Raw genomic sequence first — 461,373 nt, forward strand, 5'->3', positions numbered from 1 at the left:
CCCCAGCGTGTTCACACCGGCGGCGATCGCCAAGGCCAAGCGGTCGGTATCGATGGTCTTGGTCACCGGAAGCAGCCGGACCGAGCCGGCGTCCCGGCCCGCAGCCGTTGCCGCCGCGGCGATCTTCTGGTTGACAGTTGCCAGGTTGCGGGTGAAATCCTCGATGGTGGCCGCATGCAGAGCGGCAGGTTGCGAAGCCAAAGCGCCAACTTTCTGATGTCACAAACGTGTTGCTGGTGCCAAGGGCACCAGCAACAAGCATAGGCACAATTCCGCTAGAACAGTTGGCGCCAGTTGGTTTTCGCCAGATCCAGCAGCTCGTCGCCGCGTCCGGAGAGCACGGTCCTCAGGGCATACAGGGCAAAGCCCTTGGCCTGCTCCAGCTTGATTTCCGGCGGCATCGACATCTCCTGGCGGTCGGTCGCCACATCCAGCAGCGCAGGACCGTCATGAGCCAGGAATTCTTCCACCGTGGCTTCGAGCTGCGCCGAATCATCCACCCGGTAGCCCTTGAGCCCGGAGGCAGTGGCCACGGCCCCGAAGTCGGGATTGTGCAGATCGGTGGCGTAGGTGACGAAGCCAGCGGCCTTCATTTCCAGTTCCACGAAATTCAGCGAGGAGTTGTTGAACACCACGATCTTGATCGGCAGCTTGTTCTGCGTGGCAGTGAGCAGCTCGCCGAGCATCATGGCCAATCCGCCATCCCCGGCGAAGGCGATCACCTGGCGTTGCCGGTCAATTGCCTGGGCGCCCAGTGCGTGGCACAGCGCGTTGGCCATGGAACCGTGGTTGAAGGAGCCCAGTACCCGGCGCTTGCCGGTCATCGACAGATAGCGGGCCGCCCAGATCACCGGGGAACCAACGTCGGCGGTGAAGATCGCATCCTCATCTGCGTGCTGGTCGATCAGCCGGGCCAAGTACTGCGGATGGATCGCGGCGCCGGGTTTGGAGGGCGTCGCCAGCTCGTCGAGCTTCGTACGGGTCTTGCGGTAGTGCTCCACCGCTGCTTCCAGGTGCTTGCGGTGGGTCTGCACCGGGAGCACGGCGGCCAGCGCCGCGGCAGTGTCCTTAACCGTACCCACCAGCGGGATGTCCACCCGCGTGCGCTTGCCGATCTGCTCGCCACGGATATCCACCTGGATGATGGTCGCATCCTGCGGGTAGAACTGCTGGTAGGGGAAATCGGTGCCCAGCATCAGCAGCACATCGCATTCGGCGATCGCCTTGGCGCCCGAAGCGAAGCCCAGCAGGCCGGTCATGCCCACATCGTACGGGTTGTCGTATTCGATATGCTCCTTGCCGCGCATGGCATGCACGATCGGCGCAGCGAGCTTTCCTGCCAGCTCGATCACTTCTCCGTGGGCGCCGGCCACACCTGCGCCGGCGAGAATGGTGACCTTGCGCGAACTTTCAAGGACCTCTGCGGCGCGTTCCAGCTCCTCTTCATTGGGCAGCACCCGCGGATTGGTCTTGATGATTTTCTGCGTGGGCGTGCGTTCCATTTCCGCCAGCGCCACATCGCCGGAAATCACCAGCACCGCCACACCGCGCTTCTCGATGGCCTCGCGCATCGCAATGCGCAGCATCCGGGGCATCTGCTTGGGATCGGAAACTTGTTCGGCATAGACGGAGCATTCGCGGAAGACTTCGACCGGGTGCGTCTCCTGGAAATAGTTGGAGCCGATCTCTCCGGTAGGGATGTGCGCGGCGATCGCCAGTACCGGGACGCGCGAGCGGTTCGCGTCGTACAGCCCATTGATCAAGTGCAGGTTGCCCGGTCCGCACGAGCCGACGCAGACGGTCAGCTCGCCGGTGATTTCCGCCTCCGCCGCTGCGGCGAAGGCGGCGGCTTCCTCATGGCGGTGGTGGACCCATTCGATCCGCCCGTTCTCCCGCAGGGAATCGGTCAAGCCGTTCAGGGAATCGCCCGGGATGCCGTAGATGCGGCGCACTCCCTGGGTATCGAGCTGTTCAATCAGGTGGTCGGCTACGGTAGGCAAAACATTCCTCCTGCACACAATGTTCCAGTGGGTCTGCTCTTCACCCTACTGCGCCGACCGGCTGCTGTCATGGGCATACGCCGCAAATTCAAGTTCTTCCCAGCACACCGGCCTGTGACAGGACGAACAAGCGCAGACCAGCTTCCCACGCCGCCGGAAACTAGCCGGCGAACCCTGGCCAATAGTGCGAATCAGGTAAGGCCCGCGCACCGAATAGGCCCTGGCCCACGCGCACCACCGTGGCTCCTTCGGCAATGGCCAGCTCGAAGTCCCCGCTCATCCCCATGGACAGCTCTTCCACGCTGCCCAGATTCAATTGGCGAAGCTCTTCGCGCACGGCAACCAGCTTCCGGAAGCAGGCGCGGACCAGTTCCTGCTGTGGCGAGAACACCGCCAAGGTCATCAATCCCTTGACCTGCAGCCGCTCAAATCCCTGCAATTGCTTGAGGAATACCGGAGCCTGGCCAGGTTCCAGCCCGAACTTGGATTCTTCCGACGACGTGTTCACCTGGATGAACACTTCAAGGGTGCGGTCCTCGATCTCCAGCCGGCGCTCCAACGCCTGTGACTGGCGCAGATTATCCAGGGCCTGGAACTCGTCGGCGAACCGGGCCACGTACTTGGCCTTGTTGGTTTGCAGGTGCCCGATCACCGAGTACTTCAGCTGCGGCAGGTCCGCCAGCGCCTGGGATTTCTCCCACGCTTCCTGCACCTTGTTCTCCCCCAGCCAGTGAACCCCGGCCGCGATCGCCAGGCGCAGCCGTTCAGCCGGGACCGTCTTGGTCACCGGCAGCAGCCGCACGCTGCCCGCCGCCCGGCCGGCCTTGGCCTCCGCCGCGGCAATCCGCGCGCGGATGGAAGCCAGGTTCGCTGCGAAATCCGCTTGGGTGCTCGCATGCCGCGCTGCTGGACTTTCAGTCATCTTCCCTCCTTGGCTCCCATCCTAGGCACCAATCGCCTGCGCCCGCACCTGCCGCCGCTCCGGTGCTCTGCTGGGTTGGCTAAGCTTGAGCCAGCAGCACAGCACTTCAAGGAGAGACGATGCCCGAACCGCGCCGTATGGCCAACACCACCGAACTGGCCGCCGGAAAATCCAACGGAGCGATCTGGAAGCTGCAACCCGAGCAGCGCGACCTGGACGCCAACGTCATCTCGCTGGCCCCAGGCGAAAAGATCGGGCAGCACCAGGGCCCGGAGCTCGACGTGCTGCTGCACGTCTTTGCCGGTTCCGGGGTGCTGCGCACCGCCAGCGGATCCATCGAGCTGGCCGTCGGAGACATCATCTACCTGCCCGCCCGCTCCCAGCGGCAGTTCGTGGCAGGCGATTCCGGCTTGGGCTACTTCTCGGTGCACCAGCGCAAGCACAAGGCCGGACTGATGCCCACCCTGCGCAGCTAGTCCCAGGCTCCCGTTTCGAGGAAGCGCTCGAGCTGTGCTTGATAGGGTGCCAGATCCAGTCCCTGCCCGGCCACCCATTCAGGGTTGTAGTAGGTCTTCGCGTAGCGCTCGCCGGAGTCGCAGATCAGCGTCACCACCGAGCCCTGCTCGCCGCGCTGCAGCATCTGCGCGATGATCGTAAAGGCCGCATAGAGGTTGGTTCCGGTGGAGCCGCCGGCGAAATAGCGGGTCTTGGCGCGCAGGAAGTTCATGGCTGCCAGCGAGGCCGCGTCGGGCACCTGCACCATGCGGTCGATCACCCCGGGCACGAAGCTCGGCTCCACGCTGGGCCGGCCGATCCCCTCGATGCGCGATCCGCGGCCCGTCGCGTAGCCCAGGTCCCCGGTGCGCCATCCCTCATAGAACGACGAGCCTTCCGGGTCGCCCACGCAGATCCGGGTCTCATGCCGCTTGTAGCGCGCATAGCGCCCGAACGTGGCGCTGGTGCCGCCGGTCCCGGCACCGACCACGATCCAGCTGGGAATCGGATGCGCTTCGGCAGCCATCTGCGCGTACACCGACTCGGCAATGTTGTTGTTCCCGCGCCAGTCGGTGGCCCGCTCGGCATAGGTGAACTGGTCCAGGTAGTAGCCGCCGGTGCCGGCCGCCAGCTCGCGGGCCGCCGCGTCGACGTCTCCGGCCGCGTCCACCAGGTGGCAGCGGCCGCCGTAGAACTCGATGAGCTCGATCTTCTCCGCGCTGGTGGACCTGGGCACCACCGCGATGAATTCCAGCCCCAGCATCCGCGCGAAATAGGCTTCGGAGACCGCGGTGGACCCGCTGGAGGCTTCCACCAGCGTGGTGCCTTCGGAGATCTTCCCGTTGACCAGCCCGTAGAGGATCAGCGAGCGGGCCAACCGGTGCTTGAGCGAGCCGGTGGGGTGCACCGACTCGTCCTTCAAGTAGAGCTCGATCCCCCAGTGGCCGGGGAGCTCGAAGCGATGCAGGTGGGTGTCGGCGCTGCGGTTCGCGTCAGCGTCGAGCAGGGAAATGGCACGTCGTACCCAAGGCTCAGTCATGCTTCCACTCTAGCCGTGGCGAACCATTTTGGTCCCCGGGCCGTGGTACGTTCGGATTCGTGAAGACAAGGCTGGTTACCGTGGGCTATGCGGCCGCCATCCTGCTCGGCTTGGGCTGGGCGGCATGGGCGGTGCTTTCGGCCGCCGGGCTGGAAGATCGCGCCGGCGGCTGGCTGGGCCAGGATGCCACCGTCGCCTCCGTTCCGCGCATCGGGCAGCTGCCCTGGTTCGGGCTGATGGGCGCCGTGGCGTTCTACGCGATCTGGCAGTGCCTGCCGCAAGAACGCACGGGGCTGCACCACCGGCTGCGGCCCTGGGTGCTCGGCGCGGTGCTGTGCAATGCCCTGTGGGTGGCGTTCCTGGAGCGCGACCGCATCGGCGCCTCGCTGGCCTTCGGCCTGCTCCTGCTGGCCCTGCTGGTCCGCATTGTGGTGATGGTCGGCAGGACCGCGGCGCTGCGGCAGGTGGACCGGTGGATCACCCGCGCCAGCTTCGGCCTGTTCGCCGGGTGGCTCTCGGTGATCGTGCTGGCCGAGACCGTCGCCGTCACCGCGCACTCCGGCGCGGACGCCGGCTCGCTGATGTTCAAGGGCGCCTGCGCCCTCGCGGTGCTGCTGCTGGCGCTGTTCCTCAGCGCGGTCAGCTTCAAGAACCCGATGGGGATCTACCTGAACGCCGGTGCCCTGTGGGTGATCGGCTGGATCATCGCCGACCGCTATACCGGGCAGTCCACTTCGCCGGGGTTCGCCACGGTGCTCTCGGTCGCCGCGATCCTGATGGTGCTGTGCCTGTCAAGCGCGTTGCGCATCCGGATCCGCGCGCTGCGCCGGCCCTCCCAGTAAGTTCCCAGTTCGCAGTGAGCGCAACGGCGCGTCCTTGAGCGCCAACCTCCGGCTGGCTAGGCTGGAACCGAGACCTCAAGGTCTACCCGACTCCAGGTCCACCAGAGAGGAACAACATGTCGAAAACTGCCAAGAGCTTGAAGCAAGTTGAGAAGTCGCTGGCGAAACTCGCCAAGACCGCCAAGGAAGAGCTGCCCAAGGAAATCCGCGGCAGCTGGAACGAGGCCGTCGCCGGCGTCAACACCGATGCCATCAACAAGGCCGGCGCCAACCTGATCGAAAATGTCGGTGGGAACTCCAAGGCCGCCAAGCGTGCCCGCGCCTCCGTGGAGAACGCCGTGCAGGCGGCCCAGAAGAGCCTTTCCGCCCCGGAGAAGAAGTCCGGCAAGGGCGGCAAGTTCCTGCTCATCTCGCTGGTCATCGCCGCCGTGGCAGCGGTCGTGATCTCGCAGAAGAAGAACTAGTTTTAATCAGCGAAGGCGTGGCACCTGCGGGTGCCACGCCTTCGCTGTGCCCGGGGACCCTCCGGCTACTTGGCGCGGGCCCGTGAGCTCTTGATCGCCGCCGCCGCGCCGAGCAGCGCGATCACCGCGCCCACCGGGATCAGCCAGAAGCTGTTGGCGCCGGTGTCGGCGAGGTTTTCTCCGGCTTCAGGCTCGGCTGGCCGCGACTGCTGCGGCGCATCCGTAGGCGCCTGGGGCTGCCCGGATTCCCGCTGCGGGGACTGCGAAGGGCTCGTCGTTGGTTCCGCAACCGGAGCTTTGCTCTGTTCCTCACTTGGCTGCTGGCTCGGTTCGCCGCTTGGAACTTCGCTCGGCTCGTCGCTCGGTGCCGGGCCGGCCAGGTCGAACACCTCATCGGCCGCACCCAGGTGCGCGAACACGGTCTCGCCGGTGGCGTCGTCCACCGCATCGTTGTCGGTCACCACGTAGACCTCGCCATCGGCAACGGCCAGGCCCTCGAGCTTCTCCTGGGTCCATCCGCTGGTTTCCTGCAGCGCCGGCAGCGCATCGGCCGCCAGCGTCTTCTGCACCAACGGCACTTCCCCGGCCGCAGCGTCCGGAAGCCGCACCTGGTAGATCTTCTTGTGCGCGGCGTCAGGCCCCGCCAGGTTATCGCGCTCGATCACCGCGTAGGAGCCATCGGGCAGGGCGGTGATTTCCGACAGGCCGTTCCAGGCGCCGTCCGCGGCCGCTTCCAGCTGGTAGCCGTACCAGCTGAACTCGCCGGTGGCCGGCAGGTACTTGCCCAGGCGGACGTAATCCTCTCCGGGCAGCTCGCGCTGCACCGCGAACACCACTTTTTCCTTTTCGCCTGAGCCGGTGGCGGCGATGCCTTCCAGACCGTGCTTGCCCAGCTCCGCCAATTCAGGCAGCGCGATCTCCTCCTGCACCACGCCTTCCGCGTCGATGCGCACCAGCAGGTTCTGCGCCCCGGTTTCCCCTTCATGGGCTGCCCAGAATCCGCCGTCGGCGCGGGCGGCAAGGCCTTCCAGGTCCAGTTCGACACTGGCGCCGGTGACCGCCATCGAGGATTCGACGGTGGCCGGGATGCCGGCTTCCAAGTTGTAGATGCGCGGCTGGTACGCGTTGTCGCTGACCGCGAAGAGCTGCGAGGCATCGGCCGGGTTGGCCGACAGCCCGCTGAGTGCGCCGAACGGCACCGGATCGTGCGGATCGGAGGACAGCTGCGGGAATTGCGGCGCGGCGGCACCGAAGCTGAACAGGTTCAGCGCCGAACGCACCCCGTTCTCGGCCTCGTCGGTTTCCGAGGAGACGGCGAGCAGCTCGCGGCCCGGGATCGGCAGGATGCCTTCCGGCCCGTTGGTGGTGGGCAGTGTCTGCACGTACTTCGGCGCGCGCGGATCGCTCATGTCGTAGACCGCGACGAAGTTCCCGCGTTCGGAGGCGACGAAAGCGTAGTCGGTGCCCTGGTACTCGCCGATGGCCAGGCCCTCCGGCTCGGTGCCCTTCTTCCCTGCCCGGCCTTCGGGGAACAACCCCTGGGACAGCGCGAGATGCTCGAAGCTGTTTCCCGCATCCCACACCGGTTCGCCGGTGCTCGAATCGAAGACGGTGAAGCCGCGGCTGCCGCCCTTCCAGTCGCCCTCGTTCGCGGTGGCCAGGTAGCGGTCCTGGATCCAGCCAATGGCATCCGGCTCGCGTGGCACGCCCTGCAGCGAGCTTGTGGGATCTAGTTTTCCGTCCTCGTCGGTATCGATTCCGTCCAGGTCCACGGTGCCGGCGCTGAAGGCCTTGGCGATGGTGCCGCTCGGCAGGTCGATCAGCACGATGCCGTTGTTTTCCTGGAGGGTGACCGCCGCCTGGTTGCGCGAGTTGATGCTCACGTATTCGGGTTCCGGATCCTGCGGGGTGTCCAGCCCTGCCTGCGCCAGCTCATCCAGCGCTTCGGGGTTCTCGCGCGTTCCGCCGGCCAGCGGCACCTCGCGCAGAGACCAGTCCGCCGGGGACTCGCCCACCGTATCGAGGATGACCACGGAACCGGCCGGAGCCTGCGGCAGCCCGCCGTCCCCGGCATCCTCATCGCGTTCGTTCTCGATGGCGATCGCCGCGTAGGCGCCGTCGGCGGACAGCGCAATGGAATCGGGCTGGCCCGGCAACGCGATGCTGTGCACCAACGTGCGGTCGGCGATGCGCACCACATCCACGCGGCCCGAGGGCTCGCTGTAGCTGGTAGAGGTGTTGACCACCACCAGCACGTACTCGCCGAATGCGGCGACACTGGTCGGCTCGTCCTGGGCGCTGCCCAGCTGGTGCAGCGGCAGGGTGCCCAGGCCCACCGGCTTCGCGGCGTCGGAAATGTCGACGAAGCCGATCTGGCGCGAGAGCGCATCGGTGTAGATCAGCGTCTGCCCATCGGCCGAGACGGTGGAGATTTCCGCGGCGGTCTGCGCCACGGCGCCCTCGGGATGGTTCTGGTGCACCGGGTAGGTGGCGGTGCGCTCGAAATAGCTTCCGCTCTCCGCGTTGGCCCCTGCGGCCAGTGCCAGCGGTGCGAGGCCCCCGGCCCCCAATGCCAGCGCGGCAAGGATGCCCGCTGACCTCTGTGCGGTTCGATTCACGTCGGTAGTCCCCCGAAAATTGCTTGGCGTTTGCTTGAGATGACCTCCCAAGATTCGCAAGTCTTTGAGACCGGCAGGCGAACACCAGGTGACGCCCGGGTGTCCGCTGGACGTCGCTTTCGACGCAACTGATCCAGCAGGCAGGCGGCCGCTAGGCCCAGGGCGTGAACTCGCCAGTTCGGGCCAACCGGTCGCCCAAGGGACCGATAACCGCAAAAGCATCCTGCCCACCGAATCCGTGGACCGTGTCGCGCTGGATCAGTGTGGTGCCATCGGCCAGCTCGATGCTCATCGCAAGGACCATGCTGGCGCCGGTTGCCTGCCGCTGTTCTTCAAGGCGCCCGGCGGTGACCGCTTCCACGATCTGCGCCAGCTGCGTGGGGACATCGCTGAAATCCAGCCGCCAGTGCACTTCGGCGGCGCCGGCGGCCCGCGGCAGCATCGAGATCTGGCCTAGGCCATCGGAGCGCACCTGGGCAAAGTGGCCGTAGCGCTTCGCCAGTTCCTCAGCGAGTTCACGCAAGTGGACGCTTGCGCTGCTGAGCTCGAACTGCGCGCGAGCCGCGTCTTCGCGCGCTGAGGGATCCGACGGGCAGCCCAATTGCGGATCCCAGTCGCAGATCTGGGGCAGCTGGTTTGGGTCGAGAAGTTCCAGGGTGACGTGGATGAGATCGTGATTGAAGTCCGTGCCCGCAGGGACGCTGGTGGTCGGGGTGATCCTGGCCGGCTCCCCGGAGGGCAGCAGCACTCCGGGATCGCCGATGGCTGGCTCGTAGTGGTGGTCGATGTAGTGGATGTCCGCCACTATGCCGTGCACCGGACTCACCGGCACCCCGGATTCGCTGAACGTGTCGTGGTCATTCAGCTCGTAGACCACGGTGCCATCCGGGTAGCGCAGCCGAGCGAACTCCCAGCGGACCTTCTCGCCCACTGCGAAGCCCGGATGGCAGCAGGCATGAAGCGCGCCGGAGATGTCCAATTCGATCTGCATGGCACTACGCTAGCCCAGCGCCGGTTGCCGAGGCGGGAACGAACCGGCCAAAGCCCGATAGGATTGCCAGGTGGCCCATATCGACGTAACAGACATCCAGTATTTCCTTTCCGACGGCACCCAGTTGCTGGGCGGGGTGGCGTTCAAAGTCACCGCCGGTTCCAAGACCGCGCTGATCGGACCCAACGGCACCGGCAAGACCACCCTGTTCAAGATCATCGCAGGAGATCTGAAGGCCGACGAAGGCTCCATTAACCGCACCGGCACCCTGGGCATCATGCGCCAGTTCGTCGGGCAGGTGCGCGACGAGTCGACGGTGAAGGACCTGCTGCTGTCCACCGCCGCCCCGGCGCTGGCCCAGGCCGCCGCCAAGGTCGCCGAGTACGAGGCGAAGATGCTCACCAGCGAGGACGAGAAAGTCCACATGCGCTACGCCGAGGCGATCATCGAATGGGGCGACGCCGGCGGCTACGAGCTGGAAACCACCTGGGACAAGGTCTGCATGGCTGCCTTGGGCGTCGGCTTCGACAAGGCCGGGGACCGGCTGGCGCGCACCCTGTCCGGCGGCGAGCAAAAACGCCTGGTGCTCGAAGCGCTGTTCGAGGGCAACGACGAGCTGCTGCTGCTGGACGAGCCGGACAACTACCTGGATGTGCCGGGCAAGCGCTGGCTGGAGGAGACGATGTCCCGCTCCAATAAGACCGTGTTGTTCATCAGCCACGATCGCGAGCTGCTGAACAACGCCGCCACCCGCATCGTCACCCTGGAACCGGGCCATGGCGGGGCGACCGCCTGGGTGCACGGCGGCGCGTTCGGTTCCTATGTGGAGGCGCGCAAGGAGCGCAACGAGCGCTTCGAGGAGCTGCGCAAGCGCTGGGACGAGGAGCACGCCAAGCTCAAGGAGCTGGTGAACATGTACAAGACCAAGGCCGCGTTCCGCTCCGACATGGCAAACCGCTACCAGGCGGCCACCACTCGGCTGGAGAAGTTCCTGGAAGCCGGCCCGCCGCAGGCCATCCCGCTGGAGCAGAACGTGCAGATGCGGCTGAAGGGCGGTCGCACCGCCAAGCGCGCGATCGTTGCCGAGCAGCTTGAGCTGGCCAACCTCATGAAGCCCTTCAATACCGAGATCTGGTTCGGCGACCGCGTCGGCATCCTGGGGTCCAACGGTTCGGGCAAATCGCACTTCCTGCGTCTGCTGGCCTCCGGCGGCACCGACCCGGAGCGCGAGCACCTGCCGGTCTCCGACGTGGTCATCGAGCCGGTGGAACACGCCGGCACGGTGAAGCTCGGGGCGCGAATCCGCCCCGGCTACTTCGCGCAGACCCATTCGCGCCCGGATCTGTTCGGCCGCACGCTGCTGGAAATCCTGCACCGCGGCGACGAGCACCGCTCCGGGCTGCCGCGCGAGGCGGCCGCTGGAGCACTGGATGGCTACGGGCTGGCCGGGCAGTCGGAGCAGAAGTTCGACTCCCTCTCCGGCGGGCAGCAGGCGCGCTTCCAGATCCTGTTGCTGCAGCTTTCCGGGGCGACGCTGCTGCTGCTCGATGAGCCCACCGACAACCTCGACCTGCATTCGGGCGAGGCGCTGGAACGCGCCATCGACGCGTTCGAGGGCACCGTGCTGGCGGTCACCCACGACCGCTGGTTCGCCCGCGGTTTCGACCGCTTCCTGGTCTTCGGCTCCGACGGGGTGGTCTACGAGTCAGGCACCCCGGTCTGGGACGAGGGCCGGGTGCAGCGCGAACGCTAGGCCGCGAGGTTCTGGCGCGCCTCCAGCGTTCTGTCCGAGCGAAGCCCCTGCCAGGCGCTGAAGCCCAGTGACACCGCCTCAGCCGCCAACGCCGCAAGGCCTGCGGCCGGTGCGGATGTCCAGATCCCGTTCTGGGCGAACAGCGCCGGCACCGTGCTGGACGGGATTCCGGCGCTGACCAGCAGCCAGCCGGCGAAGCGCTGCAGCTCGATGCCACCTAGCCGTTGCACCCCCAGCGCATGCTGCAGGAACAGGCACAGCCACATCAGCGCCCACGACAGCCAAATCACCGCGAAGATGGGATCCGTGCTCAGGGACATCACCGCCTTGTACACGGCGATCACCGCCACGAAGGCGCTGAACCAGCCGAAGGCGCCGGTATCGAAGCCACAGAGCGTATTCAGGCCCACCAGCAGATAGGTCATTCCGAACAGGTAGCTCGGCCAAGCGCCATTTACCATCAGGGTGTCGCTGCCGGCCTGGACCATGATCAGCGTAGGCAGCAGGATTTGCACGCCGCCCACCATGAGGTTGAGCACTGCGGCCGAACGGGCCGGAATTCGGCTCAGGGACACCAGCCCGTTGATGAACAAGAACAGGCCTACGAAGACCAGCCCGACGTGGGCCATTGATTCCTCAACTCGCGCGGCTCACCCCCGGATGCGGATCCGGGAACCGGACCCGTGTCCTGCCGCTAACGACAGTTTCAGGTACCGATGCCCGGCTGGCAAATTCGGGTGAAATCGTTACTCGACCAGCTTGCCCTCCTGGGAGACTTCGGTGATCAGTTCCGCGATCTGCTCCGGGACCTCGGGAATCGCTTCGTGGGTGATCCCGGTGCTCGGCGACCAGACCAGGTTCACCTGCAGGGCCGGGTCCATGGCCGGGTAGTCGCTGCGGTTGTGGCAGCCGCGGGTTTCGCGGCGTTCGAGCGCCGCTTCCAGCGTGGCCCGGGCGGCCAACGCCGCGGACTGCAGGTCGAAGGCGTGCGCCAGGTCCTGGTAGCCGGCGATGTCCGGGTGGATTCCCACGTTCTCCATGCGCTGCTCGATTCTCTCCAGCTTCGCCAGGCCTGCCAGCAATCCCGCTTCATCACGCACCACCCCGGCATGCTCAGTCATCAGGTCCCGAATGGCGCGCTGCAGGCTGCGCACGTTTTCCTGGCCCCGGGATCCGAGCAGCTCGGCGATGCGGGCGCGGGCGTCGGCGACGGCCTGGGCCGAGCGTGGCTGGGCGGCCAGCGAGGCGGAATACTGCGCCGCGTGCTGCCCCACGATGCGCCCGAAGACCAGCAGTTCGATCAGCGAGTTGCCGCCCAGCCGGTTGGCCCCGTGCAGCCCGGAGGAAGCCTCGCCGATGGCGTAGAGCCCGGGAACCTCGGTGGCATGCGTCAGCGGATCCACCCACACCCCGCCCATGGAGTAGTGCGCGGTCGGGGCGATCTCCATCTTCTGCTCGGTGATGTCCAGCATCTGCAGTTCCATCATGGTCTGGTAGACCCGCGGCAGGCGTTTCATGATGACCTCGCGGTCCAGGTGCGACACGTCCAGCCAGACTCCGCCGTTCTCGGTGCCGCGGCCCTCTCGGATTTCGGTGTAGGCGGCCAGTGCGACGCGGTCGCGGGTGGACAGCTCCATGCGCTTCGCATCATAACGGGCCATGAAGCGTTCGCCCAGCGCATTGGTGAGGATGCCACCTTCGCCGCGCGCGGCCTCGGAGACCAGGGTTCCGGCGTCGCTTTCCGGTTCGATGATTCCCGAGGGGTGGAACTGCACCAGTTCCGGGTCACGCAGTCGGGCGCCGGCCTGGACGGCCAGGCGAAACGAGTCGCCGGTGTTCTCGTCGCGGCGCGAGCTGCTGCGGCGCCAGATGCGGTTGTGCCCGCCGGCGGCCAGGATGACCGCGTCGGCGTGGATGAGGTAGCCGGTGCCGTCGTTGACGTCGAAGCCGTAGGCGCCGAAAATCCGGCCTTCGGCGGTGAGCAGTTCGGTGATGTAGACGGTGTCGAGGATCGGGACCTGTAGCTGCTCGGCCCGTTTGATGAGGGTGCGCTGGATTTCCAGCCCGGTGTAGTCCCCGGCGAAGGCGGTGCGGCGGAACTTGTGGGCGCCGAAGAAGCGCTGGGAGATGCGGCCGTCGGTTTCGCGGGCGAAGTTCATGCCGTAGCGTTCCAGGTCCTCGATGCCGCGGGCCGCGCCTTCGGCGACGACCTGCACGGTGCGCGGATCGGCCAGGAAGTAGCTCTCCTTGATGGTGTCCGCCGCATGCTGCTGCCAGCTGTCCTCGGCGTCCATCGTGCCCAGCGCCGCGTTGATGCCGCCGGCGGCCAGCGCGGTGTGCGCATCGTGGCGCGGGCGCTTGCCCACGGCCAGCACATCGGTGCCCGCCTCGGCCAGCTCGATGGCCGCGCGCAAGCCGGAACCGCCGGTGCCGATGACCAGTACGGAAGTGGATATCTGCTGTTCATTTCTCATGTTTTCCAGCATCGACCCGCGCCAAGAATACGTCCAATGAATTATTGGCATGATGTCCATAGCAGTAGGCTATGCAGCATGAACCTAGAGCAATTGCGCGGCTTCACCGCCATCGCCGATGTGGGGCACTTCACCCGGGCTGCCGAACAGCTCCATCTGACCCAGCCCTCCCTGAGCCGGCAGATCGCCACGCTGGAGCAGGAGCTGGGCTCCGAGCTGTTCCACCGCGCCCGCGGCAACATCACCCTCACCGCCGCCGGACAGGCCCTGCTGCCCCGCGCGCGCCGGATGCTGGCCGATGAGGAATCCATCCGCACCGAAATGGCCGATCTGGCCGGGCTGCGCCGCGGCCGGGTTCGCCTGGGCGCGCCTCCGTCGCTGTGCGTCTCGCTGGTGGCCGAAGCGCTGTCGATCTTCCGCACCCGCTACCCCGGAGTGCAGCTGCAGATGATCGAAGCAGGATCGCACAAGCTGCTGGAGCAGCTCGATGGCGGCGCGCTGGATCTGGCGCTCATCGTGACCTCGGAGCACGCGGTGAACGGCAGCCACCTGGAGAACCTGCCGCTGCTGGAAGAACAATTGGTGGTCATCGACTCGCTGGAGCACCCGCATCTGGCGGTGGACGAGCTTGATTTGCGCGCGTTGGCGCCAGTGCCGCAGCTGGCCTTCGCGCACAGCTACGACCTACGCGCCAGCACCGCCGCCGCCTACAAGTTGGCCGGCCTGGTGCCGAATATCGTCGTGGAGGGCGGGGAAATGGACGCGGTGCTGCGCTTCGTGCAGCGCGGGCTCGGCGTCGCCGTGGTTCCGGCGACGGTGGCGCTGGACGCGCCGGGGGTGCGGTCCATTGCCCTGCGCGAACCGCTGTCCCGGACCATCGGACTGGCGCACCGGCGCGATGTCTCATTGACCCGCGCGGCGACGGCCATGCAACACCTGCTGTCCGAAACGGCCGCGCAGCTGGCAGCCGGCCACGGGCAAATCAGCTCCCTAGCTTGATCCCCAGGTGGCTGGCCATCTCCTCACCCAGCAGGCCCAGCTGCAGCGAGCTGATCTGCGCGCCGCGCAACCCATCGACACCTTCCACATCAATGAAGTCCAGCCCCTGCAAATCCACCTCGCGCAGTTGCGCACCATGGCAGTTGATCTGCCCGGCCCGCGAATCGGCGAAGCCCAAGCGCTGGATCCGTGCGCCCAGATCGATCTCGTCGAATTGGCAATTGCGGAAGAGCACATCGCGCACCGTCGCACCGCGCAGATTCAGCCAGCCGAACTTGCAGTTCTCGAAGACCACGCCATCAAGCTGCGCCTCGGCGAAATCCGCAGAACCGAAGCGGCTGTGGTTCACCCGCACGTCGTTGAGGAACACCCCGGCAGCCTGCAGCGCCAGTGCCCCGGCCTGCTCGAGCTCGCACTGGATCAGCCGGGCATTGTGCAATGTCTCGATCTGCACCGAACTGAACCGACATTCCTCCAGCCGCGCACCATCGGCCGCCAGCGGTTCATCGAAATCCCGGAAGTGCAGCAGCTCAACATAGTCGTCCCCCAGATCGCCGCGGTAGCCGCGGGCCAGCTCGGGCAGGGTGAAGCGGCGGATCCTCGGTGCCAATACGCGTCCTTAAAGTTGTTCTCCAGCCAGGTTATGGGCAACGTCTTCCAGTGCCGCGTCCAGGTGCGGCCAGCGGAAATGGTACCCGGTGTCTTGCAGCACCCCGGGCAGCGCCCAGCGGGATTTCAATAGCATTTCGGGTTCCACACGCAGCACGAACATGGCCGGTTCCAGCATCCAACGATACGCGGGCAACCCGAATTTCCTGCCGGTGGCGCGGCGCAGCGAGGACATCAGTTCCCGATTCGCCACCGGGTTCGGCGAGCTGAGATTGACCGGCCCGGTGATTTCGGGGTGCTCGATAATATGCCTGATCGCGCCCAGCGCATCATCCACGTGGATCCAGCTGAAGCGCTGGTTTCCGCGCGTGCGATGCCAGCCGCTGCGCTCGGATCCGCTCGGGTCGTCTCCGATGCCGCGGTACCGCCGGTGCGCAGGCCACCAGCCATCGTGCTGCGCCCCGCCAAACCCCAGCCGCGCAATGGCCAGCAGCTTGCGCGTGGCTGGGCCCTCGCCAAGCACGATCGCCATGCGCAGGGCCACCCGGCGCGTGGGCAGCTGGCCGCGGAAGAACTCGCGTTCCCAGTTGCGCGCCACATCCACCGAGAACCCTTCGCCGATCCGGCCGTCGGCTTCGGTGTTCGGCGCATCCATGCTGTGCCGGTAGATGGTCGCGGTTGACGCATTCAGCCACAGTTGCGGCGGATTCGTGGCCCGGCTAACCGCTTCGTGCAGCGCACGGGTCGTGTCCACCCGCGAAGCGAGGATCTCGTTGCGGGCCGCATCGTGATAGCGGCAGCCGACATTCTTCCCGGCCAGGTTCACCAGCAGATCCGCGCCGTCGACCAGTGCCTCCAGCCCCGGGCCATCGCCCCACTGGGCATCGGACTTCTCGCCGCGGCCGATCACCGCCACTTCGTATCCGCCCTCGCGCAGCTGCGCTATCAGCCGCACGCCGATGAACCCGCTGGCTCCTGCCACTACCGCCCGCCGTGCAGCGCCGCCCATTGTTCCCCGCTAGAAGTCGTTGATCACCAGTTTCTTCATCTTCAGCATATTCTCGAAAGCGCCGGGCCGCTCCATCAACTCGCCCATGTTCGACGGGACGATCTGCCAGCTCACCCCGAATTTGTCGGTGAGCCAGCCGCAAGCTTCAGCTTCGGGCACCGCCGACATCGCATCCCAGACGCGGTCGATTTCGGCCTGCCCGTCGCAGTGCCATTCCAGCGAGACGCCGGGGGTGAAGGTGAAGTCCTGCGGCACACCCGAGTCCATGGCCGCCACGCAATCCTCGCCCAAGGTGAATTGGGCGTGCATCAGCGCTTCGGCGGTGGCGGATTCTGTCGGCTGGCCGTACGGGTAGGCGCTGTCCAGCTTCGCGCCGAGCACCTGCCCGTAGAATTCGATGGCCTCGGCTGCACGGTTCTGCGCGGCACCGCCGAACATCAGCGAGGGAATGACCGAGGCACGGGGCTCGACCGGTTCGCTGGTTTCCATCAGCTGCCAGGAAACGCCGTATTTGTCGTTCACCCAGCCGTAGCGTGTGCTGAACGGGTAGGCATCCAGCGGCATCAACGCGGTGCCGCCTTCCATCAGCGCGGACCAGGTGGCGTCGAGCGGCTCGCGCTGGCCGGTGTTGAAGACCAGGATGATCGAGATCGAGGGATTGGGCGCGAATTCTCCGCCGGCGTTGACCAGCGTGATTTTCGTTCCGCGCACCCACAGGGATACGGTCAGCGGCTTGCCAGCGAAAGGTTGCTGGAAATCCAGCAGCCCTTCGTTCGGGTAGCGCGATTCAACTTCTGTAGTTGCCTCCGGCAAGGAGCGGGCATAGAACTCCCCCGCCTCCTCGCCATTGCCTTGCATCCATAGATTGACAGTGAGATTTTGCATGACGGACCTCCTCGCTGGGCGATGCTCCCAAGCTACCCCTTCAAGCCCGCTGGCAACAGGTGGAACAGTGATTTTTCAGCCCCGGTTCACCTGCACGTCCCGCGGTGTTCTCCCGGTGAACTCGTCCATCGAGTGGTACACGCCGATGACCTTGCCCGCCACGAAATCCCACGCCGCTCGGGGCAGCACGCCGCGCAGCAGCTGGCCCAGCTTGCTGGTCCACGGCATCAGCACCAGCGGGGTGCCCGCAAGCATCGCCCGCCACGCGCGGTCCACCACCGCTTCCGGTTCGAGGATCGGGGTCAGCAGCATCGACTTGGCGCCGGCGAACATGCCGGTGCTGATATAGGTCGGGCAAATCGTGCTCACGGCGATCTTGTCGTTGTCCTCCAGCTCGAGGCGCAGCGAATCGCTGAAGGACAGAGCTGCGGCCTTGGAAGCGGCGTAGACGCTCATGTTCGGGTTGGACACCAGTGCGGCCGCCGACGCCATGGTCAGCACCCGGCCCTTGCCGCGCCGCCCCAGCTGCGGAAGCAGGGCGTGGGTCAAGTACATCGGGGCTAGCGCGTTGACCTGCATGGTCGCGGTGATCTGCGCGGTGCGGTGCTTGGCGAAGGATGTGCCGGTTACCACCCCGGCGTTGTTGACCAGCACGTCGATTCCCCCGCTCTCAACCGCTTGGGCGGCGTACTGGTGGATCTGGGCTGGGTCGGCAAGATCCACCACATAGGCCTCGACAGTGCCGCCGAGCCGGCGCAATTCTTCGGCGGCCGCGTCGAGCCTTGCCGTGTCGATATCCCAGATGACAACGCGCGCCGCACCTTCGCGGCAGGCCCGCTTGGCGAAGAGCAAGCCCATCCCCTGCGCCGCCCCGGTGATCAGGACATGCAAGCCGGCTACCGATTGAAGAGGCGCCTTGCCCATATCTGTACTCCTTAATGTCCGTATGGCACCAGCCTAGCGTGTGTCGCGGCTAACAATTGGGCTATTTTCATTCAGTGCGCCCAGCATTCACCGCTAGCCTTGGAGCATTGGACCGACTTGTCGAAAGGACGACCGTGCGCATTGACCGCCTGGACGCGGATTTGATCGAACTGCTCACCGAATCGCCGATGCTGCCGGTGATGGAGTGCGCCCGGCGCCTGGGTGTTGCCCGCGGCACGATCAGCAGCCGGCTGGCCCGGCTCCACGAGGCCGGCGTGATCCAGGGCATCATTCCGCGGATCAAGCCTGCCGGGTTCGGCTACACGCTGGTCGCGTTCTGCCAGGTGGAGATCATCCAGCGCTATGGGCATGACCCGGTGGCGACCGCGCTGGAGGAATCCATCCCGGAGATCGTCGATATGTACACCGTGACCGGCAGCTCGGATTTGCAGTTGCGCGTGGTGGCCCGGACCCCCGAGGACCTGCAGGAGATCTTCAACCGGATCAACAAGGTGCCCGGTGTGGCACGGACCTCATCATCCTTCGCCCTGCACGAGCATTTCCAGGGAAGGACCCTGCCACTGGTCGCAGCGTGCGCTAGGAGCGAGGCCGATGTGGAAAAGAGTGGGCAGATTGACCAGTAAAATGGGTTACTTGGCGGAGAATGCTATGCAGCCTGCATAGGCACAGGGGTTGCGATTGCGCCGGCAGATTCAATCAACCTACAGTCGATGCTTGTGAATCGCGACACGCGAGGATATGAGCAGGGCCACCGTTGACCACGCACCACGGCTTTGCCATACGAACGATTGCCGGCCTCGTGCAGCTCTGGCAGTCAGAGAGGAACCTCATGACCCTTCACCAGCGCCCATCCTTGCAGGATGTGCCCGCTTACAAACAGGGCAAGCCCGCAGCCGCTGGAGCCTCGAAACTTTCATCCAACGAGTCGCCGCATGCGCCGTTGCCATCGGTGCTGGACAGCATCCAGGACGGCCTGGCCACCATCCACCGCTACCCGAGCATCGCGGCACCCGAACTGACCGGCGCGCTCAGCGCGCAGTTCGGCATCCCTGCCGAGCACATCACACTGGGTGCCGGATCGGTCGAGGTCGCAGCCCAGATCATCCATGCAGTGGCCGCCGAAGGCGATGAGGTCATGTATGCGTGGCGCTCCTTCGAGGCCTACCCGTCACTGGTGCGCATCGCCGGGGCCACCCCCGTCGAAGTGCCGCTGGATGCCGAATGCCGACACGATCTTCCAGCCATGCTGGCCGCCATCACCGAGAAGACCCGGCTGATCTTCATCTGCAATCCGAACAACCCGACCGGGACCGTGGTGCAGGCCCAGGCGCTGGATGACTTCATCAACGCTGTGCCGCGCAATGTGCTGGTCGTCGTCGACGAAGCCTACGTCCATTTCGACCGTTCTGACGTGCGGGCCGACGGCATAGAGCTGTTCCGCAAGTACCCGCATGTGGCGGTGCTGCACACCTTCTCCAAGGCCTACGGTCTGGCCGGCTTGCGCGTGGGATACGCAATCAGCCCGCTGGAAGTCGCTGCGAACCTGCGCAAGGTTGCCGTGCCGTTCGGCGTCACCGACCTGGCGCAGCGTGCCGCGGTGGCCTCGCTGGCCGCCATTGACGAACTGTCAGTGCGCATCGAGGAAGTCGTCGCCCAGCGCGAGCGGATGCACGATGCACTGGCCGCCGCCGGATACCCGGTAGTGAAGTCGCAGGCGAATTTCGTCTGGGTCGATGCCGGCGAGTCGACCGTGGAGCTCGAAGCGAAGCTGGCAGCCGGCGGCGTGGTGGTTCGCGCCTTCCCGGGTGACGGCTTGCGGATCTCTTCGGGCACCGCGGAAGATGTCGACCGCGTGCTCGCCGCCCTGCCAGCCGTGCAGGAGGCCACCGCGTGAGCGCAGTCAAAGCCCCCGAGCAGCTGCATGCGGGGCTGACCCAGCGCCAGATCTCCATGATGGGTCTGGGTGGCGCGATCGGCGCTGGCCTGTTCGTCGGGTCAGGCCAGGCGATCTCCATCGCCGGACCGGCTGTACTGGTCTCCTACCTGATCGCCGGCACAGTGATCATCGTGATCATGGCGATGCTTGCCGAAATGGTTGCCGCGAACCCCTCCTCGGGTGCGTTCTCGACCTTCGCCGGCCAGGCCATGGGCCGCAGCGCCGGCTCCACGCTGGGCTGGCTGTACTGGGTCCAACTGGTCGTGGTGATCGCCGCCGAAGCCACCGGAGCCGCCGCCATTACCGCCGGGTGGGTGCCCGCATTCCCGCAGTGGGCATGGGTGCTCAGCTTCGTGGTGATCCTCACCGGGGCGAATCTGCTCGGCGTGCGCAACTACGGCCGTTTCGAATACTGGTTCGCCGTGATCAAGGTGGCGGCGATCATCGCCTTCCTGGCCTTCGGCGCACTGGTATTGGCGGGCGTGATTCCCACCCCTGAACCGGTGGGCTTCGCCAACCTGGCCGCCCACGGAGGCTTCGCCCCCGGCGGCATGGCAGGGATCGCCGCGGCCGTGCTGATCGTCATCTTCTCCTTCGGCGGCACAGAAGTCGTCTCGATCGCGGCCGCCGAGTCCAAGGACCCGGCGGGCAACATCAAGCGCGTGGTCAAGTCGGTGATGCTTCGCATCCTGTTCTTCTACCTCGGCTCGATCCTGGTGATTGTCGCCCTGGTGCCATGGAATGACCCGGCCGTCGCCGAAGGGCCATTTGCCGCCGCGTTGGATGTCATGCACATTCCGGGCGTGGGCTTCATGATGAACGCCGTGGTCGTGGTCGCGCTGCTTTCGGCGATGAACGCGAACATCTATGGTTCCTCGCGCATGCTGTACTCCCTGGGCCAGCGCAAGCTCGCCCCGCGCGCCGTCACCCACGTGACCGGCAAGGGCGTGCCGGCGAAGTCCGTCATCAGCTCGGTATCGTTCTCGTTCCTGGCTGTGGGGCTGAACTGGATCTGGCCGGATGCGGTCATGCCGATCCTGCTGAACGTGGTCGGTTCGACCATCATCGTCATCTGGGCGTTCATTGCCGTCACGCAGCTGATCCTGCGCCGTCGCGCGGACCGCGACGGTGTGCACCTGCCGCTGCGCCTGTGGGGTTTCCCCGGCTTGTCGATCGCGACGATCGTCCTCTTGGCAGCGATTGTCGCCATTGCGATGACCGATCCCGCCGCACGCACCCAGCTGCTGCTCACCGGCGGGCTGACCGCCGCGATCTGGGTGATCTCCAAGATCGCGCTGCGCGATAAGAGCGGGGATTCGGCGGACGCCTGAAAATCTCCGTGAAGCCTAGGTCCAGCAATTGCTGGGCCTAGGCTTTTCTCTTTGCCATTTCGGTGATCCAAATTGGCGCGAAGGGGGAAATGCACCCGGCAGAGGTCGGATAGTCCGCCAGCACCTGCAGCGACTCGCCAATCGCCAGCGCGCGCGGGCGCAGCCGCTCATGCTCGATGCCGATCTGTGCCAGCGTCGTATTCATCGCCCACTGCAAGCGGTCCGGTGCGGTACGCATCTCGGATTCGATGGTGTCCAGCAGTTGCTCCAGCTCCAGCTGTTCCGGGGCCTTCACGACCTGGTGCGCGGTCAATTCCCACGCGGCAGCCTGCTGCACCTGGTCGGACTCGTCCATGAGCAGCACGCGGAGTTCTTCGAGCAGCTTGGATTTCTTGACGATGTAACTCAGGAACCAGGCTTGGACCTTGGGAGTGGTGGCGTCCTTGCTCCAGGCCTGCAGCTGGTCGAGTGAAAAACTGCGTGGCTTGGCGATCAGCAGCGCGACCAGCCGGGTTGCGGTGTCCCCCGTCGCCCAGAGCTCGTTGGCAAGCTCCTGGTTGCTTTTCAACGCCTTTGCCAGTGCCCTGAGCTTGCCCAGATTCACGCCAAAATCGTCGCCATGCTTCTCATTGACTGCCCGGTGCTTGGGGTCTTCAAGTTCGGCCAAGGCCTGCTGCACGTCGGCAACGGTGCTCTGCGGTGTCAGTTCCATGAGTCTTCCTTCTGCTGAATCGGTTCAACGGGCTGGCGCAGGATGGTGCGAAGCTTTTCCGGTGCCACCTTGCGCGGGTCGCCGAGGTAGATTTCGTGGTGCTTGCCGGTCATGCGCAAACCCTGCGCCGGAATGAATTCGTGGTGCATCGTGGCCAGAATTCCGGCTTCGTCATCGTAGGGGCCGACGTGCAGCGTCTGCACGCATTGGCCTTCGTGGAGCGTCTCCATCCGGATGCGTCCGGGGCATGGCAGCTGCTTCTCTTCCTGTGCGGCTTCCAAGGCTTGCGCGAAGTCGGCCCCAGTGAGCCATGCAGGGGCCATGAGCATCATCGTCCAGCTCCATTTCGATTTGTCCCGCCGCTCGGTGAACACTGCCATGTCCTCGGCCCACCAGAGTCCTTCCAATGGCGGGACGACGTAGTCCCGTCCCTGGGCCTTGCTCGCGAATTTGAGCTTGTAGGCGACGGGATACAGAGTTTGCAGGGCTTGCTGGTACGCGTCGCTGGTGTTTGGATCCCCGGCCCCGTCGATCATCAGGTACTGTGCTGCTGGCACCGGCAGGACACGGAATTCCCCGGCTTTCGACCGGTATTCGTCCAGTGATTTCTTGAAGTCAATTTTGTCCGGCAAGGATTTGCCTGAAGCCTTCCGCCTAGAACCATTTACGCCATTTGAATACACCATACAGGGCTGCGGCAAAGCCGAGCATGAGGCAGACAGCCACCGGGTAGCCGAATGACCAGTGAAGTTCAGGCATGTTATCGAAGTTCATCCCGTAGATGGCTGCGATCAGCGTCGGGGCGAACAGGATGGCAGCCCAACCCGAGATCTTCTTCATGTCCTCGTTCTGCCGCTGTGCCACGAGGGTGGAGTTCACGTTCAAGATCTGCGAGAGCGCATCCCTGTATTCCACGGCTTGGGTGTGGGCACGGGTGAGGTGGTCGGTGACATCCTGGAGGTAGGTTTCCAGTTCTTCGGGCACCGGGTACTTCTTGAATCCGTCATCGAGCGATTGCACCACTTCCAGCAACGACGCGGTCGCGTGCTGCATGTCGATGACTTCTTGGCTCAATCGGTAGATTCGTTCGGTGACCGCAGCGTCCCCGCTGAAGACTTGGCGTTCGATCTGCTCCTTGTCGATGCCCAGCCCGTGGAGCACCGGGACGTACCCATCGACGATCTCATCCAGGATCCGGTACAGGACTGCCTCAGCGCCCAGACGGAGCAGTTCCGGGTCCTTCAGCAGCAACTGGTCCTTGCGCAGGCGCCCGTTCCTGATGGACTCGACGAACCCTTCGCCGTCGGTGCCATCGATCCATCGGCGGTCCTGGCAGAGGACAGCTACAGCGCCTCTGCGCACCAGGATGTGGAACTCGGACAGCTCCACTTCTTCGGTTTCGTCCAGGTACAGAGCCGAACGCACAACGAGCAGGAGCACCTCGCCGTAGCGTTCGAGCTTCGGCCGCTGGCGGGCGTGGACGAGGTCTTCGACGAGCACCGGGTGCAGGTCCCACGCCTCGGTAAGTTCTTGGATGTCAGCCTCATCCGGGGTGGGATAGAGCGACAGCGCGATCCGCTGGGGTCCGGACTGGCCGAAAGCCAGCGCGTCGGCTGCGCTGGTGCCTTCCGGTGCAGATTCCACGGTGCCGTCGTCAATATAACGCACTGCCATCGAGGCATGTGATGACTGATGGGTTCCATAGGCTGCTCTGGCGTTCGCTGCCCGGCGTTGAACTCGTGACATTTTGCTCCTGAATGATCTTCGTTCATTCAAGTATGGCAAGTCGCGAACGCATTTCGGCGTTGATCAGTTCTCCGGCTTTTCGACTGCCGATTCTTGGCGGCCGAAGCCTAGGGGTCGACGATTTCTGCATCCAGCTTTCCGGCACGCCACTGGGCCGTGGTCTCATCGGCCAACGCTTCAGCTTCCAACGCCTCTGCCGGTGTCATGAAATAGGTATTGATTCGCAATTTCTGCTCGGGATCCAATTCGGGTGAAAGCAGCACCATGGGTCTGCTTTGCGGGATCTTCACCGCATGGAACAGTCCGCAATGACGGGCCGTGTGATGGATTACGCAACTCAAGGCCGCATTCTTGATATCCGTGCGTCCGCCCTGTTCCCAGGCGTCCAGATGATCGAGTTCGCACCGTTCGGCAGGCATGCTGCACCCCGGATAGGAACAGCCGCGGTAGGCTGCCCGTATCGCCCGGCGTTGGGCCTTGGAGTACAACCGTTGCGTCCGGCCCAAGTCGAGAGGCAGGCTCTTGCCGTTCAACACCACAGGATAGATCCCCGCATGACACAACGCTGCCCTGGCTTCGCCCGGCGATAGCTGAATTCCCGAAGAAGTGACCGCGAAATCAGATGCCTGTGCCAGCATCCGCTCGTAATTCAGGATGATGCTCACCTGCGGAGTGGCTAGTCCCGGTTGCTTGTCCGGCGGGCTTGCCGTTCGATCGCTCATCAGCAGTGCCATGAACCCGATAAGCCTCCGGCGTTCAGGTTTCAGATCTTCCCAAGGGGCCGATTCGGTGCCTGGTTCCTGCTGGTGTTCCGTAGTTTCATGCTCATTCGCGGTTTCGGCACCTGTTGCATCGTCTGGGTCCGTGGCATCGGGTGCCTCGGTGTCCGCTTGTGCGTCGTCGTCATCGGAATCGGTGCCTTCGGCATGATCTTGAGCCCAATCGGGCATGGACTGCTTATCGTCCCAATCGCGGGCTTCTTCTCCCGTGAATTGCGCTTCGGCATCCTTCAAGCCCTCGCGGTTGCCCGCCACGGTCGCCGGGTTGTCCAGCGAGGCGAAGAACGCCTCGATATAGGCTGCTTGGGAAGGCAACGCCTTCACCACATATTCGATGAGGCCATGGCGAAGTCCCTTTTTGAAGATTCCGATGCTTTCCAGCAGTGCCTTGATCGAACGCTTACCGGCCTTCACCTGCGCCACCAAGTCGCTGATATGCTTTCGGGCCGATTTGGGCTCTGCATGCATGAATGTCAAGGAATCTCGTTCAAGCTGCGCCTTCTTGGCCTGACCGGCCTCCCCCTCGCCCAGGTCCTTGCGTGCCGAATGCAGTTTCTTGCTGGCAGCAATGACCAGACGTGGGTCTGACGCAGGATCATTGAACTCGGTCGCAAGCTGGGGCAGCCACGGGGGCGTCGGCAGTCCTGCCTCATCGACGCCGCCAAGCAAGCAGTCAGCAAGGATGAGCCGTTCGCTGGCGGTGCCCAGCGGGATATCCAGCCAGTCGCGCATCATTCCACGCGTGTTCCTGAAGTGGGTCCGGCCGGTAATGGTGCAGCCGGCTGCATCTTCGATGTTCTGCAGCGTCGGGTGCTCAGTGGCTTCTTCGATAGCCTGGAAGGAAGACTGGTCGAGCTTGTGGGCCCCGGTGCGGCGCAGCGCGTGCGCCGCGCGAATCTGGGCCCGGGACGTTTGCTGGGCGATACGCTCGATTAATTTGGCGTAGCAGGCAGCATGACCGGCGGGAATATTGCCCGCACCAAGCACAGCGGTGGCTGCGCCGATGAGCTCGAAGGCTTCAGCGAGCTGTTGCAGTGCTTTGGCGGTCTCGGTGGTCATGGATACAGCTTGCGCCGAATCCAGGGCATACAAAGGCGGGCTCGGCCTGACTGTGGAAAAGAAAAATCCTGCGATCGGCCCGAGCCGAATCGCAGGATTTTAATTTGTGGAGGTAAGGGGATTCGAACCCCTGACCTTCTGCATGCCATGCAGACGCGCTACCAACTGCGCCATACCCCCAAAAGGATTGCTACCCTGATCAGGCAACTCCATCATCATAGATGACTACCTGATCAGGATGCAAATTGACGGCTACTTCTGGTTTTCAGGGTTTTCAGCAGGCAGCTCGATCACTGGGCAGTCGGCCCAAAGGCGTTCGAGCGCGTAGAAGATGCGGTCTTCCTGGTGCTGGACGTGGACGACTACGTCGCCGTAGTCCAGTAGTACCCAGCGGCCCAGGCCGAAGCCTTCGCGGCGGATCGGGCGCATGCTGTACTTGTCGAGCACCTCGGCAACGATTTCGTCGACGATCGCGTTCACCTGAGGTTCTGACCCACCAGAAACAATCAAGAAAGCGTCGGTGACGCCCAGGCGGTCGGCAACATCCAGCGCGACCATGTTTTCTGCCAGCTTTTCGGAAGCCGCATGCGCGGCGACCTTCACGAGGGCGATTGATTCTGCGTGTGCTCCCATTGAGTGGAGTGTCTCCTTATAGAGGTGTAGATCGAGAACCTAATTGTCCTACGAAAACTAGTTGCCAAGCAACATGATCAGGCCTGCGACCAACGCGGCACCGCCCACACTGAGGGCGACGATCATCGCGATCAGCATGTTGTTGGCTCGGCGAAGACCGTGGGCCTGCACGTCAAGCGGCTGCAGACCCTGCGCGTTGACCGCGTCGATGCGTGGCATGTCGACGTCAGCAGCTGGTTGCTCGGCCTTCGGATTGGGCTTGGCCGGCGCCTCCGGCGCTGGCTTGGCTGCCGGTTTTGCAACGGGCTTGGCTGGGGCCTTGGGCGCAGGCTTGGCCGGAGCCTTAGCCGCTGGCTTGGGAGCCGGCTTAGCCGGGGCCTTGGGCGCCGGCTTCGCTGCAGTCTTCGCCTCCGGCTTGGGTGCTGGCATGGCCATCGGCTTCTTGGCTGCTGGTGCCGCTTCGTCCTTCTTGGATCCTGCGGTGAAGTCCAGCGAGACGCTCTGCGTCTTCGGGCCCTGCACGCCGGTCTTTGCGATACGGTCCTCGACCTCTCGGATGTTGCCCATAGCGCCGGTGAACGGGTCGGAAGCCTGGTCGTCCTTGCCCTGGTTGGCGTTCTGCACGCGCAGGCGTTCGCGCTCCGCGGCACGGCGGGAAATGATGGCTGCGCGGGCTGCCATTTCACGCTGGTGGGCGAGAACCTCGAGGTCGATCTCGGAGTCGTCCTCCCCCAGCAGGTTCGGATCAACCGGAGCCTTGGGCGCGTGGGCGCGGCGGGCGGCCAACGCCTGCTCGACGCTCATGACGGTAGTCTCCGGGGCATCGTCCTTTGGCGCAGGCTTCTTCGCGTCGGCGGGTTCCTGCTCGGCCTTGCCCTGATCAGCCAACGCCTGCAGGCGCAGCTGGCGGCGGGTCAGCGGCTTCGGTTCCTCGGCCGGGGCAACGGTTGGAATGTTGGTGGTCAGCGCGCCGACTTCTTCTTCAAGACGGCGACGCTCGCGCAATGCCTCACGGTCGCGGGCACGGCGCAGCGATGCGCGCTCACCCAGAGGTTCTTCGGCCTGCGGTGCACCAGCCGGCTTGGCTGCGGGCTTGGCGCTGGGGGCCTTGGCCGGAGCAGGCTTCGCCGCTTGCGGCTTGGCCTGAGCGGCGTTGGCGGCAGGTGCCTGCGGGGCAGGCTTCGCCGCTTGCGGCTTGGCCTGAGCGGCGTTGGCGGCAGGTGCCTGCGGGGCAGGCTTCGCCGCTTGCGGCTTGGCCTGAGCGGCGTTGGCGGCAGGTGCCTGCGGGGCAGGCTTGGCCGCTTCCGGCTTGCCGCCGGACTCCTTGGCGGCACGCTTGGGTGCCTGCTCCTTGGCCGGCGCCGATTTTGCAGGCTCTGCCTCGGGTGCCGGCTTGGCTTGCGGGGCCGCGTCGCTTTTCGCTGGCTTCGCCGAATCCTCGGCTCTGTCCTTCGACGCGAGTTCCTTGGCTTCTTGTTCGGCCTTGCTGCTGGCCAGCAATGCTTCCATCTCAGCACGTCGTTTTTCGCGCAGAGCTCGCCTGCTTGAAACCGGCTGCGAGTTATCGCTCATCCTGATACTTCTCCCGACCGCATAGACAAATACCGTCACCCTTACCTAGAGATTATGCCGTGTTACCCCACCCTATGTGAGGTTACGACTCGGTATACAGCCCATATTTTGCAATGTACTGCACCACACCGTCCGGCACCAGATACCAAACCGGCTTATCTGCGGCGACACGTTCCCGGCAATCGGTGGAGGAAATTGCCAGAGCGGGAATCTCCAATTGCGAGACGTTGTCTCGGCCCAGATCAGCGATGACGTAACCGGGACGGCTCACGCCAACGAAGTGGGCGAGGTCGAAGACCTGGTCGATGTCGCGCCAGCTCATGATCTGGCTCATCGCGTCGGCACCGGTAATGAAGAACAGCTCCGCGTCCGGGCGCAGGGCACGCAGATCGAGCAAGGTGTCGCGCGTGTAGGTGGCGCCTTGGCGGTCGATGTCGACGCGGCTTACGGTGAAGCGCGGGTTCGACGCGGTGGCGATCACCGTCATCAGGTAGCGGTGCTCGGCGCTGGTGACTTGGCGATCGGCCTTCTGCCATGGTTGGCCGGTGGGTACGAAAACAACCTCATCCAGGTCGTATTCGGCAGCTACCTCGCTGGCGGCGACCAAGTGGCCATTGTGGATGGGGTCAAAAGTACCGCCCATCACGCCGAGGCGCAATGGGCGGTCTTGAGGCTTTTGCTCCGCCAAGACTAGTGGCTATGCGGTACGTGAGTCTTGAACTGGCGGTGGGTGTCCTCTGGCTCAGGCTTGGCGTCGTGGCGGTTGCCTACGTTGGTGTAGGACACGGTGATCAACAGCAGGATCATCAGTGCTGCGAAGATGCCACCACCGATGATCACAGCGAAAGTGTGAGGGTCCATGCCGGTGGAAGCGGCTTCGGAAGCCAAAATCAGCGCGTTCAAGATAATTCTCCAGTCGTTTTCACGAGCCCGCTGTGCCACCAGCCTGGGCGGATGGAGCAGCGGCTCGAAAAGTAACGGTACGTTTCTTCTACATCGTACCGAAAAGGGCGGTCAGAAACTATTTCCGGATATGTCCGTCGCCTTGGACGATCCACTTGGTCGTGGTCAGTTCGGCCAGGCCCATCGGGCCGCGGGCGTGCATCTTCTGGGTCGAGATGCCCACTTCGGCGCCCAGGCCAAGCTGCCCGCCGTCGGTGAACCGGGTGGAGGCGTTGACGATCACGGCGGCCGAGTCGATCTCCGCGACGAACTGCTCGGAGGAGGCCAGCGAAGAGGTTACAATCGCCTCGGTGTGTCCGGTGGAGTAGGCGCGGATGTGCTCCAGGGCCTGGTCCATGCCGTCGACGACCTTCACCGCGATGTCCAGGTCCAGGTACTCGTTGCCCCAGTCCTCCTCCCCCGCGGGGATGGTCTGCAGCTGCGGAACCAGTGCGGCGGCACGATCGTCCGTGTGCAATCTCACGCCAGCCGCGGACAGGGCCTGCAGCACTGCCGGGGCGGCTGCCGCGTCCTTGTGGACCAGCAGGGTTTCCACGGTGTTGCAGACGCTGGGACGGTGAGTCTTCGCGTTGAGCAGGATGTCCACCGCCATTTCCTCGTCGGCGCTCGCGTCGAGGAAGATGTGCACATTGCCTTCGCCGGTTTCGATGACCGGGACCTTGGCGGTGGTGACCACGCGCTGGATCAGCTCGCGGCCGCCGCGCGGGATGAGCACGTCGATCTTTCCGCGCGCGCCCATCATGGCGTCGGCGCCGGCACGGCCGAACTCGTCGACCGAGATCACGATGTCTCGCGGCAGGGAGACAGACTCCAGCGCGTCGCGGATCACCGCGACCAGCGCCTGGTTGGAGTTCAGCGCGGCCGAGCCGCCACGCAGCAGCACGGCGTTGCCGCTCTTCAGCGCCAGGCCGGCAATGTCCACGGTGACGTTGGGACGGGCTTCGTAGATGGTGCCGATGACGCCCAGCGGCACGTTGACCTGGCGCATGCGCAGGCCGTTGGGCAGGGTTTCGCCGCGCACCACGCGGCCTACCGGGTCGGGCAGCCCGGCGAGCTCATGCAGCGCGGCGATCAGGCCGTCGATGCGCGGGCCATCGAGCTTCAGCCGGTCAAGCAGGGCTTCGGAGGTGCCATTGGCGCGGCCCGAGGCCAAGTCCTGCTCGTTGGCGCGCAGGATCATCGAGCGGTTCTCGTCGATGCGCGCGGCCATGGCGGCCAGGGCACGGTCTTTCCAATCGCGGTTGGCGCGCTTGAGGATCCGCGAGGCGCGGCGTGCGCGATCGGCCAGCTGATGGACCGAGGTGGTGACGTCGGTGGTCGTTGCTTCGGTGTTTACGGCGTCCATACTCATGCTCCTCATTCTAGAAAATGGGTTCGATCAAAGCCAGATCATCGACATGCACTACCGACTTGTCGTAACCTGCGCCGAGTTCTTCCACCAGCTCTGTGGTGCTGTGACCCAGCATGTCGGGCAGTTCGTGGGAGTCGAAATTCACCAGCCCGCGGGCGAATGGAGCGCCCTTCGCATCGCAGATTTCGACGGCGTCGCCGGCTTCGAATTCCCCGCGCACCGCGGTGATGCCGGCGGCCAGCAGCGAGTTGGTGCCGCTGGCGATGGCCTTGACCGCGCCGGCATCCAGGATCAGCTTGCCTTCGATGTTGGCCAGGTAGGCGAGCCAGACGTCGCGGGCCGAGCGCCGGGAGTTGCGGGCGGCGAACCAGGTGCCCACGTCCTCTCCGCGCAGCGCCTTGGCCGCATTGTCGGTGCTGGTCACCAGCGTCGGGATGCCTGCCGAGGAGCTGAGGGTCGCGGCGTCGACCTTGGTGATCATGCCGCCGGTGCCCACCCCGGCCGCACCCGGGGTGCCCAGGTCCACGGCTTCGAGCTCGTCGGGGTGCTCGATGGTGGTGATGCGGCTGCCGCCGTCGTCCGGGTGAGCGTCGTAGACGGAGTCCACGTCGGAGAAGAGCAGCAGTGCGTCGGCCTTGACCAGGTGGGCTACCAGCGAGGCGAGCCGGTCGTTGTCGCCGAAGCGGATTTCGCGGGTGGCTACCGCGTCATTTTCGTTCACGATGGGCAGCACGCCCAGGTTCAGCAGGCGGACCAGGGAACGCAGCGCGTTGGTGTAGGACGAGCGGCGCATCAGGTCATCGGCGGTCAGCAGCACCTGGCCCACGCGCTGGTCGTACTCGTCGAACAGCTGGGTGTACTGCGCCAGCAGCAGGCCCTGGCCGACGGCGGCGGCGGCCTGCTGGGTGGCCAGGTCCTTGGGACGCTTGGCCAACCCGAGCGGGGCCAGGCCGGCGGCGATCGCGCCGGAGGAAACGAGGATGACCTCGGTTCCGTTGCGCAAGGTTTCAGCGAGCGTGTCCACCAGGAACTTCAGCCGTTCGTGTGATATCCCGCCGCTGACCGTGGTCAACGAGCTGGATCCCACTTTGATGACCAGCCGCTTGGCTTGCGGCAGCTGGTGGGGCGAGGTAATGGCTGAAATTGTCTTAGTGGCGCTTTCACTCATACTTTAATTTTCCTCCTGGTTTGCCTTTGGTTCAGCAGTTTTGCGTCCGTACTTGGCGTCCACGGATTCGGTCCAGATGCCGGCCTTGCGTTCGGCTTCCAGCTCGGCGCGGGCGGCCGCCTTGGCGGCCTTGCGCTCGTCGTTCTCTGCACGCTTCTCCTCGCGGGTCTTGCGATCGCCGCGGTCCTCGAGGCGGATATCCTCGCCGCGCCGGCTACCGCCGAGCAGTTCGGCGCCGGCAGCCATGGTCGGCTCCCAGTCGAAGACCACTGCGTCGTCCTCCGCGCCGATGATCACCGCGTCGCCCGGCTTGGCACCCGACTTGAACAGCTGGGTCTCGACGCCCAGCTTGGCCAGGCGGTCGGCCAGGTAGCCTACGGCTTCATCGTTGCGGAAGTCGGTCTGCATGATCCAGCGTTCCGGCTTCTCGCCAATCACCCGCCACATCGGCTCAAGGTTCTGCTCCTCGCGGCGGATGGTGAATTCGACGCGCTTGGCTGCGCGCGGACGGATCACAGGCACCTCGACGACAGGGGCTTCAACCACCTGTTCGGCACGGGCCTGCTCTACCAATTCAGCCATAGCGAAGGACAGATCGCGTAATCCATTACGCGAGAGCGCGGAGATCTCGAAGACGCGGTAGCCGCGCTTCTCCAATTCCGGGCGAACGAATTCGGCCATGTCAGCGCCGTCCGGCATGTCGACCTTGTTCAGTGCGATCAGCTTCGGGCGGTCGATCAGCGGCACGATGGTGCCATCGGTGCCGGCGAAGGTGGAATCGGCCTCGTAGTTGGCTAGCTCCGACTCGATGATCTCCAGGTCGCTGATCGGGTCGCGGTCCGATTCCAGCGAGGCGCAGTCCAGCACGTGCACGATCGCCGCGCAGCGCTCGACGTGGCGCAGGAACTCGTGGCCCAGCCCCTTGCCTTCGGAAGCGCCCGGGATCAGGCCGGGCACGTCGGCGACGGTGAAGCGGGTTTCGCCGGCTTCGACCACTCCCAGGTTGGGCACCAGCGTGGTGAAGGGGTAGTCGGCGATCTTCGGGCGAGCCGCGGACAGGGCGGCGATCAGCGAGGACTTGCCGGCCGAGGGGTAGCCCACGAGGGCGATATCGGCCATGGACTTCAGTTCCAGGACGATGTCCTGGCTGGTGCCAGGGATGCCCAGCAATGCGAAGCCCGGGGCCTTGCGCTTATCCGAGGCGATGGCTGCGTTGCCCAGGCCGCCCATGCCGCCGATGGCTGCGATGTATTCGTCGCCCGGATTGACCAGGTCGCCGAGGATGTCGCCGTCCTTGGTCTTGATGACGGTGCCGGCAGGTACGCCGAGGACCAGATCCTCGCCGCTCTTGCCCGGGTGCAGGCTGCCCTTGCCCGGTTCTCCGTTGCCGGCCTTGCGGTGCGGCAGATGGTGGAAGTCCAGCAGCGTGGTGACCTGGGGGTCGACGCGCAGGATGATGTCTCCGCCCTTGCCTCCGTTGCCGCCGTCGGGACCGCCAAGCGGCTTGAACTTCTCACGCTTGATGGACACACAACCGTGGCCACCATTACCTGCGGTGACATGAAGGGTTACGCGATCAACGAATGCAGCCACGGGGCCATCTACTCCTAGTACGGGGTTGCGAGGGATACTCGCTTAAAAGTCTAACTATGCACGCAAGGGGCGGACCGAAATCGGCCCACCCCTTGTGTACTAAAAAATTTGCCTGATACCTGAATTAGGCAGCAGCCACAATGTTCACCACGCGGCGACCACGACGGGTGCCGAACTCGACTGCGCCAGCAGCCAATGCGAACAGGGTGTCATCCTTGCCACGGCCTACGCCGGCGCCTGGGTGGAAGTGGGTGCCACGCTGGCGAACGATGATTTCGCCTGCCTTGACTTCCTGACCACCGTAGCGCTTTACGCCTAGGTACTGTGCGTTGGAATCGCGACCGTTGCGAGTGGAACTCGCACCTTTCTTATGTGCCATGCCTTTTAGCCTCTTTCGCTACAAAAAATGGATTCTACGATTGCCTGAATTAGGCGATCGAGGTGACCTTGACCTTGGTCAGAGCGGCACGGAAGCCCTGGCGCTTCTTGTAACCGGTCTTGTTCTTGTACTTCTGGATAACGATCTTCTCGCCGCGAAGGTTTTCTACAACCTCAGCGGTGACCTTGACCTTAGCCAGATCGGCAGCTGCGGAAGTTACCTTCTCGCCATCTACCAACAGCAAAGCTGGAAGCTCGATGGAGCTGCCCAGGGCAGCCTGAAGACGGTCAACGGTGATGAGGTCTCCTACGGAAACCTTCTCCTGGTGGCCGCCTGCGCGGACAATTGCGTACACCACGTGGGTACTCACTTCTACTCGACGTTTATTGTCTTACCGGCGCAGATATCGACCCGAACACCCACATAGTGGATGCGATCCGGGGATCTCATGCGCTTGTGCCTTGACGCCGAGCGGACCAAAAGTCCGTGATCTTGGCGTTTAGCACCGATCAACTAGATTACGCTAGTCCCCACCGCTGGAGCAAATACAAACTGTCCCAGCGTGGGAAGCGTGATCAAGTTCATCTATTTCAGTTCGCGTACCGGAACACCCACTCCGAGCATGACCGGATTCCCGGCAGGCTCAGCTGGTTTTTCCTTCTTCGAACCGGAGGCATCCATCTGGACTACCGAACCGGTAGCGGCGGATACCTCTGCCACGAGGACCTCTGCCGTCGCATTGCCCTGGACCGAGGTGGCCCGACGACTGCGGCGCTTTGGCTTCGTGGAAATCTGCGGGGTTGCCGTGGCGGCAGCCGGAGCTGAAGCAGGTGCAGGTGCAGTTGCAGCGGCAGGAGCACTGGCAGCTGGCATGGCCAGGCCGGTAAGCACCGGCTGGTCCTGCTGCGCCGAATCCTGCGGACGCGAGGCACGGCGCGAACGCTTGCGCGGCTGCTCTTCGGACTTCGGGGCAGCAACAGGTTCAGGAGCAGCTTGCTGTTCCTGGCTGGCCTGTGCGTCCTCGTTGGTCGAAGCGCTTTCCTCGGCCTGGTTGCGGTTGCGTCCGCGGGAGCGCGAACGGCGGCGCGGCTTGCGGCTGCCATCGTGCTCTTCGCTGGACTCTTCCTTGCCAGGCAAGGCGGCTTCCAGGGCCTCCATGGTCACCGAAGCTTCGGTGGCCTGTGCGGGGACCACGGACTTCGTCACCGGAATCTGCTCGCCCTCGATGCTCACTGCGTTATCAGCAGGGCCGTCAAGGTGCGAGGCGGCGGCGATGCTGGCCAGGGCGTTGCGCGTGGCTTCGTCCTTCTCCCCTGCTGCCTGGTCCTGCTTCTCAACCGGCTTCTGCTCGTCCTTCTCGCCGCCGCGACGGCGGCGGGAATTGCGGCTTGGCTTGTCGTTGAACTTCTTGCCATGCGCTTCGCCATGCGAGTTGAAGGACTTGCGCGATTCGACCGGCTCGTCGTGGGTGATGACGCCAGCACCAGCGCAGTGCTCGCACTCTTCGCCGAAGACTTCGAGCAGTCCGGTGCCCATGCGCTTGCGGGTCATCTGCACCAGGCCCAGCGAGGTCACTTCGGCCACCTGGTGCTTGGTCCGGTCGCGGCCCAGGCACTCGACCAGGCGGCGCAGCACCAAGTCGCGGTTCGACTCAAGCACCATGTCGATGAAGTCGATGACGATGATGCCGCCGATGTCGCGCAGGCGCAGCTGGCGCACGACTTCCTCGGCCGCTTCCAAGTTGTTCTTGGTCACGGTCTCTTCGAGGTTGCCGCCCGAACCGGTGAACTTGCCGGTGTTGACGTCGATGACAGTCATCGCCTCGGTGCGGTCGATGACCAGCGAGCCGCCCGAAGGCAGGAAGACCTTGCGGTCCAGTGCCTTGGCGATCTGCTCGTCCACGCGGAAGTTGGCGAAGATGTCCTCTTCGGCTTCCCACTTCTCCAGGCGTCCCATCAGGTCCGGGGCCACGTACATGACATATGCCTCGATGGTGTCCCAGGCGTGCTCGCCCGAGACGATCAGCTTGGTGAAGTCCTCGTTGAAGACGTCGCGGACTACCTTGATGGTCAAGTCCGGTTCCGAGTACAGAAGTTCCGGAGCCAGAGTCTTGGTGGAGTTCGCCTGTTCCTCGATGCCTTCCCACTGCGCGCGCAGCCGGTTGATATCGTTGGTCAGCTCTTCCTCGGAGGCACCTTCGGCGGCGGTGCGCACGATGACGCCAGCGTTTTCCGGCAGGTGGTCCTTGAGGATCTTCTTCAGGCGCTGGCGCTCAACATCGGGCAGCTTGCGCGAGATGCCGGTCATCGAACCGCCCGGCACGTAGACCAGGTAGCGGCCCGGCAGCGAGATCTGGCTGGTCAGGCGGGCACCCTTGTGGCCTACCGGGTCCTTGGTGACCTGGACAAGCACCGAGTCGCCGGCCTTCAATGCGTTCTCGATGCGGCGTGGCGCGCCTTCGAGCGCTGCCACATCCCAGTTGACTTCGCCTGCGTACAGCACGGCGTTGCGGCCGCGTCCGATATCCACGAAAGCGGCTTCCATGGAGGGCAGCACATTCTGCACCTTGCCGACGTACACGTTGCCGATCAGCGAATCCTGCTGGGTCTTGGAGACGAAGTGCTCTGCGAGCACGCCGTCTTCGAGCACGCCGATCTGGATGCGGTCTTCGCGCTGGCGCACGATCATCTTGCGCTCGACGGACTCGCGGCGGGCCAGGAACTCGGCTTCGGTAATCACCTGGCGGCGGCGTCCGGTTTCGCGCGATTCGCGGCGGCGCTGGCGTTTGGCTTCCAGACGGGTGGAACCGCGCACCGAGGCGACCTTGTTGTTGACCGAGCTGTGGCTCTCGATGCTTCCACGCGGAGCACGTACGCGGGTGACGGTGTTCGGCGGATCATCCTGCGAGCCGCCTTCGAGCTCTAGATCCACGTCGCCACGGCGGCGGCGACGACGGCGACGCGAGGTCACGTCGTCTGAATCGGCGTCTTCAGCGGAATTCGAGGCAGCGGCGCGGCGGGCAGGTTCCTGCTTCTTCGCGACGGCGGCGGCCAGCACAGCCTGGGCGGTTTCCGGCACGGCAAACGGATTGAGGATCATGCTGCTGCCGTGTTCGGCCAGGAGCATGCCGGTCTGGTCAACGTCGTTCGCCTCTTCCACCGGGGCAGCTCCCTGCTCGGCGGATTCTGCGGCGGCTTCGGCTGCTTCGGCGTTCTGCGCCTGTGCGTCCTCATGCTTGGCTGCGGCGAGCTCGACGGCCTCATCGTTGGTGGTATCGCGTGCGGCCTGGGCACGGCGTTCTGCTTGGCGGCTGGCCCGCTTGGTGGAATCAGGCGTGGAAACCTGGGTGCGGCGGGTGGCCCGCCAACGGTATGGGCTTTCCTCGACACCGGCAGCGGCATTGAGCTCGGCCAAGGTCATGGCGCGACGCAGTGGCCGCGCAGGCGTGGTTGAAACACTGGTACGGCGGGCTCGAGTTGAACGGTTGCCCCGCTTATTACCTTGCGCTCCACCCTTTCGTTGATTTGCTGCGCTCATTTAAATTCGCGTACTCCTACTATGTCCCGCTTCGGCATCCTCCACAGACGGCGCCGTCGCTGAAACTACAATCATCACGTGTCGCTTGGCCTACCTGACTTCCAGTAGGCCGGACACAAAAGCTCGCTATTTTCCGCGGGTTCAACGCAGGTCCAAAATTCTGAACCATGCGCAAATCCTGCGGATCAACGTGGCCTAAGAAAACCGGCTGCTTTCCTTTGCAGCCCTACGATCCGCGGTATTCCCTCGGGAGGCGCACATATTGGGCACTCAACCGAAGCGATGCATCGCCTGTCGATCTGTCGTTTCAAAAGTCTGTCGTCGGGTTGAAAGCAGACTGTGGATCCGCGAACAACCATTTACATTCTCTCATATTTCGTTCACGCCTTGTTCATTGCTTCTCACCTGTTGCACAGAAACGCTTCCTAGGATGAAAAAGCCCACGGCGGAATTACCCGCTTTCCTATGAACTTATGGAATAGTCAAAACATGGTTTCATCACTAGAAAATAGCCGCAGCTCGGGCGTGTTGCCCTGGTGGGCTAAGGCACGCGGCTTCGGTCTGTTCATCATCGTTACCGGGTTGGTCTCTTGGCTCGCCGCCGGAATCCTGGTTCTGGAACGCTTGGAGCTCTACAAGAACCCCGACTACATCACCAGTTGCGATGTTAATCCCTGGATCTCTTGTGGCACCGTGATGAAATCCGAGCAAGCAGGCATTTTCGGTTTCCCCAACCCCTTTTTCGGGATTGTCTGTTTCGCAGTGGTAATCACGATCGGCTTCGCCCTGCTTGCCGGCGCAAGCAACCTAAAGCGCTGGTTCTGGCTGTGCTTCCAGCTGGGCGTAACGGCGGCCATGGGCTTGGTGATCTGGTTCTGGTCCCAGGCCCTCTACGAAATCAATGCACTGTGCCCATACTGCATGGTCGTCTGGGTCATGACGATTCCATTGTTCGTCTTCACTACCGCACGCAATGTGCTCACCGGCGTGATTCCCGCAGGCCCCGGCGTGAAGAAGTTCTTCAGCGAGTGGAGCTGGATCATCACCGCTATCATCTGGGTGCTCCTCGCCGCATCGGTCGTCCTGCGTTTCCCGCACGCCTTCTTCGGCTAGAACAACCCCAGATCTCCTCACGTACCTGCGGGGCCGCCACTTCGGTGACGGCCCCGCAGTGCTGTTCCCGGCATTCCGCCCCACCACCCCCGCCAAATAGGTCATGTCCAGACCTTGTACCACTATTTGTTGCCCCCGGCGTGCCAATGCGCAAAGGAACCCCAATTCCCTCTGCGACCAGCGACTCTAGGACACATGGCGGCGCTTGCACGGGTTCGCCAACAACGATTTTCCGGGCACCGCTCAGCTAGACCCGGTAGATTGGATGCATGGCAAGTGACATATGGAACACAGAAAATGCCCAAGACTACGGAATTAATCTGCTAATTTCCGAAGACATTCGGCTGCGTGAACTACAAGAGGAAGATCTTGCATTCCTCACCCAATGGTGGAACAGTCCGGAGTTCATGGCCTTGCAAGGCAACCTGGTACTTCCCCACCCGGTCACCGAGGCCGCAGAACTCTTCAAGTCCCGGAGCATCAACCGGGGCACCACCGACGGCGTTGGACTGTCGATCACGCTTCCCGACGATACGCTGATTGGGCACACAGCATTGTACGAATACAACGCTCCAGCGCGTTCTGCCGAGCTGATGATCATGATCGGCGGATCCAATGTTGGCCAGGGCTACGGCACAATGGCCATCAAGATGATCATCGATTACGGCTTCCGCGAAATGGGGTTGAACCGCATCGGCCTGAACGTCTGGGCATACAACGAGCGCGCGCTACGCACCTTCAACCGCGCAGGATTCCGTGAAGAGGGCAGGGTGCGCCAAGCAGGATTCCACGACGGCTCGTTCCACGACAAGATCATCATGGGGCTGCTGGCCAAGGAATACTTCAGCGCCAAATAGCCCGGAGAGGCAGCGAACAAGATTTGAAAGCAACGGGGCCGCGCAGCGCGCGGCCCCGTTGCTTTGCACGAGCTTGCCTCCAGACCGCTTGGAAAATCAGCCAACAGATGCAGGAATCTTCGGCATAATGGTGCAGAAGCAGGTTCCATTGGCCTAGCCAACACTAAATAATCAGTCTAGCGGTGTTGCCCCGGAACCTTGTCAAGTCGTTAGCCTATTGTTAGAGCTATCAGAACCAGCTACAAGGAGCGACTATGGCTTTTTTCCGTAAGGTCAGGCTCGCCGCGTTGTCGAAGAACCAGTCTCAAGATGACAAGCCGACACCTGCCGAGCACCATCGCGTTCCGGCCAAGGACGCCAAACCAGAATTCACAGTCACCAGCTTGTGGACCGACTTGCTGGGCCGACTGGGCATCCGCAGCGCGCAGCTATTGATCGTTGGCGCGCTGGCAACATTCCTCATCATCGGCATGCTCCGCTTGACCATGATCGTGATCCCGACACTGCTGGCCGTCATCATTTCCTGCGCGCTATGGCCACTGGTCGTCAAACTGCGCAAAATCGTTTCACCGATGCTGGCAGCATGGATCGTATTCCTCGGTTCGCTCTTGATCCTAGGAGGCATCGGCACCGGCCTGGTCTTCTCGGTCATCAGGGAGTGGCCAAAGCTCGTTGACCAAGCTGTCGAGGGTTTCAACCAGCTCAATGAGATGGTCCAGGGCTTCATCGGCACGATGCCGTTCAACATCGACCAGAGCCAGATCGATAGCGTCGTTGAAACAGTCACCGGATTCTTGACCAGTTCCCAATTCGGCACCGGTGCATTGAACACGCTGAGCGCCGCCGGCAGCTTCGTCACTGGCTTGATCCTGCTTCTCGTGATCCTGTTCTTCTTCCTGAAGGACGGAGACAAGATCTGGGCCTTTGCCGTGTCGTGGACTCCACGCCACTACCGCAACAAGTGGATTCTCTCCGGCGATCGGGCCCTGCGCACCTTCGGCGGCTACATCCGCGGTACTGCCACCGTGGCCGCGGTAGATGCCTTGGGCATCACCGCAACACTGCTGATCGTGCAGGTGCCCTTGGCCATCCCGCTAGGTGTCATCGTCTTCCTCGGATCCTTCGTCCCGATGGTCGGTGCTACGGTTGCCGGTATCCTGGCCACGCTGATCGCCCTGGTGACCAACGGTCCAGTGATTGCGCTAATCGTGCTTGCCGCGGTGATCTTGGTGAATCAGCTGGAGGGCAATTTCCTCCAGCCGGTCGTCATGGCCAATGCCCTGAGCCTGCATGCGCTGGTCGTCTTGATGGCGCTGACCGCTGGCACCGTCCTGGCTGGCATCGTTGGCGCCGTCCTTGCGGTGCCGCTGGTTGCGGCAGCGTGGGCGGTGATCAAGGTGTGGACCGGGCGCGACAAGTCCGATGCGGTGGCTGAAGCCAGTGAAGACATCAAGTCCGAAGTTGAAATCAGCGAAGAGGACGCGGCTATCGAAAAGCTCCAAGCCAAGGAGAAGCACACGGAACAGCAGGTGGAATCCCCTCGGGATTCTGCGTAATTGTCGCTACTGGGGGCGCTCCTGCATTGCAGGGGCGCCCCATCCTTACGCCACTTAATGCTGTCGTTCGAATTATTTCCAAATAATTCTCAAGGAGTTCACGCACCCTCCCAGCCCTGAATTCCCAGGGTTTTCACGCTGCGAGCAGAGCGTGGATGGCTAATCCCGCGTTGCCGTGCGTGTTGTTTCTGTGTTTAATGTGACTGAAGTGATGGAAGTGGAGCGACGCGGGATGCGCAAGCACCTTGAGAAGTTTTGCTGCATGTCTTTAGTTTTCCCCAACAGGGAGAATTCCGCGCCATGCTTCGCCCGCAATCAATGCGCTAACGCGTACTGAAGACAGGGAGGTATCCACGTGCTGGAATCCAGCAATGACGGAGCAGATAAGTATTTTTCGCTGACCGTCGGCCCGATCGCCGACCGCCATCAGGTGGTCAAGATCGGTGCCGCGGAGCAGCTGCCACTGGACTCGGCCGCGCAGGCGTCCGGAAGTTTGGTACAGCAACCGTCCGCGCTCGCCCAGGACAGTTTGGATGACTGGTTCTAGGTTCCGCTTTCAGGGATCAAAAATCCCGGCAGCCCATGGCTGCCGGGATTTTTGCGTATCGGCTTACTTGCCGAACCAGATGCCGATCTCGCGCTCTGCGGACTCAACGGAGTCCGAGCCGTGGACCAGGTTCTGCTGCACCTTCAGGCCCCAGTCGCGGCCGAAGTCGCCACGGATGGTGCCTGGGGCTGCGGTGGTCGGGTCAGTGGTGCCGGCCAGCGAACGGAAGCCTGCAATGACACTCTGGCCTTCAGCCACGATCGCCACCACTGGACCGGAGAGCATGAACTCCACCAGCGGCTCGTAGAACGGCTTGCCTTCGTGCTCTGCATAGTGCTCGGCGAGCAGCTCTCGCGTAGCTTCCAGCTGCTGCAGCTTGGCAATGGTGTAGCCCTTGGCTTCAATGCGGGCAAGGATCTGTCCGGTCAGGCCGCGCTTGACGCCATCTGGCTTGACCAGGATCAGGGTACGTTCAGTCATGTGACTACCTCTTCGTATCGTTGATGTACTTCTTGGAATCTTAGGCTTGCTCGGGGTTGGCTTTTTCCCAGGCTTCCTGGGCGGCGGCACGGCGCTTGTTCTCTACGTCGATTTCCCCGCCCTTGGACAGCGCAAACCACCAGCACAGGGCAAACGCCGCGGCCAGGTAGAACATGTCCACCAGGATGAAGCCGCTCAGGAAGAACACTACCTGCAGGATCCAGCCGATGATGTAGCCGATCTTCTTGCCCAGCAGGGCGCAGTTGAAGATGCACAGCAGCGCCACGGCAGCGCCGAGGCTGAGCACCACTGCGGGTTCGCCGCGCTTGAGCCCGAAGGCTGCGAGGGTGACGAACACCGCCAGCAGCGCCTCGCAGACCAGCACGGTTGATGCGAACATCATCTTCGTGGAGCGCTGCTTCTTCTTCATCCCAGGTCGCCACTCGCGCTGGGCACGGGTGAGTTTGGCCATTAGGGCTTGCCTCCCTTGAGCAATAGTGAAATCTCGCCCACCAGTGTAATCGAACCGGTGACCAGCACTCCGCCGGACAGGTCGTTGCCTGCCTCCGCGCGGCCAACCGACCACTCGATGGCATCTTCCAGGTTTTCGGTGACGTGGATGTCCGCTTCCGGCCAGCCGGCATCGATGGCCAGGGTCGACAGCTCGCCGGCGGGAATGGCCCGTGGCGAGGAGGACTGGGTGATGCAGATGTCCTCGACCATGTCCCCGTATTCCTCGCGCAGGGTGTAGAGCATCGCCTCGGCGTCCTTTTCCTGCAGGATGCCGACCATCAGCACCAGGCGGGTGAAGCCGAAGGACTCCTTGATCGCTTCCGCGGTGACGCGGATGCCGTCCGGGTTGTGCCCGGCATCCACCAGGATGCTCGGGGCCGCACGCAGCAGTTCCAGCCGGCCCGGGCTCGTCGCCGCGGCGAAGCCGTCGCGGACCAGGTCGGCGTTCAGCTCGCGCTGTCCGCCGCCGAGGAATGCCTCCACCGCGGCCAGGGCCACGGTGGCGTTCTGCGCCTGGTGGGCGCCGAACAGCGGCAGGAAGATCTCGTCGTAGCGGGCGGCCTGGCCCTGGATGGACAGCAGCTGACCGCCCACGCCGTGCTGGCGTTCGATGAGCTTGAAGTCCAGGGTGTCGAAGGCCGCCGGCACGTCGAGCTCGCGGGCGCGGGACAGCAGCACGTCGGCCGCGTCCACCGGCTGCACCGAGGAGACCAGGTAGCCTCCGGGCTTGAGGATGCCGACCTTCTCCTCGGCGATCTCCCCCGGGGTGTCCCCGAGCAGGTCGGTGTGGTCCAGCGAAATCGGGGTGATCACCGAAACGTCGCCATCGGCCACGTTGGTGGCATCGGTGATGCCGCCCAGTCCCACTTCGAGCACCACGACATCCACCGGGACCTCGGCGAAGACCGCGAAAGCGAGGATGGTGACAGCCTCGAAGTAGGTCAGCTTGTTTTCCCCGCGCTCGACGAGCTCGGCGTCCACAATTTCAAGGAACGGGCTGATCTCATCCCATACGCGCACGAAGGTCTCGTCATCCACCGGTGCACCGTCAATGGCGATGCGCTCGGTGACCGAAATCAGGTGCGGCGAGGAGTAGCGGCCGGTGCGCAGATCGTGCGCCATCAGCAGCGATTCGATCATGCGTGCGGTCGAGGTCTTGCCGTTGGTGCCGGTGATGTGGATGACCGGGCAGGCCTTGTTGGGCTCGCCGAGGATCTCCATGGCCCGGAACATCGGAGCCATGCGCGGCTCCATCTTGTTCTCCGGGGCCCGGGACAGCAATTGCGCGTAGACGCGGTCCAGTTCGCTCACTAGTTGGCCTCGACTTTGCCGGAATCCAGCTTGGCCACGGCAACCTGCTCGCCCTGAGCCGAATCGTCGGCGACGAGCTCCAGCTGCGCGCTCAGGGTTTCGCCGGCCACCAGCTCGCGGTTGGCTTCCAGCGCCGCGATGGTGGCCGCGCTGGCGGTGATCACGGTGCGGATGCGGTCCGAAACCTGCAGGTCCGCGTCCTTGCGGGCGGACTGGATGGAGCGGATCATGTCGCGGGCGGTGCCCTCGGCAGCCAGCGCCTCGGTGACCTCGGTATCCAGCACCAGGAAGCCGCCGTCGATGACCGCCGCGGCGATCTCGCCGGCCGCATCCACCACGGTGTCCAGGGTGTATTCGCCCTCGGCCAGTTCCAGGCCGCCGGCGGTGACAACACCGTTGGCGACGGACCAGTCCCCGGACTTGGCGCCCTTGATGGCCTGCTGCACGTTCTTGCCCAGGCGTGGGCCGGCGGCGCGGGCGTTGACCACCAGCTGCTGGCTGATGCCGTAGCTGGCAGCGTCCACGCCCTCGGCGTCGATCAGGGTCACTGCTTTCAGGTTCAGCTCGTCCTTGATGATCGAGGCGTAGGTGCCCTCCAGTCGGGCGGCATCGGTGAGCACGACCTTCAGCTCGGCCAGCGGCAGGCGCACGCGCAGGTTCTTGGCCTTGCGCAGCGAGGAGCCCACCGAGCAGATCTTGCGGGTGGTTTCCATGGTTTCCAGCAACGTGGCGTCGGTTGGGAATTCGCTGGCTTCTGGCCAGTCTTCCAGGTGCACCGAGCGCTTGCCGGTCAGCCCGCGGAAGATCTCTTCGCTGGCCAATGGCAGCAGCGAAGCGGTGACCTTCACCAGGGTTTCCAGTGCGGTGTACAGAGTGTCGAAGGCCTGGGTGTCTTCATCGAAGAAGCGCTGGCGGCTACGGCGCACGTACCAGTTGGTCAGCGTGTCCATGTAGTGGCGCACGGCCTCGGTGGCGTCGGAAACCTCGTAGGAATCCAGCGCCTCGGTGACTTCGCGCACCAGCTGTCCGGTGGCGGCCAGCATGTACTGGTCCAGCGGGTCGGTGGAGTCCATCGAGCGCTTGGCCTCGTAGCCGGCTCCGTTGTTCGCGGAGTTGGTGTAGAGGTTGAAGAAGTGCCAGACGTTCCACAGCGGCAGCAGTACCTGGCGCACGCCGTCGCGGATGCCCTGTTCGGTTACGACCAGGTTGCCGCCGCGCAGGATCGGGCTAGCCATCAGGAACCAGCGCATGGCATCGGAACCGTCGCGGTCCAGGACCTCGGTGACATCCGGGTAGTTGCGCAGGGACTTGGACATCTTCTGTCCGTCCGAGCCCAGCACGATGCCGTGGGAGATCACGTTGGTATAGGCCGGGCGGTCGAAAAGCGCGGTGGAGAGCACGTGCATGGTGTAGAACCAACCACGGGTCTGGCCGATGTACTCCACGATGAAGTCAGCCGGGTGGTGGCCGGAATCGAACCATTCCTGGTTGTTGAATGGGTAGTGCACCTGGGCGTACGGCATCGAGCCGGAGTCGAACCAGACGTCGAGCACGTCTTCCACGCGGGTCAGCGTGCCGCCTTCGGCACAGCCCTCGTGGGCCTTGGTCAGCTCGTCGATGAATGGGCGGTGCAGGTCAGGCTGGCCTTCGTGGTTCACCGGCAGACGGCCGAAGAAGTCCTTCAGCTCGGCCAGCGACCCGAAGACCTCGCGGTGGGTGCACTCGGCGCCCGAGCATTCCCAGACCGGGATCGGCGAACCCCAGTAGCGGTTGCGCGAGATCGACCAGTCGCGGGCGTTTTCCAGCCACTTGCCGAACTGGCCGTGCTTGACGTTGCCCGGGATCCAGTTGATCTGCTCGTTCAGCTCGACCATGCGGTCCTTGAACTTGGAGACCTCGACGTACCACGAGGAGATCGCGCGGTAAATCAGCGGGGTGCGGCAGCGCCAGCAATGCGGGTAGGAGTGCTCGTAGGAGGCCTGCTTGACCAGCTTCGCCTCGTCCTTGAGCACGTTGGTGATGGTCTTGTTCGCATCGAAGACCTGCACGCCGACAATCTCGGCCAGCGGGCCATTGCCGAAGACCGGCAGGAACTTGGCGCCCTCGTCCACCGAGAGGATCACCGGGATGCCGTGCTCTTCGCAGACCTTCTGGTCATCTTCGCCATAGGCCGGAGCCTGGTGGACGATGCCGGTACCGTCTGCCACGGTGACGTAGTCAGCGGTGACGATCTGCCAGGCGTTTTCGGTGCCGTACTTCTCGGTGTCGGTGTAGGTGTCCCACAGCGGCTGGTAGCGCACGCCGGCAAGCTGCTCGCCGGTGTAGCTGGCGGTGATGGCCGCGGCGGCTTCCTTGGCGTCCTTGTAGCCCAGGTCCTTGGCGTAGGAGCCGAGCAGGTCGCGGGCCAGCAGGAATGGACCGGCGGCAGCCGAAGCCTTCACACCGGCTTCGCCTGCAGGAACCACGACGTAGTCGATCGATGGGTGCACGGCCAGTGCGGCGTTGGTTGGCAGGGTCCATGGGGTGGTGGTCCAGGCCAGAGCCTGCACGCCGGCAAGTTCCTTGGAAGCTTCGGTTTCACCGGCAAGGATGGTGAAGCCAACGGTGACGGTCTGGTCCTGGCGGTTCTTATAGACGTCGTCGTCCATGCGCAGCTCGTGGTTGGACAGCGGGGTCTCGTCCTTCCAGCAGTACGGGAGCACGCGGAAGCCCTTGTAGGTCAGGTCCTTGTCCGAGAGCTGCTTGAAGGCCCAGATGACCGATTCCATGAACTCGACGTTCAGGGTCTTGTAGTCGTTTTCGAAGTCGACCCAGCGAGCCTGGCGGTTCACGTACTGCTTCCACTCATCGGCGTACTTCATCACCGAGGTGCGGCAGGCGTCGTTGAACTTGTCGATGCCCATGGCTTCGATCTGCTTCTTGTCGGTCATGCCCAGCTGCTTCATGGCTTCCAGCTCGGCAGGCAGGCCGTGGGTGTCCCAGCCGAAGCGGCGCTCCACGCGCTTGCCGCGCTGGGTCTGGTAGCGGGCTACCAGGTCCTTGACGTAACCGGTGAGCAGGTGGCCGTAGTGCGGCAGGCCGTTGGCGAAAGGAGGGCCATCGTAGAAGACGAATTCTTCGCCCTCACGCTGCTCGATGGAGGCCTGGAAGGTGTTGTCGTTCTTCCAGTATTCGAGGACGCGCTTCTCAAGATCTGGGAATCGCGGTGAAGCCGGGGTCGAACCGGTTGGGTCAGTAGTGACCTTCGGGTAGAAGCTCATCGAATGGGCCGTCCTTCAAGCGTAGGGTCGATAAATCCTTGCCTACGAGGACGGCGAAATTGCCGCGGTACCACCCCGCTTATCCCCCACCAAGATGATGGGGAATCGCTTATCTTCAGCTGTGACGGGCTGGTCCCGTTCGGTTCTACTTGGCGAACATGAGGTTCGCGGTTCTTCCGAAGACTCACCGGTGATAGCCGGATCAAAGTCGCAGTCCTTATATCATACCGCGTGATGCGCCAGCAGAAAATTCCCAGCAGCCTTCGAATGGCAAGTGAGCGGAGGCTCACAGCTCGGCGAGCGCACCGGCCAGGACAACAATCCCCAAAGCATTAGAACATGTTTTCGAATGCTGGCTCCGGTATCTTACCTGATTTGGCATGAAAGGCTATGCATTGCCTGGGGCCGTCGCGATCAAATTCAGTAAGCGCTCCATCTCAACTGATTCAACCGGTATCGTTGTCTGCCCGGGTTGCGGGAACGGAAGATTCATAACTCCGGCCTGCGACCCTCGGTTCGCTGCAGCTTCCGTCATGTGCACGCAAGGCTTTGAATCTCCGGAGAACGGATAGGCCAGCACTGCCGGAACCTCCCAAAGATTTGCATAGGCGTAAATCTGATATTGGTCTGCCATCGATGCTCTGGTTACGCGCTGTATAGCTTTCTTGTACTTGCCGTCAATGAGCAGTACTGGATTCCCAGGAGCGTCTCGATGCTCAACGTGAATGTCGACGTTTTTTCGCTCTCCTCCATCAAAAAGCACTCTTCGTTCGGGGCTTCTGTTGACCCGATAGTTTCGCGTCAAGTCGACGGCGTCGGCCACGAGGTCTTCCCAGAGTTCGCTGGTTGCAATCTTAAAAGTGAAAACCATGCCGTCGGATTCATCATCTGCCAGCTCAGCGAGCAACACATTGTCGTTTAATATGGCCAGGGCCATCCGGAATACCCCGAGCAATCCGCGATTGCGCATGCGTGCCGTATTCCGCAGGGGACGCCTTACTATTTCAGCGACAGAACCGATGGAAACGTCGTTCAGACGCGCATCGATTTCCAGAGCCAATTCGACAAGGCGATCATCGCTTTTGACTGTTTGAGAGCACCGTCCAACCGCCAGCCGAATTGCCTGCCAAATTTGCGTGTTTCCCTCTAAATCGTCAAATTCACACCATACGGGCAAGCGTCGATTTGCCTTGCGTTTAATAAGTTCGTTGACGATCAAACGTCCGCGAACAGCGCCCAAGGGCTCGGCGACTGGAATGAACTCGGGCCTGCGCCGTGCGACTTGGACTTCTGCCAGGAGCAGGAATAACTTCATGAATGCCTGCCGCGCTTCCGGTTCGCACATCATGAGCGAAATTCCGGGAGGTGGGTCTTCGACTATTGGCCGCAATTTGCTACGGATCAGCTCCCAAAATCCGGCCAAAGTACTCGGTGGAGTTGATTCCACAGCTCGCGTCTCTACAACCGGTGTATCTGCAGTAGTCCAAAGCGCGTCCGTTGCTCCGTCTTCGTCTGTATTCATTTGAACTGGTCGGCACAAGCGACTTAGAGCTTCAGCACACTGGCCTTTCAATCCTAAATAGTCCATTTCGTAGAGGACTACGATGTCTACATCCGCGGATCTGTAATCGACATCAAACGTCCATGCCATCGGACCATTACCGCCTCGGTCTGAGCCTCGCCACGTCTTCGGCAGGACATAGATGAAAATAACGCGGCTGTCTGGTTCATAGGTCCCCGTCGTTTTCAAGACGGTGAGCCCAATCCCGTTTCCGCGTTTGCTGGCTTGAAACCACCTGGATTCCTCGTTGGCTAAGTGGACTTGGGCAGGCGCCATGGCGATTCCCATGGTCAGGATGCGGAGCTACTGGACGGAACAGTGAGGAACCTTCGCCCAAGTCCACGCCCGTGGGCATATAGGCACATCTGGTTCGGCAGCTCTGCTCCGCCATCGAAGAATGCAGCTACTGCATCAGCACTGAGATTGAAAATATGTGCGATCTCGGCCAGTTGCTGCACCAGGGCTTCCGCTACGTCTTTCGCTGTTGCACCCTTTGTAAAGAAATATGAGTGCCCCAATTGAGCATCCGGGCCCACGGCGTCATTCAATTTCTGGTTGACTCGTTCGTGCCAGGAAATCACTCTTTCGAGTTCTTGAGAACGATCATGTCCCAAAGCTAAGGCTAAGCGCTGCCCTGTAAGCACCTCTTGCGTCTTCCACCAGAATCGCCGACGTAATGCCAGGTCAATCGTGCCAACGGAACGATCAGTTGTATTCATTGTTCCGATAATGTGCAGGTTTGGCGGAACAACCAAGTGTTTACGGCTGCCTGGCAAACTTGTCTGCAACTCAACGCTATTGAGTTTCGGTTGTTCGTGCAGTTCAGCGTCGGTAAGCACCGTGCGGAAGTCCTTGGCCTGCCAACTCCAATGTTTACGGAGATCATGTGACTCAGCACCTTCATGAGCGTTTACAGTCGACCTCTTGCCGGGTTCGATAACCATCAAGAGATCACCAAGCACACGTGCTGTGTTGGCCCGGTTGATTTCGTCGAGGAATAGCAAATAGTTCTGCTCAGGGTCCCGGGTCGCCCGTTCGCACATCCGCAGGAATGGCCCGGGCACGACTTCAAACGAATCGGAAGTTGGCCGCAATCCAACGACAAAGTCTTCGTAGGAAGTTGATGGATGGAAAACTAAAACGCTTGTCCTGTTGCCATAGGCAACTTTCAGGCCATCGAGGGAGTGCGTTTTCCCGCTCCCAGCGACGCCTTCGAGAATGACGTTTTTGTAGGTTTCAAGCTCGGTAATCAGCTGATCAAAATCTGTCCCTGCGGGTATCACTTCTTCCGCAGATTCGGCTGGAGCAAGAGGAGCAACCTCCGCGTTTTCCTGTACCCAGCGACTAAATCCTTGTTCGCAAAGTGAAGCATCTTGTTCCGTTCCATGTAGTGCTTCAATTGGGAATTTGGTCCAGACGTAGCTGTCTGGATCCACTGCATACTCCGAACCGGATTTGCGCCTAAGGTTCTCGATGATGGTTCCGGCTGCCATTAGACGAGGGAGCGGGTTATCTGCAAGATTCCATTGATCCTCCACCTCACGTGGCGACTTCGAATAGGAACCTTCACCAGGCCACTCAGGATCCAACAGGCGCAGGAACGAACTGATGTCTTCACGAATGACAACGAATTGCTTTAATTGTTCTCCTGGCACCGCATACGCTTCGAACTTCCGCCCCAGTGCTTCGAAGCAGAATGTCGTAATCTTGTTCATTTGATGCTCGTCGTCATACCCGAAGACGCAAATAACCGCTGACCTCATCTGGGCACTAAGCGTGCCGTCTATCCGAACCTGGTTAAATCTCTGACGTATCTGGGCTTCTGTATGCTCAGCTACGAGCCGAACGGTTCCTGCGTTCACGGACGTTAACACCTCTTCTATCAGGGTAGAATTCGAAATCTGCAGCCTACGTTGCGTTTATCGTCATCTTTGCACATGCCTCATCGCCGCGAAAGATAGTTTTATCGCTTAGATTCCAGCGAGTGATTCAAATTCTGCACATCGGACTGGATGCCTGTGGAACGTGAACAATCCACCGTTTTAGACCAAGATTGCGTTCTCCATGGTTCTCGGTCGCTTAGGGATAACTAGTAACAGCAGTCTTGAAAGCTTCAGAAACGAACGTATGGTTCACAGGCTCAACTGAGAACCAACGGCATTATTGGAAGAATGGCGTTTCTATCTTTCGTATAGACGTCCGGTGTCCCGTATTCGCGTAACGTCACTTTGACTCAAATTTGTACGAACACCTATTGCACGGATGGATACTCCATGCAACAAGGCCGAAGAAATAGCATGTTCTAGTTCTGCAATGCAGCCAACCAAAGCGCCGGTAGGTGTGGGGTTCTTCTCGACTGCATGCAACTGGACCAATTTAGCGATCAACGCGTCAATCCTCGCCCAGTCATATTCAACCGCCGTGTTGGAATCGTTCTCGTGGTGAAATATGACCCAATCGTTCATCAGCTACAGCCCTCTCACGCGGTGACGTTGCAAGCAAATATCTTGCTTGCTGAATCGTAAGGGCCAAACTGAATTCCCCTTACGTAGACTCTATCGCTGGTTAGGAAGCGGTAGTTCGCATTGGTGTCGCAGCGTGGTTCGCGGCAAATGTTGGCCACTCGGTGTGAACGATTATTGGTTGACGAAACCGGCCCATCCTCATCTCGATACAATCCACACACAGGCCAACTTCCAGCACAGGTAGCTCGCAGAGCCCCCGTGATCCAGTGCGGGAAAACTTCCGACACGGAAGTTGAAGCGCATGAATTAGTTGCCCCCAATGGAGTTCGCCTGTCTGCTTAGCCATGGGCTTGAAGGAACCCACACAGCCGGTTGCGCTCCAGTTCGCTGGAAGGTCGATGTCCAAGGCATGTTGCTTGACAGGCAAAGAGGCAGGCTCGCTAGGTATCTGCAAGAACCAATTACCTTCAGTGTCCAGGAGGAAACGTCCTCCTTTCGCATCGGATTGGATCGTCAGGCCCTCAAGCTTCAGCCCTTTCGATTTTGCTAGCGATCGGGTTGAAGGGTCCTTGACAGGGCTTTTTGTCATTGGAGCCTGGGCAGCACTATTCTCCGTTGAAAGTCCGCTTGAGGACGTATTGGTTTGAATTTCAGCGCTGGCATGTGCTCCCGACATGGTCGTTACAGAGAGAGTCACTACGGCGAGACCTGCGAGCATTGAGGTGAACAACGATTTCATGGGGTTCTTTCTGGCGGATAAAACAATCAAATGGGCAACAGTACGAGTTGAGGAGAGCCTACGAGATGATTGTTTGGTACGTCACGGCAATATATACAAGCCCAGGAGCCAAAGAATAATTGTTTCGCCCTTTATCCATCGAGTGATTTTCCGAGCTTCTAGTTCCGTCACGCTCAATCGTTCAGATAACATACGGCAAGGATCCCAATCATGATGGCCATTGCGATTGCATCTAGCGTGACGCCCGGATTATTGCTCGAGTTCCAGAAAAGTAGATCTTGGTACTGATGATTCCGGCTAGTCCCAGGGCGATGGTGTCTACTTTGAAAACGTACTGGTTTTCTCTTCGCTTCAAAAACGACCGTTTTTTGAAGATTGAACTGTCGGCCGACAGGCCCTGCAGAATCGGGAGAGTAGGTTTGTCGAACTTATTCGTCAGATTGGAAGCTGATCGGCTTTTCAGTGTGAGTCAACGACGGTCGGTCGTTTTAGATCCAGGGCTTTACTGACGAGGGAATTTGTTACCAATTTGATACAAGATGCAGGTCATCCCTCGATGTAAACCGAAAATCTCTAAGTTAGAGTAAAGAAGGGTCAGTAAATACACGCTGGTCAACGTTTCAGTTACGAGGAATTATGAAAAATCTTCTTTCCAGGGCTGCCGCCATTATCGGCGCTTCGTTACTCGCAGGATCTGTCCTTGCCTCCCCAGCAATGGCAGCTTCCCCCGCAGATGTGAGTGTCCCTTCAACTGCTGTTCCTGCGGCTACCACTTTCGATCTTTCCGGTTACTTCATAGAACAAAAGGAACCGAATTTTGAAGAAATAACAAAGAATCTCAGCGATGAAGAATTGGCGCTATTGAAGTCTGGTAAACCAGCTGTCGTTTATCAGGAGGCGGAAACCGCAGAAATAACCAAGGTTGAGAAGGAAAGCACCGTCCAGACGTACGCGTTGCTTCCAACTAGCAATTGCGCTTCCACAACCGTCAATGCGTGTCTCTATGGTGCAGGTGGAGCTTCTGTTGATTATGGCTTTATTGGCACGGGATCGCTGACCGGTACTTGGCATAACCGCGGAAGTTACGGTTCGCAGAATCGAACTATGCGAGCTTGCAGCAGTACAGTTTGCTACGCAACAGTTGCGCCTAAGGTCAAGCTTAAGCTCAGCAGCCCCACTACCTTGAAGTCAGTTACCGTGTTTTAAATTCTTTGCTCTGGAAGGTCGCAGGCTGAATGGACTTCCAGAGATTTTAGTTTGTTGTTCTTGCTAAGGCTTTCCCAGTTCAAATGCTGTTTTGAACTGGGAAAGCCTTTGTAAGGCTGATTTTCTGACCTGTTTCGTGCCATGATTTGGGATGCATCACCTTGAAGTAGGTTTCGCTTCAACCGGCGGGATCTCCAATGGTGGTCCGTCCAACAAAAACGACCGTTATTGAACATGTGCCAACATGGCAGTTATTCCACGCAGATAGTCCTATTCATCAAAGGTATTGAAGGCTTGGACTCTGATTATCGGCTGTTCCAGCAACATAAGTCCGGCGCCGAGTGCTACTGCCAGACCGACAAATAACGCTAGAATCTCCTCAGCCCACACGTTAAGGATTTCGCCGAGCTCGTTCAGTGGCGGGAAAATGCCGTTATCCCTGATGCTCTCTTCTCATAGTGACCGGCTGAACCACTGCTCAGGAAGAGCAATATGAGCAACAGCGAGGAGAGAATCAAGAGAGCATGAATTAAATTCGAACTGCGGCTGCGAAGTACCACGGTACGGCTCTATGCATTGTTGTCACCGCAATGTCGAAATGTGTTAGTTGTCTTCTTTTGCAGTTTTCCCTAGTCCCGTTGTTTCGCGGTGAGTGTGCTTCGTGCACGCATGAAAATGCTCCCTCAAAAGTGTCGACTTTTTACAGTCCAATTTTCGGGGAGCAGTTCATTTCACAGTCCAACTATCGGGGAGCATTCCACTTATAGGAGTGGATTGCACCATCTACTGATGCACAGTTCGTGCACGCGTGTATTGATTCTTACTTGAGCAGACTATTCACGAGCTGAATAGGGGTGGACTCTTCGAGGAAGAAGTACAAGTAGATTTTCAAAAGTAGGCTATCCATTTCCTCTGAAGAGATAAGACGGGCTTCGGGGGCACGAAGCGAAACCACTATGGAAGCGACATTCATGATGGCTTTATTATGCTCACCTGTGGAAAGGTTCTTGTTTCTGAAAGATTCCAGATACAGAAGAGCCAGATGGCGCAATACGTCTACATCTGCTTTGCTGTTAGTCGCAATCGTTGAATTCGTGGCACGATTCATTGCGTCAATTGCCACGTCAACTTCAGGTAACGGCAAGCACTGCTGATTCAGTTTGAGAAGAGCATGTTCTGTGAATATTGGGTCTTGATGGCCATTCGCAGAATAGTCAACCTCACTCCGCTCTCCTGGGAAATTATCCACCACAGTTGTATCGCCTCCAGCCTGAAGCGCCTGTTGCGATGTAGCCTTTGCCAGCGATGGTTACACGCCCTTGTGACACTGTATTGAATTCAGCAACATATCCGGTTTTGCACGTGTAATCAGTTTCAACTTCGTTGTGGAACTCTGTTTCACTGGCGACAATGGTTCCGCTACCTGAAGCTCCGGCTTTCTTTTTATGGATATCTAATTCGATTCTGTGCGAAAAGGCTTGGTCGCAGCGGTTGTGCGCCCATCCGGACACATGGCTGTAGTTGCTGCTGTTCGGGGTATGGTACTCACCTGTTACTAACTTGCACCCACCAGGCAAAGCAAATGTTGTTGCTGCTTTATTCGAAGATGCTTCAGGCACATACTCGGTAGAGCTCACACTAAGAATGACTCCTCCTCCATCCTGCTCTACTCGTTCTGCAAGCAATTTCAAAGCCTGCTTCTCATCTTGGTTCAATCTGTCCACATCAACGTAGGAAACATCTACCTTGACGTTGCTGGCGTCAATCCCAAAATGAGAAATCGGCTCTTATGCTACCAACCGACCTCGGAGATTGGATGCTCACGTCGCTACCTGAGAATATTATTCTCACTGCGATTGGTACAGCCCTCCGCGAAGGTTTGCTCCTGCTGACGCTGGCTTTGGGAGTCGTTCTCGCTCTACGAACTAGTTCATTCGAAATCTCAGAAACAGGTACTTCTAATCCTGCACGACTACCCGAAGGCCAAAGCAGCAAGCGATAGCCTTAGAGCGGATCAACCAGCTCAAAAACCACCGTTTTAGTAGGCTATCAAGCATGAGCAATCCCGCACAGCCCTGGGCTGACCCGCAGAAACAGCACCATTATTTCGGTTCTCCTGCGGTTCTACGCTGGGGCCAGCACCTGGTCACATTCATCCTGGTCCTGATCGTGTTGCTCAGGGTCTTCGCCAATGGTGAGAATCCATGGATCACTTTGGGCATTTCGATCATCTTTGCCACGTGGTACTCGGCTGGGTTCATCCTCGTGGCGCGCAGCCGGGCCAAGAGCTTGCCCGCCCGGTGGTTGGCAGTTCTACTCGGTATCTGGATAGCCAGCCTCGCCGCTTCTCCCGAATTCATGTGGCTCGCCTTCAGCCTCTGGCTCCTGCTCGGCCACCAGTTGCCGCTCGTGCCCTCGATCCTGTGGTCTGTCGTCGTCTACGCATTCACGATCCTCGCCCCGTATCTGCATCACTCGGAAGTGACCCTGGCCGCGGCAGCTGGTCCGCTTGTCGGCGGGCTGTTCGCCTGGGGCATTTCCCGCGGTTACCTGCAGATGGAGCGCGATGCACAAGTGCGCACCTCCCTCGTGAATTCCCTGGTCCGCGCCCAGCGTGAAATGGCCGACCTGCAAGAGGAGCTTGCGAGGTCGCAGCGCGAAGCTGGCATTGCCGCGGAACGCACGCGTCTGGCCCGGGAAATCCATGACACTGTTGCGCAGCAGCTCTCCTCCATCGGACTGCACGCCAAGGCGGCAGAGGCTTCCAAGGAATCGGATGCGGCCGGGAAAGCGTTGGTCCGCATCGATGAGCTGTCCGGGCAGGCGTTGACCGACTTGCGCCGCATCATCGCCGCGCTCGCACCGGCCGAGCTGGATGCCCAGGCGCTGGCCGGAGCACTAGGTCGGATCCTGGAGAATTTCAAAGCGGATTCGAATGTCGAAACCCGGCTGGATATCGAGCCGGGCCTGCCCGATTTGGATCCCAGCGTGCAGATCGCTTTGCTGCGCACCGCGCAGTCGGCGCTCTCCAATGTCCTGCGCCATGCGCAAGCTTCCATCATTGCCCTGTCCTTGAGCAGCAGCGGCGACGAGGTGCGCATGGATATCGTGGATGATGGCATTGGCTTCACCCCGAATTCCGGTCCGGTGCAGACCAGCACCGAGGCCGGCGGGTTCGGCCTGACCGCCATGAACCAGCGCCTGCGGGCACTGGGTGGCGGATTGGACGTCGAAAGCTCCCCCGGTGAAGGCACAGCACTGTGTGCCCATCTTCCACTGCATTTGGCAAAGGACAATTCATGATCCGCATCCTCTTGGTCGATGACCATCCCATCGTTCGCACGGGCCTGCGAGCATTGTTCGAGAACTATGAAGACATCGCCGTGATCGGCGAAGCATCCAGCGGCGAGGAAGCACTGGAGTTCGCCAAAACCAATTCCGTCGATGTCGTGCTCTGCGACCTTCGTCTGGGCGACGGGATGAACGGCGCACAGACCACGGCAGCCATCCGCAAGCTGGCCAAGCCGCCCTACGTGTTGATCCTGACCACCTTCGACAAGGACTCGGAGGTACTGGCTTGCATCGAAGCTGGGGCCGCCGGTTATCTGCTCAAGGATGTCAGCGCGCAAACTATCGTGGAGTCCATCAGCCAAGCCGCGGCCGGGCACATGGTGCTTGCCCCGGAGATGACCCAGCGTGTAGTCGAAGGCATGCGACGGCCGAAGGTCGAGCTGACAGCACGGGAGAAAGACGTGCTGGTCCAGCTGGCCACCGGTGCCGGAAACAAGCAGATCGCCAAAGCGCTGTTCGTTTCCGAGGCAACGGTCAAGACCCACCTGGTGCATATCTTCGACAAGCTGCAGGCATCCAGCCGCACCGATGCCATCAACAAGGCGAAGGACCACGGTTTGCTCTAGGTTGTCCCGGTTAGTCGAAGACACGCCGGGGGCCGCCTCAACCTTTCGGTTGAACTTTTCTTCACCCCTTTCCACGATGGATTGACCTGCAAAAACTCATTAACTGGAACTATGAAAGTTCCAGTTATTTCCCGGGTCGGCGATTCGCTGACCAGCCGGCGCGGCGCCCGCATTTGGGCCGCCGGCATCTTCGCAGTCATTCTCGTTCTCTTCGGCGCGCTGAGCAGCGTTCAGGCTCCGGAACGCTCGGCGAGCTCACTGGTTGGCCATTCGGATTCGGCCAAGGTCGCCCAGCTGATCGATGCGAACACCAGCGAATCAAAGACCTCCGCACTGCTCGTGGCCAGCCGTGAAGATGGCCAGGTACTCAGCATTGATGACCGCGCCACGGTAGATCACCAGGCTGAGGCGTTGAGCGACGCAGCGAAGGTCGTTGCTGGCCGCACCATGGCCAGCGAGGATCAGCAGGCGGCGATGGTACCGCTGTCCTGGAATAGCGTCTCTGATGAGGCCGACCGTGAAACGCTGAAGGCGATCCGCGGCTGGATCCAGGAGCATCCCTCCGATGGGTTGCAACTGCAGGTCACCGGGTCTATCGCTTTTGCCGTGGATGTCACCAATGCGTTCGCCGGGGCCGACTTCACCCTGCTGGCAGTCACGGTGGGAATCGTTGCAGTCCTGCTGATTCTCACCTATCGTTCGCCGGTGCTCTGGCTGATCCCGTTGGTGGTGGTCGCTCTCGCCGACCGCAGCGCCTCGCTGGTGGCCAATCTTTTGGGAAACGCCTTCGATCTGCACTTCGACTCCGGCGTGCTCAGCGTCTTGGTCTTCGGTGCCGGCACCAACTACGCGCTGCTGCTGATTTCCCGCTATCGCGATGAACTGCAGCAGAGCGACGGCCACCGGCAGGCACTGTCCAAGGCATGGGCCGCCAGCTTCGAAGCGATCCTGACCTCCAACTTGACCGTCGTGCTGGCCCTGCTGACCCTGTCGCTGGCCGTCATGGAAGATACCCGAGGCTTGGGCATCGTCTGCGCCGCGGGCCTGCTGATCGCCGCGATCTTCGCGCTGTTCCTGCTGCCGCCAGTCTTGGCCATGGCCGGGCGGAAGGCCTTCTGGCCGCTGATCCCCCTCCCGGGACAGGAGATCAAGAAGGAAAACATCTTCGGGCGTGCTGCCCGTGCAGTGATGACCCGTCCGGGCCTGAACCTGGCAGCCCTGTCAGTGCTGCTGCTGGTATTGGCCAGCGCACTGACCGGTACCCGCATCGGCCTGGACCAGAGCCAGCAGTTCCGCACGGCAACCGAGTCCTCCACTGCCATGGCCACCCTGGCCGAGCACTTCCCGGCCGGTGAAACCCAGCCGATCACGGTGCTGGCCCAGGACACCGATATCGATGCGCTGCGTCATGGGTTCGCGGCAGTTGAGAACGTGAAGCGCGTGGGCGAAGCCAGCCAGCTCGGCAACACGCAATGGCAGCAGTTTTCGGTCATCTCGGAGGTTGATCCCAGTGCCGCCGAAGCCCAGGGCCTGGTGGCCGACCTGCGAGATGCAGCAGCAAGCTCTCATGCAGGACAGGTGCTGATCGGCGGACAGAGCGCAGAACAATTGGATTCGCATCAAATGCACCTGCGAGACCTCTACGTGATTGCGCCGCTGATCATGATGATCTGCTTCGTGATGCTCGGCTGGCTCACCCGTTCATGGCGCACTGCCCTGGCCTTGGGAGTGGTGAACCTGCTCAGTGCTGCAGCTGCTGTCGGATTGGGTTCGCTGGTTTCCTCAGTCGTCTTCGAGGCTGACGCGCTGGATGTCCAAGTGCCGCTGCTGGCCTTCGTCTTCCTCGTAGCGCTCGGCGTGGACTACACGATCTTCCTGACCCAGCGAGTCCGCCAGGATGCGCAGGCGCTGGAACTCCATGAAGCAGTTGCCTTGGCAGCAAGCCGCACCGGATCAGTCATCACCAGTGCCGGGCTCGTGCTCGCCGGAGTATTTGCCGCCCTGGCGACCTTGCCGCTGACGGTCCTGGGGCAGCTCGGCCTGATCGTCGGACTCGGCGTCCTGCTGGACACATTCGTTGTTCGAACCCTGCTGCTGCCCGCGCTGTTCGCGGTCCTGGGTACGGCCAAGCGCCCGGTCTTCGGCCACGTTTCCTCCCCTGCGGAAGCAGCTGCAGGACCATCCCTTCAGAAAGAAAGCAACATCAATGCGTAAGCTCGTCAATTTCTCCTTCGCCTACATGATCCTCGGAGTCGCTTCAGGTCTCTTCTACCGCGAATTCACCAAGATGAACGGTTTCCCGGAGGGAGCGTGGACCCAGCTATCGGTAGTCCATACCCATCTGCTCGTTCTGGGCTTCGTCATCCTGCTGCTGGTGCTCCTGCTGGAGAAGGCCTTCGGCCTGAGCCAGCATCGCAAGCTCTTCGCATGGTTCACGGGAACCTACAATGCGGGTGTGCTCCTCACTGCGGGCATGCAGCTCACCCATGGCATCATGACCGTGTTGGGCATCGAGTCCTCCAAGATGGTCTCCGGCATCGCGGGCCTTGGCCACATGTCGATCACTGCAGGCATGATCCTGCTGTTCGTCATGCTCCGCCGCAGTGTCGGCGCCGGAGAACAGCAGAAGGCCGCACAAAAGTGGGCAGTCGAGGGCTAGGCAATCGGCCCGTTGTCGATTAGCCGTTCCCGGCTGGCCGGTGAACTGGCTGGCTGGGCGGGCCTGAGCATCGCGCCGTAGCCCTGGCAGCAGCGCTGCTCATGGCAGCTGATACTTATTCGGCCGGTAGCAAGCCGAAGAAGTTGCGGGCTGAAAACACCAAAGGGCAGGGTCCCTCAGCAAATTTGCCGAGGAACCCTGCCCATTGCGTGCTAGAGCCCGGGGTGAAACTTACAGGCTCTCAACCAATTTTTTTGCCGAAGAGAATTCCATCATCGCTTCGCGCTCTACCACCTTGACGCGGTCGCGAGTGATCTCGCCGAAACGAGTCGAAACGGTGCCGGCTGCAGCGCCCAGCTCCTTCTCGTGTGCGTCCAAGTTCTTCCAGCCATCCCAGTTGGAGAAGTTCACGCCACGGCTTTCCAGCAGTTCGGAGATCTTCTGGGAAGAATCAGGCTCAGCCAGCTTGGTGAGGTCTTCCAGCAGGTGGGTGATGGTTTCCAAGGCGTCGCCCTTGGTGTGGCCAATCAGGCCGATTGGACCACGCTTGATCCAGCCGGTGGCGTACAGGCCAGGAACGTGAGTGCCAGAAGCATCAAGTACGCGGCCTTCCACGTTTGGAAGCACGCCCTTGGCACCGTCGTATTCGATGTCATTGACAGCCGAACCGAAGTAGCCCACGGCGCGGTAGATGGCCTGCAGCGGGTACTCGATGAATTCACCGGTACCGCGTGCACCGCCATTGCCGTCAAGCTCGTTGCGCTCGACCTTCAAGCCGGTAACCTTGCCATCCTCGCCCAGAACCTCGACCGGGGACTGCAGGAAGTGCAGGTGCAGGCGGCGCGAGGCGCTTGGAGCTTCTTCGCGTTCTTCCTGTTCGATCAGCCAGTTGGTCAGCGTGGAGACCATGGTCTTGGTCTGGTTGTTGGTCTTCATGGCTTCGTCCGAGGCCTTGTCGAATTCGAAGTCCTCCGGGTACAGCACGATGTCCACGTCCTTGGAGTGCGAGAGTTCGCGCAGTTCCAGCGGGGTGAACTTGACCTGTGCCGGACCGCGGCGGCCGAAGACGTGCACGTCGGTGACGGCCGAGTCGTTCAGCTGTTCGTAGATGTGCTCCGGGATTTCGGTTTCCAGCAGCTGGTCAGCGTGCTTGGAGAGAATGCGGGCGACGTCCAAGGCGACGTTGCCGTTGCCGATGACGGCAACTTCCTTGGCTGACAGATCCCAGTTCTTGTCGGCATCCGGGTGCGCGTCGTACCAGGAAACGAAGTCGGCGCCGCCGAAGGAGCCCTCAAGATCGATGCCCGGAATATTCAAGTCGGCGTCCTTCTGGGCGCCGGTGGAGATGATCACTGCATCGTAGCGGGTGCGCAGGTCTTCCAGCGAGATATCCCGGCCCAGGCCGACGTTGCCGTAGAAGTCGATCCAGTCGTTGTCGAGCACCTTGTGCAGGGCATTGATGATGCCCTTGATGCGTGGGTGGTCAGGCGAAACGCCGTAGCGGATCAATCCGAAGGGAGTCGGCAGCTCGTCGAAGAGGTCAACGTGCAGCTTCAGTTCGCCGGAGGCGACTGGCTGGCTCTTGTTCAGCAGGTCGGCGGCGTAGATGCCAGCTGGACCAGCACCAACGATGGCAACACGCAGCGCCCGGGAAGTGAGGTGCTCGGGGACGGTAATTTCACTCATCAAACAACTTCTCTTTCTTAGTCAACGAATGAGGCCGGCGCGGAGGCTTCGGCGTTCTCTAGCGGCAGGAGGTCTACCAGTTGGTCGGAGGCTTCCGGGGCTAGCCGAACGACATCACCGATGACGATGACGGCCGGATTCGCCACTGCGGCCTTGCGGGCGCGCACTACAATCTCTTCTAGCGTACCGATAGTTGTGCGCTGCGTCTGTGAGTAACCTCGCTCAACTATCGCAATTGGCGTACTTGACGGTAAACCTCGGGTAAGCAATGTCTCAACAATTTGTGCCAAATTTGATACTCCCATCAGCACCGCGAGGGTGTGATCGGACCGAACTGGCACGTCGGCCAGCTCAGCGTGTCCGCTCACTACGGTGAATCCGGCAGCGATTCCACGGTGGGTCACCGGGATTCCAGCGGCTCCAGGAACCGAAATCGCGCTGGTGATTCCCGGGATCACGCGAGTGGAAATTCCGTACTCTGCGGCGTAGAGCATTTCCTCTCCGCCACGGCCCAGGACGAAGGGATCTCCGCCCTTGAGCCGGACAACGTGTTTTCCTTCAAGCGCGTACTTGACCAGAAGTTCATTGGTCTCGTCTTGGGTCTTCACGTGGCAGCCAGGAGACTTGCCCACGTTGATCACCAGCACGTCATCCGATAGGTCTGCCAGCAGCGCGGTGGGGCCGAGCCGGTCAGCTAAAACCACATCGGCGGACAGAAGGGCTTTGTAGCCTGCAACGGTAATCAGTTCAGGATCACCGGGGCCACCACCAATAAGGGTGATATGTCCTTTAGCCATTGTTTTCTCCAGTTCGGCTCATTCCACGATCACGCAACAGCTTGCGTTCAATCGGAGCAAAAAATACTAATTCGATCAACACGCCAACTAGCAAGATGGTCAGGATCACCAGCATGACCAGCGGCAGATCTGCGAGGTCGCGGCCGCGCTGCAACAGAGACCCAACACCCAAGGCGAGAGAGCCGCCTACCGCGATCAATTCGGCAGCCATCAGCGAACGCCATGCAAAGGCCCAGCCTTGGCGCAATCCAGCGACATACCCGGGCATGGCCGCTGGCAGTTCGATGTGCAGCACGTGTTCCCATTTGGAGGCACCAAGCACCTTGGACAGCGACTTGTACTGCGCCGGGATCATGTCGATGCCAGACAGCAGGCCATTGATGATGGATGGGATGGCTCCGAGCAGCAGGACCGTGTAGATGGTTGCATCGCTCAGTCCGAACAGGATGATTGCTGCTGGAACCCAGGCGATCGACGGCAAGACCTGCATTGCCGAGACCAGGGGTCCCACGCCTTTGCGCAGCAGTGGCTGATGTGCCAACAGCAATGCCAACGGGGTGGAAATGACCACGGCAATCGCGAATCCGCTCACTGCACGGAACAGGGAATTTCCCACAGCCGATACCAAAGAGCCATCCGCCAGCAATTGCGGAAGCTTTGCCGCGACAGCTAGTGGGCCGGGGAAAAGGTCTTCCCGCAGCGGGCTGGCCCAGGAAATGATCTGCCACAGGCTCAGGAGCACCACGACAGTCAGCAAGGGGGCAACCCATGAGTCGAGCCGGTTGTTCGGGCGCAGCTTGATTGCGCGCACGGGATTCACCCTAGTTCGGGATTCGGTCAGTGAGCTCATGTTTCCGTTGCTCCTTTCTGAGAATCGTGGTCAGTTCATCGGCCAATGCGGCGGCCTGGGCCGGGTTATTGCGAAGATCGTCGGTGATCCGTCGGGTCTCCAGGATGCGTCCTGGGTGCGAAGAGAGCACCAGGATGCGGCCGGAGAGGCGGATCGCCTCGCGCACATTGTGGGTGACAAAGATGATGGTCTTGCCCGTTTGTCCCCACAAGGCCCGCAACTGCTCGTGGAGCATATCTCGGGTGATCGCATCCAAGGCTGCAAATGGTTCGTCCATCAGCAACACCTGCCGGTCCTGGGCCAAGGCTCGCGCCAGAGCAACTCGCTGGCGCATGCCTCCGGAAAGCTCGTGGGGCTTCTTGCCGGTGGCATGCCCGAGCTGTACGAGGTTGAGCAATTCTTCCACGCGCTGCTGGCGTTCCGCAGCTGGCTTGCCTGCGAGCTTGAGCGCCAAATCGACATTCTCGCTAGCAGTGAGCCACGGCAGGAGGTTGGCATCCTGGAACATGAATGCGGCGCCATCCTTGGGTACCTCGAGCCAGCCGGAGCTCGGTGCCAAGAGGCCGGCAATCATGTTGAGCAAGGACGACTTGCCGCAACCGGAGGCGCCCAAGACGGCAATGAACTCTCCGTCTTCAATTTCTGCACTGATGCGGTCGATGACCAAGCCGGTGCCTGGATAGCTCAGGGACACTTCATTCAGTAGTACTCCCATTACTTCTCCTGTTGTTCAAGAAAGAGCGTGTCCACGAGTCCGTCTGCGTTGCCGCCGGTTCCGACCCCGACAGCCAGTGCATGGTCCACCAGCGACTGGTAGGTCTCGGGTAGCGGGTCCTGGCTGAAGTGCACTTGCTCCAGGGCTTCAGCGATCACGCTTTCGTCGAAAGAGCTTCCGTTGGCTTCAACCAGCGCTTTCTGCACTGCCGCCAGCTTTTCCTTATCGTCCGCCTGAGTGAGCCAATCAATGGCTTCGGTATTCGCATCGACCAGCTTCTGCACGGTTTGCGGGTGGCTAGCCATGAAGTCCTTGGAGACCACGAGAACCGTTGTCGGGAACTTGCCTTCAGGCCACAGCTCGGCTTCGTTCACCAAGCGGTGTCCGCCGTTCTTCTCCACCAGCAAGGATGCGTAGGGCTCAGGGAGCCACGCGCCATCGATTTCACCGCGGCCGAAAAGCTGCGCCACGGTGCCGTTGGAGCTCGGGGTGACCGTCGCGTCCTGCTTCAAATCCAGGTCCTTGAGGTAGTTGCGCAAGGCGACATCCTGGGTTCCGCCGAACTGCGGGCTGGCCAGATTACTGCCGGCCAGTTCCTCGGGCTGAGTGATCTTCTTGTTCACGACCAGGCTGGCACCGCCGTAGGCAACGCCCGACACCACGTTCAAGGAATCGCCATGGCTGGACAGGTAGCTGTTCAGCGCGGGGTTTGGCCCCAAGTACGCGGCGTCGATGGCCCCTGAATTCAGGGCTTCCACGGCGGCCGGTCCGGCATTGAAAATCTGGCTTTCAACTTTGGTGCCGTCTTCTCCAAGGCGATCTTGGAGAATGCCTTGGGACTGGGCGATCAGAGCCGGAGCATGGGTGACATTGGCAAAGTAGCCGATGTTCAGCTCATCCGCCGGTCCATGATCTGCCGCCTGCGCCTGGACTTCATTGGGCCCTGGCAGGAAGGTCGTGGCCACGGCTACTGCGGTCAGCACTGCGACTGCTGCGAGCCCGAGGAAACGGCCTCGGAAGCCGCCCGTTTGCCCATGAGGCGAGAGCCGGACACGATCGCCGTTTCCCGTCGATTCGCCTACATCAGGCCGCTTCATGTTTTTCCTCGATGATCCCCGCGGCTAGGGTGCGCCCCGTGGTTGGATCGATGAGCAGGAAGCTGCCGCCGGTACGCGAAGTTGCGTACTGTTCGATGGCCAGAGCCGCTTGGCTGCGAAGCGTGATCCGCCCCAGATCGTTCAGTTCCAGGGAGTCTGCAGGCTGCTGGGCGTAGTCGGCGACATTGATGACGTAGTCAATGCTGGAGAGCTTGGCCGCGGATACCTTGGTGCCGTGCTTGATCAGCAGTCGCTGGCCGTTGGTGAGCTTCACCGGATCCAGTACGCAGATGTCCGCCTGGAATTCGCGCTGTGCTGCCGGCAATTCGCCGGCCACGATGGTGTCGCCTCGGGCGATGTCCAGGTCGGTTTCCAGTTCAACAACGATCGCGTCGCCGGCCTGTGCGCTCTGCGCTGGACCAGCAGGAGTGCTGATGGCCTTGATCCGGCTGCCCACTGGGTGGCCGTTGGAGAGCACCTGCACGGTGTCCCCCACATTCAAGATGCCATCAGCCAGGGTTCCGGCGTAGCCGCGGTAGTCGCGGTAGGCTTCCGGATCCAGGCCCGGAGCCAGTGCGCCCTGCGGGCGGATGACGTATTGGACGTCCAAACGCGCGGTGCCGCCACCGAGTTTGGGCTCCAGGTCTTCGAGCAATCCCAGCAGGGTCGGGCCTGCGTACCAGGTTGCCGATTGGGATGGTTCGACCACGTTATCGCCCTGCAGGGCGGATACCGGGATCACCGTGGTGGACGCGATGCCCAGTTCGCTGGCCAGCGAGAGGACCTCGGACTCGATGGTCGTAAAGCCTTGTTCGTCCCAGCCGATCAGGTCCATCTTGTTCACTGCCACGACCAGCCTCGGAACGCGCAGCAGCGCCAGGACGCCGAGGTGGCGACGGGTCTGCTCCAGCACGCCGTTGCGGGCGTCGACCAAGACGATGGCCGCATCCGCAGTGGAGGCGCCGGTGACGGTGTTGCGGGTGTACTGCACGTGGCCCGGGCAGTCCGCCAGGATGAAGGAACGCTTGTCGGTGGAGAAGTAGCGGTAGGCCACGTCGATGGTGATGCCCTGTTCGCGTTCGGCGCGCAGGCCATCGGTCACCAGGGCAAGGTCGAGAGTGCCGTCGGCTCCGCCGAAGCCGCGCTCGGCGCTGGTGCGTGCGATGTCATCCAGAGAGTCAGCAAGGATCGCCTTGGCATCGTGCAGGAGTCGGCCAACCAGGGTGGACTTGCCGTCGTCTACCGAACCTGCGGTAGCGATGCGCAATAATGTGGTGGTCATTTTAGAAGTACCCTTCGGTCTTGCGGTCTTCCATTCCCGCGGCGGAGATTCGGTCATCGGCGCGGGTTGCTCCGCGTTCGGTGACGGTGGCGATAGCCAATTCGTCGAGCACCCTCTCTACGGTGTCTGCTGCAGAGAGCACGGCACCAGTGCAGCTGGCATCGCCCACGGTGCGGTAGCGCACCTGCTTGATGATCACCTGTTCATCCTCGTTGGGCTGGCTGACCGGGGTCAGCGCCCGCCACATGCCATCTCGTTCGAAGACCTGGCGGCGGTGGGCAAAGTAGATCGGGGGCAGCTCGATGTTTTCGCGCTGGATGTAGGCCCAGATGTCGCGTTCGGTCCAGTTGGAAATCGGGAAGGCGCGCACATGCCAGTCCGGCTCATGCCGGCCGTTGTACAAGCTCCAGATTTCCGGGCGCTGGTTGCGTGGATCCCAGACGCCGAACTCATCGCGCAGGGACAGGATGCGCTCCTTGGCGCGGGCCTTGTCCTCGTCGCGGCGGGCGCCGCCGAAGACCACGTCGAATCCGTTTTTTTCGATGGTGTCCAGCAGCACTCGGGTCTGCAAGCGGTTACGGGTGCCATCTGGCAGCTCGGTCAGTTCGCCGCGGTCGATGTACTCCTGGACGGAGCCGACAACAAGGTTCAGCCCGTACTTTTCCACTACCGAATCGCGGAAGTTCAGCACCTCGGCAAAGTTGTGGCCGGTATCGATATGGACCACCGGGATGGGCACGCGCAGGGGTACGACGGCCTTGGCCAGCAGGTGCAGGACGACTACGGAGTCCTTGCCGCCGGAGAAGAGCAGTCCCGGCTTCTCAAATTCGGCGAGGACTTCGCGGATGATGTGGATGGATTCGGCTTCCAGGGCGTCCAGGACGCTGCGCTGGGTGCCGGCGGGGGCGTTAGCGGTAATGGTCATGATTCGCTCCTTTAGACGTGGATTCCGCATTCGGTCTTGCTCAAGCCGGCCCAGCGACCGGCCCGGGGGTCTTCGCCCTCGGCCACCGGGCGGGTGCACGGCTGGCAGCCGATAGATGGGTAGCCGTTGGACAGCAGCAGGTTCACCGGCACCTGGTGCTCGGTGGCGTAGCCGATCAGCTGGTCGAAATTCCACGGGGCGACCGGATTGAACTTGACCAGTCCGTGCTTCTCATCGAAAACGACCAGCGGGGTGTTGCTGCGGGTCGGCGCCTCGTCGCGGCGCACCCCGGTGAACCATGCGCTGTATCCGGACAGCGAACGAGCCAGCGGGTCCATTTTGCGCAGCTGGCAGCAGGCGGCCGGATCCCGGGAAAACAGGTCCTTGCCGAACTTCTCGTCCTGTTCGGCAACGCTCAGCTCAGGCAGCACATCCACGACGTTCACGTCCAGGGTGCGGGCTACCTCGTCGCGCGTGCCATGGGTTTCGGCAAAATGGTATCCGGTCTCCAGGAACAGCACATCGACCTTCGGCAGCTGCGCGGCGACCAGATGCGGCAGCACCGCGTCGGCCATCGAGCAGGCCACCGCCACCTCATCGGCGCCCAGGTGCTCGGCGGCGAAGGCGACGACCTGCTCGGCCGTGGCCTCCCAGCCCAGCTCATCGGCGCCGAGCTTGGCGATCCGCCGCAGTTCGGCTTCGCTGCGGGTTCGCACGGGGTTCTGCTCGCTCATTTCAGTTCGTCCTCTTCAGCTCGGTGGGCCCAGGCCGCGAAGGATTCGCCGTCGTCCGCGGAGGCCGAATAGTTCTTCACAACCCGCTCAACGTAGTCGGGCAATTCATCGGCAGCCACCTTCAAGCCGCGTACGGTACGGCCCATGGTCGCTTCGCCGTTTTCCCGGCCGGCCAAGGTGCCGCCCAGGTGCACCTGGAAACCTGGCACCTGCTCGCCGGCCTCATTGGTGATCAGTTGCCCCTTGAACCCGAGGTCTGCGGTCTGGATGCGGGCGCAGGAATTCGGGCAGCCGTTGACGTGCAGCGCCAACGCCCGAGGCAGCTTGCCCTGGTGATCGGCCAGGCGTTCCTCGATCTTTGCTACCGCGTCGATCATGGTGTCCTTGGTATCCACGATGGCCAGCTTGCAGAATTCGATGCCGGTGCAGGCAATAGCCGACCGCTTGAGCAGTCCGGGATATGCTTCCAGCCCGAGAGAGCGCGCTGCGCCGACAAATTCCTTGACCTGCTCCTCGGCGATATCCAGCGCAAGGATCTTCTGGTGCGGCGTGGTCCGCAGCCTGGTGGAGCCGTGCGTCTCGACCAGGTCGGCCAGGGCCACGAGCGTGCTGCCCGAGACGCGTCCTGCCGGGGCGGTCAGGCCGACGTAGAAACGGCCGTCTTTCTGCTCGTGCACGCCGCTGTGGTCACCTGCCGAGGTGGGCTGGGCCGGCAGTTCGCAATCAGGCAGCGCGTAGCCCAGGTACTCGTCCTGCAGCACCTGGCGGAACTTCTCGGTGCCCCAGTCGGCCAGCAGGAACTTCAGGCGGGCGCGGTTGCGCAGCCGGCGGTACCCGTAATCGCGGAAGATCGAGGTGACGCCCTCCCATACGTCGGCGGCCTGTTCCTGGGAGACGAAGGCGCCAAGGCGCTCGCCGAGCCGTGGGTTGGCCGACAGTCCCCCGCCGACCCACAGGTCGTAGCCGGGGCCGAGTTCCGGGTGGATGGCCGCGATCAGGGCGAAGTCGTTGATTTCGTGGACCACGTCCTGGCTGGGGTGGCCGGTGATCGCGGTCTTGTACTTGCGCGGAAGATTGGAGAACTCCGGATTGCCAATGTAGCGGCGGGAAATCTCGGCAATCACCGGGGTGGGATCGATGATCTCGTCCTTGGCGATCCCAGCTACAGGGGAACCGAGGATGACGCGTGGGACATCGCCGCAGGCTTCGGTGGTGTGCAGCCCCACGTTTTCGAGGCGGCGCCAGATTTCTGGAACATCGACGACGTCCACCCAGTGCAGCTGCACGTTCTGGCGGTCGGTGAGGTCTGCCGTGTCGCGGGCGAAGTCCTTCGAGATCTGGCCGATGACGCGCAGCTGCTCGGTGGTCAGCGCCCCGCCGTCGATGCGCACGCGAAGCATGAAGTAGCGGTCCTCGAGCTCTTCAGGGCTCAGCGTGGCGGTCTTGCCGCCGGGAATGCCCTGGGCACGCTGGGTGTACAGGCCCCACCAGCGAAAACGCCCGTGCAGGTCATCCGGGTCGATGGAGTCGAAGCCCTGCACGGAGTAGATCTCTTCGATCCGCTGGCGCACGTTCAGGCCGTTGTCGGCGGCCTTCATTTCCTCGTTGGCGTTCAGCGGCGTAGTGCCATCGACCTTCCATTGGCCGTTGGGCTTGGCCGCTCTTTTGGGGCGAACTGGTGTGGTTGTCTGCGTCATGCCCATCAGCCTAGAAACTGCCCCCAGGGGGTCAGCAACCTGCTGATGTCACATGGCTACGCGTTGACTAACGGGTTAGGAGTTCGTCATCTGGAGACATGAAAAGCCCTTCTTGAAGAGCCTTTTTCAGTCGCACAAGGAAACATTGAGTGATCATGACGTCAGGCAGCAATGGGCTTGTCACCACGTCGGCGCCTGTGCTAGCCAGCTTCTGCTGGAAGTATCCGTCGGCGAGCAACGCGCTGAGCACCAGCACCGGACGACCGGCCGCGCCGCCCACGAGCTCAGCGATCCGCGGTTGCGCGCCCGCGCAATATCCCACCAGCACTTCGCGCTCCAGCAGGCCCGCGACCTGCTCGGCCAGGTTCTCGACCTGATTTTGGCCGACTTCCAATCGTGTGCCCGCGGCGGCCACGATGACCAGCGTGTCTTTCTCCAGGTGCCCGGCGGCACGCTGCGCCAGAACTTGGGCCAGTTCTGGCAGCGGGCCCAATGGCGGTGCGGCTAAGGTGCCCGGACGTGAAGCGACAGCCTGCGCAATATCGTCGGTCGTATGCACCCCGTCTGAGACCAGCAATGGCAGGACCACTGCCGGCTCGCCTTCGGGCAGTGCCGCGATGACCGATTCGAGCCGGGGTTCCTGGACATCCACATAGGCTTCGTGCCAGAGAAGCTGCCCCGGAAAATGCTGTGCGCTCATGCGTTCAAGATCGGCACGCAGGTCGTGGATCAGCTGCTGCCCGTGGGGGTTGTCCGTGCCATGGGATGTGGCCACGATATGGATTGTCTGCTGGGTCTTTTGACTCATGATTTGGTCCTCATAGATGAAGTTGGGCGCCTATTTGGCATTGCGGATGAGCTTGTGGTTTGCGGCTTGCGCCTGCGGGCGGATGACAATCTCATCGAGATTCACATGTGCCGGGGCGCTCACCGCATAGCGGATCACCTCGGCAACGTCTTCGGCGGTCAGCGGATGATCCACGCCAGCATAGACGTTATCTGCAGCGCTCTGGCTGCCCAACCGGCGCAGGGAGAACTCTTCTGTCTGCACGAGGCCAGGCAGGATCTCGATAACGCGCAAGCCGTTCTCGACTTCTTCCAGGCGCAGAGCCTGGGTCATGGCCCGTTCTGCAGCTTTCGCTGCGTTGTAGCCGCTGCCGCCTTCGTAGCTGGCCAGTGCCGCCGTGGACGTGACGTTCAGGACGGTGCCGCGCGCCTCGCGCAGCTGCGGCAGCAGGGCACGGGTCAGGCGCATGGTTCCCATTACATTGGCCTGCCACATGAATTCCCAGTTCTCGTCAATCGCATCCGCCCAGGTCTCCGTTCCCCGGGCACCGCCAGCGCAGTTGACCAGCGTGTCGACGCCGCCCTGGGCGAGCACGGTTTCCGCCAACGAGTCGACATCAGCCTGCACGCTGACATCTGCTGGAACGGCGATCGCTCCGCATTCGGCAGCGAGGCTTTCCAAGCGTTCTGCACGGCGGGCCACCGCGACGACGGTCCATCCTTGGGCGCGCAGAGCGCGTACGGTTGCCTGCCCGATTCCGCTGGAAGCTCCGGTCACGACAGCCGAACGGGATGAAGTGCTATTAGTAGTAGTCATGCAACAACTGTAGAACTAGATGATTACCAGTTGGTAAGGCATGAATTTCTCTTACGTTTCATCTGGCATGGGTTTTGCCGCGCTCAGTGGAAGAAATCCAGCCCGGCACCGCCCGCTGGTACTGCCAATACGCCTGTCCGTATTTCTGCGCCAGCGCATCTTCTTCAGCGGGTATCTGGAACTGGTCGAGCCAGCAGGCGAGCGCGACGCTGGGAACAAGCCCCAGTAGCGAGCCCGGCCACATGGCATAACTGGTGGATACGGCAACCATTCCCAGGTACATCGGATTGCGGGTGCGGGCAAAGAGTCCCGTCGTGACCAAAGCGGTGTTGTCCTCCGGACGCTGCGGGTTCGCGGTGGTCTTGGCGGCATGGAAAGAGAGTCCTGCGCCTAGGGCAATGCCGGCACCGCCAATGGCCAAAAGCCCGGCCATGAGTTGCAACCCGGTTGATGAACGCACCTCGGGAACCAGCAGCCGTTGGGCAGCCATCGCGGCTGCTGCAATGGCCGGTGGCGGCATTCGAGGTGCTCTTCGTCGCTCCATGCACAGGATGCTACTCGCCACGGGCGCCGCGTGGTGCAAGCCATGGGCAACAATGTCTTGGCACCGGGCAAAACATGGAAGAATAGAGGCATGGCAGAAGAAAACTTGGGCACAGACACGCCCGCAACGGTTTCCGTTCCTGACAAGCCAGCATTGGAAGGCTTGGAGGAACGTCTTTCGTCCCGGTGGCGCACCGAGGGCACCTATCACTTCAATGAGGATACGACTCGCGAAGCCGTGTACTCCATCGACACTCCCCCGCCAACTGCTTCGGGTTCGCTACACGTAGGACACATGTTCTCCTACACGCAGACCGACGTACTGGCCCGCTACCAGCGCATGAACGGCAAGAACGTTTTCTACCCACTGGGTTGGGATGATAACGGGCTGCCGACCGAGCGCCGCGTGCAGAACTACTTCGGTGTCCGTTGCGACCCGACCAAGCCTTACATCGAGGGCTACCGTCCACCAGAAAAGCCGGCGAAGAACCAGCGCGACTGGGACGTCATCAGCCGCAAGAACTTCATCGAGATCTGCGAAGAGCTCGCGGTCGAGGACGAGAAGGTCTTCGAGCAGCTGTTCACCACCCTGGGCCTTTCGGTTGACTGGCGCATGACTTACCGCACCATCGACGACAATTCGCGTGCGGCCTCGCAGCGTGCGTTCCTGGAGAATCTGGCCAAGGGCGACGCCTACATGGCCGAGGCCCCAACCCTGTGGGACGTGACTTTCCGTACCGCCGTGGCCCAGGCCGAACTCGAAGACCGTGAGATGCCGGGCGCCTACTACCGCTACGCATTCTCTGCGGACAACGGCGAGCAGGTCTTCATCGAGACGACCCGCCCGGAACTGCTGGCAGCATGCGCCGCGCTGGTGGCGCACCCGGATGATGAACGCTACCAGCACCTGTTCGGCAAGACCGTGACCTCGCCGCTCTTCGGCGTTCCAGTCACCGTGCACCCGCACCCGTTGGCCCAGGCCGACAAGGGTTCGGGCATTGCCATGGTCTGCACCTTCGGCGACCTGACCGACGTGACCTGGTGGCGCGAACTGCAGCTGCCAACCCGTCCGATCATCGGACGCGACGGCCGCATCCTGGCCGAGACCCCGGAGTGGATCACCACCGAGGCCGGCAAGGAAGCCTACGCCCAGATTTCGGCAAAGACCGTGTTCTCCGCCAAGGAAACCGTCGTTGAGATGCTTTCCGAAGCCGGCCTGCTCGATGGCGAGCCGAAGAAGATCTCCCGTCCGGTGAACTTCTTCGAAAAGGGCGACAAGCCGCTGGAGATCGTGACCTCGCGCCAGTGGTACATCCGCAACGGCGGCCGCGACGAAGAGCGCCGCAACCAGATGATCGCCCGCGGCCAGGAAATTGATTTCCACCCGTCGTTCATGCGTTCGCGCTACGAGAATTGGGTGTCGGGCCTGAACGGGGACTGGCTGGTATCTCGCCAGCGGTTCTTCGGCGTACCGGTACCGGTGTGGTACCAAGTCGATGAGCACGGCGAACCAAACTACGATGCACCGCTGCTGCCGACCATCGACCAGCTTCCGGTTGATCCGGCGGCCGACGCGCCTACCGGCTACACCGAGGACCAGCGTGGGGCAGCCAACGGCTTCATTGGCGATGCCGACGTGCTGGACACCTGGGCAACCAGCTCGCTGACCCCGCAGATCGTGGGCCGTTGGGGCCGCGACGACGAGTTCTTCGCGAAGGTCTACCCGTTCGACCTGCGCCCCCAGGGCCACGACATCATCCGCACCTGGTTGTTCTCCACCGCGGTGCGTGCAGATTCCCTGCATGGCAACGCTCCGTGGAAGCACGCCGCCATTTCGGGCTGGATCCTGGACCCGGACCGCAAGAAGATGTCCAAGTCAAAGGGCAACGTGGTGGTTCCGAACGAAGTCCTGGACAAGTTCGGTGCGGACGCCGTCCGCTACTGGGCCGCCAGTGCCAAGCTCGGTGCCGACACCGCCTATGAAGTGAACCAGATGAAGATCGGCCGCCGCCTGGCCATCAAGATCCTGAACGCTTCGAAGTTCGTGCTGAACTTGGGTGCCACCGAGGCCAATGTGCTGACCGATGATGCTTCGGTAGTCACCAACGGCCTTGACCGCTCGCTGCTCGCCCGCCTGTCGACCGTTATCGAAGATGCCAAGCGCGCTTTCGACAACTACGACTATGCTCGAGCTCTGGATATCACCGAGTCGTTCTTCTGGTCGTTCACCGACGACTACGTGGAACTGGTCAAGGACCGCGCATACGGTGGCCATGGAGAAGCCGAGCAGGCTTCTGTTCTGGCTGCCTTGGCCACCACCTTGGATTCGGTGCTGCGTTTGTTCGCTCCGTTCCTCCCGTTCGCCACCGAAGAAGTGTGGGGCTGGTGGCGCAACGGGTCGGTGCACCTGACCCAGTGGCCAAGCACCGAGCACCTTTCGGCAGCAGTCGAGGGCGCCGACCCTGCAGTACTGCCGCTGGTTGGCGTAGCCCTTTCGGGAATCCGCAAGGCCAAGTCCGATGCAAAGGTCAAGCAGCGCACCGAGGTGCTCTCGGGCGAGATCCACGCGCCTGCAGCCCAGGTTGCCCAGCTCAAGGCAGGCTTCGAGGACTTGAAGTCCGCAGCCAATGCCCGCGAGTTGTCCTTGGTTGAAACCGAAGGCGAACTGACTGTCGCCAACGTCGAATTGGCTCCGGCCGAAGAGGCATAAGCGCCAATAAACAGGACCGGTTGCCATCCCCTCAACGGGATGGCAACCGGTTTTTCCGTTTCTATTCCTCTTTCTCCCCCGGATCTGGACGATCCTTCTGCAGTGGAGATTCACGGGTTTTTTCTATGGGACGAGCTGCGCGTCGACGTTGGTCGGTGAAGTATTTCAGCTGGTCTTCGGCGCTGTTCTCAAGACGATGCCTCTGGACCGGAGTCTTGGACCGGTCAGCTGGCGAATCTCCATTGGCCATCATCTTTCCCTTCTGCTCCATGCCAACGGCTGGATCCCCATCAATGTCCAGCCGCCGGCGAGTGAGCGTTTAGTTCTGCGCGTTCTGGTAAGCCTGCTGGATCACCGAACCCCAGTATGGCCCGAACATGGTGTCGCGCACGGAGCTGTATCCGAAGCTGTTCACCGAGTTCTGGTAGCCGTCCGAACCGCTGCCCAGGAACCATGGTCCGCCCGAGGAGCCGCCGGTCATGTTGCATGGAATGCCCTGGGACTGCGACTGGCCAAAGGGATCGTCGCTCGCGTAGCCGGTGCATGACTGCAGGGTCTCGCCGTTGAATGGCGAGGCAGCTGGGTAGCCGTACGCGGTGTACTGCTCGCCGCGTGCCTGGTTGAATGCAACGCCGGATGCGCCGACGGCATCGGTCAGGGTCGAACCACCGCTCGTGCTGACGACTGCGAAGCCGGTGTCATAGGAGATGTCACCGCCGTTGGACCATTCGGTTGGCGCCACCAGCTCGGTCGCTGCGAAGGAGCCGTACGGTGCGTTGCCATTCTCATAGGCCGGGACGAATACCCAACGGGTGGCGAATGCGCCCGGTCCTTCGTTCAAACAGTGCCCTGCAGTGGAGACGGTCGACTCATTGGCGGAGACCACAGCATTGCCGGAGCAGACATAGTCTGATCCACCAAGGGTGAAGAAGACCTTGCCGATGTGCGAGACCGGAGTTTCCTGGGTTGCGCGGGTCTTGCCACCCTTCTTCTGTGTCTGCTTGCCCGCGGCAACGTCAGCTCCATGGCCAGGCACCTTGGCAGGCTTGCCGATTTCGACCTTTGCGGCCGAGCCCGACTTTCCAGCAACGAGTGAATCTGCGTTCTTTGCGGCCTTCATCCGGTCTGCGGTCCAGTAGTCCACCGCAGCTTCAGCCTTCTGCTGAGAGATCGTGATCGACTCGATCTCTCCGCCCGTTGTCGTCGGCGTTGCCGAGGCCATTGGGGCCGCGCTAAGCATCAGTGCGCTCGCAAGGACTGCGGCGCCTGCCAGCTTGCGGCGCCCTCTGCCCTTGGATGAATCCGTAATTAGAGAACGAATCTGCACGATTTAACTCCTTGTCCAGTGGCTTCTTTGCCACTATCGATGGGGGTGCGGTTGCACTCGTGGGAAACAGTCAAACACACACTTCAAACATTTTCTACAGGAATCTTTCCCTCCGTCGACCGTGTCGCGATTCGCCTGCGGCACTCAATTTGTGAAGCGAAATTAGCCTGGAACAGATACTTTAATTCGTCCGCGCACGTTGCCCGCTCCCCCGCTGATAGCCCAGCCAGATCAGCCGGTTTCGGCTCGACCCCAAAATTACTTGTGAATCAAATCACTATTGGATCTCCAGAATTCATCTTTCAACGGCGGGCCAGCAACCGCGAATATATGAAACGGAAACTTCGGTAACAGGCACTTTTCGGCAGTACGATGGCTGGGCAGAAGGAAAAAATATGAGTTAATTAGGTGTCGAAAATGGACTTATTCACGCGTCTGAGCACAACACGGAACCAACGCCTGGATCACCAGTGGCCTTCCTGCGACACCGCGTTCTGCGTTCGCAGGTCCCCGCAGGGGCATCTCGGGCTCACCACCAAGACGATGAGCGCATGGCCTTAGTCATCGGCCGTCCGCTACTTTTGGCGAGATCATCCCAAGCAATCCGTCGAACCTCGCGCGCCGATTACCTGAAGCAGCCGTTAGCGAGCGCCTGCCAATGAGAATGGCTGCCTGGAATCCTTTTCGCCGGCAATGTGTGAGCCAGTTTCCGCGCTCCACGAAGATCCGGTGAAATGATCGACGCAACCCCTCAGGGCAGTGTGGCCAATTCTCCGCCGCACAAGGAGCACATCGGATGGATAACTGCATCAATCGAAGCGGGCAAGGTCAGTAGATCCACGCTGACGCTGCCGCTGAGTTCCCTGCTACGCACAAAGGACGTTGTCTCTCCATGAGACAACGTCCTTTGGACAATGAATTTTCGCTTAGTCGAAAATTGGGCTTTCGGTGCGGGTACGCTTCATTTCGAAGAAGTATGGGAACGATGCGAGTTGCGCCGCGGCATCAAACATCTTGCCTGCATCTTCTCCGGTTGGAATGCGAGTGATTACCGGCCCGAAGAAGGCAACGCCGTCAACGGCGAGGATTGGTGTTCCGACATCCTGACCCACTTTGCCAATTCCAACCTCGTGGCTGGCACGCAAGGCCGCGTCATTGGCGTCAGTATCCGCCGCCTCAGCGAGTTCTGCTGGGAGTCCGACCTTCGCCAGGGCCTTGGAAATCACTTCCCCACGATCTTCGATCTTTTCGTAATGGAACAGCTCGCCCATTGCCGTGTACAGGCTGTCCTTAACGTCATCGCCGTGCTCCTGGGCGGCACGGGTGATCACACGTACCGGTCCCCATGAGTTGTCCATCATCGCACGGTAGTCAGCGGGAAGATCCCGTCCTTCGTTAAGCATCGAAAGGCTCATGACATGCCAGGTCACATCTATGCTGCGGACCTTTTCTACTTCCTTGATCCACCGGCTCGTCGCCCAAGCGAATGGGCAGATTGGATCGAACCAGAAATCAACTTGCTGACGTTCAGCCATGAACTACCAACTTTCTTCCGAAAAGAATTTTATGGACGTGGTCTATGCAGACTTCTTGTCGCGCTTGGCGACCATCGCGTGTGAGAGCAGCGTGGGCTCTTCGCGATCGATGACGGTGGCGCGAGTGATTACCACTTCAGCTACATCGTCGCGGCTTGGCAAATCGAACATCACTCCGCCAAGAGTTTCTTCAAGAATTGAACGCAGGCCACGTGCGCCCGTCTCACGTGCAATAGCCAGTTCCGCGATGGCGTCGAGAGCGGATTGGTCGAAACTCAATGCTACGCCGTCCATCTGGAACATCTTCTGGTACTGCTTGAGCAGTGCATTCTTCGGCTCGGTCAGCACTCGAACCAACGCATCCTTGTCCAGGTGCTCCACCGTAGTGATCACCGGGAGGCGTCCAATGAATTCTGGAATCAGTCCGAACTTGAGCAGGTCCTCAGGCCGAACATCCGAATAGGAAGCAGTTTCGGACTTCAGCGCGGTCAGCGGGGCCCCAAAGCCAATGCCTTTCTGTCCTGCGCGAGAAGAAATGATCTCTTCCAAGCCTGCAAAGGCGCCAGCAACAATGAAAAGAATGTTGGTGGTGTCGAGCTGAATGAAATCCTGATGCGGGTGCTTGCGGCCACCCTGAGGTGGCACGGCTGCAACTGTACCTTCAAGAATCTTCAGCAGTGCCTGCTGGACACCTTCGCCTGAGACATCTCGCGTGATCGAGGGGTTCTCGCTCTTACGGGAAATCTTGTCGATCTCGTCAATGTAGATGATGCCGGTTTCAGCCTTCTTGACGTCATAGTCGGCGGCCTGGAGGAGCTTGAGGAGAATGTTCTCCACGTCTTCTCCCACGTAGCCTGCTTCGGTAAGGCTCGTTGCGTCGGCGACTGCGAATGGAACATTCAGCTTCTTCGCCAACGACTGAGCCAGATAGGTTTTACCGCATCCGGTAGGACCGATAAGCATGATGTTGGACTTCGAGACTTCCACATCATCCAGTGGGTCTTCGTTAGTCAGCGCAGCAACGGGACCGTGGTCCTGGTTGCCGTGGATGCGTTTGTAATGGTTGTAGACAGCAACCGAGAGCGCCCGCTTGGCGTTCTCTTGGCCGATGACGTATTCCTGCAGCGAATCAAAGATTTCACGTGGTTTGGCCAGGGAGAACTCTTCATGCACCTGCTCTTCGGCAAACTCTTCGGCGATGATTTCATTGCAGAGTTCGATGCATTCAGTACAAATGTAGACACCATGGCCTGCTATTAGCTTCTTAACCTGCTTCTGGCTCTTCCCGCAGAAAGAGCATTTCAACAGATCCGAGCCTTCACCCATGCGTCCCATCGCACCATTCTCCCGTTTACTTGAGTAGCTGTGGACTTACTCAATTCTAGGCTAGTTGTCCCCCAAATTAGATGAATATGGCGGTTTACCTGTGTTGCGCCTTCTGCCTTTGGACAGACCGACAACTAGGTAAACCGCCATTCATCCTGGATTATTCCACGTATGCGCTAGCTTCCCAGCTGGGCGCGGTTCAGCTTGCGAGGAGTCAATACCTCATCGACGATGCCGTAGGCCTTTGCTTCGCTCGCCGTCATGAACAGGTCGCGCTCCACATCATCGCGGACCTTCTCAACTTTCTGGCCGGAGTGGGACGCAATGGTCTCTTCCAGCCAGCTGCGCATGCGCATGACTTCCTCGGCCTGGATCTGCAGGTCGGTCGCGGTACCGCGTTCGCCGCCACCCATTGCTGGCTGGTGGATCAGCACGCGGGCGTTAGGCAGTGCTAAACGCTTGCCCGGGGTGCCAGCTGCGAGCAGAACTGCTGCTGCCGAGGCCGCCTGGCCGAGGCAGACGGTCTGGACCTCTGGGCGGATGAACTGAATCGTGTCGTAGATTGCAGTCATCGCGGTGAAGGAACCACCTGGCGAGTTGATGTAAAGGGTGACGTCGCGCTCTGGGTCCATCGATTCCAGGACCAGCAGCTGGGCCATGACGTCATCGGCCGATGCGTCATCGACCTGGGCACCGAGGAAAATGATGCGATCCTCGAACAGCTTTGCGTAAGGGTCCTGGCGCTTGAAACCGTATGGGGTGCGCTCTTCGAATTGTGGCAGGATGTAGCGGGCCGACGGCATCTGGCCGCTAACGGCTTCCGGATTGAAGTTCATGGTTTTCTCCTTGGACAAATCTTTGGGTATCAAGCGGTGCGGTACGACTACTTGTCGTCGTCGCCTACAACACCGGTGACCGAGCCTGCGTGGGTTGCGATCTGATCGAAGAAGCCGTACTTCAGGCCTTCTTCTGCGGTGAACCACTTATCACGCTGGTTGTCGATGAGGATCTGCTCCACGGTCTGACCGGTCTGTTCTGCAGTCAGCTCGCTCATGACCTTCTTCATGTGCATGATCAGTTCAGCCTGGATCTTGATGTCCGAGGCAGTACCGCCGATGCCGCCCGATGGCTGGTGCATCAGAATGCGTGCGTTCGGAGTGGCGAAACGCTTGCCTGGGGTGCCCGAGGACAGCAGGAACTGTCCCATCGATGCTGCCAGGCCGGTAGCTACGGTCACCACGTCGTTCGGGATGAAGTTCATGGTGTCGTAGATGGCCATGCCAGCGGTGATCGAGCCGCCTGGCGAGTTGATGTAAAGGTAGATGTCCTTCTCAGGATCCTCTGCCGAGAGCAGCAGCAACTGCGAGCAAATGGCATTCGCATTGTCGTCGCGGACGTCGGAGCCCAGCCAGATGATGCGCTCCTTGAGCAGGCGGTTGTAGATGTAGTCATCACGGCCGGCCGGCTCTGCGGCTGCCATAGTGGGAGTGCGCGAATCATTTGACATGTTCTCTACCTCTTCCAAACGTGTAGATCAGTTTCTGGAATCTCTGTTTCTAATCCCATAGCTGCAACTGGTTACTTTGAGATTACTTACTTCAAGGCGATCTTGGGCTGTTTCATGCCCCTGTTTCGCTCACGGCGCATGATGCACGCCTGAAGCGAACAAAAATGGCCATCGGCAGCTTGCGTTGAACAAGCGGCCGACGGCCATCAGAGTTTAGTGAAGACTACTTGGCTTCTTCGGTTTCAACCTCAGCTGCCTCTTCTTCACCGGCTGGCTTGACGAAGGAGGTCAGGTCAACTGCGGCACCGTTGGAATCGGTGACCGTAGCGAACTCGAGAACCTTTGCCAGTGCCTTGCGGCGGCGAACTTCGCCCATGAGCATCGGAACCTGGCCTGCGCCGTCCAGCATCTGTGCGAACTGGTTTGGCTCCATGCCGTACTGGCCTGCGGTCTGGACGATGTAGTCGATCAGCTCGGACTGCTCGACGCCAACTTCCTCAGCGTCTGCAACTGCGTCCAGGATGATTTCGTTCTTGAAGGCACGCTCGGTGTTCTCGCGAACCTCTGCACGGTGCTCCTCGGTGTCGTGGCCCTCTTCGGAGTTCGGAGCGTTGAAGTGCTGCTCGATCTGCTCGTCGATAACCGAAGCAGGAACAGGGACCTCAACCAGCTCAACCAGCTTGTCCAGAACCAGCTCACGAGCCTCTACGCCCTGCTCGACGACCTTGCCCTCTGCGGCGTCCTTTGCCAGGTTCTCGCGCAGTTCGGCGATGGTGTCGAATTCCGAAGCCAGCTGAGCGAAGTCGTCGTTAGCTTCTGGCAGTTCACGCTGCTTCACAGCGTTGACTACGACCTTGACGGTTGCGGACTTGCCAGCGTGCTCGCCGCCAGCCAGGGTGGTTTCGAAGGTTGCGTCTTCGCCAGCGGACAGGCCGGTAACGGCTTCGTCCATGCCCTCAAGCATGTTGCCGGAACCGATCTGGTAGGACAGGCCCTGTGCGGAGTCGACTTCTTCGCCTTCAACGGAAGCGGTCAGGTCGATGGTTACGAAGGAGTCTGCAGCTGCTGGAGCTTCAACTTCCTTCAGGGTGCCGAAACGGCCGCGCAGGTCGTCGAGAGCCTTCTCGATGTCCTCGTCAGCAACTTCCTTGGCTTCAACAGAAACCTCGATGCCCTTGTAGTCCGGAAGTTCAACCTTCGGACGTACGTCTACCTCAAGGGTGAAGACCAGCTGGCCTTCGCCTTCCTTTTCGAGGGATGGCAGTTCGGTGATGTCTACCTCTGGGCGGGACAATGGGGTGAGTTCGTTCTCAACCATTGCCTTCTGGTAGTACTCGTTCAGACCTTCGTTAACAGCGGTCTCGATGACGTGGCCACGGCCGACGCGCTGGTCGATCAGCTTTGCAGGAACTTTACCCTTGCGGAAGCCGGGGATCTGTATCTGCTGAGCGATGGTCTTGTACGCCTCATCGACGCGGGGCTTCAGTTCCTCGTAAGGAACTTCAACGGTCAGCTTAACCCGGGTCGGGTTGACGTTTTCGACGGCGCTCTTCACAGCGTTGTACTCCTGAGTTGTCTAATATTAGGTCTAATCTGCAAAAAACCCCGCAACATGGTGGCGTTGCGGGGTTGTTCGACAGAGTCGGGGTGACAGGATTCGAACCTGCGACCTCACGCTCCCAAAGCGCGCGCTCTAGCCAAGCTGAGCTACACCCCGATTAGCAGTGAACAGTCTAACCCGAGTCATCCTGTATCCACTAATCGTTTGTGATGCTTACTAGTTACCTTTTACGGTTCTTAGTGATCACAAGATCTAAATTATATTTAGCTCTCAATTTTCACGGGCTCAATCCGAAGATATCCACTCGCAAAGTCGGGGTGACAGGATTCGAACCTGCGACCTCACGCTCCCAAAGCGCGCGCTCTAGCCAAGCTGAGCTACACCCCGATTAGCCAGGAAGCTGCATCCTAGGATGACTGCTTCCAACTAACCGTGTTGCTTGAATAGTGAAGATTTCTCAATCGCCATTACTCACGAAACTTGATTTCTCAAATCTCAATTCCATGACCAGACTCCTCCAGTCATAAAGTCGGGGTGACAGGATTCGAACCTGCGACCTCACGCTCCCAAAGCGCGCGCTCTAGCCAAGCTGAGCTACACCCCGGTGAAGTTCAGAAGAAAGCTTGTTTCATCTGGACAAACCGCTTTGTAATCGGGTCGGGAATTTTTTGTTTCCCGTGCTGATCACAAGAAACTAAGTTACACGGGTTCGAACCAAAAGCAAAATCGAGGATTTTGCAAGTAGCACAATGACATCCGCGTAATTCCGCGGTTTTCCTCGTTTCACCTGCCTGATTCGTTCCAGAAATCGCATATTCGTGAGTTGAATTACAAGTGTATTCTCAACCTTCGGAATCCTCGTTCCTGGGTTAACGGACGCCGAGATTCCTCAAGGGAACCCACTGCCAGAGCCGTAAGCATAGCCAAATCGATATTCCAAGGATTTGTGCACGTACGCTGCGCCTTCAAAAAAGCCGGCAGTAACCATGGGCAACTGCCGTGCACCGAGGCAACTTGGTGATTCCCGGTTCACAATCTGGAAATCCGGCAAAATATTCAAGCAATCGAAAGCGTATTTCAAGCACTCGATGGATGAGCTCACCAGAAAACCGCGAAGCAACATCCAGGGCCGATCATTTGGAGATGTCGCTCGGATAAGGGCAGCCCATTTGAAGCGGCCAGTACCTCAGAATAAAAAGTTTGGAAGAACTGATTTTCTGTCGGGTATGCGAAAAGGTCCCGCACAGCGGAACCTTTTCAAACGGAGGGGATGACGGGAATCGAACCCGCGTCATTAGTTTGGAAGACTAAGGCTTTACCATTAAGCTACATCCCCATTTCGAAGCACCTGCGCTACGAACAAGATTCAGTCTAGACCATAAAACTCTTGCTTTGCAAATCGAGGATTCCACGTCTCACTTGGGTCCTCTCCCCTAGCACCCGTACGAAGGACTGGCCGGCAAAACACGCCGATAAGTCGGAACGAAAAGAATTCCATCCGTCTCATCGTGGCACTCACCGACTAAGTCGAGTGTCGTTGACGAGGCCTCTTCTGACAGCGTGGGCACCAATACAACTTCCGAGCCGCGACTTCAGCCAGGGAAATCCGGGCCGAGCATTTACGGCACTGCATGCCTTGCCGTTGGTAAACGTAATACGCGTTGTCTGGCCAAATCACGCCCTGAGGGTCCCGGTCCTCGGGCAAGGTAGTAATGATCTTGCCATCGCGAACACCGTCTTCCATGACGGAGACGATGTCCCACCAAAGTTTCTTGGTTTTCTGAGCACTTAGCTCATTCGCTGGCAGCGCGGGAGAAATACGATTCCGGAATAATGCTTCGGCACGGTAAATGTTCCCAACGCCGGAGATGACGGACTGATTCATTAGCGCGACGCCGATGGGAGTCTTCGTCTTCAACAGATTGGCACGAAATTCTTTGTGCCCTGCTTCAAGCAATGTTTCGGAGTCCGCGATGTCCGCTTGGCCCTTGGCAGCTCTAAACCGAACCGCAGAACCAATCAATGGATCCGGCCCCAGCTTATTCAGGTGCGCTTGAACCCGGTCATGATCCAACACCTCGCACGCCGTCGGCCCACGCAAATCCGCCCAACCATGCTCGGAAACGATCCGTGCCCGTACTGCGCCAACCGGCGCAGGCGGCCCGTTGTACGATTCAGCGTCGGAAGTGGTGCCTGTTTCGATTTCGCCAATCTTCCGTGGCGCACCGATCGACGAGGCACCAATAAAGTGCTGATCGCCGCCGAAACTGAAGGCACCATAGAGTCCTAAATGCACGCGAAGATACAAATCGTTGGAAAAACGGCAGAACAGTTGCTTGCCTTTGGCAAAGGCGTGCTCTAGCTGGTGGCCATCGATTCGTTCCGCATCAGAACTGAAACGGCCTTGCGGGGACGAGACGAGAACCGTTTGCCCGCCAAAGACATCGTCGAATTGGCGGGCAAGGCGGTGAAGGGAATGTCCTTCCGGCACGACTACTCGATGACCTCGCCGGTAGTCTCGTATGCTGCGATCTTGCTGATGCGGCGTACATGGCGTTCAGCTTCGCTGAATGGCTCCGCAAGGAAGGCCTCGATAAGTTCTGCTGCTTCTTCCACCGAGTGCTGGCGCCCGCCCACAGCGATGACATTTGCATTGTTGTGTTCACGGGCGAGCTTGGCGGTGTCCAAGTTCCATGCCAGTGCAGCACGGATACCCTCGACCTTGTTAGCCGCAATCTGTTCGCCATTTCCCGATCCACCCAAAACGATGCCCAGCGCGTCCACGCCGGCACGCTGATCTTCGACGACCGCTAAGGCAGCGTTGATGCAGAACGCCGGGTAGTCATCCTCTGGGTCGTAAGACTTCGGCCCATGGTTGACCATTTCGTAGCCCTTGGCCGTCAGGTGCTTCACTAGGTAGTCGCTGAGCTCGAGTCCTGCATGGTCAGTGGCGATATGCACGCGCATAATCAATTGCCTCAATTACTTGGGAGGGGTCTTTTACTGTCCTATCTAGGATAGCGACCGCAGCACACACTCTCGCTACTTCGCAGCCTCACACCCTGGAGTATTAACCCAATAAGTCTTGCGCTCGTCCCAAAGCACGCAATTTATGGGAGTTATTGGAAAATTGAGTAAATTGTTCGGCCCAATGACTTGCGCAATGCCCCGTCGCAGGTGACACAATGGACAGATATTCAATATTCGTTTCACAACTTCCGCTGATGGATAACCATCACCAAGAATTGGAGAACCCATGCCAGGAATGAACCTCACTCGCGCGGAGGCCAGCGAACGCGCGAATCTGCTCAACGTTGACAGCTACGAGGTAAGCCTGGATCTCACTCAGGGTGAGCGCGTCTTTTCTTCGAAAACTATTGTTCGCTTCACCGCCACTGCCGGCGCGTCGACCTTCATTGATGCAGTCACCGATTCGGTACGCTCGATCAATCTCAACGGAGTAGAGCTGGACCCTGCCGAGCATTCCGATGGCATCCGCATTCACTTGCCGAACCTCGCTGCAGAAAACCTGCTGGTGATTGACGCAGACGCGCTGTACATGAACACCGGCGAGGGCCTGCATCGATTCGTTGACCCAGTGGACCAGGAAGTATACCTGTATACCCAGTTCGAGGTTGCGGACTGCCGGCGCATGTTTGCTGTCTTCGAACAACCCGATTTGAAAGCCACTTTCCAGTTCTCGGTAACCGCACCAAAATACTGGAACGTAGTCTCCAACGCACCTACTCCCGAGCCAATCGAAAACGGCGATTCCGCTACCTGGGACTTTGCGCCGACCCAGCGCATCTCCTGCTACATCACCGCCCTGATTGCTGGCCCCTACCAAGTGGCTCGCGATTCCTTGGTTTCCTCCAGCGGACGCACCGTTGAGCTCGGCGTCTTCGCCCGCGCATCAATGATGCAATACCTGGACGTAGAGAACATCGTGACCATCACCCGACAGGGCTTCGAGTTCTATGAGAAGAACTTCGGCACTCCGTACCCGTTTGAGAAGTACGACCAGCTTTTCGTGCCGGAGTTCAACGCCGGAGCCATGGAGAACGCGGGAGCGGTGACTTTCCTCGAAGAATACGTCTTCCGGTCCCGGCCCACCGGCGCCATGGTGGAACGCCGCGCAATCACCATCCTGCACGAACTGGCGCACATGTGGTTCGGGGACCTGGTCACCATGAAGTGGTGGAACGATCTGTGGCTGAACGAATCATTCGCCGAGTTCATGTCCACGCTGGCCGCAGCGCAGAACACCGAGTTCACCAGTGCCTGGACCACCTTCAACACCTTGGAGAAGAACTGGGCCTACCGCCAGGACCAGCTGCCATCCACCCATCCAATCGTCGCCCCGATCAATGATCTGGAAGACGTCGAGGTCAACTTCGACGGCATCACCTACGCCAAGGGCGCTAGCGTTCTGCGACAGCTGGTAGCTTTCGTGGGTCAGGAAGAATTCATGTCAGGCGTGCGCGAGTACTTCTCCAAGCATGCCTGGTCAAACACCGAGCTGCCAGACCTGCTCAAGGAATTGGAAGCAGCCAGCGGCCGAGATCTGAGCGGATGGGGCGCTCAATGGCTGGAAACTGCTGGAGTGAACACGCTCAAGGCGGAGATGGCTATCGATGAAGACGGCGCCATCTCTTCTTTCGCCATCCGCCAGTCCGCAGTGGCGGAGTATCCGACCCTGCGCCAGCATCGTCTAGCCGTAGGCTTCTACTCGCTGGGCGAGGCTGGCGTGCTGCAGCGAGTGCACCGCGAGGAACTTGATATCGATGGCGAACTCACCGAAGTTCCAGCGCTTATTGGCCGGCAACGTCCAGATTTGGTCCTGCTCAACGACGATGACCTGACGTATGCCAAGATTCGCTTGGATGAAGTTTCCTTGGCCACTGCCACAGAGCATCTGAAGGACTTCGAAGAGTCGCTGCCTCGGACCTTGGTCTGGTCTGCAGCCTGGGATTCTGTGCGAGATGCCGAAGCACCTGCGAGCACATACGTCCAGTTACTGCTAAACAACATTGGCCACGAAGTAGATTCCACCGTAATCATGGTGTTGCTGCGCCAGCTGAACACCTCACTGGACCTCTACGTCGCACCCTCGCACAGCGAAGAGCTTTCGGTTCAGGCTGCAGACCGTCTGTGGCAACTGGCTTCCGAGGCTGAAGCCGGTTCGGACGCACAGCTGCAGTTCGTAAAGGCCTTTGCCCACCGCTCGCGCACCACCGCGCAGCTGGACCAGGTCAATCGCCTGTTCGACGGCTCGGCAAGCTTGGCAGGCCTCGTAGTGGACACCGATTTGCGTTGGTCCTTGGCCATTGCGCTGAGTGCTGGCGGCTACATGAGCGATGCCGATCTCGACGCCGTTCTGGCCAACGACGATACTGCCAAGGGCAAGGCGTCGTGGTACACAGCGCGGGCTTCCCGACCGACTGCTGAATCGAAAGCAGAGGCATTCGCGGCTGCAACCGCAGCCACCCTGTCCAATGATCAGCAAAGCGCAGTTATTACCGGTTTCAACAACGTGCACGACAACACGCTGATCGCCGGCTACTCGGAGAAGTACTTCGGGTTGCTCGTCAACGCCTGGGAATCCTACTCCCACGAGATGGCCAAGCAGATCGTGCTGGGCTTCTACCCTAGCTCCAACGTTTCCGAGGAAACCTTGAAGCAGACAGATGAATTCCTTGAGCACTTGGGCTCCAAGCACGCCGCGATGCGCCGTTTGCTGGTGGAGTCGCGTGCCGACGTTGTCCGCGCGCTAGCCGCACGCAAAACCGATGCGTAGGTTCTAGGAATCTAGGGTCGTTCAAGGGGTGGCTTCTTCCGCTCAATGCGGAAGTAGCCACCACCTTGTGGTTAAAAGTGGGAGAATGGGTTCATGGACCTCTCGCAACATGAATACCAGGTGGGCCTTGAATGGACCGGCAATCGTGGAACCGGAACCGAAAGCTATCGAAGCTACGGCCGGGACCATGTATTGCGTGTTTCGGGGTTGCCAGAATTGCCAGGCACCGCGGATCCAACCTTCCACGGGGATCGCGATCGCTGGAATCCAGAACAGCTTTTGCTAGCTGCACTGAGCCAATGCCACATGCTCTCGTACCTCCATGTAGCAGTCACCCATGGCGTGAATGTCACCGCTTACACGGATGATGCCTACGGAACGTTGCGCCTTAACCGGGATAACAGCGGTGAGTTCACCCAGGTCATGCTGCGGCCCACAGTCCATCTTGCCGATGAATCCCAGCGCGAGCTTGCCGATTCGCTCCACGCCCAAGCAAACAAGGTTTGCTTCATCGCCCGGTCTGTCAACTTCCCGGTTCTCCACGAGCCGGTTGCCCCCTAGCGCCTTCTGAGGAAAATTACGAATGACTGAAAACCAGCCCACAGCCTCCGACCGCAAGAAGGATCCCTTCAGCAATCCGTTGGTTCTAGGCCGCTCCAGCCAAGAGTTCTTGGATGCTGCAGAGGCACCGATTGATGTTGCCGACTTCCCGGGAACCTTTTATGCAGAAATCGGTGGCCGTGAGGTATTCGCACAGTTAACGAAGAATTTCTATAGTTCAGTTGCCGAAGATGCAGACTTCCGGCGGATGTATCCGGAAAAGGAACTTCATGCTGCACAGGTTCGACTCCAGCTGTTTCTGGAACAATACTGGGGCGGTCCAACGACATTCTCCGAGCATCGTGGTCACCCGAGACTGCGCATGCGTCATGCCAACTACCCGGTGAACAGCCACTATCGTGACGTGTGGCTGGGCCACATGAACAAGGCTATCGACCAACTCGAGCTGCCGATGCTGCAAGCAGATACTTTGCGCGATTATTTTGAGCGCGCAGCCCACTCGCTGCTGAACACTCCGGACGGACACCAGAGCCTGCTCTAGAAAGTATGGACTAGAACCGCCAATAGGCGAATTCTAGTCCATTTCTCTAATTCGGCTTAGCCGAGCAGTGAAGCCTTGCGCACCAGGACGTGCCCTCGTTCGTTGCTCAGTCGAGTCCAGCTGCCGTTGCGAAGTACTCGGCACTGTCCGCCAGGAATCAAGAATCCCAGCGCATGCATGGCAAATGCAGCGCCCATCGGCAGTTCCATTCCCACGTCCGGCACCTGTGTCGACCAGATTCGCTGGCGCACCTGCACTAGCACCGGCAATCCAGGGTTTTCGGGCAACGCCTGGGCCACGGCGTCGATGCCGCTTTGAGCTGAGGACGACAATGTGTCGTTCGCTACGGCCCCAGCGTCTTCCCAACCGGAAACGGGAACTGAGATCCCGGCCCATTTTGGATTCTCTTCAACCGGCGGGAGGGAGAATTCAACGGACGTCTCCCCCATGCGGGCAAGGCGATCTTGAATGGAAGCCAGAGAGTAACTGGCATTGACTTCCGCAGGCTGGGCCAGGCGATGCACGCGCATCCCGAGAATGGTGTAACCACCCTGCCCTAGATCAGCAGGGACAAGAATCGGTACATAGACTGCTAAAGCCGTCTTTCGGGCGACGAATTGGGCCGCGCCATCCTCAATCGTTTTCGCGCGGCTAATAAAGTTCGCTAAGTCGCTTACTGAATTGCTGTCGTCGAAATTCACTGCATCACTCGCCATACATTCATAATCTCACGTAGCCACAGCGATGTGCGGCGAGTTTGCTCATGGCGTGATATCGACCGAGGATACGTATAGTTTTCCTATGAGACCGAATTTCCATGAGAAATTGTTACTTTCAAGTAACATTGACCCTGGTTCAGTTCCATTAGCGCATGACGAGGAGCCCGCACAGTGACCGAAGACTTAGGCACCACCCAGATCCTGCTGGATCTATTGAACCTGGATGGAGAAGACCAGGCGCGCACAGATGAGGATATCTTCATCGGTCATACCCCTGCTCAGAATCGACCCCGCGTTTTCGGAGGACAGGTTCTAGCCCAGTCCATAATCGCTGCCACGCGCACCATCGAGCCGACCCGTGCCATCCATTCCCTGCACGGATACTTCTTGCGCCCGGGAGACCCGAACCAGACCATTACCTTCGGCGTACAGCGCTTGCGCGATGGCCGCTCATTCTCCGCTCGCAGAGTGCACGCTTACCAAAACGGCGAACCGATCTTGTCGATGATCACCTCGTTCCAAGAGCCTGCCATCGGCTTGGAGCATCATGATCCGATGCCCATCGATGTCCCAGAGCCGGAGTCGCTTCCGACGACAGCGGATCTCGTGGGCCACTTTGACCACCCGGTAGCCAAGGAATGGGCATTCGAACGGCCCTTCGACGTACGTCATGTTTCCGAACCGATTTATCTACCTGGCAATTCGAGCAAGATCGCCGATAGCGCGGTCTGGCTCCGCACTACGTCGGCAATGCCAGATGACTTGTCGCTTCACCGCGCAGCGTTGGCGTACGCCAGCGACTACATGTTGCTTGAACCCGCTCTGAGAGCCCATGGTGTGCCGTGGGTTCATCGCGGGTTGAGCATCGCCAGCCTCGACCACGCGATGTGGTGGCATCGAGATTTCCGTGTTGATGAATGGCTACTCTACGTACTTCATTCACCATCGGCGTCTTCAGCCCGTGGGCTTGGAACTGGAAAGTTCTACAACAAAGCCGGCGAGCTGGTCGCTACCGTCGCCCAAGAAGGCATGATTCGCCTGCCCGAGTTCTCGGACGGACACTAGTTACTTATCTGAAGCGCAGCGCCCGTGCAGTTCATGCTCCTAATTCAATGTCGCCCGCTGGCACAGCCATGCAGGTGAGGATCTGGTCTTGTTCCACGCGGGCGCTAGGCTCTAACGGGTACGAGACTCTGCCCTTCAGAAGCTTCACAGCGCATTCGCCGCACGAGCCCGAACGGCAAAGGCTTGCAGGATCAACGCCTTGCTCTTCGAGCGCTTCGAGCAATACGCCGTCTTTGGCACTCCAAGTGAAGGACTTTCGGCTGTCACGACAAGTGACCTCCGCGGATGGATAATCCTCGAATAGCCTGTCCAGGTCAGTAGTGGGCGAGGCGAAGATTTCACGGTGAATCTGCGAAGCAGGAATTCCCGCTCGTTCGCATGCCTCAAAAACCATACTGGTGAATTTTTCCGGTCCGCACACCACTACGCTGTCACAACCCTGTAGATGCGGCGATATCTCAGCAGGCCCGGGCCTGCCCTCAGTTGTGTCGATTCGGTTCAGGCAGATTGACGATTTCAGTTCAGAAGCCATCTGCTCCAAACGGGAGTACAGAGCACTTGCTCTTCCGCGTTCAACATGAATGATCCGCAACTTACGGCTGTCATTGGCCGTGGCCGCATCGCCGAGCAACCCCAAAGCAGGGGTAATGCCAATACCTGCGCTGACAATCGCGGTGCAGGTACCCAAGACCTTGGTCGAGGTCAAGACCCCGTAGGGCCCCGAAACGAGAACCTGCTCTCCCTTATTCAACTGTGCAATCTTGGTTGAGGCTTCGCCCTGGACACGCACATCGATACCGATCCTCGGGCCAGCCACGGATGTAATGGTGTAATTTCTCCACAGAGGATCCGGCAGGTGAACCCTCAAGTGCATCCCCGCTTGATAGTGCTCGCCAATCCATCCGAAGGGATCTTCTAGAAGGAGTTCGAACACTCCAGCACCCAAATCCTGTTTCCGCGATACGGTCATGAACCGTGGCGAAACCTTGGATGGCACGAGTTCCTCAGCTCCAGATGAATCGTCTTCTATTTGAATCTCAGCGCCGACCTCCAAGACCCCCGATTCCAAGACAGTTCCGTAAATGCCACAGTGGATATGGCCGAAGTAAGTCGCCAGCAAACGTGGTCCATTCGTATCCACTTCGGTCGACACCGGATTTACAGATGTCGCTGAGCAACGAGCGATCGACTTGGTGATAGCAATACGGACATCACCAATGCGCAGCACTTTTCCGATCAGCTCGTACTCGGCGTAGGCTGGCAACCCCTCAATCAACAGGTTCCCGCGGTACCGGCGCGGATCCATGTGCACACCTGATACTCTCGATAGTTCCGCAACCGTATTCGGGTTAATGATCGAAATGCCAGACAGGCGGGAATCGAACATTCCTTGCGGGGCAGACACAAATTTTCGCGGAATAGGTCCCTGTGGTGGCAAGTATTTCGAAAGGTACGCACGAGCGGCATCCATGTCAGCTTGGTTGTTAACGTTAAAGCTGAGAGGCGCCGCACCGGTCGAAGCAGGGGCTGTCATGGAGATCAGTGGAGGCTGCGAATGGACCCGCCACTTTTGCAAGCTCTTGTTGTTCTTTAGGATCGTGAAGCTAAGGCAGCTCTCCCACTGGTCATCGCGATGCATGACGGTGCCATTGCCAAAGGCAACACGACGGTCGCCTTCCAGACCGCTTCCTTTACTTACGGCTGCCGAGTCAATTTTTTCGCCCGGCAATCCCTTAATAGGGAAACGGAATATTTGAGCAATCCTCATGGTGGCATTCTAGCCAGACCTGGGTTCTTTGCGGGAATTCGGAACGGGCCGCATCGCAGTCAACTCCGCATTCATGGAACTTTCGAGCCAGCTTCTAAGAATGGCCTGCTGCTATTCCGGTTCGTTCGCAACAGCTCCAGGAGTATCCAATCGCCGCGCTCCCGCGCCCTCATGCGCTAATTGGTCTTCCGGATTCAGCAGGCTGCAGGCCTGCATCGATAGGCAGCCGCATCCGATGCACCCCATAAGCCGATCTTCTAGCTCCTCAATTGCACGTCGCCGCGCTTCGAGAACTTTCTTCCACTCTTCAGTTGCCCGCAACCAATCGTTTTCTGTAGGGATTTTCCCCATAGGCACTGGTGCCAAGGCACGTTTGATGTCGCTGAGTGGAATACCTAATTTGCTGCCCACAGTGATCAAAGAGATCCGCCGCAACAGGTGGCGGGGAAAGCGTCGCTGATTTCCAGCCGTTCGTGTAGCCGCGATCAAGCCAATTTCTTCGTAGTAGTGCAGAGCGGACCTGGCCACGCCAGTGCGGTCACTGACTTGACCGATACTGAGCAGCTCTTGCCCGGGATATTCATTTGCACAATCGCCATGTTCCGCTGTGTGAAGCATCACCTGCCCCTTTCTTGACCTCAAGTTTACTTGAGGTCTTAGGGTAGAGGTATTCAAAGTTGTTGGCAAAGGCTCGGGCTTTTGCATCAGTTACTGGGGTTGGCACTCTAACTTCAGGCAAAGGAGCTACTTAGTGAGCGAATTATCAAGTGACTTCCGCACAGCCTTCCGTCACCACCCGGCTGGAGTAGCACTAATAACAGCAACCATCGACCAGGCATATTACGGCTTAACGATCTCTTCTCTGGCGTCGCTGTCAATCGATCCAGTTGCCGTTTCGTTTTCGCTGGCCAAAGAATCAGGAGCCGCCGGCGCCGTACTTGCTGCACAAAGCTTCGTCATCCACTTACTTGGAGAAGACCAGCAAGAGTTGGCTGGCAACTTTGCCCAGCCCGGTGCCCCGCGATTCACGCGTGACCAAAACTTCCGGATCCTCCCGACCGGTGAACCGCACTTTATTGAAGCACCGGTTGCCTTTCGGGCCAGCATTCACTCTTCGATCAGCATTGGAGGTTCCCGACTGATCGCGGCTGAAGTCCACGAAGTCCTCCACGGTCAACGGCTGCAGCAACACTTGGTCTACCAGGATCGAGAGTATCTGAAGCTCTCCGAATTGCGTGCTGCATCCGCATCGAATTAACAGATGCGGGCCACACAGGGCATAAAATTAGCCGCCACATTCGTGGCGGCTAATTTTATGCCCTGCTATTAATCACGGGTCAGGCGGCGATGGGTGACGCGGTGTGGCTTGGCTGCATCGACGCCCAGTCGTTCAACCTTGTTGCTCTCGTAGGAGTCAAAGTTGCCTTCGAACCAGTACCAGTTCGCCGGATCTTCCTCAGTGCCCTCGTAGGCCAGGATGTGGGTCGCGACTCGGTCCAGGAACCAACGATCGTGCGAGACCACGACAGCGCAGCCCGGGAACTCGAGCAATGCGTTTTCCAACGACGAAAGAGTTTCGACATCCAAGTCGTTAGTAGGCTCATCGAGCAGCAACAGATTGCCGCCCTGCTTGAGTGTCAAGGCCAGGTTGAGGCGGTTGCGCTCACCGCCGGAGAGCACACCTGCCTTCTTCTGCTGGTCTGGACCCTTAAAGCCGAAGGCCGAAACGTAGGCACGCGACGGCATTTCAACCTGTCCGACGTTGATGTAGTCAAGACCGTCCGAGACTACTTCCCACAACGACTTCTCAGGGTCAATATTCTCGCGGTTCTGGTCGACGTAGGAGATCTTGACGGTGTCGCCGATCTTGAGCGTTCCGCCGTCAAGCTCTTCAAGTCCAACAATGGTCTTGAACAGAGTCGACTTGCCAACACCGTTAGGACCGATGACACCAACGATGCCGTTACGTGGAAGAGAGAACGACAGGCCATCGATCAGCACACGATCGCCGAAGCCCTTCTTCAAGTTCTCGGCCTCGATGACTACCTGGCCAAGACGCGGGCCTGGTGGGATCTGAATTTCCTCGAAGTCCAGCTTGCGGGTGCGCTCGGCCTCCGCTGCCATTTCTTCGTATCGTGCCAAACGGGCCTTGGACTTGGTCTGCCGGCCCTTGGCATTCGAACGAACCCATTCAAGTTCTTCTGCCAGGCGCTTAGCAAGCTTCTGGTCCTTCTTGCCCTGTACTTCCATGCGTTCGCGCTTCTTCTCCAGGTAAGTGGAGTAGTTGCCCTCGTATGGGTGCAGGCGACCACGATCAACTTCACAGATCCATTCGGCGACATGGTCCAGGAAGTAGCGGTCGTGGGTTACGGCCAATACGGCACCTGGGTACGATGCCAGGTGCTGTTCCAGCCACAGGACGGACTCGGCATCCAAGTGGTTAGTGGGCTCATCGAGCAGCAGCAGATCCGGCTTCTGCAGCAGAAGCTTGCACAATGCTACGCGTCGACGTTCACCACCGGAGAGATGGGTGACTTTCTCGTCGCCCGGTGGGCAGCGTAGGGCGTCCATTGCCTGCTCTAGCTGGTTGTCGATGTCCCATGCGTCGGCTGCGTCGATCGCTTCCTGCAGCTTCCCCATCTCTTCCAGGAGCGCGTCGAAATCGGCGCCTTCCTGAGCCATCTCTTCAGAGATCTCGTTGAATCGGGTGATCTTTTCGTAGATTTCTCCGACGCCTTCCTGGACGTTGCCCAGAACGGTCTTTTCTTCATTTAGTGGTGGTTCCTGCAGGAGGATGCCTACCGAGTAGCCGGGTGAAAGACGTGCTTCACCGTTCGACGGGGTATCGAGTCCCGCCATGATCTTCAGGATCGTTGACTTACCAGCGCCGTTTGGGCCCACGACACCAATTTTGGCACCGGGGAAGAACGACATGCTGACATTGTCAAGGATGACTTTGTCACCAACGGCCTTGCGGGCCTTGGTCATCGTGTAAATGAATTCCGCCATACCTTTAAGGCTAGTCGGTTACCGTGGTCATTTCCGAATCCACACACCACTATTTTGAGTTGGTGGTGCCCGGATTCACACGAAACCATCGAACACCACCAAAGCGTGCTCGTTCAGGCTGCTTCCCCATCATCGTTTTGCCAGCTTCCTTCGGTGTCCGCCGAGCGTGATGGATGCTGAACTCGATCGATTTCGCCGGTGTATGCCCGCACTCGGCTGAATGAACTGGTCCCGAAACGAAGATCGTGACCAATTGAATACGCTTCGATGTCTGCGCTGATTCCGCGAGTTCCATCGGCGCGTTCAAAGTCCCGGATCTGGAGTTTTCCAAAGATCATAACGTGGTCGCCTTGCGCTAACGATTCCATGGAGTTCTCCCCCAGTCCGCGGAAGGCCGAGACGGCATACCAATTGGTCGGCCCCTCAGCCCACTGCCCGGTTTCAAGGTCGCGTTTACGCTCATGTGTAGCTACGCGGAATTTCAGGATTGAAACACCCTTCGGCGTAATGCTTAGTTGAGGCTCCGTTCCAACAATGCCTCGGATTGTCACAAGGTCACTCATGAACCTATCTCCTTCTTGACCCGAATGCCAGAAACTTTTTCTGCCATTGAATCTGATGGTGGCCCACTAAAAGTGACGATGGTATTGGAATCAGCGGAGTGGGGATAAGTTCTTTGTTCTTTGCTGTTTGAAAGCCCCGAACGGAATCATTACTGCTATGACCAGACCTGGGAGTATCCAGCCGGACCACCCTAAAATAGATCCCTTTGTTGCATCCAGTGGTACTCCCAGCACCATGAATAGCGAGACGAGTCCGGCGCTCGCATTGAATGCGCCGTGTGCTAAGGCCGTTGGCCACACGGAATCGCTGTAAGTTCGCAACCAACCAAGGAATGCACCAAATACGATGCACATGCCGCACATGGCCAGGACACCCCATGGCCCCGTCGCCATCGGATAGTTGTACCCCAACAGAACCAGTGGCGCATGCCAAGCGCCCCAGATAGCGCCGGATATCAAGATGGCAGGGAGCTGTCCGTACGATTGCAACCGAACCCAAAGCCAACCACGCCACCCGATCTCCTCGCCTAAGGCGAACAGCGTGTTGAAGAGACTGGCGATAACTATCACCCCGGCTTGCCCTAGGAGGTACTTGGCTGGTCCGGCCTCGCCGGAAACGAAGTGCAGAACTGTAAAGCTCTCCAGATCCCCGGGGAATACGCCTAGCCACGTTCCGACGAGCGGCGCCTGGAGAATGAGAGCTAGCGGAATCATGTAAGACAGCACCAGAGCAATTAGGAACTTTCCAGGTCGCTTGACAGGCCACAGCCCTACATCCGCGGGGAAGCTCTTCACCCGTCGCTCTGCAATTGCGATCATTAGAGCAGCTACTGTCGGGGTAAACATCATGGCCGTGGCGATGCCCGGCAACCTGGCATCGTTAATGCCATCTCCTCGCCAAAGTGGAAGTGCAACCGCCCAGGCCAGCGCCATGCTTAGTACACAGAAGCAAACGATGCTCAAAATGCCACCGATTCTCAATTTCGGCAACTTAACTACCCCAGATCAGATGATGATGCGCGTACATCTCACCAGCCTAACGGCCTTAAGTCGTATTTTTGGGGAACAATGAGCTAAACTATTTTCGGTTATGCCTCCGTAGCTCAGCTGGATAGAGCAAGAGCCTTCTAATCTCTAGGTCGCGCGTTCGAGTCGCGCCGGGGGCACGGTCAAGAAACCGCCGTTCACTTGGTCAAACAAGTGAACTGCGGTTTCTTTTTGTTTACTCGGAAACAGGTTTTTGACCATAGTTTCCATTCCTTATTGCAGCGCTCCTACCAGTGCTCGACCTACTTGACGTCCACTGAACAAACACCCTCCCAAAAAAGTGCCCTCGAGCGCGTTATATCCATGCATCCCACCCCCACCGAACCCAGAGGCTTCACCGGCTGCATAGAGTCCGCCAAAAATGCTTCCATCTTCCTTGAGAACCCTTCCGGAAAGGTCCGTCTGCAATCCCCCTAGGGATTTTCGCGTCAGAATATGCAACTTCACTGCAATTAACGGCCCAGCAGCAGGATCAAGAATCCTGTGAGGAGCTACCGCCCGGGTGAGACGGTCGCCAATGTACTTGCGCGCATTGCGGATCGACTGAATTTGCTGATCCTTGCTGAATGGGTTCTCAATTTGTGAATCCCGAACAAGCAAATGCTGGCGGAGACGCTCCGGCTCAACAAATGCTTGTGGCGCTATGGAATTCATCTTCGTAGCAAGTTCTTCCACGGTAGTAGCCGAAACGAAGTCAGCGCCTTTGTCCAAGAAGTCTCGAACCGGCGCCGGCGCCCCTTTGCCGAAGATCCGGTCTTTCACAACCCCGGCCTTGTCCCGATTAGTCAGGTCCGGATTCTGTTCCGAGCCGGACAGAGCGAATTCTTTCTCAACTATTCGCTGGTTCAGCACGAACCATGAGTAGTCGTACTTTCGCGCAATTGGATCCGTTCGAAGATACTTCAGCGTGCCCAGGGTGTCATGCCCCGGAAGACATGGCGCTTTGAGCCGGTTTCCCTCTGCGTCGAACCACATGGAACTGGGACCAGGCAGGATTCGTATTCCGTGTGACGGCCAAATCGAGTTCCAATTCTGAATTCCCTCGGTGTAATGCCACATTCGATCGCTATTGGCCCAACGTGCACCAGATGCCTGCGCTAGCTCGATGCCGCTTCCATCAACGTATTCCGGAACCCCGGTGATCATGTGTTCTGGTGCATCGCCAAGCCTAGTGGGCCAGAATTTTCGCACCAGGTCGTGGTTCCCACCAATTCCACCAGTCGCAACGACCACTGCCTCAGCCGAAAATTCGAATTGGCCCAGGACGGTTCTGGTGGAACCCTGTCCCCGCTGAGCGTCATCTGGCGACAGGACCTCGCCACGAACACCGGTGACCGAGCGGCCAGTAGTCACCAGCTCGGTGACTCGATGGCGATTGAGCAATTGAACTTGCCCCATGCGCAGTCCTTCGCGGATCCTGTCGGCGAATGGTTCTGATACGCCAGTCCCGGTTCCCCACGCGATGTGAAATCGCGGTACCGAATTCCCATGGCCCTCGGCACGACCGTCGCCGCGCTCAGCCCAGCCCACTACTGGTGTCAGATCAATACCTTTTCGCTTGATCCAAGATCGCTTTTCAGTGGCCGCGAACTCGACGTAAGCTTTCGCCCACCGGTGCGCCCACACATCCTCATTTCCCAGGCGGTCGAATTGAGCGCTATTTTGCCAATCCGACCACGCAAGATCAAATGAATCGCGGACACCTAAACGACGTTGTTCCGGGGTGTCAACCAAAAACAATCCACCGAAAGACCAGTAGGCCTGGCCGCCAAGATTCGCCGAGTTTTCCTGATCTAGGATCCGAACTTTTAGACCGGCATCAAGTGCTTCGGCTGCAACCACCAATCCAGCTAGCCCCGCACCGATTATCAGTACACTGCCAAATTCTGACCCCATCGGATTATTGCCACCTCGGATGGTATGTAGTGAACGATTATTTACTTAGAGCCTACTTGCTGGTGAGCAAAGTCACCATGGCTATACGCTCCGTCCCCATGCACCTGACTGGCGCAGATTGCTTCCCGAGAACCAATTCCTTTGCCCTGTGCTGGCCCTCGATTCTGTGAATCTCATGACCACCAGCGGTGCAACGGCGCATAATCAAACGGAATCCGGACTGGACAGTAACTTATCCCTCTATTTTGAGATAAACTCTAGGAATTGTAGAAATCGAAAGGGATAGTCTCTGATGGTCCAACTGGTCGCCCACCTCGCGCGACAGCGAATCACGGAACGTACCAGCATCAACCTAATATTCCTTCTTGCAGGATTATCTTTTGCGACTTGGGCGGGCCGCCTATCGATCATCGATACCGTTTTCGACTTCTCTGGCCTAAGCCTTGGGTCGTTCTTGATCTGCAGCACCGTCGGCACGCTGCTCGGCATCTCTCTGATTCCAACTATCAGTAAATTTGTACCTACGCGACGATTATTGTGCTGCCTACCCATTGGACTCGCAGCATGCCTAGTCATACTCGGCATAGCTATCTCCATAACGGCCAACGCCTCGCTTGCCTACATTGCCCTCTTCTTATACGGGCTCACATTTGGCTGCCTGGATATCATGATGAATGTCAGCGGAGCCCAAGTAGAGCGACGAGTGGGGCGTAGCATCATGCCTTCGCTTCACGGCTTCTTCAGCTTGGGAACACTACTCGGTGCCGGTCTGGCAACTGCAACCATCTCGATGCATATTCCTAGCATCTGGCACTTTTCCCTAGTATCAGGACTCATTGCCATTCTCGCCTACATTGCCCATAAGGGCGTCACCTGCTGGGAAAACGAGAACTTCGTTCCCAGCAACCAAGATGCCCGCCAAGGTCCGGCGCAGGCCACCAAGAAGAACTGGTTATTGCTATTACTGGGTGTAATGGTTGCCGGACTGAGCTTCACAGAAGGTGCGGCCAATGATTGGATCGCCGTAACTTCAGTCGACGGACACGGCTTCGAACATCGAATCGGTGCGCTCATGTTCACCCTGTTCGTCGCCGCAATGACGCTGGGACGCTTTGTCGGCGGTCGACTAGTGGACCAGTTCGGTACGAAGAACACTCTCCTGATCATGGGACTTATCGGCCTGCTCGGTGTTGCCCTATTCATCACCGGAGCAAATCCGTACCTCGTTGGCCTCGGCTCAATGATGTGGGGCTTGGGCAGTTCACTCGGATTCCCCCTTGGTATGAGCATTGCCGCATCGCGCGGCGAACGGCTTGGCCCCAAGGCCGTGAGCATCGTGAGCGCTTTTGGGTATGGCGCGATGCTCGGTGGGCCGCCTTTTATCGGCTTCGTCGTCGATACGCTGAAGCTGCCTCAGGCACTATGGATCTGCGCGATTGTGCTCATTACTTCTCTGCTGTTGACGCCTGCGGTAACTCGCATTGGCAAGCCGGCGGACAAGAACTCCTAAACCGGCAGCATGGCTCGCTCCTTGATATTCCGCATGACGATGGTGCTTGTCAGCTTTTCCACCCCAGGCAATTCCACAAGCACCTCGTCGTATACCCGCTGGTAATGCGACAGGTCAGTGGCGAAGACACGTAGCAAGAAATCTGGTTCGCCGAAAAGGCGTTGAGCATCAACTATTAGCTCCTCACGCTCTACGGCTGATTCAAAGTGCTTCAGCTGCGCTCGGTCTTTCAAGGTGACGAAAACCAGAGCTTCGAACCCCAGACCTATGAGCTCGGGGTCAATTACCGCCTGGTATCCGCTGATCACCCCCTTGCGTTCAAGTTCTCTGATCCGTCGATGGCAGGGAGCCACAGATAGTCCGACTTTCGCCGCTACGGCAGTCGCGCTCATGCGCCCGTCGTTCTGCAGTTCGGCCAAAATCGCTCGATCTAAATCATCCATGAATTCAGATTACTGCACAAATAATTTGCGCAGAACTCATTCAGGTACTATTTTTCTTGCTTTCCGGACGGATATCCCCGGAAATTCAGCAAGCACATTTCACAAATTTTTGCCTAAGGTTGCCACATCACTGAATTATGGATTTTTGGAGAAGCATTGGACCTCGCACAGTTCGCCGGATTCCTCCTGGTATCAGTTACCTTGGCCTGCACGCCCGGCGCAGACTGGGCATACATCATTTCCTCGGCACTTGGTAAAGCGGGCTTTCGCCCAGCCGTATGGGGATTACTCGCAGGCTACTTGGTTCATACAGCCCTCTTGGTGTGTGGAATTGCTGCCTTGGTAGCGAGTTCCCCATCCATTCTCTTGTGGCTGACCGCGGCCGGATCGCTCTATTTGCTGTGGCTGGGAGTCGCGACTCTCCGTTCCTGCAAGACCGCGAAATTCTTTAATCCTGATGCGGCTTCACTCCCAGAACCTGAAGCGCTGAACGGAAATTCTTCTCAATCCGTGCCTCAACCGTCCAAGGGGTCTGTGGCCCTGCTCGATAAAGTTGAACAACGGTCACCTCGCAGCCAATTCATTAAAGGCCTGCTCACCAGTGGCACCAATCCCAAGGCCCTATTGCTGTATGTGGCCCTCATACCCCAGTACTTGGATTCGTCCCAGCCGATTCCGCTGTCCTTGCAAACTGGCCTGCTTGGACTGACGCATTTCTCGGTTTCAATCCCCGTCTACTTCCTCGTCGCGTTGGCCGCGAGCGCACTGCTCCGCTCACGGCCGATGGCGGCCCGCGTGGTAACACTGTGTTCCGGAATCATCATGATCCTCCTTTCCGCAGGCCTGATCTACGAGCAATTCTTCGTCGCATAGAAAATATATTGAACACTGATCAAGACAATTGAACGGTGATCAAGTATGCTCGTTATCGATGGCACTACGGTCATCGATAACGCAAGCGTGAACTACTGCCCATTCAACGAATCAGATGTTCAAGCTATGATCCTCGCGCTGGAGCATTCGTGGAACTACCACCAATACGATTCGAAAACGTCACGGTCAGCTTTGAAGAGCGCGACGTGCTCAAAGATGTCAGCCTTACGCTCAACGAGCAACGCATCGGAATTATCGGGGCAAACGGCGCTGGAAAGAGTACGCTGTCGCGGCTCATCAATGGACTTGTACTGCCTACGCAAGGAGCTGTGTATGTTGGCGAACGGGATACGCAAAAGCATGCAAAGCAAATACGTCGCGATGTGGGTTTCGTCTTTCAGAATCCGGCAAATCAAATCATCATGCCTCTGGTTTCAGAGGACATCGCATTCGGCCTGAAGAATCTGCAGCTTCCAAAAGCCGAAAGACAGAAGCGTGTACACGAGACTCTGTCAGAGCTGAACATCTCTCATCTTGCGGACCGTGAAAGCCACACGCTTTCGGGCGGTGAGCAGCAAATGGTTGCGCTCGCTTCCGTCTTGGCCATGCAGCCTCGAACCATTGTGTTCGATGAACCCACCACGATGCTGGATCTGCGCAACCGCCTTGCCTTCCAACGTGAGATCGCGAAATTGGAGCAACGCGCGATAGTGGTGACGCACGATTTGGAAATCCTCGAGGATTTCGACAGAGTCCTCGTTGTCACGGATGGCCGAATCGCATTCGATGGTCGACCTGATGAAGCGATCGCGAATTACCGCCAATGGAGCCACGCATGATCGCTTCCAAAAATTCTTCGTACCTAGCTCGCATAAAACCCGGATGGAAATTCGGAGCCCTATTGGTACTGAGCATCAGCCTTTATTTGATTGACTCGTGGCAACTCTTGTTGCTGTCATTCATACTGAGCATTGTCCTGCTGTTGTCGGCCAAGGTTGGGTTCAAGCAACTGCGCATGCCACTGATGTCGTTGGCCATGATCCTCAGCGTGGTGTTTGTTCTCCTGGGATTGCAAACCGATTGGGGCAATGCCATAGTTTCGGTTCTGCGGCTCCTGACCATGTGCTTGTTTGCGTATTCTGTCAGCCTCACCACAAGCTTCGACGCCATGCTGGAACTGTTCCAGCAGGTTGCATCTCCCCTACGTTTCATCGGGGCGAATCCTGCGCAAATCGCCTTGGGTTTATCCATGACTATTCGCTTCATTCCGGAATTGAAAAAGGTATATCTGGAAGTTCGCGAGGCACAGCATGCTCGTGGCCTGGGCAACAACCCGTTGGCCGTGAGCGTTCCGCTAGTGATCAGGTCACTAAAAATCGCAGACGAAACAGCTGAGGCGCTCGACGCCCGCGGCTACGATTCAGCTCCAAATCAACGCTAGTCCCATGTTTCCTTCACCCCCACTCGCACTGACAAGGAATTGTTATGCCAACGAAAACTGACTCACCATCGCAGACGCGCAACACTGTCTATGTAGCGGTCTTTGCCGCAATGATCGCTGCTATGGGGCTCCTCCCGCCCATAACCCTGGGAATCATCCCTGTGCCGATTACCCTGCAAACTCTCGGTGTCATGCTGGCCGGTGCGTTGCTTGGGCCGTGGCGCGGAGCATTGGCCTCACTTGTGGTGGTTGTCCTGTCATTGGCAGGATTGCCCCTGTTATCTGGTGGGCGCGGAGGGCTCGGTGTCCTCTTCGGGCCGACCGGAGGTTACCTCGTTGGATGGATTTTCGGCGCCCTCGTTATCGGAGCACTCTTCAAATACTGGGTCCTGCGCAATGAAAATAACGGTGTCCGATTCGTGACCGGACTGATATCGGTACTCCTCGGGGGCGTCGTTGTCATCTACTTGTTCGGAGTTCCGTGGACCGCGGCTACTACCGGGCTTGGTCTGGGAACTTCGCTGCTGGGCTCGCTCGGCTTCCTGCCAGGGGACGTCTTCAAGGCTGTCGTGACGACATTGGTGGCATTGACCGTGCATCGCAGCTACCGCGGGTTGATGGGCTAGTTCCGTGGAACTGTGGCAGTCGCTGGCGAGGTGGGCCGACCAACAACCGGATCACCTTGCCGTGCTGACTCCTGGAAGACAGTTGACCTACGGGCATCTGAAGAGGAGAAGCAGCGCTATCGCCCGGCAACTGGATTCATTGCCGAGCACTCGCATCGGGGTGAGTACCAGCGACCCGATAGAAATGGCCATCGCCTTCTACGCGATCGCAGCCAGTGGCAAAACGTTGGTTGTGATTGACCCCGCGTGGCCCGAGAACTTGGCAATCACGATGGCATCGAGCCTTCACTGCAACTACGTGATTGCATCTCCCAATTCGACGACATTGCCCGGTATATCGAGCCTCACGGCAATTCCAGAGTCGCCGGCGGACGGCGACTACGTCGCGTCCGCGGAAAACTTATCCAGTTCCCGCGACTTGCTCGTCATATGCACTTCGGGAAGCTCATCGAGGCCCAAACCTGTAGTCCGGACGGTTGGCTCCTGGGAAGAATCCTTGAGTGCAGGTTCCCGAATCCTGGGCGCTTCGCTCGATCAGGCCACGCTCTGCCCAAGTCCAATATCCCATGGCCTGGGACTGTACGCGATGGTCGAATCCGTTCATTCTGGCGGCACATTCTTGGCTACCGGAAAATGGGATCTGAACGGCGTGAGGTCCTTGCTCTCTAAGTCCAGTTGCACCCGCATTGTCAGTGTCCCGACAATTCTCACGAGGCTGCTTGAGCTGGCCAAACCGACCACGCTGTCCAACCTGCAAGTGGTTGTCAGTGGCGGCGAGGCGCTGCACCAGGAAACAGTGCAATTGCTTCACAAGATCGCCCCTCTGGCACGTTGCGTTGAATACTTCGGAAGCAGCGAACACAGCCTCATCGCCTATCGCGAACGCAAACCCGACCAGCCCGCATCACCATATTTCGAAGGCCAGTTGTTTCCAGGAGTTCGGGCACACATCCATCGCAAAGATTCTGCTACCGGTTTCGGCCTGCTCTATATCGATAGCCCTTTCAATGCCAAAGGCTACGATGCCAGCTCGGAAGCGTCCGTTTCCCGATGCGGCAAGTCGATCGGCATCGGAGATCGTGCGATGCTGGCGTCGGGTTCAGCCCGCGTCGTGCTCGCTCGCCGCAACGACGAGATGATGAATCTCAACGGCAACAATATCCACCCCGGTGAAGTCAGCACAGCACTGGAATCCGTCGGACTGCCCAACGCCATCGTGCAACTAGATGAATCGGGTCCTGAACCCCAAATGGTGGCGTACACCGTTTCGCCACCACGCAGTCGGTCCACGCTTATCTCCGGCCTCGGGCAACATTTGTCGCGATACAAGATCCCTCACCGGATTACGTACCTGAGATCGTGGCCGGAAACCTTCAGCGGCAAATTGAATACCGCGGCGTTGAATGACCAGGACTTGGACATCGAACGGAGCGACTGGCTCAGATGAACAAGGCATACATCATTGACGCGGCACGTACCCCGATCGTCAGGGCAGGCAAAGAATTCTCCCGGGTTGGTGCTGATCATCTGCTTGCGCAGGTGATTAATACGCTATTGGAACGAACCGGAATTTCTCCTGCTCAAGTCGACCATGTGTTTGCAGGAAACGCGGCTGGTCCGGGAGGAAATATTGCCCGCGTGTCTGCGTTGGCATCGGTACTGCCGAACACTGTCGGCGCGACTAGCATTGATGCCCAATGCGCTAGTGGATTGGACGCCATTGCAGCCGGTGCCCGAATGATCCGCTGCGGTGAAGCCCATGTTGTTGTGGCAGGCGGGGTGGAGTCCGTGAGTACGGCTCCGTGGCGCGTCGAAAAGCAATCATCCGTTGTCGATCCGCCAAGGCTATACTCGCGTGCGCGATTCACCCCGGCTCCCGATCCAGATCCCGACATGGGCGTTGCCGCGGAAGCCATCGCCAAGTCCAAGGCGATTACCCAGGAACGTCAAGACGAGTTCGCTTTGCGCAGCCATCGACGTGCCCTGCGCGCTCAATCTGCCGGACTCTTCGCGGATGAGCTCGTTTCCATCGGCACGAGTAGCGGACGAATCGCGTCTGACACCTGCCCCAGGTCCGGGCTGACACTCCGAAAGCTCGCAGCGCTCAAGCCCGCCTTCGTACCCGGTGGCACGGTCACGGCGGGAAACTCCTGCCCGATCAATGACGGGGCGGCCGCGGTGATCTTGGTCAGCGGACAAATGCGCCGGGCGCTGAAAGCGAACTTTGCACTGCGATATCTGGCCTCAGCGCACGGTGCCTGCGATCCCGAGATTCTTGGAATGGCGGCAGTGCCGGCTTACCGAAAGCTGATCAGTCTCTTGCCGTCTGCCACCGCATCCGGCACTCCCCTCATTGAATTCAATGAAGCCTTTGCCGTTCAGGCGCTCGCATGCCTCGATGAATTGGGAATTCCAGAGCAAAACGTGAATCTCAATGGCGGAGCCTTGGCCTTGGGCCATCCATACGGTGCGAGCGGCGCAATTCTGACGACACGCTTGTTTTGGCAGTCGCAGCAGGCCCAAATGGATGGCCAGCGGGCCATCGCCCTCATGGCTGCTGCCGGTGGCACCGGAAGCGCCCTTGCAGTCGAGTCAACCCTCCATCTGGATTCGAATGACTGTTGAGTTAGATATTGAACCCTAGCGCTCTCAGCTGATCCCGACCATCATCGGTAATACACTCCGGACCCCACGGCGGCATCCAAACCCAAGTCAGATTATGATTATCGACGAGATATTTCAGTGTTTCATCGATCTGCGCTTCAAGAATATCGGTCAGCGAGCACGCAGGAGTTGTCAATGTCAGGTCAATTTCCAGAACAGAGTCGTCGCCAAAACGCAGTCCGTAGAGCAGGCCCAAATCAACGATATTGACTCCCAGCTCGGGGTCAATCACGTCCTTGAGCGCCTCTTCAATTTCTCCTAGCGGTCGTCCTGCGTAGGTACTTGCATCTGTTGCTGTTCCAGTCATACCGAACACTTAATTTCCCCAAAGGTACTCCTAATTTAATTAAACGCAACTTTACGCACGTTTTTCTGATTTTTCGACCCATTCAGCAGGATGCTCAGGGCACATACAGGAGAGGCTCAGCATTAACGAACAAAACCGCGTAACCTTTCGGTGATACGCGGTTCTGTTCTTTTCAGCCGTGATTAGATGTTGAAGCCCAGGGCTCGCATCTGATCTCGACCGTCATCGGTGATTCGTTCTGGACCCCAAGGCGGCATCCAGACCCAGTTCAGACGGTGATCGTCTACAACGCTCTCCAGCGCCTTGGCAACCTGCTCTTCGATGATATCGGTGAGCGGGCAGGCGGCGGTGGTCAACGTGAGGTCCAGCAAAAGCACACCGTCGTCAGCGTACTTCAGGCCATACAGCAAACCCAGGTCGACAATGTTGACACCCAATTCCGGGTCAATGACGTCCTTGAGCGCTTCCTCAACGTCTTCCAGAGGAGTCGTAGCGGCTCCCGTGCTCTGTTCGGTCGCTTCGCTCATGACTGTACCCTTAGGCCTTGACGTTCAGGTAACGGTCGTAGCCTTCTTCTTCCAGACGGTCAGCCAGCTCTGGGCCGCCCTCTTCGGCTACCTTGCCGTCAACGAACACGTGCACGAACTCTGGCTTGATGTAGCGCAGAATGCGGGTGTAGTGGGTGATCAGCAGGGTGCCCATCTCGTTCTCGGCCTGCGCGCGGTTGACGCCCTCGGAGACAACCTTCAGAGCGTCGACATCCAGGCCTGAGTCGGTCTCGTCCAGCACTGCGAACTTTGGCTTGAACAGTTCCAGCTGCAGGATTTCGACACGCTTCTTCTCACCACCGGAGAAGCCTTCGTTCACGTTGCGCTGCGCGAAGTCGGCATCGATCTTCAGCTTGGTCATCGCTTCCTTGACGTCCTTGGTCCAGGTACGCAGCTTAGGAGCTTCGCCGTCGATTGCGGTTTTTGCGGTACGCAGGAAGTTGGTCATGGTTACGCCTGGCACCTCGACCGGGTACTGCATAGCCAGGAACAGTCCAGCCTTTGCACGCTCGTCAACGCTCATCTCCAGGACATCTTCACCGTCGAGGGTGATGGAGCCGGAGGTGACGTTGTAGCGCGGGTGGCCAGCGATGGTCGATGCCAGGGTCGACTTGCCCGAGCCGTTGGGGCCCATGATTGCGTGGGTTTCGCCGGTCTTGATGGTCAGGGTTACACCCTTGAGAATTTCCTTCTCGCCCTGCTCGGTGTCAATCGAGACGTGCAGGTCCTTGATTTCCAGAGTAGACATACGTCGTTCCGTTTCTTTCTAAAAAGCGCTAAGGCTAAAAAGCTGGTGAAGCAGGCACTAACTAGTTGCTAGTTGCAGCCAATTCTTCTTCGATGGTTTCGGTCAGACGCTCCTGCAGAGCCTCATCGCCAATCTGCTGAACAATTTCGTTCAGGAATCCGCGCACTACCAGGCGGCGAGCGGTCTTTTCATCGATACCGCGAGCCATCAGGTAGAAGAGGTGCTCGTCGTCGAAGCGGCCGGTGGTCGATGCGTGGCCAGCACCATCGATCAAGCCGGTTTCGATTTCCAGGTTTGGAACCGAATCGGCGCGGGCGCCATCGGTCAGAACCAGGTTGCGGTTTGCTTCGTAGGAGTCGGTGCCGACAGCAGCCTTCTGGATCAGCACATCGCCAACCCAGACGGTGTGCGCGTCCTTGCCCTGCAATGCACCCTTGTACAACACGTTCGACTTGCAGTTGGCCACAGCGTGGTCCACGAACAGGCGGTGCTCCAGGTGCTGGCCGGCATCAGCGAAGTACAGGCCATACAGCTCGATCTCAGCGCGTTCGCCGGTGAAGCGGGCCGATGGGTTCACACGAACCAGATCGCCACCGAAGGACACGGCGATGTGCTTGAAGGAAGCGCCAGCTGCAACCAGTGCCTGCTGCGAGGACGCGTGGACTGCGTCATCTTCCCAAGCCTGCAGCGAGATCACGGTCAGGCGTGCGTTGGCCTGGACGTCGAACTCAACGTTCTGGGCCAGCACTGCCGAACCTACGTGATCCAGCACGACAGTAGCTTCGGAGTTCTCCTCGGCGACAACGATCACGTGCTGAGCCGTTGCTGACAGCGACTCGCCGGTGATGCGCAGAGTTGCCTTGGCACCCTCGGCATTCTTCGGGATGGTAACCACGTGGGTCTCGGAAGCGTACTTCCAGGCGTTTGCCGACACGCGGTCATCCGGGGTGTGCGCAACGCCGTTCAGGGCATCGTCAGCTGCAACAACCGACAGCTTGGCGATGTCGTTGCCGGTCAGCTCGATCTTCGGAGCTGCGCCGGTGAGCTCATCGGTATGCAGGCCCTTGAGGCGCTTGAGCGGGGTGAAGCGCCAGTCCTCTTCACGGCCGGTCAGCTTGGCGAAATCATCAACGTTGGTGCTGGTCAGTCGACCAGCACGCGACGAATCCGGAACGCCAACGCCGCCGCCATGGCTGTGCGCCTTGGTGGAGGCGCCAGCCAGCGGCGAGCCGCCGTTGTCGTTGATCGGCGAAAGGTCTTCGCCCTCTTCGGTGAAACCAGGAATCGATGGTGCGCCGATGCGCGCCTTCTCTTCTGGGATATGGGTGGTGGTCTCCGACATTCTTAGCCGACCGATCCTTCCATCTGAAGTTCAATAAGGCGGTTCAGTTCCAGCGCGTACTCCATTGGCAGCTCGCGTGCAATTGGCTCGACGAAGCCGCGCACGATCATTGCCATGGCCTCGTCCTCGGCCAGGCCGCGGGACTGCAGGTAGAACAGCTGTTCCTCGGACACGCGCGAAACCGTTGCCTCGTGGCCCATGGTCACGTCGTCCTCGCGGACGTCGATGTATGGGTAGGTATCCGAACGCGAGATCTGGTCAACCAGCAATGCGTCGCAGACCACCGAGTTCTTGGTGCCCTTGGCGCCTTCCTGGACCTGTACCAGGCCGCGGTAGGCCGAACGGCCGCCATTGCGGGCTACCGACTTGGCAACAATTGCCGAGGAGGTGTTCGGTGCAATGTGGACCATCTTGGATCCGGTGTCCTGGTGCTGGCCTTCACCGGCGAAGGCGATGGACAGGGTCTCGCCCTTGGCGTGCTCGCCCACCAGGTAGACAGCCGGGTACTTCATGGTGACCTTTGAGCCGATGTTGCCATCGACCCATTCCATGGTGGCGCCTTCTTCACAGATAGCACGCTTGGTCACCAGGTTGTACACGTTGTTGGACCAGTTCTGGATCGTCGTGTAGCGAACGCGGGCGTTCTTCTTCACGATGATTTCCACAACAGCCGAGTGCAGCGAGTCCGACTGGTAGATCGGCGCGGTGCAACCCTCGATGTAGTGGACGTACGAGCCCTCATCGGCGATGATCAGGGTACGTTCGAACTGGCCCATGTTTTCCGTGTTGATACGGAAGTAAGCCTGCAGCGGGATTTCCACGTGGACGCCCTTCGGGACGTACACGAACGAGCCGCCGGACCATACGGCGGTGTTCAGCGAAGCGAACTTGTTGTCGCCTGCTGGAATGACCGAGCCGAAGTACTCCTGGAAAATCTCCGGGTGTTCCTTCAGACCGGTATCGGTGTCAAGGAAGATGACGCCCTGTGCTTCAAGATCCTCACGCAGCTGGTGGTAGACGACCTCGGACTCGTACTGGGCGGCAACACCGGAAACCAGGCGCTGCTTTTCAGCCTCGGGGATGCCCAGTTTGTCGTAGGTGTTCTTGATGTCTTCTGGAAGATCTTCCCACGAGGTTGCCTGCTTCTCGGTGGAACGCACGAAGTACTTGATGTTGTCGAAATCAATACCCGAGAGGTCTGGACCCCAGGTAGGCATTGGCTTGCGATCGAAGTACTTCAGCGCCTTCTGGCGACGCTCCAGCATCCATTCTGGCTCGGACTTCAGGGCAGAAATATTCGCCACTACGTCCTTGTCAACGCCACGGCGCGCATTTGCACCCGCGTCGTTCTTATCTGACCAGCCGTACTCGTAATTGCCGATTCCGTGGAGTTCGGGGTTCTTCTCCAGAATCTCGGAAATTACACCCGGGTCGGCAGACTCCTGTGCAATCTGATCCGTCATCGCGGCCTCTCCTGCTTCGTGAACTGAATTCGAGTTCTCTTCTCGGCGCGCATTGGCGCCTTTTCACGCCCCACAGGGATGTGGGTCGTGCACACGTGTCCTCCGCCGGCCAGTGTCGACAGTCGTCGAACGTCGACGCCCAGCAAGCGGGCGAACATTTCAGTTTCCATGTCGCAAAACACCGGAAACTCTCGTGCCAAGTCTTGTATCGGGCAGTGCCCCTGGCATAGCTGCACGCTATGCATCAGAGCAGATGCCACTTTGGTATCCACTTTTCGGGTGTATCCGACGAATCCATCGGCACTGAGCAGGTTGCCCAACACTTCGGCTCGTGCTTCCAAACCTTCAACGCCGACCAGTGCTTTGGCGTACCGCTGCTCCATGGATGCGAATCGATTACGCGCAAACTTGCGAATCGCGTCCTCGCCAGCCGCATCCCCGAGCATCTTCAATGCATCGGAAGCGATCTCCAAGTAGTCGTTTCCCAGCTTCGTCTGACCGCGGTGCGAAAGCACGTAGCGGCGAGACGGGCGTCCAGCACCGGTCTTCTGGTTGGCTACCAGTTTTACCTCGACGAGTCCCGATTTCGAGAGCGCGTCCAGGTGGCGGCGGACCGCAGCAGGCGTGAAGCCCAGCTTGTTTCCAAGCTCGGCGGCACTGACCGGTCCGTCCTCTAATACTGCGTATAGGACGCGGTCACGCGTGCGCTCCTCGGTATCCCCAACTGCGCCAACCGTCGCGGCAGCGGAGCCACTAGCTGATTCTGAATTTGATGAATACACAACACAATCATGCGTAAATTTTTACTCTAGGTCTAGTAAGGAAGGACTTACTAAGGGCAAGCTAGCCCGACTAGGGCGTTGCCTGCCTCAAACCTCTTGCACTCCCATTGTCTCGCCCCCTCAAGCGGAACTCGAGGCTTGGTGACCAACCACTCAACTCAGCCAGTTCGACATGTCGTAGAATGTTCTAGTGTCTTCTGTATCCCCCAGCCTCGTCATCAACGAGCTGGCCAAAGATTTAGGTCCAGTCCCCGCCTTGGACAATCGCATGCTGCGAGTCCTGGAGTCGGTGTCCCTAAAAGCTTTTCCCGGTCAGGTCACCACGCTTTTAGGAGCTAACGGAGCCGGCAAGTCCACGACTCTGTCCTGTGCCCAGGGGCTGCTTCAGCCCGAAGGCGGCACAGTCGAACTCCTGGGCCAGAATCCCTTCGGCGACAACCCCGAATTGCGCTCCCGCGTCGGCGTCATGCTCCAGGACGGCGGTTTGCCTCCGTCAATGCGCCCGATTCCGCTCTTGCGGCATGTCGCATCCCTCTATCAGAAGCCCATTGACATTGATACGCTAATCACACGCCTTGATCTCGAGTCATTCGGCACCCGCACGATCCGGCGCCTATCCGGCGGCCAGAAACAGCGCGTCGCATTGGCAGTCGCGTTGGCCGGAGATCCGGAAGTGCTTTTCCTCGATGAGCCAAGCGCCGGATTGGACCCGCAGTCGCGCCAGGTGGTTTTCGACCTCATTGCCGAACTTCGCGATGCTGGCAAGGCCATCATCTTGACGACCCATCTCATGGACGACGCACAACGCCTCAGCGACTATGTCTACATCATCGACAAGGGCAGTACCGTGGCGCAGGGCACCGTTGCAGAGCTGACTGCCCGCGCTGCAGAAGACCAGGACACCCGCCCGGTCTCCTTCTCGGCCCCAGCTGGCCTGCGGCTGCCTGAACCGCCAGCAGGATTGCGTCTGCAAGAAACCGCCTCCGGCCAGTACCGCCTCGACGGGGTCAACTCCCCCGAACACTTGAATTGGCTCACGCAGTGGTGGCTGAAGGAAAGCATCTTGCCAATCGAGCTTAATCTCCAGTCTCGAAGCCTCGAAGACGTTTTCCTCGAAATCGCGATCAAGGAGGAAAAAGCATGAGCCAAGCACTCACGCGCTCCAATGCCGCCTCGCCACTGCGCAGAATCCTGAACCAAGGCAGATACGAATCCATCCAGATGCTCAGCAATGGCGAGCAACTCATTCTCGCTGTTGTCATGCCGCTCATTGCGCTGTTCGTGCTTACCCTCACCGATCTCGTCAATGACGTGGCCGACCGAAGCATTGATGCAGCTGTACCCGGCGTGCTCGCCCTGTGCGTCATTTCAACGGCTTTCACCGGACAGGGAATCGGGACAGGTTTTGACCGCCGCTACGGCGTGCTGACCATGTTCTCAACGACCCCATTGGGAAAAACCGGACTGATTTTCGGCAAAGTCATTGCAGTGCTGTCCGTCTTGTTGATCCAGGTCGTCTTGATCTGCTCAGTCGCGCTGCTGTTCCTGGATTGGCATCCGAACCCCTGGGGAATCCTCCCGGGCATCCTCTTCCTGCTCTTGGGTGTAGCGGCGTTTACCGCGCTGGGCCTGCTCATTGCTGGCACCGTTCGCCCTGAAGCGACGTTGGCCATCACCAACCTTGCCTGGATCCTGCTGGCCGGCGCCGGCGGTGTCCTGTATCCATTGAGCATGGCCCCAGATTGGGCACAGCCGACGCTGAATGCACTGCCTTCGGCAGCGCTGGGCGATGCCTTACGCGATGCCCTCATCCATGGCCAGTTCAGCATCGCTGGACTGATCTTCTTGATCCTTTGGGCAGCAGCCGGCTCCTTTGCAGCCATCAAGCTGTTCAAATGGAGCTAACCACCACTCAATTCCAAGAGGGAGATTTCCTTGACTTCAGTCCAAGCCAAACAGAGCTGGGCCGATAAGTTGCCCACGAAGGTAAACCGCCTCGTGCATGGTCTGGCGATCGCATCCTTGATCTCGCAGATTGGCATTATCGTCACCGGAGGGGCCGTAAGGCTTACCGAGTCGGGACTCGGTTGCTCTCATTGGCCCAACTGCGTCCCCGGCTCGATGACTCCTGTTCCGGAAATGGGTATCCACGGCATCATCGAGTTCGGCAACCGCCTGCTGACCTTCGTCCTGCTGGTTATCGCCGTTGCTTTCCTGGTCTCCATCTGGAAGATGCGCCCGACGCACCGTACCTTGTACAAACTGGCCGTCGGCTTGCTCGCCGGCATCGCACTTCAGGCCCTTGTCGGCGCCATCACCGTATGGACTGGCCTGAATGCCTGGGTTGTGTCGGTGCATTTTCTGATTTCCGGGGCTCTGGTCATCATGGCCACGTTCCAGGTCAACCGTACGGCCAAGGAACTGAAAAGCCGGGAGATTCCGCGGAGCACCAAGTCCATCGGCCAGATTTCATTTGCCGCATGGATCTTCTCGCTGCTCGCTGTCGCGTTCGGAACTGTCGTAACTGGCACCGGACCGCACGCCGGTGATGCCGATGCTCCTCGTCACCTGTTCGATCCACTGTTCGTGACCCGGCTGCACACAGCTCCGGTGTACTTGCTGGTCGCCGCCACCGTTGTTGTTCTCATCCTGGCCTACAAGCAGGGCGGAAACAGCCAGCTTCGCAACGCCATTTGGTGGCTCGTGGCCGCTATCGCGATTCAGGCAGCGATCGGATACATCCAGCACTTCAATGGCCTGCCGGTTGCCCTGGTTCTCTCTCACATGCTCGGCGCCAGCTTGTTGCTCTCAGCTTCTGCCAACGTCTGGGACCGGGCCGCTATCCTTCCGGGATACAGGGTCATCGCTTCATAGCATTCTGCGTAAACGGTTCGGGGGTTGCCCTGCACTCAAAGTGCACGGCAACCCCCGAATCGCTTTAACCAGCTTCTTGTTGTTCCGGGGTCTACGACCCCATCAATCCAGTGAGTCCTATAGGTAGGCAGCTCCGCTCAGCAAACGACCCGCACCCAAGATCTCCGCCATCGAAAGCAAGCTGGTGCCCCTGGCAATTCGAATCAGCTTGCAACTGCATTCTCGCTTCATCAAACCGGCAACCGCACGCCATCCTCGACTTGCTGCTCCCGTCCTTCTTTTTCACAGCGCTCTGCTGCCAAAGCCTCGCCGTCTTCGATAACCTATACCGCTACCCTGACCTTGCCACATTTCTCGCCTGATAGCTTGATGGACTTCAGAGAAATCTCGTGCCTCTGGCGGTGAGTTCATCGAGCGGCGGGTATCCAGCAATCCGCTGTTGATCATTGCCGCAATCAAAGAATACGAGCTCCCGCAACGGAGTTATCCTCCAGGAGATCAAAGGTTTCAGCAAGTTCCGTGCCGCATTCATCACTGTCCGTTTTGGAACCGAGCGCGTAGAGGTCGGCAGCACCCAAGTGAATGGCGGGTAATGACATCTTTGGTGCTGGACAGGCACAACCGGGAGTTGCGTCGCCTAAGCCAGAATTATCAAAGGACCCAGTTTCTGCTCCGGTTGAACGAATGGCCCTGATGCATCCAATACTCTAGAGACCGGCGTGCATAAGCTAAAGAAAAGCGCCTTGCTTGGAATCCAAACGAATTTGGGTTTCAAGCAAGGCGCTTGTGAAGCTTCGTTGCGGAGTTGAACTCAACCGAACAACGGGCTGCCCACGAACGGATCAATGGCCAATGCCAAGAACACGATCGACAAGTAGGTGATGGAGATGTGGAAGACCTTCATGGCCTTGCGGTTGATCTCAGCCGGCTTGTGGTCGTTCTGCGCCTCGCGGTAAAGCACGTGAGACTCGTAGACGAACCACAAACCTGCGCCGCCCGCGATTGCGGTATACACGATGCCGGCGCCGCCCAGTGGAACCAACAGCATCGAGCAAACGACGGTGGCCCAGGCATAGAGCACGACCTGCACCGAAACGCGGCGGGCGTTGGCGATCGCGCCAAGCATTGGCACCGAAGCCGCGTTGTAGTCATCCGCGTACTTCATGGACAGCGGCCAGTAATGGGGCGGTGTCCAGAGGAAGATCACCAGGAAGAGGATGATCGCTGGCCACTCAATTGTGTTGGTCACTGCAGCCCAAGCAATCAGTACAGGCATGCAGCCGGCGATGCCACCCCACACAATATTCTGAGCCGTCCGGCGCTTGAGGATCAAAGTGTAGAACACCACGTAGAGCAGAATGGCCGCCAGGCCCAACGCGGTCGTCAGCGGATTCGTGCCAACCCAGAGAATCACCAAGGATGCGATTGCCAGAGCCCAAGAGAAGACCAAGGCTTCCTTCGGGGTCAGGTCACCAGTCACCAAAGGGCGCCCCTTGGTACGCTTCATCAACTTGTCCATATCGCGATCGATATAGCAGTTGAATGCTCCGGATGCGCCCGCGGCCATAGCTCCACCAACGAGGGTGGAAATCATCAGCCAGACGGAAGGAAAGCCCCGCTCGGCGAAGATCATGGTCGGAAGGGTGCTCACTAGCAGCAACTCGATAACGCGAGGCTTCGTCAACGCCACATACGCGTTGGCCTTGCGCTTCAGAAAGTCGCCGGCAGTTTCATCAGGCTGACGTGATGCGCGTGGCACTGATGCTCCGGCGACACTTTGAGTCTTCAATTAAACGCACTCAGTTCTTCACGGGTACAAGACAGACACATTCATTCTACGCTGGATAGAAATTGATTGAAACTCCCCACGGAGAGGATCACATTCAAAAAAGGTGATTTGGCTCAATTGTTTAAATAGCTGCAATGCCCAAACCGGCTACGCACCAAGCGCCGCACCCGATGGGCGCTCTGATCGATCTCCGGCGTTCCAATCGGCTATCCGGGCTGACCCTTCAATCAAAACTGCGTTTACCTCCAGTTCAGCAGGCGGGGGCCAAGAGCCCCGCCCGTTCACGCACCGGCCACTTGCACAGGCGGCAACCTCTGAGGCAGCGGCCACAGGACCTTGGCCTTTAATAGACGTCAGATATTCTTGGCACCCACAAGATCAGGACAAATTCCACAAGCGGTAAGCAACCTGGAAACAAGATTAATTTTTGTACACCTCTCCAGAACAACGCGTCAGCAACTCCGGGTAGACAGCCATCCGGGACACACCTGCAACGACCTGTACACCATTGCGCAGAATGACTGAGCGCTTGGCTCAGGCCAAGGCATGAAAGGTCACATCGGATCGCGCCCCTGCGCAAACCGAATAATTATGTGTCATCTTGCTAAATCCAGCGCCCGAAGACGCCGTTTCGCGATAGAGTTGACGATGATTGCGCCGTCGCGACCTGCATTCCTCTAACTTAAGCAATATCGGAGGCATGGGGAGGCGACGGCGTATTGCGTGTCAGCGGGAGGCATCTCCCGTCCAAGCCTGAATGGAAGGAACGCCGCTGTGGCGACTGAATCCTTAGTAGAAGAATTCTCACTGACCGAGTTGGATCGTAAGGCCATCGACACCACCCGTGTCCTGGCAGCCGACGCCGTCGAAAAAGTTGGCAATGGCCACCCCGGTACCGCAATGAGCTTGGCTCCGGCCGCCTACTTGATTTTCCAGAAGCACCTGCGCCATGATCCGAAGGATCCTAACTGGATCGGCCGCGACCGCTTCGTACTCTCCCCCGGACACACCTCGCTGACTTTGTACCTGCAGCTGTTCCTCTCCGGCTACGGCTTGGAGATGGAAGACATCGAAGCACTACGTACCTGGGGCGCCAAGACCCCGGGCCACCCTGAGTTCGGCCACACCGCCGGCGTTGAGATTACCACCGGCCCACTGGGCCAGGGCCTGGCCTCCGCCGTTGGCTTCGCCTACTCCCAGCGCCGCATGCGTGGCCTGCTGGATCCTGCCGCCGAAGCCGGCACCAGCCCATTCGACCACACCGTGTACGTCATCGCTTCCGATGGCGACCTGCAGGAGGGCGTCACCTCCGAGGCTTCCTCGTTGGCCGGCCACCAGGAACTGGGCAACCTTGTTGTGATCTACGATGACAACAAGATCTCCATCGAGAACGACACCGACATCGCCTTCACCGAAGACGTGCTGGGCCGCTACGCGTCCTACGGCTGGCACACCCAGCGCGTTGACTGGACCGTCACCGGCGAATACGTCGAGGACATGGCTGCACTGGATGCAGCAATCCGCGCAGCCAAGGCCGAAACCTCGCGCCCATCGATCATCTCGCTGCGCACCATCATCGGCTGGCCTTCGCCAACCAAGCAGAACACCGGCGGCATCCACGGCTCCAAGCTGGGTGCCGAGGAAGTTGCCGGCCTGAAGAAGGTTCTGGGCTTCGACCCGGAGAAGAACTTCCAGATCGAAGATGACGTGCTGGCTCACGCCCGCGAGATCGTCACCCGCGGTGCGCAGCTGCACGCCTCGTGGAACGAGACATTCAACGCCTGGAAATCTGCAAACCCGGAAGAGGCCGCCCTGCTGGAGCGGCTGCAGGCTGGCGAGCTGCCAGAAGGCTGGACCGAGAAGCTTCCTGTCTTCGAGCCTGGTTCCACCATGGCCACCCGCGCCGCGTCGGGCAAGGTCATCAACGCGATCGCCGATGAGCTGCCAGAACTCTGGGGCGGCTCCGCCGACCTGGCCGGTTCGAACAACACCACCATCGAGACCGCGAAGTCCTTCGCTCCCGAGCGCCGCTCCACCGATTCCTGGTCGGCCAGCCCGTACGGCCGTGTGCTGCACTTCGGCATCCGCGAGCACGCCGCCGCGTCGATCGTCAACGGCATCGTGCTCTCCAGCCCGACCCGCGCGTTCTCCGGCACCTTCCTGATCTTCTCCGACTACCAGCGTCCGGCCATCCGCTTGGCCGCACTGATGGGCGTCCCGTCGATCTTCGTATGGACCCACGACTCCATCGGCCTGGGCGAAGACGGCCCGACCCACCAGCCAGTGGAGCAGCTCGCTAGCCTGCGCATCATCCCGAACTTCGATGTGGTCCGCCCAGCGGATGCCAACGAGGTCGCCTACGCATGGCGCGGCATGCTGCAATTGACCGATACCCCATCGGGCATCGTGCTTTCCCGCCAGAACCTGCCAATCTACGACCGCGCGGCCACCGGCTTCCGCGGCGCAGAAGGCACCCTGAAGGGCGGCTACATCCTGGCCGAAGCCGTCCGCGACGGCGCAGAGACCACCCCGGATGTCATCTTGCTGGCTACCGGTTCCGAGGTTGAGCTGGCCGTTGAGGCCCGTGAAGCACTGGCAGCCAAGAACATCGCTGCCCGCGTGGTATCCCTGCCTTCGCTGGAATGGTTCGCCAAGCAGGATGCTGCCTACCGCGAAGAGGTCCTGCCCGCTGCGATCACCGCCCGCGTTTCGGTTGAAGCCGGCGTGGCCCAGGGCTGGCGCGAGCTGGTCGGCGCGCACGGCGAAATCATCTCGCTGGATCACTTCGGCGCTTCCGCCGATTACAAGAAGCTGTACTCGGAATTCGGCATCACCACCGAGGCAGTGATCGCTGCCGCCGAAACCTCCATCAACAACGCTGCCAAGTAAGGAACTGAAGTACATATCATGAGCAACCCGAATACTCAGGCCCTGTCCGACGCGGGCGTCTCCATCTGGCTGGACGATCTTTCGCGCGAGCGGTTGACCAGCGGCTCGCTGGCCAAGCTGATCGAGGAGAAGAACGTCGTCGGCGTCACCACCAACCCTGCGATCTTCGCCGCGTCGCTGTCCAAGGCAGAGGTGTACGGCGAGGCGATCGCCGAGCAGAAGCACCGCTCCGTCGAGGATGCGATCACGGAAATCACCAGCGACGACGTGGCAGCGGCCTGCGACCTGTTCAAGGGCATCTACGAGTCCTCCAACGGCTTCGACGGCCGCGTGTCCATCGAGGTCGACCCCCGCCTGGCGCACGAGACCGCACCGACCATCGCCCAGGCGAAGGCGCTGTACGAGCGCGTGAACCGCGAAAACGTGCTGATCAAGATCCCTGCCACCATCGAGGGCCTGGAAGCCATCACTGAAACCATTGCCGCCGGCATTTCGGTGAACGTGACCCTGATCTTCTCGCTGGAACGCTACCGCGAGGTCATCAACGCCTACCTGCTGGGCCTGGAGAAGGCCCACGCCGCCGGCCTGGACCTGTCCAAGATCCACTCGGTCGCGTCCTTCTTCGTCTCCCGCGTGGACACCGAGATCGACAAGCGCCTGGATGCCATCGGCACCGACGCGGCAGCGGCCGTGCGCGGGCAGGCCGGCGTGGCCAACGCCCGTCTGGCCTACCAGGTCTTCGAGGAGTCCTTCGCTTCGGCCCGCTACGAGGTGCTTAGCGCCGCCGGCGCCAACGTCCAGCGCCCGCTGTGGGCTTCGACCGGCGTAAAGGATCCTGCCTACCCATCGACCCTGTACGTTACCGAACTGGTCGCCCCGCAGACGGTGAACACCATGCCGGAGAAGACTCTGGACGCCACCGCGACCGAAGCCGAGATCCGCGGCAACGCAATCGCCGGCGGCTACGATGCCGCCAACCGCGTGCTGGACAAGCTCGCCGCCCTGGGCATCGACTACAACGAGGTCGTGAACCTGCTTGAGGTCGAGGGCGTGCAGAAGTTCGACGTCGCCTGGAACGAGCTGCTCGAAGACATGGCTGTTGCGCTGAAGGGAGCCAAATAGATGGAACTTGGTCTGGTAACTTCCGGCGAGGCCCTGGCCTCCGTCGACGCGTTGCTTCCGAAGCTGATCGAAGCGAAGATCGGCAGCCGCATCGCCGCCCAGGACCCAACCATTTGGGGTCCTGAGGCAGAAGCTGAATCAGCCATCCGCCTCGGTTGGGTCAGTCCCTTCGAGGCCGCAGGCAAGCTGATCCCGCAGATCCTGGATCTGCGCGACGAGCTGCAAGAAGAGGGCCTGACCCGCATCGTGCTGTGCGGCATGGGCGGCTCGTCCCTGGCTCCTGAAGTCATCGCGGCCCACGACGAGGTTGACCTGGTCATCTGCGACACCACCGACCCGTCGATGGTCAAGCAGATCGTGGAAACCGACCTGGAGCGCACCGTTGTGGTCGTATCTTCCAAGTCCGGCTCCACCGTTGAGACCGACTCCCAGCGCCGGGCATTCACCGCGGCATTCCAGGCAGCCGGCATCGATCCAGCCACCCGCCTCGTGCTGGTGACCGATCCGGGTTCGCCCATGGACAATCCTGAAGGCGTTCGCGCGGTCTTCAACGCCGACCCGAACGTCGGCGGCCGCTACTCGGCACTGACCGCCTTCGGCCTGGTTCCTTCGGGCCTGGCCGGTGCCGACATCGAAGCCCTGGTTGAAGAATCCGGACTGATCAATGACGTCTTGGCTTCGGACGACGAGGACAACCTGGCGCTGCACCTGGGGGCTGCCATGGCCACCGCAGGCCGCGACAAGCTGCTGATCGCCTGCGTCGGCGACGCACTGCCAGGCTTCGGCGATTGGGCTGAGCAGCTCATCGCTGAATCCACCGGCAAGGACGGCAAGGGAGTCCTCCCGGTAGCCGCCCACGTCGACGCGCCAGAGCTGAAGAACCTGCTTGCCGATGTCGTGCCGCTGTTCGTCTATGACGAACTGCCAGAAGAGATCGACGAGGAAACTACCGGAGTGCACTTCAGCGCGCCGCTGGGCACCGCGTTCATGATCTTCGAGTACGCCACCGCGGTAGCCGGCTACCTGCTGGGCATCAGCCCATTCGACCAGCCGGATGTCGAAGCCGCGAAGGTCGCAGCCCGCTCGATGCTGGAGGCCCCGGCCGCCGCCGAGCCGGATGCAGTCGACGGCTCGGTGCAGTTGTTCGGCACCACCGCGAGCACCCTGGATGCCGCGTTGGCCGAGCTGACCGCCAAGCTGCCTGAGGACGGCTACTTCGCCATCCAGGCGTACCTGAACCGCACTGCGGATCAGGAGCTTGCCGCGCTGCGTGATCTGCTGGCTGAAAAGACCGGCCGTCCGGTCACTTTCGGCTGGGGCCCGCGCTTCTTGCACTCCACCGGCCAATACCACAAGGGCGGCCCGGCACAGGGTGTGTTCTTGCAGGTCACCGCGGACCACAAGGAAGACCTTGAGATCCCGGAACGTCCGTACACCTTCGGCGGCCTGATCACCGCCCAGGCGATCGGCGACGGCGCGGTGCTGGCCGACGCCGAGCACAACCGTCCGGTGCTGCGCGTGAACCTCACTGACCGCGCGGCGGGAATCGCTGCCCTGCTAAAGGCAGCGAAGTAAGGCACGAATGAGCAATCCACTACGCGACGCCCGCGACCGGCGGCTTAGCCGCATTGCCGGTCCGGGCGCGCTGGTGTTCTTCGGAATCACCGGCGACCTTGCCCGCAAGAAGCTCATGCCAGCGGTCTACGACCTGGCTAACCGCGGACTGCTTCCCCCGAACTTCGCTATCGTCGGCTTCGGCCGCCGCGACTGGACGGCGCAGGACTTCGCCGCCCAGGCCCGCGAATGGATCCTGGCCAGCGCCCGCACCCCCTTCAACGAAACAGTTTTCGCCCAGCTGGCGGCCGGCATGCGATTCATCTCCGGTGCTTTCGACGATGACGACGCCTACAAGAAGCTCGCCGAGACCCTCGACGAGCTGGCGGAGTCCCGTTCCACCGGCCGCAACCATGCTTTCTACCTCTCGATCCCGCCAAGCTGGTTCGAGGTCGTCTGCCAGAAGCTCTCGGAGCACAAGCTGGCCCAGGACAAGAACCCCGGCTGGGAACGCGTGGTCATCGAGAAGCCCTTCGGCCACGATCTGGCCAGCGCGCGCGAGCTGAACTCCATCGTCGAGTCGGTGTTCCCGCCGGATGCGGTGTTCCGCATCGACCACTACCTGGGCAAGGAAACGGTGCAGAACCTGCTGGCGCTGCGCTTCGGCAACCAGATGTTCGAGCCGCTGTGGAACAACAAGTACGTGGACCACGTGCAGATCACCATGGCCGAGGACATCGGCATTGGCGGCCGGGCCAGCTACTACGACGGTGTGGGCGCCGCCCGCGACGTCATCCAGAACCACCTGCTCCAGCTGCTGGCGCTGACTGCCATGGAGGAGCCCATCTCCTTCGACGCCGACCACCTGCGCAGCGAGAAGGAAAAGGTGCTCACCGCGGTGAAGCTGCCCGAGGACCTGGGGGCGGCCAGCGCCCGCGGCCAGTACACCTCCGGCTGGCAGGGCGCCGAAGAGGTCGTCGGCTTCCTCGACGAGGAGGGCTTCAACCCGAAGTCCAAGACCGAGACCTATGCCGCGGTCAAGCTGGAGATCAACACCCGCCGCTGGTCCGGCGTACCGTTCTACCTGCGTGCCGGCAAGCGCCTGGGCCGGCGCGTCACCGAGATCGCGGTGGTGTTCAAGAAGGCCCCGAACCTGCTGTTCACCGACCATGAGGACGACGAGTTCGGCCAGAACGCCTTCGTGATCCGCGTGCAGCCCGATGAGGGCGCGACCATCCGCTTCTCCTCCAAGGTGCCCGGCACCCAGATGGAGATCCGCGACGTGACGATGGACTTCGGCTACGGCAACGCCTTCACCGAGTCCTCCCCCGAAGCCTATGAACGGCTGATCCTCGACGTGCTGCTCGGCGAACCGCCGTTGTTCCCGCGCCACGAGGAAGTCGAGCAGTCCTGGCGCATCCTGGATCCTTTCGAGGAGTACTGGGCCTCGCTGCCCACCCAGCCGGATCCCTACGCTCCGGGCTCTTGGGGACCTGAAAGCAGCGACGAGCTGATGGCGAAGGATGGAAGGACGTGGCGACGACCATGATGATCGATCTTCCGAACACCACCACCTCCAAGGTGGCCAAGAAGCTGATCTCCTCGCGCCGCACCCACGGCGTGGTGGCGCTGTCCCGCGTGCTGACCCTGGTGGTCATCACCCACGAGGGCTTCGCCGAGAACGCGATCGAGGCGGCGAACCTGGCCAGCCGCGAGCACCCCTGCCGGATCATCGTGGTGGTGCGCGGCAACAAGTCCGAGTCCAACCGCCTGGACGTGCAGATCCGCGTGGGCGGGGACGCCGGCGCCTCCGAAGTGATCGTGATGCGCACCTACGGCCCGGATGTCGTGGCCGACGAGGCGCTGATCTCCGCCCTGCTGCTGCCCGATGCACCGATCGTGGCCTGGTGGCCGCACGGAGTGCCGCAGGACCCTGCCGGCACCGCGCTGGGCAAGCTGGCGCACCGCAGGATCACCGATTCGGCTGAAACCGAAGATCCCACGGCCGCACTGTTCAGCCGCATTGCCACCTACCGGGCCGGCGATACCGACCTGGCGTGGACCCGGCTGACCCTGTGGCGTGCCCAGCTGGCCAGCATCATTGACCTGATCGGCACCGATGGGCTGAACGGCATCACGGTGAAGGGGTCGGATAATTCTCCGTCCACCACCTTGCTGGCAGCCTGGCTGACCATGTGCCTGGACGTGCCGGTGACCATCGCCGCGGACAAGTCCAACGGCGGGCTATCGAGCGTGCGGCTGGCTCGTGAAGCCGGCGACGTCGAGCTCTCGCGGCCTTCCGGGGCCGTCGCGCACCTCTACCTGCCAGGTTCCGCCCCGCAGCGCATCTCCTTGGCGCGCCGTTCGGTGGCCGAATGCCTGGCCGAGGAAATGCGCCGCCTGGATGCCGACGAGGTCTTCGGCGACGTCATCACGAAGGGCCTGGCCTTGACCAACCTGAGGAGCATCAGATCCAGTGATCGCTAGGCAGATTCTCATCCACGAGGATGCACAGGCTACCGCCCACGCCATCGCCGCCCGGCTGATCACCACGATCGCCGATGCGCTGGCGGCCCGCGGTGTCGCCCATGTGGTGGTCACCGGCGGTTCGCTGGGCATCGCCGCCTTGGAAGCCGTCGCGGCCAACCCCGCCAAGATCTCGGTCAATTGGTCGCAGGTGCACTTCTGGTGGGGCGACGAGCGTTTCGTCGCCTCCGATTCGGCTGACCGCAATGTGCGCCAGGCGGCCGCCCTGTTCGAGGCGCTGGACACCCTGGGGCTGGACCGGGCCACCGTGCACGCCATGGGCGCCAGCGACCAGTACGAGACAGCAGAGCAGGCCGCCGCAGCCTACGCCCGCCAGCTGGCCGAGGAAGCCGGAGAAGGCGCGCTGAATCCGGCCTTCGATGTGCTGATGCTCGGCATGGGCCCGGACTCGCATGTCGCTTCGCTCTTCCCCAACCACACCCGGTCGGATGAGCCAGGAGTCATCGCAGTCCACGACTCCCCCAAGCCGCCGGCGGACCGCGTCACGCTCACCATGGGCACGATCAACACCGCCAAGGAGGTGTGGCTGCTCGTGGCCGGCGCCGAGAAGGCCCCGGCACTGGCCGCCGCGCAGCACGAGGTCAACGAGGTTGCCGTCCCTGCTTCGGCTGTGCACGGCACCGAAGCTACCCGTTGGATCATCGACCGCGCCGCGGCCACCTTGCTCTAGCCAACACCTAATCGCCGGTGCCGCGATCCTGCCGATGGCGGGCTCGCGGCACCGGCCTTCGCTTTTCCAGCACCACCTGCCCGAGAGGATTCCATGCTTTCCGCACCGCTGCCCGAAGCCGCGCAGCCCCGCAAGGTCACCGTAATCGGTGCCGGGGTCATCGGCCTGTCCACCGCCCACGAGCTGGCCGCCGCCGGTCACGAGGTCACCGTGATCGCAGACCAGCAGCCGCAGCAGACGGTCTCCTCGGTGGCCGCCGCCATCTGGTTCCCCTACCATTCGGAGAACTCCGAAGCTGCCGACCTGCTGCTCGCCCGTTCCCTGGCACGCTTCGAGCAGCTGTCGGGCATCGCCGAAACCGGCATCGATCTGCGTTACGGGCTCAATCTGGAGGGCTCGGCGGACGAAGACCGCTCCTGGGCGAAGATCGTCACCAACGCCGCCGAAGCCCCGGCAGAAGCCATCCCGCCGATTGCGGCCGCCGGAATGCATGCCACGGTTCCGGTGATCACCATGCCCACCTACCTGTCCTGGCTGCAAGCACAGACCGCGGCCTTGGGCGTGCAGTTCATCTGGCGCACGGTCCATTCCTTCGACGAGCTGCAGGACGATGCCGACGTCGTCGTGCTGGCAGCCGGCCTGCGAGGCGGCGAGCTCACCGGCGACGACCAGAGCGTCTACCCCATCCGCGGCCAGGTGATCCGCCTGGCCAACACCGCAGGACTGTCCGACTGGCTCTGCTATGACGAGCATCCGCAAGGAGTCAGCTACATCATTCCGCGCCGCGATGACATCATCGTTGGCGGTACCGACGTGGACCACGATTTCACCCTCGAAGCTGACCCGCAGACCGCCACCGAGATGCTCAGCCGCGCGATCGGCCTCGTCCCGGAACTGGAAGGCTGCGAGATCCTGGAGCACAAGGTGGGGCTGCGCCCGGCACGCGAGGCGATCCGCCTGGAGCGCATCGAGGGGCATGCGGTGCCCGTCATTGCCGCGTACGGCCATGGAGGCGCCGGCGTGACCCTGTCCTGGGGCACCGCGCAGCGCGTCGTGGAACTGCTCGGCAGCTAGCGATGCCCTCGGCTTGCCGGCAGCCGCGCAGGTACTGCGCGGCGGCCGGTTCAAGCTCTCCCGCGGCGGTCTGGCCGACACCGCCATCGGTGACGGGAATCACCATTGACACCCGTTTTTCCGGGCGTAATATTTCCTTCGTACTCCTCGTCCCACGGTTTCGCGAGACGTTATTCCCACGATTGCGATCTCCATGAATTTTCCCGCACCCCGGCCGGCCGCGCAGCACAGCGTGCGGGCCAAACCGGCACGCGCAGTAGCATTTGCCTTCGCCGGTGCGATTCTCGTCGGCGGATTGCTCCTGTCCTCCCCTGCAGCCAATACCCAAGGCGTCTTCACATCCTTGGTCGATGGGATCTTCACTGCCACGTCAGCGGTGTGCGTGACCGGCCTGACTGTCTTGGACACCGCAACCCACTACACCCTCTTCGGCAAGCTCGTCATCCTCATCCTGATCCAGGCCGGCGGCCTGGGCCTGATGCTAATTGCCTCGCTGCTGAGCATGCTGGTCATCGGCCGCATTGGCTACCTCACCCGGCTATCCACCCAACGCGAAAGCTCCGCGGTAACAGGCGAAGACGTGCGCACCGCCGCATTGATGATCATCAAGCTGTCGCTGGCCATCGAATCCGTCGTGGCGGCCATCTTGGCCATCCGCTTCGGGCTGGCCTACGGCGACGAACCAGCCGGTGCGATCTGGCATGGCGTATTCCATGCAGTCTCGGCCTTTAATAACGCGGGCTTCGCCCTGTTTTCGAATAACCTGATGGACTTCGTCGCTGACCCGTGGCTCTGCATCCCTATCAGCCTCGCCATCATCCTTGGCGGCCTGGGCTTCCCGGTCCTGGTCCAACTGAGGCAGCACTGGCGGAACACGCTGAAATGGAGCATGAACACCCGTCTGGTTCTACTGATGACCGCATTGCTGCTCGCTGGCGGCACCATCTTCATCACCGCTATGGAATGGTCCAATCCGAAGACGCTCGGCGAGCTCGAACCTGCGCAACGGATCCTGGCCGGATTCTTCCAATCTGTGCAGACGCGCACCGCAGGCTTCAACTCCATCGACATCGGCGCGATGCATCCAGCCTCCTGGCTGGGCATGGATGTGCTGATGTTCATCGGCGGCGGACCGGCCGGCACCGCCGGCGGCATCAAGATAACCACGGCCGCGATCCTGCTGTTCATCATCATGACCGAGCTGCGCGGCGAGACCGCAGTCAACGTCCTGGGCAAGCGGCTCTCCCGCTCGGTACACCGCCAAGCCATCACGGTGGCGCTGCTGGGTGTCGCGGCGGTGTTCTCCGGCACGATGGGCCTGCTGCTGCTCACCAACTATTCCCTGGACCGCTGTCTCTTCGAAGCCACCTCGGCCTTCGGCACCGTCGGGCTGTCCACGGGCATTACCCCGGACTTGCCGGATCCCGCCAAAGGCATTCTCATCGCGTTGATGTACCTCGGCCGCGTCGGTGTCCTCTCGCTGGGTTCCGCGCTTGCCCTGCGCGATCGAAAAGCACTCTATGAACTCCCCAAGGAAAGGCCTTCAATTGGCTAAGCTACTGAATTTTCGCAATGATGCCAAGGGACTGCCCAAAGCCCACTCCGTGGCGGTGATCGGGCTCGGGCGCTTCGGAGAATCCCTTGCCCTGGAACTGATGAAGTCAGGCACCCAAGTTCTAGGCATCGACGTGCACGAGAACAACGTCCAGTCGCTGAATGGCGAATTGACCCAGGTGGTCCGTGCCGACGCATCAAGCCGCGAAGTCCTGGAACAGCTCTCGATCCACGAATTTGACCGTGTGGTGGTGGCCGTGGGCAGCCACCTGCAGTCATCCATCCTGTGCTGCTCGCTCTTGGTCAGCATGGGGATCCCGCAGATCTGGGCCAAGGCGCAAGATGATCGGCATGGACTGATCCTGGAGCAGCTGGGGGTCCATCACATCGTCTACCCGGAGAAGGACATGGGCAAGCGTGTTGCCCACCTGGTGCGCGGATCCATGATGGACTACCTGGAGGTCGATCCAGGCTATGCCATGGTCAAAATGAGCGCGCCAGCCACGTTGCATGGGGTGAAGCTCAGCGATGCGGCGGTGCGCAACAAGTACCGGGTGACCATCGCGGCCACGACCAATGCCGCCGGCGAATGGCAGAACACCGACGGCAACACCGTTCTTAGCACCGGAGACAAGATTCTCGTGCTTGGCTCGATTGCCGATACGGAGAAATTCGGGCAACTGGCCTGATGACGCGCATGAGGCGCCCTCCACGTGATGTGGAAGGCGCCTCTTGGCTGCTGCGGAAGGTTGCTGCCTAGGCTTCGACGCTGAATCGAAGCACCAGGGCAAGGCCGATGATCACGGCACCCCAGATCAGACCGAGAACAATGGTGATCCGGTTCAGGTTGCGCTCGGCAACACCTGAAGATCCCATGGAGCTGGTCATGCCGCCGCCGAACATGTCGGACATACCTCCACCACGACCCTTGTGCAAAAGGATCAAAAGGGTGAGCAGGACGCTTGTGATGCCCAGCAATACCTGCAGAATGATCTTGATAATATCCAAGTCGACGGTTCCTTAGTTAGATTCAGTCGGTGACGAGATGATGCTCGAACCTGACAATATTAGCAAATTCCTCGGCATCCAGGCTGGCACCGCCAACCAACACGCCATCGACATCGCGCTCGCGCATGATCGATGCGGCATTTGCTGCCTTAACACTACCGCCATAGAGCAGTTGCGTCTTCTCGGCAATCTCCGCTCCGAAGCGCTCGGCCAGCGCACCGCGAATCGCGGCGCACATTTCCTGCGCGTCGGCCGGTCCCGCAACTTCACCGGTACCGATGGCCCACACCGGCTCGTAGGCGATGACCAGGTTTGCGGCCTGCTCAGCGGTAACGCCTTCCAGCGACTGCGCCAACTGTTCCAAGGTGAAAGCCACGTGCTCGCCGGCCTTGCGCACTTCCAGGCCTTCGCCGACGCAGAGCATCGGTGTCAGCTCGTGGCGGTACGCGGCTGCCAGCTTGGCGGCGATCACCTGGTTGGTCTCGTTGTGGTACTCGCGACGCTCGGAGTGGCCTACCAAAACGTAGGTGCAACCGAGCTTCTTGAGGAACTGGCCCGAGATTTCACCGGTGTACGCGCCTGAATCCTTTGCCGACAGATCCTGGGCACCGTAGACGATGTCCAGCTTGTCGCCCAGGGTCAGTGTCTGCACGCCGCGGATGTCGGTGAAGGGAGGGAACACAGCGACCTCGGCACGATCGTAGTTGTGTTCGTGGTCCTTGAGGGTCCACGCCAGCTTCTGGACAAGTGTGATGCCCTGGACGTGGTCCATGTTCATCTTCCAGTTGCCAGCGATCAGTGGCTGGCGCACGTAGGCGCCGTTCTGCGAAATAGTCATTTCCTAGCCTTCCAATGCGGCAACGCCCGGCAGGGTCTTGCCTTCGAGGTACTCCAATGAAGCTCCGCCACCGGTGGAGATATGACCGAAGTCCTCCTCCGAGAAGCCCAATGCGCGGACAGCTGCGGCTGAATCGCCACCGCCGACGACGCTGAATGCTTCAGAGTTAGCCAATGCCTGCGCTACGGTGCGGGTGCCTTCCGCGAACGCCGGAATCTCGAATACGCCCATCGGACCGTTCCAGAATACGGTGTTGGCGCTGGTGATGTAGCTTGCGAACTGCTCCGCCGACTTCGGTCCGATATCCAGACCCAGCCCGGTGGAGCCGAAGCTTGCTTCCTCGATCTTGTCTGCTGGCAGAATCTCATGCGCCGCATCGGCGCCGAACTTCTCAGCGACAACGACGTCAACAGGAACGATGATCTCGCAACCCAGCTGCTCGGCACGCTTGAGGTATTCCTGGCAGGTAGCGATCTGGTCTTCCTCCAGCAGCGAGCCGCCAATGGCGTAGCCCTGTGCCTTCAGGAAGGTGAACGCCATGCCGCCGCCGATCAAGAGCTGATCGGCCTTGCCCAGCAGGTTGTCGATGACTGCAAGCTTGTCCGAAACCTTGGAGCCTCCGAGCACAACAACGTATGGGCGCTTAGGGGCTTCGGTCAGGGTCTTCAGAACCTTGACCTCGGTTGCGACCAGGTCACCCTGGTAGCTAGGGAGCAAGCTGGCAATGTCGTAGACGGAAGCGTGCTTGCGGTGCACGGCGCCAAAAGCGTCGTTCACGTAAGCGCCGTTTTCGCCGGTCAGTGCCGCAAGTTCCTTGGCGAACTCTTCGCGTTCTGCGTCGACCTTGGAGGTTTCGCGAGCATCGAAGCGAACGTTTTCCAGAACCAGCACGGAGCCTTCGGCCAAGTCTGCCGCGGCCTTGCGAGCGGATTCGCCCACAACATCCTCGGCGACTGTTACGTCAAAGTCTGCAAGTTCGTTCAAGCGCTGTGCTGCAGGTGCGATCGAGTACTTCGCATCAACCTGCCCCTTAGGGCGGCCCAGGTGCGCCATCACGATGACTTTTGCACCCGCTTCAACCAGCTTGGAGATGACCGGCAAGGATGCGCGTACGCGGCCGTCATCGGTCACAGTTGCACCGTCGAGCGGCACGTTCAGGTCGCTTCGGACCAGAACGTGCCGTCCGCGGACACCGTTGTCAGCGATCAATTCGTCAATAGTGTGAGAAGACATATCTCTAGGTTATCGACTAGAGGCTTGATCCCACGAATCCAACGAGGTCAACAAGTCGCGAGGAGTAGCCCCACTCGTTGTCGTACCACGAAACAACCTTCACGCTGTTGCCCATAACGGTGGTCAGACCGGAGTCGAAGATCGACGAGTTAGGGTTGGTGACGATGTCCGAGGAAACCAGTGGATCGGTCGAGTATTCCAGAACGTCCTTCAGCGGACCTTCGGAAGCGGCCTTCTCGAATGCAGCGTTGATTTCCTCAGCGGTTGCGGTGCGAGCCAGGTTGACGGTCAGGTCGGTTGCCGAACCGGTTGGAACTGGCACGCGCATTGCGTAACCGTGCAGCTTGCCCTTGAGCTCCGGCAGTACGACGCCGATGGCCTTGGCAGCACCGGTCGAGGTAGGGATCAGGTTCAGTGCAGCGGCACGTGCACGACGTGGGTCGCTGTGTGGAGCATCCTGCAGGCGCTGGTCAGCGGTGTATGCGTGGATGGTGGTCATCAGGCCGTCAACAATGCCGAACTCGTCGTTCAGGACCTTGGCCAGTGGAGCCAAGCAGTTGGTGGTGCATGATGCGTTGGAGATGATGTTGTGGTTTGCAGGATCGTACTTGTCCTGGTTAACACCCATCACGATGGTGATGTCTTCATCGGTAGCTGGAGCCGAGATGATGACCTTCTTGGCACCGGCTGCAATGTGCTTCTTGGCGTCTACAGCCTTGGTGAAGAAGCCGGTCGATTCGATGACGACATCGACCTTCAGTTCACCCCATGGAAGGTTTGCTGGATCGCGCTCGGAAAGAACCTTGATGCGACGTTCACCGACGACGATGGTGTCACCATCTACGGATACTGCCTCGCCCACTGGGCCGAGAACAGAGTCAAACTTCACCAGGTGAGCAAGCGAATCGATTGAACCAAGGTCGTTGACGGCGACAATTTCGATGTCTGCCTTGTGGGCCAATACTGCACGCAGGAAGTTGCGTCCGATGCGACCGAAACCATTGATACCAACACGAGTTGTCACGTGACTATCTCCTCTAAACGGGATGATTGTGCCACGACCGTTCACAGACGGAAGTGGCCTTCTTTAAGAGGACACTCCGTTGTGCCGTGCTTGCGGATCCCAGCAGAAGCTGGAATCCGCAACACACTAGAAACATACTACGCTATATCAGCGGAGAATGTGAGCTAACTTACCAGGTAAGTATTACTTGCCTGGAACGATCAGCGATGCTGCACCGTTGCGTGCGGCTTCGAAACGAGCCTGGACATCTGCCCAGTTCACGATGTTCCAGAAGGCCTTGACGTAGTCTGCCTTGACGTTGACGTAGTCCAGGTAGAAGGCGTGCTCCCACATGTCCAGCATCAGCAGCGGGGTGGTTGCCACTGGGATGTTGCCCTGCTGATCGTACAGCTGCTCGATGACCAGCTGGCCGCCCAGTGCGTCGTAGGCCAGGATTGCCCAGCCCGAGCCCTGCAGGCTCATGGCAGCAGCAGTGAAGTGGCCGCGGAATGCGTCGAACGAACCGAAGAAGTCGTCAATGGCAGCTGCCAGCTCGCCCTCAGGCTTGTCGCCGCCTTCTGGGGACAGGTTGTTCCAGAAGATCGAGTGGTTGGTGTGGCCGCCCAGGTGGAAAGCCAAGTCCTTGGACAGCTTCGGGATGTTGCCGAATTCGCCCTTTTCGCGAGCTTCAGCCAACTGCTCCAGTGCCGAGTTTGCGCCTGCAACGTAGGTTGCGTGGTGCTTGGAGTGGTGCAGTTCCATGATGCGAGCCGAAATGTTCGGCTCCAGTGCGGCGTAGTCGTACTGCAGTTCTGGCAGTGAATAAACAGCCATGATTCTCCTCAATCTTCTCAATTGGTTGAATCTCCACGGGAGGGCTCCCGCGGGGACATTTTTAGTGTTCCAGTTCTTCTCCTGGAACGCTGGACTCCGTACCTGGTATTCCCAGATCGCTCGCCTTTTTATCCGCCATAGCCAAGAGGCGGCGAATTCGGCCAGCGATGGCGTCCTTGGTCATTGGCGGTTCGGCCATGCGGCCGAGCTCATCCAAGGAGGCTTGCTTGTGCTCCAGGCGCAGCAGCCCCGCATAGCGCAGGTGCTCTGGAACCTCGTCGCCCAAGATTCCCAGCGCACGCTCGACGCGCGCCCCGGCAGCGACCGCCGCCTGGGCACTGCGCCGCAGGTTGGCGTCGTCGAAGTTCGCCAGGCGGTTGGCGGTGGCGCGCACTTCCTTGCGCATGCGGCGTTCTTCCCAGACCATCAGCGCATCGTGGGCGCCCATGCGGGTGAGCAGCTGGGCGATGGCATCGCCATCACGGATCACTACGCGGTCAACGCCGCGCACCTCGCGGGCCTTGACCGTTAGACCCAGGCGGCGAGCCGCACCGACCAGGGCCAAGGCGGCTTCTGGTCCAGGGCAGGTAATTTCCAATGCGGAACTGCGTCCGGGTTCGGTCAGCGAACCATGGGACAGGAATGCGCCACGCCATACCGCTTCGGCGTCGGCGGTGGAACCGTTGACGATGACCGAGGGCAGGCCGCGTACCGGCCTACCGCGCTGATCAAGCAGGCCAGTCTGGCGGGCCAGTACTTCTCCATCCTTGGACACGCGCACGATGTAGCGGCTCCCCTTGCGGATGCCAGAACCGGAAACCATTACGATCTCGGCATCGTGCCCGTACAGCTCGCCAATAGCGATCTTCAACCGCCGGGCGGTTGCTGCCAGATCCACTTCTGCTTCGATGACAATTCGTCCGGAGACAATATGCAGTCCGCCGCTGAAGCGCAGCATGGTCGAAACCTCGGCCTTGCGGACCGACGGCTTGCGAATCTCTACCCGCGACAGCTCGTCTTTGACGGAAGCCGTCAATGCCATGAATCAAACTCCCTTACTTGGATCTTCCTAAGATCCGATCGCGGTAAACACCTCATGATAGGCCGCCGCTAGTCGCAACGGGTCGTGCACGGCACGACCGTCAGATACTCCTACTGTACTAAAAAAGACCCGCGCGCCGAGTTTTTGCGCTGCCAGCTCAAATCGCTCTTTGTTACGAATCTTGGATTCGTCGGCGATAATCGCATCGAACTTGATCTCGGGTGCGTAGCGGACCAGCACCTCCAAGTGCGCGGCGGCATCCATCCCGGCGGTCTCGGCGGTGTCGAAGGCCAGATTCATGGTCAGCAGCTTCTTGGCCGTTGTCGATGCCAGAGCTTGGCGCATGTCTGGCAGCAGCAGATGCGGCAGCACCGAGGTGTACCAGGATCCGGGACCAAGAATCACCCAGTCCGCCAGATCGATAGATTCCAGCGCTTCGGAGCAGGCCGGCGCATTGGATGGTTCCAGATAGACATTGGTGACCAGTCCGCCAGAACCGGCGCGGGCCAGCTTGGCCTGCCCATCGATGCGGCGGCGCACCAAGGTGTCGTTCACCGGATCCGATTCGAGTACCTCGCCATGGATGGACAACGGAACGGTGCTCATCGGCAGGACCTGGCCGCGGGCGCCGAGCAGCGCCCCGGCCCAGCGCAGTCCAGCTACCGGGTTGTCGAGCAACTCCCAGAGAGCAAGGATCAGCAGGTTGCCAACGGCATGGCCGTTCAAGGGCTCTTCGATGTTTTCGGTCGATTCGAAGCGGTACTGCATGACATCGCGCCAGGTCCGACCCCAGTCGTTGTCATCGCACAGCGCAGCCAAGGCCATGCGCAAGTCGCCCGGGGGCAGCACATCGAACGAGCCCCGAAGGCGCCCGGAGCTGCCGCCGTCATCGGCCACCGTAACGATGGCGGTGAGGTCGGTAGTCAGGCGGCGCAGGGCAGAAAGCGAGGAGGACAAGCCATGTCCCCCGCCCAAGGCAACCACCGATGGGTTGCGGTAATCATCGCTTCGCGTCAGTCCCTGGATCGGGATTGGACCTGTGGCAAAGGCCATGGCTCCTACTCACGCCCCAGATCTCGGTGGCTGATGTTCACCCGTACGTTCGGGAACTGTGCCAGCCGCCGGCCCAGCTCGATGGTGGTTGCCACCGAACGGTGCTTGCCGCCGGTGCAGCCCACCGCGATGGTCGCGTAATGCTTGTTCTCGCGGCGGTAGCCCTCGAAGACTGGTTCAAGCGCCTTGAGGTAGTTCGTGATGAACTCGCTGGTGCCTTCCTGGCTGAGGACATAGTCCGAGACTTCCTTGTCCTTGCCCGTCTGCGGGCGCAGTTCAGGAACCCAGTGGGGGTTGGGAATGAAGCGGACGTCTGCCACGTAGTTGGCGTCTGCCGGCAGGCCGTACTTGAAGCCGAAGCTCATGACGTTGATGCGCAGGATGATCGGCCCGGATTCGCTGAACAGCTCATTGACTGCACGCGCCAGGTCGTGCACCGACATGGTAGTGGAGTCCAGGATGATTTCGGCGGCTTCGCGCAATTGGTCGGTGATTCCACGTTCGCGCTTGATGCCGTCGACGATGCGGCCGTCGTTCTGCAGCGGGTGCGGCCGGCGTCCCTGCTCGAAGCGGCGAATCAGCACCTCGTCGCTGGCATCCAGGTAGACCAGCCGGAATTTCACTCCGCTGGCCGTCAGGTTCGCCAACGCGTCGCGGATCTCCGGGAACATTTCCTTGGAGCGCACGTCCATCACGACAGCCATCTTCGGAATGGAACCCTGCGAGCGGCTCATCATCTCGGTCAGGGGTCCGAGCATGGCCGGTGGAAGGTTCTCCACCACGTACCAGCCCTGGTCTTCCAGAGCATGCGCGACGGTGGTGCGACCGGCACCTGACATGCCTGTCACGATCACGAGTTCGGACTCAGGGGGTTTTACTGCTTCATACTCAGCGGTCATATCACAAGGCTAGTCGACAATTTCGCCGGTAGTCATATTCACACCGGTTAATGAAGCGTCTTCTAGGGACTCTTTGATGGAAGTAGCAAGTTTTTCACCGACGCCGGGCACTTCCATCAGTTCGGCGACGCTTGCGGCCCGGATCTTCTTCATCGACCCGAAGTGCTTGCGCAGGGCGGCCTGCTTGGCCTTGCCCAGGCCCGGGATGGCATCCAGATCGGAAGCGATCATCGATTTGGCCCGCTTGGCCCGATGGAAGGTGATCGCGAAACGGTGGGCCTCGTCACGAAGCCGCTGGACCAGATACAGCGAGGCGGAAGCTCGCGGCAGGATCACCGGGAACGGATCATCCGGCAGCCACAGTTCCTCCAGGCGCTTGGCCAGGCCGACGACGGGAATATCATCGATTCCCAGATCGTCCATGGCCTTTTGCGCGGCGGCCACCTGCGGCGGGCCGCCATCGACGACCACCAGGGAAGGCGGGTAGGAGAATTTCTTCTTTTCCTGCTCGCCGGTGGCTTCATCCACTTCCCCGGTGGCGAAGCTCGTCGGGTCGACCTTTTCCTTCAGGTAGCGGCTGAAGCGGCGGTAGATCACGTCGTACATGCTGGCGGTATCGTCGCGTGCGGCGTCCCCGGTGATGGAGAACTTGCGGTACTCGCTCTTCTTCGGAAGACCGTCCTCGAAGACCACCATGGAAGCGACCACGTTAGTTCCCTGGGTATGCGACGCGTCATAGCATTCGATGCGCAGCAGCGCCTGCTCTGCTCCCAGGGCATCCTGCAGTTCCTGCATGGCCAGCGATCGCGTGGTGATATCGCCTGCGCGCTTCGATTTGTGCAGACGCAGCGCTTGTTCCGCGTTCTCCACAACGGTGGTTGCCAACGCCGCTTTATCGCCTCGCTGGGCGACGCGCAGGGAGACCTTGGATCCGCGCAGCTCGGTAAGCCAGGTGGTGACATCCTCGATGTCTTCAGGCAGTGCCGGAACCAGGATTTCCTTGGGAATCCGGTCTGCGTGATCGGCGTAAATCTGGGTGAGCAGCTGCTCGACGAATTCTGCGTCGGTGGTATCTGCGACCTTTTCAACGACCCAGCCGCGCTGCGAGCGGATGCGGCCGTCGCGGACATGGAAGACCTGCACGGCGGCTTCCAGCTCATCGCCATGGATGCCGAAGATGTCGGCTTCGGTCCGGTCGTCAAGGACCACTGCGTTGCGTTCGAAGACCCGGTTCAAGGCAGCGATGTCATCGCGATAGCGGGCGGCCTTCTCGTATTCGAGCTCCGCGACGGCTTCCTGCATCTTCACGGTCAGCGCCTTGGTGAACTTGGTCGCCTCGCCGCCCATGAAGGTGCAGAGGTCATCGGCCAGTTGGCGATGGTCTTCCTCGCTGATCCGTCCGACGCAGGGAGCTGAGCACTTGTCGATGTAGCCCAAGAGGCACGGACGGCCCGAGGCTTCGGCACGCTTGAACACGCCGGGTGCGCAGCTGCGCACGGGAAAGACCCGCAGCAGCGTATCGAGGGTTTCGCGGATGGCCTTGGCCGGATAGAACGGGCCGAAATATTTCACGCCCTTGCGCTTGTCACCGCGCATCACCAGGGCGCGCGGGTACTTCTCATTGAGCGTGACAGCCAGGTACGGGTAGGTCTTGTCGTCGCGGAAAACGATATTGAACCGGGGGTTGTATTCCTTGATCCAGGAATACTCCAGCTGCAGCGCTTCCAGCTCGGACCCCACCACGGTCCATTCCACAGACCCGGCGGTGAAGACCATCGCCCGGGTTTTGGGCGTGAGCCGATCTGGGTTGGCGAAGTATGAGGTCAAGCGGTTGCGCAGGACCTTGGCTTTGCCGACGTAGATGACCCGGCCGTGTTCGTCGCGGAAACGGTACACGCCCGGTTTCGTGGGGATGTCCGAGGTCTTCGGACGGTAGCTTGCCGGATCAGCCATGGCCTATTTCGCGTCCGGCGGCAGCTGGTTGTAGGAATCGACGCGTTCCTGGCCGGACAGTTCGGCGATCGCATCCACTATCCGGTCTGTGGCCTGGCGGCGCTGCGGCAACGGGTGCTTGCGTCCCAGCTGGTCGAAGTACAGCGGCTCGCCATAGTGGATCTGGAATTTGGCGGGCTTGAAGCCCTTGGAGCCAGCAGGCTGCAACTTCTCCGTGCCGATCAGCCCGACCGGGACCACTGGCACACCGGTGGTCAGCGCCAGCCAGCCCACGCCGGTGCGTCCCCGGTAAAGCTTGCCGTCGCGCGAACGGGTGCCTTCCGGGTAGATTCCGATGCCTGAGCCGCCCTCGATGATTTCCACCAGCGAGTCGAGCGCCGCCACGGAGGCCGCCTGCTCGCCACGCTGCACCGGGATGGATCCCACGGATTCGAAGAAGGTTTTCATCATCTTGCCCTTCAGGCCAGGAGTGGTGAAGTATTCAGCCTTCGCGAAGAACGCCACGTCGCGCGGGGTCAGCGCCTGGATGATCAGGGAGTCGAAAAAAGACAGGTGGTTGGAGGCGACAATGAAGCCGCCTTCTTTCGGGACGTTCTCCAGCCCGGTCACTTCCGCACGGCAGACGCCGTGGATGATGCCCCGAATCGACGAACGGGTCATGGTGTAGATGCTCATCTACTTTGCACCTTCCTGCATGAAGTCTTCGTCGAAGTTAATGGTGTTTGCCCGTTCCGCGCCGAGCAGCAGCACGGCCAGATCCCGGGCGGTCACGGCTATGGCGTCCGCCTGCTGCAGTTCATCGCCCTGGGCAAAGCCCCAGGCGACACCGATGGATGCCACCGAATTCTCGCGGGCGGCATCCCAATCGTAGTGACGGTCCCCCACCACGACGCTGCGCTCCGGGTCCAGCTGGCCGTGTTCCAAAGCCTTGGCGACGATGTGCGTCTTGCTCGAACCCATGCTCCCGTGTTCATCCGCATTGCCGTGAATCGCGTCGAGATGCTCATCCAGCCCTTTTCGGGCGATGAGCTGGCGCGCGATGTTGATCGGCTTGGCCGTGGTCACCGCGACGTGGATCCCGGCCGATCGCAATGCGTCCAAAAGCGGCACCATGCCCGGGTAGATCACCGATTCGGCCATGCCCGTATCCGCATACCGGGCGCGGTAGGCGGCAATGATGGAGCCGATGTTATCGTCGGTGACCCCGTCGAGCGTACGCAAGCCGATTTGCAGGGGCGGGCCCACCAGCGCCTCGACCCGGGCTTCGCCCGGATCGGCCAAACCATGGGAGGTCACCGCGTGGCGGATACCCGAAGTGATGGCACCGGCAGGGTCCACGAGGGTCCCATCCAGATCAAAGAGCACACTTGTTACCGACATATTCACCTAGCCATCTTCCCATGAAGCGGACGCGGGTTAGCAATCCATAACTGAAATTGCATATGTCGAACATTCTCTGCGAGGCATTACAGGATCTCGGCGAGGAACTTTCCGGTGTGCGAATCGGCCACCTTGGCCACCTTCTCCGGGGTGCCAGTGGCCAAAATCGTGCCACCGCCCGAACCGCCTTCCGGACCCAAGTCGATCACCCAGTCCGCCGACTTGATCACATCCAGGTTGTGCTCGATGGTCAGCACGGTATTGCCCTTGTCGACCAGCCCCTGCAGCACCTTGAGCAGCTTGCGGATATCTTCGAAGTGCAGGCCGGTGGTCGGCTCATCCAGGACGTAGATCGAGCGGCCATTGGACCGCTTCTGCAGCTCGGCAGCGAGCTTCACGCGCTGGGCTTCGCCGCCCGAGAGCGTGGTGGCCGGCTGCCCCAGGCGCACATAGCCCAGGCCCACGTCCACGAGCGTGCGCAGGTGGCGGGCGATCGGGGTGAATGCGCTGAAGAATTCGGCGCCTTCGGCAATCGGCATGTCCAGCACGTCGGCAATGTTCTTGCCCTTGTACAGCACCTGCAGGGTCTCGCGGTTGTAGCGGGCACCATGGCAGACCTCGCACGGCACATACACGTCGGGAAGGAAGTTCATCTCGATCTTCAGCGTGCCGTCGCCCGAGCAGGCCTCGCAGCGCCCGCCCTTGACGTTGAAGGAGAAGCGGCCCGGCTGGTATCCGCGCAGCTTCGCCTCATTGGTCTCTGCGAACAGCTTGCGGATGTGGTCGAAAACGCCCGTGTAGGTGGCAGGGTTCGATCGCGGGGTACGGCCGATCGGCGATTGGTCCACGTGGACCACCTTGTCCAGGTGCTCCAGGCCCTGTACACGGGTGTGCCGGCCCGGCACCTGCTTGGCACCATTGAGCTTATTGGCCAGCACCTTGTAGAGGATGTCGTTGACCAGGGTGGACTTGCCCGATCCGGACACGCCGGTCACCGCGGTCAGCACGCCCAGGGGGAATTCGACCGAGATGTTCTGCAGATTGTTCTCGCTGGCTCCGACCACCTTGAGCTTGCGGTCCTTGTCGACCTTGCGGCGCTTGGCTGGGATGTCGATCTGCTTGCGGCCCGAAAGGTAGTCGCCGGTCAGCGACTTGGTGTTCTGCTTCAGGTCTTCCAGGGAACCGGAATGCACCACTTCGCCACCGTGCTCGCCGGCGCCCGGGCCGATGTCCACGATCCAGTCGGCTTCGGCGATGGTGTCCTCGTCGTGCTCCACCACGATCAGCGTGTTGCCCAGCGAACGCAGGTGCAGCAGGGTGTCGATCAGCCGGCGGTTGTCGCGCTGGTGCAGGCCGATGGACGGCTCGTCGAGCACGTAGAGCACGCCCACCAGGCCGGAGCCGATCTGAGTGGCCAGGCGGATGCGCTGCGCCTCGCCGCCAGACAGGGTGCCGGCGGCGCGTTCCAGGGTCAGGTATTCCAGCCCGACGTCCAGCAGGAACTTCATGCGCGCGTCGATTTCCTTGAGCACCTGCGCGGCGATTTGCGCCTCGCGTGCGCTGAGCTCGATCGAGGAGAGGAATTCCGCGGCACTGCGCAGGTCCATGGCGGAGACCTCGGCGATGGAGCGCCCGCCCACCAGGACCGAGAGCGATGCCGGGTTCAGTCGCGCGCCGCCGCAGGTAGGGCACGGGATCTGGCGCATGTACTGCTCGTAGCGGTCGCGCGCGTGGTCGGATTCGGTCTCCTGGTGCTTGCGGTGCACATAGGAGATGACGCCCTCGAAGCCGGTGGAGTACTTGCGTTCGCGGCCGAAGCGGTTCTTGTACTGCACGACCACCTTGTGGTCCTTGCCGTTGAGGATCGCTTCGCGGGCGGCGGCCGGCAGGTCCTGCCAGCGGGTGTCCATGGTGAAGCCGAGCTCATTGCCCAGGCCCTCGATCAGCCGGTTCCAGTATTCGGTGGTGGCCTTGCCCAGCGACCATGGGGCGATCGCGCCCTCGGCCAGGGTGACCTCGGTGTCCGGTACGATCAGGTGCTCGTCGACTTCCAGCTTGGTGCCGATGCCGGAGCAGGCCGAGCAGGCACCGAACGGGTTATTGAAGGAGAATGTGCGCGGTTCGATCTCATCGATGGCCAGCGGGTGCTCATTGGGGCAGGCCAGGTTCTCGGAGAACGCGCGCACGCGCTTGGGGTCATCCGCGTCCAGGTCGACGAAGTCGGCCAGCACGCGGCCTTCGGCAATGCCCAGGGCGGTTTCGATGGAGTCGGTCAGGCGCTGGCGGGCGTCTTCCTTGATGGCCAGGCGGTCCACCACCACCTCGATGGTGTGCTTGACCTGCTTGGCCAGCTTTGGCGGATCGTTCAGCTGGATGGTTTCACCGTCCACCCGGGCACGGGCGAAGCCCTTGGAGGAAAGCTCGGCGAACAGGTCGACGAATTCGCCCTTGCGCGAGCGCACCACCGGGGCGAGGATCTGGAAACGGGTCTTCTCCGGAAGCTCCATCAGCTGGTCGACGATCTGCTGCGGCGTCTGCTTGGAGATCGGTTCGTGGCAGATCGGGCAATGCGCACGGCCCACACGCGCCCAGAGCAGGCGCATGTAGTCGTACACTTCGGTAATCGTGCCCACGGTGGAGCGCGGGTTGCGGCTGGTCGACTTCTGGTCGATGGACACCGCTGGCGACAGGCCCTCGATGAAATCCACATCCGGCTTGTCCACCTGGCCGAGGAACATGCGGGCGTAGGCTGAGAGCGATTCGACGTAGCGGCGCTGGCCTTCGGCGAAGATGGTGTCGAAGGCCAGGGAGGACTTGCCCGAACCGGACAGGCCAGTGAAGACGATCATCGCGTCACGCGGCAGATCAATGTCCACGTTCTTCAGGTTGTGCTCGCGGGCCCCCTTGACGACCAGGCGAGTCAGATCTGTTCTTTTGCTCTCTGCAGTAATAGCCACGAAGCAATACTAATCGAAAACTGCTTCGAATACATGTACGAATGGATGCAACTCACAGTTAAATCAGGAAACCGCTGATCCGGCGCTCGGAGAGCGCGCCAGGCCACCGCCCAAACAAGTCCAAGCGCTGGACTGCCAACAAGGTACTGCCCGCGAATGACTGCTGGGCTGTTCGCTCGCGGACAGTCCGCCGCCTCCATTCGGCACCCCAAGCACAGCGCCGTGGACTCTACTTATCGACGGATTCCGGGGCTGGATCGGTGGCAGACGGCATGGTGTAAGCGGTCAAGCCCTTTTCGCCTTCCAGGACCACGGTGGCGCCTTCCTGGTAGCCGGCCCGCTGGAATTCGGCGAACAACGGCAATTGATCGCTCTTTTTGCGAGTGTCGCGGTCGCAGGACTGGACTGTCGTTGCCGGCAACAGGTTCGCGGTGTCCTTGTCATTGCCCGAGCGTTGCACGTCGACACCTTCAAGTTCCATGGTGCACAACACGGTCTGCCCCAACCCTTGCTCGATGCCGACGGCTTTCCCGCTGTCGATGTCGACGACCTGCGCGCCTTCGGCTAGCGGCAAGACCACTGACTTGTCACCGGCCAGGAATTGCTGCTGCAAGCGCAGTTTCTTCACCAGTTCATTGTCGGCCATATCCGGCATGGGGAAGCTCCACTTTTTCTTGCCGCTGTGGACATCGATGCCGACGAAATTTCCCTCGAAGTTCTTGATGCCGCCGAGCTTGGCAGTGCCATCATCTTGGGCATTGACCTCGGCAGTACCGGAATTGATCTGGCAGGTCACCAGGGTGCTATCGGTGTGAACGCCGTACAGATCGAGGATGCCCAAGCAGGAGTAATCCGCGCCGGGCAACGACCAACGGCCATCGCCGGTCTGCGGGTCAAGCCCCACCAGCATGGAATCCGTTGCCATATCCCACTCGAAATCCCCCCCCGCCGAGTTCAAACTGGTAGAAGGTGCGATTGCCGGAGCCCACCAATGTACTTTGTTCCCCGTCGAAGGTCTCCCAAGCCCAGCCTCCGCCCGTGGAGTAGTGCTCATCGTAGATTTCTTCGTAGTCCTTGCTCCACGCCAGAGCTCCCTCATGGGCATAGCTCAGGACCGATCTGCCGGATTCCTGGTTGCTGGAGATGGAAAGCCCTTCACCGAGGTAGTAGTCCCCGAGATTTTTCTTCGGATCAGGCATTTCGCTGGCCTTCTTTGCCTTCTTCCAGCTATTCGAATGCCAGTCGTAGTAGTAGTCGGCAATGTTCCCTCCGGTGTCGGGGCTGGCCGCGATCGTGCACCAGCTGTTGTCGCATTCAGTGGGGCGATCGATGTTGTAGAGGGATCCCGGATCCTTGGATACCCGCTGCCCGGTTTTCAGGTCGAGCACCGCGGGCCGCACCTTATCCTTCTCCACCAGCTGCAGCAGTGACACGTATTTCTTGCCATTGTTTTCCACCACGCTGACCTCGAAGGCAATGCCGGATGGCGTGTTGCCGACTCCGGACTTCTCCTTCCAGATTTCTACTCCGGTGGCCAGGTCCCGGGCTACGAGATAGGGAGTCTTGCCGTCCAGCGTGTAGGCGAGCACGATACTCTCAGCCTCGTCGACGTGGGCTTCGGAGAGCAGTTTGTCCTTGCTCGTCCATGCGGCCTGCACTTGTTCCTGCCCCAGATCCCGCACGGGCTGTTCGGTCTCAGTGGCGGAGCATGCGGCTAGCGTGCCCAAGAGCAAGGTGGCCCCGAGGGCGGCAGCCAGCTGTCGGTGGCGGTTCGTGGTGCGCAATGCTTTCATGGGCGGACTCCCAATTGTCTTGTTCTCATTCTCAGGTGCTGACGCGTGATGTGCGTTGTGTTGCGTGCAGTCGACCAGAATCGCTGCTGGGATGCGGTCGATGCGGACGTGTTATTGGGGCAGCGAGCTGAAAGCTGCCCTGAGGTACTTCACAGCGGTGTCCTCATCCACCGACCATTGCTGCGAGATCCGCGCCAGGTCTGCGGCGGCATCGCTGACTTCCTGCTCGGCCCGGTCCTCGGCGGCCTGGATGACCGTGCCGTGGCGTCCGCGGGTGACGACCGCGCCCTGGAGTTCGAGCTCCTTGTACGCCTTGGCCACGGTATTGACCGCCAAACCTAGGGTGCCGGCGAGCGCGCGCACCGAGGGAAGCTTGGTGCCCGGAGCAAGCTTGCCCTCGGCCACTGCCGTCAGGATTTGCTCGCGGACTTGCTGGTACGGGGCCACCGTGGACTCCGTGTCCACGCGCAGGAAGGGCAACTCGGTCATACGATGTTCCGTTTCGTCGTGTGCTTCATGTCTCTCGAGCCTATCGTGTGGCGGACCGGTTTCACCGTAGTCTGGAGGAATGAATGAACTACAGCTAGATGACTTCAGTGTTCGCTGGATTTCGGTTTCGGACATGTCCAACAACGTGTACGTCGTGACCGACAAGGCCAGCGGGCAGCAAATATTGATCGACGCCGCGGATGACTTCCCGGCCATCCAGGACTTGCTGGCAGCGGCTGCGGCCGACACGCCGAAGGGCGAAGTGCAGGTCACCACGATCGCCACGACCCATCAGCACTGGGACCACGTGCGCGCCCTGTCCGACGCGGTGGCCGCCTACCCGGTCCCTACCTATGCGGGGGCCGATGATGTCGCCGGCATCCTGGAGGAATCCGGAGTGCAGGTGGCGCACCCGCTCTCCCATGGCGATCAAATCCAGTTGGGCGAGGTCACGCTCGAAGCAATCCACCTGCGTGGCCACACCCCTGGCTCCATTGCATTCGCGCTGGCGGATTCTTCAGGACAGCACATCGTCCTCACTGGGGACAGTCTTTTCCCCGGAGGCGTAGGGAACACTTGGAAGGATCCAGAGCGTTTCGCGTCGCTTTATGCCGATGTCACTTCCCGGATCTTCGACCGGTTCCCGGATTCGACCGTGATCCTTCCGGGCCATGGTGATGGCACCACGCTGGGCGCCGAACGCCCCTCCCTGCCCGAATGGCTGGAGCGCGGCTGGTAGGAGCTTGCAGCAGCTGCCACCGGCTATTTAGTCGGCGGCAGCTCCTGGTAGTACAACAGCATCTGCCAGTCGCTTCCCGGTAAGTTGTTGTCGAACCCGTGGTGTTCGTAGAAGCGCCGAGTTGCAGTGTCGTCCTCGTCCACGTTGATATGCAGTTCCAGGCTTCCGCGCAGCGCCAGTCCCTGCAGCAGGCGGTCGATGAGGGCCGACCCGATGCCCCGGCCACGCAATACGGGTTGGACGTAAAGTTCGTCTAGCACGGCCAGCGGCCCATCGAAGTAAAATGTGGGTCGCAGCGTGACCAGCGCATGCCCGACCAAGCCATGTCCATTCCCCGCGACGATGGCGAAACACTGGTCTCCTGCCAGCATGACTTCCAAGCGCCGTGCAACCACCACAACAGGTGGGCATGGCGAATCGAATTCCCGATTGAAGTCCGCTTGCAAGCGGGCCAGGTTCAGGCTGTGCTCCGGTCCCGCAAGAAAGGCATCGTACGCGTGCATGCAGAAAGTATGCTCCGTTTGGCTCCTCGGACGCCAGAGCCTGCAGCCCCGCAACGTCCCGGATGAGCGGTGTCAGCCGAGCTTGTGGCCAACCATGAAGATCCGGCGGAACGGGAAATTCGTCAAGATGGTTCCGTCCTGCGAGGTGAATGAAGGGTAGTGGACGGAAACTTCGGCACGGTAGTCGTTCTCGAACTCTAGGTAGTCTTCCTGTCCCAGCGCGTGCCGAACGGGCAGCAACGCGGTACCGCGAACCCAGTTCAGGATCGGGTCCTCGCCTGCGAGCAGCTGATGGTAGGTGGTTTCCCAGACATTGGCCTGGAACCCCGCGTCCAGGAAGATCCGCTGGTATTCATCCGGCTCGCCGACCACGTCGTCATGGCGCAGCACCCCTGCCAGCTTGCCGGACCACTTCGGGCTGTCGGCGACTGCGCGCATTACCGCATGCGAAGGTGAACCGAAATTGCCCGGGACCTGGATGGCGACGTTCGCGCCGGGCTTCAGCTTGACCAGCCACCGGGCCAGCAGCTCGCGATGCCCCGGCAGCCACTGCAGCATGGCGTTGGAGAACAGCAGGTCCGTATCGGCATCAGGGATCCACTGCGTGGCGTCGGCGAGCGCGAAGCCCAGATTCTCCTCGTGCTCGCTCTGCGAAGCCCGCGCGATCATCTCGGGCGAGGAATCCAGACCGGTGACCTGCGCCTGCGGCCAGCGCCGGGCCAGCAGCCGGGTCATATTTCCCGGGCCGCAGCCCAGATCGATGATCTTCGACGCCTCGACCCCTGCCAGTTGTCCCAGCAAATCTTTGTATGGGCGGCCGCGGTAGTCGGAGAATTCAGTGTATTTCGTCGGATCCCATTTCATGTTCCTGAGCCTAAACCCGAGGCGCAGGCAACATCCAGCCCCCAGTCGTAGTTCTCAACCGATAGGCTAGGAACATCATGTTGCTCACCGATTATCTGCCAGCAGACACCAAGAACGTATCCGACGACGAAATCTACGAGGCTTTCGGCCAGTGGGTGGCGACGCGCGGCATCAGCCTCTACCCCGCACAGGACGAAGCGTCGATGGCGCTGGCCGGCGGCAACAACGTCATCCTGGCCACCCCCACCGGGTCGGGGAAGTCCATGGTTGCCATCGCTGCGCACTTCTATGCCATGGCCCGAGACCAGATCAGCTTCTACACTGCGCCCATCAAGGCCCTGGTCTCCGAGAAGTTCTTCGACTTGTGCAAGATCTTCGGCGCGGAGAACGTCGGCATGGTCACCGGCGACTCCTCGGTGAACGCCGACGCCCCGATCATCTGCTGCACCGCCGAGATCCTGGCCAACATCGCCCTGCGCGAAGGCTCCAAGGCCGACGTGGGCTGCGTGATCATGGACGAATTCCACTTCTACGCCGACCCGCAGCGCGGCTGGGCCTGGCAGGTGCCGCTGATCGAGCTGCCGCAGGCGCAGTTCCTGCTGATGAGCGCCACCCTGGGCGACGTCACCCGTTTCGAGAAGGAACTCGAAGAACGCACCGGCAAGACCACGGTCACGGTCGCGCACACCGAGCGTCCGATCCCATTGCACTTCTACTACTCCATGGACCCGGTGCAGGAAGCCGTGGAGGAACTGATCAAGACCAAGCAAGTCCCGATCTACATCGTGCACTTCTCCCAGCTCGATGCCATCGACCGTGCCACCGGGCTGATGAGCGTGAATGTGGCCACGCGCGAGGAGAAGGAAAAGATCTCCGAAATGATCGGCGGCTTCCGCTTCGCCGCAGGATTCGGCAAGACGCTGAACCGCCTGGTCCGCCACGGCATTGGCATCCACCACGCCGGCATGCTGCCCAAGTACCGCCGTCTGGTCGAACAACTGGCCCAGGCAGGCCTGCTCAAGGTCATCTGCGGCACCGACACCCTGGGCGTGGGCATCAACGTGCCGATCCGCACCGTGGTGATCACCGCCCTGTCCAAATTCGACGGCACCCGCACCCGCATCGTCAATGCCCGCGAATTTCACCAGATTGCCGGCCGCGCCGGACGCGCCGGGTTCGATACTGCAGGCACCGTGCTGGTGCAGGCCCCGGAGCATGCGATCGAGAACCACAAGGCCATGGAAAAGGCCCTGAAGAAGCATGGCGAGGGCTCGTCCAAGCTCAAGCAGATCCCGAAGAAGAAGCCGCCGCAGAACTTCGTGACCTGGGGCGAGAAGACTTTCGAGAAGATCGTCGAGGCCGCCCCCGAAACGCTGAAGTCCTCCTTCCAGGTCTCGCACTCGATGCTGCTGAACCTGCTGGAACGCGAGGATAATGCGTTCGAGGCCGCTGTGCGCCTGCTCAGCGAGAACCATGAAACCCCGGCCGCGCAGCGCAAGCTCAAGAAGCGCGCCATCGGCATCCTGCGAGAACTGATCGCCACCGAGGTGGTGGTGCGCCGCGAGCAGCCCGACGAATACGGCAACTGTTATGAGCTGACCGTGCACCTGCAGCAGAACTTCGCGCTGAACCAGCCGCTCTCGCCCTTCGCGCTGGCCGCCCTGGACCTGCTGGACCCGGATTCCGCCAGCTACGCGCTGGATGTCGTTTCGGTGATCGAGGCGACCTTGGAAAAGCCGCGCCAGGTGCTCTCCGGCCAGGAGAAGAAGGCCCGCGGCGAGGCCATTGCCGCGATGAAGGCCGACGGAATGGACTACAACGACCGCATGAACGCGCTGGATGAGGTCACCTACCCGATGCCGCTGGCTGAGAAGCTGGAGAACGCGTTCGAGCAGTACCGCTCCGGCGCGCCGTGGCTGGCCGATTTCGAGCTGGCACCCAAGTCGATCGTCCGCGACATGTACGAACGCGCCATGGGCTTCTCCGATTTCGTCCAGTACTACCAACTGGCCCGCTCCGAGGGCGTGCTGCTGCGCTACCTCACCGACGCCTACAAGGCCCTGCGCCAGACCGTCCCGCAGGATGCACTGCGCGAGGATCTCGAAGACCTCATCGAGTGGCTCGGCGAGATGATCCGCCAGATCGACTCCTCGCTGCTCGATGAGTGGGAAGAGCTCTCGCGGGGCGAGCTGCACGAGGAAACCGAAACCGCACCGCCTCCGGCACCGGAAAAGCTGACCAGCAATGTGCGGGCCTTCCGGGTGATGGTCCGCAACGAGATGTTCCGCCGGGTGAAGCTCTTCGCCGATGAGCAAGACAAGGCGCTGGGCGAACTCGATGAGCACAACGGATTCGACGCGGATGTCTGGGCCGATGCGATGGATGGCTACTTCGATGAGCACGATGACATCGATGATGGCCCCGCCGGGCGCAGCTCGCAGCTGTTCATCATCAAGGAACTGCCTAACCGCATCTGGGAAGTACGCCAGATCTTCGCTGATCCTTCCGAGCACCACGACTGGGGTATTTCCGCGACCATCTCGCTGGATGACTCGGACGAGGTAGGCGAACCGGTGGTTACCGTGACCTCCGTGGGCCGTCTGGACTAGGCATGAAGGCGATCAGCTACGTCATCTTGCAACACCGCGATGAGGTTTTGCTGCAGCTGCGCCAAGGAACCGGCTACATGGACGGGTACTGGAGCACAGCGGCCGCCGGGCACATTGAGCCCGGCGAAGCTGCCCAGGCCGCCGCCGTGCGTGAAGCCGGCGAAGAGCTGGGAATCCACATCGATCCGGCACAGCTTCAGCCGTTGTGCACGGTGCATCGTAACCAGCAAGCTGGCAGCTACGTGGATTTCTTCTTCCGCACCAGACAGTGGGATGGTGTACCGAGACTTATGGAGCCGGAGCGAGCCGCGCAGCTGCGTTGGTTCCCGCTGGATGCCCTTCCGGATAACCTCGTTGAACAGGGAGATCTGGTACTTTCCAGGCTGGATTCCGACCTGCCGCCGATCCTTTCCATGGGATTCGGCACGGAAACGCCCCAGCCCCAACGTCTGGACTAGTCGCACACAATGCCCGCAACATCCTGCCGGAAACCGGTAGCAATGTTGCGGGCATTGTCGTAGGGTGTGGCCATGAATGGATTCAAGCTGCGTCTGCTTGGAGCAGGCATATTGCTGCTGGTCCTGATAGGGCTGCTCAGCGGTTGGTCGGAACTCTTTGCTTCCGGCGCATGGGTCGCGACCGTTCTCCAACTCGGCCTGATATTCCTCGGCCTTGCCCTGATCTACCGCGGGGAAAACGCCGAGATGCCCGGGTCCGGCTAGCAACAGGTCTTAGCATTACCCCAATCGGGCTTTGAGCCAGGCTATGCAGGCCGTTGCCTGCTTGGCGTGATAACTGCGCAGGGTGGGCAGCCCCGGAACTTCTGGCCTACGAGCGGCATCAACATAGTAGGCAGCCAAACCAGCCAGCGCTCCAGTCAGAGCATCGGAGCTCGTCGAGGCGAAAATCCGGTGGGACGATGCAATGGCGTCCGCATCCAGTGCCGGATCGAAAATCCTGGCCTCAACCAGCACCGTCAACGCGTCATACCACGCGGCACCACGCGAAGCCCACGGCCAGTCGACCAGAAGCACGCCCCCATCTTCGCCCAGCAAGATGTTGTCCGAGCGCAGATCGGTGTGCACCAGCTGGTTTCCGGCCAGTGCCCCAATTCCTTCGATGGCCAGTTCATGGAGTGCTTCCAGGTTTTGCGCCAACCAAGGGTCTGCAGGAATCCATTCGTCAGCCATGATCCGAGCAAAACCGCTGGCGTCCTCGCGCAGATCTACTTCGAGGGCAGGAAGCAAGCTGGTGATTCCAGCTGGCTGCTGATCCGCCAGCTGCGCGAGCGTGTCCAGCACCCGGATAAGCTCGTCGGCACCCCAGGGAAGCTGCGGGTTAAACCCTGGCGCTTGGTCGAAAATCAACGCCTCCCAGTCATCCCAGCGAATCCGTCCCAGGAATTTCGGAACCGGCATCGAAGCCGGGAGCATCGCTGCGATCTCCGCCTCTCGCGCATGCAGGGCGGCGCCCGGGCCATTCAGCCCGTGGCTGACAGCTTTGGCGAACACCTTCTGCCCTGCGGCGGTAAGCAGCCGGTCGGCGCTGCCCGCAGAGAACCCGCCGCATTGGCCATGCGCCGTGATGACTTGCGATCCCAGGTGCGATTCAATCAGTTCGCGCAGTTCGGCAGGAAGATCTGGCCAGCTGATGCGCTGGGTGTAGTGGATCACCATGGTTTGGATCATGCCATGGCCTTAGGCCATCTCCCAAAAATGTTCTGGCGTGCCTGCGGGCAGCTAGGCGACGATTAGCGCAATGCCCACATAGGTGGTCAGTCCCGTGGCCAGCAGCCATTCGGAGGTGGAGCCGGTTTCGCCCAGAATCGGCAGCGCCACCCGGCCGTTGGACTTCCAGCAGCCGCCGATGACCGGCATCCGGCGGAACCAGCGCGGGGAGCCGATCTTGATCGGCCACAGCAGATTGCAGCCTCCGATGGTCAGCATGTCGCCCAGCACGTGCACGATCACACCGACCGAAACGGCCATGAGGAACCAGAGGTTCTGCTCGGGCGCATTCATCCCCACGAAGGTGCCGGCGGCCAGGGCGATAATCCAGCACAAGAGCGGCGGCATGAACTTCATGGTCTTCACCGCGAAGGAGATCAGCAGGATCGCGAACAGCGCCGCCGCCGGATAAACCGTCCCCAGGGCCGCGGTTTGCACATCCCAGCCGTTGGCCAGCCAGGCCAGGAAGATGAAGAAGGCGATGCCGATCAGCGAATGGGTGCCATTGCGGTGCCCGCCGGAAGCCGAACCGATGATCCGGGTGAAGATGCTGGAAATTGGCGGCAGTGAACGGGCGATCGTGGCCGAATGGTGATCGGCATCGGGCAGCAGGGCGGCACCTGCGCACACGATCGCTCCGGCCAGGGTTTCCCAGCGGTCCATTTGGAAGGTGCCCAGCCCCAGGTTCACCGATCCCACGGTGACCGGAGTCGTTATTGCCAACCATGCGGCTGCGCCGCTCACCGCGTGGTGTCCACCCATCATGCATTCAACCTTAGGTCTGGTCACCGACGTTTTAGCGGTGCGACGGAGGTAAGCTGGAACACATGAGTATTGTGCGTGAAGCTGTTGTGGGCGACTGCCCGCAGATCTTGGAGATGATCCAGGAATTGGCCGACTACGAGAAGGAACCAGATGCGGTGCACAACACCGTAGCTGATCTGCAAGAGCATCTCTTCGGCCCCAATCCCCAGGTTTTCGCCCACGTGGCCGAGGATGAATCCGGCGAGCTGAAGGGCATGGCCCTGTGGTTCCTGACCTACTCCACCTGGGAAGGCCGGCACGGCATCCACCTGGAAGACCTCTACGTGCGCGAAGCGCGACGCGGTTCGGGCACCGGAACCGCGTTGCTGCGCACCCTGGCGCAGATCTGCGTCCAGCGCGGCTACAAGCGCCTGGAATGGTCGGTGCTGGATTGGAATGAACCGGCGATCAAGTTCTACGACGCGATCGGCGCCGGTTCCATGGACGGCTGGACCACACGCCGCCTGGACGGCGAAGCATTGCACGCACTTGGCACCCGAGGAGCAAACTAATGCGGCATTATCGCGGTATGGACGTCACCGACCATCGCATCGAGGTCCCGCTGGACCATGCAGACCCGCAGGGCGAGAAGATCTCGGTCTTCGCCCGCGAGATCAGCACCGACGTATCAAAGCCCTGGCTGCTGTTCCTGCAGGGCGGGCCAGGCGGCAAGTCCCCGCGCCCCGGTTCCCTCTCCGGGTGGCTGTCCGAGGCCACCAAGCACTTCCGCGTACTGCTGCTGGACCAGCGCGGCACCGGGCTGTCCACCCCGGCCAACCGCAAGACCCTTCCGTTGCGCGGGGACTCGGCGGCCCAGGCACGCTACCTCACGCATTTCCGGGCCGATTCGATCGTGCGCGATGCCGAGGCGCTGCGCGAGCACCTGGGCATCGAGCAATGGAGCACCCTGGGCCAAAGCTACGGCGGGTTCTGCACCCTGACCTATCTCTCGCTCTTCCCGCAGTCGCTCACCCGCTGTCTGGTCACCGGCGGGCTGGCCTCGCTGGATGCCGATGCGAAGACCGTCTACCGTGCCACCTACCAGCGCATGGCCGAACGCAACCGCGAGTACTTCTCCTGGTATCCCGAGGACTATGAGACGCTGCACAGGATCTACGAGCATGTGCGCGCCAAGGACGATGAGCGCCTGCCCAACGGCCAGCGCGTCACCGTCCCGCTGGTGCAGATGCTGGGCATGTACCTGGGCGGCAACACCCGGGTGCACCTGCTGCATCACATCTTCGAGGAGGCCTTCAGTGATACCCCGGGCGGCGAACGCCTCTCGGACGCCTTCCTCGAAGCGCTGAACGCGCAGTCCTCGTTCGCATCGAACCCGCTCTATGCGCTGATGCACGAAACCATCTACGCGCAAGGCGAGGCGACCAATTTCGCCGCGGAACAGGTCTTGCCGGAGTTCCCGGATTTCACATACCACGCGGCGACCCCGTTGCTGACCGGCGAGATGATCTACGGCTGGCATTTCTCCGAGGATCCGGCCTTGCGCCCCTTGGAGGATGTGGCCCGCATCCTAGCCGAGCACGAGGGCTTCGGCCCGTTATACAACCTGGACGTGCTGGCGAAGAACAAGGTGCCGGTGGCCGCGGCGGTTTACCACGACGATGTCTATGTGGACCGCGAGCTTTCGCTGCGCACAGCCTCGCAGGTGGCAGGATTGCAGGTGTGGGTGACCGAGGACTACCACCATGACGGCATCGGCGATGACGGCCCGGCGATCTTCCGCCGCCTGCTGGCCATGGCCAATGGAGAGGAACCCCAGGCCGCGTCCAACGACGACTAGACAAGGGAGCCGATCCGTCAGCTGAGATGGCAAACAGGCAACGCGCTTGAATCCCGCCGAGGATTCAAGCGCGTTGCCGATTAAGCCTGCTGTGCGTGGGTGTCCAGCTGCGCGGCGACCTGGTCATTGAGCCGTTGCAGCAGCGGCACCGCCTGCGCCATAACCTGCCGTTCCCCGGCGCTGAAGGAATCGATGCCGCCTGCCAGCGAAGCAATCGCGCGCTGCCGGTAGGCTTCGATCGCTTCCTTGCCCTCGCCAGTCAGGCTGACCAAGCTGGCTCGGCCGTCCTTAGGGTCCGGCTGGCGCTGCACCAACCCGTCATTCTCCATGCGGATGACCAGGCCGGTCATGGTCGGCTGCGCAACACGCTGCTCAACAGCGAGGTCTCCCACGCGCTGCGGACCCAAGCGGTCCAAGGTGGAAAGCACCCGCCACGCGGTGACCGATCGGCCCTGCCCTGCCGCGCGTCCAAGCAGCCGCGACATGGTGCCCGAGGCGAGTGCCACGCCGGTGGCAATATCGCTGGCTTCTGTTGATGGATCGCTCATGGGAATCACCTTAGCAGAACTGCATAGTGACACTATCCGGGTACGAAAAACCCGCCGGACCAGTTGGAATCAACTGGTCCCGGCGGGCTGTTAATTGCGCTACCCGGCGTTAGTCTTGCTTCGCGTACTCCGCGGCGTCTGCCATCGCGGCGGCTTCGGCGTTAGCAGCGGCACGCTTGCCCCACGGGCTCCACAGCGAGAGCACGGTGGCGATGACGATCGCGCCGAGGATCACCAGCAGCGAGAGGCCTACGGAGATGTCCAGCCACGCATAGTGAAGCGGTTCGCCGCCGTTGATGAACGGCACCTGGTTCTCGTGCAGGGCGTGGAAGACCAGCTTCACGCCGATGAAGGCCAGGATGAAGCTCAGTGCGTGCTTCAGGAAGACCAGGCGGTTCATCAGCCCGCCGAGCAGGAAGTACAGCTGGCGCAGGCCCATCAGCGCGAAGATGTTCGCGGTGAAGACGATGAACGCGGACTTGGTCAGGCCGAAGATCGCCGGAATCGAGTCGAAGGCGAACAGCAGGTCGGTCATGCCGATGGTCACGAAGACCAGCACCATCGGGGTGAACAGCTTCTTGCCGTCGACCACGGTGCGCAGCTTGGCGCCATCGAAGTCCTTGGAGATCGGCAGCTTGCTGGTCAGCTTGCTGACCAGGCCGCTTTCCTCGTCCTCGTCCTCGTCCTTGAGCTGGTTCCATGCGGTCCACAGCAGGAAGGCGCCGAAGATGTAGAAGACCCAGGACCACTGCTCGATGATTGCGGCACCGAGCACGATGAAGATCGCGCGCAGGATCAGCGCGATGATGATGCCGAACATCAGCACTTCCTGCTGGTACTTCCGCGGTACCGAGAAGCGGGCCATGATGATGATGAAGACGAACAGGTTATCCACCGACAACGCGTATTCGGTGATCCAGCCGGCGTAGAATTCCTGGCCGAGCTGCGGGCCGGCCTGCCACCAGATCAAGCCGCCGAAGGCGATGGCCAATGCGATGTAGAAGCTGACGAAGATGCCAGCTTCCTTCATGGAAGGAATGTGCGGACGCTTCGTTACGTACAGTAAGTCAGCGGCCAAGACCACGCACAGGACTACCAGTGCGATGATCTCGAATTGAAGGCTAATTCCAGAAGTGCCCACGGACGAGCGACCTTTCGTTGGAGGGTATGTCAAAATCGCCGCAAGTCTCTCCGCCGCCTGCACGGTGCCCGAAATCTCGTGGCACCCGTGGTGCTGGTCGGCTGCTGCGCCCGGCGGAACACCACTGGTCCGCGTGTTGACGTTCACAGCATTGGGATACTCCCCTACGTCCAGTGATCAAGTGTAGCGCACAGGAACCGCACAGGGTCAGTGGAAGTGCCATACTGCGCCGAACAGCACACTTCTTACGCGTGGCCGGCGGCCTGCATCTGGCGCAATTCCTTCTTCAGCTCGGACACTTCGTCGCGAATGCGGGCAGCGAGCTCGAACTGCAATTCGGCGGCCGCCGCATGCATCTGCTCGGTCATTTCCTCGATCTGGCCCAACAGGTCCTCGGCCGGAGCCGCGGCCAGGCCGTCCTTGCGCACCGCCGGGGAGGCCTTGCTGCGCTTGGCATTCTTCGCCAAGCGGTTGTTGTTCAGCAGCTCCTGGGTGTCGGCATCCTCGCGCGCCAGCTGGTCGGTGATGTCGGCGATCTTCTTGCGCAGCGGCATCGGATCGATCCCGTGCTCCTTGTTGTGCGCTTCCTGGATGGCCCTGCGGCGATTGGTCTCCTCGATCGCCTGGTCCATCGCCTCGGTGATCTTGTCCGCATACATGATCACCTGGCCGGAGATGTTGCGGGCGGCACGGCCGATGGTCTGGATCAGCGATGTCGCCGAGCGCAGAAAGCCCTGCTTGTCCGCATCCAGGATCGCCACGAGCGAGACCTCGGGCAAGTCCAGGCCCTCGCGCAGCAGGTTGATGCCGACCAGCACGTCGAAGGAGCCCATGCGCAGCTCGCGCAGCAGCTCCACGCGGCGGATGGTGTCCACATCCGAGTGCAGGTACTGCACCCGCACCTGGTGCTCGGTCAGGTAGTCGGTCAGATCCTCGGCCATGCGCTTGGTCAGCGTGGTGACCAGCACGCGCTCGTCGCGGTCCACGCGGGTGCGGATCTCGTCGAGCAGGTCGTCGATCTGCCCCTTGGTCGGCTTGACGATGATCTCCGGGTCGACCAGGCCGGTCGGGCGGATGATCTGCTCGACGAAGCCGTCGGACTTGCCCAGCTCGTACTTGCCCGGGGTGGCCGAGAGGTACACCGTCTGCCCGATGCGCTCAAGGAACTCGTCCCACTTCAGCGGCCGGTTGTCCATCGCCGAGGGCAGGCGGAAGCCGTGCTCCACTAGGGTGCGCTTGCGCGACATGTCGCCCTCGTACATGGCGCCGATCTGCGGCACGGTCACATGCGACTCGTCGATGACCAGCAGGAAGTCATCCGGGAAGTAGTCCAGCAGGCAGTGCGGTGCGGAACCTGCCTCTCGGCCGTCAATATGCCGCGAGTAGTTCTCGATGCCGTTGCAGAATCCCATCTGCTCCATCATTTCCAGGTCATAGGTGGTGCGCATGCGCAGCCGCTGGGCCTCGACCAGCTTGTTCTGCGACTCCAGCTCCTTCAGCCGCACCGCCAGCTCGTCCTCGATGGACTTGATGGCCTTGCCCATCCGCTCGGCGCCGGCCACATAGTGGCTGGCCGGGAAGATGTACATCTCGGTTTCCTCGCGGATCACCTCGCCGGTGACTGGGTGCAGCGTGTAGATGGCCTCAACCTCGTCGCCGAAGAACTCGATGCGCACCGCCTGCTCCTCGTACATCGGGATGATCTCCACGGTGTCGCCGCGCACCCGGAAGGTGCCGCGGTGGAAGTCCATGTCGTTGCGGGTGTACTGCATGGCGACGAACTGGCGCAGCATCGCGTCGCGGTCCAGTTCCTCGCCCTGGCGCACGGTGACCATTCCGGCCACGTATTCCTCGGGGGTGCCCAGGCCATAGATGCAGGAGACGGTGGCGACGACGATCGTGTCGCGGCGGGTGAGCAGCGAGTTGGTGGCCGAGTGGCGCAGCCGTTCGACCTCCTCATTGATCGAGGAGTCCTTCTCGATGAAGGTATCGGTTTGCGGGACGTAGGCCTCGGGCTGGTAGTAGTCGTAGTAGGAGACGAAGTACTCCACCGCATTGTTCGGCAGCAGCTCGCGGAATTCGTTGGCCAACTGGGCGGCCAGGGTCTTGTTCTGCACCAGCACCAGGGTGGGGCGCTGCACCTGCTCGACCAGCCAGGCGGTGGTCGCGGACTTGCCGGTGCCGGTGGCGCCGAGCAGCACGATGTCCTTCTCGCCGGCGTTGATCCGCTCGGTCAGCTCCTTGATGGCCTGCGGCTGATCGCCGGCAGGCTCGTACTCGCTGATGACTTCGAAGGGGGCGACCACGCGCTTGATCGGCTGTGCAAGACTCATGCTTCCAGCATATCCACTTGCACCGGCCGATGGCCGCTCGCCCGAGCCAGCTTTCAGCTTAATGCCCGGGTGCTACTTGCGCATCCCGTAACGGATCGCATTGCGCTTGACGGTGCGCTGGATGCTGCTGCCGAAGAAGCCGACGGTCATGACGGTCGCGGCGGCCAGGCCGATCAGGCCCAGCCAGCCGGAAATGTAGACCACCGGCGAATACGGCCCGGATTCGCTGGCGACGAATTCCTCGCGGCCGCCGAATCCCAGCCACAGCACCAGTGCGGCGGCAAAGGCGAGCAGGGTGGTCCACTTGCAGATCTTGTACATTGCTACTCCTGTGCTGGGGCCAATTGGCGGTAGAGGGAGGCGACTTGGGCTTCGAGTTCTTCCAGGCTGCCGGAATTATCCAGCAGGTAGTCGGCCACGGCCGCCCGCTGCTCGTCCGTGGCCTGAGCGGCCATCCGCGCTTCGGCGTCCTCGCGGCTCCAGCCGCGATCCTGGACCATGCGGCGGATGCGTTCATCATGCGGAGCCTGGACGACGATCACGGCGTCGAAGCGGTCCGTCTGCCCGGACTCGACCAGTAGCGGGATGTCCTCCACCACCAGCGCACCGGGTGCCGCGGCCTCGCGCAGGGCCGCTGCCTGTTCGCGCACCAGCGGGTGCACGATCTCGTTGAGCTTGGCCCGCTGCGCCGCATCGGAGAACACGATCGCGCCCAGGGCGGGCCGGTCCAGCGACCCGTCGGGCAGCAAAATCCCCTCGCCGAAGGTGTCCTTGATCGCAGCCAGCCCGGACGTGCCGGGTTCCACGACCTGCCGTGCCAACGCGTCGGCGTCGATGACGACGGCTCCCAGTGAGGCCAGTTTGGCCGCGACCGCCGATTTTCCGGAGGCCACTCCCCCGGTCAGTCCCACATGCATCATGTTCCCACCCTATAAACTAAGGGGGATGAACACCAACGACTCGGCCGCGACCCGGTACACGACTTTGACCAGCGATTGCGTGCACGAGCTGGAAATCAAGCGTTCGCGCTTCATCACCTACCTCTACCGGGTCGAGACCGAGGCGGCCGCCCGCGAGCATATTGCCGCCCTGCGCAAGATCCACTTCAATGCCCGCCACCACTGCAGCGCGTTCATCCTGGGCCCCGATCGCATGACCCAGCGCTCCAACGACGACGGCGAGCCCTCGGGCACCGCCGGGATCCCGATGCTCGATGCCCTGGCCAAGCGCGAAATCCCCGACGGCAGCGCGCTTTCGGATGTGCTGGCCGTGGTGGTCCGCTACTTCGGCGGGATCAAGCTCGGCGCCGGCGGGCTGGTCCGCGCCTACTCCGAGGCGGTGTCCTCCGCGCTGGACCAGGCGCAGCTGCACCTGCGCCAGCGCATGCGGATCCACACCTTCGCCGCCACCCACGCCGACGCGGCCCGCTACGAGAACGATCTGCGCGCCGCCGGCTACCAAATCGAGCCGACCATCTGGCAGGCCGATGCCGCGATCGTGCAGGTCGGAATCCCGGACACCTCGGAAGCCTCCGACCAGCTGCGCACCCATATCGCCACGCTCACCTCCGGCGCCGGGGAACTGGCCGCCGCCAACACGCAATGGGTTGACCTGATTTGAACACCGCCGCTGATTCCCACGACGCCGACGAGGGCGCCAGCGCGCTGCAGGCCCTGCTTCCCGCGCTGCGCCGCTGGCCCGATGTCGAAGCGCCGAACCTCTTCGCAGCCGACGCCTCGGACCGGCTCATCCTTGACACCTGCGCCGCCGCGTCCGGAACCGGCTCCTGGCCGGCATCCATCGCGGTGATCGGCGACCACTACGGCGCGCTGGCACTGGGCTCACTGGCGCTGGGCAGCACGAGCGTGCGCGTGCACACCGATTCGCTCACCGCCCGCCGCGCCATCGAGGCCAACCTGGCCCGGCTGATGCCCGAAGCGGCCGAACGCCTCGACTTCTTCCCGCTTCAGCAGATCGCCGCGCAGGCCAGCGTCGTCCTGCTGGCCCTGCCCCGCGGATTGGACGTGCTTGGCGAACAGGCCGCCGCGGTGGCCGCCGTGGCCGCCCCCGGTGCACGGCTGTTCGCCGGCGGCCGGATCAAGCACATGAGCCGTTCCATGAACGAGGTGCTCGCGGCGCGTTTCGAGCGCGTCGACGTCTCGCTGGCCAGGCAGAAGTCCCGGGTGCTCACCGCCAGCAGCCCGCGCGCCGAGCAGCCCTCCAGCAGCTTTCCGGCCACCGCCACCCACCAGGTACGCGGCACCAGCTTCACTCTGCATGCCGGTGCCGGGACCTTCGGGAACGCGCGGCTGGACCCGGGTACCCGGCTGCTGTTGGAAAACCTGCCGGACCTGTCCGAACACAGCAGGCTCGTCGATTTGGCCTGCGGCAACGGCTCGATCGGCATCTTCGCCGCACTGCGCAATCCGCAGCTGCGCGTGGACGCCTCGGACCATTCGGCTTCCGCCGTCGCCTCCACGCTGGCCGCCGCGCAGCGCAACCAGCTGGCCGGCCGCATCACCGCCGTGCAGGATGATGCCCTGAGCCGCCTGCCCGACGCCAGCGCCACACTCATCACGCTGAATCCGCCCTTCCACATCGGCAACACCGTCACCGCCGACATCGCGTTCAAGCTGATCGACGATGCCGCCCGCGTGCTCACCCCCGGCGGCACCCTGCTGTGCGTGTTCAACTCCCACCTGCGCTACCGCAGCGAACTGGTGCGCCGGGTCGGCCCCACCAGGCAGCTGGCCCGCGACAAGACCTTCACCGTCACCGCATCCACCCGCGCGCACTAGCTTTTCCACAGCCCGCGTCCCGCCCCGGCACGCCGCGCGCGACCAGCCGCATGCTGGGTCCATGAGCGGAACAATCAGCCAAGCCCTCGCCGGGCTGGCACAAGCAATCGAGGACACGCCGGCCCTCAACGTCGACGACGCACTGGCCTTGGCCGCGTTCCTCCCCCGCCTGCAGCAGACCCTGCTCCCGGACACTTCGTCCACCCAGCCCTCCGATGTTCCGTCCGCCGGCTCCGTGCCGCACTACCTGCACGACCCGCGCTATGCCCTGGCCTTGGCCACCGCCGCCGAGGCAACGACCCACCAGGGACAGCGCCTGCAGATCTACGCGGTCCACCTCATCGAGGACACCGCCGCCCACACCCTCACCCCGGAAGAGCTGGCCGCGGCCCGCGAGAACCGGAGCGATTTCAGCATTCCCGCCACGCGCACCGGAGCGCGGCCCGGCTCCTCCGGGCCCGCGACGCTGTTGGCCTCCTGGCTGCGTACCGAGCATTTCGAAGCGAAACGCCGCGTCCAAGCCGCCCACCACGTCTACGCGCAATACGACTACCAGCACCAGAGGTACCCTGCACAGTTCCCGCTGCTGGCCGAGCGCTTCAATGACCCGCACCAGCCGCCAGCCGAAGTGCTCAGCGCGGCCCGGCGCCTGGCCGCGCTGGAACCCACGCTGGACGAATTCGCCGCACCGGCCACTGCCTCGGCGCTCAGCAAAGACGGCGAGCTGCTTGAATCCGTCGTCGATGGGCACTTGGATGAGCCTGATCCGGGCACCCGCCGCCGCTTGGTCGGCAACTTCCTCAAGGCCCAGAAGGAACGACTCGGCAAGAAGCGGCCCGAAGCGCTGGAAGGGGTGTTCCGGCGAGGTGAACGCGACGGGCTGGTCCATTACGATCTCGCCCTGCGCCCCACCCGTGCGGAGCTCTTCGAGTCGGGCATCTCGCAAATCGACAATCCACGCTCTGCACCGGGCCAGGCCGCGCGCGAAGCTTTCACCGATCCGCTGCAAGACGATCCAGGGCAAGACACTGGAGACGGCACTTTCTACCAGCAAGGCAGTGGAACCCATCCGGACTTCGTCACCGATGAAGAAGCCGCGGCCAGCGAAGAACCTGGCCCTGAGCCACTTTCTCCCGCGGCACGCCGTCTCAACGGCCTGATGAATTTGCTGGAGATCAATTCGAAACGCTTGCAGGAGCTGCTCCACGCAGTGCAGAACGGAGAATCCGGACAGGGCACCGAAGATCTTGCTGACGGCTCCGTCAAGGTCCCCGCCATCACGCCGAAGATCGTGGTAATGCTGACCTTGGATGAGCTGGAAGGCCGGGCACGAACCCACGGCATCACCCAGCATGGATTCAAGCTCAACGCTACCGACCTGCGCCAGACCCTCGCCAGGGCACGCATCATCCCGATGGTGCTCGGCGGCAAGGGCGAGCTGCTGGATATCGGCCGCAGCCAACGCAAGCATCCGGGATACATGCGGCTGGGTATCGCCGTGCGCGATCGCGGCTGCATTGTGCCCGGGTGCACCATGGATCCCGAGCGCTGCAACATCCACCACATCTGGTTCTGGTCCGAGGGCGGTGTCACCGCGGTCTATTGGAGCGCGATGCTCTGCGACACGCATCATCATGACGTGCATGCCGGACTGATCAAGGTCATTCCCGATGGCGGGGTGCCCAAGGTCATCCTGCCCAGCTTCATCGATCCTGCCCAGCAACCGGTACGCAACAACTACCACATGGCAGCGGCCGCCTAGCTCGCGGTCCTACGGCATCCATACCAGGTTAGATCAAGAATGGGCGCCCACCGTGCACGCGCACTGCATGGGCGTTGATACCTATGGGATGCAGGTCGATCCGGTCGATCTCGGCCCGCTTGTTATTGTCGAAGTCATCGCCAAGAACTGAGTCGCCATTCGGCGTCTTAACCGCCAGGCGTCGTTTGCTGCGGTTCAGCGGTTCGCGTGCGGATTCCGGAGAGTAGTAGGCGCTGGCCTGTTTCCCTCCCCCATAGAGCCAGGATGCCCGCACGGCAATCGGGCGCGAGCCCCATCCGCTTAATCCCGCGATGACCAAACGCTGGCCGGTTCCTTCAAGCAGTTTCCCATTCAGGTTCTCCCCGTAGACCCAGGGCTGGGCCGCAATGCCCAGGAACTCCTCGTGGGAGAGCTGATTGACCGCATGCACCCCGTGCTCGGGGCAAACCTCGGAACAGAAAATGAATCGCGGATCTTCGAATTCCTTCTTGGATCCGTTCTTGTCGTCGTTCCGGCACAGGCAGTTCGCGGTTTCATCCGTGTCGATGAGGATCGCGTTTCCGCAGGCGCGTAAAGAGGTTGGGCCGATCCGGTGATCCGCTGGCACTTCGAGTGCGAAAAGGCCCATTGCTTGCAGGTGCATCCAGCGCAATACGCTGATCAGCAAGCTGATGCCCAACAGAATCACCGCGGCCAACACGTCAAGCCGGTATCCTTCATCCAAATCATGCAACGAATGCACTTCTGTGCTGATCAGTTCCCAGCCCAGCCGGAGAATCGGATAAGCCAGGGCGCCCAACGCCAGTTTCCAGACCGTGGGCGACATTTGCTTGGTGATTCCGAAATCGCGTTCCTGACCCGCGGCCAGTTCGATGCCGCCTGTTGCTTCACGTTTCCAGGATTTCAGCTGGCGTCTGAGCCGGGCATCGAGGATGCCTACGGTCAGGGAGAGCAGAAGGAAATAGGCCATCGACAGCATCAGCATCCGTTGCAGATCCCCGGCAGGGGCCAGCAGCAAATAAACTCCTGCTGCTACACCCAATCCCATCCACGGTGCTTGCCGGCCGCCGCCGAAGATCATGGCGAGGACGGTAGCGATCATCGAAAAGGACGCGATATGCCAGAAACTCTGGTCGAGGTACGGCGAATGCAGAAGATCTTGACGGACGAGGATCACTAAAGTAACCAGTGGAAGCCAGGTGGCTGCCGCCACCCAGAAATTGGGAATGGTGCGTGGAACGGACGCCCATTCTTCGTGGCTGACCTGGCGCATCGGGATCTGACGCCCGGCAACGGTACCTGCCGCGTAGCCTGCCTGCGAATTCCTTGCCGTTGCCATGTGCTTATACCTGTCGTTTGCGAATCTACTTGATCGGTACACTTTTAGTCTAGCGTCAGCAGGTATTAATTTCAGTGCTCCTCGGGAGCTATTTCTGGCCGGCCACCGTCAGCATAAATAATTACGAAGAAGACTGGCCGCAGCGATAAACCGGACATATTCACGGGTTAACGAACGAAGGTCCAACCCTGCAAGGGTTGGACCTTCGTAGATCAGCTAAAGCTAATCACGATTTTCGCACGTGGCAGAAGCCGGAATTAGTTGCCGGTCAGCTTCTCGCGCAGTGCAGCCAGTGCTTCGTCCGAAGCCAAGGTGCCTGCATCGGTGGCTGGTGCCTCCGAGGAGTACGAAGCTGGAGCTGGCTCGGAACCACCGGCAGCAGCAGGCTCTGCTTCTGCATCGGCGGCGATTGCGGCAGCAACCTGCTTCTTGTGTGCTTCCCAACGCTCCTGGGCAGCAGCGTACTGTGCTTCCCATGCAGCGCGCTGAGCGTCGAAGCCCTCGAGCCATTCGTTCGACTCTGGGTCGAAGCCCTCTGGGTACTTGTAGTTGCCGGCCTCGTCGTACTCTGCAGCCATGCCGTAGAGTGCTGGGTCGAACTCGGTGCCCTCTGGGTCAACACCTTCGTTAGCCTGCTTGAGCGACAGCGAGATGCGGCGGCGCTCCAGGTCGATGTCGATGACCTTGACGAACAGCTCGTCACCCACGGAGACAACCTGCTCGGCCAGTTCAACGTGGCGAACTGCCAGCTCGGAGATGTGAACCAGGCCTTCGATGCCGTCTTCGACGCGTACGAACGCACCGAATGGAACCAGCTTGGTAACCTTGCCCGGTACAACCTGACCCAGTGCGTGGGTGCGGGCGAAGGTCTGCCATGGATCTTCCTGGGTAGCCTTCAGCGACAGGGAAACGCGTTCGCGGTCCAGATCGACTTCCAGAACCTCGACGGTGACTTCCTGGCCAACCTCGACAACCTCGGATGGGTGGTCGATGTGCTTCCAGGACAGCTCGGAAACGTGTACCAGGCCGTCTACGCCGCCCAGGTCCACGAAGGCACCGAAGTTGACGATGGAGGAAACAACGCCCGGACGAACCTGGCCCTTTTCCAGCTTGTTGAGGAAGGTCGAGCGGACCTCGGACTGGGTCTGCTCGAGCCATGCACGGCGGGAGAGCACAACGTTGTTGCGGTTCTTGTCCAGCTCGATGATCTTGGCTTCGATTTCCTGGCCGATGTATGGAGCCAGGTCGCGCACACGGCGCATCTCGACGAGCGATGCTGGCAGGAAGCCACGCAGGCCGATGTCCAGGATGAGGCCACCCTTGACAACCTCGATGACGGTACCGGTAACGACACCGTCCTCTTCCTTGATCTTTTCGATGTCGCCCCAAGCGCGCTCGTACTGTGCACGCTTCTTGGACAGGATCAGGCGGCCTTCCTTGTCTTCCTTGGTCAGGACCAAGGCTTCGACGCTGTCGCCAACGGTGACAACTTCACCTGGGTCGACGTCGTGCTTGATGGAAAGCTCGCGGGAAGGGATGACACCTTCGGTCTTGTAACCGATGTCGAGCAGAACTTCGTCGTGGTCAACCTTGACGACGGTGCCTTCGACGAGGTCACCATCGTTGAAGTACTTGATGGTGGCGTCGACTGCGGCCAAGAAGTCCTCAGCAGATCCAATGTCGTTGATTGCGACGACTGGTGCGCTGTTGTTCTCGTTCGAGGTGATGGTCATGTAGTAGGGACTCCGATGTGGATAGATTTGATCAGTCGAAACCCCGGAAGTCCCGGAATTTCGAAGGGGGTAAAACTTGATTGCGGACACGGCAAAGCCATGGCACGCTGTTCAAGTCTACGCGCCTACCACACCGCGGGTCAAAGCGTAACCCGCTAACATCCACGCCAGCATTTTGTGAACTTCGTCATAATATCCGGTTTTCGCCCCCATCCCGCTAGAAACCGTGTGGTGTGAATCCCTCGCGCGCCACGCTGAACGCGCGCCGCCAGTTCCCTGCGCCTGCCCCGCCGACCAGTTCTGCACGGCCGGAATCCAGCAATTGATCAAGCTGCACTGTCCCGAGATAAAGGCCAGCCACCTCCCTTTCAGACAGCGCGACCAGCGGCAGGTCGGGATCGGACTGTCCTTCGTCGACTCGGGTCACCGTGGCGCGGGCATCGGCCACGTCGAAGAGGTAGGTCCCGGAAATCAAATCCATCCGGTCGTTCACGCGCAACAGCAACCGGGCATCATGCTGGTAACTGCGAACCTGGAAAGCGGCAGCAACATCCAGCACGCGCAGCCATAGCGAATCGTCGATGGAACGCACATGGTAGTCCCGCACGTTATCCAGCACCTGGCGCATCGGATCGGCCACCGGACCTTGGCCATGCACTTCCTCCACCAGATCATGGTTGCCCAGATATTCGAAGAGCTTGATCCGGGCGGCATCGCTGGTGGCGACCAGCTTGTTCACCACGAGCTTCGCCCTCGGTTCGTCCCAGCCGCCGAACTTGTAGGTGGCGAACCCGCCGAGCTGGCCGGCATCGTCGTAGTAGGCGGCAAAGCGCAGGTTCTTCGGCTTGTCCAAGGTCTCCCAGTTGTCCCAGCGACCCAGGGCGTAGCCATTGTCGTACTCGGTGCTGTCCACGGAGCCGAAGGTCCGCTCGAACGCGCGGACGGCCAGCGCGGAGTAGTCAGCTTCGAGGCGGGCAGGATCGGCGTCCACCACCTTGCCCGGCAGCTGGACTCGCAGCTTCAACCCGCCGGCGCATTTGAGCGTGAAACGGCATTGGAAGGTGGCCGGTTCGAAACCGTACCGCCCATAGATCGTCGCTTCCGATGCGGTCAACGCGGACAGCGGGAATCCTTCCTGCTGGGCATAGGCCAGATCGGCAGTAATCTGCCTGCCCAGCACGCCGCGCCGCCGATAGCTCGGGGCCACGGTGACCGAAGTGATCTTGTGCGCCGGTACCGGTTCGCCGCCTCCGGCATTGAGCAGCCCGGGAAATGCCCCGTAGGTGTGCACCGGTTCGGTTGCATGGCGCGAGTGCGGTTCGGCGTGCGGGTCGAACACGAGGCAGAAGCGCATTTTCTGCGCGTAGGTCAGGTCCAGGTAGTTCTTCCAGTTGGGCTCGTCCGGCAGCTGCTCGTAGAAGCCGATCCCGGTGGCCCGATGGAACAGCTTGATCGCTTCGTCGAGTTCCCCGCTTCGCGCATCGGCCTGGAAGGTCCGGGTTTCCAGCTGCGGCTGCGGCTCTGGTCTCATCGTGCTCCTTGGCGTGGAAGTCGGCTGGTCACAGTCTATGCCCCTGCTGGCCTGTTGCATGGGGAAGGCCTCACCAGGCATCGGAGAGCTTGGCGAATCGCAGGCCTGAATCGAGCGCCTGGACCAGCCCAAGTGCCAGGCCCTTCGCCGTGCCCGAAGCTGGCTGGTTGAAGTGCCCGATGCCGACATCCCCGGCGCGCAGCTGGCTAACCTGCGCGGCGACGGTCGTCGCGTCGAAGCTCGCCCCGGCGTCCAGGTTGACCGTGAAGTTCATCGGCCGCACGCCCAGTTCGCGGCACAGCGCCGCGCCGGCTTCGTCCATGTGGGCGGTGCCGGAGCGGAAGAATTTCGCGGTGATGCCGAACTGCTCGGCCAGATACAGCTGGTTGCCCATCACCTCGTCGTAGGCCTGGGCGATCGATCCAGTACCCATGATGCCGTAGGCGCTCTGGCCCCCTGTGGCCAGCGGGGCATGGCTGGTACCGTGGTTGGCGATCTCGAACAGCTGATCTTTGGCCAGTTCGGCCAGCAGCCGCGCATTGGCTCGAGCCCAGCGCTGGTTCACGAACAGGGTTGCCGGCACCTGCACTTCGCGCAAGGCATCCAGCAGGGTTTCGTCCGCGCCGGAGCCGTTTGGTCCCCCGCAGGCATCGAAGGTCAACGCCGCGTACTCGCTGCCCTTAGGCAAGCCCAGCTCGATGCCCGGGATATCCAGCCCGAACTGCCCGGCCGGAACCTCCTTGAACTTTTCGATCACCTGGCTCCGGCTCGGGTATGCCGCAGAAAAGGCGGACGCTGGCTGGGACGAAGCCGTGGCAGAAGGCGGTGGGGTTGCCGAGGCTGCCGGCGCCGTGGACCGCTGTTCGGGGGCAACTGCGCTGCAACCGGAGATCAGCCCGGCGGCCAACACGCCGAGCCCCAGGCTGCCGGTTTTCAGCGCCCAACGCCGCGAGTACTGTTCCACGTCCGCCTCTTTCATCAAGCCTTTGGGTCATGCCAAAGAGCAGGAGCACGACGCGGTGCCCCTGCCCTGCTGGTTGCAGCGCGCTAGTGCGCGGCGTCGTGCCAGGTCCGGCCGATGCCCGGCTGGACATCCAGCGGCACCAGCAGGTCTGCTGCCTGTCCCATTTCGCGGGTCACCAGCTCCTGCACCGGTTCCAGCTCGCCCTCGGCGATCTCCAGGATGAGTTCGTCATGCACCTGCAATAGCATCCGGGACTTGTACCCGCCGTCTTCCAGGCCTTCGGCGATGCGCAGCATGGCCACCTTGACCAGGTCGGCGGCCGATCCCTGGATCGGGGCGTTCAGCGCAGCACGTTCGGCAATATCGCGCAGCCGTCGATCGGAGCTGTTCAGCTCCGGCAGGTAGCGCCGGCGGCCGAAGATGGTTTCGGTGTAGCCGTCCTTGCGGGCCTGGTCGACCACCGAGCGCAGGTAGGTGCGCACGGCGCCAAAGCGGTCGAAGTAGTCCTTCATGAGCTTGCGGGCCTCGTCCACGCCGATCTTCAGCTGCTTGGAGAGCCCGAAGCTGCTCAGCCCGTAGGCCAGGCCGTAGCTCATCGCCTTCACCTTGGAGCGCATCTCGCTGGTGACGTCTTCCGGCTCGACGTTGAACACGCGCGAACCGACGTAGCGGTGCAGGTCTTCGCCGTTCTGGTAGGCCTCGATCAGCCCGGCGTCCTCGGAGAGGTGGGCCATGATGCGCATTTCGATCTGCGAGTAGTCCACGGTCAGCAGGCTCTGGTAGCCCCCGCCGACCATGAATACGTCGCGGATGCGCCGGCCTTCTTCCGAACGCACGGGAATGTTCTGCAGGTTCGGGTTCAGGCTGGACAGGCGCCCGGTCGCGGCCACGGTCTGCGCATAGGTGGTGTGGATCCGGCCATCGTCGTGGGTGGCCTTGAGCAAGCCGTCGACGGTCTGGCGCAGCTTGATCGCATCGCGGTAGGCCATCAGCGCAACCAGGAACGGGTGCCCGGTCTTGACCAGCAGATCCTGCAGCGACTCGGCATCCGTGGTGAAACCGGTCTTGATTTTCTTGGTGCGCGGCAAATCCAGTTCCTCGAACAAGACCACCTGCAGCTGCTTCGGGCTGGAGAGGTTGACCTCGTGGCCGATCGCGGCAAACGCGTCATTGGTCGCCTGGTCCACCTGTTCGGTGAAGTGGGCGCGCAGCTCGTTGAGCCTGTCCACGTCCACCGCGACGCCGGCGCGTTCCATCTCGAAGAGCACCGGAATCAGCGGCAGCTCCATCTCGGCGGCCAGCTTGTCCGCGTGCTTCTCCGCCAGCTTGGAAGCCAGGTAGGCGGAGAGGTCGTGGATGGCCTGCGCCTGGGCCAGGGCCGGTTCGGCCAGCTCGGAGGCCAGCCCCAGATTCAGTTCGCCCTTCTTAGCCTGGTGCACCGGCACCGCGTACTTCAGGTGGTACTGCACCACGTCGACCAGGTCGTGGCTGCGGCGATCGGGCTGGATCAGGTAGGCGCTGATCAGGGTGTCGTCCCTGATGCCGGCGATCTCCAGCCCGCGCTCGATGAGCAGGTGCATGGCGGCCTTGGCGTCGTGGAAGAGCTTCGGGGCGTTCTCATCGGCGAGGAACTGCGCCAGCACGGCCTCGGTGTCCTGATCGAGGTGTGCCAGTTCCAGCCAGAGGGCTTCGGCGCCGCGGAACAGGGCCAGGCCCACGGCTTCGCCGCCAGCCACGGCGGGCTGGATCGCGATGGCCGCACCCCTCCCGGCCTCGATGAATCCCCGCAGCGCAGCGGCATCGGCGTCGAGCACCCGGGAGAATTCGGCAACTTCCGGTGCCGCTTCCTCTTCCTGGGCCGCGAACAGGTCGAACAGGCGCTTGCGCAGGGTGTTGAATTCCAGCGCATCGAACAGGTTCTCGATCTCCTCGCGGTTCGGGGCTTCGAGTTCCATCTCATCGAGCGTGACCGGCAGTTCCAGGTCGTGCTTGAGCTGGTTCAACCGGCGGTTGCGGGTCACGTTGTCCACGTGCTCGCGCAAGGCGTCGCCGACCTTGCCCTTGATGTTCTCGATGTTCTCCAGGATCCCGGCCAGATCCCCGTAGAGGTTGATCCATTTCGCGGCGGTCTTCGGACCCACGCCCGGCACGCCGGGCAGGTTGTCGGCGGTTTCGCCCACCAGCGCGGCCAAATCCGAGTAGCGCTCAGGGCGCACGAAGTACTTGGCTTCCACCGCGGCGGCATCCATCGGCGGGATATCACTGATGCCCTTTTTCGGATACAGCACCAGGGTCTTGTCGGTGATCAGCTGGAAGGCGTCACGGTCCCCGGAAACCACCAGCACGTTGAACCCGGCTTCTTCGCCCTGGGTGGCCAGCGTGGCCAGGATGTCGTCGGCCTCGAAGCTTTCCAAGGTGATCGAAGGGATGTTCATCGCCTTCATGACCTCTTTGATCAAGTCGATCTGCCCGTAGAATTCTTCGGGGGTCTTATTGCGTCCACCCTTGTACTCGGTGTACTCCAGCGAGCGGAAGGTCGGGGTGTCCAAGTCGAAGGCCACCGCAACGTGGCTGGGCTTTTGCTGGCGGATCATCGTCAGCAGCATCGACACGAACCCGTGCACTGCATTGGTGTGCTGGCCGGTGCTTGTTGCGAAGTTCTCTGCAGGCAGCGCATAGAACGCGCGGAATGCCATGGAGTGTCCGTCGATGATCAGCAGTCTCTTGTCCGACGAAGCAGTCGGTTTGGTTGTTTCGCTCACATCTGAAAGCCTAGTTGCCATGAGCGACAATTTCACTTCTCAAACCACGCAATCTTCGGCACATCCGTTTGCCGCGCAGCTATCGCGCCATGGCATCCCCGAAACCATGTGGCCACATCTGCGGCAAAATGGCGTGGGCGAACTGGTGGAGAAATTGGACATCGTCTTCACCGAGTTCGAAACCCAGCGCGTGGCCGCCACGATGCCGGTGGCGGGCAATACCCAGGTCTATGGGATCCTGCATGGCGGGGCGTCCGCAGCGCTGGCCGAAACCCTCGGTTCGATGGCTGCCGCGTTGCATGGCGCCGGCCGCGCCAACCCGGTCGGCGTGGATTTGAACATCACCCACCACAAGGCCGGCCGGTCCGGGGTTGTCACCGGGGTATGCACCCCGGTGCATCTGGGCCGCAGCAGCACCTGCCATGAAATCGTGATCAGCGATGAGCAGGGCCAGCGGGTTGCGACCGCCCGCATCACCAACATGCTGCTGCCCGTCGAATAGCAATCCGTGCAGGCGGCGCTCCGGGCAAGCCCTGCCCTTCTGGAGCGCAGCCGCGCCTCCGGCTGGTCTCCGGGCGCCACCTAGCCGATCGCGTAGCGCGAAAGGAGAATATCTGTACCCAGGTCGGTAACCTCCAGGGAGGAGAGCTGCGTGCTGATCGCGCGGCCGAACAGATTCGCCCCGCCGCCGAGCACCTCCGGAACGGTGACCAGCAGCAGCTCATCGAGCGCATCGGCCTCGACGAAGGCACCGGCCAGGTCGGCCCCGCCTACCACCCACACGTCGCCGGCCCCTGCGCTCTGCGCGATGTCCCTGCTCCAGAAGCCCACCTCGCCGCGGATGAAGGTCAGATCCGCCCCGGGCAGTGTCGGCAGTTCATGGTGGGTGAAGACCCATACCGGCTTGTCGCCGAACACCCACGGGACAGATCCCTCTGAAGCGTCGCGGACGATGTTCTCGTAGGTCTTGCCGCCAATCACTACGGCGCCGACGGTCTCGAAGAACTCGTCGAAATGCTTTTTCACTCCCGGCTGCGAGGCATAGGGCGTGAACCATTGCACGCTGCCGTTGCGATCGGCGATAAAACCATCGATGGAGGCACCCACGTAGTACTTGAAGCTAGTCATGGCTCCAGTCTAGGGGTGCCTCCATCGAAGGCGATATCAAGTTGGCCGGGGAGCCCGGATTCGTGTCGGATCCGCCGGATGCCGAGCGCGGCTCTAGTGGCCTGAGGAGATGCCCAGGATGGCCTCGCTCAGCTGCGGCACGATCAGCACGACGCCCAAGGCGACGATCAGTCCGCACACCACGAAGCAGGCGTAGGCGCCACCCTTGCTCACGCCCTGGCTGCGGCCTCCATCCTTGGCAACGGCAAGCAGGCGGACTCCGAAGGAGTAGGCGGCCACAATCGCCAACGCGGCAACCCACGTGATGACGGCAACGACGAGGAATGCTGTCCAGTCGATCATGAATTATCAGCTTCCTTCTGCGCGGCGGCGGCCTTGGCCTGCTTGGCTTCCGCCTTGGCCTTGGCGCGGCGTTCCTTCTTGGACAGGATGTTCACGGCTGCACCGGAGTTGTCGATGTCGGAGATGTTCGACTCGTGGTCATGCGGCTGCTTGCGCGAGATGAACCAGATGGCCAGCATCGCACCGGTACCAGCGACAGCGACGATCACGATGCCGATGTTGCCCAGGTGGGTGATGGCGGCGGCGATGCCGCCGACGATGCCGGCAGCCGGCAGGGTGAACAGCCAGCCCAGGGCGATTCGGCCGGCAGTACCCCAGCGGACTTCGCCGCCCTTGCGGCCCATGCCCGAACCGATCACGGAGCCGGAAGCTACCTGGGTGGTCGACAGCGCGAAGCCCAGGTGCGACGAGGTCAGGATCGCAGAAGCGGTGGACATCTCGGCGGCGAAGCCCTGCGCAGGCTTCACGTCGGTCAGGCCCGATCCCATGGTGGCGATGATGCGCCAGCCGCCAGTGTAGGTACCCAGTGCGATGGCGAAGGCGCAAGTGGCGACCACCCAGAACTGCACTCCGGAGTCGGAGTCCTGCAGGCCCGAAGCCACCAGGGTCAGGGTGATGATGCCCATGGTCTTCTGCGCATCGTTGGTGCCGTGCGAGAGTGCAACGAGCGAGGAGGAGAAGATCTGGCCGTAGCGGAAACCGCCACGTTTCGGCGAGGCGCCGTTTTCACGCTTGGTGATGGCGTACGCCAGCTTGGTGCACAGGTACGCGGAGATGCCCGCGATCAGTGGCGCGCAGATGGCCGGGAGCAGCACTTTGGATAGCAGCACGCTGTAGTTCACCGATGCGAACCCCGCACCGACGATCGCGGCGCCAACGAGGCCGCCGAACAGTGCGTGGGAGGAGCTCGATGGCAGGCCCAGCAGCCAGGTGAACAGGTTCCAGATCACGGCACCCATCAGGCCCGCGAAGATCATCGCCGGGCCGATCGCTACGCCCGTGGTCGGGTCTTCGTTGATGATGCCGCCTGAAATGGTCTTCGCTACCTCGGTGGAGAGGAAAGCGCCGACGAGGTTCAGAATTGCGGCGAGGGCAACAGCCTTCTTAGGGGAAATTGCTCCGGTTGCGATTGGAGTGGCCATCGCATTGGCCGTGTCATGGAAACCATTGGTGAAGTCGAAAAACAACGCCAAGGCAATGACCAGGACGACGATAAGCGTCAAATCCATTGAATACCAGCCTGAGGGGTCGAACGGCAAGGAAAAGTGAACGGGCCATGAAGAAGGGTCCTGCGGAGGGTAATGGCGTGCGGGTCTTCGTTCTCGGCGCAATTTCCATCTTAGGCCTACCACGCAGTACGTCAATCCAGGATTGCAACCCCATTCAGCGGAAAAAAAGGTGAACAAAAGGTTACAGAACGGTGAACGCCCAGTCGAACGCCGTTCCAGCCGGTCGAGGGCATAAAAAATGTGCGCCAAACCATACATGGTTTGGCGCACACTCTTGTGGCTGGCGGTGCCTACTTGACCTGGTCGACGACCGTCTCGGCGACCTGGCGCATGCTCAAGCGGCGATCCATGGAGGTTTTCTGGATCCAGCGGAACGCTTCCGGCTCGGTCAGGCCCATCTTGGTGATGAGCAGCGACTTGGCGCGGTCCACCAGCTTGCGGGTTTCGAACTGCTCGGCCAGGTTGCTGACTTCTTCTTCCAGCGCACGCAGTTCGTCATTGCGGGAAATCGCGATTTCGATCGCCGGGGTGAGGTCGGCAGGGGTGAACGGCTTGACCACGTAGGCCATGGCCCCGGCCTCGCGGGCGCGCTCGACCAGCTCCCTCTGGCTGAAGGCGGTCAGCAGGACCACCGGGGCGATGCGTTCCTTGACGATGGCTTCGGCGGCGGTGATGCCGTCCATGACCGGCATCTTCACGTCCATGAGCACCAGGTCGGGCTTCAGCTCGCGCGCCTTTTCCAGAGCTGCCTGGCCGTTGTCGGCTTCGGCGACGACGTCGTAGCCCTCGGAGCGGAGGATTTCTACGATGTCCAAGCGGATCAGGGTTTCGTCCTCGGCAACAACCACGCGACGCGGAGTGGTTTGCACCTCGGATGGGATGCGGGTGATTTCAGGTAGATCGCTCATTGGCGCCTTCCTCCATGGTCAGAATTCCTGCCCGCTGCGCGGGCGGCATCTAGGTGGTTTAGGTTCAGCGAAGCCACGTTGCCTCGGTTTCACTTCTAAGCCTACTGGCATGTACTCTTGTTCAGGCGAAGACGCGAGGATCCTGATTAGGAAATCTGGAAAACCTCTAGTAAAGTAGTCAAAGTGCCAGCCCAAGTGGCGGAATCGGTAGACGCGCCGCACTCAAAATGCGGTATCGAAAGATGTGTGGGTTCGAGTCCCACCTTGGGCACCAGCTTCAAGGCTGTTGGGCCGGAAATACTTCCGGCTCGACGGCCTTTTTCACGTCTCCGCCCGATGACCTGTGCTCGAGTTCACAACCCGCATTTGCCGGCCCAAGCAGAATCCGCCCTGCCCCAGCTTCTGGGACAGGACGGATCGATACGCTTGGGCTAGAGGGTAGCGGCGACTACAGGTTCTTCGGAGCCGAGACGTTCTCCGGATCCCACGGACCAACCTTCTCGCGTGCAGGCATCGGCTTGCCATCGACCAGCTGGCCGGCATCTGCCAGGTCGCCGATCTTGTGCACGCGCAGCGAGTTGGTCGAGCCGGCCTGCCCTGGAGGGGAACCGGCTGCGATGCAGACCAGGTCGTTGAGGTCAGCCAGCCCCTCGGAGAGCAAAGCTTCGTCCACCTGGGCAGTCATCTTGTCAGTGTGATCGGCGTAGGCCACCAAGCGTGCCTGCACACCCCACATCAGGGTCATGATGTTGTAGGTCTGCTGCAGCGGGGTGAAGGCCAGAACCGGCTTCTTCGGGCGCAGACGCGAGAGGCGCCGTGCCGAGTCACCGGACTGGGTGAAGGCGACGATGTACTTCGCATCGAGCTGATCGGCGATTTCCACTGCGGCGCGGGTGATCGCACCGCCGCGGGTCTTCGGCTTGGAGCCCAGGCGTGGAATGCGATCCAGTCCGTGCTCTTCGGTCGAAGAGATGATCCGCGACATGGTCTCCACCGTTTCCACCGCGTACTCGCCTACGGAGGTCTCTCCCGAGAGCATGACCGCGTCAGCACCGTCGAGCACCGCGTTGGCGCAGTCCGAAGCCTCGGCACGGGTCGGGGTTGGCGATTCGATCATCGATTCAAGCACCTGGGTGGCGACGATGACCGGCTTCGCCCAGCGGCGAGCCAGCTCGACCGCACGCTTCTGCACCAGTGGAACTTCTTCCAATGGCAACTCGACGCCCAAGTCGCCTCGGGCGACCATGATCGCGTCGAAGGCGTTGACGATTTCTTCCAGTGCCGCCACGGCCTGCGGCTTCTCGATCTTGGCGATGACCGGCACACGGCGGCCTTCTTCATCCATGATCTCGTGGACACGCTGGATGTCTTCGGCGTTGCGCACGAAGGACAGGGCGACCATGTCGATGCCGGCACGGATGGCCCAGCGCAGGTCGTCCTCATCCTTTTCGCTCAGCGCAGGCACGTTCACGGCCACGCCAGGCAGGTTGATGCCCTTGTTGTTGGACACTTCGCCGCCCACGACGACCTCGGAGCGCACGGTCTTCTCGTCGACCGCAATGGCCTTGAGCTTGACCTTGCCGTCGTTGATCAGCAGGAAGTCCCCTGGCTGCACGTCGGTAGGAAGTCCCTTGAAGGTGGTCGAGCACAGGTTCCGGGTGCCTTCGATGTCCTCGATGGTGATGGTGAATTCCTCACCGGCCTCGAGGATGTACTTGGCGTTGTCCTTGAAGCGGCCGAGGCGGATCTTCGGACCCTGCAGGTCGGCGAAGATGCCGACAGCACGGCCTACCTCTGCGGCCGCATTGCGCACATTCGCAAGGGATTGCGCGTGCATGGAGTGGTCTCCATGGCTCATGTTCAAGCGGGCGACGTCCACGCCCGCCTTCAGTACCGCTACAGTATTTTCATAACTTGCCAGGGCCGGGCCCCAGGTTGCCACAATCTTTGCGCGTCTCATTCCGTCAGCCAAATGCCTTTCATGTTCACATAGGCAAAATGCGGCCCACCCGGTTTCCGGGTGCGCCGCATTCAAGCCTATGTCACTCAAATGATGCTGATGGCCCTATCGGTTGGAGCAACCGGTGCAGGGAGAGTAGTCGAACCCGTGAGGAACTTGTCGACCGCGGCCGCGCAAGCGCGTCCTTCGGCGATAGCCCACACGATCAGCGACTGTCCCCGACCGGCGTCTCCGGCGACGAATACCGACTCGGTGTTCGTCATGTAGTAGCCATCTCGGGCGACGTTGCCCCGGTTGTCGAATTCGATACTGACCTGTTCGTCCAACCCGGAAACTTCCGGACCGGTGAACCCGAGGGCAAGCAGGACCAGATCCGCTTTAATTACGCGTTCGGTTCCAGGCTTCGGGAGGCGCTTGCCAGCAACAAATTCTGTCTCTGCAACTGTAACACCGATCACCTTGTTTTGCTCACTTCCCTCGCCGGAGATGAAGTTGACGGTCGAGGCCAGGTAGGTCCGCTCGCCTCCTTCCTCATGGGAGGTCTGCACCTCGAACAGCACCGGCATCATCGGCCACGGCTGGTCCTCGCGGCGTTCGGTGCCCGGCTGCTTGCCGATGGCCAGCGTGGTGACGCTGGCGGCGCCTTGGCGCAGCGCGGTGCCGATGCAGTCCGAACCGGTGTCGCCGCCACCGAGGACGATCACGTGCTTGCCCTTGGCGTCGATCGAGCGCTCGGACTTCAGCCCCGCCACCACGCGGTTGTTATCGGTGAGGAACTCCATGGCGTGGTGCACGCCGTCGAGGTGGTTACCCGGCACTGGCAGCTCGCGCGGCACGGTCGCGCCGGTGGCCACGATGACCGCATCGTAGTCGCGGCGCAGCTGCTTCCAACTGATGTCCTTGCCGATCTCGATGCCGGTGCGGAAGATCGTGCCTTCCACTTCCATCTGCTCCAGGCGGAGGTCGATGACCTGCTTCTCCAGCTTGAAGTCCGGGATGCCGAAGCGCAGCAGGCCGCCGATGGCCTCGTCGCGCTCGTACACCGCGACGGTGTGCCCTGCGCGGGTCAGCTGCTGGGCGGCGGCCAGGCCGGCCGGCCCCGAGCCGACGATCGCCACGCGGTGCTCGGTGTGCCTGGCTGGCGGCTGCGGCTCGAAGCCGCCGGCATCCATCAGGTGCCCGGCGAGCTCCGCCTCGACCTGCTTGATGGTCACCGCGGGCTGGTTGATCCCCAGCACGCAGGAGGCCTCGCAGGGGGCCGGACACAGCTTGCCGGTCAGCTCCGGGAAGTTGTTGGTGCTCAGCAGCCGGGCGGCCGCGTCGTCCATCCGGCCCTTGTAGGCCAGGTCGTTGAACTCCGGGATCAGGTTGCCCAGCGGGCAGCCGTTGTGGCAGAACGGCACGCCGCAGTCCATGCAGCGGCCAGCCTGCTCCTTCAAGGTGCCGGCCTTTTGGCGTTCGACAACCTCCTTGTAGTCCATCAGGCGCACCGGCACCGGGCGCTTGGGCTGGGTGACGCGTTCGGTCACCCTCAGGAATCCGCGTGGATCAGCCACGGGTCACCTCCAGAATCTTGTTCCATACCTGCGGCGAGTCCGGGTTCTGCCCGTTGGCCGCCGCATCGTTGCGTAGCTGCTGCACGGCGGCGAAGTCGCGCGGGGTGATGCTGGTCAGCCGGCCGCGGGTGTTCTCCCAGTCCAGCAGCAGGCGGGAGGCCAGCGGGGATGCGGTCAACGCGATGTGCTCGGTGAGCAGCTCGCGGATGCGCTCGGCTTCCGAGTCGCTGACCGGGGCGACCAGCAAGTCGCCGTGCTCGGCGGCCAGCGGGTTCAGCTTGGCCGGATCGAAGTCCAGCACCCAGGCGGTGCCGCCGGAGAACCCGGCGCCGAAGTTCCGGCCGGTGGCGCCCAAGATCAGCACCTGTCCCCCGGTCATGTACTCGCAGCCGTGCTCGCCGATGCCCTCGGTGACGATGCTCGCCCCGGAGTTGCGCACCGCGAAGCGTTCGCCGACCATGCCGTTGATGAACAGCTGGCCGCTGGTGGCGCCGTAGCCGACCACGTTGCCGGCGATGACCTGCTCTTCGGGCTTGGACAGGGTGGTGCGCGGCGGGTGGATCGCGATCCGGCCGCCGGACAGGCCCTTGCCGACGTAGTCGTTCGCGTCGCCGGAGAGCTTCAGCGTGATGCCTTCGGGCAGGAAGGCGCCCAGGGACTGGCCGGCGCGGCCGGACAGGTTCACCTTGATGGTGTCCTGCTCCAGGGTCTGCACCCCGAAGGTCTTGGTCACGTGGTGTCCCAGCAGCGTGCCGGTGGAGCGGTCGGTATTCACGATCTTCGCGTCGATGCTCACCGGCAGGCGGTCGGCCAGCGCCGGTGCGGCGGCGGCGAGCAGCTGCTGGTCCAGGTGCGTGTCCAGCCCGTGGTCCTGGCCGATGCGCCGGCGGCGCGCGGCCAGCTCGACGTCGGGGACATGGGTGATCGCGTCCAGGGCCAGCCCTGCCACCTTGTCGTGCGCGGCGACCTGGTCGGCATCGGTGTCCAGCAGCTCGACCTTGCCGATCACCTCATCCAGGGTGCGTGCACCCAGCGCGGCGAGCAGTTCGCGCACCTCCTGGGCGATGAACTCGAAGAAGTTCACCACGAATTCGGCCTTTCCGGTGAAGCGTTCGCGCAGCGTGGGGTTCTGCGTGGCCACCCCCACCGGGCAGGTGTCCAGATGGCAAACGCGCATCATGATGCAGCCGGAAACCACCAGCGGGGCGGTGGCGAAACCGAACTCCTCGGCCCCGAGCAGCGCACCGATCAGCACGTCGCGGCCGGTCTTCAGCTGGCCGTCCACCTGCACGGTGACGCGGTCGCGCAGCCCGTTGAGGATCAGCGTCTGCTGCGCTTCGGCCAGGCCGATCTCCCACGGGGTGCCGGCATGCTTCAGCGAGTTCATCGGCGAGGCGCCGGTGCCGCCATCGTGCCCGGAGACCAGCACCACGTCCGCCTTGGCCTTGGCCACGCCGGCCGCGACGGTGCCGATGCCCGACTCGGAAACCAGCTTCACGTGCACGCGCGCCGACGGGTTGGCGCACTTCGCGTCGTGGATCAGCTGGGCCAGGTCCTCGATCGAGTAGATGTCATGGTGCGGCGGCGGGGAGATCAGCCCGACGCCCGGGGTGGAGTGCCGGGTCTTGGCGATCCACGGGTAGAGCTTCTGGCTCATCAGCTGGCCGCCCTCGCCGGGCTTGGCGCCCTGCGCCATCTTGATCTGGATGTCATCCGCGTTGGTCAGGTAGAGGCTGGTCACGCCGAAGCGCCCCGAAGCGATCTGCTTGATGGCGCTGCGCCGCTCGGGGTCGAGCAGGCGCTCGGGGTCCTCGCCGCCCTCGCCGGTGTTGGACTTGGCGCCCAGCCGGTTCATCGCGATGGCCAGGGTCTCATGCGCCTCGGCGGAGATCGAGCCGTAGCTCATCGCGCCGGTAGAGAACCGCTTGACGATCGAGGAGACCGGCTCGACCTCGTCGATGCTGATCGGGGTGATGCCCTCGGTCTTGAACTTCAGCAGCCCGCGCAGGGTCTTCAGCTGCGCGGCCTGGTCGTCCACCGCCTTCGTATACTCCTTGAACACGTCGTAGCGGCGGGTGCGGGTGGAATGCTGCAGGCGGAAGACGGTTTCCGGGTTGAACAGGTGCGGCGGGCCTTCGCGGCGCCACTGGTACTCTCCCCCGGTCTCCAATTCCAGCGGCTGGGCGCCGCCGTCGATCTCCGGGTAGGCGCGCGCATGGCGGGCGGCGGTTTCGGCGGCCACCACGTCCAGCTCGATGCCCGAGAGCTTCGTGGCGGTGCCGGTGAAGTACTGGTCGACCACGCGCTGGGACAGGCCGACGGCTTCGAAGGTCTGCGCGCCGCAGTAGCTGGAGACCGTGGAGATGCCCATCTTGGACATGATCTTCAGCACGCCCTTGCCCAGCGCCTTGATCAGGTTGGCGCTGGCCTGGCTTCCGTCGATGCCGGGCAGCTCGCCGTTCTCGGCCATCTGCTCGACCGATTCCAGTGCGAGGTAGGGGTTGATCGCGCTGGCGCCGTAGCCGATGAGCAGCGCGATGTGGTGCACTTCGCGGGCGTCGCCGGACTCGATGATCAGCGAGACGCGGGTGCGGTTCGAGCTCTTGAGCAGATGGTGGTGCACCGCGGAAGTCAGCAGCAGGGACGGGATCGGCGCCCAGGCGGCCGAGGAGTCGCGGTCCGAGAGCACGATGTAGCGCACCCCGCGGTTCACCGCGGCGGAGACCTTCTCGCAGATTTCCTGCAGCCGGGCGCGCAGCTCGGATTCGCCGCCGGCCGGGCGGTACAGCCCGCGCACCTTCAGCGTGTACTTAGCGCCGGATTCGTCGCGCAGGTTAGCGATCTTGGCCAGCTGGTCGTTGGTCAGCACCGGGTAGTCCAGCGCGATCTGGGTCTGCTCGACGCGGTCCAGGGACAGCAGGTTACCGTCCGGGCCGATCGCGGTGCCCATGGAGGTGACCAGCTCTTCGCGGATCGCATCCAGCGGCGGGTTGGTGACCTGGGCGAAGGACTGGGTGAAGTAGTCGAACAGCAGCCGCGGGCGCTGCGAGAGGGCGGCGATCGGGGTGTCGGTGCCCATGGCGGCCAGCGGCTCGGCGCCGGCGGCGGCCATCGGGGCCAGCAGCACGCGCAGCTCCTCGGTGGTGTAGCCGAAGGTCAGCTGGCGCAGGGCCACGGAAGCCGGATTGTGGCGCACATGCTCCAGGTCCGGGAAGTCGTCCAGGGTCTTCAGGTTCTGCGCCACCCAGTCGCGCCATGGCTTGGAGGCGGCCACTTCAGCCTTGATCTCGGCATCTTCGACGATGCGCTGGCCGGCCAGGTCCACCGCGAACATCTTGCCCGGGGCGACACGGCCCTTGGCCACGATGTGCTCTTCATCGGTGTCGATCACGCCGACCTCGCTGGCAAGCACCACCAGGCCGTCGTCGGTGACCCACCAGCGGGCCGGGCGCAGGCCGTTGCGGTCAAGCACGGCGCCGGCCATCTGGCCGTCGGTGAAGCAGACAGCTGCCGGGCCGTCCCACGGCTCGATGAGCATGGACTGGTACTGGTAGAAGGCGCGCAAATCCGCGTCCATCTGGTCGTCGTTTTCCCACGGCTGCGGGATCATCATCATGATCGTCTCGGCGACGTTGCGCCCCGAGAGCATGAGCATTTCGGCGACCTCGTCGAAGGAGGCCGAGTCGGAGGCGCCGGCGGTGCAGATCGGGAACAGTTCCTCGGGCACCTCGCCGAGCAGCGGCGAGGCGAGGGTGGACTGGCGGGCCCGCATCCAGTTGCGGTTGCCCTTGACCGTGTTGATCTCGCCGTTGTGCGCGATGGTGCGGAACGGCTGGGCCAGCGGCCAGGACGGGAAGGTGTTGGTGGAGAAACGCGAGTGCACGATCGCGCAGCGGCTGGCGAAGCGGCTATCGGACAGGTCCGGGTAGAAGGGCTCAAGCTGCGCGGTGGAGACCATGCCCTTGTAGACGATGGACTGCGAGGAGAACGAGGCGAAGTACACGCCCATCTTGTTGTGCGCGCGGCGGCGGATGCGCCAGGCGGCGGCGTCCAGCTCGCGGCTGGTGGCGGCCGGGGCACCGGCAGGGGCGGCGATGAAGAATTGGGCGATGCAGGGCATCACCTTGCGGGCAGAGGCGCCGAGCACGTCGGCGTTGACCGGTACCTCGCGCCAGCCGAGCACCGCGAGGTTTTCCTCGGCGGCCATGGTTTCCAGCTCTTCTTGGGCGAAGGCACGTTCGCCGGAGTCGGCCGGGAGGAAGCCCATGCCCACGGCGTAGGAGCCGGCGGCGGGAAGATCGAATGCGGTGACGCTGCGCAGGAATGCATCAGGCAGGTGCAGCAGGATGCCGGCGCCGTCGCCGGTGCCCTCGTCGGCGCCGATGGCGCCTCGGTGCTCCAGACGGCGCAGGGCGGTCAGCGCATGGGCTACAATGCCGTGGCTGGCTTCGTTCTTCAGGGACGCAATCATCGCCAGGCCGCAGGCGTCCTTCTCGGCCGACGGATCGTACAGCCCCTGCGCGCCGGGCAGCGCGGAGAAACGGGTGTAGGGCGAGGGGACTTCCTCGCCAAAACCTGGCGAGGCGTTCATCTGGACGCCGGTCATGCTCATGAGCGTGCCTTTCTGTGGTTCATGCAGGATAGGCGCGCGGCAGCCCCCGGTAAAGAGCTAATTCTTCGCAAGGGCTTCCGGCCGCCTGGATGTTTCATCTAGCTGAAACTTTTCGACAGTGCTAAGCGGGGTCTGCTTGCGCATCGAGGTTTCGGGGACGAACATTTCCCACCTCGTTGTGGTGCTGCACCGGCAGGCCGTTCCAGGGGTCGATCAACCAGTTCGGTGCGTGGATCTCACGTTACGCAGGTTTTGTTTCTCCCATGCGCGTGCTTCTGTTTCCGCAATGTTAAAAACTTTTGTCCCAGTTCGCGCGGAAAAAGCAGGTTTTTTGGTGAAAAACGCCCGAAAACCGTTCTCGCCAGCCGATTTTGAAAGCCGCCCAATGTTTCAAGCATGTTGCGCACACGCGTCGGCAACCCGCCAAATTATTCGCGCTTCTTCGCCATATTGGGTCCCTGGCTCGTCATGGAAGCTGATCCCGGAGGCCGCGGGACGGGTTAAACCAGCGGTGGCCGGCAAGCATGAATGCTTGCCGGCCACCGCAATGGGGCTATGGATTCGCTGCCGCTACTTCTCGTTCTGCGGATCAGCGCCGGTCCCCTTTTCGGACGCGGTTTCCGATTCGGAGGTGGTTCCCGAGTCGGGCGTGTCCTGGGCACCGGTGCCTTCAGCTGGCTTGCCGCCTTCTGCTGGGGCCGGCGCAGGCGCCTTTCCTGGCAGGTAGAATGGATCGGCCTGCTGGCCGCGCAGCTTGCCGAGGACCAGGATCAGCGCGAGGATGCCGGCGATGACCATGCCGATCGCCAGCCACTGGTGCACGCGCAGGGCCAGCGGCCCGATGGCGATGACCTCGGCCGCATCCAGGCGCAGCGATTCGGTGAAGGTGCGGCCGATCCCGTACCAGATCATGTAGCAGCAGAACAGCGCACCACGGCGCAGCTTGAACTTCCGATCCAGCGCGATCAGCACGAAGGCGCCGAGCACGTTCCACAGCGACTCGTACAGGAAGGTCGGGTGGAAAAGCGTGTCCGCGGGCAGCCCGGCCGGGAAGTTGTAGCTGTCCGGGTCGATCTCCAGGCCCCACGGCAGGTCGGTCGGCGCACCGAAGAGCTCCTGGTTGAACCAGTTGCCCCAGCGTCCGGCGGCCTGCGCCAGCAGCAGGCCGGGCACGGCGGCGTCGGCGAATGCAGAAAGCCGGATGCCGGCCCTCCGGCAGCCGATCCAGGCACCGAGCGCGCCGAGCGACACCGCGCCCATGATGCCCAGCCCGCCGAGCCAGATCTGCGGGATCTCAGCCAGATGCGCACTCTGCCCGCCGAGCCCGAAGTAGTACATCGGGTCGGTGATCAGCACATGGTAGAGGCGGCCGCCGACGATGCCGAAGGGGATCGTCCAGATGGCGATGTCCCAGAGCATGTCGGAGTTGCCGCCACGGGCGGAAAGCCGCTTGTTGGTCAACCACAGCGCGATCAGGATGCCCGCAAGGATACACAGCGCGTAGGCGTGGATGGTCAGCGGGCCCAGCGAGATCTGCGAGAACTCCTGCGGCGGAGACGGGATAGAGGCTGGCAGGGCCAGCTGCGCTGCGAAAGCCATCAGGCGCGTCCTCTCAGTTCGGCGGCCAGGGCGCCGACTGCCGGCACTCCCCCGTCGCGCAAAGCGGCGACCAGCGCGGTGCCGACGATCACGCCGTCCGCGTAGGCGCCGATTTCTTCCACATGCTCGCGGCGCGAGACGCCCAGGCCCACGCAGGCGTTTTCGGCGCCGGCCTTGTGGGCGGCGTCGACCACTGCCTGCGCGGCGGAGGACACCTCGGAACGGGCGCCGGTGACGCCCATCAGCGACACGCAGTAGACGAACCCGGAAGAGGCGTCGACCGTGCGCTGCACGCGGGCTTCGGTCGAGGACGGGGCGATGAGGAACACGCGCTCCAGGCCGTGCTTCTCGCTGGCTTCCATCCACTCGGCGGCCTCATCGGGCACCAGATCGGGGGTGATCAGCCCGGCTCCGCCGGACTCGGCGAAGCGCCGGGCGAATTCGTCCACGCCCAGTCGCAGCACCGGGTTCCAGTAGGTCATGACCATCACGGCCGCGTCGGTGCGTTCAGTGATCCCGCGCACGATCTCGAAGATCTGCGGGACCTTGAAGCCGTTCGCCAGCGCCTGCACGGTGGCTTCCTGGATGACCTGGCCGTCCATGACCGGGTCGGAGTACGGGATGCCGATCTCGATGACATCCACGCCGTTCTCGGCCAGCGCCACGGCGGCCTCGATGCTGGTGGCGACGTCCGGGTAGCCGGCAGGCAGGTAGCCGATGAGGGCCGGACGGCCCTCGGCGCGGGCTGCGGCGATCTTCTGGGCGCTGGTCACGCGGGTCATCTACTTCTCCTCGGAGTTCTGCGAGCCGGAGTTCTGCGCGTTGGCCGCGCTGATTTCGGCCTCGGCGTCCTTTTCGTCGATCATGTTGAACCAGGCGGCGGCGGTGCCCACGTCCTTGTCCCCGCGGCCGGAGAGGTTCGCGATGATGATCGTCTCCTGCGGCACAGCGCCCTCGGCGATCTTGCGGGCGGCCAGCCGGATGGTGCCGGCCAGCGCGTGCGCGGATTCGATCGCCGGCAGGATGCCCTCGGTGCGGCACAGCGCCTTGAACGCGTCCATCGCCTCGGTGTCGGTGACCGGCTCGTAGGCGACGCGGCCGATGTCGGCCAGGTAGGCGTGCTCGGGGCCGACACCCGGGTAGTCCAGGCCGGCGGAGATCGAGTGCGACTCGACCGTCTGCCCGTCCTCGTCCTGCATCAGGTAGCTCTTCGCGCCGTGCAGCACGCCCGGGCGGCCCAGGGTGATGGTCGCGGCGTGGCGGTCGGTGTTCACGCCGTCGCCGCCAGCCTCGAATCCGTAGATCTCGACCGACGGGTCGTCGAGGAAACCGTGGAAGATGCCGATCGCATTGGAGCCGCCGCCGATGCATGCGGTCACGGCGTCAGGCAGGCGACCGGCCTGGGCCAGGATCTGCTCGCGCGCCTCGTCGCCGATGACCTCGTGGAAGTAGCGGACTATCGCCGGGAACGGCGCGCCTCCGGCGGCGGTGCCCAGCAGGTAGTGGGTGGTCTCGACGTTGGCGACCCAGTCGCGCAGCGCCTCGTTGATCGCGTCCTTCAGCGTCTGGGAGCCGACGGTCACCGGGATCACGGTGGCGCCGAGCAGGCGCATGCGCGCCACGTTCAGCGCCTGGCGGCGGGTGTCCTCGGCGCCCATGTAGACCACGCACTCCAGGCCCATCAGGGCCGCGGCGGTGGCCGAGGCGACGCCGTGCTGGCCGGCGCCGGTCTCCGCGATGATGCGGGTCTTGCCCATGCGCTTGGCCAGCAGCGCCTGACCGAGCACGTTGTTGATCTTGTGGCTGCCGGTGTGGTTCAGGTCCTCGCGCTTGAGGAAGATCCGCACCCCTCCGCAGTACTGCTCGGAGAAGCGCTTGGCTTCGGTAAGCAGCGAGGGGCGTCCGGAGTAGTTCTTGTTCAGGTCCTTGACCTGCGCGATGAACTCGGGGTCGTTCTTGGCCGCCTCGAAGGTCTCGTTCAGCTCGTCCATGGCGGCCATGAGGGACTCGGGCATCCATCGTCCGCCATACGCACCAAAGTACGGGCCGCTTGCGTGCCTCAGCGACTGTGCATCGATCGACTGGCTGGGCTCGGAGTTCTCCGGAGTGCTCATCGATTCCCTCTCTTCTCGTACGAAGCTTGATTCGTGGTAAGTCTCGTGCCCCGCCGGAAGCTCCTGCGGGGCACGAAATGCAATTCTGGGTCCGACGCGCTGCCGTGCGCGGCTAGCGCTGCGGCTTGGCGTCGGTGCCGGCCTGGATGAACGCGGCGACCGAAGCGCGCGGATCGGCGTGCTTCACCAGCGCCTCGCCCACGAGGATCGCGTCGGCGCCTGCAGCACCGTACTGGGCAACCTGCTCGGTGGATTCCACACCGGATTCGGCGACGATCACCGCCTCGGACGGCAGCAGCGGTGCGAGCTTGCCGAAGGTGGCCGGATCGACGTCCAGCGTCTTCAGGTTGCGCACGTTCACGCCGATGATCTTCGCCCCGGCCTTGATGGCGCGGGCGATCTCTTCCTCGGTGTGGGTTTCCACCAGGGCGTTCATTCCCAGCTGGTGAGTCAATTCTAGGAAAGATGCCAGCAATTCATCATTCAGCGCCGCAACAATGAGCAACACGAGGTCAGCGCCGTGCGCGCGGGCTTCGTAGATCTGGTACTCGTCGACGGTGAAATCCTTGCGCAGAACCGGGATCTGCACGGCGGCGCGCACCGCATCGAGATCCTGGAGCGAACCGCCGAAGCGGCGCGCTTCGGTCAGCACGGAAATCACCGAGGCGCCACCGGCTTCGTACTCGGCGGCCAGGACTGCGGGCTCCGGGATGTCGGCCAGCGCGCCCTTGGACGGGGACTTGCGCTTTACCTCGGAGATTACACGCAGCGTGGTGTCGCGGGCGGCCTTATCGGTGTGGCCGCCCAGCGCGGCGAACGCATCACGTGCAGGGGCGGCTGCCGCCGCTGCCTGCTTGATCGCTTCCAGGCTAGTGATTGCGCGACGAGCGCCCAGGTCTTCCCGGACGCCCGCGATGATGTCATCAAGAACAGTCAATTTAGTGCGATGCTCCACTGCGAGCGCCACCGACGCCGAAACCGGCTGCCTTCAGGATCCAGCCCAGCAACAGGCCGACTACGACGATGCCGCAACCGACCCAGACGATGGACCAGGCGAGGAAGGCGAAGGCGATGCCTGCCACGATTGCACCGACAATCATGGTCAGCACGCAGGCCCACGCTGCGATGGAGTTGCCGTGGCCAATCTCTTCGGTGTAAACCGGATCGATCTCGGTGTTCTGCGACATGTTCGATGTCTCCTCATGTTGTGATGCTGCGCCCCGGCAGGGCGTTGCTGCCGAAGGACGTTGGTCTTCAGGTTCCATTCTGCCACCTGCGCGCGAGAACCTCCTATTCCAGGGGCCTTCGTTGCGCGCCGGTGGTGCGAATCACGCTCGGCCCGGGCTATTTCCCGCCAGCGGTCGGGTCTTCGCCCTGCGAGAGCTGCTCCCAGCTGGCGATGCTGCGGGAGGACTGGTCCTTAGGCTCCATGCTGGCCTTGGCCGCTTGCCGGTCGTACTTGCTGGCCTTCGCGGGCCAGCGGCCGGCGAAGACCAGCACCAGCACCGCCTGCAGCACGACCAGCACGCCGGCAATCACCGCTACCGCCGGCCACGCGGTGAGCGTGTACTCGCCGGCGTTCTGGGCCAAACCGGTGGCTTCGGCCACGGCGGTGGAGGCGACGGCCTGCGGGTCGCGCAGCGCGCCAATGCCGGCGGTGATCACCGTGGCGCCGGCGAGCAGGCAGATCGCCGCGATGATGTAGCGGGCGATCTTCCCGGCGATCAGCAGCGCCAGCGAACCGGCCAGCACCACCACGGAGACCGCGGTGACCGAGGCGGCCGCGGTCGCCCCGTCAACGACAATCTGCGGGATCTGCACGGAGCTGGAGGCCACATCAACGGTGATCCAGGTCCGGGTGGCCGACCAGAGGCCGATCAGTGCGCCGGCCAGGCCGAAGAGGGCAAGGGTGCGGGCGCTGGTTAATTTCTTCACTTCGCTTCACCTGATTCGGTGTTGATGGTGTGGGCGGCACGCATGGACTGCGCGGCCCAGACGGCGCGCAGCGGGGCGGCCGCCTTGTTCACGGTTTCCAGTGCCTCGTCGGCGAACTTCGAATCGTTCACGATGCCGCCGCCGGCCTGCACGTATGCGCGGTTCCCCTTGAGCAGGGCGGAGCGGATGGCGATGGCCATGTCCATGTCGCCGGCGAAGTCCAGGTATCCGACCACGCCGCCGTAGATGCCGCGGCGGTACGGCTCGTACTCGTCGAGCAACTGCAGGGCACGGGGCTTCGGCGCTCCGGAGAGCGTACCGGCCGGGAAGGTCGCGGCGAGCACGTCGTAGGCGTCCACGTCGTCGCGGGTCTTGCCGACCACGTTGGAGACCAGGTGCATGATGTGGCTGAAGCGCTCGACCTCCATGAACTGGGTGACTTCCACGGTGCCGGCCTTGCAGACCCGCGAGAGGTCGTTGCGCGAGAGGTCCACGAGCATCAGGTGCTCGGCGCGTTCCTTCTCGTCGTTGACCAGCGACTTCTCATGCAGCTGGTCGTCCTCGTAGTTGGCCCCGCGCGGCCGGGAGCCGGCGATCGGGTGCGTGACCACGTGCGAGTCGTTCACCGTGACCAGCGCTTCTGGCGAGGAGCCGACGATTTCGAAGCGTTCGCCGTCCTCGTTGACGAAGTTGAACAGGTACATGTAGGGGCTGGGATTGGTTGCGCGCAGCACCCGGTAGACATCCAGCGCGTCGGCCTGGGTTTCCAGCTCGAAGCGGCGCGAAACGACGATCTGGAAGACCTCTCCATCCACGATCGCGGTCTTGGACTTGGCCAGCGCTGCCAGGTATTCGTTCTCATCCCAGGAATGGGTGACGGCGTCCATCAGGGTTTCGCGCGGCACATCGGTGCCGGTGAGCACCGCCGCGGCCGAATCCACCGGCACCGCGAGCTGGTCGAGCATCGCCTGCAGGCGGGCGACGGCGCCGTCGTAGGCCGCATCGACGTTCTCGTCGCTGCCATTGAAGTTGATGGCGTTGGCGATCAGCGTGACCGTGCCTTCGGCCGCATCATGGGCCGCCATGTCGGCGACCAGATTCATGCTCAGCTCGGGCAGGTTCAGGTCGTCCGCCGGAGGGTTGGGCAGCTTCTCCCAGTGCCGCACGCATTCCCAGCCGATGAAGCCGACCATGCCGCCGGTCAGCGGAGGCATGCCGGGAACCGGTTCGGTTTTCAGCGTGCGCACGGTGTCGCGCAGCACCTCCACGCCCGCCCCGCCGGTGGGCAGGCCGTCAGGAGCGTGCCCCTGCCAGTAGGCTTCTCCCCCGCGGGTGCTCAGCGTGGCCGGCGAGTTCACTCCAATGAACGAATAACGGCTCCAGACGCCACCCGGGGCCGCCGACTCCATCAGGAAGGTTCCGGGCCGCCCCTGTGCCAGCGTGCGGTACAGGCCGATCGGCGTGAGCGAGTCGGCCAGCACGGTGATGGTTACCGGGATGACGCGTCGGTTCGCGGCCATGGCGCGGAAGGACTCGCGGGACGGGGAAATCTTGCCAAGGGTTTTCATCAGTGTTCTTCTTCTACGTGTTCTTCGAGCCGTGCTGCAACGCGCAGCTGAGTGCTCAATTCTCGGCCCTCGCCTGCTGCGGGTGCCGGTGCGTCGGCAGTCCTACTCGGGACGGTGGCCCACCACGGCCGGCAATTCGCGATCGGTGAAGCAGGATTCGGTGCCGGTGTGGCAAGCGGCGCCCACCTGGTCGACCTGGACGAGCAGCGCGTCGCCGTCGCAGTCGAGGGCCACGGCCTTCACGAACTGGTAGTGGCCGGAGGTGTCGCCCTTGCGCCAGTACTCCTGGCGGGAACGCGAATAGAAGGTGACCCGGCCGGTGGTCAGCGTGCGGTGCAGCGCTTCATCGTCCATCCAGCCGAGCATCAAGACCTTCCCGGAATCGTACTGCTGCGCGATGGCGGCAAACAGGCCATTGGCATCGCGCTTGAGGCGAGAGGCGATCTCCGGGTCGAGGCTGTGGGATTCAGGGCTCGGAATCGAGCCGTCGTTAGAAGTAGGCATCCCCATTAGCATACTGGTTTTCCGCGGAATCCTGAGACCTGTGACGTACCGCTCGTCGACGCGCCATGCCGACTGGGCGACACCACTCTCGCCTTGCACAATTAGTCAGTTGCAGCGTGCTAGTTTCAGAAGTGATGCACTTAGTTCAGGCTTCCAGACTTGCGTTGGCCGAGACCCTGCTTGCGGCAGGACCTACCGCCGACACCCTTTGCGACGGTTGGCAAACCCGCCATCTCGCCGCGCACCTCGTGTTGCGCGAAAGCTCGCTGCTTTCCGCCGGCACGTTCTTCAAGCCGCTTTCCAAGAAGCTTGAAGCGAAACTGAACCAGATGGTGGTCGCGGCGCAGACCCCGGAAGGCTACGCGAAATTGGTCCGCAGCTTCCGCTCGGGTCCGCCCGCGTTCTCGCCGTTCGCCATCGACAAGGTCAACCAGTCGGCGAACCTCTCGGAGTTCTTCATCCATACCGAGGATGTTCGCCGGGCCCGCGGCCAATGGGCTCCGCGGGTGCTGGACAAGGAGTACACAGAACTGCTCTGGCAGTCGCTGACCCGCATGTCCCGGCTGCTGTTCCGCCACGCGCCCATCGGCATTATTCTCACGCGTCCCGATGGACAGCGCCATGTTGCCAAGAAGGCGCCGAACGCCGTGTCCATTACCGGACCGGTTACCGAGCTGATGATGTATTCGTTCGGCCGCATCGACCAGAGCCTCGTCTTGTTCGAGGGCGGCGAAACCGCATTGGAAATCGTCAAGGGATTCAAGCCGGGGCTGTAGCACTCCCCCGGTTATCCACATTCGTGGGTGGGCCGTCCATGTTCGTTTCGCACAGGCCTAGGATTTCGAGCAATCGATATCCAACGGCCTCGGAGCTTGAACATGAACGCGCACAAGGTTATTCGCCACGGCTCCAGTGCAGCCATTGCCGCAGTCCCCGCTTTCGTCCTGATCGCCTTGATATCGGCGTTGTTCATGTCCATTGCACCGGACGAACCCGCATCTTCGGCTGCATCGCCGGCTAATCCCAATACAGTGGAGACGACGCCACCCAGCGAACCGGACCCTTCAGATTCGGCAAGCATCTTGCATGAAAAAACGGATTATGGGGCGCGAGAAGCCGCAAGGCGCTTCTTCCAATTGCTCGATGAAGAAATCATTTATCGCACCCCCGCCGACTTCGTGCCAATTGTTACCGGCACATGCGAAGCAGAGCGATGCTGGAAGAGGTTCCAAGAGCAAGATGACTTGAGAACGGGGCCAGAAGACATCCAGATCGGGGGCTACCATTTCCTGCACGTGAACTACATTGTCCGGGTCGACAGCGACAAGGCCTACCTGATGGGAGAACTCACCTTGTCCGAAGGCTACCTGCTGCGTCCAGATCAGGAAGTCAATTCGTTCGAAGAAAAGAATCTGGGTGAGATCACCATAGGACTTGAGTATACCGACACCGGGTGGAAGGTCTCTGATGTCTCGCTTGATGATCCACCTTCAGCGACGCCGCGCGACACTTGAGCTTGGATACATTCAAACCAGTCACACTGCTCAGTTCTGCGCTGAAGCCATGCCGGCAGCCGATGGCCAGGAGGTTGCTCTCTGCACGTATGAGCAGTATCAATAGTGGCGGAAGTTCACAGAGAATCTGAAATAGGCTGTGGCAAGTTTTCCACAGATTCATCGAAAACTCTCCACTTTCTTGAAACACCGGCATAGGATTGCGCACAACCTCCCATTCCCGATGATCATGGAGAGTTCGGATGGAATCTCGGAAAGTTGCAGTTATCGCGTCGGTTGCTGCAGTTGCACTCGCACTGTCAGGCTGCAGCACAGGGAACGCTGAGGAACCAACCAGCTCAGCGTCGACTGTCGAAGCAGCTCCCTCGGCGACATCGCCTAAGTCAGTTTCCCCCTCGGCGAGTGAAACTGATAAATATGAACCGGCATCGGCGAATGGCCCAGCTAAAAATGTCCCTGTCCCCAATCTGCCAGCTGCAGCCAAAAAGAATTCTGAAGAGGGTGCCGCTGCCTTTGCGGAGTACTACTTCGAACTAATTAATTACGTCATACAAACCAATGATGCTGAGCCGTTGAAAAAATCCACGACTCGTGAATGTGAAATCTGCGGTAAATCACTCATTGACCCCGCGGGCCGTGCTCAGATTAGTGGCAAATGGCAGGTTGGCGGGGAACACATTTACGAAGTCGTTGACAGCTATAAATCGTCCAGTGACAAGGCCATCGTTACTGTCCGTTTTGAAGTTGAATCAGCAGATTTCTATATCAAGCCCAACGAGCTTGAATCGAGCAAAGATAAGCGCCCTTCGAAAGTAGCTGGGTTAGGAATGGCATACGATTCCGGCTGGAAAGTCTACATAATTGACATTGAAAAGTCCTCCAAATGATTATTCGAACCTTGGCATGCGAAATACTAATCTATGCATTTCTCGCTTCGCCTGGCCTCAGCTTGCAGCCAGAGACAGTATTTACGCGCACATGCCAACAACTTGATCAAACAGAGCTCACTGAGACAAATGCCGAGCACAACTATTCGGAATGCCAGTCCCCAAAATCGGATGATTTTAAGGAGTGGAACACCCCACCAACGTCACCTAAAAGGGACGAAGTCGTCAGCAAACCGAAACCACGTTTTAAAATTAGGGATTTCTACGAGTGCCACACCGGGAATCGTGACACAACCGGATGCAACTCAAACCCCGATCGGCCCGCCTGCCCTGATGGTTCGCGTCCAATCACACGGCAGATAATTTCACTTGACGGCGAACTCGTTAGGCAATTCTCGCTATGCCCTGAAGATCCAATTCCTGAAGACCTACCAGATGGGTCTTTTATAGAAGAACCGCGAGTCACTCTCGAAGCTTTCCGATCGTTCCCAATTAAGGGGTCGAAGGTAGAAAGCTCTCCAATCACTTTCTCTCTAAGAAATGGTCATTCTCATTTCTGGGCATCTCGTGAGACTCAAGTATTTAACTCGAACTTGTCGGGATCCAACATAAAGATCAAGGCGATTCCGATTCAATGGAATTGGAACTATGGTGATGGGACCACTCGAAATCTAAGTTTTCCCGGCGAACCTGCACCGAACCATACTTTGAGAGATGAAACCCCTACGAGTCACTCTTATAGCGAGACTGGCACGTTCAAGGTAGGAGTAACGACTCTCTACCGGGGAGAATTCAGCGTCGATGGAGGCCCATGGCAGGCCATACCCGGTCAAGCCGCCGTCGCAAGCACACCGATTGAAATCGACGTTTGGCGCACTGAGAAGGAGCTCATTGCCAACGATTAGCCGAGTACAGCATGAGGCCCAGCGCCATGTGGTGCTGGGCCTCATGCTTGGATCCTAGCGAACTGGGTAACCAGCTTCGCGGATGGCTTGCTTAACCTTGGCGATCATGTCCTTTGGACCGAAGTGGAAAATCGATGCGGCCAAGACAGCGTCAGCACCGGCTTCAATCGCTGGAGGGAAGTCCTCTGGCTTACCCGCGCCGCCCGAGGCGATCAGCGGGACCGAAACCTCGGCGCGAACCGCACGGATCATTTCCAGATCGAAACCATCCTTGGTCCCGTCAGCATCGATCGAGTTCAGCAGGATCTCCCCCACGCCTCGTTCGGCAGCTTCCTTGGCCCAGGCGACGGCGCACATGCCGGTGCCCGTACGACCGCCATGGGTAGTGACCTCGTAGCCCGATGCGATCGACGGATCATCGGTGCGGCGCGCGTCCAGGGACAGCACGAGCACCTGGGAGCCGAAGCGCTGGGTGATCTCGTTGATAACCTCGGGACGGTTCACCGCCGCGGTATTGATCGAGGCTTTGTCGGCACCATTGCGTAGCAGCCGATCGACGTCTTCAGCAGTGCGGACGCCACCGCCCACGGTCAGCGGGATGAAGACTTCTTCTGCGGTGTGACGGACCACTTCGTAGGTGGTTTCACGGTCCGAACTGGATGCGGTGACATCGAGGAAGGTCAGCTCGTCGGCGCCTGCGTCGTTGTAGCGGCGGGCAAGCTCGACTGGATCGCCAGCATCGCGAAGGCCCGCGAAGTTGACACCCTTGACGACGCGTCCGGCATCGACATCGAGGCAAGGAATAACACGAATTGCAACGCTCATCAGCGGATTTTCCTTGTCTCGTTAGATGCGGCAGGCGTGGATCTGGCTGACCAGGATGGCGCGCGCGCCAACGTCGTACAGCTCGTCCATGATGTTGTTGGTCTGCGATTTCTTGACCATGGCGCGCACTGCGACCCACTCGGAGTTGGCAAGGTCCGACACGGTTGGCGATTCCAGGCCTGGGGTCAGTGCACAGGCCTTGTCAGCCAGCTCGCGGCGTACGTCGTAGTCGAGCATGACGTACTGGCGGGCGACGAGCACGCCATTGAGGCGGCGGATCAGCACATCCAGGCCGGATGGCTTGTGCCCGACCCGGCCGATCATGACCGCTTCGGAGTTCAGCAGCGGATCGCCGAAGATCTCCATGCCGGCGGCCTTGATGGTGTTGCCGGTTTCTACGACGTCGGCAATGGCATCTGCTACGCCCAGGCGGACAGAGGACTCGATGGCGCCATCAAGGCGAACGATCGAAGCTTCGATGCCGGACTTCTCGAGGTAGTGGCGCAGCAGCACGTCGTAGCTGGTGGCAATGCGCTTGCCGTTGAGCTGCTGGGCATCGTTGAACGCGCCAACCGGGGCAGCGAAGCGGAAGGTCGACTTTCCGATGCCCAGCGAAAGTTGCTCTTCGACAGCGTCGTCGACGTCTGCATCGAGGTACAGGTCGCGGCCGGTGATGCCTACGTCCAGGATTCCGCGGCCGACATAGACAGCAATGTCGCGGGGACGCAGATAGAAGAATTCAACTTGGTTGTCCTCGTCGACCAGGACCAGTTCGCGGGAATCGCGGCGCTGGAGGTAGCCGGCTTCCTTGAACATGGTGGAAGCGATTTCGGACAAGGCACCCTTGTTGGGTAGGGCTACGCGGAGCATTTTTGACTCGTTTCGTCATGAATGGCGCTGCGGCGATTAGCCATAAACAAGCGCCAAGGATTAATTCGTTGGCCGTTGTTTCTGCCGCCGTGCGTTGACTGCGGCCTGATCTGAAGTGGATCAGGCCGCAGTCGCGCGACGGCTATAGATGCTTGTAAACGTCGGCCAAGGTCATGCCCTTGGCGATCATGAGAACCTGCAGGTGGTACAGCAATTGGGAGATTTCCTCCGCCGCGGCCTCATCGGTTTCGTACTCCGCAGCCATCCAAACTTCGGCGGCTTCCTCGACGATCTTCTTGCCGATGCCGTGGACACCAGAGTCGAGTTCGGTGACGGTACGTGAGCCTTCCGGGCGGGATTGTGCCTTGAGCGATAGTTCGCTGAAGAGCTCGTCAAAAGTTTTCACAGAACCAATCCTAGCTGTTTTCTTTTCCGGTGCCGTATTCTGGTGGCCCTTTGTGACAGGGCCGCCCCGCTGCTACGGCAGTGCGGCTACTGTCATGACGGCAGCCGAGTATGCTTCGTAGCCCTTGTCCTCACTGGAGTTCTCCAAGCCAGCGCGGTCCAGGGCCTGCTCTTCGTTATCGCAGGTGAGCACGCCGAAACCAATAGGGGTTTTGGTGTCCACACTCACATTGGTTAAGCCATTGGTGGCTGCCATGCAGACATAGTCGAAGTGCGGAGTTCCGCCGCGGATGACCACACCCAGCGCGATGACCGCGTCGTAGTCCCCTGCGAGGGTGGAAGCCGCGACCGGCAACTCGAAAGTGCCCGGTACCCGAATCAGGGTGGTGCTGGATTCCAGGCCGGCGTCCTTGGCGGCACGCTGGGCTCCGTCGATCAGTCCGTTCATGATCACCTCATGCCAGCTGGCTGCCACGATGGCCACCTTCAGCTGGGAGAACTTCTCGTCACTGGCCAGGGTCTTCAGCTGTTCGCTGACATCCGTTGGTGCGCCATGCTTGCTCATCTTGATGCTCCTTGGTTCTTCTGGATTCGTCGTTTTCAGGCGCCGTGGTAGGCGTCGGGCTGCTGGCCATCGTCGGTATCGGGCAGGTCCAGATGGTGGCCGAAGCGGGTCTGCTTGGTGCGCAGGTAGGCGGAGTTCTGCTCGCGCGGCGCGATCTGCAGGCCGACCAGCTCGGCCACCTTGATTCCCGCGCCGTTCAGTTGTTGCTGCTTGTCAGGGTTGTTGCTCAGCAAGCGGATCTCGTCCAGGCCCATGGCCTTGAGGATCGCGGCGACGGCGAAGTACTCGCGTGCGTCGGCCGGGAAGCCCAAATGCAGGTTGGCGTCCAGGGTGTCCATGCCGTCTTCCTGCAACGCGTAGGCGCGCAGCTTGTTGGCCAGCCCGATGCCACGGCCTTCATGCCCGCGGATGTAGATGACGTGGCCGCCTTCGCGGGCGATGGCTTCCAACGAGGCATGCAACTGTTCGCCGCAGTCGCAACGGTAGGAGCCGAAGATGTCCCCGGTGAGGCACTCCGAATGGATGCGCACCAGGTTGCCCGGCTCGGCGCCGTTGGGACCTTCATGGCTGAGCACGATGTGCTCGTGGTTCTCTGCGGTGGCTGCTCTGGCGGTGAATTCCCCGAACGCAGTAGGCAGCTTGATCGGGTCGGTCAGCTCGATCTCGTCGTTGACCCGGCGCCAGCGGGCCAGGTCGTCGATGGAGATCAACGGCAGGCCGTGTTCAGCGGCGAAGACCCGCAGGTCATCAAGGCGCATCATTTCGCCGTCGTCCTTGGTGATCTCGCCGATCACGCCCACCGGTTCCAGCCCGGCGGCCTGGCACAGGTCAACTGCCGCTTCGGTGTGGCCCCGGCGTTCAAGCACTCCCCCAGCGGCGGCGCGCAGCGGGAAGATGTGGCCCGGGCGGGAGAGCTGGGCCGGCTGGGTAGCCGGGTCGGCCAGCAGGCGGCTGGTCAATGCACGATCGGCAGCTGAAATGCCTGTGGTGATGCCTTCGGCGGCATCGCAGGTGACGGTGAAAGCGGTTCCCTTGGCGTCCTGGTTGATGCCGACCATGGGTGCCAGGCGCAGCGCGTCGGCACGTTGGGCGCTGAGCGGCACGCAGATCACGCCCGAAGTGTAGCGGATGGTGAAGGCCATCAGCTCGGCCGTGGCGTGCTGGGCGGCGAAGATGATGTCGCCTTCGTTCTCGCGGTCCTCGTCGTCGACAACGACAACTGCACGACCCGCGGCAAGGGCCGCCAGCGCGGTTGGGATGGAATCAAGCGTTGACGTAGCCATTACTGCTGGCCTCCGAATTCGTTCAGGCGTGCCACGTACTTGGCGAGCACGTCGACCTCGATATTGATCTTGTCGCCGACTTGTCGGGTGCCCATGGTGGTTTCGGCAAAGGTGATCGGGATGATGCCGACCTCGACCCAGTGGTTGCCTGCACCGGCTGCCGGGGAGACCGCGGTGATGGTCAGCGAGATGCCGTCCAGCGCAATGGAGCCCTTTTCAGCGGTCAGCGGCGCGTACGCGTCGTCGATGCCGATGCGGAAGGTGGTCCACTGGCCGTGGTCCTCGCGGGCCAGCACCGTGCCGACGGTATCCACATGGCCCTGCACCACGTGTCCGTCGAGCCTGCCGCCGGCCGGGGTGCAGCGTTCCAGGTTGACCTTGTCGCCGGTCTTCAAGGCGCCGATCGTGGTGCGGCGCAGGGTTTCGCCCATGACGTCGACGCTGAGCTTTTCTCCTTCCATCTCGGTGGCGGTCAGGCAGACCCCGTTGACGGCCAGTGAGCCGCCCAGACCCAGGTTGTCGGTGTGGCCCGGGGCGCGCAGGGTCAATACTGCCAGGTCCTTGCCGGTGAAGGTCTCGATGCCTTCGATGATGCCTTGGCCGGTGACAATTCCGGTGAACATGTTTACTCCTTGAAAATTTTGGGATTGCCGGCGATCAGTCGCGGGGCAGCGGTTCCAGATGCAGGGCAATGTCGTCGCTCAGCCTGGTCAAAGACTCGTTGCTGGCCGAATCCAGCCGGAAGCGCCGCGCATCGGCAAGGGTGGTCGTGTTCGGCATGTTGACCGATGAGCTGCCTGCGCCGATCAGCAGCGGCGCCTGGTAGCAGTAGATCTCGTCGGCCAGATCGGCCGCGATGAAGGCCGAGGCGACTGTGGCGCCGCCTTCAACAAGCAGATGGGCCAGGCCTAGCTCATTGGCCCGGGCGATAACCTCGTGCACGTCGTGGCTGCGGACCTGCGCCCAGTCATCACCCTGGGCGAGCGCCAGATCAGCCGGCAGATCCCGCTCGCCCATGACCAGCCGGAAGGGCTGGCGCTCATGCAACTGGCCATCGGGGGTTCGGGCGGTCAACCGCGGGTTGTCGATGATCGCGGTGCTGGTGCCGACGAGGATGCCATCGACTCGCGAGCGCAGGGCGTGCGCGTGATTGCGCGACGCCGTGGACGTGATCCACTGGCTCGTGCCGTCCGGTGCATTGATCCGGCCGTCGAGCGACTGCGCGATCTTGACTGTGATGAACGGCCGGCCCTCCTCCTTGGCGATGAACCAGCGGTGGTTCAGCTGCTTCGCGGCGGAGGAATCAGCCAGCTGGGTGGCCTGGGTTCCGTGGCTGCGCAGGTAGTCGGCGCCTCCGCTGGCGGCGGTGTTGTCGGGGACAGCGTAGTACACGTGGCCAATGCCGGCTTCCACGATGGCCTGGGCGCAGGGACCGGTTCGGCCGGTGTGGTTGCATGGTTCGAGGGTTACTACCATCGTCAGCTCGCGGGCCTTGGCCGCAGGCATCTTGCCCAGTCGGCGCAGTGCGTCGATCTCGGCGTGCGGGTGCCCGGCACCGATATGGAAACCAGTGGCAATGATATTTCCTTCTGCATCCAAAACGCAGGCGCCAACCAGCGGGTTGGCTCCGCGGTGGCCGCGACCGGCGGTTTCCAGCGCAGTGCGCAATGCCGCGTCGAGCTGCTGAGTCGTGATCATGGTGCTATCCCCTTTCAGCGTTTGCGCGAAATAGTCGGATCGAGCATTTCGGTTTCGATTTGGGGTTTGGCACCGCGCTTGGAATTGGCCCAGACGAAGAAGCCGACCAGGGTGAATGCGCCGTAGAACAGGTACATGAAGGCGCTGGCGTAGTATCCGGCGGAGAACAGCAGGGGCACGCCCACTGCGTCCACGGCAACCCAGATCAGCCAGAATTCCACCCAGCCCTTGGCCATGCCGTAGGTCGCGAGCAACGAGCCTACGAAGGTCCAGGCATCCGCCCAGACCGGCTCATAGGATCCGAGCATGCGGAAGATAGGGGTCAGTGCGACGGTGCCGAGGATCAGCACGGCAATCAGGCCCAGTCGGGTCTTGCCAGACGCCCATTGCGGGGTCACCGCGCTGCCGGTGCCGTCCTTAGCCTGCTTCCAGCGGTACCAGCCGAAGACTGACACGGCAATGAACATGATTTGGCGGCCTGCTTGGCCCCAGAGATTGGCTGTGTAGCCGGTATCGAAAATGCTGCCCAGGAAGACTGTCAGCAGCAGGAGGTTGCCGACTATGCCAATGGGCCAGGCCCAGACTTTGCGGCGCATGCCGCCCACGGCGCTGGCCAGGCCGAAGATATTGCCTACGACTTCGCGCACCAGCAGTGCCGACGAGCCGATCGCAATTTGTGAGTTGAAAGCTTCAATGAGCCACCGCAGGAAATCCATCATTCCACCCTTCTCGAAGCGGCGGCTCCGGGGGTGTGCATTTGATGGGCCTGTGGCTCTGCTTTAGAAGATAGCCCCTGTGCGGGCTACCGTCAGTACCAAAAGGCATATCAAATTCGTGCTTCTCCCATCCAGACTTTAACTGTCGGTACTGGAATTCCACCAGTTCAACCGTTCCCTCAGCTTGTGGCTTTGGTTGCGGGTCGCGGACTATGACCGCCGGTTCGGACTTTCACCGACCCCGGAGCACGTATTCGTGTTTACTGAAAACATTCTGGCACACTTCGCGGGGTCTTAGTGACCACCCAGCGCGAGATTGCGTAATACGTCGATTTCCACCGATGGCTCTTCTGCCGAGTACACCGCGGAACCGGCAACGAAGACATCCGCTCCGGCTTCGGCGGCACGCAAGATCGTGTCGCGCGAAATGCCGCCGTCGACCTGCAGGGCAATGGGCTTGCCGCTGCCGTCAATGGCTGCGCGGGCGCGCTTGATCTTCGGAAGGACCAGATCCAGGAACTTCTGTCCGCCGAAACCTGGTTCCACGGTCATCAGCAGAACCATGTCCAGCTCGCCGAGCATATCCAGATAGGGTTCGATCGGCGTTGCCGGGCGCAGGGCCATGGAGGCTTTGGCGCCGGCCGACCTCAGTTCGCGGGCCAAGCGGATCGGGGCTGCCGAGGCCTCGGCATGGAAAGTTACCGAGTCCACGCCGAGCTGCGCGTATTCCGGCGCCCAGCGATCCGCGTTCTCGATCATCAGGTGCACGTCAATGGGCAGCTTGCTGACCTTGTGCAACGCATCAACCACCGGCAATCCGAGGGTCAGGTTGGGCACGAAATGGTTGTCCATTACATCCACGTGAACCGCGTCGGCGGTGTGGATGCGTTCCAGCTCGCTGGCAAGGTTCGCGAAATCTGCGGACAAGATCGACGGGTTGATCCGCGCGTTAGGCATGGATGCTCCTTGGAATACTCGGGCTTGGCTAGGCTTTTTTGGTCAGGATTGCCATGAACATGGCATCGGTGCCGTGCACATGGGGCCACAATTGCACGGTGCTGCCCTCGGCCAGCGCGTGTCCTGCCGGTGGGGCGTCCTGATGCATCACCGCGGAAACGGCAGCGCTGGTATCCAGCAGAGCAGCATTTTCGTGGCGCTTCAAGAAGTCTTCCACCACGAGGCGGGTTTCCGCCTGATGCGGCGAACAGGTGACGAAACCGATGACTCCTCCGACCCGCACGGCGTTGAAGGCCGCGTCGAGCAGCTCGCCTTGCAATTTGGTCAGCTCGGGTATCTCCCGCGGCGCCTTGCGCCAGCGTGATTCCGGGCGGCGGCGCAGTGCACCCAGGCCGGAGCATGGCGCGTCGACCATGATGCGGTCGTAGTCCCCCGCATAATCCTCGTCGCCAAAGATGCGTCCGTCTTCGCCGGTGACCATCCAGTAGTCATGCGGCACAGCATCCAAGGAGTTCTCGACCAGCCGGGCACGGTGCGGGGTCGGCTCATTGGCGGTCAGGCGGGCGTCGCGCTGCACGGCGATCGCCGCGAGCAGTGCCGCCTTGCCGCCTGGACCTGCGCACATATCCAGCCAGTAGCGGTCTTCGCCTGCTTCGGGCAATTCGATAGCAGCCAGGGCGCGGGCCATGACCTGGCTGCCGGCGTCCTGGACGCGCACGGTGCCTTCCTTGACACCAGGCACACGCGAGACGTCGCCATGCTTGTAGGTGGCAGAATCCGCGAGCAGGGTGCCTGGCTCTGCGCCGGATTCCAGCGCTCCGGACAGATCGCCCAGGCCGGGCAAGGCTACGAGGTTCACCACCGGGGCCAGGTTGTCCGCGTCCAGCAGGGCTTCAAGTTCACTCGCGTCGCGGCCATGGGCAATCAGTGCGCCACGCAGGGCGCGGACAATCCAGTCCGGGTGCGAGTGCTCAATGGCCAGTCGCTCGGAATCCGATGCGGCGGCGTTGCCCAGCTGTTCGGTCCATGCAGCGGCTTCCTGGACGGACACGCGGCGCAGCACCGCGTTGATCAGGCCAGATGGGCCGGCACCAATTTGCGCACGGGCCAGCGACACGGTTTCATCCAACGCTGCGTGCTTGGGCACGCGCATGGCCAGCAGCTGATGGGCGCCCAGACGCAGCGCATCGAGGATCGCCGGATCCAGCTCGGCCAGCGGGCGGTCGACCAAGGTGGCCAGGATCGCGTCGTAGAAGCCCTGGCCACGCAGGGCCCCGTAGGCCAGTTCGGTGGCGAAGCCCGCGTCGCGGCGGTCGAGCTGGTATTCGCGGATCATCTTCGGCAGCACCAGGTTGGCGTAGGCATCCGCACTGGATACTTCGCGCAGGGTCTTGAAAGCTACCAGGCGTGCCGGATCGGCCGCGCGCTTGCGCTGCCCGGGTGCGGCGGCTGAATACTTGCGCGGGCCGGACTGGCCGCGGTTGCGGGTACGTCCCTGCTCGTTGCGGCGTACGTTATCGCGGTGTCCACCGCGAGGTTCCTGCCCGCTCATGCGAAGCTCACTTCCGTTCCCTGGGTGAGCACTCCTCGTGCCCAGTCGCTGGCGTTCATCATTTTCTTGCCCGGAGGCTGGATTTCGGTGGGTTGCAGGGCCCAGGTGGCGGTGCCAATGTACACCTGTGGCTGCTTGCCCGGTTCGATGCGCACTTCGCCCGGTGCAAGGTCGGTGATCTCACGGTGCTCACGCAGCGGGCCGAACTTGAAACGCTTGTCCTCGACCTTGACCCAGGCACCAGGGGCAGGAGTGGTTCCGTGGGCGCGCCGGCGGATTTCAGTGGCGGTCCGGGTGAAATCCAGTTCCGCATCCACGTCGGTAATCTTCGGTGCGTAGGTGTGCGATCCGGACTGCGGAACAGCGATCGCCTGGCCTGAAGCCAATGCCTGCAGGGTCTGCACCAGCAGCGTCGACCCGGAACGGCTGAGCCGTTCGAGCATGATGCCTGCGGTGTCCAGCTCACCGATGCTCTCGGTGACTTGCCCGAAGACTGGTCCGGTATCAAGGCCGGTTTCCAGCTGGAAGGTGACTGCGCCGGTGATGTCGTCGCCGTTGATAATGGAATGCTGCACCGGAGCTGCGCCCCGCCAGTCCGGCAACAGCGAGAAGTGCAGGTTGATCCAACCATGGGTTGGGACGGCCAAGGCCGCTTCTGGCACTAGTCCCCCGTAGGCGACGATGGCCGCGGCTTCAAGGTCCAACGCCGCAAGTTCAGCCGTAGTTTCTTCGGTGATCTTGGCGGCCTTGATGATCGGCAGGCCAAGTTCCTCGGCTCGGGCAGCTACCGGCGAGGGAGTCAATACGCGTTTGCGACCCAACGGAGCATCAGGACGGGTGAGCACTGCGGCAATTTCAAAGCCGGCTTCGTGCAGGTAGTCCAGGGAAGTGACAGCGACCTGGGGCGTGCCGGCGAACAAAATACGCATGAGCTAGAACCCCAATCCTGCGCCAAAGCTGGAGCCGAGGGCCCCTGAACGTTTTTTCACTGTGGCGCTGGCGGTCTGCGAGTAGTTGTTGGCCCGCAAGGTGCGCCACGCCGCTTTCTTTTCTTCTGGTTCCAGGCGATCCAGGAACAGGATGCCGTCCAGGTGGTCTGTTTCGTGCTGGAAGCAGCGGGCTAGCATGTCGGAACCTTCGATTTCCATCGGATTGCCGAACTTGTCGAAGCCAGTCGCCTTGACGTGGCGCCGCCGGCGCACCGGCGCTGCAATGCCCGGGATGGACAGGCAGCCTTCTATCTGGTCGTCCTGGTAATCGTCGCTGAGCTCCAGCACCGGATTCACGATATGTCCGCGTTCTTCGCCAATTTGGTAGGTGAAGACGCGCAGGGACACGCCAACCTGAGGTGCGGCGAGTCCTGCACCTGTGACGTTTTCCATCGTCTGGTCCATGTCTTCGACGAGCTTCTGGAGCTCCGGGCCAAAGTCGGTCACCTCCTGCGCTGGGGTGCGTAGAACGGGGTCTCCGATGATCCGAATTCCCAAAATCGCCATAATCCGCTGGTACCTTCCCTGCCGTGGATATTGGTATTAGGTTTCGCAATGCCGAAAGCTAACCGTTCCAGTCTACGCGGTGAAGGGAGGGCTTTACTGAGCTGGCGGCGTGATTTCGACCAGTGAGGCACGCGACTGGGCAATCTTGAATGCAGCTTCCCAGTTCCTCCGCAAGGCATAGAACTTTGACCAGTAGTCGGGCAACGCCGGCGGCGGTGCCATGAAAGTCCGCGAGCCGGTCTCGCCCAGGGCCACCGCGAGCAGCATCGTGCCGGTTCCGTATCCCCACTCTTTCCATGCGCCCCGCTCGGCATCCACCACTTGCTCCTCCGCCTTGCAAGCGGCCGCCAGCTGCATGATGACCTTGTCATCGGGGCGCTTGACGAAGCCGTCCCGATCGGTGTTTTTGGTCTTGTAGTCCACGAGGCAGGTTCGGCCGCCGATCTTTGCGACCAGGTCAATGGTGCCCGCGTAGCCGACGCTGTGATTCCATACCGTCACCTCTGCGGCAATGGGTTGGACATTGTAGTCATCCCACCATTGGTCAAAGTGGCGCGCGAACCCCAACTCGTTGTTCGCTTCGAGCGCGGCTTGGGCTGCTTCCAAATCATGTTCCAGATCCAGCGCCCGCAGTGCTCGCTGCTCAGCGTAGTTATGCACCCGATCGCCACGGGCCGCCGCGGAGTCCCGATAGGCCTCGGCAGCACTGGCTGCATCTCGCACCAGGGCACGCAATTGGCGAGGGTCCCCCACTGCGTGCACCAGGCGGTGATCGTCCGAGAGTGCCTTGGCCGCCATGTACCCGGCCCAACCGGAAAGGTCCAGCTTGTCCATGGAGATGACTGTGGTGATGGATGGGACAATCGCTTCGCCGCCGACCTGTCGGCAGTACATGCGGCCGAGATCTGTTTGAATAGCCAGTTTTGGTGACGTCATGCACACGATCATGGCACGCGTTCGGCATGCTTCGCTCCTAGTCGTACCGGAAAAATGAATTTTCCGCGTAGTTCCGCGGATTTTCGGGCGTGTGAACCAGATCTCATCGTTTCGATTTGTGGGGATTCGAAAACTCGTATAGAGTTTTTACTCGTTGGAGCGAACGGAAACGTTCAGTAAACAACAAATTTTGCGGACATAGCTCAGCTGGTAGAGCGCAACCTTGCCAAGGTTGAGGTCGCGAGTTCGAACCTCGTTGTCCGCTCGCAAAAAGATTCACCGACTAGGTAAAACTAGTCATTCTGACTTCGGTCAGTATGGTGGGGTGGCCGAGAGGCGAGGCAGCGGCCTGCAAAGCCGTATACGCGGGTTCGAATCCCGTCCCCACCTCGCAATGAAGATTGCTTGATCTTTTTAGCGCGATTGGCGCAGCGGTAGCGCGCTTCCCTGACACGGAAGAGGTCACTGGTTCGATCCCAGTATCGCGCACGGACTCATGGTTCACCTGACCATGGATCTAATAATTGAATATATGCGGTCATAGCTCAGCTGGTAGAGCGCAACCTTGCCAAGGTTGAGGTCGCGAGTTCGAACCTCGTTGACCGCTCTGTGAATCCAAATTCTGAATTTGGATTCTGTCGAGATTCCTTGTGGATCTTCGGCGCGATTGGCGCAGCGGTAGCGCGCTTCCCTGACACGGAAGAGGTCACTGGTTCGATCCCAGTATCGCGCACGGACTCATGGTTCACCAGACCATGGATCTAATAATTGAATATATGCGGTCATAGCTCAGCTGGTAGAGCGCAACCTTGCCAAGGTTGAGGTCGCGAGTTCGAACCTCGTTGACCGCTCCAAATAATTGAATACATGCGGTCATAGCTCAGCTGGTAGAGCGCAACCTTGCCAAGGTTGAGGTCGCGAGTTCGAACCTCGTTGACCGCTCATGATAAAGATGGGAATCACTCTTCGTGGTTCCCATCTTTGCTTTAACCATCCTCTTTCCGGCCTCCACCAGCAGCCCGGCTCTTGAACAATAAACCTGTGGACTGTTTGACAGACACCAGCAAGATATCTAGATAGTTTGGAAAATTTTCATTTTATGCTTCCAAGCGATGACATGAGCATCTAAGGTGGTTAATAGTTGTGGAGCTAAAGGGGTTCCCACAGACGAATGGAGGTGCAGCATGGCAGGATTTGATGATCTGCGTGGCAAGGCAGAGGAATTCGCTAAAGAGAACCCAGAGCAGGTATCCCAAGGTATCGAGCAGGCTGGCGATTTTATCGATGATAAGACCGGCGGCAAGTTCGCAGAGCAGGTAGATGGCGTCCAGGACGGCGCTAACGACTACCTGAACGGCCTTGGTGGAGGCGAAGGCGAGAACAACGAGGGCTAATCCCCTCGCAGTACTCCCCTCGGCTTGCCCGAGCATCCATGGAAGGTACCGACTGAGGTCGGTACCTTCTTTGCATTAACCTTCGCTCTAGTGTCACATCGTGGAATTAATACACTCTGGTTTACGACCGGCCGGTGCCACCCTGTAGAAAAAGCGTATGATTCGTCAAACTCCCGCGCCCGGAGATGCCGTTTCCCAATCCGTCCTTGCAGGATTGATCACCACGATGGTGGGGTTCGTTGCATCCTTCGCAGTCGTCCTGGCCGGATTGTTCCCGGTCGGCGCCTCGCGCGAACAGGCTGCGTCGGCCTTGCTCGTCCTATCCCTCACCGTAGGATTGAGCACCATTGGGCTGTCCCTGCGCCATCGCCTGCCGATCAGCATCGCCTGATCCACTCCCGGAGCAGCCATGCTCGCCGCGCTGGCGCCTGGGGAGTTCGGGTTCAACCAGGCGGTGGGGGCATTCATCGTCGGAGGAATACTGATCATGTCGGCCGGGTTGGTGCCGTCATTGCACCGGCTGCTCACCCGGATTCCGGTGCCGATTGCCCAAGGCATGCTCGCGGGTGTCTTGATCCCGCTGTGCCTTAAGCCTTTTAATGCAGTGGCCAGCATCCCGTTGCCCGCGCTGGGAATTCTGCTGGTGTTCTTCATCGGGCTTCGGATTCTTCCAAAATTTGCCGTTGCCCTGAGCATGTTGGCCGCAGTGGGTTTCGGCCTCTGGCACATTAGCCGCACCGCGGCGTGGGATGCGATCGAGGTGCTGCCGCAGCTGCAGTGGGTCAGCCCCGAATTCTCTTGGCAAGCGATTGCCAGCATCAGCGTTCCGCTGTTCGTGGTGACCATGGCGTCGCAGAACATCCCGGGAGTGGCTGTACTCAGTTCCTTCTGATATACCGCACCATGGCGATCCACCATGCTGGTGACCGGCGTGGGCTCTGCAGGCGGTGCGTTCTTCGGCGGACATGCAATTAACCTGGCGGCCATCACCGCGGCCTTGGCTGCCGGGGAGCAAGCCGGCGCTGATCCCCGGCTGCGTTGGCGGGCCGCGGCGAGTTCAGGCGTGTTCTACCTGGTCTTCGGGGCCTTGAGCGCGCTGATCGTCTCGGTGGCCAGTGCCTCGCCCGAGGGGCTGTTCCAGGCGGCGGCCGGCTTGGCTTTGCTGGCCACGCTCGCCAATGCCCTGCTCGGGGCGATGGCTGATAGCGCGTGGCGGCTGAGTGCCCTGGCCACGGTGCTGGTCGCTGCCGGAAATCTCACGCTTTTCGGGATCGGCGGTGCCTTCTGGGCCTTGGTGGCAGGGCTTTTAACGCACTTCATCGTCGAGCGCAACGCTCGACGACGAAGTGGCAGAAACAGGTTTTCCAGCCTAGATGGCTGGTTCGCCGACCTGGCCCTCGCGGGCCAAAGCAGTCAGGCGGGACACGGCACGGAAGTATTTCTTCTGGTAGCCTCCGGACATCATTTCCGGGGTGAACAGCTCGCTGAACGGCTTGCCCGAGGCCACGATCGGCACGTCCTTGTCATACAGGCGGTCGGCAAGAACCACGAAGCGCAGGGCAATGGCCTGGTCGGTGATGGTGTCCACGTTGTGCAGGACCAGCACATCGGTTTCGGCCACCAGCTGGCGGTAGCGCGACGGGTGCACCTTCGAGAGGTGGGCCACCAGATCATCGAAGTTGTCAACGGCCAGGGTCTTTTCCGGGTAGCGGTCCTGGGCGAAGGCCTCGATGTCCGCATCTTCCAGAGGCTCGGGGGCATCGGGCAGGCCGCGGTGGCGGAAGTCCTCGCCTTCGACGCGGTGCACGTCGAACTGCTCGGACAGGGTCTTGATCTCGCGCTGGAAGTCCACTGCCGCAAAGCGCCCCTCGCCCAGTGCGCCAGGCAGGGTGTTGGAGGTGGCGGCCAGCTTCACGCCGGCATCGGACAGCTCGCGCATCAGGCGGGACATCAGCACGGTGTCGCCGGGATCGTCCAGCTCGAACTCATCGATGCATACCAGCGAGTACTGGCTGAGCACTTCAACAGTCTGGCGGAAGGACAGCGCGCCGACGAGGTTGGTGTACTCGACGAAGGTGCCGAAGGCCTTGCGGCCTGGAGCCGCATGCCACAGCGAAGCGAGCAGGTGGGTCTTGCCCACGCCGAAGCCGCCATCGAGGTAGATGCCGTTCTTGGTTTCCTTCTTCTTGCCGAACAGCTTCGAAAGGAACGAGCCGGAGTTGCTCTTGCCCACCGATTCGGCGAAGGCCTTCAGCTTGGTGACCGCTTCGGCCTGCGACGGCTGGTTGGGATCCGGGCGATAGGTATTGAAGGATACTTCACCAAAGCGGTAGGACGGGTGGAAACCGGCCAGCAGTTCTTCGATTGAAAGATTCGGCTTGGTCTCGCTCAGGTGGGTGATCGTCGCCATTGGCTGTGGGAGTCCTTCAGTTGATTGCTCAGGAAATGGTTAGGAAGCCGTGGCTTGCCCATCGGCCAGTTTACCTTGAACGCGGCGATTCATTGCCGAAAATGTCGTAGCCCACACTGTGTTCGCCACAGATGGGGACTAGGCTAGAAGCAATGCCCGTTGCCCGCTGTGTCCAGCGCGGCAAAAACTGACACCGCAAGGATCGTGATTAGGAATGCCGTTGCCCGTCGAGTCCAACGAGAAGTATGCAGCCTACGCTCACCCTGAGCGCCTGGTTTCCACCCAATGGGTGGCTGACAACCTCGGAGCCGAGAATCTCGTAGTACTGGAATCGGATGAAGACATCTTGCTGTATTCCACCGGCCACGTGCCAGGTGCGCTGAAGATCGACTGGCACACCGAGCTGAACGACGAGGTCACCCGCGACTACGTCGACGGCGAGGGATTCGCGAAGCTGATGGCCGCCAAGGGCATCGCCCGCGATTCGACCGTGGTCATCTACGGCGACAAGTCGAACTGGTGGGCAGCCTACGCGCTGTGGGTATTCACCCTGTTCGGCCACGAAGACGTGCGCCTGATGGATGGCGGCCGCGACAAGTGGATCGCCGAAGGCCGCGAGCTGAGCACCGAGAAGCCTGCCGTCACCGCGACCGAATACCCGGTGATCGAGCGCGTCGACTCGGAAATCCGTGCCTTCCTCCCGGAGGTCCTGAACCACCTGGGCAACCCGCTGATCGACGTGCGTTCGCCTGAGGAATACACCGGCGAACGCACCCACATGCCGAATTACCCGGAAGAGGGCGCCCTGCGCGGCGGGCATATCCCCACCGCCGCATCGGTGCCCTGGGCCAAGGCGGCGGCCGAGGACGGCACCTTCCGCTCGCGCGAGGAATTGGAGGTCATCTATCTTGATGGCGCTGGCCTGAAGCCGGGCGACGACGTCGTGGCCTACTGCCGCATCGGCGAACGCTCCAGCCACACCTGGTTCGTGCTCAAGCACCTGCTGGGCTTCGAAACCGTGCGCAACTACGACGGCTCCTGGACCGAGTGGGGCAACGCGGTAGGCGTTCCGATCGTCCGCGGCGAAGCTGCCGGCGAGGTGCCTGCACAGCGTGGAGCCCGCGCATGAGCCTGCCCGAGGCATTGAACGAAATCGTCGAGGAATTCTCCGAGGTTCCCGAGGCTGACCGCTTGGAGCTGCTGCTGGAGTATTCACGCGAGCTGCCCGAGCTGCCGGCACGCCTGGCCGACCATCCCGAGCTTTTCGAGCAGGTCGTCGAGTGCCAGTCCCCGCTGTTCCTCGTCGTGGAGGTCTCGGCCGACGCCCATAACCCGGTAGGCCTGTTCTTCTCCGCTCCACCGGAAGCTCCCACCACCCGCGGTTTCGCCTCGGTGCTGGCCGCGGGCCTGGATGGCGCCAAAGCAGCGGAGATTCTCGCGGTCCCCGATGACATGCCCCAGCAGCTGGGTCTGACCCGTGCGCTGTCGCCGTTGCGCATGCGCGGCATGACGGCCATGCTCGGCCGCATCAAGCGCCAGATTTCAGAGCAGCTGGCCGCCTAGGGCCGAATCCCAAGCGCAGCGCAGAACGAATTAGCAGCAGAGAAGGATCCCCAGGCACGTGGGCAAGAAGAAGCAGGCCGCGTCCACCCCGGCGACCGCCGCGCTGGATGCAGCAGGTATCGGCTATGTGGCGCACAGCTACACGCATAGCGACTCAGCCGAAAGCTACGGCGCCGAGGCGGCCGAGCAATTGGGCGCCAGCGGCGACCGGGTCTTCAAGACCCTGATGGTCTCCACCGGAGCCAACGCCACCCAGGACCTGGCCGTGGCGGTGGTTCCCGTGGATTCGAAGCTGGATCTGAAGGCGATCGGCATCGCGTTGGGCAAGAAGAAAGCCCAGATGGCCGACAAGGCTGCCGCGCAGCGGCGCAGCGGCTATGTCCTAGGCGGGATTTCCCCGTTCGGGCAGCGCCAGAAATCCGATACCGTCATTGATTCCAGTGCCCAGCAGTTCGAGACGATCTTCATTTCCGGGGGTCGTCGCGGCTTCAGCCTGGAGATCGCTCCGCAGGATGCCGCGAAGGCGACCGGTGCCATTTGGGCGCCGATCGCCACCAGCTGATGTTGCGCTAGCCAAGCCAAGGGCCCTGCCTGCGAGCCGGCGATCAGTTGATCGTCCGTATCTCGCGGGCAGGGCCCTTTGCTATCTGCGGCTATAGGGTTTCCAGCAATGCCATGCGCTTGCCCAGGAAGCCAGTAATCGCCTGCGCGAAGCCCTGCGGATCCACATTCGGTTCGCGGGTGTGCCCGGCGTTGGAAAATGTCTTGAGCGTGACCAGGTCCGGTCGCAGCGCCGCCAGCTTCAGGCTCGGGCCGTTGGGCACGAATTCGTCATCGCGGCTGTGCATGATCAGCGTTGGCAGCTTCAATTCATCCGCACGCTCCACCCAATTCAGCCGGCGCAAATTGACTGGCGCCGCTTGTCCGGTCACCCAGCGTCCCGCCTTGTTGGACAGCAGCCACTGGCCGAACAGGCCCACGGATTGCGGGATCTTGTTGGCCCGAGCCTGATGCGATAGCACGTCGACCCAATTGATGACCGGGCCAACCAGAATGAGCGAATCGATATGGCGGGCGAGTTTGCTTCGGTCGGCGGTTTGCAGGCTGATGGCGCCGCCCATGGACCAGCCCATCAGGATGATCCGCTTCGCTCCGTTGTCCAGAGCGAATTGGATGCCCGCTTCCACGTCATGCCATTCGGTATCACCCAGGCCATAGCGTCCATCTGGCGCGCCGGGAGCCAAGCCGTCATTGCGGTAGCTCATCAGCAACGTGGTGACCCCGAGTTCGCCCAAGGCAGGCAGCGCACGGATGGTCTCATTGCGCCGGGCACCGCGGCCGTGCACGCCAATTACCCAGATGTCCTCGTTGGCGGAGCCGCGCACCAGCCAGGCCGGCCCGTCTCCCCCTTCCAACGGCACCACGACATCTTCGGCATCGAAGCCCAGGTCGGAGGGATGCTCGTAGATGGCACCGGACAGGTTGCCGCGGCGCACCCCTTGGAGGGTGCCATGGTAGACCTTCTCGATCTTGCGCGCCACCAGCCGGGGTTTGCCCGGGACCGGTTCCGGCACGGAAAGCCGCAGAGCGCAGGAATCGAATTCGGTCAGGAAGCTGCAGGGCCCGGGTTCGCTGGTATCGGAATCCTTGGTGAAATGCAGCCAGAGCTTGCCCTCGGCATCGGTGACGACTTCACGGATGATGCTGTTGCCGGTGCGGCGTTCTTCCGGGGTCACTACGCGTCGGGCGAAGTATCCGGCGAGCGCTGAGACACTGGCGGCAACCAAGGAACCGGCACCCAGTCCCAGTCCAACCCCAATCAGGGTTGCCGGCACTGCGCTGCGGGGTTGCAAGGTATCTACGATGTTCCGAGCCATGTTTTCATCTTTCCATGAGCTGGCCCGGGAATCATCCAGCCTGCTCAAGCGTTTTACATTGCATGAGCGATGAATCGGTAAACCAATCAGCAACGTCACCAGATGATGCGGCCACGCGCACCGATGTGCAGTGGCAGCAGATCCTCTCTCCCGAGGAATTCCATGTATTGCGCCAAGCCGGGACAGAGCGCCCCTTCACCGGCGAGTACTGGGATACCACGACCGAGGGCGTGTATTCTTGCCGCGCCTGCGGTTCGGAACTGTTCGCCAGCACCACGAAGTTCGATGCCGGCTGCGGCTGGCCCTCCTTCTTCGCCCCCTTGGCCGAAGACCGGGTGCGCTACATCAGCGATGAATCCCTGGGCATGAAGCGTGTCGAGGTGCGCTGCGCCAATTGCGATTCGCATATGGGCCACGTTTTCGAGGGCGAAGGGTTCAAGACCCCGACTGATCTGCGTTACTGCATGAACTCCTTGAGCCTGACACTGCGCCCGGCCCAGGGCTAATGCCTTTGACGGTGGCAAGGCGTGGATCACATTTAGGGCAAGAGTTACTTATGCACTGAGGTCTTAGCATCACCTTTTCTGTTGTTTGAGCGTAGCGTTCAAGGTAAGCACTTGAACGCTGCCCCAAACATGAAAAGAAGGTGTATGAAATGACTCAGATTTCCTCCAAGCCAGTACCGGCCACCGACGCAGAAGTACTGCAGATCGCAAACTCGGAAGCTTGGCTGAAGCTGAAGTCTGCCGCCACCGAGTTCCAAGGCCTGCAGGCGCAGGACGGTTCCTTGGCGGATACCGCTTTCGCGCCGAAGGCCGCCGAACTGGTTGAGTCCATCATTGAGTCGGTGCGGTCCCTGCTCCCGCACTTCGAGCACGATGCCGAATACCTTGAGCAGCTGGTCGCGGATCTGCGCCAGTGGGCCGATGCCGGCTTCGGCGTGCCCGACTTCCTCGATTCGCTGATGCAGTTCCAGCCGCAGACCCAGCGTATCGACGGCCTGCTGCATCTGGTGCTCTTCCCGATGTACACGCAGAACGGCTCGACCAACCGCCACCTCGAAGCTGTACTGGTGCAGGTCATGTGGCCCGAGTTCATCGCCGACCTGGAAGCCAAGGACTACACCAACGCCCTGTTCGTGCCGCTGCGCTTCATCGACTTCACCGAGGGCTACAACACCAATTCCGCCGTGCTCTTCCCGGAGTCCGTAGCGATCCGCGAGACCCCTTCATTCACCTGGGGCGCAATCTTCCAGGATCGTGAAGCCGTGCGCTTCCGCAAGGTCCTGCAGGAAGCCAGCCGCATCACCAACCTCGAATTGCCTGAGGACGCAGCAGAGCTGCTCAAAGACCAGCACCTGACCGAAGAAACTTTCATCATGTGGGACCTGATCCACGACCGCACCCACATGCGTGGCGACCTGCCGTTCGATCCGTTCATGATCAAGCAGCGCATGCCCTTCTTCCTGTACTCGCTGGAGGAATTGCGCTGCGATTTGACCGCGTTCCGCGAATGCATGAAGATCGCCGCGAATCCGGACTCGGATGAGAAAAGCGCCAAAATGGCCAAGCTGGTGCAGTACGCGGTGATCTTCGACCGCATCTTCCGCTTCGCCATCACCGGCTCGCGCGTTCGCAACTACGACGGGCTCGGCGGCCAGCTGCTGTTCGCCTGGATGCACCAGCACCATGTGCTGCACTGGACCGATACCAAGCTGAGCATTGACTGGGATCAGGTGCCCGACGTGGTTGCAGCCTTGGGGGATGCGATCGACGAACTGTACTGGAAGTCCATCGACCGCCCGAAGCTGGCTCACTGGCTCGCCGCCTACGAACTGGTTTCGGCCACCGTCACCCCGAACCCCGCTTCGGTCTGGGCCAAGGGCCCGGACGCCCTGCCGCTGACCGCACCGTTGCGCGAAATCACCGACCAGGTCATGGACGACGAATTCCCGCTGTCGATGTTCTACGAAGCACTGAACAAGAAGATGGCCACCGTCATCGAATCGACCAAGGGAATGACCGGGGCAACGAAAATCTAGCCTTTCCTCTAGGCTGGAAAATGTGAGCAGAGAAAGCATCTCCTTGAACGAGACATCCAAACTAGTGCTCCTTGCCGGCGCTACTTCCGCCTCCGGCATTGCCAGCGCCACCGCGCTGGTTGATGCCGGAGCGCGGGTGCTTGCGGTAGGAAGCAACCAAGATCGGCTCGACGAGCGCCTGCCGTTCGCCCATGCCCGTTATGAATGCGATCTGGGTGACTTCGCCGCGGTCAAGCAATTGGCGCTGCAGATCCATCAAGAGCACGGCAGCATCGATGCGCTGATCCATCTGGTCGGCGGCTGGCGCGGCGGCAAATCCATCACCGGGCAAAGCGACGAGGACTGGGAGTTCCTGCACCACAGCGTGCTGACCACCCTGCGCAACACTTCCCGCGCGTTCGTCGATGATCTGGTCTCTTCCCCCGCAGGACGCTTGGCCATCGTGAGCGCCGAAGCGGTGCTGAACCCGACCCCGTCCAATGCCAACTACGGAGCCGTCAAGGCCGCCGCGGAGCATTGGGTCAATGCGATCGCCCGCCTATTCGCCAAGCAGGCCGAAAATGCCGCCGCAGTCAGTTGGGTCGTCAAGGCATTGAGCGACAAGTCCCCGGAGGAAGCTCCTTCCGGGCATACTCCGGTGCAATTCCTCGCCCGAGCCGCCGTGGACCTGCTGGAGCAGGATGCCGGCGAGCTCAACGGCGCCCGCATCGCCTTGCCCAAGGCCTGATGACTAGCCAAGGCACGCACCCGGGCGCTGTCCTGAGCCTCGCACACCACTTCACCCCTTGAACCACTAAGGACCACCACAGCATGACTTTTACCCACGACGCGTCGGTTCGCGGATTCGCTTCGGATAACTACTCGGGCGTGCACCCGCGGATCATGGACGCCATTGCCCGCGCCAATGGCGGCCACCAGATTTCCTACGGCGAAGACCAGTACACCGAGGAACTGGGCAACGTCGCCCGCAATGCTTTTGGCCCCGAAGCCCAGATCTTCCCGGTGTTCAACGGCACCGGTGCCAACGTCATCGCACTGCAATCGCTGCTGCCGCGCTGGGGCGCGGTCATTTGCGCGTCGTCGGCGCATATCAATGTGGACGAGAACGGTGCGCCCGAGCGCATCGGCGGCTTCAAGCTGCTGCAGGTGGACACCCCGGACGGCAAGCTCACCCCGGAACTGATCGACCAAGAAGCATGGGGCTGGGGCGACGAGCACCGCGCGCAGCCGCTGGCCGTATCGATCACCCAGGCCACCGAGCTGGGCACGCTGTACACGCCTGAGGAGATCAAGGCCATCACCGACCATGCGCACAAGCTGGGCATGAAGGTGCATCTGGACGGCTCGCGCCTCTCCAACGCCGCGGCATCCCTGGGCGTCGAGCTGCGCGCGCTGACCACCAATGCCGGCGTGGACATCGTCTCCCTCGGCGGCACCAAGAACGGCATCCTGCTCGGCGAGGGAATCTTGACCCTGCGCAGCGAGCTGGCCCAGGACCTGAAGTACCTGCGCAAGATGAACATGCAGCTGGGTTCAAAAATGCGTTTCATCTCCGCCCAGCTGATCGAGCTCTACGGCACCGGCCTGTGGCGCGAACTGGCAAGCCACTCCAATGCCATGGCCGCCAAGCTCTCGCAGGCGGTCGAGGAAATCGATGGTGTCCAGCTGGTCTACCCCACCCAGGCCAACGGCGTTTTCGCCCAGCTGCCAACCGAAGTCAGCGATCAGCTGCGCGAGCACTTCCGCTTCTACGACTGGGACCGCGCGGCCGGGCAGGTGCGCTGGATGTGCTCTTTCGACACCACCGAGGACGATGTTGCCGCGTTCATCGCCAAGCTGCGCGAGCTGATGGGAGCCTACGCCGCGGCATAGCATGCAGCCCCGGTCGGCGCGCCGTACCCATGCTCGGGTACGGCGCGCTTAGACTCAAATTGTGACCAATGATCGCCCTGCTTCCGCCATTCCGAAGGCCTTTGCCAAGGCCCTTGACGAGTTGTCGCATGCCAAGGTGCGCAAGGAACTGAAATTCACTGAAATCCCGGCCCCCGGCAGGCTGGCCCCCTTCGCGCTGGCGCTCAGCGGCGATGTGATGGATGTCGTTGCCCCCGGACACGGGCCCCAAGGGCGGGAAATCGGACGCACTCCGTTCCTTCAACCGGCCGAGCAGCTGGCCACCGGTCGCTTCATTCTCCTTTTCGACCCGGCGGGCCAAGAACTGTGGAATGGCCAGTTCCGCATCGTCACCTATATCCGCGCCCGGCTGGATCATGAAATGGGCCAGGATTCCATGCTGGCCTCAGTCGCGTGGTCGTGGCTCGAAGAAGCCCTGCGCGAGCGTGATGCCGCCTACCATTCAGCTGGGGGCACCGCGACCCGGGTGATTTCCGAGTCCTTCGGCAATCTTGCCGGGGAACAAGACCACATCGATATCGAGCTGCGCGCTTCATGGTCGCCTGACTCGGATCATCTCGGCGCGCACCTGAGCGCATGGGCCGATATGGTCTGCACTTTTGCCGGACTGCCACCCTTGCCCGAAGGCGTGCAGCAGCTGCCCCACCGCCGCCTGAGCTAGCAATTATCCATGCGGTGGAGCTGATTAGTCCTAGAATGGAAGCACCATGCCGAATTCTGAATCTTCCGCTCCCGCATCACCCGCTCCCGCCACGGAGGCTGCCGCGCCGGTTCTGACACCGCTGACCGCACCGCGCGACGGGATCCCCGAAGTCATCGACACTGCACCGGCGTTGCGCCGTGCAGTACGTGCCCTGGAAGCGGGCACCGGCGACTTGGCGGTGGATACCGAAAGGGCCAGCGGATTCCGCTACGGCCAGCGCGCCTTCCTGCTGCAAATCCGCCGAGAAGGCTCGGGCACGTGGCTGATCGATCCGGAGACCTTGGATGACCTGACCCCGCTGCGCGAGTTCGTCAACCAGCAGCCCTGGATCCTGCATGCGGCCACCCAGGATCTGCCCTGCCTGCATGAATTGGGCATGTCGCCCACCTCGCTGTTCGACACCGAGATGGCTGGCCGCCTCGCAGGATTCCCCCGCGTCTCCCTGGGCACCATGGTCGGCGAATTGCTGCGGCTGCAATTGGCCAAGGAGCATTCGGCCGTGGACTGGTCCACCCGCCCGCTACCCGAATCGTGGCTGAATTACGCCGCACTGGATGTGGAAGTCCTCGAAGAGCTGCGCCACGCCATCACCAAGGTGCTCGAAGAGCAGGGCAAGCTGGAGTTCGCCCGCCAGGAATTCGAGCACGAACGCACGTTGCCCGATCCCGTCCCGGCAGAAACGCCGTGGCGGAAATTATCCGGCATCCACAAGCTCAAGAGCCGGCGCAACCTAGCTGTAGCCCGCGAGCTGTGGCTTTCGCGCGAATCCCTGGCCCAGAGCCGCGACGTGGCCCCGGGGCGGTTGATTCCCGACCGCGCCATCATGGCAGCCGTGGAGCAGCGCGCCACCAGCGTTCCCGCGCTACTGAAGATCCCGGGGTTCCACACGCGCAATGCCAAGCGCGATGCCGCGCGCTGGGTCGACGCAATCCAGCGCGGTAACAGCACCAGGGACCTGCCCGATCTGCGGGCGCCCAAGACGGGCCTGCCGCACCCCCGCTCGTGGGCAGAGAAGAACCCTGAAGCCGCGAATCGCTTGGAAGCTGCCAAGCAGGTAGTCAATGAGGTGAGCGAGCAGTGGAACATTCCCGGCGAGAATCTGCTGACTCCCAAGTACCTGCGCGAAGTGTGCTGGAATGCACCGGTGCGGATCAGCGAGGCAAGCGTGGCGGACAAGCTGGAAGGCCTCGGCGCCCGCCCATGGCAGCGTGCGCTGCTTTCGGACAAGCTGGCCACGGCACTGAAGCAGGCCTGAGCGGATCCGCAGAGTAATTCGCCGAAGGTTCACCGATTCGCGGGGATCGGCAACTTGCACTTCAAGTTACTCCTGAGTAACGTATGGTTCAGGTCACAGTGATGCTGGCCACTGCCCTGTACTACACGGGCAGCATGAACCAACCCAAGGAGCCCGACGGTGACTGCCAACGCTTCGACCGTGCGCAACAGCGCGCACCCATCGCTCGACGACCGCGATGTCGTCTTCATCGACGGGGTACGCACCCCGTTCGGCAAAGCCGGCGACAAGGGAATCTACCACGGTACCCGCGCCGATGACCTTGCCGTCAAGGCCGTACGCGGCCTGCTGGAACGCAACCCTGAAGTGCCCGCCGAGAAGATCGACGAAATCTCCATCGCCGCAACCACGCAGACCGGCGACCAGGGCCTGACCTTGGGCCGCACCGTCGGCCTGCTCTCCGGCATCCCCCAGTCCGTGCCCGGCTTCGCCATCGACCGCATGTGCGCCGGCGCCATGACAGCGGTGACCGCGACCGCAGGCGGCATCGCCTTCGGCGCCTACGACGTCGTCGTCGCCGGCGGCGTGGAGCACATGGGCAACCACCCCATGGGCGCCGGAGCCGACCCGAACCCGCGTTTCCTCTCCGAGCGCATCGTCGACCCGCAGGCATTGAACATGGGCAATACCGCGGAGAACCTGCACGACCGCTTCCCTGCGATCACCAAGGAACGCGCCGACCGGTACGCCGTCGCATCCCAGGCCAAGCTGGCCAAGGCCTACGATAACCAGCAGATCCAGGCGGACCTGATCCCCGTGGCCGCCAAGCGCCCGGGCGAAGGCTGGGCCGTGAACACGGTTGACGAGCCTCCGCGGCCGGGAACCACCATGGAATCGCTGGCCGAATTGCGTACCCCGTTCCGCGCCCACGGACGCGTGACGGCAGGCAACGCAGCCGGCCTGAACGACGGCGCCACCGCCGCCCTGCTGGCCAGTGGCGCCGCAGTGCGCGATCTGGGCCTGGAACCGAAGATGCGCATGGTCTCCTTCGCCTTCTCCGGTGTGGAACCGGATGTGATGGGCTACGGACCGGTTCCGTCCACCGAAAAAGCCCTGGCCAAGGCCGGCCTGGGCATCAACGACATCGGCCTGTTCGAAATCAACGAGGCCTTCGCCGTCCAGGTGCTCTCCTTCCTCGACTACTACGGAATCGACCAGGACGATGAGCGGGTGAACCGCTACGGCGGGGCCATCGCGGTGGGCCACCCGCTGGCCTCCTCCGGCGTGCGCCTGATGTCCCAGCTGGCCCGCCAGTTCTCCGAGGACCACTCGGTGCGCTACGGCATCACCACGATGTGCATCGGCCTGGGCATGGGCGGCACAGTAATCTGGGAAAATCCAAACCACGCGGACTTCGGCAGCAAGGCATAAGGAAGAGACAATGACTGCATTGAGCAAAGATTTCCAGACTGTCGCGCAGCTGATGCACGACGAGACCGTCACCCACTCCTACGTGAAGGATGTGGCACTGCCCAGCGGCAAGACCATGGCGCTGCTGACCCTGGACAACGGGTTGGACCACAAGAAGCCGACTACGCTCGGGCCCAACGGGCTGCTGGAATTGCGCGCTGCGCTTGAAGTCCAGGCAGAACGCGCGAAGAACGGCGAGATCCACGCACTGGCGATCACCGGCAAGCCATTCTTCCTGATCGCCGGCGCCGACCTGTCGGCCGTCACCCGCCTGAGCGAACCGAGCCAGGCCACGGCCATGGCTTCGCTGGGCCATTACACCTATGAGCTGCTTGCCGATTTGGGCGTCCCGACCTTCGCCTTCATCAACGGCCTGGCGCTCGGCGGCGGCCTGGAAATCGCACTGGCCTGCAACTACCGCACGGTCAGCACCACCGCCGGCGCACTGGGCTTGCCGGAAAGCTTCCTCGGCCTGATCCCGGGTTGGGCCGGCGTCTACCGCCTGCCACGCCTGATCGGCCCGGAGAACGCGCTGAAGGTCATGATCGAGAACCCGCTGAACAACAACCGTACGCTCTCCGGTCCGGCCGCCGCGAAGATGGGCGTTGCCGATGCCCTATTCGAATCGGCCGACTTCATCGAGCATTCAATTGCCTTCGCTGACGGCGTCATCTCCGGAACCACCGAGGTCAAGCGCCCCAACGCCGTTGACCCCAGCGATCCGGAAGTTGCTCGCCGCTGGCTGGAGGCGGCCGATGAGGCCGAGAGGTTCGTCGACGCAAAGCTTTCCGGTGCGGCCCCCGCGCCGTACAAGGTGCTTGAGGTCTTCCGCCAGGGCCTGGCCATCTCGCAGCAGGAGTCGGCCGCCCTTGAGGTCGATGCATTGACCGGGCTGATGCGTACCCCGCAGTTCCAGAACACCGTGTATGCCTTCCTGGACCTGGTCCAGAAGCGCGGCAAGCGTCCTGCCGGCGCACCGGATCCCAAGCTCGCCCGCCCGGTCACCAAGGTGGGCGTCGTCGGCGCCGGCCTGATGGCCAGCCAGCTGGCCCTGCTGTTCGTCCGCCGGCTGAACGTGCCGGTGGTGATCACCGATCTGGATCAATCGCGGGTGGACAAGGGACTGGCCTACATCCACGGCGAGATCGACAAGTTGCACGCCAAGGGCCGGATGAGCCAGGATGCGGTGAACCGCACCAAGGCCCTGGTTACCGGCTCGGTCACCAAGGAGGCATTCGCCGATGCCGATTTCGTCATCGAGGCAGTCTTCGAAGAGCTGAACGTGAAGAAGCAGGTTTTCGCAGAGGTAGAGGCAGTGGTCTCCCCCGAGTGCATCCTGGCCACCAACACGTCCTCGCTCTCGGTCACCGAGATGGGGCGCGACCTTGAGCACCCAGAACGCCTGGTCGGCTTCCACTTCTTCAACCCGGTCGCAGTGATGCCGCTGCTAGAAATCGCCGCTACCGAATGGACCAGCGATTCCGCGCTGTCCACCGCGTTCGTGCTGGGCAAGAAGCTGAAGAAGACCGCGGTCAAAACCAAGGATTCCGCCGCGTTCGTGGTCAACCGCGTATTGCTTCGCCTGATGAGCGAAGTCCAGGCAGCTTTCGATGAGGGCACCGACGCGAAGACAGCTGACTCGGCACTGGCCCCAATGGGCCTGCCGATGACCCCGCTGACCCTGTTGGCCATGGTGGGCCTGCCGGTCGCGCAGCACGTCAACGAGTCGCTGAACGCCGCTTTCGGCGATCGCTTCACCATCTCGGAGAATCTGCAGAAGCTGATCGATGCAAAGATCACAACCCTCTGGGTCAAGGACGAGGCAGGCAACCAGGTGCTCAACCCTGAAGCTGAAAAGCTGATGTCCTTCGGCGATCAGCCCTCGACCGGAGAACAGATCCTGGCCCGTGTCCAGGACGCGCTGGCTGAAGAAATCGGACTGCTGCTGGCTGAAGGCGTAGTTGCCGAAGCCGCCGACGTTGACCTGTGCATGATCACCGGTGCCGGCTGGCCGATGCACTTGGGCGGCATTACCCCGTATCTTGACCAGGTTGGCGCCTCCGCACGCGTCAACGGCAAGAAGTTCAACGGCTAGTACCCAACCGGCCGTTTTTGGTTGCATCGCTTTTCCCTGGGCGCTGGAACCAGGCAAGGAGCCGAGACTCTTCCCCATCGGGAAGCTGGTCTCGGCTCCTTGCTGTCTTGAAGATGCGCGAACCCCGTACAGCTGGATCCGCTGTACGGGGTTCGCGCGTTCTGAGGAGCTGCGCCTGCTAGCAGTTAGATGATGTCCTCGCCGTTGCGGCGGGCTTCCAGCCATTCCTGGATGAAACCCCTGCTGATGAAGAACAGCACTCCTGCCACGATCGCTGGCCATACCAGCACATACAGGCTCAAGAAAAACGTCGTCATTATTTGCCTCCCAGGCTCTGTGCGTCACGTCCGGCTTCTGCAGTATCAGTCTGTGCCTCAACTACATCGAAGTCACCGGTGCGTATCGCGATCACATCGAAGTCGAATTCCATCTTGGATCTGAAGGACATGAGGTAGCAGACGATGGTACTGACCGAGTAGGCTACCAGCGAAGCGCTCAAGGTGGTGTAATCGCGGAGGAAACCGAAGGCGAACGGAGCACTGACCAGCATCGCGACGACTCCGACAATCTTGGCGACGCGCAGGCCGAAGAAGCCGAAGCTCATCAATGCCAGGACCACGCCGATGCCAATCACCGCGAGCAACTCGATCAGGAATCCGGTGACGCCGTTGATCGGGATCAGTTCGAAGCGAACCGGGATGAAGATCGCAAGGGCAACCAGTACCGAGACGGTGAAGGCCTTGTTCGTGACCTTATTCCAGTAGAAGCTGGCCAAAACCGGGAATACCAGTGCGCCCCAAAGGGCACCAACGAAGACCAGCAGGTCCAGGATATTCAGCTGCATGCTCGCGAAAGCGACTGCCAAGGCCGTGGCAACAATCATGGTCGCACGGCCAAAGAGCAGCATCTTCTTCGGATCGGCCTTGTCCTTGCCGGCGACGTTCTGCCCGTAGACATCCGCCATCATGATCGAAGACAGTGCCGCCAAGTCAGAGTCGGCTGTGGACGACAGCGCACCAATAATCATGATGAAGAACAGCGCCAGCAGAACACCGGGCAGGTAGCTGGCTGCCATCTCAGGAATGAGGTTGTTCATGTCGCCACCGGATGGCTCGAATCCGAGGTACAGGGCCAGCACACCGAGCATGCCCACGCCGATGACCATGGCGCCGTATCCGATGGTTGCGGTGATGAACGTCGGCTTGATCAGGTCCTCGCGCACTGCGAACAGACGCTGGGCAATGGTCTGGTTGCCGATTGCGTAGGCCAGTACCGCGGCAATATATGGTGCGCCTTGGCCCAGGAATGCTTCAGAGGAGAAGAAGTTGGACTGCTGCGGGGTCAGGTTGCTTGCGCCGGTTTCGAACGCGGCCGGGAAGCCTGCGGCAAAGAAGATGGCTGGAACGATAATTGCCACAGCGCCGAGCATCGCAACGACCTGGACAAAGTCGGTCAGCACCGAAGCACGGAACCCGGACCACAGGGTGTAGAGCAGAACGCCACCGGCGACGGCCAGCACGCCCTGGATGAAGTTGAAGGGCGAGAGCATCGAGATCAATACGCCGCCGGCAATGAAGTTGGACATCAGGGAGATGACCGAACCGACAATATTGGATCCGGCCAGCATCAGCTGGCTGGAGCGGCCGTGGCGTGCGTGCATGACCTCGGCGAGGGTGTGCGCGCGTGGTGCGACCTTGCGGATCCGCTTGCCGAATGGGTAGATGAACAGAATCATCAACGCACCCCAGAGACCGTAGTGGATGGGGCCGGAGATTCCGTAGGTGTAACCTGACGTGGCCGAGGCATACATCGACGAAGCCCAAATCCACGTCGCGGTCATACTCGCAGCAGAAATGCCGAATCCGATTTTATTTCCCGCCGTCATGTAATCGTCGGCGTTTTCCTTCTTTTTCCCGATCCGGGTAGAAATTAAAAAGGTTCCTCCGTAGAAGAGCACCAAAAGCAAGACAACAGTTAGGGCGCTGAATTGCACGATTTCGTTATCCACGCGCCACCTCCCTCTTTTAGACAGTGATGAGATCCGCGCCGGGAGCTATTAGCTCAACCGACGACTTGTCCTGCACGTCTTCCCGCGAGATGTCATCGCTAGGGGTAAATTTCAGCTGACGCGCACAAGCCCCTGGGCCCATGAATCACTTCCCTACACTCAAGTTTCGTTCGTTTCTCATTCGTATCGTTCATCCCTGGTAACTGGGAGCACCACCTTCTGGATTCATTCCAGAAACTGGTGATTTGGCTTCACAACGTGAATCCAGACCTCTGGCTCGCCTGCATCTCACTTGCGGCTATCCAGACGTGCGCCTAACGGCGCTTCGGGTCAGTACAGGCGTGACATTCGCGTTGGCGAATACCGCCTGTTTTCCATCGGAGAACTGCTACCTGTAACTCAACACGCGATCACGGCGCGGAGTATCTCGGTCGGCGTCAATAAGCCTGACAGGTGAACAGTTAAAGAATTCTCCGAAAATGTTAGCTTCAACTAGCTATCCAAATATTAGCATGAATGCAAAGATATCCGAACTATCAGCCGCCAGGCAGTGAGTCAACCGAACAGCCCGCCAAGCTCGAACCGAGCCATTCAAATTAATCCATCTCCTGCATCAATTACCAGCCGGTATTCATTCGCGCGTAACGGCGCGCACAAAAACAGGAAAGCCTCAGCAGGAAAAAGATCTAGATTCGGCCACTTCCAACCCAACCGCAAGGCGGCATTGCGACGAAGCTCCACGCGCAGGAAAAACCCCACCTAGATTACTAACCATGGGCAGAACCCAGGGCTCAAGCCACATTCAACGAGACCGACCCCCAAGGGCCCACGCTGTAAATTCGATGCTGATGCATGAATATGCATAAGGTTCGATAGCCGGATAGCTGAATGGTAAATGAACAACGCCTCTGCCGGTTGCATTCCACAAACGCGGCGATCACCAAGCACGGGCGTTTGGCACTTAGCGCCTGCACAGAGATCTCTGCCAGAATGGGATCATGACTGACATTGCCCGACCAGCCCGCCGCACATTCATGTGCGCTTCGGCAGCACTTGGTTCCGCCGCTCTTCTGACCGCCTGCGGTGATGGACGTTCTGAAGCAGACACCCCCGAGGCATTGCCGATCCCGGAACCAACCGGCGAAGGACAGTCGCTCATGAAGACGAAGGATCTGCCCGTTGGATCACGCGCCTTGGCACCTGCCAAGGATCCGTCCGGAAAGGATGTCGGCATTCTGCTTTTCCGCAAGGATGAGAAGACCGTATTGGCGTACTCGAACGTTTGCACGCATCAGGGTTGCGCGGTAACCCCTAAATCCAGCAAAGAAGATTTCTACTGCGCCTGCCACGGCTCACGATTTGCACCCGCTGATGGAACCGTAACCGATGGTCCAGCTATCGCCGCCTTGCCACGATACGCTGCGGCAATCGAAGGCGACGACATCATCGCCTACGTCACCGCCGCAGAGTAGTTTCCCACCTCTAATCAAGCATGAAGGGCTGAACCCCACAGGGTTCAGCCCTTCATGCTTGGCCCAGACGCCATTAGAACAAGGCAACCTTTTCCGGAGCCGGGAAGAGCTCGTCCATCTGGGTCCGCTCGGTCTCAGTAGGAACCCAGCGAACGGCAGCGGCGTTGGCGCGTATCTGCTCGGGACGAGTAGCACCCGCAATCACCGAGGCCACAGGCGACTGCGCGGCCAGCCACGAGAACGCCAATTCGACCGGCGTAAGATCCCGTTCGGCAGCGAAGGCATTGAACCGGTCGAGCTGCTCGAAATCGCTGGTTTCCACCAGGTGCTGGCGCGCATGCGTCAGGCGGGTGCCCTCCGGGGCATGCCCCTTGGAGTACTTGCCAGTGAGCAGCCCGTTCGCGAGCGGGAAATAAGGCAAAACACCCAGGTCGAATTCACGAGCAGCCGGCAGCACTTCGAGTTCCGCGCGGCGGTCAATCAGGTTGTAGTGGTTCTGCGCCGAAATGAACCGTTCGGTTCCCAACTCACGGGCGACGTACTCCGCCTGGGCAATTTGCCAGCCGGAGCGGTTCGAATGGCCGATATAGCGAACCTTGCCGCTAGCCACCAGATCATCCAGGGCCCGCAAGGTTTCCTCAATAGGGGTCATCGCATCCGGCGTATGGAACTGGTACAGGTCGATGTAGTCCGTTCCCAGTCGCTTGAGCGACGCTTCGACCGCTCTGACAATATAGCGGCGCGAGCCTCGTGCGTTGAAGTCCGGTCCGTTCACGCCCTGCATATCCATGCCGAACTTGGTGGCCAACACGATGTCCTTGCGTGCTGGACCCAGCGCCTTGCCGAGGCGGATTTCGGAAAGCCCCGCTTCCTTGCCATAGATGTCCGCGACATCGAAGAGCGTGATACCCGCATCGAGGGCCGCCTTGATCACGGCGTCGGTTCCTTCCTGGGATTCCGTTGCAGTACCTGCGCGGCCAAGGTTGTTGCAGCCTATCCCGACGACGGAAACGCTCAGGCCGCTGCGGCCTAGCTGACGGAATTCCATGGACACCTCATCTGTTGGTCTGATCATCCGCTTCACTGAGCGACCTTATACCCCTAGGCTATCTGGTAAGTACAAGTGCTCAACATTTCACGGCACAATTCACTGCATTGCATATTTATCCATTAGGATGGAGACATGTCTAAAGTTCTTACCAATCTCCCTGTAGGCGAGCGCGTGGGTATCGCGTTCTCCGGTGGCCTCGACACCTCGGTCGCAGTAGCCTGGATGCGCGACAAGGGCGCCATCCCTTACACCTACACTGGCGACCTCGGCCAGTACGATGAGCCAGATATCGATGCAGTACCTGGCCGCGCGCTGGAGTACGGTGCAGAGAACTCCCGCCTGGTTGATTGCAAGCCTGCCTTGGTTGAAGAAGGCTTCGCAGCACTCGCCTGCGGCGCTTTCCACATCCGCACCGGCGGCAAGACCTACTTCAACACCACCCCGCTGGGCCGCGCCGTCACCGGCACCCTGCTGGTTCGCGCCATGCGCGAAGATGGCGTGGACGTCTGGGGCGACGGTTCGACCTACAAGGGCAACGACATCGAGCGCTTCTACCGCTACGGCTTGATGGCCAACCCGAAGCTGCGCATCTACAAGCCATGGCTGGATCCGAACTTCGTTGCAGAACTCGGCGGCCGCCAGGAAATGTCCGAATGGCTGCAGGAACACGGTTTCCCATACCGCGACTCGGCTGAAAAGGCCTACTCGACCGACGCCAATATCTGGGGCGCGACGCATGAGGCGAAGACCCTGGAACTGCTCGACAGCTCCATCGAATCCGTTGAGCCGATCATGGGCGTTAAGTACTGGGACGAAAGCGTCGAGATCAAGACCGAAGACGTTTCGATTTCCTTCGTCGCCGGCCGCCCGGTGGCCATCAATGGCAAGGAATTCACCGATCCGGTGGCCCTGGTCAACGAAGCAAACATCATCGGTGGCCGCCATGGCTTGGGCATGAGCGACCAGATCGAGAACCGCATCATCGAGGCCAAGTCCCGCGGCATCTACGAAGCCCCTGCAATGGCGCTGTTGTACATCGCCTACGAACGCCTGGTCAACGCGATCCACAACGAAGACACCGTGGCCAGCTACCACAACGAAGGCCGCCGCCTGGGCCGCCTGATGTACGAAGGCCGCTGGCTGGACCCGCAGGCCCTGATGCTGCGCGAATCGCTGCAGCGTTGGGTAGGTTCGGCCATCACCGGTACCGTGACCATCCGCCTGCGCCGCGGCGACGACTACACCATCCTCAACACCGAGGGTGAGAACCTGAGCTACCACCCGGACAAGCTGTCCATGGAGCGCGTAGGCGATGCAGCCTTCGGCCCGGTTGACCGCATCGGCCAGCTGACCATGCGCAACCTGGACATCGCCGACTCCCGAGGCCGCCTGGAGCAGTACGCGAACATGGGACTGGTCGGCGGCACCACCGCCAAGCTGGTCGGCTCGCTGGAAGCCGGCGGAGCCGACGCGATCGTGAACGCTACCCAGGTCGACAGCGACGATCTGGCTACCGACCGCGCTATCGAGTCAGCTGCCTTCGACGCAGGCACCGACTAAGCTCGCGGGCTCATGCCCCAAGCGCTGAAAAGCTCGGGCGGGTCCTTCCTTGGCTGGAAGGATCCGTCCGAGCTTTTTCTTGTGCAGCAGGCCAGAGCACCGCCCGGTTTGCAGCCGGGCGGCAGGGGCTTAGAGGGGCCAGGCCGTTGAGCGCGGCCAGGGATTGCAGGGCCATGATGAACCCGGCCAGCGGGAGGAACCTGAGGATTCCGTGCACCACAGTTCCCACACCGGTGTCCTTGGCTGGGAGCTTCACCGCTTCATCCGTCAACCAAGTGGCCAGCGTGATCACGGTGCCGATCAACGCGATTTGCTCCTCGGGCAGCGTCATCGTCTTGGCCAGCACGATCCCGGCAGCGAATCCGATCAGCACCTGGGTGGCCGCCCACAGCATCGGACGCAGCGTGCCCTGGAGCTTCGAACGCCCGACGCCCCAAGGCTAGGCCTCGATCAGCTGCAGCAGCGGGCTGACCGCGATGGTGAAGCCGACCAGCGAAACCAGTCGCAGCACCAGCCGGATGCGGGCGCCGGAAGTGGTGTTCGGTGCTGGCAGGCGGAAACCCTGCTCGACGATCCACGCCGCGATCACCACGATGACCCCTGCCAGAGCCAGCTGTGCGTGGCCGGCCCCGGAGAACAGCGAGGTGATGCCGATGCCGATAATGACGCCAACGCAGGCCTGGAACACCAGGTGCAGCGGTGTGCGGGTTGCGCCCATCCGCGGGGCCTTACGCTGAGCGCCGGAAGTTTCGTCCCGGTCTTCTTGTGGAATCATTTCTCCTTGTATCCTGCTCGTTCAAACCTGCGTCTTCGCTGCACTGCGCGAAGGCGCCAAATCCTTGGACAGCAGCACGCCGCTGCCGCCGCTGAAAACCACGGTACCCAGCTGCGCAGCCCGGGCCACTTTCTCGAAGCCCAGGGAGCGGTGGAGCGCCAATGACGCGGCGTTCTGCGCATTGACCACGCACCATGCGCTCGAAGCGCGCTGGGCAATCCAGTCCAGCCGTGCTTCCGTCAGGCTCCGACCCACTCCCCGGTGCCGGCATCCGCGGGCAACCTCGATCCCAGCCAGGTACTAACCAGCTGGAGCTGTTGCATCAGCAGGTTCCCACCAATGGGCACGGGACCAGCCAAGCAGTTGGCCATCCAGGTTGTAGATGACCAGCTGGCACTCTCCGCTCCCCCACAGCTCAGGTTCTGCATGGCGCCCCATGCTTTGGGACAACCTGCGGATGGCCGGGTAGTCCACTGCCCGCATCGGTTGCGGCGCGGGAATGCCCAGTCTCATCAGCAGCTAGTCGATGGACATGGGCTTTGATGGCATTGGGTGGGCCATCTTCAGCTTGTTCGCTTCAGCGTAGGGTGCGACGCCGATGCTCATCTTGGTGAAGTCCAGCTTGGCTTCGCGGATGCACGTCTTGATCGCCGCAACTGCCAGTTTTGGCGCTGGAGATAGGACCCTGATGTTCAGCTTGCGGTTGCCGAAATCGCTGGACTCCACGGTACCCAGTCCGCGCCATGCCAGGTGGCCGGTCAATGCTTCCTTGGTCTTCTTTTCAAGGTAGTGGTCACGCTCGGTGCCGTTGGCCGACTTCAGCGCATACTGGACGATCACCCACGACTGGTCTTCCGCTTCAATTTCCTTGTAGCCTGCTTCTGCACAGGCTTCCATGAACCCGGCGAACAACTCGTCCGCGCGATCGTTGTCGACGTCCTGCACATCGCTGGTTTGCGACATATGGCCAACGGAGCCGTGGTTGATCACGAACTGGCCCAGCTCTTCGTCCTCGAACTGCTGGAACCACGCTTCACGGAAATGCAGTACGTTCTTCTCATCCAAACGGTAGGTGCGCACAATCGCCATAGGTTTTCCCTTTTCAGGTCAGTGAATCATTCAAGTATGAAATTCTTGGACAGCTTCAGGCTGTCGGGAGGCCCGCGACTTTAGCTAACCATAATTCCCGATGAGCATGGTTGAACGGCGACGAATTCTCCGCCACGGATTCCAAGAGCTGTTCGCTGGTATCGCGAACTGAATCCTGGAGCTTCTGCGGATACCCCATCGACAGCGCGTGCTCTGCGAACTCGTCCTCGTCATCAAGGAAAGTGCCTTTGCTCCGGGAACGGATGACATCCAGATCCAGGTCAATGGAGTTGATTTCCCACGCGTCACGTTTCATCTGCAGCCAGCCGACATTGCTGGACAGGTCAATGTAGACGTCGAAATCCTCTGAGGCATCCGAATACATCGTGGCGACCCAGTCTCCACGATGCGGGATCAGGCACAACGCGTTGGTGGCAGCCAGGTGGGCGGTGCCAGGACGGGCGACCAGGGAACCGGCTGGCTGATGCAGCCAGTGGCCGAATTCGTCTTGCCCAAGGTAGAAGCCCGGGACAACCCAGTGCGGGCTCCCGTCGAACTTCCATGCGCGCGCGACAACTAGCGAGCCGAAGCCGATATTCTCAGGGCTGCGGGGCAAATCCTTCGGGCAACCGCTCATAGGGCTCACAGCTTAGGGATCTGTCCGGTGGGCAGGTCCTGGCCAGGCAGCGGGCGGGCGAAAGGCACCTTGGTGCCGAGCACCTGTGCGAGCGTATCCCGGGCTACCTGCTTGGCGGTCAATCCGACGCGTTCAAGCACCTCTCCACGGGTGCCGTGAGCCAGGAATTCCGTAGGCAGGCCCACTTCGTTCAACGCGGTGTCCACCCCTGCGGCACGCATCTCGGTGCGCAGGCGCGAACCGACGCCGCCGGCACGCACGCCGTCCTCGACGCATACAACGATGCGGTGGCGGGCAGCCAGGGAAATCACCGACTTCGGCATCGGCAGAACCCAGCGCGGGTCGACGACGGTGACCGACACACCCTGGCTGTTCAGGCGCTGGGCAACATCCAGCGACAGCTCGCTCATGGCACCGACCGAAACGATCAGGACATCCGGCGCCGACCGGTCCCCCAGCCGGGCCAGCACGTCCACGCCATCGGGCAGGCGATCGACGGCTTCCACTGGTTCGCCGACCGAGCCCTTGGAGAAACGCACGACGCTTGGCGCATCGTCGATGTCCAGGGCTTCGCGCAGTTCTTCGCGCAGGCGGTCCGCATCGCGTGGTGCGGCCAGGTGCAGGTTCGGCACGATCTGGGTCAGCGCCATATCCCACATGCCATGGTGGCTGGCGCCGTCCGGGCCGGTGACACCTGCACGGTCCAGCACGATGGTGACTCCGGCCTTGTGCAGGGCCACGTCCATCAGTAGCTGGTCGAAGGCGCGGTTCAAGAAGGTCGCATAGACGCAGACGACAGGATGCAGGCCGCCGAAGGCAAGGCCTGCCGCGGTGGTCATGGCGTGCTGTTCGGCGATGCCAACGTCGATCACGCGGTCGGGATGCTCCTGGGACATCTGCTTCAGGCCCACCGGCTGCAGCATGGCGCCGGTGATCGCCACGATGTCCTCGCGCTCATTGGCCACGGCGGAGATTTCCTCGCCGAAGACGCTCGTCCAGCTTTGCGCACTGGGCTTGGACACTGGCAGTCCGGTGACCGGATCGATTACGCCAACAGCGTGGAACTGGTCAGCCTCATCGGCTCGGGCCGGGGCGTACCCATGGCCCTTCTCGGTCAGGGCGTGGACCAGCACCGGGCCGGCGTACTGCTTCGCCTGCTGCAGCGCCTCTTCTACGGCACGCTGGTTGTGCCCATCGATCGGGCCGATGTACTTCAGGCCGAGGTCTTCGAACAATCCCTGCGGAGCCCACCAGTCCTTGATGCCCTTCTTCGTGGCATGCAGGGACTTGTAGGTGAAGTCACCGATGGGACCCGAGCCCTTGAGCTTGACCTTGAGCTTGTCCATGGCGTTCTCGTACGCGGGGTGGGTGCGGAACTTGTCCAGCTGCTGGCGCAGGCCGGAAAGCTGGTTGGCCAGGCCGCCGATGGTCGGGGCGTAGGAGCGGCCGTTGTCGTTGACCACGATGACCGCTTTGCGGTCCTTATCGGCAGCGATGTTGTTGACCGCTTCCCAGGCCATGCCGCCGGTCAGGGCGCCATCGCCGACCAGCGCCACGGCGTAGCGGTCATTGTGATTCATCAGCTTGTTCGCGCGGGAAATGCCGTCAATCCATGACAACGAAGAGGAGGCATGGGAAGACTCGACAACGTCGTGTTCCGATTCACCGCGGTCGGGGTAGCCAGACAGGCCCCCTTGCTGGCGCAGGGTTTCGAAGTTCTGGCGTCCGGTAACCAGCTTGTGCACGTACGACTGGTGCCCCGTGTCGAAGACGATGGAATCAGTGGGGGAATCGAAGACGCGGTGGATGCCCAGGGTCAATTCGATTACGCCGAGGTTCGGGCCCAGATGCCCGCCGGTCCGTGCGACATTGTCGATGAGGAAACTGCGGATTTCCTCCGCCAAGTCGCCGAGCTGTTCAAGGGTAAGCGCCCGCAGGTCACTTGGTTTCTTGATGGTCTTCAGTAAAGACACGTTCATCCCCTTCACAAATTCACCGACGATAGGCTGGAAAGCCCATGCGAAATACCCAGTTTACCGCGTCCAAGGCTTCTTTCATTATCCGCCAACGTTCCAGTTGGTGCTAATTTCCCGGCAATGACGTTCGCTACCCTGCCGATTCAAGGCATGCGCTTTGGCTGGTTCATGCCTGTGCCAGGGTCTCGGCCAGCATCTGGAGCCCCTGGGCTTCGAAGTCTCTGTCGCCAACTTGGTGAGCCCAGACTGCCGTTCCAAGTCCCTCGCGCAATTGCATGATCCGCCAGGATTCACGTTCCCGTGGGTCGTGGCCATACCCCTGGAGAAAAGCGGCTTCCAAATCTGGACGCGCCTTCCACTGCTGGACAGCCAGCCGGGCCAGATCGCTGGCAGCTGGGCGGAATTCGAAGCGGCCGAAGTCGATAACTCGCAGTTCGCCTTGATCGGCCAGCCAATTGCGCGGTTGCCAATCCCCGTGGGTCGGCACCAATACGGCTGGTTGCGGTTCATAGCTTCTGAGCATCTGCTCGATCTGCCGGCGAGCCGCTGGCTCGATCCGATGTTCGCGTTCCAGGAGCAGGAGAAACTTCTGCGTCAGCCGAGCTTCATAGCCGGGATCCAGGCATGACGCTTGCGAATGCAGCAGCTTCAGCGCCGCGCCGGCCTGACGATGGAACTCCGGGTCGAATTCATATTCGCTGCCCGCACTGAGCTCGCCTGGTTGGAAGTCCAGAATCATCAAGCGCAAGGAATCGCTGGCGTGAAGCAGCTTGGCTGCTTTCCCGGCTTCTATCAGCGGCCCCGTGTAGCGGCGGTGCGCCAGCAGCTCACGCACTATGTGGTGGTTCAATTCTCCCCCGGTCTTGGCCACGACGTGCTTCATCCCCGCCTGCAGGTGCAGCACTTTGGTGTCGCCAAGATTCCACGACATGTCGGCCAGCACTTCTACGTCGCCGAGCCACTGCCGTATTTGCTGTGCCTGGGCTGCTGGCACCAAGGCATCAAGGTTTAGCCTAGTCATCGGTACGCTCCCTGCCGGGCGTTGCGAGGCTCAGCCTGGGGCTGCAACGGGCATTTCACCGAGAGTTCTACCATGCTGCCCTTCATGACTTGTATTTTTCCTGAGCCTAGCAAGGTTTGTTCTCCATGCCCCTGCGGCTTGCTAGGCTTGTCGCATGGAAGCATCGCGACGCTCGGGCCAAACGACCGCTCGTTACTCGCAGGTGGCCGAGGCGTATATCGATCTGTTCGGTTCTCCGGAGCAGGCGGAGGCTAAGGACCGGGAACTGATTGCGGCGTGGTCCGCACAGCTGCGCGGACCAGTCCTGGACGCTGGCTGCGGTCCCGGTCATTGGACGCAGTTCATTGCCGATGGCAATCGGCCGTCCACCGGCGTCGATCTGGTGCCGGAGTTCTTGGACTTCGCACGGCGCACCTTCCAGCAGCCCGATTTCCTGCGCGCCGATCTGGCGCACCTGCCATTCGACGGCGAGCAGTTTTCCGGGGTGCTCTCCTGGTATTCGGTGATCCATGTTCCCCCTTCAGATCTTCCACCCATCTTGGACGAGTTGGCCCGCGTGCTCAAACCCGCGGGAAAGCTGCTGCTCGGCTTCTTTGCCGGGGACCAGCTGGAAGCCTTTGACCATCAGGTTGCCCAGGCATGGTATTGGCCGCCAGCGCAGCTGGGCGAGCTCCTGGAACAGTCGGGCTTTGGCGTGCTCGAAGTCGGCACCCGCTCCCGGCCTGCTGCCCGCACCCATGGCCATCTGAGCGCGCAAAAGCTTTCATAAGCGACCTGAGACCCAAGGCAATTGCCTTGGGTCTCAGATTCTCCCGCGATGCGGAACTACTTAGAGATTCGCTTCGACCGCAGTCGAGGCGGATCTGCTAGTTGGCAGCGGCGATCTGGCGCAGCACGTACTGCAGGATGCCACCGTTGCGGTAGTAGTCGGCTTCACCTGGGGTGTCGATGCGCAGAACTGCGTCGAACTCGGTGACCTTGCCGTCTTCAGCGGTTGCGGTAACCTTCAGGGTCTTCGGGGTGGTGCCGTTGTTCAGCTCGGTCACGCCAGAGACTGCGAAGGTCTCGGTACCGGTCAGGCCCAGCGAATCAGCCGACTCGCCCTCTGGGAACTGCAGCGGCAGAACGCCCATGCCGATCAGGTTCGAGCGGTGGATGCGCTCGAAGGACTCGGTGATGACGGCCTTGACGCCCAGCAGTGCGGTGCCCTTGGCAGCCCAGTCACGCGAGGAGCCCGAACCGTATTCCTTGCCGCCCAGAACGACCAGCGGGGTGCCGGCAGCCTTGTAGTTCTCTGCAGCGTCGTAGACGTAAGCCTGCGGAGCACCTTCCTGGGTGAAGTCGCGGGTGAAGCCACCCTCGACGCCGTCCAGCAGCTGGTTCTTGATGCGGATGTTCGCGAAGGTACCGCGGATCATGACTTCGTGGTTACCACGGCGCGAGCCGTAGGAGTTGAAATCCTTGCGATCCACGCCGTTCTCGATCAGGTAGCGGCCAGCCGGGGTTTCCGACTTGAACGAACCTGCAGGCGAGATGTGGTCGGTGGTGACCGAGTCGCCCAGCTTCAGCAGTACGCGAGCGCCGTTGATGTCCTGGACTGGCTGTGGTTCAGCGGTCATGCCGTCGAAGTAAGGTGCCTTGCGTGCGTAGGTCGACTTCTCGTCCCATGCGAAGGTGGAACCCTCTGGGGTATCCAGTGCCTTCCAGCGTGCGTCGCCTTCGAAGACTCCGTCGTAGCCCTTAGCGAACATTTCCTTGTCAATCGACGAGTCAATGATCTCCTGGACCTCGACAGGCGATGGCCAGATATCCTTCAGGAAGATATCGTTGCCCTCGGCGTCCTGGCCCAGTGCGTCGGTTTCGAAGTCGAAGTCCATGGTGCCAGCCAGTGCGTAAGCGATAACCAGTGGCGGGGAAGCCAGGTAGTTCATCTTCACGTCCGGGTTGATGCGGCCTTCGAAGTTGCGGTTACCCGACAGGACTGCGGTTGCTGCGAGATCGTTGGCGTTGATGGCCTCGGAGATCTCAGCATCCAGAGGGCCGGAGTTGCCGATGCAAGTTGCGCAACCGTAGCCGACAACGAAGAAGCCGAGCTTCTCCAGGTATGGCAGCAGGCCGGACTTCTCGTAGTACTCGGTGACAACCTTCGAGCCTGGGGCGACCGAGGTCTTGACCCATGGCTTGGAGGTCAGGCCCTTGTCAGCGGCGTTGCGAGCCAGGACGGCTGCGGCCAGCATGACCGAAGGGTTCGAGGTGTTGGTGCACGAGGTGATCGAGGCGATCGAAACCAGGCCGTGGTCCAGGGTGAACTGGGTGCCGTCTTCCTTGGTGACCTCGACGGCTACCGATGGGCGGCCAGCGCCCTGGGTGTCCTCGGCGTTCGATACGTAGTTGTGCAGGTCCTTGCGGAACTGCTCCTTCGAGGACGACAGCTCGATGCGGTCCTGCGGGCGCTTCGGGCCGGCGATCGATGGAACCACGGTCGACAGATCCAGCTCGAGGTATTCCGAGAAGCGGATCTCGCGGCTTGGATCGTGCCACATGCCCTGTTCCTTGGCGTAGGCCTCGACCAGTGCAACGTTCTCCTCGCTGCGGCCGGTCAGGCGCAGGTAGTCGAGGGTGACATCGTCGATTGGGAACATGGCGGCGGTCGAGCCGAATTCCGGGGACATGTTGCCGATGGTGGCGCGGTTTGCCAGCGGCACCTCGGCGACGCCGTCGCCGTAGAACTCGACGAACTTGCCGACAACACCGTGCTTGCGCAGCATTTCGGTGATAGTCAGCACCACGTCGGTTGCGGTGGCGCCAGCTGGAATCGAGCCAGCCAGCTTGAAGCCGACAACGCGTGGGATCAGCATGGAGACGGGCTGGCCGAGCATTGCTGCCTCGGCCTCGATGCCGCCGACGCCCCAGCCCAGCACGCCAAGGCCGTTGACCATGGTGGTGTGCGAGTCGGTGCCCACGCAGGTGTCCGGGTAGGCGCGCAGCACGCCGTTGACCTCGCGGGTCATGACGGTGCGGGCCAGGTACTCGATGTTGACCTGGTGCACGATGCCGGTGCCTGGAGGAACGACCTTGAAGTCGTCAAACGCGGTCTGACCCCAGCGCAGGAACTGGTAGCGTTCGCCGTTGCGCTGGTATTCGATCTCCATGTTGCGCTCGACGGCGCCTTCGAAGCCGAAGGTGTCGATCTGCACGGAGTGGTCGATGACCATTTCGGCCGGTGCCAGCGGGTTCACGCGGGTCGGGTCGCCGCCCAGGTCCTTGACGGCCTCGCGCATGGTGGCAAGGTCGACGACACAAGGCACACCGGTGAAGTCCTGCATGATGACACGAGCTGGGGTGAACTGGATTTCGGTGTTCGGCTGAGCCGACGCATCCCACTGACCCAGTGCATTGATGTGCTCGTTGGTTACGTTCGCGCCGTCTTCGGTGCGAAGCAGGTTCTCAAGAAGAACCTTAAGGCTGTAAGGAAGGCTGTCCGAGCCTTCAACCGTATTTAGTCGGTAAATTTCGTATTCGGTTCCATTGACGTCAAGTACGCCCTTGGCACCGAAGCTGTCCACATTGCTCACGTGGGACTCCTCTCGCCAGACACTCATTCTGTTGCACACGCACACTACAATTCCAGTTAGGAGTTCCTAACTGAGATAGTCAGGCTCCTAGCGCGGCAGAGCTAAAAACAGTCTATCGCCAAAGCCCGCAAAAAGACTCCTCGGAATAAATTTTGATCCAAATTCGTGTCTAAACGGACACTTTCAGGTGTTTAACGGCGTACAAAAAGCCCGATGGACTCCATATGGTGGGTGTGCGGGTACAAATCATGAATCTCCATGTGCTCTAATTCGTAGCCTCGGCCCATCAAGCGCGCGGTATCCCGGGCGAAAGACGCAGGGTCGCAGGACACGTAACAAATCCGCGAGACAGCGCTGGCGCCCAGCTCCGCGGCCACCTGCTTGTCGATTCCGGTACGGGGCGGGTCAAGCACCACGGCGTCCAGCGCGGCATCCCGGGCGACCTGCCGTAGCACTCGCTCAACACGGCCGCGGATCACCGTGGCCTGCGGGTACGTGCGCAGATTCTTCTTCGCATCCGCATGGGTGCCCGGCGCACCCTCAATCGAAAAGACGCGGCCCTCGCGGCCAACCGCCCTGGCCAGCGGGACGGAGAACAAGCCGGCACCTGCATAGAGGTCGGCAATTTGCTCGCCGGCGGCCGGCTCGGTCAGCTCGATCACGCGCCGGGTCAGCAGGCTGGCCGCCTCGCGGTGCACCTGCCAGAAGCCTTCCCCGGTAATCCGGAACTTCTCCCCCAGCACCTTTTCGGTCAGGTACGCCGAACCGGCCAGAACCTGCAGCCGCCCCTTGCCGTCGGCCGCCGAGCCGCCCTGCTGGCTGAACGAGGCGACGTTGACGCCCTCGGCGAATTGCTTGGCGACCTTTGCCGCCGCGCCGGGCTTGGCCTCTGCCAGCAAGATCAGCACGGTTCGGTCATCCTGGCTGGAAACCGCGGCTTCGACACGGTCAATGCCGGTGTAGTCCACGGAGTACAACCCGGTGGCTTCAATGGCCGGATGGGCCAGGGGCATCTGTGCGATCCCGGTCAACTGGTTGCTGCGGAATGCGCTCATCGCCAGTCCGCCCTGGGCGTCCACGGAATACGACATCCGGGTGCGCCAGCCCAGGCCATCGGACGAGCCCTTGACTGCTTGCACCGCAGGGAAGTTGTAGTCGTCCGCGTTCAGGCCGCCCAGTCGGGTCATCTGCTCGGCAGCCACCTGCGACTTGAGCTCACGCTGGTGCTCCAGGGTAATGTGGCCGAACTCTGCGCCGCCCACCGGGTCGCGGTGCTTCAAGGCGTCAGCTGCATCCCAGAAGTGCGGCACCCGGTGCTCGCTGGCCTCGAGCACTTCGGACACGTCGGCACGCCAGAACTTGGCCTCCGGCGCGCTGTCCGTCAGGCGCACCTTGACCAGTTCGCCGGGAATGCCATGGCGCACGAAGATCACCCGGCCCTCATGGCGGGCGACGGTGTGCCCGCCATGGGCAATCTTGCCCAAGCGGACGGTGATCATTGGTGTATCAGTCATTGATCCAGTCTTTCTTCAGAAGCAGTCAATTTAGCGGTGCGCCGAGGATTCTTCGGTCGGGCCCCCGCCGAGGGCATGCGAAGCGCTGAGCAGGCGCCACGGGACCGAGGCAATCACTACTCCCGGTTCATGGTGCAGGCGGTTCTTCACGCGCAGCGCGGTTTGGTTGTGCACCAGCTGTTCCCACCAATGGCCCACGACATATTCGGGGATGTACACGACGATCAGTTCCCGCGGCGATTCGCGCTTGATGGAACGGATATGCTCGATCAGCGCGCCGGGAATATCGCGATACGGCGAGGCCAGCGCGGTGATCGGCACCGGGATCTGCAGCCGTTCCCAGTCCTGCAGGGTCTTCTCGGTCTTGCCGCGTTCCACATCCACGATGATCGCCTCAAGCTTCGAGGGACGCGAAGCGCGGGCGAAGGCCAGGGCACGCAGCACCGGCTTGCGCACGGTGGATACCAGCACGAGCGCATGCACGCGCGAGGGCAAGGCGGTGACGGCGAAGTCCTCGTCTACCGCCAGCTCGTCGTCGACCTTCTGGTAGTGGCGCTGCAGCGAATCCATGATCAGCATCAATATGGCAATGCCCAGCACGGCCAGCCACGCACCATGGACCAGGCGGGTGGCCATGACGACCACGAGCACCAGCGCCGAGAGCACCAGTCCCACCAGGTTCAGCAGCCGCTTGCGCTGCTTGGCCGCACGGATCTTGCGGTCTGCAATGGGCACCAGAACACGTTTCCAGTGCTTGAGCATGGCCAGCTGGCTCAGCGTGAAGGAAACGAATACGCCCACCACGTACAGCTGGACCAGCAAGGTGACATCGCCTTGGAACAGCAGCACCAGAGCGATCGCGGCAATGCCCAGGCACAGGATGCCGTTGGAGAAGCCCAGGCGATCTCCACGGGTGCGCAGCTGGCGCGGGAGGAAGCCGTCGGTCGCCAGATGGCTGGCCAGCAGCGGGAAGGAATTGAAGGCCTGGTTGCCGGCCAGCAGCAGCACGGCAATGGTCAGCACCGAGACGATCACCAGGCCGAAGGTGAAGTCGCCGAACACCGCTTGGGCCAGCTGGCCCAGTACCGGAATCTGCACGAAGTCTTCGGGGATGGGCTCGCCGTGAAGCAGGAACGAGGCCTGCGGATCGGCGACGACCTTGATGCCGGTGGCCCGTGCAAGCATCAGCGTGCCCAGCGTCAGCACGCCGGAGAGCAGGCCCAGCACCAGCAGGATCCGCGCCGCGTTCTTCGCCCGCGGCTTGGCCAGCGTCTGCACGTTGGAGATCGGGACCTCGATGCCGGTCAGCGCGGCCGACCCCGTGCTGAAGGCACGCAGGATCAGCAGCGCGCCGACAATACCGTGCAGGCCATTGGCGAACTCGGCCTCCGGCACAATCGTGAAGTCCGCACTCGGGGCGAGCCCGAGCGAACCGGTCAGCGCCATCACGCCGCCAATGGCCACCAGCAGCAGCATGCCGATGACGAACAGGTAGACCGGGATGGCCAGGGTCCAGCGGCCTTGCCCTTTGCCGCGCAAATTGCCGACCACGAGGAAGGCAACGAGGGCGGCGGCCACCCACGCCTTGTGTTCGGCCACTGCAGGGAAAATGGCGGCGAGATACAGGGCCGCCGACGAGCTGGAAACAGCTACGGTGAGCACGAAGTCCACCAGCAGCGCCGCGGCGACCGCAGTGCCCGGACGTGCACCGAGGTTCTTCTTCACGATTTCATAGTCGCCGCCACCGGAAGGGTACTCCATCACCGATTGGCGGTAGGACAGCACCAGCACCACCAGCACCGCGAGGACCGCCAGTCCAACCATTGGCGAGAGCGCGGTCGCGGCGATGCCCGCAATGGCCAGGGTCAGCAGGATCTCGTCTGGTGCGTACGCCAAGGACGACAGGGCGCTGGAGGAGAAAATCGGCAAAGCGACATTGGGTGGCAACGGCTTCTTTTTCAGCTGTTCAGTGCTGAAAGGCCGGCCCACCAGGATCCGCTTCAAACCGTCAAATAATGCAGGCACGACACAACGTTATCGCAGGGTGCGCGGCGCGAGGGTGCTCCACCATCGATAAACTGGGTGCGATCAGCGCTATTGTTGCATTCGTAGCACACAGCCCGTGCATGCCAAGCGGCACGCGGCAAGCAGCAAAACCAAGGAGTTCTCGGTGGCACATTTCGTGATCATGGGGTGCGGACGCGTCGGTGTCTCGCTGGCCCACACGCTGGATTCGGCGGGGCATTCCGTGGCAGTCATTGACCATGACCCGCATGCCTTCCGCCGGCTGAGCAGGGATTTCTCCGGCACCACGGTGACCGGCATGGGATTCGACAAGGATACGCTGGAAGCTGCCAAGATTAGCGAGGCCTACGCTTTCGCCGCGGTTTCCAGCGGTGATAATTCCAACATCCTCGCCACTCGCGTATCGCGCGAAACTTATAACGTGCCCCACGTCGTGGCCCGCATCTATGATCCAGGACGAGCGGAGATCTATCAGCGCCTGGGCATTCCCACCGTGGCAGCGGTCCGTTGGAGCACCGATCAGGTGCTTCGCCGGATTCTGCCCGACTATTCGATGCGCGGGGACTTCCGGGAGCCCTCGGGACGCCTGGTGCTCTCCGAAGTTGCCCTGCACCGCGACTGGTACGGCCACCTGGTCAAGGAGCTGGAGGCCGCCGCCGGGGTGCGCGTGGCCTATTTGACCCGCTTCGGCGAAGGCACCATCCCGGAGAACCGAACCCGGCTGCAGGGCGGCGACCTGGTGCATGTGATGATGCGGCTGGACGAGTCCAAAGACGTGGAAAAGATCCTTGCCAGCCCACCAGCGGCGCAAACCAACGAATAACCTGAGAGGCATCCTATGAAGGTCGTGATTGCCGGGGCCGGCTCAGTCGGTTCCTCCATTGCCCGCGAACTAGTCATCAACCACCACGAGGTCCTGCTGATCGATCTGCAACCGGAAATGGCCGAACGCGCAGATCTTGAAGCGGTGAAGTGGCTGATTGGCGACGCTTGCGAATTGGCTGTTTTGCAGCAGGCGCGGCTTGAAGACTACGACGTGGTCGTTTCGGCGACCGGCGACGACAAGGTCAACCTTGTGGTCTCGTTGCTGGCCAAGAGCGAATTCGGCATCCGGCGCACCGTGGGCCGCGTGAACAATCCGAAGAATGAATGGATGTTCGACGATGCCTGGGGCGTCGATGTTGCCGTCAGCACGCCGCGGCTGATGACCGCGCTGGTCGAGGAAGCCGTGGAGGTCGGCGACCTGGTGCGGCTGCTGACGTTGAAGACCGGCGAGGTCTACATGGTCGAGTTCACCGTCCCGCACGATTCGGCGTTGATTGGCCGCAGCATCGGGCGCATTTCGTGGCCCGAAGACACCACCATGATGGCAGTGGTACGCGATAAGACGCCGTTCCCGCCCAGTGCCGATGATGTAATTGAGGGTGGCGATGAAATCTTCTTCATCACCACCCCGCATGCAGAACCCTTGCTGCGCCGAACGTTGCGCGACGCCACCCGCTAGTCCGCTGGTTTTGGCGTACTGGTCTCGTCGCCGGCTACAGCCGCCGGCTTCGAAACCAGCCACGCGAACCACAGCCCCGCCGCGTACAGCGGCACGCCCATCAAGGCACGGGCCAGGCCCAGGGCCACGACTTCATCTGCGATGTACATCGGGATCTGCACCGCCAGGCGCAGCGCGAAAACAGCAATGATGATCCACGTAGCCACCTGGTAGCGGCGCAATCGCCCCGGCTTCTTGCGCCATTCGGTGCCCTCGTTGCGGATGAATCCGAAGAGCAGGCCGATCAGCGGCCAGCGGGCCATCACCGAAATCAGCAGTCCCGCCAGATAGGCAGCGGACACGTAGAACCCCGGAATGTAGTAGTCCTTGGCGTTGCCCGACGTCCGTGCGGCAAAGGCGCAGATCAGGATGCCGATCAGCCCAGAGCCTGCCTGGATCAGCGTCGAGCGCTTGGCCAGGCGGATGATCATGAACACGATGCCGAGGCTGATCGAAGCGATCAGCGCCCAGCCCAGATTGCTGGTGAGCGCGAAAACCATGATGAACACGAAACCGGGAAGCACGGTTTCCAGAATGCCGCGCACACCGCCAACGGTGGAGAGCAGGTCAATTCCACCGTCAGCGTTCTGCGCGATGTTGGAGTTCGAGCCGATCATCTCGGCGAAGCTCGGATGCCTAGTTTCCGGCGCGGAATCATCGTCCGGACGGGATTCGTCGTTGTTCACCATGTCTACTTCCAATTAGACGCCAACTGTGGCGTTCTCGAATCCTAGAGGGGCCGCCGCAAGTTATCGACGGGCTTCCGGCACGATGACGTAGCGCGGATTGAAGATTGTCGGGATCTGCTCCACCGGAGCAACCATTCCCGAGTACTCCACCTTCACGCCCGGCTTGATGCCCGGAACGGTTTTCTGTCCCATGAAAGCCAAACGCACATGCGGCACCGTTCCACTGCGCGCCGACACGGTACCGAGCCGGTCCACGACCACAGCAGTCAGCCGCGGGGCGACGTTCGGCGCGGAGTAGCTCACCGATTGGACGTACCCGGTGTGCTCTACCCGCCCCTTGGCTGGCAGCTGTTCCAGGCTGTCCAACCGCTGATAGGTGGGCTTCTGCCCCGAGGGGCCGAGCTGCGGAGTGACGGGTTTGTCCTTCAGCGACATTCTCTAGCCGATCTGGGTGATCTCTGGTCCGCGTTCTGGACGCTTCAGCCCAGGGTTCTGCTCGGGGGCTGCCGGACGGGCCTGGGCATTGGACGGGACGCTCATAGGCAGCAGTTCAGCCGGAGGCAGCGGCTTGTCGCCGCGATTGACCACGACGTCGCGCAGGATCGCGTCGACAACGTTGGCGGCTTCCTCGTTGCTGATGGCCGCGCCGCCGATAACTGCACGCAGGAACCACCGGCGGCCATCGATGCCGACAAAGCGCAGCGCAACATGTCCGGCACGGCCGTCTGGCAGCTGCTGCGGCACCTTGGCGAGCAGCTCCTGGCCGTACTCGCCATCACGGGTGAAGATTTCACCGTTCTGGGCGCTGATGTCGCTCTTGATCTTGTCGCTGATGCCTGGCCACAGCGACTCGGACTTCGAAGAAGAGAAAGCCATCAACTGGATCCGCGACTCAGCAATCTCCAGCGACACCGCGATAACACGCTTGTTGGACTCTTCAACGTCCATGCGGACCTTCAAGCCGGCTACCGGCTTGATCAAGATCGAGCCGAAGTCCAGGTACTCCTGCGTGTTCTCGATGTCGTCGTAGTCGAACGGGCCGGTCTTCGGCTCCTGCTCGTTCTGGGCTGCATCCTCAGCTGGTTCGGCGATTGGCTGCTCTTCGGCCTTCTTGCGCTTGAAAATCATGGTGTCCTTAGAAAATCTTGTCTTGCTCTCAAGGGTACTTAATTGGAGTTGAATCCGCCGGTCGAACCGAATCCGCCTGCGCCGCGGGCGCTGTCTTCCAGCGAATCCACTGCGACGAATGCCGCCTGCTCGACTTTCTGGATTACCAGCTGGGCAATTCGGTCGCCACGGCTGATTTCGAAGGGCTCGGACTTGTCGGTATTCAACAAGGTGACCATGATCTCACCACGGTACCCAGCGTCAACAGTACCCGGTGCATTTACAACGGTAATGCCGTGCTTGGTTGCCAAGCCGCTGCGCGGGTGCACCAGACCGACATAGCCATGCGGGATGGCCAGCGCAATGCCGGTCGGAACGAGTGCGCGCGCGCCTGGCTCCAGCACCAGGGATTCGCGAGCATGCAAGTCAGCACCGGCGTCCGACGGATGCGCATAGCTGGGGACCGGCAAATCGGTGTCAAGCATCTTGATGGCAATGGAAATTGATGGCTCACTCATCGATGTAGGTCTTCCCCCGGAGTCTTGTGAAATGGTCACTCGATAGTTTCTCGTGCCTAACTCTATCGCGCACGTAATCCAATGGCCTGCCAACCGGCTTCGCGGTCTTGAATCGAAGAATTATTGCCTAGACTTGGAACCATGAGTAATTCCAGCCCCGCGGGTTCGAACGTCCAGTACAGCGAAAAGCTTTGGCCATCGGCCAGTACCTGGATTTGGCCAATTATCATTTCCATCACCGCAGGTATTGCGCTAGCTCCGATCAGCAGCATCCTTGGATGGATTGCCGGTGCCGTCGTGTTGCTTTCGCTGATCGCTGTGTTCCTGCTGCGCACGCCGACCATCGAGGTCACCGATGAATTGGTGACCGTTGGACGGGCCAGCATTGAACGCAAGTACATCGGGGAGGTTGTCGGCTACCGTGGCGATGAGGCATTCAAGCAGCGTGGGCAGAAGCTGCACGGCCTGGCCTACATGCTGCTGCGCGGCTGGATCGACGGAGTAGTGCGGATGGAGGTCACCGACGAGCGTGACACCACGCCGTACTGGCTGACATCTACCCGTCGTCCCGAAGAGCTGGCTGCCGCCCTCTCGGGCGTGATGTACGAATTCACCGACGAAGGCAAGGCAGAAGCCGCCAAGCTGGAACAGTCCGAAGACACTGCCGGCGACTAGCTCTCACTTCACCGAAGCCCGAAAACGTGTGGCGCCCAACCAGAAGGTTGGACGCCACACGTTTTCGGAACTGCTGCGCGGGCGTTCAGCCTTCGCACTCGCTGCAGAATTTTTGCCCGTTGTCCTCACGAGCCAGCTGCGTGCGGTGGCGCACCATGAAGCATGACGCGCACGTGAACTCATCAGCCTGTTCCGGCAGGAATTCGACGCTCGCTTCTTCCTGCGGCGCCTCGCCGCCGGGCAGAACGTACTCTTCAGCCAAGGCGGTTTCGGCCTCATCAACCAGGTTGGCCATGGCTGCGGTCTTGCCTGCTTTGAGCTGAGCGATTTCCTTGGCTCGTTCCGCTTCTGACATTGCCACGGGTGCAGCAGATTCACTTGCCATAATCGTTTTTGCTCTTTCCTGCAGGTCTTCGTCCTAGCCGGCTGCTCCACGAGGTGGAAACTTGTACCGGCATAGAAGTATAACGTTCTTCCGGGTGATCCATTCCCGTTCCTGCCACGCTATGCCATGGGCGGAAGGTTCAAGGAATTACTGCGTGAAGTTGAGGACTAATCTTGCGCCACACCCTGCGTGGTGGTAGGAATTCGGGCCTCAAGGTGGCAAAGTTTTACACAGGAATTAGAGCGTGTGGAGGGTAGGAATGCGTCAGCTGAGACTGGTAGGAATTCATGAAAATGGTTCCAGCCTGCAGGTCAGCAGTGACGACGGGATGAGCTTCGAGCTGCCTGTTGACGATGCACTGCGCAGTGCAATGGCTGAAATCGCCCGTTCGAGGGCCCCGAGGAACCGCGAGGAGTCCTCGGTCCATTCGCCACGCGAAATCCAGGCACGAGTGCGCGCTGGCGCCTCCGCCTACGACCTGTCGCTTGAATGGAATGTCCCCGTCGAGGATATCGTCAAGTACGAAGGCCCGGTACTGGCTGAACGCGAGCACATCGCCGAGCTGGCACGCCTCGTCGAGGTTTCCGGACCGCAGACCGACGCCGAATACCGCGAGGTGTTTGGCGAAGAGCCGGCCGATCTCGGTTCCATGGTGGTCCACCGCCTGCACCAGCTGCACATCGATGCCGAGTCGGCGCGCTGGAATGCCTGGAAAGATCCGGAAGGCCAGTGGGTCGTCACCGTGGAGTTCGATTCCCCGCTGCCGACCGAAAATGTCGAGTCATTGGACTCGGATTCGACTGCCGCTGCCGAGAACATTGCACGGTGGGCTTTCACTCCCGCGCGCAAGTCGTTGAAGAACCTGAACCGCTGGGCCCAGACCTTGAGCGAGCAGGTAGCTCCTGAATACTTTCGCCCGGCCTCTGCACTGAACCAGCCAGAGGCGGAACCGGCCGCCGCAGCCAGCACTCCGGAGCCCGATGAGACCGAAGAACTGGTCACCTTGCTGAACGCGCGCCGCGGGCAGCGCACGAAGGACCAGGATCCGGAACGCGAGGCTCGCTACAACGAGATCATCGAACGCAGCATGAGCAAGTACGACACCGATGACGAGGACGCGCTGCCGCATCTTCCGCAAGGGATTTCCGCGCGCACCTCGCAGCTGGTGGTCGTCACCAGTGAAGACGACGATTCGGGCCTCGCCGAGGACAAGCCAGCTGAACAGCCTGCCGAGGAGTCAGCTCCGCGCAAGGCCAAGCGTTCGTCCGTTCCCAGCTGGGATGACATCATGTTCGGCAAGCGCAAGAAGGACACCGACTCCTAGTGCCCAGCTGACACTGGAAAGCACAAGGGTGCGGGAACAGCATTGGACCAATGCTGTTCCCGCACCCTTTGCGTTGCCAGCTATTTGGTGCGGTGCACCAGCATCGGGACGAACCGCTCCCCCGCGGTGAGCGACCCGTGCTGCCCCACCATGTCGAAGGCCATCGGTGCGACGCGTCGGCCGTCATAAAAGGCGATGGCTTCGGCCGCCAGGATCATCAGATCGCCCAGCCGTGCCGCATGTTCTTCGGTGATGGCACCGAAATAGCCGTGTTCTATGGCTTCCTCGCGGGTCATCACCCAGGCTTTGGTGCCGTAGGCCCTCTGCCAGGCCTCGCGAACCCGCAACCGGCAGGCCGCATCGGCTTGAGGGTCGAAGGTCAGTTGGACTCCGCGAGGTTCGCCGCTGGTCAGCTCGACGCCCTCGACCAGCTCAGGCTGCTGGCTGTAGTCGATGCGCTGGGACGCTGGAATGTCCACCATTCCATGGTCGCCGGTGATCAGCACCGTGGTTTCTTCCGGCAGCTTGGATACCAGGTTCTTGATGACGTAGTCCAGTTCTTCGAGGGTGTCCCGCCACTGGCTGGAATCAACGCCGTATTTGTGACCAGCCTTGTCCAATTCATTGAAGTACGTGTAGACCAGCGCGTTGCGGTTCGAGTCGAAGATCGTGCGGGTAGCACGCGCGCGCGCCGCCGGCTGGTTGGCCGGCACGAATTTGGGGCCGCGCAAAGACGCACGGGTCAGAGCCGACTTGGCAAACATCGGGATCGACACGGTCGCCACGTGGATGCCGTGCTCGGCGATCTTCTGGAAGACGGTCGGGCGAGTCTGCCAAGTTTCGGGGTCCAAGTCCCCAGGCCACCCGCCCAGCTGGTTGACCACACGACGCTTAGCCGGGTCGATGACGTCATAGCCGACCATTCCATGCTCGCCGGGAGCCAGGCCCGTGGCCAGGCTGCTCAGGGATGTCGCGGTGGTCGAAGGGAAGCCGGTGCCCAGCTTCTGCCCCTTCTCGAACAGGCCGCGCAGGAAGGGCGCATGCCCGAGATGGCTTTTGAGCTGGTTCCAGCCCAGTCCATCAACCATGATCAGGGCTACACGCTTGGTCGGGGCGAAGCCCAGGACATTCTGATAGCCGCCAACCCCCAGTGCTGCTGCCGCCGAGGGAAGAATCTCCGACAGCGTAGCTTGGCCGTATTTGGGTGCTTCCGGGATTTTCTGCGCCGGGACAGGCAGGCTGCTGAGCTCTTGTTCCTCGATCATGCTCAGGCGATCGTGGCCAGGCGCAGGCGCACAGCGAACTCGCGGGCCTTGTTCACGGCCTGCTGGCCATCGGCTTCGGCGCTGACACGGATGACCAAGTCCTCAGGCTGCGAGGTGCCGTTCAGCCCGTGGTCGGCATCGCACTGCGGATCCCCGCAGGACGCAGGGGCCAGATCGATCCGCTTGGTACCGTCCCAGGACAGCCCGAAGGTCAGTTCCTTGACTGGATCGGCGGACGAGTAGTGCTGCGGCTGGTGGTAGACATAGCTCGTGGCAACCGAAGCGATGCGCGCCAGCGAAATCATTTCGACCGATACCTGCGCCATGACATCCTTTCCGTGGTCATCAAGCTGCTGGTCATCTACGTGCAAGATGAAAAGCACCTTTTCGCTCATCACCATGACGGTGATGTGGCGGTGGACTTCGGTATGGTCGAAGTGAGTTTCCAGATGCACATAGTGGTCAAGCACCGGTTGGCCCATCATGGCTTCAGCCAGCACGTCCTGGACCATTTGCGGATAAAAACCCGCACGGACCAAGTCATGCTGAAGCTCAGCGCCAGGCGTGGTCGAATACGTTGGAGAACTCATGCCCCAATTCTACTCAGTCGCCTCCGGCAATTCACGTTTCCGCGTTTGCACTCAGCTGCGCAGGGCACGGCGGACGCTATCCGTGCGCTGCTCTGCGTTGCTGATCTGGATGCTCACTGCCAGCACGCTCAGCGAATCGGTGGCCACGGTGATCGGAGCGAATTTGGCAACGGTCACTTCAGGATGGTTGTCCTTGAAGAGCGAGACACGGGTGATGAAGTCCTTCAAGGCCTCCAGATCCACGGCCGGCAGTCCCTGGTAGCCGAAAAGGCGCACGCTGCTGCGCGGACGGCGGATGAGCTGTTCCAGATCATGGGTGGAGAACGGCGCCACGCCGTGGGCCCAGTCATCGAGCAGGTTGACCGGATCGCCGCTGAGCCCGAAGGAAATGACCGGCCCCAGCAACGGGTCCTCCATGGCCTTGACAACGCAAGCCTGCCCGGCTGGCGCCATGCTCTGCACATCCAGGGAGTCCACGCCGTATGCGGCCATCAGCGACTTCATATGGGCGAAGTTCGCCTCCAGGCTCTGCTTGTCCGGGATGCTCAAGCGCACGCCGCCCAGGTCCAGGCGTTGCCGCAGATCGGGGTCGTTGGCTTTCAAGGCGACCGGCCAGCCGAGCTGCTCGGCCGCCGCGACGGCTTCTTCGGCTGTGTGCACCACCCGGTGGGAAAGGAACTTGATGCCGTAGAAGTCCAGAAGCTTCCGCACCTGCTCGTCGTTCAATTCCAGCAAGTTGGTCCCTGAAATGGTCTTCACCAACTCATCTAAGTACTCTGCCGCGCCTTCGACATCGATGCCATCCGGGTCGCTCATCGGCTCGTAGGGAACGTCCACCCACTGCTGGTAGCCATAGGCCTTGGCCAGGGCACCGATGACCGTGGTGGGAGATGTATACACCGGAATTCCTTGTTTCAGGCCTCCGGTAATCTTCGTATCCGCCAGCCCCGGAACCAGGGCCACCACCGGTTTCGGCTGCCCGATGAACTCCTTGGCTACCTTGAGGACCGCTCGGGTATCCAGCTCCGAGTAGGGCAGGTGCGCCAACATGATGGCGTGGACTTGCGGGTCATCCACCAGTTCCTGGATCCGGGCGCGCAGCACCGGAATGGCCTTGGACTGGCCGATGCTGTAATCCAGCTCGTCGCCCCGCACAGTGGTGTTCAGGTTCCGGTCTTCAGCGACATCGCACACTACCTCGGCGATGGTCAATGAATTGGACAGGATCGCGACGTTCGGGCCCTTGGGTTGCGGGAAGACTGAAAGCAGGGAGGTGACATCCAGGAGCTCTTCGGCGGAGCGCACGCGGATCACGCCGGACTGGCGAAGAATTGCATTCATTGCTCCTGGCGCTGCCTGCCCTACGCGCACCGAATGGCCCGGTGGAAGGCGGCGGCCCATCACATCGGACTTGGCCACGATTACCGGTTTTCTGCGGGCCAGGCGCCGCGCAATGCGTGCGAATTTGCGCGGGTTGCCGAAGGATTCCAGGTACAGCGCGACGACATGGGTCCTGGGGTCGTCTTCGAAGAATTGCATGGCGTCGTTGCCGGAAACATCAGCGCGAAGGCCTGCAGAAATGGCGCTGCTGGGGCCTACACCCTGCTGCAGGGCGACGCCCTGGATGATCGTGCCCATGGCTGCCGATTGGGTGAAGAATCCTACGTTTCCTGCGGCCGGGACATGCTGGCTCCCGGTGGCGTACAGCTTCACCTGGGGGTCGGTGTTCATCAGGCCGGCCGATCCCGGACCGACCACGCGCATGCCGTTGGCACGAGCCAGCGCCACAAGTTCGCGTTGTGCGCCCAGCCCTTCGAGGGTTTCGTATCCAGTGGTCATGATGACCAGGGACTTCACCCCGTGGGCGGCGCAATCGGCAATGGCGCCCTTGACCCCCGAACGCGGAATGCACAGGATGGCGACATCAATTGGTCCTGGGATTTCGGTGACCTTTCCGTAGGCCACCATGCCGCCGACTTCCAAGGCCGCATCGTTCACCGCATAGACCGCACCGGTGTACCCGGATTCGATAATTTGCTCCAGCACGTCGTGCCCGAGCTTGCCCCAGGTGCGGCTGGCACCGATCACGGCCACCGACTTGGGCGCCAGGAGCGCTGCCACGCTGCTCGCTTCCGCGCGGTGCTCTCGCGCTTCGGTCACTTCGCGGGACTTCTCGGTGGGGCTGATGGAAAATTCGAGCATGACCACGCCATCCTCGAAGTGGCGGGCGACGGCGTAGCCAGCATCGGAGAAGACGGTGAGCATCTTGCGATTCTCCGGAAGTACCTCGGCGGAGAACTTCTCAATGTCGTTTTCACGTGCCGCCGCGGCCAGGTGCTCCAAGAGGATCGAGCCGATGCCGGTTCCCTGGTACTCGTCCGAGACGTTGAAGGCCACTTCGGCTTCCCGCGGATCATCCAAGCGGTCGTAGCGGCCGACGCCGATGATCTTCGCGCCCCGAACCACGGTAAAGGCGACGCGATTCACATGGTCCACATTGGTGAATCGTTCCAGCTCTTTGGGGGTCAGCGACGACTTGTACGTAAAATAGCGCAGGTAGACTGACGTCTCGGACTGCTGCTTGTGCATGTCCTGTAGCGCTTGGGAATCCTGCGGAGTGATTGGCCGCAGGTGTGCTGTTGTCCCATCGCGAAGCACAACATCTGCTTCCCAATGCGCCGGATATGCCGCCGAAAGTTTACGATCCACCATAGGCTTAGGATAGTCGGCAGTTCGGCGTTGCGCCCAGATGCAACACGAAGATTCGGCAGTTCCGGCCCTAGGACAGTAGATGAAGGACGAACAGAGTAATGGCTCGTAAGAAGTCTGAAGAGATTCCAGCGGATTTCGTTGAAAATATCGTCGATATAGACGTCACCAGTGAAATGGAATCATCCTTCTTGGAGTACGCCTACTCTGTCATCTACTCCCGTGCGCTTCCCGATGCCCGCGACGGCTTGAAGCCGGTTCAGCGACGCATCCTGTTCCAGATGGCCCAGATGGGCTTGCGCCCCGAGAAGGGCCACGTCAAGTCGGCCCGCGTGGTGGGCGAGGTCATGGGCAAGCTGCACCCGCACGGCGACACCGCGATCTATGACGCCATGGTCCGTTTGGCCCAGGATTTCTCGCTGCGCCTTCCGCTGATCGACGGCCACGGCAACTTCGGCTCGCTCGATGATGGACCGGCGGCTCCGCGCTACACGGAAGCGCGCCTGGCAGCTTCTGCCGTTGCCATGACCGCGAATCTGGATGAAGACGTCGTGAACTTCGTCCCGAACTACGACAACCAGTTCATGCAGCCAGAAGTGCTGCCCTCTGCGTTCCCGAACCTGCTGGTCAATGGCACCACCGGCATTGCCGTGGGCATGGCCACCAATATGGCTCCGCACAATTTGAGTGAAGTTGTCGCTGCCGCGCAGCACCTGCTCAAGGAACCCGACGCGACCGTTGATGAGCTCATGAAGTTCATTCCGGGCCCGGATTTGCCTTCGGGCGGCAGCATTATCGGATTGGACGGCATCAAGGATGCCTACCGCACCGGCCGCGGCTTGTTCCGCACCCGGGCTACGGTGATCATGGAGAAGATTTCGGCGCGCAAGTCGGGCCTCGTGGTCACCGAGCTGCCCTACGGCGTGGGCCCTGAAAAGGTCATCGAAAAAATTAAGGATGGCGTCAACAGCAAGAAGATCTCCGGCATTTCAGATGTCGTGGACCTGACCGACCGGCATCACGGCCTGAAGCTGGTTATCGAGCTGAAGAACGGTTTCAACCCGAACGCCGTGCTTGCCAGCCTGTACAAGTACACCCCGATGGAAGATTCCTTCGGCATCAACAACGTTGCCCTGGTCGACGGCCAGCCACGGACCATGGGGCTGCGTGAGCTGCTGACCGTGTATGTGGACCATCGGATGGATGTTGTTCGCCGCCGTACCGTGCACCGTCTGGCCAAGCGTGAAGACCGCCTGCACCTGGTTGAGGGCCTGCTCATTGCCATCGTTGATATTGACGATGTCATTGCCATCATCCGTTCCTCCGAGCAGACCGCTGAAGCTCGCGAACGGCTGATGACGGTCTTCGACCTGAGCGAACCGCAGGCCAGCCACATCCTGGAACTGCGGCTGCGCCAATTGACCAAGTACTCCAAGCTGGAGCTTGAAACCGAGGCCGAGCAGCTGCGCAAGGAAATCGAAGAACTGCGCGCCATCTTGGAATCCGATGAGCTGCTGCGCACCGTGGTTTCCGATGAACTCGGTGAAATGGCCGAGACCTTCGGCACCCCGCGCCGGACCAAGCTGCTGAAGTCTGCCCAGCTGGCTGCGCTGAAGGGCACCTCGCTGCCCGAAGAAGTCGGGACCGGCAAGAAGGCCAAGCTGGCGATGGAAGTATCCGATACCCCGTGCTGGGTTCTGCTCTCGGCCACCGGGCAGATCGCCCGGACCCCTGATCGCCAGGTCGTGGATTACTCCGCGGCTCGCATCAAGCATGATGTGCTCACCTCGCAGGTCGCCTCCAGCGCCCGCGGAGAAATCGGCGCCCTGACATCTGCTGGCCGCATTATCCGCATCTCGCTGATCGACGTTCCGGTGCTACCGGAGTCCCATGGCTTCCCGCAGCTGGCCCATGGCGTGCCGATTTCCGAATTCCTCAAGCTGGGCAAGGGCGAAAGCGCCGTGGCGCTGATTCCGCTGAACCGGGTTATTGCCATTGGCACGCAGAACGGCGTGGTCAAGCGCGTCACCCCTGACTACCCGCTGAACCGCGACGAGTTCGAGGCAATTACGCTCAAGGACAAGGACGTGGTGATTGCCGCGGCACCGGCCGATGACGCCGACGAGCTGGTGTTCATGACCAAGAACGCGCAGCTGCTGCGCTTCAGCGCTTCGGCCGTGCGCGCCCAGGGCCGCACCGGCCAAGGCATGGCGGGCATCAAGCTCGCTGCCGACGATGAGGTGATCTTCTTCGGAGTGGTCCCTGCCGGTGCCAGCGACGCCGTAGTGGCCACCATCGCTGCCGGTTCGCAAACCCTTCCTGGGACGTCGGGCCAGTCGGTGAAGCTCACCGAGTTCTCCGAGTTCCCGGCCAAGGGCCGTGCCACCGCGGGCGTGCGCGCGCACCGTTTCGTCAAGGGCGAGGACCACCTGCAGCTGGCTTTTGCCGGCCAGGGCCCGGCGCGCGCCAGCTCCTCGGCGGGTGTGGTGCGTGCCTTGCCGACCGAATACGGCAAGCGCGATGGTTCGGGGGCGCCATTGGCCCAATCAGTGAACATCATTGGCGGAGCCATCAGCGGCGGAGACGAAGCTCCGGCGGCACCTGCTGCCCAGGAGCCCATGCCAGCCACGGCCCAGGAAGCGTTGATCCCCATGCCAGCCAAGGCCAAGCCAGCGCCCGCCATCACCCCGGGAGAAGATGCGCTGCCTTTCGATGACGGCGGAATAATCCTCTGAACCGAAATGCGCTGAGCCGACAGCGACAGGATTGAACGCGGCGCCGTCTCCACCGTGCATGCCAAGATGGAAACGGCGCCGCCGGTCTATGCGTAGACGGCGGGCTTCTGGTTGCCCAGTTCAATGCGGTGGGTGCACTGCGCAGCGAGCTGCTGGTCATGGGTGATCAGGACGACGGTGCGCCCGGCAAGTGCCTGATGCAAGGTCGAGAGCAGCTCTTGGGCCTCATCGACGCCGAGATGTGCTGTCGGCTCATCGAGCAGGATGACCTGGTGGCCGCCTGCCAAGGCGCGTGCTACGGCGAGCTTGCAGCGCTGCCCGCCAGACAGCTGGTGCCCGCCGGAACCAATGCGCGATTCGAGTCCTTCGGGCTGGGTTGCCAGCCAGTCCGCGAGCCCTACCTGCGCCAAGACCGCTTCCAGCTGCGCATCGCTGCGCTGCTGGTCGCCATCGACTCCCAGCATCAGGTTCCGGCGAATCGACGAGTCAAAGAGGTGCGCTTCTTGCGGGCACCACGCCACCGACGACAAATCTGCCTGCTGCAGATCCAGCAGGTTGCCGTAGGCATCGATTCCCTTCAGCGCTCCCGAGCGCGCGGGCAACGCGCCGAGCAAGGCGGTGAGCAATGTGGATTTCCCTGAGCCCGAAGGCCCGGTAATGGCCGTCCACCGTCCCGCGGGAATGCGCACGCTCAGATTCTCCACGACCGATGGGCCATCGTCGTAACCGAGGCTGAGTGCTTGCGCTTCGTAGCCGGCAATCTTGCTCGGTCCCGCTGTGCGATTGTCCTGCGTTGCTGGTGCCGGGCCGCTGTGCATGCCGCGTTCGGCCAGCTTCGATGACAGTTCTCTCAGTGCCCGTCCCTGCTGCACCGCGAGCAAGGCATTTCCAGCGCTCTCCCCCAGCGCCAGGCTCAAGAGCACGGCGAGCGCTGTTTGGGATGCGCTGCTGTGCGACAACGCGGTGATGGCGATGGCAAGCAGCACGCTGGTCAGCGTGGCCAAGGCAGTGGCGCTACCTTGTCCTAACGCATGCCGGCGAGCTTGTTGCGTATTGCGGGTTTCGTCTTCTTGGAATCGGCCCAGGATTCGTTCCAGCGCCTGGTTGCTGCGCAGCGCGGTCTTGTGCCGCAAGATTCCCAGCACGCTCTGGTTCATCTGCATCCGGTGGCGCAGCTGGAGTACGAAGTGCTCGCCTTCGATGCGCTGGACAAGCCAACGAACCGGGAAGACCAGCACCCCGAACGCGCCAAAGGCAAGATAGCCGAACTCCGGCTGGATAATGTACAGGGCCGCAGCAGCCGCCATCCACAGTGCGATGGCCTGCAGTGGCGGGAACAGCACGCGGGCCAACAGGTCGCGCAGTTCATCCATCTCAGCCAGCAGGAATCGCAGGATGACCGAGGAACGGCTGAGCAGGCCCCATCGTGCCGGGTTGGCCACCATGGCGTTCCACATCTTCTCGCGCAGATCAGCAGCGTAGGCCAGGACCGCGTCGTGGATTGCCAGTTGTTCCAGGTAGCGGAAGACCGCTCGCCCGATGCCGAGGGTGCGGACCATGACGAAAGCTACGGTCAGGTGGAGAATGGCCGGCTGATAGCTGGATTCAACGATCAGCCATCCGCTCAGCGCCGCGAGCGCCACGGCGCACAGCACGCTCGCGGTCCCCCAAAGCACCGCTTTCGGGGCGGCCTTGTAGCCCATGAGCAAATCGCGCATCGGATTGAACCGGAGGTTACCCGGCCCTGGGGCAGTTGCCTCCGGCTGGGTCTGCGCGGCATCCGGCTGCTGGTGGCCCATGGTCTGCCCGTGCGCCGCAGCATCAGCAGCTTCGGCGGCTTGTCCCGGATTCTGGCTCTGGCCAAAGGCTGGGTCGTGGCTGGCGAGCAGCATGGCGCAGCGGGCAGGCAATTCGCCAAGCAGTTCGCGCACTGCCCGGGCGTTGACCTCGTCAAGGTGCGCGGTGGGCTCGTCGGCCAGCAGCACGGTGCAGTCATCGTCGCTATGGATCCGCAGCAGTGCACGCAGGACTTCCAGTCGGCGCAGCTCTCCGGGCGAGTATTCTCCGATTGGGCGGTCGAGCATGGTGTGCAGCGACAGCCGGGTGCTGAGCTCTTCGCGCAATTCTGCAGGTGCTGCCGGGGCATCCTGGTCAAGTTGTTCGCTGCCGGTCATTGCGTTGAATGCAGGATGCTGGCTGATCATGCCCAGCTGGCCGGCAACGAAGATCCGTCCGCTAGCCAGAGCCGGGTCGAAGGTGTTGTCGCTGCTGTGCGCCTCGGCGATCAGCTTGAGCAGCGTGCTCTTGCCCGTGCCGCTTGCCGTGGACAGCACGAGCCGTTCGCCGGCACGCAATTGGATATCCACGGCGTGGTGGATTGGATGCTCGCCATCGTAGCTGAACTGCAGATCCGAGACTTCCAGGAGGTTCTGCGGATTATTTGCGGTGCCAGCCCGCAGCTGATGGGCCGGGATGGGTGCGGTGAGGGCCGTGTACTTCTGGTAGGCGGCCAGCCCGTCATCGGCCGCATGGTAGGCGGAGCCCACTTCGCGCAGTGCGGAGAACAGCTCTGGCGCCAGGATCAGGATGATAAGCCCGGAGGCGAGATCCATATTTCCGCCGACCAGCCTCACGCCGATCATTACCGCGAGGACCGCCACCGAGAGGGTCGAGATCAGTTCCAGCCAGAAGCTGGACATGAAGACGGTCTTCAGGTTGGCCATGGTGGCCGCCCGGTACTTATTGCTCACTGCCGCGATGGCGTTGCCATGGGCGCGAGCCCGGCCAAGTCCCAGCAGCGCCGGCAGGCCCTGGGCCAGTTCGTAGAGCTGATGGGCAAGCCGGTCGAGGGTGGCTTGGGATTCATTGAGGGTGTCCTGGGTGTGCAGGCCGATCAGCGCCATGAACACCGGAACCAGCGGGATGGTCAGGACCAGCACCACCGCGCTGATCCAGTCCAGCTGGAGGATGAAGATGCCAAGCAGCAGCGGTACGGCCACAGCGCCAATGAACGCAGGGATGAATTTGGTGAAATAGTCATCGAGCTTCTCAAGGCCATGGCTGGCCAGGGTGGCGGTGACCGGTATCGACTGCTGTTCCGCTGCGGGGGCGATAGCCGGCTGCGCCGCTTGCCTGCGGACCAGGTTCAACCGCAAGCGTTCCTTTGCACCCAGGCCCATGCGCCGGGCTCCTGCATTCAAGCCCCACGCGCTGAGTGCTCGAAGCGCGGCCCCGGCTAATGCCAGGACCAGCAACTGCGGTTCATTGGCGCCCCCCGCGGCCATGGTGGCGATCCATTGGCCCAGGGCGTAGGCGACGAGGACCAGCCCCGCGACCTTGAGCGCTGAGAACAGCGCCAAGACCAGGAATTGTCGTGGCGTGATCAGTTCACGCGGCAGGAATCGCGGGGATGGCATTGCTACTCTTTCCGTCAAAAACGCAGTTACTTGATGATCGAGGCGACACGATGGGTGTCGGGAATATGCTCTTCGCGCAAGCGCTTGCGGAATACCCAGTAGCTCCACGCCTGGTAGGCCAGGACCATCGGCACGCCAAAGGCAGCGACGATGCTCATGAGCTTCAAGGTGTAGGCCGTGCTTGACGCGTTGGCCACGGTGAGATCGAAGGCCGGGTCAATGGTCGACGGCAGCACCACCGGGTAAGCGGCGGTGAAGATCGCGGCGACTCCGGCCAATAGCGTGACTCCCAGTGCGATGAAGGAAACTCCTTCGCGTCCAGCGCGTCCGCTGATCATCGATACAGCCAGAGCGATGACCGCCAGGCCCATCACTGCCCATGCGATGCCGGAGTCGTTACCCAGCAGCACCAGCAGTGCCCACGCGACCAAGGGCAGGATTGCTACTGGCAGCCAGCGGCCTACGAGCTTGCCTGCTTCGCGGCGGACCGCACCGTCGGTTTTCAACCGCAGGAAAGCCAATGCATGGATCCAGCAGAACGCCACCACCGCTACGCCACCGAGAATGGCATGCCAATTCAGCCAGGCGAAGGCTCCGCCGATCCGGTCCCCGTTCTCATTCAAGGGCAGCCCCAAGGTGGTCAACGCCAGCATGGCTCCGACGCCGAAGGCAGCGACCAACGATCCGAGGCCCAAGGCCAGATCCCATGCTTTCCGGGTTGCAGCGGTGATCGCCTTGCCCCGGTATTCGATGGCCACAGCACGGAAGATCAATGCCACCAGGACAATGGTCAACGGAATGTAGAGTGCCGAGAACAGCGAGGCGTACCAGTGTGGGAAGGCGGCGAAGGTCGCGCCACCGGCGGTCAGCAGCCACACTTCGTTGCCGTCCCAGACCGGGCCAATGGTATTCAGCAAGAGACGCTTGCGTTTCTCAGTGGAACGTCCAAGCCCGATGAGCATGCCGACCCCGAGGTCGAAGCCTTCAAGGAAGAGATAGCCGCACCAGAGCAGCGCTATCACAACGAACCAAAGTGTTGGAAGCCAATCCATTGAAATTCTCCTTCGTCCGTTCCGCTAGTAGGCGAATGCCAGTACGTCGTCATCATCGTTGTCAGGCCCGTTAGGCCCTCCGGATGACGAATGATCTGCCGCTTCGAGCTCCGGCATTGCCGATGCCACGCCGCCTCGGACGTAGCGAGTGAGCAGGACCAGTTCCACAACCAGCAGCACGCCATAGATTGCAGTGAGCGAGATCAGCGAGAACAGCATTTCTCCTGCACTGACGGTCGGAGAGACCGAGGCCGCGGTATACATGAACACCTGGTCCACCCCGCCCATCTGCGGGTTAGGCGCAACGGTGAACGGCTGCCTGCCCATTTCGGTGAAAATCCATCCGGTGGCGTTGGCGCCGAAGGGTGCGGCGATGCCCAATACCGCCAGTCTCGACAGCCATTTGCTTTCCGGGACGGTGCCCTTGCGGGTGATCCACAGCGCGACGCCGGCTGCCAGTGCCGAGAGTCCGCCCAGAGTGATCATCAAGCGGAAGCCCCAGTAGGTCACTTCCATCACGGGCAGGTAGTTGATTTCCTGGCCCGCGTACTGCCCGAAGGACTCATCGCTTGGATAGTACTTGCCGTATTTTTCCTGGTATTCCGGAATCAGGGTATTCACACCCTTGATTTCGGTGGTGAAATCTCCGTTGGCCAGGAACGAGAGAATGCCCGGAATTTCGAAGACAGCTACGACGTTGTCGCAGTTGGTTGCGCCTTGGGCGGTGATATCGCCCAACGACAGCACGGAGAAGCCGGTTCCATCATGGCAAGCTGCCTCTGCCGCTGCCATTTTCATCGGCTGCTGTTCGAACATCAGCTTTGCTTGCTCGTGCCCGCTCAGAGCAACACCGAGAAAGGCGACCATGGCTACTGAAGCACCGATACGCAGTGACTTGATCCAGACCTGGTAGTCGGTCTTGTCGCGGTTCTTGCCGCGGTTTGGGTCTTCACCCACGACTACATGTCCGTTGGCATCCACGGTGTCGACGCCTTCCTTGCGGCGACGGTAGAGGTGGAACCAGGAGATGCCCAGCAGGAAGCCGCCGGCAACGGCGAAGGCGCCGAAGATGGTGTGCGGAAAGGTGACGAGCGCAGTGTTGTTGGTGAATACCGCCCATGCGTCGGTCATCACGGCACGGCCGTCAACTAATTTCGTTCCGACCGGGTGCTGCATCCACGAGTTCGCAACGAGGATGAAATAGGCCGAAAGGATCGTGGCCAAGGAAGCGCACCAGATCGTTGCCAGGTGGACACGCTTGGGTAGCTTCTTCCAGCCGAAGATCCAGAGCCCCAGGAAGGTGGATTCCACGAAGAAAGCCAGCAGGGCTTCCATGGCCAACGGCGCACCGAAAACGTCGCCAACATAGCGGCTGTATTCGCTCCAGGCCATGCCGAATTGGAACTCTTGGACGATGCCCGTGGCAACGCCCATGATGAAGTTGATGAGGAAAAGCTTTCCCCAGAATTTTGTCATTCGCAGCCAGTGTTCGTTGCCGGTGCGATGCCACATGGTTTGCAATGTGGCCACGGTCAAGCCCAGTCCAATGGTCAGTGGCACCATCAAGAAGTGGTAGACCGTCGTAATGCCGAATTGCCAGCGGGCAATCTCTAGAGCATCCATGGATTCCTCAACTATCGTGGGATGGAATTTAAACCGCTTTTCTACGTTTCGTAGAAAAGACCTCCAAGGCCAGAATAGACGATTTCGACACATTGTAGAAATCGAGGGGATTAGCAGGTTTTGCCGACTGCAAATTTCAACACCGCGGGCGCGAGCGCAAATATTAAGCCTATTGACAGGGTTGTGTCTACGGCTCTTAAAAAACCCAAGTCAACAAGGTTCACCCGGGACATTCCCATAACGCGCAGCGAAACTGCTAAAGCCTGTACTCAACTATCTCTTTTACGCTCCGTAGAAATATAGTGGAAAGATGGCTACAATTAAGAGCCCAAGCAGTCTGCATGCTCTCGCTGAGTGCAAGCAACCGCGTTAGAACTAATGCAAGTGAGGTACGACCTAGTGGCCAGCCTTGGCGATCTAGAACGCTCCGTCATGGATCTTCTGTGGGATTCCGCAGAACCACTCACCGCGAATGACCTTCGTGATGATTTGGCGGCGCTTGGCACCGACGCGAAAGAACTCGCAGTAACGACGGTGCTGACAGTGCTAGCACGTCTCGAGAAGAAGGGTTTGGTGGAGCGTGAGCGCACTACCCGTCCGCATCGATACGCAGCTTCATCCTCCCGTGAGGATCACACCGTTGGACTACTCAACGACGCCCTGGGCACAGCCCAGGACCGTGAAGTAGTCTTGGCACGATTCATTGGAGGCATCTCCCCCAACGAAGCAGCTTCCCTGCGTGCTATCTTGGACTCAGTAAAGTCCGCATAATTTAGATGAACTTCGGGGACTGAGTGCTTCTCACCTCATATTTCCTAGCGGCGTTGGCTATCGCTTTGGCGTGGCCGACGCCGTTGGCTTTATCCAAGGCGAAATGGACCGCGCGCTCACCGGTGCAAGCGGTACTCCTGTGGCAAGCCATCGCTCTAGGCGGTGGCCTTTCCATGATCGGCTCAATGCTTGTCTGGGGCTTGGACCCACTAGGCGATGATCTGATCTCCGCACTGCATGGTGGATGGCTCCTATTGACAGGAGACACGAGTGTGCCCTACCCCGGCATAGTACACCTCTTCGCCTTGAGCACAGCGCTGCTCTTCGGTTTCCACCTGGTATTGACCCTCATGCGTGCTGCTTGGCGTACCTCTCGCCAACGAGCCAAGCACCGGCAGCTGCTTCGCTTGTTGAGCAACCCCTCGCAGACGCGCGCGAACACCTTGGTGATCGATCATGATATGCCTGTGGCATACTGCGTGCCCGGCATCTCGCAGTCGGTGACAGTACTGTCACGGGGGTTGCTGACCCAGCTTTCGGCTCAAGAGCAGCAGGCGGTCATAGCCCATGAACGCTCCCATTTGGATCAACGGCATGATTTGCTAATCCTGGCCTTCACTGCCTGGCACGAAGCGTTGCCCTGGTTGCCGACCTCACGGCTTGGACTCGATGCAGTGCGCCAACTGATCGAAATGCTGGCCGACGACAAAGCGCTGGAAAAGGCCAATCGGCAGACGCTGCTCAAAGCCATCGTCACTGTGGCCACCGCAGCGACCATGGATGACCGCTCGTCAACGCCTCATGCCTCTAGCGCCGGTCTGGTTGGCATGCCCGATGGCGAAGTATCATCCCGCAGGCTCAAGCGCTTGCTCTCCCCGCAAGATCCGCTGAGCCGCCCGCAACGGGCACTGGTGCTGCTGAGCACCATCATGCTGATGGTCTGCCCGACAGTTCTGCTCATAGCGCCACGGCTGCTGGACTGGTAGCACCCGCTCGATCCCATGCAACGACGTCCTTGAACCCCAGTGGAGCTCAAGGACGTCGTTGCATCTGCGGTTCTAAACGTCGATGCGTTCCCGTTCAAGATCGTCGGCGCCGTCGATGATGAACTTCTTGCGCGGTGCCACATCCGAGCCCATCAACAGGTCGAAGACTTCTTCGGCTGCCTGCGCATGCTCGATGCCAACACGGCGCAGCATGCGATGGCGTGGATCCATGGTGGTTTCAGCCAGCTGGTCTGCATCCATCTCGCCCAGGCCCTTATAGCGCTGGATCGGCTCCTTGTAGCGTCGACCTTCCTTCTCCAAGCTGGCCAGCAGCTTGGTCATTTCCGTCTCTGAGTAGGTGTAGATGACTTCGTTCTGCTTGGCGCCCGGATTAATTACCTCAATGCGGTGCAACGGCGGGACCGCCGCATAGACGCGACCGTGCTCAATCATCGGACGCATATAGCGATAGAACAGCGTCAGCAGCAGGGTGCGAATGTGCGCACCGTCAACGTCAGCATCGGTCATCAGGATAATCTTGCCGTATCGCGCTTGCTCGATGTCGAAGCTGCGGCCCGAACCAGCACCTATCACCTGGATCATCGCTGCGCACTCAGCATTGGAGAGCATGTCCGAGATCGACGCCTTTTGCACATTCAGGATCTTGCCACGAATCGGCAACAACGCCTGGTACTCGCTGGAGCGTGCAAGTCGGGCGGTGCCCAATGCGCTGTCGCCCTCGACGATGAACAGTTCGGATTTGCCGACTTCCTTGCTCCGGCAATCAAGCAGTTTGGTTGGCAGCGACGAGGATTCCAAAGCCGTCTTGCGACGCTGGGCTTCCTTATGCATGCGTGCCGACACACGAGACTTCATCTCGTTGACGACCTTCTCCATCAGCGTGGAGGCTTCAGCCTTTTCGTTGCGCTTGCTGGAGCCCAGACGATCATTGAGCGCCTTTTCCAGCACCTTGGAAACAATCTGGCGCACTTGTGGGGTACCCAAAATTTCCTTGGTCTGGCCCTCGAACTGGGGCTCGGCCAATCGGACGGTCAGCACGGCGGTCAGGCCGGCCAGAACGTCGTCCTTTTCCAGCTTGTCCTTCTGGCCGAACTTGAGCTTGCGCGCGTTGGCCTCGATATTCTTGCGGAAGGACTTGAGCAGGGCCTGCTCGAAGCCTGCGGTATGCGTACCGCCCTTGGGTGTCGCAATAATATTGACGAAGCTGCGCAGGGTGGTTTCGTAGCCGATCCCCCAGCGGACCGCCACGTCCACTTCGCAGACACGCTGCACATCTTCAATATGGCTGCGGCCGTTGCTGTCGATGACCGGAACCTTTTCATGGAAGGAACCGCTGCCGTGGAAGCGCCAGATGTCGGTAACCGGTGAATCGCTGCTCAGGTAGTCGACGAATTCGCTAATGCCGCCGTCGTGCTGGAACACTTCCTCATGAGGTCCGTCTGCGCCCGGAGTGTCCGGCAGTCCGCGTTCATCACGCAGGGTGATGCGCAGCCCCGGGACCAGGAAGGAGGTTTGGCGGGCGCGATCCTGCAATTCCTTGTAGGAGAATTTCGCATCCGGGGTGAAGATATGGCTGTCGGCCCAGTAGCGAATGCGCGTTCCGGTTACGCCGCGTTTGGCTTTGCCGATAATTCCCGGAGGCGTTGCGGTCTCATGGGCCTTGAACGCCGCATCGGCTTTCTTGCGTCCCTTATCGGTAAATTTGCCTGGTTCGCCACGACGGAACTGCAAGCCGTAGGTTTTGCCGCCGCGGTCAACTTCCACGTCCAAGCGGGCCGACAGAGCATTTACTACTGAGGCGCCCACGCCGTGCAGGCCGCCGGATGCGCTGTAGGAGCCACCGCCGAACTTGCCACCGGCGTGCAATTTGGTGAAGACGACTTCCAAACCGCTCAGCCCAGTCTTGGGTTCAACATCCACGGGGATGCCACGGCCATCGTCTTGGACTTCGACCGAGCCGTCAGAGTGCAAGATGACATCAATGGCCTGCCCAAACCCGCCTAACGCCTCGTCAACAGAGTTATCGATGATCTCCCAGAGGCAATGCATCAAGCCACGGGAGTCGGTGGAGCCGATGTACATGCCCGGTCGTTTACGAACTGCTTCCAGGCCTTCCAATACGGAAAGGTGCCGGGCACTGTAATTGTCGGATGAAGCCACTGAGCTGTTGTCTCCTAGTTGCATGAGAAAGTACGTCTTGGTTCATATTCTAATCGTTAATGTGTTCGAATACCCGCTATTTTCCGGTGCGGGCGAACACTCGGGGCAGGTATGAGCTTATCCACATGCGCTACGCGGTGAGCGAAAGAACAGCCAATTCGGGATAAAGTCGGGATCCAAGCTGGTTGTATAGAGTAACCATCAACTTTAGGAGGCTGGCAATGACTACTACGACCGCTAGTCGTGAACTTAACGCCCTCGACCGGTGCGACCGTTGCGGCGCACAGGCCTACGTGCGAGCCGTGCTGGCTTCGACCGGCGGTGAGCTGCTTTTCTGCGCTCACCATAGCCGCGATGTCGAGCAAAAACTGCGTCCGCAGACTTCCCTCTGGCAGGATGAGTCCTCGCGGCTCTATGAAAAGCCCAAGGTAGACGCCAACGACTAATCTCGTGGCCAATTGCTGATCAAAGAAGGCGACCCGCTTTGGGTCGCCTTCTTCTTGCATTAATGGCAATAAAAAATGTGGCCAGCAGTTCATTGCATGAACTGCTGGCCACATCCTCAGATTCTTAGTCCAGGTAGTCGCGCAGAACCTGGGAACGCGACGGGTGGCGCAGCTTCGACATCGTCTTGGATTCGATCTGGCGAATGCGTTCGCGGGTCACCCCGTAGACCTTGCCGATTTCGTCCAGCGTCTTAGGCTGGCCATCGGTCAGGCCGAAACGCATTGCCACGACGCCTGCTTCGCGCTCCGAAAGCGTGTCGAGCACCGAATGCAGCTGTTCCTGCAACAGGGTGAAGGACACTGCATCGGCTGGCACAACAGCTTCCGAGTCTTCGATCAGGTCACCGAATTCGGAGTCGCCGTCTTCGCCCAGTGGGGTATGCAGGGAAATCGGCTCACGACCGTATTTCTGAACCTCGACGACCTTCTCAGGTGTCATGTCCAATTCCTTGGCCAACTCTTCTGGGGTCGGTTCGCGACCGAGATCCTGAAGCATCTGGCGCTGGACACGCGCCAGCTTGTTGATGACTTCAACCATGTGCACAGGAATACGAATGGTACGCGCCTGGTCAGCCATGGCACGGGTGATTGCCTGGCGAATCCACCAAGTGGCATAAGTCGAGAACTTGAATCCCTTGGTGTAGTCGAACTTCTCCACCGCACGGATCAGGCCCAGGTTGCCTTCCTGGATCAGGTCCAGGAAGAGCATGCCGCGGCCGGTGTAGCGCTTGGCCAAGGAAACTACCAGGCGAAGGTTTGCTTCCAACAAGTGGTTCTTGGCGATCTTGCCATCATGGATAATCTGCTCGTAGTCCCAGCGCAGACGCTGATCCATCGAACCATCGTCCTTCTCCAGCTTGTCAGCTGCGAACAGGCCAGCTTCAATTCGCAGGGCCAAGTCGACTTCCTGCTCAGCGTTCAGCAGGGCAACCTTGCCGATCTGCTTCAGGTAGTCCTTGACCGGGTCAGCGGTCGCGCCGGCCACCATGACCTGCTGCTGCGGAGCGTCGTCATCACCGGTTGAAAGGGTGAAGCCCTTTGAATCATCGTCGGACTTCGCATCCTTCGAATCGGTGCCTGGCTCAGCATCGTCTTCGGCGTCAGCCAACGCTCCGGTTGATTCGTCTTGCGCTGCGGTTTCGGCAGCGACCTTTTTAGTCCGAGGCTTGGCCTTGGTAGCGCGCTTCTTCGCTGCAGGGGCTGCTGACTCGGCCTCAGCCGCGTCGACCTCGGCCTCAGTTGCTATGCGATTAGCGTTCGTCTCAGAAGATGACACGAATAACCTTTCTAACGATGCGTTCCGGATGCACCTGCCGGTAACACCACTATGACCCTGTCAAGTCCGATAGTGCTCAGTCGCTGACTAAACACCTAGGGCTGGCACATTGGTATCAACGCATCAAGCCCGCCTAATGTTCCCGAAATCCGCAGATCTCAAGACCTAGGCAATTCGAACCTAACCGGGTCTGTTGTCCCATTATCCATGAATTAGCATCAGGACACCACTTGAGACACTCCGGCCGCCGTTGCTCAGCTGAAGTTGGCACGCCAAGCCCGCATTTGATCGGTCGCCCACTCGGGCATGATTCCATGGGACATCAGTTTCTGCAGCAACCGCGCCAACTCGTAGTTCGGGTTTTCTTCTACAGCCCTGCCCAGCAGGCACAAAGACATAGTCCCCCGGCCGCGTGCCCACTCGATCCAGGCAAGAATGCACAGCAGGGCCTGCCGGGCGTTGCCTTCGGCCACGCCGAGCAGGTCTCTGGCTACCGACCACAGCCGGTCAATCCGCTGCCAGTCCGGCGCATGCCAACCACGGCCCAGCAAGTAGTTGGTCAAGGGTGTGGCAGCGGCTTCCCGGTCTCCGCGCATCACGCCAAACAGCACATCCAATGCCGCGTCCAGACCTTGGCCAGCCAAATACGGAAGCAGGTCTCGAACGATTTTCACTTCCAGGGATCCAAGCAGAAGTGCGGTGTGCTCATGCTCGTCGTGGATCCAAGTTCGGGCTTCCGCTTCAGCGAGATCCATCGTCTGCAGCCATGCTTCAAGGCAGTTGATTACGTTGTGCTGCTGGCTTGAGACAATCTTCAGGATTTCGGCGGCCTGCGGCCACTCAGGGATTCCACTGCCGTCCCATGGAACATCCAACGGTGCCGATCCAGCAAAGACCAGCGACAGGTGCGTCTCGTTGGTTTCCAGCGGACGCACCGGGGTCGGCTCTGCGTAGTCGTCGGTCGCGTAGTTCCAGACGAATCGGCCCTGTCGGCACCAGCTGTGGCGCAACAGGACTTTTTTGCCGGTCAGCCCCTGTTCGAGCTGCGCAACCAGATGCGCGTACGGAATACGGCCCTCGGCCAGCGAATCTTCCGGCGCGTAGACCACCAGAACCACGCCTTGGATATGGGGCATGCGATCTAGGAGGCGAAGCACCTGCGCGGTCCACGACTCCCGCTCCGCCGAAGTGTCCGCTTCTGGCAAATCGACACGCAGGGTCGCTTCCAGGTGGTCCTCGTCGATCAGCATCATCACGGCAGAATTTTGTGGATAGAAACCGAGGGCATGAGGCACATAGGCCAGGATATCCTCGCAGCTGGACAGCGAGAGGGGATGGCGTTCTGGAGTAGTTGTCATGGCTCCACGGTGCATCGTGGCGCTTGGCACAGGACGTCAACGCCTGCGAGCTGTGGAGAACCTTCTGGTCCAGGCCTCGGGGCCGGCGTTTACTGTTCGGCGAGGAATCGGCGCGCCTTGCGGCGTTCTCTGACCATGAATGCCATCCCGAGCAATGCCATCACGAATTGGAAGGACAGTGCCACCCGGAAAGCCGGCAGGTTGTAGAGTTCTCCGACCGACCCGTTGGCCTTGTGCAGCATGTCCATGATGAAACCGATGACGTAGATGGTGACGAACGCTCCGATGAATCCGCCGGTATTCACCAGGCCAGTGGCAGTTCCCAGAACACGCGGCGAGTTGAACGTACGCGCGAAGTCGAAACCGATCACTGAAGCCGGGCCGCCGGCGGCAATGGCGACCATCAGGAGCACCAGGATCCATAGCGGTGCCTGTCCTGGCCAGAGCAGAACGACCGCCCATAGCGCCAAGATGGCGCCCACGATGGACAACGCGATATTGGAACGCTGGCTGGCATGGCGCGCGGTCAAGGCGCCGAGGATGGGGCCCAGCACGATGGCGACGACAACGAATACAGCCATCAGGCCCGAAGCCATCGCGCCGTCTATGCCTTGTCCCTCCACAAGGAACGGGTAGCCCCACGTCATCATGAAGGTGTTGATCATGAAGGCCGTAGAGAAGTGGGTCCAGAAGCCCAAGCGGGTCCCTGGCTGCTTCCATGCCTGCGAGATCCGCGAGCCGGTCTCCTGCTCCCCCGCGCCATGCCCATTCCAGTTCTTCCCATTGCGCACGAAGGCGATCGTCGTGATGAAGGTGGCGAAAGCGAACCCTGACATGATCGAGAATGCCGCGGACCAGCCGACGCCAAGCAGGATCATATGGAATGGAAAGAGGCTGATCAGCTGCCCGAGCTGGCCAAAAGTACCGGTGAGCTGGGTGAGCACCGGAATGCGCGAACCGGAGAACCACAGGGGCAAGAGCTTGAGCACGGAGACGAAGACCATCGCGTCGCCCATGCCGACCATAACGCGCCCGGCCAAGCCCATGGGCACGTTGACCGAAATCGCCAGGAACGCTTGGCCGGCAGCCATCAGCAGGGCGCCGCAGGTAATCAGGATGCGGGGCCCGAATTTATCCAGTAGCAGCCCTACGGGGACCTGCGCTCCGGCATAGACAACGAGCTGCACGACCGAGAACGTCGCCAGGATCTGTGCGCTGGCATCGAAGCGTTCGGTGGCTTGGATGCCCGCGACTCCGAAGCTGGTGCGTTGGGAAATTGCAGAAATGTAGGCAAGAATTGCAAAGCCGAAGACGAGCCACGATTTCGGCGAATTCAGTTGGGCCTGGCTCACTGGTCGTGTTCACCTGGCAACGGTTCGATATAACCGTTTTTCAGCCAATCTTCAGTGTTCTCGATGGCGGCCAGGAAATGCTCGGCGCTGGCGCCCAGCTCCTCGGCATCCGCCATCTGCTCATCTTCGTCCAGCAACAGCGAACGCGACTCGTGCTCCTTGGCATGCGCGTCGAAACGCTCCTCGAATCCGTCCACCATCTGGCGGACGTCGCTATTGGCTTGAAGCTGCTCGGCGAGCTGCTGGTCAACCAATCGGGCTGCTTCACGCAGCTTGTCGGTCGGCAGAGCCAGCTTCAGCGCCGCGCCCACATACTCCAACGTCGCAACGGCGACCGCGGGGTACTCGGATTCGGCAAGGTAGTGCGGGGTATGCATCGAGTAGCCCACGACATCTCGGCCGGCTTCGCTAAGGCGGATTTCGAGCAGCGAGGCCAAGCCTGCCGGAGATTCAACCGTAGGACTCCACGTCGAGATGTTCTCGATCAGATCCTTGCGGTTGCCGTGGGCGGTTACGCCGACCGGCCGGGTATGCGGCACCGGCATCGGCAATGATGCGGTCCCAACAACCAGCGATACGTTGAAGGCCTCGATGAATGACTGCAGTTCCGCGATCACGCGTTCCCACTTCAGATCCGGTTCAACTCCGTTGAGGAACCAGAACTTGCGGTCCATCTCATCAGTCATAAGGTAGATCTCGATGCGCGGGGCCTGGTATCCGGCGAAGTGGTCGCCAAGGAACGAGACGCGCGGTCGCTGGGAGGTGTAGGCGATCAGCTCGTCGGCATCGAAAGTGGCGAAGAGTTCGGATTCCAGACGGCCGAAAAGCTCGTTGGAGACCTGCGCGTGATTATGCCCGGCATCACTGATGCTCTTCAGCGAGATGAACATCCCAAGACCTTGAAGGCGCGAGTCATCCAAATCGTCTGCGACCAGCGTCATCAACGAATCCTTGGACATTTTCTCCTCATTCAGGGTCGGCATCCGGCACAGCAGGGCGGCAACCATCGGCTAGGACTGAACTTCTGCAACAGATCAATGCTCCATTCTATCGCTACTTGGCTTTCGCTCGCTGTGAAGTAACGCACGATCACGCGGAACCTCGGATAATCTAGATGCAGGAGACGCACAGCCCGCCGGCAGGATCTGCTCCGGAATACCACTTGGGCTGTCGCGACCTTAGACCCTACAAAGGCATAGAAGGAATGATTTTGTGATCAACTCCAGTGATCTCACTCTGAGCGCCATTGGCACTGACATCAAGCGCAAGAGCGCTGACGCCCTCATCCTGGGCGTACTCAAGAACGGCGACAAGGTGTCCATCGCGGCATCCCCCTTCGCCGCCGACACCACTACCACGCTGGAGCAGTCGCTCTCGGCTTTGGGAGTTGCCGGGAAGGCCGACGAAGTCACTGCGCTGCCTGGCGTGGACGGCACGAAGGCCAAGGTCCTGCAGTTCATCGGCCTTGGCGTTGACGAGCTGGCCGATCTGACCGAAGAGAAGCTGCGCCGTGCCGCCGGCTCGGCTGCCCGCCAGTTGAGCAACGCCAAGAGCGCCATTTTCGCTTTGCCTGCCGACAGCGTTGAGCGCGTTGCCGCCGTGGCTGAAGGCATCGCTTTGGGCAGCTACCGATACGAGAACCACCGGTCGAAGAAGAGCGAGAAGCCAGTACTGGCCGAAGCACAGATCGTCACCTCGGTTGCCACCTCCAAGGATCTTCCGGCCGTGCTCAAGCGCGCGGCAATCCTGGGCCGCGCGGTCCGCGGCACCCGCGACCTGATCAATGCCCCAGCCAACGTGCTGTACCCGGAGTCTTTCGCCGTGGCGGTCAAGGACTACTCCAAGTCGCTGCCGCTGAAGGTCACCATCTTCGATGAGAAGCGACTGGCCAAGGACGGCTTTGGCGGCCTGATCGGCGTCGGCGGCGGCTCGGCTCGCCAGCCGCGCATGGTCAAGGTCGAGTACGCGCCGTCGAAGGCAGCCAAGCACATCGCCTTGATCGGCAAGGGCATCACCTTTGATACCGGTGGCACCTCGCTGAAGCCTGCTGCAGGCATGCACGCCATGAAGTCGGACATGTCCGGTGCCGCCGCAGTCTTCCAGACGGTCGCCGCCGTCGCAGAACTTGGGCTGAACGTGAAGGTCACCGCGTGGCTCTGCCTGGCGGAGAACATGCCAGGCGGCGCCTCGACCCGTCCGGGCGATGTGTTGACGATGTTCGGCGGCAAGACAGTGGAGGTGCTGAACACCGACGCCGAAGGCCGTCTGGTCATGGCTGACGGCTTGGCCGCAGCCAGCCTGGAAAAGCCGGATGTCATGATCGACATCGCTACGCTGACCGGCGCGCAGATGCTGGCTCTGGGCCTGCGCACTGCAGGCGTCATGGGCGACAAACAGGTCACCAGCGACCTGGTTGCCGTTTCGGACAAGGTGGGCGAATTGGCTTGGGCCATGCCGCTTCCGGAAGAGCTGCGTCCATCCATCGAGTCGCAGGTCGCCGATCTGGCGAACATCGGTGAGCGCATGGGCGGAATGATGACCGCAGCCGTCTTCCTCGAAGAGTTCGTCGGCGAAGTCGACGGCAAGAAGATCCCTTGGGCCCACATCGACTTTGCTGGTCCGGCCTTCAACGAAGGAAGCGCCTGGGGCTACACCCCGAAGAACGGCACCGGCTCGCAGGTACGCACCCTGGTTGCCTACGCAGAACAGGTTGCCGCAGCGAACTAGCCGTTAAACGCAGCGGCAAAGCAGCTGCAGTGCCATGAAACTCATCCCGGTATCGCCAGAATCAATTGGCTGATGCCGGGATGAGCTCAAAATTAGAGACATACCTGACTTTTAGTGCCCCGAAGGTGACTCTAGCCATTCGACGGTACTAAGGTAAGTTTTGAAACATCACCGTGGATCAAAGGTGCGCGCCAGCATGTGTCACGCTCCAGAAAGTCCACACCCGATCCCCTGGTCGGCCAAAGCCGGCCTCACTAAGCGAATACGAGGGAGCGTTCACGTGGCCGATTCGGCAGCAACGCAAGAATTTGATGTCCTCATCCTCGGCGGCGGATCCGCTGGATACTCGGCAGCATTGCGCGCCATCCAGCTGGGCTACACCGTTGGATTGATCGAGAAGGAAAAGCTGGGCGGCACTTGCCTGCACACCGGCTGCATCCCAACCAAGGCTTACCTGCATGCAGCAGAGCTGGCAGAGAACGCTCGCGAGGGTGCCAAGTACGGCATCAACTCCTCGCTCGAGTCGATCGATCTGGCCGGCGTTCGCAAGTACAAGGAAGGCGTTGTCGCTGGCAAGCACAAGGGCCTGCAGGGCTTGCTGAAGATGAAGAAGGTCAACGTCATCACCGGTAACGGCCGACTCGTTGCCCAGGATTCCATCGATGTCGATGGCACCGTCTACAAGGGCAAGTACATCATCCTGGCCACCGGATCCACTTCCAAGACCATGGGCCTGGAAATCGGCGGCCGCGTGCTGACCAGCACCGAAGCACTGAATATGGAAGACCTGCCAAAGAGCGCTATCGTTCTAGGCGGCGGCGTCATCGGTGTCGAATTCGCCTCGGTCTGGAAGTCCTTCGGCGTCGACGTCACCATCGTCGAGGGCCTGCCATCGCTGGTTCCAAACGAGGATCCAGCCATCATCAAGAACCTGGAGCGTGCTTTCAAGAAGCGCGGCATCAAGTTCAACACCGGCGTTTTCTTCGAGAAGGTCGAGCAGGATGCCAACGGCGCCAAGGTCTCGCTGGCTGACGGGAAGGTTCTGGAAGCTGAGATCGTCCTGGTTGCCGTGGGCCGCGGTCCAGTCACCGAGGGCCTTGGCTTCGAAGAGCAGGGCATCACCATAGATCGCGGTTTCGTAATCACCGACGAGCGCCTGCACACCGGCGTTGGCAACATCTACGCCATCGGCGATATCGTTCCTGGCGTCCAGCTTGCACACCGCGGCTACCAGCATGGCCGCTTCGTCGCCGAGGAAATCCACGGCATGAAGCCAACCATCGTCGAGGACATCAACATCCCGAAGGTGACCTTCTGCGAGCCAGAGATCGCATCGGTGGGCTACTCCGAGCCGAAGGCCAAGGAGAAGTTCGGCGCTGACCAGATCGAAACCACCGAGTACAACTTGGCCGGCAACGGCAAGTCCTCGATCCTGGGCACCAGTGGCATCATCAAGATGGTTCGCGTCAAGAACGGCCCAATCGTTGGCGTTCACGGCATCGGCGGACGCATTGGCGAGCAGATCGGTGAAGCGCAGCTGATCGTGAACTGGGAAGCATACCCAGAGGACGTATCGCAGCTGATCCACGCTCACCCAACCCAGAACGAGTCCCTGGGCGAAGCGGCAATGGCTTTGGCCGGCGCACCGCTGCACGGTTAATCACGTATTGGTCATTCAGGCAGGGCGTTGATGTAACGCGCTGCCTGAATGCACTAGGCTCGGAGGCAACGCCTCCCACCACTTTTCAAGCTTTATAAAACAAGGAGATACGGGACGATGTCTGAAACCGTAAACCTACCCGCACTGGGTGAAAGCGTTACCGAGGGTACGGTAACCCGCTGGCTGAAGCAGGTCGGCGACCGCGTAGAGGTAGACGAGCCGTTGGTGGAAGTTTCCACCGACAAGGTTGACACTGAAGTTCCTTCGCCGGTAGCTGGCGTCATCGAGGAAATCTTCGTGGCCGAGGACGAGGACGCCGAAGTTGGCGCCCCACTGGTTCGCATCGGCGATGGCTCCGGCTCCGGCGACGCTGCACCAGCAGCACCAGCCGCTGAAGAAGCACCTGCCGCACCAGCCGCAGAAGAAGCACCTGCCGCACCAGCCGCAGAAGAAGCACCCGCTGCACCGGCAGCTGAAGAAGCTCCTGCAGCCGCACCTGCCGGTGGCGCTGCCTCGGGTACCGAAGTTACCCTGCCAGCCTTGGGCGAGTCGGTGACCGAAGGTACCGTTACCCGCTGGCTGAAGGAAGTAGGCGATGAGGTATCCGTCGACGAGCCACTGCTTGAGGTTTCCACCGACAAGGTAGACACCGAAGTTCCTTCCCCAGTTGCTGGCACCCTGCTGGAAATTCGTGTTCCAGAAGATGAAACCGCTGAAGTCGGCGCTGTTCTGGCCGTTATCGGTGCCGCTGGCTCCGCGCCAGCAGCTGCTCCAGCCAAGGAAGAAGCTCCAGCTGCTGCTCCTGCAAAGGAAGAGGCTCCTGCTGCCCCAGCTCCTGCCAAGGAAGAGGCTTCGGCCGCCCCAGCTCCAGCCAAGGAAGAAGCACCTGCTGCCCCTGCCGCTCCAGCTGCACCTGCTGCCGAGGCAAACAACGAGTCCGGGTACGTCACCCCTCTGGTACGCCGCCTGGCTAACCAGCACAACATCGACATCGCTTCGGTGAAGGGCACCGGTGTTGGCGGTCGCATCCGCAAGCAGGATGTGCTGGACGCTGTTGCAGCCCAGGAAGCTGCTGTTCCAGCTGCTCCTGCCGCCGCTGCTCCTGCCGCCGCAAAGCCGGTTGCACCTGCAGTGGAGGTTTCCTCGCTGCGCGGCACCGAGGAAAAGGCTCCACGTATCCGCCAGGTTATCGCTCGCCGCATGCGCGAATCCCTGGACATATCGACTCAGCTGACCCAGGTCCACGAAATCGATATGACCCGCATCGTGAAGCTGCGAGCTGCGGCCAAGGCCAACTTCAAGGCCACCAACGGCGTGAACCTCACTTACCTGCCATTCATCGCCAAGGCTGTTGCCGAAGGCCTGAAGGCACACCCTAAGCTGAACGCTGAGTACAACGAAGAGACCCAGAAGATCACCTACCACAATGCCGAGCACTTGGCATTCGCAGTCGACACCGACAAGGGCCTGCTGGTTCCTGTCGTGTCGAACGCTGGCGATCTGAACCTGGCAGGCATGGCTTCGCGCATCGCTGATGTTGCTGCACGCACCCGCAGCAACAAGATCGGTCCAGACGAGCTGTCCGGTGGCACCTTCTCGATCACCAACATCGGTTCGGTTGGCGCACTGTTCGACACCCCGATCATCAACCAGCCACAGGTAGCCATCCTGGGCACCGGTGCGATCGTGAAGCGTCCAATGGTCGTCACCGATGCAGAAGGCAACGATTCGATTGCCATCCGCCACATGATGTACCTGTGCTTGACCTACGATCACCGTCTGGTTGACGGTGCCGATGCAGGCCGCTTCCTGCAGACCGTCAAGGCTCGCCTTGAAGGTGGCGCCTTCGAAGGCGAACTGGGACTGTAAAGATCCAGTTGCGGCCCTCGTCGCCTAGGTAGATAATCGCCCCTGTCGTTGATTCGGCAGGGGCGATTCTGCGTTTTCTACGATCAGTCGAAAATAGATTAGGCTAGTGTCATGACTATTCTTCTTTCTCTCCTGATTTTCGTGCATATCTTGGGCGCAGCAGCTATCTTCGGTGGCTGGCTGGCCAATTTCAAGACCCCTACTGTCTCTGTATGGCAGTGGTACGGAGCCATCGTGCAGCTGGTAACGGGTCTGGCCATGGTCGGGATTCTCGAGGCCGGCGACGGTTCGCCAAACCAAATGAAGATTGGCATCAAGTCGCTGATTGCAATCATCATCCTGGTCGCAGCTTTCATTGGCCGCAAGAAGTTGAAGAACGGCGAGGAAGTTTCTACCGGTATTGCCCATGCAGTGGGCGGCATGGCCTTCATCAACATCGCGATTGCGGTTCTCTGGAGCTAGTCCGTAGCAGCCTTGATGGTGGGAGAAGCAACCAACAGCTTTGAGCAAGCTTTGGTGTCGTCTCCCGCCATTATGCATTTAACGTCGTAATACCTTGCCGATCTTCCACCCGTTTTCATCCAGCACCATTTCAACTTCGATGCGTTGCGGCTCTGCGGCCTGGACGGTGTGCATCGTGGCCCCTTCAGCATCCACGTAACGGTATTCGTCTTGGGTCGATGTCGCGGCAAGAATGACAGTGTCACCCTGTCCACGGGCGGATACCGTCACATCCTTCAGTCTTGTGCGCAGACCTTCAAGTCCCAAACCCATGTCCCGTAGCTGATCTATCGTTTCCAGGTCGCGCTGCAATTGCTCGGCTCCCGGAGTGTAGAGCTCCTTGAGTTTCTCCCCCGCCAGCTGACCCATCGCTTTGTCTCGTTCTCGTGAAAGTGCCAAGAATGCAGAGACCACTGTATCCCGATTCAATGCACAGGCGGGCACTTGCGCACCATCCATGATTCTGCAGTCTAGGTCTGCTGGGGGCGCCATTGCCGGCGCAGTCGCTTCCTTCGCCTCAGCGGCCCGGAAATGATTGACGCCCAGCATGCTCCCGAGTATGACCATGATGCCCAAGACTGCAGCACCAGCCAGCTTCACGGCCCCGGGTGTCCTGCGCAACCGATGGCTGTGCCAGGATTCATCATTCCCTCTGTTCCGCTGCCCTGCTGCGTTATCCCTTGCGCGCTTTGAGCGCCTGTGCGCAGCACCCGATTCCTGGGTTGGATGGATGGTTTCCATCAGATGAGTAGCTTCAGCAGCTACATGACCTTCCCAATGGATGGGCTCAGCTGGACAGCTCGCGAACAGCGTTCGAGCAAACTGGTCGGCGGTTGGCCTCGCTTGCGGCACCGGATTCATGGAATCAATCAAGAGCTCATGAATAATCGAGGGGATGCCGGGGAACATCACGCTAGCTGGTGGACGCATCAGTTCCTCTTCGGGAACCCGTCCCGACAGGAGAAACCACAAGCAGGCGCCCAGCGAGTACACGTCCTGCTCTCCAGCTTGGCTTTCCAACGCCCCGGCCTGCATTTCAGGGGCGACGAATCCGGGTGTGCCGGAACCAGTAAGCGCTTGACTTGACGAAGCAGCTTCCTGGAAGTCGATGATCTTCGGCATGCCCTTGGCGGTCAGCAGGATGTTGGCTGGCGACAAGTCCCCATGGCGTTGGCCCTGCGAATGCATGACCGATAGAGTTTGCGCAATGGGAGCCAACGCAGTCACGCATTCACCAAGCGCAAAGGCGCTGCGGCTGGAAACGAGGTCTGCCAAACTCCCGCCGGGACAATATTCCATGACCAGCCCCTCACCGAATTGAGTCGGCAGGGTTCCGTAAAAATCGACGACATATTTCCGCGACTGCCTGACCTCTTCCTGGCGCAGAGAAGTGATGTTTTCCATAGTCAGGCTAAGTTTAAGCGTCAGATACATCTGGTCGCTTTCCCTCCGGATCAGCCAAACTTTGCATGGTGACTTGGCACTTAGCGGCTTGACAGTCACATGCCCAGGGCTTGTCGGCCACGCTAGAACATTCGTTGATTCATCCATGTTTCCGTTGTATCCCACAAACAGGAAATGCAAGCTGGATATCCACAGGCAAGCTGAACGGCACTGAATTAGCGACCGATCGTTCAAGAGCGTAGGCTAGCCGTCATGGCGATCGAATTCGAACGAGTCGGACTAGGCTCAAAATTTGTGCCCTACATGGAAGCTTGGGATTATCAGATCCAACTGCATGATGCGGTAGCCGCGGACACGCAAACCCCTAGAGTCCTGTTCCTGGAGCACGAAGCGGTTTATACCGCAGGCAAGCGCACCGAACCCGAAGACCTCCCGCTGGACGGCACCCCCGTCGTGGATGTGGACCGCGGTGGCAAGTTGACCTGGCATGGCCCGGGACAGCTCATTGGCTACCCCATTGTCAAGCTCCGCAAGATCAGCGCAATCCGTCTTTACGTGGAGACCCTGGAAGAAGCCCTAATTAACGTCGTGAGCGAGCTTGGCATTCCAACGGCCCAGATCAAGGGCCGTTCCGGAGTTTGGGTACCAGGCAAAGACGGCGCGCAGGACCGCAAGATTGCAGCCATCGGCATCCGTATCAACCACGGCGTCACCATGCACGGATTCGCCTTGAACTGCTCGAACGCGCTTTCCGCGTACGACCAGATCATCCCCTGCGGCATCTCAGATGCAGGTGTCACCACCATTTCCGAAGAACTGGGCCGTACCGTCACCCCTGAAGACGTCGTTGACCGAGTTCAAGCGGAAATAGAGCGTCTGCTTACCCCGCAAGTCGTCTAGACAACCACTCACTTCCTTCAGAAAGAGCAGTCAATGAGCATCGAGCCAGAAGGCCGTCGACTACTGCGCGTCGAAAAGCGCAACTCCGCCGTTCCCGTGGAGCGCAAGCCCGAGTGGATCAAGGCGAAACTCAACATCGGCCCGGAATACGTGGGGCTGAAGAACCTGGTGCAGTCCGAGGGGCTGCACACCGTCTGCGAAGAGGCAGGCTGCCCGAATATCTTCGAGTGCTGGGAAGACCGCGAGGCCTCGTTCCTCATCGGCGGTTCCGAATGCACCCGCCGTTGCGACTTCTGCCAGATTGCCACCGGCAAGCCGGTGGCCATCGACCGCTCGGAACCTTTCAAGGTGGCCATGAGCGTGAAGAAGATGGATTTGCGCTACGCCACCGTCACCGGTGTTGCCCGCGATGACCTCGAAGACGAGGGCACGTGGCTGTACGCGGAGACGGTGAGGCAGATCCACAAGATGAACCCGAACACCGGCGTCGAGTTGCTGATTCCCGACTTCAGCGGCAAGCCCGAGAACCTGGATGCCATCTGCGATTCGGAGCCGGAGGTCTACGCCCACAATGTCGAGACCGTGCCCCGCCTGTTCAAGCGCATTCGCCCGGCCTTCCGCTACGAACGTTCCATGGATGTGATCACCCACGGCCACAAGCGCGGATTGATCACCAAGTCAAACCTGATCCTGGGCATGGGCGAAACTCGTGAAGAAATTTCAGAGGCCATGCGCGACCTCTATGAGGCCGGCTGCGATCTGCTCACCTTGACCCAGTACCTGCGCCCCACGGACCTGCATTTGCCAGTTGACCGTTGGGTCACTCCGCAGGAGTTCCTTGAGCTTCAGCAGGAAGCCGAAGAACTCGGATTCTCGGGCGTCATGGCCGGGCCACTGGTTCGCTCTTCCTACCGCGCTGGCCGTCTCTGGGCTGGTGCCATGCGCAAGAAGGGCCGGGCGATCCCTGAAGCCCTGTCGCATATCGAGTCCTCGGGCAACACCCGCCAGGAAGCAGCTTCGCTGATCAAGTAGCTGGTTCTTGCGAACCAGTTTGGACGATGGCTCCGGGCCTGCAGATGGAAACCATCGCGGGTTCCGGGGCCATTCCACTGCCCGTTCATGGCCAATTCAGCCGAAAATGCCATGTTCGATTCAGCACGGCTTAGAACTATCAACTTCATCGCGTAGAATTAAGGCACTATGGCCAAAAACTCCGACAACGACGCAGCCGCGCCTAAGCGTGGCTTGTTTTCGCGTAAACCAAAAGCTGAGAAGAAGAACAAAGAACCAGGCCGCCTGAAGCAAATTGGCCAGGTCTTCCAAATGACGCGCCGCAACGACCCTATGGTCGTGTGGTGGATGGCATTGGCCGCCTTGGCCGTCATTGCTGTCTGCTTGGTCATCGGCTTCTTGATCAATAACTGGATCACGATGTTGATCATCGCAATCCCGTTGGCGCTTCTTGCTGCAATGTTCATCATGTCGCGCCGTGCCGAGAAGGCTGCGTTCTCGCAGCTTGAGGGTCGCCCAGGTGCCGCTGGCGCTGCTATGAGCGTGCTGCGTCGCGGCTGGATCCTGAAGCAGGAACCGGTTGCCTACAACCGCCACCAGGATCTGGTGTTCCTCGGCATCGGCCGTCCAGGCATCGTCCTGGTCACCGAGGGCCCGAAGAACCGCGTTCGCGAACTTGCCGCATCCGAGCGCAAGCGCATTGCCCGTGTTCTGCCGAACGTGCCTGTGCACATCATCAACGCTGGTTCCGAAGAAGGCCAGACTCCATTGGCTGAAGTTGGCAAGGCAATGAAGAAGCTTCCGAAGTCGATTACGAAGCTGGAAGTCAGCGCAATCGACAAGCGTCTGAGCACGTTGACTGCGAACCGTCTGCCCATCCCCAAGGGCGTAGATCCAAACCGCGTACGTCCAAACCGCCGCGCTATGCGTGGACGCTAAAGACAAGCACTAAAGAAGCCGCAACAGGATTTTCCTGTTGCGGCTTCTTTAGTGCCGTCCGGACCTGAAGGCTAGGAGATATTCACCAAGATGGTTTTCGGCAACCGATCATGAAGGCCACGCTGGTCCTTGTCTGTAATGAAGGCCGGAATAGCCAAGCAAAGCAGCAACGAACGGCTCAAGCCTTGCAATGGCTTGATCGCGGTTCCATCCAGCGCCTGCACCTGCATGCCAAAGGTGCGATGACCGATCGTGTGCCCCGTGAACCCGACACCGATGATTTGCCCGGCACAAAACAGGCCCAGCGTTGCCAGGTCATGGCTATTGAACAGCCACCAGCTGAGCAGCATGGACAGTCCCCAGTCCAGGAGCAGGGCGCCGACCCTTCGCGGAAACCTGGCAACGGAGCCAGGACCCTTGACTGGGCGTCCCATATCCTGTCCGGGCCATTCTTGCGTATTGTGCTGCGGCGGCCCTTCAAGCCACGAGCTGAAGTCTTTTCTTTCCACCTATACAGTCTATCCAGCAATTCTGTGCGCCAGTTAGAACCCCATAACGCGGTAGCAAGTATCCAAGTCAGATTGTTACAGCTGGCAATCTGCGCAGATCAGATCGATACGACACGCCCGGATTCTCCGCTTGTAACAGGTTGGAAACAATAGAGACACCATTCAGAAATGGATCATAGGTAAGCTTGATACGTAAGCAAGAGGACCAGGCAGATAATTCTGGCTACGGGTTCCGTTTACCAAACCTCATATCTCACCAGGGAGTCACCTGCACATGTTTACCAGTCCAGAAGAAGTCTTGGCATATATTGCCGAAGAGGACATCAAGTTCGTCGATATCCGTTTCACCGACCTACCAGGTGTACAGCAACACTTCAACGTGCCGGCCAAGTCCGTGGATGCCGACTTCTTCGTCAACGGCCAGCTCTTTGATGGTTCTTCCATCCGCGGCTTCGCCGGCATCTCTGAGTCCGACATGCAGCTGATCCCAGATGTCACCACCGGTTTCATCGATCCGTTCCGCCTGGAAAAGACCCTGGCCTTCAACTTCTCGATCATCAACCCACGCACCGGTGAGCCTTACCACCGCGACCCACGTGGCGTTGCCGAGCGTGCTGAGGCATACCTGGAATCCACCGGCATCGCTGACACCGCATTCTTCGCCCCAGAAGCTGAATTCTTCATCTTCGAGGACGTTCGCTACGAATCCAAGCCGCAGGGCGCGTTCTACTCGATCGATTCCGACGAAGCACCCTGGAACACCGGCCGCAAGGAAGAAGGCGGCAACCAGGGGTACAAGACTGCTTTCAAGGGCGGCTACTTCCCAGTTGCACCAACCGACAAGCAGGCTGACCTGCGCGACGCCATCTGCGTCGAGCTGGACAAGGCTGGCCTTGAGGTCGAGCGCAGCCACCACGAAGTCGGCGCTGCCGGCCAGGCTGAAATCAACTACAAGTTCAACACCATGGTTCACGCTGCGGACGAGCTGATGCTCTTCAAGTACGTCGTGAAGAACGTGGCAGACGCTTGGGGTAAGTCGGCAACCTTCATGCCAAAGCCAGTCTTCGGCGACAACGGTTCGGGCATGCACGTGCACCAGTCGCTGTGGAACGGTGGCGAGCCACTGTTCTACGACGAAAAGGGCTACGCTGGCCTGTCGGACACCGCTCGTTGGTACATCGGCGGTCTGCTGAAGCACGCTTCGGCTGTTCTGGCCTTCACCAACCCAACCGTGAACTCCTACCGTCGCCTGGTCAAGGGCTTCGAGGCTCCAGTGAACATGGTTTACTCGCAGGGTAACCGCTCGGCTGGCATCCGTATCCCGATCACCGGCTCGAACCCTAAGGCCAAGCGCATCGAGTTCCGCGCACCAGATGGCTCCTCGAACCCATACCTGGCTTTCGCGGCTCAGCTGATGGCTGGTCTGGACGGCATCAAGAACCGCATCGAACCAGCAGAGCCAATCGATAAGGACCTCTACGAGCTTCCTGCCGAAGAGGCCAAGGACATCCAGCGCGCTCCTGAGAGCCTGGAAGAAGCCCTCAAGGCCCTGGAAGCCGACCACGACTTCCTGCTAGAAGGCGGCGTCTTCACCGAGGACCTGGTCCAGACCTGGATCGAGTACAAGCGTGAAAACGAAATCAAGCCACTGAGCCTGCGCCCGAACCCATACGAATTCGAGCTCTACTATGGCTGCTAATCACCGTCTCGTACGGTAACGGCTCAATGCCGGGTCCCGCCTGTTGGCGGGACCCGGCGTTGTTTCGTCTCGGGGTAGGCTGGCGTCATGAAGATTACAACTTGGGTCAGCGTGCAGCGCGAAGACGGTGAAACCGTCGGTTATCTCGACCCAGCGGATCCCGACTACCAGCGGGTGACCCCGCGCAATGTCTTGGGCCATGCCGTAGCCGATGATTGCGACTACCTTGACGGCGAACAGCTGCTCGTCGAGCGCGGCATCAGCGAGTTGATGAATTCCTGGGTGCTGGATGCCGGATCCTGCGACGCTACTGAATTGCTGTCCATCGTGGAGGTCTCGCCCCACGGCATTGTGCTGGCCGATGCGTTGCGGGCTAAGGCATTGCAGCCTGCCGAACGCATCCATGTCCCGTGGCCTGATGTGGAGCATCGGCTGGCACCAGTCCAGCGCTGATACGGCGGCGGCTAGTATTCCTGCTTGTCGCCCTTGGCGGTCCACGCCTCGAAAGCGGCAAGGGCTGAAGGCATGTCGACCTTGGTGAATGGGATGCGGCGTTGGCTCATGGGCAGTTCCAGCTCGGTGTAAATGAAGTTGTCGTCGAAACCGATGCTTGCCGCGTCCTGCCGGTCGTTGGCATAGTAGACGTGCTTGAATCGCGCCCAGTAGATGGCGCCGAGGCACATCGGGCACGGCTCGCAACTGGTGTACAGCTCGCACTGGGACAAATCGAAAGTCCCGAGCTCCTGCCCGGCTTTGCGGATCACATTGACTTCCGCGTGGGCTGTCGGATCGGAATCATGCACCACGGTGTTGTAGCCGGCGGCAATGACCTTGCCGTCCAGTACCACTACGGCCCCGAATGGGCCGCTGTCGTTGCTGCCCAACGCCAGCAACGACTGTTCGACCGCTGCCTGCATTAGCTGTGGATCCATGGCTTGCTCCCCTCGCACCATCGGCGCCATCAGGCGCTGCGCAAACGCCGAACTGAAATCTGGATCTGAGTGCCTAGCATATCCCCTTATCAGACACCGGTGCGAGGACGTCGGAAAATTGATGCTGTGGCGACCGCACCCTGCGCGCGGCGATGTCCAGAGTTATCGTTGGCGTAGCGCCCGTAGGTAGCGCCATCGAGTAAGCTTCTGCGCGCCCAGCAGCAGCCAGAAGACCGAACGCCAGGCCCGGCGATCCGATGCGGCCGTGAGCGAACGGATTTCCAAAAACACTGATGCCCCCAGCCGACGCAGGATGAACGCTTCCTCCCCGGAGACCGGGTGCCCGGGCAACGCTCGATAGGCGAATCCCACAACATCGCTGCGTTCAAGGACTTCCACAACCTCAACGGGCTCGTGGATGGACACTGGCCCCACCGGGACGATGATCTGCGGCTGGGCTCCGCTGCGGACTTTGTCCTGCGGGCTGATGCGAAATCCGCTGCGGGTCTTCACCTCCCAGTGCCGCAGCGCGACCGCGGACTGCCCCCAGAATGCTTCGCCCGAGCCCAGATAGGCTTGGCGTTGCCACACCCGGTAACGCCCGGGCTCGGGGTTCCACAGCTTCTCGTTGATCCGTGTCAGGGACATCCGGGTTAGTCTTCGAAGCCGTAGAACAGCTGCTCGAACAGGGCTCGCGAGTGCCTGGTGGCGCGCAGGTAGTCTTCTTCCAGTTCCATGCCGGTGTTCGGCTCATAGCCGCACCAGCGAGCCACGGCTTCCATATCGCGCGCCGAGCTGGGCAGCACATCGCTGGAACGTCCGGAGGTGATGATCTCGGCGCTGCGGATCCGGGTAGCCAGCCGCCAGGCAGTCGCCAGCAGCTCGCTGTCTTGCTCGGAGATGAGCTCCAGTTTGGCCAATTCTTCCAACGCCTTGAGCGTGGATGTGGTGCGCAAGGACTCGTGTTTCCACGCGTATTGCAGCTGGTAGAACTGCACCAGCCATTCGATATCCGACAGCGAGCCGCGTCCCAGCTTCAGGTGGCGGTTCGGGTCGGCACCGCGCGGGAGCCGTTCAGACTCGACGCGGGCCTTGATCTTGCGGATTTCACGAATCTCCGTGTCTTCGAGCCCCTTGCCATAGCGCACCGGCTTGATCAGTTCCATGAAGTCTGCGGCCAACTGGTCGTCTCCGGCAAACGGGCGGGCACGTTGCAATGCCTGCTGCTCCCAGATTTCCACCCAACGCTGGTAGTAGCTGGCGTAGGCGTCAATCGACCGGACCAGCATGCCTTGGCGGCCCTCGGGACGAAGATCCGAGTCAACCTTCAATTTCACTTCCGCTGGAATCGCCGGCTTCAAAGGCTTCGAAGTCCACGACACCAGGTCGGTGACCACCCGAAGCGCTTGTTCCTGGGCGGCTTGATCTTTGGTGCCGGGGACCGGACGCTGGACAAACAGAACGTCCGCATCGGAGCCGTACCCGATTTCCCGACCGCCTTGGCGGCCCATGGCAATGACCGCAATTACCGCATGCTCCCCGTGCTTGGCCTGGTCGTCAGCCAAAAGGACCTTCAGCACCCCGTCCACCATGGCGGCGTCAATGTTCGACAGGGCATTGCCGACTTCATCAACAGTTAGCAGGCCCGCTCCGTCGGCCAGCGCAACACGCAAGAACTCGCGGCGGCGCACCATGCGGATCATCCGGATGGCCGCCTCGGGCTGTTTCGTGCGATGGATGATGGAAGTGTTCTGCTGCAGCAGGTTCTCGAAGGTCTGCGGCGCTAAAGAGGCGTCAGAGCCCAGCCAGGCGGCTGCGGCAGGCTCATTGGCCAGCAGATCAGTCAGGAAGCGCGTGTTCGACAGCAGATGGCTCAATCGCTCGGCGGCGGCATTCGTATCGCGCAGCATGCCGAGGAACCAATGGGACTTCCCCAGCGCCTCGCTGAGCCTGCGGAAGCCCAGCAAACCTGCGTCCGGGTCCACCCCGCGGGCAAACCAGTCCAAGAGCACCGGGAGCAATTGCCGCTGCAGGGAGGCGCTGCGCGAGACCCCGCCGGTCAAGGCTTCGATATGCCGCATCGCTGCCTTGGGGTCAAGATAACCCAGGGCGCGAAGTCTGGCCTGCGCGGATTCTGCGGTGAGCCTGACATCATCGGCCGAGAGGTTGGAACTGCTCACCAGCAGCGGCCGGTAGAAAATACGCTCGTGCAGCGAACGCACCATGCGCTTGGTTTCATTCCATCGGCGCATCAGCTTCTCCGGGCTGCTCGGCTGCAGGTCTCCGGCACCGCGAATTGATCGCGCCAGTACGCGCTGGGCATTTTCGGCCCGTGGCATCAAATGGGTTCGGCGCAATTGGCTGAGCTGGATTCGGTGCTCCAGCAAACGCAGGAAACGATAGGAGTCATCGAAATTCGTGGCGTCGTCACGGCCAATGTAGCCGGTGTCGCTCATGGCCTGGATGGCCAGGGTGGTTGTTGCCACCTGAATGGCAGGTTCCACACGTCCATGGACAAGCTGGAGTAGCTGGACGGTGAATTCGACGTCGCGCAGCCCGCCGGGGCCGAGCTTGATCTGCCACGCGACGTCTTGCTTGTCGATGTTGTCGCTGACGCGGCGGCGCATCGCTTGGACCGATTCGACAAAACCCTCGCGTTCAGAACTGGACCACACCATGGGCGAGACCATGCGCTCATAGGAGCGTCCCAGTTCCTTGTCTCCGGCTATGGCGCGGGCCTTGAGCAAGGCTTGGAATTCCCACGAGTGGGCCCAACGCCGGTAGTACGCTTCATGGGAAGATAGCGTACGGGTCAACGCCCCGTCCTTGCCCTCGGGGCGGAGATTCGCGTCCACTTCCCACAGCATCGGCTCCGGTCCTGGCACCATCAGGGCACGCGCCGTGTTGCCGCAGATGACCGTGGCGATCGCGGCGGCGAGATCGTCGTCCATACCCAGTGCTGAATCATGGACATAGATGACGTCCACGTCAGAGATGTAGTTCAGTTCACGTGCACCGCATTTGCCCATGCCGATGATGGTGATCTTCACCCGGTCGACGTCGTCCGCATCATATTGTTCGGCGGCTTCGGCCCGGGCAATGGCCAGGGCTCCTTCGAGCGCGGCTCCAGCCATGTCGGCCAGTTCGGCGGCAACCTTGGGCAGGATGCGTTGCGGCTGGGTGGATCCCAAGTCCCGGTGTGCCAGCGATAGCAAGGCCTTTCGGTAGGCGGTGCGCAAACGCTGGCGTGCTTCAGCACCGGTATAGGACGAAACCCAGTGCCCGCCCTCGGATTCGTTGGCCTCGATGGAAGCCAGCAAGTCCTCAACCAGTTGTTCCGAGGGAACGGACGCGAATTCGCCTGGAGGAGCTTGGCGGACGATATCCAAGGCCTCGGGACAGCGTATGAGGAACTCGCCCAGCGCCGACGAGCTGCCCAGGAGCCTTACCAGCCCTTGGCAGCTGGCCGGCTCCATGAAGATGTCGATGGCTTCCGGATGCCGGTCAACCAACCTCAGCGCCAGCAGCAGCGCCTGATCCGGATCTGGCGCGTGCGCCATCTTGCTCACGATCAGATCGGGATCAATCTTGGATAATTCCTTGGATTGAAGGAAATTCTTGGCCCGTTCGACGTCGCTGAAGCCAGCGTTGATCAATGCTCGCGAGGGTACTTCCGGCATGGTTTCTCGTGTTCTCCCGCATTTCGCCACGCAGCTTCACGCGGCGAAGTCTCTAGAGGATTCCCAAATACTTGTTCAGTTCGTATGGGGTGATGACTTGGCGGTACTCTTCCCATTCGGTGCGCTTGTTCGACAGGAACGAGTTGAATACCTGTTCGCCGAGGACCTCGGCCATGAGTTCCGACTCTTCCATAGCGCGCAATGCGTCGTGCAGGCTGCCGGGCAGCGGAACGTGGCCCGAAGCACGGCGTTCCGCCGTGGACAGGCTCCAGACATCGTCCTCGGTCGGCTCTTCCAGCTCGTAGCCTTCGCGGATGCCCTTCAGGCCGGCGCCGAGCAGGACTGCATAGGCGAGGTACGGGTTCGCTGCCGAGTCGATCCCGCGGTATTCAACGCGGGCCGACTGCCCTTTGCCCGGCTTGTAGAGCGGCACGCGGACCAGTGCCGAACGGTTGTTGTGTCCCCACGAACGGTGGCTTGGCGCTTCTCCCCCGCCCCACAAGCGCTTGTACGAGTTCACGTACTGGTTGGTGATGGCGGTCATTTCCGGCGCGTGGTGCAGAATGCCTGCGATGAACGAGCGCGCCACGTCGGAGAGCTGGTATTCGCGGCCTGCTTCGAAGAATGCGTTCGCATCGCCTTCGAACAATGAAAAGTGGGTGTGCATGCCGCTGCCCGGATGGTCGGCAAAGGGCTTGGGCATGAAGGTCGCGTGGATTCCCTTCTGCATCGCCATTTCCTTGATGACGGTACGGAAGGTCATGATGTTGTCGGCGGTCTGCAGCGCATCGGCGTAGCGCAAATCGATTTCGTTCTGGCCCGGGCCGGTTTCATGGTGGGAGAACTCCACCGAAATGCCCAGGGCTTCCAGCGTGGTCACCGACGCGCGGCGGAAGTCCTGTCCCACGCCATCTGGTACATGGTCGAAGTAGCCGCCGTTGTCGATCGGCTGCGGACGGCCATTGGCATCCAGCTGATCGTTCTGCAGCAAATAGAATTCGATCTCCGGATGGGTGTAGCAAGTGAAGCCCATGTTCGAGGCTTCGGCCAGCTGGCGCTTGAGCACCTGGCGCGGATCGGCGTTGGAAGGCTGGCCTTCCGGAGTCAGGATGTCGCAGAACATGCGGGAGGTCGGTTCAACCTCGCCACGCCAAGGAAGAATCTGGAAGGTGGCAGGATCGGGCTGAAGCAGCATGTCAGATTCCGAGATCCGGGACAGTCCGTCAATGGAGGAACCGTCAAAGCCCAGACCTTCTTCGAAAGCATCTTCAACTTCAGCAGGAGCCAGAGCCACGGACTTGAGTGAACCAACCACGTCGGTAAACCACATTCGCACAAATCGAACGTCGCGTTCTTCAATGGTGCGCAGTACGAATTCCTGCTGACGATCCATTTTCCACCACCTTCGGGATTCTGATATCCGGCGCTGATTACAACCGGCAAGAAAATTGACCTGTGGCAACACTATATCGGGTCAGGACGGTCCCAACGATCTGCATCGCCCTGTCCAAGTGCGATAAAGTCGTTTCATGCCACAACCATACCTAGGGGATCCTGAAAAAGCCCCGTCCCGTGTCCGACTTCATCATTTGCAGAAGGCCAAGGACAATGGCGAAAAATTCGCGATGTTAACTGCTTATGACGTCATGATGGCCGAAATTTTCGATTCGGCGGGGATCGAGATCCTGCTGGTTGGCGACTCAGCCGCCAATACCGTGCTCGGCTACGAGTCCACGCTGCCGATCAGCCTCGACGAAATGATCGTCTTCACCAAAGCTGTAGCCAATGGCACCAAGCGCGCGTTGGTCGTCGCCGACCTGCCGTTTGGCAGCTACGAGCAGTCTCCGGCACAGGCCGTGGCCACCGCGGTGCGCCTGATGAAGGAAGGCCATGCCCACGCGGTCAAGATGGAAGGCACCGCGCAATACGCCGAGCACGTTCGCGCCATGGTCCTTGCCGGTGTACCCGTCATCGGGCACATCGGGTTCACCCCGCAGTCCGAGCATGCTTTGGGCGGGTACCGCGTGCAGGGCCGCGGCGACGCCGTCGCGCAGATGAAGCACGACGCTGTGGCATTGCAAGATGCCGGCGCTTTCTGCATCCTGATGGAAATGGTGCCAAGCCCGGTCGCCGCCGAAATCGATGCCGCGTTGAAGGTCCCGACCATTGGCATCGGCGCCGGCAACTCCACCACCGGACAGGTCCTGGTCTGGCAGGACATGCTTGGCCTTGGCGGGGGGCGCACCCCACGCTTCGTCAAGAAGTACGCAGATCTGCGTGAGGTTATCGGCACCGCGGTGCGCGAATACCACCAGGACGTAGTTGCCGGTGCTTTCCCGTCGGCAGAGTACGAATTCAAGGAATGAGACTGGCTCACACCGCTTAGCACAATGGTGCGCTTCCTGGTTGCCCAACCCGGAAGCGCACCATTCTGCCATTCACAGCACCGCGGGGACCGGTGCCTTCAGCGGCTACTGGTCCTCTTCCTCCGCCTCGTCCCAGGCTTCATTGCGGGCCTGGACCTTCGCCATCGCGGCTTCGGCTTCAGCAACCGTGTCATATGGCCCGAGCAATTGCGACCAATCAGACTGCGGGCCCTTCTCCACGGTCTTGGTTGAGACGTTGTACCAGTACTGGCCTTCGCCCGGGGTGCCAACTGAGCTCATGGAAAACTCCTCTAATCTCGAAACCTGCTATTGCTTCCACGGTATCCCAACCGGTGGAAAATAGGTGCAACACCACCAGTTCTTTCGGCTATCTCTTGGCGAAGCCGAAGATGCCTGTAGCTAGAATAAAAGCATGGCTATTGCTTCAACTGCACCACTTGGAAATCTCACCGCCGGCACGGTATCCCCGGAACTTCCGGTACCGAAACACATCGAACGTCCCGAATACGTTGGCAAGAAGGAACCTGCCGCCAACTCGGCCCCGGAAATCAAAAGCCCAGAAGTCATCGAGCGCATCCGGATAGCTTCCAAGATTGCCGCCCAGTCGCTGCAGGAAGTGGGCAAGGCCTGCCAGCCAGGGATAACCACGGATCAGCTGGATCGCCTGGGCCATGAATTCCTCATGGATCACAACGCGTACCCGTCAACCTTGGGCTACCGCGGATTCCCCAAGTCACTGTGCTCGTCATTGAACGAAGTCATCTGCCATGGCATCCCGGACACGACCGTGCTGCAAGATGGAGACATCATCAATATCGATATCACCGCTTATATTGGCGGCGTTCACGGAGACAACAACGCCACCTTCCTGGTCGGTGACGTGGATGAAGAATCCCGCCTGCTGGTTGAGCGCACCGAGAATTCGCTGAAGCGCGCCATCAAAGCCGTGATGCCGGGACGCGAGATCAACGTCATTGGCCGAAGCATTGAAACCTACGCCAAGCGGTTCGGCTACGGCGTGGTCCGGGACTTCACCGGCCACGGAGTGGGCGAAGCCTTCCACTCCGGATTGATCATTCCGCACTATGATGCGGCCCCCGCCTACAACACCCTGATTGAACCGGGCATGGTCTTCACCATCGAACCGATGCTCACCTTGGGCACCATCGAATGGGATATGTGGGAGGACGATTGGACCGTGACAACCAAGGACAAGAAGCGCACCGCGCAGTTCGAGCACACCCTGCTCGTCACCGAAGACGGCGCCGAAATCCTCACGCTGCCATAAGCGACTGCCCAGCCTAGCGCAAACGCCAGTGTCCCCAGCCTCGAAAGGCTATGGGCACTGGCGTTTTGCTTTGTACGAAGGCGGCTAGTCGGCCGAAAGCGGACGCTGGGTTCCCTGCGGAACCTTGCCCCGGCGGTCGCGCAAGCGTGCAATGGCCGTCTCGAAATCAGTCAGCGACTGGAAGTTATGATAGACACTGGCAAAGCGCAGGTAGGCGACCTCGTCAAGGCGCGATAGCGGCTCCAGAATTGCCAGGCCCACCTGGTGCGCCGGAATTTCGGCGGCACCGGAGGTCCGGACCGCCTCTTCGACTTCCTGGGCCAGGATTGCAAGGTCGTGATCGGTGACCGGACGGCCCTGGCAGGCCTTGCGGACGCCATTGATGACCTTGTTACGTGAGAACGGTTCTACGGCACCGGACTGCTTAAGCACGTTCAGGCTCGCAGTTTCGGTAGTGGTGAAACGGCGCGAGCAGGCAGTGCATTGGCGGCGGCGACGGATTGAGACGCCGTCGTCGGCCACTCGACTATCGACCACTCGGGAATCGGCATTACGGCAATACGGGCAGTTCACGGCACCTCCATCTGTAGCCCAACAAGTATTCTCGCGCACCTGCGGCGGCAAGAATCAACTCATGTCACCTATCAGTTTAGCGTCTATTGCGCGTTTCGCACCGCGACCGCGTCGCCATGGGCCGGCAGGTCCTCGGCATTGGCAAGATTTATCACGTGAGCGGCCACTTCGCCCAGTGCCGCCTTGTCGTAGTTGATTACCTGGATGGCCTTCAGGAAAGTGTTCACATTCAGGCCCGAGGCGTGCAGCGCCGTGCCGCTGGTTGGCAGCACGTGATTGGAACCTGCGCAGTAGTCGCCCAAGGACACCGGAGCGTAGGCGCCGACGAAAACGGCACCGGCCGCGGTGATGCGGGCGGCGGTGGCTTCCGCGTCGGCCACCATGATTTCCAGGTGCTCGGCAGCGTACGCATTGCACACCGCGATGCCCTGGTCCAGGTCCTTGACCAGGATGATGGCAGACTGGGTACCCGACAGCGCTTCGGTCACGCGGGCCATGTGCTTCGTGGCGGCTACCTGCTTTTCAAGTTCCTTGCGCACGCCCGCCGCCAGGTCTAGCGAATCGGTTATCAGCACGGCCGCGGCGTTGGCATCGTGTTCTGCCTGCGAGATCATGTCTGCGGCGACAAAGCCCGGGTCGGCTCCCTGATCGGCAAGGATGGCAATTTCCGTGGGACCTGCTTCAGCATCGATTCCCACCACGCCCTTCACCAGGCGCTTGGCGGTGGCCACGAACACGTTGCCCGGGCCGGAGATCACGTCCACCGGTTCGATGCCTCCGCGTTCGTCGTTAGGCACCTCCACCCCGTAGGCGAACGCTGCAACAGCCTGGGCGCCGCCCATGGCGTGCACCTCATCGATGCCCAGCAGCTTGGCCGCAGCCAGGATGGTTGGGTGCGGCAGGCCGCCAAATTCCTTCTGCGGCGGGCTGGCCAGGGCCAGCGAGCTGACCCCGGCAGCCTGGGCAGGCACTGCATTCATGATGACCGAGGAAGGATAGACCGCCAGGCCGCCTGGGACGTACAAGCCGACGCGGCGCACCGGGACCCACCGCTGGGTGACCGTTGCACCGTTGGCGTAGCGGACTTCGGCGTCGTCTGGGCGCTGGGCCTTGGCGAAGACGCGGGCGCGGTCAATGGATTCTTCCAATGCCAGGCGGACCTTCGCGTCCAGTTCTTCCAGGGCACGGTCCAGTTCGTGCTGCGGCACGCGAGTGTGTTCCAGCTCGACATGGTCAAAGCGCTTGGACAGGTCCTTGAGCGTCTCCATGCCATGGGCGCGCACATCGTCGATGATCTGCTGCACTGCGTCGGCAGCGGTCTGGGAGTTCACCGCCGGGCGGGGCAGCTTGGCCTTCAGCTGCGCGTAGCTCAGGGATTCGTTGCGCCAATCGAGGGTGGCGAGTGCCGAGAATTCAGTTTCTGGAATAGTGCTCACCTTCCTAGTTTAACGCTGATGGCCGGGGAAGGTTTTATTTAGTTACCTTCCCCGGTCATCGGGTCGGCCATTGGGGTTCCTACACGTCCAGGCAGTGCGGGCCGAGCAGGACCTTCAAATCGCCGAACAGCGCGGGGTTCGGGTTGACCCGGAAGTTCATGCCCAGGCGCATCAGCGAGGTGCCGCGGCTACCGGTGAGCTTGACCCGCACCTCGGTGTTGCCGCTGTGCGTGCGCAGCACATCGCCGAGCTTCTGCACCAGGGTTTCGGTGGCCTTGTGGGTCGGGATGCCGATGACTACCGGTCCCCCGTTGGCATCCTCAGAAATTTCCGGGATCATCATTTCCTGGGCGTTCAGGGTGATCGAGCCGTCATCGCGTCGCTGCACGCGTCCCTTGACCACCACGATCAGGTCATCGGCCAGGACCTCGGCGATCGGCTGGTAGGCCTGGCCGAAGAACATGACTTCCATCGAGCCGGAGAGGTCCTCGATCTCGCAGCGGGCATAGGGGTTGCCGCTCTTTTTGGCGATGCGGCGCTGCAGGCCGGAAATCATGCCGGCGATCGAAATAATGTGGCCGTCCTGCGGGCCGTCGTCCGAGAGCACGTGCGTAACCGGCATATCTGCGTACTGCTCCAGTGCGGAGCCCAGGCCCTGCAGCGGGTGGTCGGAGACGTACAGGCCGAGCATGTCGCGCTCGTAGGCCAGCTTTTCCTTCTTGTCCCAGTCAGGAATGTCGGGGATCGCCACATGCATCGACTCGGAGGATTCCTCGGCACCCAGGGCACTGAACAGGTCAAACTGGTTGGCGGCCTCGTTGCGCTTGACCTGGATCACCGAATCCACGGCTTCTTCGTGGATGGCCACCAGTGCCCGGCGCGGATGCTTCATGGAGTCGAAGGCGCCGGCCTTGATCAGCGATTCAATGGTCCGTTTGTTGCAGACCACAGCAGGGACCTTGCCCAGGAAATCGTTGAAGTCGCTGTAGTGGCCCTTCTCCGTGCGGGCTTCGACCATGCCAGCAACCGCGTTGGTGCCGACGTTGCGGATCGCGCCCATGCCGAAGCGGATGTCCTTGCCCACCGGGGTGAAGTTCAATGCCGATTCGTTGACATCCGGCGGCAGCACGGTGATGCCGATGTGGCGGCACTCGTTCAGGTACAGCGCCAGCTTGTCCTTGTCATCGCCCACCGAGGTCAGCAGCGCGGCCATGTATTCGGCAGGGTAGTGCGCCTTGAGGTAGGCGGTCCAGTAGGAGACGACGCCGTAGGCCGCCGAGTGGGCTTTGTTGAACGCGTAATCGGAGAAGGGCAGCAGGATGTCCCACAGGGTCTGCACGGCCTGATCGGAGTAGCCGTTGTCGTTCATGCCCTGCTTGAAGCCGGCGAACTGCTTATCCAGCTCGGCTTTCTTCTTCTTGCCCATGGCGCGGCGCAGGATGTCTGCCTGGCCCAGCGAGTAGCCGGCCAGCTTCTGCGCAATAGCCATAACCTGCTCCTGGTACACGATCAGGCCGTAGGTGCCACCGAGGATTTCTTCCAGCGGCTCGGCGAGCTCCGGGTGGATTGGGGTGACTTCCTGCAACCCGGTCTTACGCAGCGCATAGTTGGTGTGCGAGTTGGCGCCCATGGGGCCCGGGCGGTACAGCGCGATCACTGCGGAAATGTCCTCGAAGTTATCCGGCCGCATCATCTTCAGCAGCGAACGCATCGGGCCGCCATCGAGCTGGAACACGCCCAGGGTATCTCCACGGGCCAGCAGCTTGTAGGCCTCGGGGTCCTCGATGGTCAGGGTTTCGAGATCGATTTTCTTGCCGGTGTTGTACTCGATGTTCTCCAGCGCATCGGAAATGATGGTGAGGTTGCGCAACCCCAGGAAGTCCATCTTGATCAGCCCCAGACCTTCGCAGGTCGGGTAGTCGAACTGGGTGATGACCTGGCCATCCTGGATACGGCGCATGATCGGGATGACGTTGATGATCGGGTCCGAGCTCATGATCACGCCGGCGGCGTGCACGCCCCACTGGCGCTTCAGCCCTTCCAGTCCCTTGGCGGTCTCGAAGACGCGTGCCGCTTCCGGGTCATTTGCCACCAGGTTGCGGAAATCGCCGGCTTCGGAGTAGCGCTTGGATTCCGGATTGTCGATGTCGTTGAGCGGGATGTCCTTGGCCATCACCGCCGGCGGCAGCGCCTTGGTCAGGGATTCGCCCATGCTGAACGGGTAGCCGAGCACGCGCGAGGAGTCCTTCAGCGCCTGCTTGGTCTTGATCGAGCCGTAGGTCACGATCATCGATACGCGCTCATCGCCGTACTTTTCGGTCACATACTTGATGACCTCGGAACGGCGGCGATCATCGAAGTCGACGTCGAAGTCGGGCATGGAAACACGCTCCGGGTTAAGGAAGCGCTCGAAGATCAGGCCGTGCCTCAGCGGGTCGAGGTCGGTGATGCGCATGGCGTAGGCGACCATGGAGCCTGCACCGGAACCGCGTCCCGGGCCTACGCGGATGCCGTGATCCTTGGACCAGTTGATGAAGTCGGCCACCACCAGGAAGTATCCGGGGAAGCCCATCTTGATGATGACGTCCAGCTCGTAGTCCGCCTGCTTGCGCGACTCTTCCGGGATGCCGTTCGGGTAGCGGTAGTGCAGTCCCTTGTCGACTTCCTTGATCAGCCAGCTGGTCTCGTCCTCCCCCGGCGGGCAGGGGAACTTCGGCATGTAGTTGGCGTTGGTGTCGAAGGAGACCTCGACGCGATCGGCGATCTCCAAGGTGTTGTCGCAGGCTTGCGGCAATTCCTTGAACAGCTCGCGCATCTCGCGCGCCGACTTCAGGTAGTAGCCGGTGCCGGAGAAGGCGAAGCGGCTGCCGCCCTGGTCGTAGGTGGGCTCGTCGAGCGTGGAGCCGGAGTTGATGGCCAGCAGCGCTTCGTGGGCCTTGGCATCGGATTCATGGGTGTAGTGCAAGTCGTTGGTGGCCACCAGGGGAATGTCCAGTTCCTTGGCCAGGCGCAGCAAGTCCTTGGTGATGCGGCGTTCGATCTCCAGACCGTGGTCCATGATCTCGCAGTAGTAGTTTTCCTTGCCGAACAGATCCTGCAGTTCTGCCGCGGCGGCCTTGGCAGCGTCGTACTGGCCTAGGCGGAGCTTGGTCTGCACTTCACCCGAAGGGCAGCCGGTGGTGGCGATGATGCCTTCGTGGTGGTCGTTGAGCAGTTCGCGGTCCCAACGGGGGTATTTGCCGAACACGGAGTCCAGCGAGGCGCGGGAAGAACCCTTGAAGAGGTTGTCCATGCCCTTGTTGTTGTACGAGAGCAAGGTCATGTGGTTGTAGAGGCCGCCACCGGAGACGTCATCACCCTTTTGGGATTCGTCGGTGCGCCATTTCACGCGGGTCTTGTCATCGCGTGCGGTGCCGGGGGTGACATAGGCTTCGACACCGATGATCGGCTTGACGCCGGCGCCGGTGGCCTGGCGCCAGAAGTCGAAGGCACCGAACAGATAGCCATGGTCGGTAATCGCCATGGCTTCCATGCCCTGCCGGTTGGCTTCAGCGAAGAGTTCGCCAAGCCGCGCCGCACCATCCAGCATGGAATATTCGGTGTGGGTATGAAGATGGACAAAACCGTCACGTGTAGCACTCACCCAACCAGTCTAGCGATCAATCCTGGCCTTGGGCTCACCTCGGCGCGGTGCTGTGGCTATCGCGACACAAGGTGCTGCTGGCCAGTGGCCAGCAGCACCTTTGAAGTTAGTATCCGCCGTCGCGCAGCAGCTCTACGGCCCCTGCCAGATCCGCAGGATATTCGCTTTCATATTCCATCCACTGGCCGGTCACCGGATGGGAAAAGCCCAGCCGCATGGCATGGAGCCACTGGCGGGTCAGGCCCAGGGCGGCCCCCAGCTTGGGATCCGCACCGTAGGTCTGGTCTCCGGCGCAGGGATGGCCGAAGGCCGAGAAGTGGACACGGATCTGGTGAGTTCGTCCGGTTTCCAGATGCACCTCGACCAGCGAGGCCCGGCCGAAGGCTTCGATGACCTTGTAGTGGGTGACCGAGTCGCGTCCGCCTTCCAGGACGGCGAACTTCCAGTCGTGGCCCGGATGGCGTCCGATCGGCGCGTCGATGGTGCCCTCCATCGGGTCGGGCAAGCCCTGCACTACCGCGTGGTAGATCTTCTTCGGGGTGCGTTCCTTGAAGGCGCGCTTCAATTCGGTATAGGCGCGTTCGGTCTTCGCCACCACCATCAGGCCGCTGGTGCCCACGTCCAGGCGGTGCACGATGCCTTGGCGTTCGGCTGCACCGGAAGTGGTGATGTTGTACCCCTCGGCTATGAGTGCGCCGACGACTGTCGGGCCGACCCAGCCTGGGGATGGATGGGCTGCGACGCCCACGGGCTTGTCGATGACCACGTAGTCATCGTCGTCCGCGACAATCTTCAGCTCTTCCACTTTCTCAACCTTAATTTCTAATGGGTCTGCTTGCGGCGGGATGGTGACAACCAGCCGGTCGCCCGCCTTGATTTTCAAGGATTTGCTAATGGTCCGCCCGTTGACCTGGATCTGCGAGTCCTTGCAGAGGCTAGCGGACAGGGTTCGCGGGATCTGCAGGGATCGGGAGATATAGGCATCGAGGCGCGTGCCGGCATCGGCTGGGTCGACAAGCAGTTCGTGAATGGCGGTTTCCTTGGAGATCATGCGTTTGGTTCTGCTTCGCCCTTATCCGACTGGTCCTTCTTGGGAGGATCGCCAATGCTGCCATCCAGGTTGCGGCCGCGGATGAGCATGTACGCCACGGCGATCATGGAGCAGACAATGAACGAGTCGGCGACGTTGAAGATAGCGAAGTGGTTGACGGACAGCATGTCCACCACGTGCCCGAAACCGAAACCAGGTTCACGGAAGAGCCGGTCCACGACATTGCCCAGCACGCCACCGAGCAGGCAGCCCAGAGCGATGGCCCAGCTTCTGGCGAGCACCTTTCGGAAGAGCAGGTAGATGACATAGATCGCCGCAGCGGATTGCAGGATCGCAAAGACGATCGTGAAGTCTTCGCCAATTGAGAACGCGGCACCGGGGTTCAGGATGTAGTGGATGTTGAAGAACCCGGGAATCACTTCGATCGACTGGCCAAGCCGCATGTTCTGCTCAACGATAATTTTGACCGATTGGTCCAAAACCAGTGCGATCAGAGCGAGCACAAGGCCAAGGCCTACGTATTTCCTGGCCTTAGCGTCCGTGCTCCCGGATTGAACTGCGTCCACAGTGGTACCCATGATTTCCTCTTAAACGTCAACGGTGGTGACCGGAGTAAATCCGTACACCACCGTTGATCTTACTTGATAGCTGGTTCAAGCCATGAACTGTCAGCGACTAGTTGGTCTTGCCTTCTGCGCCAGCATCGATCGAACCCTGGGACTCAAGGTCGCGCAGCTGTCCTTCGATGTAGGTCTTCAGGCGAGCACGGTAGTCGCGTTCGAAGCCGCGCAGCTGCTCGAGCTTGCGCTCCAGTACCGACTTCTGCTGCTCAAGTGCCGAGAGGGTCTTGCGGCTCTTCTCTTCAGCGGTGGTGACCAAGGCGTTGGCTTCGGTCTTCGCTTCGGAGATGATCTTGTCGCGCTGCTCGACACCGGCAGCGACGTATTCGTCGTGCAGGCGCTGAGCCATGGACAGCACGTTGGCGGCAGATTCTGCGGATTCGGTGTGCGGAGCTGCAGCTGGTGCCGCTGCTGCTGCCGGAGCTGCAGGTGCCTTCTCTGCGGCAGCTGGCTTGGCTTCGGCCTTCTTTTCCTCGCCTGGCTTGGCAGCCGGGGTTTCTGCCTTTGCTGGCTCTGCAGGCTTGGCTTCTGCCTTCTTCTCTTCAGCTGGCTTTGCAGCAGGAGTAGCTGGAGCAGCCGATACCGGCGCCGGAACAGCCTGTTCCTTCGATACTGAACCCGCATCCTCGCCGAGTTCGGCAAGGCGGCTGCGCAGAGCCTCGTTCTCACCGGTTAGACGACGCAGTTCCACAACGATTTCGTCGAGGAAGTCATCTACCTCGTCTTGGTCGTAGCCTTCACGGAACTTGGTCGGCTGAAACCGCTTATTGACTACGTCTTCTGGCGTCAGAGCCATTGGGTCACCTCAATACTGGGATCATTTCCGCACGACCATTGTCTTGCCTTGCGAAACACTTACCGTTTTTGTCAGTGTCGCGACCGGTGAAGTCGGAGCACCATTTCCTAAAGGATATAACGATTTGGACAATTATTACGAAATCGAGCTTTCGCGCGAGTCTCTTATTCTCTGAATCTACAGCTTTTGACTGTTCAGGACAATCCCCGTGAAGCACGGAAATGACCTAATCAGATCCCTGTACTGAGCCCAAGGTTGCCTACCACCGCTTTAAGAATGATTACGACGATAAACAACACAAGAAACGACAGGTCAAGGCGGATTCCGCCTAGATCCAGGGGTTTGATCTTCCGGCGCAACCAACGCAGCGGAGGATCGGTAATCGACACGATTGCACTAGCGACAATCAATGCGATGCCTTTGGGTCGCCAATGGCGAGCAAAGCTTTCCGTTACATCCAACACAATTCTCATCAAAAGCAGAATCTGGAGGATGGCTAACGCGAGATAGATGATCCCGAACACCATTTTGTGCGTTTGCTCCTGGTGTCTTAGCTCTGGTTAAAGAAGGTTGCTTGCGCTTCGGACTGCTTGCGATCTTCACCGAGAACTTCAACGGTTGCCGGCGAAAGCAGGAAGACTTTGTTCGTAACTCGCTCGATGGAGCCATGCAGGGCGAAAACAAGACCCGCCGAGAAGTCGACGAGGCGCTTGGCATCGGTTTCACCCATATCGGTGACATTCATAATCACCGGGATGCCGTCACGGAAGTTCTCACCGATGATCTTGGCATCATTGTAAGAACGAGGGTGGACGGTAGTAATCTGACGCAATTCGGAATCCTCATCCCGTACTGAAGGGGCACGCTTAATAGGTGTGACCGGAGCACGGTATTCCGTCTCTGGTTCTCTAGCTTGAGTTTGCGGTGCAGCCGGCCTCGCGGCAGGCTGTGGGCGTGGGGCTTCGGCAGGTCGCTTCGGAGCAGTGTCCTCAACCACCCGAACTTGGGTTTTGGGCTCAGCGTTTTGTGTCTGGGTCTCGTCCTGCTCGACGGCATCCGCCAAGCCGAGATAGACCATTGCCTTACGCAGTCCGTCAGCCACGATGTTTCTCCTCGTTTATCCCATGCATGCAACCCCATTGCATGCTTCCGCTAACTTCGACGCTACCGCACAAAATAATGCTTGCATCGTTCATTCGTTCAATTATTGGCGGTGTGTCGCGCACGCCTACGCAGCGGTCCAGATGAGGCCGGCAAGGCGTCCGGAACTGCGTAAGCGTCGGTAGGAATAGTAGTTCTCGTCTTCCAAAGTGCAGACCCCGGATTGCCGGACGTCGACTCCGAGTCCGCGCAGCTCATCTTCGGCTGATGCCGGAAGATCCAGTCCCGGAGTTCCCCAGCGCGTCGCGGTGCGAATCCCGGGTCGCAACTGCTCGGATTCCTGGGCCATATCTTCGGGAACTTCATAGCATCGCCCGCAGATCGATGGGCCAATCACAGCTTCCATCACATCGGCACCATGAGCCCTCAAAGACTGGACGGTATTGGCCAGAATCCCGTCGAGCAGACCGCGCCGCCCGGCGTGGGTCGCCGCGTTCAGGGTCTGCCCGCTTTGCGAGTTCCGGCCAACGAACAGAACCGGAAGGCAATCGGCCACCATTACCGCCAGGGGTTGGGCACCCGTGGCGTCCAGCAAGCCGTCGCAAGTTGGCGCTGCTGGTTCCAGCCAGGACGTGCGTTGCACCGGCTGCAATTCATGCACATCGGCGGAGTGCACCTGGTTCATGAAGTTCAGCGAGAAGCGTCGAACCCCGATCAAGTCTTCCAGCCTGGCCCGGTTCTCCGCCACGAGGCGGGGATCATCGTTCACATGCAGGGCGAGGTTGCCCTCGGCCTGCGAAGTGAATGCCAGTTGGATGCTCGGATCGAGGTTCGACGCGAAATGTAGCACTGCTCAGCTTCTTGCTGTTTTTACTTCAGGAAGTCCGGGACATCCAGGTCGTCGTTCGAGCCGTTCAGGTCCGAGTCGACAACATCTGGAAGGTCCTGGAAGGAGCTGGACTGCTCTGTGGCAGCTGGCTTCTCCTGGGCAGCCAGGGCTGGCTTCGCAGCTTCGGTTGGAGCCGGTGCCGGGGTTTCAGGAATGCTTGCTGGCACCTGTTCGGCTGGGCGCGAGGACACAGCTGGCTTTGCTGCGGCCGGGGCCATTGGCTTGCTGGTGACATCTGGCTCGTCGAAGCCGGCAGCAATCACGGTGACGCGTGCTTCATCGCCCAGGGCGTCGTCGATGACGGCGCCGAAGATGATGTTGGCTTCCGGGTGCGCGACTTCCTGCACCAGACGTGCAGCTTCGTTGATTTCGAACAGGCCGAGATCCGAGCCGCCCTGGATGGAGAGCAGGACGCCATGGGCGCCATCGATGGAAGCTTCGAGCAATGGCGAAGCGATAGCCAATTCCGCCGCCTTCACTGCGCGGTCTTCGCCCCGCGCCGAACCGATGCCCATCAATGCCGAGCCTGCGCCCTGCATGACGGACTTCACGTCGGCGAAGTCGAGGTTGATCAGACCCGAGGTGGTGATCAAGTCGGTGATGCCCTGAACACCCGAGAGCAGAACCTGGTCCGCCTGGCGGAATGCGTCCAGCACCGATACGTTGCGGTCCGAAATGGAGAGCAGTCGATCGTTGGGGATGACAATGAGGGTATCGACTTCGTCGCGCAGGGCTTCGATGCCCGACTCGGCGGAGTTCGCACGACGACGGCCTTCGAAGGTGAATGGACGGGTGACAACACCGATGGTCAGCGCGCCGAGCGAGCGGGCGATGCGTGCCACGACAGGCGCACCACCGGTACCGGTACCGCCGCCTTCGCCTGCGGTCACGAAGACCATGTCGGCGCCGCGCAGGACATCTTCGATTTCTTCTACGTGATCTTCCGCTGCCTGGCGTCCCACATCCGGGTTGGCGCCAGCGCCCAGGCCACGAGTCAGTTCGCGTCCTACGTCCAGTTTGACGTCGGCATCACTCATAAGCAGAGCCTGGGCATCGGTGTTAATGGCGATGAATTCTACGCCCTTGAGACCGACTTCGATCATTCGATTGACTGCGTTTACACCGCCACCGCCGATTCCGACGACTTTAATGACCGCGAGGTAATTCTGTGGAGCTGCCACGTCCCGCTTCCCTTGTTAGATGTGCTACATATTTCACGACTCCAGCCAAAAACCTTAACCTTTAGCCTTAAGGTTAATAATCTGTCAAGCTGTCGTTATTAGAAACGCTATGAGTCGACTGGTCTTTCTGCAACGACCGCCTAGGCGTGTCGCTTATTCAAGACTATCTTTCCAGAATTTCTTGGCTTATTGGTCTTCCCGCGCCCAGAGCGCCGCGACTTAATACACCACGGGATTTTCCGGATTGGTGACGTCGATTGTCGTCTTGGCCGCATGCTTTTTCTCGAGCTCTTTCAAGAAAATCAGTGCAACTTCATTTTTCAGGGCCGCCTTCTTCGCGTCTCCCCAAATCAACGTGCGGTTCTTCGGCAATGCCAACTCGGCAAAGCCGGCCTTGGACAGCGATGCGGTTGAAACTTCCTCGAGCACTTTCTTGTCAATCGTGCTCAAGATACCGGTCAGCAGCTTGAACTGCTCAGCATCGGCAGTGACGTCACTGGCCTTAATCTTGGGAAGCTTGTCCTTGTCCTTCTTGCCGACGGTGCGAAGCTTCTTGCCTGTCTCGGAAACCAGGTATTCCTTCTTGCCCTCCAGCAAGATCGCCACCGGCACGGCTTCGATCACCTCCACCACCAGGGTATTGGGCATCTGCGCCTTGACCACGATCTCGTCGATGGCGGGCTGGTCTCCGATGAGCTCCTGGACCTTTGCTTCGGAGATCCGCGGCAGCGGGGTGCCCTTCAGCGGTTCCAAGGACTCCCCCAACTTCTTGGAATCCACCAGTTTGGTGCCGGTGACCTCAATCTTCTTGGCAGCGATCACCGGCGAGAAGCTCAAGATCAGAACGGCAGCGAGGCTGAGCACGACAATGCACGCCGCGACAATAATCAGGATCTTGCGCCGCTTCTTCTCCGGGTTCTCCGGAAGTTCTACGACTTTTGCTGCTTCACCCATGGATCACCTTGGTAGACGGATTGGGGCCGATCGCTGCGGCCCGGGACTCTGGACGGAAGTTGTCAGCTCAGGGACTTCACGATGTCTGGACCGAGTGCGGTAACGTCTCCAGCGCCAATGGTCATGATGACATCGCCCGGCTCGGCCTGCTCGACCGCATGCGCTACCGCGGCTGCCGGAGCCAGAACCTGCGACGGGACTTCGATGCGCGAGGCAATCAATTCGCTGGTCACGCCTTCGATCGGCTCTTCACGTGCCGGATAGATATCCAGCACCGCTACCGAATCGGCCAAGGACAGGGCCTGCGCAAATTGGCGGTAGAACTCCTGGGTGCGGCTGAACAGGTGCGGCTGGAAGACCACGTGCAGCCGGCCGTTGCCTGCCACGGTGCGGCCTGCGGTCAAAGCAGCCTGCACTTCGGTTGGGTGGTGCGCATAGTCGTCGTAGACCCGGACACCAGCAGCCTCGCCCTTGAATTCGAATCGCCGGGCTGCACCGGAAAAGCTGGAGAGCGCCTGTAGCGCGTCGTCGACATCCACGCCTGCATCGATGCCGACCGACAGCGCGGCGGCGGCGTTGAGCAGATTGTGCTGGCCGGGCACTGCCAGATCCATGATCCGGCTCTGTCCGCTGCCCCATTCGATGGTCGCGGTGAACCGGCCATCCTCGGTGGCGCGGGCGTCGGACAGCCTGCGGTCGGCATGGTCGCTGAACCCATAGGTCTGGACCCGGATATCCGGGCGGTCCGTACGCATCTTGTGCGCCAGGGCATTGGCTCCTTCGTCATCGGCGCAGCAGATCAGCAGTCCGTCGGATGGCAGCAGCCGGGCGAAGTCGGCAAAGGCCTGGTGCACCGCCTCAGCGGTGCCGTAGTGGTCCAGGTGATCGGCCTCGACGTTGGTCACGATGATGACTTCCGGCCGGTAGTTGAGGAAGGAGGCGTCGGATTCGTCGGCTTCGGCCACGAAGTAGGATCCGGCACCGAGTTCGGCGTTGGTGCCCAGGCTTGGAATGTTCGCGCCGACCGCGAAGCTTGGACGTGCGCCGATGGTCTTGAGCATGTGCGCGGTCAGCGACGTGGTGGTGGTCTTGCCGTGGGTGCCGGCGATGGCCACGATCTTCTCGTGGCCGCGCATGGTTTCTTCCAGGCCTTCGGAGCGGTGCAGGATGCGCAGTCCGCGACGCACGGCTTCATCGTATTCCGGATTGCCTACCTTGATGATCGAGGAAATCACCACGGTGTCAGCGTCGCCCAGGTTCGCGGCATCGTAGCCTACGTGGATGCGTGCTCCGCGCTCGCGCAGCCCGTCGAGCACCGGCAGGTCCTTGGCGTCGGTTCCGGAGACGGTCAGTCCGTAGTCGAGCATCAGCCGTGCAACCGCTGATACGCCAACCCCGCCTACACCCATCAGGTGCACCTTGCCCAGATCGGCGTTCAGTTCGTCGGCTCGCAGTGCCATGGTTCTAGCCTTCCTGACCCGCACGGCGGCGGGTTGAAACTTCTTCAATAATCCGTCGCGCCATGATCTGCGCGGCGTCGCGCTGCCCCAGTGAGGCGGCGGCGCGAGACATTTTTTCAATTTTATGCTGATCGGTCAGCAGATTGATGACATTTTCGGTGATATAGGACTTTGTGAATTCGGCGTCAGAAACCAGGACCGCTCCCCCGGCGGCTACCAGTTCACGGGCGTTGAGCTTCTGCTCGCCGTTGCCGATGGGCAGCGGGACCAAAACCGAGGCGGTACCGGCGACGGCCAATTCGCAGACGGTGCCTGCACCAGAGCGGCAGATCATCAAATCCGCGACTGCGTACGCGTAGTCCATGCGATCCACGTATTCGATCTGGGTGTATCCCTCATGGACGAGCAGCTCGCCAGCGGCATCGCGAACCTGCTTGCCGCGTCCGGTGATGTGGATGGTGTGGATGCCGGCTGCGTCCAGTTCGTCAAGGGACTGAGCAATGGCTGTGTTGATGCTCTGCGCTCCGGAGGATCCGCCGGTAACCAGCAGCACTGGCTTCTCGCCGCTGACACCGAAGTGCTCGCGGGCTGCCTCGCGCAGTTCCGCCTTGACCATGGTCGCCACGTTGGAGCGCATCGGCATGCCTACCTGCACCTCGCCGGGCAGTCCGGTGTTGGCGAACGTGGTTCCGACAAATGCAGCGTTCTTTGCGCCCAGCTTGTTGGCCATGCCCGCAACGGAGTTCGCCTCGTGCACGAAGATCGGCAGCTTCAGCTGCTTCGCAGCCAGGTAGGCCGGAGTGCAGACGTATCCTCCTACGCCCAGGATCGCTTCGGCCTTGGCGGCGCGCAGAACCTTCTTGGCGTTAGTGACCGCCTTGATGAAACGGAATGGGAACTTGAGCAGATCTGCGTTGATGCTTCGCGGCATCGGTGCCTTCGGAACAAATTCCAACGGGTAGCCGGCTTCGGGCACCAGCTTGGTTTCCAGGCCTCCGGGAGATCCCAGGGCAGTGACCTGTGCGTCAGGCTGCTCGGTCTTCACGGCATCAGCGATGGCCAGCATGGGCGAGATATGCCCGGCTGTTCCGCCGCCGGCGACCACTAGGCGAAGTGCTTCGCTCATCTATTGCTGTACTCCTTCGACCTGCAAGGGGCAGGATCAATGTCCACCGCATATCCGGCGATGGATCTCTGCTTCTGATAACGGCCGGTTGCGGCCCGCTATTTGGTTTTCTTGCTCTTGGCCGGCTTCTCTGCCAGCTTTGCCTCGAATTCAAGTTTCTGCGCTCTGGCCGAGGAGAGGACAAACCCCATGGCCAGCATGATGGCGAGCATGGCCGAGCCGCCGGAGGAAATGAACGGCAGCGGAACACCGATCACCGGAAGCACTCCGGTGACGGTACCCAGGTTGACGAAGGTCTGGCCGATGACCCAGGACATCAAGCAGCCCATGAGCACCTTGGTGTACATGTCGTTGGCGCGCGCAGCAATGCGGTACATCGCCAAGGCCAGCAGGATGAACATGACCAGCACGAAGAGCACGCCGATCAGGCCGAATTCCTCGCCCAGGATGGAGAAGATGAAGTCGTTCTGCGCTTCGGGGACATAGGACCACTTCATGCGGGACTGGCCGGCACCCACTCCGAACCAACCGCCAGAAGCGAAGGCATGCAGGCCCATGCTGGCCTGGTAGCAAAGGTCATTGCTCGGACCGCAATCGGTATCCAGCCAGGCGAGGATGCGCTGCCGGCGGTTGGACGAAGCCAGGATCGCGACGGAGAGGCCTGCGACGCCAACCGCGGAGAACGCCGCGAGCCACTTCATCCTGATGCCGCCAAGGAACATCGCCGCGGCAATGATCATCAACAGGACCAGTGCGGTACCCACATCCTTGCCGACCACGACGAGGCCGACGATGAAGATGCCGACGGGAGCCACGACGGGGACGATCAGATGCTTGATGTCGTGAAGCATGTGCTGCTTCTTTTCCAGCATGAATGCAGCGAAAACTGCCAAGGCAAGTTTGGCGAACTCGCTGGGCTGCAAGCCGAAGCCGCCGATGCGGATCCAGTTCCGGTTGCCGAGTACCGTGTGGCCAAGTGGCGTGAATGCGACGAGGAACAGCAGGATGAACGCCGCCATCACGGAGGGCCACGCCAGCCGCTTCAGCACTTCCGGCTTGATGCGCTGCATGATCAGCATGCAGACAATGCCCACCGCGGCGAAGCCGCCCTGGGCCAGTGCCACGGTGAAGCCGTCCCGGCCCTTGGCGATCGCTTCCACCGATGCCGATGACTGGACCATGATCACGCCGAAGACTGCCAGCGCGATGGAGCCCACGAGCACCAGCCAGTAGTCGGTGGAGGCCATGCGTCCGCTGGAGTTCTCGACGGTGCTGAGCATTTTGCCGATTCGCGCGTACCAAGGAATCTTGGCTTTGGATCCCGCTGGCTTCTTGTTGGATTTCATCGCCATCGGTGCCTCCTGCCTTGGTTTCGTTTGTTCGGTCAGCTCTCGACTACTTCTCTTCGCCAGCTTTATCCATCAGATCACTGACGGCAGCGATAAATGCGTTGCCACGCTGGGCGTAGGAGCTGAATTGGTCCATCGAGGCCGCGGCCGGTGCCATGAGCACCGTGTCCCCTGCCTCGGCAACTTCGGCGGCCTTGGACACCGCACGGGTCATGACCTGCGCGCCGCTGGGGGCTGAACCGTCGTTGCCCTGCGCCCCGCCGGTGATATCGATGACTTCGACCTCTGGTGCGTGGGTGGCCAGCGCTTCGCGCAGGCCCGCGGTGTCGGTGCCGATGAGCAGCACCTTGGACAGGCGCTGCGCATGCTTGGCGATCAGCTCCCCGTATTCCACGCCCTTGGACACGCCGCCGGCGATCCACACCACGCGGGTGAAGGCCGCCAGCGAAGCGTCGGCCGCGTGCGGGTTGGTGGCCTTGGAGTCGTTGATCCACAGGATGTCGTCCTTGCGGGCCACGGCCTGGATCCGGTGGTATCCGGAGTCGAAGTTCTTCAAGCCCGCCGCGACGGCTTCCGGGCTCACTCCGCAGGCGCGGGTCAGCGCCGCGGCGGCGGCCGCGTTGGCGGCGGTATGGCGCGGGACAATCTCGCCGATCTCCTTCAGCGCGATGAGTTCCACCGCACTGGTCTTGCGCTCTTCGATGAAGGCGCGGTCCACCAGCAGACCCTCGACAACGCCCACCATCGACACCGCGGGGGTATCTGTCGTGAAGCCGATCGCACGGCAGCCTTCGATGACGTCAGCATTTTCCACCATGGTGATGGTGACCTCGTCAGCCGCGTTGAAGATCGCCGCCACCTGGGTGCGTTCGTAGATCTTCGCCTTGGCGGCCTTGTAGTTCTCGAAACCGCCATGCCAGTCCACGTGGTCTTCGGCCAAATTCAGGACCACCGAGGCGACCGGCGAGATGCTGTGCGTGTAGTGCAGCTGGAAACTGGAGAGCTCGACGGCGAACACGTCGTAGTCCACCGGTTCGCGCACCGCATCGAGGATCGGGGTGCCGACATTGCCGACGGCGACGGCTTTCAGCCCCTCGGCACGCAGGATCGCTTCGGTCATGCCCACGGTGGTGGTCTTGCCGTTAGTGCCGGTGATGGCCAGCCACTGTGGCGCTGTGTGGCCGGCACGGTTCTGCACGCGCCATGCCAATTCGATATCGCTCCAGATCTCGATGCCTTTGGACTCTGCTTCCGCGATGACCGGGTTGCGGGGGTTCCAGCCAGGGGAAACCATCACCAGCTGGGCCTGCTGGCCATCGACCAGCGGCAGGCACTGGACGTTGGCGGTGCCGAGCAGCACCTCGTGGGCGCCGACGATCTTCAGGGTCTCGGCGCGCTGCTGGTTCATCTGGTCATCGCGGCCATCGATCACGGTGACGATGGCGCCGAGTTCGATGAGGGTGTCGGCTGCCGAGAATCCGGAGAGCCCCAATCCTGCGACGACAACTCGCAGGCCTTTCCAATCAGCATCCCAGCTGTTCAGCGAGTCTAGTGATTTGCCAGCGTTTGCGCTCACAGTGCGACAACCCATTCAGAGTAGAAGAGACCCAGGCCCGCGGCCACGAACAGGCCGGCAAGGATCCAGAATCGGATAACGACGTTTTCCTCGGACCAGCCCGAGAGCTCGAAGTGGTGCTGCAGCGGTGCCATCTTGAACACGCGCTTGCCGCCCGAGATCTTGAAGTAGCCCACCTGGATGATGACCGACAGTGAGATGATCACGAACAGGCCGGCGATGACTACGAGCAGCAGCTGGGTGCGCGAGAGGATCGCGAAGGCTGCCACGGCACCGCCAATGGCCAGCGAGCCGGTGTCGCCCATGAAGATCTTTGCCGGCTTGGCATTGAACCAGAGGAAGGCGATCAGCGCACCGGAGAGCGTGGCTCCCAGCAGCGCGAGGTCCTGCGGGTCGCGCACCGAGTAGCAGACATTCAGCGAGTCGATGTTGCTGCAGGCCTGATTCTGCTGCCAGATGCCCATCAGTGTGTACGCGCCGAAGACCATGATCGAGGCACCGGTAGCCAGCCCGTCCAGGCCGTCGGTGAGGTTCACGCCATTGGTGGCACCGGTAACAATGAAGTTCGCCCAGAGCACGAACAGCACCATGCCCAGCAGCGGCCCGGCAAATGCCAGGTCGATGTTTGTGTCGCGCAGGAAGGAAATAGCGGTGGAGCCGGGGGTCAGGCCCTGCTCGTTCGGGAACTGCAAGGCCAGCACTGCGAAGCTGATGCCGAAGAAAGCCTGCAGGACGATCTTCTGCCAGGCGCGCAGGCCCAATGACCGCTTCTTGAAGATCTTGATGAAGTCATCGAGGAAGCCGACCAGGCCCATGCCGCCGAAGAGCATCAGCACCAGCAGGCCGCTGGCGGTGACTCCCGACGATGTGCGCCCCATCAGCGAAAGGATGCCATGGGTGGCGAAGTACGCCACGAACACGGCCAGCACGAAGACCACCCCGCCCATGGTGGGGGTGCCGGACTTGATGGAGTGCGAGTTCGGCCCGTCATCGCGGACGACCTGGCCGTACTGCTTCTTGGTGAGCAGGCGGATGTACAGCGGCATGACCACCATGGTCAGCACGAGGGCAATGCCTGCCCCCAGGATCAATGCGATCATGCGTTATCGCCTTCCTTCGCGAATGCTGCGATCTCGTCGCCGAGGAAACGCAGGCCTGCCCCATTGGACGATTTGAACAGCGCGATATCACCCGGCTGCAGCTGTTCCTGCAGCAGTGCGCGGGCTTCATCCACGTCTTCCACGTAGAAGGCCTCGTCGCCCCAGCTGCCTTCGAGCACAGCAGAGTTGTAGGCGGGCTTGGCCCCGCGGCCTACCACTACAAGTTTCTTGATGTTCATGCGAACTGCCATGCGGCCCAGCAGGTCGTGCTGGTGGATGCTGTCATCACCCAGTTCCAGCATTTCGCCCAGCACCGCCCAGGTGCGCCGGCCTGGTGCGCCGTCGGCGCCCAGGCCCAATTCGGCCAGGGTCACCAGCGCGGCACGCATTGATTCAGGGTTCGCGTTGTAGGCGTCATTGATGATGCTCACACCGTCAGGACGCTCGATGCGTTCCATCCGCCAGCGGCTGCCAGCGGCTCGGCCTTCAAGGGCGGCGGCGATCAGCTCCGGGGCAATATCCAGCGCCAGTGCTGCGTTCGCCGCGGCGAGGATGTTGGTGACGTGATGGCGGCCCAGAAGGCCCGAGGTGATCCGCTTGCTGAAGCCGCCGGGGAACTGGAGGGTGAGCTCTGGCTGCCCGTGCTTGTTCACGGCAACGTCGGTGGCCCAGACTCCAGCGTTCTCCGGCTTGCTGTTTCCGGTGCCGAAGAAGCGCACTGCTCCCCCGGAACGCGAATCCATGCGGGCCACGCGAGGGTCTTCGGCGTTCAGTATGGCGATGCCATCGGCGTCCAGTGCCTCTACCAGCTCGCCCTTGGCCTTCTCGATGTTCTCCACCCCGCCGAATTCGCCGGCGTGCGCGGTGCCGACGCACAATACGACGCCGACCTGGGGATGCACCATATCGGTGAGGTAGGTCAGGTGGCCGATGCCGGTAGCACCCATCTCGATTACCAAATACTTGGTCTCTTCGGTGGCGTTGAAGACCGTCAGCGGTACGCCGACTTCGCCGTTGTAGGAGCCGATGGGCGACACGGTCGGCGCCACCTGCGACAAGATGCCTGCGAGCAGGTCCTTGGTGGTGGTCTTGCCGGCCGAGCCGGTGATTCCCACGACCTTGGCGTCGTTCTTTTCCTTGAGATGCGCAACGATGCGGGCGGCGATTTTGCCCATCGCTTCCACCGCATCGTGAACGATGACCGCCGGGTGCTCCCTGCGGTCTTCGTCATAGGTCACGCGTTCGGCTAGGGCCAGCACGGCGCCGGCGGCGCGTGCACGGTCGATAAAGGCGTGCCCGTCGGAGAATTCTCCGGGCTTGGCAACAAATAAGGCACCCGGGACGACTTCGCGTGAGTCAGTGGTCACGGAAGTGATCACCGTGTCGGGGGCGGCTGTGGCAGTCGCTTTTCCTCCGGTGATGTCCAGCAGGTCGGTCAGAGACAGTTCAATCATGGCAATAAGGACTTTACACTTGAGCGGTGGCGATAGTGGTCTTGTACGTTCTAGGATTTGGTCACAAATCCATGAAGATTCAGCGCGTTCGCCAGTTCCACCCGGTCATCCAGTTCCACGTCGATTCCCGCGACGTCTTGGCTGACTTCATGTCCGCGCCCGGCCACCAGGATCGCATCGTTGGCACCGGCCAAACTCACAGCGAACTCTACGGCTTTGGCGCGTGGCGCGATGTTGAACACCTGCACCTGCGGACGTTCGGAATCGAGCACTTGCTGTGCGCCGGAGGCAACCTGGTCGCGGATCGGCGCCGGGTCTTCGCCATGGGGATCGTCGTCGGTGACAATCACGATGTCCGCATGACGGGCCGCTACCGCTCCCATATCCGGGCGCTTGGTCTTATCGCGTTCTCCGGTGGCGCCGAAGACAACGATGCGACGGCCCTGCTCCCCCGGGCGGATGGAATCCAAGGCCTTGGCCAGGGCATCTGAATTGTGGGCAAAGTCGACAACGGCCACCGGTGACTCGCCTACGACCTGCATGCGTCCGGGAACGGCGACCGATAGCGGGTCCTTGGAATCCAGGGCACGCTGCAAGGCGTCGAGGTCTGCGCCGCCAGCGAGCACCATCAGGGCCGCTAGGGCGCCGTTGGCGACGTTGAACATGCCTGGCAGCAGCGTACGGGTCCGCAGCTGGCGCCCGTCGCGGTGGACCAGGGTGAAGCTGTGGCCCAGGCCGCAGTGCTCCAGCTCGGTGACCCGCCAGTGGGCCGTGGCATGATCGCCATCAAGGCTCAGTGTTTCGGTGGGCACCAGGGCGCGATCGGCCAGACGCTGGCCGTATTCGTCATCCACCATGACCACGGCGCGATCGGAGCGTTCGGCGGTGAACAGTTCGGCCTTGGTTTCGAAGTACTCGTCCATCGTGCCGTGCAGGTCCAAGTGATCCTGCGTCAAGTTGGTGTATCCGGACACGGCGAAGCGCAGCGCATCGACCCGTCCATAGCTCAACGAGTGGCTGGAGACCTCCATGGCCACCGAAGCCACTTCCTGCTGGGCCATGCGCGAGAGCACCCCATGCAGCTGGGTGGATTCCGGGGTGGTCAGCACGCTGGGGATGATCTGCCCGCGCGCGGACATCTCGATGGTGCCGATCAAGCCGGTTTCTTCGCCCAGGGCATCCAGGATTGCGCGGATCATGAAGGTGGTGGTCGTCTTGCCGTTGGTGCCGGTCACGGCGAACAGCTTCGGGCAGCGCTGGTCCGTTCCGTAGACGGCTTGCGCGATCACTGCGGCGGATTTGCGGACGTCGGCCACGACTGCCACCGGGATGGCGAGATCGTCGCCGAGGAATTCGAGTCCGGCGGTATCGGTGATCATCGCCACTGCGCCGTTGCCGATTGCGGTGTCCACGAATTCGGCTCCGTGGCGCTTGGCGCCGGAGATGCCCAGGAAGACGTCTCCTTGCTGGACGATCTGCGGGTTGAGGCTGACTCCGAGGATTTGCGGAGCGGCATTGAGCAATGCTCCAGTTCGCACCGCACCTGCTGTTCCGCAGAGCTGGTCGAAGCCAATGCCGGCGGTGCTGTCCGGGCGCAGGTACCGTTCTAGCTCACGCGGAGTGTCGGGGTTCTGGACTACCAAGATTTCTTCTGATCCTCACCTACAAAGACGTCGTACGCCTCTGATTTAGTCGTGCTCGGTGGCACATTGAATGTATTGAGAGTATGGCTCATGACATCGGTAAACGTGTCCGCTACCGAGAAGTCTTTCCAGTTGCCCTTTGGCCGGTACATTGTTGCCACGACCACGAACTGCGGATCCTCCAATGGGGCAACGCCCGCAAAGGAATAAGTATATCCGTCATAGCCCTTGGCGCTTGCCGCCTGGCCGGTACCGGTCTTGCCGCCCACTCGGTACCCGGGAATGCGCTCCTTGTAACCGGTACCGTGGTCCACGACCGATTCCATGAGCTTGAGCATTTCCTCAGCGGTGCTCTTCTTGACCACGCGCTTCTCTTCAGGCGCCGGAATCTTGGTGATCGAACCATCTTCGTTCCGGTAGCCCTCGATCAGGCTAGGTGAAAGCCGAACGCCTTCGTTGGCCAAGGTCTGGAATATCGAGGCGGTGTGCAGCACGGTCTGCGAATAGCCCTGGCCGAACATGGTGGTGTACTGCTGGCGCCGGTCCCAGTTCTCGGGATGGGCGAGCTGGCCGGCGCTGGCGCCGTTGAGCCCTACGCGGATGGGCGAACCCAATCCGAAAGCACGCATGTAGTCGTAGCGGGTCTGCTTGCTCATCGTGTTGCCGACCATCACGGTACCGGTGTTGTAGGAGCGGGCAAAGATGCCCGAAACGGTCATGTCGTACGTCGGGTGTTCCAAGGAGTCGTTGATGGTTTCCTTGGTGAACGTCTTCTTATTCGGCACGCGCATCTCGGTCAGCGGATCCACGCCGCCCTGGTCAATAGCGGCAGCGAAGATCGGGGCCTTGCCGGTGGAACCCGGTTCGAAGGCACGGGTTATGGAGGTGGACCGGCGGAATTCGGGCTTGGTGGCGACTGGATCATTCGGATCCAATTCCGCGGAGTCGCCGATGGCTAGGATCTTGCCGGTGTCGACTTCCATGACCACCACGGAAACCCATTCGGCATTGAATTCGGCCTGCTTCTTTTCCGCTGCGCGCTGGGCAACGTAGTTGATGTCCGAGTCGATGGTGAGGATGACATCCTGCCCATCGACGGCCGGTGTTTCTTCCACCTCGGTGACAGGAATGCGCACGCCATCGGCGCTGATCTCGTATTTGCGGCTGCCTGCCTTGCCGGCGAGGTATTCTTCCTGACTCAATTCCAGGCCTTCGGCACCGACCACGGATGTCTGGTCTTCGGAATTGCGCACGAAGCCCAGCAATGGCCCGGCGATCACCCCTTGCGGGTATTGGCGTTCGCTGCGCAGCAAAGAGGCAAGTCGGGGAATGCCAATTTCAAGGACTTCGTTGCGCACTTCCGGGGTCACGCTCTTGGCCAGCACGACGTAGCCCTTCGGCTCGGCGTCCCCCTGCGGACGCACCTTCTTGGCCAGTTCCTCGCGGTCCTGGTCCAGGGTTTCGGCTAGTTCATCAATGGCCTGGTCCCACGTAATGCGTTCCTGGCCGTTGGTGCCGTCCCGCTTGGCGCGGCGAATGGTCTCGCCCTGCTTGCGCTGGTCGATGACCAGATCGTAGCGGTCCACGGAGACAGCTAGCGTCGTGCCATTGCGGTCTTCAATGGATCCGCGATTGGGCGCAATGTTTTCTACGCGTTCGCGATTCTCTTGCGCGGCGTTGGCAATGGTTGCCGAGTTGATGCCCTGGACCCAGACAAGCCGCCCGAGGATCACCAGCAGCAAAACCACGGAGAGGATCAGCACTAAGCGCATTCGCTTTTTTGCAGTATCGATTGCGGTCGAGCTCACAAAAGAACCTAACTTTCCCTCAGCGCGGTTTTCCAGCAGCGGCAGCCACCTGTATCTAGCTTAGAAAGAGCTGGCTACTCTGCTGGGGATTTGATGCTTGGTGCAGGGATCGTGCCCCCATTTAGCTCAGTGTCCTTGAACACTGGGCGGCCGTCCTTGTCGATTTCACGTTCGGTTTTCTCGGCCTTCACCTCAGGTTCCTTGGAACCATCAGTGGTTCCTGATTCCTTCTGTGAATCTGCTGAGGCTTTACCCACAGAGGTCTTCGGCGTGTTTGATGCGTTGGCTTCGGTTTTGCTTTCGCCCTTGCGGATGCTGTCGCCTGGCAGCGGAATAGTTCCATATTCCTGCTTGCTGTTCTTGGCCTTGACGGCCTTCTCAGCCTCCTGGGTAACCTTGCCCTCAGAGAGGCTGATCAACCCTGGAGCGCCTGGCGAAACCAAGCCGAGGTCCTTTGCCTTTGCGGCCAGCGCCTGCGGGGCTGCCAAGGACTGGGCTTCCTTCAACAGGGCCTGATTCTCTTGGGAGAGTGCGCGTTCCTGCGATCGCAAGTTCACAATGTCGTACTGCCGCTGAGCTACCGAAGTATTGAGCAGCACCAGCGTGACGATCACGCTGAAGGCCAAGAAGATCAGCACCGCAGACATGGTGAACATGGAGCGCTTGTTGGTCTCGTTCATTTTGGGAACCAGCGAAAGCGTTACGCGCTGGCGCGAATCCCCTTTAGGCAGGTTGCTAGCTGGGACGGGCTCGGGTCGCATTGCACGCGCAGTGTTACCGTCGACAACCGGCTGGCTGTTCACGGCTGCGGTCTTCTGCACGCGGCGCTGGGCTCGTTGGCTCATGCTAGCTCCTCTTCAACACTCGTTCCACAGCACGCAGGCGGGCTGAGGCTGCACGTGAATTTTCTGCTATTTCGTGATCGCTTGGCTTCTCGGTGCCCTTGGTGAGCACCTTGTATTCAGCTTTGTGTTCATCCAGTTCCACCGGGAACCCCGGAGGAGCCGACGAGGTTGATCCTTGGACGAAGTGCCGTTTGGTGATCTTGTCTTCCAAAGAGTGATAACTCATGACGACAACGCGTCCGCCTACGTTCAAGGCCCCCATTGCAGCCGGGATGGCGCGTTCCAGGACGTCAAGTTCCTCATTCACCGCAATACGCAAGGCTTGGAACGTTCGCTTGGCAGGGTGGCCATGGTTTCGGGCGGCCGCAGCCGGCACGACGCTGCGGATCACGTCAACGAGTTCAGCGGTGCTGGTGATGCGGGTCTTGGCACGCGCCTCGACGATTGCCGTCGAGATGCGGCCGGCAAACTTCTCTTCGCCCCACTGCCGGATAATTCGAAGCAGTTCGTCGCGTTCCAAGTCGTTGACGAGGTCCTCGGCAGTTGGACCGACCGACGTGTCCATGCGCATATCCAGCGGAGCATCATAGGAATAGGCGAAACCGCGTTCGCGTTCGTCGAGCTGCAGCGAGGATACGCCGAGGTCAAACAAAACGCCGTCAACGCCAGGGAATCCCAGGTCTTCCACGACATCCGCAATTTCGTCGTACACGGCGTGCACGAGGTCGATCCGGTCTTGGAACGGAACGAGTCGAGCACCCGCAAGTTCGTGCGCCTGCTCGTCGCGGTCTAGACCGATCAGGTGCAAATTATCGAACCGTCGCAAAATGGCTTCGGAATGCCCGCCCATGCCGAGGGTGCAGTCAACCACAATTGCCCGACGGCCTTCAGCATTGGCTCGCTCAATACCTGGAGCTAGCAAATTAACACATCGGTCCAGAAGTACTGGAACGTGGCGTTCGGATGCTGGTCGTTGGGAATCCTGATTTGGCACTGCGCCCCCTTTCGCTTTCGATCTGCTGTTGAGATCAGATCCCCCTCCAACCAAGTGGCGATCCAATCTTCTGGCTCCGGGGAAGTGAAGCCAGACGATTTTCTACCCCATGGTGGCTGGAGATCTCATCCCAACAAACAGTGTGTCTTGTCGGCCTAGCGCCCGAGGGCCTAGTCTTCGTCGGTATCGGAGAACACGTCTTCTTGTTCGTCCAAGTACTGCTGCCACGCAGTTGAATCCCAGATTTCAATACGGTTACCCGCACCGATAACTGTGACCTCCCGATCCAGACCTCCGTAAGTGCGCAGCACTTGCGGAATAGTTACGCGCCCCTGCTTATCTGGAACTTCATCCGAGGCCCCTGAGAGAAACACACGTGCGTAGTCGCGTGCTCGCCGAGAGGTCAAGGAAGCCTGCGCCAGTTGCTCGTGCTGCTTCTCAAACTCCCGCTGGCTGAAAACGTAAATGCAACGCTCTTGGCCACGGGTGAGAACCAGCCCGTAGGACAGCTCATCCCGATATTTAGCTGGAAGAATCAACCGGCCTTTTTCATCGAGACGCGGTGTGTAGGTTCCTAAGAACATGCACACCACCTTTCGCGTGAAGTGGCCGGAAGCCCCATTCTCCTCTACTTGCCTCCACTTTACTCCACAACCCTCCACTGTCAATGCAATTTCAGTTGTTTCGCGAGGGTATGGACTTAAGAAACAGCTGAATCTAGCGGGTGCTCAGCCTATGCTCAGGTGGAGGGAATTGGATCAGCAGTCGGCCCGGTCAAGCATCATTCAGAAATTTGACGCACAGAATCCCCGGAATATAGCTAATTTCAGGCGCTGTGGTGGAAAGTGGAGGAGCCCGGGGAGGAAAGTGGAGGCTGGCTCGGCCAACCAGGTGGAACCAAACCTTGGAATCTGCATAGAATGCAAGATCACTAGAAAGAGGTGCGTTCCCCCGACGCTGGCATGCCGAGTATCCAGGGCAGCCATTCTCGGCACTAAGCCAAATCTCTCTCCTCGCGGCATCTGGCGCACAGGGGCTGCAGCGGCGCAAGGAGCACAGCTTAAACGAAAAAGAGGTGCAACCCTTAGGGTCACACCTCAATATCTATTGCTGATCAGCTATCGGACTGATCACGTTTCCGCTGGTTCCATTTTTCCTCCAGGCCGGAAAGGAACTGCGAATTATTCTTGCTGGCCGATTTTGCGCCCGCTCCCTTGGAAGGACCGATTTTTCCGGTAGCCGTTTTTGTCAAGGCGAGCAGTACACCTCCGAACATCACGGCGAAACCGAGGACGCCAACGATGATGATGTGCTGGGATATTCCAAAAATGAGCCCCGCAAGGCCGGCGATTACCAGCAAGATGCCCAAAACAATATTGCGGGTCGACAGGCGCCCTGTGCCCGATGGGCCCTTCATGCTGGAAGCGAAGCGACGGTCTTCATGCAGCTGCTTTTCCAACTGCTCCAACAAACGCTGCTCGTGCTCCGATAGCGGCATCGTCTTCTCCTTAAAAAGGCAAACCTGACGGTCGTCCACCGTCTCCAAGTTCAACGTCGCGCCAATGGGAAAAGTTCCCCGGATTCGATTGAACTTACTTCAAGGATAGACTCTTTTGCACTCGCCCTGCTAGTTGTTCTTCACCACTGTCCAGATATCCATACGATCTACACAGAATGCGTTTATTCCTTGGGTCGCAGAAAACGAGCCGGGGTCACAATGGACTGCGGAAATTTCTGTCCGATCTGGTCAGCGATCCGTTCTGCTTCTCGCGCTTTCTCTTCACGCGGGTCCAAGCTGAATTGCAGACCCAACTCATAATCTTGCAATCTTTCAGCTCTCACTCCGATCAACCGGACTGGTTGGGCCAAGGGAGTCAATTTCCGCAACAGTGCCAGCGCGGACTCGCTAATTTTCGTAGATGAATCTGTAGCGGCAGCAAGAGCCTTCGAACGCGTAATTCCAGAGAAGTCCTTGTACTTGATCTTGATCCCAACACCGTTGGCTGATTTGCCGTGCTGCCGCAGCCGCTGACCGACCCTATGGCTTAGCCGCAATAGCTCACCCTCAAGCACCTGCGACTCCGTGATGTCAACCGCGAACGTGTGTTCAGAGGAGATGCTTTTTTCATCCCTGCTAACTTCCACCGGACGGTTGTCTATCCCCCGCGAGAGTAGGCGCAGGGCCCGGCCATGCTCCCCCAGCCGGCTGATCAATCGCGCTTCCGGCTCGGTAGCAAGCTGCCCAACGGTCTCAATTCCCAAGGCATGGAGCTGGTCGGCGGTACGTTTTCCCACGCCCCACATTTTTGACACCGGCAATTCGTGCAGGAATTCTTCGGTTCTCTCGGGGGCAATTACAGCCAATCCGTCTGGCTTGGCGTAGGTCGAGGCCAGTTTCGCAACGAATTTGTTCCTTGCGATGCCCACGCTTGCTGTCAGGCCCATTTCCGCGCGTATGTATTCGCGGATTTTCTGGGCAATTTGCACCGGACCGCCAAGCATGCGCATGCTTCCCGTAACGTCCAGGAATGCTTCGTCAACACTGACTTGCTCAACGAGGGGAGTCAACGTGTGGAAGTAGGCCATGATCTGCGCTGAGGCTTCCGAGTACTTGCGATGGCTTGGCTCGATCACAGTAGCTTCCGGCATCAGCGGGATCGCCTGGCTCATCGGCATCGCCGAATGGATCCCGCGGGCGCGGCAGTCATAAGAGGCAGAGAGCACGACACTGCGTCCTGAAGGATGCCCCACAATGACTGGCTTGCCCACCAGGTCAGGGCGGTCACGCAGTTCCACGGAAACGAAAAAGGCATCCATATCGACATGCAGGATCGCTCGCTCCGTCATTCCAACCCTCTCCCTTTCTTCTGGCCACACCGTCAGCGTACTCGAATGTATATTCGAGTTTAGCCCACGAGCTGAATCCAGCAGTGCCTTCTTTGCCAGACGTGAATCACCGGTAGAGTTGTTGCTAACCACCAGTTGCTTACCCGTAGAAATGATTTTGCATGTCGATGCCTGATTCCGTGCCGGCCCTCAGCAGTGAAGCCCAGGGCTTGAGCCGCAGCTACACCTCTGATGTTGCTCAACTACTGGAGGAGTTTCTGGCTGCGAAAAGCGATGAAGTTGGTCAAATCACCAGCAGCGCCATCGAAATCGTCAATGCAATCACCTCGCTGACCCGTGGCGGCAAGCGTCTCCGTGCGCTGTTCGCTTTCTGGGGCTACCTTGGCGCCGGCGGACAACCTGAAGATCGCGACATTGTTCGCCTCGGGGCCGCTTTGGAGCTCTTCCAGGGTGCAGCGCTTATCCACGATGACATCATTGACAACTCGGATACCCGACGCGGCCAGCCGAGCGTCCATAAGCGATTCGAGGCCCAGCACCTGCAGCTTGGACTATCGGGGAGCGCTTCGAGCTACGGCACGGCCAGCGCAATCCTTGCCGGTGACCTATGCCTGTCACTAAGCGAGGAAGTTTTCTCGGGCATTACGTCCCTCACCCCTCGGGCGCGAACCATCTTCAATCAAATGCGCACCCAAGTTATGGCCGGTCAATATCTCGATGTTCTCGAAGAGTCTGCAGGTCCTGCCTACGATCCGAAGGAAGCGGTCAAACGCGCTCGCACCATCGTGCGCTTCAAGTCAGCGAAATACTCCACCGAAAACCCGTTCTTGCTTGGCGGCGCGTTGGCAGGGGCCAGTGAAGTGCTTTTGAATCACTACTCTGAATTCGCGCTTCCACTGGGCGAGGCGTTTCAGCTGCGTGACGATGTCCTGGGCGTGTTTGGCGATCCAGAAATCACCGGCAAACCGACCGGCGGCGATCTGCTGGAAGGCAAGCGGACTGAGTTGATTGCCCATGCACTGCTGCTTTCAACTCCTGGCGATCAGGACTTCATTCAGGGGCGTCTCGGCGCAGCGGATCTCTCTCAAGAGGAAGTTGCACGGCTCAGCAATATTCTGCGTGATAGCGGCGCTTTGGCGGCAACGGAGCAGAGCATTAGCGAATTGACTACCCAATCAGATCTCGCGCTCGAAGCATTGCAGGTCTCCCCCTTGGCCCTGGCGGGAATGCAACAGCTTAGCGACGCCGTGACAAAGAGAAGTAAATAGCGAAACGTTACTAAAACTAAACAAAAGGTCTCAACCACGTATCCGTCAGGATGATGGTTGAGACCTTTTGATTATGCTGGGCTTCTTTCGGGCCTACCAGCCCAGTGCCTGCGCCCTGCGGCGGATCTCGGTTTTTCGCCCCGTACGCAAAGCATTCATTGGCGTGCCAGGCAGCGTCTCATCCTCGGTGAACAGCCATACGATGGCTTCTTCATCCGAGAAGCCGGAATCCGACAGTACCGAGAAGGTGCCTTTCAGGCTTTCAACCACGATGCCATCTTGGAGAAAATCTGCAGGGATCGAACGGACATTGCGTTCGCCGATTCGCAACGAAACAATGGCACGCTCATCCAGCAGGCGGTGCACACGGCGAATGTCTACTTCTAATTCTTCAGCCACATCGGGCAGGGTCAGCCACTGGCCGACGAGTTCTACGGTTTCCTTCACCTCTCAAGGTTCCCACAAATTCCTGATTCGCGCAGAAATTTGGATGAAACCCACCTCAGCAGTTCCTATCAGTCACAGTAGTAGTGTAAATTTTCTTGTATCACTTTGATAACAATTGCATCACAGACAACATGAGGAACGATTTCCCTTTGTTACCTGCGGAGCAAAGCCCGTTATTTTCACCGTATAAATGAGGATTGACTCCATGCCCCACGAATCCAAACATGCTTCCAAGCATGCGTTAGGCGTTGTAGCAGGCGCGGCCATTCCCGCTGCGGTCATCGGTAGTCTCGCCTTGGCTCCAGCAGCGCAGGCAGCACCGACGATTATTCCTAACACCTCAGGAAGCTTTGCCAAGGCGGTGACTCCAGAGACCATCAAGGTTGCTGAGGACCAGATAAAAGCCCACCTGATCGCTTCGCGCGTATCTACGTTGGGCTTGCCAGCCAAACGAGATGTTTCTGAGATCAAGATTCCAGCAGGCGCATCCCTGTGGAGTATCGCTCGGGAATACGACACCACGGTATCCGAGCTGAAGAAGCTCAATAACCTCAAGAACGATTCGATCATTGCCGGCAAGACGCTCAAGGTCTCCGGTCACGCTTCAAAGAGCAGCTCCAAGGGCAAGTCTTCAAGCTCTTCGTCATCGGCGTCCACCTACACGGTTAAGAATGGCGATACGCTCAGCGGCATTGCTAGCAAGCACAATATGAGCTTGTCGGACCTGCTAGACAAGAACGACATCTCGGCAAGCAAGGTGATCTTCCCCGGCGACAAGCTGAAGGTCAAGGGTTCGGCATCGAGCTCCAGCGGTGCAACCCATGCGAAGAAGTCTTCGTCCTCTGGTTCTTCGACTTACACCGTGAAGAGCGGTGACACCCTCGGAAGCATCGCCATCAAGCACAACATGAGCTTGTCGTCGCTCCTGAGCAAGAACGACATCTCGGCAAGCAAGGTGATCTTCCCCGGCGACAAGATCAAGGTCAAGGGTTCGTCCTCCTCCGGCTCGTCTCCGAAGTCGTCCCAGAAGAAGTCCTCCTCGTCTGCTTCTTCGAGCTACACCGTCAAGTCCGGCGATACCCTCAGCGGCATCGCCACTAAGCACGGCATGAGTCTGTCCGATCTGCTGAAGATCAATGACATTTCAGCCAGCAAGCCGATCTTCCCAGGCGCCAAGATCAAGGTATCCGGCGGTTCGTCGTCAAGCTCCACACCGAAGAGCAACGCTGCGCCTAAAGCAAAGAGCTCGACCTACACGGTCAAGTCCGGCGATACCCTCAGTGGCATCGCGACCAGCCACGGTATGAAGCTGGCTGCGCTGCTTGATCTGAACCCGGAGTTCAGCGCGAGCTCGCCTCTGAAGATCGGCGCCAAGCTGAAGGTATCGGGCTCGTCGGTTGCGCCGTCTGGCGAGGTCAAGAAGCAGAAGATCGGCAATACCTTTGCTGGTCGCACCTATCCAGACCACGTTGTGAGCAACGCGAACTCGAACAAGGATTACCTTGACTCGATCGATGTGCCGAGTCGCGGCGAGATGCAGGCCCTGATCCGTTCCACTGCACAGAGCATGGGCGTTGACCCTGCACTGGCATTGGCACACGCATACCAGGAGTCTGGCTTCAACATGCGCGCGGTATCCCCTGCAAACGCCGTTGGCGCCATGCAGGTGCTGCCAAGCACTGGTGACTGGATCGCATCGGTCATTGGCCAGGACCTGAATGTCCTGAACCCTCGCGACAACGTCGTTGCTGGCGTCGCAGTTATTGCCTACAACTTGGACAACACCGACAACCTGGACGATGCAATCGCATCGTACTACCAGGGGTTGGCTGGCGTTCGCAACAACGGCATGTACGAAGACACCAAGCATTATGTAGCCAGCGTCAAGGCTCACATGAAGAACTACCGCTAAAAAGACACAGAAGAGGCGGACCAAGCACGTAGAGTGCTTGGTCCGCCTCTTCGTATTGCGGCTAGATCCGGTCTTTAGGCTGTACGCCGGTCAAGATCCAGCGGCATGTCGATCACCACTTTGGTGCCGCCTTTCTCGCCCTGCAGCCAACGGATTTCACCCGATAGCTCGCTAGTCACCAGGGTTCGCACAATCTGCAGCCCAAGACCCTCGCGGCGCGGTTCCTCCGGCAAGCCATGGCCGTCATCCTCAATGACAACACGCAGCCAATCTTTGCGATCGGCACCCTTGTATCGTTCTGCGACCAGGGCAACCTCGCCATCACGATGCGCCAATCCATGTTCCACCGCGTTGGTCACCAACTCGTTGATCACCAGCGATAACGGTGTTGCCAAATCAGCGTCAAGCATGCCAAAATCGCCTTCACGGCGGGTAGAGACCCTTTGTTCCGGAGAAGCAATTTCCACGATCAATCGGAACTGGCGATCCATCAGATCATCGAATTTCACGGTTTCGTTCAGGCCCTTGGACAGGAAGTCATGGACCGAAGCAATAGTGGAGACCCGGCGCATGGCCTGCTCCAGCCCCTGCTTGCCGTCCTCCGAGCTCATCCGGCGAGATTGCATGCGCAACAGCGCCGCGACAGTCTGCAAGTTGTTCTTCACACGATGGTGGATTTCACGGATTGTCGCGTCTTTTGTAACCAGTTCCTTTTCGCGGCGGCGCAGTTCAGACACATCGCGGCAGAGCACTAGAGCACCCCAGCGCTTTGATTCGTTGCGAAGCGGGATGGCGCGCAGCGAAAGCGTGACTCCGCGGTGTTCCACCTCGGTACGCCATGGCATCTTGCCCTGGAGAACCAGTGGAAGAGTTTCATCGACGACGCGTCGGTCGCTGACCAGCGCCATCGTCAGGTCAGCCAGCGGCTGGCCTTGCAGTACGTCGGCTGCGCCTAGACGGCGGAAAGCTGAAACAGCGTTGGGGCTGGCGAATTCGACGGCGCCATCAACACCGAGACGGATGAAGCCATCGCCGACGCGTGGCGCTCCTCGGCGCGATCCCGTGGGGCTGGCGAAGTCAGGCCACAGTCCTTGGGTGCCCATCTGCAACAGGTCATCCGCGCTTTGCCGGTAGACCAATTCCAGGTTGCTGGGCGTGCGGGACTGGTTGGGGTCGAAGTGGGAGGTGATCACCGCAACCGGGCGGTTCTGGCGCACCAGCGGAATCGCCTGCACAGTAGTCAAGCCCATGATGATCTCTTTGCCGGCCTGTTCCGCAGAGCGTTGCACTTCTTTGGTTTCCCAGGCGTGGTCAACCATGATGCGCAGGTCCTTGCGGATGCGTTCGCCCACGAAGTCGCTATGGAACGCGGTATGCGAGGTAGAAGGACGCACGTGTGCCAGGGCCGTGTAGGAGCCGTCCCCGGTGGGGAACCAGAGCACAAGGTCTGCGAATGCGAGATCCGAGACCAGCTGCCAGTCCCCCACCAGAAGATGGAGCCAATCCTCATCACCCGGTGCAAGTGCGGCACGTTGACGTAGTTCTTCGGTGATGAGGGCCATTAGCGGTGTTTACCTTCGGACGATGGAACGCAAGAGGCGAAGCGCCACGGAAAGCGAGGCCATGTCGTCTCGTTCCAGGCTGTTCACTTCCGCGAACATAGTCTTCGCACGATCAAGGTTAGCCGCGTTTGCTTCTTCCCACGCAGCAACACGCTCTGCCGGGTCCGCAATATCACCGTGGGCATCCAGGATGTTGGCGGTCAGGTCGATGATCGTGGTGTACAGATCATCGCGCATTGCTGCACGGGCCAACGCCTGCCAACGATCCGAACGAGGAAGGTTGGTGATGCGGTTCAGCAGGCTGTCCACGCCGAACAGGTCGTAAAGCACGTAGTAGGTTTCTGCGACCTTGACCGGAGCGGTTCCGGTGCGGTGCACATACTCTGCCACATCCAGCAGCGCGTAGGATTCGAACTGTGTCGCCCACATGCTGGCACGGCGCTCCGGGATCCCCTGGGCCATGGCCTCTTCGCGCCATTCCTGGAAACGCTGCAGATCGTTGCCGCGGACCAGGGTTGGCAGTACCTCGCGCAGTTCGGTCACGGTCGCTTCGTAGCGATTGACCGCTTCAGTGACCAGCAGCTGCTGGTCGACGCGGTTGATGAACCAGCGCGTGGCACGATCCAGCAGTCGACGCATGTCGTGGTGCTGGCGTCCCCAATGTTCCAGATCGGTTCCGGCCGGCTGTGCATTGATTGCATCGAACTGGCGGTCGAAGCCATAGATCTCACGCAGGGCGCAGAAGACCTTGGCAATCTGGACTTCGCTGGCACTGGTTTCTTCCATTGCCCTGAAGACGTAAGTGATGCCGCCCATGTTCACGATATCGTTGGCAATCACCGTCGCAATGATCTCACGGCGCAATGGGTGGCTTTCGAGCTGATCCCCGAAACGCTCCACCAGCTTCGTTGGGAAGTAGCGGCGCAGCGTCTGGTAGAAGTACGCATCATCGGCCAGATCGGATTCGGCCAGCGCGTTCGCCAGCTGGATCTTCGCGTAGGCGGCAAGCACCGACAGCTCTGGGGTGGTCATCGCGTCGCCAGCGGCACGGCGTTCTGCCAGCTCTTCCGCGTTCGGCAGGAACTCCAAGCCGCGGTTCAAGTCAGCATGGGCTTCCAACCACTGCATCAAGCGCTCATAGGCAGGAGTCCAGGTCAATGCCGCGTGCTTTTCATTCAACAGCAACACGTTCTGCTCGAAGTTGGTCTTCAGCACCAGGTCACCGATGTTATCGGTCATCGACAGCAGGAACTCGGTGCGCTCGGCCTCGAAGAGGTTTCCGGCCTTGATCTGGCGGTCCACGAAAATCTTGATGTTGACTTCGCGGTCGGAGGTGTCGACGCCAGCGGAGTTGTCGATGGCATCGGTATTCAGCAGGACGCCGTTGCGTGCTGCCTCGATGCGGCCCAGCTGGGTCATGCCCAGGTTGCCGCCTTCGCCAACTACCTTCACGCGCAGATCTGCGCCGTTGACGCGGATGGCGTCGTTGGCACGGTCTCCGACCTGGCCGTGGGTTTCGGCCGCCGATTTCACGTAGGTGCCGATGCCGCCGTTGTACAGCAGGTCCACTGGCGCAGAGAGGATGGCCTTGAGCAGTTCGTTGGGGCTCAGCTGGGTGATGCCGGCGTCCAGGCCCAAGACCTCGCGGACCTCGGGGCTGACCGGCACGGACTTGAGGCTGCGCGAGTACACGCCGCCGCCGGCCGACAGCAGTTCCTTGTTGTAGTCAGCCCAGCTGGAGCGCGGCAGGTCGTACAGGCGCTGGCGCTCGTCGAAAGCGATCTGGGGATCCGGGTTCGGATCCAGGAAGATATCGCGATGGTCAAAGGCGGCAACCAACTTCACGGTTGGGGTACGGCGCAAACCGTTGCCGAACACGTCTCCGGACATGTCGCCCACGCCCACGGCAGTGAACTCGTCCTTCTGCGTGTCGATGCCCAGCTCGAAGAAGTGGCGCTTCACCGATTCCCAGGCACCGCGTGCGGTGATGCCCATGCCCTTGTGGTCGTAGCCCACCGAGCCGCCCGATGCGAAGGCATCGCCCAGCCAGTGTCCCTTGTCGGCCGAGATCGAGTTCGCGATATCGGAGAAGCTCGCAGTGCCCTTGTCGGCAGCAACTACCAAGTAGGAATCATCGCCATCGCGGCGGACCACGTTGGCCGGCGCCTCGATGTGCTCGCCGTTTTCATCGGCCACCAGATTGTCGGTCAGGTCCAGCAAGGTGCGGATGAAGACCTTGTACGCGCCCTTGCCCTCTTCCATCCAAGCGACTCGGTCGAAGGCTGGATTCGGAAGCTGCTTGGCGTAGAAACCGCCCTTCGCGCCAGTTGGCACGATCACGGAGTTCTTGACCATCTGCGCCTTGACCAGGCCCAGCACTTCAGTGCGGAAGTCTTCTCGGCGATCCGACCAGCGCAGGCCGCCACGGGCCACCGCACCGAAGCGGAAGTGGGTACCTTCCACACGCGGCGAGTAGACCCACAGTTCGTGCTTGGGACGCGGGAACGGCGCGAAGTCGATCTCTTCCGGCGCGAGCTTGAACGCCAGCGCCTGGTGGGTGGTGAAGTAGTTGGTGCGTTTAGTCGCTTCAATCACCTTCACGAAACGGCGCAGCAACGTGTCTGCATCCAGAGTCGGCACTGATTCCAGCGCTTCGGTGATCTTGGCGTGCGCTTCCTGCCGGGCGGTCTCAGAATCCTCGGAGCTCAGCTTCGGGTCGAAGGTCGCTTGGAACAGTTCCACGATCGCGTGGGTAACCGACGGGTTGCTTACCAGGGTGTTGGCAATGAACCCGGTGGAGTTCGGAACACCGAGCTGCAGCAGGTAGTGGGCGTAGGCACGAAGCATCGCGACTTCCTCCCATGAAAGCCCTTCATGCAGGACCAACGCGTTGAGGCTGTCGGATTCGGCGAGGTTGCGGACCACAGCGCAGTAGGCGTCAGCCAACTTGGCTTCCACGGCCTTGAAGTTGATCTCGTCATCGATCTTCAAGCCCATGTCGTAGATGTAGCGTTCGCCGATCCCTTCGGGATTCAGCTCATATGGCCGCTCATCGACGACGTCGAGGCCAAGATGCTGCAGAACTGGCAGAATGCGCGAGAGCAGCAGCGGCTTGGTCACGTAGATCTTCATGCGCTTGGAAACAGCAGAATCCTCGTCCTGCTTCTCGTCGTCGTAGAACGAGACCACCGGACCCTCGGCTTGCGGGTCGCTCAGCTCGGTGAGCAGGTCGATGTCCTTCAGCGCGTCTTCGATTTCGAACTGCACCTTATAGGACGCCGGGAAAGCTTCGGCCCAGGCGTTGGACAGCGTGTTCGCATCGCCCAGTTCCAGGCGCGCCCGTGCGGTGTCGACGATGGCGTCGGACCAGGATCGCACGGCCTTGGCGATTCGATCTTCCAGTGCCTTGCGGTCGACCACCGGAGCCAGGCCGTGGCGCTGCAGGCGCAGGCGGTAGAACAGGCGAACCAATGCGCCGGCACCCAGTTGGGCTTCGTATTCAACGGATTCTGCGTTGAAGCTGAGCTGCAGCTCCTGCTCGACTCGCAGGCGCACTGCCGTGGAGAAACGGTCGCGCGGCAGGAAGACCATGGCAGTGACGAAACGGCCGTAATCGTCCTTGCGCAGGAAGACGGAGGTGCGCCGGCGTTCCTGCAGCCGCAGGATTCCGAGGGCAATCGTGGTCAGCTCATCGACGGAGATTTGGAACATCTCGTCACGCGGGTAGCTTTCAAGGATGGTCGTGATGTCCTTGCCCGAGTGCGAATCAGGCGCGAAGCCGGTGCGCTTCAGGACGGCTTCCACCTTTTCGCGCACCAGCGGAACCGTCTTCACGCTGGAGGTGTAAACGCTGGAGGAGAAAAGACCGATGAAGCGGCGTTCGCCGTTGACCTCGCCGTTGGCATCGAAGCTCTTGACGCCGACATAGTCCAGGTACACGCCACGGTGCACAGTGGAACGGGAGTTGGCTTTGGTGACGATCAGCGCGCGCTTGTCGCGGGCGGTGATCCGGCCGCGCTTGGTCAGGTGCTGCGGGCCTTGGTCCGTCAGGTCGCGCATCAGACCCAGGCCGCTGCCCGGGCGGGCTACCAGCACATCTTCGCCGTTGATGGTTTCCAACGAGTAGTCGCGGTAGCCAAGGAAGGTGAATTTTCCGTCGGCCAGCCAGTTCAGCAGTTCCGCTGCCTGGTGTACCTCGGCAATTTCCTCGGCCTTGGGGGTCTGCGGAAGGCTCTGCGCAATCTCCTTGGCACGATCCAGCATGGCTGGCCAGTCCTTCACTGCGACACGTACATCAGCCAGAACACTGTAAAGCCGCTCAACGAATTCCTTGGCCTGCGCATCGGTGAGTTCGCGAGCGAGCTCGACTGAAATCCATGATTCGATGCGGGTTTCCGCACCGGCCGAAATCAGCGTACTCAAATCCGAGAGCGCAGCGGTGTCGCCGCTGGCAACGTGCTGCAGGCCCGCGTGGCTGATCTTGGTGATTTCACCGGTCTCAGTTTTTCGGGATACAACGAACGTCGGATGCACGACTAGCTGAATCGGTGACTTCAGCTGCACCAGTGCGGCTGTTACGGAGTCAACAAGGAATGGCATGTCATCGGTGACGATGTGGACCACTGAAATTCCGTTGTTGCGGGTAATGGCGACGTTAGCGTTTTCCGCATCTCGCTGATACCCGATTTCCAGATGTGCTGCCACGCGAGCTTCGAGTTCGTCTGGCCGATAAGCCGCCACGTCTTCGGTCGCAATTTGGCCGTAGTACTCGCTCACCAATTTCGAGGTGAGTGTCTCATCCATGAATGATTCTGACATGCTGGATTCCGACGAGTTCAAAAGAACGCCTCCAAGAACAAAGTTCGATTAACCCGCGCCTTTGCGGGTATCTAGTTTTACCCACATTACTCGGTTTTCACCTTTGCGGTTCAAGCTTCGGCGCGAATTCGACGACTAGTCCGTTTCTTGGCTGAATCCGTGGATTTTATGCCCGCCAAAGCCCGTATTTCCGTACGCAATAAACACTTTGGGGCGATTTCGAGCAACGGACTTCCACCGAGCACGGACGCGTTGCACACGGCATGGTCTTCGGGCAGGTATCCGGCGACGTCGTGGGTCGGCCCGAACCTGTCCCATGCTTCGATCAACCTGCGTTTCGGATTGCGTCCGGTGCTGCTGGAACCTACCCGGTTGAAGACTATTCGCGGTTTCAGTCCGGGCAGCGCTTCGTCCAGTTCATCGATGGCCCGAAGCGCACGCGGAATTCCCAGACTGTCGGCGCGCACGACCATGAACAGCTCATCGGAGCACTGCAGCATCTCCACCGTGACAGCGTTGCGCTGTGGTGCTTGAGTATCGAAACTGAGCTGTTCGTCGAGTTCAATATACGGAGCCAAATCCAGTACGACATAGTCGTAGTGGACCTTTAGCAGCATGGCAGCTCGACGCAGCGCCGAGGCACGGACTTCGGGCCATCGGCTGGCACGCGGAATTCCGGTAGCCACGCGCATGGTCGCCTCCCCGACCTGGACCAGGGAACATGCGGCATCGAGCCGGGCCACATCCGAAGTGCCTGCGTCGATGGCACGGCATAACTGCGCGATTGAAGCCGACTCGTCCATGAGACCCAACTGAATGGCGATGCTGGCGGCATAGGTGTCGGCGTCCAGAAGCACCACGGATTTTCCTGCTGCTGCAACTTCCACTGCGTAGTTCAGGGCTACGGTGCTGCGCCCGGGAGACCCTGGGGCGCTCCAGAAGCTGACGATTCGACCGCTTCGCCCGTTGCCATCGTCCACCGGCTCGAATCCGCCGAGCGCGGCGTCGGCGCCGGCATGGTTCAGGGACTGAACGGCGGTTCTGATGCGCCCTTCAAGCTCGGCCATGGCTGAAGCGGCCGGCAAATGCAGGACGTCTGGCAATGGCTGCCAGTTTTCAGGCCGGTCAAAGAGCAGGACTACTGCTGTCTGCTGCAGCAACAGCGCATCGAGTTGTTCCATGGGTGGCACCAGCTGGGCATCCGCGATGATCAACGCGTCAGCCATTCCGGTATCGCAGGCAGCGATGGCTTCAGCGATATCGGCGCAAGCCCGGGTGACCATCAGTTCTCCTCGGTAGCCTTCTATTTGCCGGACGATTTTCTCCTGGTCGCCGAGCACCACGACCGAGATGCTCATTGCGCGGTTCCTGCCGGGTTGTAGACGACGATGATTCTAGACTCGTTGGCCAGCGCTTGGAGCAGCGGTTCGAGTTGGCTAGGTTCGACCAGCAGTTCCAGGTTGGTGCCATGGGTTCCCACCAGTCCCCCGCCGCTCTCAACGCGTGCAGCGACTTCGACCATGGACGAAAGCTTTTCCGGAATTCCGTAGGTGTTGCCGCTGTTTTCGCGCTTGGCAATCCAGACGTCGACGAAGCTGCCTGGCGTGATCGAAGAAGAGAGGTCGGCCGGGAGTTCAACGTTGACCGGCCTGCGCGATCCGAGGTCGCTGTGCGTAATTGAGGTGACAGGTATGAGCTGCCCGGCGCTGATAAAGGTATTCGCTCGGGCTTCCTCGCCGAGCTCCGCATTTGTGTGCAGATAGTTCTCAAGGGTTCCGCCAAGCTGGACTTCTTGAGTTTTCATATTCTCGCTTGTCAGTTTCTCCCCAAGGGTGATATTGGTGCTGGCGACATATACCGTCGAGGTCTGATGCAATTCACCGACCAAGTAGACGGTTCCTGCAACCGATGCGACCACGAGCACGGCACCGAGTGCTAAGCGCGGGTCCTTCCAACTGGGCCGTCGCACACGTGATGCAGTGCTTGTCCGCGCGTCCTGGACGATCTGTTCTGTGATCAAGGCAGTGACCTTCCGCCAGCATAGGTGCTTATGGATGGTGAGCCTACGACAAGTTGGGCCTGCTGGAAAGACCTCTAGCGCACTTGTGGATTACGAGAGGGTGATCGCTTCGACCCATCCGATGGCATCGAGCGGTATCAGCAATTGCGATGAGGACTGCTTCGCTCTGGCGAATTCATCTCGAGGATGCACCAGAATTACCAGGAAATCCCTAGCTACTTGCGTCAGCGTTCCTTCAGCCAATGAGCCGCCCGCGCGGCTAAAAACGTGGCATCGAGCTCGATCCCGAAGCATCCCACGCACAACCGTGGAAAACTTCACCGAGCTGCCAGGTGCGCGTTGTTCCTCAGCAGGTATGCGCCCCGGAGGAAGCGAGAAAGATTCTACTGCAGCACTGCGGACGACCCACTGCGCCTGTTCTGTTTCAAGGCAGATATAGTCGGCGGCGCATGGACCGAGCTTGGCGCGAAGCTCCGTTCCCCCGGCCAGCCTGAGGCTCAATTCACGCCCATGGAACCGCATCAGTGTGGGCAAAAGTTCTGCAGTCGCCCGTTCGACCCTGACGTTTTCGGCAATTTCGTCGCGCAACTGCGCTCGGCCCTGTTCAGCTAGCTGAGCCTCCAGGTCATCGAAAAGCGAATCCCACCGCATGCGCCAACTGTACGAGACTAAACATTTTTGCGTAACCCTATTCACAAAACTATCTCTAAGTGCCACTATGAATACCAAACATCATCAAATGACATCAAATCTCATTCAAGGAGATGGTTCAGGTGTCTCACCAGCGACGAATATTCGCGCTGCTGCTCTTCTCGGCAGCATCAATGGTCATTATCTACGTGGGAATCCAGTGGATCACCGGCTATGTCCAATCCGTGGGCGACCAGCGCACCACAGCTGACTACATCAGGCTTCTCGTTAGCTTTTCGTTCCTCACCCTGCTCGCGCTGTACCTGCTGCGGATGGCCTTGGCCCAGCTGATCCGCTGGGCGTTCTCCCACAGGAAACTGAAATTGGCGCGGTTCTTCCAGCGATTAGCACCCAGACTGAGCAGGAAGATCCTCGGCTCAATGCTTGGAACCTCTATTGCATTCACCTCGGTAGCCGCTGCCTATGCGGACGAGCCCCTGCCAGCTTCACTGGCACAGTCCCCGACGGGCGACAGCGACAACCATGAGCTGGCCAGCTATCCGGTCCGCCAGCAGACCTCGGTACCCAGCCCGCAGTGGTTCCCCGAAGCCATGAGCGTTCCGCTGAGCCCGCTTGTATCCCCAGGCACAAACCATCCTCGCCAACGCGCGGTGCAGCGCAACGAAGTGGTGGTCGCCGAAGGGCAGAACCTGTGGAGCATCGCCGCTGAGCATCTGGGAGCGCAAGCCACCGTGGAAGAGATTTCCGCCTATTGGCCCAAGATCTACCAGCGCAACAAGAAGACCATCGGTGCCGACCCTGACCTGCTGCGGATCGGCACGGCGCTTGAACTGCCGCCAGCCAGCTAGCCGACACCACGACCATCACCCAAACCCTCTGAGGAGTCATCATGAGCACCATCGCCATCAGCCCGCGTAGCGCCAACACCAGCTACTACAATCCAGACGTCTACGCTGCCGATCACACCGATCCGGTCCCGGCGCAAACCGTTCCGGAAACCGAGCCTAGCCAAGCGCCGGCGCACCTGCGTCGAGCCTTGGACAATATCTTCCACCGCTCGGCCGTTTACCGTACCGAGCACCGGGCGATCATAGAAATTTCCCACGCCGTAGCCCGTGCAGTGTTCGAAATCGTGGCTGGTTATCGTACCGTCAATCAGCTGGCATTCGTGATGGAGCCTTCGTGCATCGCCAAGCTCCGGCGACGTGCCCTGCTGGAAACAGCGAGCTACACGCTCGAACCGCTGCCGGGCACAGCGCACGGCCAGATCATCTCCTTGCACCTGGATCGCTGCTTGTCGGGCTCTTGGGAATGCACAGTCATCATGGGATTTAAATACCGCGTCCGTGCCGTGGCCCTGAAAATTGAGCCTTGGCACGGACGGTGGCAGGTGACGGATGTGGAGCTGATCTAGCTGCGCTTCGCCTTCTTGTTCTTGGTCTTCTTCTTGCTCGAAGAAGCCTGGGCGCGGGTAGTGCTGGCTTCACCATCTTCATCCGGTCCGGTGAACTGCAGGTTCTTCGGCTTCGCTGATTCGTCGATCACCGGTGCGGCGGCCGCTTCGGCGCCGGTGGGGATCTCCAAATTGAAGAGCGTGCCGATGCTTTCCTCGCGGATGCCTTCCATCATGGTCTGGAACATGGTGTAGCCCTCGCGCTGGTACTCGACCAGAGGGTCGCGCTGGGCCATGGCACGCAGCCCGATGCCTTCCTTGAGGTAATCCATCTCGTACAGGTGCTCCTGCCACTTGCGGCCAATGGTGGAGAGCACGACACGGCGTTCCAGGTCACGCATGGTGGAGGAACCTACCAGCTTCTCGCGCTCTTCGTACTGGTACTGGGCATCCGAGAGGATCTCGCGTTCCAGGAACTGCGCGGACAGGTGCCCCACGCCTCCAGCCTCTTCGATGACTTCATCCATGGTGATGCCAATCGGGTACAACTGCTTGAGGTTGGTCCACAGCTGCTTGAGCTCCCACTCGTCCGGGTCGCCAACCTGGGTTGCTTCCAGGACCATGGCCTTGACAACATCCTCGAGGAAATGGCCGACCTTTTCTTCGAGGTCCCCGCCTTCCAGGATGGAACGGCGGTCAGCGTAGATCGCTTTGCGCTGGCGGTTCATCACGTCATCGTACTTCAGCACGTTCTTGCGCTGCTCGGCATTGACGCCTTCCACCTGGGCCTGGGCGGATTCGATGGCACGGGACACCATCTTGGATTCCAGCGCCACATCATCTGGCATGGACGGGTTGTTCATGATGCGTTCGGCCATGCCGGAGTTGAACCTGCGCATCAGGTCATCGGTCATCGACAGGTAGAAGCGCGATTCGCCCGGGTCGCCCTGGCGACCGGAACGGCCGCGAAGCTGGTTGTCGATGCGGCGTGATTCGTGGCGCTCGGTGCCCAGCACATACAGGCCGCCAAGCTCCGCAACTTCCTTCGCCTCCTTGGCAACTGTTTCCTTGGCCTTGGCAAAGACCTCGTCCCAGAGCTTGTTGTACTCCTCCGGATTGTTCTCGGCATCCAGGCCGCGGCGTTCCATCTCGGCCACGGCAAGAAATTCCGCGTTGCCGCCGAGCATGATGTCGGTACCGCGGCCGGCCATGTTGGTGGAAACGGTGACAGCGTTCTTGCGGCCGGCCATCGCGACGACTGCAGCTTCGCGAGCGTGCTGCTTGGCATTGAGCACCTCGTGGCGGATGCCCTTCTTGGACAGCAGGCGCGAGAGGTATTCGCTCTTCTCGACGCTGGTGGTGCCCACCAGGATCGGCTGCCCGGTAGCATGGCGCTCGGCGATGTCCTCGACCACAGCGTTGAACTTGGAGACTTCATTCTTGTAGATGTAGTCCGACTGGTCCATACGGATAGCAGGCTTGTTGGTAGGAATTTCCACCACGCCGAGCTTGTAGGTGCTCATGAATTCAGCGGCCTCGGTCTGCGCCGTGCCGGTCATCCCGGAGATCTTGTCGTACATGCGGAAGTAATTCTGCAAGGTCACGGTGGCCAGAGTCTGGTTCTCGGCCTTGATCTCAACGCCTTCCTTGGCCTCGATTGCCTGATGCATGCCCTCGGAGTAGCGGCGGCCCTGCAGCGCGCGGCCGGTGTGCTCGTCGACGATCATGACTTCGCCGTTGACCACGACGTAGTCCTTGTCCTTCTTGAACAGTTCCTTGGCCTTGATGGCGTTGTTCAAGAAGCCGATCAGCGGGGTGTTGTTGGCTTCGTAGAGATTATCGATGCCGAGGTAGTCCTCGACCTTTTCGATCCCAGACTCCAGCACGCCGATGGTGCGCTTCTTCTCGTCGACCTCGTAGTCGTCTTCGCGCTTCAGGCGCGAGACGATCTTGGAGAATTCGGTGTACCAGCGGTTCACGTCGCCCGAGGCCTGCCCGGAAATGATCAGCGGGGTACGCGCCTCATCGATCAGGATCGAGTCGACCTCATCGACGATCACGAAGTTGTGGCCGCGCTGGACCAGCTCGTCCTTGCTCCACGCCATGTTGTCGCGCAGGTAGTCGAATCCGAACTCGTTGTTCGTGCCGTAGGTGATGTCGGCTTCATACTGCTTGCGGCGCTCGGCAGGCTTCTGGTTCGAAAGGATGCAGCCGCAGCTCAAGCCGAGGAAGCGGAAGACGCGGCCCATCAGATCCGACTGGTACTGGGCCAGGAAGTCGTTGGTGGTCACCACGTGCACGCCCTTGCCCGTCAAGGCATTCAAGTACGCAGGTGCGGTCGCGACCAGGGTCTTGCCTTCGCCGGTGCGCATTTCTGCAATGTTTCCCATGTGCAGTGCGGCGCCGCCCATGAGCTGGACGTCGAAGTGGCGCATGCCAAGGACACGGTCCGAGGCCTCGCGGACCACTGCAAAAGCTTCTGGGAGCAGGTCATCCAACGTCTCGCCGTTAGCCAAACGTTCGCGGAACTTGTCGGTTTCACCCTTGAGCTCTTCGTCCGAAAGCTCGCGAATTTCGACTTCCAACGTATTGATCGTGTCGGCGTACTTACGAAGAGTCTTCAAGGTCTTCTTGTCGCCGGTACGCAAAATACGTTCTAGCAATGATGCCACGTGGTAGCTCCCAATATCTCAAGCACAGTAATTTCTGGCGTCTTCAGTCTACGTGAGGAAAACAGCGCATTTGTCTATTTCAATCCCGTTTGCACTGTTCTTATAGCGAACGGCGATCGGGGCAACAGGCCTTTCACAGCCCGATTTTCACTTCTCCAAGATCCAGCCAGCGCGCCAGGCGATCCAGCTCGGCTCGCAATTCAGGCTCGATGCCGGCATCGATGCCCGGTTCGTAGTGCACCTGCTTGGCATGCAGCACCGACTTGGCACGGTCGGCTTTCAGATCCACTCGGCCCACGAATTCTTCGCCGTAGAGCATCGGGAAGACGTAGTAGCCATAGCGGCGCAGCTTTTCCGGCACATAGATTTCGATACGGTACTCGAACCCGAAGAACATTTCCAGCCGGCGGCGGTTGAAAACCATCGAGTCGAAAGGCGAGAGCAAACGCAGGTCGTGATCGACCTTGCGCGGGATCCTGGTCCCGGCCTGCAGGTAACAGGGCTCGGAGATTCCGATAACGGCCACTTCTTCGACGAGCCCGTCGTGCGCTTGCCGCGCGAGCTCTTCTTTTGCAGCGCGCAAGGGCAGCCGGAAGTATTCTGCGACGCAGTGAGCGGTGGCAATCCCCAGGGCATCCATGGCGCGGGCAACTAAACGGGCGAGGGCTTCCTGCCGGTGCGGAGCATCAACTTCTACTTGCGCACCAACGACATCCGCCGCCAGAGCGTAACGGCGTTCGAACTGGGAGTTGCGTCCCAGCGCGAGGATCTTGGCCTGGGCGAAAAGCGATTCGGTGACGAACTTGGTGTCATTCCAGTTCCATCCCCAATGCGACTTTTCCTGGACCGGGGCGACATCCAGGGCGCGACTGATTTGCCGTGCGCTGGAGCCTGGATTCTCGGACAAATAGTCAAGGACGCGATCCGAGAGCTCCAGCTGTTCGGCGGAGAACCCGTCCGATCGGTCAACCCAGGTACGACGCTGCCATACGCGCAGGTCTTGAATCAGCCCGGAACTGACCACCGAAGCCTCATGGGCCCAATATTCGGTGATCGGGCTGCGCGGCTTGGCCAGCAGCTGATCCAGAATGCCGATGTCATAAGGGCCGAGCCGGGCGAACATCGGCATATAGTGGGCCCGGCGAACCACGTTCACCGAGTCAATCTGCAATTGCGCAATGCCGCCAATGGCATTGGCGATTTTCCTTGCGGTGATAGCTTGTTCTTTCCTGCCTTTGGACAGGCCTTGGGCGGCCAACGCGATTCTCCGTGCCTGTGCGAGGCTGAGGTTGCGTTGGCCGCCCATGCTAGTTGCAGTTGCGATGACTAGCCTTCGGCAGCCAGTGCTTTGTCACGGTAGCCGCGGGTTTCCTTGGTGGCTTCCTCGTTGGCGTTCAGCGACGGGTCCAGGGTGATGACACCGTATTGGTACTGGGTACGGCCATAGACCACAGCGTGCTCACCGGTGGCCTCGTCGATGAACAGGTAGAACGGGTGGCCGACCAATTCCATGCGATCCACAGCGTCATCCACGCTCATCACTTCAGCCGGGAAGGACTTGCGGCGGATGACCACTGGCGAGTACTCGGCGTTGACCTCGGCTTCGGCAGCTTCCGCGGCCTTCTGGGCTTCAATGGTTTCCTCAACCAGCGTCTTGCCGCTGGATGCAGTTGGCAGGCTGCCGGTGGCCTGGTGGACAGCTACAGGAGTATGGTTGCCACGGTGGACCTTGCGCTTGTCACGGGCCTTGCGCAGGCGTTCAAGCAGTTTGGCGAAAGCGATGTCGAAAGCCGCGAACTTGTCTGCACCACGAGCCTCTGCTCGAATTGCTGGACCACGGCCAACAACGGTCAACTCAACGGACAGTGCAGTGCTCTGATCACGAGCATGTGCTTCTTTGAGGACCTTGACGTCGATGCGCTGCACTTTCGTGGCCAGCTGGTCGACCTTGGTGATTTTCTCATCAACATACTCACGGAAACGATCCGAAATGGTGATGTTTCGTCCGCTGTAGTTCAGCTCCATGGTGTCCTCCAATAGAGAGTCGGGTGACACAACAGTCCGAAAGTTCCATCCTTCCGGACTGAAGATGGGCTTTTCGCTGCATCTGTGATGCAACCCATACTTCACCTTATGCCACCGGGGCCAAGATTCAAGTATCCAGGCTCACAAATTCCGATCGCGTTTAGCGTAATCACTGTTCAGGGCCGGTATTGGGCGGTTTCGTCAATGCCAAGACGACGGCGCAGGTGACGTCATATCCTGCCTCATGGCAGGCCATGGCCGCGTGCCGCAGCGTGGAACCGGTGGTGAGCACGTCGTCGACCAGGATGACCGGCTGGCCTGCGGTGCTGGCGCGCTCGGCAACGAAGTGGGTTTGGCCGCCGCGCCGGTCTGAGCCGCTCTTGGTTTTCTGCGCCCCTCCCAGCGCGGAACCCAGGCGGTAGTGAAGCAGCGAACGGCACTTGAGATCTGCCGAGAGCAGCCCCCGAGCTTGTCCATGCTCGAGCATTGTCTTCACCGGCGAGTATCCTCGCTGCGCCGTGGCTTTGAGGGAACTGGGCACCGGCACCGCGAGGGTAGGAAAATTCTGACGTTGCGGGATGCACCCCGCGTTCAGCGCGGCAGCCAGATACGGGGCGAAGACGGCGCCCAAGAAGTAGCGCTGCTTGTTCTTGTAGGCCAGCAATCCGCGAGCCAGCGCCTTGCCGTAGGTGCCGCAAGACGTCACTGGGAGCTGCAGCCCGAGGGCCGGAAGCTCGACGTAGAGATGATGGTTATCGGGCAATGGCGGCAGGCTCAGCTGGCGTTGGATCTCGCTGCGGCATTCGGGGCAAAGCCGAAAATCTGCTCGGCCGCAGACCGCGCAACTGGCGGGCAGCAGGAAGTTGGCAAATTCCCTGGTGCCGAATCCCAGCCAGCGCATGGACCGGCTGCCGCACAGCTCATCGAGGACGCGCAAATACTCCTGGGGTATCTCCATGCGACCAGAATGGCCGATGAATCACCTGGACCGGTCTAGTCGCCGGCGAACTGTGGAACCGGCTCCGACTTAGCCTGGATAGGCGACATCCTGGGCGAAATCGTCTAGCTCATGCCATGAGTTTCCGACCCGGGTGTACAGCTTTTCATTGGTCTCGGCATATACCTCGCGGCGGTTGCCGACCCCGGTAGCGATGCCGACCATGCCCAGCAGCAGCTGCAGCTGCTCGCTGCCGCCTTCAAAGGTAATCTGGGCCGCTTCAACGGCTTCGTCATCACCGAGCTCGGCAACGATGATGGAGCTGTCGGAATCCCATAATGCGGTGTTAACCGGTACTTCTGGATAGATCTTCATTGGCGAATCCGTGAGCCCGCGTGGAACGCCTTCAGCATCGCGAATCACTCCGGCGACGTAGACCGAAGTGCTGTTGCCCTCGGTGGCCACGATCAGGGCCCGCGCGCCGTCGCGGGAAATCCGCAGTGAATCGATCTGGGCGCCTTCCAGCCAGGCCACGTCGATGGGACGGGCCTCGCCCTTCATTTCGGTGTCGGCGGGGACCGCCCTGATCGGGGTGGATGCCCCGTTATCCGCGGTCCAGGTCCAGCCGGCCAGATCCATCGACGGCTGGATCAGCTCCCGGCCTTCCAGCGAAAGCCGCAGCTGGCCGCTGTCGTCGATGCCCCACAGCTGGGTGCGGCGGCCATTGAGGAAGGCATAGCGATTGCCGACCGGAGACATGGCCGGGTCGCGCGGGTCGTAGCCGGAAATATCCGGCACACCGCCCACCGGGATGATCGACAGCCCCTTGACGTAGACCAGGTACTGGTCCGAAATGCCGATCAATGTATCCTGCGTGCTGGGGTTGACCTTCGCCGGCTCGATATTCGTGTCCTCAGTGGACAGGTTGACTTCGTTTTCCTCACGAAGCAGCTTGACCGAGTCTACCGAAGCAAGGCCGGTCAGCGTGGTTTCCAGCTGCTGGCGCATCAGCAGTATGCTCCGGTCGGTGGCTTCCGCGAAGGTATTGGAATTCAAGTCGATGGTGGCTTCGCCATCGCGCACCGGCACCGCGGAACGCACCAGCTCGCTGGCCGTTGAGAAAGCGGAGATGACGGCATTTTGCAGGTACGGCGCCGGGCCGTCCAGCAAGGCCTCCACCATCGAGGTGGTGGTGCCCGAACCCGAGGTGAACCAGCGGATGTCGGGTACCAGGTAGGCGAAGCTGGCATCGTAGAAGTACAGGGTCTGCGCCGCGAAGATCTTGGTGAACGTCGAGGCTTCGAGCATCGTGCCGTCCGGGGCCTTGGTGATGCGCCATTCATTGTCCACCTTGGCGACCTCGATATCCACGGCGCGGGTGGAATGATCCGGGTAGTTGGTGCGCACGCCATGCTCATCGACTTCGCCGGTGATTTCGAGCTGAACCGTGTACTGGTTCGCATCCGCGCCGTTGACCACGTTGAAGGCATCGTAGATCAGCGTCTGCGTGTCGCCACGCCAGGTGTTGCTCAGCTGCCCGTCCATGAATTCGCGGGCGACCGCGTAATCCTCGGATACCGAGCGGCCTGCCTCGACGAAACCTTCGACGATGGCCCGCGCGTCAGCACCTGCTGCAGGCCCCTCCGCCGCGTAGCTGTAGCTTTCAGCGCCGCTGGCATCGGTCTCGGCCTCGATCTGCTGGACAGTGGAAGTTCTGGGAATCGAAGCGCAGCCCGAGAGTGCGAGCGCCGCTGAGAGAATGATGGCGAGGCTGGAAAAGATTCTCTTCCTCATCAGTTCTCCCCTTCCTTCTTCTGTTCGCTGCGGCCCGGGGTCGGATCGGTGACATCATCATGCAGCTGATCCTCATCCATATCCGGATCGAGAACCAGCGGGGTATACCCGATCTTCGGCACCTCGCCGGTCAGCGGGAAGCTGTCCCCCAGTATGACGCTAGCCAGGCTCTCCGGAACTGGCGGTTCCAATGGAAGCGGCGACGACACGATCTCCAGGCCTTCGCTGCGCGGCAAGGTCAGGCGGAACACCGATCCGATGCCCGGCTTGCCCCATGCTTCCAGCCGGCCGTCGTGCAACCGGGTGTCTTCCATGGAAATGGACAGGCCGAGGCCGGAGCCTCCGGTGGTCCGTGCACGGGCGGGGTCGGCACGCCAGAATCGGTCGAAGACATGGTTGCATGCTTCCTCGGTCATGCCGATGCCGTAGTCCCGCACGGTGACCGCTACCGCGTTCTGGTTGGATCCGATGGTGATGTCGATCGGCTTGCTGTCGCCATGCTCCACCGCATTGAGCACCAGGTTGCGGATGACTCGCTCGACCCGGCGCGGATCAACCTCTGCGACGCAGCCTTCGCTCGGCGCGTTCAGGCGGATGAGCGAACCGTATTCATCGGCTACCGGGGTGGCGATGTCAATGACCTTGCGGGCAATGACGTTCAAGTCGGTGGATTCGCGGTCAAGCACCGCAACACCGGCATCGAAGCGGGATACTTCCAGCAGGTCGTTGAGCAGGTGCTGGAAACGCTCGATTTGGTTGTACATCAGTTCAGCCGAGCGCGCGGTCAGCGGATCGAAGTCTTCGCGGGCATCGTGGATCACTTCGGCCGCCATGCGCACGGTGGTCAGCGGGGTGCGCAGTTCATGCGATACGTCGGAGACGAAGCGCTGCTGCATGGCCGAGAGATTATTCAGCGCCGTGATCTGCTCTTGCAGCGAGTGCGCCATGTGGTTGAAGGCAGTACCCAATCGGGCCACCTCGTCCTTGCCTGCGACCTTCATTCGCCGGTCCAGATCACCGGTGGCAATCCTCTCCGAAACGTAGGCGGCATCGGCCACCGGGCGGACCACTGTGCGGGCCACCGACCACGCGACGAAGCCTACGACAGCCAGCAGGATGAGGCCGGTGAATGCCATTGCGCGGTTGATGAATTCGAGGGTGTCCTGCACGCTGGACAGGTCATAGACCAGGTACAAACCGTATTCGCGGCCAGGCGGAATCAGGACTTTGGTGCCGACGATGAGTCCGGGCTTGGTTGCGTTATCGGCCCCCAGTTCGATGGAACGCCAATAGATGCCTTGCTCCCCTGCAACCCGCTCCGCGAGATCGCCGGGGATCACACGGGTGGTCAGCGAACCGGAAGCCATCGGACCGACATAAAGGCTTTGGTCGCCGGCAATGGGCATCAGCACGAAATCGCGCACCACGGTTGCGCCATCGCCTTCCAGCGAAGCCAAGGTGGAATTCACCAGGGCCTGGGTGGAGGCGCGGTCGGTGGTGGATGCCGATTCAAGAATCGAGCGCGCCTGGGTCAAGCCGCGCTCGGATTCCTTGGATATCTGGTTGACGCGCTCCTCGTAGAGCGTGGACGCGATCTGGTTGGAGAGGAAGGCGCCTGCCGCAACCAGGGCCAAAGCGGTGAAAAGCAGCGTCGATATGACGGTGCGGAACAGCAGGTGGCGTTGCCAGCGCAGCTTGGCCGTGTGCCACGGGCGCCTGATCCACGGCTCGATATTGCTCCACCTCGCAGGCTTGGACTGCGAATGGACATGCACATCGACCGGAACCAACTCTGTACCGGCCGACGTGTGCGAACTCAACTTGCCGAACCAGCCTTGTATCCGACACCGCGAACTGTCTGGATGATCTGCGGCTTCTCTGGATCGATTTCAATCTTCGAGCGCAGGCGCTGCACGTGGACGTTGACCAGGCGGGTGTCTGCCGCATGGCGGTAGCCCCAGACCGCTTCCAACAGCTGCTCACGGCTGAAGACCTGCCAAGGCTTGCGGGCCATGGTCACCAGGAGATCGAATTCCAGCGGAGTCAGCGAAACAACATCGGTTCCGCGGGTCACGCGGTGGCCAGCGACATCGATGGACACTTCGCCAACTTGCAAAGTCTCTGCGGCGTGGGTTTCGCTCGGACGCAGGCGGGCACGCACGCGGGCTACCAGCTCAGCTGGCTTGAAAGGCTTGGGCACGTAGTCGTCTGCACCGGATTCCAGGCCGCGGACCACGTCGGCAGTGTCCGACTTGGCGGTGAGCATTACGACGGGAACGTCGGATTCGGCACGGATCTGCTTGCAGACCTCGATGCCGTCGATGCCGGGAAGCATCAGGTCAAGGAGCACCAGGTCCGGATTGGCTTCGCGGAACGCTTCGAGAGCGCCGGAACCGTCGTAGCAGAACGAGGCCTCGAAGCCATCGTTTTGCAGCACAATGCCAATCATTTCCGACAACGCTTCGTCATCGTCAACGACTAAAATCCGGGCCTTCATCCCATGTCCCCCTGAAACCGTAGGTCTGAGGTTTTCCGCCAATTGGCCAAACCGGGTAGATCCGCTACCCCACTATTCCTAAGATACATGATCAACTGCCCTTTTCCGCTGTGACCGGCAGGAATCAGGGCGTTGGCTAGGCATCGACGCGCGTCTGCTCCAACGCTTGGGCATAACTGGCCAGCCGCTGCAGGTTCTCGATGGCCTGGGCCGAGCTGCTGCGCGAGAAATCCCCGCGCGGCATCAGGGTCAGCGCCCCGAGCTGTCCCAGTCCCAAGCCCAGCTGGCGCCATGGACGCAGAATGGAGTTCACCGCCTCGACAACTCCCGGGGCCCGCTCGGAAGGGGCCAGCACCTGCAAGAAGACGCGGTCTCCGCCTTCTACCAACCCGGCGACTCGTTCCCATTTGCGGTGCGTCAGGCCGGAAGGGTCGATGAGCATTGCACCGGCACCAGCCTGGTGCAGCAGATCGACCCGTTCAATCCAGTGCTCGTCCCAGGTTGGCAGGTTCAGCAGCGAGGCGACCCGCTGGCCTTGGGCATCGCCGCCAATCACCTTGAGGAACTGCTCATAGGAGCCGCGCACTTCGGCGCGCGGAATCGAGCGCAGGGTTCGGTAGCCGCTGGCGGTGCTGATGGTGCCGTCAAGCACGTCGCCCAGCAGCGGCTCATCAAGCTGGATGGTGAAGTCGGCCAGCGAGGTGACGCGGGCCAGGCGGCCCAGCTGCTCGCGGGCTCCGTGGGCGTAGGACTCGATGACATCGCGCCGTGCCCCGTGATCGCTGATCACGCGCTCCCCGTTGGACAGGTACAGGCTGGCGGCCAGGGTCCACGGTCCGAGCAGGGTGAGCTTGAGCCGCCGGGCAGGGCGGGCTTCGGCGCCCAGAACATCGGCGAGCAGGTTCTCGTCGCTGCGCAGGATGCTGCGCGCCCGGCGGGCATCGATGCCGTCGGTGACGCCGATCCTCCAGCCATGCGGCTGCAAATCGAAGCCGAGGTCAGCCAGCAGCGCGGCGCTGCGGCCTACGGCATCCGCACCGACACCGCGATCAGGCAGCTGCGGGAAGACGGCGAGGTTGGGCTCCCCCAACTCGCCGCGCACCACTTCATGGATGGCCAGCGGGTCGGTGCCCGGGAACTGGCAGAAGGCAGTGGCGTGGACATCGTGGCGTTCAGCGACCTGCAGTTCTTGCTCAGGCATTGTTGTGCGAGTCTGAAATGTTCTGGTGGTGGCGGATGACTTCAGAAATCACGAAATTCAAGAACTTTTCAGCGAATTCCGGGTCAAGATGCGCTTCGTGAGCCAGGGCTCGCAGGCGCTCGATCTGCGCCTTCTCGCGGTTCGGATCGCTGGGCGGCAGCTGGTGCTTGGCCTTGAGGATTCCGACGCGCTGGGTCGCCTTGAAGCGTTCGGCCAAGAGGAAGACCAGCTGGGCATCAAAGTTGTCGATGCTGCCGCGGATTGCGTACAGCTCTTCGAGGACTTCATTCTTCACCTCGCCCTGCAACGAGCTCGCGTGCGGGTCGAATGACTGGGTGGTCTCAGTGTTCTTCGGCTCGTCCATGGCACCAGTTTACGGGTTCACATTCCGGATTGCGCACAAGGTGACGTGCCCCGGACACGGTGCCAAACCGTGTCCGGGACATGCCCGTGGTTCCTTGGTTGCCGTGGCTCAGGATCCGTTCAGCTGCTCGATAAGCTTGCGGCGCTGGGCTTGCTCGCGCGGGTCCGGCACCGGCAGCGAGGCAATGAGCCGCTGCGTGTACTCGTGCATCGGGTTGGCCAGCACCTTGGAGCCCAGGCCTTCTTCCAGCAGGCTGCCGCGGAACAGGACGCCCACCCAGGTCGCCAGCTGGTCGACCACTGCCAGGTCATGCGAGACGAACAGGGCCGCGAAGCCCAGTTCGGCCTGCAATTCGCGGAACAGCTCCAGTACCCTCGCCTGCACCGAAACGTCCAACGCGCTGGTTGGCTCATCGGCGATCAGCAGCTTCGGTTCCAGGGCCAGGGCGCGGGCCAGCGAGGCGCGCTGGCGCTGGCCGCCGGAGAGCTCGTGCGGGTACCGGTTCGCGAATCCGGCCGGCAGCTGCACCGACTCCAGCAGCTCGGCCACCTTGGCACGGGTCTGCGGCGGATTCAGGTCGCGGTGCACTGCCAGCGGCTCGGCAACGCATTCGCCCACGGTCAGATGCGGGTTGAAGCTCGCCGCTGGATCCTGGAACACGAATCCGATCTGCTCGCGCAGCGGCTTGAAGGTGCGTTCCTTGAACTGGGCCATTTCGTAGCCCAGCACCTTCAGCGAGCCGCCGGTGATGCGGTTGAGCCCGGCAATGCTGCGCCCGATGGTGGTCTTGCCCGATCCCGACTCGCCGACCAGGCCGTAGACCTCCCCGGCGTGGATCTTCAGGTCCACCTCGTTGACAGCGGTGAAGCCCGGAGCGCCGAGGCGACCGGGGAAATGCACTTTCAGGCCCGCCGCTTCCACCAGCACTTCAGCATCCTGGTGCGGGCGTTCGGCCAGCCCTTCCGAGGCGCTTTCGCGCCCCAGGTGCGGCACGGCGGCCAGCAGGGACTTGGTGTAGTCCTCCTGCGGGGCTTCGAAGAGCTGGATCACCGGTGCTTGCTCGACGATCTGCCCCTGGTTCATCACGATCACGCGGTCCGCGATATCGGCCACCACGCCCATATTGTGGGTGATGATGACAATCGCGGTGCCCAGCTCGTCACGCAAATCGCGCAGCAGCTGCAGGATTTCGGCCTGAACAGTGACATCCAATGCGGTGGTCGGCTCGTCGGCCACGATCAGCTCCGGCTTCAGGGCCAGCGCCGCGGCGATGACCACGCGCTGCTTCTGCCCGCCGGAGAACTGGTGCGGATAGTAGTCCACGCGCTGCTCCGGATCCGGGATACCGACTTGGCGCATCGCCTCGATGGCGCGCGCCTTGGCTTCCTTCTTGGAGATCTTGTTGTGCGCACGGATGCCCTCCATGATTTGCCAGCCCACGGTGTACACCGGGTTCAGCGCGGTGGATGGCTCCTGGAAGACCATGGCCACATCACGGCCGCGGGTTTCGCGCAGCTCGTGGCCGCGCAGGGTCAGCATGTTCTTGCCCTTGAGGTAGACGCCGCCGCGGGAGGCGCCGTTCTCGGCAAGGATGCCCAAGGCGGTGCGCGCGGTGACGGACTTCCCGGAACCGGATTCGCCCACGATAGCCAGGATCTCTCCGGCCTTGACCTGCAGGTCGACACCGCGCACCGCTGGCACGGCGCCGGCGTCGGTGACGAAATCGATGTTCAGGTCCTCGACGCGCAGCACATCGGAGGTGCCGGCGTCGGCCACTGGATTGAGGACAGGACTATTGGTCATTTGCTTGCTCCTACCTGCCCGGACTGGGTGATGCGCTTGGCCTTCTTCCGGCTGAAGCGGCGCAGGCGCGGGTCATTGAGGTCATTCATGGATTCGCCCACCAGGGTCAGGCCCATGACGGTGAGCACGATGGCCAAGCCCGGGAACAGGCCGGTCCACCAGATGCCGCTGGTCGCATCGGACATTGCGCGGTTCAGGTCGTAGCCCCATTCTGACGCGCTGGTCGGCTCGATGCCGAAGCCCAGGAAGCCCAAGCCGGCCAGGGTCAGCAGCGCCTCGGTCGCGTTGAGCGTAAAGATCAGCGGCAGGGTGCGGGTGGCGTTGCGCAGCAGGTGGGCGAACATCACCCGCCATGGGCTGGCACCGATCACCTGGGCGGATTCCACGAACGGCTCCGCCTTCAGGCGCATCACCTCGGCGCGGACCACGCGGAAGTATTGCGGGATGAACACCACGGTGATGGAAATGGCGGCCGCCATCACGCCGCCGAAGAGCGAGGACTGGCCCTGCGAGATCACGATGGACATCACGATGGCCAGCAGCAGGGACGGGAAGGCATAGATCGCGTCGGACAGCACCACGGCGATGCGGTCGAACCAGCCGCCGAGGTAGCCGGAGACCAGCCCCAGCAGCACGCCGAGGAACAGGGACATGACCACGGCGGCCAGGATCACCCAGATGGCCGTCTGCGCGCCGAAGAGGGTGCGCGAGAACACGTCGTAGCCGGTGGCGGTGGTGCCCCAGATGAATTTGCTGTCCGGGGCAGCCTGGCGCGGGAAGTCGCCCGAAGCGTCCGAGGACTGCGCGAAGTCGAAGGGCGCGATCAGCGGTGCGAACAAGGCGGTGAAGATGAACAGCCCGGACAGTATCAGGCCGGCAATCAGCATGCCGCGCTGCAGGCCCGAGGACATGCGCAGGTGGGAAATGACCGGGAGCCGGTCAAGCCAGGATTTGTTCGAGGCGGGCAGGGTTGCTGTGCTCATGATTAGTACCTGACTCTCGGGTCGATCAAGGCGGCCAGCACGTCGACAATGAAGTTGGTGACGGCGACGATAATGGCTAGCAGCACCACGATGCCCTGCACTGCCACGAAGTCGCGGGCGGTGAGGTATTCGGCGAGCTTGAAGCCAAGCCCCGACCATTCGAAGGTGGTCTCGGTGAGCACCGCGCCGCCGAGCAGCATAGCGATTTGCAGGCCCATGACGGTGATGATCGGGATCAATGCCGGGCGGTAGGCGTGCTTGGTGGTCAGCCGGTATTCGCTGACACCGCGCGAACGGCCGGCTTCGACGTATTCACGGCCCAGCGTGCCAATCGCGTTGGTGCGCACCAGGCGCAGGAACACGCCGCCGGTGAGCAGGCCCAGCGCCAATGCCGGCAGGATCGCATGCTCGGTGACGTTGGCGAATGCTTCCATGTTGCCGCTGCGCAGCGCGTCCAGCCAATAGATGCCGCTGGGGCTCTGCAATCCGGTGAGCTCGAGTTCGGTCTGCCAGTCGGCACGTCCGCTGATGGGCAGCCAGCCGAGCCACACGCCGAAAACCAGCTTGAGCAGCAGGCCGGCGAAGAAGACCGGGGTGGCGTAGGAGAGGATGGCCAGGATGCGCAGCACGGCATCCGTGTAGCGGTCGCGGAACTTCGCGGCGACCAGGCCCAGCGGGATGCCGACCAGCAGCGCGACGATCACCGCATTGATGGCCAGTTCCAAGGTGGCTGCGCCGTAGGTGGCCAGCACCTCGGTGACCGCGCGGTTATCGCTCATGGTGCGGCCCAGGTCCCCGGTGATGATCTGGCCCAGGTACTCGAAGTACTGGATCAGGATCGGCCGGTCGTAGCCGGCCTCGTGGATGCGCTGAGCCAGCTGGTCCGGTGTGAGCCGTCCGCCCAGGGCCGCGGTGATCGGGTCGCCGGTCACGCGCATCAGGAAGAACACCACTGTGATGAGGATGAAGACAGTGGGAATGATCAGCAAGAATCGGGTAATCAGGTAGCGGAGGAATCCCCCGCCCTTCTGCTTTGCTGGTTTGGGTGCTGCTAGCGGGCTTGCTTCTTGGCCCGGTGGCGACGTGATAGTCATCGTCTGTCCTTTTGGTTCAGGATGCGTGGCGCTGCGCCGTGGAAAGTTGCCGTTGACGGCGCATGCCAAGGGGATCCACCGCGTCTGCCGTTGCTGGCGCGTGGCGGATCCCCTCAGGTTTGCTGTCTGCGAGGCTGGAGCGGAATTACTTGCTCAGCACACCGAGACGGAACTTGAACGAAGCGTCCAAGGTCTTGTCGACGCCCTTGACGTCCTTGCCCGCAATGGCCACCTGGGCACCTTGCAGCAGCGGCAGCGTGGACAGGTCCTCGGCCACCATCGTCTGCAGTTCCTCGATGGCCTTGGTGCGCTCGGCGGCATCGGTCATGCCGCGCTGCTCGGAGATCAGCTTGTCGACCTCGGGATTGTCGTAGTTGTTCGACAGGAAGTTGTCCTTGGCGAAGAACGGCGACAGGTAGTTGTCTGCGTCCGAGTAGTCAGGGAACCAGCCCAGCTGGTAGGCAGGGTAATCCGAGACACGCTGCTTCTGGTAGGTCACCCATTCGGTGGACTTCAGGTCGACGTCGAACAGGCCATCGGCTTCCAGCTGCTTCTCAACCAGTGCGTATTCGTCACCGGAGTTCGGGCCGTAATGGTCCGGGTTGTACTGCAGTGCGAGCTTGACGGGAGTCTCGACGCCGGCATCCTCCAGAACCTTCTTGGCCTTGGCGGCATCCGGCTTTCCGTCGGTGCCGTACAGGTCCTTCAGCGGTTCAATCGCACCGGTAAAGCCCTGCGGCACGTAGGAGTAGGCCGGGGTGTAGGTGTCCTTGTAGACGTTCTTCGCGATGGCTTCGCGGTCCACGAGGTGCGCGGCGGCCTGGCGCACGGCCAGCGACTTCGCTTCATCAGCGTCATCGGTCTTGGCGCCGTACGGCATGGAATCGAAGTTGAAGACGATGTAGCGCAACTCGCCACCGGGGCCCTTGTGGACCACGAGGTTCTCATCCTTGCCCAGGTCCTCTATGTCGGTTGGGGTCAGCGAACGCCAAGCGACGTCGATCTTGCCTTCCTGGACTTCGAGCTTCAGGTTGTTGGCGTCGGCGTAGTACTTGATCGCCGCCTTGTCATTGGCAGCCGGGCCCAGCACGCCCTGGTAGGACTCGTTGGCGCTGAATGAGATCAGGTTGTTCTTGTTGTACGAATCAATGACGTACTGGCCGCCGAAGGCCTTGGCCTCAACGATCTCCTGGTCGTCCATGACCTTGTCCGCGGAGAACACTTCGTCATCAACGATCGGGCCGACCGGAGAGGTCAGCACCTGCGGGAAGGTCTGGTCGTTGGCGACCTTCAGCTTGAAGACCACGGTGGTGGCATCTGGCGCTTCGATGGACTCGACGTTGCCAAGCAGCGAGGAAGGACCGTTGGGGTCCGCGATCTTCAGCTGGCGGTCGAAGGTGAACTTGACGTCCTTGGAGTCAAGGTCGTGGCCGTTGGCCCACTTCAAGCCCGACTTCAGCTTGACCGTGTATTCGGTCGGGGAAGTGAACTCTGCGGATTCGGCAAGGCTCATCGATGGGTCCGGACTGCCCGGCTCGGAGTTGAGCAGGAAGGGGTAGATCTGGTTCATGACCATGAACGAACCGTTGTCGTAGGATCCAGCAGGGTCCAGAGAGGTCACTTTGTCGGTGGTGCCCAGGGTGATCGGGGCGCTGGTATCGCCATTGCCGCCGCCTTCATTGCCACTGTCTGCAGCTTGGGTGCAGCCGGTCAGAGCCAGGGCAGAGATACCCACAACGGCTGCTGCGAGTCGCAGTCCGTTCTTCTTGCGAGTCATGAGTCATCCTTCGTCTAGATACATGCATGCACTGTGATGTTTAGCACATGCTTCACATAGCCTATGTGATGCAGGGCACGAAATACGAATGGAAGAGGTGGAAATTGGCAAAAGCGCGGTCTCAACGCCCGCTTTTTGCGCTTCAGCCCATAGCCACGCTAACTCACCGTTGCGATGGGCTGGCATGGCTTCCGGGGTGTTCGCCCGGTGGCATAAGCTAGATACCAATGATGACTCGTAGAGACGCGGCAATCGCGTTGGATATCCCAGTAGAAATGGCCAAGAAGCACGGCATCCCGTCGAAGTTGAGCGAAGCCGAGTTTCGTGAGCTGAATTCGAACCCGCCTGCATGGCTGGCCCAGTCGCGTGCGAATCGCACCGGCAAACGGCCAGTGTGGATTCACCTGGTCTGCGAAGTCTGCGGCTTCAGCGAGTACGAGCGTCCCAAGAAGTGGTGGCCTGCCTTCGATTTCGTGCACTGCCACACGCACTCCCCGGCGCAGCTGCCAAGGCTGGAAAAAGGCAAGACTCGCGTGGAGTACCAGGATATTTCGGCCCATATGTTCGGCATTGTCGACGAGGACTAGAAGCTGTCTCCATCCGTTTCAATTGGCTCGCCCGGCTACTCGGACATTCCGCGAGCGGGGCAACAACCCATCTTTTGCCCTTTGGCGACGCTAAAGAGCCTTTGACGCAAAGAAGCCCTTGGTTCCATTCTCTTTCGAATGGAACCAAGGGCTTCTTTGCGTCGGCATAATCAGTTGACCTTGCTGGAGTCCCAGGCGCTGGAACGGGCAGAATCGATGGTTGCCTGGCCAAGCACCCGGCTGCCCTGGTAAACGACCATGGTCTGGCCCGGCGCAACTCCGCGCATGCCTTCAGGGAGATTGACTACCAGCTCGTCACGGCCCTCATCGGAGCGCTCCATGTGAGCCACAGCAGCCACCGGATCGCCGTGCGCACGCACCTGCACCATGCAATCGAAGGTGTCTCCGCTGAAGACTTCAGCGATTGGCACGCCCGCCCAGGAAATGCGGATACCGCGCAACTGGTCCACGGCCAGCAGAGCCTCTGGACCGACGATCACCTTGTTCTCCTTCGGACGGATTTCCAGCACGAAACGCGGTTTTCCATCGGCAGCCGGACGGCCCAGGCGAAGGCCCTTGCGCTGGCCAACAGTGAAGGCCTGCGCGCCTTCGTGCTCGCCAAGCTGGTTGCCCTCGTGGTCGACAATCTCCCCTGGCTTCATCTCAATGCGTTCAGCCAGCCATCCGCGGGTATCCCCATCAGGGATGAAGCAGATGTCGTAGCTGTCGGGCTTGTTCGCGACCGTCAGGCCACGCGCGGCGGCTTCGGCACGGACTTCCGCTTTGGAGGGGGTTTCGGCCAGCGGGAACATGCAGTGCTCCAGCTGCTCGTGGGTCAGCACGCCCAAGACGTAGGACTGGTCCTTGGCCCAGTCCGCGGCGCGGTGCAGCTCCGGGTTGCCCTGCTCGTCGCGCAGCACCTTGGCGTAGTGGCCGGTGCAGACCGCATCAAAGCCCAGGGCCAGGGCCTTCTCGAGCAAGGCGGCGAACTTGATCTTCTCATTGCAGCGCATGCACGGGTTCGGGGTGCGGCCGGCCTCGTATTCAGCTACGAAGTCATCCACCACGTCCTCGGCGAAGCGGTCAGAGAAATCCCAGACGTAATACGGGATGCCCAGCTTGTCGCAGGCACGCCAGGCATCATTGGAGTCTTCCAAGGTGCAGCAACCGCGCGAACCGGTGCGGAGGGTCCCTGGCATGCGGGACAGAGCCAGGTGCACGCCGACCACATCGTGGCCAGCTTCAACCGCGCGGGCGGCGGCGACCGCCGAGTCCACGCCTCCGGACATCGCTGCTAGTACTTTCATCGTGTAAAACCTGTTCCTGCCGTGTGGATGCTGCTTTCATCGGCTGCCATGCCAGCCTTCTTTGCCTGGGCATATGCTTGCGGCAAAGCCTCTAGTAATGCGTCAACGTCGGCGCGCGTGGATGTATGCCCCAATGTGAAACGTTGCACACTGCGCGCGGCGCGCGCATCGCGTCCCATAGCCAGCAAAACATGCGAAGGCTGCGGAACGCCAGCGGTGCAGGCCGAACCAGTAGATGAGGCAATGCCCACCATATCCAAGCCGAAGAGCAGGGAATCCCCTTCGCATTCGGGGAAAGTGAAGTGCAGATTGCCGGGCAACCGCTTGCCTTCGTTGGCCTGGTCCCGTGGACCGTTCAGCACGGCTTCTGGAATTAAGCCGCTGATCTTCTCGACAGCGTATTCGCGCAGTTCGCTCAGCCGCGCGGCTTCCTGCTGCAATTCGGCACGCACCGCAGTAGCCGCAGCGGCGAAGCCGGCCGCGTGGGCGGCGTTCAGGGTGCCCGAACGCAGCTTGCGTTCATGTCCGCCGCCGTGCTGCACAGGGGTGAGCACGACATCCCTGCGAACCAGCAGTCCGCCGATACCTACCGGGCCGCCGATCTTATGCGCGCTGATCGCCATGGTGGCCAAATTGGAGGAGGCGAAGTCGACCTCCACCGCTCCGAAGGCCTGGACCGCATCCGAGTGCACAGGGATCCCGTGGCGGCCAGCCAAGGCGGCGAATTCACGAACTGGCTGCACGGTGCCGACTTCATTGTTGGCCCACATCAAGGTCGCCAAGGCAATGCGCTGGTGGTGCTCTGCAAAAAGCTTCTCTGCCGCATCGAGATCAACTACGCCGTCCCCGTCAACGGCCAACCACAGCAAGGTGGCATTCTCGTGGTCCTGCAACCAGGTTGCCGTATCCAGGATCGCATGGTGCTCGATGCCGGTGAGCACGATGGCGCGCGCCTGCTCGTTGGCCGCTACGCGGTTCCAGAAAAGGCCCTTCAGCGCCAGGTTATCCGATTCGGTTCCGCCAGATGTGAAGATCAATTCGCTGGGGTGCGCCCCGGCGGCATTGGCAATAGCCTGGCGGGCATCATCCACCGTACGGTTGGCACGACGTCCTGCCGTGTGCAAGGACGACGGGTTTCCCGTGCGGGAATACTGCTCGGTGATCGCAGCGAGAGCTGCTGGATTCAGATCGGTGGTTGCCGCGTGATCCAAGTATACGGCGGAAGTATTCATAACTCTTCAATGGTACGGGGTCTGGTGCCCTAGTTAGAATGGCCAATCCGTGTGAATTGGCCGACCTCAATGGCTTCCAGGACCGGATTATTCAGGATCGATTCGATCAATGACGCGGGTCCGCCCAGAATAGTGCAGTCATCGAAGGGTTCGGTTGACAGCATCCACGAGTGGTCTGCTGCAAAGGCCAATGCAGGGCGCTGGCGCTGGGCACCGTCGGCAGTTATTGCCCATTCGGGTCGCGCCAAGAACTCGGCGTCCGCTTCGAACAGGTGGTAGTTCCGGTATCCGCCACCCAGCTCCAGCAGGTCCGCGTGGATGACCTCGGGGCTAAAGGCCGGCTTCTGCGCTTCGGCGAGCGCCAATTCGTACTCCCTTTGGTTCTCTTCATCGTTCAAAGCAGGATCCGGTTCGCGCTCAATCTGGATTCGATCACCGCCTTCGATAAAGGCATAGCCTGCCCACAAGCCCACCACAAACTTCTGGTCCTGCGGGGAAGCCGCGAGAAGTTCTGCGGCCAGGGCATGCCATTGGGATTCCGGGAGCTGGTCAAGGGGCAGATCGGAATCCACCCAGGCATCCTCGGTTTCAGGATTGCCTTGCGCGTCCAGTCCGGCCACGGTTTCGAAAAGATCGGCCGCAGTGATGATGTGCTTGCGGCTCTGCGCCACCGTCTCCCAGCGCACTAGTTGGTCATCCTCATCCAGGGATGGGTGCAAGATGCGAACGTAGCGTTCAAAGCCGTGAGGGATTTGGGCAACAACCGTGCTGGGGTCGGCCGATGCGCAAGCGGACGCGATCCATTGCCCGTGATCTGCGGAGAGGTGGGAAAACTGCATGCTCTAAGCCTAGCGAGATCAGCAGAGGAATTCCGTCTCCCTGCCATACTCGGTGGTATGAATAGAAGAACAACAGATGACTTGTCGAAACCAGCTAAGGGAGCCTTCCTGCATGTTCAAGCCTGAATTCTTGGTTCCCGTCCATGATTTTTCGCAGCGTTCCTTGGATTTCTCAAAGCGGATCGCGGTGATGGCCGTGATCAACCGCACCCCGGATTCTTTCTACGATGCAGGGTCGACCTTTGGGTTGGACGATGCAGTAGCCGCTGCCATGCGTGCGGTTGAGGCGGGCGCAGACTGGGTGGATATCGGCGGGGTGCCCTTCTCCCCTGGCCCCGAGCTTCCGTGGCAGGAGGAGGCGGAGCGAATTGTCCCGGTGATCCGCCAAGTGCGCCAACGCAGTTCGGTGATCATCTCGGCCGACACTTTCCACCCACAGGTGGCGCAAGCCGCCATTGAGGCCGGTGCGGATGTCATCAATGACACCACAGGATTTTCCTCCCCGGAATTGGCACAGGCGGTGGCCAAGAACAATGTGCACGTGGTGATCACCCATTCGCTGGCCAAGCCCCGCACCGTCTATCCGCGCCCGCACTATGACGATGTGGTAGACGAAATCCGCCAGTACCTGGTGGAGAAGGTCCAGGTCGCGTTGGATGCTGGTATCTCGCCAGCGAAGATCATTGTCGATCCGGGCCATGACCTGAACAAGAACACCCGCCACACACTGGACCTGACCGCCGGGTTCCAGGCCTTTGCTGATTTGGGCTATCCGGCATTGGCTGCAGTTTCGAATAAGGATTTCATTGGCGAGACGCTGAACTTGCCGAAGGCCGAGCGCATGGTCGGATCCATGGTGGCAGCAACAATCTGCGCGATGAATGGCGCCCGGATTCTGCGGATGCACAACATTCCTGAATCGGTGCAGACTGTACGCCTGCTAGAAGCAGCTCAGGGTTGGCGGGAACCTGCCTACCAGATTCACAACATGGGGGATGTCAATCCTCCTGCGCACCCAGAACGCGAAGCCAGTCAGTAAGGAGTTCTCCAGATGCGTGCCCTGCTCCCCCATCAGTCTGATCAGGTCGATGACCAGTTCCTGCTTGAACGCTACTCCAGTGGGCAACGCCCTTTCGTGCGTTTCAACTTCGTCAGCAGCATCGATGGCAGCGCCCAGGTTGATGGGCTTTCCGGCGGTTTGGGTTCACCGGGCGATCGAAGGATTTTCTCGCTCTTGCGCCGACTTGCGGACGTAATCCTGGTCGGTGCGGGAACGGTGCGTGCCGAGGGATACGAAGGCCAGCTCCTATCCGAAGAGGACATGGCATGGCGAATCGAGCGTGGGATGCCACCACAGCCTGTGCTGGCGCTTGTTTCCCACGGATTGCATATGAAGCCACCTGAGCCGGTCTTTGCCAAATCCCCAGTTCCGGTGTTGCTTTTCACCAGCGTCCACGTATCTGACGAACAGCGTGAAGCTTTCGGGACCAATGCCACCCTCGTGCAGGTTTCTGACAAGGACGGTGGATGTGCTCCGCAGGAAATTGTCGACTACCTGCATTCCCGAGGTCTTGGCTTCATCCATGCCGAGGGCGGTCCCCATATATTTGGACAATTCGCCGCGGCTGGCGCCGTGGATTCAGCCTGCATCAGCCACTCCCCGGTGCTGGTGGCTGGCGATGGCATGAGAATTGCGGTTCACGAGCAGCAGGCTTTCCTCCAGTTCGAGCTGCATTCCCTTTTCGAAGAGAACAGCATGCTCTTCTGCGACTACCGGTTCAGGAGATCAGCTGAATCCCAGCCGGAATAACTGATAGGTCGAATGGCCCCTCGCCGACGCATTCCCCGTCTGCATAGCTGCTCCGAGTAGTTTCCACGCGGGCGTGTGCAAGGTGTGCGCTGACTTTCCATGGGTGTGGTGCGCCGGTGAGGATTCTCGGCAGATACGGAAGGACACGCAGAATCCGTGCTCCCCGTACGATCGCCAATTCTGCGGTGCCGTCGGTTATTTCGGCACGCGGGAAGAGCCTGATTCCTCCGCCCAGGGACTTTATATTGGCCAAACTGGCGGCCAGGACACTCCCGCTAAATTCCAGTCCATTGGCCTTGATCTCGCTGTGCCATCCGCGCAGCTGCGGGATGCACAGGATCAGTCCGGCGATGTACCGCAAGGATCCGAGTTGCCGTGGCAGCGCGTTGGCTTTCGCATTGACGGTGGCTTCAAAGCCCCAGGAGACCGCACCCAGCGCATAACGCGGTGATCCCCCGGCCTGGTCAAACCGCAGTTCCAACAGGTCGATGGGCGTCGTTGCTCCCGGTTGCCTGCAAAATGCAATCATCTTGGCCAAGGAATCTTCTGCCTTCGCTTCCCCAGTCATGCGCCAGAAGTCGTTGCCGCTGCCAGCCGGAACAATCCCAACGGGAATCGCAGTACCCGCAACATGCTGGATGCAGTGATGGATCAGGCCATCACCGCCAATAACGATGATGATCCGCGAAGCTCTGAGCCGACCGCCGACCTGCTCCACACTGGTAACTGAGGTATCAACCAGCTCGTGCTCCAGTCCCAGAACCCCCAGCTGTTGAGCAAGTTGCTGAGCACGGCGCATCCCCTGTCCTCGTCCTGAGGCCGGGTGGAAGATGATTCGAATCTTTTTGGCGTGCGCAAACGAGCTCATGAGCATAGAGATTACCTAGCAACTTGACGCTTCTACAAAGAATTTGCTGGGTTGCGTTCGCTAAAATGGGAAGCACTGGCCATCTCGTCATTTGCACCGAAAGGATTCTTCCGTTCAATGAGCACACCAAGTCCCTATGAAATTCTTGGTGTCGCGCCCACTGCGAGCTTGGAAGAGATCAAGATCGCATACCGGAGAGCTGCTCGCGCCACGCATCCAGACCTCGGTGGCAGCGAAGACAAGTTCAAAGAAGTGCAGCGTGCTTTCCAGCAGCTGAACGATCTGGCAGCTCCGCTGGACTATGAGCAGAGCTTCCCGGCTCCGGGCAACGCTTCGCGCGCCGGATTCAGCGCCCGTCCGTTCGACGAGCGCTTGCGCAAGAGCCCACAGCAACCCAAGGCCCAGTTGCCCACCGAGTATGTACCGCCATTGTCAGAATCCTCCTTGGCGCTGCCGGACAAGAAGATCTGTGAGCAGCGTGTACACGGAGAACCTCGCAAGCGCGGTCTGTTCTCCAACCGATCGAGGCTGCTTCGCGAAGCCCAGACCATCAACTTGCTGGCCAAGAATGTAATGAATATCTTGCCGGCGGCCCGTTTGGTCAATGGATTGCGTTCGCCGGCATCCGGCCACTACGACCATGTGCTGTTTGCCGGTTACCGCATGGCAGTGATCAACACGATGACGTTGCCCGATGGCTATTATTCCTTTGACGGCAACGTTTTGCGCCACGGCAATAAGCTGACGCAGCCTCCGCAGTTCTCCATCTCCGGAATGCAACGCCAGTTCATGCGGATGAACGTTGTCGCGTTCACCCTGGTGCTTTCTGCCAACGGCAATCATCACGAACCGGTCATCGAGTACCGCCGCAATGCCGATCCAACCCTGGCATCGACGCCAAATGTGCTCAACGCCGCGGGATTGATCCGCGAGTTGAAACTCTTCCTGGGCTCCGGTCCATCGCCAAATGTTGTTGACCGCCTGGCCCTGGCGAAGTTGCTAGAGGCGATGTACTAAGGTCAATGGCTTAAATCTTCACGGCGAGAGCTTAAACTAGTTGAGTGTTTCGTATCGTCTTCAATGCCCCAGAGATCCCGGGTAATTCCGGCAACGCCATCCGACTAGCAGCCATCACCGGCGCAGAACTGCATTTGGTGAAGCCGCTGGGCTTCAACTTCGAGGATGCCAACCTGCGTCGCGCTGGATTGGACTACCACGATCTGGCGAATGTCACGGTGCATGAAAATCTTGATGCTGCCTTTGATGCGTTGGGTGAAGGCCGGGTCTACGCCTTCACCTCCGAAGGAACCACTGTCTACTCGGACATCAGCTACGAGACCAGCGACATCCTGCTCTTCGGCCGTGAATCTGTTGGATTAAGCGCAGAGGATAAGCAGCATCCTCGCGTCACCGATTTGGTCCGCTTGCCGATGCTTCCAGGACGCCGCTCGATGAACCTGGCCAACACGGCATCCGTAGTGGCTTTCGAAGCGTGGCGCCAGCACGGCTTCGCTGGCGCATAAAGTACCAGCTCGCCAGCGCCACGCATACAGCTTTACCTAATCTTTATAAAGTAGGCTCGAGTCTGTACCCGCAGTTTCACGGGTATTGAACTGTGCCGACTACATTTCGGGAGATTCCAAGACCATGAACGGTAGCCATTCCCAGCACCGCGACGAACCCCAGGACGAGAACCTGGGTCTAGACCTGGTGAGCCAAGTGGCCAGCAGTTCACGTGCAGCGAAGAAAAAGCCCAAGCGCTGGATCTTCGCAGTTACAGGACTTGCCATCATCGTTGTCCTAGCGTTGGTGATTTTCACCCTGCTCAATGGGGGCACGAAAGCATCTAAGGCATCCAAAGCCGATGATGCGGTCACCCAGACCGTCGAGTTGAAGAGCGGCGGGCAAGCGGTGCTCAGCTCCTCCGAGTCCGAAAATGCTGTGGGTGTCGAGCTCTCCGAGCTGCCGGCCTTGGACGGGTCGGAACAGTACGTTGCTTGGGCCGTGCATGAGTCCGGCAGTGTCTCGGTGATCGTTTCCAGCACCGGTGAAGACGCCTCGGCTGGACTGACCCCAGCCGATGATGTGATTGCGCTTCACATCACCATTGAGGGAGCCAAGATCCCGGACATGCCATCTGAAGATGCTGAAGCTTCAGTGGACCTTCCGCTGGCCCAAGACCAAGAAACGCAGGACGCGAGCTAGCAACTCACCACCGGCTAAGCAAAGAGCTCGGGTCGAAGACCATTTAATGATCTTCGCCCCGAGCTCTTTTCGTATGCACATCACCCGGATCGCTAGAACCCGGCAATCGTGTCGCTGGCGTTCACCGCCACTGCGTGGAAGGCTTCGGCAAGCTTGCCTTTTCCAAGTTGTCCCCGCACGGCGTTTTCTTCGCACTGCTGCAGAACGTAGTTTTCCATGGCCGCAACGTCCGGATGCTGCGTGAAGTGCGAACGCAAGGCATCCATCTTCTTGCCGAAGAATTCGGTGATGTCCACGTAGGCATTCTCGCGTTCCTGCGGAGCGCCGCACAACCAGAGCCAAGGCACCTTGTACGGTTCCAGTCCTTCGGCACGCAGCAGTTCTGGATAGGAGAACGGATTCTCCACCGCCGGATATATCGCGCGAGTGACCGCTTCACCGCAAGCCAGATGATCTGGGTGCGAGGCCTGGATCCGATCCCACTTGCGCTCTGGGTGCATGGCAATCACGATAGTAGGCCTCACCTGGCGCATCAGCCGTACCACCTTGCGCATGACATCGTGGTTGGCTTCCAAGAAGCCGTCGCGTTCACCGAGGAAATGGACGGTCTTCACGCCCACCTTGGCCGCGGCCTGCTTCTGCTCTTCATGGCGGAGCCTGGCTGTTTCTTCGGGATCCCGATCATCAAAGCCTCCGGCGTCTCCGTCGGTCATGATGCAATACTGGACTTCTGCACCCGCAGCGGTCAGTGCCGCGATGGTGCCGGCCGCCCCAAAATCCAGATCATCCGGGTGGGCGCCGAAGGCCAGAACCCGCTGGGAGCCTGTGCCAATGAATCGCGTTGTATCGATCATGCCTTGCGACGTCGGATCTCTTCGGCTGCCTGCGGCAGGACCTTGGCCAAGTCGCCAACGATGCCCAGGTCGGCAATTTCAAAGACTGGAGCGTCGACATCCTTGTTGATGGCAATGATGAATTTGCTGGTCTGCATGCCTGCCTTCTGCTGGATTGCTCCGGAGATGCCTGCAGAGATGTACAGCTGCGGTGCGACGGTTACACCAGTTTGGCCGATCTGCGCATCATGCGAGATCCAGCCGGCATCAGTTGCTGCTCGAGAAGCGCCCACGGCGGCTCCCAGGGCATCCGCGAGGTCTTCAACCGGACCGAAGTCTCCGTTGACACCACGTCCGCCAGCAACCACGACGCGCGCTTCGGTCAGTGCCGGGCGGTCGCTGGCTGCTTTGGCCTCGGCGGCCGCAATACGGACCTTGGCATCGCTGGAATCCTCCAGCGCCAGTTCTTCTACCGCCAACGGGATGTTGGCAGCAGCAGGAGCGTCCTCGATGCTGTTTGGCTTCAAAGTGGCGAAGAGAGTCCCGTTGGTTGGCTTGGCCTGAACGCTGTAGCTTCCGGCCAGCTCGTCCTTGGTCGCCACCAAGTCACCGGTGATGCCAATGACGTCAGTGATAATCGCACCGTTGTGGCGGACAGCCAGGCGGGCCCCGAGTTCACGGCTGAAGTTGTCGTTGGCAAGCAAAACCAATCCGGCGCCGGTAGCCTGTAGGGCTGCGTCAAGCACGGAAAGCTCGTGCTGTCCGAAAACCTGCGCTTGGCTGGAGGCGGTGTAGAGCTTCACCACGCCGTAAGAAGCTAGCACTTCCTGTGCTGCGGCGCTGACTTCGCTTGCAACGGCCACAGCTGGGTTCTCGAAGCCGGATGCCAAGGTCAGCAGTTCGCGTTGGGCTTTGGACGGTGCTTCGGAAAATTCAGAGAAAAATACAAGGGCTGAAGGCATGTTCAATATTCCTTAGATCAGCTTCTGTTCGGCCAAGAAATCAACCAAGGCAATGCCTGCCTGGCCGCTGTCGTTGATGACAGTTCCAGCTTCACGTGCAGGACGGGCCTCGGCTCCGATTACCTCGGTGTTCGAACCAATGGCCCCAACAGCCGCAGCATCCAAGCCGATAGCCGCCAAATCCAGCTCGGTAACGGTCTTCTTCTTGGCGGCCATGATGGCCTTGAAATTCGGGTAGCGGGGCTCATTGGCCTGGTCGGTGACCGAAAGCACTGCAGGCAGGCTAGCTGTCAGGGTCAAGGTACGATCCAGATGATCGCGCTTGATCGCCAGTTCGCGCTGTGCTGCGTCGAACTCGACGGCGAGCGCGTGAGTCAGCTGTGCAAAGCCCAGTCGCTCTGCGAGCTGAGCTGGGACAACCGAAGTCTCTGCGTCAGTCGAGGACATGCCGGTAACAACCAGGTCCACGTTGCCAACATAATCAACCAGAGCGGCAAGTGCTTTGGACGTGGCGACGGTATCGGAGCCGGCCAGGGCTTCATCGCTGAGATGCAGGCCAGAACTGGCGCCCATCTGCAAGGCCTTCTTGACCGAGTTGCCCGCCCCCTTACCACCCATGGTCGCAGCGATGACTTCATGCCCGGCCGCGAATCCACCGTTGGCTTCCACGATGGAAACGGCGGCTTCGACAGCGTATTCGTCCAACTCCGAGAGGACTGATTCCGCACGGTCCAGGCGCAGCGTCCCCGAATCGATGTGACGGTCAAATTGAACATCTGGGACGTGTTTGACCAGGACCACTATTTTCAGTGGCGTGGTGCTTTCCTCGCTCATTCGCGCCTTCCTACAATCATCTATGCCCGCTCCGGTGCAAAACACGGGCGCAGGCTTATTCCTTCAACCTCTATCGTATCGACACAAGGCAGTTCACCGAGCGTTTATCGCTCTGAGAACATCAAGTGACGCAGGCTGGTTGGTCACCAGCCTGCGTCACTTGATCCACAGCGTCATCATGACGATTTGTTTAGTTATTTGACAGCGTCCCGACCGTTGCGGTTGCGGTATTCTCCTGGCCATTGCGAAGATAGGTGATTTTCGCTTCTCCCCCGGCAGGAATCTCGCGAATGGCGGCCGTCACCGTCTGCGAGTCCTGGACCGCGCGGCCATTGACGCCGGTGATCACGTCGCCGGATTTCAAGCCCGCCTTGTCAGCTGCGGAGTCGGGGCTGATTTCAACAATGCGGGCACCAACCGAGAAGGCCGATGCGTTCTGCTGGTTGGATCCCGAGGCGCCCTGTGGCGTCACTGTGGCACCGAGCAGACCGTGCGTTGCGACGCCGTTGTCGATCAGTTCCTGGGCAACACGCTTTGCATAGTCGATAGGGATAGCGAAGCCCACGCCAATCGAACCGCCTTCTTCGCTGTTGCCAGCCGAGGCGATGGCGACGTTGACGCCGATGATTTCACCATTGGCGTCAACCAGTGCGCCGCCGGAGTTGCCGTGGTTAATCGCCGCGTCGGTCTGGATGACATTCACGTAGATCGAACCGCTTGATTGCTGCTGTTGCTGTTCTTGGCCGGGGAATTGGAAGTTGAACTGATTGCCGTCTCCGCCATCGCTCTGGTCGCTATCCTCGGGCACGGCCGAAGACGCGATGGAGATAGTGCGGTTCAGTGTGGAAATGATGCCGTCGGTGACGGTGCCGCTCAGGCCCAGAGGGGCGCCAATGGCGACCGCGGTATCCCCGACGTTCAGTTCGGCCGATGAGCCCAAGGTGGCCGGAACCAGACCGTCGGCCTGGATGTTGATGACAGCCAGATCCGATAGCGGATCGGTTCCGACGACAGTGGCGCTATGCACGGTACCGTCGTTCATCTGAACCGAAATCTTTGGATTGGCAACTTCTCCACCCAGGGTGACCACGTGGGTGTTGGTCAGAATGTTTCCTTTGTCATCCAAGACGATGCCCGAGCCGGATCCGCCGGAGCCGTTGCCGGATACTTCGATGGTCACCACACTGGGACTGGCCTTGGCGGCGGCTGCGGTGACTTCGGTGACCTTGTCCGGATTGTTGATCACCACTCCTTCGCGCGGCGAGCTGGTGACCGAGGAAGAGCCTGCGTTGTCATTCATGAGATAGGTGGTGCCAGCGGCGGTGACGCCGCCGACCAGTGCTGCCGCGACCATTCCCGCGATGAGGGTGCTGCCGGAGAAGGACTTCTTGTTCTTGGAAGGCTTCTCCGGTGGAACTGGGTAGTGCGCTGGCTCGTTGGACGGCATGCCGTAGCCCGAACCGTAAGCAGATCCGTTCTGGACTGGCTGGGCATCGGAATGCTGGCCGTGTTGGTGGGCCCAATTCGGCGTGCTGTCGGCAGCCGCCGTTGGGTAAGCGCTAGTTGGCTGCTCGCTGGCGCTTGGGCCCGGGTTCACCCTCGGGTAGCTCACTGTTGGTTCACTCGAAGCCACTGGGTCGGTGTTGTTGTTCTTTGGCTCTGATGAATTGCCCGCATCGTTCCCACGTGGCTCATTCGGTGTCTGGCTCATGGCTTGCCTCTTTCGAACTGTCGAATTCTCTTGAGTTCAATTATTCAACTCAGGTCTGTGGCATCGAATTGTGGTGTCTGAGCACCTGCTGTGAGTTAACTATTCTGCCAGCTGAATGGCGTAGACGTGGTTCATTAGGGCAAATAGAATCAATCATAAGTGTGAACCCAATCTCTGGGGATTGCCAGATCGGCCCTCTCTTGATCTTTGGATTGGCTGTTGTATTTCAGGCGGGAAACAAGACATGCGTATGAAAGCTAGACGGCTCATTGCTGGAGCACTATTGGCAGCTGCAGCCTCTTTCGGCTTATCGGCACCGGCAATGGCTGAATCGCCGGTTACTATTCCACCCGGCGATTTCGTAGTCGATTCTTCAGGTGTGCTTGGTTCGGACGAGTCGCGCTTGGAGTCCGAAATCAAAGAGCTCCGCAGCGATACAGGGTTGAATCTATTTGCGGTATTCGTCGATGAGTTTTCGAACCCAGCCCAAGCTGATCAATGGGCCACCGAGGTTGCCAACAAGAAGGGGCTAGGCAGTGCCGACTCCATCTTGGTGGTAGCAACCCAAACCCGGCAGGCATATTTTGCTGGCGCGAAGGGAGGCCCGATTGCCGCGGCCGCCACCGGAATCTACAGCAGCCAGATCAGTCCAGCACTCGGCGAAAATGACTGGGCTGGCGCCGTTGAAGGCGCTATCGATGGCATGCGCAGTGTTGAAGGCGGTGGCAGCCCCGATGGCTCTTCCTCTGGCGGCGGTTTCCTAACAGTCGTTCTGGTCATTGGCGCAGTCGCTGTGGTTGGGTACCTGTTCCTTTCACGGCGCAGCAAGAAGAAGGCCGCCTCACTCGGCCAAGGCCCGGGTCAACACCCTGGAAATTATGGCTCTCCTGCGCCGCAACAACAGTTGATCCCGCTGGACAAGCTCCGTTTACAGGCAGATCAATTGCTGGTAGCAGCAGATGACTCGATTCGTTCTTCCCAGCAGGAATTGGGCTTCGCCGAGGCTCAGTACGGGAGGCAAGCGGTCCAGGTCTATCTGGAAGATATCGAACAGGCCAAGACCCACCTGTCGGAATCCTTCCGTTTGCAGCAGCAGTTGGATGACGATATCCCGGATACCGAACAGGATCAGCGTTCTTGGCTGAATGAAATCATTGACCGTTGCCAGAAGGTTAATCATTCCCTGCAGGCTCATGCCAACGAGTTCAAGCAGTTGCGCCAGCTGGAGCAGAATGCGGACGATCGCATTACTGAGGTTTCAGCGAATCAAGAACCGCTCAATCAGAGGCTTTCGGCTAGAGTTGCCGATTTGGAGCGCCTCGCTGGCCGATACGATGCCAGCGCAGTTGCACAGATCAAGGACAATGCCGAACAAGCCGCAGAACGTTTGACCTTTGCGTCATCTGCCTTGAAGCAGGCATCGCAGAAGCTGGCCAATGACCGTCCCAATGCCGCGATCTTGATCCAAAACGCGGAAGAAGCGCAGGACCAAGCCGACGTGTTGCTCAAAGCCATCAACAAAGCCGGCGAAGCGTTGGAGCAAGCCCAGCAAGACTTGAAGTCGTCAATGGCACTAGCCGAACGGGACCTGGCCCAAGCGAAAGCTTTCATGGCAAACGGTTCGAATCCCGGGTTGGCAAGTGCCGTGGCCGGTGTGGAAAGCGCACTGAATAATACGAAGCAAGCCTTGAACAGCGACCGATACAACCCGCTAGCGTTGATCACCCAGCTCGACGAGGCCGTGCGCCCGCTCTCAGAGGCCCTGTCCAGTTCGCGTGACCGGGCGCAGCAGGAACAGTCTGCCCGTGCGCAGCTTGATTCTCTCTTGCACACGGCGGCATCACGCATCAGCGGCACGGACGATTACATCCGTGCCCGTCGCGGTGGCGTACGTTCCTCGGCACGCACCCGTCTTGCTGAAGCACAACGCACCTTCGATGAAGCCCGGTCGCTTTCCGGCAGAGATCCGCTGCGTGCCGTGGGTTCGGCGCAACGTGCAATTCAGTTGGCTGATCAGGCTGCGCAGATGGCCGAAAACGATGTCAGTGGATTTGACGGTTTTGGCGGCTCCCGCGGATACGGAAATTACGGCAACTACGGCCGCGGCCGCGGTGGCGGGATGTTTGATGGCATCGGCGGTGCCATGCTAGGCGGCATCCTGATAAACACGATCCTCGGTGGCGGAAGCCACGGCGGTCATTCGGATGGCGGCGACGGCGGAGGACTCTTCGGCGGGGGCGGCTTCGGCGGCTTTGGCGACGGAGGCGGTTTCGGAGGAGGTGACTTCGGAGGCGGCGGAGGCGGCAATTTCTAGTTTGCCGGAATAGATTCACTAGTTGTTTTGAAGTACCTAATGTTTTTCCTTACGGACAGAAAGGTCCAACCATGATCAAGCAGTCAATCTTCGGACGCATTTCCCAGCTGGCCAAGGCCAACATCAATGCGATGCTCGACGCAGCTGAAGACCCTCAGAAAATGATGGATCAGATGGTGCGCGACTACAACGACAATATCGCTGAAGCAGAGCAGGCGATTGCCCAGACCATCGGCAACCTGCGCATGCTGGAAGACGACTACCGCGAGGACGAGCAGGCAGCTTCCGAGTGGGGTGCCAAAGCACTGGCAGCGTCCAACAAGGCGGAGGAATTCCGCTCCGCAGGCAAGGCAGATGATGCCGCGAAGTTCGACAACTTGGCTAAGGTCGCCATCCAGCGCCAGATGCAGGCCGAGTCCGAGATGAAGACTGCAGAGCCAACGATTACATCGCAGCGCCAAATCGTGGACAAGCTCAAGAGCGGTTTGAACATGATGAAGGAAAAGCGCACAGAGTTGGCCAGCAAGCGCGACGAGCTGGTCGCCCGCGCCAAGTCGGCTCACGCTCAGAACCAGGTCAACGAAGCCATCAAATCCGTGAACATCATGGATCCATCCAGCGAGATCGGCCGCTTCGAGGAAAAGGTTCGCCGCGAAGAAGCCCGAGTCCGCGGTGCTGCAGAATTGCAGGCGTCAAGCCTGGACGCCCAGTTCGAGTCCTTGGAAGATCTGGGTGAGCAGACCGAAGTTGAAGCTCGTCTAGCGGCCCTGAAGGCCAAGCAGACTGGTGCTTTGGAAAGCTAGGAACTCGAATAACGGGATATCGTCAATTGGCTGGCAGTGCGCAAGCATGCCAGCCAATTGCTTTTGATGATTAAACAAGAAACGGAGACTCTTTCGAATCTCCGTTTCCACTTTCGTGGCGGGGAGAGGATTTGAACCTCTGACCTCCGGGTTATGAGCCCGGCGAGCTACCGAACTGCTCCACCCCGCGTCGGTAAATATAACTTTACCAATCGGTGAATGACTTGGCCAATCCTGAGGAAGTGCGCTTGGTCACGCAATGATCCAGCACTCTGGAGGCATCGAACAAAGCACCAGTCCCCCGCAGCATGAGCGGGTAACGAAGAATTTTTTCAGATGCACCTGGTAGACAGACAAGAGAATTAGCTGTCGGGAACCAGATGGCCGCTCGTACTGACTCGCTGCAGAGGCAGAGATCCGAGTTTCTGATTTCGTGGGTCTGATCAACGACTGGCAGTGATCCGGCAGCGACGCCAAGCCGCCAAGCCGCCAAGCCGCCAAGCCGCCAAGACAAAGAAAACGGAGACCCTTTCGGATCTCCGTTTCCACTTTCGTGGCGGGGAGAGGATTTGAACCTCTGACCTCCGGGTTATGAGCCCGGCGAGCTACCGAACTGCTCCACCCCGCGTCGGTAAATACAACGTTACCAACTGTTGAACTCAATAGCGAATCGAAGAGCGTGTCCTTAATCCCACTCCGCTCGAATGTCCCACCTGACCCGAATTACTCTTCGGTGCTGACCATATTTCTTGCACTGGCCGCACCCGGTCCGGAAAGTCGCGAGCGGCCGTGCTCAGACCTGGGTCATCAAATGCATCTGCCGTTGCCCTTGCCCGTAGCCGTGTAACGAGCATTCATTGACCTCGGGGTGGCGTCAGGGAGACGTTGTCTTCTTCCACCAGACGATCTTCCTGCGTACGGATTAGCAACAATTGCCTCCCGGACGTCCCCCGGGTTCGGTGGCTGGAGAGTTTCAGCTTAACGCAAAATGGAGATCCTTTCGGATCTCCATTTTGCCATTCGTGGCGGGGAGAGGATTTGAACCTCTGACCTCCGGGTTATGAGCCCGGCGAGCTACCGAACTGCTCCACCCCGCGATGACTAGATAATTCTTGCATCATCGCGGGGTGAAAGCAAATCGGCAGTTACTGCTACTCCTAGCCTTCCGCGCCATCGGTTGGGGCTGGCGACTGGGAGGCGTCGTTGTTCTGACCTTCGTCCAGTTTCACGTCTCCCTCAACCTCGGTGCCGTTGATGGCAGCATCTGCCTCCATCGCACGGTTCAAGGCGTCCTCCAGCTGCTTCTGCGATTCACCGTAAGCGCCGAAGTCACCCTTGGCCAATGCTTCCTGTCCATTCTTGATGGCTTCGTTCGCATCAGCCAGAGCTTCAGTCAGCTTCTCGGTATCGGTCTGGGTCGGTTCCGCCTCGCCCTCAGGGTCTTCGCTCGGCGACACGCCTTCGGTCTCACCGGTTACCGCACCGGAATCACCACCGAAGACTTCATCCAGTGCTTCAGCCAGCGTATCGGCGAAGCCGACCTTGTCACCGAAGGAAACCAGAACCTTGCGCAAGGTCGGGTAGCTGGTCTGGCCCGAAGACTGGACATATACAGGCTGGACGTAGAGGATACCGCCGCCAACTGGCAAGGACAGCAGATTGCCGTTCTTGACTTCCGAGGCGCCCTGGCGCAGCAGGTTCAGTTCGGTGGTCACTCGGGTGTTGGTATCGAAGTTCTGCTGAGCCTGGCCCGGGCCAGGAACTGCAGTGTCTCGTGGCAGCTCAAGCAGCCGCAGCTTGCCGTAGTCGTCGGCTTTCTCCCCCGGCGTGGATCCGGCATCGGCATTCGCCGACAGGAAGCCGAAGAGCACGTTGCGCTGCTGGCCGTTGGCTGCCGCAGCCGGGATAAAGGTCGAGGTCAACGAGAACGACGCTTCATCCTGGGTAGGCATCTTCAAGGACATGAAGTATGGCGGCTGCTTCACGCCGGCAGCAGACGAAGTTGGATCGTCAGGCACGGCCCATGCATCGTTGGACTCGTAGAATGCATCCGGGTTGTCCACGTGGTAGGTGGTCAGCACTTCACGCTGCACCTTGAACATGTCCTCCGGGTAGCGCACGTGCTCCATCAGCTCTGCGGACATATCATCCAGCGGGTTCAAGGCCGTAGGGAAGATCTTCTGCCAAGACTGCAGGATTGGATCTTCGGTGTCCCAGGCGTAGAGCTTGACCGATCCGTCATAGGCATCGACGGTGGCCTTCACCGAGTTGCGCAGGTAGTTCACGCGACCGGTCAGCGACAGGTCCTGCGCGTTGGTCAGCGAGTCGGTCACTGCCGAATCCAGCTGCTGCTGCTGGGAATATGGGAAGTCATTCGAGGTCGTGTAGCCATCGATGATCCACTGCACCCGGCCATCGACGATGGCAGGGTACGCTTGGGAATCCAACGTGAGGTACGGTGCAACCTTGCTGACACGATCGCGAGGGTCGCGATCGTACAGGATCTGCGATTCGCTATTGACGTTCTGCGAGAGCAACAGATCGGTGGAGGCGAACTTCAGCGCGTAGACCAAGCGGTTGAACAAGTTGCCAACGTTCGGACCGCCATCGCCCTTGAAGGTATAGCGGGTGTCCTGGTTCTCGCCACCGGTACCCGGGCGGTCAAGTTCCTGGTCGGTCCATCCCTCATCCGGTCCGCCCACAATCGAATAGGACGGAGAATTCTCACCGAAGTAGATCCGCGGTTCGTATTCCTGGTCGGTGATCAAATCACCAGAGGTCGGGATGCCACCGAGCATGAAGTCCGGACGGCCACCGGCAGCCACACGGTTGCCGTATGCGGCCACCAGGCCGTAGCCATGGGTGTAGTTGATGTGCTGGTTCACCCAGGTGTCGGTTGGATCGACGTTCACTTCACGGGCGGCAATAACGGTATCTTCCACCTTGCCGTCGATCTCGTAGCGGTCAACGTTCAGGGTCTCTGCGAAGGTGTAGTAACCACGGAACTGCTGCAGCTGTGCGAAAGCAGCCGAAACCAGGTTCGGATCCAGCAGACGGATGTTCGCGGTGGTGGCAGTTTCCTTCGCCAGCGCATTCTTCTCGGTCGAGATCTTTGCGTCGTAGTCGGTCACTTCCACGTCATCCAGGCCGAATGCCAAACGAGTCATCTCGATATTGCGCTCAATGTACTCGCTCTCCAGCGCCTTCTGCGAAGGGACCACCTTGTACTGCTGGACTAGGAACGGATAGACGCCGCTGGCAACAATCATCGTTGCCACCAGCATGGCGGTGCCAATCAATGGCAAGCGCCAACGCCCGTTGATCGCCGCAATCACGAAGGTGACGGCGATCAGGATCGCCACGATGGCCAGAATCATCTGCGCCGGGATGACTGCATTGACATCCTTGTACAGCGCACCGGCGACACGGCCTGACTGGTCAGTGAGGGTCTCGTACTGGCCAATCCAGAAGTTCACGGCCTGGAAGAGCAAGAAAACACCGACAACAACTGCGGTGTGCACGCGAGCAGCCTTGCCAACAGTAATGCCACCGCGTTCTTCGACACGGATTCCGCCGTAGAGGTAGTGGGTCAGCAGACCGGCCACGCCGCTGAGCAGCACGACCGAGATCAAGAAGCCGTTGACCAGCGCAATGAATGGAAGGGAGAAGACAAAGAAGCCCAGATCCATGTTGAACTGGGGGTCAGTGCTCCCGAAACCGACCTGGTTGAAGAACAGCAATATCGTCTGCCACTGTCCTGCCACGGCAACGGCGGCAAAGATGCCAATCACCAGTGGAATGCCCACCATCAGGAAACGGCGCACTGGTTCCAGCTGGGCCTGGTAGCGCGACATGGAATCGGGCCGGTTCGAATTGGGCGCATAGACCGGGCGGTGCTTGTAAGCACTGCGCATCGAGAACCACATTGGAACTGCCATCAATACCAACGCGATCAGGAAGATCACTAGTTTGGCGATCCGCTCAGTCCAGTAGACCTCGGAGAAACCCAGCTGGTTGAACCAGAGGATATCAGCGTAGAAATTCGACAAGAAAACGAAAACCGCGACGAGGATGACCACCGCGAAGATGGTCAGGGTCAGCGGCGACGCTTTCTTGCCCGAAGGGTTGGAAGGTCGTTGTGGTTCTTGGGGTCGCGGCGGACCCCCGAACGGACTATCCGATCCGAATGACACTATCTATTCCTTACTTTGGGTTCTCCCGTTGTTTCCAACGGGAGAACTCGTGTACCTAATTCATGAACGGGCGTTGTGCACGAGATTGGTTTCCTTGCATCACATTCTTCCCTTGATGCACGGCTAAATCTATTCGCATGTCGTGAAAGTCGCGGGGTCTTGCCCCTTGGCGATTTTCTCTAATGCATGGCGGGCCTCCGACAGTGTCGCTACCTTGATGACGTCGAGTCCGGCGGGAACTCGGCCAACGACTTCAGCACAGTTATCGGCTGGTGCCAAGAACACACTCGCTCCATTGCTCTTGGCGGCCACCATCTTCTGGGCGATGCCACCGATCGGACCGACCGCACCATCGGCAGAAATTTCGCCGGTGCCGGCAATGTGGTGGTCCCCCGCCAGCGAGCCTTCAGTCAAGCGGTCAATGATCGCCAAGGCAAACATCATCCCGGCGCTCGGACCGCCTACGTTTTCCAACCCGAAACTCACGTCAATGGGAAACTCGTATTCACTACCCAGGAAGACACCCAACTGGCGTTCGCCATTCTCGGCTTCCTTGGTATGCACGGTGACGTCCACATTGCTGTAGACACCATGCTTGTCCGGTCGGCCGACTGTTAGGGTTGCTGGTTTTGCCCCGTGGTCGTTCAGGCTCTCCTTCAGCTGCTCCAGCGAAGTGATCTTCTCCCCTTCGAACTCCAGCAAGCGGTCCTTCGGCTCCAGCACCTTTTCATTCGTGTCGGTGGAGAAGTCCGCGACTGTCAGCCATTCGGTGAAATCTTTGCCGAGCTCGGTCAACGCCGCCGCTACAGCCAAATCCTGCGAAGAAGTCATCAGGAAATCGTTTTGCTCATTCTTTTCTTCCGAGGAGACTCCACGGGAAATAATTGTTTCTTCGGGGACGACATCCTTGGCCGGATTAATCAGTGCTTCGAGCACGACAGGAATGGTAATCCGGTTCTGCCCGCCACCCTGGACATAAATGGTCAACAGATCCAAGACACTGTCCGAAGGGTAAGATTCGGCTCCCTTGATGGAAACCACATCGTGTCCGCTGTCCTCGCCCAACGTGTTGAACACGGGGCCCGGCGATCGGATCATGAAATGCGTGGGGAGAAACATCATTACGCCGATCAGGAGCAGTGCAACGATGCCGGAGCTGGTGCGTTTCATGGTTTTGGAACCTCGAGGAGCACGGCCGGAATTACCTGGCTCCTGAATCGAGTCTTGTGGTTCCCGTACGTGCACTGATCTTGCTCCCGCCAACTGTCAAAAAATACGCGGATCCGTCCTCGCAGACATCCCCACTCTTAGCCTACTGAAGCCATGGGTCTAAAAGCATCAGCACCAAGGCGTATTCGATGTGCCGAAAGCGAACTGTAGCCCAGATTCGTGGGAACTATCAGGCGCTCGCGGTAGTTTTAAAGGCATGGCACAGAATCCCCCGAACAACCGCCCAAACGGCGATGACGACGAAAACAATCCGCAGGACCCATTTTCTGCAATGTTTGGTCAGCTCTTCGGTGGCGGATTCGACCCGAATGACCTCCCGCCGCAGCTTCGTGATGCCCTTGGCGCTCAAGGCGATCCGGCTGCGATGCAGAAAATGATGCAGCAGGCCCAGGCCATGATGTCCGCGATGATGAGCAATAACGCTTCGTCTGGTCCGGTGAACTGGAAGCTTGCATCCGACACAGCGTTGCAGGCATATGCCAGCGATGATCCTGCTGTTTCCGACGCGCGGAACAGCGCCATCAGCGATGCTTCAAACCTGTCGGGATTGTGGCTGGATAACGCCACGGTGTTCGAGTCGAACGGCCACGCGACAGAGGTGTGGACTCGCAAACGATGGTACGACAAGACTTTGGCCACGTGGAAGCAGGTCACCGAACCTGTTGCCGAGTCCGTGGCCAAGGCCATCACCACCGCGATGAAGGACCAGATTCCCGAAGAGATGAAGGGCATGCTCGGCAACGCAGATGGCATGTTCCGCAATCTCGGGGCCAGCATGTTCGGCATGCAGTTGGGCACTGCTTTGGGCGGCTTGGCAACCGATGTACTTGGCGGCACCGATATCGGCTTGCCGCTGGCAGGAACCACTCCGGGGATTATCGCGACAAATGTCAGCAAGTTTGGCGACGGCCTTGAAATCCCCGAGCAGGAAGTCCTGCTGTATGTGATTCTGCGCGAGAACGCACATACGCGATTGTTCAACCGGGTGCCATGGCTGAGCTCCAAGTTGATTGGCGCCGTCGAATCCTACGCTCGCGGCATCCACATCGACATGTCGCGAATCGAGGATGCCGTACGCGGCATTGATCCGTCCAACCCGGAAGCCCTGCAGTCGATGCTGGGTGAAGGGCTTTTCACCCCGCAGCGCACCCCAGCCCAGGAGAAAGCTCTTGAGAACCTCGAGCTGACGTTGGCATTGATCGAGGGGTGGGTTGACCACGTAGTTTCCTTGGCTGCCCAGAACTTGCCATTTGCCGGCCACCTGCGCGAGACGATGCGCCGCCGCCGTGCATCCGGTGGCCCGGCGGAGACAGCTTTCGTATCTCTGGTTGGCCTTGAACTGCGCCCACGCAAGCTTCGTGAAGCAGCTGCCCTCTGGGAGCATCTGTACGATGAGCGTGGTATCGACGGCCGTGACGCCGTATGGGACCACCCTGACCTGATGCCTACCGCAGAAGATCTCACCGATCCCCAGGGATTCACTCATCGCCGTGCAGTTGCCGCAACCGAGTTCGATGACTTCGACGCGGCGTTGGGCAAGCTCTTGGACGGCGGTTTCGACAATGTCGACTCCGATTCCGAGGACGATGATGATCCTGGCAAGCCAGAGGATCCAAAGAGCTGACTAGGCTGAGACCGCGAAGGAGGGATGTGCGCACGCGCACATCCCTCCTTATTTGTGTCGAACTACTGTTCCTCGTCGTGGCCGAAGCCGGATAGCTCATCTTCTGCACGGCCCAGTTCCTTGGCGTGGGCGTTGTATCCAGCGTGGAAGGCCTCCAGGAAGATATCGGCCTGCGCTCTGCGTTCGAACCGGTTCAGCAACGCCTGGAATTCTGATCCGTGGCCGGCCCTGGGAGCCACGAGATGCGCCAATTCATGGACGAGCACATAGTCCTGCACCCAGCTGGGCATATGCTGCAATGTGACCGATAAGCGGATGCTGCGCTGCCGATATGAAGCCGAGCCCCAACGCTTGTTCTGGTTCGCTACCCAGCGCACCGATTGCGGCGCGGCCTCGCCTGCAAAGTACTGCTGGTCAAGGGACGCGGCACGACGTGCCAGCGCGTCATCAGTATGCCCAGCTGTGCGCGCTTGGCGTCCCTTGCGATACTTCGTGATCATTTCTTCGACGAAGGCACGTTCCGTTTTTTCGTCCAGCGCTGCAGGAACCTGGATAATCAGCCGGTTATCGCGCCATTGGGATGAAATAGTTTTCTTGCGCTTGGCTGAACGGAGAATCCGCACGGGGATTTCGTCCGGCGCTACGAAGTCGACAGTATTTGGAAAAGCTGGCATGGCACAGCGCCCCATTCCTCGATCATGGCAGTGAAGCGGATTGTCCTATCCACCCACTCAGTCATCTCATTAAGCTAAGCCCGGGCCCTGAAGCACTTCGCCTCCGGTACACCGGTTGTGGAGAACCTAGGCGCGGCGCTCGCCAACGACCGCCAATACTCCCTCGCCATATCGTTCAAGCTTGCTGCGTCCCACTCCTGGAATCTTCGACAGCCCCTGGATTGAATCCGGCTGGTGCTCCGCGATGGACATGAGTGTTGCATCGGTGAAGATGACGAAAGCCGGGACCGCATTGGACTGGGCGACTTCCGAACGCCATTCACGCAAGTCCTCGAACAGGGCCTCGTCATAAGCAGCCGGGCATGAGGCGCAACGCTTGAGCTTCCGCTCCTTGGCACTGGTCAAGAACGAGCCGCAGGTCGTGCAGACCGCGGGCGTGATTTTCTGCTCTCGCTTGCGGTAGCTGGTCTGCTGCCTGCTGCTGGCTTGGCGTACCGATTTAATCCCATCCAGGAATCGCGATGGGTAACGGTGCGCACGTCCACCCGGTGTCCTGGCAAGCGACCAGGACAGGTACAGGTGCTTCCGTGCACGGGTAATGCCCACGTACAGCAAGCGCCGTTCTTCGTCGAAACCCGCTTGATCCTTGGCATAGGAAATCGGGACCAAGCCTTCGTTCAACCCGACAAGGAATACGGCATCCCATTCCAAACCCTTTGCCGCGTGGAAGGACGCCAAGGTGACGCCATCAAGCGTCGGCGCGTGCTGGATCGCCGCACGGTCTTCGAGCTCCTTGACCACGTCGTGCAGCGTGGCATCGATGTCCTGCTCTTTCTTGAATGCAACGACTTCATCGGCCAGCCGAACCAGTGCCGACATCGACTCCCAACGCTGGCGCACTGCACCGGTGCCACCGCTGGGAGCGTTGAGCGAGTAGCCATGCGAGGAAAGGATATCGCGTACCGTCTGAGCAACCGGAGTATCTGCGGCCACACTCAATCCGGCCCGCAGCGCGAGCATGCCTTCCTTCACCTCGCGGCGGGAGAAGAATCGTTCTGCGCCACGCATCACATAGGGAATGGAATGTCCCGTCAGGGCCTGTTCGAAAGCCTGGGACTGTCCGTTGGTCCGGTACAGGATGGCAATTTCGGAAATGTCTTGGCCATTTTTGAGCAGCTGCTTGATCCGCTGCGCGACTTCATCAGCTTCGTTCTCGTCGTCAGTCGCTTCAAAGAATTCGGGCGCTGGACCGTGGTCGCGTTGCGCGATGAGTTCCAGCGGTTCTGGCCAGATGACGTGGCGGTCTGGGACCTGGGATTCAATGCGCCGATTAGCCAGCACCTTATTGGCCAAGTTGACCACTTCAGGAGTGGAACGGTAATCGCGGACCAGCTTCACGACTTTCGCTTCCGGGAAGCGTGCGCTGAAGTTCAGCAAGTAGTCAGGGCGTGCACCGGTGAACGAGTAAATGGTCTGGGAGGCATCGCCCACCACGCACAGCTCGTTGCGCTGTCCGAGCCAGAGATCCAGCAGCCGTTGCTGCAGCGGCGAAACGTCCTGGTACTCGTCCACGACAAAATGGCGGTACTGCTGGCGTACGCTGGCTGCGACTTTTTCATTGTCTTCCAGAATCGCAATGGTCAGGAGAAGCACATCCTCGAAGTCGATCACTCCGCGGTCATCTTTAAGCTCTTCGTAGGTCTGGAAGATTCGAGCCATGCTGACTGCTTCAAGACCGTTGGGCAGTTCGCGGGAGGATGCGATCTTGGCATAGCTCTCAGGGGTCTGCATGGACACCTTGGCCCACTCGATTTCGGCAGCAAGATCTCGGACCATGGCACGGTCGCTGGAAATGCGCAGGCGACGCGCTGCTTCTGCGATCAACGGGGCCTTGTGCTCAACCAGGTTCGGCAGGGTTCCGCCTATGGCCTGCGGCCAGAAGTACTGCAGCTGGCGCAAGGCTGCCGCGTGGAACGTTCGCGTCTGCACGCCGGGGGCGCCGAGCTGGCGCAAGCGGGTGCGCATTTCCGCGGCAGCACGAGTGGTGAAGGTCAGGGCCAGAACGCTGGTCGGGTTGTAGATGCCGGTATGCACGCCGTAGGCAATCCGGTGGGTAATGGCTCTGGTCTTTCCGGTTCCTGCACCTGCCAGAATACACAGTGGACCGCTGAGGGTTTCTGCTGCTTGCCGCTGTTCAGCATCCAGTCCCGCTAGCAAATCGATTGCTGGCGGATTGTCGTATTCGGTCACTTGCTCAGGGCCTCCGGAAGGGGTTCGCCGTACCAGGTACGGATCAATGCGTGGGCTATCGAGACTCCACGCGGTATATCTATTGTTCCTGATTCCAGGGCTTCACGCAGTTCAGCTCGTGTGAACCAGTGAAGGTCCATGATTTCTGCGCCGTCAGGAACCAGCTCTTCGCTCAAGGCCTCAGCCGCGAAACCAAGCATCAGCGAACGCGGCATTGGCCAGGGCTGGGAACCACGGTAGGCGACCTCGCCAACGCGCACGCCGGATTCCTCATAAATCTCGCGACGCACCGCAGACTCCAGGGACTCGCCAGCCTCGACGAATCCTGCCAGCACCGAATACATCCGGTGTTTGAAGGTGGCATTGGATCCCAGCAGCAGTCGATCTTGGCTGTCTATCACCGAGGCAATGATGGCCGGGTCGGTGCGTGCAAAAAGCTCGTGGTCATTCTCTACGCAGCGCTGGCCCCAGCCGAAGGTGGCTGCCATGACTGGCGATCCGCAACGCGGACAAAACTTCTCCGAACGAATCCAGTTGGCGATCGCTTGCGCTTCCACGAAAAGTTCTGCATGCAGTTCGCTGAGCACGGTGAAACCTTCACGCAAGGTCATCCAGCGGTCAATACCACTGGTGGCATAATCTTCGGCATCAACGATAGCCAGCACGTATTCGGTGCCTGCCGCACGCCCCAAATACACCTGGCGCTCGGAGTCTTTCGCAAGATACTGCGTTCCGTCGAGGAAGAAGAGTTCAGCTCCGGAAGTTGCCGCGCCACCGCCACTGATCAGCAGCACCTTGGTACTGGGCTGATTCAACAGGTCCGGCAAAAGCATCGGATCCTGCTTTTCGGTCAGCGGTCGCTCGATCAGCGACTGCCCGAAGTGAAGTCCGGTAAGCGGGGTTCGATAAGTTTCTGCCAGAGCCATACCTCTAACCTAATGCACATCGCACCCCAGAATCCTGATGCATTCTCATTGTGGATTGCAGTTGATGAATGAGATTCATCGCAACTCTGGACGTTGCCGGTGAATCCCGCCATATTCCGTGCGTCATTCAACGATAGAAAAGAGAATCTCGCATACGGTGGAACTTGTGAAACGCACTGCCATGGAACTCGCCGCAATTGCCACCGCTGCCGTCCCCGGATTGACCCCGGTTGGCTTCGCGGCGCTGTCCGACGATGCGGAAGACTTTGACTCAGCATTGGTCGTCGACGCACTCAAGCATCGCTGGCGCGTCCGTTCACCTCGCCACGACGAAGCAAGCATGCGCTTGGAAGCCGAACTCTCGGCTTTGCGCGCTTTTTCAGCCAAGGTCCGCGCTTCACTGCCTTTTTCCTTGCCAGCAGTAGCGGGTACCGTGCGGCAGGGTCCACTGCGCACCTTTGTCTACAAGGACATGCCAGGCCATGTTCCGAGCCTCGACGAACTGGTTGATGTGGGCAGCAACCTGGCCAAATCCTTGGGCAATTGCATGGCTGCCATCCACCAGATTCCCGATGAAGCAGTCGAAGTTGCAGGGTTGCCGACCTACACGGCCGACGAGATTCGCCAGCGCAAGCTCAACGAGCTGGATACCGCCGCGGCGACCGGCAAGGTGCCAAGCCGTTTACTGCGCCGCTGGGAACACGCCATGGAGGACGTGGCACTGTGGCGTTTCAACGCTGCCGTAGTTCACGGTGATTTCGATGAAGAGCAGTTGCAGATTTCGCATTCCAGCATCACTGCGGTCAAGGGGTGGACCGATTTGCATGTCGGCGACCCAGCAGATGACTTCGCTTGGCTTTCGGCCATCGAAGACCAGAGCTTCAGCGAGCGCGTGTTCTCCGCCTACGTCGAAGCTCGCGGCAAGGCCGCCGATCCGCACATTATGCGCCGCGCCGCGCTGGCGGCGGAATTCGCGTTGGCGCAGTGGCTGGTGAAGTCCTTGGATTCCAAGGACTACGAACGCATCGCCGAGGCCGAGGAGATGCTTCGAGAACTGGACCAGAACATTGCCGAGTACGGCGGCCAGCCGTTGTCGGTCGTGGAGGCACCGCGTCCGTTGGCTGCCCAGCCGGAAACTTCGTCCCAGACGGTTCCGGAAAAGCCGGTGGCCATCAGCGCCCCGAGCATCAATACCGACAAGGTCACTGCCCTGGCTGCCGAACCGCCGAAGTCCGCAACGCCCCAGGGCGCATCGCCACAGGAGCAGCAGGATTCCGGAGAATCTGCGGATCAGCCAACAGCGGATGCTGATGATGCTGGTTCAGATAGCAGCACCCCATCCAAGCAGGAGCCCGCGCAAAAGCCCTCCGATCAGGAGAAAGAGGCAGCGGAAGCACAGTCGTCTGCGGATGGCACAGCCGACGCGCAGAAGCCCGCTCAAGACGAGAACGAGCCTGCCAAGGATGCCGGGAAGTAGGCAATTCCCAGCATCCTCCGGCCACTAGCCGTTGAGCCCTTCGAATGCGCTGCTGATCATCTGTTCCAGTTCTTGTTCATCGGAGAGATGCTCCGCATGGATCGTGATGCCCGCCGACACATAGTAAAAGGCGGCCTTGATCTCCCCCAGCGGGATTCCGTGCAGTCGTGACCAGCCCAAGCGATACACGGCGAGCTGGACCAGCTTGCTCTTCAAATCCTTGCCGCTGGGAACCCGGCCGGTTTTCCAGTCCAGCATCAGCCAGGTCCCGTCATCCATCTGGAAGACGGCATCTATGCGGCCACGCACAGCGACCGGACCCACACGGGTCTCCAAGGGCACCTCGACGTAGGCGGGCTGCAGCTTGGACCATTCGCTGCCCAGGAACGCTTCCTTCATTGATTCGAGGTCCAGTGCATCGTCAAGATAGCCATCTGCCTGTTCCTGCAGGTCTCCCAAATCCAGCATGGAGGTCTTCTCGTAGAACTCCTCGATCCAGGCATGGAACGCGGTACCGCGCCGTGCCGCCAGGCCTGGGCGACGTGGCACCGGGCGCCGAAGGTTTTCGAGTACGCCCACCGGATCTTCGGCCAGCTCGACGAACAACGACGCTCGCACATGCTCTGGTACCTCGATGCTGCGTTCACGCGCAGCCAGGAACGCGCGCTGGCCAAGAAGTTTCTCCGCTTCTTCAGCCCACTGCTGGCCAATACCGGTCAACGGCTCATAGTCGGCTGGAATGGATTCAAGATCCTCCGCCACATCCGCAATGATTTCGCGGCGTGAGTACGGGTAGGGAGTCTTCTGCACTCCCCCGGTGACCACGGGGCCTTCCAACGGGTCGTAGGGCCACAGCGCTTCCAAGGGTGTCAACGTGCTCGGGTTTTGCTCCGGAGCTTCCTCATCCTTCACCCAGACGCCGATTTCAGCCTGGGGGTCTTCGCCTTCGGCCAGCGGAAGCAGGCAGTTGAAGAATTCCGAAGCCTCGGTGGGCTTGGTCCGAGTGCTCGTCCAGACGCTGCTGCTGCAAATCAGCAAGGACTTGGCACGGGTTACCGCGACATAGGCCAGGCGGCGTTCCTCGGCAATATGGTGGTCCTCGACCTGGTCCTTGAAGATCGATTCGGCTTCCAGCAGCTCCTTCAGGGCCGGCTGCTCGGTGTCCCATTGAGGCAAGTCGCGGGCATCGCCACGGATTTCCCAGGGCAGCGCCTTGTCGCCGCTGGTCCAGCGATCCGACTTGGCACCCGGGAACACCCCTTCGTTCAGGGTCATCACCGCCACGATGTCCCATTCCAATCCCTTGGAAGCGTGGACCGTCAGCAATTGGACAGCGGCTGGATCCGCATCTTCGCTGGGCAACGGGAGCCCTTTTTCCTTTTCGGCGGCCTGTTCCAGCCACATCAGGAATCCAGCCAGCTCGACACGTGGCGCATTGCGGCAGTATTCGCGCACCACATCGGCGAAGGCATCGAGATTGGCCCGTGCCTTGTCGCGGGTAATCCACGGGCGGGCTGCCACCTCGATGTCCAGGTTCATGGCGCGTTCGGTCTCGCGAATCAGGGTCTCCAGGTCATCATTGGCCAGCAGCCGGAGGCTTGCCAGTTCATCGCGCAAGGCAACCAGCCGTTCGTAGCCGGCTGCGCTGATGCTCCGTCCTTCATTGCTTCTCCATCCTTCCTTGGGCAAGAAGTCCAAGGCTTCGACGAGGCTTGCCGCATCGTTGAGTTCGGCGCGGGCAGCTTCAGCGGCTGCTTCGTCCGGGCTTCGCGTTTCTTCGCCTTCTGCCGGATCAGGCTGCAGGCCGCGGGCCCGTCGCCGTTCCAGCTGGCGGGACCAATCAGCGAAAGCCATCAGGTCGGAGGCGCCCAGGCGCCAGCGGGCTCCGGCCAGCAGGCGCATGAGCTTATCCGAGCGCAGCGGGTCCACCAGCACGTGCAGGCATGCGACCAGGTCGGTGAGCTCAGGGGTGCTGAGCAATCCCGAAAGTCCCACGAGCTGGTACTTGATGCCGCGTTCAGCGAGCACTTCGCCCATGATGGTCAACTGGGTGCGATTGCGCGAGAGCACTGCACTGGTTTTCGGCTCGGCAGATGACCGGTTCTCGGCAACAATCATGTCGGCAATGGCTTCCGCCTCTTCGCGCACCGTGGCGCAACGGTTGAGCACCACCCGTCCGGGCTTGGCATGCGCCGAGGAATCCAATGGCTTGACCGAGACCGGCCCCTGATGCTGCGGCCCGCCTGCGGTGATGCTATTCGCCGCGGCGAGCACGTTCACGGTGTTGCGCCATGCGATAGTCAGATGCTTGACGTGGGCAACTTCCCGGCCGGTGTCCCTGGCAATCGGGAAGACCTCGGGGAAGCGGAACAGCTGTCCGGCACTGGCCCCGCGGAATCCGTAGATGGACTGGTTGGGATCGCCTACTGCGGTGACCGGATGGCCCTCGCCGTAGAGTTGCGAGAAGAGCACCATCTGCGCGTGCGAGGTATCTTGGAATTCATCGAGCAGCACCACCTTGTGGCTCACCCGTTCGGCGAGCGCGGCCGCCGGCACCTCTTGTGCGATACGCGCCGCGTGGGCGACCAAATCGCCATAGTCCATCACGCCCAGACGCTTCTTTTCCTGTGCGTACTCCTCTGCAAGCTCGGCGATGGTGGCACGCGAGGCCAGCTTGTCGATGAGCTTGAGGGCTGCCTGGGTCGGCTTCTTCGGCTTTTCTGCGTCCATCGGCAGGCTACGCAGGCGTGCCACCAGCTGATCGATCCACTGGTGCGCCTGTGGTGCGGTGACCAGGTGCTCGGATGCTTCGGAACTGAAGGAGACGATGGCATCAATCAACGTGCTCGTGGCGCTATTCAGATGCTCGTAATTGCCGGTGTACCTTTCCAGCACCGAGTGCGCCACCTGCCAAGACTGGGCCGCACCAAGCAAGGCGCTGTCTTCCTCAATGCCAAGTCGCAGCCCATGGTCCTGGACCAGCGTGTTGGCGTAGGAGTGGTAGGTGGATACCGCAGGATCTAGGAAGTCGCGGGTTTCTTCGGCACTGAGCAGCCCGGTGGACACCAATTGGGCGATCTTGGCGCGGATGCGGACCGACAGCTCTCCCGCGGCCTTTCGAGTGAAGGTCACGCCGAGGATTTCTTCCGGTCTGACCAGCTGGTTGGCAACCAGCCAGACGACTTTGTCCGCCATGGTCTTGGTCTTGCCCGAGCCGGCGCCTGCGATGACCAGCATGGGTTCCAGCGGCGCGGCGACAATTTCGGCCTGTTGGGCGGTGGGCGGGAATTGCTCGCCGAGCGCTGCTGAGAGCTCTTCCGGGGTGAATCTGATATTGCTCATGGTTCGGTGACCTGTCGTCCTTGGGCGCATAACGGGCAGATTTCAGGCAGCGTGCAGTTGCCGAGGATCCCGGCGGCTCCCGAAACGTGCCGAGTGATGAATTCGCTGTTGCCCATCAGGGCGGCGGCTTCGAAGATGAGCGTGCGGGCCCAGTCCGCTTCGCCGATGGAGGGTTGCTCTCGCACCGAGGCGTTCTTGGTGCTGGTACCCACGTAGACCAAGGACGCTCCGGCCGGCTCGTCGGAAAGCCCTGCAGTTTCCTCGTGCTCTTGCAAGGCGCCCAGCTGGATCGCGGTTTGGTAGACGCCCAGCTGCGGGTGCTCCAAGGTCGCGTCCTTGGTTGGCGCGGTGGACCCGGTTTTCAGGTCCACGACCCGCACCTTGCCGTCGGCGCCGGCTTCCACTCGGTCAATGATTCCCCGAAGCTGGATCTGCGTGCCGCCAGGGGCGGGCATCTCCAGCTGGAATGGCATTTCCCGGGCCACCAATGCGCGTCCTTCCTGGCGCATGGTGATGCAGTAGGCGGCGAATTTCTTGAGCATGGCGTTGGCACGGTCGAAGTCCCGTTGACCTTCCCAGTTTTCCAGTTTTTCCAATTCGGGCCAGCGCTGCTGGAGGATCTGCTCATATTCGTGTCCGCTGGCCTCGGGGTGCTCTTCGACAATGGAGTGGATCAGGCTGCCCAAGGAAGCAGCGAAATCGTGGGCGGCGGTGCCGCCGGCGCTTTGCACGAACCAGTTCAGTGGAGATTTGACCAGGGTTTCCACCTTGGACGGCGATACCCTCCGGGGCTGGCCCTCCGGAATCACCGGGCCTTGGGTGGACAGCTCGCGCAGTCCCCACCAGGAGTCGGGATGCGCTCCGCGCACAGGAGGTTGCGCGAGTGCCAGGCGCCCCAGCACATGAGCGGCATCGTAGTACAGGCTCTGCGCATCGGCATCGTCCGGGGCCGGCACTGCCCCGAGGCTTGCCGCCTTGGCACTTTCGGCGGTGCTGCGCAGCTCAGCCACCAGGGTCGGAAGCGAGCGGATGCGCGGAACCGCAGTGGGCTTTCTGCCTTCTGGCCCCGGCGGCTCGACCAGGTCCAGGAAGGAGGATGGCTGGCTGTCCTCGTTGTCCACCGCAGTGCAGATCAGCTGGTCGGCGGCACGGGAGACGGCATTGCTGAAGGAGCGCAATTCGTCGTTGCGGATTTGGCGCACCAGATGCGTTGGCGTTCGAGTGGCCAGGAAATTAATGCCGTGCTCGGCGGCATCAGCGAGCGCGTTGGAACCGAGCAGCTCGCCGCGAAGCCGCAGGTTGGGCCAGGAACCCTCCTGCAGCCCGGGAATGAACACCACCGGCCACTGCTTTCCTGCGGCTGCCGCGGTGGTGAGCACCGTGACGGTTTGGCCACCGGCGGCACGGGTGGCCAATGAGTCCATGGGCAGTTCCTGGTGCAGGATGTGCCCAATGAACTGCTGGACGCTGGCTCCGGGAAGCTGGTCCACGAAACGTTCTGCGGCTTGGAACAGGGACAGGACAGCGTCCAGGTCATGATCTGCCCGGCGGGCGGCAGTACCAGCCGCCAGGGCCTCATCGCGCCAGGCTTTTTCACGGCCCGAAGCTTCCCACATCGCCCAGAGCGCTGTTTCCGGTGTAGCGGTTCCGCTGGCCAGTTCCGCTTGCAGGGCAGCGTACATTTTCAACAGGCGCTGCAGCCCGTACCCCGGCTTTCCCAAATTCTCGGCCATTGCCGGTTCACGCAGGCAGGCTTCAAGCAGTTCCTGGCTGGAGCGGCGGCCTCCTGCCGCGGCTTCCTGCTGGCGCAAAAGCTGGCGGATACGCCGGATTTCCAAGGCGGTGCTCATCCCGTAGCGCGAGAGCAGCAGGTTCTGCATCAGCAGCGGATCGTCGGCGACGGAATCGCTGAATGCCAAAGACAACAGGTCAAGCAGAGGGCGGACCGCGCCCTCGTCCTTTAATGGGATTTCAGCCGGTGGCACTTGCACGCCGATTCCCTGGCCCTCGAGAAAGCGACTGAAGGATCGCACCTGCGAACCGTTGCGCACCACGATCGCGATATCTGCGAGGCTGCGGTTTTCGTAGAGGTTCAGCTGCACGATCCGCTGGGCGATGAACCGTTCTTCCAGGGTGGAATTCTCGAAGACCAACGACTCGCAGAGCGCATGCTCCGGGGTATTCATCGACTCGATGGCCCGTCCGCTCAAGCCTGCTGCCAGCGGTATGCGACTGACGATGCGTTGCCAGGCCTCGGTAATCGGTCCAGACATGCGATAACCATGGGTCAATTCAAGGCTCGTTGCTTCGCCAGTGCTCGCGTAATTCTGCGCAAAACGGTGCAATTCATCGGTGCGTGCACCGCGGAATCCCTGGACTACGCTGTCGGGTGCCGCGAAGGCAACCAGCGCGCGGTCCTTGCCGAGCAGCGCCAGCAAGCGGTGCTGCGACAGGGTGGCTTCTTGCAGGTCGTCCACGAGGATCAGGGCCAGCCGATCCTGCTCTGCGTGCAGGAACGCCTCGTTGTCTTCCAGGATTTCCGCCGCACGGGTAATCAGCCCGGCCGGGTCGAATGCCTCGGCGCTGCCCAAATCCAGCAGGTCGCGGTATTCCTGGTAGAACAGTGCCGCAGCGTGCCATTCGGGACGGTTGGCTTTCTGGCCGAGGTCAGCGATGTCGGCAGGTTCCAATCCGAGCTCGGAGACACGGTCGAAGAACTCGCGGATCTCCTTGCGGAAGCCGCGAGTCTCCACTGCCAGCGCCAGCTCGCTTGGCCACGGCGGCCCTTCGGTGAGCCCCGCGGCATGCCCTTCCAGCAGGTGCCCGATCAGTGTGTCCTGTTCCGGTCCGGAGAGCAGCCGGGGAACCCGTTCAAGCTGGGGCAAGAGTCCTTCGACGCGGGCGCGGCGGATCAAGTCGAAGGCATAGGCCGACCAGGTGCGGACTACCGGTTCGGTGAAGGTCCGCTCGGCTCGGCGGCTGAGCTCGTCGCGGATCGAGGCTGCGGTCAGTCGAGTTGGGCCGATGATCAGCAGGGACTGCGGGTCAAGGCCGGTGTCCAGGTGCGCAACCGCGGTATCGATGAGTAGGCTGGTTTTTCCCGTACCCGGCGCCCCGGTGACCAGCACCGGGCTTTTCACCGAATGCAGGTAGCCGCGCAGCTTGGCGGTGTCCTCTCGGGACTGGGTTCGGGTTTCTTCCATACTCATAGTTGATCATCCATCTCGGACATTTTGGGGTTGCCCAGCGCGGAACGAAGAGCATCTATTTTTCCCCAGGCCGTTTCGCTGGGGTTCCAGCGGTTTTTGGTCATGTTCACGTGCCGGCCTGGCACGGCCAGCCCTTCGGAAATCCAGTGCTGTTCCGCCGCTTCGGCAAGTGCCTCGGTCAGGGAACCGTTGGAACGGATGATCCGCCACCACGGCGTCCCGGCCGGAGCGCTGGCCATCGCTTTGCCGGCCTGGCGTGCTCCGCCGCTACCGAGTAGTTCCGCTACGTCCTTGTAGCTGATCACCGCACCGGCGGGGACCATCGCCGCGAGTCGATGCACCGCCTCGGAATAGTCCAGAGGCTTTTCGGCTGCGTCAGATGTCATAGCCCTATTCTGCCAATTAGCTTGCAGTCCTCCACAACACGCAATGCGCGGGGTTGTCCTGTCATGCGTTGGCTGTAGCGTTGTATCCATGACTGAATGGCATAAGGGCCTGGCGATTGGCTTTGATCTGGAAACTACTGGCGTTGATACCGATACGGCTCGCATCGTGACCGCTTCGGTGGTGCTGCTCGACGCTGAGGGCAAGGTGGTGAACAACCGCGAGTGGCTGGTGAACCCCGGGGTCGAGATCCCGGAGGCTGCAGCCGCAGTTCACGGAATCTCTACCGAGAAGGCTCGTGCCGAAGGCGCCCCGGCGAAACAGTCGGTGCAGGAGATCTTGAATTTGCTGAAGTTCGCGTCTGAGCAAGCGCCGATTGTTGCATTCAACGCTTCTTATGATTTTTCGGTGCTCTATAGCGAAGCCGTTCGCTACGACCTTGAACCGTTCTTCCCGGGCAATGTGATCGATCCGTTCATCATTGACAAGCAGGTCGACAAATTCCGCAAGGGCAAGCGCACCCTGGCTGCGGCATGCGAGTTCTACGGTGTAGTCCTTGAAAACGCGCACACGTCTCTGGCTGATGCCATCGCCTGCGTCGAGGTCGCCCGCCAGCTGGGAGAACGCTACCCGCAGTTGCAAGTGGATCCGATGGTCCTGCACGGCTGGCAGATTGGCTGGGCGAAAGAGCAGGCCGAAAGTTTCCAGGAGTACCTGCGCAAGACGAAGCCCGAAGCGGTTGTCGATGGTGCGTGGCCCATCACGGAATCGTAACCTCGAGAGATTCTGCTTACTGTGTGCCACTTCACGTAGGTCTCGCTGGGTGCGGTGACCACTATGTGGAAGTCAATCGTTCATTTTCTGTCACAATTCAGCAAATTATATTCGAAGGCTTGCCTACTAAGTCCTCATACTAAGAATCTTGACCGAGGTTTTCCCTTGATTCGGGCGATTTTGTTCGATAGTGGTTCAATAGAGGGTACTCTCTACACCCTATGAGAATCTGAAGGAACACGCCTAGTGATCACAGTTAGTGACCTACGCAAGGTCTACCAGCAAGACGGCAAAGATGTTGTTGCCCTTGATGGTGTCAGCCTTGAAGTCCCTACCGGGAAAATTCATGGCATTGTCGGACACTCCGGAGCGGGTAAATCCACTCTCGTCCGCTGCTTGACCTTGCTCGACAAGCCCACCTCCGGCACCGTCGCCGTTAACGGCAAGGAGCTGACCAACGTCAGCCCCGACGAGTTGCGGAACGCGCGGCGTCGAATTGGCATGGTGTTCCAGCACGCGAACCTCTTCGATTCGCGCACCACCGAGCAGAACGTGGCCTACCCGCTGGAGCTTGTCGGCACGGCCAAGGCGGAAATCGACGCCAAGGTCGCCGAACTACTGGAGCTCGTGGGGCTGTCCAAGTTCGCCAAGGGCTACCCATCCCAGCTATCCGGTGGCCAGCGCCAGCGCGTGGGCATCGCCCGGGCGTTGGCAACTGATCCGGATGTCCTGCTCTGCGATGAGCCAACCAGTGCCTTGGATCCGAAGACCACCGACGAAATTCTCGATTTGGTCAAGAAGCTGCGCGATCGATTGAATATCACCGTGCTGATCATTACCCACGAAATGCATGTCGTGAAGCAGGCCTGCGATTCCGTCTCGCTGCTTGAAGCCGGCAAGATCGTGGAGCACGGCAACATCGAGCAGGTCATTACCAACGCCGCAGGAAGCCTGGCTTCCACTTTGCTCCCGCTTCCGGGCGATGCACCGCGTGTGGAAGGCGAGGGCCCGATCCTCGACCTGCTCTACACCGGCGACCAGGCGACCCAGCCGGTCATCTCTTCCATTTCGCGCATGTTCAACACCGATGTCAATGTCTTGGCTGGATCCGTTGAGCAGCTCGGCCAGCAGCAGTACGCGCACCTTCGCCTGCAACTGGCTCCCGACGCGGACCTGGAGGCAATCGTGAACCACCTGAAGTCCGGCGGCATCGCCGTCACCGTGAAGGGAGCCAAGTAAGCAATGGATTTCTTCACCCCCACCGTGCTCAAGGCCGTTGGCCAAGCGACCGTCGAAACCCTGCAGATGGTAGTGATTTCTGGTGTGATCACCGTCGTCATCGGCCTTCTGCTGGGCATTTTGCTGCATGTGACCGGCAAGGGCGGACTGGCGCCCGTGCGCTGGCTGAACGCGATTCTCTCCACGGTGATCGTGAACATCACCCGTTCCATCCCATTCGCCATCCTGATGGTTGCCCTGATCCCATTCGCCGCGATGCTCATCGGCACCGCGCTGGGCCCGATCGCCGCCTCCGTGTCATTGACTATCGGCACCATCCCGTTCTTTGCCCGCCTGGTGGAAACCGCCCTGCGCGATGTCAATAGCGGCAAGGTTGATGCCGCACTGGTCATGGGCTCGACGAAGCTGCAAACCATTCGCAAGGTCCTGGTTACAGAGGCCATGCCCGGCATCATCTCGGCGGTCACCACCACCATGGTGACCCTGATCGGGTACTCCGCCATGGCCGGCCTGGTAGGGGGCGGCGGCTTGGGCCGTCTGGCCTACAACTACGGCTACGTCCGCTACAACATGCCCATCATGCTTGCGACCATCGTGATTATCGTGATCATGGTCCAGCTGGTGCAAGTAATCGGCGATGCCATTGCCCGCAAGGTTGATCACCGCTAATTAGAACTTCCGCCGGTTGATCCGGCGGAGCCGTCGAATCGCTGAGGACGCGGCAAACCACTCGCATTGTGCCTCACGGCTCTACCTAAGGAAAGACAAGTTATGCGCAAGAAACTCGCACTCGCCATCACCGGTGTCGCCACCGCATTCGCCCTGGCCGCTTGCGGCAGCAGCGAACCAACTGCAGACACCGCAGCTACCTTGGATCCAGCAAACCCTACGGTGATCAAGGTGGGCGCCAGCCCGGTCCCGCAGGCAGACATCCTGAACTTCATCGATGAGAATCTGGCCAAGGATGCCGGCATCGACCTGGACGTCATGGAAATCGACGACTACGTCACCCCGAACACCGGACTTGCCGACGGCTCGCTGGATGCCAACTACTTCCAGACCGAGGCCTACCTGGCTACCGAAATGAAGGAAAAGGGCTACGAGTTCGCGCACGGCGCGGGCGTGCACGTGGAACCGATGACCGTCTTCTCGAAGAAGTTCCAGGACCCGAAGGATGTCGCCGAGGGCACCAAGGTGCTGCTGAACAACGACCCGGTGAACCAGATCCGCGGCATGCGTGTACTGGAAGAAGCTGGCCTGCTGCAGAACCTCAGCGATGACGACTCCCTGCTGACGGTGAATGGCAACAAGGACAAGAACCCGCTGAACTTGGAAATCACTGACGCCAACGCAGAGCAGGTCGTCCAGTACTACAAGTCCGATGACTCCATCGGCCTGGCTGTCATCAACGGCAACTTCATCGTCCAGGCGAAGCTGAACAAGGACGAAATTCTTGCCCAGGAATCCGGTGAGAACAACCCGAACGCCAACTTCCTGACCTGGCGCGACGGTGAAGAAACTCCTGCAATTGCGAAGCTCGAAGAGCTGCTGCACTCCGATGAGGTCCGCGACTACATCGAGAAGACCTGGACCGACGGCAGCGTTATCGCCGCTTTCTAATCCGGTTCTCCAGCCACGGGGCGTAGTCCCTGCGTGATCCGCGACTGCCCGAGTTCCTTGCAAGGAGCTCGGGCAGTCGCGTTTCCCGCCGTTGTCCGGGATGGAACAGCGATAATTAAAAGGCTAGGCCTGGCAGGCACCGTGCGGTGCCTGCCAGGCCTAGCCTTTTGTTCCGGTGACTGCGATCAAGCCGTAGCGGCCGCAGCAGCTTGGGCCGCTGCTGGAAGGGCAGCGAAGATCTTCTCCATCGCCGCGTCATCATGGGCTGCCGAGACGAACCATGCCTCGAAGACGCTAGGCGGCAGGTAAATACCGGAGTCCAGCATCGAGTGGAAGAACGGTGCGTAGCGGAACACTTCCTGTCCCTGCGCATCGGCGTAGTTATGCACGCCCTTCTCGGAGGTGCCGAAGGCTACCGAGAACAAGGTTCCTGCGCGCTGGATCGAGTGATCCAGGCCTGCGGCGTTGAAGGACTCGGTGATCGCGGTCTGCAGCGCCTCGGACTGCTTGGTCAGGTGCGCGTAGACGTCCTCGGTGGCGTGGGTCAGCTGGGCGATGCCGGCGGCCATGGCCACCGGGTTGCCCGACAGGGTGCCGGCCTGGTAGACCGGGCCCAGCGGAGCGAGGTAGTCCATGACCTCGGCACGTCCGCCTAAGGCAGCGGTAGGCAGGCCGCCTCCGATGACCTTGCCGAAGGTGTAGAGGTCCGCGTTCCAGCCCTCTTCCTTTCCGGTCAAACCCCAGTAGCCCGAGGAAGATGCGCGGAAGCCGGTGAGCACCTCGTCGAGGATCAGCAGTGCGCCGTGCTTGGCGGTGGTCTCCTTCAGGAACTTGTTGAAGCCGTCTTCTGGAACGACAACACCCATGTTGCACGGAGCCGATTCGGTGATCACCGCGGCGATGTTCGCACCGTGCTCCGCGAAGGCTGCCTCGATGGCCGAGCGGTCGTTGAAGGGTAGGACCAGGGTCTCTGCCGCCGTGGCTGCGGTGACCCCGGCGGAACCCGGCAGGGCCAGGGTGGCAACACCTGAGCCCGCGTCGGCCAGCAGGCCGTCGAGGTGGCCGTGGTAGCAGCCGGAGAACTTGATGACCAGGTCGCGGCCGGTGTAGCCACGAGCCAGGCGCACCGCGGTCATGGTGGCTTCGGTGCCGGTGGAGACCATGCGCACGCGGTCCACCCCGCCCATGCGGGACTTGATCAGCGCGCCGAGCTTGGCCTCATCCGGGGTGGATGCGCCGAAGGACAGGCCGCGATCCACGGCCGCGTGCACGGCTGCCTGGATTTCCGGGTGGGCGTGGCCCAGCAGTGCCGGACCCCACGAGCAGACCAGATCGACATATTCCTTGCCGTCGGCATCGGTCAGGTACGCGCCCTTGGCGCCGACCATGAATGGAGGAACGCCGCCGACCGAGCCGAAGGCACGCACCGGGGAATTCACGCCGCCGGGCATGACCTCGCGGGCCTCGGCGAAGAGCTTTTCAGAGTTCGACATGCTATTACTTGCCTTCCTTGAGCCAGCCGGCAACTTCGGCTGCATAGTAGGTGAGGATCTGCTGGGCACCGGCGCGCCTGATCGACAGCAGCGATTCGAGCACGGAGGCCTTGCGGTCGATCCAGCCGTTGGCCGCGGCGGCCTCGATCATCGAGTACTCGCCGGAAATCTGGTAGGCGGAGACGGGAACCGGGGAGATGTCGGCAATGTCGCGCACGATGTCCAGGTAGCTCATGGCCGGCTTGACCATGATCATGTCGGCTCCCTCGGCAATATCGAGCTCCGCTTCCAGCACTGCTTCGCTCCGGTTGGCCGAATCCATCTGGTAGGTCCGGCGGTCCCCCACCAGCTGGGAGTCCACGGCTTCGCGGAAGGGGCCGTAGAAGGCGCTGGCGTACTTGGCGCTGTAGGCGAGAATCGAGACGTCCTGGCGTCCGGCAGTGTCCAGGGCCTGGCGGATGACGCCGATCTGGCCGTCCATCATGCCGGAGGGACCCAGCATGTGGGCGCCGGCCTCGGCCTGCGCCACGGCCATCTGGCCATAGATTTCAAGGGTGGCGTCATTGTCCACGATGCCGTGCTCGTCGAGCACGCCGCAGTGGCCGTGCGAGGTGAATTCATCCAGGCACACGTCGGACATGACCACCAGTTCGTCCCCCACTTCGGCGCGCACCGCGGCGATGCCCTGGTTCAGGATGCCCTGCGGGTCGATTCCGGCCGAGCCGTTCTCATCGCGTTCCTCCGGGATGCCGAAGAGCATGATGCCGCCCAGCCCGAGTTCGGCCGCGTTGCTGGCGGCCGCCTTCAGCGAATCCATGGTGTGCTGGTAGACCCCGGGCATGGAGGTGATCTCGTTGGGCTGGCTCAGCCCTTCGCGCACGAAGGCGGGCAGGATCAGCTGCCGGCCCGAAAGCTCGTTTTCGGCCACCAGACGGCGGATCGCAGGATTCTGCCGCAACCGGCGCGGGCGATGCTGAGGGAAACCCATGGCTCCTCTTTCTCCAGTTCTCAATAACTTCTTATTCTGCGGTACGCTCCGCGGCACCGGAAGGACCGGTGCGCCGGAGCAAATCTTGGGCCGCACGGGCCAGGCCCTGCGGCGTGGGCTGCGCGGAAATCGCATGCACGGGCAGCCCGGCGCGTTCCATGGCCGCGGCCGTCGGCTTGCCGATGGCGATGGCCTGCGTCCGGGACGGCAAGCGGCTGCCTGCCAGCTGGATGAAGCGGCGAACCACGCTCGGGGCCGAGAAGACCACCAGGTCCAGCTCTTCCAGTGTGGCACCGATCTGCTCCGCCGGCAGGATCTTGATCCCCGGGACGGCTACGGCTTCGGTGACCGGCTGGCCGCCACGGCCGGCATCAACGGTTTCATAGGCGATGCATTCGCTGACCTCGACCGGATGCTCGGCCAGTCCGTCAGCCAGCGTGGAACTGGCCAGGTCCCCATGCGGATAGCAGATCCGCTCCCCTGCTTCCAGGCGCCATTCGGCCACCATCCCGGCCGCAGACTGCTCGGCCGGCTGGAAGTGCACCGACCGGCCCAGCAGCCGGGAAATTGCGCCGGTGGTCTTCTGGCCTACCGAAGCAATCCGAAGATCTGCGGGAAGCTGCCGGCCATCCAGCACCTGTGCAACAACATGGACCGTATTCACCGAGGTGAGCACGAGCCAGCTGAAGCGGCCGGCCACCAGTTCTTCGCCCATGCGGTGCAGCTGGCTGCGGTTCTCGGGCCAGACGGTATCGATCAGCTGGGCACACCATGAGGTGATGCCCAGCTGCTCGAATTCCTGCACGGTGGCCGCGGCGCGTGCCGGGTTGCGCAGGATCAGTGCTTGGTAGGCCATCTGCCGGGACTAGGCCAGTCCGGCGACGACGGCCGCGCCGTCAGCGATCATCGACTGCGCCAGCGAACGGCCCAGCTGCTGCGCCGATTGAACAGAGCTGGCCGCGGTGCGGGCACTGCGGCGCATGGTCTGCGAGCCATCGGGGTTGCAGGCCACGGCTTCGAGGACCAGCTCATCGCCCTCGATATGCGCCAAGGCGCCAATCGGGGCGGCGCACCCGGCTTCCAGTTCAGCCAGCAGCGCGCGTTCGGCCTCGACCTGCATGCGGGTGGCGGCATCGTCGAACTGCGCCAACGCCGCATCCAGTGCCTTGTGGCCGGAACCGGCGGTACGGGTTTCCAGCGCCAACGCGCCTTGGCCCGGAGCTGGCAGCATGATGACAGGATCCAGGTACTCGGTGATGTGCTTCTCCAAGCCCAACCGGCGCATGCCGGCTGCCGCCAGGATCACCGCGTCCAGGTCGCCCTGGGTGCCGCGTCCCACGCTGCCGTCATCCAAGGTCTCCCCGACACCCTTGACTCGTCCCAAGCGGGTGGGGACATTGCCGCGGATATCGACGATCTGCAAATCGCTGCGGTAGGCCAGCAGCTGGGCGGCGCGGCGCGGCGAACCCGTACCGATCTTCGCGCCCTGCGGCAGCTGGTCCAAGCCCAGCGAGTCGCGCGAGCACAACGCATCGCGCACGTCCTCCCGCGGCGGGATGGCGGCCAGCACCAGGCCCTCGGGCTGCGCGGTGGGCAGGTCCTTGAGCGAATGCACTGCCAGGTCGCACCCGGAATCCAGGAGGTGCTGGCGCAACGCGGCGGCGAAGACCCCGGTGCCGCCGAGGGTGGCCAGCGAACCGGTCACCACATCGCCTTCGGTCTTGACCAGCACGGTCTGCACCTCCAGGCCCGAGATCTCGGCCAGCTGCTGGGCAGCCCAACCGGTCTGGGTGGTTGCCAGCGCGCTGCCGCGGGTTCCTACGCGGAAATCTTCGCTCATGGTGCCGGCACACCTACTTCCGAGTCGACGGCTCCGATGGTCGGGCGCAGGGTTCCATCCAGCGCGCGCTTCTCGCAGCAGCCCGGCCGGCAGACGTCGAACCATGGGCCGCCCTTGACCACCGAGGAGCGTCCGGCGCGCAGGGCCTTGCCATCGGGACCGGCGAGGCGTTCTTCGACCAGATCGACCATGCCGGAGATGAACGCAGGATGGGTGCCAGGGGTGGCGACACGGTCAAAGGCCAGGCCCAGTTCCGCGCAGGTGTCCTTGGCTTCGGTATCCAGATCCCACATGACTTCCATGTGATCGGAGATGAAGCCGATGGGCACCACCACGACACCGGCGATGCCGGCTGCGGCATCTTCTTCCAGCGCGTCGTTGATATCCGGTTCCAGCCATGGCACATGCGGTGCCCCGGAGCGGGACTGGTAGACCAGGCTGTGCTCCAGTCCCTGGGCTTCTTCCACCTGGGACAGGATGCCGTTGGCTACCGCCTGGTGCTGGCGGGTGTAGAGATTCTCGTATCCCTCGCCCCGGATGCCTTCGGGCCCAGCGGCCTCGGCATCGGACATCGGAATAGAGTGGGTGACGAAGACGATCTTGATCGCCCCGTCTTCCTTGCCTGCTTCGGCCAGCTGGGCGCGCACGTTGGCCAGCGAGGTGCGCAAGGAATCGACGAAAGGAGCAATGAAGGCAGGGGTGTCGAAGAACTGGCGCAGCTTGTCCACTTCCACCACGCCGTCCAGGCCGGTGTTGACCAGGCCCATGCCGGCATCCTCGCGGTACTGGCGGCAGGCCGAGTAGCCGGAGTATGCGCCGGTGCCCATGAGCAGCACCTTGCGGTGGCCGTCGGCTGCCAGCGCCTTGAGTGTGTCGTCGATGAACGGATGCCAGTTGCGGTTGCCCCAGTAGATCGGCAGGTCGATGCCGCGGGCTTCAAGTTCGGCTTCCAGCGCTGCCTTCAGTGCGCGGTTCTGCGCGTTGATGGGCGAGACGCCGCCATTCTTGCGGTAGTGCACCGCCACTTCTTCCAGCCGCTCATCCGGGATGCCGCGGCCCGCGGTGACCTTGCGCAGGAACGGGATGACATCATCCTGCCCCTCCGGGCCGCCGAAGGATGCCAGCAGGATGGCCTCGTAGGCCTTGGGAATCATCTGGCCGTTGCTGTCATATCCCTCGCGGGGATCGAAGGTCTGGCTCACTTCAGCACCTCGAGCGCTTCGGCTGCCGAAATGCGGCGGCCGGTGTAGAACGGAGTCTCCTCACGCACGTGGTGGCGGGCCTCGGTATAGCGCAGGTGGCGCATCATGTCGACCAGGTCGATCATGTCATCGGCTTCCAGGCAGATCTGCCATTCGTAGTCGCCGAAGGAGAACGCGGCGACGGTGTTGGCCAGCACGTTGGGGAATTCGCGGCCCAGGATGCCGTGGTCGCGCAGCATCTTGCCGCGGGCCGCCGGGTCCAGGGTGTACCACTCGGTGGAGCGCACGAACGGATAGACGGTCATCCATTCCTTGGCTGCCACCCCGCGGGCGAACGCCGGCGAGTGGTCCTTGGCGAATTCTGCTTCGCGGTGCACTGCCATGGTGGAGTACACGATCTCGGTGCCTGCCAGCAGGGCCGAACGGCGGATCTTGCGCATCGAAGCCTGAAGCAGCTGGGCCGATGGCCCGTGCACCCAGAACATCAGGTCAGCGTCTTCGCGCATGGCCGATACGTCGTAGATGCCGCGTACGGTGGCGCCTTCGGCGGCCAGCTCGGAGACCAGTGCATCGAATTCAGCGGCAGCCGCCTCGGAACGCTCCACGATGTCGGAACGCTTGAAAATGGTCCAGAGAGTGTAGAAGAACGTCGGGTTTTCTCCTGCGTTTTCGCGTTCGCGAATAACTGGGGAATTATGCTCCGGTGCGTTGCTCACTTGATATTCTCCTTGATCTGGTTTCGGACAAAAGTCCAGGTTGGTTGTCCCGGGCGCGGTTAGCGGGCGCTGATCGCGACGGCACTGCGGGCTTGGCTGATCACTCGCGCCAATCCGGTGCCGGCGATCCATGCGCCAACCACATCGAGCCCTTCGAAGTCCGACAGGCTTCGCTGCAGCTGGCCGCGGCGCGCGGCAGCAGCCTGGCCCTGCAGCGGAACCATGTCACTGAAGCGTGAAACGGTGCTTCCCAAGACATCATCTAGGTGCAATTGAACACCGAGAATCTTTGAAGCGTCTTTGATTGCCTGTTCGACGAGAGCCGAGTCATTCCCGGATTCGACAAGTTCCTCATGTTCGCCGATGCGCCCGAAGGACAGGCGCAGCACGTGGGTGCCGGGCCCTGCCTCCTCCGCGAGCCATGGCCACTTGCCCGTTGAGTGCGTCAGCGCCTTGGCGGTCAGCGGGGCGTCCTTGGCGACCAGCACGCCAGACCCGCGCGGGGCGTCGTCGAGCTCAGGCTTGTCGACCACCAGGATCGCCAACGCGATGGCATTGTCGCCGCCTTCGCTGGCCAGCTGGTCTTCGGGTGCCAGCAGCGGGTTCAGCAGCGCAAGTGCCTGTTCCGCGGGCGTTGCCAGGACCACCCGGTCCGCGTGCAGTTCCTGGCCCAGGGTGCTGACCGTGTACGGGCTTGGCGACTGCGCGTCGTGGCACACCGCGGTGACCGGTGAATTGCGCACCAGCGCCACGCCTGCCTCCCCCAGCTGGGAAACCAGGGCTTCGACCATGGTGTACATGCCGCCGTTCAGGCCGGCGACTCGGGAGCCTGCCGGCGCCGATTCCTGCAGCTTGGTGACGGCGCGCGCCAGCGAACCGGTCTCCAGCATGGCTTGGCGCAGGCCTGGGGCAGCGGCGTCAATGGAAATCTTGGCGGGGTCGGTGGAATAGACCCCGTTGATGACCGGGGCCACCAGCTGGTCCAGCACCGCTTGGCCCATGCGGGAACGGACCACTTCGGCAATGGACAGCGGCTCGTTGGCCCACTTCTTGTTCATTGGAGTGATCAGGTCCGCGGCGGCGCGCACGGTGGCGGGCCGGCCGATGATCGAGCGCACCTCGTCGGTGCGCACATTGCCCGGGATGCCCAGCAAGGCGGTTTCAGGCATCGGGTGGGCCAGGATGTCCTGGTCCTCGCCCTGGACGAGCCAGGCCCGCGCTCCTGAGGTCTTGGCGATCTGACCGCCCAACTCCAGCTCGTCGAGGTACGAGGCAACAATGCCTCCGCGCAGCGCGAAGGATTCCGCGCCGGCATCGATGGCCAGCCCGGCGACTTCGGCGGTGCGCACGCAGCCGCCGAAGCTCCCGGTTGCTTCCAGCACGGTTACTTCGTGTCCGGTCTGGCGAAGTTCACGGGCGGCGACCAGCCCGGCAATGCCGCCGCCGACCACTACTGCATGCGGGGCCCATGGCTTTTCCGCCTGGTGGGCCGATCCGGTTTTCGCTAGGCGTGCTTCGCTGGCGTTGCGCACCTTTTCCAGCAGGCGCAAGGCGTGCGCCGCAGCATCGTTGGCTATGTCCCGCCGCGGCTTGGATGCACCGGTGGCTTGTGCTGATTCCCCTGCGCGCGCATTGCGTTGTTCCTTGCTCACGTGCCTTGCACCTTCCACCTTCACGATATGCCGAGGCCCTGCCCCTCCGGCCGTGGCGTCGAGAGCCAGTGGGACACGGCGTTAAACCTAGCTTAGACCTGTTGAATTACAGCGAGTGAATGAGCTCGACCACACGGGTCAGCACGGTTGGGTCGGTGGTCGGGGGAACACCGTGGCCCAGGTTCACCACGTGGCCGCGGGCCTTCTTGCCGGCCGCAACCACCTCGCGCACGTGCGCTTCGAGGACTTCCCACGGGGCTGCCAGCAGGGCCGGGTCGATATTGCCCTGCACGGACACGTCTTGGCCCAAACGCTCGATCGCCGTTTCAAGCGGGATACGGTAATCCACGCCGACTGTATCCACGCCCGCATCGCGCATCGCGGTCAGCAGCTCGCCGGTTCCGGTGCCGAAGTGGATCAGCGGCACGCCCAGATCGCGGACGTAGTCCAGGGACTTCACCGAGTACGGGGCGACATGCTTCTGGTAGTCCGGCAGCGACAGCGACCCGGCCCACGAGTCGAAGAGCTGGGCGGCCGAGGCGCCGGCCTCGACCTGCGCGCGCAGGAACTTGCCTGAGGCGTTGGCGGCCCAGGTCATCAGACCGTCCCAGACCTCCGAGTCGGTGTGCATCATGGTGCGCGGGCCCAGGTGGTCTCGGCTCGGCTTGCCCTCGACCATGTAGGCGGCCACGGTGAACGGGGCGCCGGCGAAGCCAATCAGCGGGGTCTTGCCCAGCTCTGCCACGGTCAGGCGCACCGCTTCGCGGATCGGTTCCAGCGACTCGTCGGTCAGCTCCGGAAGCGCGGCGACCTGTTCCATGGTGCGGATCGGGGTGTCCAGTACCGGGCCGACTCCTGGCACGATGTCCACGCCGATGCCTGCCAGGCGCAGCGGGATGACGATGTCCGAGAAGAAGATGCCAGCGTCCACCTTGTGGCGACGCACCGGCTGCAGGGTGATCTCGCTGGCCATGGCTGGATCCAGGCAGGAGTCGAGCATGCTCACCCCTTCGCGCAGCTTCAGGTACTCAGGCAGCGAGCGGCCAGCCTGGCGCATGAACCACACCGGGTGATGCGAAGGCTTCTTGCCGGTCAAGGCTTGGATCAAAGCGGAATCTCGGGTACGTCCATCAATCAGCGGATGGTTCTGCGACAGGGTCATGCCCCAATTCTGCCAAGTCTTGGGATTAAAAGCCCATTTACGGCGTTCGCCCGCAGGTGAAGGTGAGCAAACTAACCCAGCGGAAGCATGCCATATTAGGCACACCTGCGTTGTCTGCCGGTATTTTCCGGCCTATTCTAGGGTCACTGTGGTTTTCTTATCTCTTGTCGCATCGCATTCGCAGCTCGATCTGGAGACCGTGGCACAAATCAGTGCTTCGGCCGATGGGCTGGCAGCTGCCTCCGTTAACGGTTCGGCAGCTATCAATGGTGCCGTCGTGCTTGCTACGTGCAACCGCTTCGAAGTCTACGCGGACGTGGACCATGTGGAGGACGCCGCGGATCATCTGGTCAGCGAGCTGGCCGCCAGCGCAGGCCTCTCCCCCGAATTCCTGTCCCGCCGCCTGACCACGCTGGAAGGTGACCCGGTGATCGAGCACCTCTTCTCCGTCGGTGCCGGCCTGGACTCTGCCGTGGTCGGCGAACGCGAAATCGCCGGGCAGGTGCGCCGCGCGCTGACCCAGGCGCAGCAGGAAAAGACCACGACCAGCAACCTCACCCGGCTGTTCCAGAACGCCACCCGCGCGGCCAAGGATGTCGGTTCGAATACCGATCTCGGCACCCAGGGCAAGTCCGTGGTTTCGGTAGCCCTCGATCTGGCCGAAGAGCTGCGCGATGAAGCCAGCGACTGGTCCGAACAAGACGTCGTGCTCTTCGGCACCGGTTCCTACGCTGGCGCCACGATGGCGCTGCTCAAGGAACGCGGCGTCCAGCGCATCTCGGTCTACTCGCATTCCGGACGCGCCGCAGATTTCACCGCCAAGCGCGGCGGTTTCCCGCTGAACGACGAATTGCTGCCGCAGGCGCTGCGCGAAGCAGACATCATCGTTGGCTGCTCCGGAGGCGGACACCAGCTGGCCCGCGAAGAACTCGAAGCCCTGCGCGTTGAGAAGCACCCGCTGATAGCCATCGACATGGCGCTCACCCACGACTTCGACCCGACCCTGGCGGAACTGCCGGATGTCGAGCTGATCACCTTGGAATCGGTGCGCATGGCGGCCCCGACCGAACAGGTGATGGCCGTCCACGCTGCGAGCCGGATCGTCAAGAAAGCCACCGCTGAGTTCGCCGCAGCCCAGCGGGAACGCGAAGCGGACTTTGCGATTGTCGCCCTGCGCCAGCACACCAAGAGCGTATTGGATGCGGAAATCGCCAAGGTCCGCGCACAGCACGGCTGCAGCGCCGCCGCCGAGGAAGTGGAACTGGCCATGCGCCGCATGGTGCGCCAGCTGCTGCACGTGCCTACCAAGCGCGCTCGCGAGCTGGCAGGCGAAGGCCGCACCAGCGAGTATGTCGCGGCCTTGGAAACCCTCTACGGCTTGGAACTTGACCAGCCCGTTGCCGAGAAATCGGAACCAATGCAGGCCCAGGGCAACTGCCCTGCCGCGCCTGAAGTCAAATCAGCGTAGAAAATCTGATTTCCCGCTGGATTTTTCCACTTTCCGCACAGAAGCATGGAATACTACTTCCAAGTAGATTAGTCTCCCGACAATTCCTTCGATGACTTGGGAGCTGATCACTCTGCAGCTGGAAAGGCCCCATTCGACATGACGGAACTCGAAAATATCAAAGGCACCCGCCCGCAACGGATGCCACGTGAAGCGCGTCGGCGCCAGCTGCTGCAGGCAGCGCACCAGGTTTTCGTGGCCCAGGGCTATCATGGCGCGTCGATGGACGAAATTGCTGAAGTCGCTTTGGTCTCCAAGCCGGTCCTCTACCAGCACTTCCCCGGCAAGCGCGAGCTGTATCTCGCCTTGCTCGATTCCCACCTGGCCGACTTCAGCCGGCAGCTCGATGAAGCGATCCGCTCCACGAATGACAACCGCGAGCGTGTCTTCGCCACCATCAACACGTACTACAGCTACATCAAGGGCGAATCCCAGGCCTACCGCCTGATCTTCGAATCCGATGTCCTCTCCGATCCGCTGATCGCCCATCGCATCGAGCAGTTCAACAGCTCGCTGGCTTCCTCTATCGCCCGCGTAGTGGTCGAGGATACCGATATGAGCGAGGACGAGGGCCTGCTGGCAGGCCGGGCACTGGCCGGGCTCTCCCAGGTTTCGGCTCGCTACTGGGCCACCAGCGAGTCCTCGGTGGACCAGGAGGCGGCTGTCGAGCTGATCTCCCTTTTAGCTTGGCGCGGAATTTCGCAGTTCCCGAAGGAAAACTAGCTAGATTAGTGACTAGAGGCCCCACACGGGACACCTATTTCGTTCGAGAGGATCTGCGACAAACATGGAAATCCGCATTGGCATTCAGAATGTAGCCCGCGAAGTAGTGCTTGACTCCGAGCTGAGCAACGCCGAAGTCAACGAGCTGGTAGCGAAGGCTATCGCCGACGGAACCGTTCTGGCACTGAAGGATCCAAAGGGCCGCGAGGTCTTGGTGCCTTCCGCTGGCATCGCCTACGTTGAGGTTGGCCCGGAAGAAGTCCGCCGCGTCGGCTTCGCACAGTAGCGCTTGCGGCTCGCCAAGGCCCTGCCTTGGCAGCTGGTTGCCGGTTTCGCCCGAATGCGAAACCGGCTATTTCTTTGCCCAAATAGTGCTTCGAGTCACCGAGTCGTGATATTCCTAGGGTGTGACTGAACGAAGAATCCGCAGCCCCCGCCCGGTTCCCGCCAACTCGTTGGCCCAGCTGCTGCTCGGCCTGGAAGCGGAGTTCGAGGTGCCGGCGCCTTTCGACGAGCAGACTTTGGAAGCCGCGGAGCAGGCGGTGGCCCAAATGCAGCTCCCCGACCAGGACGCGACCGGCCTCCCCTTCTTCACCATTGATCCGCCCGGCGCCACCGATCTCGACCAGGCGATGTTCCTTGAACGGCACGGCGACGGCTACACCGTGCACTACGCCATCGCCGACGTGCCCGCCTTCGTTGCCCTGGGCAGCCAGCTTGATGCGGTGGCCCGCCAACGCGGCCAGACCTACTATCTGCCGCACCGCAAGATCACCTTGCACCCGCCGCTGATTTCCGAGGACCAGGGCTCGCTGCTGCCGGGCAAGGAACGTCCGGCCTTCCACTGGAAAATCTACCTGGACGCTGATGGTGCCCTCGGCGACGTTGTACTGCGCCGCGCGCGCATCCGTTCCAGGGCGCAGCTGGACTACGCCTCGGCCCAGGCACGACTGGATTCGGGAGAACCCGATGAGCAGCTCGAGCTGCTCGCCGAAATCGGCGCGGCCCGCCTGCGCCAGGAGCAACTGCGCGGCGGCGCCTCGCTGAACCTGCCGGATCAGGAAATCGAGGAAGCCGGCGAGGGCTACAAACTGGTCAGCCGCACTCCCCTGCCGCTGGAAGGCCACAACGCGCAGATTTCCCTGCTCACCGGCATCGCCGCGGCCCGCATCATGCTCAAAGCCGGCGTGGGCATCTTGCGCACCATGCCTGCCCCGGATGAGGCAGACCAGCGCGAATTCCGCACCCAAACCCAGTTGCTCGGCACCCCGTGGGATGAATCGCTCAGCTATGGGCAGTACCTGCATGCATTGGATGTCAGCGACCCGAAGCAGCTGGTCATCATGCATCGCGCCGCTGCCCTGTTCCGCGGCGCGGACTACCAGGTCATCAATGGGCAGCCCGAGGAAGAACTCATCCAGGCGGCACTGGCAGCACCCTACGCGCACACCACCGCTCCGCTGCGCCGCCTAGTGGACCGCTTCGTGCTGCTCACCTGCCATCTGCTGTCCACCGGCCAGCCGCTCCCGGCGCAGCTCACTTCGGCATTGGAGGAACTGCCCGGGCTGATGCGCAGCAGCAGCATTGCCGCCAACCGGGTGAACAATGCGGCCGTTGACCTGCTCGAAGCCTATGTGCTCAAGACACGGGTCGGGGAAGAATTCCAGGCCATCGTGCTGAAGTCCGCTGAGCAGAAAGAGGACGGCAAGATTCGTCCCGGAGTCCTCCAGCTGGCAGATGAACCGATTACCGGATCCTTCACCGGATCCGCCCAGCCAGGCACCTTGGTGCGCGTGAAGCTGGTGCAGGCCGATCCAGAAGTACGCAAGATCAGCTTCGAAATCGTGGCTTCGGACTCCTAAGCCCGGGTTTCAGCGCAAAACCGGTTATGCTTGGCCTATTAGCAATTAGGATGCCCGATCGCAATGGGCTGATAGATGAAACAGTTTTATGGCGACTTCCCAGCGGTCGCCATCCCGCAGGTGCCTGGCCAAGGCGCCTGACGTGAAAGCAGCGATCGGCTCCGCTGGATTCGCGCGGTACCCTGCATGCTCATGGCTTCTTGAAAGCCGGAATGGAGCAGGTGCCGTGCCCGCAAGAAATGAGAACACGGACATCGTGACTGACACGACGCTTTCGGCAGCAGCTGCCGAACCACAAGACAACGAACCAACCGCCGCAGAGCCAGCCAAGCAGAGCTTTGCCGATCTGAACGTTCGCGAAGACATTGTTGCTTCGCTCTCGGAAGCCGGGATCGAGTACCCCTTCCCCATCCAGGCCTTGACCCTGCCAGTTGCCCTGGGCGGCAACGACATCATCGGCCAGGCCAAGACCGGTACCGGCAAGACCCTGGGCTTCGGTATTCCTGCCTTGCAGCGCGTGATCCGCGAGGGCGACAAGGGCTACGCGGATCTTGAATTCCCCGGTGCCCCGCAGGCCTTGATCGTCGCCCCGACCCGCGAGCTGGCCATCCAGGTCGGCGCCGATTTGGCCCAGGCTTCGAAGCACTCGAACATATCGATCACCACCATCTACGGCGGGCGCCCCTACGAAGAGCAGATTGCCGCGCTGAAGGCCGGCACCGACGTAGTGGTCGGCACCCCGGGCCGCCTGATCGACCTGAACCGCCAGCGCGTGCTGAACCTCAAGCAGGTGCGCACTGTGGTGCTGGACGAGGCCGACGAGATGCTGGACCTCGGCTTCCTGCCGGATGTCGAGCGCATCCTGGCCGCACTGCCGCCGGTACGCCAGGCGATGCTGTTCTCGGCCACCATGCCCGGCGCCGTGATCACCATGGCCCGCCGCTACATGACCCGCCCTACGCACATCCGCGCCCAGGATCCGGGCGATGACGATTCTCTGACCAAGCGCAATATCCGCCAGCTGGTCTACCGTGCGCACAACATGGACAAGGACGAGATGGTAGCACGCCTGCTGCAGGCCGAGGGCCGCGGCAAGACCATCATCTTCACCCAGACCAAGCGCTCGGCTGCCAAGCTGTCCGATGAGCTGGTGGACCGCGGCTTCAACGCCGGTTCGCTGCATGGCGATCTGGGCCAGGGCGCCCGCGAGCAGGCGTTGAAGGCCTTCCGCTCGGGCAAGGTCGACATCCTGGTCGCCACCGACGTCGCAGCCCGCGGCATCGACGTGGATGACGTCACCCACGTGGTCAACCTGCAGTGCCCTGATGACGAGAACACCTACCTGCACCGCGTGGGCCGCACCGGCCGTGCCGGCAACACCGGCACCGCGGTGACCTTCGTGGACTGGGACTCGGTGCCGCGCTGGTCGCTGATCAACAAGGCGCTTGGCCTGAACGTTCCCGAGCCGGTGGAAACCTACTCCTCGTCGCCGCACTTCTTCACCGACCTGGATATCCCCAAGGGCACCAAGGGCCGGCTGCAACGTGCCAAGAAGACCGCCGCCGCCGAGGGCGACGGTTCCCCGCGCCGCGAGGAATCAGCGCGTACCCCTCGCCGCCGCAGCAATTCCCGCACCCGTACCCGCACCGTGAACGGCGTGCAGACGCGCCAGCGCGGCGGGCAGGGCTCCGGTGCCGAGCAGGACGGCGCACGCCACGGCCACTCCAAGGGCAAGCAGGATCGTCCGGCACGCGAAAACGAGCGCCACCGCGAAACGCATATGGCCGGCGAGGAGCAGGCAGCGGCCGAGGGCTCAGCACCGGCACGCCGCCGCCGTCCGCGCCGCCGCACCCGCAGCACCGAAGCAGGCGGCCAGGACTGATTCCAGTCCAACCGGCCAGTCAACTTTTCCGAAAGGAACTTACACCAGCGGTGCTCGCTCTACCCGAAGAACCAGCTTTGCCTGATGCTGGAACACCAGACGCCCACGCGTACGGCGTTCCAGCCTCGGGAAATACCGTGTACCACGGCGACAACCTCTCCATCCTCGGCACCCTGCCCGATCAGAGCTTCACCCTGATCTACGTGGACCCGCCATTCAACACCGGACGCAAGCAGACCCGTGCCCAGCGCACCATGGTCCGCGCTGCCGAAGGCGAAGGCGACCGCACCGGGTTCAAGGGGCGCGAGTACAACACCGAGCTGGGGATCGCCCGGTCGTATCACGATGCCTTTGACGACTACCTCAGCTTCATCGAGCCGCGGCTGCGCGAGGCCCACCGCCTGCTGGCCGAGGACGGCACGCTCTACGTGCATCTGGATTACCGCGAGGTGCATTATGTGAAGGTGCTGCTCGACGGGATTTTCGGCCGGGAGTGCTTCCTGAACGAGCTGATCTGGGCGTATGACTATGGGGCTCGTGCCAAGAGCCGCTGGCCGGCCAAGCACGACACCATCCTGGTCTATGTGAAGGATCCCAAGAAATACCACTTCGATTCGGCCGAGGTGGACCGTGAACCGTATATGGCCCCCGGCCTGGTGACCCCGGAGAAGCGTGCCCTGGGCAAGCTTCCGACCGATGTCTGGTGGCACACCATCGTCTCGCCTACCGGCAAGGAAAAGACCGGCTATCCGACGCAGAAGCCCGAAGGCGTGCTGCGCAGGATCGTGGCCGCGTCCTCGCGCCCCGGCGATTGGGTGCTGGACTTCTTCGCCGGCTCCGGCACCACCGGTGCGGTGGCGGCGAAGCTGGGACGCCAGTATGTGCTGATTGACCAGAACGTCGAAGCCATCGAGGTGATGAAGGCCCGGTTGCCTGAAGGCACCACTTATATCGAGGCCTGAGTCCCAGTCCCCTCGTCGATAATCCTTTGCAGCATGCCCGGCTCGGTGAGATTCTCACCGAGCCGGTTCAGCTTTCCGGTCCCGTGGTAGTCCGAGGATCCGGTGACGATCAGATGGTGCTCGGCGGCCAGCTCAAGCATCCAGGCCTTCCCCTCGGCGGTATTGTCCCGGTGGTGCACTTCCACTCCGGCCAGACCGGCATCGATCATCTCGTAGAAGGTCGAGTCGGGTACCACTCGTCCCCGGGCCGAGGCCTTGGGGTGCGCGAACACCGGAACGCCGCCGGCTTCGCGAACCAATTGCACGGCAGTGGCCGGATTCACCGCTGGATGCGACACGTAATAGCGCGAACGTGAGGACAGGATGTTGGCGAACGCCTCGTTGCGGTTCTCCACCACCCCCGCGGTCACCAGCGCATCGGCAATATGCGGGCGGCCAACGGTGGAGCCCGGGAGGCAATGCTCCCCCACCAGATCCCAGCTGATCGGAAAGTCCTCGGCCAGCAGATCGACAATGCGGCGGGCGCGGATGATCCGCGAGTTCAGCGAGCGGTTCAGCTCATCGAGCAGCGGCTGGTAGGTGGGGTCGTGCAGGTAGCTGAGCAGGTGCACGCTGATACCGTGGGCATCCTGGCAGGTGATTTCCATGCCCGGAACGAACCCCAGTCCCAGCTTCCGCGCCTGCTCCGCGGCTTCGTCCCAACCGCTGGTCTGGTCATGATCTGTCAACGCCACGACATCCAGGCCGGCAGCCGACGCTGCGCGCATCAGCTCGGACGGAGTTTCAGTTCCGTCGGACACATTGGAGTGGGTGTGCAGGTCAATTCGCATATGCCTAGGTTATCCCCTGCGCTGATTCTTTGCTGGGATACAGCTGATGGTGACACACTTGGAGCATGACCAATCAAGATTCAACTGCACCAAGCACTGATCAGCCGTTGGAAGACCGCGTGAACAACCGTTCCCAGCGTCCAACGTCCAAGGCATTCCAGGAATTCATGGCCTCCTCGTGGGCCAAGGACACCTCGGACTTGCCAGAGCAGGATGCCGCTGCCAGCTACGCGGCGGCCCGTCGTGCCAAGCTCTCGGAAAACTTCACAGGCGAGCGCATCGTAATCCCGGCCGGCCCGCTCAAGGTCCGTTCCAACGACACCGACTACCGCTTCCGCCCGCATTCGGCGTTCGCCCACCTCACCGGCCTGGGCGTCGACCACGAGCCCGACGCAGTACTGGTCATGGAACCAACCGATGACGGCGCAGGCGAGCACGGCTCCAACCACGTTTCCACCCTGTACTTCGCGCCGATGGCCGGCCGCGACACCACCGACTTCTACCTGAACTCGCGGTCCGGCGAATTCTGGGTCGGCCCGCGCCCTACCCTCTCCTCGCTGTCGGCACGCACCGGGATGCCTACCGACTCGCTGGAACAGCTGGAAATGGCGATCACCAAGAACTCCGGCCCGCAGGCCCTGGGCGGCATCCGCATCCGCCTGGTGCGCGAAGTCGATCTGAACATCGAGGCGCTGGTGGACACCTCGCGCATCAACACCGGGCAGGACTTGGAAGCCAGCGACGCCCTGGATACCGAGCTATCCGAGTTCGTTTCCGAGCTTCGCCTCATCAAGGACGAATACGAAATCGCGGAGCTGCGCAAGTCGGTTGCCGCAACCATCAACGGTTTCGAAGATGTGGTGCGCAACTTGGACAAGGCCGTCGCCCACGAACGCGGCGAACGCGTTGTCGAAGGCACCTTCTTCGCCCGTGCCCGCCTTGAGGGCAACGAGCTGGGCTATGACACCATCGCCGCCTCGGGCAACAACGCCACCATCTTGCACTGGATCCGCAACACCGGATCCGTCAAGCCAGGCGAGGTGCTGCTGCTGGACGCCGGTGTCGAGGCCGAATCGCTGTACACCGCGGACATCACCCGTTCGCTGCCGGTGTCAGGCACGTACACCGAGGTGCAGCGCAAGGTCTACCAGGCCGTACTGGATGCCGCCGATGCCGCGTTCGCCGCGGCCAAGCCGGGGCTGAAGTTCCGCGACCTGCACCAGATCGCTACCCGTGTCCTGGCCGAGCGCCTGTCCGAGTGGGGCCTGTTGCCGGTCTCCGTGGAAGAAGCAATGGATCCAGAAGGCCAGCATCACCGCCGCTGGATGCCGCATGGCACCAGCCACCACCTGGGCCTGGACGTGCACGACTGCGCGCAGGCACGCGCCGACCTGTACCTGGATGCCAAGCTGGAAGAAGGCATGGTCTTCACCATTGAGCCTGGCCTGTATTTCAAGAACGAGGATTTGGCGATCCCCGAAGAATACCGTGGCTTGGGCGTGCGCATCGAGGACGACATTCTGGTCACCGCCGATGGCGCTGAGAACCTGAGCGTGGCCCTGCCGCGCAAGCCTGACGAGGTCGAAGCGTGGATGGCTAAGCTGCGCGGCTAAGTCCTCCCTCGGCTTTAGCCAGCGAAGGCCTGGGTGCAGTTACCGTGGTAACTGCACCCAGGCCTTGCTTGTGCCCTGCTGTCGCTTAGCCTTCCGAATCCTTGCGGGACGCTGGATCCTGCTCAGGCTGTTCGGCCTGGGCTTGCGGTTGTTGCGAGGTATCGACCTTCGGCTCGAATTCCGACAGGTCCTGCGCTTCCGGGGCCTCGGATGCGGGTGCTTGGGCGTGCTCCTTGGCCGGCTGTGCCGCTGGAGCTGCTGGCTTGGCCTCGTTCACTCGCACGCCATAGCGCGGGCGGCCATCTGGCAGGTCGGGGAACTGCGAGCTGCGCTCCGCGCCGGTTGCAGGCTGCGCACCGCTGGCCGGTGCTGCCGCGGCTGGCTGTGCTGGAGGCGTGGCGGGGGCGGCAGGCGCCTGCTGCTGCGGGGCCGCCGCTGGGTGCGCCGGGGCCTGATGCGGGCGCATAGGCAGCTTGGAGGCCAGGGTGCGGGCAGCCTGCGCATGCTCGAAATCAACCACTACGTCGAAGCTGGTGGCCACGAACTGGCTGGAGGACGCGAAATCGCGCTTGCCACGACGGGTCGAATAGCTGATCACGCCAGCGATCATCCAGATAGCCATGCCCAGGCCGATAGCCGAGAGAATCTGGTACAGCCCGTTTCCGCCTCCGCCGAAGAGCGTCAGCAGCAGGCCGACGAACAGGCCCATCATGCCGCCCTGGGCGGCACCGGCCAGCGCCACGCGCGGGTAGGACAGCTTCGCGGTGACCCGCTCCACGGTGCGCACGTCGTTGCCGACGATGCTTACCGCAGCGACCGGGAAATCATTATCGGCCAGGTAATCCACGAGCTTCTGGGCATCGAGATAGCTGGTGTAACGTCCAAGCAGTTCTCCGCGCGGCAAGCCGCTGGTGCTAATCGAATTTACTCCATGAGGCGAGGTCATATCTATATTGTGCACGGGTTTACTGTGAGCCTGCATAGTTGTGAAGCAACTATCGCTGTGGGTGAAAGAAACAGGGCGTCGCCTGTGGCTTGGCACACCGGGAACAGGCCGTGAACGCGATAGTCTAGGAAGGTGAGCGCACAAGTGTCTAAAATCTTCGTCGCCCGGCTGCTCGGGCTTGATGTCTTTGACCCCTTGGGCGACCGCCTAGGCCGTTTACGCGATGTCGTGGTGGTCTCCCGCGGCCCCAAGAAACCCGCCGCCTGCGTGGGCCTGGTCGTTGAGGTCCCCGGCAAGCGGCGGGTCTTCGTTCCGATGACCCGCATCCAGTCCATGGAAGCCAACCAGGTGATCTGCAACGGCCTGGTGAACATGCGCCGCTTCCAGCAGCGCGGCCAGGAAATTCTGGTGGCCGCCGAAATGTTCGACCGCACCATCACCTTCATTGACGGGTCCGGCCGCGGCGTCATCGAGGATATCGGCCTTGCGCAGACCCGTCGAGGCGACTGGGAAATCAACGAATACTATGTCCAGCGTGGCGAACCCACCGCCAATCTGCTGGGGCTGCGTTCGCGCCGCCGCAACAAGGTACTGGTGTCCTGGGACGAGGTCAGCCACGGTTCGAAGAGCGAACCTCAGTCCGCTGACACCTTCGTGGCAGCCCACGACGAAATGAAGCCCGCAGACTTCGCCGACGCCCTGCACGAAATGAATGAGAAGCGCCGCCTGGAAATTGCCACCCATCTGCAAGATGAGCGCCTGGCTGACGTGCTCCAGGAGCTCCCGGACCGCGAGCAGGTGGAAATTCTCTCCGCACTGGGGCTGGAACGCGCCGCGGACGTGCTTGAGGAAATGGACCCGGATGACGCGGCCGACCTCCTGGCCGAAGTCAGCGAAGAGACCAAGCACCAGCTGCTGGATCTGATGAACGAGGAAGAGGCCAAGGACGTCCGCCGCCTGCTCGCCTACCCTGAAGGCACCGCCGGTTCGATCATGACCCCTGTTCCGGTCATCCTCACCCCGGAATCCACGGTCGCGGAAGCTTTGGCGTCGGTGCGTCTGGAGGAGTTGAGCCCCGCGCTGGCTTCCACCGTGTATGTGGTGCGCCCGCCTCTGGAGACCCCCACCGGACGCTACTTGGGCCAAGTTCACATCCAGGCGCTGCTGCGTGCCGCTCCCCCGGAACCGTTGGGCGATATCCTAGATACCGAGCTGGAACCGATGTCGGATCTGGCCAATATTACCGAAGTGGTTCGCCATTTGGCCACCTACAACCTCACCAGCGTCGGCGTGACCAACAAGGAGGGCCGGCTGGTCGGCGCCATCACCGTGGATGACGTGCTGGACCACATCCTTCCGGATGACTGGCGTTCCCAGGACTAGCCAACGCCCCAACTACCCACCAGCAGCAAAGGAGTTCCAGCTATGGCTGAGCAGCGCAAGAGTAACGGCCTGGATACCCCGCTTGCAGCACGGCAACGCTTCTGGCCGAGGTTCTCCCCGAACCCCGACCTCTTCGGTTCGGCCACGGAGAAGTTCGCCCGCTTCATGGGCACTCCCCAGTTCCTGCTGTACATGACGGTATTCTGCGCCTTCTGGCTGATCTGGAATTCGGTCGCGCCGATCAATTGGCGTTTCGACGATGCCACCATCGGCTTCACCGCGCTGACGCTGATGCTTTCCCTGCAGGCTTCCTACGCGGCTCCGCTGCTGCTGCTGGCACAGAACCGCCAGGATGACCGCGACCGTGTCTCACTGTCAGAGGACCGTGCCCGGGCAGAACGCAACCTGTACGACACCGAGTACCTGACCCGCGAGCTGGCTTCCCTGCGTCTGGCCCTGCGCGATGTCGCCACCCGCGACTACGTCCGTTCGGAATTGCGCAATGTCCTAGAAGAACTGCTGGAAACCGCCGACGGCGAAGAACTGCACCTGCGTGCCAAGAAAAAGGGCGGCAACAAGAACTCCCAGCCGCAAACCGGAATGATCGAAACCGTCAAGCCCCAGCAGAGCCAGCACCGGAAGAACAACTGAGCATTGAGCAACACCCCAGAACTCCTCGCCGCCCTCGCACAGGTCAACGACCCGGAGCTCCGCCGGCCCATCACCGAACTGGGCATGGTGGAATCCGCTGAATTGGCCGATGGCACGGCCACCGTGAAGATCTTGCTGACCATCGCCGGTTGCCCGATGCGCTCCACCATCGAGCAGGACGCCACCGCGGCCCTGCTGGCCGTGGACGGCGTGCAGCACGTCGAGGTGGAGCTGGGTGTCATGGATCCGCACCAGCGGGCAGCGTTGCGCGAGTCCCTGGCCAGCCGCCGCACGCCGTTCTCCGACCCTGCCTCCTTGACCCGGGTGATCGCGGTGGCCAGCGGCAAGGGCGGAGTGGGCAAGTCGTCGCTGACCGCGAATCTCGCCTGCCAGCTGGCAGCCCAGGGGCTGAAGGTCGGACTGATCGACGCCGACGTGCACGGATTCTCCATTCCCTCGCTGATGGGAATCTCGCAGAACCCCACCCGGGTGGATGAGATGATCTTGCCACCGGTAGCGCACGGGGTGAAGGTCATTTCCATTGGCATGTTTCTGGATTCCAACCAGCCGGTGATCTGGCGTGGACCGATGCTGCACCGCGCCTTGGAACAGTTCCTTTCGGATGTCTATTTCGGCGACTTGGACTACCTGTTCCTCGATCTGCCGCCGGGCACCGGGGACATGGCGATCTCAGTTTCCCAGCTGCTGCCCAATAGCGAGCTCCTGGTGATCACCACCCCGCAGTCCACTGCGACAGAGGTTGCCGAACGCGCCGGCACCATCGCCTTGCAGACCAAGCAGAAGGTGATCGGCGTGGTGGAGAACATGAGCTTCCTGCAACTGCCCGACGGCACGCGCATGGAGGTCTTCGGTTCCGGCGGCGGCGCCAAGCTCAGCGACTCGCTGAGCCAGCAACTGGGATACCCGGTGGAACTGCTGGCCCAGATTCCATTGGAAGAATCCGTACGCGTGGGCTCGGATCAAGGACAGCCGGTGGTGCTCAGCGCCCCGGATGCTCCTGCCGCCACGGCGATGCGGGAGCTTGCAGGAAAACTGGAACAACGACCGCGCGGACTTGCCGGGCGATCGCTGCCAATGACGTTCTAAAATGGGTTGCAGGCCTAAGTTGCTTCGGAGTCGAACGGAGCCGGTTCGTTGGCGCCCAGCTGCTGCTGCGTGGTGATGGAAGGAACCGCGGTACGTACCGGAGCCGGTGCCACCGTCTTGGCGGGGGTGCTCTTGGCAACATTCACGGCATCATCGAATTCATCGATAAGCGCTTCCTTGATGATTCGACGAGGATCATACTGGCGCGGGTCCAGCTTCTTCCAGTCGATATCGGCAACTTCGTCGCCGACTTCCTCGCGCAGCTGCTCCTTGGCCCCATTGGCCATGCGCCGCACTTCCTTGACCAGATTCGCTAGCTTTTTGGCGTACTCGGGAAGCTTTTCGGGGCCCAGAATAACGACCGCAAGCACGGCGAGAACGACAAACTCGCCACCATTAATACCAAAAAGATCCACGTAAGAAGATTACCTTGTTCCAGAGCCACTAACGAAGTCACCGCGCCATGCCAACGGTGAACACCCGGTGAACGGGGTTAGCTGGCTGCGCGCAAGCCTCGCGGGATGCGTGGCAACGACATGGTCTTGGCTGGGCGATTCGCCGGATTGCGGTGAGCAAGCGCGTCTCGCAGCATGGCACGGCCACGGTGGATCCGCGAGCGCACCGTACCTAGCTTCACGTCCAATATGCGTGAGACTTCCTCGTAGGAAAAGCCTTCCATGTCGCACAGGACGATTGCCGCACGGAACTCCGGGGATAGGGCGCGCAAGGCCTCTTGCACGTCGACATCCAGGTTGTTGAATTCGAAATAGCGTTCCGGGGTCACAGCGGTACCGGGCATCCGGTCTTCGCTTCCCTCGGCGAAACGATCGAAGCGGATCTTGCTCTTGCGCCGCGCCTGATCCAGGAATAGATTCGTGGTGATGCGGTGCAGCCACCCGCCCATGGTTCCCGGAGTGTAGTTCTCCAGTGCCTTGAACGCGCGAACAAATGCCTCTTGGGAAAGGTCCTCGGCATCCTGGCGGTTGCCAGTCAACCGGTAGGCCAAACGGAAAACCCGCTGCCCATGCTCCTGGACCATCTGGTCCCAGGTCGGGGTCGCGGTTTCGCCAGTCGCAGCAGCAGAAACAGATTCACTTCGTGCATTATTCACACTCCAAGTATGAAATGGGAAGCTGAGCTGAAGCTAAGAATCATCTGCGCGAGAACCTGCAAGTTCAACGATTTCGGGTAACGGCGTAGGTACGATTGGTACTGGCCACGCCAATTCAACTCTTGAGGACCACCGCAGATGCCTTCGATGAATCCAGAACTCTTTGCGAGCTGGACCTACGCCCAGACCCACGTCAACGAGCCGGAGCATGTCGCCGCGGTTCGCGAGCGCGCGGAAGACCTGGGCGTGCGGTGCATTGACCCGGCGGGCCGCTCCATGCTGCAGCTGCTATGCACCCTGCGCCAGCCGCGCAACGTCGTGGAAATCGGTTCCGGCGTAGGTGTCGCGTCCTTGGCAATGCTGGAAGCCATGGGCAGCGCCATGACGTTGACCGCGATCGAACCGGATCTGGAACACGCCAATGCGATGCGGCAGGGCCTGCGCGACTCGTCAATCCCGTCTGCCCGCGCCCGGATCATCAATGAGCGTGCGGAGAACGTGCTCTCGCGCTTGGCGGACCACGCCTACGACCTGGTGCTCATCGATGCCGGCGCCGAACTGCTGCTCGAATATGTAGCGGAAGCCAAGCGGCTGGTGGGAACCGGCGGCGTGATCATCGTGAACCATGCCTTCGACGAGCACCGCCTGGCCAAGCCGGCAGTGCGTCGGCCTTCCACCGTCACGACCCGCGATGCACTGCGCATGATGCGCGAGGATCCGCGGCTGCAAACGCATCTTGTCCCAACCGAGCAGGGATTGTTCGTAGCTACTGTCCTTCCGGCCAAGCCGGCCACGTGGCGCTAGGAGCCATTTTCGGGCAAAACGAAGGACCGACATTTCTGCCGGTCCTCAATTGCCGCACGAACACCTCGTGCGGCCAAGCTGGAACTTGAGCAACCCTACTCGGTGACCTTGAGCAGGCACTCGCGCAATTCGGTTGCCTCGTCGTTGTTCAACTCGACCACCAGTCGTCCGCCTCCGTCGATTGGCAGGCGCAAGATGAGGCTGCGCCCTTCCTTAGCGACTTCCATTGGCCCGTCACCGGTGCGTGGCTTCATAGCAGCCATTAAGCTGTTCCCTTCGTCTGTGGCTAACACATGCGTTGGCGCGTGCCGCGCATGCAACCGAATGCCTAGTCCATCCTCAGCAAGGAATCCCGGCTGAGTTGGGACACTTATCTCTTATTATTACTAATTTTCGTTCGTGTCGCTAATCACACGCCGTGACTCCAGATCACGAATCGTATTCTCAAGGTTGGTGATTTCGGCCGCCAGGACATCGAGCACATCATCGACCTGGTCGCAACGGTAGCCGCGCAAGCCCAGGGAGAAGCGGACCTTGTCCACGTCCTCGGCGCGCGGATTCTTGGGCAGCAGCACCGGTGGCAGCGATGCCTGGTGCTCGACCAATCCGGTGATGGCATCCCCAGTGGATTCGAAGTGGCGGCCGGCTGGTACGTTCTTCCGCTGGCTGGAGAACAGCAGCGCGACCGCGCCGACCAGCAATACCGCAATGGCAATCAGGAGCGTTGGCATCGGTTACTGCCCCTTCGCCAAGTTGCCGACCTTCTGGTTTTCCTGATGTGCGCGCAGCACCAGATCCACCGCTTCATCAGGATCATCCGTGATCGTGAACAGATCCATATCAGCCGGCGATATGGTGCCTTCGGCAACGAGCGTGCTGGCCATCCAGTCGACCAAGCCTCCCCAGTACTCGCTGCCCACAAGCACGATCGGGAAGCTGGTGATCTTCTTGGTCTGCACAAGGGTCAGCGCTTCGAAGAGTTCATCAAGGGTGCCGAAACCGCCAGGCAGCACAATGAAGCCCTGCGAGTACTTCACGAACATCGTCTTGCGCACGAAGAAGTAGCGGAAATTCAGGCCCTTGTTCACCGAGGCATTCAGTCCGGTCTCGAAGGGAAGCTCAATTCCCAGGCCCACCGAGACCCCGTCCTTCTCCGCGGCACCCTTGTTGGCGGCTTCCATTGCACCAGGGCCGCCACCGGTGATCGTGGTGATGCCTTCCTCGGCCAGCCGGCTGCCGACACGCTCGGCCATCGCGTAGTAAGGGCTGTTCCGGTCGGTGCGCGCCGAACCGAAAACTGCGATGGCGGGTCCGGTATCGGCCATGGTTCCAAAGCCGCTGACGAATTCCGATTGGATCCGCAGCACTCGCCACACATCGGTGTGCGTGACGTCGGCCTGCGGACTGTCCAGGAGATAGTGGTCAAGCTGATCTTCCGGCTGTTTCCCTGGCCAGCTCGCTTCGATGTGGCGCTTTTGCCCGAGGCGGGCATTTTCTTCACTCTTACGCTGATGAACCATGCCTTCACTCTATCGGTTAGTTCTGCCCATCCATGGATGTGACCTACCGCTGATTGAAGAACAGTTTGATAACAACTCGGTGTGACGTGGCCGAAGACTCGCGTAGCCGGCGTCACATCAAGTAATGTCTACAACATGAACAGCGATCATCAGGCTCAGGCTTCTTCTGCCGGCCCTATCGTCCAGCTGACTGGGGTCAATAAGCACTACGGTGCGTTGCATGTGCTCAATGACATCAATCTCGAAGTCACCAAGGGCGAGGTTGTTGTGATCCTCGGTCCTTCCGGCTCGGGCAAGTCGACGTTGTGCCGCGCCATCAACCGGCTTGAAACCATCGATGAAGGCACCATCAAGATTGACGGCAAGACCCTTCCCGAAGAAGGAAAGGCGCTGGCCAATCTGCGTGCAGATGTCGGCATGGTCTTCCAGTCGTTCAACCTCTTCGCCCACAAGTCGATCTTGGAAAACGTGACCCTCGGACCGATCAAGGTCAAGGGCATGAAGAAAGACGAAGCGAAGAACTTGGCAATGCAGTTGCTGGAGCGGGTCGGCGTGGCCAACCAGGCCGGCAAGCTGCCGGCACAGCTTTCCGGCGGCCAGCAGCAACGCGTGGCGATCGCCCGTGCACTGGCCATGAAGCCGAAGGTCATGCTCTTCGACGAACCGACCAGCGCCCTGGACCCGGAAATGATCAACGAGGTCCTGGACACCATGGTCGGACTGGCGAGGGAAGGCATGACCATGCTCGTGGTCACCCACGAGATGGGCTTCGCGCGGAAGGCCGCGGATCGCGTGATTTTCATGGCCGACGGCCAGATCGTCGAGCAGGCCTCACCGGAAGATTTCTTCACCAATCCCAAATCCGACCGTGCCAAGGATTTCCTTGGCAAGCTGATCACCAACCACTGATTTCATCATCACGCATCCACTAGGAGGAACAATGCGCAAGACTCGTTTCGGTACCGTAGCCGCAATGGCCGCCGTCGCAGCCCTGGCCCTGACTTCATGCGGCGGCTCCGGCGATAGCGAAGCCGACGGCGACAAGATCCGCATCGGCATCAAGTTCGACCAGCCAGGCCTCGGCTTCAAGGACGGCGATAACTACACCGGTTTCGATGTGGACGTCGCCAAGTACGTAGCCAACGAATTGGGCTACACCGAGGATCAGATCGAATTCGTTTCGGCCCCTTCGGCCAACCGCGAGACCATGCTGCAGAACGACCAGGTCGACATGATCTTCGCAACCTACTCGATCACCGATGAGCGCAACAAGGTCGTCGACTTCGCCGGTCCATACTTCGTTGCCGGCCAGGACCTGCTGGTTCCGGCCGACTCGGATATTGCCGGCCCGGAAGATCTTGACGGCAAGAACCTCTGCTCGGTCACCGGTTCCACCTCGGCCCAGAAGGTCAAGGACAACTTCGCCCAGAACACCAACCTGCAGGAGCTTCCGGGCTACGCAGAGTGCACCACCCAGATGAGCGGCGGCACCATTGACGCGGTGACCACCGATGACATCATCCTCGCGGGCCTGGCTGCGCAGCCAGCCTACAAGGGCAAGTTCAAGGTAGTTGGCGCGCCGTTCTCGGAAGAGAACTACGGCGTGGGGCTGCCTGATGGCACCGACAAGTGCGCCGACATCAATGCGGCGATCACCAAGATGATCGAGTCCGGCGAATGGCAGAAGGCCCTGGACAAGAACACCGAAGGCACCGGCTACAAGCCAAACGCTGAGACCAACCCGCCAACCCTTTCGGAGTCCTGCGCCTAGCAGCATCTGATGCAATGGGGGCCAAACGCAGCGTGTTTGGCCCCCATCTGCAATCTGCGTTACTCCGGTAACCGGCTGAAGCAGGTATCGGACCCATAGCCACTTGGCCGGTCTTCCGGCCATCGAGACAGAGGCTTGCAGTGGAGAACTATTTATCCATATTCACTGAGTACGACATTCCCGGAGCTTTCTGGGTCAATATCCAACTAACGTTCTGGGCTGCCATTGGCGCCCTCGTTTTGGGCACTATTCTGGCCCTGCTGCGCATCTCCCCCGTAGGGAGCTTCCAGGCCATTGGCACCAGCTACGTCAACTTGATCCGCAATACGCCGCTGACCATCATCATCCTGTTCTGCGTGCTGGCGCTCTATGGCCAGCTCGGATTCGTGCTCAGCTCAGACTTCCAAAACAACTTCTTCCGCTTGGCCGTCCTTGGCCTTGCGGTCTACCACGCGGCGTTCGTGTGCGAAGCGATCCGTTCCGGCGTGAACACGGTTCCACTGGGACAGGCGGAAGCTGCCCGTGCCATCGGTTTGAGCTTCTTGCCCGCAGCACGCCTGGTGATCTTGCCGCAGGCCTTCCGCGGAGCGATCGTGCCGCTGGGCAATACCCTGATCGCCTTGATCAAGAACTCCACGGTCGCGGCGGTCGGTTCGGTAGCCACCGAATCCTCCTCGGTCATGAAGACCATGATCGAGTTCCGTGCCGATATCGTCATTCCGATCTTCTTGACCTTCGCAGTGGGCTTCGTGATCATCGTTATTCCGGTTGGTCTGCTGACCACTTGGGCTTCGAAGAAACTGGCGGTGGCACGATGAGCGCCTCGATTCTTTTCGATACGCCCGGGCCCAAGGCCCGGCGCCGCATCCTGGCTGTCAACATCATCGGTGCCCTGATTGCCCTGGGCATCGTTGCTTGGATCATTTTGGGCCTCGCCGCCAAGGACCAGATGCAGGCTTCCCAATGGGATGACTTCATCGAGACGAGCACCTGGAAGAACTACCTGCTGCCCGGCTTGTGGAACACCGTCAAGGCCGCCATCTTCGGCATCGTCGGTTCGGTGATATTCGGCCTGATCTTCGGTATTGGCCGCCTGGCGCAGAACAAGCTGGTCAATGGCGTTTCCACGGTGATCGTCGAATTCTTCCGTGCGGTTCCAGTGCTGCTGATGATCGTGTTCTTCAACGTCTTCTTCTCCCGCTCATTGCAGCTGCCAGGAGATACCGCGATGTGGGCCGTGGTCGCGGCGCTGATCTTCTACAACGGCTCGGTCGTTGCGGAGCTGGTCCGTTCCGGCGTGCACAATCTGCCCAAGGGGCAGCGTGAAGCCGGTATCGCCATCGGTCTGACCCGTGGCAAGTCCTTGCGCTACATTGAGATTCCACAGGCGCTGGTGGCCATGCTGCCGGCGCTGATCGGCCAGTTCGTGGTGATCTTGAAGGACTCGGCCTTGGGCTACATCATCAGCTTCAACGAGCTGCTGTTCTTCGCCCGCACCTACTCCTCGCCGAACGGCAACGTGCTGCAAGCGCTGATCGTGGCAGCGGCGATCTTCATCATCATCAACTTCACCCTGAGCAAGCTGGCAGTGATCGTCTCGCGCCGGTTGAGCAGCCGGGTGAAGAAGGACAAGACTGCAGCCGCCAACCCCGCGGCTGCAGTGGTTGGAGCCCCCGCGGATATGGGCACGCAAGCGGACCAGGATCGCGAGGATCCCAAGGCCTAGCCAACGCAACAGAAAAATCTCCGTACCGCTTGGGCATCAACCACACGGTACGGAGATTTTTTCTTGCCACGACAATTCCTCAGTGACAGGGCGTCGCTAGCGCAGCCATGCGCGCAGGCTCTGCAGGCAATCACGGATGGCCTGCTGCGGTACATGCTCATCATCGCTGTGTGCTAGCAGCGCATCTCCTGGGCCGAAGTTCACTGCCGAAACTCCCAAGGCCGAGAAGCGCGACACGTCGGTCCAGCCGTACTTCGGCTTTGGTTCCTGGCCCAGCACCTTGATCAGGTCCGCGGCAATCTGCTGGTCCAATCCCGGTTTGGCTCCATCGGCGCCATCGGTGCGCTCGATATCGAAGCCAGCGAAAAGCTCGCGGACAACGGCCTCAGCCTCGGCCAGCGTCTTGTCCGGGGCGAATCGGTAGTTCACTTCCACCTCGCAGTAATCCGGAATCACGTTGCCCGCGATGCCGCCGGCAATGCGGACTGCGTTCATTCCCTCGCGGTAGTCCAGGCCTTCGACGGTGATGGTCTGGGGCTGGTAGGCAGCCAGCCGCTGCAGGATCTCCCCCGCGTCGTGGATCGCGTTATGCCCCATCCATGCGCGTCCCGAATGGGCCGCCTTGCCGCGGGTGCGGATGACGAAGCGGCTGGTTCCGTTGCACCCGCCTTCGACGGTGCCGTTGGTCGGTTCCAGCAGGATCGCGAAGTCGGCTTCCAGCAGTTCCGGGCTGTTCTTGGCCAGCCGGCCCAATCCGGATTTGGCCGCTTCAACTTCCTCATGGTCGTAGAAGACGTAGGTGACATCGTATTTGGCGTCGGTCAGCTCTGCCGCCAGGGCAAGCTGCACGGCAACCCCGCCTTTCATGTCCGTCGCACCGCGGCCATAGAGCACCCCGCCGATGACCTGTGCGGGGACGGTGCCCTTGGCGCCCTCGGTGCGCGGCAACGGCACGGTGTCCAGATGCCCGGCCAGCACGACGCGGCGTTCGCGGCCAAAGCTGGTGCGCGCCACGATGGCGTCCTGGTCCCGATGGACCTCAAGATGCGCCAGCTGCTGCAGCGCGTGGTGCACCTTGTCGGCCAGCTCTTGTTCATTGCCGGAAACGGATTCAATGTTCATGACCTGCTCGGTGAGCAGGGCAACGTCTTGTTGCAGGTCCAATTCGTTCACGGCTGGCTACGTCCTGAGTCTCTAGCTTCACTTTTTTGTCATTTATCAACGTTACACCGGTCAGCAAAGATACGATCGGTGTATGACTTCAGAATCTGTGACATCCAGCGAATCATCTGTCCGTTTAGCCTCAGCGCATGGCCTTGCAACGGTCGCATCCGATGGAACGATCCTTGATGTTTGGTACCCGGCTCCCGTCTTGGGCGAACTCGCCCAAGCTGAAGAGCTCTCCGGTGAACTCTCTGCCGCCGCGCAGGATGATGCAGCCCGCGGCACCACCCAGAAGGTAGTTTCACTGACCATTAATCTTGATGTAGCTCCGGCTGACACCGCCGATGTGTGGCTGCGCCTGCACCTGCTATCGCACCGCCTGGTCCAGCCGAACAGCATCAACCTCGACGGCATCTTCGGCCACCTGGCAAATGTCGTATGGACGAGTTTCGGTCCTTGCCAGGTCGAGGGCTTCGAAACGACCCGGTTGAAGCTGCGCGCTCGTGGTGCGGTCACCGTGTACGGCGTGGACAAGTTCCCGCGGATGGTCGACTATGTGGTTCCGGCCGGCGTGCGCATTGCCGACGCTGGACGTGTGCGCCTCGGCGCCCACCTGGCTTCGGGCACCACCGTCATGCACGAAGGGTTCGTCAATTTCAATGCCGGCACCTTGGGCACCTCGATGGTGGAAGGCCGCATTTCGGCATCGGTCGTTGTCGGCGATGGCTCGGACGTTGGAGGCGGCGCATCGATCATGGGCACCTTGTCCGGTGGCGGCAAGGAACGCATTGTCATCGGCGAACGCGTGCTGCTGGGGGCCAACGCCGGTGTGGGCATCTCGATCGGCGATGACTCGGTGGTCGAAGCTGGCCTGTACGTCACCGCCGGCACCCGAGTCGTTCTCGGCGACAAGCAGGTCAAGGCGCTTGAGCTGTCCGGCGTGCCAAACCTGCTCTTCCGCCGCAATTCAATCACCGGCGCTGTTGAGGCCCTGCCGCGCGCAGGCCAGACCGTTGAGCTGAACAGCGCGCTTCACGCCAACTAATTCTCCTGTTGCATTCGAACTGGCAGATCAAGAAAGTGGTCTGCCAGTTTTTATTGCCCAATTTCTTGCTGCTCGGCTAGCCACCGGGAAAGATGATGGTCACCATCGGCTGGATGAAGCCGTGGAAGGCCTTGGAGTCGCGTAGCAGCGACGTGCTGGCCACGATGGTGGCCCTGCCGGTCAGCCAAGCCCTGGGCTCGTCCAAGGGCACGTCAACGAGGTGGATCTCCTGCCGAGTGGCTTGCATATCGTGTTCCACACCGTGGTCAATCAGTATCCTCTCCAGCTCATCCATGCGGTGCGGCACATACTTGCCGCTGTTTTCTGCAAAATCATGGGCATGCTGCTGGGCGAATACCGTGGCCTGCCCATAGTGGGCCCGGGCCAGCCGGGCTAGGGCCGGGTAGCCCTCGTCTTCCAGCCGCTTGATCAGTGCATCACTGGCTTCCGGTTCGCTGGCTGGCGCCACCGCGGTCAGCGAATCCCACCAGGAACTCCATTCCTGCTTGAACTGTCCGTGCGAGTCGTCAATCATGTTGCGGTTCTTGATTTTGGAAGCCAGCCGGCTATTGGGTCCGGCCTCCGCGGGGTGGACGCCTGAGAGTTCGCGCAGGTACAACGCCATCAGCATATTCTGATTGGTATTTATGGTCAGCGACCAATTATTTCCACGACGTAAGTACATGCATACCACCTGATCCTTCGGCACACTTGTCGTTTCCTCTGCCTCAAAGGATACTCCCGAAGTTCCGCTTAAAACAGGGAAGGACCTGTCCCCCACTATCGTGGGAAGACAGGTCCTGCCGCAGGAATCCGGCAGCTAGCCTAGGCCTGGTAGCCCGGGTAGTTGCGAGCGGTTTCACCCATGTACAGCTGGCGCGGGCGGCCGATCTTCAGCTCGGGGTCCTTGATCATTTCACGCCACTGCGCGATCCAGCCTGGCAGGCGGCCGATGGCGAACAGTACGGTGAACATCTTTTCGGGGAAGCCCATGGCGGTGTAGATCAGGCCGGTGTAGAAGTCCACGTTCGGGTAGAGCTTGCGCGAGATGAAGTATTCATCGTTCAGTGCAGTTTCTTCCAGCTTCATCGCGATATCAAGCAGCTCGTTCTTGCCCTGCTTTGCCAGCAGGTCGTGAGCGGTCTTCTTGATGATCTTGGCGCGTGGATCGTAGTTCTTGTACACGCGGTGGCCGAAGCCCATCAGGCGTACGCCATCTTCCTTGTTCTTGACCTTGGTCATGAACTCTTCAGGGGTCATGCCCGAAGACTGGATTTCGCGCAGCATCTTCAGCACGGCTTCGTTGGCGCCGCCGTGGGCCGGGCCGGACAGCGCGTGGATGCCTGCCGAAACCGAAGCGAACATGTTGGCTTCCGAGGAGCCAACCAGGCGCACGGTGGAGGTCGAGCAGTTCTGCTCGTGGTCAGCGTGCAGGATCAGCAGCAGGTCAAGGGCCTTGACCACGTCTGGATCCACGATGTACGGCTCGGCAGCGGTGCCGAAGCACAGGCGCAGGAAGTTCTCGACCATGTTCATCGAGTTGTCCGGGTACAGCAGTGCCTGGCCAATGGACTTCTTATGCGCGTACGCGGCCAAGACCGGCAGCTTTGCCAGCAGGCGCAGGGTCGAACGCTCAACCTGTGCGTCATCCTTCGGATCCAGCGAATCCTGGTACCAGGTTGACAGGGCCGAAACAGCCGAGGACAGCACCGGCATCGGGTGCGCGTCGCGAGGGAAGCCGCCGAAGAAGCCCTTGAGCTCTTCGTGCAGCAGGGTATGGCGGCGCAGCGAGTTGTCGAACTCGGCCAGCTGGTCGGCAGTTGGCAGTTCGCCGTAGATCAGCAGGTAGGTGACCTCGATGAAGCTGGACTTCTCGGCCAGCTGCTCGATGGGGTACCCGCGATAGCGCAGGATGCCTGCGTCGCCGTCGATGTAGGTAATCGCGGATTTGGTGGCCGCGGTATTCATGAAGCCGGGATCGTAAGTCACGTTCCCGGTGGTCTTCAAAAGTGGGGCTACGCCGAATCCGTCGTTGCCCTCTGCTGCCTGAATTACCGGCAGCTCGAGGCTGGATTCTCCAAAGTGTAGCTGTGCAGACGTAGTATCTGTCATTGCATCTCCTAACCGGAAAGCGTGTAGTTCCGAAAGGTCAGTCGTCACCGTAGAACATACCGCGATTTGACCCATTCAAGCTAATTAGGGCGTCATCTTCACCGATTGGCGGAAGAATTCAACCGTTCAACGGCAGCCGCGATCCGTTCGTCTGATGCAGTCAGAGCCACGCGCACGTGGCGTTCCCCGGCGGTGCCGTAGAAGGCCCCGGGACCGGCCACGATGCCCAGTTCCGCCAGCGCCCCGATGGTTTCAAAGCTCGGACGCCCAGCGGTGCACCACAGGTACAGGCCCGCCACCGAATCCTCGATGGCCAGGCCGAAATTCTCCAGCGCCGGCCGCAGCATGTCACGGCGTGCCCGGTACAGCTCGCGCTGCGCCGCGACATGCTCGTCGTCATTCAGGGCCACCACCATGGCGTGCTGGATTGGACCGGGAACGATCATGCCAGCATGCTTGCGGCTATTGACCAGAGACGGCATCAGATTGGGAGCACCAGCAACGAAGGCGGCGCGGTATCCGGCGAGGTTGGACTGCTTAGACAGCGAATACAGCGCGAACAGGTCATCGAGGTTTCCACCGTTAACCGCCGGGTCCAGAATGCTGGGCACCTGCCCCTCGTATTCATCCCACCCCAGTTCCGCGTAGCACTCGTCGGAGGCGACGACGGCACCCATTTCACGGGCCTGGGCCACGATGCCTGCCAGCTGGGCGGTATCACGGACCTTTCCGGTCGGGTTGCCAGGCGAGTTGACCCAGATCAGCTTCACTCGCTCGCGCTGCTCAGCAGTCAATTCCGAGAGGTCGTCAGTGGCGATTGGGGTCGCGCCGACCAGCTGGGCACCGATGTCGTAGGTCGGGTAGGCGATTTCGGGACGGACCACGATATCGCCTGCGCCCAGGCCCAGGAACAACGGCAGCCACGCCACCATTTCCTTGGAGCCAACCGTCGGCATGACATCATCGGTGCTCAATCCGGTGACGTTGCGTCGGCGGGCGAACCAGTCGACGATGGCTTGGCGGACCTCAATGGTCCCGTGCGTGGTCGGGTAGCCGTGCGAGTTGGCAGCGTCGGCCAGCGCCTGCTGGATGACCTGCGGCGTGCTGTCGATGGGCGTGCCGATCGACAGGTCCACGACTCCCCCCGGATATGCGGACGCCTGCTCGCGATACGGGGCAAGCTGGTTCCAGGGGTAATCGGGGAGTTCAAGCATGAAAGTGAAAACCTAGCCTTGGTTCTGAGGTGGCAAGGCGCTGATCAGTGGGTGGTCAGTGCCGGTGTTACCAATTTTAGCGGCGCCGCCCGGGGATCCAAGTTCGTCGAAAAAGTCGACGTTTGCCTTGTAATAGTCGGCCCACTCGTCCGGCACATCATCTTCGTAGTAGATGGCTTCGACGGGGCAGACAGGTTCGCAGGCGCCGCAGTCAACACATTCATCCGGATGAATGTAGAGCGAGCGCTCACCTTCATAGATACAATCTACCGGGCACTCTTCGACGCACGCCTTGTCTTTCACGTCGACGCACGGCTGAGCGATGATGTAAGTCACGAGGACCGAGACCTTTCCTTGCACTGGGTGGTTTCAACAGAGCTAGTGGTTTCAGCAGATGCTCTTTGAATCCTTTACCAGCTCAAACTACAGTCTAGTCCTGTATAACCATTCATCGAACCGCCTATCGGCGCGCTGTGACGTAATCGACCATTCACATTTCAGTTTCCCGTGGTGCAAATGAATTCTTCTTACGAAAAGATGACGCTTCCAAATGCTTAGTTTTAGTGATGTGACGCCCGGTGAACGGCTAGTTGTCCGCTACCGACTGGCCGAGGGCCAGGCCGGCGGACATTTTTCCGACGCGTTGGGAGAGCTGAGGGAAGTAACCGAGGAATCGGTGAGCATCCAGACCCGCACCGAGCTGGTACGCATCCCCCGTGCGGCGATCACCCATGCCAAGCGGGTACCGCAGGCTCCGGCGCGCCGTAGGCCCCGCATCCCGCGCAGCGAATAGCGTTCTGCAAGCGGCCCTGATTTCACGATGCCACTCATCCGGGTCGCAGCTGCGTTGATCCGGCTTGGGAAGACATGTGATTTGAATCTGCCAATCACTCAGCACTTTTCGCGTATGCTGTTTTCATGCCCTCCGATAAACTTGTCCAATCGCGAGCACGAGCCCTCAGCTCCCCGCTGAGGCTTCGCATCTTGCGCTTGTGCCTCCATGAGTCACGCACGAACAAGGAAATTGCGGACATTCTGGATTTGAATCCCGCCACGTCCTTGCATCACGTGCGCACCCTGGTCAGCAACGGCTACCTCGCCGCGGAAGAGCCGCGCCGAGGCAACCGCGGTGCCAAAGAAGTGCCCTACCGAAGCACCAAGCAGTCCTGGGGCACCCGCATTCCCGACGCGGCTCCGATGCTGGTGGACACCTTCCTGCAGGAAATCGAGGGACTTGATCCGCAGGAAATACAGGTCATCCGCTTGGGTCTGAAACTCAACGAAGAAAATCAGAAGGAATTGATGAGCCGGCTGCGGGCGGTTATCGAGGACTATGCAGTACGCGAGCCGGATCCCGATGGTGTGGCCACCTCGCTGTTCTTGGCCCACCATCTGGATATCACCGGCAATGCGCGTGACGGCCAGTAGGCCGGTCACCGCTTCCCCAAAACCTTATTAAAAACAGCAGGAGTTCCTCCCGTGGGGGAAGAACTCCTGCTGTTTTTCAGTTCTGCCGTTGTTGCTTGCGCAGCACCCGCAATGAGCACAGCAAGGCAATCACCGACGGAATGACCATTCCGTACATCCACAGTGCAGAGGCCAACGTCGGTCCGGGCAGGTACTCGTAGTACTGCATGCCCAAGATCAGCTGGTCATCGCCCACATAGGAAATCAGTCCAACAGTCACATAGCATCCGATGAACGCCGCCGCACCGGCCCACAGCTTCGCGGAGGAAACCGCAGCCCAGTACACCAGAACTCCGAGCAGGAGCCAGGCAACGAGCACGCCCCAAACCAGCGGGACATCGTTTCCGACGTAGCTGATGGAGGCGTGGATTGCCGTGCCGAACAATCCTGCAGCCACGGCGGCAACCGCACCGCGCCACAGCGCGGAGAAGTTGCCTCCGAGGGAATTGCGCTTATTAGGAGCGTGCGCGTGCACGGCTGGCCTTGGCACGGTCGTTGGCGTTCAGCAGCACCTTGCGGATGCGGATTGCTTCCGGGGTGACCTCAACGCACTCGTCTTCGCGAGCGAATTCAAGCGACTCTTCCAGGGTCAGGGTGCGTGGCGGGGTCAAGTTCTCGAAGGAATCCGAGGAAGCTGCACGCATGTTGGTGAGCTTCTTTTCCTTGGTGATATTCACGTCCATGTCATCGGCGCGCGAGTTCTCGCCCACGATCATGCCCTCGTAGACCTCTTCGGTTGGCTTCACGAAGAAGCTCATGCGTTCCTGCAGGTTGATCATCGCGAATGGAGTCACCACGCCGGCACGGTCGGCCACGATCGAGCCGTTGATGCGGTACTCGATGGCGCCTGCCCACGGCTCGTAGCCTTCGGCCAGCGAAGCGGCAATGCCGGCACCACGGGTTTCGGTCATGAATCGGGTGCGGAAGCCGATCAGGCCACGTGCTGGAACCATGAATTCCATGCGAACCCAGCCGGTACCGTGGTTGGCCATGTCGGTCATGCGGCCCTTGCGCGATGCCATCAGCTGGGTGATAGCGCCCAGGTACTCTTCCGGCACGTCAATGGTCATGCGCTCCATTGGCTCGTGGACCTTGCCGTCGATCATCTTGGTGACAACCTGCGGCTTGCCAACCGTCAGCTCGAAGCCTTCGCGGCGCATCTGCTCAACGAGGATGGCCAGTGCCAGTTCGCCACGGCCCTGGACTTCCCAAGCGTCTGGACGCTCGGTTGGCAGGATGTTCAGCGAAACGTTGCCGATCAGTTCCTTGTCCAGGCGATCCTTGACCTGGCGTGCGGTGACCTTGGCGCCCTTGACCTTGCCAGCCAGTGGCGAGGTGTTGATGCCGATGGTCATGGAGATCGCAGGTGGATCAACGGTGATCAGCGGCAGCGGCTTAGGGTTCTCCAGGTCGGTGAGGGTTTCGCCGATCATGATGTCTTCGATACCGGCGACTGCAACGATCTCGCCCGGTCCGGCTTCTTCAGCTGGAACGCGGGTCAGGCCCTGGGTGGCCAGCAGTTCGGTGATCTTGACCTGCTTCATGGTGCCGTCCTGGCGTGCCCAGTTGACCTGCTGGCCCTTGCGCAGGGTGCCGTTGATCATGCGCAGCAGCGCAAGACGGCCGAGGAATGGCGAAGCGTCAAGGTTGGTGACGTGGGCCTGCAGGACTTCACCCTCGGTGTAGGTCGGCGCAGGAACGTGCTTGATGATGGTCTCGAACAGCGGCTCAAGATCTTCGTTGTCAGGCAGGGTGCCGTCAACTGGCTGGTTCATCGATGCGTAACCGGCCTTGCCCGAAGCGAAGACCACGGGAACGTTCAAAATGGCATCCAGATCCAGGTCCGGAGCTTCGTCGGCCAAGTCGGAGGCCAGGCCGAGCAGCAGATCCATGGAGTCGGAGACGACGCCGTCGATGCGGGCATCGGCGCGGTCGGTCTTGTTGACCACGATGATCACTGGCAGGTTGGCGCCAAGCGCCTTGCGCAGCACGAAGCGGGTCTGCGGCAGCGGGCCTTCGGATGCGTCGACGAGCAGGACAACGCCGTCGACCATGGACAGGCCGCGTTCAACCTCGCCACCGAAGTCGGCGTGGCCCGGGGTGTCGATGATGTTCATGGTCATCTTCTTGCCCTCGGCCGCTGGGCCGCTGTAGAACACGGTGGTGTTCTTGGCAAGAATGGTGATGCCCTTCTCGCGTTCCAGCTCACCTGAGTCCATCACGCGGTCTTCGGTTTCACCATGGCTGTCGAATGCGCCGGTCTGCTGGAGCATGGCGTTGACCAGGGTGGTCTTGCCGTGGTCAACGTGCGCCACAATGGCTACATTGCGAAGTTCATCGCGAGTAATGGTGTTTGCTGACATGCGTGAAGGCTCACTTCCGCTCGAGAATTTGGGTCTGTGGAGTCGGGGCCAAAGTCGACCCAACAATCCAGTTTACGCGCTCGAGACTAATAGTCTGTTGATCTGTGTCAGAACATACAGGAATTTCATGTACCGGTCGCGAGAAATTCAGCGGATCGACTGGGTAGGTATCCAAAAACGCAGCGTGCCGGCGCGATGGCTGGCTTGAATTTCCGGAAGCTTGGCGTCCAGCAATCCGCCGCATTTTTCAATGGTCGATCTTGAACCGATGTTATCGGAAGCACAGGTAACCAGTGCGCGCTCAATTCCTGATTCGCGCAGTTCCTGCAATCCGAATCTGCACAGTTGCTGTGCCACACCACGGCGACGATACTCGGGAACTACACCATAGCCGATATGCCCGCCGTAATGAAGCAGGCCCTCGTTGAGCTCATACCTCACAGATACACGGCCCACCAGTTCCCCGTCGTCGAAGGCGGCAAACAGCGCCGAGCGAACCCATCCTTCGGGGATGTGCTCGCCACGGCGCCCTGCCTTCATCCGGTAGACATAGTCTTCCCACGCCTCAGCGAGAGACCAGGTGGGCAGGAACTCGAAATCATCGCCAAGCATCAAATGATGGGCATCGATTGCCTGCTGCTCGTCGCCGATTTTCAATTCACGGATCTCCAGCGCAATTCCCAAAGCCATAGCGCAAGTATGCCAGAGCTGGGCCGGCTCCAAGAAGCGCGGGCACAGCAACGCTGGGCACTAGTAGGCCACCTGCTGCCCCTGAACCTGTCTGGCCCATTCCACGGTGCCACCGCTGAGGCTATACACCTGGACGGCTGGCTGCAGATCCGGCCTGGCAATCCGCGCCGCCTGCTGTGAACGGACACCAGTTTTGCAGACGAACACAACCGCCGAGGCACCTTGCGCGAGCCCTCCCAGTCCGTGTTCTTCCAGCTGCACGAGCGGCAGGTGCTGGCTGTGCGGGATCGCGATGATGTCGCGTTCCCAGGCTTCACGCACATCCACCAGCAACACCGGTTCCTGCGCTTCAAGGTCCGCCAGTTGATCAACGGTAAGTTCCGGAGCATGCCCTTCGATAGCGCAGGACACCGGCCGGTACTCTCCCAGCTTGCTCACCGGCTCGCGTTGCGGGTCCCTGGCAAAGTCGAGAGTTCGCACACTGGCTTCCAGTGCATCATAGAGCCACAATTTTCCGCTGAGCGTGGTGCCGATTCCAGTGATGAGCTTCAGGGCCTCGGTGCACAACACCGAGCCAATGACGCCGCACAGTGCACCAAATACCCCGCCCTCGGCGCAACTGGGCACGGAGTCCGCATCAGGGATTTCAGGGAAAAGATCGCGCAGCATCGGACCGGTGCGCGGGTCGAAGACGGACACCTGCCCGGAGAACTGGAACAGGGTCCCCCATACCAGTGGGGTGCCGGTGATTTCCGCGGCGTCGTTGGACAGGTAGCGCGTGGCGAAGTTGTCGCTCCCGTCGATGACCAGGTCGTAGTCGCTGAAAAGCGCCACGGCGTTGGTCTCGTCCAGTTTGCCCTCCACGGCGATAACCCGGACATTCCGGTTCTGCTCGTGGGCCATCCGGCGGACCGATTCCACCTTCAAGCGTCCTACGTCCTGTTGCCGGTGCATGGTTTGGCGTTGCAGGTTGGACAGTTCAACCGTGTCGTCGTCCACGACCCCGAGGGTGCCGATCCCCGCAGCGACCAGGTAGCTGGCAATGGGGCTGCCCAGTCCCCCGGCTCCGATCACCAGCACCTTGGCATTGGCGATCCTGCGTTGCCCTTCTTCGCCGACGCCGGGAAGCGACAGATGCCGGGAATAACGCGCCAATTCTTGAGGAGCCAGCTCCGGCCCCGGGGCTACCAATGCTGACTGGTTCACGAGAAGTCACCGACCAGGGTCTGCATCATGCCTTCGGTGGGCGAAGATGGCAGGGCGGTGTCGCGGCGCGGGATCCGGCCGGCCAGCCGTGCGGCGCGTCCGGCACGCACCGCATCCTTCATGGCCTTGGCCATGAGTGGTGCGTTGTGCGCCCGGGTCACCGCGCTGGCCAGCAGCACGGCGTCGCAGCCGAGCTCCATGGCCAGCGCAGCGTCCGAGGCGGTGCCGACTCCGGCGTCCAGAACGACAGGCACCTGGGCGCGGGAGACGATGGTGGAAATATTGTGCGGGTTCAAGATGCCCAGGCCGGAACCGATTGGTGCTCCGGCTGGCATGATGGCCGCAACACCGGCGTCCTGGAGGCGCTGGGCAAGGGCAGGATCATCATTGGTGTAGGCGAAGACCTGGAACCCGTCGGCGACCAGCTGTTCGGTGGCAGCGTGCAGTTCCAGCGGATCGGGCAGCAGCGTGTGCTCGTCCGCAATCACTTCGAGCTTGATCCAGTTCGTTTCCAGCGCTTCGCGGGCCAGGTGCGCGGTGAGGATCGCGTCGCGGGCGGTGAAGCATCCAGCGGTATTCGGCAGCGCAATCACGTTGTTTCGCTGCAGCAAGTCATACACGTTGGACTCGCCTGCCGCCGAAAAGTGTCGGATGGCCACGGTAGTCAGTTCGGTTCCGGAGGCCTGCAATGCGCTTTCCAGGGTGGCCAGCGAACTCGCTCCCCCGGTGCCGAGGATCAAGCGCGAAGACAAGGTGCGTCCTGCAACCTGGAATGGATCGCTGTTGATGTCCAGTTCGGTGATGTTTTGCATGTCCACGCCTAGCCTCCCTGGGCTGCGGTAACGAGTTCGATGCTGTGCCCTTCGGCCAGCGTGTAGCTGTTCCAGGCGCTGCGCGGGATGACAGCGCCATTGACCGCGGCGGCTATTCCAAGCTTGCTGCCGTCCACGGCCGCCGAGTTGCTATCCAGATCCTTGCCGATCTGCATGCTGATGAATTCGCGAAGGGTGATTCCTTCGTCCAGGTTCAGTTCCCGGGAATTGAACTTGATGCCAATGCTTTTCATGGGTGATGCTCCGTTCGGTCGGTGGTCTGGGTTGCTGTGGCGAAGCGGTGTGGATTCACAGCCTGATGCAAGGGGTGCGTTCCATTTCCGTGAATAAGGTCAGCGGTGAGTGTTGCGCCCAGCGGAGCCAGCAGGACGCCGTGCCGGGAGTATCCGGTGCAGAGCACCAGGCCCGGGTCAATGCGCCCCAGCAGCGGACGGTCATCAGGTGTGGCGGGACGGGCCCGGGCAGTTGCCTCGTTCAGCGTGCAGTCGCTGATGCCGGGGATGAGCTTTCGTGCATTGTCCAGCAGTAGGTGCATGGCTCCGATGTTCACTGCAGGCTGGCGGTCTTCCCGGACGCTGGCTCCAAGCACGAGGCTGCCGTCCTTTCTCGGCACGAGATACACCGGCTCCCGGTGCACAATGCCGCGGATGGTCCGGGTGATCAATGGCGGACCGGCCGGCCCCTGGATCCGGAGAATATCTCCGTAGACGGGGCGCACCGGCACCCGGTCCAGGCCGTCAATGGTGCCCAGCCCGTTGGCCACGATGGTTTGATCCGCTTCGAGGATCTTGCCCGATGCGGTGCGTACCGCGGTGGTTCGGCTCCCGTCGCTCACCAGCGCCTGCGCCCGCTCCTCGATCAGGCGGCCACGCAGGTGATCAAGCAGGATTTTGACGACTGACCGTGGGTCGACTTGGTGGTCATCTTGGCATAGGACTGCGCCTGCTATATTCGCGGCCAAGGCTGGTTCGAGTTTGCGGGCTTGGCTGGGCAAGAGCTTTTCCGCTGACAGGCCGAGGGAAGCTTGCAGTTCGGCCAGCTCATGCAGGGCTTCGCGGTCAGCCGGTTCGGCCGCGACGACGAGGGTTGAGTTCTGCAGGTAGTCCGGGCGTTGCCCGGTCATGGATTCGATGCGCTCAATGAACTTTGGATAGGCGGCATTCGAGGCGGCAAGCAGCTCGTGAAGCGGGCCATGGCCCCAGACCGTTTCAGCTGCCGGGGCCAGCATTCCGGCCGCCGCGTAGCTTGCACCTTGGCCTGGTGCTGGATCGATGAGGGTGGCAGTATGTCCCCGTGATTCCAGTTCGAACGCGACGGACAGGCCGATGATTCCGGCGCCAACAATATTCACATGCACGAGGGCACGCATCCTTCCTACGGCGGCATGACCCGCATCAGGTGTAGCGGTCGGCTCGGTGCCCTCTCAGCCTGGTCGATTACAGGCTCCCGCGGAGTACTGCGATTATAGGCATGATCCAGCTCATAAAGTCGAACTGGAGCAACCGCAGCTCCGTCATCTTCTGTGATGTACTAGTTGACATGGCATCTCATGACTTCCCCCGCGTGCTTCCCCAGGGATCTGCGTTGTCCAACACGATCATTTCGTTGGAGCAGGAGCTCTTGGAAACCAACCAGCGCCATAGCCGCAGGCAATTGGAACGGTACTTGCATCCGCAGTTCTCCGAAGTGGGTGCCAGCGGCCGTGTCTACGATCGCGAGTCGATCATTGCCCAGCTGGACCAGGAGCCGGAAGTGGATTCTGGATCTCGGGAAGTCGGGAGCCCCGTGGCAATCCAGGTTGCCGATCAAGCGGTGCTTCTGCGCTGGAGGTTGCCCTCGGCATCCGCCAGCGAGCGCAGTTCGCTGTGGATCCATGAGCAGGATCGCTGGCAGCTGTTCTTCCATCAGGGCACGCCCGCTGCGCGGCAGCTTTCTTTTGCAGAACCCAGCAAGGCCGCACCTGTCGACGACGATTTCTCAGTTCGCAGGCTGCGCCAATCGGATGCCGAAGCCGTTTTCGAAGCCTTTTCCTCCAATGCCGATATGGAACGCCAAGGAGATGCCGACACTCCGGAAAAAGCCGCATCGTACGTGCGTTCCCTGATGGAGGCCGGCGAACGGCAGCAGGCTTTCGCCATCGCCTATCGAGACCGGCTGGTCGGTTTGGTCTGCGGTACTGTCGATCCAGACAATCAGAATGCATGGGTTTGGTATTGGATGAACCAGGACTACCGCGGGAGGTCTCTGGCCACTCGCGCAGTGGCAACTTTGGTGAACCACCTGTTTGGCGAGCTAGGTCTGTACCGTTTGGAATTAGGACTTCGGGCGAATAATCCTGGATCGAAGCGTGTAGCCGAAAGCAACGGGTTCCTGCGCGAGGGTGTCGAGCGCGGTAAGTTCCTGGTTGATGGAGAACGCATTGACGTGTACGCCTACGCGCGGTTGCGGACTGATCAGGTCCCGGATGTAGTGCCGTTGCCGTGGAGCACGCAGCCGTAGCTTGGCGGGCAACAAAAAAAGTCGCGGAATCCGGTTTCGGTTTCCGCGACTTTTTATCTGTCCCTCAGGTTTAGTGATATTGGCTAGATGCCTGGAGTTGATGCCGGTGGCGTCGAATCCGGGCCGTCGGTAGCCTGATTGGCCTCGATCTTTTTCAGAGTGCGAGCCGCAGCATCGCGGCCACCAAGTCCAAAGGCCAGAGCCGCAGCCAAAGCCGCGCCAATGACGATTGCACCGAAGGCCATATTGATGATCGAGTCGGCGATACCCATGTACTTCAAGCCCATTGCTACGAACAACGCAATTGCCGTGTAGCGGATGATCTTTGAAGCGGTTGTGTCGCCCAAGAAGCGTCCAATGACGTTGGCGATGACGAAACCTGCGGCGATAATTGCTGCGCCGAAGAGAATCTTGCCGCCCAAGGCCAGAATTTCATTGAGGATGTTGGTAATCGCCGGGAAGTTCAGCATCTGGGCTGCCATCACGCCGAAGAACAGCACGATGGCAATCTTGACGATGCCAGCGATAATTCCCGAAGCGCTCTTTCCTTCGGGAACTACGCCCCATTGGGCAACAACAGAGTCGGCGCCCACCCCGTGAAGGGTTGATTCAAGCAGCTGGCCTACGAACTTGGCAATCAGAATACCGACTGCCAACAGCACCAAGGCCATGATGACCTGAGGAATCGCAGTGAAGACCAACTGCAGCATCTGCTGGGCAGGGTCCGAAATTGCCGCGATACCCAAGACCTGCAGTGCCGAAATGGCAACGACGAGCAGGATCAAGGCGAAGACGATGTTGGCAATGATGTCAACGATCTTCGCTTGGGATTCTCGGGACTGTACTTCGTCTACCGGTTCATTGCGTGGGGTAAGTTTGCGGACCAGCCCGCTGAAGTCGACAGTTCCCAAACCGGTCTTCAGCAGCTGGCGAACGATATTCGCGATCACGTAGCCGATGAAGAAGATGAAGCCCGCACCAATGAGGTTGGGGATGAAAGCCATGACGCCGCCGAGCAGGCCCTGCACCGGCGATAGCACTTCAGATAGCGCGAATACTTGCAGGATTGCCACGAGGCCGAATAGCCAGACGATCAAACCCGCGACCTTGCCCAGAGATTGGCCTATTTGCTCTCCGTCGTTGCCCTGCTTCTGCAGGAACTTCACCCTGGTCACCAATTTGGCGGCAGCCCACCGAACGATGCGCGCTAGAAGCCACGTAATGATGAGGATGATTAGCGCGATGCCAACCTTTTGTAGCATCGACGCCCAGTCGATATTGCCTAAAACGTTCTCAGACTGCATTGCTGCTCCTTCAACGTAGGGACAATCTGACCCTACGATGAAGGTTCTCTCCTGACTAGGGCAAAGACCCGTACTGCCAGCTTGAATCGATGGACTTTCGTACCCCGAATTGCGGATGCATGATTCATTCACGCTGGATTCAACGTTTTTCGAACAATCAAGCCATAATCACAACTGATTCACGCAATGTTGGGAAATTCGTGTCGCGCTCAAATCCGTGAATTGCCTTGCAGGCTGTTGCGGAGTCAGCCATTGGCCATTATCAATCTGGGATTCGCACGAAATGCATCAGGCCTGGTTGATGACTTCGCTCTGCACTGAGGCACCTAGCTCAACTGTGCGGGAAACCGTGCAGTACTTGTCATGGGATAGCTTGACGATGCGTTCAACCATGCCGGCCGCTTTGCGCCCCTCCTCGGTATCGGGGAACTTCAAATCAAAGCCAAGGCGGATGTCTTCCATTCGGCTAGCCGAGTCCTCGGAGACCTTGTAGCCGCTCGCCTTGACTTCGAAGTTCTCAGGTTCGCTTCTGCGGGTAGTCGCCACATCAACATCGATCGCTGAGCACCCGGCAATGGCAGCCAGCAGAAGTTCCACCGGCGTCAGCAGCCCTTCGCCTTGGCCGAATTCCAGGCTGGCGCCGGATTCCAGGCTGGTGGCCTGGTACTTGCGTGATTCAACGCGTTTGATGCTGACTTCCCGGATTTCACGGCTATTTTCACTCATGGAACTATGGTGCCACGATTCGGGGCAAAGATTCTGTGTGGCGCAACGTGATCCGTTCCGGCACCAGTTCTGGACCACCGTCGACTGCCAAGAAGCCGCAGTCGCCAAAGAATGAAATGGCAGGCTGGCGCTGGCTATCCAGATGCACACTGATGCCAGGAGTGTGCGCGACGATTTCGTCCAGCAGGATACGGCCCACACCATTGTGGCGATCGCTGTGCCGCACCCAGAGCAGCTCAATGCGTGTATCGCTCCAGGCTGCGAAGCCCGTGATGCGCTGGCCTTGCTGGGCGATTCTGACGGTCACCGACTGGCTATAGATTGCTTCCAGGGCGGTTGCCACTGCATCAATGTCTGCAGCAGAGAGGAAGTCCCCCCGGCGTTCCACCGAACTGCGCCAGATATCCAGTAGGTCAGGCACTTCATCAATGCTCGCCAACTCGCGCAGCACGAGAGCTTCATCCATGCCAAGTTCCTTCTTGCTCAGGCAAAACCGTAGTTGCTGCTTCGAAATGTAGCCGGATGCCGGCATTTCCTCAAGTCGCAATCGAGCGTTGCGCGTCATCGGGTTGGACCTTGCTTCCGGTTCAAGATTGTTCCTGCAAGCCGCCGGTACGTTGCGCCCAGTCCCGCAATTCGTCCAAGACCCGTTCGTGCTGCTCGAGGTGCACGTTATGGCCCGCTTGTTCAAGCACGCGGAGCTTCATCAGGGGATACCGGTGGACGAGCCGCTCGGGATCCAGGTATCCGGTGACATGGTCCTGCTTCCCGCACACGATCGTGACCGGAATATCCAGCTGGCTTTCGCGCTCGACGGGCAGCGGGTCAAGGAAGTACCGCCGTGACAGCTTGGCCATGGCGCGCAAGTTCGCGCAGTCCAACCCGGGCAGCACCCACTGCGCGAACTTCCGCCATGCTTCAGGTGTTTGAACCACTGCTACGTCAGAGAATAATTGCGCATGGCGTGGATCAAGCTCAGCCAGAAGCAATGGGTCTGCTACTGACACCTGCCGCTCCGGCACGGTACGCCGAGCGCCATCAGGAAAGACCACTGGCGCCAGGAGGAAAAGCCCTTGAGCTTGGACAGGAAACCTGTCGGCCATCTCTTGGCAAAGCAAAGCGCCAAGTGAATTGCCCAGCAGCGCAAATTTTCCCTCGCCCGCGGTTTGCCGGATCATCGCTTCCAACCAGGTTGCCAGTTCTGGCAGGCCACCGGAATTTTCAAGCGGCGGGCAGGTACCGAAGCCAGGCAAGTCGATGTAGTGCAAGTCGAAAATCTGCGTTTTCTCCAGCGATGGTTCCAGCGGCTTGAGAATGCGGTGGTCTACGCCGTTGCCATGCACCATGAATAACGGGATTCTGCTGAGGTGGTTTACCTGCATGTCGTCGTGCTTTTCTCCTGTGCATCACGCTGGCTCGCGGCATAGCTGATCATCGCCTGCCCAGCCACATAGGTGAGTATAATCCAGAATCCGATGTAGGGAAGGCCAATATCCGTAAACGAGCGCAGTGCGATCAAGGAATCGGAAAGGAAGAAAATTGCGCCGCAGGAACCCGCGACAGGTCCCGGCCCAGTACTGAGGATGGCCATCACCATCAATGCCAAACCGTAGATGATCACCGGGGCAAGCAGCGCTCCGGCTCTGGCTGAGCCAAGGACCAGCAGCACTGCGAATGCCGCAAGATAGGGGAACAGCATCCACCAACGGCGCAGTAGGGAAGATTTCCAGTATCTTGCCAGAGCGCCAATGTAGAAGAACTGCGCGATCAGGAACCCGCCAACCATGGCCAGGAATGCCGGGTCTCCATCCATGAACCGCGGCAGTGCATCACCGACCCAGGAGAAGAACAGCGCTGCCAGCAGCAACCGGATCAGCCTGCCGCGCGGCGAAGTGATGGAGGCGATCACCGCTCCTGCCAAAAACGGCATCAGCAAGATCTGCGTGGCATCGGCCAGCAATGCGGTAAGCCAGAACAGCTGGGCCAGCAAATGGGCCGAAGTGACGAGCACCAGAGCCAGCACTGCCGAACAAGCTGCGCGAGGGCAAGTTCGACCAGGTCCTCCCATGCGTCAACTGCTACCTGTGCGTGGGAGAGAACTTCTTCGACGACACCCCGTTCTGCGCGGTGAACCCGGCGCTGGGCAATGAGACGCTGCTGCCGCTGAAGCCTCCCAGCGCTTCCAAGCACATCGTGGTTGTCGGATACGGACCTTCGGGCATGGAGTCGGCCCGCGTGCTGACCGAACGCGGGCACCGCGTCACCCCGATCGACAAGGCCGGCCGCCTGGGCGGCACCATGTGGTTCTCCACCATGGCCACCCCTGACAACGAGCGCCTGCTGCACTGGCTGAAGTCCGAGCTCAAGCGACTGCGCGTGGCGGTCAAGCTGAACACCCCTGCCACCGTGGAGACCATCCGCGCCCTGAACCCGGACCACATCATCGTTGCCACCGGCGCAATGCGCTCGAAGCCCGACATGCCCGGCGGCGACCTGCCGAACGTGCAGACCGGCGACACCCTGCGCGCCATGATGCTGGGCACCGCCACCGCCGCCGAGGCCGGCCTGGTGCTGAGCACCATGGGCAAGCTGGGCCGCCTCTCCTGCCTGACCAAATCCCCTGAGTTCGTCCGCCAGTTCACCAAAGTACTGGCTGCCGATGGGCAAGAACGTCGTGGTGATCGGCGGCTCGCTGGTAGGCCCGGACCTGGCCGAGTTCCTCGCCGAACGCGGCCGCAAGGTCACCTTGGTGCACGAGAAGCAGCGGCTTGGCCTGCCGCTGGCCATGCCGCGCCGCTGGACCGCGGTCAAGGACAACCTGGCCCACGGCGTGCAGATCCACCGCAACGCCACGGTGGACCGCATCACCGAAAAGTCCGTGGAGTTCACGGTGAACGGCGAGGCGCAGAGCGCCGTGGCCGACATGGTGATCCACGCGGACGGCGCCACCGCCGCCGCACCAGTTGCCGACGAGCTGCGCGGCGCAGGCTTCAGCGTCGACGTGGTCGGCGATGCCCGCGCCGTGAACTACATCCACGGCGCCATCCACTCTGCCTGGGAAGCCACCGTCGAGCTGTAGGCCGGAGGCACTCGCACGCATGGGCAGCGGGAGCGCAGCATCCTGGGGAAGCTGCCATCCCGCTGCCCTTTTGCGTACCCTTGTCCGCCGGGCATGCCCGGTGCTTGAATAGGCCAATGGGCCTTCGAATGCATACCCCCGCCGCGGCGCAGGTTGCCGACGTCGTTGACGAGCTCGCCAGCTGGCAACGTGACGGCCTGCCGGTGCAACTGCATCCAGGCGATGTGGGCTGGTACGCCATGCGGGGCATGGAAGCCGCCGCGCAAGGCCTGCGGGCCTGGTCGGACCGCGAATCCATCTATGCCATCGGCCTGCTCGATGGCCCGAACCTGATCCGCATGGCACTGCATCCCGACTTTGTCGACATCCAGCCCCTAGCCGAGCAGATCCATGCCGACCTCAGCTCTGCGGAAAACCAGATCTTCCCGGCCGGAAGTGCCAGCATCGAAGCCCGCGGCGCAACGGCACTGGGCAAGATCCTGCAGGCCCATGGCTGGATGCCCGGTGAAGCCTGGACTCCCCTGCGCCGTGCCCTGGATGCTCCGGTGCTGCTGCCCGAACTGACCTTCCGGCGGATTGATGCTTCCCTGGCCGGCCAGTGGATGGAAGTGCACCTCAACGCCTTTCGCGGCAGCGATTTCACGCAGGAGGATCTGGCCCGGGCGCTGAAACGCTGGCACACCATGGCCAGCACTCCCATCTATGATCAGGGCCAATGCCTCACCGCCTACGACGGGGAGATGAACCCGCTGGCCGTCGCAGGGGTCTGGTCCGCTGGTTCCGGGCGGCCAGGACTCCTGGAACCCATTGCGGTGCACCCGGCTTTTCGCGGCCAGGGGTTCGGCACGGCGATCAGCCTGGCCGCCGCCGCAGAGCTGCGGTCAATGGGCGCGTCCAGTGCCTTGGTGTGCACGCCCAGCGAGAACCGCGCAGCCGTTGCCACCTATCTCGCCGCCGGGTTCGTTGCCGATACCGAAGACCGCGACTGGCATCGCGAGGAAGTGGTGGAATCATGAAGGCCTCCGAGATTCTGGCCGACCTGGCCCAGCGCCCAATTGACGCGGCGCATTCCCTGCCGCAGCTAAGCGCCGAACAGCTCAATGCCCATCCGGGAAACCATCCCAACTCGATTGCCTGGCTGCTGTGGCATGCCGGGCGCGAAGCCGATATCCAGCTCTCGGCGCTGAGCGGCCAACCCGAACTCTGGGCGCAGTTCCGTGCACGCTTCAACCTGGGCGAGCTCGGTGATTCGATGGGCTACGGGCATAGCCCCGAACAGGCCCGCCAGATTACCGTGAGCGACCAGCAGCTGCTCGTGGCCTACTTGGCCGCGTGCCTGTCCGCGCTCAGCGGCTACGCCGCCACCCTGGGCGAAGAAGAACTGGACGAAATCATCGATCGCAGCTGGAATCCAGCAGTAACCCGTGGGGTTCGCTTGGTATCGATCATCGACGATGCATCCGTGCATGTCGGGCAGGCCGCCTACGCTGCCGGCACGATGATCTAGGCCGCAGGCAGACTCTTGGCCTTCTTGCTGATCCACCAGAAGATCGCCAGCTGGAGCACCAGGACGATAACCGAAATGCCGGCATCGTCCCATCCCATCACAAAACCCGCCTGCAAGGTCCCGATCCCGCTGGCTACAGGATAGAACAGCGGCCACAGCACGGCCAGATTGCGCACCAGGGAGAAAGCAATCGCGAACATGATTGCGAAAACACCGAAGCCTGCTGCCGCTTCCAACTGGACCGATCCGAGGTGCTGGATCATGAAGCCAAGTCCGGTCAGCACAATAGCGGGCAACCATCCGAAGGCGCGTTCCCACCGCAGATACAGCCAGCCGAAGACGAAGAATGGTTCCCACAGAACCAGGAAGTTCGCCACCAGGTGGCTTGCAAGATCGGCACCCATGGCATTGGACAAGGCAAACAATTGGTAGGCGGATCCGGCACCCAGAACCAGCGAGACAGCCACGGACGCCAGCAGGAATTTTCTCGTGATCCCCACCCCGGCCAGGGTTTCACGCCGCTGGCACAGCACCGTCCACAGTGGGATGGCGGTGCCGAAGACCAGAATGCCAAGCCAGAGGAAAAGGCTGTTGATCGAGGTTCCCGCGTAGTAGCACAGGGAAAACGCCAGCAAGGTGGCCAGGGCAACGAGCGTATCGGATTCTGGTTGCCACGCGAATGCTCTTCGACGTTGCTTCATGCCAGATGGAGATTGAGCAGGAAAATCATTCATTATGACGCGCCTCGGTGCTTTGGGTTGATATAGCCGCCTGTGGCCTAAGTTAGCATTTCATCAACTCGCCGACCATGAATAATGCATAGCCGACCATGAATAATGCTTAACGGGTACGGGGAATGCTGAGAATGATTTTCGGCCTGTCGGGGCAGCTGCTCGGTTCGATCCCCGCTGCCCCAGCCGCGGCCGCGAGACGGTCGCACACGGCATGGCGAACCCGGCCGGTTGGGCGGAACCATACCGCGTGCCGATCTGTCCGCGTTCTTGCTGCAACCATTGAGGACAACCACAGCATCGGCAAGGCCTACGGAATCAGTTATTAGCTGCGGCTGCGCCAAGCGAGCAGCACATAGTGGCGGATCATCGCAACAAAGACCACAGCCCACACCAGCACAGCGGCGATCAGCGACCCGTGGCCGATGTTTTCCACCACCGGCAAGGAGTCGACCCGTCCAAGGTTGATCGAGGCGACTGCGAACATTCCGACAGGGAAGACGATTGACCATAGCGTGGGCACGTACACCAGCGGAACGCGGTGCACCACATGCCGCCACACGCCAGCGCCCACCAGGATTGGAATCAGCCAGAGGCAGTAGCTCCAGAAAGCCGCCACTGTCCCGGCAATCAGCGTACGGGTGGCATCAACCATTGGCGTGGAATCCATGCCGACAATCTTGCTTCCCGCGACAACGGCTATGGCCATGGCTCCCATGGCCACCCAATACGGTGGTTCGAATTCTTTCGGAGTCATCCCGAAGTACACGATCCGCAGCAGCACCAGCACGGCGATGCCGGCATAGAGCGCGACACCGACCGACCAGGTCATCACGGCCAGCAACCCGATCAGGGATTGCCCGTTCGCAACATGCGGCTGGATAACGCTCAGGCCGATGGCCAAGGATTGGCTGGCCACCGCCCAGATGAACCAGGTGCCGTTGACCCGGGAGAGGATCGGCTTTCCGTCCCGGCTCAGGAAGACCTGCCACGGCAGCACGTAGCCGAAGATGAACCAGAGAATGGCGGCCAGGGCCACGAGCACCATGGAGATCGCGCTGAACCCTTCGGCACCCAACCGCACCGCGAGAACATCGGTGCCGGCAACGACGGTGAAGTACCCGAAGGCCATTTCCGGTCGGCGAAGTTCAGCCCTCATGGCTCCGCTGAAGGCAATTGCCCGCCAGATGTACAGCACCCACAGCACTGCATACGACAGCACGGCAATCACCAGCAGGATCCCGGAGAGCAGGTCCCATCCGGTTTCGTGAAGGCCAACGGAAACAATGCCAGTGCCCATCGTCAGGGCGAAATACCCTGGCGACAGGTTCTCCAGGACCTCACGGAAAACCCGAGGTCTGGAGGGTGCCGTTTCATGCTGGGTTTGCCGTTCGTCCATGCCTCCAGCGTACGACTGTTGCCTCAGCGAGGCGCAATTACATGATCTGGCAAGGGCTCAGAGCCACTCCCCGAGCTGCCTGCCGGAGACCTCCGCCAGCCACATTTGCCACAGCGGTCCGAAGCTCACCCGGCGAACTCCCAGCTCTCGCAAGGCCGCCAAGTCTCCGGCGGCGTGCGCCGTGACCGGGTGGGCAGTGACATTCACCGGGATTCCAACCGATTGCACGGCCTGCCTTACCTGATCCGCATCGGCCAGCGCCACCGGATACACGCTGCGCGCACCGGCCTGCTCCATCAGCTTGATGCGCTCGATAGCCTCACCCAGCGGGTCGGCGAACTTGTCGGCAAGCTTCACAGCATCGGTGCGTCCGTTGATCACGAAGTCGATGCCAGCAGCATCCGCCGCTTGGCGGACGCCGTGGATGTAGTCCGCATGCTCCTGGCGTTCGCGCACACGGCCTCCTTCACGATGGAGGACATCTTCGATATTCGCTCCAACTGCACCCGATGCGGCGACGCGTTCGAAGAGTTCTTTGGGGTCCAGTCCGTAGCCGGACTCGACGTCGGCGCTGACCGGCACGTCGACGCTGCTGGTGATGCGTTGCACCACAGCCAAGTAGTCTGCGAAGTCCATCTGCTCGCCGTCGGCGCTGCCAATGGAATCGGCGACAGGATGGCTGCCGATGGTCAGGGATTCGAACCCGGCTTCCACCGCCACCTTGGCGCTGAAGGTATCCCACACGGTGGGCATCACCAACAGCTTTCCTGAAGCATGCTGCTGGGCGAGGTTCTGGGCAAGAGCTGAAATATGCGGCAAGGAGATCTCCTATCGTCGTGGCGGATTGCGCCCAGTCTACGGCTCCAGTTCCCCTAGCTAAACAACCGCAAGATGAACTCCCAGCTTTCCCCCCATTCGGCCCGAAATCAAGCGCTATTTCGCTTCCCTCGCTGCTTGCCGGCTAGTGGTTTCACCATAATCAGGCAGGGCGTTTCGGGTCCCCAGAGGTCAGTTTCCTCCAGCGGCAGGAATCCCTGACTTTCGTAGAACCGACGAGTCTTCGCATAGCCTGCATCCGGGTGCGAAGGCCCCAAGGTCTTGACCTGCAGCAGCTGAACTCCCTCGGCGAGCGCGTCGGATTCGAGAGCAGCACACAAGACCGACCCGATTCCGCTGTTGTGGTGCTCGCGGTCGACCACCATTAGATGGATCTCGATGCTGTGGGCGTAGTGCCGGTCGACCAAGAGAACACCGAGTACCGTGCCGGCGGCATTGCGCACGGTCCAGGTTTCCTTGCTCCGCGCGGCTTGGATGTACTCCGCGTTGGATTCAGGTTGGCCAAACCACTCGGGAACAGAGGCAAGCAATCGCGCGACATCATCTGGCACGGCTTGATCCCTGGTTGCTGCGAAAGTCGTCGGTTCCACAAGGCCTCCCGAACGTAATGTGATTGTGCTAGCTTGCCGGAGTCATGATTTCCAGTCGATTCCCGAATCCGTCACGCGCGTGGAACCGCAGATATCCTTCAAAGGTTTCACGCTCAGCCCAAGACAGTTCATAGCCCATGGAGCCGATGCGTTCAGCGAGAGTTTCCAGCTCATGGATTGAGTCGCAAACTAATCCCGGATGCGCTTTCTTGGCCGGTACAAAGGGATCGTCTACGCCAAGATGGATTTCCGCCACCACGGCATCCGCTTTGAAAGCACGGAACCAGCATCCTCCCCTTCCGGCGAGGGAGGCAGGCTTGGGAACTTCAGCAAGTCCCAGCGCTTCACCGTAGAATCGTCGAGCTTCAGATTCTTCACCACGTGGCATTGATATCTGAACGTGATGGAGTCTCATTCAGGTTTCCTCGTCTCTAGACATGCTCATCGCAGTACTGCCAATATACCTGCAAGGCGCTTGACCACAGTTAGGTTCGGTGCAATCCGAAGACCAGGGTTTCAACCCGTCCTTTGTTGTTTTCCGGGTCTTCGGTGCGACGCTCTTCGAGCTTGAAACCGGATTTCTCAAGGACGCGGATGGAAGCTGCATTCCTGGCATCGCACGTTGCGCTGATTCGTTCCAAACCAAGATCTTCGAACCCCAGTCGGAGCAGGTGTCCCACGGCAGCCGTGGCGTATCCGTTGCCCCAGTATTCCCGATTCAGCGTGTAGCCAAGCTCTCCGGCCTTGGCATTCCGGTCGGTTGCCCACACTGACGCAGAACCAATGAGCACATCACCAAGCATGATCGCTCGCAAGCGACGGTGCGGTTGCTCGATTAGTGCATCGGCAAGGAATTTTTGGGTATCGGCCAGCTGGTTAGGGCCCCACGTCGAGTACCGGCACACCAGTGGGTCAGCAGCGAAGTTGTGCACCGCAGACAGGTCTTGAGCACGGAAGTCAGTCAAGCGCAATTCAGGCTCCGTGGTAGTCACGCCGTGGGCTGGCGGATTGTTGCTCATTCGTTTTCTCCTTCGCGGTTCAATTCCTATTAATGCATTGGGGCGGACCCTATCGCTGGGCTGGGGTCGAGTCCAAGCATGTTGCGCAGCTGTTAAGCGGTGTTGAGTTTCATTGCCATTTTTGGAATCGTGGCACCCACGTGCCCTGAACTTGGCATGTCCTCAACCGGAAGGAGAGCCATCGTGCTCGCACTGACCGACCAAGCAGCATCGATCGTCACCGCGATCGTCACCAACCAAGCCGAGGAAGAAACCGCTGGCCTGCGCATCATGCAGGCAGACAGCACCCACCCGGAAGATGCCGCTTTCGGATTGCAGATTGTCCCGGCTCCCGAGAGCACCGACGGGGTGGTGGATACCGAAGGCAGCCCTGTCTATGTGGACGAGGCGATTGCCGACGCGTTGGAAGGCAAAGTACTCGATGCGGCAGTAGACGAGCAGGGCGGCGTGAGCTTCCAGCTTCTCGAACAGGGTTAATGCCGCACCCTGCCCTTTAGCTTTGGCTGCGGGGGTCGTCCTTCGGGACGGCCCCGCAGTTCTTTAACAAATTACCTCGGCCAACTGGACGGATATTTTTCCCGGGCCAGCTGGCCCGCAGCCTTGTATATTGCGGCTCCGTGCGTCATCGTTCAACTAAGGGAAAGGGGAAAACAGTGGAAACGCGCGCGGTACGCAAACATGAGTGGGCGACGATTCCGAACGCCATCACGATCATTCGTTTTCTCTTGGTCATCCCCATCGTCGGCTATCTGGTGGCCGATACCGAACCGGTGCTGACTGCGGTTCTGCTCCTGGCATTCGGCCTCAGCGACTGGATTGACGGGTTTATTGCCCGCAGGTTCAACCAGGTCTCGCACCTGGGCATCCTGCTGGATCCCATTGCTGATCGCTTGGGCATCGTGGCTATCACTATCGCATTGGTGATTAATGGAGCGATTCCTCTCTGGGTTGGAGTGGCCATCTTCATCACTGACCTGATTCTGCTGTGCACCTATTTCTTCTTGCGCCTTGAATCCCCACCGGCTTCCACATGGATGGGAAAGATCCGTACTGCCATCATGATGCTGGGTCTGGCCTGCGTGGCCTTTGGCAGAATCCCCGAGTTGTCGGTGCTGGCCGCGCCTGGCGTGGCCATTTTGGCAGTTGGCACGGCGATGCATCTATTTGTCGGCTTCGGGTATCTGCGGATCATGCGGGCTTCGGCCAAAACTCAGCATGCATCGGCCAGCTAGTCGCGGCCGTCTTGCTCCATGTCGCCGGCCAAAAGCGTCAATTCCTGTAGTCGCGGCTTCCACAGTGCTGCCTTGCAAGCAGTCAGTTCCCTGAGCTGCGCTGATGCCAGCTCATCCAGTGCACGGATATAGTCGGGAACGATCTCGCGTGGAAGGCGCAGGCCCATGGTCAGATGCGGGGTCCATCTGGGTCCTCGTCCGTCGGGATTCACGGCGCTGATTTCCCGGGCCGCCATTTCCAGGGCGTCGGTCGTTTCCAGCAGCCAGGCAACCGTCTGCTTGCGCTTGGTACCGAAAACAATCGTGCCCACCCGGTGGAAGCAGGCGGGGATGAGATCTGGGAGCAGTTCTGCGGCCAGCTGCGCTACAGCATCGCTCATGCTGGGCGAAAAGGTGATGGTGATATGCGGAGTCTGGTGTTGTGCTGGAAACCCTCGCTTTTCCAGCTGGGCAAAGATTTGCCGCACTTGCTGCTCCTGCTCGGCCGAGAGACGCAACAGGACGTTATCTGGGGATCTGCTCATCCAGGTACTCCTTTCTCGTGCTGGTCACTGGACGCGTCCATGTACGGGCGCATGACTTCTGGTTCCCTGCCGCATGGTTGCTGGCTTCCCCGCTAGGCCTGTAGCCAAGGCTCGTCCAGAACTGTTCCGCTTCGGCGGCATTCGTATCGACAGTTGTTATCCGGCAGGTGGTGATCGACGGATAATCCTGCACCAGCGTGAGTACCTCTTCATGGATCTGCTTCCCCAACCCCTCTGCTTGCCTTGCGCCGTCAATCATGAGCAAACCGATGTGGACCGTGTCCGTTCTCGGCCAGCCGACAATCAGATCAGCGAATCCGACGAGTTCTGCATCCAGCCAAAGGCCAAGATCGATTTTCTGCTCGGCCCGCGCCGTCGGCGGCAGGGCGGTCAATGCCTCGATTGCGGCATCAGCTGCGGGAACTGCGCCGGTAACACGTTGCGAATACCCCGGGTTGCTTTCCATCAACCGCTGCAAGCAGGCTGCCTGTTCGATGGAAAGCCTGGTTACCCGGAGCTGTGAAGACCGCTTATCCATGAGCCGTCGCCCCGGTTTTTCCCTTGGCCGCTTCAGCTTCGAAGATCATCAGCGGCTGCTCGCCGTTGAATGGTTCTCGCGTCCAGTCGCCCCAGATAGCGCGCACCTCGAACCCTGCTGCGGCAAGATCTCCGCTGATCTGCTCGGCGCTGCGGAAGACCAATTCCAGTTCCTCGACCACTACTTCCTGCGACTGCTCGAACTTGGCGTAGGACATTAGTCGGACGAGACCCGAGCTGATTTCGTCGGCATCGAACCATTCGGTCAGCGGGCCGAATGGCGTCTGCCGAGTGGTGGATTCTTCAGCATCCCACTTCTGCCAGGCACGCGTCGACGGGTTCCTGCTTTCAAAAGCCAGCACCGTGCCGGGCCCGGCAGCTTCGCGCAGTTGTTTCAAGGTTCGTTCCCACTGCTGGCCAGGGATGTGCTGGGCGACGTTCCCAGTCATCACCATCAAGTCGAAGGGCCCGCCTTCGATAGCCGAAGAATCGCCGTCGATCCAGGTGACTCTCCCAGCTTCGGGCCGACGCCTGGCGTAGGAAAGCATTACCGGTGAGGGGTCAACGCCTACAACAGTTCTTCGCTCGCCAACAAGCGTTACCGTCAAGAGCCCAGTGCCGCAGCCTAGATCCAGGATCCGATCGGCTTGGGTTTCAGCCGCGAGTGCACGGTAATAATCATGATCCGGTCCATCGGGATTATCCGTGTCGTAGAGTTCCGTGATTCGTGGATCATAGTCGGTCATGCTCACGTGGTCCTATTCCGTTCTCAGAGTTTCCGGTCGAGGTGCCGGGGTGCGCAACAATTCTTGCCTTGCCTAGGTGAAGCCGGCTCATTGTCGGTTGCTTCGCTGCCGGCATGCACTGTCTCGTCAGGCATCCTAAGGTCCGCACCAATCGCGCAATAATTCTTCGCATGGAACTTTGCCCCATCCGCTCCTACTAATCAGTAGTCGCTCCGGCACAACATGCATATCCCCAAGCCAACCACATCAATTGTGACCTAGACAACTGATGGTGAATTGGGCATTGTTGGTTCAACAGACGTTTCCGGTCTGCTCGAAACCCCTAATGGAGGAGCTCCATGGCCGAGGCCTACATCATTGATGCGCTGCGTACACCGGTTGGACGCCGGGGGAAATCGCTGGCACAGATCCATCCACTGGATCTCGCTGCGGCACCGCTGGCGAAGCTGGTGACCCGCAACAACATTGACTCCGAGCAATACGATGAGATCATCCTCGGCTGCATCGACCAGCTGGGGCCCCAAGCCATGGACATTGCCCGCAACGCATGGCTGGCTGCCGGCCTATCGGAGCACGTACCCGGGACCACGGTGGAACGCCAGTGCGGATCCGGGCAGCAAGCGGTCTCCTACGCGGCGCAGGCGGTCATGAGCGGCACCAGTGACCTCGTCATTGCTGGCGGCGTCCAATCCATGTCCAGCATCCCGCTCTCCTACTCCAATGCAGCCGCCACGGACTTCGGCTTCCCTGACCCCTACTCCGGCTCCAAGCGATGGGCTGCACGCTACGGCGAGCAGGAAATTTCCCAGTTCCGCGGTGCAGAAATGATGGCGGAGCGCTGGGGCCTGGACCGCACCCAGTTGGAGGTCTTTGCCGTGCGTTCCCATGAGCGCGCGTTGAACGCCCAAACGCAGGGATACTTCGACCGCGAGATCCTGGCCCTGGATGGCTTGGCCGCCGACGAGGGCCCGCGCCCTGTGGACCGCGCCAAGATGCAATCACTGGCCCCGATCATCGACGGAGGAGTGCATACAGCGGCTACCGCATCGCAGATGTCTGATGGCGCCGCCATGCTGCTCATTGCCTCGGAGTCCGCGGTCAAGCGCTATGGGCTCAAGCCCCGCGCCCGCATCCACCACATCTCGGCCCGAGGCGATGACCCGGTCATGATGCTTTCAGCACCGATCCGCGCCACCCAGCATGCTCTGGCCCGCGCCGGCATGCGCATCGAGGACATGGACCGCATTGAGATCAACGAAGCCTTCGCCGCGGTGGTCCTGGCCTGGCAGCAGGAAACCGGCGCCGACATGTCCAAGGTCAATGTCAACGGCGGCGCCATCGCCCTGGGCCATCCCATTGGCGCCACCGGCGCACGGCTGATGACCTCCCTGCTGCACGAGCTGGAACGCAGCGATACCCGCTTTGGCCTGCAGACCATGTGCGAAGGCGGTGGCCAGGCCAACGTCACCATCATCGAACGCCTCTAGCTTCCGGCACCGGCCACGAAGGAAACCACCCATGAGCGCATTGCCCGCCGATACGGCGATGAAACCCGATGACCCGAACACCATTGGTGCGCTCATGCGCCGCAACCAATCGGGCAAATTGCTCAAGCGCAAGTCGCGCGCTGAACGCAACACGGCTTCGGGCGGCGCCCAATGAACCGCGACCCGTGGGCACCCTACGAGCTCGCCACCGCCGTGGACGTCGACTACCTGTCCGCTTTCGCGGCGGCCACCGACGAGGATCGCAGGCGTTGGGCTCGCGCCCGGCAATACGGCGAAGAGATCCTGCCGGTCATCAACGAGCACTGGGAGAACGGGCATTACCCGCTGGATCTGGTCCGGCGCATGGGCGAGCTTGATCTGTTCACCGACGGGCTGAGGATCCCCGGCCACGCACACTTCTCCCCGCTGGCCGCCGGACTGGTGGCCATGGAGCTGTCTCGTGCCGATGGCTCGATGGCCGCGGCAGCTGCAGTGCAGGGCGGTCTGGTCTTGCGCAGCCTAAAATTCTTCGGCAGCCCCGAACAGCAGGAGCAATACCTGGAACCGGTGGCTTCAGGTAAGTTGCTCGGTGGCTTCGCGCTGACCGAACCTCACCATGGTTCGGACGCTGTGGGCCTGGAATCCAGCGCCCGGCGCGACGGGAAGCACTGGATCATCAATGGGCACAAGAAATGGATCGGCAATGGAGCTGCCGGCGGCATCACCATCGTGTGGGCGCGGGATGTTGCCGATTCGCAGGTCAAGGGGTTCATTATCGACCAGGGCACCCCCGGCTACGAGGCCGCCCCGGTGCGCGGCAAGGGCGTGCTGCGCGCCATCGAGCAGGCAGAGATCCGGCTGACGGATGTTCGCGTCCCGGAGTCCGCCCGTCTCACCGGGGCGGAATCGTTCAAGGATGTCTCGCGGGCGCTGGTTGATACCCGGGTGAATGTCGGCTGGTCGGCTCTGGGCCATGCGCAGTTCCTCTTTGAAGCTGCACTGCAGTATGCCAAGCAGCGCACGCAGTTCGGCAAACCGCTCGCCGCACATCAGATGATCCAGGAACGCTTGGCGCAGATGCTGGCCGAAATCACCAACATGCAGTTGCAGTGTGCCGCCGTCGCCGGCATCCAGGCCGCCGGCCAGTTGAAGGACACTCAGGCATCATTGCTGAAGTTCCATAACACCCGCGCTGCCCGTAGGATCGCATCCACCGCGCGTGACCTGCTCGGCGGCAATGGAATCCTGCTGGAAAATCATGTTATTCGCCATCTCGGTGACATCGAGGCGCTGCACACCTACGAGGGAACTGAGTCGGTCCAGGCATTGATTCTCGGCAGGGATCTGACCGGCTTCAGCGCCTTCAGCTAGTACCGCGGAGTACGATAACAATGAATCTTGCGTTACCGCTTGGCCAACCCCCGAAGGACTGCCCATGCCATACCTAGTCGATTTCAAGGACGTCTCCACCCAGGGCCTTGAGTCCTCGCCCGTTGCCGATGCACTCGCAGGCTTGCGCGCCAACGAAGCGCGTTATCTGAAGAACAAGTTCAACCACGACTTTGCCGTCGAGCAAGCGGCCGACGCCCAAGACGCCATTGCGTGGGTGAACAAGATTCTTGCCGAAGAACGCGACCTGCACATCGCATCCACGCCGCTGCAGGCGACCATCTTCGAGGCCGACGGGGCCAAGCGCGCCTACGTCTTCTACGAGTCAGGCCTGTCCATTAATGTCCTCTACGGCTTGGAACCCGGTGAGAAGCGCGCCGTCGGCTTCAAGCTCAGTGACGGCATGGAGGTGCCAGACGAGCTGCAAGAGAAGTTCAAGTTCGCGCGGCAGAAGTCCAAGCTGGCAGGAACCATCCGCGGCTCCTACTTCGTGATCAAGAACGAATACTGACCTTTCGAAGAATGGACTGCTGCCCCGCGCTTTCGTGGATCCTACTGGGCACCCGGCAACTGCGCGTAGGCATCCTTGGCTGCCTCTAGCAGGAAATCAGCAGGCCACAACGCGCGCACATCAGCCGGGAACACGATGTCCTTGATATCTGTACCGTTCTGAAGCGCCGCACCCAGGGTCGCTGCGAGCTGCTCGAAGCAGTGCAGTTGCTGGATCACGAATTCCCTTCCCACAGGTTCCCCGTAGCCAGGAACTACCACGTCACCGGGCTGGATGTGCTTTAGCAGGGATTCGAGCACCCCTGGCCAGCCCATTGGATAGGCGCCCGACCCGAACATCGGCGGGCCCGACTGCTCGATGATATCGCCCAGGAACCAGGTCTTGGCATCAGGAATATGGATCGCCAGGTCGGTGTCGGTGTGCCCTGCTCCCAACGGGATTACCCGGATGTCCCGCCCGCCGAGACTCAGCATGCAGGGTTGTTCCAGCAGGTGGCTCGGCGGTGTCACCTGCACACCGTCCCAATCCATGTCGGGTTCGAGTTCCGGCGAGCGCCGAACCAACTCAAGCCGGGGCTTCTCGAATTGCTCGAAATGCGCAGGGATCCGGTGATGGCCGTAAATCGGGATTCCCTGCTGGGCAAAGAGCTGATTGCCGAAGGTATGGTCGTAGTGGGCGTGCGTGTTGATCACTGCAACGATTGGAAGACCAAACTGCGCTGTGGCCTCGTCGATGATTTCTCGTGCCTCGCGTTCGTTATTGCGGGTATCGATAATCGTCACGCCGTGTCCGCCGAGCACCGCGCCAACGGAGATGTCCAACGGATCATATCGCCGCTGAAATACTCCCGGGGCTATCTGGTTCCAGTGTCGTTCAACCATCATCTGCCGTCCTGCCGGTTCTGCTTGGCTAGAGTCCTGCCTTCAGCAACAGTTTCCAGCGCTGCGGCATGGGTGCCTCGACCACCAGTTCCTGGCCATCGGGCTTGGGAATCACTAGCTTAGTCGCATGCAGGAACAGCCCGCGGCCTCCTAGCTGTTCAACACGGCGATTGAACTTCGCAAATCCATACCGGTCATCACAGGCAATCGGATGCCCTTGGCTTTGCAGGTGGACACGGATCTGGTGCTTGCGTCCGGTCATCAGTTGCACATCCAAGATAGTGGCGCGCTGTCCGACGCGTTGCCTTACCTCGACGCGGGTCTCAGCTCGCTGCCCGTGCGGGTCGACCACGACCTTGTCGGTGCGGCGCAGCAGCGGCGCGTGGATCGATTCGATGTCCTGCTTCCAGTGCCCTGCCACGAGCGCCAGGTAGTGGCGTTCAATTTCGTCTTCCCGGTTCCGGAGCAACTCATGCAGGTAGCGCAGCATGCTTGGGGTCTTCGCCAGCACCAGCAGCCCTGAAGTGTCGCGATCCAGACGGTGAGTCAATTCCAGATCCGGCAGTTCCGGGCGCAACTGGCGGAAAACTTCGATCACGCCCGCAGGATTATCAGTGCCCTGGTGCACGGCGATGCCGGCAGGCTTGTCAATGACCAGCACGTCTTGGTCTTCATGCACCACGGTGTTGCGCAGCCGCTTGACCAAGTACTCCGGTACGTCGGAGGCTGGCTCCCGGCCCGGTGCTGCATGCAGCGCCGGGCCGGTAATCTTGTCATTTTCGCCCAGCCGATACCCTTCTTGGACTTTCTTGCCGTTGACGCGCAATTGACCCTTGCGCATGAGCCGGAAAAGCTGCCCTGCCGGCAACGTTTTGAGCCGGGTCCTCAGGAACTTTTCGATACGCCGGCCGGCGTGCTCGCCGTCGATGACAATGGTGTGCATCTGGGAATCAGACCGCACTTCTGCCGATGGATGCTGGAAGACTCCAGACAAGAACTATCACTCCATATAGGGGCCACATCCATGAGTGGATCATGGCATCGCCGTTCACGGCGGGTCATTTTCAAGGGACTTCCGGGAGCTGCCGCCCCGAATTGGCCGACCTTAATCGTACCCCGATGCCGTGATCATGCACGTGTGAAGCAACAGGCAGGAGGTCTGAACTCACAAAATCGCCAGGGGCTATCAGGCCGTGATAAACATGGCGCGGAGCAATAGCCGGTCCTGGCGGCCATTTGAAATAGCACAATAGTTGCCGGTCCAATAGTCGCCTGGCTTCTTCTCCATGACTAGGCTGGGTTCATGGCCACAGTAATACTTGTACGGCACGGACGTACCACCGCCAACGCCACCGGCATACTGGCTGGACGCACGCCCTCCGTGTTCCTCGACGATACCGGGGAAGAACAGGCGATCCGCACCGCCGAGCGGCTAGCGGCAATCCCCCTGGCTGGCATCGTCTCAAGCCCGCTGGAACGTTGCGTGCAGACAGCCGAATTCGCCATGCAACAGCAAAGCAAAGCCGCACAATTGCTGATTGAGCCAGAACTCTCGGAATGCGACTACGGCCTTTGGCAGGGTCGCAAGCTGCAGGACTTGACTGCCGAGGAACTTTGGAAAACAGTGCAGTCCGCGCCGTCAGCGGTGACCTTCCCGGGCGGGGAAGCCATGGCCGGAATGCAATCCCGGGCTGTAGCAGCCATCAGGCGCCATGACGCGGCGATCGAAGCCGAGCATGGTGCTGAAGCAGTCTGGGCGGCATTCAGCCATGGCGATATCATCAAGTCGGTACTGGCTGACGCGCTGGGCATGCATTTGGATCTGTTCCAACGCATCAATGTGGGCCCGGCGTCCGCATCGATTGTGCACTACGGGCCCGGCACGCCCCGCGTGTACTCCATCAACACCGACGCCGGAGACCTCTCGTGGCTAGCCCCCGGCCTAAAGACAACTGATGCCCCGGTCGGCGGCGGAGCAGGAAACTAAGGAGACTGAAATGACGGCAACAGTCAACGAATTCAACTGGCCGGATCGCGTTGTCATTGGCACCATCGGCGCGCCCGGGTCCCGAACCTTCTACCTGCAGGCAAGAGCCGGCTCGGAGCTTTCCAGCATCGCTTTGGAAAAGCAGCAAGCCGCAGCGGTTGCAGAGATGATTGACGAGATCCTGGATCAGCTTTCCACGGTCAAGGGCAACCCTTTCAACGTTCCCGAACATACCCCGGTGGAACTGGTCGACAACGATCCACTGGAAGAAGTGAACGAATCATTCCGCGTCGGATCGATGAATCTCGGATGGGACGCAACAGTAGCGCAGGTAGTTCTGGAAGCTTTCTCCCTGAATGACGAAGATGACGAGAATTTCGATCCGGATGGACCGGGCGCAGTCATGCGCGTGCGCATGCCCGTAGGCACCGCTCGCGCTTTTGCGATGCGCACCCACGAGATCGTGGCCGCTGGACGGCCGGTGTGTTCCAACTGCGGTTATCCGATTGATCCGGATGGGCATACCTGCAGGGACGAGAACCGACAGTGAATGCGCCCGATCTGCTGACTGCGCAGCTGGAACTGACCGGCCGCATCACCACCGCTTCCAATGCGACGTTCTTGGGCAACATCGGTCAAAACAGCGTTGTCTACAAGCCCATAGCTGGAGAGAAACCCCTTTGGGATTTTCCCCATGGATCGCTGGCCTACCGCGAGGTTGCCGCCTTCCGAGTATCTGAAGCCCTGGGCTGGAACCTAGTCCCCCAGACGTGGCTGCGCGACGGGCGATTCGGCGAAGGCATGGTGCAGCTATGGCAAGAAATTGATCGAGAACAGCGCCCGGTAGACATCGTCGCCGCGGACGAGGTGCCTGAAGACGGCTGGAAGACCGTCCTGCACGGAGAGGACGAATCGGGGCATCCTATGGCTCTGCTTCACGAAGATACTCCTGCCCTGCGACGCATGGCAGTCTTCGATGTGCTGGTCAACAATGCCGACCGCAAAGGCGATCACGTGCTAGCCATGCCAGATGGCCACCGCTACGGTGTCGACCACGGCCTCTGCTTCAACGAAGAGCACAAACTGCGCACCGTGCTTTGGGGGTGGGTTGGCCAACCGCTGACGGAGGACGAACTGGCCGGTATCCAGAGGGTCAGTGATGTACTGGACGCGGATCTTGGGCAAGAACTGGCCGCGCTGCTGACCGGTGAAGAAGTCGCGGCGCTCGCCGACCGTTGCACAGATCTGCTCAGTGAAGGGCGATTCCCTGCGCATCGCGGGCAGATGCCTGCCGTGCCCTGGCCGCTTTTCTAGCATGGAGTTTTCTGTTGACCGCAAGGCAGCCTGCAAGCCATTCTTGGAGTCGGATAGCAAAGGACAGGTCGCACATGGGAACGTTCAAGGCAAACAAGGTAGACCTCGGTGTCGAATCCTTCGGAAACGAAAACGATCCATTGATTCTGCTCGTTGGCGGCGCAACCATGCTTGCCTGGCCCGAGGCCCTATGCGAGGCATTGGCCGCTGGTGGGCGCCATGTGGTGCGCTACGACCTCCGGGATTGCGGAGAATCAACCGCAGGGAACCCGATGAAACCCGGATACAACCTGCGTGATCTTGCTGCTGATGCCGCGGCACTGGCTGAACTGCTGGATGACCGTCCAGCACATGTGGCGGGTATTGGGGTCAGCGGGATGATCGCCCAGGTGGCGGCGCTGGATTACCCTGAAAGATTTAGCGCCCTGACATTGGTTGGCACACGGCCAGTCGCTCCAGGACCGGTGGACAAGGATCTGCCAGACCATGACCAAGCAACCATGGGCAAGCTATTCTCCCGCCCCATGCCAGTTTGGGCAGACCGCGAGTCCGTTGCCCGACACTCCGCCGAGGGCTCCCAAATCCTTGGCAACGAACCGGAAGCTGCACTGGATCTAGCCTCCCGCATCTGGGACCGTACGGCGAGCGCAGATCCAGAAGTCCACATGGCAAACCAGATCGGGATTGTCTTTTCCAAGCTGGACTGCGCTCCACGCTGGCGCGAACGGCTTCCCGAGTTAGCCATCCCCGCACTGGTCGTACACGGAGCCAAGGATCCGTTCTTCCCCCTCGGCAATGGCGAAGCCCTGGCCCGGGAGATCCCAAACGCTACCTTGCTCGTGCTTGAAAACGCTTCGACTGCCATACCGACTTCGGCAATCCCCCAAGTTGCTGATTCAATGCTGCACCTGTAGGCAAGCAGCGATTCGAGCACTAGTCACAGGCCAGTATAGACTTTCCTCATGGACCATATGCCGCCCCGTACACCAGGCGAAGAACTTAGGCCTTCTGAACTAGAGCTGCTGACTTTGCTCTGCAGCGGCACAGATGCAGAATCGGCTCTAGCCCGACAGCAGCTGGAGTATGCGCGCTGGGGCGGCTACGAGTTCGAGGACTGCGAGTGCTTCTTGATTTCGTTCACTAGCAAGCGAGATTGCCGCAGTATCCGGCATGGCGGTGGCCCATTCTCCACCGTCGACGTTGGAAAAGGTGGAGAACACCTTGGGCAACTAAACCTTTGGGTTGTTGGCGGATACCTTCACCCGGTCGATTACATACCTTGGGAAAATGATCCCGGGCACCTGCCAACTTCCGAAAATTACACGTTGGAATTCGTCGGACGGAACTAGACTTCATAGCAAGAACACGGAACCTCCGCTTGATGCCGAACATACCTGAAGCGCACTCAGCCAATGCTTCTATTGTTCGCATGCGGTTACGGTAGTAATGTTCATGCCACGCTTTCAGGCCATCGAAGGGATTCGCCATGTCATTCCAGGCCTATCTGGACACCATCGAGAAAAAGACCGGACTTACTCCGCGCCAGCTTGTCGAAATCGCCCACGAAAAAGGTCTTGACCAGGAGGGTGTCAAAGCAGGGGAAATCCTGGCTTGGCTCAAGGCTGACTACGAACTGGGAAGAGGTCATGGCATGGCATTGGTGCATGTCATCCAGAAGGGATCTGGCATCTCCAGCAAACATGTTGGATCCGGCGGCACGCACAATGACGAATCAGATGTGCTTTGGCTCGACGGCATCGCGACAAAACCCTCCAAGTGAGCCAAACACGAAAGCTAAAGGTCCTGTTCACCAGGCATGCTCCCAGCGTCCTCCCGTTGGTCGCGAACTGCAGTAACTCCTGAAACGGCCATTGCAATCGTGATTGCGATCCAAAAACTGTCAAGCGCTTCAAGCAACTGCCTGCCCGAAATGAGGCAATAGGCTGCAAGGAACAAGGCCAGACCTACGATCGAGACGCCGAGGTACACCGCGACTCGTTTCCAGGCAGTTATTCCCGGCCGATAGCAGGGTCACGCGCAGGACAAGTTCTGGCGAGATTGGCATTAAATACGAACTCTCCCCCTTTCCGCGGTTCAGGGCGGAAGGAGGAGTGCTGAGTTCACGCGATTCTAGACGTTGAAGCGGAACTCAAGCACGTCGCCACAGCTAGGAACGCATGCACGCCTCACCGGGCCAGACCGGTCTCAGGGCTACGGTCCCTCACCTCGCACGGCCGACTCAGCTGCCTCTCCGATGGTCATCCAGCACCTGTTCAAACTCATCCGAAACCTCGTCCAGGAGGACCTGGAAGCCGGGCTCCTCGAGGGGGAAGTGGCCGCAGCCAGGAAGCATCACGACGCGGGTCTTGCCGTGAAGCCGACCGAGGTAGTCGAGGCTGAGCTCCGGCATAGTCCAACGATCCTCGGCCGGATGCAACAGCACGACCGGTGGTCCTTGGTATTGCTCGGGTCGAATAGCCGGACCCGCCTCGAGGAACGAGCGGTACCAGCCCACCGGCATCGAGCCACCACCGCCGCACGTGTCGGTGAGCACTGCATGACTGAGGCCATGGTCGTTTGAGATCGCAGACATAGGGGTCAGCACGCGGACCGGGATCCGTAGATTCGCCGCTGGCCCCCGGGCGAACTGCAGCAGTGGCAATCCCAGCCGCGCTATCCACGGGGCTCGCACGATGGCGGCAGCGATGCCCGGCCGACTCGGGTCGAGCAGGCAGGTCGCGATGACCCGCTTGGCCAGTCCGGTCACTGCAGCCGTGTCGACCGCGAGAGCACCACCCATGCTCGCCCCGACGACGACAAGTGGCCGCTCGTCATGCTCGCGACCCACGAGATCGACGAGCAGCTGCAGCCAGTCGCCATAACTGACGCTGCGGCGTCCACGCCGCACCCGGACCGTTCGCCCGTAACCGGGCAGATCGACAACCGTAACCCGAGCACCCAGGCGACTCAGGTGTGCAGCGTAGGGCCACATCGCCGCCGCATTCCCTCCCGCTCCATGGACCAGCAGCATTCGGACCGGAGCCGCCGGGGCACCCACGTGCTCGATGTGCAGGTCCCACGAACCACCCCCGTCCGGCGCATCCCACCTCCACGATGAGGCCACCCGCCGCACTGGTGCAGGGACGAGGCGGACGAAAGGCTCGTACCGGCGGTCCGTGGAGTCGAGTCGGCCAGCTCGTGCCGGTGGCACCTTCGCTCGGCCCCTTGAAAACGCCACATTCATACCCTCAATGTTACGGGAGTGCCCGGTGTCAGGGACTGATGCGCAGGTAGGTGGGTAAGAAGCCTGTATTTGACATTGAACCTAAATTCAACTGCGTCGCCGCACGTACCAACCTCTGAGAACCCGGCGAATCCCTCGAAGTGCCGACCTTCTCCTGGCCCTGCGATTATCGAGCCCGCCGAGCAAGGAAGCAACCCAGGTTGACAACCCATTGCTTAGCAACGTAGGTTGACGGCATGGAGTCTCCGCGGATCGCAGCAGTAGCAGCCGATACCAGCGACCCGAAAGCAGGATTGCGGGCCGTAACGTCCTTACGCGTACTCGCGGACACCTTGGAACTTCGGCAGGTCGAGGCCGCGTTGCGTTCAGGCATGAGTTGGCAGGAGATCGCCGACGCGCTCGGAGTGACGCGACAAGCCGCCCACAAGAAGCACTCCAAAAGAATTGATCCCGCGATCTCGACACCCAGGAGGAACAAATGAACAAACTCGTCCGCGCCGCTCAAACCAGCCAATCGCTTTCCCTGGCCGCCATGGAGGAAGCATCCCGGCTCGGGCTCCGCGAAGCCGACATCGACCACCTGTTCCTCGCATTGGTCATCAACGACCAGTCTGCCGGCCGCGCACTGCGCGAGCTGGGTATCGACATCGACAGCGCCCGCCTCGCCGTCGAGGAACAACGTGATGCACAGCTGGCCTCACTCGACATCGAGGCGTCGTTCCCTGAGGCCGGGCGCATCGTGTTCCACGAGACAGATGGGTACGAGTGGACTGCTCGCGCTCGGGACCTCATCGCGAGGTCCAGCAGCAAAGGCAAGTCAGGCGACGCAGCCGCCGTTCTCCGGGAACTCGTCGCAGAACCCAGCGGTCTGATCACGGATATCCTCGGCCGCCTTGGCACGACATCCGATGCGCTCATCGAACGCCTCGATCGGGCAGACTCGCCCTCCACGAAGTCCATGCCCGCCACAGCGAAAGTGAAGGGGCGGACCACGGGAACGACTGAGACTTTCGTATCCGCACCGCTGGACGAAGTGTGGGCGTTCCTCGCAGACCCCGCACGTATCCCCGAGTGGGAACCGAGCATCGGCATCCTCGATCAGACCAGTCAGGAAGCGACGCCAGGTACGGTTTGGGAAGGCGTTGCGCCCACAAATTACCCGGACGGGAAGCCTGTGAAGATCAAACCTCAGTTTCGTCGACGCAGTGTTGAACTCATCGCAATTCACCAACCGGAGAGGATCGCATGGAGCTTCGGATATCCCGACGTCGCACAAAGTAATTCGGTTCTGACGGAATTCACCTTAGTGAACACGACCGGTGGCACCCATGTACGAATTAGTAGGTCATGGTCGCGACGCCAAGGGTGGCGAGGACTTGTCGCATGGCCGCTACGTCCAATCCAAAAGTTTCTGGTGTGGATCACCCTGTTCCAAACTGGCAGCGCGATCAGCCGAACATTCCGCTAGCCCTGGCGACGGCGAACTGCTTGCTTGTGGCATATAAATCAAGTGCCCGAATCTCACACAGGGAGATCCGGGCACTTGAACCAGACGTTAAAGCGAAACTCGACTACACGTTAAACCGGAACTCGACGACGTCGCCGTCCTTCATGATGTAGTCCTTGCCTTCGATGCGGGCCTTGCCGGCGGACTTGGCGTTGGCCACCGAACCTGCGGCGACCAAGTCATCGAAGCCGATGACCTCGGCCTTGATGAAGCCGCGCTGGAAGTCGGTGTGGATGACGCCGGCAGCCTCGGGGGCGGTGGCGCCCTTGCGGACGGTCCAGGCGCGCGATTCCTTCGGACCTGCGGTCAGGTAGGTCTGCAGTCCCAGGGTGTCGAAGCCGACGCGGGCCAGCTTGTCCAGGCCGGATTCCTCGATGCCGGCGTCTTCCAGCATCTCGGCGGCTTCGTCTTCTTCCAGCTCGGCCAGCTCGGCCTCGAACTGGGCGTCCAGGAAGATCGCCTCGGCAGGGGCCACCAGCTCGGAGAGCTTGGCCTGCATGTCCTTGTCGGCCAGGCCTGCCTCGTCGGTGTTGAAGACGTAGATGAACGGCTTGGTGGTCATCAGCTGCATCGGTGCCAGCTCGTCCATGTCGATGCCGGCGGCCTTGCCCGCGGCGAACAGGGTCTTGCCGTCCTCGAGCACCTTCTGGGCTGCCAGCAGGTTGTCCATGAAGGACTTCTCGATCTTCTTGCTGCGCAGCTCCTTCTCCAGGCGCGGCAACTGGTTCTCGATGGTCTGCAGGTCGGCGAGGATCAGCTCGGTGGCGATGGTCTCAATGTCCGACTCCGGATCGACCTTGCCGTTCACGTGGATCACGTCATCGTTCACGAACGCGCGGGTCACCTGGCAGATGGCGTCGGCTTCGCGGATGTTCGCGAGGAACTTGTTGCCCAGGCCTTCGCCCTCCGAGGCGCCCTTGACGATGCCGGCGATGTCCACGAAGGACACGGTTGCCGGCAGGATGCGCTCCGAGTTGAAGATTCCGGCGAGCACCTTTAGGCGCTCGTCGGGCAACGGCACGACACCGACATTCGGTTCAATGGTTGCGAACGGGTAGTTGGCCGCCAGCACCTGGGCACGGGTCAGCGCGTTGAACATGGTGGACTTGCCGACGTTGGGCAGTCCGACGATTCCGATAGTAAGAGCCACGGGAGAAAATTCTACCTTTTACTAGTGATGAGCGCGCAATGGTGTACTGGCGCTTGAATTCTTAGGGTGAAGTCAGGCCTGCGGGCGAGCGTGGCCGCCCAGGGAACGATCCTCGTCCCCGGCTTCCTTGAGCTTGCCGCGGATTTCCTTGGGCAGCGAGAAGATGATGTCTTCCTGCGCGGTGGTGACCTCGGAAACGTCGGTGAAGCCGTACTCCGCCAGCAGCGCCACGACCTCGCGGACCAGCACCTCGGGCACCGAGGCGCCGGAAGTCACGCCGACGGTGGAGACGCCCTCGAACCAAGCCTCGTCCACCTCATTGGCGAAGTCCACCCGGTAGGCGGCCTTGGCACCGTGGTCCAGCGCCACCTCGACCAGGCGCACCGAGTTCGAGGAGTTCGCCGAACCGACCACGATCACCAGATCCGACTGCGGCGCGATGTTCTTGATCGCTGCCTGGCGGTTGGTGGTGGCGTAGCAGATGTCGTCGCTGGGCGGATCCTGCAGGTTCGGGAAGCGCTCGCGCAATCGGCGCACGGTCTCCATGGTCTCTTCCACGCTCAGCGTGGTCTGCGAGAGCCAGATCAGCTTGTCCGGGTTCTTCACCTGGACGGTGTCGGCTTCCTCGGGGTTGTTCACGATGGTGGTGACTTCCGGAGCCTCGCCGTAGGTGCCTTCGACCTCCTCATGGCCTTCGTGGCCGATGAGCAGGATCTCGTAGTCGTTCTTGGCAAAGCGCACGGCCTCGCGGTGCACCTTGGTGACCAGCGGGCAGGTGGCGTCAATGGTCTGCAGGTTGCGGTCCGCGGCGGACTGCACCACTGCCGGGGAAACACCATGGGCGGAGAAGACCACCAGTGCCCCTTCGGGCACTTCCTCGTTCTCCTCGACGAAGATTGCGCCGCGGGACTCCAGTTCGGAAACCACGTGCAGGTTGTGCACGATCTGCTTGCGCACGTAAACCGGAGGGCCGTAGTGCTCCAATGCCTTTTCAACGGCAACCACTGCCCGGTCCACGCCTGCACAGTAGCCGCGAGGAGCGGCCAGCAGAACCTTGCGCTCGGTGACCGTCGGAGAGGCGGCTGCAATTTCGGCCGGGGTGCGGCGCACCCGCGGGATCCGAGGCATTGACAGCGAGACCGTAGTAGAAGTGGAAGTAGCCATACCTCTAGTCTACGAAGTGCATGCAAGTTAGCGCATGCTCATATGAGCTGAAGCACGCCCTATTCGCTGTGAGTTCTACCTCTGAGTAGGTTTCCTTGGAGCTGAAGCGAAGAAAAATACCTGATTCTGTCCGTTTGTTGGTGTAGCGTCACAAGTGCGCGAGATGCACAACGTCGCGTATCAACCAGCTTCTAAGGAGCGGCGAATGGATTCGAACTCCCCTGCCAGTTTGCCGGCGACCGCCGGGCAGACCACCGCGGATAATCCTTGGCCGTTGCGTTTGCTTTCCGAGAAGCTGAAAATCCACATTGAGAACTCACCCGTGGTTTGGGTCGAAGGCCAGCTGCTCGAAGCCAATGTGCGTAATGGGCATGCCTATCTCACCCTGCGCGATGTGGATGCGGATTTCTCTTTCTCGGTCACCATCTGGGCCTCGTCCATGCGAAAGCTGGATTCTACCCCGCAGGTCGGCTCGCGGGTGGTGGCCCAGGTCAAGCCGAGTTTCTACGCCAAGACCGGCAGATTGTCCTTGAATGCAAGTGACCTGCGCCCAGTTGGCCTAGGCGAGCTTCTGGTACGCCTCGAACGCCTGCGCCAGGTGCTGGGGGCAGAAGGTCTCTTCTCCCCCGAGCACAAGCGCCCGTTGCCGATCCTGCCCCACCGCATCGGCCTGATCACCGGACGTGATTCGGATGCCGAAAAGGACGTGCTGCGCAACGCGACGCTGCGCTGGCCATCGGTGCAATTCAAAGTCATCAATACAGCAGTACAGGGCATGGATGCTGCTAATCAAGTGATCGCCGCACTGCAAAAGCTGGATGCGGATCCGGAAATCGATGTCATTGTGATCGCGCGTGGTGGTGGTGCCCTAGAGGATCTGCTGCCGTTTTCCAATGAAGATCTGGTCCGCGCGGTCTTTGCCGCCTCGACCCCGGTGGTCTCGGCCATTGGCCACGAGGCGGACCGCCCCATCTTGGATGACGTAGCTGATCTGCGTGCTTCAACACCGACCGACGCAGCCAAGCGAATCGTCCCAGATCTGAATGAGGAATTCGCTGGACTGGAGATGGCGCGGAACCGGTTGGACCGCTCCATCAACAATTTGCTCCAGCGCGAGGCCCAGCTGCTCGCCTCGGTACGCGAGCGCCCGGTGCTGTCCAATCCGCAGGTGATGGTCACCAGCCGTGCCGAAGATCTGGAACGCTGGAAGCAGCGTTCCACCGATTTGCTGCGTCACCGGGTGACGCGCGCCAGTGACGAAATCAGTCATCTGAAGAATCAGATGCGCGCACTGTCCCCGCAGCAAACCTTGGACCGCGGATACTCGGTGACCCAGCTTGAAGACGGAAGCATTGTGCGTGAAGCCGCCCAAGCTCCAGCTGAGAGCAAGCTGTTCATCCGTGTGGCCTCCGGCC

417 protein-coding genes, 17 tRNA genes, 1 pseudogene and 2 riboswitches (2 of these 437 only partly in view) are annotated in these 461,373 nt (G+C 61.1%); of the genes and pseudogenes, 155 read left to right on the forward strand and 280 right to left on the reverse strand.

The window, feature by feature from the left end; genetic code table 11:
- The 3 genes from JOE62_RS10090 to JOE62_RS10100 all read right to left on the reverse strand — a co-directional run.
- On the reverse strand, positions 1 to 201 hold the 5' end (the start) of the coding sequence (locus JOE62_RS10090) for a YggS family pyridoxal phosphate-dependent enzyme (RefSeq protein ID WP_204722253.1). Its footprint begins 537 nt before the window's first position; the window shows 201 of its 738 coding nt (coding positions 1-201); the start codon lies at positions 199 to 201; its stop codon lies beyond the left edge, outside the window.
- Positions 202 to 275: 74 nt separating this feature from the next.
- The gene (gene poxB, locus JOE62_RS10095) at positions 276 to 2,000 is read right to left on the reverse strand and encodes a ubiquinone-dependent pyruvate dehydrogenase (protein WP_204722254.1); all 1,725 of its coding nucleotides are present in this window, start codon (positions 1,998 to 2,000) and stop codon (positions 276 to 278) included.
- A gap of 160 nt (positions 2,001 to 2,160) precedes the next feature.
- Complete coding sequence (locus JOE62_RS10100; RefSeq protein ID WP_204722255.1) at positions 2,161 to 2,922, reverse strand: YggS family pyridoxal phosphate-dependent enzyme; 762 nt, start codon at positions 2,920 to 2,922, stop codon at positions 2,161 to 2,163.
- A gap of 119 nt (positions 2,923 to 3,041) precedes the next feature.
- Here JOE62_RS10100 and JOE62_RS10105 point away from each other — a divergent pair, with 119 nt between their 5' ends.
- Entirely contained in the window at positions 3,042 to 3,398 is a 357-nt protein-coding gene (locus tag JOE62_RS10105; RefSeq protein WP_204722256.1) for a cupin domain-containing protein, read from the forward strand.
- Here the strand turns inward: JOE62_RS10105 and JOE62_RS10110 are convergent.
- Positions 3,395 to 4,456, reverse strand: coding sequence for a PLP-dependent cysteine synthase family protein (locus JOE62_RS10110; RefSeq protein WP_204722257.1), 1,062 nt, complete (start codon positions 4,454 to 4,456; stop codon positions 3,395 to 3,397). The genes JOE62_RS10105 and JOE62_RS10110 overlap by 4 nt on opposite strands.
- 80 nt (positions 4,457 to 4,536) lie before the next feature.
- Here JOE62_RS10110 and JOE62_RS10115 point away from each other — a divergent pair, with 80 nt between their 5' ends.
- Complete coding sequence (locus tag JOE62_RS10115) at positions 4,537 to 5,298, forward strand: TspO-related membrane protein (protein ID WP_204722258.1); 762 nt, start codon at positions 4,537 to 4,539, stop codon at positions 5,296 to 5,298.
- 116 nt (positions 5,299 to 5,414) lie between these two features.
- Positions 5,415 to 5,762, forward strand: coding sequence for a hypothetical protein (locus tag JOE62_RS10120; protein WP_204722259.1), 348 nt, complete (start codon positions 5,415 to 5,417; stop codon positions 5,760 to 5,762).
- A gap of 65 nt (positions 5,763 to 5,827) precedes the next feature.
- On the opposite strand, the gene JOE62_RS10125 is transcribed toward JOE62_RS10120, so the two are convergent.
- Positions 5,828 to 8,380 (reverse strand): choice-of-anchor I domain-containing protein, encoded by a 2,553-nt coding sequence (locus JOE62_RS10125; RefSeq protein WP_338085778.1) that lies wholly within the window; start codon positions 8,378 to 8,380, stop codon positions 5,828 to 5,830.
- Between the two features lie 151 nt (positions 8,381 to 8,531).
- The gene (locus JOE62_RS10130; RefSeq protein ID WP_204722261.1) at positions 8,532 to 9,371 is read right to left on the reverse strand and encodes a hypothetical protein; all 840 of its coding nucleotides are present in this window, start codon (positions 9,369 to 9,371) and stop codon (positions 8,532 to 8,534) included.
- Between the two features lie 70 nt (positions 9,372 to 9,441).
- On the opposite strand from JOE62_RS10130, the gene JOE62_RS10135 reads away from it, so the two are divergent.
- Entirely contained in the window at positions 9,442 to 11,124 is a 1,683-nt protein-coding gene (locus JOE62_RS10135) for an ATP-binding cassette domain-containing protein (RefSeq protein ID WP_204722262.1), read from the forward strand.
- On the opposite strand, the gene JOE62_RS10140 is transcribed toward JOE62_RS10135, so the two are convergent.
- Positions 11,121 to 11,753: an AmiS/UreI family transporter gene (locus tag JOE62_RS10140; RefSeq protein ID WP_204722263.1), complete on the reverse strand. Its 633-nt coding sequence runs from the start codon at positions 11,751 to 11,753 to the stop codon at positions 11,121 to 11,123. The genes JOE62_RS10135 and JOE62_RS10140 overlap by 4 nt on opposite strands.
- 117 nt (positions 11,754 to 11,870) lie before the next feature.
- On the reverse strand, positions 11,871 to 13,598 hold the full coding sequence (locus JOE62_RS10145) for an L-aspartate oxidase (RefSeq protein ID WP_204722264.1): 1,728 nt from the start codon (positions 13,596 to 13,598) through the stop codon (positions 11,871 to 11,873).
- Positions 13,599 to 13,676: 78 nt separating this feature from the next.
- Between JOE62_RS10145 and JOE62_RS10150 the strand changes: the two genes are divergently transcribed.
- Entirely contained in the window at positions 13,677 to 14,597 is a 921-nt protein-coding gene (locus JOE62_RS10150; protein ID WP_204722265.1) for a LysR family transcriptional regulator, read from the forward strand.
- On the opposite strand, the gene JOE62_RS10155 is transcribed toward JOE62_RS10150, so the two are convergent.
- The 4 genes from JOE62_RS10155 to JOE62_RS10170 all read right to left on the reverse strand — a co-directional run bounded on the left by JOE62_RS10155 (position 14,581) and on the right by JOE62_RS10170 (position 18,024).
- Entirely contained in the window at positions 14,581 to 15,207 is a 627-nt protein-coding gene (locus tag JOE62_RS10155) for a pentapeptide repeat-containing protein (protein WP_204722266.1), read from the reverse strand. The genes JOE62_RS10150 and JOE62_RS10155 overlap by 17 nt on opposite strands.
- 9 nt (positions 15,208 to 15,216) lie before the next feature.
- Positions 15,217 to 16,215, reverse strand: coding sequence for an epimerase (locus JOE62_RS10160; RefSeq protein ID WP_204722267.1), 999 nt, complete (start codon positions 16,213 to 16,215; stop codon positions 15,217 to 15,219).
- 9 nt (positions 16,216 to 16,224) lie between these two features.
- The gene (locus JOE62_RS10165) at positions 16,225 to 17,100 is read right to left on the reverse strand and encodes a VOC family protein (protein WP_204722268.1); all 876 of its coding nucleotides are present in this window, start codon (positions 17,098 to 17,100) and stop codon (positions 16,225 to 16,227) included.
- A gap of 75 nt (positions 17,101 to 17,175) precedes the next feature.
- Positions 17,176 to 18,024 carry an SDR family NAD(P)-dependent oxidoreductase gene (locus JOE62_RS10170; protein ID WP_204722269.1) on the reverse strand — a complete coding sequence of 283 codons (849 nt, stop codon included), beginning with the start codon at positions 18,022 to 18,024 and terminating at the stop codon, positions 17,176 to 17,178.
- 134 nt (positions 18,025 to 18,158) lie between these two features.
- Between JOE62_RS10170 and JOE62_RS10175 the strand changes: the two genes are divergently transcribed.
- From JOE62_RS10175 to JOE62_RS10185, 3 genes are all read left to right on the forward strand, one after another.
- Positions 18,159 to 18,668, forward strand: a complete 510-nt coding sequence (locus JOE62_RS10175) for an Lrp/AsnC family transcriptional regulator (protein ID WP_066138551.1) — start codon at positions 18,159 to 18,161, stop codon at positions 18,666 to 18,668.
- Positions 18,669 to 18,874: 206 nt separating this feature from the next.
- Positions 18,875 to 19,939: a histidinol-phosphate transaminase gene (gene hisC, locus JOE62_RS10180; protein ID WP_204722270.1), complete on the forward strand. Its 1,065-nt coding sequence runs from the start codon at positions 18,875 to 18,877 to the stop codon at positions 19,937 to 19,939.
- Complete coding sequence (locus tag JOE62_RS10185; protein WP_204722271.1) at positions 19,936 to 21,312, forward strand: amino acid permease; 1,377 nt, start codon at positions 19,936 to 19,938, stop codon at positions 21,310 to 21,312. The genes hisC and JOE62_RS10185 overlap by 4 nt, the downstream gene beginning before the upstream one ends.
- A gap of 37 nt (positions 21,313 to 21,349) precedes the next feature.
- Here JOE62_RS10185 and JOE62_RS10190 read toward each other — a convergent pair whose 3' ends face one another.
- The 15 genes from JOE62_RS10190 to JOE62_RS10260 form a co-directional block, all read right to left on the reverse strand.
- Entirely contained in the window at positions 21,350 to 22,024 is a 675-nt protein-coding gene (locus JOE62_RS10190) for a DNA alkylation repair protein (RefSeq protein ID WP_204722272.1), read from the reverse strand.
- A complete protein-coding gene (locus JOE62_RS10195) occupies positions 22,015 to 22,656 on the reverse strand; it encodes a GyrI-like domain-containing protein (protein WP_239543332.1) in 642 nt (213 codons plus the stop codon). Before JOE62_RS10195 ends, JOE62_RS10190 begins: the two co-directional genes overlap by 10 nt.
- Before the next feature lie 22 nt (positions 22,657 to 22,678).
- Complete coding sequence (locus JOE62_RS10200) at positions 22,679 to 23,698, reverse strand: magnesium and cobalt transport protein CorA (protein WP_338085779.1); 1,020 nt, start codon at positions 23,696 to 23,698, stop codon at positions 22,679 to 22,681.
- 179 nt (positions 23,699 to 23,877) lie between these two features.
- Complete coding sequence (locus JOE62_RS10205; protein WP_204722275.1) at positions 23,878 to 25,608, reverse strand: HNH endonuclease signature motif containing protein; 1,731 nt, start codon at positions 25,606 to 25,608, stop codon at positions 23,878 to 23,880.
- A 107-nt stretch (positions 25,609 to 25,715) separates the two neighbouring features.
- A tRNA-Ala gene (locus tag JOE62_RS10210) sits at positions 25,716 to 25,788 on the reverse strand.
- Positions 25,789 to 25,860: 72 nt separating this feature from the next.
- Positions 25,861 to 26,241 (reverse strand): ribosome silencing factor, encoded by a 381-nt coding sequence (gene rsfS / locus JOE62_RS10215; RefSeq protein ID WP_121866901.1) that lies wholly within the window; start codon positions 26,239 to 26,241, stop codon positions 25,861 to 25,863.
- Positions 26,242 to 26,298: 57 nt separating this feature from the next.
- Positions 26,299 to 27,813, reverse strand: coding sequence for a hypothetical protein (locus JOE62_RS16540; protein ID WP_204722276.1), 1,515 nt, complete (start codon positions 27,811 to 27,813; stop codon positions 26,299 to 26,301).
- Between the two features lie 82 nt (positions 27,814 to 27,895).
- Positions 27,896 to 28,501 carry a nicotinate-nucleotide adenylyltransferase gene (gene nadD, locus JOE62_RS10225; protein ID WP_204722277.1) on the reverse strand — a complete coding sequence of 202 codons (606 nt, stop codon included), beginning with the start codon at positions 28,499 to 28,501 and terminating at the stop codon, positions 27,896 to 27,898.
- A gap of 2 nt (positions 28,502 to 28,503) precedes the next feature.
- Entirely contained in the window at positions 28,504 to 28,716 is a 213-nt protein-coding gene (locus JOE62_RS10230) for a hypothetical protein (RefSeq protein WP_038990848.1), read from the reverse strand.
- Positions 28,717 to 28,834: 118 nt separating this feature from the next.
- On the reverse strand, positions 28,835 to 30,121 hold the full coding sequence (locus tag JOE62_RS10235) for a glutamate-5-semialdehyde dehydrogenase (protein ID WP_204723274.1): 1,287 nt from the start codon (positions 30,119 to 30,121) through the stop codon (positions 28,835 to 28,837).
- 16 nt (positions 30,122 to 30,137) lie between these two features.
- On the reverse strand, positions 30,138 to 31,295 hold the full coding sequence (gene proB / locus JOE62_RS10240; RefSeq protein ID WP_204722278.1) for a glutamate 5-kinase: 1,158 nt from the start codon (positions 31,293 to 31,295) through the stop codon (positions 30,138 to 30,140).
- Between the two features lie 3 nt (positions 31,296 to 31,298).
- Complete coding sequence (gene obgE / locus JOE62_RS10245) at positions 31,299 to 32,888, reverse strand: GTPase ObgE (RefSeq protein ID WP_204722279.1); 1,590 nt, start codon at positions 32,886 to 32,888, stop codon at positions 31,299 to 31,301.
- 124 nt (positions 32,889 to 33,012) lie between these two features.
- Positions 33,013 to 33,267: a 50S ribosomal protein L27 gene (gene rpmA, locus JOE62_RS10250; protein ID WP_013349162.1), complete on the reverse strand. Its 255-nt coding sequence runs from the start codon at positions 33,265 to 33,267 to the stop codon at positions 33,013 to 33,015.
- 49 nt (positions 33,268 to 33,316) lie between these two features.
- Positions 33,317 to 33,625 carry a 50S ribosomal protein L21 gene (gene rplU / locus JOE62_RS10255; protein ID WP_204723275.1) on the reverse strand — a complete coding sequence of 103 codons (309 nt, stop codon included), beginning with the start codon at positions 33,623 to 33,625 and terminating at the stop codon, positions 33,317 to 33,319.
- A 227-nt stretch (positions 33,626 to 33,852) separates the two neighbouring features.
- Entirely contained in the window at positions 33,853 to 36,687 is a 2,835-nt protein-coding gene (locus JOE62_RS10260) for an Rne/Rng family ribonuclease (protein WP_204722280.1), read from the reverse strand.
- Between the two features lie 606 nt (positions 36,688 to 37,293).
- Between JOE62_RS10260 and JOE62_RS10265 the strand changes: the two genes are divergently transcribed.
- From JOE62_RS10265 to JOE62_RS10280, 4 genes are all read left to right on the forward strand, one after another.
- Positions 37,294 to 37,917 carry a vitamin K epoxide reductase family protein gene (locus JOE62_RS10265; protein WP_204722281.1) on the forward strand — a complete coding sequence of 208 codons (624 nt, stop codon included), beginning with the start codon at positions 37,294 to 37,296 and terminating at the stop codon, positions 37,915 to 37,917.
- Positions 37,918 to 38,186: 269 nt separating this feature from the next.
- Positions 38,187 to 38,774, forward strand: a complete 588-nt coding sequence (locus tag JOE62_RS10270; protein ID WP_204722282.1) for a GNAT family N-acetyltransferase — start codon at positions 38,187 to 38,189, stop codon at positions 38,772 to 38,774.
- A gap of 254 nt (positions 38,775 to 39,028) precedes the next feature.
- The gene (locus JOE62_RS10275; protein WP_204722283.1) at positions 39,029 to 40,330 is read left to right on the forward strand and encodes an AI-2E family transporter; all 1,302 of its coding nucleotides are present in this window, start codon (positions 39,029 to 39,031) and stop codon (positions 40,328 to 40,330) included.
- Between the two features lie 355 nt (positions 40,331 to 40,685).
- Positions 40,686 to 40,877, forward strand: coding sequence for a hypothetical protein (locus JOE62_RS10280; protein WP_204722284.1), 192 nt, complete (start codon positions 40,686 to 40,688; stop codon positions 40,875 to 40,877).
- 63 nt (positions 40,878 to 40,940) lie between these two features.
- Here the strand turns inward: JOE62_RS10280 and ndk are convergent, their stop codons facing one another.
- From ndk to JOE62_RS10310, 6 genes are all read right to left on the reverse strand, one after another.
- Positions 40,941 to 41,357, reverse strand: coding sequence for a nucleoside-diphosphate kinase (gene ndk, locus JOE62_RS10285; RefSeq protein WP_038990838.1), 417 nt, complete (start codon positions 41,355 to 41,357; stop codon positions 40,941 to 40,943).
- Positions 41,358 to 41,397: 40 nt separating this feature from the next.
- A complete protein-coding gene (locus JOE62_RS10290) occupies positions 41,398 to 41,829 on the reverse strand; it encodes a DUF4233 domain-containing protein (protein WP_128470200.1) in 432 nt (143 codons plus the stop codon).
- On the reverse strand, positions 41,829 to 43,124 hold the full coding sequence (locus tag JOE62_RS10295; RefSeq protein ID WP_239543749.1) for a bifunctional folylpolyglutamate synthase/dihydrofolate synthase: 1,296 nt from the start codon (positions 43,122 to 43,124) through the stop codon (positions 41,829 to 41,831). The genes JOE62_RS10290 and JOE62_RS10295 overlap by 1 nt, the downstream gene beginning before the upstream one ends.
- Before the next feature lie 56 nt (positions 43,125 to 43,180).
- Complete coding sequence (ileS, locus tag JOE62_RS10300) at positions 43,181 to 46,441, reverse strand: isoleucine--tRNA ligase (protein WP_204722286.1); 3,261 nt, start codon at positions 46,439 to 46,441, stop codon at positions 43,181 to 43,183.
- A gap of 388 nt (positions 46,442 to 46,829) precedes the next feature.
- On the reverse strand, positions 46,830 to 48,278 hold the full coding sequence (locus tag JOE62_RS10305) for a 5-methylcytosine restriction system specificity protein McrC (RefSeq protein WP_204722287.1): 1,449 nt from the start codon (positions 48,276 to 48,278) through the stop codon (positions 46,830 to 46,832).
- Positions 48,279 to 48,292: 14 nt separating this feature from the next.
- Entirely contained in the window at positions 48,293 to 49,864 is a 1,572-nt protein-coding gene (locus tag JOE62_RS10310; RefSeq protein ID WP_204722288.1) for an AAA family ATPase, read from the reverse strand.
- Positions 49,865 to 51,842: 1,978 nt separating this feature from the next.
- On the opposite strand from JOE62_RS10310, the gene JOE62_RS10315 reads away from it, so the two are divergent.
- A complete protein-coding gene (locus JOE62_RS10315; protein ID WP_204722289.1) occupies positions 51,843 to 52,412 on the forward strand; it encodes a hypothetical protein in 570 nt (189 codons plus the stop codon).
- Between the two features lie 820 nt (positions 52,413 to 53,232).
- Here JOE62_RS10315 and JOE62_RS10320 read toward each other — a convergent pair.
- Together JOE62_RS10320 and JOE62_RS10325 are read right to left on the reverse strand one after the other, a co-directional pair.
- Positions 53,233 to 53,661: a hypothetical protein gene (locus JOE62_RS10320; RefSeq protein WP_204722290.1), complete on the reverse strand. Its 429-nt coding sequence runs from the start codon at positions 53,659 to 53,661 to the stop codon at positions 53,233 to 53,235.
- Complete coding sequence (locus JOE62_RS10325; RefSeq protein ID WP_204722291.1) at positions 53,654 to 54,049, reverse strand: hypothetical protein; 396 nt, start codon at positions 54,047 to 54,049, stop codon at positions 53,654 to 53,656. Before JOE62_RS10325 ends, JOE62_RS10320 begins: the two co-directional genes overlap by 8 nt.
- A 418-nt stretch (positions 54,050 to 54,467) precedes the next feature.
- Between JOE62_RS10325 and JOE62_RS10330 the strand changes: the two genes are divergently transcribed.
- The 4 genes from JOE62_RS10330 (at position 54,468) to JOE62_RS10345 (ending at position 58,988) form a co-directional block, all read left to right on the forward strand.
- Positions 54,468 to 55,715: a sensor histidine kinase gene (locus JOE62_RS10330; RefSeq protein ID WP_204722292.1), complete on the forward strand. Its 1,248-nt coding sequence runs from the start codon at positions 54,468 to 54,470 to the stop codon at positions 55,713 to 55,715.
- Positions 55,712 to 56,329, forward strand: a complete 618-nt coding sequence (locus tag JOE62_RS10335) for a response regulator (RefSeq protein ID WP_204722293.1) — start codon at positions 55,712 to 55,714, stop codon at positions 56,327 to 56,329. Before JOE62_RS10330 ends, JOE62_RS10335 begins: the two co-directional genes overlap by 4 nt.
- Before the next feature lie 111 nt (positions 56,330 to 56,440).
- Complete coding sequence (locus JOE62_RS10340) at positions 56,441 to 58,543, forward strand: MMPL family transporter (RefSeq protein ID WP_204722294.1); 2,103 nt, start codon at positions 56,441 to 56,443, stop codon at positions 58,541 to 58,543.
- Positions 58,536 to 58,988 (forward strand): DUF2871 domain-containing protein, encoded by a 453-nt coding sequence (locus JOE62_RS10345; protein ID WP_204722295.1) that lies wholly within the window; start codon positions 58,536 to 58,538, stop codon positions 58,986 to 58,988. Before JOE62_RS10340 ends, JOE62_RS10345 begins: the two co-directional genes overlap by 8 nt.
- A gap of 231 nt (positions 58,989 to 59,219) precedes the next feature.
- Here JOE62_RS10345 and JOE62_RS10350 read toward each other — a convergent pair whose 3' ends face one another.
- From JOE62_RS10350 to JOE62_RS10405, 12 genes are all read right to left on the reverse strand, one after another.
- Positions 59,220 to 60,674 carry an FAD-dependent oxidoreductase gene (locus tag JOE62_RS10350; protein ID WP_204722296.1) on the reverse strand — a complete coding sequence of 485 codons (1,455 nt, stop codon included), beginning with the start codon at positions 60,672 to 60,674 and terminating at the stop codon, positions 59,220 to 59,222.
- 17 nt (positions 60,675 to 60,691) lie between these two features.
- Complete coding sequence (gene cobA / locus JOE62_RS10355; protein WP_204722297.1) at positions 60,692 to 61,471, reverse strand: uroporphyrinogen-III C-methyltransferase; 780 nt, start codon at positions 61,469 to 61,471, stop codon at positions 60,692 to 60,694.
- The gene (locus JOE62_RS10360; RefSeq protein WP_061951949.1) at positions 61,464 to 62,321 is read right to left on the reverse strand and encodes an ABC transporter permease; all 858 of its coding nucleotides are present in this window, start codon (positions 62,319 to 62,321) and stop codon (positions 61,464 to 61,466) included. Before JOE62_RS10360 ends, cobA begins: the two co-directional genes overlap by 8 nt.
- Positions 62,293 to 63,036, reverse strand: coding sequence for an ABC transporter ATP-binding protein (locus tag JOE62_RS10365; protein ID WP_141355218.1), 744 nt, complete (start codon positions 63,034 to 63,036; stop codon positions 62,293 to 62,295). The genes JOE62_RS10360 and JOE62_RS10365 overlap by 29 nt, the downstream gene beginning before the upstream one ends.
- Positions 63,036 to 64,133, reverse strand: coding sequence for an ABC transporter substrate-binding protein (locus JOE62_RS10370; protein WP_204722298.1), 1,098 nt, complete (start codon positions 64,131 to 64,133; stop codon positions 63,036 to 63,038). The genes JOE62_RS10365 and JOE62_RS10370 overlap by 1 nt, the downstream gene beginning before the upstream one ends.
- Complete coding sequence (locus tag JOE62_RS10375) at positions 64,120 to 65,415, reverse strand: sulfate adenylyltransferase subunit CysN (RefSeq protein ID WP_204722299.1); 1,296 nt, start codon at positions 65,413 to 65,415, stop codon at positions 64,120 to 64,122. Before JOE62_RS10375 ends, JOE62_RS10370 begins: the two co-directional genes overlap by 14 nt.
- A 1-nt stretch (position 65,416) precedes the next feature.
- Positions 65,417 to 66,340, reverse strand: coding sequence for a sulfate adenylyltransferase subunit CysD (cysD, locus tag JOE62_RS10380; RefSeq protein WP_204722300.1), 924 nt, complete (start codon positions 66,338 to 66,340; stop codon positions 65,417 to 65,419).
- Positions 66,341 to 66,351: 11 nt separating this feature from the next.
- A complete protein-coding gene (locus JOE62_RS10385) occupies positions 66,352 to 67,074 on the reverse strand; it encodes a phosphoadenylyl-sulfate reductase (RefSeq protein WP_038990822.1) in 723 nt (240 codons plus the stop codon).
- Positions 67,071 to 68,771, reverse strand: coding sequence for a nitrite/sulfite reductase (locus JOE62_RS10390; RefSeq protein ID WP_204722301.1), 1,701 nt, complete (start codon positions 68,769 to 68,771; stop codon positions 67,071 to 67,073). The genes JOE62_RS10385 and JOE62_RS10390 overlap by 4 nt, the downstream gene beginning before the upstream one ends.
- Positions 68,772 to 68,838: 67 nt before the next feature.
- Positions 68,839 to 69,579 carry a sirohydrochlorin chelatase gene (locus tag JOE62_RS10395; RefSeq protein ID WP_204722302.1) on the reverse strand — a complete coding sequence of 247 codons (741 nt, stop codon included), beginning with the start codon at positions 69,577 to 69,579 and terminating at the stop codon, positions 68,839 to 68,841.
- 30 nt (positions 69,580 to 69,609) lie between these two features.
- Positions 69,610 to 70,374: an SDR family oxidoreductase gene (locus JOE62_RS10400; RefSeq protein ID WP_204722303.1), complete on the reverse strand. Its 765-nt coding sequence runs from the start codon at positions 70,372 to 70,374 to the stop codon at positions 69,610 to 69,612.
- Between the two features lie 58 nt (positions 70,375 to 70,432).
- Entirely contained in the window at positions 70,433 to 70,918 is a 486-nt protein-coding gene (locus JOE62_RS10405; RefSeq protein WP_204722304.1) for a methyltransferase family protein, read from the reverse strand.
- A 90-nt stretch (positions 70,919 to 71,008) separates the two neighbouring features.
- On the opposite strand from JOE62_RS10405, the gene valS reads away from it, so the two are divergent.
- Complete coding sequence (gene valS / locus JOE62_RS10410; RefSeq protein ID WP_204722305.1) at positions 71,009 to 73,627, forward strand: valine--tRNA ligase; 2,619 nt, start codon at positions 71,009 to 71,011, stop codon at positions 73,625 to 73,627.
- A gap of 61 nt (positions 73,628 to 73,688) precedes the next feature.
- On the opposite strand, the gene JOE62_RS10415 is transcribed toward valS, so the two are convergent.
- From JOE62_RS10415 to JOE62_RS10475, 13 genes are all read right to left on the reverse strand, one after another.
- On the reverse strand, positions 73,689 to 73,898 hold the full coding sequence (locus JOE62_RS10415) for a hypothetical protein (protein WP_038990817.1): 210 nt from the start codon (positions 73,896 to 73,898) through the stop codon (positions 73,689 to 73,691).
- 48 nt (positions 73,899 to 73,946) lie between these two features.
- Positions 73,947 to 74,954 carry a trypsin-like serine peptidase gene (locus JOE62_RS10420; RefSeq protein ID WP_204722306.1) on the reverse strand — a complete coding sequence of 336 codons (1,008 nt, stop codon included), beginning with the start codon at positions 74,952 to 74,954 and terminating at the stop codon, positions 73,947 to 73,949.
- 926 nt (positions 74,955 to 75,880) lie between these two features.
- Positions 75,881 to 76,489 carry a DsbA family protein gene (locus JOE62_RS10425; protein WP_204722307.1) on the reverse strand — a complete coding sequence of 203 codons (609 nt, stop codon included), beginning with the start codon at positions 76,487 to 76,489 and terminating at the stop codon, positions 75,881 to 75,883.
- Between the two features lie 42 nt (positions 76,490 to 76,531).
- The gene (clpX, locus tag JOE62_RS10430) at positions 76,532 to 77,824 is read right to left on the reverse strand and encodes an ATP-dependent Clp protease ATP-binding subunit ClpX (protein WP_073706121.1); all 1,293 of its coding nucleotides are present in this window, start codon (positions 77,822 to 77,824) and stop codon (positions 76,532 to 76,534) included.
- Positions 77,825 to 77,991: 167 nt separating this feature from the next.
- Positions 77,992 to 78,651: an ATP-dependent Clp protease proteolytic subunit gene (locus JOE62_RS10435; RefSeq protein ID WP_038990812.1), complete on the reverse strand. Its 660-nt coding sequence runs from the start codon at positions 78,649 to 78,651 to the stop codon at positions 77,992 to 77,994.
- A 47-nt stretch (positions 78,652 to 78,698) separates the two neighbouring features.
- Complete coding sequence (locus JOE62_RS10440; protein WP_255209556.1) at positions 78,699 to 79,322, reverse strand: ATP-dependent Clp protease proteolytic subunit; 624 nt, start codon at positions 79,320 to 79,322, stop codon at positions 78,699 to 78,701.
- A gap of 223 nt (positions 79,323 to 79,545) precedes the next feature.
- On the reverse strand, positions 79,546 to 80,877 hold the full coding sequence (gene tig / locus JOE62_RS10445; protein ID WP_038990810.1) for a trigger factor: 1,332 nt from the start codon (positions 80,875 to 80,877) through the stop codon (positions 79,546 to 79,548).
- Between the two features lie 87 nt (positions 80,878 to 80,964).
- Positions 80,965 to 81,039 (reverse strand) — tRNA-Pro (locus tag JOE62_RS10450).
- Positions 81,040 to 81,195: 156 nt separating this feature from the next.
- Positions 81,196 to 81,270, reverse strand: a tRNA-Pro gene (locus JOE62_RS10455).
- 142 nt (positions 81,271 to 81,412) lie between these two features.
- Positions 81,413 to 81,487 (reverse strand) — tRNA-Pro (locus JOE62_RS10460).
- A 661-nt stretch (positions 81,488 to 82,148) separates the two neighbouring features.
- A tRNA-Gly gene (locus JOE62_RS10465) sits at positions 82,149 to 82,219 on the reverse strand.
- Between the two features lie 186 nt (positions 82,220 to 82,405).
- A complete protein-coding gene (locus tag JOE62_RS10470; RefSeq protein ID WP_204722308.1) occupies positions 82,406 to 83,374 on the reverse strand; it encodes a DNA-formamidopyrimidine glycosylase family protein in 969 nt (322 codons plus the stop codon).
- A 2-nt stretch (positions 83,375 to 83,376) separates the two neighbouring features.
- Entirely contained in the window at positions 83,377 to 83,850 is a 474-nt protein-coding gene (locus JOE62_RS10475; RefSeq protein WP_038990807.1) for a ribose-5-phosphate isomerase, read from the reverse strand.
- Between the two features lie 289 nt (positions 83,851 to 84,139).
- On the opposite strand from JOE62_RS10475, the gene pepN reads away from it, so the two are divergent.
- The 3 genes from pepN (at position 84,140) to JOE62_RS10490 (ending at position 87,782) form a co-directional block, all read left to right on the forward strand.
- A complete protein-coding gene (pepN, locus tag JOE62_RS10480; protein ID WP_204722309.1) occupies positions 84,140 to 86,680 on the forward strand; it encodes an aminopeptidase N in 2,541 nt (846 codons plus the stop codon).
- A 93-nt stretch (positions 86,681 to 86,773) separates the two neighbouring features.
- Positions 86,774 to 87,241: an OsmC family protein gene (locus JOE62_RS10485; RefSeq protein ID WP_204722310.1), complete on the forward strand. Its 468-nt coding sequence runs from the start codon at positions 86,774 to 86,776 to the stop codon at positions 87,239 to 87,241.
- Between the two features lie 22 nt (positions 87,242 to 87,263).
- Positions 87,264 to 87,782: a globin gene (locus JOE62_RS10490; RefSeq protein ID WP_275587979.1), complete on the forward strand. Its 519-nt coding sequence runs from the start codon at positions 87,264 to 87,266 to the stop codon at positions 87,780 to 87,782.
- A 56-nt stretch (positions 87,783 to 87,838) separates the two neighbouring features.
- Here JOE62_RS10490 and JOE62_RS10495 read toward each other — a convergent pair whose 3' ends face one another.
- Complete coding sequence (locus JOE62_RS10495; protein WP_476729781.1) at positions 87,839 to 88,498, reverse strand: DUF8185 domain-containing protein; 660 nt, start codon at positions 88,496 to 88,498, stop codon at positions 87,839 to 87,841.
- Between the two features lie 174 nt (positions 88,499 to 88,672).
- Here JOE62_RS10495 and JOE62_RS10500 point away from each other — a divergent pair, with 174 nt between their 5' ends.
- Entirely contained in the window at positions 88,673 to 89,566 is an 894-nt protein-coding gene (locus JOE62_RS10500) for an acyl-CoA thioesterase (RefSeq protein ID WP_038990804.1), read from the forward strand.
- Positions 89,567 to 89,597: 31 nt separating this feature from the next.
- On the opposite strand, the gene JOE62_RS10505 is transcribed toward JOE62_RS10500, so the two are convergent.
- Positions 89,598 to 91,334: an MOSC domain-containing protein gene (locus JOE62_RS10505; protein WP_204722312.1), complete on the reverse strand. Its 1,737-nt coding sequence runs from the start codon at positions 91,332 to 91,334 to the stop codon at positions 89,598 to 89,600.
- Positions 91,335 to 91,445: 111 nt separating this feature from the next.
- Positions 91,446 to 91,952, reverse strand: a complete 507-nt coding sequence (gene soxR / locus JOE62_RS10510) for a redox-sensitive transcriptional activator SoxR (protein WP_204722313.1) — start codon at positions 91,950 to 91,952, stop codon at positions 91,446 to 91,448.
- A 133-nt stretch (positions 91,953 to 92,085) separates the two neighbouring features.
- Between soxR and JOE62_RS10515 the strand changes: the two genes are divergently transcribed.
- Positions 92,086 to 92,592: a flavin reductase family protein gene (locus tag JOE62_RS10515; protein ID WP_073706114.1), complete on the forward strand. Its 507-nt coding sequence runs from the start codon at positions 92,086 to 92,088 to the stop codon at positions 92,590 to 92,592.
- Between the two features lie 68 nt (positions 92,593 to 92,660).
- Here the strand turns inward: JOE62_RS10515 and ettA are convergent, their stop codons facing one another.
- From ettA to JOE62_RS10530, 3 genes are all read right to left on the reverse strand, one after another.
- Positions 92,661 to 94,343 (reverse strand): energy-dependent translational throttle protein EttA, encoded by a 1,683-nt coding sequence (gene ettA, locus JOE62_RS10520; protein ID WP_204722314.1) that lies wholly within the window; start codon positions 94,341 to 94,343, stop codon positions 92,661 to 92,663.
- 113 nt (positions 94,344 to 94,456) lie between these two features.
- Entirely contained in the window at positions 94,457 to 94,906 is a 450-nt protein-coding gene (locus JOE62_RS10525; protein WP_204722315.1) for a single-stranded DNA-binding protein, read from the reverse strand.
- Positions 94,907 to 94,996: 90 nt separating this feature from the next.
- Entirely contained in the window at positions 94,997 to 95,839 is an 843-nt protein-coding gene (locus JOE62_RS10530) for a CPBP family intramembrane glutamic endopeptidase (RefSeq protein WP_204722316.1), read from the reverse strand.
- A 159-nt stretch (positions 95,840 to 95,998) separates the two neighbouring features.
- Here JOE62_RS10530 and JOE62_RS10535 point away from each other — a divergent pair.
- Positions 95,999 to 96,072, forward strand: a tRNA-Arg gene (locus JOE62_RS10535).
- A 94-nt stretch (positions 96,073 to 96,166) separates the two neighbouring features.
- On the opposite strand, the gene JOE62_RS10540 is transcribed toward JOE62_RS10535, so the two are convergent.
- On the reverse strand, positions 96,167 to 97,849 hold the full coding sequence (locus JOE62_RS10540; protein ID WP_204722317.1) for an FAD-binding dehydrogenase: 1,683 nt from the start codon (positions 97,847 to 97,849) through the stop codon (positions 96,167 to 96,169).
- A gap of 292 nt (positions 97,850 to 98,141) precedes the next feature.
- Here JOE62_RS10540 and JOE62_RS10545 point away from each other — a divergent pair, with 292 nt between their 5' ends.
- Positions 98,142 to 99,359, forward strand: coding sequence for an MFS transporter (locus JOE62_RS10545; RefSeq protein ID WP_204722318.1), 1,218 nt, complete (start codon positions 98,142 to 98,144; stop codon positions 99,357 to 99,359).
- Here JOE62_RS10545 and JOE62_RS10550 read toward each other — a convergent pair.
- The gene (locus tag JOE62_RS10550) at positions 99,356 to 99,802 is read right to left on the reverse strand and encodes an Lrp/AsnC family transcriptional regulator (protein ID WP_204722319.1); all 447 of its coding nucleotides are present in this window, start codon (positions 99,800 to 99,802) and stop codon (positions 99,356 to 99,358) included. The genes JOE62_RS10545 and JOE62_RS10550 overlap by 4 nt on opposite strands.
- A 156-nt stretch (positions 99,803 to 99,958) precedes the next feature.
- Here JOE62_RS10550 and JOE62_RS10555 point away from each other — a divergent pair, with 156 nt between their 5' ends.
- The 6 genes from JOE62_RS10555 to JOE62_RS10580 all read left to right on the forward strand — a co-directional run bounded on the left by JOE62_RS10555 (position 99,959) and on the right by JOE62_RS10580 (position 105,367).
- Positions 99,959 to 100,675: a LysE family translocator gene (locus JOE62_RS10555; RefSeq protein ID WP_204722320.1), complete on the forward strand. Its 717-nt coding sequence runs from the start codon at positions 99,959 to 99,961 to the stop codon at positions 100,673 to 100,675.
- A 149-nt stretch (positions 100,676 to 100,824) separates the two neighbouring features.
- On the forward strand, positions 100,825 to 101,514 hold the full coding sequence (locus JOE62_RS10560; protein ID WP_204722321.1) for an ATP-binding cassette domain-containing protein: 690 nt from the start codon (positions 100,825 to 100,827) through the stop codon (positions 101,512 to 101,514).
- Complete coding sequence (locus tag JOE62_RS10565; protein WP_204722322.1) at positions 101,511 to 102,116, forward strand: energy-coupling factor transporter transmembrane component T family protein; 606 nt, start codon at positions 101,511 to 101,513, stop codon at positions 102,114 to 102,116. The genes JOE62_RS10560 and JOE62_RS10565 overlap by 4 nt, the downstream gene beginning before the upstream one ends.
- 44 nt (positions 102,117 to 102,160) lie before the next feature.
- Complete coding sequence (locus JOE62_RS10570; RefSeq protein ID WP_204722323.1) at positions 102,161 to 102,742, forward strand: biotin transporter BioY; 582 nt, start codon at positions 102,161 to 102,163, stop codon at positions 102,740 to 102,742.
- Positions 102,743 to 102,746: 4 nt separating this feature from the next.
- On the forward strand, positions 102,747 to 104,189 hold the full coding sequence (locus JOE62_RS10575) for an AMP-binding protein (protein ID WP_204722324.1): 1,443 nt from the start codon (positions 102,747 to 102,749) through the stop codon (positions 104,187 to 104,189).
- Positions 104,186 to 105,367: a thiolase family protein gene (locus JOE62_RS10580; RefSeq protein WP_204722325.1), complete on the forward strand. Its 1,182-nt coding sequence runs from the start codon at positions 104,186 to 104,188 to the stop codon at positions 105,365 to 105,367. Before JOE62_RS10575 ends, JOE62_RS10580 begins: the two co-directional genes overlap by 4 nt.
- A 1-nt stretch (position 105,368) precedes the next feature.
- Here the strand turns inward: JOE62_RS10580 and JOE62_RS10585 are convergent, their stop codons facing one another.
- From JOE62_RS10585 to JOE62_RS10610, 6 genes are all read right to left on the reverse strand, one after another.
- Positions 105,369 to 105,713, reverse strand: a complete 345-nt coding sequence (locus JOE62_RS10585; protein ID WP_204722326.1) for a metal-sulfur cluster assembly factor — start codon at positions 105,711 to 105,713, stop codon at positions 105,369 to 105,371.
- A 182-nt stretch (positions 105,714 to 105,895) separates the two neighbouring features.
- Entirely contained in the window at positions 105,896 to 106,240 is a 345-nt protein-coding gene (locus JOE62_RS10590) for a metal-sulfur cluster assembly factor (protein WP_204722327.1), read from the reverse strand.
- Between the two features lie 10 nt (positions 106,241 to 106,250).
- Entirely contained in the window at positions 106,251 to 107,009 is a 759-nt protein-coding gene (gene sufC / locus JOE62_RS10595; protein WP_038990788.1) for a Fe-S cluster assembly ATPase SufC, read from the reverse strand.
- A 61-nt stretch (positions 107,010 to 107,070) separates the two neighbouring features.
- Positions 107,071 to 108,351: a Fe-S cluster assembly protein SufD gene (gene sufD / locus JOE62_RS10600; RefSeq protein WP_204722328.1), complete on the reverse strand. Its 1,281-nt coding sequence runs from the start codon at positions 108,349 to 108,351 to the stop codon at positions 107,071 to 107,073.
- A 2-nt stretch (positions 108,352 to 108,353) separates the two neighbouring features.
- Complete coding sequence (gene sufB, locus JOE62_RS10605; RefSeq protein ID WP_038990787.1) at positions 108,354 to 109,814, reverse strand: Fe-S cluster assembly protein SufB; 1,461 nt, start codon at positions 109,812 to 109,814, stop codon at positions 108,354 to 108,356.
- On the reverse strand, positions 109,811 to 110,596 hold the full coding sequence (locus tag JOE62_RS10610) for a helix-turn-helix domain-containing protein (RefSeq protein ID WP_204722329.1): 786 nt from the start codon (positions 110,594 to 110,596) through the stop codon (positions 109,811 to 109,813). Before JOE62_RS10610 ends, sufB begins: the two co-directional genes overlap by 4 nt.
- 190 nt (positions 110,597 to 110,786) lie before the next feature.
- Between JOE62_RS10610 and JOE62_RS10615 the strand changes: the two genes are divergently transcribed.
- From JOE62_RS10615 to JOE62_RS10625, 3 genes are all read left to right on the forward strand, one after another.
- Entirely contained in the window at positions 110,787 to 111,740 is a 954-nt protein-coding gene (locus JOE62_RS10615; protein WP_204722330.1) for an ATP-binding cassette domain-containing protein, read from the forward strand.
- Positions 111,737 to 112,501: an ABC transporter permease gene (locus JOE62_RS10620; protein WP_204722331.1), complete on the forward strand. Its 765-nt coding sequence runs from the start codon at positions 111,737 to 111,739 to the stop codon at positions 112,499 to 112,501. The genes JOE62_RS10615 and JOE62_RS10620 overlap by 4 nt, the downstream gene beginning before the upstream one ends.
- Before the next feature lie 93 nt (positions 112,502 to 112,594).
- Positions 112,595 to 113,470: a COX15/CtaA family protein gene (locus tag JOE62_RS10625; protein ID WP_255314483.1), complete on the forward strand. Its 876-nt coding sequence runs from the start codon at positions 112,595 to 112,597 to the stop codon at positions 113,468 to 113,470.
- A gap of 811 nt (positions 113,471 to 114,281) precedes the next feature.
- On the opposite strand, the gene JOE62_RS10630 is transcribed toward JOE62_RS10625, so the two are convergent.
- Positions 114,282 to 115,229 carry a heme o synthase gene (locus tag JOE62_RS10630; RefSeq protein ID WP_052253674.1) on the reverse strand — a complete coding sequence of 316 codons (948 nt, stop codon included), beginning with the start codon at positions 115,227 to 115,229 and terminating at the stop codon, positions 114,282 to 114,284.
- A gap of 804 nt (positions 115,230 to 116,033) precedes the next feature.
- Here JOE62_RS10630 and tkt point away from each other — a divergent pair.
- From tkt to JOE62_RS10675, 9 genes are all read left to right on the forward strand, one after another.
- Positions 116,034 to 118,148 carry a transketolase gene (tkt, locus tag JOE62_RS10635; RefSeq protein WP_204722332.1) on the forward strand — a complete coding sequence of 705 codons (2,115 nt, stop codon included), beginning with the start codon at positions 116,034 to 116,036 and terminating at the stop codon, positions 118,146 to 118,148.
- 18 nt (positions 118,149 to 118,166) lie between these two features.
- Entirely contained in the window at positions 118,167 to 119,270 is a 1,104-nt protein-coding gene (gene tal / locus JOE62_RS10640; protein ID WP_204722333.1) for a transaldolase, read from the forward strand.
- The gene (locus JOE62_RS10645; RefSeq protein ID WP_204722334.1) at positions 119,271 to 120,845 is read left to right on the forward strand and encodes a phosphoglucose isomerase-related protein; all 1,575 of its coding nucleotides are present in this window, start codon (positions 119,271 to 119,273) and stop codon (positions 120,843 to 120,845) included.
- 7 nt (positions 120,846 to 120,852) lie between these two features.
- Positions 120,853 to 122,373, forward strand: a complete 1,521-nt coding sequence (zwf, locus tag JOE62_RS10650) for a glucose-6-phosphate dehydrogenase (RefSeq protein ID WP_204722335.1) — start codon at positions 120,853 to 120,855, stop codon at positions 122,371 to 122,373.
- The gene (locus JOE62_RS10655; protein ID WP_204723277.1) at positions 122,370 to 123,311 is read left to right on the forward strand and encodes a glucose-6-phosphate dehydrogenase assembly protein OpcA; all 942 of its coding nucleotides are present in this window, start codon (positions 122,370 to 122,372) and stop codon (positions 123,309 to 123,311) included. The genes zwf and JOE62_RS10655 overlap by 4 nt, the downstream gene beginning before the upstream one ends.
- A complete protein-coding gene (gene pgl / locus JOE62_RS10660; protein ID WP_204722336.1) occupies positions 123,301 to 124,041 on the forward strand; it encodes a 6-phosphogluconolactonase in 741 nt (246 codons plus the stop codon). The genes JOE62_RS10655 and pgl overlap by 11 nt, the downstream gene beginning before the upstream one ends.
- Positions 124,042 to 124,134: 93 nt before the next feature.
- On the forward strand, positions 124,135 to 125,115 hold the full coding sequence (locus JOE62_RS10665) for an NAD(P)/FAD-dependent oxidoreductase (RefSeq protein WP_204722337.1): 981 nt from the start codon (positions 124,135 to 124,137) through the stop codon (positions 125,113 to 125,115).
- Between the two features lie 193 nt (positions 125,116 to 125,308).
- The gene (locus JOE62_RS10670) at positions 125,309 to 126,670 is read left to right on the forward strand and encodes a TrkH family potassium uptake protein (protein WP_204722338.1); all 1,362 of its coding nucleotides are present in this window, start codon (positions 125,309 to 125,311) and stop codon (positions 126,668 to 126,670) included.
- Positions 126,663 to 127,358: a potassium channel family protein gene (locus JOE62_RS10675; protein ID WP_052253671.1), complete on the forward strand. Its 696-nt coding sequence runs from the start codon at positions 126,663 to 126,665 to the stop codon at positions 127,356 to 127,358. The genes JOE62_RS10670 and JOE62_RS10675 overlap by 8 nt, the downstream gene beginning before the upstream one ends.
- A 67-nt stretch (positions 127,359 to 127,425) precedes the next feature.
- Here JOE62_RS10675 and secG read toward each other — a convergent pair whose 3' ends face one another.
- The 15 genes from secG to JOE62_RS10750 form a co-directional block, all read right to left on the reverse strand.
- Positions 127,426 to 127,677 carry a preprotein translocase subunit SecG gene (gene secG / locus JOE62_RS10680; RefSeq protein WP_038990774.1) on the reverse strand — a complete coding sequence of 84 codons (252 nt, stop codon included), beginning with the start codon at positions 127,675 to 127,677 and terminating at the stop codon, positions 127,426 to 127,428.
- Between the two features lie 22 nt (positions 127,678 to 127,699).
- A complete protein-coding gene (tpiA, locus tag JOE62_RS10685; protein ID WP_204722339.1) occupies positions 127,700 to 128,515 on the reverse strand; it encodes a triose-phosphate isomerase in 816 nt (271 codons plus the stop codon).
- A gap of 3 nt (positions 128,516 to 128,518) precedes the next feature.
- Positions 128,519 to 129,748 (reverse strand): phosphoglycerate kinase, encoded by a 1,230-nt coding sequence (locus JOE62_RS10690; protein WP_022876408.1) that lies wholly within the window; start codon positions 129,746 to 129,748, stop codon positions 128,519 to 128,521.
- 16 nt (positions 129,749 to 129,764) lie between these two features.
- Complete coding sequence (gene gap / locus JOE62_RS10695) at positions 129,765 to 130,772, reverse strand: type I glyceraldehyde-3-phosphate dehydrogenase (RefSeq protein ID WP_022876409.1); 1,008 nt, start codon at positions 130,770 to 130,772, stop codon at positions 129,765 to 129,767.
- 183 nt (positions 130,773 to 130,955) lie between these two features.
- Positions 130,956 to 131,585, reverse strand: coding sequence for a superoxide dismutase (locus JOE62_RS10700; RefSeq protein WP_204722340.1), 630 nt, complete (start codon positions 131,583 to 131,585; stop codon positions 130,956 to 130,958).
- Between the two features lie 61 nt (positions 131,586 to 131,646).
- The gene (gene whiA / locus JOE62_RS10705) at positions 131,647 to 132,627 is read right to left on the reverse strand and encodes a DNA-binding protein WhiA (RefSeq protein ID WP_038990767.1); all 981 of its coding nucleotides are present in this window, start codon (positions 132,625 to 132,627) and stop codon (positions 131,647 to 131,649) included.
- A gap of 27 nt (positions 132,628 to 132,654) precedes the next feature.
- The gene (locus tag JOE62_RS10710; RefSeq protein WP_204722341.1) at positions 132,655 to 133,680 is read right to left on the reverse strand and encodes a gluconeogenesis factor YvcK family protein; all 1,026 of its coding nucleotides are present in this window, start codon (positions 133,678 to 133,680) and stop codon (positions 132,655 to 132,657) included.
- Between the two features lie 5 nt (positions 133,681 to 133,685).
- The gene (gene rapZ, locus JOE62_RS10715) at positions 133,686 to 134,579 is read right to left on the reverse strand and encodes an RNase adapter RapZ (protein ID WP_204722342.1); all 894 of its coding nucleotides are present in this window, start codon (positions 134,577 to 134,579) and stop codon (positions 133,686 to 133,688) included.
- A 9-nt stretch (positions 134,580 to 134,588) separates the two neighbouring features.
- Positions 134,589 to 136,532, reverse strand: coding sequence for an excinuclease ABC subunit UvrC (uvrC, locus tag JOE62_RS10720; protein WP_204722343.1), 1,944 nt, complete (start codon positions 136,530 to 136,532; stop codon positions 134,589 to 134,591).
- Positions 136,533 to 136,535: 3 nt separating this feature from the next.
- Complete coding sequence (locus tag JOE62_RS10725) at positions 136,536 to 137,207, reverse strand: lysophospholipid acyltransferase family protein (protein ID WP_038990762.1); 672 nt, start codon at positions 137,205 to 137,207, stop codon at positions 136,536 to 136,538.
- Entirely contained in the window at positions 137,208 to 137,912 is a 705-nt protein-coding gene (locus JOE62_RS10730) for an HAD hydrolase-like protein (protein WP_239543334.1), read from the reverse strand.
- 86 nt (positions 137,913 to 137,998) lie between these two features.
- Complete coding sequence (uvrA, locus tag JOE62_RS10735; protein ID WP_204722344.1) at positions 137,999 to 140,869, reverse strand: excinuclease ABC subunit UvrA; 2,871 nt, start codon at positions 140,867 to 140,869, stop codon at positions 137,999 to 138,001.
- Positions 140,870 to 141,098: 229 nt separating this feature from the next.
- Complete coding sequence (locus tag JOE62_RS10740; RefSeq protein WP_204722345.1) at positions 141,099 to 141,794, reverse strand: hypothetical protein; 696 nt, start codon at positions 141,792 to 141,794, stop codon at positions 141,099 to 141,101.
- Complete coding sequence (locus JOE62_RS10745; RefSeq protein WP_204722346.1) at positions 141,763 to 142,662, reverse strand: hypothetical protein; 900 nt, start codon at positions 142,660 to 142,662, stop codon at positions 141,763 to 141,765. The genes JOE62_RS10740 and JOE62_RS10745 overlap by 32 nt, the downstream gene beginning before the upstream one ends.
- Positions 142,663 to 142,773: 111 nt before the next feature.
- Positions 142,774 to 143,151 carry a GntR family transcriptional regulator gene (locus JOE62_RS10750; RefSeq protein ID WP_204722347.1) on the reverse strand — a complete coding sequence of 126 codons (378 nt, stop codon included), beginning with the start codon at positions 143,149 to 143,151 and terminating at the stop codon, positions 142,774 to 142,776.
- Between the two features lie 79 nt (positions 143,152 to 143,230).
- Between JOE62_RS10750 and JOE62_RS10755 the strand changes: the two genes are divergently transcribed.
- The gene (locus JOE62_RS10755; protein ID WP_204722348.1) at positions 143,231 to 143,890 is read left to right on the forward strand and encodes an MBL fold metallo-hydrolase; all 660 of its coding nucleotides are present in this window, start codon (positions 143,231 to 143,233) and stop codon (positions 143,888 to 143,890) included.
- A 23-nt stretch (positions 143,891 to 143,913) separates the two neighbouring features.
- Here JOE62_RS10755 and JOE62_RS10760 read toward each other — a convergent pair whose 3' ends face one another.
- Both JOE62_RS10760 and JOE62_RS10765 read right to left on the reverse strand, forming a co-directional pair.
- Positions 143,914 to 144,393, reverse strand: coding sequence for a GNAT family N-acetyltransferase (locus JOE62_RS10760; protein WP_204722349.1), 480 nt, complete (start codon positions 144,391 to 144,393; stop codon positions 143,914 to 143,916).
- A 72-nt stretch (positions 144,394 to 144,465) separates the two neighbouring features.
- Positions 144,466 to 145,257: a methyltransferase domain-containing protein gene (locus tag JOE62_RS10765; protein WP_204722350.1), complete on the reverse strand. Its 792-nt coding sequence runs from the start codon at positions 145,255 to 145,257 to the stop codon at positions 144,466 to 144,468.
- Between the two features lie 77 nt (positions 145,258 to 145,334).
- Between JOE62_RS10765 and JOE62_RS10770 the strand changes: the two genes are divergently transcribed.
- The 3 genes from JOE62_RS10770 to JOE62_RS10780 all read left to right on the forward strand — a co-directional run bounded on the left by JOE62_RS10770 (position 145,335) and on the right by JOE62_RS10780 (position 148,588).
- Positions 145,335 to 147,866 (forward strand): DEAD/DEAH box helicase, encoded by a 2,532-nt coding sequence (locus JOE62_RS10770; protein WP_204722351.1) that lies wholly within the window; start codon positions 145,335 to 145,337, stop codon positions 147,864 to 147,866.
- Positions 147,867 to 147,868: 2 nt separating this feature from the next.
- The gene (locus JOE62_RS10775) at positions 147,869 to 148,324 is read left to right on the forward strand and encodes an NUDIX domain-containing protein (RefSeq protein WP_204722352.1); all 456 of its coding nucleotides are present in this window, start codon (positions 147,869 to 147,871) and stop codon (positions 148,322 to 148,324) included.
- 72 nt (positions 148,325 to 148,396) lie between these two features.
- The gene (locus JOE62_RS10780; protein WP_013349261.1) at positions 148,397 to 148,588 is read left to right on the forward strand and encodes a hypothetical protein; all 192 of its coding nucleotides are present in this window, start codon (positions 148,397 to 148,399) and stop codon (positions 148,586 to 148,588) included.
- Positions 148,589 to 148,603: 15 nt separating this feature from the next.
- Here the strand turns inward: JOE62_RS10780 and JOE62_RS10785 are convergent, their stop codons facing one another.
- Both JOE62_RS10785 and JOE62_RS10790 read right to left on the reverse strand, forming a co-directional pair.
- Complete coding sequence (locus JOE62_RS10785) at positions 148,604 to 149,554, reverse strand: phosphotransferase (protein WP_204722353.1); 951 nt, start codon at positions 149,552 to 149,554, stop codon at positions 148,604 to 148,606.
- Between the two features lie 51 nt (positions 149,555 to 149,605).
- Positions 149,606 to 150,358 carry a metal-dependent hydrolase gene (locus JOE62_RS10790; protein ID WP_204722354.1) on the reverse strand — a complete coding sequence of 251 codons (753 nt, stop codon included), beginning with the start codon at positions 150,356 to 150,358 and terminating at the stop codon, positions 149,606 to 149,608.
- A gap of 62 nt (positions 150,359 to 150,420) precedes the next feature.
- On the opposite strand from JOE62_RS10790, the gene JOE62_RS10795 reads away from it, so the two are divergent.
- Entirely contained in the window at positions 150,421 to 150,909 is a 489-nt protein-coding gene (locus JOE62_RS10795; protein ID WP_204722355.1) for a GNAT family N-acetyltransferase, read from the forward strand.
- Complete coding sequence (locus JOE62_RS10800) at positions 150,909 to 152,195, forward strand: alpha/beta fold hydrolase (protein ID WP_204722356.1); 1,287 nt, start codon at positions 150,909 to 150,911, stop codon at positions 152,193 to 152,195. Before JOE62_RS10795 ends, JOE62_RS10800 begins: the two co-directional genes overlap by 1 nt.
- A gap of 80 nt (positions 152,196 to 152,275) precedes the next feature.
- Here the strand turns inward: JOE62_RS10800 and JOE62_RS10805 are convergent, their stop codons facing one another.
- The 5 genes from JOE62_RS10805 to coaE all read right to left on the reverse strand — a co-directional run bounded on the left by JOE62_RS10805 (position 152,276) and on the right by coaE (position 157,137).
- On the reverse strand, positions 152,276 to 152,743 hold the full coding sequence (locus tag JOE62_RS10805; RefSeq protein WP_204722357.1) for a MarR family winged helix-turn-helix transcriptional regulator: 468 nt from the start codon (positions 152,741 to 152,743) through the stop codon (positions 152,276 to 152,278).
- 109 nt (positions 152,744 to 152,852) lie between these two features.
- The gene (locus tag JOE62_RS10810) at positions 152,853 to 153,884 is read right to left on the reverse strand and encodes a TerC/Alx family metal homeostasis membrane protein (protein ID WP_338085780.1); all 1,032 of its coding nucleotides are present in this window, start codon (positions 153,882 to 153,884) and stop codon (positions 152,853 to 152,855) included.
- Positions 153,885 to 154,129: 245 nt separating this feature from the next.
- Entirely contained in the window at positions 154,130 to 156,217 is a 2,088-nt protein-coding gene (gene uvrB, locus JOE62_RS10815; protein WP_204722358.1) for an excinuclease ABC subunit UvrB, read from the reverse strand.
- A 72-nt stretch (positions 156,218 to 156,289) separates the two neighbouring features.
- On the reverse strand, positions 156,290 to 156,538 hold the full coding sequence (locus tag JOE62_RS10820) for a hypothetical protein (RefSeq protein ID WP_066138801.1): 249 nt from the start codon (positions 156,536 to 156,538) through the stop codon (positions 156,290 to 156,292).
- 2 nt (positions 156,539 to 156,540) lie between these two features.
- Positions 156,541 to 157,137, reverse strand: a complete 597-nt coding sequence (coaE, locus tag JOE62_RS10825) for a dephospho-CoA kinase (protein ID WP_204722359.1) — start codon at positions 157,135 to 157,137, stop codon at positions 156,541 to 156,543.
- A 25-nt stretch (positions 157,138 to 157,162) separates the two neighbouring features.
- Here coaE and JOE62_RS10830 point away from each other — a divergent pair, with 25 nt between their 5' ends.
- The 3 genes from JOE62_RS10830 to JOE62_RS10840 all read left to right on the forward strand — a co-directional run bounded on the left by JOE62_RS10830 (position 157,163) and on the right by JOE62_RS10840 (position 160,777).
- A complete protein-coding gene (locus JOE62_RS10830; protein WP_204722360.1) occupies positions 157,163 to 157,837 on the forward strand; it encodes an IMPACT family protein in 675 nt (224 codons plus the stop codon).
- Positions 157,834 to 159,015, forward strand: a complete 1,182-nt coding sequence (locus JOE62_RS10835) for a class I SAM-dependent methyltransferase (protein WP_239543336.1) — start codon at positions 157,834 to 157,836, stop codon at positions 159,013 to 159,015. The genes JOE62_RS10830 and JOE62_RS10835 overlap by 4 nt, the downstream gene beginning before the upstream one ends.
- A gap of 61 nt (positions 159,016 to 159,076) precedes the next feature.
- The gene (locus tag JOE62_RS10840) at positions 159,077 to 160,777 is read left to right on the forward strand and encodes an HNH endonuclease signature motif containing protein (protein WP_204722361.1); all 1,701 of its coding nucleotides are present in this window, start codon (positions 159,077 to 159,079) and stop codon (positions 160,775 to 160,777) included.
- Between the two features lie 28 nt (positions 160,778 to 160,805).
- Here JOE62_RS10840 and JOE62_RS10845 read toward each other — a convergent pair whose 3' ends face one another.
- From JOE62_RS10845 to polA, 5 genes are all read right to left on the reverse strand, one after another.
- Positions 160,806 to 162,116, reverse strand: a complete 1,311-nt coding sequence (locus JOE62_RS10845) for a hypothetical protein (protein ID WP_204722362.1) — start codon at positions 162,114 to 162,116, stop codon at positions 160,806 to 160,808.
- A gap of 257 nt (positions 162,117 to 162,373) precedes the next feature.
- A complete protein-coding gene (gene rpsA / locus JOE62_RS10850; protein ID WP_038990737.1) occupies positions 162,374 to 163,849 on the reverse strand; it encodes a 30S ribosomal protein S1 in 1,476 nt (491 codons plus the stop codon).
- A 217-nt stretch (positions 163,850 to 164,066) separates the two neighbouring features.
- On the reverse strand, positions 164,067 to 165,380 hold the full coding sequence (locus JOE62_RS10855; RefSeq protein ID WP_204722363.1) for a GNAT family N-acetyltransferase: 1,314 nt from the start codon (positions 165,378 to 165,380) through the stop codon (positions 164,067 to 164,069).
- Positions 165,381 to 165,450: 70 nt separating this feature from the next.
- Entirely contained in the window at positions 165,451 to 166,359 is a 909-nt protein-coding gene (locus JOE62_RS10860; RefSeq protein ID WP_239543338.1) for a polysaccharide deacetylase family protein, read from the reverse strand.
- A 68-nt stretch (positions 166,360 to 166,427) separates the two neighbouring features.
- Positions 166,428 to 169,040 (reverse strand): DNA polymerase I, encoded by a 2,613-nt coding sequence (gene polA, locus JOE62_RS10865; protein WP_239543764.1) that lies wholly within the window; start codon positions 169,038 to 169,040, stop codon positions 166,428 to 166,430.
- Positions 169,041 to 169,125: 85 nt separating this feature from the next.
- Here polA and JOE62_RS10870 point away from each other — a divergent pair, with 85 nt between their 5' ends.
- Positions 169,126 to 169,608 (forward strand): hotdog fold thioesterase, encoded by a 483-nt coding sequence (locus tag JOE62_RS10870; protein WP_204722365.1) that lies wholly within the window; start codon positions 169,126 to 169,128, stop codon positions 169,606 to 169,608.
- Between the two features lie 80 nt (positions 169,609 to 169,688).
- Here the strand turns inward: JOE62_RS10870 and JOE62_RS10875 are convergent, their stop codons facing one another.
- From JOE62_RS10875 to JOE62_RS10890, 4 genes are all read right to left on the reverse strand, one after another.
- The gene (locus JOE62_RS10875) at positions 169,689 to 170,234 is read right to left on the reverse strand and encodes a dihydrofolate reductase family protein (RefSeq protein WP_204722366.1); all 546 of its coding nucleotides are present in this window, start codon (positions 170,232 to 170,234) and stop codon (positions 169,689 to 169,691) included.
- Positions 170,235 to 170,327: 93 nt separating this feature from the next.
- On the reverse strand, positions 170,328 to 170,576 hold the full coding sequence (locus JOE62_RS10880; protein ID WP_204722367.1) for a hypothetical protein: 249 nt from the start codon (positions 170,574 to 170,576) through the stop codon (positions 170,328 to 170,330).
- On the reverse strand, positions 170,573 to 171,805 hold the full coding sequence (locus tag JOE62_RS10885; RefSeq protein ID WP_038991795.1) for an inorganic phosphate transporter: 1,233 nt from the start codon (positions 171,803 to 171,805) through the stop codon (positions 170,573 to 170,575). Before JOE62_RS10885 ends, JOE62_RS10880 begins: the two co-directional genes overlap by 4 nt.
- 290 nt (positions 171,806 to 172,095) lie before the next feature.
- Positions 172,096 to 172,713: an ANTAR domain-containing response regulator gene (locus tag JOE62_RS10890; protein WP_204722368.1), complete on the reverse strand. Its 618-nt coding sequence runs from the start codon at positions 172,711 to 172,713 to the stop codon at positions 172,096 to 172,098.
- 189 nt (positions 172,714 to 172,902) lie between these two features.
- Between JOE62_RS10890 and JOE62_RS10895 the strand changes: the two genes are divergently transcribed.
- A tRNA-Leu gene (locus tag JOE62_RS10895) sits at positions 172,903 to 172,987 on the forward strand.
- A gap of 174 nt (positions 172,988 to 173,161) precedes the next feature.
- Here JOE62_RS10895 and pyk read toward each other — a convergent pair.
- The 11 genes from pyk to hisI form a co-directional block, all read right to left on the reverse strand.
- Positions 173,162 to 174,673: a pyruvate kinase gene (gene pyk, locus JOE62_RS10900; RefSeq protein WP_121866967.1), complete on the reverse strand. Its 1,512-nt coding sequence runs from the start codon at positions 174,671 to 174,673 to the stop codon at positions 173,162 to 173,164.
- A gap of 86 nt (positions 174,674 to 174,759) precedes the next feature.
- On the reverse strand, positions 174,760 to 176,229 hold the full coding sequence (locus tag JOE62_RS10905; protein ID WP_204722369.1) for a glutamate synthase small subunit: 1,470 nt from the start codon (positions 176,227 to 176,229) through the stop codon (positions 174,760 to 174,762).
- Complete coding sequence (gene gltB, locus JOE62_RS10910; RefSeq protein ID WP_420842178.1) at positions 176,222 to 180,841, reverse strand: glutamate synthase large subunit; 4,620 nt, start codon at positions 180,839 to 180,841, stop codon at positions 176,222 to 176,224. Before gltB ends, JOE62_RS10905 begins: the two co-directional genes overlap by 8 nt.
- Positions 180,842 to 181,411: 570 nt before the next feature.
- Positions 181,412 to 182,440, reverse strand: a complete 1,029-nt coding sequence (gene lgt, locus JOE62_RS10915) for a prolipoprotein diacylglyceryl transferase (protein WP_239543340.1) — start codon at positions 182,438 to 182,440, stop codon at positions 181,412 to 181,414.
- The gene (trpA, locus tag JOE62_RS10920) at positions 182,440 to 183,222 is read right to left on the reverse strand and encodes a tryptophan synthase subunit alpha (protein WP_204722370.1); all 783 of its coding nucleotides are present in this window, start codon (positions 183,220 to 183,222) and stop codon (positions 182,440 to 182,442) included. Before trpA ends, lgt begins: the two co-directional genes overlap by 1 nt.
- A complete protein-coding gene (trpB, locus tag JOE62_RS10925; protein ID WP_204722371.1) occupies positions 183,223 to 184,554 on the reverse strand; it encodes a tryptophan synthase subunit beta in 1,332 nt (443 codons plus the stop codon).
- 112 nt (positions 184,555 to 184,666) lie between these two features.
- Entirely contained in the window at positions 184,667 to 185,491 is an 825-nt protein-coding gene (gene trpC, locus JOE62_RS10930; protein WP_204722372.1) for an indole-3-glycerol phosphate synthase TrpC, read from the reverse strand.
- A 1-nt stretch (position 185,492) separates the two neighbouring features.
- Entirely contained in the window at positions 185,493 to 185,741 is a 249-nt protein-coding gene (locus tag JOE62_RS10935; RefSeq protein WP_038991801.1) for an HGxxPAAW family protein, read from the reverse strand.
- A 157-nt stretch (positions 185,742 to 185,898) separates the two neighbouring features.
- A complete protein-coding gene (locus JOE62_RS10940) occupies positions 185,899 to 186,489 on the reverse strand; it encodes a Trp biosynthesis-associated membrane protein (protein WP_204722373.1) in 591 nt (196 codons plus the stop codon).
- Positions 186,486 to 188,057 (reverse strand): anthranilate synthase component I, encoded by a 1,572-nt coding sequence (locus JOE62_RS10945; protein ID WP_204722374.1) that lies wholly within the window; start codon positions 188,055 to 188,057, stop codon positions 186,486 to 186,488. Before JOE62_RS10945 ends, JOE62_RS10940 begins: the two co-directional genes overlap by 4 nt.
- Before the next feature lie 102 nt (positions 188,058 to 188,159).
- Entirely contained in the window at positions 188,160 to 188,561 is a 402-nt protein-coding gene (gene hisI / locus JOE62_RS10950; RefSeq protein ID WP_204722375.1) for a phosphoribosyl-AMP cyclohydrolase, read from the reverse strand.
- Positions 188,562 to 188,695: 134 nt separating this feature from the next.
- Between hisI and JOE62_RS10955 the strand changes: the two genes are divergently transcribed.
- The 4 genes from JOE62_RS10955 to JOE62_RS10970 all read left to right on the forward strand — a co-directional run bounded on the left by JOE62_RS10955 (position 188,696) and on the right by JOE62_RS10970 (position 191,867).
- Positions 188,696 to 189,337, forward strand: coding sequence for a TIGR03085 family metal-binding protein (locus JOE62_RS10955; protein WP_038991805.1), 642 nt, complete (start codon positions 188,696 to 188,698; stop codon positions 189,335 to 189,337).
- A gap of 102 nt (positions 189,338 to 189,439) precedes the next feature.
- Positions 189,440 to 190,075 (forward strand): hypothetical protein, encoded by a 636-nt coding sequence (locus JOE62_RS10960; RefSeq protein ID WP_204722376.1) that lies wholly within the window; start codon positions 189,440 to 189,442, stop codon positions 190,073 to 190,075.
- Positions 190,076 to 190,317: 242 nt separating this feature from the next.
- Complete coding sequence (locus JOE62_RS10965; RefSeq protein ID WP_204722377.1) at positions 190,318 to 190,962, forward strand: DUF6318 family protein; 645 nt, start codon at positions 190,318 to 190,320, stop codon at positions 190,960 to 190,962.
- Positions 190,959 to 191,867 (forward strand): PKD domain-containing protein, encoded by a 909-nt coding sequence (locus tag JOE62_RS10970; RefSeq protein ID WP_204722378.1) that lies wholly within the window; start codon positions 190,959 to 190,961, stop codon positions 191,865 to 191,867. Before JOE62_RS10965 ends, JOE62_RS10970 begins: the two co-directional genes overlap by 4 nt.
- A gap of 54 nt (positions 191,868 to 191,921) precedes the next feature.
- Here JOE62_RS10970 and hisF read toward each other — a convergent pair whose 3' ends face one another.
- The 13 genes from hisF to JOE62_RS11035 all read right to left on the reverse strand — a co-directional run bounded on the left by hisF (position 191,922) and on the right by JOE62_RS11035 (position 203,170).
- A complete protein-coding gene (gene hisF, locus JOE62_RS10975) occupies positions 191,922 to 192,692 on the reverse strand; it encodes an imidazole glycerol phosphate synthase subunit HisF (protein ID WP_121866973.1) in 771 nt (256 codons plus the stop codon).
- 21 nt (positions 192,693 to 192,713) lie between these two features.
- A complete protein-coding gene (hisG, locus tag JOE62_RS10980) occupies positions 192,714 to 193,562 on the reverse strand; it encodes an ATP phosphoribosyltransferase (protein ID WP_038991809.1) in 849 nt (282 codons plus the stop codon).
- 142 nt (positions 193,563 to 193,704) lie between these two features.
- On the reverse strand, positions 193,705 to 193,968 hold the full coding sequence (locus JOE62_RS10985) for a phosphoribosyl-ATP diphosphatase (protein ID WP_038991810.1): 264 nt from the start codon (positions 193,966 to 193,968) through the stop codon (positions 193,705 to 193,707).
- A gap of 72 nt (positions 193,969 to 194,040) precedes the next feature.
- Positions 194,041 to 194,532: a 6,7-dimethyl-8-ribityllumazine synthase gene (gene ribH, locus JOE62_RS10990; protein WP_204722379.1), complete on the reverse strand. Its 492-nt coding sequence runs from the start codon at positions 194,530 to 194,532 to the stop codon at positions 194,041 to 194,043.
- A 35-nt stretch (positions 194,533 to 194,567) separates the two neighbouring features.
- Complete coding sequence (ribB, locus tag JOE62_RS10995; protein WP_204722380.1) at positions 194,568 to 195,815, reverse strand: 3,4-dihydroxy-2-butanone-4-phosphate synthase; 1,248 nt, start codon at positions 195,813 to 195,815, stop codon at positions 194,568 to 194,570.
- Positions 195,815 to 196,438 (reverse strand): riboflavin synthase, encoded by a 624-nt coding sequence (locus tag JOE62_RS11000; protein WP_204722381.1) that lies wholly within the window; start codon positions 196,436 to 196,438, stop codon positions 195,815 to 195,817. Before JOE62_RS11000 ends, ribB begins: the two co-directional genes overlap by 1 nt.
- Before the next feature lie 34 nt (positions 196,439 to 196,472).
- On the reverse strand, positions 196,473 to 197,513 hold the full coding sequence (gene ribD / locus JOE62_RS11005) for a bifunctional diaminohydroxyphosphoribosylaminopyrimidine deaminase/5-amino-6-(5-phosphoribosylamino)uracil reductase RibD (protein ID WP_204722382.1): 1,041 nt from the start codon (positions 197,511 to 197,513) through the stop codon (positions 196,473 to 196,475).
- A 14-nt stretch (positions 197,514 to 197,527) separates the two neighbouring features.
- The gene (pnuC, locus tag JOE62_RS11010) at positions 197,528 to 198,229 is read right to left on the reverse strand and encodes a nicotinamide riboside transporter PnuC (protein ID WP_038991902.1); all 702 of its coding nucleotides are present in this window, start codon (positions 198,227 to 198,229) and stop codon (positions 197,528 to 197,530) included.
- 115 nt (positions 198,230 to 198,344) lie between these two features.
- Positions 198,345 to 198,482: riboswitch (FMN riboswitch) on the reverse strand.
- Between the two features lie 41 nt (positions 198,483 to 198,523).
- Positions 198,524 to 199,186 (reverse strand): ribulose-phosphate 3-epimerase, encoded by a 663-nt coding sequence (gene rpe / locus JOE62_RS11015; protein ID WP_121866976.1) that lies wholly within the window; start codon positions 199,184 to 199,186, stop codon positions 198,524 to 198,526.
- Positions 199,187 to 199,214: 28 nt separating this feature from the next.
- Positions 199,215 to 200,738, reverse strand: coding sequence for an RsmB/NOP family class I SAM-dependent RNA methyltransferase (locus JOE62_RS11020; RefSeq protein WP_204722383.1), 1,524 nt, complete (start codon positions 200,736 to 200,738; stop codon positions 199,215 to 199,217).
- A complete protein-coding gene (gene fmt / locus JOE62_RS11025) occupies positions 200,735 to 201,667 on the reverse strand; it encodes a methionyl-tRNA formyltransferase (protein WP_204722384.1) in 933 nt (310 codons plus the stop codon). Before fmt ends, JOE62_RS11020 begins: the two co-directional genes overlap by 4 nt.
- A gap of 3 nt (positions 201,668 to 201,670) precedes the next feature.
- Complete coding sequence (gene def, locus JOE62_RS11030) at positions 201,671 to 202,234, reverse strand: peptide deformylase (RefSeq protein ID WP_204722385.1); 564 nt, start codon at positions 202,232 to 202,234, stop codon at positions 201,671 to 201,673.
- A 93-nt stretch (positions 202,235 to 202,327) separates the two neighbouring features.
- Positions 202,328 to 203,170 (reverse strand): PD-(D/E)XK nuclease family protein, encoded by an 843-nt coding sequence (locus JOE62_RS11035; RefSeq protein ID WP_239543342.1) that lies wholly within the window; start codon positions 203,168 to 203,170, stop codon positions 202,328 to 202,330.
- Between the two features lie 192 nt (positions 203,171 to 203,362).
- Between JOE62_RS11035 and JOE62_RS11040 the strand changes: the two genes are divergently transcribed.
- The 9 genes and pseudogenes from JOE62_RS11040 to JOE62_RS11080 form a co-directional block, all read left to right on the forward strand.
- Positions 203,363 to 203,435 (forward strand) — tRNA-Gly (locus tag JOE62_RS11040).
- A gap of 54 nt (positions 203,436 to 203,489) precedes the next feature.
- A tRNA-Cys gene (locus tag JOE62_RS11045) sits at positions 203,490 to 203,560 on the forward strand.
- 27 nt (positions 203,561 to 203,587) lie between these two features.
- Positions 203,588 to 203,659, forward strand: a tRNA-Val gene (locus tag JOE62_RS11050).
- 45 nt (positions 203,660 to 203,704) lie between these two features.
- Positions 203,705 to 203,777: transfer RNA gene (locus JOE62_RS11055), tRNA-Gly, on the forward strand.
- A 54-nt stretch (positions 203,778 to 203,831) separates the two neighbouring features.
- Positions 203,832 to 203,903 (forward strand) — tRNA-Val (locus JOE62_RS11060).
- A gap of 45 nt (positions 203,904 to 203,948) precedes the next feature.
- A tRNA-Gly gene (locus tag JOE62_RS11065) sits at positions 203,949 to 204,024 on the forward strand.
- 15 nt (positions 204,025 to 204,039) lie between these two features.
- Positions 204,040 to 204,112: transfer RNA gene (locus tag JOE62_RS11070), tRNA-Gly, on the forward strand.
- A 242-nt stretch (positions 204,113 to 204,354) separates the two neighbouring features.
- The gene (locus tag JOE62_RS11075; RefSeq protein WP_038991825.1) at positions 204,355 to 204,564 is read left to right on the forward strand and encodes an antitoxin; all 210 of its coding nucleotides are present in this window, start codon (positions 204,355 to 204,357) and stop codon (positions 204,562 to 204,564) included.
- 226 nt (positions 204,565 to 204,790) lie between these two features.
- Positions 204,791 to 205,822, forward strand: a pseudogene (locus tag JOE62_RS11080) (benzoate/H(+) symporter BenE family transporter); the annotation flags it as partial.
- A gap of 111 nt (positions 205,823 to 205,933) precedes the next feature.
- Here the strand turns inward: JOE62_RS11080 and zapE are convergent.
- Positions 205,934 to 206,974, reverse strand: a complete 1,041-nt coding sequence (zapE, locus tag JOE62_RS11085) for a cell division protein ZapE (protein ID WP_204722386.1) — start codon at positions 206,972 to 206,974, stop codon at positions 205,934 to 205,936.
- 214 nt (positions 206,975 to 207,188) lie between these two features.
- Here zapE and JOE62_RS11090 point away from each other — a divergent pair, with 214 nt between their 5' ends.
- From JOE62_RS11090 to ybaK, 3 genes are read left to right on the forward strand one after another with little or no spacing between them, the layout of a single operon-like run.
- Positions 207,189 to 208,103, forward strand: coding sequence for a sulfurtransferase (locus JOE62_RS11090; protein WP_204722387.1), 915 nt, complete (start codon positions 207,189 to 207,191; stop codon positions 208,101 to 208,103).
- Positions 208,100 to 208,537, forward strand: coding sequence for a SufE family protein (locus JOE62_RS11095; protein ID WP_204722388.1), 438 nt, complete (start codon positions 208,100 to 208,102; stop codon positions 208,535 to 208,537). Before JOE62_RS11090 ends, JOE62_RS11095 begins: the two co-directional genes overlap by 4 nt.
- A gap of 58 nt (positions 208,538 to 208,595) precedes the next feature.
- Positions 208,596 to 209,099, forward strand: a complete 504-nt coding sequence (gene ybaK / locus JOE62_RS11100; protein WP_204722389.1) for a Cys-tRNA(Pro) deacylase — start codon at positions 208,596 to 208,598, stop codon at positions 209,097 to 209,099.
- 91 nt (positions 209,100 to 209,190) lie between these two features.
- Here the strand turns inward: ybaK and JOE62_RS11105 are convergent, their stop codons facing one another.
- Positions 209,191 to 210,414 (reverse strand): alpha/beta hydrolase family protein, encoded by a 1,224-nt coding sequence (locus JOE62_RS11105; RefSeq protein ID WP_204722390.1) that lies wholly within the window; start codon positions 210,412 to 210,414, stop codon positions 209,191 to 209,193.
- 62 nt (positions 210,415 to 210,476) lie between these two features.
- Between JOE62_RS11105 and msrB the strand changes: the two genes are divergently transcribed.
- The 8 genes from msrB (at position 210,477) to JOE62_RS11145 (ending at position 219,868) form a co-directional block, all read left to right on the forward strand.
- The gene (gene msrB, locus JOE62_RS11110; protein ID WP_204722391.1) at positions 210,477 to 210,920 is read left to right on the forward strand and encodes a peptide-methionine (R)-S-oxide reductase MsrB; all 444 of its coding nucleotides are present in this window, start codon (positions 210,477 to 210,479) and stop codon (positions 210,918 to 210,920) included.
- Between the two features lie 149 nt (positions 210,921 to 211,069).
- The gene (locus tag JOE62_RS11115) at positions 211,070 to 212,455 is read left to right on the forward strand and encodes a DUF6421 family protein (protein WP_204722392.1); all 1,386 of its coding nucleotides are present in this window, start codon (positions 211,070 to 211,072) and stop codon (positions 212,453 to 212,455) included.
- Between the two features lie 22 nt (positions 212,456 to 212,477).
- A complete protein-coding gene (locus JOE62_RS11120) occupies positions 212,478 to 213,182 on the forward strand; it encodes an SDR family NAD(P)-dependent oxidoreductase (protein ID WP_338085781.1) in 705 nt (234 codons plus the stop codon).
- 83 nt (positions 213,183 to 213,265) lie between these two features.
- Complete coding sequence (locus JOE62_RS11125) at positions 213,266 to 214,327, forward strand: threonine aldolase family protein (protein ID WP_204722393.1); 1,062 nt, start codon at positions 213,266 to 213,268, stop codon at positions 214,325 to 214,327.
- A gap of 61 nt (positions 214,328 to 214,388) precedes the next feature.
- Positions 214,389 to 215,027, forward strand: a complete 639-nt coding sequence (locus JOE62_RS11130; protein ID WP_204722394.1) for a DUF3000 domain-containing protein — start codon at positions 214,389 to 214,391, stop codon at positions 215,025 to 215,027.
- A 46-nt stretch (positions 215,028 to 215,073) separates the two neighbouring features.
- Positions 215,074 to 216,324, forward strand: coding sequence for an HRDC domain-containing protein (locus JOE62_RS11135; protein ID WP_204722395.1), 1,251 nt, complete (start codon positions 215,074 to 215,076; stop codon positions 216,322 to 216,324).
- Positions 216,325 to 216,483: 159 nt separating this feature from the next.
- Entirely contained in the window at positions 216,484 to 217,734 is a 1,251-nt protein-coding gene (locus tag JOE62_RS11140; RefSeq protein WP_204722396.1) for an acetyl-CoA C-acyltransferase, read from the forward strand.
- A gap of 10 nt (positions 217,735 to 217,744) precedes the next feature.
- The gene (locus tag JOE62_RS11145) at positions 217,745 to 219,868 is read left to right on the forward strand and encodes a 3-hydroxyacyl-CoA dehydrogenase NAD-binding domain-containing protein (protein ID WP_204722397.1); all 2,124 of its coding nucleotides are present in this window, start codon (positions 217,745 to 217,747) and stop codon (positions 219,866 to 219,868) included.
- A gap of 185 nt (positions 219,869 to 220,053) precedes the next feature.
- Here JOE62_RS11145 and JOE62_RS16315 read toward each other — a convergent pair whose 3' ends face one another.
- The gene (locus tag JOE62_RS16315; RefSeq protein ID WP_239543344.1) at positions 220,054 to 220,185 is read right to left on the reverse strand and encodes a putative transporter small subunit; all 132 of its coding nucleotides are present in this window, start codon (positions 220,183 to 220,185) and stop codon (positions 220,054 to 220,056) included.
- Positions 220,185 to 221,876, reverse strand: a complete 1,692-nt coding sequence (locus JOE62_RS11150) for a sodium:solute symporter family transporter (protein WP_204722398.1) — start codon at positions 221,874 to 221,876, stop codon at positions 220,185 to 220,187. The genes JOE62_RS16315 and JOE62_RS11150 overlap by 1 nt, the downstream gene beginning before the upstream one ends.
- 998 nt (positions 221,877 to 222,874) lie before the next feature.
- Here JOE62_RS11150 and JOE62_RS11155 point away from each other — a divergent pair.
- Entirely contained in the window at positions 222,875 to 223,348 is a 474-nt protein-coding gene (locus JOE62_RS11155) for a Rieske (2Fe-2S) protein (protein ID WP_204722399.1), read from the forward strand.
- Positions 223,349 to 223,421: 73 nt separating this feature from the next.
- On the opposite strand, the gene JOE62_RS11160 is transcribed toward JOE62_RS11155, so the two are convergent.
- Positions 223,422 to 224,396: an aldo/keto reductase gene (locus tag JOE62_RS11160; RefSeq protein ID WP_204722400.1), complete on the reverse strand. Its 975-nt coding sequence runs from the start codon at positions 224,394 to 224,396 to the stop codon at positions 223,422 to 223,424.
- A gap of 135 nt (positions 224,397 to 224,531) precedes the next feature.
- On the opposite strand from JOE62_RS11160, the gene argG reads away from it, so the two are divergent.
- Positions 224,532 to 225,959 carry an argininosuccinate synthase gene (gene argG, locus JOE62_RS11165; protein ID WP_121866989.1) on the forward strand — a complete coding sequence of 476 codons (1,428 nt, stop codon included), beginning with the start codon at positions 224,532 to 224,534 and terminating at the stop codon, positions 225,957 to 225,959.
- Between the two features lie 10 nt (positions 225,960 to 225,969).
- Here the strand turns inward: argG and JOE62_RS11170 are convergent, their stop codons facing one another.
- From JOE62_RS11170 to JOE62_RS11205, 8 genes are all read right to left on the reverse strand, one after another.
- Positions 225,970 to 226,353, reverse strand: coding sequence for a hypothetical protein (locus JOE62_RS11170; protein ID WP_204722401.1), 384 nt, complete (start codon positions 226,351 to 226,353; stop codon positions 225,970 to 225,972).
- Between the two features lie 45 nt (positions 226,354 to 226,398).
- On the reverse strand, positions 226,399 to 226,734 hold the full coding sequence (locus JOE62_RS11175; protein WP_204722402.1) for a hypothetical protein: 336 nt from the start codon (positions 226,732 to 226,734) through the stop codon (positions 226,399 to 226,401).
- Positions 226,735 to 226,755: 21 nt separating this feature from the next.
- Positions 226,756 to 227,031, reverse strand: a complete 276-nt coding sequence (locus JOE62_RS11180) for a GNAT family N-acetyltransferase (protein ID WP_275588054.1) — start codon at positions 227,029 to 227,031, stop codon at positions 226,756 to 226,758.
- Positions 227,032 to 227,034: 3 nt separating this feature from the next.
- The gene (locus JOE62_RS11185) at positions 227,035 to 227,247 is read right to left on the reverse strand and encodes a hypothetical protein (RefSeq protein ID WP_204722404.1); all 213 of its coding nucleotides are present in this window, start codon (positions 227,245 to 227,247) and stop codon (positions 227,035 to 227,037) included.
- 6 nt (positions 227,248 to 227,253) lie between these two features.
- Entirely contained in the window at positions 227,254 to 227,823 is a 570-nt protein-coding gene (locus JOE62_RS11190) for a hypothetical protein (protein WP_204722405.1), read from the reverse strand.
- Positions 227,824 to 227,878: 55 nt separating this feature from the next.
- Entirely contained in the window at positions 227,879 to 228,460 is a 582-nt protein-coding gene (locus JOE62_RS11195) for a DUF402 domain-containing protein (RefSeq protein ID WP_239543346.1), read from the reverse strand.
- Between the two features lie 5 nt (positions 228,461 to 228,465).
- A complete protein-coding gene (dxs, locus tag JOE62_RS11200; protein ID WP_204722407.1) occupies positions 228,466 to 230,433 on the reverse strand; it encodes a 1-deoxy-D-xylulose-5-phosphate synthase in 1,968 nt (655 codons plus the stop codon).
- Positions 230,434 to 230,602: 169 nt separating this feature from the next.
- Positions 230,603 to 231,457 (reverse strand): phosphotransferase, encoded by an 855-nt coding sequence (locus JOE62_RS11205; protein ID WP_204722408.1) that lies wholly within the window; start codon positions 231,455 to 231,457, stop codon positions 230,603 to 230,605.
- Between the two features lie 154 nt (positions 231,458 to 231,611).
- Here JOE62_RS11205 and JOE62_RS11210 point away from each other — a divergent pair, with 154 nt between their 5' ends.
- Positions 231,612 to 232,226, forward strand: coding sequence for a class I SAM-dependent methyltransferase (locus JOE62_RS11210; RefSeq protein ID WP_204722409.1), 615 nt, complete (start codon positions 231,612 to 231,614; stop codon positions 232,224 to 232,226).
- Positions 232,227 to 232,323: 97 nt separating this feature from the next.
- On the opposite strand, the gene acnA is transcribed toward JOE62_RS11210, so the two are convergent.
- The 3 genes from acnA to JOE62_RS11225 form a co-directional block, all read right to left on the reverse strand.
- Positions 232,324 to 235,032, reverse strand: a complete 2,709-nt coding sequence (gene acnA / locus JOE62_RS11215) for an aconitate hydratase AcnA (protein WP_338085782.1) — start codon at positions 235,030 to 235,032, stop codon at positions 232,324 to 232,326.
- Between the two features lie 191 nt (positions 235,033 to 235,223).
- Positions 235,224 to 236,546: a class I SAM-dependent RNA methyltransferase gene (locus JOE62_RS11220; RefSeq protein WP_204722411.1), complete on the reverse strand. Its 1,323-nt coding sequence runs from the start codon at positions 236,544 to 236,546 to the stop codon at positions 235,224 to 235,226.
- Between the two features lie 30 nt (positions 236,547 to 236,576).
- Positions 236,577 to 238,571 carry an amino acid permease gene (locus JOE62_RS11225; protein WP_204722412.1) on the reverse strand — a complete coding sequence of 665 codons (1,995 nt, stop codon included), beginning with the start codon at positions 238,569 to 238,571 and terminating at the stop codon, positions 236,577 to 236,579.
- A gap of 145 nt (positions 238,572 to 238,716) precedes the next feature.
- Between JOE62_RS11225 and JOE62_RS11230 the strand changes: the two genes are divergently transcribed.
- Both JOE62_RS11230 and JOE62_RS11235 read left to right on the forward strand, forming a co-directional pair.
- Complete coding sequence (locus JOE62_RS11230; protein WP_204722413.1) at positions 238,717 to 239,394, forward strand: NAD-binding protein; 678 nt, start codon at positions 238,717 to 238,719, stop codon at positions 239,392 to 239,394.
- A 15-nt stretch (positions 239,395 to 239,409) separates the two neighbouring features.
- The gene (locus JOE62_RS11235; protein ID WP_204722414.1) at positions 239,410 to 240,075 is read left to right on the forward strand and encodes a potassium channel family protein; all 666 of its coding nucleotides are present in this window, start codon (positions 239,410 to 239,412) and stop codon (positions 240,073 to 240,075) included.
- Here the strand turns inward: JOE62_RS11235 and JOE62_RS11240 are convergent.
- The 4 genes from JOE62_RS11240 to dut are packed head-to-tail and all read right to left on the reverse strand — an operon-like array spanning position 240,072 to position 242,428.
- Positions 240,072 to 240,803: a DUF3159 domain-containing protein gene (locus JOE62_RS11240; RefSeq protein WP_239543350.1), complete on the reverse strand. Its 732-nt coding sequence runs from the start codon at positions 240,801 to 240,803 to the stop codon at positions 240,072 to 240,074. The genes JOE62_RS11235 and JOE62_RS11240 overlap by 4 nt on opposite strands.
- A 60-nt stretch (positions 240,804 to 240,863) precedes the next feature.
- Positions 240,864 to 241,238, reverse strand: coding sequence for a hypothetical protein (locus JOE62_RS11245; protein ID WP_204722415.1), 375 nt, complete (start codon positions 241,236 to 241,238; stop codon positions 240,864 to 240,866).
- Between the two features lie 3 nt (positions 241,239 to 241,241).
- Positions 241,242 to 241,931, reverse strand: a complete 690-nt coding sequence (locus JOE62_RS11250; protein ID WP_204722416.1) for a DUF3710 domain-containing protein — start codon at positions 241,929 to 241,931, stop codon at positions 241,242 to 241,244.
- A 38-nt stretch (positions 241,932 to 241,969) separates the two neighbouring features.
- Entirely contained in the window at positions 241,970 to 242,428 is a 459-nt protein-coding gene (gene dut / locus JOE62_RS11255) for a dUTP diphosphatase (protein WP_204722417.1), read from the reverse strand.
- A 141-nt stretch (positions 242,429 to 242,569) separates the two neighbouring features.
- Between dut and JOE62_RS11260 the strand changes: the two genes are divergently transcribed.
- Entirely contained in the window at positions 242,570 to 243,103 is a 534-nt protein-coding gene (locus JOE62_RS11260; RefSeq protein ID WP_204722418.1) for a DUF3093 domain-containing protein, read from the forward strand.
- Between the two features lie 85 nt (positions 243,104 to 243,188).
- On the opposite strand, the gene JOE62_RS11265 is transcribed toward JOE62_RS11260, so the two are convergent.
- Positions 243,189 to 243,488, reverse strand: a complete 300-nt coding sequence (locus tag JOE62_RS11265; protein ID WP_121867002.1) for a DUF4193 family protein — start codon at positions 243,486 to 243,488, stop codon at positions 243,189 to 243,191.
- A gap of 259 nt (positions 243,489 to 243,747) precedes the next feature.
- Here JOE62_RS11265 and sepH point away from each other — a divergent pair, with 259 nt between their 5' ends.
- Positions 243,748 to 244,812, forward strand: a complete 1,065-nt coding sequence (gene sepH / locus JOE62_RS11270; protein ID WP_204722419.1) for a septation protein SepH — start codon at positions 243,748 to 243,750, stop codon at positions 244,810 to 244,812.
- Positions 244,813 to 244,892: 80 nt separating this feature from the next.
- On the opposite strand, the gene JOE62_RS11275 is transcribed toward sepH, so the two are convergent.
- From JOE62_RS11275 to JOE62_RS11285, 3 genes are read right to left on the reverse strand one after another with little or no spacing between them, the layout of a single operon-like run.
- On the reverse strand, positions 244,893 to 246,077 hold the full coding sequence (locus tag JOE62_RS11275) for an alkaline phosphatase family protein (protein WP_204722420.1): 1,185 nt from the start codon (positions 246,075 to 246,077) through the stop codon (positions 244,893 to 244,895).
- Between the two features lie 2 nt (positions 246,078 to 246,079).
- Positions 246,080 to 246,667: a DUF5998 family protein gene (locus JOE62_RS11280; RefSeq protein ID WP_121867005.1), complete on the reverse strand. Its 588-nt coding sequence runs from the start codon at positions 246,665 to 246,667 to the stop codon at positions 246,080 to 246,082.
- Between the two features lie 51 nt (positions 246,668 to 246,718).
- Positions 246,719 to 249,379: a bifunctional acetate--CoA ligase family protein/GNAT family N-acetyltransferase gene (locus JOE62_RS11285; RefSeq protein ID WP_204722421.1), complete on the reverse strand. Its 2,661-nt coding sequence runs from the start codon at positions 249,377 to 249,379 to the stop codon at positions 246,719 to 246,721.
- Between the two features lie 98 nt (positions 249,380 to 249,477).
- Between JOE62_RS11285 and JOE62_RS11290 the strand changes: the two genes are divergently transcribed.
- On the forward strand, positions 249,478 to 252,111 hold the full coding sequence (locus JOE62_RS11290) for a DNA gyrase/topoisomerase IV subunit A (RefSeq protein WP_204722422.1): 2,634 nt from the start codon (positions 249,478 to 249,480) through the stop codon (positions 252,109 to 252,111).
- An 86-nt stretch (positions 252,112 to 252,197) separates the two neighbouring features.
- On the opposite strand, the gene cydC is transcribed toward JOE62_RS11290, so the two are convergent.
- The 3 genes from cydC to JOE62_RS11305 are packed head-to-tail and all read right to left on the reverse strand — an operon-like array spanning position 252,198 to position 258,202.
- Positions 252,198 to 255,527 (reverse strand): thiol reductant ABC exporter subunit CydC, encoded by a 3,330-nt coding sequence (cydC, locus tag JOE62_RS11295; RefSeq protein WP_204722423.1) that lies wholly within the window; start codon positions 255,525 to 255,527, stop codon positions 252,198 to 252,200.
- Between the two features lie 26 nt (positions 255,528 to 255,553).
- Positions 255,554 to 256,579 (reverse strand): cytochrome d ubiquinol oxidase subunit II, encoded by a 1,026-nt coding sequence (cydB, locus tag JOE62_RS11300; RefSeq protein WP_204722424.1) that lies wholly within the window; start codon positions 256,577 to 256,579, stop codon positions 255,554 to 255,556.
- Positions 256,580 to 256,603: 24 nt separating this feature from the next.
- On the reverse strand, positions 256,604 to 258,202 hold the full coding sequence (locus tag JOE62_RS11305) for a cytochrome ubiquinol oxidase subunit I (RefSeq protein WP_204722425.1): 1,599 nt from the start codon (positions 258,200 to 258,202) through the stop codon (positions 256,604 to 256,606).
- Between the two features lie 399 nt (positions 258,203 to 258,601).
- Between JOE62_RS11305 and JOE62_RS11310 the strand changes: the two genes are divergently transcribed.
- Both JOE62_RS11310 and JOE62_RS11315 read left to right on the forward strand, forming a co-directional pair.
- Positions 258,602 to 258,973 carry a BlaI/MecI/CopY family transcriptional regulator gene (locus JOE62_RS11310; RefSeq protein ID WP_204723286.1) on the forward strand — a complete coding sequence of 124 codons (372 nt, stop codon included), beginning with the start codon at positions 258,602 to 258,604 and terminating at the stop codon, positions 258,971 to 258,973.
- A 23-nt stretch (positions 258,974 to 258,996) separates the two neighbouring features.
- Positions 258,997 to 259,959: a M56 family metallopeptidase gene (locus JOE62_RS11315; RefSeq protein ID WP_204722426.1), complete on the forward strand. Its 963-nt coding sequence runs from the start codon at positions 258,997 to 258,999 to the stop codon at positions 259,957 to 259,959.
- 72 nt (positions 259,960 to 260,031) lie between these two features.
- Here JOE62_RS11315 and JOE62_RS11320 read toward each other — a convergent pair whose 3' ends face one another.
- Positions 260,032 to 262,140, reverse strand: coding sequence for a DNA gyrase subunit B (locus tag JOE62_RS11320; protein WP_204722427.1), 2,109 nt, complete (start codon positions 262,138 to 262,140; stop codon positions 260,032 to 260,034).
- A gap of 221 nt (positions 262,141 to 262,361) precedes the next feature.
- Between JOE62_RS11320 and JOE62_RS11325 the strand changes: the two genes are divergently transcribed.
- A complete protein-coding gene (locus tag JOE62_RS11325; protein ID WP_038991880.1) occupies positions 262,362 to 262,586 on the forward strand; it encodes a DUF7455 domain-containing protein in 225 nt (74 codons plus the stop codon).
- A gap of 124 nt (positions 262,587 to 262,710) precedes the next feature.
- Here JOE62_RS11325 and JOE62_RS11330 read toward each other — a convergent pair whose 3' ends face one another.
- From JOE62_RS11330 to JOE62_RS11345, 4 genes are all read right to left on the reverse strand, one after another.
- A complete protein-coding gene (locus tag JOE62_RS11330) occupies positions 262,711 to 263,922 on the reverse strand; it encodes an RNA polymerase sigma factor (protein WP_204722428.1) in 1,212 nt (403 codons plus the stop codon).
- A gap of 254 nt (positions 263,923 to 264,176) precedes the next feature.
- Positions 264,177 to 265,280, reverse strand: coding sequence for a DUF4192 family protein (locus tag JOE62_RS11335; RefSeq protein WP_204722429.1), 1,104 nt, complete (start codon positions 265,278 to 265,280; stop codon positions 264,177 to 264,179).
- Between the two features lie 89 nt (positions 265,281 to 265,369).
- Positions 265,370 to 266,632: an MFS transporter gene (locus tag JOE62_RS11340; RefSeq protein WP_204722430.1), complete on the reverse strand. Its 1,263-nt coding sequence runs from the start codon at positions 266,630 to 266,632 to the stop codon at positions 265,370 to 265,372.
- Entirely contained in the window at positions 266,629 to 267,591 is a 963-nt protein-coding gene (locus JOE62_RS11345) for a proteasome assembly chaperone family protein (RefSeq protein WP_204722431.1), read from the reverse strand. Before JOE62_RS11345 ends, JOE62_RS11340 begins: the two co-directional genes overlap by 4 nt.
- Before the next feature lie 253 nt (positions 267,592 to 267,844).
- Here JOE62_RS11345 and JOE62_RS11350 point away from each other — a divergent pair, with 253 nt between their 5' ends.
- From JOE62_RS11350 to JOE62_RS11365, 4 genes are all read left to right on the forward strand, one after another.
- Positions 267,845 to 269,359 carry a leucyl aminopeptidase gene (locus JOE62_RS11350; RefSeq protein WP_204722432.1) on the forward strand — a complete coding sequence of 505 codons (1,515 nt, stop codon included), beginning with the start codon at positions 267,845 to 267,847 and terminating at the stop codon, positions 269,357 to 269,359.
- Positions 269,360 to 269,639: 280 nt separating this feature from the next.
- Positions 269,640 to 271,019, forward strand: coding sequence for a dihydrolipoyl dehydrogenase (gene lpdA, locus JOE62_RS11355; RefSeq protein WP_204722433.1), 1,380 nt, complete (start codon positions 269,640 to 269,642; stop codon positions 271,017 to 271,019).
- A 117-nt stretch (positions 271,020 to 271,136) separates the two neighbouring features.
- Positions 271,137 to 272,888, forward strand: coding sequence for a 2-oxoglutarate dehydrogenase, E2 component, dihydrolipoamide succinyltransferase (gene sucB / locus JOE62_RS11360; RefSeq protein WP_204722434.1), 1,752 nt, complete (start codon positions 271,137 to 271,139; stop codon positions 272,886 to 272,888).
- A 111-nt stretch (positions 272,889 to 272,999) separates the two neighbouring features.
- The gene (locus JOE62_RS11365; RefSeq protein ID WP_204722435.1) at positions 273,000 to 273,350 is read left to right on the forward strand and encodes a hypothetical protein; all 351 of its coding nucleotides are present in this window, start codon (positions 273,000 to 273,002) and stop codon (positions 273,348 to 273,350) included.
- Between the two features lie 78 nt (positions 273,351 to 273,428).
- Here the strand turns inward: JOE62_RS11365 and JOE62_RS11370 are convergent, their stop codons facing one another.
- Positions 273,429 to 274,940: a serine/threonine-protein kinase gene (locus JOE62_RS11370; RefSeq protein ID WP_204722436.1), complete on the reverse strand. Its 1,512-nt coding sequence runs from the start codon at positions 274,938 to 274,940 to the stop codon at positions 273,429 to 273,431.
- Between the two features lie 78 nt (positions 274,941 to 275,018).
- Here JOE62_RS11370 and lipB point away from each other — a divergent pair, with 78 nt between their 5' ends.
- The 3 genes from lipB (at position 275,019) to JOE62_RS11385 (ending at position 277,643) form a co-directional block, all read left to right on the forward strand.
- Positions 275,019 to 275,693, forward strand: a complete 675-nt coding sequence (lipB, locus tag JOE62_RS11375) for a lipoyl(octanoyl) transferase LipB (RefSeq protein ID WP_255314534.1) — start codon at positions 275,019 to 275,021, stop codon at positions 275,691 to 275,693.
- 33 nt (positions 275,694 to 275,726) lie between these two features.
- Positions 275,727 to 276,725: a lipoyl synthase gene (gene lipA / locus JOE62_RS11380; RefSeq protein ID WP_204722437.1), complete on the forward strand. Its 999-nt coding sequence runs from the start codon at positions 275,727 to 275,729 to the stop codon at positions 276,723 to 276,725.
- Between the two features lie 168 nt (positions 276,726 to 276,893).
- A complete protein-coding gene (locus JOE62_RS11385) occupies positions 276,894 to 277,643 on the forward strand; it encodes a DUF4191 domain-containing protein (RefSeq protein ID WP_038993837.1) in 750 nt (249 codons plus the stop codon).
- A 71-nt stretch (positions 277,644 to 277,714) separates the two neighbouring features.
- Here the strand turns inward: JOE62_RS11385 and JOE62_RS16320 are convergent, their stop codons facing one another.
- Positions 277,715 to 277,993, reverse strand: coding sequence for an RDD family protein (locus JOE62_RS16320; RefSeq protein WP_233125263.1), 279 nt, complete (start codon positions 277,991 to 277,993; stop codon positions 277,715 to 277,717).
- Between the two features lie 433 nt (positions 277,994 to 278,426).
- Here JOE62_RS16320 and glnA (JOE62_RS11395) point away from each other — a divergent pair, with 433 nt between their 5' ends.
- Together glnA (JOE62_RS11395) and JOE62_RS11400 are read left to right on the forward strand one after the other, a co-directional pair.
- The gene (glnA, locus tag JOE62_RS11395) at positions 278,427 to 279,851 is read left to right on the forward strand and encodes a type I glutamate--ammonia ligase (protein WP_204722438.1); all 1,425 of its coding nucleotides are present in this window, start codon (positions 278,427 to 278,429) and stop codon (positions 279,849 to 279,851) included.
- A gap of 87 nt (positions 279,852 to 279,938) precedes the next feature.
- Positions 279,939 to 280,304, forward strand: coding sequence for a hypothetical protein (locus tag JOE62_RS11400; protein ID WP_204722439.1), 366 nt, complete (start codon positions 279,939 to 279,941; stop codon positions 280,302 to 280,304).
- Positions 280,305 to 280,315: 11 nt separating this feature from the next.
- Here JOE62_RS11400 and JOE62_RS11405 read toward each other — a convergent pair whose 3' ends face one another.
- From JOE62_RS11405 to glnA (JOE62_RS11420), 4 genes are all read right to left on the reverse strand, one after another.
- Positions 280,316 to 280,783 (reverse strand): nucleoside deaminase, encoded by a 468-nt coding sequence (locus tag JOE62_RS11405; RefSeq protein ID WP_204722440.1) that lies wholly within the window; start codon positions 280,781 to 280,783, stop codon positions 280,316 to 280,318.
- 162 nt (positions 280,784 to 280,945) lie between these two features.
- Positions 280,946 to 281,431, reverse strand: a complete 486-nt coding sequence (locus JOE62_RS11410) for a DUF1990 family protein (RefSeq protein WP_204722441.1) — start codon at positions 281,429 to 281,431, stop codon at positions 280,946 to 280,948.
- 5 nt (positions 281,432 to 281,436) lie between these two features.
- Positions 281,437 to 284,463 (reverse strand): bifunctional [glutamine synthetase] adenylyltransferase/[glutamine synthetase]-adenylyl-L-tyrosine phosphorylase, encoded by a 3,027-nt coding sequence (locus tag JOE62_RS11415; RefSeq protein WP_204722442.1) that lies wholly within the window; start codon positions 284,461 to 284,463, stop codon positions 281,437 to 281,439.
- A 52-nt stretch (positions 284,464 to 284,515) separates the two neighbouring features.
- The gene (gene glnA / locus JOE62_RS11420; protein ID WP_204722443.1) at positions 284,516 to 285,856 is read right to left on the reverse strand and encodes a type I glutamate--ammonia ligase; all 1,341 of its coding nucleotides are present in this window, start codon (positions 285,854 to 285,856) and stop codon (positions 284,516 to 284,518) included.
- Between the two features lie 136 nt (positions 285,857 to 285,992).
- On the opposite strand from glnA (JOE62_RS11420), the gene panB reads away from it, so the two are divergent.
- Positions 285,993 to 286,829, forward strand: a complete 837-nt coding sequence (gene panB, locus JOE62_RS11425) for a 3-methyl-2-oxobutanoate hydroxymethyltransferase (RefSeq protein ID WP_204722444.1) — start codon at positions 285,993 to 285,995, stop codon at positions 286,827 to 286,829.
- Positions 286,830 to 286,934: 105 nt separating this feature from the next.
- Here panB and JOE62_RS11430 read toward each other — a convergent pair whose 3' ends face one another.
- Positions 286,935 to 287,129, reverse strand: a complete 195-nt coding sequence (locus JOE62_RS11430) for an SPOR domain-containing protein (RefSeq protein WP_204722445.1) — start codon at positions 287,127 to 287,129, stop codon at positions 286,935 to 286,937.
- 133 nt (positions 287,130 to 287,262) lie between these two features.
- Between JOE62_RS11430 and map the strand changes: the two genes are divergently transcribed.
- Positions 287,263 to 288,138, forward strand: a complete 876-nt coding sequence (map, locus tag JOE62_RS11435; protein ID WP_204722446.1) for a type I methionyl aminopeptidase — start codon at positions 287,263 to 287,265, stop codon at positions 288,136 to 288,138.
- Positions 288,139 to 288,222: 84 nt separating this feature from the next.
- Here the strand turns inward: map and nrdR are convergent, their stop codons facing one another.
- The 24 genes from nrdR to dinB form a co-directional block, all read right to left on the reverse strand.
- Positions 288,223 to 288,711 carry a transcriptional regulator NrdR gene (gene nrdR, locus JOE62_RS11440; protein ID WP_073706024.1) on the reverse strand — a complete coding sequence of 163 codons (489 nt, stop codon included), beginning with the start codon at positions 288,709 to 288,711 and terminating at the stop codon, positions 288,223 to 288,225.
- A gap of 83 nt (positions 288,712 to 288,794) precedes the next feature.
- Positions 288,795 to 290,147: a histidinol dehydrogenase gene (hisD, locus tag JOE62_RS11445; protein WP_204722447.1), complete on the reverse strand. Its 1,353-nt coding sequence runs from the start codon at positions 290,145 to 290,147 to the stop codon at positions 288,795 to 288,797.
- 79 nt (positions 290,148 to 290,226) lie between these two features.
- Positions 290,227 to 293,790: a DNA polymerase III subunit alpha gene (gene dnaE / locus JOE62_RS11450; RefSeq protein ID WP_204722448.1), complete on the reverse strand. Its 3,564-nt coding sequence runs from the start codon at positions 293,788 to 293,790 to the stop codon at positions 290,227 to 290,229.
- Between the two features lie 106 nt (positions 293,791 to 293,896).
- Entirely contained in the window at positions 293,897 to 294,841 is a 945-nt protein-coding gene (locus JOE62_RS11455) for an RluA family pseudouridine synthase (RefSeq protein ID WP_204722449.1), read from the reverse strand.
- Positions 294,838 to 295,419: a signal peptidase II gene (lspA, locus tag JOE62_RS11460; RefSeq protein ID WP_204722450.1), complete on the reverse strand. Its 582-nt coding sequence runs from the start codon at positions 295,417 to 295,419 to the stop codon at positions 294,838 to 294,840. Before lspA ends, JOE62_RS11455 begins: the two co-directional genes overlap by 4 nt.
- Positions 295,420 to 295,516: 97 nt before the next feature.
- A complete protein-coding gene (locus JOE62_RS11465; RefSeq protein ID WP_204722451.1) occupies positions 295,517 to 296,257 on the reverse strand; it encodes a DivIVA domain-containing protein in 741 nt (246 codons plus the stop codon).
- Between the two features lie 230 nt (positions 296,258 to 296,487).
- Positions 296,488 to 296,784 (reverse strand): YggT family protein, encoded by a 297-nt coding sequence (locus tag JOE62_RS11470; RefSeq protein ID WP_073706020.1) that lies wholly within the window; start codon positions 296,782 to 296,784, stop codon positions 296,488 to 296,490.
- Between the two features lie 23 nt (positions 296,785 to 296,807).
- Entirely contained in the window at positions 296,808 to 297,359 is a 552-nt protein-coding gene (locus JOE62_RS11475) for a cell division protein SepF (protein WP_038990516.1), read from the reverse strand.
- A 126-nt stretch (positions 297,360 to 297,485) separates the two neighbouring features.
- Positions 297,486 to 298,208, reverse strand: coding sequence for a laccase domain-containing protein (locus JOE62_RS11480; RefSeq protein ID WP_204722452.1), 723 nt, complete (start codon positions 298,206 to 298,208; stop codon positions 297,486 to 297,488).
- 20 nt (positions 298,209 to 298,228) lie between these two features.
- Positions 298,229 to 299,428, reverse strand: coding sequence for a cell division protein FtsZ (gene ftsZ / locus JOE62_RS11485; protein ID WP_204722453.1), 1,200 nt, complete (start codon positions 299,426 to 299,428; stop codon positions 298,229 to 298,231).
- 219 nt (positions 299,429 to 299,647) lie between these two features.
- On the reverse strand, positions 299,648 to 300,382 hold the full coding sequence (locus tag JOE62_RS11490) for a cell division protein FtsQ/DivIB (RefSeq protein WP_128470043.1): 735 nt from the start codon (positions 300,380 to 300,382) through the stop codon (positions 299,648 to 299,650).
- 62 nt (positions 300,383 to 300,444) lie between these two features.
- Positions 300,445 to 301,842: a UDP-N-acetylmuramate--L-alanine ligase gene (murC, locus tag JOE62_RS11495; protein WP_204722454.1), complete on the reverse strand. Its 1,398-nt coding sequence runs from the start codon at positions 301,840 to 301,842 to the stop codon at positions 300,445 to 300,447.
- Between the two features lie 4 nt (positions 301,843 to 301,846).
- On the reverse strand, positions 301,847 to 302,968 hold the full coding sequence (gene murG / locus JOE62_RS11500; RefSeq protein WP_204722455.1) for an undecaprenyldiphospho-muramoylpentapeptide beta-N-acetylglucosaminyltransferase: 1,122 nt from the start codon (positions 302,966 to 302,968) through the stop codon (positions 301,847 to 301,849).
- Positions 302,969 to 303,066: 98 nt separating this feature from the next.
- The gene (gene ftsW, locus JOE62_RS11505; RefSeq protein ID WP_204722456.1) at positions 303,067 to 304,320 is read right to left on the reverse strand and encodes a putative lipid II flippase FtsW; all 1,254 of its coding nucleotides are present in this window, start codon (positions 304,318 to 304,320) and stop codon (positions 303,067 to 303,069) included.
- 43 nt (positions 304,321 to 304,363) lie between these two features.
- Positions 304,364 to 305,908, reverse strand: a complete 1,545-nt coding sequence (gene murD, locus JOE62_RS11510) for a UDP-N-acetylmuramoyl-L-alanine--D-glutamate ligase (RefSeq protein ID WP_204722457.1) — start codon at positions 305,906 to 305,908, stop codon at positions 304,364 to 304,366.
- Positions 305,890 to 306,993, reverse strand: coding sequence for a phospho-N-acetylmuramoyl-pentapeptide-transferase (gene mraY, locus JOE62_RS11515; protein WP_204722458.1), 1,104 nt, complete (start codon positions 306,991 to 306,993; stop codon positions 305,890 to 305,892). Before mraY ends, murD begins: the two co-directional genes overlap by 19 nt.
- Complete coding sequence (locus JOE62_RS11520; RefSeq protein ID WP_204722459.1) at positions 306,990 to 308,447, reverse strand: UDP-N-acetylmuramoyl-tripeptide--D-alanyl-D-alanine ligase; 1,458 nt, start codon at positions 308,445 to 308,447, stop codon at positions 306,990 to 306,992. The genes mraY and JOE62_RS11520 overlap by 4 nt, the downstream gene beginning before the upstream one ends.
- A gap of 50 nt (positions 308,448 to 308,497) precedes the next feature.
- Entirely contained in the window at positions 308,498 to 310,090 is a 1,593-nt protein-coding gene (locus JOE62_RS11525; RefSeq protein WP_204722460.1) for a UDP-N-acetylmuramoyl-L-alanyl-D-glutamate--2,6-diaminopimelate ligase, read from the reverse strand.
- Complete coding sequence (locus tag JOE62_RS11530) at positions 310,084 to 311,862, reverse strand: peptidoglycan D,D-transpeptidase FtsI family protein (RefSeq protein ID WP_204722461.1); 1,779 nt, start codon at positions 311,860 to 311,862, stop codon at positions 310,084 to 310,086. Before JOE62_RS11530 ends, JOE62_RS11525 begins: the two co-directional genes overlap by 7 nt.
- Before the next feature lie 110 nt (positions 311,863 to 311,972).
- Entirely contained in the window at positions 311,973 to 312,743 is a 771-nt protein-coding gene (gene ftsL / locus JOE62_RS11535; protein ID WP_204722462.1) for a cell division protein FtsL, read from the reverse strand.
- A 1-nt stretch (position 312,744) separates the two neighbouring features.
- On the reverse strand, positions 312,745 to 313,737 hold the full coding sequence (gene rsmH, locus JOE62_RS11540; protein WP_204722463.1) for a 16S rRNA (cytosine(1402)-N(4))-methyltransferase RsmH: 993 nt from the start codon (positions 313,735 to 313,737) through the stop codon (positions 312,745 to 312,747).
- A gap of 170 nt (positions 313,738 to 313,907) precedes the next feature.
- Positions 313,908 to 314,321, reverse strand: coding sequence for a division/cell wall cluster transcriptional repressor MraZ (gene mraZ / locus JOE62_RS11545; RefSeq protein WP_038990697.1), 414 nt, complete (start codon positions 314,319 to 314,321; stop codon positions 313,908 to 313,910).
- Between the two features lie 530 nt (positions 314,322 to 314,851).
- Positions 314,852 to 315,274: an SCO2097 family morphological protein gene (locus tag JOE62_RS11550; protein WP_338085783.1), complete on the reverse strand. Its 423-nt coding sequence runs from the start codon at positions 315,272 to 315,274 to the stop codon at positions 314,852 to 314,854.
- Positions 315,275 to 315,417: 143 nt separating this feature from the next.
- Complete coding sequence (gene dinB, locus JOE62_RS11555; protein ID WP_204722464.1) at positions 315,418 to 316,584, reverse strand: DNA polymerase IV; 1,167 nt, start codon at positions 316,582 to 316,584, stop codon at positions 315,418 to 315,420.
- Positions 316,585 to 316,745: 161 nt separating this feature from the next.
- On the opposite strand from dinB, the gene JOE62_RS11560 reads away from it, so the two are divergent.
- Positions 316,746 to 317,852: a polyprenyl synthetase family protein gene (locus JOE62_RS11560; RefSeq protein ID WP_204722465.1), complete on the forward strand. Its 1,107-nt coding sequence runs from the start codon at positions 316,746 to 316,748 to the stop codon at positions 317,850 to 317,852.
- A gap of 93 nt (positions 317,853 to 317,945) precedes the next feature.
- Here JOE62_RS11560 and JOE62_RS11565 read toward each other — a convergent pair whose 3' ends face one another.
- Positions 317,946 to 318,299, reverse strand: coding sequence for an Rv2175c family DNA-binding protein (locus JOE62_RS11565; RefSeq protein WP_204722466.1), 354 nt, complete (start codon positions 318,297 to 318,299; stop codon positions 317,946 to 317,948).
- Positions 318,300 to 318,504: 205 nt separating this feature from the next.
- On the opposite strand from JOE62_RS11565, the gene JOE62_RS11570 reads away from it, so the two are divergent.
- A complete protein-coding gene (locus JOE62_RS11570) occupies positions 318,505 to 320,211 on the forward strand; it encodes a LysM peptidoglycan-binding domain-containing protein (protein ID WP_204722467.1) in 1,707 nt (568 codons plus the stop codon).
- A 74-nt stretch (positions 320,212 to 320,285) separates the two neighbouring features.
- Here JOE62_RS11570 and JOE62_RS11575 read toward each other — a convergent pair whose 3' ends face one another.
- The 5 genes from JOE62_RS11575 to JOE62_RS11595 form a co-directional block, all read right to left on the reverse strand.
- Complete coding sequence (locus JOE62_RS11575) at positions 320,286 to 321,773, reverse strand: sensor histidine kinase (RefSeq protein ID WP_204722468.1); 1,488 nt, start codon at positions 321,771 to 321,773, stop codon at positions 320,286 to 320,288.
- 9 nt (positions 321,774 to 321,782) lie between these two features.
- Positions 321,783 to 326,576 carry an NAD-glutamate dehydrogenase gene (locus JOE62_RS11580; protein ID WP_204722469.1) on the reverse strand — a complete coding sequence of 1,598 codons (4,794 nt, stop codon included), beginning with the start codon at positions 326,574 to 326,576 and terminating at the stop codon, positions 321,783 to 321,785.
- A 125-nt stretch (positions 326,577 to 326,701) separates the two neighbouring features.
- Entirely contained in the window at positions 326,702 to 327,949 is a 1,248-nt protein-coding gene (locus tag JOE62_RS11585; protein ID WP_204722470.1) for a MinD/ParA family ATP-binding protein, read from the reverse strand.
- The gene (locus JOE62_RS11590) at positions 327,946 to 328,611 is read right to left on the reverse strand and encodes a CpaB family protein (RefSeq protein ID WP_204722471.1); all 666 of its coding nucleotides are present in this window, start codon (positions 328,609 to 328,611) and stop codon (positions 327,946 to 327,948) included. Before JOE62_RS11590 ends, JOE62_RS11585 begins: the two co-directional genes overlap by 4 nt.
- Positions 328,612 to 328,701: 90 nt before the next feature.
- On the reverse strand, positions 328,702 to 329,262 hold the full coding sequence (locus JOE62_RS11595; RefSeq protein ID WP_204722472.1) for a hypothetical protein: 561 nt from the start codon (positions 329,260 to 329,262) through the stop codon (positions 328,702 to 328,704).
- Between the two features lie 122 nt (positions 329,263 to 329,384).
- Between JOE62_RS11595 and JOE62_RS11600 the strand changes: the two genes are divergently transcribed.
- Both JOE62_RS11600 and JOE62_RS11605 read left to right on the forward strand, forming a co-directional pair.
- Complete coding sequence (locus JOE62_RS11600) at positions 329,385 to 330,110, forward strand: LysM peptidoglycan-binding domain-containing protein (RefSeq protein WP_204722473.1); 726 nt, start codon at positions 329,385 to 329,387, stop codon at positions 330,108 to 330,110.
- 41 nt (positions 330,111 to 330,151) lie between these two features.
- Entirely contained in the window at positions 330,152 to 330,676 is a 525-nt protein-coding gene (locus JOE62_RS11605; RefSeq protein ID WP_204722474.1) for an Rv3235 family protein, read from the forward strand.
- On the opposite strand, the gene secA is transcribed toward JOE62_RS11605, so the two are convergent.
- From secA to JOE62_RS11670, 13 genes are all read right to left on the reverse strand, one after another.
- Entirely contained in the window at positions 330,673 to 333,327 is a 2,655-nt protein-coding gene (gene secA, locus JOE62_RS11610) for a preprotein translocase subunit SecA (RefSeq protein WP_204722475.1), read from the reverse strand. The two genes, JOE62_RS11605 and secA, sit on opposite strands and share 4 nt — an antisense overlap.
- Positions 333,328 to 333,460: 133 nt before the next feature.
- Complete coding sequence (locus JOE62_RS11615; RefSeq protein ID WP_204722476.1) at positions 333,461 to 334,633, reverse strand: winged helix-turn-helix domain-containing protein; 1,173 nt, start codon at positions 334,631 to 334,633, stop codon at positions 333,461 to 333,463.
- Between the two features lie 20 nt (positions 334,634 to 334,653).
- Positions 334,654 to 335,352 carry a ribosome hibernation-promoting factor, HPF/YfiA family gene (gene hpf / locus JOE62_RS11620; RefSeq protein ID WP_204722477.1) on the reverse strand — a complete coding sequence of 233 codons (699 nt, stop codon included), beginning with the start codon at positions 335,350 to 335,352 and terminating at the stop codon, positions 334,654 to 334,656.
- Between the two features lie 169 nt (positions 335,353 to 335,521).
- Complete coding sequence (locus tag JOE62_RS11625) at positions 335,522 to 336,310, reverse strand: ComF family protein (protein WP_204722478.1); 789 nt, start codon at positions 336,308 to 336,310, stop codon at positions 335,522 to 335,524.
- A gap of 69 nt (positions 336,311 to 336,379) precedes the next feature.
- Positions 336,380 to 338,083, reverse strand: a complete 1,704-nt coding sequence (locus JOE62_RS11630) for an LpqB family beta-propeller domain-containing protein (RefSeq protein WP_204722479.1) — start codon at positions 338,081 to 338,083, stop codon at positions 336,380 to 336,382.
- The gene (gene mtrB / locus JOE62_RS11635) at positions 338,083 to 339,903 is read right to left on the reverse strand and encodes an MtrAB system histidine kinase MtrB (protein ID WP_204722480.1); all 1,821 of its coding nucleotides are present in this window, start codon (positions 339,901 to 339,903) and stop codon (positions 338,083 to 338,085) included. The genes JOE62_RS11630 and mtrB overlap by 1 nt, the downstream gene beginning before the upstream one ends.
- Positions 339,900 to 340,580 carry an MtrAB system response regulator MtrA gene (gene mtrA / locus JOE62_RS11640; RefSeq protein WP_204722481.1) on the reverse strand — a complete coding sequence of 227 codons (681 nt, stop codon included), beginning with the start codon at positions 340,578 to 340,580 and terminating at the stop codon, positions 339,900 to 339,902. Before mtrA ends, mtrB begins: the two co-directional genes overlap by 4 nt.
- 136 nt (positions 340,581 to 340,716) lie before the next feature.
- Positions 340,717 to 341,781: a uroporphyrinogen decarboxylase/cobalamine-independent methonine synthase family protein gene (locus tag JOE62_RS11645; protein WP_204722482.1), complete on the reverse strand. Its 1,065-nt coding sequence runs from the start codon at positions 341,779 to 341,781 to the stop codon at positions 340,717 to 340,719.
- Positions 341,774 to 342,145 (reverse strand): chorismate mutase, encoded by a 372-nt coding sequence (locus JOE62_RS11650; protein WP_204722483.1) that lies wholly within the window; start codon positions 342,143 to 342,145, stop codon positions 341,774 to 341,776. Before JOE62_RS11650 ends, JOE62_RS11645 begins: the two co-directional genes overlap by 8 nt.
- Before the next feature lie 108 nt (positions 342,146 to 342,253).
- A complete protein-coding gene (locus tag JOE62_RS11655) occupies positions 342,254 to 343,948 on the reverse strand; it encodes a dipeptide ABC transporter ATP-binding protein (RefSeq protein WP_204722484.1) in 1,695 nt (564 codons plus the stop codon).
- Positions 343,945 to 344,931: an ABC transporter permease gene (locus JOE62_RS11660; RefSeq protein WP_204722485.1), complete on the reverse strand. Its 987-nt coding sequence runs from the start codon at positions 344,929 to 344,931 to the stop codon at positions 343,945 to 343,947. Before JOE62_RS11660 ends, JOE62_RS11655 begins: the two co-directional genes overlap by 4 nt.
- A 2-nt stretch (positions 344,932 to 344,933) precedes the next feature.
- Positions 344,934 to 346,025: an ABC transporter permease gene (locus tag JOE62_RS11665; RefSeq protein ID WP_204722486.1), complete on the reverse strand. Its 1,092-nt coding sequence runs from the start codon at positions 346,023 to 346,025 to the stop codon at positions 344,934 to 344,936.
- A 145-nt stretch (positions 346,026 to 346,170) separates the two neighbouring features.
- Positions 346,171 to 347,802 (reverse strand): ABC transporter substrate-binding protein, encoded by a 1,632-nt coding sequence (locus JOE62_RS11670; RefSeq protein WP_204722487.1) that lies wholly within the window; start codon positions 347,800 to 347,802, stop codon positions 346,171 to 346,173.
- 227 nt (positions 347,803 to 348,029) lie between these two features.
- Between JOE62_RS11670 and JOE62_RS11675 the strand changes: the two genes are divergently transcribed.
- On the forward strand, positions 348,030 to 348,389 hold the full coding sequence (locus JOE62_RS11675; RefSeq protein WP_204722488.1) for a hypothetical protein: 360 nt from the start codon (positions 348,030 to 348,032) through the stop codon (positions 348,387 to 348,389).
- Between the two features lie 170 nt (positions 348,390 to 348,559).
- Here the strand turns inward: JOE62_RS11675 and mnmA are convergent, their stop codons facing one another.
- The 3 genes from mnmA to JOE62_RS11690 are packed head-to-tail and all read right to left on the reverse strand — an operon-like array spanning position 348,560 to position 351,767.
- Positions 348,560 to 349,696, reverse strand: coding sequence for a tRNA 2-thiouridine(34) synthase MnmA (gene mnmA / locus JOE62_RS11680; RefSeq protein ID WP_073705995.1), 1,137 nt, complete (start codon positions 349,694 to 349,696; stop codon positions 348,560 to 348,562).
- On the reverse strand, positions 349,693 to 350,928 hold the full coding sequence (locus tag JOE62_RS11685) for a cysteine desulfurase family protein (protein WP_204722489.1): 1,236 nt from the start codon (positions 350,926 to 350,928) through the stop codon (positions 349,693 to 349,695). The genes mnmA and JOE62_RS11685 overlap by 4 nt, the downstream gene beginning before the upstream one ends.
- Before the next feature lie 29 nt (positions 350,929 to 350,957).
- A complete protein-coding gene (locus JOE62_RS11690; RefSeq protein WP_204722490.1) occupies positions 350,958 to 351,767 on the reverse strand; it encodes a hypothetical protein in 810 nt (269 codons plus the stop codon).
- A gap of 112 nt (positions 351,768 to 351,879) precedes the next feature.
- On the opposite strand from JOE62_RS11690, the gene folP reads away from it, so the two are divergent.
- Positions 351,880 to 352,806, forward strand: coding sequence for a dihydropteroate synthase (gene folP / locus JOE62_RS11695; protein ID WP_204722491.1), 927 nt, complete (start codon positions 351,880 to 351,882; stop codon positions 352,804 to 352,806).
- Between the two features lie 12 nt (positions 352,807 to 352,818).
- Entirely contained in the window at positions 352,819 to 353,577 is a 759-nt protein-coding gene (locus tag JOE62_RS11700) for a dihydrofolate reductase family protein (RefSeq protein ID WP_204722492.1), read from the forward strand.
- Here JOE62_RS11700 and JOE62_RS11705 read toward each other — a convergent pair.
- A complete protein-coding gene (locus tag JOE62_RS11705; RefSeq protein ID WP_204722493.1) occupies positions 353,546 to 354,445 on the reverse strand; it encodes a diacylglycerol/lipid kinase family protein in 900 nt (299 codons plus the stop codon). The genes JOE62_RS11700 and JOE62_RS11705 overlap by 32 nt on opposite strands.
- A 117-nt stretch (positions 354,446 to 354,562) precedes the next feature.
- On the opposite strand from JOE62_RS11705, the gene JOE62_RS11710 reads away from it, so the two are divergent.
- The 3 genes from JOE62_RS11710 to JOE62_RS11720 all read left to right on the forward strand — a co-directional run bounded on the left by JOE62_RS11710 (position 354,563) and on the right by JOE62_RS11720 (position 356,650).
- The gene (locus JOE62_RS11710; RefSeq protein ID WP_204722494.1) at positions 354,563 to 355,462 is read left to right on the forward strand and encodes a J domain-containing protein; all 900 of its coding nucleotides are present in this window, start codon (positions 354,563 to 354,565) and stop codon (positions 355,460 to 355,462) included.
- A gap of 44 nt (positions 355,463 to 355,506) precedes the next feature.
- Positions 355,507 to 355,968: a tRNA (cytidine(34)-2'-O)-methyltransferase gene (locus tag JOE62_RS11715; RefSeq protein ID WP_038990563.1), complete on the forward strand. Its 462-nt coding sequence runs from the start codon at positions 355,507 to 355,509 to the stop codon at positions 355,966 to 355,968.
- Between the two features lie 124 nt (positions 355,969 to 356,092).
- Positions 356,093 to 356,650: an anti-sigma factor domain-containing protein gene (locus tag JOE62_RS11720; protein WP_073705990.1), complete on the forward strand. Its 558-nt coding sequence runs from the start codon at positions 356,093 to 356,095 to the stop codon at positions 356,648 to 356,650.
- A gap of 92 nt (positions 356,651 to 356,742) precedes the next feature.
- Here the strand turns inward: JOE62_RS11720 and JOE62_RS11725 are convergent, their stop codons facing one another.
- The 4 genes from JOE62_RS11725 to JOE62_RS11740 form a co-directional block, all read right to left on the reverse strand.
- Positions 356,743 to 357,504, reverse strand: a complete 762-nt coding sequence (locus JOE62_RS11725; RefSeq protein WP_204722495.1) for a PIG-L deacetylase family protein — start codon at positions 357,502 to 357,504, stop codon at positions 356,743 to 356,745.
- Positions 357,501 to 358,445, reverse strand: coding sequence for an electron transfer flavoprotein subunit alpha/FixB family protein (locus tag JOE62_RS11730; protein ID WP_121867044.1), 945 nt, complete (start codon positions 358,443 to 358,445; stop codon positions 357,501 to 357,503). The genes JOE62_RS11725 and JOE62_RS11730 overlap by 4 nt, the downstream gene beginning before the upstream one ends.
- A 12-nt stretch (positions 358,446 to 358,457) precedes the next feature.
- Entirely contained in the window at positions 358,458 to 359,279 is an 822-nt protein-coding gene (locus JOE62_RS11735) for an electron transfer flavoprotein subunit beta/FixA family protein (RefSeq protein WP_174787696.1), read from the reverse strand.
- A 190-nt stretch (positions 359,280 to 359,469) separates the two neighbouring features.
- Positions 359,470 to 360,990, reverse strand: a complete 1,521-nt coding sequence (locus JOE62_RS11740; protein WP_204722496.1) for a S1C family serine protease — start codon at positions 360,988 to 360,990, stop codon at positions 359,470 to 359,472.
- Between the two features lie 181 nt (positions 360,991 to 361,171).
- Here JOE62_RS11740 and JOE62_RS11745 point away from each other — a divergent pair, with 181 nt between their 5' ends.
- Both JOE62_RS11745 and JOE62_RS11750 read left to right on the forward strand, forming a co-directional pair.
- Positions 361,172 to 363,304: a TPM domain-containing protein gene (locus JOE62_RS11745; protein ID WP_204722497.1), complete on the forward strand. Its 2,133-nt coding sequence runs from the start codon at positions 361,172 to 361,174 to the stop codon at positions 363,302 to 363,304.
- A gap of 71 nt (positions 363,305 to 363,375) precedes the next feature.
- Positions 363,376 to 364,107, forward strand: a complete 732-nt coding sequence (locus tag JOE62_RS11750; protein ID WP_128469993.1) for a PspA/IM30 family protein — start codon at positions 363,376 to 363,378, stop codon at positions 364,105 to 364,107.
- A gap of 116 nt (positions 364,108 to 364,223) precedes the next feature.
- Here JOE62_RS11750 and JOE62_RS11755 read toward each other — a convergent pair.
- The 5 genes from JOE62_RS11755 to JOE62_RS11775 all read right to left on the reverse strand — a co-directional run bounded on the left by JOE62_RS11755 (position 364,224) and on the right by JOE62_RS11775 (position 369,470).
- Positions 364,224 to 364,297 (reverse strand) — tRNA-Met (locus JOE62_RS11755).
- Between the two features lie 364 nt (positions 364,298 to 364,661).
- A tRNA-Met gene (locus tag JOE62_RS11760) sits at positions 364,662 to 364,735 on the reverse strand.
- A 395-nt stretch (positions 364,736 to 365,130) separates the two neighbouring features.
- Positions 365,131 to 365,204 (reverse strand) — tRNA-Met (locus JOE62_RS11765).
- A gap of 60 nt (positions 365,205 to 365,264) precedes the next feature.
- Complete coding sequence (locus JOE62_RS11770; protein ID WP_204722498.1) at positions 365,265 to 368,300, reverse strand: UPF0182 family protein; 3,036 nt, start codon at positions 368,298 to 368,300, stop codon at positions 365,265 to 365,267.
- 129 nt (positions 368,301 to 368,429) lie between these two features.
- Positions 368,430 to 369,470: a YlbL family protein gene (locus tag JOE62_RS11775; RefSeq protein WP_204722499.1), complete on the reverse strand. Its 1,041-nt coding sequence runs from the start codon at positions 369,468 to 369,470 to the stop codon at positions 368,430 to 368,432.
- Positions 369,471 to 369,726: 256 nt separating this feature from the next.
- On the opposite strand from JOE62_RS11775, the gene JOE62_RS11780 reads away from it, so the two are divergent.
- Positions 369,727 to 371,154 carry a zinc-dependent metalloprotease gene (locus JOE62_RS11780; RefSeq protein ID WP_204722500.1) on the forward strand — a complete coding sequence of 476 codons (1,428 nt, stop codon included), beginning with the start codon at positions 369,727 to 369,729 and terminating at the stop codon, positions 371,152 to 371,154.
- 62 nt (positions 371,155 to 371,216) lie between these two features.
- On the opposite strand, the gene JOE62_RS11785 is transcribed toward JOE62_RS11780, so the two are convergent.
- From JOE62_RS11785 to nudC, 3 genes are all read right to left on the reverse strand, one after another.
- Positions 371,217 to 371,828 (reverse strand): M48 family metallopeptidase, encoded by a 612-nt coding sequence (locus JOE62_RS11785; RefSeq protein ID WP_204722501.1) that lies wholly within the window; start codon positions 371,826 to 371,828, stop codon positions 371,217 to 371,219.
- Positions 371,829 to 371,954: 126 nt separating this feature from the next.
- On the reverse strand, positions 371,955 to 374,078 hold the full coding sequence (locus JOE62_RS11790; RefSeq protein WP_204722502.1) for a UvrD-helicase domain-containing protein: 2,124 nt from the start codon (positions 374,076 to 374,078) through the stop codon (positions 371,955 to 371,957).
- A complete protein-coding gene (gene nudC / locus JOE62_RS11795; protein ID WP_204722503.1) occupies positions 374,075 to 375,004 on the reverse strand; it encodes an NAD(+) diphosphatase in 930 nt (309 codons plus the stop codon). Before nudC ends, JOE62_RS11790 begins: the two co-directional genes overlap by 4 nt.
- A 166-nt stretch (positions 375,005 to 375,170) precedes the next feature.
- On the opposite strand from nudC, the gene JOE62_RS11800 reads away from it, so the two are divergent.
- Positions 375,171 to 376,481 (forward strand): phosphotransferase, encoded by a 1,311-nt coding sequence (locus tag JOE62_RS11800; RefSeq protein ID WP_204722504.1) that lies wholly within the window; start codon positions 375,171 to 375,173, stop codon positions 376,479 to 376,481.
- Positions 376,482 to 376,505: 24 nt separating this feature from the next.
- On the opposite strand, the gene JOE62_RS11805 is transcribed toward JOE62_RS11800, so the two are convergent.
- The 3 genes from JOE62_RS11805 to JOE62_RS11815 are packed head-to-tail and all read right to left on the reverse strand — an operon-like array spanning position 376,506 to position 383,418.
- A complete protein-coding gene (locus JOE62_RS11805) occupies positions 376,506 to 379,823 on the reverse strand; it encodes an ATP-dependent helicase (protein ID WP_204722505.1) in 3,318 nt (1,105 codons plus the stop codon).
- Positions 379,820 to 383,032 carry an ATP-dependent helicase gene (locus JOE62_RS11810; protein ID WP_204722506.1) on the reverse strand — a complete coding sequence of 1,071 codons (3,213 nt, stop codon included), beginning with the start codon at positions 383,030 to 383,032 and terminating at the stop codon, positions 379,820 to 379,822. The genes JOE62_RS11805 and JOE62_RS11810 overlap by 4 nt, the downstream gene beginning before the upstream one ends.
- Entirely contained in the window at positions 383,029 to 383,418 is a 390-nt protein-coding gene (locus tag JOE62_RS11815) for an MGMT family protein (RefSeq protein ID WP_204722507.1), read from the reverse strand. The genes JOE62_RS11810 and JOE62_RS11815 overlap by 4 nt, the downstream gene beginning before the upstream one ends.
- 88 nt (positions 383,419 to 383,506) lie before the next feature.
- On the opposite strand from JOE62_RS11815, the gene JOE62_RS11820 reads away from it, so the two are divergent.
- The 4 genes from JOE62_RS11820 (at position 383,507) to JOE62_RS11835 (ending at position 387,049) form a co-directional block, all read left to right on the forward strand.
- Positions 383,507 to 384,190 (forward strand): 3'-5' exonuclease, encoded by a 684-nt coding sequence (locus JOE62_RS11820; RefSeq protein ID WP_204722508.1) that lies wholly within the window; start codon positions 383,507 to 383,509, stop codon positions 384,188 to 384,190.
- Between the two features lie 246 nt (positions 384,191 to 384,436).
- Positions 384,437 to 385,429 carry an ATP-binding cassette domain-containing protein gene (locus JOE62_RS11825; protein WP_204722509.1) on the forward strand — a complete coding sequence of 331 codons (993 nt, stop codon included), beginning with the start codon at positions 384,437 to 384,439 and terminating at the stop codon, positions 385,427 to 385,429.
- Positions 385,430 to 385,432: 3 nt separating this feature from the next.
- Positions 385,433 to 386,098, forward strand: a complete 666-nt coding sequence (locus tag JOE62_RS11830) for a methionine ABC transporter permease (protein ID WP_204722510.1) — start codon at positions 385,433 to 385,435, stop codon at positions 386,096 to 386,098.
- Between the two features lie 102 nt (positions 386,099 to 386,200).
- Entirely contained in the window at positions 386,201 to 387,049 is an 849-nt protein-coding gene (locus tag JOE62_RS11835) for a MetQ/NlpA family ABC transporter substrate-binding protein (RefSeq protein ID WP_141356723.1), read from the forward strand.
- Positions 387,050 to 387,234: 185 nt separating this feature from the next.
- Here JOE62_RS11835 and hemL read toward each other — a convergent pair whose 3' ends face one another.
- The 8 genes from hemL to hemE all read right to left on the reverse strand — a co-directional run bounded on the left by hemL (position 387,235) and on the right by hemE (position 396,102).
- A complete protein-coding gene (gene hemL / locus JOE62_RS11840; protein WP_204722511.1) occupies positions 387,235 to 388,542 on the reverse strand; it encodes a glutamate-1-semialdehyde 2,1-aminomutase in 1,308 nt (435 codons plus the stop codon).
- A 4-nt stretch (positions 388,543 to 388,546) separates the two neighbouring features.
- Positions 388,547 to 389,530: a porphobilinogen synthase gene (gene hemB, locus JOE62_RS11845; protein ID WP_204722512.1), complete on the reverse strand. Its 984-nt coding sequence runs from the start codon at positions 389,528 to 389,530 to the stop codon at positions 388,547 to 388,549.
- Positions 389,531 to 389,561: 31 nt separating this feature from the next.
- Positions 389,562 to 390,386 (reverse strand): uroporphyrinogen-III synthase, encoded by an 825-nt coding sequence (locus JOE62_RS11850; protein WP_204722513.1) that lies wholly within the window; start codon positions 390,384 to 390,386, stop codon positions 389,562 to 389,564.
- A 9-nt stretch (positions 390,387 to 390,395) separates the two neighbouring features.
- Complete coding sequence (gene hemC / locus JOE62_RS11855) at positions 390,396 to 391,370, reverse strand: hydroxymethylbilane synthase (protein WP_204722514.1); 975 nt, start codon at positions 391,368 to 391,370, stop codon at positions 390,396 to 390,398.
- Positions 391,367 to 392,572 (reverse strand): ferrochelatase, encoded by a 1,206-nt coding sequence (locus JOE62_RS11860; RefSeq protein WP_204722515.1) that lies wholly within the window; start codon positions 392,570 to 392,572, stop codon positions 391,367 to 391,369. Before JOE62_RS11860 ends, hemC begins: the two co-directional genes overlap by 4 nt.
- The gene (gene hemQ, locus JOE62_RS11865; RefSeq protein WP_204723288.1) at positions 392,569 to 393,255 is read right to left on the reverse strand and encodes a hydrogen peroxide-dependent heme synthase; all 687 of its coding nucleotides are present in this window, start codon (positions 393,253 to 393,255) and stop codon (positions 392,569 to 392,571) included. The genes JOE62_RS11860 and hemQ overlap by 4 nt, the downstream gene beginning before the upstream one ends.
- A 92-nt stretch (positions 393,256 to 393,347) precedes the next feature.
- A complete protein-coding gene (gene hemG / locus JOE62_RS11870) occupies positions 393,348 to 394,940 on the reverse strand; it encodes a protoporphyrinogen oxidase (protein WP_204722516.1) in 1,593 nt (530 codons plus the stop codon).
- Between the two features lie 106 nt (positions 394,941 to 395,046).
- A complete protein-coding gene (hemE, locus tag JOE62_RS11875) occupies positions 395,047 to 396,102 on the reverse strand; it encodes a uroporphyrinogen decarboxylase (RefSeq protein WP_204722517.1) in 1,056 nt (351 codons plus the stop codon).
- A gap of 148 nt (positions 396,103 to 396,250) precedes the next feature.
- On the opposite strand from hemE, the gene JOE62_RS11880 reads away from it, so the two are divergent.
- The 6 genes from JOE62_RS11880 to JOE62_RS11905 all read left to right on the forward strand — a co-directional run bounded on the left by JOE62_RS11880 (position 396,251) and on the right by JOE62_RS11905 (position 403,038).
- Positions 396,251 to 397,570, forward strand: coding sequence for a glutamyl-tRNA reductase (locus JOE62_RS11880; protein ID WP_204722518.1), 1,320 nt, complete (start codon positions 396,251 to 396,253; stop codon positions 397,568 to 397,570).
- A gap of 138 nt (positions 397,571 to 397,708) precedes the next feature.
- Positions 397,709 to 398,332, forward strand: a complete 624-nt coding sequence (locus JOE62_RS11885) for a TetR/AcrR family transcriptional regulator (protein WP_204722519.1) — start codon at positions 397,709 to 397,711, stop codon at positions 398,330 to 398,332.
- Positions 398,333 to 398,396: 64 nt separating this feature from the next.
- A complete protein-coding gene (locus tag JOE62_RS11890; protein WP_038990596.1) occupies positions 398,397 to 398,618 on the forward strand; it encodes a DUF3107 domain-containing protein in 222 nt (73 codons plus the stop codon).
- A gap of 121 nt (positions 398,619 to 398,739) precedes the next feature.
- Entirely contained in the window at positions 398,740 to 400,194 is a 1,455-nt protein-coding gene (locus tag JOE62_RS11895; protein WP_204722520.1) for an RNB domain-containing ribonuclease, read from the forward strand.
- Between the two features lie 256 nt (positions 400,195 to 400,450).
- Entirely contained in the window at positions 400,451 to 402,076 is a 1,626-nt protein-coding gene (locus tag JOE62_RS11900) for a DEAD/DEAH box helicase (protein WP_204723289.1), read from the forward strand.
- A gap of 77 nt (positions 402,077 to 402,153) precedes the next feature.
- Complete coding sequence (locus JOE62_RS11905; RefSeq protein WP_204723290.1) at positions 402,154 to 403,038, forward strand: DNA-methyltransferase; 885 nt, start codon at positions 402,154 to 402,156, stop codon at positions 403,036 to 403,038.
- Here JOE62_RS11905 and JOE62_RS11910 read toward each other — a convergent pair.
- Positions 403,023 to 403,868, reverse strand: a complete 846-nt coding sequence (locus tag JOE62_RS11910; protein WP_204722521.1) for a PHP domain-containing protein — start codon at positions 403,866 to 403,868, stop codon at positions 403,023 to 403,025. The genes JOE62_RS11905 and JOE62_RS11910 overlap by 16 nt on opposite strands.
- Positions 403,869 to 403,933: 65 nt before the next feature.
- Between JOE62_RS11910 and JOE62_RS11915 the strand changes: the two genes are divergently transcribed.
- Complete coding sequence (locus JOE62_RS11915) at positions 403,934 to 405,481, forward strand: aminopeptidase P family protein (protein WP_204722522.1); 1,548 nt, start codon at positions 403,934 to 403,936, stop codon at positions 405,479 to 405,481.
- Between the two features lie 85 nt (positions 405,482 to 405,566).
- On the opposite strand, the gene JOE62_RS11920 is transcribed toward JOE62_RS11915, so the two are convergent.
- Positions 405,567 to 406,427 (reverse strand): YflT domain-containing protein, encoded by an 861-nt coding sequence (locus JOE62_RS11920; RefSeq protein WP_204722523.1) that lies wholly within the window; start codon positions 406,425 to 406,427, stop codon positions 405,567 to 405,569.
- Positions 406,428 to 406,559: 132 nt separating this feature from the next.
- On the opposite strand from JOE62_RS11920, the gene JOE62_RS11925 reads away from it, so the two are divergent.
- The 3 genes from JOE62_RS11925 to JOE62_RS11935 are packed head-to-tail and all read left to right on the forward strand — an operon-like array spanning position 406,560 to position 409,568.
- Positions 406,560 to 407,810, forward strand: coding sequence for a magnesium transporter MgtE N-terminal domain-containing protein (locus JOE62_RS11925; RefSeq protein WP_204722524.1), 1,251 nt, complete (start codon positions 406,560 to 406,562; stop codon positions 407,808 to 407,810).
- Between the two features lie 42 nt (positions 407,811 to 407,852).
- On the forward strand, positions 407,853 to 408,461 hold the full coding sequence (locus JOE62_RS11930) for a DUF1003 domain-containing protein (RefSeq protein WP_128469965.1): 609 nt from the start codon (positions 407,853 to 407,855) through the stop codon (positions 408,459 to 408,461).
- Positions 408,462 to 408,464: 3 nt separating this feature from the next.
- Positions 408,465 to 409,568: an Mrp/NBP35 family ATP-binding protein gene (locus JOE62_RS11935; protein ID WP_204722525.1), complete on the forward strand. Its 1,104-nt coding sequence runs from the start codon at positions 408,465 to 408,467 to the stop codon at positions 409,566 to 409,568.
- Between the two features lie 14 nt (positions 409,569 to 409,582).
- On the opposite strand, the gene JOE62_RS11940 is transcribed toward JOE62_RS11935, so the two are convergent.
- Together JOE62_RS11940 and sigE are read right to left on the reverse strand one after the other, a co-directional pair.
- Positions 409,583 to 409,984: a sec-independent translocase gene (locus JOE62_RS11940; RefSeq protein WP_204722526.1), complete on the reverse strand. Its 402-nt coding sequence runs from the start codon at positions 409,982 to 409,984 to the stop codon at positions 409,583 to 409,585.
- Positions 409,985 to 410,061: 77 nt separating this feature from the next.
- A complete protein-coding gene (sigE, locus tag JOE62_RS11945) occupies positions 410,062 to 410,679 on the reverse strand; it encodes an RNA polymerase sigma factor SigE (protein ID WP_038990605.1) in 618 nt (205 codons plus the stop codon).
- A 138-nt stretch (positions 410,680 to 410,817) separates the two neighbouring features.
- On the opposite strand from sigE, the gene JOE62_RS11950 reads away from it, so the two are divergent.
- Positions 410,818 to 411,483 carry an O-methyltransferase gene (locus JOE62_RS11950; RefSeq protein WP_204722527.1) on the forward strand — a complete coding sequence of 222 codons (666 nt, stop codon included), beginning with the start codon at positions 410,818 to 410,820 and terminating at the stop codon, positions 411,481 to 411,483.
- 95 nt (positions 411,484 to 411,578) lie between these two features.
- On the opposite strand, the gene JOE62_RS11955 is transcribed toward JOE62_RS11950, so the two are convergent.
- The 3 genes from JOE62_RS11955 to JOE62_RS11965 form a co-directional block, all read right to left on the reverse strand.
- Positions 411,579 to 411,746, reverse strand: coding sequence for a DUF3117 domain-containing protein (locus tag JOE62_RS11955; RefSeq protein WP_013349509.1), 168 nt, complete (start codon positions 411,744 to 411,746; stop codon positions 411,579 to 411,581).
- Positions 411,747 to 411,869: 123 nt separating this feature from the next.
- A complete protein-coding gene (locus JOE62_RS11960; RefSeq protein ID WP_204722528.1) occupies positions 411,870 to 412,214 on the reverse strand; it encodes a DivIVA domain-containing protein in 345 nt (114 codons plus the stop codon).
- Positions 412,215 to 412,217: 3 nt separating this feature from the next.
- Complete coding sequence (locus tag JOE62_RS11965) at positions 412,218 to 413,003, reverse strand: LOG family protein (protein ID WP_204722529.1); 786 nt, start codon at positions 413,001 to 413,003, stop codon at positions 412,218 to 412,220.
- A gap of 177 nt (positions 413,004 to 413,180) precedes the next feature.
- Here JOE62_RS11965 and JOE62_RS11970 point away from each other — a divergent pair, with 177 nt between their 5' ends.
- The 4 genes from JOE62_RS11970 to JOE62_RS11985 all read left to right on the forward strand — a co-directional run bounded on the left by JOE62_RS11970 (position 413,181) and on the right by JOE62_RS11985 (position 416,500).
- Positions 413,181 to 413,912, forward strand: a complete 732-nt coding sequence (locus JOE62_RS11970; RefSeq protein WP_204723291.1) for an ATP-binding cassette domain-containing protein — start codon at positions 413,181 to 413,183, stop codon at positions 413,910 to 413,912.
- Positions 413,913 to 413,943: 31 nt separating this feature from the next.
- Positions 413,944 to 414,774: a glutamate ABC transporter substrate-binding protein gene (locus JOE62_RS11975; RefSeq protein ID WP_204722530.1), complete on the forward strand. Its 831-nt coding sequence runs from the start codon at positions 413,944 to 413,946 to the stop codon at positions 414,772 to 414,774.
- 140 nt (positions 414,775 to 414,914) lie between these two features.
- On the forward strand, positions 414,915 to 415,592 hold the full coding sequence (locus JOE62_RS11980) for an ABC transporter permease subunit (protein ID WP_204722531.1): 678 nt from the start codon (positions 414,915 to 414,917) through the stop codon (positions 415,590 to 415,592).
- On the forward strand, positions 415,589 to 416,500 hold the full coding sequence (locus JOE62_RS11985) for an amino acid ABC transporter permease (protein ID WP_204722532.1): 912 nt from the start codon (positions 415,589 to 415,591) through the stop codon (positions 416,498 to 416,500). The genes JOE62_RS11980 and JOE62_RS11985 overlap by 4 nt, the downstream gene beginning before the upstream one ends.
- Positions 416,501 to 416,596: 96 nt before the next feature.
- On the opposite strand, the gene dapE is transcribed toward JOE62_RS11985, so the two are convergent.
- Positions 416,597 to 417,673 (reverse strand): succinyl-diaminopimelate desuccinylase, encoded by a 1,077-nt coding sequence (gene dapE, locus JOE62_RS11990; RefSeq protein ID WP_204722533.1) that lies wholly within the window; start codon positions 417,671 to 417,673, stop codon positions 416,597 to 416,599.
- An 82-nt stretch (positions 417,674 to 417,755) separates the two neighbouring features.
- On the opposite strand from dapE, the gene dapD reads away from it, so the two are divergent.
- Positions 417,756 to 418,709, forward strand: a complete 954-nt coding sequence (gene dapD, locus JOE62_RS11995) for a 2,3,4,5-tetrahydropyridine-2,6-dicarboxylate N-succinyltransferase (protein ID WP_204722534.1) — start codon at positions 417,756 to 417,758, stop codon at positions 418,707 to 418,709.
- A gap of 76 nt (positions 418,710 to 418,785) precedes the next feature.
- On the opposite strand, the gene JOE62_RS12000 is transcribed toward dapD, so the two are convergent.
- The 4 genes from JOE62_RS12000 to fdxA all read right to left on the reverse strand — a co-directional run bounded on the left by JOE62_RS12000 (position 418,786) and on the right by fdxA (position 422,371).
- Positions 418,786 to 419,334, reverse strand: coding sequence for a hypothetical protein (locus tag JOE62_RS12000; RefSeq protein ID WP_204722535.1), 549 nt, complete (start codon positions 419,332 to 419,334; stop codon positions 418,786 to 418,788).
- A 200-nt stretch (positions 419,335 to 419,534) separates the two neighbouring features.
- A complete protein-coding gene (locus JOE62_RS12005) occupies positions 419,535 to 420,821 on the reverse strand; it encodes a citrate synthase (RefSeq protein WP_038990615.1) in 1,287 nt (428 codons plus the stop codon).
- Between the two features lie 98 nt (positions 420,822 to 420,919).
- Positions 420,920 to 422,035: a succinyldiaminopimelate transaminase gene (gene dapC, locus JOE62_RS12010; protein WP_204722536.1), complete on the reverse strand. Its 1,116-nt coding sequence runs from the start codon at positions 422,033 to 422,035 to the stop codon at positions 420,920 to 420,922.
- 12 nt (positions 422,036 to 422,047) lie between these two features.
- Positions 422,048 to 422,371 (reverse strand): ferredoxin, encoded by a 324-nt coding sequence (gene fdxA / locus JOE62_RS12015; protein WP_013349521.1) that lies wholly within the window; start codon positions 422,369 to 422,371, stop codon positions 422,048 to 422,050.
- 232 nt (positions 422,372 to 422,603) lie between these two features.
- Here fdxA and JOE62_RS12020 point away from each other — a divergent pair, with 232 nt between their 5' ends.
- Together JOE62_RS12020 and JOE62_RS12025 are read left to right on the forward strand one after the other, a co-directional pair.
- The gene (locus tag JOE62_RS12020) at positions 422,604 to 422,828 is read left to right on the forward strand and encodes a putative acetyltransferase (RefSeq protein ID WP_338085784.1); all 225 of its coding nucleotides are present in this window, start codon (positions 422,604 to 422,606) and stop codon (positions 422,826 to 422,828) included.
- 125 nt (positions 422,829 to 422,953) lie between these two features.
- Positions 422,954 to 423,463, forward strand: a complete 510-nt coding sequence (locus JOE62_RS12025) for a helix-turn-helix domain-containing protein (RefSeq protein WP_204722538.1) — start codon at positions 422,954 to 422,956, stop codon at positions 423,461 to 423,463.
- 76 nt (positions 423,464 to 423,539) lie between these two features.
- Here the strand turns inward: JOE62_RS12025 and JOE62_RS12030 are convergent, their stop codons facing one another.
- The 7 genes from JOE62_RS12030 to thiO form a co-directional block, all read right to left on the reverse strand.
- The gene (locus JOE62_RS12030; RefSeq protein ID WP_204722539.1) at positions 423,540 to 423,977 is read right to left on the reverse strand and encodes a hypothetical protein; all 438 of its coding nucleotides are present in this window, start codon (positions 423,975 to 423,977) and stop codon (positions 423,540 to 423,542) included.
- Positions 423,958 to 425,865, reverse strand: coding sequence for a translational GTPase TypA (gene typA, locus JOE62_RS12035; RefSeq protein WP_066140514.1), 1,908 nt, complete (start codon positions 425,863 to 425,865; stop codon positions 423,958 to 423,960). Before typA ends, JOE62_RS12030 begins: the two co-directional genes overlap by 20 nt.
- A gap of 147 nt (positions 425,866 to 426,012) precedes the next feature.
- Positions 426,013 to 426,549, reverse strand: a complete 537-nt coding sequence (locus tag JOE62_RS12040; protein WP_204722540.1) for a GNAT family N-acetyltransferase — start codon at positions 426,547 to 426,549, stop codon at positions 426,013 to 426,015.
- Positions 426,550 to 426,615: 66 nt separating this feature from the next.
- Positions 426,616 to 427,761 (reverse strand): molybdopterin-synthase adenylyltransferase MoeB, encoded by a 1,146-nt coding sequence (moeB, locus tag JOE62_RS12045; RefSeq protein WP_204722541.1) that lies wholly within the window; start codon positions 427,759 to 427,761, stop codon positions 426,616 to 426,618.
- Positions 427,758 to 428,573 (reverse strand): thiazole synthase, encoded by an 816-nt coding sequence (locus JOE62_RS12050; RefSeq protein WP_204723292.1) that lies wholly within the window; start codon positions 428,571 to 428,573, stop codon positions 427,758 to 427,760. The genes moeB and JOE62_RS12050 overlap by 4 nt, the downstream gene beginning before the upstream one ends.
- 8 nt (positions 428,574 to 428,581) lie before the next feature.
- Positions 428,582 to 428,827, reverse strand: coding sequence for a sulfur carrier protein ThiS (thiS, locus tag JOE62_RS12055; RefSeq protein WP_052253651.1), 246 nt, complete (start codon positions 428,825 to 428,827; stop codon positions 428,582 to 428,584).
- On the reverse strand, positions 428,824 to 429,951 hold the full coding sequence (gene thiO, locus JOE62_RS12060) for a glycine oxidase ThiO (protein ID WP_204722542.1): 1,128 nt from the start codon (positions 429,949 to 429,951) through the stop codon (positions 428,824 to 428,826). Before thiO ends, thiS begins: the two co-directional genes overlap by 4 nt.
- Positions 429,949 to 430,054, reverse strand: a riboswitch (TPP riboswitch). It overlaps the preceding gene by 3 nt.
- 79 nt (positions 430,055 to 430,133) lie before the next feature.
- On the opposite strand from thiO, the gene JOE62_RS12065 reads away from it, so the two are divergent.
- The gene (locus JOE62_RS12065) at positions 430,134 to 431,093 is read left to right on the forward strand and encodes a GNAT family N-acetyltransferase (protein WP_204722543.1); all 960 of its coding nucleotides are present in this window, start codon (positions 430,134 to 430,136) and stop codon (positions 431,091 to 431,093) included.
- 83 nt (positions 431,094 to 431,176) lie between these two features.
- Here JOE62_RS12065 and JOE62_RS12070 read toward each other — a convergent pair whose 3' ends face one another.
- The 6 genes from JOE62_RS12070 to JOE62_RS12095 all read right to left on the reverse strand — a co-directional run bounded on the left by JOE62_RS12070 (position 431,177) and on the right by JOE62_RS12095 (position 435,705).
- Positions 431,177 to 432,397: a mechanosensitive ion channel gene (locus tag JOE62_RS12070; protein ID WP_204722544.1), complete on the reverse strand. Its 1,221-nt coding sequence runs from the start codon at positions 432,395 to 432,397 to the stop codon at positions 431,177 to 431,179.
- 288 nt (positions 432,398 to 432,685) lie between these two features.
- The gene (locus tag JOE62_RS12075) at positions 432,686 to 433,123 is read right to left on the reverse strand and encodes an OsmC family protein (RefSeq protein ID WP_204722545.1); all 438 of its coding nucleotides are present in this window, start codon (positions 433,121 to 433,123) and stop codon (positions 432,686 to 432,688) included.
- Between the two features lie 4 nt (positions 433,124 to 433,127).
- Positions 433,128 to 433,688, reverse strand: coding sequence for a GNAT family N-acetyltransferase (locus tag JOE62_RS12080; protein ID WP_204722546.1), 561 nt, complete (start codon positions 433,686 to 433,688; stop codon positions 433,128 to 433,130).
- 22 nt (positions 433,689 to 433,710) lie between these two features.
- Positions 433,711 to 434,469 carry an alpha/beta fold hydrolase gene (locus JOE62_RS12085; RefSeq protein WP_204722547.1) on the reverse strand — a complete coding sequence of 253 codons (759 nt, stop codon included), beginning with the start codon at positions 434,467 to 434,469 and terminating at the stop codon, positions 433,711 to 433,713.
- Between the two features lie 26 nt (positions 434,470 to 434,495).
- Complete coding sequence (locus JOE62_RS12090) at positions 434,496 to 435,134, reverse strand: lysoplasmalogenase family protein (RefSeq protein ID WP_204722548.1); 639 nt, start codon at positions 435,132 to 435,134, stop codon at positions 434,496 to 434,498.
- 67 nt (positions 435,135 to 435,201) lie between these two features.
- Positions 435,202 to 435,705, reverse strand: a complete 504-nt coding sequence (locus JOE62_RS12095) for a hypothetical protein (RefSeq protein WP_204722549.1) — start codon at positions 435,703 to 435,705, stop codon at positions 435,202 to 435,204.
- Between the two features lie 77 nt (positions 435,706 to 435,782).
- Here JOE62_RS12095 and JOE62_RS12100 point away from each other — a divergent pair, with 77 nt between their 5' ends.
- The 3 genes from JOE62_RS12100 (at position 435,783) to JOE62_RS12110 (ending at position 437,709) form a co-directional block, all read left to right on the forward strand.
- Positions 435,783 to 436,202, forward strand: coding sequence for an FAD-dependent oxidoreductase (locus tag JOE62_RS12100; RefSeq protein WP_204722550.1), 420 nt, complete (start codon positions 435,783 to 435,785; stop codon positions 436,200 to 436,202).
- A gap of 116 nt (positions 436,203 to 436,318) precedes the next feature.
- Positions 436,319 to 437,218, forward strand: a complete 900-nt coding sequence (locus JOE62_RS12105) for a GNAT family N-acetyltransferase (RefSeq protein ID WP_204722551.1) — start codon at positions 436,319 to 436,321, stop codon at positions 437,216 to 437,218.
- Positions 437,215 to 437,709 carry a mycothiol transferase gene (locus JOE62_RS12110; protein WP_204722552.1) on the forward strand — a complete coding sequence of 165 codons (495 nt, stop codon included), beginning with the start codon at positions 437,215 to 437,217 and terminating at the stop codon, positions 437,707 to 437,709. The genes JOE62_RS12105 and JOE62_RS12110 overlap by 4 nt, the downstream gene beginning before the upstream one ends.
- Here the strand turns inward: JOE62_RS12110 and JOE62_RS12115 are convergent.
- From JOE62_RS12115 to JOE62_RS12140, 6 genes are all read right to left on the reverse strand, one after another.
- The gene (locus JOE62_RS12115; RefSeq protein ID WP_204722553.1) at positions 437,706 to 438,410 is read right to left on the reverse strand and encodes a hypothetical protein; all 705 of its coding nucleotides are present in this window, start codon (positions 438,408 to 438,410) and stop codon (positions 437,706 to 437,708) included. The genes JOE62_RS12110 and JOE62_RS12115 overlap by 4 nt on opposite strands.
- Before the next feature lie 355 nt (positions 438,411 to 438,765).
- On the reverse strand, positions 438,766 to 439,839 hold the full coding sequence (locus tag JOE62_RS12120; protein WP_204722554.1) for a tellurite resistance/C4-dicarboxylate transporter family protein: 1,074 nt from the start codon (positions 439,837 to 439,839) through the stop codon (positions 438,766 to 438,768).
- A gap of 57 nt (positions 439,840 to 439,896) precedes the next feature.
- Positions 439,897 to 440,658: an isocitrate lyase/PEP mutase family protein gene (locus JOE62_RS12125; protein ID WP_204722555.1), complete on the reverse strand. Its 762-nt coding sequence runs from the start codon at positions 440,656 to 440,658 to the stop codon at positions 439,897 to 439,899.
- A 107-nt stretch (positions 440,659 to 440,765) separates the two neighbouring features.
- Complete coding sequence (locus tag JOE62_RS12130; protein WP_338085785.1) at positions 440,766 to 441,227, reverse strand: GNAT family N-acetyltransferase; 462 nt, start codon at positions 441,225 to 441,227, stop codon at positions 440,766 to 440,768.
- 67 nt (positions 441,228 to 441,294) lie between these two features.
- Positions 441,295 to 441,681: a VOC family protein gene (locus JOE62_RS12135; protein ID WP_204722557.1), complete on the reverse strand. Its 387-nt coding sequence runs from the start codon at positions 441,679 to 441,681 to the stop codon at positions 441,295 to 441,297.
- A 70-nt stretch (positions 441,682 to 441,751) separates the two neighbouring features.
- Positions 441,752 to 442,285 (reverse strand): GNAT family N-acetyltransferase, encoded by a 534-nt coding sequence (locus JOE62_RS12140; RefSeq protein WP_128469936.1) that lies wholly within the window; start codon positions 442,283 to 442,285, stop codon positions 441,752 to 441,754.
- Between the two features lie 183 nt (positions 442,286 to 442,468).
- Between JOE62_RS12140 and JOE62_RS12145 the strand changes: the two genes are divergently transcribed.
- Both JOE62_RS12145 and JOE62_RS12150 read left to right on the forward strand, forming a co-directional pair.
- Positions 442,469 to 442,762, forward strand: a complete 294-nt coding sequence (locus JOE62_RS12145) for a Fe-S cluster assembly protein HesB (protein ID WP_204722558.1) — start codon at positions 442,469 to 442,471, stop codon at positions 442,760 to 442,762.
- 176 nt (positions 442,763 to 442,938) lie between these two features.
- Positions 442,939 to 443,517 carry a CDP-alcohol phosphatidyltransferase family protein gene (locus JOE62_RS12150; RefSeq protein ID WP_204722559.1) on the forward strand — a complete coding sequence of 193 codons (579 nt, stop codon included), beginning with the start codon at positions 442,939 to 442,941 and terminating at the stop codon, positions 443,515 to 443,517.
- Here JOE62_RS12150 and JOE62_RS12155 read toward each other — a convergent pair.
- The 3 genes from JOE62_RS12155 to JOE62_RS12165 form a co-directional block, all read right to left on the reverse strand.
- Complete coding sequence (locus tag JOE62_RS12155) at positions 443,514 to 444,041, reverse strand: 2'-5' RNA ligase family protein (RefSeq protein WP_204722560.1); 528 nt, start codon at positions 444,039 to 444,041, stop codon at positions 443,514 to 443,516. The two genes, JOE62_RS12150 and JOE62_RS12155, sit on opposite strands and share 4 nt — an antisense overlap.
- On the reverse strand, positions 444,022 to 444,507 hold the full coding sequence (locus JOE62_RS12160; RefSeq protein ID WP_239543360.1) for a GNAT family N-acetyltransferase: 486 nt from the start codon (positions 444,505 to 444,507) through the stop codon (positions 444,022 to 444,024). Before JOE62_RS12160 ends, JOE62_RS12155 begins: the two co-directional genes overlap by 20 nt.
- A gap of 64 nt (positions 444,508 to 444,571) precedes the next feature.
- Positions 444,572 to 445,324 (reverse strand): class I SAM-dependent methyltransferase, encoded by a 753-nt coding sequence (locus tag JOE62_RS12165; protein WP_204722562.1) that lies wholly within the window; start codon positions 445,322 to 445,324, stop codon positions 444,572 to 444,574.
- Between the two features lie 338 nt (positions 445,325 to 445,662).
- Between JOE62_RS12165 and JOE62_RS12170 the strand changes: the two genes are divergently transcribed.
- The 4 genes from JOE62_RS12170 to JOE62_RS12185 all read left to right on the forward strand — a co-directional run bounded on the left by JOE62_RS12170 (position 445,663) and on the right by JOE62_RS12185 (position 448,711).
- The gene (locus JOE62_RS12170) at positions 445,663 to 446,811 is read left to right on the forward strand and encodes an acetyl-CoA C-acetyltransferase (RefSeq protein WP_204722563.1); all 1,149 of its coding nucleotides are present in this window, start codon (positions 445,663 to 445,665) and stop codon (positions 446,809 to 446,811) included.
- A gap of 31 nt (positions 446,812 to 446,842) precedes the next feature.
- Entirely contained in the window at positions 446,843 to 446,986 is a 144-nt protein-coding gene (locus JOE62_RS12175; RefSeq protein WP_204722564.1) for a hypothetical protein, read from the forward strand.
- The gene (locus tag JOE62_RS12180; protein WP_204722565.1) at positions 446,983 to 448,182 is read left to right on the forward strand and encodes an acyl-CoA dehydrogenase family protein; all 1,200 of its coding nucleotides are present in this window, start codon (positions 446,983 to 446,985) and stop codon (positions 448,180 to 448,182) included. The genes JOE62_RS12175 and JOE62_RS12180 overlap by 4 nt, the downstream gene beginning before the upstream one ends.
- 64 nt (positions 448,183 to 448,246) lie before the next feature.
- Positions 448,247 to 448,711 carry a DUF8821 family protein gene (locus JOE62_RS12185; RefSeq protein WP_204722566.1) on the forward strand — a complete coding sequence of 155 codons (465 nt, stop codon included), beginning with the start codon at positions 448,247 to 448,249 and terminating at the stop codon, positions 448,709 to 448,711.
- Positions 448,712 to 448,752: 41 nt separating this feature from the next.
- On the opposite strand, the gene JOE62_RS12190 is transcribed toward JOE62_RS12185, so the two are convergent.
- Entirely contained in the window at positions 448,753 to 449,595 is an 843-nt protein-coding gene (locus JOE62_RS12190) for an MBL fold metallo-hydrolase (protein ID WP_204722567.1), read from the reverse strand.
- 25 nt (positions 449,596 to 449,620) lie between these two features.
- The gene (locus tag JOE62_RS12195) at positions 449,621 to 450,535 is read right to left on the reverse strand and encodes an RluA family pseudouridine synthase (protein WP_204722568.1); all 915 of its coding nucleotides are present in this window, start codon (positions 450,533 to 450,535) and stop codon (positions 449,621 to 449,623) included.
- A gap of 360 nt (positions 450,536 to 450,895) precedes the next feature.
- Here JOE62_RS12195 and JOE62_RS12200 point away from each other — a divergent pair, with 360 nt between their 5' ends.
- The 6 genes from JOE62_RS12200 (at position 450,896) to JOE62_RS12225 (ending at position 454,673) form a co-directional block, all read left to right on the forward strand.
- Positions 450,896 to 451,579 carry a histidine phosphatase family protein gene (locus tag JOE62_RS12200; RefSeq protein ID WP_204722569.1) on the forward strand — a complete coding sequence of 228 codons (684 nt, stop codon included), beginning with the start codon at positions 450,896 to 450,898 and terminating at the stop codon, positions 451,577 to 451,579.
- Positions 451,580 to 451,589: 10 nt separating this feature from the next.
- Positions 451,590 to 452,129: an Rv2134c family protein gene (locus tag JOE62_RS12205; RefSeq protein ID WP_204722570.1), complete on the forward strand. Its 540-nt coding sequence runs from the start codon at positions 451,590 to 451,592 to the stop codon at positions 452,127 to 452,129.
- Complete coding sequence (locus JOE62_RS12210; RefSeq protein WP_204722571.1) at positions 452,126 to 452,893, forward strand: Rv2133c family protein; 768 nt, start codon at positions 452,126 to 452,128, stop codon at positions 452,891 to 452,893. The genes JOE62_RS12205 and JOE62_RS12210 overlap by 4 nt, the downstream gene beginning before the upstream one ends.
- A 74-nt stretch (positions 452,894 to 452,967) precedes the next feature.
- Entirely contained in the window at positions 452,968 to 453,807 is an 840-nt protein-coding gene (locus JOE62_RS12215) for an alpha/beta fold hydrolase (protein WP_204722572.1), read from the forward strand.
- 48 nt (positions 453,808 to 453,855) lie between these two features.
- On the forward strand, positions 453,856 to 454,242 hold the full coding sequence (locus tag JOE62_RS12220; protein WP_204722573.1) for a hypothetical protein: 387 nt from the start codon (positions 453,856 to 453,858) through the stop codon (positions 454,240 to 454,242).
- 137 nt (positions 454,243 to 454,379) lie between these two features.
- Complete coding sequence (locus JOE62_RS12225) at positions 454,380 to 454,673, forward strand: DUF4287 domain-containing protein (RefSeq protein WP_204722574.1); 294 nt, start codon at positions 454,380 to 454,382, stop codon at positions 454,671 to 454,673.
- 459 nt (positions 454,674 to 455,132) lie between these two features.
- Here JOE62_RS12225 and JOE62_RS12230 read toward each other — a convergent pair whose 3' ends face one another.
- A complete protein-coding gene (locus JOE62_RS12230) occupies positions 455,133 to 456,137 on the reverse strand; it encodes an alpha/beta hydrolase (protein ID WP_338085786.1) in 1,005 nt (334 codons plus the stop codon).
- Between the two features lie 236 nt (positions 456,138 to 456,373).
- On the opposite strand from JOE62_RS12230, the gene JOE62_RS16325 reads away from it, so the two are divergent.
- Together JOE62_RS16325 and JOE62_RS12235 are read left to right on the forward strand one after the other, a co-directional pair.
- The gene (locus JOE62_RS16325; protein WP_073705929.1) at positions 456,374 to 456,619 is read left to right on the forward strand and encodes a hypothetical protein; all 246 of its coding nucleotides are present in this window, start codon (positions 456,374 to 456,376) and stop codon (positions 456,617 to 456,619) included.
- Complete coding sequence (locus JOE62_RS12235) at positions 456,616 to 457,605, forward strand: SRPBCC family protein (protein ID WP_204722576.1); 990 nt, start codon at positions 456,616 to 456,618, stop codon at positions 457,603 to 457,605. Before JOE62_RS16325 ends, JOE62_RS12235 begins: the two co-directional genes overlap by 4 nt.
- 103 nt (positions 457,606 to 457,708) lie before the next feature.
- On the opposite strand, the gene ychF is transcribed toward JOE62_RS12235, so the two are convergent.
- Both ychF and JOE62_RS12245 read right to left on the reverse strand, forming a co-directional pair.
- The gene (gene ychF / locus JOE62_RS12240) at positions 457,709 to 458,794 is read right to left on the reverse strand and encodes a redox-regulated ATPase YchF (RefSeq protein WP_038990663.1); all 1,086 of its coding nucleotides are present in this window, start codon (positions 458,792 to 458,794) and stop codon (positions 457,709 to 457,711) included.
- A gap of 72 nt (positions 458,795 to 458,866) precedes the next feature.
- Positions 458,867 to 459,958: a 4-hydroxy-3-methylbut-2-enyl diphosphate reductase gene (locus JOE62_RS12245; RefSeq protein WP_204722577.1), complete on the reverse strand. Its 1,092-nt coding sequence runs from the start codon at positions 459,956 to 459,958 to the stop codon at positions 458,867 to 458,869.
- Between the two features lie 205 nt (positions 459,959 to 460,163).
- Here JOE62_RS12245 and xseA point away from each other — a divergent pair, with 205 nt between their 5' ends.
- On the forward strand, positions 460,164 to 461,373 hold the 5' portion of the coding sequence (gene xseA, locus JOE62_RS12250) for an exodeoxyribonuclease VII large subunit (RefSeq protein ID WP_204722578.1). It continues 53 nt past the right edge of the window; the window shows 1,210 of its 1,263 coding nt (coding positions 1-1,210); its start codon is at positions 460,164 to 460,166; its stop codon lies beyond the right edge, outside the window.

The sequence above is a fragment of the Glutamicibacter nicotianae genome, assembly GCF_016907615.1.
Lineage (GTDB): Bacteria > Actinomycetota > Actinomycetes > Actinomycetales > Micrococcaceae > Glutamicibacter > Glutamicibacter nicotianae.

Bases quoted from the DNA above. Each gene is read 5' to 3' on its own strand.
- fmt (WP_204722384.1), bottom strand. From the start codon at position 201,667: ATGCGTATTTTGTTCGCCGGCACGCCCCAGGTCGCTGTCACTTCCCTG.
- JOE62_RS10330 (WP_204722292.1), top strand. From the start codon at position 54,468: ATGAGCAATCCCGCACAGCCCTGGGCTGACCCGCAGAAACAGCACCAT.
- JOE62_RS12225 (WP_204722574.1), top strand. From the start codon at position 454,380: ATGTCATTCCAGGCCTATCTGGACACCATCGAGAAAAAGACCGGACTT.
- JOE62_RS11675 (WP_204722488.1), top strand. From the start codon at position 348,030: ATGATGACTCGTAGAGACGCGGCAATCGCGTTGGATATCCCAGTAGAA.
- JOE62_RS10305 (WP_204722287.1), bottom strand. From the start codon at position 48,278: ATGGCGCCTGCCCAAGTCCACTTAGCCAACGAGGAATCCAGGTGGTTT.
- JOE62_RS11430 (WP_204722445.1), bottom strand. From the start codon at position 287,129: ATGAGCTCAGTTGGCACCCCGGGCGAAGGCCAGTACTGGTACAACGTC.
- JOE62_RS11285 (WP_204722421.1), bottom strand. From the start codon at position 249,379: ATGGTGGATCGTAAACTTTCGGCGGCATATCCGGCGCATTGGGAAGCA.
- JOE62_RS11625 (WP_204722478.1), bottom strand. From the start codon at position 336,310: ATGGAGATACCCCAGGAGTATTTGCGCGTCCTCGATGAGCTGTGCGGC.
- JOE62_RS11775 (WP_204722499.1), bottom strand. From the start codon at position 369,470: ATGAAACGCACCAGCTCCGGCATCGTTGCACTGCTCCTGATCGGCGTA.
- JOE62_RS16540 (WP_204722276.1), bottom strand. From the start codon at position 27,813: ATGAGCGATAACTCGCAGCCGGTTTCAAGCAGGCGAGCTCTGCGCGAA.
- hisF (WP_121866973.1), bottom strand. From the start codon at position 192,692: ATGAGCGTTGCAATTCGTGTTATTCCTTGCCTCGATGTCGATGCCGGA.
- cysD (WP_204722300.1), bottom strand. From the start codon at position 66,340: ATGACCATTACCGCTAACGCCCCCGCCGGCACCCAGCGCAGCGTCCTG.
- JOE62_RS10565 (WP_204722322.1), top strand. From the start codon at position 101,511: ATGATCGCTTCCAAAAATTCTTCGTACCTAGCTCGCATAAAACCCGGA.
- JOE62_RS11325 (WP_038991880.1), top strand. From the start codon at position 262,362: ATGACTACTACGACCGCTAGTCGTGAACTTAACGCCCTCGACCGGTGC.
- JOE62_RS10495 (WP_476729781.1), bottom strand. From the start codon at position 88,498: ATGGCGAGTGATGCAGTGAATTTCGACGACAGCAATTCAGTAAGCGAC.
- JOE62_RS11645 (WP_204722482.1), bottom strand. From the start codon at position 341,781: ATGCCTGAGCAAGAACTGCAGGTCGCTGAACGCCACGATGTCCACGCC.
- JOE62_RS12170 (WP_204722563.1), top strand. From the start codon at position 445,663: ATGGCCGAGGCCTACATCATTGATGCGCTGCGTACACCGGTTGGACGC.
- JOE62_RS12205 (WP_204722570.1), top strand. From the start codon at position 451,590: ATGACGGCAACAGTCAACGAATTCAACTGGCCGGATCGCGTTGTCATT.
- map (WP_204722446.1), top strand. From the start codon at position 287,263: ATGGCTATTGCTTCAACTGCACCACTTGGAAATCTCACCGCCGGCACG.
- JOE62_RS10190 (WP_204722272.1), bottom strand. From the start codon at position 22,024: ATGGAACTGACACCGCAGAGCACCGTTGCCGACGTGCAGCAGGCCTTG.
- JOE62_RS10875 (WP_204722366.1), bottom strand. From the start codon at position 170,234: ATGACTAGCTTCAAGTACTACGTGGGTGCCTCCATCGATGGTTTTATC.
- JOE62_RS10415 (WP_038990817.1), bottom strand. From the start codon at position 73,898: ATGGAGCAGAAGGGAAAGATGATGGCCAATGGAGATTCGCCAGCTGAC.
- JOE62_RS11090 (WP_204722387.1), top strand. From the start codon at position 207,189: ATGCCGTTGCCCGTCGAGTCCAACGAGAAGTATGCAGCCTACGCTCAC.
- JOE62_RS12085 (WP_204722547.1), bottom strand. From the start codon at position 434,469: ATGGTGCATGGCAACGGCGTAGACCACCGCATTCTCAAGCCGCTGGAA.
- cydC (WP_204722423.1), bottom strand. From the start codon at position 255,527: ATGCCATCCCCGCGATTCCTGCCGCGTGAACTGATCACGCCACGACAA.
- tal (WP_204722333.1), top strand. From the start codon at position 118,167: ATGAGCAACCCGAATACTCAGGCCCTGTCCGACGCGGGCGTCTCCATC.
- sufC (WP_038990788.1), bottom strand. From the start codon at position 107,009: ATGTCTACTCTGGAAATCAAGGACCTGCACGTCTCGATTGACACCGAG.
- JOE62_RS10805 (WP_204722357.1), bottom strand. From the start codon at position 152,743: ATGAGCGATCCATCAACAGAAGCCAGCGATATTGCCACCGGCGTGGCA.
- pnuC (WP_038991902.1), bottom strand. From the start codon at position 198,229: ATGGATTTCCTGCGGTGGCTCATTGAAGCTTTCAACTCACAAATTGCG.
- murG (WP_204722455.1), bottom strand. From the start codon at position 302,968: ATGAGCGAAGCACTTCGCCTAGTGGTCGCCGGCGGCGGAACAGCCGGG.
- JOE62_RS10780 (WP_013349261.1), top strand. From the start codon at position 148,397: ATGAATGGATTCAAGCTGCGTCTGCTTGGAGCAGGCATATTGCTGCTG.
- JOE62_RS10490 (WP_275587979.1), top strand. From the start codon at position 87,264: ATGACTGAAAACCAGCCCACAGCCTCCGACCGCAAGAAGGATCCCTTC.
- JOE62_RS10360 (WP_061951949.1), bottom strand. From the start codon at position 62,321: ATGAGCTCACTGACCGAATCCCGAACTAGGGTGAATCCCGTGCGCGCA.
- JOE62_RS11370 (WP_204722436.1), bottom strand. From the start codon at position 274,940: ATGGATGAATCAACGAATGTTCTAGCGTGGCCGACAAGCCCTGGGCAT.
- JOE62_RS11260 (WP_204722418.1), top strand. From the start codon at position 242,570: ATGAGTAATTCCAGCCCCGCGGGTTCGAACGTCCAGTACAGCGAAAAG.
- JOE62_RS11160 (WP_204722400.1), bottom strand. From the start codon at position 224,396: ATGGAATTCCGTCAGCTAGGCCGCAGCGGCCTGAGCGTTTCCGTCGTC.
- JOE62_RS11135 (WP_204722395.1), top strand. From the start codon at position 215,074: ATGCCGAATTCTGAATCTTCCGCTCCCGCATCACCCGCTCCCGCCACG.
- zwf (WP_204722335.1), top strand. From the start codon at position 120,853: ATGAGCAATCCACTACGCGACGCCCGCGACCGGCGGCTTAGCCGCATT.
- JOE62_RS11665 (WP_204722486.1), bottom strand. From the start codon at position 346,025: ATGACTATCACGTCGCCACCGGGCCAAGAAGCAAGCCCGCTAGCAGCA.
- JOE62_RS10935 (WP_038991801.1), bottom strand. From the start codon at position 185,741: ATGTCGCAGAACACCGAGATCGATCCGGTTTACACCGAAGAGATTGGC.
- JOE62_RS11700 (WP_204722492.1), top strand. From the start codon at position 352,819: ATGCGTGCCCTGCTCCCCCATCAGTCTGATCAGGTCGATGACCAGTTC.
- JOE62_RS10540 (WP_204722317.1), bottom strand. From the start codon at position 97,849: ATGGGGTCAGAATTTGGCAGTGTACTGATAATCGGTGCGGGGCTAGCT.
- mtrA (WP_204722481.1), bottom strand. From the start codon at position 340,580: ATGAAGGCCCGGATTTTAGTCGTTGACGATGACGAAGCGTTGTCGGAA.
- hisI (WP_204722375.1), bottom strand. From the start codon at position 188,561: ATGCCTACTTCTAACGACGGCTCGATTCCGAGCCCTGAATCCCACAGC.
- JOE62_RS10235 (WP_204723274.1), bottom strand. From the start codon at position 30,121: ATGGACGCCGTAAACACCGAAGCAACGACCACCGACGTCACCACCTCG.
- JOE62_RS10375 (WP_204722299.1), bottom strand. From the start codon at position 65,415: ATGACCACCACATTATTGCGCATCGCTACCGCAGGTTCGGTAGACGAC.
- JOE62_RS11240 (WP_239543350.1), bottom strand. From the start codon at position 240,803: ATGGTGAACAACGACGAATCCCGTCCGGACGATGATTCCGCGCCGGAA.
- JOE62_RS11125 (WP_204722393.1), top strand. From the start codon at position 213,266: ATGACTTTTACCCACGACGCGTCGGTTCGCGGATTCGCTTCGGATAAC.
- JOE62_RS11820 (WP_204722508.1), top strand. From the start codon at position 383,507: ATGACTGAATGGCATAAGGGCCTGGCGATTGGCTTTGATCTGGAAACT.
- JOE62_RS10140 (WP_204722263.1), bottom strand. From the start codon at position 11,753: ATGGCCCACGTCGGGCTGGTCTTCGTAGGCCTGTTCTTGTTCATCAAC.
- JOE62_RS11850 (WP_204722513.1), bottom strand. From the start codon at position 390,386: ATGGCCTACCAAGCACTGATCCTGCGCAACCCGGCACGCGCCGCGGCC.
- JOE62_RS11020 (WP_204722383.1), bottom strand. From the start codon at position 200,738: ATGAGCGGGCAGGAACCTCGCGGTGGACACCGCGATAACGTACGCCGC.
- dapD (WP_204722534.1), top strand. From the start codon at position 417,756: ATGACTTCAGAATCTGTGACATCCAGCGAATCATCTGTCCGTTTAGCC.
- JOE62_RS10730 (WP_239543334.1), bottom strand. From the start codon at position 137,912: ATGTCGGTAACAAGTGTGCTCTTTGATCTGGATGGGACCCTCGTGGAC.
- JOE62_RS11720 (WP_073705990.1), top strand. From the start codon at position 356,093: ATGAACGGTAGCCATTCCCAGCACCGCGACGAACCCCAGGACGAGAAC.
- lspA (WP_204722450.1), bottom strand. From the start codon at position 295,419: ATGGGTACCACTGTGGACGCAGTTCAATCCGGGAGCACGGACGCTAAG.
- JOE62_RS10795 (WP_204722355.1), top strand. From the start codon at position 150,421: ATGAGTATTGTGCGTGAAGCTGTTGTGGGCGACTGCCCGCAGATCTTG.
- JOE62_RS11740 (WP_204722496.1), bottom strand. From the start codon at position 360,990: ATGAGCCAGACACCGAATGAGCCACGTGGGAACGATGCGGGCAATTCA.
- JOE62_RS10340 (WP_204722294.1), top strand. From the start codon at position 56,441: ATGAAAGTTCCAGTTATTTCCCGGGTCGGCGATTCGCTGACCAGCCGG.
- JOE62_RS11920 (WP_204722523.1), bottom strand. From the start codon at position 406,427: ATGACCTCGCCTCATGGAGTAAATTCGATTAGCACCAGCGGCTTGCCG.
- JOE62_RS10955 (WP_038991805.1), top strand. From the start codon at position 188,696: ATGCACTTAGTTCAGGCTTCCAGACTTGCGTTGGCCGAGACCCTGCTT.
- JOE62_RS12075 (WP_204722545.1), bottom strand. From the start codon at position 433,123: ATGAGTGAAAATAGCCGTGAAATCCGGGAAGTCAGCATCAAACGCGTT.
- JOE62_RS11685 (WP_204722489.1), bottom strand. From the start codon at position 350,928: ATGAATACTTCCGCCGTATACTTGGATCACGCGGCAACCACCGATCTG.
- JOE62_RS11930 (WP_128469965.1), top strand. From the start codon at position 407,853: ATGGCTGAGCAGCGCAAGAGTAACGGCCTGGATACCCCGCTTGCAGCA.
- JOE62_RS11630 (WP_204722479.1), bottom strand. From the start codon at position 338,083: ATGAGGAAGAGAATCTTTTCCAGCCTCGCCATCATTCTCTCAGCGGCG.
- msrB (WP_204722391.1), top strand. From the start codon at position 210,477: ATGAGCGATGAATCGGTAAACCAATCAGCAACGTCACCAGATGATGCG.
- JOE62_RS10290 (WP_128470200.1), bottom strand. From the start codon at position 41,829: ATGGCCAAACTCACCCGTGCCCAGCGCGAGTGGCGACCTGGGATGAAG.
- JOE62_RS12110 (WP_204722552.1), top strand. From the start codon at position 437,215: ATGAAGGCCTCCGAGATTCTGGCCGACCTGGCCCAGCGCCCAATTGAC.
- JOE62_RS11400 (WP_204722439.1), top strand. From the start codon at position 279,939: ATGAAGATTACAACTTGGGTCAGCGTGCAGCGCGAAGACGGTGAAACC.
- JOE62_RS11520 (WP_204722459.1), bottom strand. From the start codon at position 308,447: ATGATTGAACTGTCTCTGACCGACCTGCTGGACATCACCGGAGGAAAA.
- murC (WP_204722454.1), bottom strand. From the start codon at position 301,842: ATGGCACTGCGAGCCGACGAACTGAACGCCGATCTGGGCAAGGTGCAC.
- JOE62_RS10170 (WP_204722269.1), bottom strand. From the start codon at position 18,024: ATGGGCAAGGCGCCTCTTCAATCGGTAGCCGGCTTGCATGTCCTGATC.
- JOE62_RS11250 (WP_204722416.1), bottom strand. From the start codon at position 241,931: ATGATTTTCAAGCGCAAGAAGGCCGAAGAGCAGCCAATCGCCGAACCA.
- ileS (WP_204722286.1), bottom strand. From the start codon at position 46,441: ATGAGCTTCTACCCGAAGGTCACTACTGACCCAACCGGTTCGACCCCG.
- JOE62_RS11290 (WP_204722422.1), top strand. From the start codon at position 249,478: ATGGCTCGTAAGAAGTCTGAAGAGATTCCAGCGGATTTCGTTGAAAAT.
- JOE62_RS12185 (WP_204722566.1), top strand. From the start codon at position 448,247: ATGCCATACCTAGTCGATTTCAAGGACGTCTCCACCCAGGGCCTTGAG.
- JOE62_RS11580 (WP_204722469.1), bottom strand. From the start codon at position 326,576: ATGGATGAGACACTCACCTCGAAATTGGTGAGCGAGTACTACGGCCAA.
- JOE62_RS11705 (WP_204722493.1), bottom strand. From the start codon at position 354,445: ATGAGCTCGTTTGCGCACGCCAAAAAGATTCGAATCATCTTCCACCCG.
- JOE62_RS11890 (WP_038990596.1), top strand. From the start codon at position 398,397: ATGGAAATCCGCATTGGCATTCAGAATGTAGCCCGCGAAGTAGTGCTT.
- JOE62_RS10960 (WP_204722376.1), top strand. From the start codon at position 189,440: ATGAACGCGCACAAGGTTATTCGCCACGGCTCCAGTGCAGCCATTGCC.
- polA (WP_239543764.1), bottom strand. From the start codon at position 169,040: ATGGCATTCCGCGCGTTCTATGCGCTGCCTGCAGAGAACTTCGCAACA.
- JOE62_RS12140 (WP_128469936.1), bottom strand. From the start codon at position 442,285: ATGAGCAACAATCCGCCAGCCCACGGCGTGACTACCACGGAGCCTGAA.
- ribH (WP_204722379.1), bottom strand. From the start codon at position 194,532: ATGAGCAAGCATGGCGCACCAACGGATGTCAGCGAACAGCTGAAGACC.
- JOE62_RS11105 (WP_204722390.1), bottom strand. From the start codon at position 210,414: ATGGCTCGGAACATCGTAGATACCTTGCAACCCCGCAGCGCAGTGCCG.
- JOE62_RS10270 (WP_204722282.1), top strand. From the start codon at position 38,187: ATGGCAAGTGACATATGGAACACAGAAAATGCCCAAGACTACGGAATT.
- JOE62_RS10760 (WP_204722349.1), bottom strand. From the start codon at position 144,393: ATGCACGCGTACGATGCCTTTCTTGCGGGACCGGAGCACAGCCTGAAC.
- JOE62_RS11615 (WP_204722476.1), bottom strand. From the start codon at position 334,633: ATGGGCGGCCAACGCAACCTCAGCCTCGCACAGGCACGGAGAATCGCG.
- JOE62_RS10775 (WP_204722352.1), top strand. From the start codon at position 147,869: ATGAAGGCGATCAGCTACGTCATCTTGCAACACCGCGATGAGGTTTTG.
- lgt (WP_239543340.1), bottom strand. From the start codon at position 182,440: ATGGCTTTCGCAGCGCAGCTGGCCCTGCCAGCCTCTATCCCGTCTCCG.
- JOE62_RS12005 (WP_038990615.1), bottom strand. From the start codon at position 420,821: ATGACAGATACTACGTCTGCACAGCTACACTTTGGAGAATCCAGCCTC.
- JOE62_RS12195 (WP_204722568.1), bottom strand. From the start codon at position 450,535: ATGCACACCATTGTCATCGACGGCGAGCACGCCGGCCGGCGTATCGAA.
- JOE62_RS11670 (WP_204722487.1), bottom strand. From the start codon at position 347,802: ATGACTCGCAAGAAGAACGGACTGCGACTCGCAGCAGCCGTTGTGGGT.
- JOE62_RS10570 (WP_204722323.1), top strand. From the start codon at position 102,161: ATGCCAACGAAAACTGACTCACCATCGCAGACGCGCAACACTGTCTAT.
- JOE62_RS10790 (WP_204722354.1), bottom strand. From the start codon at position 150,358: ATGATGGGTGGACACCACGCGGTGAGCGGCGCAGCCGCATGGTTGGCA.
- JOE62_RS10765 (WP_204722350.1), bottom strand. From the start codon at position 145,257: ATGAAATGGGATCCGACGAAATACACTGAATTCTCCGACTACCGCGGC.
- JOE62_RS10830 (WP_204722360.1), top strand. From the start codon at position 157,163: ATGAACACCAACGACTCGGCCGCGACCCGGTACACGACTTTGACCAGC.
- JOE62_RS10690 (WP_022876408.1), bottom strand. From the start codon at position 129,748: ATGTCTTCTCACACTATTGACGAATTGATCGCTGACAACGGTGTCCGC.
- JOE62_RS10505 (WP_204722312.1), bottom strand. From the start codon at position 91,334: ATGAGGATTGCTCAAATATTCCGTTTCCCTATTAAGGGATTGCCGGGC.
- JOE62_RS11345 (WP_204722431.1), bottom strand. From the start codon at position 267,591: ATGTCCAAGGATTCGTTGATGACGCTGGTCGCAGACGATTTGGATGAC.
- rapZ (WP_204722342.1), bottom strand. From the start codon at position 134,579: ATGACCGCTGAGTATGAAGCAGTAAAACCCCCTGAGTCCGAACTCGTG.
- JOE62_RS10770 (WP_204722351.1), top strand. From the start codon at position 145,335: ATGTTGCTCACCGATTATCTGCCAGCAGACACCAAGAACGTATCCGAC.
- JOE62_RS10160 (WP_204722267.1), bottom strand. From the start codon at position 16,215: ATGGGCGGCGCTGCACGGCGGGCGGTAGTGGCAGGAGCCAGCGGGTTC.
- hemL (WP_204722511.1), bottom strand. From the start codon at position 388,542: ATGTCGAACTCTGAAAAGCTCTTCGCCGAGGCCCGCGAGGTCATGCCC.
- JOE62_RS11075 (WP_038991825.1), top strand. From the start codon at position 204,355: ATGGCAGGATTTGATGATCTGCGTGGCAAGGCAGAGGAATTCGCTAAA.
- JOE62_RS10345 (WP_204722295.1), top strand. From the start codon at position 58,536: ATGCGTAAGCTCGTCAATTTCTCCTTCGCCTACATGATCCTCGGAGTC.
- JOE62_RS10205 (WP_204722275.1), bottom strand. From the start codon at position 25,608: ATGACCACCGAGACCGCCAAAGCACTGCAACAGCTCGCTGAAGCCTTC.
- JOE62_RS11335 (WP_204722429.1), bottom strand. From the start codon at position 265,280: ATGACAACTACTCCAGAACGCCATCCCCTCTCGCTGTCCAGCTGCGAG.
- JOE62_RS10265 (WP_204722281.1), top strand. From the start codon at position 37,294: ATGGTTTCATCACTAGAAAATAGCCGCAGCTCGGGCGTGTTGCCCTGG.
- mraY (WP_204722458.1), bottom strand. From the start codon at position 306,993: ATGATCGCATTGATCCTGGGGGCAGGCATTGCCCTCGTGCTGACCATG.
- JOE62_RS10425 (WP_204722307.1), bottom strand. From the start codon at position 76,489: ATGGCTGAACGTCAGCAAGTTGATTTCTGGTTCGATCCAATCTGCCCA.
- JOE62_RS11735 (WP_174787696.1), bottom strand. From the start codon at position 359,279: ATGAGCGAGGAAAGCACCACGCCACTGAAAATAGTGGTCCTGGTCAAA.
- JOE62_RS10620 (WP_204722331.1), top strand. From the start codon at position 111,737: ATGAGCCAAGCACTCACGCGCTCCAATGCCGCCTCGCCACTGCGCAGA.
- JOE62_RS10405 (WP_204722304.1), bottom strand. From the start codon at position 70,918: ATGGAGCGACGAAGAGCACCTCGAATGCCGCCACCGGCCATTGCAGCA.
- ettA (WP_204722314.1), bottom strand. From the start codon at position 94,343: ATGGCGGAATTCATTTACACGATGACCAAGGCCCGCAAGGCCGTTGGT.
- glnA (WP_204722438.1), top strand. From the start codon at position 278,427: ATGTTTACCAGTCCAGAAGAAGTCTTGGCATATATTGCCGAAGAGGAC.
- JOE62_RS11915 (WP_204722522.1), top strand. From the start codon at position 403,934: ATGACCAATCAAGATTCAACTGCACCAAGCACTGATCAGCCGTTGGAA.
- JOE62_RS10395 (WP_204722302.1), bottom strand. From the start codon at position 69,579: ATGAGTCAAAAGACCCAGCAGACAATCCATATCGTGGCCACATCCCAT.
- hisC (WP_204722270.1), top strand. From the start codon at position 18,875: ATGACCCTTCACCAGCGCCCATCCTTGCAGGATGTGCCCGCTTACAAA.
- ribD (WP_204722382.1), bottom strand. From the start codon at position 197,513: ATGATCACGACTCAGCAGCTCGACGCGGCATTGCGCACTGCGCTGGAA.
- JOE62_RS11530 (WP_204722461.1), bottom strand. From the start codon at position 311,862: ATGCGCTTAGTGCTGATCCTCTCCGTGGTTTTGCTGCTGGTGATCCTC.
- JOE62_RS12050 (WP_204723292.1), bottom strand. From the start codon at position 428,573: ATGCAAAACATCACCGAACTGGACATCAACAGCGATCCATTCCAGGTT.
- JOE62_RS11655 (WP_204722484.1), bottom strand. From the start codon at position 343,948: ATGACCAATAGTCCTGTCCTCAATCCAGTGGCCGACGCCGGCACCTCC.
- JOE62_RS10655 (WP_204723277.1), top strand. From the start codon at position 122,370: ATGATGATCGATCTTCCGAACACCACCACCTCCAAGGTGGCCAAGAAG.
- trpA (WP_204722370.1), bottom strand. From the start codon at position 183,222: ATGACCCGCGTGACCAGCGCCCAGAAGATCGCCGCAGCCCGCGCCGAG.
- rpsA (WP_038990737.1), bottom strand. From the start codon at position 163,849: ATGACCATCACCTCGAACGAGAACAACAGCGCACCAGTCGTCGCAATC.
- gltB (WP_420842178.1), bottom strand. From the start codon at position 180,841: ATGAGCATGACCGGCGTCCAGATGAACGCCTCGCCAGGTTTTGGCGAG.
- pepN (WP_204722309.1), top strand. From the start codon at position 84,140: ATGCCAGGAATGAACCTCACTCGCGCGGAGGCCAGCGAACGCGCGAAT.
- JOE62_RS10400 (WP_204722303.1), bottom strand. From the start codon at position 70,374: ATGACTACTACTAATAGCACTTCATCCCGTTCGGCTGTCGTGACCGGA.
- rpmA (WP_013349162.1), bottom strand. From the start codon at position 33,267: ATGGCACATAAGAAAGGTGCGAGTTCCACTCGCAACGGTCGCGATTCC.
- JOE62_RS10890 (WP_204722368.1), bottom strand. From the start codon at position 172,713: ATGAGCGATCTACCTGAAATCACCCGCATCCCATCCGAGGTGCAAACC.
- JOE62_RS11220 (WP_204722411.1), bottom strand. From the start codon at position 236,546: ATGACTGATACACCAATGATCACCGTCCGCTTGGGCAAGATTGCCCAT.
- JOE62_RS11245 (WP_204722415.1), bottom strand. From the start codon at position 241,238: ATGTCGCTGAAGGACAAACCCGTCACTCCGCAGCTCGGCCCCTCGGGG.
- zapE (WP_204722386.1), bottom strand. From the start codon at position 206,974: ATGGCGACGATCACCCACCTGAGCGAGACCAAGCCGAATCTTTCAATC.
- mnmA (WP_073705995.1), bottom strand. From the start codon at position 349,696: ATGAAAGTACTAGCAGCGATGTCCGGAGGCGTGGACTCGGCGGTCGCC.
- dapC (WP_204722536.1), bottom strand. From the start codon at position 422,035: ATGCTTGAACTCCCCGATTACCCCTGGAACCAGCTTGCCCCGTATCGC.
- JOE62_RS10315 (WP_204722289.1), top strand. From the start codon at position 51,843: ATGAAAAATCTTCTTTCCAGGGCTGCCGCCATTATCGGCGCTTCGTTA.
- soxR (WP_204722313.1), bottom strand. From the start codon at position 91,952: ATGCTTCACACAGCGGAACATGGCGATTGTGCAAATGAATATCCCGGG.
- JOE62_RS11145 (WP_204722397.1), top strand. From the start codon at position 217,745: ATGACTGCATTGAGCAAAGATTTCCAGACTGTCGCGCAGCTGATGCAC.
- nudC (WP_204722503.1), bottom strand. From the start codon at position 375,004: ATGGCTCTGGCAGAAACTTATCGAACCCCGCTTACCGGACTTCACTTC.
- ndk (WP_038990838.1), bottom strand. From the start codon at position 41,357: ATGACTGAACGTACCCTGATCCTGGTCAAGCCAGATGGCGTCAAGCGC.
- JOE62_RS12190 (WP_204722567.1), bottom strand. From the start codon at position 449,595: ATGATGGTTGAACGACACTGGAACCAGATAGCCCCGGGAGTATTTCAG.
- JOE62_RS10530 (WP_204722316.1), bottom strand. From the start codon at position 95,839: ATGGCGCTGGCCTGGGCGGTTGCACTTCCACTTTGGCGAGGAGATGGC.
- mraZ (WP_038990697.1), bottom strand. From the start codon at position 314,321: ATGTTCTTAGGAACCTACACACCGCGTCTCGATGAAAAAGGCCGGTTG.
- JOE62_RS11585 (WP_204722470.1), bottom strand. From the start codon at position 327,949: ATGAGCATCTCGGTCGTGGTGCTCGGCGACCAGGAGAAAATCGTCCGG.
- JOE62_RS11455 (WP_204722449.1), bottom strand. From the start codon at position 294,841: ATGATCTCCAAGGAAACCGCCATTCACGAACTGCTTGTCGACCCAGCC.
- JOE62_RS11000 (WP_204722381.1), bottom strand. From the start codon at position 196,438: ATGTTCACCGGAATTGTCACCGGCCAAGGCATCATCGAAGGCATCGAG.
- JOE62_RS10785 (WP_204722353.1), bottom strand. From the start codon at position 149,554: ATGATCCAAACCATGGTGATCCACTACACCCAGCGCATCAGCTGGCCA.
- JOE62_RS11785 (WP_204722501.1), bottom strand. From the start codon at position 371,828: ATGCCAGCTTTTCCAAATACTGTCGACTTCGTAGCGCCGGACGAAATC.
- JOE62_RS10665 (WP_204722337.1), top strand. From the start codon at position 124,135: ATGCTTTCCGCACCGCTGCCCGAAGCCGCGCAGCCCCGCAAGGTCACC.
- JOE62_RS11910 (WP_204722521.1), bottom strand. From the start codon at position 403,868: ATGCGAATTGACCTGCACACCCACTCCAATGTGTCCGACGGAACTGAA.
- JOE62_RS11780 (WP_204722500.1), top strand. From the start codon at position 369,727: ATGGCACAGAATCCCCCGAACAACCGCCCAAACGGCGATGACGACGAA.
- clpX (WP_073706121.1), bottom strand. From the start codon at position 77,824: ATGGGACGCATGGGTGAAGGCTCGGATCTGTTGAAATGCTCTTTCTGC.
- JOE62_RS12000 (WP_204722535.1), bottom strand. From the start codon at position 419,334: ATGGCGTTGTACCTGCGCGAACTCTCAGGCGTCCACCCCGCGGAGGCC.
- JOE62_RS11235 (WP_204722414.1), top strand. From the start codon at position 239,410: ATGAAGGTCGTGATTGCCGGGGCCGGCTCAGTCGGTTCCTCCATTGCC.
- JOE62_RS11570 (WP_204722467.1), top strand. From the start codon at position 318,505: ATGCCCCACGAATCCAAACATGCTTCCAAGCATGCGTTAGGCGTTGTA.
- JOE62_RS11830 (WP_204722510.1), top strand. From the start codon at position 385,433: ATGGATTTCTTCACCCCCACCGTGCTCAAGGCCGTTGGCCAAGCGACC.
- JOE62_RS11470 (WP_073706020.1), bottom strand. From the start codon at position 296,784: ATGGTGTTCGGGATCATCTATCTCGCGTTAGCCATCCTCCAGATTCTG.
- JOE62_RS11955 (WP_013349509.1), bottom strand. From the start codon at position 411,746: ATGGCTGCTATGAAGCCACGCACCGGTGACGGGCCAATGGAAGTCGCT.
- JOE62_RS11115 (WP_204722392.1), top strand. From the start codon at position 211,070: ATGACTCAGATTTCCTCCAAGCCAGTACCGGCCACCGACGCAGAAGTA.
- JOE62_RS12120 (WP_204722554.1), bottom strand. From the start codon at position 439,839: ATGGACGAACGGCAAACCCAGCATGAAACGGCACCCTCCAGACCTCGG.
- uvrB (WP_204722358.1), bottom strand. From the start codon at position 156,217: ATGAGTCTTGCACAGCCGATCAAGCGCGTGGTCGCCCCCTTCGAAGTC.
- JOE62_RS11185 (WP_204722404.1), bottom strand. From the start codon at position 227,247: ATGAGACTGGGCATTCCCGCGCCGCAACCGATGCGGGCAGTGGACTAC.
- folP (WP_204722491.1), top strand. From the start codon at position 351,880: ATGTTCAAGCCTGAATTCTTGGTTCCCGTCCATGATTTTTCGCAGCGT.
- JOE62_RS11365 (WP_204722435.1), top strand. From the start codon at position 273,000: ATGACTATTCTTCTTTCTCTCCTGATTTTCGTGCATATCTTGGGCGCA.
- JOE62_RS11815 (WP_204722507.1), bottom strand. From the start codon at position 383,418: ATGACATCTGACGCAGCCGAAAAGCCTCTGGACTATTCCGAGGCGGTG.
- JOE62_RS12200 (WP_204722569.1), top strand. From the start codon at position 450,896: ATGGCCACAGTAATACTTGTACGGCACGGACGTACCACCGCCAACGCC.
- JOE62_RS10440 (WP_255209556.1), bottom strand. From the start codon at position 79,322: ATGTCAAATGATTCGCGCACTCCCACTATGGCAGCCGCAGAGCCGGCC.
- JOE62_RS10700 (WP_204722340.1), bottom strand. From the start codon at position 131,585: ATGGCTGTTTATTCACTGCCAGAACTGCAGTACGACTACGCCGCACTG.
- dinB (WP_204722464.1), bottom strand. From the start codon at position 316,584: ATGACGGAGCGAGCGATCCTGCATGTCGATATGGATGCCTTTTTCGTT.
- proB (WP_204722278.1), bottom strand. From the start codon at position 31,295: ATGAGTGAAAGCGCCACTAAGACAATTTCAGCCATTACCTCGCCCCAC.
- JOE62_RS11750 (WP_128469993.1), top strand. From the start codon at position 363,376: ATGATCAAGCAGTCAATCTTCGGACGCATTTCCCAGCTGGCCAAGGCC.
- lipA (WP_204722437.1), top strand. From the start codon at position 275,727: ATGAGCATCGAGCCAGAAGGCCGTCGACTACTGCGCGTCGAAAAGCGC.
- JOE62_RS10860 (WP_239543338.1), bottom strand. From the start codon at position 166,359: ATGAAAGAGGCGGACGTGGAACAGTACTCGCGGCGTTGGGCGCTGAAA.
- JOE62_RS11730 (WP_121867044.1), bottom strand. From the start codon at position 358,445: ATGCCTTCAGCCCTTGTATTTTTCTCTGAATTTTCCGAAGCACCGTCC.
- hemB (WP_204722512.1), bottom strand. From the start codon at position 389,530: ATGGGTTTCCCTCAGCATCGCCCGCGCCGGTTGCGGCAGAATCCTGCG.
- JOE62_RS11950 (WP_204722527.1), top strand. From the start codon at position 410,818: ATGCCTTCGATGAATCCAGAACTCTTTGCGAGCTGGACCTACGCCCAG.
- JOE62_RS11035 (WP_239543342.1), bottom strand. From the start codon at position 203,170: ATGACGTCACCAAAACTGGCTATTCAAACAGATCTCGGCCGCATGTAC.
- JOE62_RS10970 (WP_204722378.1), top strand. From the start codon at position 190,959: ATGATTATTCGAACCTTGGCATGCGAAATACTAATCTATGCATTTCTC.
- rpe (WP_121866976.1), bottom strand. From the start codon at position 199,186: ATGCCTAACGCGCGGATCAACCCGTCGATCTTGTCCGCAGATTTCGCG.
- JOE62_RS11595 (WP_204722472.1), bottom strand. From the start codon at position 329,262: ATGCGGTGGGATTCGCTTTTCGATGACCTGGAGGCTCAGCTAGCTGAA.
- JOE62_RS12230 (WP_338085786.1), bottom strand. From the start codon at position 456,137: ATGAATGTGGCGTTTTCAAGGGGCCGAGCGAAGGTGCCACCGGCACGA.
- JOE62_RS16320 (WP_233125263.1), bottom strand. From the start codon at position 277,993: ATGCTGCTCAGCTGGTGGCTGTTCAATAGCCATGACCTGGCAACGCTG.
- JOE62_RS10885 (WP_038991795.1), bottom strand. From the start codon at position 171,805: ATGGATTTGACGCTTATCGTCGTCCTGGTCATTGCCTTGGCGTTGTTT.
- JOE62_RS10335 (WP_204722293.1), top strand. From the start codon at position 55,712: ATGATCCGCATCCTCTTGGTCGATGACCATCCCATCGTTCGCACGGGC.
- JOE62_RS12115 (WP_204722553.1), bottom strand. From the start codon at position 438,410: ATGAAGCAACGTCGAAGAGCATTCGCGTGGCAACCAGAATCCGATACG.
- JOE62_RS10745 (WP_204722346.1), bottom strand. From the start codon at position 142,662: ATGAAAGCATTGCGCACCACGAACCGCCACCGACAGCTGGCTGCCGCC.
- JOE62_RS10670 (WP_204722338.1), top strand. From the start codon at position 125,309: ATGAATTTTCCCGCACCCCGGCCGGCCGCGCAGCACAGCGTGCGGGCC.
- JOE62_RS11710 (WP_204722494.1), top strand. From the start codon at position 354,563: ATGAGCACACCAAGTCCCTATGAAATTCTTGGTGTCGCGCCCACTGCG.
- JOE62_RS12180 (WP_204722565.1), top strand. From the start codon at position 446,983: ATGAACCGCGACCCGTGGGCACCCTACGAGCTCGCCACCGCCGTGGAC.
- JOE62_RS16325 (WP_073705929.1), top strand. From the start codon at position 456,374: ATGGAGTCTCCGCGGATCGCAGCAGTAGCAGCCGATACCAGCGACCCG.
- rsfS (WP_121866901.1), bottom strand. From the start codon at position 26,241: ATGGGAGCACACGCAGAATCAATCGCCCTCGTGAAGGTCGCCGCGCAT.
- uvrC (WP_204722343.1), bottom strand. From the start codon at position 136,532: ATGGCTGATCCGGCAAGCTACCGTCCGAAGACCTCGGACATCCCCACG.
- JOE62_RS11805 (WP_204722505.1), bottom strand. From the start codon at position 379,823: ATGAGCAATATCAGATTCACCCCGGAAGAGCTCTCAGCAGCGCTCGGC.
- JOE62_RS11660 (WP_204722485.1), bottom strand. From the start codon at position 344,931: ATGAGCACAGCAACCCTGCCCGCCTCGAACAAATCCTGGCTTGACCGG.
- JOE62_RS10725 (WP_038990762.1), bottom strand. From the start codon at position 137,207: ATGAGCATCTACACCATGACCCGTTCGTCGATTCGGGGCATCATCCAC.
- hemC (WP_204722514.1), bottom strand. From the start codon at position 391,370: ATGAGCGAAGATTTCCGCGTAGGAACCCGCGGCAGCGCGCTGGCAACC.
- JOE62_RS12235 (WP_204722576.1), top strand. From the start codon at position 456,616: ATGAACAAACTCGTCCGCGCCGCTCAAACCAGCCAATCGCTTTCCCTG.
- JOE62_RS10100 (WP_204722255.1), bottom strand. From the start codon at position 2,922: ATGACTGAAAGTCCAGCAGCGCGGCATGCGAGCACCCAAGCGGATTTC.
- JOE62_RS12025 (WP_204722538.1), top strand. From the start codon at position 422,954: ATGCCCTCCGATAAACTTGTCCAATCGCGAGCACGAGCCCTCAGCTCC.
- JOE62_RS11465 (WP_204722451.1), bottom strand. From the start codon at position 296,257: ATGGCTCTGACGCCAGAAGACGTAGTCAATAAGCGGTTTCAGCCGACC.
- JOE62_RS11210 (WP_204722409.1), top strand. From the start codon at position 231,612: ATGGAAGCATCGCGACGCTCGGGCCAAACGACCGCTCGTTACTCGCAG.
- JOE62_RS12245 (WP_204722577.1), bottom strand. From the start codon at position 459,958: ATGGCTACTTCCACTTCTACTACGGTCTCGCTGTCAATGCCTCGGATC.
- sufD (WP_204722328.1), bottom strand. From the start codon at position 108,351: ATGTCGGAGACCACCACCCATATCCCAGAAGAGAAGGCGCGCATCGGC.
- thiS (WP_052253651.1), bottom strand. From the start codon at position 428,827: ATGAAAAGCATTGGCATCAAGTTCAATTCCCGGGAACTGAACCTGGAC.
- typA (WP_066140514.1), bottom strand. From the start codon at position 425,865: ATGTCAGCAAACACCATTACTCGCGATGAACTTCGCAATGTAGCCATT.
- JOE62_RS16315 (WP_239543344.1), bottom strand. From the start codon at position 220,185: ATGACGACGTTTTTCTTGAGCCTGTATGTGCTGGTATGGCCAGCGATC.
- coaE (WP_204722359.1), bottom strand. From the start codon at position 157,137: ATGATGCATGTGGGACTGACCGGGGGAGTGGCCTCCGGAAAATCGGCG.
- JOE62_RS10485 (WP_204722310.1), top strand. From the start codon at position 86,774: ATGGACCTCTCGCAACATGAATACCAGGTGGGCCTTGAATGGACCGGC.
- JOE62_RS12175 (WP_204722564.1), top strand. From the start codon at position 446,843: ATGAGCGCATTGCCCGCCGATACGGCGATGAAACCCGATGACCCGAAC.
- murD (WP_204722457.1), bottom strand. From the start codon at position 305,908: ATGGGTTGTCGCACTGTGAGCGCAAACGCTGGCAAATCACTAGACTCG.
- JOE62_RS12160 (WP_239543360.1), bottom strand. From the start codon at position 444,507: ATGGAAAGCAACCCGGGGTATTCGCAACGTGTTACCGGCGCAGTTCCC.
- JOE62_RS12215 (WP_204722572.1), top strand. From the start codon at position 452,968: ATGGGAACGTTCAAGGCAAACAAGGTAGACCTCGGTGTCGAATCCTTC.
- JOE62_RS11960 (WP_204722528.1), bottom strand. From the start codon at position 412,214: ATGCCAACGCTCCTGATTGCCATTGCGGTATTGCTGGTCGGCGCGGTC.
- JOE62_RS10130 (WP_204722261.1), bottom strand. From the start codon at position 9,371: ATGCAGATCGAATTGGACATCTCCGGCGCGCTTCATGCCTGCTGCCAT.
- glnA (WP_204722443.1), bottom strand. From the start codon at position 285,856: ATGGATCGTCAGCAGGAATTCGTACTGCGCACCATTGAAGAACGCGAC.
- JOE62_RS10820 (WP_066138801.1), bottom strand. From the start codon at position 156,538: ATGTACAAGATCTGCAAGTGGACCACCCTGCTCGCCTTTGCCGCCGCA.
- JOE62_RS11560 (WP_204722465.1), top strand. From the start codon at position 316,746: ATGTCGATGCCTGATTCCGTGCCGGCCCTCAGCAGTGAAGCCCAGGGC.
- ftsW (WP_204722456.1), bottom strand. From the start codon at position 304,320: ATGGCGATGAAATCCAACAAGAAGCCAGCGGGATCCAAAGCCAAGATT.
- JOE62_RS10525 (WP_204722315.1), bottom strand. From the start codon at position 94,906: ATGAGTGACCTTGTGACAATCCGAGGCATTGTTGGAACGGAGCCTCAA.
- JOE62_RS10200 (WP_338085779.1), bottom strand. From the start codon at position 23,698: ATGGCAGTGCGTTATATTGACGACGGCACCGTGGAATCTGCACCGGAA.
- JOE62_RS12165 (WP_204722562.1), bottom strand. From the start codon at position 445,324: ATGACCGACTATGATCCACGAATCACGGAACTCTACGACACGGATAAT.
- JOE62_RS11410 (WP_204722441.1), bottom strand. From the start codon at position 281,431: ATGTCCCTGACACGGATCAACGAGAAGCTGTGGAACCCCGAGCCCGGG.
- JOE62_RS11835 (WP_141356723.1), top strand. From the start codon at position 386,201: ATGCGCAAGAAACTCGCACTCGCCATCACCGGTGTCGCCACCGCATTC.
- JOE62_RS11205 (WP_204722408.1), bottom strand. From the start codon at position 231,457: ATGACTAGGCTAAACCTTGATGCCTTGGTGCCAGCAGCCCAGGCACAG.
- panB (WP_204722444.1), top strand. From the start codon at position 285,993: ATGCCACAACCATACCTAGGGGATCCTGAAAAAGCCCCGTCCCGTGTC.
- JOE62_RS11975 (WP_204722530.1), top strand. From the start codon at position 413,944: ATGCGCAAGACTCGTTTCGGTACCGTAGCCGCAATGGCCGCCGTCGCA.
- JOE62_RS11280 (WP_121867005.1), bottom strand. From the start codon at position 246,667: ATGAGTTCTCCAACGTATTCGACCACGCCTGGCGCTGAGCTTCAGCAT.
- JOE62_RS11155 (WP_204722399.1), top strand. From the start codon at position 222,875: ATGACTGACATTGCCCGACCAGCCCGCCGCACATTCATGTGCGCTTCG.
- JOE62_RS11385 (WP_038993837.1), top strand. From the start codon at position 276,894: ATGGCCAAAAACTCCGACAACGACGCAGCCGCGCCTAAGCGTGGCTTG.
- JOE62_RS10475 (WP_038990807.1), bottom strand. From the start codon at position 83,850: ATGCGCGTGCATATCGCCACTGACCATGCAGGACTCGAGCTCAGCGAC.
- JOE62_RS10275 (WP_204722283.1), top strand. From the start codon at position 39,029: ATGGCTTTTTTCCGTAAGGTCAGGCTCGCCGCGTTGTCGAAGAACCAG.
- hisG (WP_038991809.1), bottom strand. From the start codon at position 193,562: ATGCTCCGCGTAGCCCTACCCAACAAGGGTGCCTTGTCCGAAATCGCT.
- JOE62_RS11265 (WP_121867002.1), bottom strand. From the start codon at position 243,488: ATGGCAAGTGAATCTGCTGCACCCGTGGCAATGTCAGAAGCGGAACGA.
- JOE62_RS10740 (WP_204722345.1), bottom strand. From the start codon at position 141,794: ATGGCAACGGATTCCATGCTGGTGGGGCTTGACCCGCAGACCGGCGAT.
- JOE62_RS11415 (WP_204722442.1), bottom strand. From the start codon at position 284,463: ATGCCGGAAGTACCCTCGCGAGCATTGATCAACGCTGGCTTCAGCGAC.
- JOE62_RS10755 (WP_204722348.1), top strand. From the start codon at position 143,231: ATGAATGAACTACAGCTAGATGACTTCAGTGTTCGCTGGATTTCGGTT.
- sucB (WP_204722434.1), top strand. From the start codon at position 271,137: ATGTCTGAAACCGTAAACCTACCCGCACTGGGTGAAAGCGTTACCGAG.
- whiA (WP_038990767.1), bottom strand. From the start codon at position 132,627: ATGGCATTGACGGCTTCCGTCAAAGACGAGCTGTCGCGGGTAGAGATT.
- JOE62_RS12070 (WP_204722544.1), bottom strand. From the start codon at position 432,397: ATGCAGTCTGAGAACGTTTTAGGCAATATCGACTGGGCGTCGATGCTA.
- JOE62_RS11690 (WP_204722490.1), bottom strand. From the start codon at position 351,767: ATGCAGTTTTCCCACCTCTCCGCAGATCACGGGCAATGGATCGCGTCC.
- JOE62_RS10585 (WP_204722326.1), bottom strand. From the start codon at position 105,713: ATGACTGGAACAGCAACAGATGCAAGTACCTACGCAGGACGACCGCTA.
- sepH (WP_204722419.1), top strand. From the start codon at position 243,748: ATGCGTCAGCTGAGACTGGTAGGAATTCATGAAAATGGTTCCAGCCTG.
- JOE62_RS10550 (WP_204722319.1), bottom strand. From the start codon at position 99,802: ATGGATGATTTAGATCGAGCGATTTTGGCCGAACTGCAGAACGACGGG.
- JOE62_RS12065 (WP_204722543.1), top strand. From the start codon at position 430,134: ATGGCATCTCATGACTTCCCCCGCGTGCTTCCCCAGGGATCTGCGTTG.
- pyk (WP_121866967.1), bottom strand. From the start codon at position 174,673: ATGAGACGCGCAAAGATTGTGGCAACCTGGGGCCCGGCCCTGGCAAGT.
- JOE62_RS11810 (WP_204722506.1), bottom strand. From the start codon at position 383,032: ATGAGTATGGAAGAAACCCGAACCCAGTCCCGAGAGGACACCGCCAAG.
- JOE62_RS10110 (WP_204722257.1), bottom strand. From the start codon at position 4,456: ATGACTGAGCCTTGGGTACGACGTGCCATTTCCCTGCTCGACGCTGAC.
- JOE62_RS11575 (WP_204722468.1), bottom strand. From the start codon at position 321,773: ATGGCCCTCATCACCGAAGAACTACGTCAACGTGCCGCACTTGCACCG.
- JOE62_RS11275 (WP_204722420.1), bottom strand. From the start codon at position 246,077: ATGATCGAGGAACAAGAGCTCAGCAGCCTGCCTGTCCCGGCGCAGAAA.
- JOE62_RS11725 (WP_204722495.1), bottom strand. From the start codon at position 357,504: ATGATCGATACAACGCGATTCATTGGCACAGGCTCCCAGCGGGTTCTG.
- JOE62_RS11095 (WP_204722388.1), top strand. From the start codon at position 208,100: ATGAGCCTGCCCGAGGCATTGAACGAAATCGTCGAGGAATTCTCCGAG.
- JOE62_RS12095 (WP_204722549.1), bottom strand. From the start codon at position 435,705: ATGGTGCTCAGCACCAGGCCGGCCTCGGCGGCGGTGGCGGTGCCCAGC.
- JOE62_RS11175 (WP_204722402.1), bottom strand. From the start codon at position 226,734: ATGATTCCACAAGAAGACCGGGACGAAACTTCCGGCGCTCAGCGTAAG.
- cydB (WP_204722424.1), bottom strand. From the start codon at position 256,579: ATGGATTGGCTTCCAACACTTTGGTTCGTTGTGATAGCGCTGCTCTGG.
- JOE62_RS10145 (WP_204722264.1), bottom strand. From the start codon at position 13,598: ATGAGAAATGAACAGCAGATATCCACTTCCGTACTGGTCATCGGCACC.
- valS (WP_204722305.1), top strand. From the start codon at position 71,009: ATGGCAGAAGAAAACTTGGGCACAGACACGCCCGCAACGGTTTCCGTT.
- JOE62_RS10365 (WP_141355218.1), bottom strand. From the start codon at position 63,036: ATGGGAGTACTACTGAATGAAGTGTCCCTGAGCTATCCAGGCACCGGC.
- JOE62_RS10105 (WP_204722256.1), top strand. From the start codon at position 3,042: ATGCCCGAACCGCGCCGTATGGCCAACACCACCGAACTGGCCGCCGGA.
- JOE62_RS10120 (WP_204722259.1), top strand. From the start codon at position 5,415: ATGTCGAAAACTGCCAAGAGCTTGAAGCAAGTTGAGAAGTCGCTGGCG.
- JOE62_RS10870 (WP_204722365.1), top strand. From the start codon at position 169,126: ATGAGCGACAATTTCACTTCTCAAACCACGCAATCTTCGGCACATCCG.
- JOE62_RS11965 (WP_204722529.1), bottom strand. From the start codon at position 413,003: ATGGTTCATCAGCGTAAGAGTGAAGAAAATGCCCGCCTCGGGCAAAAG.
- JOE62_RS10965 (WP_204722377.1), top strand. From the start codon at position 190,318: ATGGAATCTCGGAAAGTTGCAGTTATCGCGTCGGTTGCTGCAGTTGCA.
- JOE62_RS10800 (WP_204722356.1), top strand. From the start codon at position 150,909: ATGCGGCATTATCGCGGTATGGACGTCACCGACCATCGCATCGAGGTC.
- JOE62_RS10580 (WP_204722325.1), top strand. From the start codon at position 104,186: ATGAACAAGGCATACATCATTGACGCGGCACGTACCCCGATCGTCAGG.
- JOE62_RS11305 (WP_204722425.1), bottom strand. From the start codon at position 258,202: ATGGATGCTCTAGAGATTGCCCGCTGGCAATTCGGCATTACGACGGTC.
- JOE62_RS10840 (WP_204722361.1), top strand. From the start codon at position 159,077: ATGAGCGGAACAATCAGCCAAGCCCTCGCCGGGCTGGCACAAGCAATC.
- ribB (WP_204722380.1), bottom strand. From the start codon at position 195,815: ATGGCTACGTCAACGCTTGATTCCATCCCAACCGCGCTGGCGGCCCTT.
- JOE62_RS10385 (WP_038990822.1), bottom strand. From the start codon at position 67,074: ATGAGCGAGCAGAACCCCGTGCGAACCCGCAGCGAAGCCGAACTGCGG.
- JOE62_RS12135 (WP_204722557.1), bottom strand. From the start codon at position 441,681: ATGAGACTCCATCACGTTCAGATATCAATGCCACGTGGTGAAGAATCT.
- JOE62_RS10150 (WP_204722265.1), top strand. From the start codon at position 13,677: ATGAACCTAGAGCAATTGCGCGGCTTCACCGCCATCGCCGATGTGGGG.
- ftsL (WP_204722462.1), bottom strand. From the start codon at position 312,743: ATGAGCCAACGAGCCCAGCGCCGCGTGCAGAAGACCGCAGCCGTGAAC.
- JOE62_RS10750 (WP_204722347.1), bottom strand. From the start codon at position 143,151: ATGACCGAGTTGCCCTTCCTGCGCGTGGACACGGAGTCCACGGTGGCC.
- def (WP_204722385.1), bottom strand. From the start codon at position 202,234: ATGGCGATTTTGGGAATTCGGATCATCGGAGACCCCGTTCTACGCACC.
- JOE62_RS10590 (WP_204722327.1), bottom strand. From the start codon at position 106,240: ATGAGCGAAGCGACCGAACAGAGCACGGGAGCCGCTACGACTCCTCTG.
- JOE62_RS10855 (WP_204722363.1), bottom strand. From the start codon at position 165,380: ATGAGACCAGAGCCGCAGCCGCAGCTGGAAACCCGGACCTTCCAGGCC.
- tpiA (WP_204722339.1), bottom strand. From the start codon at position 128,515: ATGACTATTTCGCAGAACGGCGCCTACGTGCGCCAGCCACTGATCGCT.
- hpf (WP_204722477.1), bottom strand. From the start codon at position 335,352: ATGGAGCTGAACTACAGCGGACGAAACATCACCATTTCGGATCGTTTC.
- JOE62_RS10545 (WP_204722318.1), top strand. From the start codon at position 98,142: ATGGTCCAACTGGTCGCCCACCTCGCGCGACAGCGAATCACGGAACGT.
- JOE62_RS12080 (WP_204722546.1), bottom strand. From the start codon at position 433,688: ATGACGCGCAACGCTCGATTGCGACTTGAGGAAATGCCGGCATCCGGC.
- JOE62_RS10370 (WP_204722298.1), bottom strand. From the start codon at position 64,133: ATGAAGCGGCCTGATGTAGGCGAATCGACGGGAAACGGCGATCGTGTC.
- sufB (WP_038990787.1), bottom strand. From the start codon at position 109,814: ATGACGGATCAGATTGCACAGGAGTCTGCCGACCCGGGTGTAATTTCC.
- JOE62_RS12155 (WP_204722560.1), bottom strand. From the start codon at position 444,041: ATGAGCAGATCCCCAGATAACGTCCTGTTGCGTCTCTCGGCCGAGCAG.
- JOE62_RS10390 (WP_204722301.1), bottom strand. From the start codon at position 68,771: ATGACGCAGACAACCACACCAGTTCGCCCCAAAAGAGCGGCCAAGCCC.
- JOE62_RS10710 (WP_204722341.1), bottom strand. From the start codon at position 133,680: ATGGCCTTTGCCACAGGTCCAATCCCGATCCAGGGACTGACGCGAAGC.
- dut (WP_204722417.1), bottom strand. From the start codon at position 242,428: ATGAGTGAGCCATCAATTTCCATTGCCATCAAGATGCTTGACACCGAT.
- argG (WP_121866989.1), top strand. From the start codon at position 224,532: ATGTCTAAAGTTCTTACCAATCTCCCTGTAGGCGAGCGCGTGGGTATC.
- JOE62_RS10845 (WP_204722362.1), bottom strand. From the start codon at position 162,116: ATGGCAACGGCAAGGAATTCGCAGGCAGGCTACGCGGCAGGTACCGTT.
- JOE62_RS11170 (WP_204722401.1), bottom strand. From the start codon at position 226,353: ATGCTGTGGGCGGCCACCCAGGTGCTGATCGGATTCGCTGCCGGGATC.
- JOE62_RS11405 (WP_204722440.1), bottom strand. From the start codon at position 280,783: ATGGATCCACAGCTAATGCAGGCAGCGGTCGAACAGTCGTTGCTGGCG.
- JOE62_RS12105 (WP_204722551.1), top strand. From the start codon at position 436,319: ATGGGCCTTCGAATGCATACCCCCGCCGCGGCGCAGGTTGCCGACGTC.
- JOE62_RS11985 (WP_204722532.1), top strand. From the start codon at position 415,589: ATGAGCGCCTCGATTCTTTTCGATACGCCCGGGCCCAAGGCCCGGCGC.
- JOE62_RS10165 (WP_204722268.1), bottom strand. From the start codon at position 17,100: ATGCAAAATCTCACTGTCAATCTATGGATGCAAGGCAATGGCGAGGAG.
- JOE62_RS10645 (WP_204722334.1), top strand. From the start codon at position 119,271: ATGGAACTTGGTCTGGTAACTTCCGGCGAGGCCCTGGCCTCCGTCGAC.
- JOE62_RS12220 (WP_204722573.1), top strand. From the start codon at position 453,856: ATGGACCATATGCCGCCCCGTACACCAGGCGAAGAACTTAGGCCTTCT.
- JOE62_RS10260 (WP_204722280.1), bottom strand. From the start codon at position 36,687: ATGACCTTGGCCGAGCTCAATGCCGCTGCCGGTGTCGAGGAAAGCCCA.
- hemE (WP_204722517.1), bottom strand. From the start codon at position 396,102: ATGACCCTGTCGCAGAACCATCCGCTGATTGATGGACGTACCCGAGAT.
- JOE62_RS10350 (WP_204722296.1), bottom strand. From the start codon at position 60,674: ATGAGTGAAATTACCGTCCCCGAGCACCTCACTTCCCGGGCGCTGCGT.
- cobA (WP_204722297.1), bottom strand. From the start codon at position 61,471: ATGGCTAAAGGACATATCACCCTTATTGGTGGTGGCCCCGGTGATCCT.
- JOE62_RS11490 (WP_128470043.1), bottom strand. From the start codon at position 300,382: ATGGGTGAAGCAGCAAAAGTCGTAGAACTTCCGGAGAACCCGGAGAAG.
- JOE62_RS10880 (WP_204722367.1), bottom strand. From the start codon at position 170,576: ATGATCGACTGGACAGCATTCCTCGTCGTTGCCGTCATCACGTGGGTT.
- JOE62_RS10945 (WP_204722374.1), bottom strand. From the start codon at position 188,057: ATGAAAACCCTTGGCAAGATTTCCCCGTCCCGCGAGTCCTTCCGCGCC.
- JOE62_RS10295 (WP_239543749.1), bottom strand. From the start codon at position 43,124: ATGGAGCCGCGCATGGCTCCGATGTTCCGGGCCATGGAGATCCTCGGC.
- JOE62_RS11650 (WP_204722483.1), bottom strand. From the start codon at position 342,145: ATGGACGAGCCGAAGAACACTGAGACCACCCAGTCATTCGACCCGCAC.
- JOE62_RS11190 (WP_204722405.1), bottom strand. From the start codon at position 227,823: ATGGCGATTGTGCGCACCTACCGTTTGGATGAGAAGAACGTACTGCAT.
- JOE62_RS12100 (WP_204722550.1), top strand. From the start codon at position 435,783: ATGGGCAAGAACGTCGTGGTGATCGGCGGCTCGCTGGTAGGCCCGGAC.
- JOE62_RS10435 (WP_038990812.1), bottom strand. From the start codon at position 78,651: ATGAACTTCAATCCGGAAGCCGTTAGCGGCCAGATGCCGTCGGCCCGC.
- JOE62_RS11195 (WP_239543346.1), bottom strand. From the start codon at position 228,460: ATGAGCGGTTGCCCGAAGGATTTGCCCCGCAGCCCTGAGAATATCGGC.
- trpB (WP_204722371.1), bottom strand. From the start codon at position 184,554: ATGAGCACTCCGGAGAACTCCGAGCCCAGCCAGTCGATCGATGCACAG.
- JOE62_RS11885 (WP_204722519.1), top strand. From the start codon at position 397,709: ATGACGGAACTCGAAAATATCAAAGGCACCCGCCCGCAACGGATGCCA.
- JOE62_RS11605 (WP_204722474.1), top strand. From the start codon at position 330,152: ATGAGCACCATCGCCATCAGCCCGCGTAGCGCCAACACCAGCTACTAC.